Here is a 461,373-nt window from a genome sequence, read left to right as displayed (position 1 = left end):
CTTGTTGAGCAGGTTCCACAGGATCTGGCGCTCGCGCGGCGGCGTTTTTTCCAGCAGGTGTGCCACCTCAACGGGCTTGAGTCCCTTGTTGAGCATGAATCTGAGCTGCTGCAGTTCGCCGACTTCGAGAGCGGCACTGAGGGTTTCCAGGTTGGAAAGCTGATCCTGCTGGCTCATGGCGCTGGTTTCCGGTGCTGAGGGTGAAGAGGTAAAGCGGTTTGTTTATTCGGGTTCGTCGAAGCGGTTATTGATCAGGGATTCGAGAGCACTCAGGGCGTTGTGTTCGTCCTGACCCTGGATGCGGAGTTCGATTTCGGTGCCTTTGCTGGCGGCCAGCATCATCACCGACATGATACTTTTGCCATCAATTTCCCGGTCATCACGGGCAATGCGAATATCGGAGTCGAACTGGTTGGCCGTGGTGACGAGTTTAGCCGCTGCACGGGCGTGCAGGCCAAGTTTGTTGATAATCGTCAGGCGTTTTTCAACCATGCTAGCTTCAGTCCGACCCAGGCTGTCTTAGTTCACGGTGCAGTATCTGAACATTATCCATAAGCGTGCGGAAATGGCCAGCAAGCTGTTCGCAAACATAGACAGAGCGGTGCTGGCCACCGGTACAGCCGATACCGATGGTGATATAGCTGCGGTTATTGGCGCGAAAGCGGGGCAGCCACTTTTCCACGAACTGGCGGATATCGGTCACCATTTCAGTGACATCCTCGTATCCGGACAGGAAGTCGATCACTTCCTGGTCGCGTCCGGTATGGCGGCGCAGCTCGGGCACCCAATAGGGGTTGGGCAGAGAGCGCACATCGAAGGTGAAGTCCACATCCAGCGGCACGCCGTGCTTGAAACCGAATGACTCGAACTGCAGCGACAGCTCCTGTTCGGTGCGCCCGGCGACGCGCAGTTTGACTTCATCACGCAGCTCATACAGAGACAGGCGTGTGGTATCGATGCGCAGGTCGGCCTGGGTGGCTATGGGCTCCAGCAGCTCGCGTTCGTTACGAATGGACTGCTGCAGGCTCTGGTTATTGTCGCTCAGAGGGTGACGGCGGCGTGTAGCATTGTAGCGGCGCAACAATGTGGCTTCGCCGGCATCAAGAAACAGGGTTTCGATGCCCAGGTTCGGCAGCTGCTGTAACTGTGCCATGATCTCGGGGAACTGCTGCAGGTTGCTGGGCTGGTTGCGGGCATCAATGCTGACGGCAATTTTGCTGATTGGCTGGGGGTCGGCCAGCATCAGCTTGATCAAGTCAGGCAACAGCAGGGCGGGCAGGTTGTCGATGCAGTAAAAGCCGACATCTTCCAGTACCTGAAGTGCCGTACTTTTACCTGATCCCGAGCGACCACTGAGCACAACCAGGCGCATACTCAATGCTCCTGGCAGAGCTGTTGGACGCGCTCCAGCAGATCATCGGCACTGCCGCAGGCACGCAGCGAGTCCCGCGTTTCCGAATGGTTGAACAGTTCAGCCAATCCCGCCAGGGTTTGCAGATGTTCTTCGGCGCCTTCTTCCGGGACCAGCAGCAGACACACCAGATCAACCGGACGATTATCGATGGCATCGAAATCGATTGGGCTGGTCAGTGTCATCAGCAGTCCAACGGCCTTGTGTACGCCGGCCATACGACAGTGAGGAATGGCGACGCCTTCACCGATACCGGTGCTGCCCAGGCGTTCACGATTGATAAGGCCGCTGAAGATATCTTCAGCGGCCGGGCCATCCAACTGCTCTGCAATGGTTTGGCTGGCGAGTTCGAGAACCCGCTTCTTGCTGACCACATCAACGTGGCAGAGTGTGCGCGATGGGGTCAGCAGTTCTGATAGTTGCATGTGTTGACGTGCTGCTACCGGTTATTTGTGGGATTTCATCTTTTCTTTGTGCTTGATGATCTGACGATCAAGCTTGTCGACCATGCCGTCGATGGCGGCATACATGTCGTCGTGCTCGTTCGCAGCAAAGACTTCACCGCCGGCGAGGTGGATGTTGGCCTCGGATTTCTGGCGCTGTTTCTCTACGCTAAGGGTGACCTGTGCATTGGTGATGTTGTCGAAGTGACGTTCCAGACGATCAAACTTGTTACGTACATAGTCATTCAGGGCATCAGTCAGTTCGACATGGTGGCCAGTGATGTTGATCTGCATAGGTTTTTCTCCTTCTCATAGGGGTGCAGCAGATGCACCGCCTTCACTCTCATTAAACCAGACGCTTGCGCTCATTAGAAGGCGGAATGTGCATTGCCTCCCGATATTTTGCAACGGTACGGCGGGCAACGTTAATGCCCTGTTCCTTGAGTAGCTGTGCGATCTTGTTGTCACTCAGCGGTTTGGCTGTATTTTCATCACTGATCAGCTTCTTGATCAATGCGCGGATGGCGGTAGACGAGGCGGCTCCGCCATCGGAAGTGCCCACATGGCTGGAGAAGAAGTACTTCAGCTCGAAGATGCCACGGGGGGTGTGCATGTATTTCTGGGTGGTGACACGGGAGATGGTGGACTCGTGCATGTCGACCGCTTCGGCGATGTCATGCAGAACCATCGGTTTCATGCCCTCGTCGCCTTCTTCAAAGAAGTCGATCTGGCGTGCCACGATCTCCGTGGTGACCTTGAGCAGCGTTTCGTTGCGGCTGGCCAGGCTCTTGAGGAACCAGCGGGCTTCCTGCAGGTGGTTCTTCAGGTAGGTGTTGTCGGCACTGTTGTCGGCCCTGCGCACCAGGTCGGCATACTGGCTGTTGATCTTGAGCTTGGGCGAGGCATCATTGTTGAGGCTCACGGTCCACTGGCCCTGCTGCTTGCGCACCAGTACATCCGGGATGACATATTGCGCGGCTTCAGGGCTGATGATGCCGCCGGGCTTGGGATTCAGGCTCTGGATCAGACTGATCACCTGTTGCAGCTCGGGCTCCTTCAGGCGCATGCGGCGCATCAGCGTGCGGTAGTCGTGGCTGCCCAGCAGGTTAAGATGGTCACGCACCAGGCGGATCGCATAGGGGCGCAGGGGTGTATCTTCGGGCAGTTGCAGCAGCTGCAGACGCAGGCATTCGTTGAGGTCGCGGGCACAGACACCGGTCGGATCAAACTGCTGCAGGCGGTGCAGCACGGCTTCCACTTCATCCAGCTCCGCGTCCGCGAAGTCCTCGGGCTGGTGATTCTGGAAATGCTCCAGCAGATCCTCGGTACTGGTGGTGAGATAGCCATCGGCATCTACCGAGTCAATGATGGCCAGTGCGATCTGGTAATCGGTCTCACTCATGGGGGTGAGGTTGAGCTGCCACAACAGGTGATCCTGCAGGCTGTCTTCCATGGTGTCGTTATCGCCCGGCGACCAGTCGTCATCACGGGGCTGGGACGGTGTGCTCTGGTGCTGGAAGGTGTCATCCCAGCTGCTGTCCGTGGTCAGCTCGGCCGGAATCTGATCATTCCAGTGATCTTCGGGCTGGTCATCACTCCAGTTGTCGTCACTGTCAGCGTTGTCGCTGGTACTGGCGGTTTCCCGGCTGGACGTGTTGTCCGCTGAGTCACTGTCCTGACGGTCGCTGTCCGCCTCGGCGGCCTGAGTCTCATGCTCTTCTTCGGCTTCCAGCAGAGGGTTGCTGTCCAGTGCCTCCTGAATCTCCTGTTGGAGGTCCAGCGAGGAAAGCTGCAGCAGGCGGATTGCCTGTTGCAACTGAGGGGTCATGGTCAGCTGTTGGCCGATCTTGAGTTGTAAGGATTGTTTCATAAACGACTGCCAATTGAACTGCTAGGAAGACTCCCGGGGGAAAGCCGCTAAAGCGAGAACTGCTCGCCCAGATAGGCACGACGGACTTGTTGATCCGCCAGGATCACCTCCGGGGTACCCTGTGCCAATATGCCTCCTTCACTGACGATATAGGCTTGTTCACAGATATCAAGCGTCTCACGCACGTTGTGGTCTGTGATCAATACGCCGATACCGCGTGATTGCAGGTGGCGAATGGTCTGCTTGATGTCACTGACCGATATGGGGTCAACGCCGGCAAAGGGCTCATCCAGCAGGATAAAATCAGGTTCTGTTGCCAGGGCGCGGGCGATCTCTACCCGTCGACGCTCGCCGCCGGAAAGCGACATGCCCAGGCTGTCTTTCAGATGGGTGATATGAAACTCTTCCAGCAGCTCTTCCAGCAGGGCCTTGCGGCGGCTGGCATCGAGCTCGGGGCGGGTTTCCAGTATCGCCATCAGGTTATCGCGCACGCTGAGTTTGCGAAACACCGAAGCTTCCTGAGGCAGATAGCCAATACCGCGTCGCGCACGCTCATGCATGGGCATACGGGTGACATCATCCTCGGTGATCATGATCTGGCCCCGGTCAGCCGGGATCAGGCCCACAATCATGTAAAAACAGGTGGTTTTGCCGGCGCCGTTGGGGCCCAGCAGGCCGACTATCTGGCCGCTGTCCACGTGCAGGGAAACGTCACGTACAACTTCGCGACCCTTGTAGCTTTTGGCAAGATTGCGGGCTTCCAGACGTTTGGTGGGTGCTGTCATTAATTTGAATCCGTCCGCGGCTGGATGACCATGCGTACACGTTCGCCATTGGCATCATCACTGCCGAAGGCATTTACCACGGCTTTTTCCATGTTGTAGACGATACGCTCACCGGAAAATGAATCCTGGCCCTGGTCGACGCGGGCAGATTCGGTGATGGTCACTTCCTGGCGATTAACCTGGTAGTCCATGCGCAGGCCGTAGGCGCGAGTAGGGGCGGCATCGGCCTCGGGCTGCTGATGAAATTCGGCCGGTGAGCCGGTCGAGATAATGCGCGAAACACCGTTGCCCTGGCGGTGCAGCTCTACGCGCGCGCCCTTGATCAGCATACTGCCCTGACGAATTTCCACGTTACCGGTGTATACGGTGATACCGGTGCGCTCGTTGATGCTGGCGCGGTCAGCGCTGATGTTGATCGGCTGATTATGGTCATCCGGCAGTGCCTGAGCTGCCGCCGGCAGCCAAAGCAGTAGAGCTGCGCAGAGTCCGCGTAGTTTATTGTGCATGGTAAACACCCTTAACATCCGATAGCAGTTCTATCCGCTGTTCCTCAAAATACACATCCATGCCGAGTGCCTCGGTGGTGTCATCTCCGCGTTCTACCCTGACAATCTGTGCCGTATGGGCACGTTCTTCTGCCGGGTATAGGGTCAACTGTTCTGTGCTGAGTTTGACTGTGGCTTCGGACTGGGAATTATCATGAAGCAGTACACCGCCTGCAAGCTCTACCTGCTCATGCGAGTCCGGTACCTCGCCTGTATCCGCTCTGAGCCGATAGGGAGTGGTCTCATCCTGCCCCGGTACATTGACCTCGGGGTTGTGTAGCCGGGTCAGGCTGAGTTCGGGCAGGTGTTGCATCAGCTCGGTATTGATCTGATGCGCTTCGGAGCCATCGTCCTGCCAGCGCGTAATGCGTGCCTGTTCGATAAAGAAGTCGACGTTCTCCTCGGCGCCACCGGAGGGCGCCGGGGTGTTCACGGTCGGACCGCTCCAGCCTAGCCAAAGCAGAGGTGGTGTCAGCAGGGTGGCCACAACGGCCAGACGCCACCGCTGATTCAGCATCCGCGGTACTCCTGATACAAGGCTTCCAGTTTGCCCTGGGCTGCGAGAATCAGCTCACAGAATTCACGGGCAGCACCTTTGCCACCCGAAGCCTGGCTGCACCAGTCGGCTTCCTTGCGCACCAGCGGGTGGCCATTGGGGACGCAGGCACCAAATGCGGAATGCAGGATGGCCGACAGGTCGGGCAGGTCATCACCGATGTAGGCCGTATCGCTTGCCTGATGGCCGCTCTGGTCCCAGAGCTCGCGCAGGGCAGTGAGTTTGTCCTCTCGGCCCTGGCGCAGGTAGGTGATACCCAGTGCTTCGGCGCGCTGCTCCACCTGGGGCGAGCGGCGCCCTGTAATAATGGCCGTTTCAATGCCGCTACGCTGCAGCATTTTGATGCCCAGCCCGTCCAGGGTGTGGAAGCTTTTTACTTCGCGACCGTCGGCGAGAAAATTCAGGCGACCATCCGTCAGGATGCCATCCACATCGAACACAGCCAGGCGGATATCTTTCAGCGCCTGGCGCTGCTCCGGGGTCAGGGATTCCAGTTGCATCAAATCACCCCCGCCTTGAGCATGTCGTGCATGTTGAGTGCCCCGATGGGACGGTCCTGTTCATCGACCACCAGCAGTGCATTGATTTTGCGCTCCTGCATCAGGCTGAGGGCTTCGGCCGCCAGAATGCCGGGCTGCACACGGGTGCCGCCTTCGGTCATGACTTCGGTGATCGGGGTGTTGGCCAGATCAAGTCCCTGGTCCAGGGTGCGGCGCAGGTCACCATCGGTGAAGATGCCGAGCAAAACGCCTTCGGCATCGGTAACAGCTGTCATGCCCAGATGCTTCTGGGTCATCTCCAGCAAGGCTTCACGAATACGGGTATCGGTGGCGACGGCAGGTACTTCACTGCCGGTGTGCATGATGTCTTCCACTTTCAACAGCAAACGGCGCCCCAGGCTGCCGCCGGGGTGCGAAAAGGCGAAATCTTCGCTGCTGAAGCCGCGTGCTTCCAGCAGGGCAATGGCCAGGGCATCGCCCAATACCAGCTGCGCGGTAGTGCTGGATGTGGGCGCCAGACCCAGCGGGCAGGCTTCACGGTCTACAGGAATATGCAGGCCTACGTCGGCGCTGCGGGCCAGTGTGGAGTTGGGGTTGGCGGTAATACTGATCAGCGGTGCCCCCATGCGCTTGATCAGCGGCAGGATGGTGACAACTTCTGAGGTTTCGCCGGAGTTGGACAGGGCCAGCACGACATCGTCGCCGGTAAACATGCCCAGGTCACCATGGCTGGCTTCACCGGGGTGAACGAAAAAGGCCGGTGTGCCCGTGCTTGCCAGGGTGGCGGCAATCTTGTTGCCGATGTGGCCGGATTTGCCCATGCCGGTCACAATGATGCGGCCAGGGCAGCTGAACATGAGTTCGCAGGCGCGGGTGAAGGCGCCGTCCAGGTGGTTCAGCAGTTCTTGCACAGCCTCAATTTCAAGCCGGATGGTCTGGCGGCCCGAGGCCAGGTAGTCGGTTGCGGTCATGCCGATAGGTCCGTCTCGTTTCAACGTCGGATTAAACGAGTAGTTTAACCCATCCTTGTCCGGAGCACGAACGCTCAGACAGGCGTCATTAATTCAAGTTTGGCCGTGACAATGGTATATTGCCGAGTCATTTTTGCCCCGGTGTATCCGGGCGTTTTGCTTAATGCCAATGGGAACAGGAATTTCCTGATCAATGAAGCCTGACAACGATTGCATCATCGATATTCGTGATCTCACCTTTTACCGGGGTGAGCGTGCGATTTTCGAGCACGTGGATATCCGTGTCCCCCGCGGCAAGGTGACTGCGATTATGGGACCGTCGGGAACCGGCAAGACGACCTTGCTCAAGCTGATCGGCGGTCAGCTGCACCCCAACGAAGGTGAAATCCTGCTGGATGGGGTCAATATCCCGACACTGGGGCGGCGTGAACTGTTCGAAGCCCGTGAGCGCATGGGCATGCTGTTTCAGAGCGGCGCCCTGTTTACCGACATGAACGTGTTCGACAACGTAGCCTTCCCGCTGCAGGTTCACACTGAACTGCCGGCTGACATGATTCGTGATGTAGTGTTGATGAAACTGCAGGCCGTTGGCTTGCGCGGTGCCCGTGATCTGATGCCCAGCGAACTGTCGGGTGGCATGGCCCGTCGTGTGGCCTTGGCCCGTGCCATTGCCCTGGACCCGGATATTGTCATGTACGACGAGCCCTTCACCGGGCAGGACCCCATTGCCATGGGCGTACTGGTAAATCTCATTCGCCGTCTTAACCAGGCGTTGGGGCATACCAGCATCATTGTTTCGCATGACATCAAGGAGACGCTGGGGATCGCCGACTACATCTATATTCTGTCTGATGCCCATGTGGTTGCTCAGGGCACGCCCGAAGAGCTGGCCAATGTGGAATCTGAGCAGGTACGTCAGTTCATGCAGGGATTGCCTGATGGTCCTGTGCCTTTTCATTACAAGGCGCCGGATCTGATGACTGACTTGCTGGAGAGGCAATAACAGGATGCTGGATCTGTTACAGAAACTGGGCCATCGCGGCCTGTCCCGGTTGGCCGCTTTTGGCCGTGCCGGGCAAATATTGCTGCAATCGCTGCTGGCGCGGCCGCAGCCGCTGACCATGTTCCCGCTGGTGGTGCGTCAGATCTACTTTGTTGGCGTGCTGTCGCTGGTCATTATTATCGTATCCGGCGGCTTTATCGGCATGGTGCTGGGGCTGCAGGGCTATACCATTCTGGTGGATTACGGCTCTGAGCAGGCTGTCGGACAGATGGTGGCGCTGAGCCTGGTGCGAGAGCTGGCACCGGTGGTGGCCGCTCTGCTGTTTGCCGGTCGGGCCGGGTCCGCATTGACGGCGGAAATCGGTCTGATGAAGGCGACCGAGCAGTTGGCCAGCCTGGAGATGATCGGGGTTGATCCGCTGCGACGGATTATTGCTCCGCGTCTCTGGGCCGGTTTTATCAGTATGCCGCTGTTGGCGATCATCTTTGCGGTGGTCGGCGTTTGGGGCGGTTCTCTGGTGGCCGTGGACTGGCTGGGTATTTACGAAGGCTCGTTCTGGGCCAATATGCAGCAATCGGTCGACTTTTACGATGATGTGCTGAACGGCCTGATCAAGGCGGTCTGCTTCGGTATCGTAGTGACATGGATAGCTGTTTTTGAGGGATACGACTGTATCCCGACCTCTGAAGGAATCAGTCAGGCTACGACCCGTACGGTGGTGTATTCATCACTGGCCGTGCTGGGGATGGACTTCATCCTGACCGCAGTGATGTTTGGAGAACTCTGATAATGCGTATGCGAAATGTGGAAATCGGTGTAGGCGCGTTCATGCTGGCCGGTATCCTGGCGCTGGTCGTGCTGGCATTGAACGTCAGTGGATTGAACCTGTCTCAGCAATCAGGCGGTTATAAAGTCTATGCCCGCTTTGACAATATCGGCGGTCTGACACCCCGGGCCAAGGTGGCCATGTCGGGCGTGCAGATTGGCGAGGTAACGGCTATCCGTATCGATCCGCGCATGCTGATGGCGGAAGTGGAAATGCAAATCTTTGATCAGGTCGATTACCTCACCACCGACAGCTCTGCCAGCATTCTGACCGCAGGGCTGCTGGGTGAGCAGTACATCGGCATAGTGCCCGGCGCCGAAGATGAGGTGCTGGCCGAAGGCGATTATATTCAGGACACCCAGTCTGCACTGGTACTGGAAGAGTTGATCGGCAAATTCCTGTTTAATGAAGTGAGTGAATAACATGATCAAACAGTGGATGCTGGCCATGCTGACCGCACTGGCCCTGATGGTAAACCCGGCGGTGGCGCAGGCCAGCTGGCAGGAAGCCAGTGCCGTGGTGGATTCGGCCACCGGCGATATGCTGGCGTTGATGGATCGTGAGGAACTCACGGACCCCAACAACGTTGAGCCGCTGATGCAGGAAATCGAAAAGGTGATCGCACCGGTTGTCGACTTCCCCTACATTGCCAAGCGCGTGATGGGTAAATACTACCGCCGTGCCACTGATGCCGAGCGTGAGCGTTTTGCCGAGGTTTTCAAGACCACGCTGCTGCGCACCTACGCCAAATCCATCGCCGGCTTTGAACTGACCCGCTACGAAATCCAGTCTCCGGTAGGCGAGAGCCCGGAGCCTGAAAAGCAGGTCGTGACCGTTGAAGTGCGTTCATCCAACGGTGAAACCTATGCGCTGGTGTACTACATGCTGAAGCAGGCGGATCGTTGGACGCTGGTGAATGTGATGGTGGACGGTATCAACCTGCGCATCACCTTCCGCAACCAGTTCTCCGATCTGTACCAGCAGAATCGCAGCATTTCCGGCACCATCGATGCATGGGCCGAGAAAATGGACAACATCAAGCTGGAGAAAACAGCTGGTGACGATGACAGTGACAGTTGAACAGACCGCGCCGGGCACTATTCGTCTGGCGGGTGATCTGGTATTCGCCAGTGTTCTGCCGGCCCGTCAGAAGCTTCTGGGGCTGTTGCAGCAAGCAGAAGGTGAGTGCCGGGTAGACTGGTCAGGCGTTCAGCGGGTCGATAGCTCGGCGCTGTCGCTCTGGCTGGTATGCCTGCGACAGGCGACCAAACAGGGCGTTCAGCTTCATATCGAACAGCCGCCAGCCGACCTGGTTTCCATTGCGGATCTGGTTGGTCTGGCCGACGCCTTGGCGTGAGGCGCAGAGGGCGCGCGTCGCCTTTTGACAGCCGTTTCGTTATTATTCCCACCACAATCGACAGCAACAACACGAGGTAAGGGCTACGCATGCAGGCTGATGACGTAAAACAGATTCTGGAACAGCAACTTGAAGGCTGCACCGCGATAACCCAGGGTGAGGGTTGTGACTTCAGCGTTACGGTTGTCGGCGAGGTGTTTGCCGGTTTGACCCCGGTTAAAAAGCAGCAGCTGGTCTATGGCTGCCTCAGTGAACATATTGCCAACGGCAGCATCCACGCGGTCACTATCAAGACCTACACACCTGAACAGTGGGCAGCGCTGAACTAATTCCGGGCGGAACATCCTGATGGACAAACTACAAATTGAGGGTGGCGTTCGCCTGAACGGTGAAGTCAGCATTTCCGGTGCCAAAAACTCGGCGTTGCCGATTCTGGCGGCGACGTTGCTGGCTGACGAGCCTGTTACCATCTGTAACCTGCCGCACCTGCATGACATCACCACCATGCTGGAGCTGCTGCGCCGTATGGGCTCCGAGCTTGTCGTGGATGAAAAGCTCAGTGTCGAGATCAATGCTTCGACCCTGCATGACACCTGCGCACCCTACGATCTGGTGAAAACCATGCGTGCCTCCATCCTGGTGCTGGGGCCGCTGGTGGCGCATTTCGGTCATGCCGAAGTATCCCTGCCTGGTGGCTGTGCCATTGGCAGCCGTCCGGTGGATCAGCATATCCGCGGTCTGGAGGCGATGGGTGCCGAAGTCCAGGTAGAAGAAGGGTACATTCGTGCACGCAGCAATGGTCGCCTGAAGGGCGCTCGCGTCTTCTTCGATATGGTGACCGTGACCGGTACGGAAAACATCCTGATGGCAGCGGCCCTTGCCGAGGGTGAGACCATTATTGAAAACGCGGCCCGTGAGCCGGAAATTGTCGATCTGGCCAACTTCCTCAATGCCATGGGTGCTGACGTGCGCGGTGCCGGTACCGACACCATTACGGTGTACGGCGTTGAGTCTCTGAAAGGCTGCCGTTATTCGGTGATGCCGGACCGTATCGAGACCGGTACCTTTCTGGTGGCTGCTGCGATTACCGGTGGCCGGGTCAAGTGCAAGCACACTCGCCCTGATACTCTGGATGCCGTGCTGCAGAAACTGCAGGAAGCGGGCGCCGAAATTGAAACCGGTGATGACTGGATCAGTCTGGACATGCAGGGCAAGCGCCCCAAGGCGGTCAGTCTGACTACGGCACCTTATCCGGCGTTCCCCACCGATATGCAGGCACAGTTCGCCGCCATTGATCTGGTGGCTGAGGGCGTCGGCAAAATCCGTGAAACCATTTTCGAAAACCGCTTCATGCATATGCAGGAGATGCTGCGTATGGGGGCGAAAATTTCGATTGAAGGAAATACCGCCGTGATCGAAGGCGTCGAAACGTTGCAGGGAGCGCCTGTAATGGCGACCGACCTGCGTGCCTCGGCCAGTCTGGTTATCGCGGCACTGGTTGCCGAAGGGGTAACCACCATTGACCGCATCTACCATATCGATCGCGGTTATGAATGTATCGAAGAGAAACTGCAGCAGCTGGGTGCGCGGATACGCCGCATACCTGGCTAACAGGCTGTTGCACAGGATTGTCGGCGCTGTTGCGGCCTTATGGCCGTTAACGGCGCTGACAGCGCAAACAGACTTTCAAAAGCCTGCTTAATGAGCGAAGAGGCCCATGAACAAACAGCTGACCATCGCCCTGTCCAAGGGGCGCATCCTGAAAGAGACGCTGCCGTTGCTGGCAGCCGCCGATATTGAGCCTGCCGAAGATATCTTCAGCAGCCGCAAGCTGATCTTCGATACCAATCATGACCATATCAAGCTGGTGGTCATTCGGGCCACCGACGTGCCGACTTACGTAGAGTATGGTGGTGCGGACATGGGGATCGCCGGCAAGGATGTGTTGATGGAGCATGGCGGTGCCGGCCTCTATGAACCGCTCGACCTGGAAATTGCCAAGTGCAAGCTGATGGTCGCAGGCATGAAAGACGCTGCACCGGTGGAAGGCCGCATGAAGGTTGCGACCAAGTTCGTTAACCTGACCAAGGAATACTTTGCCCGTCAGGGTTGCCAAGTAGATATTATCAAGCTGTATGGCGCGATGGAGCTGGCACCGATCATGGGCCTGGCTGACCGAATTGTGGATATCGTGGATACCGGTAACACCCTCCGTGCCAACGGTCTGGAGCCGATGCAGCACATTGCTGACATCAGTTCCCGCCTGGTCGTGGGCCAGCCGTCCATGAAAATGAAGCACGCCGTCATCCAGCCGATTCTGGACAAGCTGCAGGCCGCAATTGACGCCCGTCGCGAGGAGGTGGCATGAGTATCAACATCCGTCGCATGGACATGAATGCCGAGGGCTTTGATCAGCAACTGGATCAGCTGCTGGCCTGGGAAAGCGTGTCCGACACCAAGGTTAACAGCATTGTTGATGAGGTCATCGCCCGCGTTCGTTCTGAAGGCGATGCCGCGCTGGTGGAATACACCAACCGTTTTGACCGCACCTCGGCTTCCAGCATGCAGGATCTGGAGCTGGGTCAGGCGCGCCTGCAGCAGGCGCTGGATGGTTTGCCGGCTGATCAGCGTGAAGCACTGGAAGTAGCTGCACAGCGTGTGCGTGACTATCACCAGCGTCAGAAGGGCGAGTCCTGGCAGTACACCGAAGCCGACGGCACCATGCTGGGCCAGAAAATCACCCCCATGGACCGTGTCGGCATCTACGTGCCTGGCGGCAAGGCAGCCTATCCGTCATCTGTGCTGATGAATGCCATTCCGGCCCACGTGGCAGGTGTGGACGAGATCATCATGGTGGTGCCGACCCCGGACGGCGTACTGAACGAACTGGTATTGGCGGCTGCGGCACTGGCCGGCGTCAATCGCGTGTTTACCCTCGGCGGTGCTCAGGCGGTTGCTGCACTGGCCTACGGTACTCAAACCGTTCCTCGTGTGGATAAAATCGTCGGCCCCGGTAACATCTTCGTGGCAACGGCCAAGCGTGCGGTATTCGGTACCGTGGGTATCGACATGATCGCCGGCCCGTCCGAAATTCTGGTGATCTGTGATGGCCAGACCGACCCGGACTGGATCGCCATGGATCTTTTCTCCCAGGCCGAGCACGATGAGGATGCCCAATCGATCCTGATCTGCCCGGATGCGGACTACCTTGATCAGGTGGAAGCCAGCATCAACAAGCTGCTGCCGACCATGGAGCGCCGCGAGATCATCGAAGTATCTCTGGAGAACCGGGCTGCGCTGATTCAGGTGAATGACCTGGAGCAGGCGGCCGAGCTGAACAACCGTATTGCGCCTGAGCATCTGGAGTTGTCGGTAGAAGACCCTGAAGCCCTGCTGCCGTCGATTCGTCACGCCGGTGCCATCTTCATGGGGCGCTATACCGCCGAAGCACTGGGCGATTACTGTGCCGGCCCCAACCACGTGCTGCCCACATCCGGCACCGCACGTTTCTCCTCGCCGCTGGGGGTGTATGACTTCCAGAAACGCTCGTCACTGATCATGTTCTCCCATGATGGCGCGTCTGAAACCGGCAAGGTTGCGTCCGTACTGGCACGCGGTGAAAGCCTCACGGCGCATGCCCGCTCGGCCGAGTACCGCATCAAGGATTAACGTCCGCAGGTTCGACCATTAAAAAAAGCGCCTTGAGGCGCTTTTTTTGTATCTGTGGACTGTTTATCAGTGAAAAAACTGATCAGCTGCGGCTGGGGGGGCGTTCGTCGATCATCGCATCCAGGCTCATTTCATGGCCGTTACGCAGGACGCCGAGGGTAATGCGGTCGCCGGGTTTGAAGCCGGCAATACGGTTCATCTCCAGGCGGCTGCTGCGCACGCCTTCACCATTGATGGACAACAGGACATCACCCGGCTGCAGGCCTGCCTTGTGGGCCGGGCCATTGCGGAAAATACCGGCCACGACCAGTCCTTTGCGATCGCCCATGCCAAAGGACTCGGCCAGGCGCGGCGTCATTTCCTGTATTTCCACACCCAGCCAGCCGCGCACTACACGGCCGTGGGTGATCAGGTCCTGCATGACCTGGCGTGCCAGGCTTGAGGGGATGGCAAAGCCGATACCCTGGGAGCCACCGGATTTGGAAAAGATCGCGGTATTGATACCGATCAGGTTGCCGTAGGCATCAACCAGTGCGCCACCGGAGTTGCCCGGGTTGATGGCCGCATCGGTCTGAATAAAGTCTTCATAGGTGCTCAGGCCCAGCTGGTTACGCCCGGTGGCACTGATGATGCCCATGGTGACGGTCTGGCCAACCCCAAAGGGGTTGCCGATGGCCAGGGCAACATCACCGATGCGCAGATCATCACTGGCGAAGGTAATGCTGGGCAGTTCTTCCAGCTCGACCTTGAGCACTGCAAGGTCGGTTTCCGGGTCGACTCCCACGACTTCAGCCACGGCTTCACGGCCATCACGCAGGGCCACAATGATGCTGTCGGCACCGCTGATAACATGGTTATTGGTGACCACATAGCCCTGGGGATTCAGGATGACGCCGGAGCCCAGGCTGGACTCGATGCGCTCGCGCTGGCGCAACTGGTCGGCATTAAAAAAGTTGCGGAAAAACGGATCGTTCAGCAAAGGGTTGGCGGGCTGGCGCACCAGGGTACGGGTATAGATGTTGACCACAGCCGGGGCGGCACGGTCGACGGCGTCCGCATAGGAGACGCGGCCCTGAGCCGGTGCCGGAGCATCAATACTGGCTGCTTCGCGGATCTCAACCCGGTTGACGGGCGGCGCGATCAGTTGAGGCCACAGCTGCAGGATCAGGAGGGCTGCCAGCACCCCGGTCACTACAGGCCATACCAGGTAGGAAATTTTGCGCATCGGCTTGTTTGCACCTGTTAATCGTTTCCGTATGCGATAATTATACGTTTGCCGAAACTGTTTGGACAATTGCGGAGGTTGTATGCCCACATCCATACATCAGATACAGGCCTATATTGATGGCGTGCTGGAAACCGGACGCTTCAGGGATTACTGCCCCAACGGGCTGCAGGTGGAAGGGCGTACCGAGATTGCGCGGGTGATGACGGGCGTGACTGCGTGCCAGGCACTGCTGGATGCCGCGGTGGAATGGCAGGCAGATCTGGTGCTGGTGCATCACGGTTACTTCTGGAAGGGCGAAGCCCAGCCGATCACCGGCATCAAGCGCAAGCGCATTCAGACGCTGCTGGCGGCCGATATCAACCTGATGGCATACCACCTGCCGCTGGATGCCCATGCAGAGCTGGGGAATAACGCCCGTCTGGCTGACCTGCTGGGCATTCAGGTTGAAGGGCCGCTGAAGCCCGGAGAAGACCCGGCCATTGGCAATATCGGGACACTGGCTGAGCCCGAGTCATTGCAAGCCTTTGAGCAGCGCCTGGCACGGGTATTGGGGCGTGAGCCGCAGACCATTGCCGGCGGTGAGCATCCGGTGCAGAAGGTTGCCTGGTGTACGGGGGCGGCAGAACGCATGATTGATCTGGCGATCGAGCAGGGTGCTGATCTTTACCTGAGCGGGGAGATCTCGGAGCCGGTGGTGCATATCGCACGCGAGTGTGGCATCCATTACTGTGGTGCCGGGCACCATGCGACTGAACGTTATGGTGTACAGGCTCTGGGCGAGCGGCTGGCACAGGAGTTCGGGCTGGAGCACCGCTTCGTCGATATCGACAATCCGGTGTGAGGCAAGCAGGCCGCAGCAGCAAAAAGCTGATGCGGCCTGTCGGGTTTACTGCAACTTGCGCTTGTCTTCGTCGTCGCTCTTGTCGGCTTCGGACGGCTCGGCGTAGGCCGTTCCATCGGCAGCGGGAGGCTGTTCGGTTGCTTCTTCATCTTCCGACGGCTTCTGTTTAACACCGTATTCTTCAGACAGCGTACCGGCTTCGTCCGGCTTTTTCGGTGCCCAGTCGCGCGGCGGTTCAGGCAGCTCGTCCTGATCGTCGTTATCCAGCGCGTCGGTTACGGTGGGGATGTTATTGCCCAGCTGCTGCATCTCCTGTTGTTGCAGAGCTGCCGAAACCGGCAGGCCGGGGCACAGAGATTCTGCACTGGTTGCCAGGTGATGGTATACCTTGCGGTACTGCTCGCTGAGACCATTAACCAGATCAGCGGTTTCTTCAAAGTGGGTGCTGACCTTGCGTTTGTAGCTCTCCAGCTCGGCGCGGGCATCGTCCAGTTCTTCCACCAGCTCCTGCTCGCGGTTGGAGTTGCCACCTGCGCGTCCCAGCAGAAATCCGATCAGCGCACCAATGCCCAGTGCTACCAGGGTAATAATCCAGATATTGCTCTGTTCCACGCATCCATCCTCGGTCGACCATGAGTATGGCGTCATATTAAAACAAACTGACCCTTAAGCCCATGCACCCATAACAGTATTGCCTTGTTCGAGCTCAGGTGTTCTTCATGTTGTTCCGGGTCTGTACCCTTATGCCAGCGAGTGGGCTAGCTGGGGTAGCGGATGAAAATGGCCATGGTGCAGACGTTTTAAATCAACGTTTGTCCCACGTCTGATCTGATATACTGACGCAGTGAAGCAACAGCATCGATATCAGCCGTCCGGGGTCCCGAAGAAGCCGCGTGAAGTATCAACAGACTCTCAATTCAATCTACTCCCGCCTGGATCGCCTGGGTGACTTGCCCGTATTCAGTGCCACGGTGAACCGCATTCGCCAGGTCAGCAGCTCGCGTCAGAGTGACGCCATGGCATTGGCCATGGCGGTGATGAAAGACGCCAACCTGTCCACCAAGTTATTGAAGATCGCCAATACGCCCACCTATAACCGCAGTGGTTCCAACATCAGCGCGGTGTCCAGAGCGGTGGTGTTGATCGGCTTTGAGCGAATTCAGAACCTCTGTGTCACCCTGAAATTGATTGAGAGTTTCCGTGATGAACAGCCGGACAGCCTGATCGAACCTCTGCTGATCAGCGCCTTTCTGAATGCCTCCATGGCCCGTGAAATGGCGGCTGCAGCCAATGTGCGTGATATCGAAGAAGCTTATATTTGCGGACTTCTGTATGGGCTGGGTGAGGTGATTGTGGCGTTTACGCTGCCCGACACCTACCGTGACATGCTGCGTCAGCGCGTATCGGCACGGGATAACTGGAGCCGCATTCAGCTGCAGACACTGGGGGGCAACTTCAGTGATATCGGCCAGGATCTGGCGCAGAGCTGGGGCTTTCCCAAGACAGTGGTGCAGGCGATGGACCCGCTGACAGCGGATCAGCTCAGTGGTGGTCACCAGATCAGCTTCCAGCTGGCGTCTGGCTGTCATGACCTGCTGGAGTTGATCTATCAGCGTGATACTGCGGGCGAGCTGGATTATGGGCAGTTGATGGGGGAGCTTACCGAGCTGACGCATCAATCGTCCGAACAGCTTGAAGGGCACATGAACGAAGCCTTCAAGCAGTTGTGCGATCTGGCCGAGGAATATGGCCTGCCACACCAGGTGATCAGCCCCAGCATGAGTGAAAGTGATGATGAGGCGTTGGATGACCTGACGCGTCGTCTGGCCTATTACGTTCATTCCCGTGAACACCGCCAGAGTGACAAGGCCGCTGCCGAGAATGCTCCTGCCAAGCTGGACAAGCAATCCCTGTGGATGGAGCAACAGTTGCAGTATCTGCAGAAGATTACGGACCTGATCAATGAGCAGGCCAATGCCAGTCAGCTGATCGAAGTGGTCGTCAAGGCGGTGGTGGATTGCTGTGGCCTGGAGCGTGCCGCATTCTGCCTGCTGGGCTCCGGCGGTCGTGAACTCAGTGTGCGCTTTGCGGTTGGCTATGACAGCGACACTCTGGAGCAGTTTTTCCACCTGCGCCAGGATGATGCCCATAGCCGTCTGTTTTTCCGCATCCTCAGCAAGCGCATGACCCTGCTGGTACCCGATGCCAATGAGCCGGGCTGGCGCGAGCGCCTGCCGGATCCGTTTATTGAGCAGGTACAGCCGCAGGGTTTCATCATGGCACCACTGGCGGTTCAGGATCGGGTAGTGGGCCTGTTTTACGCCGACAAGCTCAGTGCCGGCAGTACGGTTGAAGATGAGGAGTTTCGCATCTTCAACCAGTTCCTGGTCCAGTTGCGGCTGGGGCTGGAAGTGCTGAAGGGACGGCGTTAACCCGGCTTGCGCGGTTGCCAGAGAATATCCGCTTCACCCTGAGCACGATTCAGGCTGCGGGCCAGCACAAACAGCAGGTCTGACAGCCGGTTGAGGTAGGCCACGGCCTGAGGATTGACGGTTTCGGCTTCGGCCAGTTCAACCAGACGGCGCTCGGCACGTCGACACACGGTACGGGCCAGTTGCAGCTGGGCTGCATCCGGCTTGCCGCCGGGCAAGATGAACTCTTCCAGCGGTGGCAGGCTGGCATTGATCTGTTCCAGTTCCTGCTCCAGCCAGTCGATGGTATCGGCAACGATCACCACATAATCAGGCGTATTGACCGCCAGCTCTCCTCCCAGATCAAAGAGGTCGTTCTGAATACGGCGCAGCAGGGCAGTGGTGTCATCAGCTTCACGCGTTGACAGCACACAACCGAGCAGGGAGTTGAGTTCATCCACATCGCCCAGGGCTTCAATACGCGGGTGGTACTTGGCAACCCGGCTGCCATCGGCCAGCCCGGTCTGTCCCTTGTCTCCGCCGCGGGTGTAGATACGGCTCAAGCGATTGCTCATGAGGATTCCTTCTTACTGTATTTGAGACTCAGGTGAGCCGGCTGCACGATTTTGGGGTCCGGTGTCAGGTCCAGATCAGGATCTGCTTCCGGATAAGGCAGCTGGCTGAGGACATGTTTCATTGCGTTCAGGCGTGCCCGCTTCTTGTCGTCGGATTTGATCACCGTCCAGGGTGCATCGGCGGTGTCGGTGTGGAAAAACATCGACTCCTTGGCTTCGGTATAGGCATCCCATTTATCCAGCGACGCCATATCGATGGGGGAGAGTTTCCAATGCTTGAGCGGGTCTTCCCTGCGTCCCTGAAAGCGGCGGAACTGCTCTTCACGGCTGACTTCAAACCAGAGCTTGAACAGGCGGATACCACTACGCACAAACATGCGCTCCAGTTCAGGGGCTTCGCGCATGAACTCCAGATATTCCGTCGGCGTACAGAAATCCATCACTCGTTCGACGCCGGCACGGTTATACCAGGAGCGGTCGAACAGCATGATCTCCCCGGCGCTGGGCAGGTGTTGGATGTAGCGCTGGAAATACCACTGGGTCCGCTCTTCATCGGTCGGTTTTTCCAGTGCGACCACATGGGCACCACGGGGGTTGAGGTGCTCCATCATGCGTTTGATGGTGCCGCCCTTGCCGGCAGCGTCGCGTCCTTCGAAGATGATCAGGATCTTCTGGCCGGTTTCCTTGGCCCAGCGCTGTACCTTGAGCATTTCAATCTGCAGCAGGCGTTTTTCTTCTTCATAGGGCGCGCGCTTGAGTTTTTTCTTGTACGGATAGCTGTCGGGCAGAGCCTCGCTCATGGGGCTGTCACTCCTTTGCCGAATTCAGGTTGCGGACCTGCTGCAGCAGGTTCCGATTAAGGGGTACATCTACACCCAGGATGTCGGCCTGGTCGCACAGGAAGCCGGTGATCTGCTCGATCTCCGTAGCCCGGCCATGGCGGATATCCTGCAGCATGGATGAAAGGTTGTTGCCTGTCGACTGCGCGACTGCGGATGCCTGTTGTTGCAGGGGCTGGTCAAACAGGGACATACCGAGGGCTGCCGCGACGGCTTCCACTTCCTCACACACCTGCTGCATCTGCTGCAGACGCTGTGGGTCACTCAGCAGTTCACCGTTGCGACAACGGTGCAGGGCGGTCAGCGGGTTGATCGCGCAGTTGATTGCCAGCTTGCGCCAGAGTACCTGCTCGATTTCTGTGCAGCCGTGCAGTTCAATCCCCAGTGCGTCCCAGCCCTCGGGCAATTGTGGCTGCTCCGAATGCCAGGGGCCGATCTGAGTCTGTCCCAGACTGACAAGGTGCAAGCGGGCAGGAGATTCGCGCCAGGCACCGGCAGTGGTGGTGGCAGCCCAGAGCTTGCGCGTTGGTAACCGGTCAGCGGCAGCCTGCTGCTGGCCCATGCCGTTTTGCAGCAGCACGACCTGGGTGCTGGCGCCCAGGCGCGGCAACAGGGGCTCAAGGGCCGGCAGGGTATGTTGCGCCTTGGTCGTCACCAGCAGGTTGTGAATGGGGGCGGAGTTTTCGGCCGGTGTTTCCGTTATTGGGGTACAGCGATGCTGTTTTTCACTATCGATCACCTGAATGCCCTGTTCCAGGCTGTGATTGGCCTGCCGCAGAATCAGGGTAACCGAGTGGCCGGCCTGCATCAGCAGGTCTGCCCAGAGTGTTCCTATGGCGCCTGCGCCCAGAATGTGCCAGTGCATGTATACTCCGCTGGAAATCGAGACAAGTGCCCCCATATAGGGGAACAACACGATATTAACAGGAGATGCGCCATGCCTTCATTTGATGTTGTATCCGAACTGGATATGCATGAAGTAACCAATGCTGTCGATCAAGCCAGCCGTGAACTGCAGAGCCGTTATGACTTCAAGGGCGTGAGCGCCAGTTTTGAACACAGCGGTGACAAGGTACAGCTGGAGGCTGAAGTGGATTTCCAGCTGCAGCAGATGCTGGAGATGCTCAAGGCCAAGCTGACCGGTCGCAAGATCGATATCAAGTGTCTGGAGATCAAGGATCCGGAACTGGGCGGTGTGAAAGCCCGCCAGGAAGTGATTTTGCGTCAGGGTCTGGATCAGGCGCTGTGCAAGAAGATCACCAAAACGGTGAAGGAGTCCAAGCTCAAGGTACAGGCGCAGATTCAGGGTGAGAAGGTACGTATCACCGGCAAGAAGCGCGACGATCTGCAACAGGCCATGGCCCTGCTGCGTGAAGCGGATATTGAGTTGCCGCTGCAGTTCAACAACTTCCGCGACTGATCACGCCCCGATCGTCCCTTGCCCCGGCCGAGCGATTGATCCGCTCGGTCGGGGTTAATCCTGACAGCAGAGCAGAAAAAGCTCCCGTGCCAGTGCCTGCTGATCTCCCTCGGTGCCCTGGCCAAAATCCGACGCAACCAGCCCGCCTTTATCCAGTAGCCGACTCAGTTGCGGTTCCTTCCATTCCAGCAGGGTCATGCCACTGCTCTTGTCACTGATGGTCAATTTGGGGGCCGGGCGTTCCAGCCAGGCGTTGATCTGAAAAGTCATCCTCATTGCCTCCGTTACGCGTGTAATGAAGACTATAGCGAGCGTCTTAGAATATGTAAATGATAATAATTACTATTATCTATTATCCTGACCGATACGCTCGATCCGGTGTCTGACCAGCCAGAGCATCAACAGTGAAGGCAGCACCATCAGTGCGGTGACCACGAAAAAACGTTCCCAGCTGCCCAGCCAGTCCACGGTATAGCCACTGAACCCGGCCAGCGTGGTCCGGCTCAGGTTACCCAAAGAAGCGAGCAGGGCGTATTGGGTCGCACTGAAGGCGCGACCGGTGAGCAGCGTCAGGAAAGACACGAACGCCACGGTGGAAAACGCGGTGGTGAAGTTATCGATGATCAGTGTCAGCAGCAACAGCCACTCCACCGGTCCGACGCTGGCGAGCAGGGCAAACATCAGGTTACTGGCCGCCATGGCGCTGCCGCCCAGTAACAGGCCTTTGACCACACCAAAGCGGGTGTTGAAAGCACTGCCCAGCAGCGTGAAAAAGACGGTAATAAACCAGCCGAACAGCTTGGTATATTCACCGATCTGCTCATTGCTGAAACCGACTTCCTTATAGAACACCACCGACATGCGCCCCAGGAACGCCTCACCGATCTTGAACAGGAAAATGAACAGCATCAGCATCAGCGCGACCTTGAGGCCGTTTTTGCGGAAAAATTCGGCAAAGGGCTCGATCAGGGTGACCGCCAGCCAGTTCAGCCAGCGCCGTTGCGGCAACTCTTCAGCGTAGGATTGTTCTGCCTTTGCCTGCAGCTGGTCACGGCCGGTGTCGGGCTCTCGCACACAGAGGGTAAACAGCATGAGCAGGACCAGAACACCGGCCATCATCAGGTAGACCATATTCCAGCCCACCTGGTCGGCTTGCGCAAAGGCCAGATAGCCCGGCCAGGCATAGCCGGTCCACCAGCCGGTCACGGCCATGGCGGCCGCCGGTGGCAAGGAGTCCTTTTCATGGGGCGCAAACTGATCGATACGGAAGGCATCTACCGCAATATCCTGGGTCGCCGAGCTGGCAGCAACACCCAGAGTCAGCGCTCCGGCCAGTAGCAGCTGTGAAGAAGGGTCGATGGTGGTGAGCGATAAAATGAAGAACAGCATGCACAGCTGGGTTAGCAGAATCCAGCTGCGGCGTTGCCCCAGACGGCCCAGTCCCGGCAGGCGTACCCGGTCTATCAAGGGAGCCCAGAGAAAGTTGATGGCGTATACGGTGGCGACGCTGCCCAGCAGGCCTATTTCGGCGCGGGCGATACCGGCATCGGCCAGCCAGCCACTGAGGATGCTGCCGGTGAGTAGAAAGGGGAAACCACTGCAGCAGCCCATAAGGAATATCCACAGCAGGCGGATGTCGCGGTAACGGTTTAGCGTTTCTTTCCAGCTGTGCGGCATGCCGGGCTCCCTGCGTGATCAAAGCGGCAGAGTATAACAAAGGCCGGCTGAATGGAGGGGGCACGGCCAAAGAGGCCGTGCCGGGGTGAAAAATCAGAGACGCAGGGCGCCGTCGACTTCAATGCAGCGGCCGTTGACGTAATCGTTTTCCAGAATGAAGGTAACGGTCTTGGCAATCTCTTCCGGTTTGCCCAGACGCTTGCTCGGAATCATGGCTTCAACTTTGGCCAGAGCTTCCGGCTTCATGCTCATGACCATTTCGGTGCCGATAAAGCCCGGAGCAATTGAGGTCGCACGGATACCGTAGCGAACCAGTTCCTTGGCCCAGGTAACAGCCATGGCTTCTACAGCGGCCTTGGTGGCGGTGTAGTTGGTCTGGCCCATGTTGCCGGAGCGGGAGATGGAGGAGATGTTGATGATGCAGCCTTCAGAGCCGGTTTCGATCATCTTGGCAGCGGCTTCACGGCCACAGAGGAAAGTGCCGGTCAGGTTGACATCGATTACCTGATTCCACTGTTCCATGGTCATTTTGCCGACGACCTGGCCGTCTTTAACCTTAAGGAAAAGACCGTCGCGGGTAATACCGGCGTTGTTCACCAGTCCGTTGATCGCGCTGAAGTCACGGGCGATATCCGTAAACAGCTGCTCGACCTGAGCTTCGTTGGCAACGTTGGCAGTATACGTGCGGGCTTCAACACCCTTTTCCATGCACAGACCTGCGGTCTCATCCAGATCTGCCTGATTCAGATCGACCAGTGCCAGCTTGGCGCCCTTGTCTGCCAGTTCCAGTGCCATGGCGCGGCCCAGTCCACGACCACCCCCTGTTACTACGATTACCTTGTCTTTGAGCTCCATGGGTATCACCTCTTTTTTGGATACTTTCTTATTGTGCAGCGCAATATTTTGCAGTGCAACAATTTAGTTGGCATCGTCCAAAAAGTCTATATATGTCATGAAAAAGACACTAAAGGACTAGATAATCGATAAATTTGCGCATTTTACAAATCTCTTCCTGGGTTATAAATTATTGTTTTGTAAGGGTTTTTACCTATATGGAATGATAGTCATCCCGTGTTGTCTACTTGGTTGAACTGAACAAAAATGGAAGAATCCAACTCAGGACTACACGCTCACCCTATTCGAGAGATTCTATGCGCTTCCTGTTCCTGCTTTTTATTATTGTCCCCATCATCGAAATCACGGTTCTGATCCAGGTAGGGCAGGCGATTGGTGCCTGGTACACGGTGGGACTTGTACTGCTGTCAGCCTTTATCGGCGTCAACATGTTGCGTCAGCAGGGGCTATCGACGCTGGCGCGGGCACAGCAGCGTGCCGACCAGGGCGAGGTGCCCGGGCAAGAGATGGTCGAAGGCATAGTGCTGGCGGTGGGTGGTGCGCTGCTGGTGACGCCCGGCTTTGTGACAGACGTTGTGGGCTTCAGCTGTTTGGTGCCCGGTGTGCGTCGCAGCGTCGTCAAGGCGTTGCTGAGCCGCTTTACCGTGATTGCTGCAGGCCAGACATCTCGCCACTTCCATGCAGGCCCCGGTCCGGATATGCATCAGGGCCCGTTCCCGCCACGCGACTCTGATGCCATCGATGGCGACGTCATCGACGGTGAATACAAGCGGCGTGACGATTAACTCGCCCGTCGGCGCTTGAAATCCCTTCAACTATCCCCATCTCTCCTGTTAGTGCGAGGAGACCCGCCCGGACGCAAAAAAAATTTGCGATCCGGGTATTGAAAACCTGCTGGGCTCCCCCCATTTAAGATGCAAACGGATTTCGGATGCGAAAGTATCCGCATTAACAACAACATCGCTTTGGATCCTAGATACCAGGAGAACAACCAGATGAATATTCGTCCACTTCACGACCGTGTTGTAGTTCGTCGCAGCGAAGAAGAGAGCACTACTGCGGGCGGTATCGTCCTGCCGGGTTCTGCAGCTGAAAAGCCCAACCGTGGCGAAGTCGTAGCTGTTGGCCCAGGTCGTACACTGAACAACGGTGAGGTACAGGCACCTTCCGTCAAAGTGGGTGATAAGGTCCTCTTCGGCCAGTATGCCGGTTCCAACACTGTCAAAATCGACGGTGATGAACTGCTGATCATGCAGGAAAGTGAGATCTACGGCGTCCTGGAAGACTGATCAATCAGCTTCGCGTCGCATTAATCGTTAACTTTTTAACTCGATTTATTTCGATACTGATTACAGGACAAGCAAACAATGGCTGCTAAAGACGTACGTTTTGGTGATGATGCTCGTCAGCGCATGCTGCAGGGCGTAAACATCCTGGCTGATGCTGTTAAAACCACTCTGGGCCCGAAAGGCCGCAACGTGGTACTGGACAAATCCTTTGGTGCACCGACTGTCACCAAAGATGGTGTTTCTGTTGCCAAAGAGATCGAACTGAAAGACAAGTTCGAAAACATGGGCGCGCAGATGGTCAAGGAAGTTGCTTCCAAGGCTAACGATGTAGCGGGTGACGGTACCACGACTGCAACCGTTCTGGCTCAGGCAATCGTGAACGAAGGCCTGAAATCTGTTGCTGCCGGCATGAACCCGATGGATCTGAAGCGCGGTATCGACAAGGCTGCAGCGGCTGTCGTTGAACAGCTGGCTGAAATGTCTGTTCCTTGCGAAGACTCCAAGGCGATCGCTCAGGTAGGTACCATCTCTGCCAACTCCGACGCTGAAGTCGGCCGCATCATCGCTGAAGCGATGGAAAAAGTCGGCAAAGACGGTGTTATCACGGTTGAAGAAGGTTCCGGCTTCGAGAACGAACTGGACGTTGTAGAAGGTATGCAGTTTGACCGCGGCTACCTGTCTCCGTACTTCGTCAACAACCAGGACACCATGACCTGCGAACTGGAAGATCCGTTCATCCTGCTGGTGGACAAGAAGATCTCCAACATCCGCGAACTGCTGCCGACGCTGGAGCAGGTTGCCAAGGCATCCCGTCCGCTGCTGATCATCGCTGAAGACGTTGAGGGTGAAGCCCTGGCGACTCTGGTTGTGAACAACATGCGCGGTATCGTGAAGGTCGCAGCTGTTAAGGCACCGGGCTTCGGTGATCGTCGCAAGGCGATGCTGGAAGACATCGCAATCATCAGCGGTGGTCAGGTGATCTCTGAAGAAGTTGGCCTGAGCCTGGAAACAGTGACTCTGGAACAGCTGGGTACTGCCAAGCGCGTTAACATCACCAAGGAAAACACTGTGATTGTTGATGGTGCTGGCGCAGCTGAAAACATCGACGGTCGCGTACAGCAGATCCGTGCTCAGATCGAAGAAACCTCTTCTGACTACGACCGTGAAAAACTGCAGGAGCGTGTTGCCAAGCTGGCCGGCGGTGTTGCCGTGATCAAGGTTGGTGCTGCGACTGAAGTTGAAATGAAAGAGAAGAAGGCGCGCGTTGATGATGCCCTGCACGCAACCCGTGCTGCGGTTGAAGAAGGCGTGGTACCGGGCGGTGGTGTTGCCCTGATCCGTGCCCTGAGCAAGGTTGAAGGCCTGGAAGGCGAAAACCACGATCAGACCATCGGTATCCAGCTGGCACTGCGTGCCATGGAAGCACCGCTGCGTCAGATCGTTGGCAACGCCGGTGGCGAAGGCTCCGTGGTTGTAGACAAGGTTCGTGCCGGTGAAGGCGCGTTCGGTTTCAACGCCGGTACCGAAGAATATGGCGACATGATGGCAATGGGTATCATCGACCCGGCTAAAGTGACCCGTTCTGCTCTGCAGGCGGCTGCTTCCATCGCCGGTCTGATGATTACTACCGAAGCCATGGTTGCTGACCATCCGGAAGATAATGCTGCTGGCGGCATGCCGGATATGGGCGGCATGGGTGGTATGGGTGGCATGGGCGGCATGATGTGATCAGCCCCCGGCACCCCTAAGCCTTAGCGCTATAAGCCCCGCTTTTGCGGGGCTTTTTCGTTTTCGGCAAACCTGCTAGTGTTGATCGCCCCGACAGATGGAAGCGTGAATAGATGGTTGATCGTAAAGAACCGGGACTGGATCCGGAGGGGCTGGAATCCCTTAGTGCCGAGCCTCAGGGCCCCATGTCAGCTCCCGCACGGCCGGAGCCGGCTGCGGCCGATACCGGTGGCAAAGGTGGCAGCATACTGCTGACGGTAATCCTGTTGTTGCTGGTCGCTGCCGGGGGCTACCTGGGCTATCTGCTGACCCAGCAGCAGGCAACAATTGAGCAGCTGCAGCAACAGTTGAACAAGGAAGTGGCCCAGACACAGGCGCGTGTCGAGTCGCTGGAAGCAACTCTCGCTGTTACCTCCGATAGCGCCGAGCAGTCCGGCCAGACACTGCAGCAGCGCCTGCAGGACCTGAATGGTCGCGCCAAGGAAAAGTTTACCCACTTTGATTCCGAGATTGCCAAGCTGTGGACCGTGGCCTACCAGCGCAACAAGCCACAGCTGGAGCAGCAGGCCGAGCAGCTGACCGCGCTGGAGAAGCAGCTGGCAGCAGCCGAGAAGTCCATCGCGGATACCCGTTCCCAGGCTGAAAAAGCCACTCGCGAGCTGAGCACGCTGGCGAGCCTCAAGTCGGAGCAGGCCAGTCTTGAGAAGCAGTTCAGCGCCCGTATCGAAAGTCTGGGCCGGCAGCTGGATACCTTTGAAAGCAGTCTCAAGCTGGAGAGTGAAGGGCGTCTTAAGGTCCAGCAGGAACTGGCTGATCAGCTGTCTCAGCTGGAAGGTGATAACGGTCAGAGTGCCGAATTGGCGCAGCGTATCCGCCAGAATGAGCAGGCGATCAAGGCTATTGACGGTACTCGCCGTCAGTTGAGCCAGGACCTGCTGCGGATTCGCCAGCAATTGAATAACCTGCAGCTGCGGCTGGAACAGTCGAGCTGATAACTGGAAGCAATAACGTGATTAAAGTATACGGCAGTGTTTTCTCCCGTGCCGGCATGGTGATGCTGGCGCTGGAAGAGTTGGGTCTTGAGTATGAATCAGTGGATATGCTGCCGCGCAGCGAGCAGACCCAATCCGATGAATACCGGGCGCTGAACCCCACCGGCAAGATCCCCACGCTGGTGGATGGTGATCTGGTGCTGTTCGAGACCCAGGCCATTCTTTACTACCTGGCACGCCAGTACGGTGAGGGTCGCCTCTGGGCGCAGACTCCGGCAGCCGAGGCCGATATCCTGCGCTGGTCTCTGTATATCAGCAACCAGATGGAAGTGCCGGCGCTGGATATGCTGATCCAGTTCAAGTTCAGCAATGGCAATCCTGATCAGTCCGTGATTGAGCGTGCGACCGCCGAACTGACCCGCTTCATGCCGCTGCTGGAGCAGCAGCTGGATGGCCGCGAATGGATCAGTGGTGAGCAGTTCAGCATTGCCGATATTCACGGTGCTATGGTGTTGAGCTGGCCGAAACTGGGTGGCTTTGACTACAGCGCCTATCCCAACGTACATCGCTGGATCAAGTCCGTGCTTTCGCACCCGGCGCAGAAGCGACTGATGGAAAAGGTCAAGGGAGGCTAGTTGCCGGCTTTGGCCGCTGTACCGCTATGAAGATAAGAACCTTTTTTGCCCTGCCGATTCCCGAGCGAATTTCCCGGCCGCTGTCGGACTGTGCCGATACCCTGTGCGAGTTCGATCGTGGCCTGGATGCGCACTGGGTCGATTCCAGCAACTATCACCTGACCCTCTGCTTTCTGGGAGATGTCAGCCTGGAACAGGTGTCGGAGCTGGAACAGCTGGCTCGGGAAGAACTGAAGCAGCAGCCGGCCTTCATGGTGCCGCTGGATTGTCTGGGCTATTACCGCGCCAACCCCCGCCTGTCGGTGTTGGCGGCCTTGCCCAGCCAGCATGAGTCGCTGGATACCCTTCATCAGCATATGGTTAATATCGCCAAAAAAGCCGGAGTTCGGTATGATGAGCGCGATTTCAAACCCCATGTGACACTGGCTCGGTTACCGGCACAGAACCGCTTTGAGGTGCCAGACAGCTGGCCCGAACCCGGTTTAACCACACCGGCAGATTCGGTGGTGCTGTACCAGAGTCGTCCCGGGGAGCGTGGCTCCATCTATACGCCACTGTTTGACGTGTCCCTGTCCGCCTGACTCAGACCTGTGTCCGGCTGCTGAACTCTAAAGACGACTGATCCTATGCGAACACCTGAATTGCTGTCCCCGGCCGGGACACTGAAAAACATGAAATATGCATTCGCCTATGGTGCGGATGCGGTCTATGCGGGCCAGCCGCGCTACAGCCTGCGCGTGCGCAACAACGACTTTACCCACGATAACCTGGCCGAGGGCATTCGCATCGCCCACGAACTGGGCAAGAAATTCTTTGTGGCCAGCAACATCCTGCCGCACAACTCCAAGCTCAAGACCTACATGAAGGATCTGGACCCGGTGATCGCCATGGGACCGGATGCCCTGATCATGTCTGACCCCGGTCTGATCATGATGGTGAAGGACAAGTACCCGGATCTGCCGATCCACCTGTCGGTACAGTCCAATACCATGAACTGGGCCTCGGTGAAGTTCTGGCACCGTGCCGGTATCGAGCGCATCATCCTGTCCCGCGAGTTGTCGCTGGATGAGGTGGCCGAGATCCGACAGCAGTGCCCGGAAATCGAGCTGGAAGTGTTCGTGCACGGTTCTCTGTGTATCGCTTACTCCGGCCGTTGCCTGCTGTCCGGTTATATCAACCATCGTGACCCCAACCAGGGTACCTGCACCAATGCCTGCCGCTGGAAGTATGACGCCCATGAAGCGCAGGAAGATGAGTCCGGCGATGTGGTGCCTGTGCAGTCGTTTGACCCGGCCGAGGCCACAGGCGGCGAGCAGCCGGCACTGGGTGAAGGTCAGCCGAGCGACAAGATCTTCCTGCTGCAGGAAGAAACCCGTCCCGGCGAGTTCATGCCTGCATTCGAGGATGAGCACGGTACCTACATCATGAACTCCAAGGATCTGCGCGCCATCCAGCATGTACATAAGCTGGCCGAAATGGGTGTGGATTCCCTGAAAATCGAAGGACGTACCAAGTCACACTACTATGTGGCGCGCACTGCCCAGGCCTATCGCCAGGCGATTGACGATGCCGTTGCCGGCAAGCCGTTCGACATGAACCTGATGGATACGCTGGAGAACCTGGCCAACCGCGGCTACACCGAAGGTTTCTATCGCCGTCATGTGCATGACGAGTATCAGAACTACGAAACCGGCAGCTCCGTGGGCGTACATCAGCAGTTTGTCGGTGAAATCATCGGGCACGATGCGGCCAAGGGCTTTATCGAGATCGATGTGAAGAACCGCTTTGAGCTGGGCGACACGCTTGAGCTGATGACACCGGCCGGCAACAAGCGCTTCAAGCTGCAGGAGATGCTGAACAAGAAAGGTCAGCCCACCGAAGTGGCACCGGGTTCTGGCCACCGTGTCAGCATTCCGGTGGATTTTGATACCGATATGACATATGCGCTGCTGATGCGTGACCTGCCCAACGCGCCTGAGCGAGGCTAAGCGCAAAGCGATATGCAAGGGAGCCAGAGGCTCCCTTTTTTATGTAGAGTACAGGGTAAGTGGCGTTGGCCCAGCGCCAGGCAAGCGGATTCGTCTTGGGGAGTGAAGTTGAATGGATGTGGTGAAAACAGCACAGAAGGCGGATCAGGCACTAGGGAAATACACATTTATCCGCGCATTGCGCCCGTTTTCGTTTCCAGTGGCCCTGGTGACCTGCCTGATCGGAATTCTGCTGGCGGCCCTGCAGCAGCCTATCGACCTGGTATCCGCGGTACTGGTGTTGGTCGGCGGCGTGTTGCTGCAGGCGGGCGTCAATCTGATCAATGATCACGCCGATATCCGCCTGCTGCGTCAGCAACCGGGGCAGGAGGGGCTGATCAATGCCATTCGTTACAACTTCCGCTGCGGCATGCTCTGCTTCCTGCTGGCGGCGGTTATCGGCTTCCATTTTGTGGTTGAGCAGGGCATGGGGTTTTTGCTGCTCTGCGTGCTGGGGCTGGTCGGCGCGCTGGGCTACACCCTGAGTCCGGTGAACTACAAAAGCCGTGGGCTGGGCGTGGTGCTGGTGTTCTGGCTGATGGGTGTGCTGATGATTGCCGGCAGCGCTCTGGCGATGGGGGCGCAGTTGAATACCGGTTTGTTGTTGCAGACGGTGCCGGTCAGTCTGCTGGTATCCCTGCTGCTGTTGAGCAACGAGCTGCGAGACTATGAAAGTGATCACCAGGACGGCCTGTATACGCTGACGGTACGTATCGGCTATGCCGCGTCTGTTCGGCTCTACCTGATTCTGCTGGCCAGTGCCTACCTGATGGCTGTTGCACTGCTGGCGCTGGGGCTGCTGCCCGGTGCGCTCTGGTTGCTGCCCAGCCTGCTGCTGGTATTCAAGCCGGTGCGTTTACTGCGTGCGGCCCCGGACCAGCGGCGCCCACTGACACCGGCAACCGCACGCCTGTTGCTGGGATTCGGCGGGCTTTTCTGTGTTGCACTGCTCAATCCCTGGGGGTTCTGGGTCTAATACCAATACCCGAGAAATCCTGGCGCCAAATTGATGTATAATACCGCCCCAGATTCTGCCAGTGATTGGATCTCTTCATCTAGAAAGAGTCCGACCGCAATGAACCAAAACCAAGCCAGATTGGAGAGTCGTCAATGAGCGTTATTCGCCAGGATGATTTCATCAGCAGCGTTGCTGATGCGCTGCAGTTCATTTCCTACTACCACCCGATCGACTTCGTGCAGGGTGTGCACGAAGCCTATCTGAAAGAGGAAAACCCGGCGGCGAAGGACGCCATGGCGCAGATCCTGATCAACTCCCGCATGTGTGCCGAAGGTCAGCGTCCGATCTGTCAGGACACCGGTATCGTTACCGTATTCCTGAAAGTCGGCATGAACGTCCAGTGGGACGCCAAAATGTCCGTGACCGACATGGTCAACGAAGGCGTACGTCGCGCCTACATGCACCCGGATAACGTACTGCGCGCCTCTATCCTGGCTGATCCGGCTGGCAAGCGTCAGAACACCAAGGACAACACCCCGGCGGTGATCCACTACGAAATCGTTGAAGGCGACGAAGTGGAAGTCCATGTTGCTGCCAAAGGCGGTGGTTCCGAGAACAAGTCCAAGATGGCGATGCTCAACCCGTCCGACAGCATTGTCGACTGGATCGTCAAAACCGTACCGACCATGGGTGCCGGCTGGTGTCCGCCGGGCATGCTGGGTATCGGTATCGGCGGTACCGCCGAGAAGGCAGCCGTAATGGCAAAAGAGTCTCTGATGGACCCGATCGACATCCACGAACTGCGCGAGCGTGGCCCGCAGAACCGTGTCGAAGAGCTGCGTCTGGAGATCATGGATGCGGTTAATGCCCTGGGTATCGGTGCTCAGGGTCTGGGTGGTCTGACCACCATCCTGGACGTGAAGATCATGGATTACCCGACACACGCGGCCTCTCTGCCGGTGTGCATGATCCCGAACTGTGCCGCAACCCGTCACACCCACTTCACCCTGAACGGTAACGGTCCGGCTGTACTGACGCCGCCGAGCCTGGATGACTGGCCGGAAGTGACTTTCGAGGTCGGTGCCAACACCCGTCGTGTGAATCTGGACGAGATTACGCCGGAAGCGGTGAAAGAGTGGAAAGTCGGCGAAACCATCCTGCTCAACGGCAAGATGCTGACCGGTCGTGACGCTGCCCACAAAAAAATGGTGGAAATGCTGAACAACGGTGAAGAGCTGCCGGTAGACCTGAAAGGCCGCTTCATCTACTACGTGGGTCCGGTTGATCCGGTCCGTGACGAAGTCGTTGGTCCGGCTGGCCCGACCACATCTACCCGTATGGACAAGTTCACCCGTCAGATCCTGGAAAGCACAGGCCTGCTGGGCATGATCGGTAAATCCGAGCGCGGTCCGGTTGCGATCGAAGCGATCAAGGACAACCAGGCGGTTTACCTGATGGCCGTTGGCGGCGCCGCGTACCTGGTATCCAAGGCGATCACCGACTCCAAGGTGCTGGCATTCCCGGAAATGGGCATGGAAGCGATCTACGAGTTTGAAGTGAAAGACATGCCGGTAACAGTTGCTGTTGATACTTCCGGTGAATCTGTCCACACCACTGGCCCGGCCAAGTGGAAAGATATCATCGCGCACAAGGCGGTTTGATTCTGAACTTCTGAGTCGAACCCTCTGAAAAAACCCGCTACGGCGGGTTTTTTTGTGTCTGGGCATAAGGAGCTAATCATCCTGAATAATGCAAATCATTGTCATTTATTTTAATTGTTACTATCCTGTGCGATTCGATGAACTCGCCCGGGAGAGACTGTGGAGCCTGCACGGATAGCCCAACCCTTGACGGAAGCGCCCAGCAAAGCGCTGATTCGGCTCTGTGCCGACCTGTTGCCGGGGCTGGAGCTGGTGGAAGGTGAACCGGATGCCGCCTGGCTGCGCGTGGGTGCCGATAATGGCGATCTGATTCAGACGCTGGTGTTGGCCTTGCAGCACCAGCATCCTGAAGCCGGCCGCCATTACTGGAGTGCCCGCAGCTGGGGATTGCTCACCTGGCAGCCTGTGCTGCTGGTGTTGGCAGCTACCGAGATACTGCAGTGCCGGGCGGATCTGAGCTGCCTGGGGCAGAAACCCCAGGGACCTTTTGTTATGGGGATGATGTTGGGCGAAGGCGTATTGCGCCCTAAAGCCCCGTCCCGTGCTCAAGCCGGTGCGCATCTGCGCGACGCCTGTGACCAGCTGTTGGCCCAGTTAAACCCGGTGATCCGAATGAATCCGGTACTGGCCAGGCGCCTGCTGGCTGACCGTATCCTGGCCACACTGCTGCGCATGCGCCCCCTGTTGGCGGAACGCAGTCACGCCGCGATTTATCGACTGGCTCAGGAGTGGCTGGAAGCGGCGGGGCTGGAAGGTGCCAGTGCACTGACCGCCTTTGAGCTGCCTCAGGGTGGATCTGATCTGGCGCTGGATCGCAAGGGCTGCTGCCAGCATTACCGACTCGAGGGGGCAGAGCTGTGTAAAACCTGCCCGCGTCAGCCCGTCTCGATACGTATCAAACGCTTACAGGAGGAATGGAGCCCGGATGCTGGAGCTGAATAATCTGGGTGTTCACCGTCAGGGACGCGATATTCTGTCGGTGGATCACCTGCGCCTGGCGACCAATGAGGTGACCGTCATTCTCGGTCACAACGGGTCAGGCAAATCCACATTGATGAAGCTGCTGGCGCGCCAGTTGCTCCCTGATTGGGGGGAGCTGAGGCTCAATGAGCGTCCGTTGGCAACCTATTCCCAGCGAGAGCTGGCCCGCGAAATCGCCTTTTTGCCACAGCAGTTGCCGGCTGTTGCCGGTATGGATGTGCGAGAGCTGGTGCTGCAGGGGCGTTACCCCTGGCGTGGCCTGCTGTCGCGCTGGAGTGGGCAGGATCATCGGTTGGTGGAGGAGGCGATGGCGCAAACCGATGTGCTCCAGTACGCCGACCAGCTCACGGATCTGCTATCCGGTGGCGAACGTCAGCGTGCCTGGGTAGCGATGTTGTTGGCCCAGCAATCGCCTCTGCTGTTGCTGGACGAGCCAACCTCGGCACTGGATCTGTCGCATCAGTATGAGCTGATGTCCCTGCTGCACCGCCTTAATCGTGACACCGGTCGTGGCGTGGTGGTGATTCTGCACGACATCAACCTGGCCATGCGCTATGCCGATCGCATTCTGGCGCTGAAGCAGGGACGGCCCGTGTTTGATGGCTCCCCGGCCGAACTGATGTCAGAGAGCACCCTGTCTGATCTTTACGATATTGATATCCGCCTCTGTGCCCATCCCGAGCGGGATGCGCCGGTGGCTGTCGTTGCCTGAAACCTGCCGTTCGAGAACTCACCATGTTTGCCAAGCGTATCTGTAGTGCCCTGATGGGGCTTATGTTGAGTCTGTTTGCCGCTCAGGCACTGGCCGCTGTCGAAGTGGAAGACAGCCGGGGCACCCAGCGGTTTGAAAGGGTGCCGCAGCGGGTGGTTGCCCTGAACTGGGCGGTGACCGAAGAGTTGCTGGCGCTGGGTGTAACGCCTGTGGGTGTGGCCGACATTCGTGGCTACAACGACTGGGTGGTCAAGCCCGCCATTCCCGAGCCTGTGGTTGATGTCGGACGGCGTGACGAGCCCAGCCTGGAGGTGATGGCCAGCCTGAAACCGGATCTGATTTTGATCGGTTCCCAGCAGGGTGGTCTGATCGACAAGCTGGCGCCCATCGCGCCGGTGCTTTATTTCGATAACTACCGTGCCGATCACGATAACCTGGCAGCGATTGATCGCTCGTTCCAGACATTGGCACGGGTGCTGGGCCGCGAAGCTGAAGCAGAGGCGATACTGGATCGCCGTCAGCAGCGCATGGATGAGCTGGCGGAGCAGTTGCGGGCGCATTTTGGCACTTCTCTTCCCAAGGTAACGGTGGTGCGCCTCGGCGATACGGCGCATACCCTGGTATATGGCGCCAACTCCAGCGTTGCGGCAGCCATGCAGGGGCTGGGCCTGAAGCAGGCCATGCCACAGCCTTCGACCCAGTGGGGCATGACACACAAGAAGGTGACCGATCTGGCAGCCGTGGGCGAGGGCGTGTTGCTCTACATCGAACCCTTCCCCAAGCGTGACCAGCTGTTCAGCATGCCGTTGTGGCAGTTCATGCCCTTTGTACAGAACGACCGCATTGCTGCCGTGGAACCGGTGTGGAGTTATGGTGGCGCAGCGTCGATTGAGCTGATGGCCGAGGCGCTGACCCGCTCGCTGCTGGAGATTGCGCCTTGATCCAACGCTATGGCGTGGTGCTGTGCCTGCTGCTGGTCATGCTGGGGCTGCACCTGCAGATCGAAACCGAGTTATCCACAGCAGCGCAATGGTCGCTGCTGACCGGCACGGTGCCAGCGGATTTTGCTGACTACAAATACTGGTTTTCGTCCGTGCCCCGCGCCGTAATGGCCTTGCTGGTTGGTGCAGTCATGGGGATGACCGGCAGTATCCTGCAACAGCTGCTGCAAAACCCTCTGGTGTCGCCCATGACGCTGGGGGCTGCTTCGGGTGCCTGGCTGGGGCTGGTGGTGATTACCCTGGTATCCCCCACGCTGGCGGCAGTCTGGGGCAGCTGGGCGGCCATCGCCGGTGCCATGCTGGCCGTGGTGCTGGTGATGCTCATCGCCGGGCGCAACGGCTTGCGTGGCCTGCCGGTGGTGCTGGCCGGCATGGCCGTTAATCTGTTGTTGGGGGCCATTGCTGGCGGGCTGGTGCTTCTGAATGATCAGTATGCCCGTAATCTGTTTATCTGGGGTGCCGGTGATCTGGCACAGACCGACTGGAGCTGGGTGGAATGGCTGCTGCCGCGCCTCTGGCTGGTGCCGCTGTTGCTGGTGCTGGCAGCACGCCCGCTGATGCTCCTGCGCTTGGGCGATAGCGCGGCCCAGGGGCGTGGCATGAGTTTGTTGCCGGTGATGCTGGTGCTCATGCTGTGCTCACTATGGCTGACCGCAATCAGCATCACGGCGGTCGGCCTGATCGGCTTTATCGGCCTGCTGACACCGAATCTGGCGCGGATGCTGGGCAGTAAGACTGCCCGCGACGAGATGGGATTCAGCCTGTTGCTGGGCGCGTTTTTGCTGTTGGCGACCGATGCTTTGGCGCTGTTGTTCAGCCAGTGGTCCACGGATCTGGTGCCCAGTGGTGCTGCGGCGGCGCTGATCGGCGCTCCGGCCCTGATCTGGCTGGCACGCAGCCGGCTGGGGAGTGGCGGGGAAATGAGCCGCCAGCTGCCGGAAGGGCGCCAGCGCTTGCATCCCATGACGGCACTGGTGCTGGTGCTGTCTGTGCTGGTACTCGCAGTACTGTCACTCATGCTGTCGCCCGGTGCCCAGGGCTGGCTGCTGAGCTGGCCGGATGAGCTCATTCTGTCTTTCCGCTGGCCCCGTGTGCTGGCGGCGGCAAGTGCCGGGGCCGGGCTGGCCGTGGCCGGTGTGGTACTGCAACGCCTGATTCGCAACCCTTTGGCCAGCCCGGATATTTTGGGGCTGTCTGCTGGTGCGACGCTGGCGCTGGTGGTCAGTGTGATGCTGTTCGGCGGTTCCATCCGTGAAGCCGGGCCAGTCGTTGCACTGTGCGGCAGTCTGGCGGTGTTGCTGGTGCTGTTACTGCTGGGCCGGCGGCACGACTATTCCCCGGGCATTATGGCGCTGACCGGTATCTCACTGGCTGCGCTGCTGGATGCCGTGGTGCAGTTCTCTCTGGCACGCGGTACCGAAGACACCACTGCCATTCTGGGCTGGCTGGCCGGTTCTACCTACCGCATTTCAGCATCCCAATCCCTGTTGTTGGCGGCGGGTACCCTGGCGGGTGTTCTGCTGGCGGTGATGTCCCGCCGTGCCCTGACCCTGATTGCCATCGGTGATGGCTTTGCCGCCGGGCGCGGGCTGGACAAGTCGCGCTCACGCATTCTGCTGTTGTTGCTGGTCGCGCTGATCACGGCGCTGATCACCTCCATGCTGGGGCCTATCGCTTTTGTCGGCCTGCTGGCACCCCATATGGCCAATATGCTCGGTGCGCGCCGTGCCGTGCCTCAATTGCTGATTGCTGCCGGCCTTGGCATGTCGCTAATGCTGCTGGCGGACTGGCTGGGGCGGGTGGTGATCTGGCCGCAACAGATACCCGCAGGCCTGCTGGCCTCCATTGTCGGCGGCAGCTATTTCATCTGGCTGTTGGCCAAACGTCGCCTGACCTGATTGTCTCGGAGATTGATCTGCATGTTTACCTTCTTTGAGCGGCTGACCCAGCCGTTGCCTGACCGCCCGGCCGAACAGCCGCCCACCGGCGCGCTGGCGTTCTTCCGCTTCTATTGCCGAGGCTATGAAAAGGCGCTGTTGATGCTGGGGGTTATGACCCTGATTGTGGCCTTGATCGAAGTGGCATTGTTCGGCTTTCTGGGCAACCTGGTTGACTGGCTCAGCAGTCGCGAGCCTGAAGCGCTGTTCGAGCAGGAAGGTCTGAAGCTCTGGGGCATGACACTGCTGGTGCTGGTGGTGATGCCGCTGGCGGTGGTGGCGCACTCGATGCTGTTTCACCAGTCCCTGTTCGTCAATATGAGTGCGGCGATCCGCTGGCATGCACACCGTTACCTGCTGGGACAAAGCCATAACTTCTATCAGAACGAGTTTGCCGGGCGCCTGGCCACCAAGGTAATGCAGACTTCGGAGTCCCTGCGTGAAACGGTAATGAAGCTGTTGGATGTGCTGCTCTACGTGGTGGTCTATCTGTCGGGCATGGCGGTATTGATCATGTCGGCCGACTGGCGCTTGTCCCTGCCGTTGGGTGTGTGGGCACTGTGCTACCTGTTTCTGCTGTGTGTGCAGGTACCCAAACTGAAACATCATGCCAGTCTGCAGGCCGATGCCCAGTCCGAGATGACCGGCCGCATTGTGGACAGCTATACCAACTTCCACACCCTCAAGCTGTTTGCCCACTCCGAGCGTGAGCATGAGTATGCCCGCCGCAGCATGCAGGGTTTTCTCGATGCGGTGTATCCACTGATGCGCCGTATTACCGGTTTGAATATCACTCTGTGGCTGCTCAATGCCCTGCTTATCTTTGCCACCGCGGCACTGTCGATACTGTTGTGGCAGGAGGGCAGTGTGACCGCCGGGGCCATTACCATTGCGGTTTCACTGACGCTGCGCCTGAAGAGCCTGTCGCAGTTCATCATGTGGGAAATCGCCAACCTGTTCCGCAATATCGGTACGGTGCAGGATGGTCAGGGCATGCTGGCGCGGCCCCAGGCGCTTGTGGATAAGCCGGATGCGACTGCGCTGGAAGTGAAGCAGGGCACGATTGATTTCAACGCCATCGACTTCGGCTATGACCCAGACCGGTTGGTGATTGAAGGCCTGTCGCTGCAGATCCGGGCCGGTGAAAAGGTCGGCATCGTGGGCAGTTCCGGGGCCGGCAAATCGACCCTGATCAGTCTGCTGTTGCGGCTGTACGATCTGGATCGGGGGGAGATCCGCATCGACGGTCAGTCGGTTGCCGATGTCACTCAGGAAAGTCTCCGAGCGGCCATTGGTGTGGTCAGTCAGGACACCTCGTTGCTGCACCGCTCAATACGGGAAAACCTTTTGTATGGGCGCCCTGATGCCAGCGATGACGAGATGCGGACCGCCGCACGCATGGCGCATGCGGATGCATTTATCCCCGGTTTGCACGATGCCGCAGGCCACAAGGGCTATGACGCCCAGGTGGGCGAGCGCGGTGTCAAACTTTCCGGAGGCCAGCGTCAGCGCATCGCCATTGCCCGGGTGCTGCTGAAAAATGCGCCCATTCTGGTGCTGGATGAAGCAACGTCGGCGCTGGATTCTGAATCGGAAGTCGCCATTCAGGAAAACCTTTCGGTGCTGATGGAGGGTAAAACCGTAATTGCCATCGCGCACCGCCTGTCCACCATCGCCGCCATGGACCGTCTCATCGTAATGGACCAGGGGCAGGTCGTGGAGCAGGGTAGTCACAAGGAATTGCTGGCAAAGGGCGGACGTTATGCCAGTCTGTGGCAGCACCAGAGTGGCGGTTTTCTGGGCGAATAATTCTGAAGTGGCACCTCCGGGGGCCGTCTCCTGATCTGATCATTGGGTTTGCATGTGTTCGTTATATGATGAATAATGCAAATCGTTATCATTATGCTTAGTCTAACGGATCATTCATGGACCGGATACCCTTCAAAGTGGCCAGGCTCGCTGTGCCGCTGCTCATCCCCGTAGCGGCCTTTGCCAATACGCTGGAACAGAATCAGCAAGCACTGGAACAGGCGCACAAGCAGGGTGCGCAGGTACAGCGCAATATCGACCAGCTGGATCAGCAAACCCGCGAGAACTACGACGTTTACACCGCTGCCCTGCGTCAGGCCGAGTTGGTGGAAGCCTATAACCGCCAGTTGGCGCGGATGATCGAAGATCAAACCCGTGAACTGGATGGTATCGAGTCTCAGCTCACCTCTTTGGCCGAGACCGAGCAGGCAACCTTACCGTTGCTGGTGCGCATGCAGCAGATGCTGGGTGAATTTGTCAGCCGCGACCTGCCGTTCCTGGTGGAGGAGCGAGAACAACGCGTGGCCCGCTTGGCACGCCTGATGGACCGTGCCGATGTCAGCCTGGCGGAGAAATATCGCCAGATCCTGGAGGCTTATCAGATCGAAGCCGAGTATGGCCGCACGCTGGAAGCCTGGACCGGCTCGCTGCAGCAGGATGGCAATCGTCGTGAGGTGACCTTCCTGCGTCTGGGCCGAGTAGGCCTGTACTACCAGAGCCTGGATGGCGAACAGAGCGGGCGCTGGAATGCAAATGCGCGCCGTTGGGAAAGCCTGGCCGCGGACTATGACTGGCCAATTCGCAAAGGCATCAACATGGCACGTCAACAATCGGTACCGGAGCTGCTTGAACTGCCGGTTGCCCTGACCGGAGGTGCATCATGAAGGCGCTGCTACGTACACTGACACTGGCGCTGGTTGTTGTGGGGCTGCCGGTGCAGGCCAACGAGCTGCAGGAGTTGCTGCAACAGGTTCGCTCTCAGGCCGCCTCTGATGAGCAGGTCGATGCGGCCCGTCTGGCCGAATTTCGCTCTGATCATGCCCGTCAGGAAGCCCTGTTGCAGGAAGCCCAGGCGCGTCTGGCTGCCGCCGAAGCGCGTCAGGAAGCGCTCAAAAGCGAATTTCAGAGCAACGAGGATGCCCTGACCGAACAGGGTGAAGCCCTGCGCGTGCGCAGTGGGCAGCTGGGTGAGGTGTTCGGTGTCGTCAAACAGCAAGCTCAGGAATTGCATGGGCTGGTGGACGACTCCCTGATCTCGGCTGAGTTTGCCGATCGTTCTGAATTGCTGGCCTTTGCCGATAAGAAACGTATTCCGACCCTCGCCGAGCTGGAAGGGCTGTGGTTCCTGCTGCAGCAGGAGATGACCGCGACCGGTCAGGTCACACGCTTCCAGGCGCCGGTGGTACAGGCGGATGGTGTACGCGCCGAGTCCGAGGTAGTACGCGTAGGACCTTTCACGGCGTTGACCACCGAGGGGCAGTATCTCAACTATGTGGATGGCAGCCTGCAGGTGTTGCCGGTCCAGCCCTCAAACGCGGTGGTAAGCCAGGCGCGTGAGTTTGCTGCTGGTCAGAGCGACAGTCTGGTGGTCGACCCCAGCCGCGGCAACCTGCTGGCACTGTTGGCGCAGACGCCGAATCTGAAAGAACGTATCGCCCAGGGGGGGCTGGTCGGTTACATCATCCTGAGCCTGGGGGGGATCGGTCTGCTGGTTGCGCTGTGGAAACTGCTGACCACCCTGAAAATGGAATTCAGCGTGCGCGCCCAGCTGCGCAATGCGGATGATGCCAAAGCCACCAACCCGCTGGGCCGTGTGCTGGCAGCGGGTCGTGCCGGGCGCACCACCGACGAAACCGAACTGCGTGTGGATGAAGCCCTGCTCAAGGAAGCGCCGCTGCTGGAGCGGGGCCTGACCCTGCTTAAACTGGTGGCGGCCGTGGCTCCGTTGCTGGGTCTGTTGGGTACAGTGACCGGCATGATCGGCACCTTCCAGAGCATCACCCTGTTCGGCACCGGCGATCCCAAGCTGATGGCCGGTGGTATTTCCCAGGCACTGATGACCACCGTGCTGGGGCTTTGCGTCGCCATTCCGTTGTTGTTCTGTCATAGCCTGCTGGCAGCACGCAGCCGCCGTCTGCTGCAGCTGCTGCAACAGAAGGGCCTGGCACTGCTGGCGCTGCAGCGCGAACAGCTCAGTGATGCGGAAGAGGCCCGTCATGCTGCCTGATCTGGCCCAGTTTGAAGCGGCCCTGACCGGCTTCTTCAATGCCGGAGGGCCGGTGCTTTGGGCGCTGTTGCTGGTCAGCCTGGTGCTGTGGATGCTGCTGCTGGAGCGACTCTGGTTTCGCTGGGTCGACTTCCCGCGCCGCATTCGCCGTTACCGTGACCTGCCGGCCGGAGGGCATCGTCGTCTAAGCAGAGCCGATTTGCTGCTGGACCTGCAGTCGGCACTGCCCCTGATTCGCACGCTGATCGCACTCTGCCCGCTGATCGGCCTGCTGGGTACGGTCACCGGCATGATTCACCTGTTCGACACCCTGGCCCTGAACGGCACCGGTAACCCGCGCTTGATGGCGGCCGGTGTCGCCCGTGCCACCCTGCCGACGCTGGCAGGCATGGTCATGGCGGTCAGCGGGCTGTTGATCTGGAATCGTCTGGCCCGCTGGAGCCAGCTGCAACGTACACGATTGGATATCACGGGAGCCAGAGGATGAGGCAAAGACTCAATCTGGACACATTGGAAAATGATGCCGAGATCGACATGACACCGATGCTCGACATTGTGTTCATCATGCTGATCTTCTTTATTGTCTCCACCAGCTTTGTGCGCGAAGCCGGTGTCGAGATCGAACGTCCCGTTTCATCCACCGCCGAGGTGAAGGAGAACCAGGGCGTGATGCTGGCGATTACCGCCACCGATGAAGTCTGGCTGGACCGTCAGCCGGTGGATGTACGCATGATCCGGCCCACGCTGGAGCGGCTCAAGGTGGAGCAGCCGGATCTGGGCGTGATGATTCAGGCGGACAAGGAGGCCAAGACGGGTCTGCTGGTCGAAGTGATGGACCAGGTAAAAATGTCCGGTGTGGAACAGGTGGCCGTGGCCACGCGTGAAGGAGCAGGCTGATGCGCGCCGTGCTGTTTCTGCCGGCATCGCTGCTGGTCAGTCTGCTGCTGTTTTTGCTGATGGCACATTTGGCCGGGGTGGGGCGGTCTGAACCGCCCGAGACGCAGGACTATACCTCGGTCAACCTGCACCGGCTCAAGCTGGATTCGGATGTGCGGGTGCGTGAACGTGAAGCGCTGCCGCCCCCGGAGCTGCAGCCTGAGCAACCACCGGCACCAACTCCACCGGACATGTCTCAGCCGGTGAATATCAACACGCCTTCGGTGGCGCTGAACATGCAAACGCCGGCGCTGGAGATTGGCATGCAGATCAACGCGTCGGTTGATCTCTCCTCGGTCTCGGCGGTGGCGCCTGCGCCATCCCCGGCCCCGGTGCCTTCGCCGGGCATAAAAATGCACGCCAATGCCACGCCGGTTTCGCGCATGAATCCCCAATATCCAAGGCGTGCGCTGACCCGGCGCATCCAGGGATATGTGGTGGCTGAATTTACCGTGGATACCCAGGGGCGGGTGATTCCCGACTCTTTCAAAATTGTCGAAGCCGACCCGCCGGGCATGTTTGACCGGGCCGTGGAGCGCGCCTTGATGCGCTGGCGCTTTAACCCGCTGACCGAGAATGGCGCAGCAGTGCCCTTCCGCACCCGTCAGCGGCTGGAATTCAAGCTGGAGTAATGACAATGAAGTCGATCATGCGAGGACTGGTCCTGTGGCTTGTGTTCAGCACAGCCGTATCCGCTGAAACGCTGACCTTGCCGCCGGGTGTGCTGATGCAGCTGAATGCGGCGCAGCAGGCTATGGCCGAGGAAAACTATCCACAGGCCGAACAGGTGCTCAAGGCGCTGATGCAGGAAGATCTGGGCAAGCCGGCCAGAGCTTATGTACTGCAGTTCCGCGGCAATCTGGCACTGGTCAGACAGCAGCATGCGACGGCCCTCAAATACTTCGCCCAGGCCTATGAGCTCAAGTCGCTGCCTGCGACAGATCAGCGTCGCCTGTTGCATACCCTGGCGCAGCTGCACATGAATGAAGAGCAGTGGCGCAAGGGTGTGGATGCCATGGCGCGCTGGATGGAGCAGGTGCGTACACAGGGAGCGGCCAACGAAAAGGTGCGTGCCGAAGACTACCTGATGCTGGCGCAGGGCTATTCCCAACTGGATCAGTGGTCCCGCGTGGTCAAGCCGGTTAAAGCGGCCATTCGCATGAAAGGCCGGGCACCGGAAGACTGGTACCGCTTGCAGTTGGCGGCACATTTTCAGCTCAAGCAGTGGAAGGGGGCAACCGCGGTACTGGAGCTGCTGGTAAACCGTTATCCACAGCGTGACCGCTACTGGGAGCAGCTGGCCAGTGTGTATCAGATTCGTGATCACCACCGCGATGCATTGGCGACGCTGAGAGCAGCCTGGATTGGCGGCAAGTTCAACAAGGAGAGCCAGTATATCTGGCTGGCGCAGATGCTGATGCAGCAGGGGCTGCCGCAACGGGCCGCCGAACTGCTGGAAGAGTCGATGAGCCGGCAGCAGATCAAGCGAACCCTCAAGCATGAACGCCTGCTGGCGCAGACCCAGTTGCACGCCAAGCTCTACAACCAGGGGCGTGCCACCCTAGAGCGTATTGCTCAGCGCAAGCCGGAGTACAAGACCTGGCGTCAGCTGGCCTATCTGGACATGCAGCTGCAGCACTGGGATGAGATGAAACGCAGTATCGATCAGGCGGTCGCATTGAAGCCGGACGCGGTGGATCTGTATCTGCTCAGTGGCATTGCCGACCTGAACCGTTCCCACTTTGACCAGGCACGTTCAAGCTTTGTTAAAGCCAGCCAGCATGAGTCGACCCGTGCGCAGGCACAAAACTGGCTCAACTATCTGGACCAGTTGAAAGGGAGCAGTTAAGGCCGGGTTCAAGGGCAGCAAAAACGGCCTGAATATGGCAGGATAGGCGCCTGTTCAACCAGGTGTAAATCATGAGTAATTCAGCCAATGCCTCGACCTCGCGCGCCCCTGCGCAGCAGTGGTCGACCCGCATCTCCTTTATTCTCGCAGCTGCAGGTGCAGCTGTTGGCCTGGGCAACATTTGGAAGTTTCCCTACGTCGCCGGTGAAAACGGCGGCGGTGCCTTTGTACTTGTTTACCTGTTCTGTATTGCCTTGCTGGGCGTGCCCATGTTGATGGCCGAAGTATTGATCGGTCGGCGCGGGCAACAGAACCCGGTCAACTCCATGGCCAGTCTGGCCCGTGAGGCCGGTGCCAAACCGGCGTGGAAAAACGTGGGCCGCCTGGGCGTGGTCACCGGTTTCCTGCTGCTCAGTTTCTATGTGGTCGTGGCCGGCTGGGCGCTGGCCTATATTCCGATTACCGCCACCGGTACCTTTGTCGGCCTGCAGCCACAAGAGGTGGGCCAGATGTTTGATGGCCACCTGCAGCAGCCGCTGCCGCTGATCGGCTGGAGTACACTGGTACTGCTGCTGACCTTGGGCATTGTCGGGCGTGGTGTCCGCAAGGGTCTGGAAAAGGCCGCCAACCTGTTGATGCCGTTGCTGTTTGTGTTCCTGCTGATTCTGGTGGGCTATGCCAGCACCACGGGGCATTTTGGCGAAGCGGTCGAGTTCATGTTCAAGCCCGACTTCGAAAAGCTCACCGCCTCGGGTGTGCTGATAGCGCTGGGCCACGCCTTTTTCACCCTGAGCATTGGTGGTGGCGCCATGATGATCTATGGCTCCTACCTGTCGCCTCAGGTCTCCATCGCCCGTACATCCATTCTGGTGGCCATTCTGGATACGGCCGCCGCCTTGCTGGCGGGTCTGGCGATCTTCCCCATCGTCTTTGCCTATGGTCTGGAGCCCGGTGGCGGCCCTGGTCTGATCTTTGTCACCCTGCCCATCGCCTTTGGCCAGATGCCGCTGGGTACGCTTTTTGGCACTTTGTTCTTCCTGATGCTCTCGGTCGCGGCTTTGACGTCGGCGTTTTCGCTGATTGAGCCGGCCATCGCCTGGCTTACGGAAAAACGCCTGATGTCTCGTTTCAAGGCGAGTGTACTGGGCGGCAGTGGTATCTGGTTGCTGAGTCTGGGCACCGTGTTTTCGTTCAATATTGGTGCCGACTGGACACTGGCAGGCAAGACCTTCTTCGAGTCGCTGGATTATCTGATCTCGGGCTGGATGTTGCCGCTGGGCGGCCTGCTGATGGCACTGTTTACCGCCTGGGTGATGAAACCGGAAGCCACCGCTGAAGAGCTGGACGGCGACAGTGCAGCCTATCGTCTCTGGCTGGTGCTGATCCGCTTCCTGGTGCCGGTGGTGATTATGGTGATCTTCCTGCAGGCCATCGGTGTGATCAAACTATGACGGCTGAAGTGCTTGAAATTCGTCGGGCACAGGCCGCGGATCTGCCTGCCATTGTGGATATCTACAATGCCTCCATTCCCGGCCGTCTGGCCACTGCTGACACTGAGCCGGTCAGTGTGGAACAGCGACGGGAATGGTTTGAGCGTCATACCGAACAGCGGCCGATATGGGTCGCTGAGGTTGATGGCGGCGTAGCAGGCTGGGTCAGTGTGGAGCCGTTCTACGGCCGTCCTGCCTACGAGCAGACGGTCGAGGTAAGCCTCTACCTGCACCCGGATGCACAGGGCAAAGGCTTGGGGCGTCGGTTGCTGGCGCATGTGTTGGCGCAGGCCGAGACATTGGGCATCACGCACCTGACTGCCTATATCTTCTCGCACAATACGCCCAGTTTGCGCCTGTTTGAAAAGGCCGGTTTCACCATCTGGGGGCAGTTGCCCGGCATCGCAAAAATGGATGGTCAGCGCTTTGGCTTAACCATACTGGGGCGGCCTTTAATCGAAGCCGAATGAACGTGTCACTGTTCCATATGCTCTGGTGACAGCCACAGCGAATCGGGTATTTGCTCCAGAGAAGGCAGGTCGAAGGGCGTGGCCAGGTCCAGCAGCCTGTACTCCTGAGTCTCCAGGAAAGCCAAGGCATTTCGGGTTTCCATGCGGGAGCGGAAAAAGGCTTCGAATTGGCCGGAGTGATGCAGTGTCATCAGGCCGGCATGGAGGCGTTCGGCCAGTTCGGGGTTGTTGCGGGATACGAAGAAATAGAAGGGGCCCGGATAACGCAGCACGACCTTTTGATTGAGGGTCAGCCCCTTGGCAAGGGGTTCTTCAAGCTCTGCCCAGACCTCGGCAATGCTGCGCGGAAAGTAATCGACCCGGCCTGCCTGCAGCATCCGAAACATGCCTGGATAGTCTGAAGAGGTTTCCACCGGTAACCCGTTGGCCTGCAGAATGCGTGTATCTGTCCACTGATCGCCTTGAACGGCAACAAAGCGGCTCAGGTCGGCCAGGTTGTGCACGTTTTCCAGCTGAGATCTCAGGTCCGGCCGTGTCAGCATGACTCTGTACCCCAGCAGACCTTTCATCAGCGGGAAAGGCACCACCCGCATTCTGGATTCGATTTCCGGTCGGGACATGCCAAAAGTGATATCCAGATGCTCGCCTTCTTCCACCAGATTTCGTAGACGCTGTTGGCTTGCCAGAAAGCTGGCGCGCTCGATGCGGTAGGGGCCATAGGCAGGTACTGATGCCTCCAGCGCCATCTCCAGTAGTGCCAGTGGGTAGTCGTAGCGCTTGGTAAAATCGGGGTTATCGATTGCATAGCGCACAACCGTGATCGGCTCCTGGGCCAGCACAGGCCGAGCGAGCATACACGTAAGCAGTAGCGCGAATGCCATAAACAGCTGTCGCATGTGAGATGCCTATCCAGTTCATCAGACCATGCCTTGAGACTGCCGCCTGAGATCAGTAAGTGGCGCAGCCTGGTAACATTCATGGCATAGCACTAAGCATAGCCTGAAGATGCGTTTTTGCTGCTTCGGACAGCAATTTCCGGGAAAAGGCATAACAGTTTCGACTGGATCTGTATTTCCGCCTGAATGTGATGCCGGTGATGATTCCTGCCTTGTATGAGAATCCGGAAGATATTCCGGTCGTTTGACTCAGTGTGATCTGTCCGAAGTTGATGGTTCAATTCCGATGCCTGCGGCAGCAGGGCCGACGGCGGTTGCGCAAGCATGGCCTCAAGGCACGCCAGACCGAGGACTAACAGCGCGGTTCAGACACAAAAAAGGCACCCGAAGGTGCCTTGTAGGAAGTAGGGGATCAGAAGCTGTAAGTCGCAGACAACCAGTAGTTGCGGGACTTGGCTTTGACGTTGTAATCGTCGATGTAGTTCGGATCCCAGCTGGCGCCACCGTCTTCGGTGGTGAACACCGTCTTGTAGCTGGTGAAGTCTTCATCCAGCAGGTTGTTGATGCGGGCATTCAGTCTGAAGTTCGGGGTAACTTCGTAGCTGGCCCCCAGATGGTAGACGGTGTAGTCCTTGTAGTACTCCGGGTATTCCACATCACTGTTCCAGCCGCGCGGGCTGCTGGTGAAGCGCTTGGAACGCATTTCCGCTGTCAGGTAGGTATTGAACTTGGGCGTTGCCTGCCAGTTCAGCGTTGCGTTGGCCATATGCTTGGCGGTGCCACTCAGCGGGTCGCCCTTGTTGGCGCCGCTGGTGATGCGGGCATCGGTATAGGTGTAGTTGGCACGCAGGTAAAGGGTCGGGGTCAGCTGCAGCTTACCGGCCAGCTCCAGACCATCGATCTGGGCACTGTCGATGTTAACCAGCTGGCTGAACTGATAACCGTCGCCCAGCACCTCATTCCATTCAGACGCCAGATCGGCACAGTTGCTGCCCGCCGCCGGATCATCGCAGTGGTAGATACCGTTGCCGCGCTCAATCTTGTCCTTGAACTTGTTGGAGAACAGGGTGGCGTTGAAGTTATGGCCATCGGGGTGGCTGTAGTACACCGCCAGTTCACTGTTTACGCTGGTTTCCGGCTCCAGGTCCGGGGTGCCGTGGAAAGGACGTGTGCCCTGGCCACCAAAGCCGGTAATGCCATCATAGAGGTCGCTGGCCTGAGGCGCCTTGTAACCGGTGCTGACGCCACCTTTCAGGGTCCAGGCAGGGGAAACGGCCCAGTTGGCGTAGGCACGGGGGCTGACATGGCCACCGAAGATGTTGTGGTCGTCATAGCGCAGGCCGCCGGTGAGGGTCAGGCTGTTGGTGATGGACCAGTTGTCCTCGGCGAACAGGGACCATTGCTCGTGCTCCTGCACGCTGCCGGAGGCAAAACCGCTGCCGTTCATGCCGAAGCTGCCGTCTTCCATTTCGGCATCCACGTACTGACCACCGTATACCAGCCAGTGATCACCTACCTGGCTGTCGAACTTCACATCCAGTGTGGTTTGGCGGGTTTCCAGCACGCGGTTCTGGCGCGGCAGGAAGGTGGCTTCGATTTCGTCATCGCTGGCACCGTTGGCAACCATCTCTTCATACAGCAGACGCTCGGTAGCGGTCAGAGGCAGGGTACGGCCATCGTTACTGGTTTCGATGTGATGCAGGCTGATGGTGCTGTGGCCAAAGCCCCAGGTGCCCTCGTGGGTCAGAGACATCTGATCGCGGTTGAATTCCTGCTCCAGCGCATAGCCGGCACGGGGCAGGCGGTTAATGCTGTCGGTGGTACCCAGTGGGTTGGAGCCGTCTACCGGTACGTTGTCGTACTCCTGCTGTGAGGTTTCGATATCGAACATCAGCAGCTGGTTGTCCGCCGGTTTGAAGTCCAGACGCATACCCAGGTTGCGGTTTTCGTTATCCACAGTCTTGCCGCCTGAGCCGTAACCGAGCGAGCGGGGCACCAGGTCACCGTTGGGGTCGGTAATGTCATCAAAGCTTGGCGTTGAAGCGTCACGCTCATAGAGGCTGCCGCGCACATTCAGGCCCAGCACGCCTTCAACCATGGGGCCACTGATGGCAAAGTCGGTGGTCTGGTCGTTACCGAAATCGTCATTGGATTCGATGGTACGGCTGTGGGAAACGGAGCCATGCCACTCATTGCCCACTTTCTTGGTGATGATGTTGATCACGCCACCCAGCGCATCGGCGCCGTAGAGGGTAGAGGCCGGGCCACGGATGATCTCGATACGCTCAATCATCTCCTTGGGCGGAATATGGTTGAACTGGTTGCCGCCAAAGTTGTTCGGGTAGATGTCACCGATATTGTTCTGGCGCTTACCGTCGATCAGGATCAGGGTGTAGTCGGCGCCCATGCCTCGGATGCTGATGCCGCCCTGACCGGTTTTGTCCGTGGTTTCACCTACATCTACGCCTTCCACTTCACGTACTGCGTCCAGCAGTGTGAGGTAAGGTTTCTTGTTAATCTCTTCCTGGCTGATCACGGTGATTGAAGCGGGCGCATCAATCAACTTCTGCTCGATACCGGCGGCGCTGACAACCACAGTGTCCTGTTCAACGGCGGTATTGGCCTGTGCATGAGTGGCAGCGATGGCACTGGTCAGTGCAAATGTCGCGACGCGCTGGGGAGAGATCCTCACAATTCAGTTCCTTTTCCTTTGTATTTGTTGAGCCGCTATGGGGTAGCGCACCTGAAATCGCAGGCAAGGTTAAAGATTTGTTAAGATTAAATCAATATTAATAATTATTATCATTTGTATTAATCTTAAGTTAGGGTTTCGTTTGTTTGGGCCTGATGCAGGCTTTTACCCAACGGCTGTGAAGGAGCTGAAAAGCCCTAAGGCGAGGTGGTTGATGGGCTTGCCGGGTTCTGGAAGCGCCGTCTGTGGCCAGTACTTTACATAAATTATCACTGCGAATCATTATCATTAATTGAGTGTAAGTGAGAATTGTTCTATTCTCGTGCGCTTTTCCAGGGGCAGGACCTAAGGCGAGATGCAGGACATACAGGGACAGAGCGAGCAGGCAAGTGACGTGAATAAGGCATCCGCTCAGGGCCAGAAGCGTGCCGTCTGGATGCGCCGGTTGATGACCTGGCACTGGATCAGCTCGGCGTTTGCGCTCTTTGGCATGCTGCTGTTCGCGGTAACCGGTTTCACCCTCAACCATGCGGGGCAGATACCGGCCTCAAAAGAGGTTGTGACCGTTGAAGCAGTGTTGCCTGAAGCGCTTCTGGCACCTTTACAGCAGGCCGCTGCTGATGAATCCGAACTGCCTGCCGAGCTGCACAACTGGCTGCAATCCGAATATGACTTGAGCCTGCCGGCCCGTGAGCCCGAATGGTCTGAGTTTGAGGTGTATCTGTCGCTGCCACGCCCGGGCGGGGATGCCTGGCTCAGTGTGGATCTGGAAACCGGCGACCTGCTGTACGAATCCACCGACCGTGGCTGGATCGCCTATCTCAATGATCTGCACAAGGGGCGTGATGCCGGCCAGGCCTGGAGTCTGTTCATCGATTTTTTTGCGCTGGTGTGTCTGGTCTTCAGTTTGACCGGTCTGGCCGTGCTTTGGCTGCATGCGCGTGAACGCGCGTCGGTCTGGCCGGTAACCGGACTGGGAGTGCTGTTGCCGGTATTGCTGGCGCTACTGGTGGTGCATTAACGGGGCGGCGCAATGTTCAACCGTCCGGGTAAGGAGTGAGTATGCAATGGAAACAGGTGACAGCAGCGGCGCTGCTGTCAGTCGCGGCAAATCAGGCGATGGCGGCTGAGCTCAAGGTTCAGATCGAGGTGCCATCCATTGATATCGCGGAGTATCACCGCCCTTATGTGGCGGTGTGGATTGAGAATGCCAAGGGGCGTCACCAGCAGGATCTGGCGGTCTGGTACGACCTGGAAATGCGCGATAACGAAGGCACCAAATGGCTCAAGGATTTGCGCCTCTGGTGGCGTCGCAGTGGTCGCCAGCTGGAGATGCCCGTGGATGGCATTTCCAGTGCAACCCGCCCGGCGGGTGCCCATGAAATGGTGTTTGCCGCGGATGACCCCAAACTGGCTGATCTGCCTGCCGGCGAGTACCGCCTGGTGGTGGAAGCGGCACGCGAGCTGGGCGGGCGCGAACTCCTGCGCCTGCCTTTCCAGTGGCCTGCAGAAGCGGCGCAAAAACAGACACAGCAGGGTGAGCACGAGCTGGGTCGTGTCGCGCTGGAACTGACTCCCTGAATCCCGACAACCGATAAGGAAATATGATGAATATTAAACGTTTGAGCGCTTGTGCCCTGCTGGCACTGGGTTTGGGAACCGCCATGAATGCCCAGGCGCACCGTACCTGGATGCTGCCTTCGGCAACGGTATTGTCGGGTGAGAATACCTGGGTGACGGTGGATGGTGCCGTGTCCAACAGCCTGTTCTATTTCGAACATTTCCCGTTGCAGTTGGGCGGACTGAAAATTACCTCGCCCACGGGTGCTGAGGTGGAAGCGCAGAACCAGGCCAAGGGCAAATACCGCTCTACCTTTGATGTGGAACTCAAGGAAGATGGCACCTATACCCTGGAAATGCGCCGCCAGGGCATTTTTGCGCGTTACACCCAGGATGGTGAGCCTAAACGCTGGTTCGGCCGCGCTGAAAAGATGGAACGTCGTATTCCCAAGGATGCACAAGATCTGCAGATCAGTGAAGTGGATAACCGCATGCAGGTATTCGTGACCAAGGGTGCTCCCAGTGACGAGACCTTCAAGCCCACCGGTGACGGCCTTGAGCTGGTGCCGGTCACCCACCCGAATGATCTCTTTACCGGCGAGGAAGTGACTTTCCAGTTTCTGGCAGACGGCCAGCCGGCCAAGGGCATGGAAGCCGTGCTGATCCGTGGCGGTATCCGTTACCGTGATGACGTCGACGAGATCAAACTGACCACGGATGACGAAGGTCATCTCAAGGTCACCTTTGAGGAACCGGGCATGTACTGGCTCAACCTGAAAGGTGAGCAGCCCTCCACCGAAATTGAAGGGGCGACCAAACGCCTGGGTTACACCGCTACCCTTGAGGTGCTGCCGCTTTGAAGATCGGCGTAAAGACCTTGCTGTTGCTGCTGGGGCTGGCTCTCGTGCTGGTCTGGCAGCTGGGCAGTGTCGATACCGACCGGCGTTGGCTTGCGTCCCTGGCACTGGTGGCATACGCCCTGGTGCTCTGGCGTGGCCTGCGCCGGGCGCGTTCTGATGACACTCAGTCCGCTGGGCGTCAGGACTACTGGATTGCCTATGGCACCGAAACCGGCACCGCACGCCAGTTGGCACAGGAAACACGCAAGCGCCTGCGCAAGGCCGGCTTCAGTGCTGAAGTGGTAGCGCTTAACCGTCTTGCCAGTGTTTCGCCCCCGGATAAGGCGCTGTTGATGGTGGTGAGTACTACCGGTGATGGTGATCCGCCCAAGACCGGGATTGGCTGGGATGATGAGGGCGTCTCGGCAGCGTTTGCACACCGTCCCTTTGCTGTTCTGGCGCTGGGAGATCGCAGCTATCCGCGCTTCTGCGCCTTTGGACTGGATGTGACCCACAGCATGCAGCAAGCCGGTGCCCAACCGCTGTTTGCCACCGTTCAGGTGAGCCAGGCTGACCCGCGCATGCTGGACGTCTGGTATCGCCAGTTGTTACAGGAGGCAACCGTTTCCAGTGCCTGAATTCGGCAGGGATCGCCGCATCCGTCTCGTACTGCTGCACAAGACAGCAGACTAAGTGAGCTATGCATGTATGACATTTCACCAGCGATCCTGCTGGATTTTCTGGGTGGTATCGGAATTGGCGTCGAGTATCAGCCGATCGTATCGACGACTGACCGACGTGTACTGGGCCATGAAGCCCTGGCGCGCTTTCGCGTTCATGGCGGCGGGCGCCTGCCGCCCGACCGGGTGTTTCGTGCCTTGCATGACAGCCCCTTGAGCCTGTTCCAGATGGAATATCGCATCAAGCAGCTGCAACTTCAGCATGCGCCGGACAGTGAAAACCTCTTTCTCAATATCGATCAGGATGCCTTTGAAGTGTTTCTGAACGAGCCAGTGCATCCCATGGTTGCGCTACTGGAGCACCGTGCAGGTACAGTGGTGGAAATCATTGAAAACAGCTCGGTGTCCGATGCGCAGGTCAGTATCGCCATGCAGCAGGCATTCGGCGGCGCGGGACTTCCGCTGGCGCTGGATGATGTGGGCGCGCAGGACAGTCTGGTGTCCTTCGATCTGTTGGCTGGTGTCGAATACGTCAAACTGGCGAGGGACTGGTTATGCCGGCTGACTGGACCGGATGCGGATGCGCTTTTTGCTGCCCTGATCAGCTTCGCCAGAGCCAGTGGCAAAACCGTTATTCTGGAAGGCGTGGAGAACGAACAGCAGTTTTCCCGTGCTCGCGATCTGGGCGTGGATGCGGTGCAGGGATTTCTGTTCCGTGATGACTTTATTCAGGCATGGCAGCCGGATGCCGGTGCCAATGACCACCTCGATGGCCGTCAACTTGAAGCCCGGTTGAAACCCTGCCGCTCGGCCTGAGGCCGGCGGCAGGCAAATGAGTCTAGTCGCAATCCTTGCGCAGGGACTCATGGCTTTGCTTGCTGTGCTTGCCGATCATGCCCACCAGGTCGGTAGCGGTATCAGCATCCTGCGTCTGTTCTGCCTCGGCCAGCTGGTTAAACAGGTTATTCAGCCTGTCCAGACCTTGCTGATAATCCTGCATCATCTGCGGATGCTGCTCGGCAGGCAGATCATGCAGCTTGAGTGGGCGCTCGTCAGCGGCTGCTTCCGCGAGTTCCTGCATGTCCCCACGTGCTGCCGCCATTTGCTGCCAATCCTCTTCAGACAGGGCCTGGCGATAGGTCTTGAAACTGTCCTTCAGCGACTTCATCTGCTCGCCCAGCTGAGTGTCCTCGCAATGATTACTGTGGGCGCTGGCTGCCATTGGCAGGGCCAGCAAGCCAAGGGTAAAAGCCGCTTTTTTTATTGTGTGTTTCATTGTGATCTCCGTTAGAACCAGAAACTTATACCCAGTCGCCACTGGGTTTCCTCAACGTCATGTCCTGTCGCGCGGGCCAAATCAGCAGTATCTCCCAGTTTACGTTCCCAGGTGACACCGACGTAAGGCATAACGTCAGGACGTATTTCCCATAACAGGCGTAACTCCAGATCCAGGTCCGACAGACCGCTGCCCTGATGTTCGGCGGTATCGCTGAAATTGTGTGCTGTCAGGCCGATTTCGGGGGCCAGTACCCATTGACGGGATAGCCGGACTTCGCGTTCCAGACTCAGCTCTGCACTCAGGTCAGTGCCCGGGCCAGCCAGCAGGGTCGCCTCGGTTTCGATAAACCAGGGGGCTGTGCCGCTGAAGCCGATCAGGGCGCGATCATCACGCTGCTCGGCCAGAGGCTCATGATGCCAGCCCAGCTCCATGTTCCAGTAGGGGCTGATGGCGCGGCGATAAAACAGGCGCAGTTCCTGGCTTTCGCTGCGGCCATCCAGGCGCGCGCCTTCGCTGGTCAGCACCAGTTTGTGCAAATCGGTGCCGAGCCAGCCTTCTACATTCCATTGCAGGCGGGTGTCATCCTCGCTGTAAGAGGCTTCAAGCTGTTTTACATTGAGCATGGCCAGCAACGGGTCATCGTCCATGGCTGCCTGTGACAGTGTCGGGGTCAAAAGGGCCAGCAGGGGCAAGTATCTCAGTTTGTTCATGTTTCTCTCCTTAGCTGACCACGACTTTTCGGAACATGCCCATCATGTGATAGAGCAGATGGCAGTGGAATGCCCACTCGCCGCGGGCATCGGCAGTGACCAGGTAGCTCAGCCGGGCACCCGGTTGCACCACCAGAGTGTGCTTGCGGGGCAGGTGAGTGGCATCGCCGGTATCCAGATCACTCCACATGCCGTGGAGATGAACCGGGTGCGGCATCATGGTGTCATTCACCAGAGTGATGCGAACGCGCTCGCCGTATGTCAGGTGAATGGGCTCGGCTTCGGCGTAGCGAATGCCGTTGATTGACCACATGTAGCGGCTCATATTGCCGGTCAAATGCAGTTCAATCTCGCGGCCTGGCTCGCGCGTATCCGGCGTGGGGTGCAGGCTGCGCAGATCGGCATAGGTCAAAACCTTGCGACCGTTGTTGCGCAGGCCAACACCCGGATCGTCGAGACGGTATTGCGGTGCTTCGGCACGCATATCCACATGAGGGCCGTACTCGCTGTCGGCATGAACCGGCATGCCAGCCGAGAGCGGATGACCCTTGTAAGCGGGTTCCATGGTCTTGCCTGCTGCATGAGACATGCCCTGATGCATGCTTTTATGCATAGCCTTGTGGATGTCTGCATCAGGGCTGCCGTGTTCCATTTTGTCGTGGTTCATGCTGCCGTGATTCATGGGGGCTGCTGCAGGCATGGGCATCGCGTGCCCATCATGCGCATTCGACATCGGCATGACATGCCCGTCATGGCCCGGATTCTGAGCAGCATGGCTGCTGCCGTGCCCGTCATGGCCGGCACCGCTCATATCCATCCCCATATCCATGTGACTCAGCTCGGGGGCCGGGTCCAGTGGTGGCGGCGTTGCGGTCAGTGACGGGTCTGGCGTCAGCTGGCCGAAGGCATAGCCGGAGCGATCGATGGCCTGGGCAAAGAGGGCATAGGCCTGATGGGCCTGGGGTTCCACGATGACATCTATGGTTTCGGCAACGCCGATGCGGAATTCATCCACGTCGACCGGTTCCACATGCTGGCCATCGCAGGCTACCACTGTCATTTTCAGGCCGGGAATGCGCAGGTCAAAGAAGGTCATGGCAGCCGCGTTAATCACCCGCAGGCGTACCTTTTCGCCCGGTGTGAACAGGCCGGTCCAGCCACTGGCCGGGGTCTGGCCGTTCATCAGAAAGGTGTAGGTATAGCCGGTTACATCGGAGATGTCGCGGTCGCTCATGCGCATCTTTTCCCACATCTGCCGACGCGAGAGAGTAGTGCCCAGGCCATCCTTCCTGATCTCGGGAATGAGATCATCGGTCAGATTGCGCTCACGCCGGTTGTAGTAGTGGCTCATCTTTTTCAGGTTGGCGTAGACCTGCTCCGGGGGCGTATCGCTCCAGTCCGACAGCAGCACAACATGCTCACGATCGTAGCTGAAGGGCTCCGGCTCCTTGGGATCGATGATGATGGCACCGTAGAGACCGGTCTGTTCCTGAAAACCTGAATGGCTGTGGTACCAGTAGGTGCCATTCTGTTGTACATCAAACTCGTAAGTGAAGGTTTCACCGGGGGCGATGCCATCAAAGCTCAGCCCCGGCACGCCGTCCATTTCGGACGGCAGAATCAGGCCGTGCCAGTGAATGGATGAGTCCGAGTCCAGATGGTTGCTGACATTAAGGCGTACACGCTCGCCTTCACGCCAGCGCAAAATCGGAGCCGGCAGGGAACCGTTAACGGTGGTCGCCAGTTTTTCCTTGCCGGTGAAGTTGACCAGTTGGTGGCCAATGTCGAGATCGAATGTGGTGCCGGTCAGTACCGGCGCGTTACCTGTTGATGGTGCCTTGGCAGCCAGCAGCGGGCGTGCAGTCAAACCCAGCCCCGCGGCCAGACCGCCCAGGGCCAGCCCCTGGACAAAGCGGCGCCGTGAAGGCGCACGTAAAACGTTGTCCTTGCTCATGAAAGTACTCCTGAACAGCAAATAAAGTCCTTGGCTGCCCGTCATGGGCAGCGGAATTAAAAGCTGTTCAGGTTCTTGGAGGGCGGTGCAGCCCCGAGGGGAAGAGGGGCTGGTAGAGGTTTGGCCGAGACTGACCAAGGCGATGGCTGGCCTGGTGGGCCAGCGGCAAGCTGGTTAAAACCGGTGTGCAGTGGTTGCTGCAGCTGTTCAGGCATTGCTGCCAACAAGACAGGCTGCTGTCTTCGCCATGTTGATTGTCATGCCCGTGGGCCATCATACCGACGGCTACATCATTTGATACAGGTACGGCCGACACCAGTACCGGTGCCAGCAACAGCAGGACCAGTGAGAGGGCACTGAGCAATCCTGTGAGTCTGTATCGGGGCGTATCAAGCATGACAGTGGTAATCAGAGTTTGGCATAGTAGTTACAAGATGACCGGAGCTTAGCGCGAGAGTTCCGCACCTTTCCTTAATCTTTTGGAATCATTTACAGAGGTCTTTTGGCCAGTCGTCCCCCATCCAAACTGTCCCGTTACCTGCTACGCCCGCTTTGGCGCCTGTTGTGGCGCAGTCTGCTGGCCGCAGTACTGCTGCTGACGTTGATTGTGCTTGGCCTGAAGGTGATCAACCCGCCGGTCTGGTCCTGGCTGGCCTGGCGCGAGTTAACCAGCCCGGCCGGTTACCCGGAGGAGTATAGCCACCAGTGGGTCGATCTGGAGCAAATCCCGGTCAGCATGCAGCTGGCGGTGGTCGCCAGTGAGGATCAGCGCTTCCCGTTGCATAACGGCATCGATCTTCACGCCGTGCAGCAGGCGGTATCCGAGGCGATGGACGGCAAGGGGCTGAGAGGTGCCAGCACGCTGACGCAGCAAACAGCCAAGAATCTTTTCCTCTGGCCCGGTCGTGACTGGGTGCGCAAAGGCATGGAAGCGCCGCTGGCGCTGATGTTGGAGGGCATACTGGGCAAGCGGCGTATTCTGGAGCTGTACCTGAACATCGTCGAGTTTGCGCCAGGTGTCTATGGCGTGGGAGCGGCCAGTGAATACTGGTATCAGCGCCCGGCTGAACGCCTGACGGTGGACCAGTCGGCGCGCCTTGCGGCCATTTTGCCCAACCCCTGGTTGTATGTGGCACAGCCGCCGACGGATTATGTGCGCCAACGCGCCGACTGGATCCAGCAGCAGATGCGTCAGCTCGGCAATGGCTGGGTCACTTCGATAGAGTAATTGAGTTATAAAACCTTCAGTTTTTATGTCGTTTAATGTATAAAAGGCTCTTTTATGGCGCATGACGTCGCCAATATCCCGCATGGACGCTTGTCGAGCTGCTCGATATAGCGCGCAACTCCTTGATTCCGTTCACTGTCTTGGCCGATCCGGCGAAGCGGTGGTAAGTATTTGGCCTGATCGGTCAGAGATAATTCGGACACCAGCATGACAAAGAATTCTCCATTGGCACTGCTGCCACTCGGACTTTTTTTGGCCCTGTTTATCGGCAGTGGTCTCTACTACCAGGCGGCTGAAGTTGAGTTCGCCTTTTATCAGATCTCGGCTCCGGTCGCGATTTTGCCTGCCATCGTTCTGGCGTTGATGCTACAAAAAGGCCGCCTGAACGAGCGCATTGAAACCTTCATCAGCGGTGTGGGTGACAACACCATCATCACTATGGTGCTGATCTACCTGTTGGCCGGTGCCTTTGCCAGTGTGGCCAAGGCGGTGGGTGGTGTCGACGCCACCGTTAACTTCGGTCTCAGTATTATCCCGCCCTCCATGGTGCTGCCGGGTCTGTTCGTTATTACGGCGTTTGTCGCCACTTCAATGGGCACTTCCATGGGTACCATTGCCGCCATTGCGCCTATCGCCGTGGGTGTAGCCGAAGCGACCGACCTGTCGCTGCTGCTGACCATCGGTACGGTTATTGGTGGTGCCATGTTCGGTGACAACCTGTCGATTATCTCCGATACCACCATCGCCGCGACCCGTACCCAGGGGTGTGAGATGCGTGACAAGTTCCGCCTCAACTTCAAGATCGCCTTGCCGGCCGCGCTGCTGACACTGGTGTGGCTGTTCATCCAGGGCAGCAGTGCCCAGGTCGAAGCGCCGGGCGATTATGACCTGGTCCGCGTGCTGCCTTACCTGGCGGTGCTGGTGCTGGCGTTGTCAGGTTTGAACGTAATGCTGGTGCTGTTCGTCGGCATTCTGCTGGCCGGCGGTGTCGGATTCTTCATGCAGGATGCCTACACCGTGGCGCAGTGGTCCAAGGATATCTATGCCGGCTACACCGGTATGCAGGAAATCCTGATTCTGTCGCTGCTGATCGGTGGCCTGGGCGCGTTGATGAAATCCCAGGGTGGTCTGGTTTGGCTGTCCGGTGTGATCGACAAGCTGTCACGCCAGAGTGACGACCCGAAAAAACACCGTCGTTCCGGTGAGTTCGGTATCAGCACAGCAGTGGCGCTGACCAACGTCTGCACGGCCAACAACACCGTGGCGATCCTGATTTCCGGCAGTCTGGCTAAGGATATTGCCCAGCGTTACGATGTCGATCCGCGCCGCAGTGCCAGTCTGATGGATATATTCTCCTGCGTCGTGCAGGGCATGCTGCCCTACGGTGCCCAGGTGCTGCTGGCCGGTTCGATCGCCGGTCTGTCGCCGCTGGTCATTGTTGGCAATATCCACTACTGCTGGGCACTTGCCGCTGTTGCGGTCCTGTCGATTATCATCGGTAAGCCGGCACCCAAAGCCGCTGCCTGAGTGACAGACAGACGCTGACCTGAACGGCCCCGCTTGCGGGGCCGTTTGCGTTCGGGCGCGGGTATTGGACTTTGGTCGGCACTGTTCAAAAAATGCGCTATACTCGCGCGCCAAGCACGCGCCTCTATTCCGGGATCTTCATGCAAGCAGTTACACCGATTTTTGATTACACCAAATACTGGGCCGAATGTTTTGGTCCTGCTCCCTTCATGCCCATGTCCCGGGAGGAGATGGACCAGCTCGGCTGGGACAGCTGCGACATTATTATCGTTACCGGCGATGCCTATGTGGACCACCCGTCATTTGGCATGGCGATCATCGGCCGCTTGCTGGAAGCGCAGGGCTTCCGCGTCGGTATCATTGCTCAGCCGGACTGGCATTCAGCCGATGCCTTCAAGGCGCTGGGCAAGCCCAACCTGTTTTTCGGTGTTGCCGCCGGCAACATGGATTCCATGATTAACCGCTATACGGCCGACCGCAAGATTCGCTCCGACGATGCCTATACCGCTGGCGGTAAGGCGGGCAAGCGCCCGGACCGTGCCAGCCTGGTGTACAGCCAGCGCTGTCGTGAAGCCTATAAAGAAGTGCCGATTATTCTGGGTGGTATCGAAGGCTCTCTGCGTCGTATCGCCCATTACGATTACTGGCAGGACAAGGTACGCCGCTCCATCCTGCTGGATGCCCGCGCCGACCTGCTGCTGTACGGCAATGCCGAGCGCGCCATTGTAGAGGTAGCGCACCGTATCGCCCGTGGCGAAGCGGTGAACGAAATTACCGATGTGCGCGGCACCGCCTTCGTCCGCAAAGATACACCGGCTGACTGGATGGAGATCGACTCCACCCGTATCGACCGTCCCGGCAAGATCGACAAGATCATCAACCCCTATGTGAACACGCGTGACCTGGAAGCCTGCCAGCTGGAAAACGGCCGTGATGACGGCGAAACCGCTGAAATGGAAGCCGAAGACGAAGTGCAGATTCTGCACATCGAGCCACGTGTGAAGCTGGATCGGAGCCAGACGGTCATCCGCCTGCCGTCATTCGAGAAGGTCAGCAAGGACCCGGTGCTTTATGCCCATGCCAACCGGGTGCTGCATCTGGAAACCAACCCGGGCAACGCCCGCGCGCTGGTTCAGCTGCATGGTGATCAGGAAGTCTGGCTTAACCCGCCGCCCATTCCACTGACCACCGAAGAGATGGACCATGTGTTCGGTCTGCCGTATCAGCGCATTCCGCATCCGGTCTATGGCGATGCCGAGATTCCGGCGTACAAGATGATCCGTTTCTCGGTCAATATCATGCGTGGCTGCTTTGGTGGCTGTACCTTCTGCTCCATCACCGAGCACGAAGGGCGCATCATTCAGAACCGCTCGCATGAGTCGATTTTGAACGAAATCGAAGAAATTCGTGACAAGGTACCGGGCTTTACCGGCGTGATCTCCGATCTGGGTGGCCCCACCGCCAACATGTACCGTCTGGCGTGCAAAAGCCCCGAGATCGAAGCGGCTTGCCGCAAGCCGTCCTGCGTATTCCCGGGTATCTGTCAGAACCTGAATACCGATCACAGCTCGCTGACCGGGCTGTACCGCAAGGCGCGTGATCTCAAGGGTGTTAACAAGATCCTGATCGCCTCTGGTCTGCGTTACGACCTGGCAGTGGAAGACCCGGAATACGTGCGTGAGCTGGTGACACATCATGTGGGTGGCTATCTCAAGATTGCCCCTGAGCACACCGAGCGTGGCGTACTCGACAAGATGATGAAACCGGGCATCGGCACCTATGACGCCTTCAAGAAAATGTTCGAGAAGTTCTCCAAGGAGGCGGGCAAGGATCAGTACCTGATTCCGTACTTCATCGCGGCGCACCCGGGCACCAGTGACGAAGACATGATGAACCTTGCGCTCTGGCTCAAGCGCAATGACTTCAAGGCAGACCAGGTACAGGCGTTCTACCCCTCACCCATGGCCACTGCCACGGCGATGTACCACTCCGGTCGCAACCCGCTGCGCAAGCTTACCTACAAGAAGAGCGGCGAGAAAGTGGAGACCGTGAAAGGGGAGCGTCAGCGCCGTTTGCACAAGGCGTTTTTGCGTTACCACGATCCTGAAAACTGGCCACTGCTGCGTGAAGCACTGACCGCCATGGGACGTGCCGACCTGATCGGTGATGGTGACAAGCAGTTGATCCCGGCGACCCAGCCGGACGACGCCCAGCATATCAACCCGCGCCGCAAGAACTCGCCCAAGTCCAGCCGCGCCGGCGGTAACCGTGCGGGCAAGGGCAAGCTGCTGACTCAGCATACCGGCTTGCCGCCACGTAACACCGGGGGCAAAAAATCCGGTGACAGCGGTCGCAAGAAAAGCGGTGGTCGTTCGGCGGGGCGTTCAGCTGCCGCAGGCAAGGGCCAGAAGCCCCGCGCCCGCGTACGCTAACCTGGATGTTTTACCGGCGTAAGCCGGTCAGATCTTGAAGCGCGAAATCAGATTACTCAGGCCCTCGGCCAGTTGCAGTTGCTGCTCCGCGTGAGAGGACAGGCTGTGTGCACTGTCCTTGATCGCTTCGGCACTGGTATCGATCCGTGAAATATTCTTGCCGATATCGTTGATGGCGGTGGACTCCTCTTCCGCAGCGGCGGCGATCTGAGTCGACATGTTGGTAATGCTGGCAATGGCCGCCACGATGGCATCCAGAGCGGTTTCCACCTCCTGCGCACGTTCGGTGGCCTGCAGCATATCCTGTTGATTACTGGCCACCAGGTCACTGGCCTGCTGGGTTTCCTGCTGCAGCTTACGGATGATAGCGTCGATTTCCGATGTGGACGCCTGGGTGCGCTGGGCCAAAGTCCTTACTTCATCAGCCACCACGGCAAAGCCGCGTCCCTGTTCGCCGGCACGGGCGGCTTCAATCGCGGCGTTCAGTGCCAGCAGGTTGGTCTGCTCGGATACGCTGTTGATCACATCCGTAACATCAGAAATCTTCTGGCTGCTTTCATTCAGGCGCGCGGTCATTTCGGCCAGTTGCTCACTGTCATGGGCCAGGTTCGCCACTGCATTGGCGGCAGCGGCCACCTTGGCATGACCATCCTGCGCCAGTTGGTCAGCCTGTAGCGCGGCATCCGATGCATTGACCGTACTGTTGGCCACGTCCTGTACCGCTGTTGAGACTTCTTCCACGGCAGCGGCTACCTGCATGGTTTCATCGCTTTGCAATTTGATATTCTTCTCGGCTTCATGCACCACGCGAGAAGTGTTCTGCGACTCCTCGTGCAGCTGCCGGCTGGCACGGGCAACATCAGACATGGCGGTGGCAAACTGCCCCAGCATTTCGTTCAGGTGTTCGGCCGTGGTGCCCAGTTCATCCCCGGACAGCACTGCAGCCCGGACGGTGAGGTCGTTGTCATTGCGCACGCTGGCCATGGTAGCGGCCAGGGCATCCACCTGGCGGTGCAGGCCACGAATAATCCACAGCGATATCACGCCAACCAGCAGCAGGGTGATCACCAGTGCGGCAAGCCCTATGCCGGTGCGGATCAGGGATTGCTCATGTGCTCCGCTGGCAGTTGCGATCAGCTGGGCGGCCATGTTGTCTTCAAAGTCTTTCAGCAGGTTGATGCGGTCAGTCGCCCGGTCAAACCAGTCAGTCCCCTTGACGCCAAACTGCCCCTGACCGGCTTTTTCCATCGCAACCGTGCGCAACTGCTCTACAGCCTTGAACTCTGGAGAGCGTGCCATGCTTTCAAAGGCCTGAATGCTGGCGGCAGGGGCGAGGGCATTGAATTGCTTAAGGTAGGTGTTCTGTTCCGATACCAGATTGATGAAGCGCTGATAGAGCCCCGGACCAAACTGGTCGCTGCCGAACACGTTACTCAGGACCGCACGTTCGATACCGGCGCGCTCCTTGGCTTGCAGGAAGGCATAGAAGGCAGCCGAGCTGCGCGCAATCTGGGCATCGGTACTGATATTGGCGATGGTTGCTGCCCCGCTTAACAGGTCGGCATTGAGCTGGGTGTAGTAGCCAAGCGCCTTGCCAAGGGCAATGGTGCGATCATCTGCCTGGCTGCGAATATCGCTCAGCTGGCGCAGCTGCTGTTGAGCTCTTTCCAGAATGCTTTGGATACGCGGGTCACTGAAGCTGTTTTGCCTCAAATATCCCTGCCAGCGCTGCAGTGCCTGGTCGGTGAGCTGGCGCTGTTTGCTGAGCTTGTCGGCAAAGGCCTGGGTGCCAGCGCCCAGCCAGCCACTGGTCGCGCCGCGCTCTTTCTGCAGTTCATGCACCAGCGAGCTGTTATAGGTCGTCAGTTCAACCTGGGTTTCCAGTGTTTCCAGTACATCGGCCTGTTGGTATTGGGTCAGGATGATGCCGCCAAGGAGCAGGGTGATGCCGATAACGGGCAACAGAATAAGCAGGAGTATCTTGTGAATGAATCTGAAGGCCATGGTCACGTCCTTGCGTCTGGAGTGAATCATTCGTTGTTAAAAGGGGGCATAAGTAGAGTAGGCCTGAATGCCTGTAAGTAGCAAATTTGACCTGTGTCGGGTTCCTTAAACGACGCGCATAAAAAGTACAACACAGCATTGTATTTGCTTGATACTGGGGTATGATGCAAGAAAGCGATTTAGCCGGAGCCCACCAAAAACGGGTGCCCGGGCAGCCGGTCAGGGCCGGCACGGAGTCAGATTTACTTGATACATCAGTACGCAAGCGGTTCGGATACCGCGTTCCATGATACAAGGGCCCTCATGCCAAGGGTCAGGTCCTGTTTTGACCTGCAACCTGCTGAAGCCCACCCCGATCGATCGTTCCCCCGCGTTACTCTCGGTATTACTCCTTCTGTTATCAGTACAACTTACCTGTCTCTGGCAACCTCAGTGGTTCGTCTAATGGCATGTCTGTTGCCGTTTGAAGGGCGTCACGGTTTCGCAATACAAGAAATCTATGCTGGGGAAACAGATTGCGTCGGTAGCGGTAAACCAGCTCTGCGTACGTGAAAAGTTTCTGTCCCGGAGGGTCCGAGGACTGAAAACGACTGAAGTTGCCTAGGCAACCGAGGGTCAGGGTCTGTGTAAGCAGGCCTTAGCAACCGGGCCACACCTGGGTGGGTCCAAACATAAGAAAAGCCAGCATTTTGCTGGTGTACATGCAAAAGAAAGAGGCAAAAAATGTCACAGCTCGTTACCGGTACCGTAAAGTGGTTCAACGATGAGAAAGGCTTCGGCTTTATCCAGCAGGAAAATGGCCCGGACGTATTCGTTCACTTCCGCGCTATCAACGGTACTGGTCGTCGCACACTGCACGAAAACCAGCAGGTAACTTTCGAAGTTACTCAGGGCCAGAAAGGTCCTCAGGCCGAAAACGTTACTGTTGTTGCATAACTAACAGTTCGGATTCGCAACAGCGGGCTTCATGCCCGCTGTTCAGTTTCTACCCCTGCCAACAGGCCTTGCGCCACAGGCATCTGCAAACCTCCCTCTGCTTCTCCCATCAAGAACCCCTGGTTGGCCTCTATGGCTGTTTTCAGGAACTCCCATAACAGGCGTACTCTCAGCAGTTGGCGCTGATCTCCGCGTGCGGCGATCCAGAAGGCGCGCTGAATATCCATTTGATCCGTTAACAGGGCTTCCAGTGCTGTGTCCTGACTGGCCATGAAACAGGGCAGAATGCCGAGACCGGCACCACAACGCACGGCGTGCAGCTGTGCAATGATGCTGGTGCTGCGCAGGCTGAAGCGCGGCTGGCTGGGCAGGTTGGCCAGGAAGGGGTCCAGATAGCCCAGCTGGTCACTGAAAATCAGGTCATCCACATAGCCCACCAGATCAAAACGACTGAGTGCACTGACGTTGCTCGGTCGGCCATGGTGGTCCAGATAGCCCTTTTCCCCATAGAGGTTCAGGCGGTAGCTGCACAGGCGTGAAACCACCATTTCGGCATTGCTGGGCCGGTCGATGGTGATCGCAAGGTCTGCTTCATGGCGGCTCAGATTGACGGCGCGGGGCAGTGACAGCAGGTCAATGGTGATATCCGGGTAACGGCGGCGGAAGGCTCCCAGCAGCGGCGTGATGACATGGGTGCCAAAGCCTTCGGTGACGCCCAGGCGGATCTGGCCACTGACCTGCAGGTTACGGTCGCTGATGTTATCCGATGCCTGGGAAGCCTGGCGTGCCATCTCTTCAGCGAACAGCAGCAGCTGTTTGCCGGCAGGGGCCAGCTCGTAGCCGTGGGTGCTGCGCTCGAACAGTTGGGCGTTCAGGCTGGCCTCAAAGCGTCTGATGCGGCGTGACACCGTTGAGTGGTCTATATTCAAGCGGCGAGCGGCATCGGTGAGCCGGTTGGCGCGCGCAACTTCGAGAAATATCTGCATGTCTTGCCAGTTCAGCATGGAGGCTATCCTTGTGCATTTTTGCACATCAAATGTGCTTAAGTGTTTGTTGTCTGTCAACACGATCCCTCGTTAGACTCAAATGAAGCATTCCTAGCTGCTTTGGTTTTGCCTGAGTACACAAAAAATATAAGGAGATCAGGTGATATGTCGGTTCGTGAAATCCCCCTGTTTATCAATGGTGAAAAAGTTCGTTCCAGCAGTGATGACTGGCGCGATGTGGTAAACCCGGCCACTCAGGAAGTGGTCGCCCGTGTCCCCTTTGCCACTGAGGCTGAGGTCAACACCGCAGTCGCGGTGGCCAAGGAAGCCTTCAAGTCCTGGCGCAAGGTATCCCTGGCGCAGCGCATGCGTATCATGTTGCGCTTCCAGGCACTTGTGCGTGAGCACACCGAGGAGTTGGCGGCACTGATCACGGAAGAGCACGGTAAAACTCTGCCGGACGCCGAAGGCGAGGTGGGTCGTGGTCTGGAAGTGATTGAGCACGCCTGTTCCATTACCTCTCTGCAACTGGGCGAAATCGCCGAGAATGCCGCCGGTAACGTCAATGTGTATTCCCTGCAGCAACCGCTGGGCGTGGGTGCCGGTATCACGGCGTTCAACTTCCCGATCATGCTGCCCTGTTTCATGTTCCCGCTGGCCATTGCCACCGGTAACACCTTCGTCCTGAAGCCCTCCGAGCAGGATCCCACGTCCACCATGCGCTTGGTGGAACTGGCCCATGAAGCCGGCATTCCGCCGGGTGTTCTGAACGTGGTCCATGGTGGTCCTGATGTGGCCAACCAGATCTGTGACCATCCGGATATCAAGGCGCTGTCTTTCATCGGTTCCACCCATGTCGGTACGCACATCTACGACCGCGCCGGAGCTGCCGGCAAGCGCGTCCAGTCGATGATGGGAGCCAAAAACCACTGTGTCATCATGCCGGATGCCAACCGCAGTCAGGCGATTCACAACGTGATCGGCTCCTGTTTCGGTGCAGCGGGACAGCGCTGCATGGCCAACTCTGTCGTGGTGCTGGTCGGCCAGGCAAAAGAATGGCTGCCGGAAATCATCGAGCATTCCAAAACCATGAAGGTGGGGCCTGGCACTCAGCGCGATGCTGACCTGGGGCCGCTGGTATCGCCGCAGGCACGTAACCGTGTTATCAATTTGATCGAGTCTGGCGTGGCCGAAGGTGCAACGCTGGCGCTGGATGGGCGTGATGTGAGTGTGGATGGTTACCCTGAGGGTAACTTTGTCGGCCCGACCATCTTCACCGATGTGAAGCCCGGCATGCGTGTCTACGACGAAGAAATCTTTGGTCCGGTGATGTGCGTGGTATGCGTCGATACTCTGGATGACGCTATCGAGTTCATCAATGCCAACCCCAACGGCAACGGCACCTCCATCTTCACCAACTCCGGTTGGGCCGCGCGCCACTACGAGGCGGATATCGATGTGGGTCAGGTGGGTATCAACGTGCCGATTCCTGTCCCTGTCGCTTTCTTCAGCTTCACCGGTTCTCGTGCGTCCAAACTGGGTGACCTGGGGCCGAACGGCAAACAGGCCATTCAATTCTGGACCCAAACCAAGACCGTGACCTCACGCTGGTTTGAGCCGGATAACGAATCCGCAGGCGTAAATACAACCATCTCAATGAAATGACAATGTCACCCACTCTGGTGTATACCGGAGTGGCGATCTATGTGTTCACCGTAAATAACAACAAAAGGAAGTGAATCATGAGTCAGTTTTCCCGTATCACTACCGCACTGGGCGCAGGTGCTGCTGCACTGGCCCTGTCTACCAGCATTCAGGCGGCCGGGCCGTCCAAACTGGATGTGGCCAACACCTTCAATACCAATATCTTCATTGGTGAGGGTGCTGTGCGTTTCGCCAAGGAGCTGGAGACGGTTACCGATGGTGAAGTGAAACTGAAAGTGCATAACCCGGGCGATCTGGTCCCGGCGTTTGAGGTGTTCAACTCCGTATCCTCCGGTGCTGTGCCGGCAGGTTGGGACTGGATCGGCTACTGGGCCGGTACGGTACCCGTTACCAACCTCTATGGCGCGCTGCCGTTTGGTCCTACTCCTGAAGCCTTCATGTCCTGGATGTGGTCAGGCGAGGGTACCGAAATCCTGCAGAGTGCTTACGATCAGTACAACGTAAAAGTACTCCCGTGCTTTATCTCGCCGCAGGAAACCGGTGGCTGGTACAACAAGGAAATCAACGATATCAAGGACTTCGAAGGTCTGCGTATGCGTATTTCCGGCCTGGGTGCCAAGGTGCTGAACAAGTACGGCGCGTCCACTCAGCTGATTCCGGGTGGTGAAATCTACCTGGCGCTGGAACGTGGCCGTATCGACGCATCCGAGTTCTCCGTGCCTCAGGTTGACCAGATTATGGGCTTCGAGGACGTCACCAAGTACTACTACTTCCCGGGTTGGCACCAGTCTGCCAGCTGGTTCTCGTTCATCATCAACAAGGATGTCTGGAACGAGTACGACGACAACACCAAAGCCAAGTTCGAAACCGCGTGTCGCGCCACCCTGCAGTGGGCCATGTCTGAAGCGCCGGCCGAGCAGATCCGTACTATCCGCAAACTGGAAGAGAAGGGCATCGAAGTGAAGCGCTTCCCGGAACCGGTACTGGCGGAACTGCGCAAGGGCTGGGATGAAGTACGCGAAGAGGAAATGAAGAACAATCCTCTGTTCAAGAAAGCGTACGAGTCGCTGATGGAACACAGCAAACTGGTGGACGAGTGGTATGAGCTACAAGCAACTCCGCGTTAATCCACAGCTGCCCGGCTGGCGCCTTTCCGGCGCCCGCTGGTGCGCCCGCCTGGCCTGCCCGTTGATCGGGCTGGGCCGCTGGCTGGGCCAGGTAAGCAGCTGGCTGGTACTGGGCGTAATGCTGGCAGTACTGGCAACCGTGGTGATGAATGCCTTCAGCGCGAATGAACTGGTGCGCTGGGATGAAAAGGTCCTGCTGCTGGGCAAGGCGATCACCATCAACACCATGACCGAACTGCAGTGGCACCTGTTTGGCCTGCTCACCCTGATAGGGGGCAGCTATGCCATGCACGCCAACATGCATGTGCGCGTCGACATGCTGCACCACCGCATGTCCAAAGCCACGCGTCATTGGGTCGAAATCATTGGTCATCTGGTCCTGCTGATTCCCTTCTGTATCCTCATTGCCTGGTTGTCCAAGCATATGGTGCAGATGTCATACGTTTCAGGCGAGCAGTCCAACTATGGCGGTTTGACCGACCGTTACCTGATTAAGGGTGCCCTGCCGGCGGGCCTGATATTGCTGGCGCTGGGGGCACTGGGGCAGGTGTTTGACCGCCTGGCCCGCATACTGGATCCGGCACGTGATGTAGAGGAGAGCTCGGATGCTGGATGAATATGGATTGGCCATTGCGATGGTCTTTGCGCTGCTGTTCGGGATTTTCAGCGGCTATCCGGTGGCCTTCCTGCTGGGCGGGCTGGGCATCGTCTTTGCCTTTATTGGTGATATACCGCTGCCGTTTTTGGGCACGGTGGCCTCGCGTATTTTCGGCGGGGTTATTGAAAACTGGCTGTTAATTGCCATTCCCCTGTTCGTATTTATGGGCCTGATGCTGGAGCGTTCCGGCGTGGCCAAGAACCTGCTGCTCACCCTGCAGCGCCTGTTCGGCAATGTGCGCGGTGGTTTGGCTGTGTCCGTCGCCCTGTTGGGTGTCGTGATGGCCGCCAGTACCGGCATTATCGGTGCGTCCGTGGTGATGCTGGGGCTGTTGGCTTTGCCGGTGATGCTCAAGCAGGGCTACAAACCTGAGATGGCCTACGGCGTTGTTGCTGCATCCGGTACTCTCGGTATCCTGATTCCGCCGTCGATCATGCTGGTTCTCATGGGCTCCATCATGCAGATCTCCGTAGGTGATCTGTTCAAGGCTGCCCTGATTCCGGGCTTGATGTTGGGTGCACTCTATACCCTCTATCTGCTGCTGGCGGCACGTTTGCGCCCCGAGTGGGCCCCCCTGGCCAGTGAAGGTGGGGCGGCGGATGAAGCCGAAGAACAGGCACCACTGGCGCTGGCGCTGCTGCGTGATCTACTGGGGCCTGTAGTGCTGATTACCGCCGTACTGGGCTCGATCATGGCCGGTATCGCAACGCCAACCGAAGCGGCAGCCATTGGTGCTGCAGGTGCGATGTTGCTGGCGCTGTTCCTGAAACAGCTTAACCTGCAAGCCATTCGTGAGGTGTGCCGTTCTACCTCAAAAACTTCGGCCATGATCCTCTTTGTGGTTGTGGGTGCGACCTGCTTCAGCGTGGTGTTCAAGCGCTTGGGCGGTGCCGACATGATCGAAGAACTGATTACTGGCACGGGGCTTGGTCCATACGGCTTGCTCCTATTGTTGATGGGACTGATCTTCCTGCTGGGCTTCTTCCTGGAGTGGATCGAAATCAGCTTCGTGATCCTGCCACTGCTGTTGCCGGTGGTGAATGGGCTCGACTTTGGTGGCCAGCTTTACGGTGAGGCCGTACTGGTCTGGTTCGCTATACTGGTGGCGATCAACCTGCAAACCAGCTTCCTGACGCCACCCTTTGGCTATGCACTCTTCTATCTGAAAGGCATTACCCAGGGCAATGTCGGTATCGGCACCATCTACAAATCGATCATTCCTTTCGTGCTGCTGCAGCTGACCGGTTTGATCCTCTGTATTCTGTTCCCGTCCATTGTGCTCTGGTTACCGGGCATGACGGAGTAGGCAGATAGAAATTGAAAAAGTCGATTGATCAAAAGCAGCCGCTTGGCTGCTTTTTTGTTGCTGGGGCCAAGAGTGTTCACAGGGGAGAGTGGAGACTGGCATCAGTATCTGAAGCAGGCAGCATCAGTTTACTTTTCCAATAACGGACAAGATCAGTGAACCCTGATCGTGACACGCTCGTAAAACTGCACAGATTTAGTAGTTAATTCAGCGTTTTATGGAGCGTGTATGAATAAAATTAATCCGGCAAAATTGCACAACAGTAAGTGGACAGCAGTTAATCCATTGAATCGTGAAAAGCATTTTTTGGTGACAGAAGTTGAGTTTGACGAAGATGGTTCAGTGTTAGTTTGTAAAGTGGAAGCCGTACTTTCAAATACGGAGTATTCAATCGATTGGATTGAGCTTAAGAATCAGGATAAATGGCTTCAAGGCTGGAAGTAGAATTGGCTCAGGAAAAACCAAACGGGTGATCGCAGATTAATCGTCTTCCGGATAATAATTTGTTTATTTAAAAATAATAAAATTTTGACCGCATAAAGATAAAGGAAATTAATATGGCCTATGTAGAACATGCCAATATCTTTGTCCTGGACGCCGAAGAAACCATCAATTTCTTAACAACTGCAATCCCGTCATGGTCTATTCGCGGGCAGGGTAAGATGGATTGGTTTGGGGAAGAGGTGCGCTGGTTTCATGTGGGGAATAACGACTCCTATATCGCCGTTCAGGAAGGAGGGGAGGGGCAGGTTCAAAACTGGAAGGAAAAATGGACGGGCGTTAAGCATATCGGGATAGTGGTTTCTGACTTGGAATCACTTGTAAGTCGCCTGTCTGAAGCAGGTTATCCGGTTGATCATGCGGGTGCTCAGCATCCATATCGACGCAATGTCTATATTTTCGACAGTAATAATATTCAGTATGAATTTATAGAGTATTACTCGGATAAGCCTGAAGAGAAAAACGATTACTCGATGTAATGGAAAGACCCGGGCGCTGGGCAAGGACCGCGGCAAACGCTTCTTTGATGATATGAAACCGCCCAAGGGGCCAAGTGTGAGCAACGTGCAGGCCTGGTCAGTGAGTTCACGCCCAATGGTATACCGGCATGGGTGTTTACGTTGGTCGCGGAGGTGATGGAAACCGATAGTGGGAAATCAAGATTGCCCGTATGCGGTGGATGAGTACCTGTTAGAGTGTTCTGCTTTCAGGTGTCAGTGTCCGTTGTTACATCTCGACTGTTGCCTGTCAGGAATCGGACTTCGTTCAGTGGCTCCGGCAGGTTACGCGTGAGCGTTTCTGAAACGGGAATCGCCATCATATGAAATACATTACCACCGTTCTGGCTCATATCGGGCAGCATGACTGCACGAATATAGAGGTACTGACAGTCCTGAAGCCTATCGAACGCGGCGAAGGTGTGGATCATATGGCCGCTGGCACAGCTTGATTTAATCGCTGTGAAATCTTCCTCGGATATCAGATCGGTGATGCGGTCGTGATCAATTTTGATTTCAATATGGGCATGCTTGTTTATGCGCAGCAGGTTGCCATCTTCGTCCGCAATGAAAAAAGGTGCTGGGAACTCATCGGAAGAATCGATGTATTTTCTGGCAGGCAGTCGGGAGTTGAAGTTCTCATACGCATTGACCAGCATGAACATGTCGCCATTTGCCGGATTCAAGCGCGGTAGCTGTATACAGAACACTTTTTGTGCACCGGTGCCGGGGAAAAAGTCCCATTCGGAAGTGATTATGTCTTCACCGGCTTGCATGCGCAGCTGGTAGCTTTTGAGCCGGGTTTTGGCCAGGTAGCTCATGGCCGAAAAATCCCGGGACTGGAGTTCGTCCAGTGACTCAGCCTGCCAAAACCGGCATCCGGCCGTATTGGCCCAGGTGATTTTTTGCGCGCTGAAGTCCCATAGCCAGGATGGGTGAGGGCGCTCTTCAAGCTCTTTCAGCTCTGCGCTCTGAAAAAGGGTTGAGGGGTTAAGGCAGGATTTCTGAGATTTGTTGTCGTTGTAGTCCTGGATCCACTGCTCCAGAAGGGTGTCTTTAACGCCTTTGCTGAATAAAAAGCCCTGACCGTAAATCGCCCCAGCCTCCAGCAAAATCGATTTGATCATGCAGGTTTCAATACCTTCGACAATGCAACGAAGTCCCAGGTTGCTGCTTAACTGCAAAATCGCGTTGATACCGGCCATGCTGGTTTTGTCATTGATCACGCGTGATGTGAGCGAGAAATCGATTTTAATTTCGGAAAAGATATTCAGGCGAATGGTTTCAAGGGTTGAGAAGCCTGTCCAGAAATCATCAACGGCGAGCTGAATCCCCGCTTCATGTAGTTGCCTGAGGTTTGCAACACTGGTGTCACCGAAGATGCCTGCAGTTTCCGTGACTTCCAGTACGATTGTGGCTTGATCAATGGTGTGCCGACCGACAATGTTGATCATTTCGTCGGCGAAGCCTTCCCGGCACAGGTCGTATGCGGAGATGTTCAGTGAGAAGTGCAGGCCTGGCGAAGTCTGTTGTAAGCGTTCGACCAGGCTCAGCATTCGCTCAAACAGGTGAATGGTCAGATGGTGGCACTGCTGGGCGTCTTCGAGCACAGGAATAAAATGGAAAGGGGCTACCTCTCCACGTTCCGGATGTTCCCAGCGGGCAAGACATTCGAAACCGACGATTTCGAGGGTTTCAAGGTTAATCTGGGCCTGGCCTGCCAGATAAAACTGATCGTCATCGATCGCCTGAAGAATCTCATCGAGTGTAAAACCCTGCGTTGTTGGTGCGGTGGGCGCCTTTGTCGCGTGCGAGTTCTGATCAGACTCATGGGAACCGGGCATGTTTAACCTCTTGGTATCAGGCGTATTGTTATCGGCTCAGTGCATGTTGTTCAGGTTATGCCAGCTTGATGTCATGGCTTCAGGACCAAATCGTTTTGGTTACAATGCCTTGATTCTGGTACAGATTTAGCCCGGTTGCCAGTTTCTAAGCGGTGACGAGAGAAGCGGTTATCGGTTCAGACAGTTCAGCATTGCCTGCTCAAGTTCCGCTTTATCCAGTTTTTCGCGGGTCAGAATTTCCAGCCGTGAATCCCGTCGCCAGGCTGACTCGGCGGTGGTGGCTGCCTGTCCGGCGTTGCGGTTGTAGCCGACGCGTGCATGGCCGATGCGCAGCACGGCTTTGACCCGTACGGCGGTATCCAGCTTATCCAGTACGTTCCGGATTCGGTCCCAGTCAAAGCAGTCGTCGCTGTGGAAAACCCAGCCGTAGCTGTAGTGGTCTTCACCCTGGCCGAATTCATACACAGGTTGCCCCGGCTTGGGCTGTGTTGGAAGCTTGGGCGGTGTTAAAGGGCTGATTGTGGCCGCCCGGGCGTGGGCCTGTGGATATTCAGCCTGGCGTTCGAGAGAGTGGGGCAGATCAAGCCATGACAGTTCCAGTTGCCCCTGGATGACCTGATGCACACCGGCTTTGGGGGGAAACAGGTTGGCACTCAGAGTATGGGCTTCGGCGATATCCTCGGCGCTGGCCAGGTCGATGCGGTTGAGTACAACACGGTCGGCAAGGTTGAGCTGGTCGATAAAGCTGGGTTGGCTCAGGGTGTCGGGTTGGTGCAGTAAGCCGGGGTCGAGCAGGCAGATAATGCTGTGCAGAGAGAGAACATCCTTGAACTGGTCACTTTGCAGGGTATCGATAATACGTGCCGGGTGGCCAAGGCCGGTGGGCTCAATCAGCAGACGGTCGGGTCGGGCACGTCTGAGCAGGGTTGCCAGGGTGATCGGCAAACTGGGGCCCAGTGCACAGCATAGACAGCCGCCAGCCAGCTCTTTAACGGCAACACCGTCTGTTTCGGTGATCAGGCTTGCGTCGATGCCAACCTGGCCAAACTCATTGACCAGTACCGCCCAGCGCTCGCCCTCGGGGCGTTGTTGCAGCAGGTGATTGATAGCCGTGGTTTTACCGCTGCCCAGAAAACCGGTGATGATATTGGTCGGAACGGCGCTCAACCTGGTCTGGCTCACAATGCTTAACTCCCTGAATGCGACAGGGGATGGATTGTGAGCCAGCGATTAAGGGTGATCAAGCCTTGGGTGTCAGGCGCACACCTTTTCGTGTTTGCGTTTGGCCTCCAGGTATCGAGGCGTCGGGCCAACATCTTCGTAAATGGGTTCGTCATCTTCTACGCGAATCACGCGGGTACCCGGTTGGTAGGGCATGTGTGCTTCGATATCGCTCAAGATACTGTGCAGTAGAATGGGGGTCAGTTCGACGATATCCATTCCATAGACTTCGGCCAGCGCTTGCAGACGCACCATATCCTCCCGGTCGATGGGAAGGGTCACCGTTTGCTGGTGAGCGCGTTTGCGGGAGTGCTGTTCCAGTTGCTCAAGCAGAGCGGCGATTTTTCGTTCAGGCATGTTGGGCATCCTCTCGCGGGAACAGGACCGCCCCCAGTGGGGGCACTCCCGTTCAGCATAGTTGAGAGTCCTGCAGCCTGCACGCAATCAGCGTTTCAGGAAGCCTTTACCGTTGAGGAAGGGCAGCATGTGCGGGCGGGCTTCCTTAACCAGCATGCCAGAGATCTGCTCGCTCCAGGTCATGTCCTTGTTGCCGCCGGTGCGGGTCTTGTAATACTCACGCACGTCGCCGTCGTAGGCGGCTATGCGCTCGGCATCCTGGCTGTCGTCGTAACGGTCCTGTTTCAGCACCACATCCAGCGGCAGACGCGGCTTCACTTCCGGGTTCTGGTCCGGGTGGCCCAGGCACATGCCGAATACCGGGTAGACCAGCTCGGGCAGTTCCAGCAGATCGGAAACGTCCTGGATCTTGTTGCGCAGGCCGCCAATGTAGACCCCACCCAGGCCCAGTGACTCGGCGGCTACGATCACGTTCTGTGCGAACAGGGCGCAATCCATGGAGGCGGTGAGGAACTGTTCAGTGTAGCCGGACAGCATGTCGGCATCGTGCATGTCGCAGGCCAACTTGTGACGCTTCATGTCGGCGCAGAACACCAGAAATACGGGCGCTTCGGATACGTAGGCCTGGTTGTTGGCCATCTCGGCCAGGGCATCACGGCGTTCGCCCTGGCTCACCTGAATCACGGTGCAGGCCTGGATGAAGCTGGATGTCGCGGCGGCCTGGCCGGCCTTGATCAGGGTGTCGACCGTGCTTTGCGCGACCGGTTCATCGGTGAATTTGCGGATGGAGCGGTGGCTGTTCAACAGTTCAATCGTTGGGTTCATCGGGTTGTCTCTCCGGTCGTGTGCTTGACGCGATTATACATGGATGAAACGGAAGGTCAGGTTGATACGCGGCTGCCGGCAGGGCTTGCTGCGCGGCAGGGAATGCTGCCAGTAATGCTGGGTCGGGCCGGCCATGAGCAGCAGTGAGCCGTGTGCCAGTGGCAGGCTGTGAGTATCCCGGCTCTGGTTATGGCGCAGGCGAAAGCGGCGCTCAGCTCCCAGACTGATGGAGGCGATGACGGGGTTGTGACCCAGCTCGCGCTCGTTATCGGCATGCCAGCCCATGGCGTCCTGACCGTCTCGATACAGGTTCAACAGCAGGGCGTTGAAGCGGGTGTTGCAGGTCTGATCCAGGCGTGCCTTGAGGGCGGCCAGGGCGGGGTGCCAGTCATCCCCGGCCAAACGCAGGCCCGAGTAGGTGTAATGGATGCCCGGATCGGACTGGAACGCCTGCAGTCGCGGAATCAGATGTTCACGGCCGAACAGGCGGATGCGATCCTGACGCCAGGAAATTTCATCCAGCAGGGTCTGCATCAGTTGGTCGGCCTCCGCCGGGCCGAGAAAGTCATCCTGATAACGAATCTCGGCATCCGGCAGTGCGAGGTCAGTGTTGCTCACGTTCAGCCAGCAGCTCGCGTACCGCATCGGCCAGTGGCGCGGCGATGTCGATCTGGTTGCTCAGGTGCGGGATACAGGCAGTAGTTGCCACATCGGCGACTTCGGTGAGCTGGTTGTAGGCGTCACCGGCGAAGATGCCATGTACGCCGATGGCAACGGCGCGCGGCAGGCCTGCCGCACGCAGGTGGTTGAGCGTCTCCAGCATGGTGCGGCCACTGGAGATGATGTCGTCCACCAGTACGGGGGTGCGTTGGGCAGCATCGTCCAGGTCGGGCAGAGACACGCTGACATCGTAATCGCCGCGTCGCTCTTTCTGTAGCACCTGAAAGGGAGCACCGGCCAGTTCGGCCACATGGGAGACCCATTGTTCGCTTTCGCTGTCCGGACCGATCAGCAGTGGTTGGGGAATGCGGGCCTGGATCCACTCGGCAATCAGCGGCGCGGCCTGCACCACGCGGGAAGGAATGCTGTAAATCTCATCCAGCGAGTGGTAGCGGTGCAGGTGCGGGTCCACGGTAACCAGGTAATCGAAGGCGCCCGACAGCAGTTTGGCAAAGGGACGCGAGGTAACACATTCGCCGGGTTTGAAGCGCTTGTCCTGGCGCATGTACGCCAGATAGGGCGTGACCAGTCCGACACTGCGGGCGCCACAATCCCTCAGGGTGTCGGCCAGGAACAGCAGGAGCAGCAGGCGTTCGTCCGGGTGGAACAGGTTGCACAGAATCAGGCAGTCCTGGTCCTGGCAATCGGAGTGCACGCGCAGATAGCTTTCACCATCCGGAAAGCGGCGCTGTTCCAGTGCGCCGGCCTGGGCATCGAGCAGCCGGTTGAGCTGGGCGGCCAGCGCCGGGTCGGAATCAGGGTTGAAGATCAGCATGCGTTTACGCCTCCTGCTGCAGCAGATTTTCCAATTCAATCACTTGCGGGTGTTCATTGAGATACTCAACGGCATAGTTGAGTTCCCCGGCATTTTCCGCGTGGATCATGATCAGTACATCCTGACAGTCCACCTGATCGCCCAGTTTGACGTTGATCTCAACGCCTGCGGCCGGGTCAGCCGGTGCCCCAGCCAGTTTGGCGATCTTGGCCAGAATACGGTTGTCGATACGGGTGACCCGCCCGGTATGCTCAGCCACCAGAGCATAGCGGTAAGGAGCCACGGCCGGGTGACGGAAGCCGCCCTGGGCATCGCAGATGCGACGGAACTTTTCCCAGGCCGTGCCCTGATTGAGGGTATCCAGCGCCAGCCGGGTTCCTTCTTCAGGGGACAGATGTTTCACCATCGCCAACATGGCACCGGCCACCTCGGCAGAGCGTTGGCGCAAGTCCTGCGGGGCTTCAGGGTCATTCTGCAGCACCGCCAGAATATCCCGTGCTTCCAGAGCCGGACCAATGCCTCGGCCCACCGGTTGACTGCCGTCGGTCATCATCACCTGCAACTCCAGCCCCAGGTTGGCGGCGACGGTCTGAAAACTGGCGGCCAGGCGGTTGGCGGCTTCTTCGCTGCGCACCTTGGCAGTGGGGCCGACGGGAATATCGATCAATACGTGGGTAGCGCCGGCGGCGATCTTTTTTGACAGCACCGAGGCGATCAGCTGGCCTTCGCTGTCGATATCCAATGCGCGCTCCACCTGAATCAGCATGTCATCCGCCGGGCTCAGGCGCATGGCGCCGCCCCAGGCGAGGCAGCCACCTTCACGGCTGACCACCTCGCGCATCTGCTCCAGACTCAGGCTGACCTCGGTGAGGGTCTCCATGGTATCGGCGGTGCCGGCCGGGGAGGTGATGGCACGGGATGAGGTTTTGGGAACCGTCAGGCCACAGGCAGTAAGAATGGAGACCACGATAGGGGTGGTGCGGTTTCCGGGCAGGCCGCCGACACAGTGTTTATCCACTACCAGCGGCAGCTGCCAGTCCAGCGTGCTGCCGGATTTGACCATGGCCTCAGTCAGCGAGGTGATCTCGTCATCGCTCAGGTTGTCGTCACCGCAGGCCGTGATAAAGGCGGCCAGGTGGACGTCGGCGTAGCGCCCCTCGACAATGTCGTTGATGATGCTCTGGAACTGCAGGTCGGTCAGCTCATGGCCATACACCTTGGCGCGGACATGGGACAGTGACTGCACCGGCTTGGGGTGCGACAGCCAGATCGGATCTTCGGCCTTGAGCCCCAGGCGTTTCCAGGCGGATTCAGAGAAGCCCACCTCGTCATCTGCCAGCAGGCTGTCGGTGACAATATTGAGCGAGGCGATCAGGTGGCAGCTCTGGTGAGTCGTTACCTGCACCCGTGACAGGCTTTCAAAACCTTCCGAACGGCAGACGTGACTTTGTGCCGGCAAATATAATGTCGGCTCGTGATGGGTATCGATGCCGAGTCGACGCGCCTTCAGTGGCGCCATCCGCTCCGGGGTCAGCATCATCATGGGACTCTCCTTGAGATCAGGCAATGATTCAGTTTAAGCATGCAGGCCCCTGACGGGCAATATCATCGGGCGCAGTGCTGTCAGCCTCCAGCCCCCTTCTGGTAGAATGTGCGATTCGATTTTTGGTCCGGTTCCGGGCAGTCTTGCTTCAGGGCATTTCAGGACATACTTTTTTATTCAGGACACGAGCAGAGTTTATGGAACGCCGTTATCGTTTGGTTCTTTCCTGCCCCGACCGTGTGGGCATCGTGGCGATGGTCAGTAATTTCATTTCCAGTCACGGGGGCTCCATTGCGGATGCCAACCAGCACTCCGACCCGACCACCGGCTGTTTCTTCATGCGGGTGGAAATCAGTGCCAACAGCCTGCAGTTTTCACTGGAGCAGCTGCGCGAAGCCTTTACCCCGATCGCAGCCTCCTTCAACATGGACTGGCAGATTGAAGACTCCTCACGGCCCAAGCGTGTGGTGCTGATGGCCAGCCGCGAGTCCCATTGTCTGGCAGACCTGCTGTACCGTTTCCACAGCAAGGAGCTGTTCTGCGAGATCGTGTGTGTGATTTCCAACCACGACGATCTGCGCTCCATGGTTGAGTGGCACGGTATCCCTTACCACCATGTCCCGGTAGACCCGGCCGACAAGACGCCGCACTTCAACGAAGTGAACCGTCTGATTGAAAGCCACGACGCCGATGTGGTGGTGCTGGCGCGTTACATGCAGATTCTGCCGCCGGACCTGTGCGAACGTTACCCGCACCGTATCATCAACATTCATCACAGCTTCCTGCCGTCATTTGCTGGTGCCAAGCCCTATCACCAGGCGCATGAGCGTGGCGTGAAGCTGATCGGTGCCACCTGTCACTATGTGACCCAGGAACTGGATGCCGGTCCGATCATCGATCAGGATGTGACCCGCATCAGCCACCGCGACCTGCCGGAAGATATGGTGCGTCTGGGCCGCGATGTGGAAAAAACCGTGCTGGCCCGCGGTCTGCGCTGGCATCTGGAAGACCGGGTACTGGTCCAGGGCAACAAAACGGTTGTTTTCGCCTGATTGCACCCTCAGGCTGGGCTAGTATCTAGGTAGGGCGCGTGCCCGATTTCGTTCTTGCAAGGAGTGTCCACAATGCTGAGATCCGTCAAAGTTCAGGATTACATGGCGACCAACCTGATCTCGTTCAGCCCCGAGACCGGGCTGTTTGATGCTATTCGGGCGCTGCAGGAGTACGGTATTTCCGGTGCTCCGGTAGTGGATGCCGAAGGGGCACTGGTGGGTATGCTGTCGGAGCTTGATTGCCTGCGCGCCATACTGACCCAGACCTATCATGAGGAAGAGATGGGCAGTGGCGGCCACGTGGGGCGTTATATGTCCAGCCCGGTGGAGACCATTGACTATGGTGCTGACCTGACTGAAGCAGCGCGTCTGTTTATCGACAAAAAGCTGCGCCGCATGCCGGTGGTCAGGGGCGGTAAACTGGTGGGCCAGATCAGCCGCCGTGACGTGCTCAGAGCCGTCGAGGAGTTTGCGAAGGATGGTTGAGCAATCAACAGGAGCCGTTGCATGAGCGACTGGCTACCGGAAACACCCCTGCTGTTCTATCCCTCGCTGGCGCATAAACTGGGCAGCGACGAAGCGCTGTTGCTGTTTATCTACCGTGACTATGCCCGCCATGCCGGCATGCAGGCAGAGGATGGCAGCGTGGAGTGTATTCTGCCGAAAGCCCGCTGGCTGCAACTGGCCGGTTTCTGGAGTGAAGAGCGCCTGCGAACTGCCAGCGAAAGCCTGGCACGTCAGGGCTGCCTGCAGATCAGTCTGAATCAGGGCGGCAGTGTACGTCTGCGTCTGCTGCCCGAGCCGGCACCGGAGGCCAAACCGGAACCGACCCCGGCCGATGATGCTCACGCACCCGGCGCTCCCCAGGCAGCCGAAGCGCAAACCGCGCCGGTCAACCGTTTGCCTGTGTATGACACGCCACCACCTCCGCCACCGCCGCCGCGTGGCAATATGATCGACCGCAAGGGACCGGCTCCCACCTTTGGTGGCAGCATTGGCTGGCGCCGTCACAAGGATGAGTTGCAGGCGATCTTTGAACAGGCGGAAGAGCGCAATCAGCAGCTGCACCCGATGCAGCTTGGCTGGCGCCCTTCGGATATGTTCCACGCCATGTTGCCGCGCCATTCCATCCCGGTGGATTTTGCCGAAGCCTGCCTGGATGAGTTTGTCCTCTATTGGCTGGACAAGGACCGCAAGGAGAGTAACTGGGATCAAAAGTTCCTCGCCTGGGTCAAACGGGAATGGGTCAAGAAACAGACGCGGGATGCGCGCGAACAACGCTACGAGCAGGATCGCGCACCCATGACAGGGGGCAGTAATGAAAACACCCGCCGAGATTCTCGGGAAAAACGCAAACGGATTACCGCAGCCATCATGGACATCAAGGACACCGACTGGTGACTCCGGTGCCGGGCGTGAGCAATCACGCCAGGCGCAAACCATCAGCCCGCAGACCAAAACCCTGGTCAACATGATCTTTGCCCGCTTTATGGCGATCTACGGGCACAAATTCAAAAGCTGCTTTGAAACCGAGGACGAGCTTCGCATTGCCAAACGCGAATGGGCGCTGAGCCTGGCCGGCTATACCGAGTCCGAGCTTGTAGCGGCGGTCAATCGCTGCAAGGAGAGCACTGCCTGGATGCCCAGCATCGCCGAGTTTCTCAGTATTCTGCGCGATATAAATGGCGACTTCGGCCTGCCTGGCCTGCGTGATGCCTACATGGAAGCCTGCATGCATGCCGATCATCCGGTGCGTCATCACTGGAGCCATCCGGCGGTCTATCATGCCGGTCGCGAAACCGGCTGGTTCCTGTTGCGCACCGAAGAGGAAAGCCGGGCACTGCCGTCATTCCGTTATCACTATGATGTGATCTGCCGCCGTGTACGTGAAGGTGAGGACCTGGATCAGCCGGTGCCGCCGGCGCTGGAAAACAAACAGGCCAATACGGTGGCTGACTTCATTCAGGCATTTACCGAGGAGCATGCATTGGCACCTGAGGAGGGCGCCAGTCTGCTGTACTACCTGACCCTGCCGGAAGGCACCCGCACGCGGGCGCGGCTGTATCGTCAGGCTCAGGAGAAAGCGGATCAGCGTGGCCTGGGCATCCAGTTGCCGGCAACCACGCGGGACCGCGCTAAAGACTGATCAGTGTTGTGGGGCCGGGGTACTGAAGCTCTGGCCAAACATCTCGCCAATAGCCTGTTCCAGCGCGGGGCTGCGCTCAGGCTGACGGAATGCCTGCAGCAACAAGGCACGGTGAACCGGCATGAACATCAGCTCGGCCAGAATGCGGCTGAAACCGGCCTGTCCTGCCTCACCCTGCGCCAACTGTTCCAGGAACAGATTCAGTACCCTGGGTTCCAGCAACGCTGACTCGCAGCGAGTGGCAATTACCGTAATCACTTCAGCCTTGGCCGCGTGGGGGCTTTGCAGTACCTCTGTGACCCAGGCCTGCTTGGCCAGTTCATCGGCAATATTCGACAGCGCACGAGCCAGTGCGGCAACGCGGTTGCTGTCATCGCCCTTCAGTGCGGCCTGCAGCAAGGCCAGCAGTTCCTTTTGTACGGCGGGGGCGGGCTGAACATTTTCCAGCAGTGGGCACAGGTTCTCCAGTACCGGAGCTGGCATCTTGGGCAGCTTGCGGGCCAGTGCTGCGGCGTTGCCATCCTGATCCAGACGCATGCTGATATCCGCCAGGCCCTGGTACGCCAGAGTCGGCCAGTCATCTTCGGGCAACTGGTCATGGAACCAGGCATGGGCGCGCTCGTAATGTGACGAGGCCGCCGTTTTCATCTCCTTGGAGGCCAGGGCATGAAAGGCAGCCATACGGCCCTGCTCGGGGGTGAACGAGTAGGGATTGTCCTTGAGGGCATCCTCGTCCAGTTGGCCATTTTTGCTGTTGACCACGTTCTGGATCAGGCGCTTGAGCAGGTCATCCCGGGCAGCCGGAGCGACCAGCCCCTGCTCATCCAGCGGCAGGCGCAGGAACCAGACCGCGTTTTCCTGCTTCTGCTTCGGGTTCCAGATCAATACCGCCACCCAGGCCAGATGCTGGAAAGGTGTGGGGTAGGGCAGTTTGGAGTCTTCAATGCGCTGGAACTGGTCCAGGGAGAGTTTGCTGATACGGCGCCCCATATCGAAGACGCGCAGTGCAGCACCGGTCGAGCGCAGCAGTTCAGTCAGGGATTGAGGCATAGCAGTTTCAGCAGACATAGGGTTCCGAATCACAGCGGGTTAACGGGAAGCGCAATTTTACCAGTTTTGTACCCGGACGGCATGGGACTTCCGGGGGGGAGGCTGTGGTAAATTAGAGGGGCAGCCCCAGCGAAAAGGATTGAAACCGAATGATACTGACGTTGCTCTTTGCCAGCGCCATGTTGTTGATCAGCATTGTTTTAAGCCCATTGTCGAACCGCCTGGGCATGCCGGTGCTGTTGCTGTTTCTGGTGGTGGGTCTGGTTGCGGGACAATCCGAATGGGGCATGCTGATGTCGGCGGATGTCTCCAGCACCTTTCTGGTGGGGAATCTGGCGCTGGCGGTGATTCTGCTCGATGGCGGCATGCGCACCCGCATTGAAACCTTCAGGGTTGGCCTCAAGCCAGCATTGACGCTGGCCACGGTGGGCGTACTGGTAACCGCTTCGCTGGCGGGGCTGGCAGCCTACTGGATTCTGGGCTTGCCCCTGCTGCACGCACTGTTGATCGGTACCATCATCTCCTCGACCGATGCGGCGGCAGTCTTTGCCCTGTTGCAGAACCACGGCCTGCGCCTTAACCAGCGTGTCAGCGCTACCCTGGAGATCGAGTCGGGCAGCAATGACCCGATGGCGATCTTTCTGACCATTATCCTGCTGGAATTGATCACTCGCGAAACACCACCCGGCCTGCCGGAAGCCGTGGGTCTGTTGATCACGCAGCTGGCACTGGGTGGGCTTGGCGGCTTGGGCGGTGGCTGGTTGCTGTCGCGGCTGCTTAACAGCCTGCAGCTTCAGCCGGCCTTCTATCCGCTGCTGGTAACGGCAACCGGCCTGAGTGTATTTGCGGCCGTTACGCTGCTGGATGGCAGCGGCTTCCTGGCGATCTATCTCATGGGCATCTGGGTCGGTAACCATGGTCTGCGCAAGATGGACGATATTCTGCAGATACATGACGGCCTGGCCTGGCTGGCTCAGCTCAGCCTGTTCCTGATGCTGGGTCTGTTGCTTTCGCCACACGAGCAGCTGACGCTGTTGCCTGAAGGGCTGGCACTGGGGGCTATTCTGATTCTGGTGGCGCGCCCGCTGGCGGTGTTTCTCTGTCTTTGGCCATTCAAGTTTCGCTGGCCTGAGCTGCTGTTCATTGCCTGGGTGGGGCTACGTGGTGCGGTGCCGATCGTGCTGGCGCTGTTCCCGTTGATGGCGGATGTGGAAAACGCCGCCATCTTCCCCACCATCGCCTTTATCGTGGTGGTGCTGTCGTTAATGTTGCAGGGTACTACGCTTGCCCGTGCGGCGCGCTGGCTGAAACTGGAGCTGCCGGCGGAACCGGGGGCCCTTCAGCGCACCAGCCTGGACTGGTCCACCGAGCATAACCACCGCCTGATGATTTTTGAGCTGGACGGTGAGCACTGGACACCACCACGCACGCTGAAAGGAGTGCGGTTGCCGGCGGATGTGGTAGTGACGGCGGTGCTGCGCAAGGATATGTTGATGCCATATGAGGCTGACCTGGCACTGCAAACCGGGGACAAGCTGGCAGTAATTGGTGCCGAAGACACCGAGGTTAAGCTGGCCAAACTGTTCAGCTCGGTGACATCGATACCGGCACTGAAAGAAAGCACCTTCTTCGGTGCGTTCGAACTTAACGGCAGCGTCGAGCTGGATGCTCTGGCACAGAACTTTGGTGTGCAGATTGATGATGCGATCAAGCAGCAGAGCCTGGATTACTATATTCAGTCCTGTTTGAAGGCGCCGCCGGTTGAAGGCGACAGGGTGAGCCTTGGGGCGATCAACCTGGTGGTGAAATCGGTTGAGAATGGTCAGGTGACGCGAGTAGGTCTAAAGTTCTGATGCCGCGCACTGACAGTTCGGGTGTTAAATGGTTTAATGCGCCCGAAAAAAGCCTGTGGATAAGGGAGTAATGCGTTGATAGAAGCGGTCTGGATCACGTTTGCCTTCGGCCTGGGGATGGGCGTCAAGCTGGTGGGGTTACCACCGCTGATCGGCTACCTTGCGGCAGGGTTCGCCATAGTGGCGGCCGGCGATATGGCGGGTATTGAGGTAGAAGGCACTGAAGCACTGAGCCATATTGCTCACCTGGGTGTATTGCTGCTTTTGTTCACCGTGGGTCTCAAGTTGAAAGTGCGCAACCTGGTCAAGCCGGAGGTGATCGGCGGCGGGGTGATGCACTTTGGTATCTCCATTCTCCTGTTCACACCGGCGATCCACTGGATTATGGGTCTGGAGTGGATGACGGCGCTGATGCTGGGTATCGCCCTGTCATTCTCCAGTACGGTGCTGGCGGCCAAGGTGCTGGAATCCAAGCGTGAGCTGCGTGCCTTTCACGGCCGTGTCGCCATCGGTATTCTGATCGTTCAGGACTTGTTGGCGTTGCTGGTAATGGCGCTGGCCAGTGGCAAGACACCCTCCGTCTGGGCGCTGCTGGTGTTCGGCATTCCGCTGCTGCGACCGCTGTTTTACAAGCTGCTGGATATCAGTGGCCACGAGGAACTGCTGGTCCTGCTCGGCCTGTTGCTGGCGCTGGTGATTGGCGGCAAGGGCTTTGAGCTGGTCGGTCTGAGCTCCGAGCTTGGAGCACTGGCATTCGGTGCGCTGCTGGCCAACCATCGCCGTGCAGGTGAGCTTTCTTCCTCGCTCTGGAGTATCAAGGAAGTTTTCCTGGTGGGCTTCTTCCTGCAGATCGGCATGGGCGGTTTGCCGGATGCAGATGCGCTGGTGTTTGCCATCGTGATGGGGCTGGTGTTGCCGCTCAAGGGCATCCTGTTCTTCTTCCTGCTGTTGCTGTTCAAGCTGCGTGCGCGCAGTGCTTTCCTGTCCGGGCTGAGCCTGACCAACTACAGTGAGTTCGGCCTGATTGTGGCCAGTATCGTACTACCGGAGTGGCTGGTGCCGCTGGCGATTGCCGTCTCTGTGTCCTTCCTGGTATCAGCACCGCTATACCGTGCAGCACACCCACTGTATGACCGTCTGGGTACCTACCTGACGCGCTTTGAACGTGAAGGCTTCCACCCGGATGAGCAGCCGCTGTCGCTGGGTGAGGCGGAGATTCTGGTGATTGGCATGGGTCGAACCGGTACCGCAGCCTATGATCATCTGGTGCCGCGTAACATTCCCATGGTGGCGGTGGATTCTGACCCGGCCAAGGTGGATGCGCATGCCAAGGCGGGCCGCAATGTGGTGTTCGCTGATGCCGAGGATGTGCAGTTGTGGAAAAACCTCAAGGCGCCCAAGCTCAAGCATGTGATTCTGGCGGCCAGTGATGTGGAAGCCAAGGTGACGGCAGCGCGTCAGTTGCGTCAGGCCGGTTTTGAAGGCGTGATTGTGGCTCACAGCATGTTTGCTGATCACGCCGATGCGATCACCAAAGCCGGTGCGGATCATACCTACCAGACCATGGCCGAAACCGGTGTGGGTCTGGCCGAGCATATCTTTACGGCGGTCAAGAAGCGGGAAGAGGGGACGGCTTAAGTCGCCCCGCTTACGCGGACGGATCGTCCTTTTTATCAAGGGCTGCCTGTTCAGGGTGGCCCTTTTTTGTGGGCTCGGGAGAGGTTTTGTCCTGGGCTTTTTCCAGCAGGACCAGCATGTATTCCAGCTGGTGTTCGATGTTATCCAGGCGGTTTTCAAGGCGGGTAATGCGGTTCAGGTTCTGGCGTTCCCGCTCGGCAATCTGGCCTTCGTCCTTTTCGATAAAGAAGACCGAGAAGCTGGCCGTCAGCAGCGAGAACATGCAGATCCCGATCAGAATCAGCAGGGAGCCGAACAAGCGGCCTTCGTTGGTGCTGGGAACAATGTCACCATAACCCACCGTGGTCATGGTGACCCAGGCCCACCAGATACCGTCCAGCGGTCCGTTGAAGGCGGGGTCCAGCGCTGCAATCAGAAAGCCGGAAATGAACAGGAACAGCAGGCAAACCAGCAGGGTCGTGCCCAGGTTGTGGCGTGCCAGAATGGAGCGCAGGTCACGGGAGACCTTGAACAGGATGCCCAGCATCACCAGCAGACGCAGGGAGCGGATGGCGCCGGCATAGAAGCCGTAGGCGCCCCACAGAGCTGGCAGACCCGCCAATATGATCAGTGGACTCATCCAGTTGGACTTGAGGTAGCGGGCGCGATCATCCACGGCATAGAGCATGATCGCGAGCTCGCCGATAAAGCCGATCCAGATCACCCAGTCGGTGAGCTGGTGAAAGCTGTCCGACACCACACCGTCGGTACGCAGATACCAGTCCACCAGAATCCACATGGCCAGCAATAGCATGGGCCATTCCAGACGTTTACTCCAGCGCTTGGCGCGGGCATTTTCCTGAGGGCTGACGCCGCCGAACCCAAGCCGGAACAGCAGCGAATGGTGTCGTTCGTAGCTCATCGCGGCGGCTCCAGGTTCAGTGACGGGTGCTTAGCAGACCATCCAGCTGTTCCAACAGCCCCAACAGGCGGTCAGTGTCTTCTTCATACTGCTTGAACACTTCTTCTGCCATGGGATGAATCTGGCTGTTCTGCGGCAGTGGCAGTTCACGCGCAATCATCTGTTCCAGGCGAGGAATCAGCAGCCATTGAACCCATTCACTGAAATCGAGGGTATCGACACAGAAGGGCTGGGTGCTGGCCAGAGCCTCGTCGCTGGGCGGTTGTGCCGCCCAGCGATCGATGGCTTGCATTTCGGTACGAATCTCGACCAGGATCTGGCTGACTTCGTGAGCGCGTGACATCAGGACTCCTTGCGTGCAGCTTTCAGGGTATCGGCGATCAGGAAGGCCAGTTCCAGTGACTGGTCTGCATTGAGACGCGGGTCGCACTGGGTGTGGTAGCGATCGGCCAGGCCTTCTTCTGTGATGCGGTAAGCGCCGCCGATACACTCGGTGACATCGTTACCGGTCATCTCGAAGTGCACGCCGCCAGCGTGGGTACCTTCGGCGTTATGCACTTCGAAGAAGCCTTTCATCTCCGCCAGAATGGCATCGACGCTGCGGGTCTTGTAGCCGCTGGATGCCTTGATGGTGTTGCCGTGCATGGGATCGGAGCTCCAGACCACATGGTGGCCACTGGCTTTAACCGCGCGGACCAGCGGCGGCAGCAGTTCGGTGATTTTGTCGGCGCCCATGCGCGCGATCAGCGTGATGCGGCCCGGGATCTGGGCCGGGTTCAGAATATCGAGCAGGCGCAGCAGGTCATCCACCTGAGTGCTGGGGCCAACCTTGATGCCGACCGGGTTACGCACACCGCGCAGGAATTCCACGTGGGCATGATCCGGCTGGCGGGTACGGTCGCCGATCCACAGCATGTGGGCAGAGCAGTCGTACCAGTCGCCGGTCAGGCTGTCCTGACGGGTCAGCGCCTGTTCGTAACCCAGCAGCAGTGCTTCGTGTGAGGTGTAGAGGCTGGTTTCCTTCAGCTGAGGGGTGTTTTCCGAGCTGATGCCACAGGCTTCAATGAACGCCATAGTCTGGTCGATCTGAGCGGCCAGGTGCTGGTATTTCTCACCCTGGGGGCTCTGCTGCACGAATCCCTGGGTCCACTGGTGCACCTTGTGCAGGTCGGCAAAGCCGCCGGTTGCGAAGGCGCGCAGCAGGTTCAGCGTAGCGGATGACTGGTGGTAGGCCGACAGCAGACGCTGTGGATCAGGTGTACGCGCACCGGCGGTAAAGTCGATGTCGTTGATGATGTCGCCGCGGTAGCTGGGCAGCTCGATGCCGTCGATGGTTTCGGTATCGGAGGAGCGAGGCTTGGCGAACTGGCCAGCCATGCGGCCGATCTTCACCACCGGACAGCTGCCGGCGAAGGTCATCACCACCGCCATCTGCAGCATCACCTTGAAGGTGTCGCGAATCTTGTTGGCGTTGAACTCGGCAAAGCTCTCGGCGCAGTCACCGCCTTGCAGCAGGAAGGCCTTGCCTTCAGCCACCTGGGCCAGTTCGTCAGTGAGTGAGCGGATTTCACCGGCAAAGACCAGCGGCGGATACTCACCGAGCACCTGCTCTACCTGATACAGGGCATCCTGATCCGGGTAGGTGGGGTGCTGTTTGATCGGCTTGCTGCGCCAGCTGTCGGGAGTCCAGTTTTCCATCTTTGCTACTCACTGCTTGGTTTTCGGTTAGGAACCCCCGATGGTAACGCAAAACAGCGGGTTTCGGCAGCCTGCAAGCCGGCCTGAGGTCAGGAAATACGCCATTCCTGTCAATTATCGCAGCCTTGAGGGTTGATTGAGCTCGGCAGGCTGAAAAGCGAGCCGTTATAATGCCGGCTCGACCTTCCATATTTGCACGGAGACAGAATGACAGCACAGGTTTTCCATGTGTCGCCTTCCTATATGCGCCGCCAACAGGCACGTCAATTCACCTGGCTGCTGGCCATGCTGGGGCTTGTCGCATTCAGCCTGTACTACCTGGCGCAGTCACTGGGCGGGCCGCTGGTGATCGCCGAGCTGCTGGTGCCGGTATTGGGTGTTCTTGCCTGTTCGGCCTATGCTGCCAAGCTGGTGATGCAATTGCGCGTGGGCAAGCGGGCCTATCCTGATGTGAGCTGGGATCCGGCACAGGAAGTGCTTTCGCTGCAGCAACCGGAAGGGCTGGTGCGCATGGCGGTGGCCGAAATTCTCAGTGCCCGTGTTCAGGTGGGGCTGGGGCGAGTGCTGGCGCTGACGCTGACAACAGATAACGGCGAGCAGCTGCGCCTGGAGGGCTATGAAGCCCTGGATGAACTGGTGGAGCTGCTGGAAAGCCGCATGCCCGAGGGGCAGGTCGTACGCACACGTCTGCGCTATTGATGCATCAAACTGTGAGTGCAGCGCCCGGACTCAGGCGCTACGGATACCGTTGAGGTTCTTGAAGGTGACTTCGCGTGCGGTGTTGAGGAAGTCGACCATGAAGTCGGCCTCCTTCTGGTCTTCACGCATGGCGGCATAAAGGGTACACCAGAGCCCCTTTTCGCCCAGCGGACGTGAGGCGATGTAGTTACGCTGCAGGTACTCATAGGCGGCCCAGTTGGGCAGTGCCGCTACACCACGGCCACTGGCAACCAGTTGCATGATCATCACGGTCAGCTCGGAGGTACGGACTTCCTGAGGCTCGACACCGGCCGGGTCGAGGAAGCGGGTAAATACATCCAGCCGATCCTGCTCCACCGGGTACATGATCAGGGTTTCCTCGGCCAGGTCTTCCGGACTGACGAAACGTTGACTGTGCAGGCGGTGCTGACGTCCCATCACCAAAACAGACTCGTAACTGAACAGCGGCACGTAATGGATGCCGGTGCGCGGTTCCGGATCCGAGGTAATCACCAGATCCAGGTCACCACGGCTCAATGCAGGCAAGGGCTGGAAACTGAAGCCTGTGGACAGGTCCAGTTCTACCTCGGGCCAGTGCTGGCGGAAGTGATCGATGGTCGGCATCAGCCAGTCGAAGCAGCTGTGACATTCGATACAGATATTCAGGCGACCGGCTTCACCACCGGCCAGACGGGAAATATCCCGTTCTGCACTGCGTACCATGGGCAGCAGGTCGTCGGCCAGTGCAAGCAGTCTTTGCCCGGCACTGGTGAAGCAGATGGGACGCGTTTTGCGGATGAACAGGGAGCAGTTCAGGCGTTCTTCCAGATCCTTGATCTGGTGAGACAGCGCAGACTGCGTAAGGTGGATGCGCTCGGCGGCTTCCACCAGGCTACCGGCGTCGCGCAGGGCGGCAAGCGTTTTCAGGTGACGAATCTCTATCATGCCAGGGTCCCGATCCCGAACGTGTTGCCCAGTATAGTATCGATGTGAGGTGTCGTGCGAGCTTGGCCGGGCAGGCTGCAGCCTGCCCGGAGCACACTCAGGATTTGACCAGCAGGAATTCCAGCAGCGCTTTTTGTGCGTGCAGGCGGTTCTCGGCTTCGTCGAATACCACGGAGCGTGGGTCTTCCAGCATGTCTTCGCTGACTTCTTCACCGCGGTGGGCGGGCAGGCAGTGCATGAAGATGGCGTCTTCTGCCGCATGATCCATCAGCTCGGGGCTGACCTGGTAGCCGCGGAACTCGCGAATACGTTCCTTCTGCTCATCTTCCTGGCCCATGGAGGCCCAGACATCGGTCACCACCAGGTGAGCGCCTTTGACAGCCTCTTCGGGGCTTTCAAAGATACTCACCCGGTCGCTGTTGCGATTGACCAGGTCTTCGTTGGGTGCGAATCCTTCGGGGCAGGCGACGTTCAGCTGGAAGTCGAACTGGCGTGCCGCGTTGATGTAGGAGTTGCACATGTTGTTGCCGTCACCGACCCAGGCAACTGTCTTGCCCTTGATGGAGCCGCGGTGCTCGATAAAGGTCTGCATGTCAGCCAGCAGCTGGCAGGGGTGGAAGTCATCGGTCAGTGCGTTGATGACCGGTACCTTGGAGTAGCGTGCAAAGCTTTCGACCAGCTCGTGGCTGAAGGTACGGATCATGACCACGTCGACCATGCTGGAGATGACGCGGGCGCTGTCTTCGACCGGTTCGCCACGGCCCAGCTGAGTGTCGCGGGGTGACAGGAACATGGCGTGGCCACCGAACTGTGCCATGCCGGCTTCGAAAGAGACACGGGTACGGGTAGATGCCTTTTCGAAGATCATGGACATGACCTTGTTTTTCAGCGGCTCGTAAGTCTCGCCGGCATTACGCATCTGCTTGAGAATGATGGCGCGCTGGACGATCTGTTGCAGTTCGTCGGGCGTCATGTCCATCAGGGTTAAGAAATGTCTTGTACTCATAAATTGGTATGGTCGGCGATCGTTCGGACCGCCGGCTCCCGTTCAGGGTTCAGGTTTAAGGATTCGGTGCGGTGTCGAGTTCTTCACCTGCGTAGACACGAACCAGTTGGGATACGGTGCTGACCAGAAGGTCGGCTTCATGATCGGTCATGACCAGAGGCGGCAACATGCGGATAACGTGTCCGCCGCCGGTAATATTGAGCAGTACACCCTTGACCTTGGCCAATACGGCCAGCTCGGTGCCTGCTTCGGTCAGTTCGATGCCGATCATCAGGCCCTTGTTGCGGATCTCGCGAACGAAGGGGGCATCGCCGATCTCGGCGCGGAAACCATCGCAAATACGCTTGCCCAGTGCTTCGGCGCGGGCACAGAGGCCATCCTGCACAATGGTATCGACGACCGCGATACCCACGGCACAGGCCAGCGGGTTGCCGCCAAAGGTGGTGCCGTGGGCGCCGGGCATGAACACTTCGGCTGCCGCACCACGAGCCAGACAGGCACCGATCGGGAAACCGTTGCCCAGGCCTTTGGCGGTGGTCACCACGTCGGGCAGAATATCGGTGTGCTGGTAGGCAAAGAACTGGCCGGTACGGCCGTTGCCGGTCTGTACTTCGTCCAGCATCAGCAGCAGCTGGTGCTCATCACAGATGGCGCGCAGCTGGGCCAGGTAATCATCGGCCGGAATGTGAACGCCACCTTCACCCTGGATCGGTTCTACCAGAACAGCGACCACGTTGGGGTTGTTGCTGGCGACCTGACGTACAGCTTCGGCGTCGTCGAAGGGGACGCGGACAAAACCACCGACCAGGGGCTCAAAGCCCTGCTGAACGGCGCGGTTACCGGTTGCGCTCAGGGTTGCCAGGGTGCGCCCGTGGAAAGACTGCTCCATGACAATGATGGTCGGGGTATCGATGCCGCGGGCATGGCCATGGCGACGGGCCAGCTTGATGGCAGCTTCATTGGCTTCGGCACCGGAGTTGGCAAAAAACACATTCTCCATGCCGGAAATACGGGTCAGGCGCTCGGCCAGTTCTTCCTGCAGCGGAATGGTGTACAGGTTGGAACAATGTATCAGTTTGCCGGCCTGCTCGCTGATGGCGCGGGTAACCGCTGGATGGGCGTGGCCCAGTCCGGTAACGGCGATGCCACAGAGTGCATCCAGATAGCGGTTGCCGTCGGTATCGTACAGCCAGGAACCTTCACCACGTTCAAAGGCGACTGAGAGCCGGTTGAAAACGTTCATCAATGGCTGGGTTGCCATGGGGCATCTCCCTACAACGCAAAAAGGCAGCCTTGGCTGCCGATAAAAGAAACATTCTATGGGGCGCAAGGGCGTTTGGCAATTGAATAGACCTTAACCTGGATCAGGCAGGCGACACTTTGATTGAAAAATCAAGCCTTGGCCCCAACAATATAAGGAGAGAAGCCGCAGAATTCAGTTAAGTTGAGTGAAATGCTGGGGTATATGTTAGAATGTCCGCTGGCTCGGACCCAAGATTTGAACTAAAAGGTGTATCCATGAGTGTAGTTGAAAACATCAAGGAGCAGATCGAGAACAACGCGATCCTGCTGTATATGAAAGGCACGCCCCGTTTCCCGCAGTGTGGCTTCTCTTCCCGTGCGGTTGAAGCCGTGATGTCCTGTGGCGAGCGTTTTGCCTTCGTCAACATTCTGGAAAACCCGGATATCCGTGCCGAGCTGCCCAAGTATGCCAACTGGCCGACCTTCCCCCAGCTGTGGATCAACGGCGAACTGGTCGGTGGCTGCGATATCATTTGCGACATGGCCGCCAGTGGCGAGCTGAAGGAAATGATTGAGGCTGCGGCCAAGGACGATGAAAGCGCCTGAGGCCAGCATCGTGACGGAATAAAAAAACGCGCTCAATGAGCGCGTTTTTTTGTGGCTTGCCCGCGCTGTTTATTCGCGGGTATCCAGCACCATGTCCCAGCCGCCCATGTCCTTCCAGCGGTTGACGATGGCGCAAAAAAGCTCGGCCGTTTTCATGGTGTCGTACAGGGCTGAGTGCGCCTGTTCATTGTCAAAGTCGATACCGGCGATATCACAGGCCTTGGCCAGTACGGTCTGCCCATAGGCGAGGCCTGCCAAGGAAACGGTGTCGAAGGTCGAAAACGGGTGGAAAGGGTTGCGCTTGCTGTCGCAACGTTCCGCCGCGCTGGAAACAAAGCTGTGGTCGAAGTTGGCGTTGTGGCCAACCAGAACAGCACGTTTGCAGCCGTGAGACTTGATCGATTTCCGGATTGGCTTGAAAATCGTCTCCAGCGCTTCTTTCTCGCTGACCGCATTGCGCGCTGGGTCATCAGGGTCGATGCCGGTGAAGGCCAGTGCCGAGGGCTCAAGGTTAGCGCCGGGGAAGGGTTTTACGTTGGCGTCGTAGCTCTGATCGATCATCAGGTAGCCATTCTCGTCCATGGTGAGCGTAACCGCAGCGATTTCGAGCAGGGCGTCGGTGCGCGGATTGAAACCGGCTGTTTCGACGTCGACGACTACGGGCAGAAAGCCGCGAAAGCGGTCAGCCATGGGGTTGGGAGAGCCATGATGATGAGCCACAAAAATCCTTACTTGCAAGTTGTAAATGACCGCAGGCATTCTAACAGCCTGACTACGGGGGTCAAAACGGCAGTTTAAAGGACTGCTGCCTTTGGCCGATAGTTTCTGTACCACCAAGCCCACCGGGAGACACGATCCTTGATTTTGCGCTGTTCCGCACTGCTGATGCTGTTGATGCTGCTGCCGGTGTCGGCCCAGGCCGTGGTCTTTCGTGCCTCCATCGACGAGTCGGTGTGGGAAATGGAAACCTCCCGCTTTTTCTGCCGCCTCAGTCAGGCGGTGCCGGCGTTTGGTCGTGCCGTATTTGAGCACGAGGCGGGGGAGCGGCTGCGTTTTGAATTGCGGCCCACGCAAAAATATCAGCTTGATGGTGAAGCCCGTCTGATTGCGCGCGCCTCGCCCTGGCAGCCCGGTGTCGCACCGGTCAATCTGGGGCGTGTTGAAATCAGTGCGGAAAGCGGGGGCTTCAGTCTCGGCAGTGAGCTGGCCAACGCCATGCTGGTGGCGCTGCACAAGGGGATGACGCCGACCTTTGCCAGTGATGAATGGTTTGATACCAATGAGCCGGTGGAAGTCGGCATTTCGGCAGCCAACTTCCAGTCCGCCTACGATGATTACCTGGGCTGTCTGACGACCCTGTTGCCGGTGAATTACCGTCAGGTGGCACGCACTGCTGTACTCTTTCCATCTGCGGCCTGGCGCCTGTCAGATGCTACCCGTGAGCGTCTGGGTCTGATTGCGCTCTATGTGAAAACCGATGACAGCGTGAAGTCGATTTATGTGGATGGCCACTCCGATAACTACGGCCGCCGTCTGCTTAACCGTGACCTTTCCAAGAAGCGTGCCGAAGAGGTTACCCGTTATCTGGTCAGTCAGGGGATTCCCGAAGACATGATTACGACCCGTTATCACGGTGAGCGTTATCCGGTGGTGCCCAATACCAGCGCGGAAAACAGGGCGCGCAACCGTCGCGTGGCCATCCGCCTGGAGCGTGAGTAGCAAAGTTCAGTGCGGCAATGCTTTCTGTTATAGTATGCCGCAATTGTGCCGAGTGAATTTTCCTGGCCGGGTGTGCGTTCTGTCATCCGGCGCTTTGTTTCTGGAGCAGCAACATGTCCGATATTAAAAAGGTCGTTCTGGCGTATTCAGGCGGTCTGGATACTTCTGTAATCGTGCGCTGGTTGCAGGACACCTACAACTGCGAAGTGGTGACCTTCACAGCCGACCTGGGTCAGGGTGAAGAAGTTGAACCTGCGCGTGCCAAGGCTGAAGCCCTGGGCGTTAAGGAAATCTACATCGAAGACCTGCGCGAAGAGTTTGTGCGTGACTTCGTTTTCCCGATGTTCCGTGCCAACACCATCTATGAAGGTGAGTACCTGCTCGGCACGTCTATCGCGCGTCCGCTCATTGCCAAGCGTCTGATTGAAATCGCCAACGAAACTGGTGCCGATGCCATCTCCCACGGTGCGACCGGCAAGGGTAACGACCAGGTACGTTTCGAGCTGGGTGCCTACGCGCTGAAGCCGGGCGTCAAAGTGATCGCGCCCTGGCGTGAATGGGATCTGACGTCCCGTGAAACCCTGATGGCGTACTGCGAAGAGCGTGATATCCCGGTTGATTTCAGCTCCAGCAAGAAGAAGTCTCCGTACTCCATGGATGCCAACCTGCTGCACATCTCCTACGAAGGCGGCATTCTGGAAGATCCCTGGGCGGAAGCTGAAGAAGACATGTGGCGCTGGAGCGTCAGCCCGGAGCAGGCTCCGGATGAGCCGACCTACCTGGATCTGACCTACCGCAAGGGCGATATCGTTGCCATCGACGGCAAGGAAATGACGCCGGCAACTGTGCTGGAATACCTGAACAAGGTGGGTGGTGCCAACGGCGTTGGTCGTCTGGATATCGTCGAAAACCGTTTCGTCGGCATGAAGTCCCGTGGCTGCTACGAGACGCCGGGGGGCACTATCATGCTCAAGGCGCACCGTGCCATTGAGTCCCTGACTCTGGACCGTGAAGCCGCTCACCTGAAAGACGAACTGATGCCGCGTTACGCCAAGGTTATCTACAACGGCTTCTGGTGGTCTGAAGAGCGCAAGATGCTCCAACAGATGATCGACTTCAGCCAGCGTAACGTAAACGGCGAAGTACGCGTCAAGCTGTACAAGGGTGCTGTGACTGCTGTAGGTCGTCGTTCCGAAGACAGCCTGTTTGACGAAAGCATTGCAACCTTTGAAGACGATGCCGGCTCTTACGATCAGAAAGATGCTGAAGGCTTTATCAAGCTGAACGCCCTGCGCATGCGTATCGCTGCCAGCAAGGGTCGTAACCTGCTTGAAGACTGATCCCTAGTCGATCAGTACGTGATAAAGGCCATGTCGGCAATGCCGGCGTGGCCTTTTTCGTGCCTGTATAAGCTAAGCTGCTGTTGCGGCGTGGCTTTTGCCTCTTCAGGAATGCTCGTGCTATGTTCCGGTATCAACCGGTTAGTGTAGGCCTATGGATACTCTTTTCTCAGGCAAGTCGGCCCTGATTCTCGACAGTCATCTGGATGACCTCCAGCGGCTGCGTGAGATTCTGTCCGGCTTAGGGGTCAAGGACGTAATGGTTGCGTCCTCGGTCAATATGGCGCTGTCCATCTTGCGTGAACAGCCCGTAGACCTGTGCTTCATGATCTATGATCTGGGCAAGGGGGAGAAGAACGGTCTGCAGGTGCTGCATGAGTCCCAGGCCGAGGGTATTCACCGCTTCACCACCAGTTATGTGCTGGTATCGTCGCCGGAAACTTCAGAATTTCTGTTTGGTTCGCTTGAGTACTCCCCGGATCTCTGTATCAGCAAACCCTATGACTCCGCGCGTATTCGATTGAGTCTTGAAAAGCTGCTGCGTCTGAAGCATACCCTGCAACCTCTTTATGAGCTGATGGATCAGCAAAAGTGGGTGGAAGCGCTGGCCTTGTGTGACCGCAATCTGGAGTTCTATCCGGCCCTGAAGGTTTTCCTGCTGCGTCTCAAGGGCATCATGCTGCTGCGTCTGGAGCACTATCAGGCTGCTGCCGAGCTGTTTAACCAGATGCTGGAAATGCGTGATCAGCACTGGATGCGGGTTGGGCTGGGCGTGGCAGCCTATCGCCAGGGTCAGTTCGACCTTGCCCAGCAAAGTCTTAATTCGGTGATTAATCACAACCAGCTGAGTCTGGATGCCTTCAACTGGCTGGCCCGCCTGTATCGGCTTCAGGGCGAGTGGGGGCAGTCCATGTCACTGTTGCGCAAATCGGTCATGCTGCAGCCTTCGGTAGCCGTGTTGCAGGCAGAGCTGGGCAATGTGGCAGCACGTCTGCAGGACTGGCGCATAGCGGTTGATGCCTTTCGTGCGGCAGTGCGTTATGGCCGCTATTCCGCATATCAGCATCCCGATTACTACTTCGCACTGGCACGCAGCCTCTGTGAATACATGGAAGGGCAGCAGGGCAGTTTTGCCCAGGATAGTGAGCGTGACGCACTGCTGACGCTGGAGCAGGCGGTGAATGACTTCCGCCAGGACCCGGTGGCGCTATTCCGCTCACGCCTGCTGCAACATGACATTCTCAGACGTGTTGGGCAAAACCAGCGGGCAGAGCAGGCTGCCAGGGATACAATGGCGCTGTTTGAATCACTGCCGCTGGATGAACAGGCGCTTTGGGTGGATCAGCTTACCGATGGTCTGGAACGTTCGGCCATGGCGGGGTCTGTGAGTGCCTTGCGTCAGGAGCTGACGCGTAAAATGGTGAGTATCGACTGGGCGCGAAATAACCTGTCCGGGATGATGTACTTTCGCAAGGGCGAAGTGCTCAAGGCGCGCAACGCTTTTGTTGAAGCACATCGAGGGCAGCCGGAAAATGCCAGCATAGGTCTGAATCTGGTTCAGGCAGACCTGGAACTGATGCGTCGTGGGCAATCAGACGACCTTGCAGAGTCCCTGCGCCGCTGTGATGACAGCCTCTTCGGCATTCAGTATGCCGCTCTGTCTCCTCGCCAGCAGCAGCGTCATCAGGGCTTGGCTGATCGCCTGTCCGAACTGCTGTCGCAACAGCCGATGCATCAGAACAACTGATCTTCTTCCCGCAAAAACAGCTCGTCGCTGACTTCGTTACTTTCTTTTCCCATTTCTTCTTCACCACCGGCCAGGGTACGGGCAACCTTTCGGCTCAAGAGTTTGCGCTGGGCTTCCGGTGGCAGGTCGGTAAAGCGAATCACCTGGCGTTCGGTCAGGGTGTCAATCAGGTCTTCCAGAATACGGATGGTGGATAGATCCGAGTCTTCCAGGTAATCCGTTGCACTGCTGACGGTTGAGGCATCCAGAGAGAGAAAGCCGAGTACGTCCGGGTCGGCAGCAGAAACGGGGATGGCGCCAGGGATGTTACGGTCGGTTAATGCGGTGATATTGCCGTCATTATCTTTAAGTGCATATAGCATGGGAAAAAACCTGGTCTAAGCTGGTTGTAGAGAAGTGTAGTCAGAGACGCCTCTAAAGTAACCGTAAAAGAACTTTGATTGAATTCAAACACTTGTTAGAGTGTGTTTTTTATCTGGATTAACGGCATGGATGTTGAACAGGACCCGCTACTCAGCTGTCTTGTATGGCTGACAAAACATAATAAACGCCCGGTGTCCGCACAGGTTTTAACGGACGGTCTGCCCTTGGTGGACGGTCGACTTACGCCCAAGCTCTTCTTGAATGCGGCTGCGCGTGGTGGTTTTGCTGCCAAGCTGGCTGAGCGACGTCTCGATCATATTTCCGAACTGCTGCTGCCAGTGGTCCTGCTGCTGGAAGATGAACGTGCCTGTATCCTGCAATCGCTGGATCTTGAGGCCAAGGAAGCCGAAATTATCGAGCCTGAGAGCGGCGGCCTGGTGCGCATGTCGCTGGAAAAGCTCAAACAGGCCTATACAGGGCATGTTATTTTTGTTCGGCCTGAGTATAAAATGGGTGACCGTTCACGGCGCGAATATGATGACCGTGACGGACACTGGTTCTGGAGCACCATCTGGCGCTCGGCCCGCATCTACCGCGACGTTATCCTTGCCTCCCTCCTGATCAACCTGTTCGTGCTCGCCAACCCCCTGTTCGTGATGAACGTATATGACCGGGTTGTGCCTAACCATGCTGAAGAAACCCTCTGGGTGCTGGCGGCCGGGGTATTGGTGGTCTACCTGTTCGATTTCGGTTTGAAGTTATTGCGGGCCTATTTCATCGAAGTGGCCGGTAAGAAATCCGATGTGCTGCTGTCATCGCGGCTGTTCGAAAAGGTGATGGGCACACGCTATGACTCAATGCCCAATTCGGTCGGTGCCTTCGCCAGCAACTTGCGTGAATTCGACAGCATCCGTAATTTCCTCAGCTCTACCACCAACACCGTGCTGATCGACATCCCGTTCATGGTGCTGTTCCTGCTGGTGATCAGCTGGATTGGCGGGCCTTTGGTGGTGGTTCCGGCAGCGGCGATCCCCATTATTCTGATCTATGCATTGATGGTCCGGCCCTCACTGCGCCGCTCCATCGAGCGCACCTTCAGTTCCACCGCCCAGAAAAACGGTACTCTGGTCGAGTCGCTGACCGCGATGGAAACCCTTAAAACCCAGCGTGCCGCCAGCCCCATGCAGGAGCGCTGGGAGGAATCGGTGGGGTATATCGCCCGCTGGGGGCTGCGCTCCCGCATGCTGTCCTCGTCCGTGGTCAATGTAGCCACCTTTGTGCAGCAGCTGGCCTCGGTCCTGCTGGTGATTTTCGGCGTCTACATGATCATGGATCAGACCCTCTCCATGGGTGGGTTGATTGCCTGTGTCATTCTCAGTGGCCGTGCCATTGCGCCACTGGCACAGGTGGCCAGCCTGATTGCCAACTATGAGCAGTCCCTGAAGGCGTTGAAAACGCTGGATGAAATCATGGCGTTGCCGGACGAGTTCGATGGCGAGCGCCGCTATATCCACCGTCCCGAATTGAAAGGTGCCATCGAGTTCAAGGAGGTGGATTTCACCTACCCGGGTACGGAGTACGGTGCCCTGCATAAGCTTTCCTTCCGACTGGAAGCGGGTGAAAAGGTCGCGCTGATAGGGCGTATAGGTTCCGGTAAAAGCAGTATTCAAAAACTGCTGTTGGGGCTGTACCAGCCATCTGATGGCGCCATCGAAATTGACGGCATCGACATGCAGCAAATTGCGCCCTCTGACTTGCGTCGCAGTGTGGGCTACGTGCCTCAGGACGTGATGCTGTTTGCCGGTACGGTACGTGACAACATCACTATCGGCCTGCCCCAGGCCAGCGATGAACAGATACTCCAGGCGGCGCGCCTGGCCGGTGTCGAGTCTTTTGTGAACAAACATCCCCTGGGCTTCGATATGCCGGTCGGCGAGCGCGGCAGTGCGCTATCCGGTGGCCAGCGACAGTCGGTGGCCCTGGCGCGCGCGCTGTTGCATGACCCCTCGATCATGGTGCTCGATGAGCCCAGCAACTCCATGGATAACGCCTCTGAAGATGCATTGCGGCGTCAGCTGAAAAGCTTCATGGGCGACAAGACGCTGCTGATGGTGACGCACAAGATGTCGCTGCTGGATCTGGCGGATCGACTGATTGTGGTCGATGCCGGGCGCATTCTGGCTGACGGTCCCAAGGACAGTGTGCTGGAAGCACTTAAACAGGGTCGTTTGCAGGTGAGGCGCTGAGGTTTATATGGCAAAGCAGAAACTGAAGCACTCGGAAGATATTCGCTACGCCTCCAGCATCAGTGAGGCCATGCTGGAGCAAACGCCGCGCGGTGCCAGCCTGTTGCTGTGGGCCGGTGCACTGTTCCTGGCGCTGGCCATTGCCTGGGCCAACTGGGCCAAGCTGGATGAGATTGCACGGGGTGAAGGTGAGATTATTCCTTCCCATCAGCTGCAGGTGGTGCAGAACCTGGAAGGGGGCATCATTGCTGACATTCTGGTACGCGAAGGCGAGCTGGTGGAGCAGGGAGATATCCTCATGCGCATTGAGGACAAGCGGTTTGCCAGCTCATTTATCGAAAACCAGGTGCGGCGCTGGGAGTTGAAGGCGCGTTCGGCCCGCCTGATGGCGGAGGCCGGTAATACCGAGTTTTCCGAACCCGAGGGCTTCCCGGAAGAATATGTCAGCCTGATCGAGCAGGAAAGACGCCTGTTTCAGGCCCGACAAAGCGAATTGCAGACTAACCTGTCAGTACTGGAACAGCAGCGTGAACAGCGTGAGCAGGAGCTGGTTGAGGCCAAGAGCAAAAGCGATCAGCTGAGGCGCAGCCTGGGGCTGCTGCTACGTGAAGTGCGCATCAGTGAACCGCTGGTAAAAGAGGGTGTGATTTCGGAAGTGGAACACTTGCGGCTGCGCCGTCAGGTGAATGATCTGCGTGGTGAGATCTCCTCAATTGAGTTGAGTGTGCCGCGTATCGAGTCGTCCATCAGCGAAATCAATCAGCGCATGGAAGAGATGGAGCTGCAGTTCCGCAACCGTGCCCGCAGTGAACTGAATGAAGTTGTACCCGAGCAGGTGCGTATGGAACAGGCACTGACCGGCATGCAGGACCGCATCAGCCGTACCGAAGTGCGGGCACCCATCAAGGGCACAGTAAAGCAGTTGATGATCAACACCATCGGCGGGGTGGTGAAGCCGGGTGACCCCCTGCTCAGCATCGTGCCACGGGGTGACAAGCTGCTGGTGGAGGCGCGAATCAAGCCTTCCGATATCGCCAACATCCGCCTGGAGCAGCCGGCAGTGGTGAAGGTGAGTGCGTACGACTTTGCCATCTATGGCGGCCTGGATGCGAAAGTGGTGTTTATTTCGCCGGGCACAATTATGGATCAGGAAGCCAAGGTGCCCTATTACCTGGTTCGCCTGGAAACGGAGCGTCCCTACCTGGGGACTCAGGAAGCACCTCTGCCTCTGATGGCCGGGATGACGGTGAGCGCGGATATCCTCACGGGTAAGAAGACCGTGATGCACTACCTGCTGAAGCCGATCAACCGAGCCAAGGAGCGGGCTCTCACGGAGCGATAACATGAGACTGTTGATTCAAGCTGAGCGGAGCGATCTGCAGCAGCGTTGGCAAGATGCCCTGTTACAGGCGGATGTCGAAATAGCGGTTGTGCCCTGTGGGACCCCGCCACAGCAAGACGATCTGGTGCTGGTGCACTGGAGTGCACTGTCGGGTGAGCAGCGCAATGCCCTGCTGGCCTGCGCCAAAACAAGTCGCCTGATCCTGCTGGTGGACCATCCCCTGCTGGATGAGGGGGAGGCGCTTTTGGCGCAGGGCATCTATGGTTACGCCAATACCTTTATACAGGTGAGTTTGTTGCCGGACGTTGTGAGCACGGTGGCTCATGGCGACCTTTGGATCTGGCCGGAGTTGATGCAACGCTTGCTTAAGCGGTTGTTGCAACGGCCAGCAACGCCCCAGCCGGATATTACTGAGTGGGGGTTGAGTCAGCGAGAGCAGGAGGTGCTTGCTGAACTGGGAGCGGGCAGGAGCAATAAATTGATTGCTCGCAAGCTCGATATTACGGAACGCACGGTCAAGGCTCATGTTAGTTCGATACTGGAAAAAGTGGGCGTGCATGACCGGGTTGAACTAATTTTGAAACTACGCGGTGCGCAACCGCCACAATGAGAGCGAACAGGAGCAGGGATATGAATGTTAAGCATTCCGTGTTGGGGCTGGCCATGGGACTGGCGTTTTCGGGCTGGGCAAGCGCTGCCTCGCTGCAGGAAGTAGTCGCCGAAAATATTGAACACAACCCGCAGGTACAGGAAGCCTTGCACAACTATGCGGCAACTGTGCAGGGTATCCGTCAGGCTAAAGCCGGTTACTACCCAACCATAGATGCCACTCTGGGCTATGGCTACGAGTGGACCGATAAGGAAAATGGTGTTGATGACGTTGAGCTGAACCGACGTGAAGCCCGTCTTAATCTGAATCAGATGATCTTTGATGGCTTTGCCACCAGCAGTGAAGTGGCTCGTCAGCAGGCACAATCGGCTTCCCGAGCCAGTGCATTGAAAGACCAGGCGCAGCAGTATGTGCTGAATGCCAGTCGTGCCTATCTGGAAGTGCAGCGTCGTGAGCAGTTGCTGACGTTGGCCAAGGAAAGCCTGTATAACCACGTTAAAATTTACGACCAGATCAAGCGTCGCTCGGAGTCGGGCATGGGCACGCTGGCTTCCATTCAACAGGCTGAGGGCCGTTTGGCACTGGCCGAAGTGAACATGCTGGTGGCAGAGAACAACCTGAGAGATGCCAAGGCTAGTTATATGCGTGTAGTCGGTCAGCCGGTGCCCGAGACGTTGGAGCCTTTTGACAGCAGTAGCCTGATGTTGCCGGCAACGGTTGAAGAGGCGGTCAGCAAAGGTCTGGCCATGCAGCCGGTGGCGGTATTGGCACAGGCTGATGTGGAAGAGGCAATGGCACAGCGGGATGCGGCCAAGAGCCGTATGTCACCGCGTCTGGACCTGGAAGTCGAACGTCGCTGGGACGAGGACATTGATGGGGTAGAAGGTCAGGACGAAGACCTGACGGCCATGCTGCGTCTGCGTTACAACATCTATAACGGTGGTGGTGACCAGGCCCGTATCCGTCAGACCGAGTACCAGATCGGTGAAGCCCAGGCGATTCAGCGTGATGCCCAGCGTCAGATCCGTGAAAGTGTGGAGCTGTCCTGGAACGCGTACGATACGCTCAAGCGTCAGTCCGAGTATCTGGAGCGCCATGTGATCTCCAGTGAAGATACGCGTAACTCCTACCAGAAGCAGTTCGATATCGGCCAGCGCTCACTGCTTGACCTGCTGGATACCGAAAACGAAGTGTTCTCGGCCAAAAACCAGCTGGCGGATGCCCGTGTTGATACGGAAATTGCCAAGCTGCGTATCCTGACCGGTACCGGTGAGCTGCTGGAAGCGATGGAGATTCCGCTGCCGGAGATCGACGAGCCGATGATCACCGAAGAAAGCCAGATGGAAATGGCCGATTCCGGTCAATAATTGCATCCTTCGGCGCGGGTAGCTTAAAATCCTGCGCCATCTGAGGCCTTTTAAAGGGTTGCCATCTGGGCAGCCCTTTTTTATTCACAGGACGCGCCAGGCATGAAATCACACAAAATACTGCAAGCGCCCATCCCGATGCGTTGGGTTGGTCCGATCAAGATCAGTGGTCACCTGGTGGACGAAAAACTGAGTGTGCCGCTGGCTACCTATGAGACGCCGCTCTGGCCGTCGGTGGGGCGTGGCGCACGGGTGTCCAACCTGACGGAAAAAGGCATCGTAACCACCGTGGTGGATGAGCGCATGACGCGCTCCATCCTGCTGGAAGCCGAGGATGCACTGGCCGCCCATCAGGCGCTGCAATCGATCAAGGCACGCCAGGATGACCTCAATCAGGTCGTAGCCACCAGCAGCCGCTTTGCCAAGCTGGTGGATATGCACAGCCAGATTGTGGGTAACCTTATCTACCTGCGCCTGGAGTTCACCACCGGTGATGCGTCCGGCCACAATATGGTGACCAACGCCGCCGACAAATTGATTCCCTGGATTCTGGCCGAATACCCGCAGCTGAGTTACAGCTCGATTTCGGCCAACTATTGCTCCGACAAAAAGGCGACTGCGGTCAACGGTATTTTGGGGCGTGGTAAATACGTGATCAGCGAAATCCTGATTCCCCGTGATGTGTGTGAGCGCCGTCTTAAAACCACCCCGGAAAAGGTGGTGGACCTGAATATCAAGAAGAACCTGATCGGTACCTTGATGGCGGGCGGTCTGCGCAGTGCCAACGCGCACTATGCCAACATGCTGCTGGCCTTCTATCTGGCCACAGGGCAGGATGCCGCCAACATCATCGAAGGTTCTCAGGGTGTGGTTCATGCTGAAGTCCGTGACGGTGATCTGTATTTTTCCTGCACCCTGCCTAACCTGATCATGGGGTCGGTGGGCAACGGCAAGGGCATCGACTTTGTCGAAGAAAACCTGAAGCAGCTGGGCTGCCGTGAAGAACGTGAGCCGGGTGAAAACGCCCGTCGCCTGGCGGCGATCTGTGCGGCCACCGTTCTCTGTGGTGAACTGTCACTGCTGGCGGCCCAGACCAATCCCGGTGAGTTGATGGAAGCCCATATCAAGCTGGAGCGTTCATGAGCGACCCGACTAACGAGCGCAAGATCGAGCATATCCGTGCCATCGAACGTGATCCGCTGACGGATCGCGATGGCCGCTGGTTTGATCGTATTCTGCTCACCAACCGGGCGCTGCCTGAGCTGGCGCTGGATGATATCGACCCCAGCGTGGACTTTCTTGGCAAGCGTCTCAGTTTCCCGCTGCTGATCTCTTCCATGACTGGCGGTGATCACGAGCTGGTGCGGACGATCAACACCAACCTGGCGAAAGCGGCCGAGCAGTGTGGCGTTGCCATGGCGGTGGGTTCCCAGCGTGTCATGTTCACCCATCCGGCTGCGGAAGCGAGCTTTGCCTTGCGCGAGCATGCACCGACTACGGTACTGATCGGTAACGTGGGGGGTGTGCAGCTCAATTACGGCTTTGATCTGGATAAGTGCCGTCGCGCGGTCGAGGTACTGGGGGCCGATGCGCTCTACTTCCATCTCAACCCGCTGCAGGAAGCCGTGCAGCCCGAGGGCGATACGGACTTCCGCGGCGTTGCCGACAAGATCGGTGCCATCCGCCGTGAGCTGGATGTTCCCGTATTGTTGAAAGAGGTGGGCGCTGGCCTGTCGGCGGCAGATATTGCACTTGGGCTGGAGCAGGGCGTGACCCACTTCGATCTGGCCGGTACCGGCGGCACATCCTGGAGTCGCATTGAACATCATCGACGTCATGATGAAAGCGATATCGGCGTGCGTTTCCAGGATTGGGGGCTGCCCACGCCGGTGGCATTGAAGCAGGCTGAGCCGTTTCTGGACCGTGCCACGCTGATCGCCAGCGGTGGTCTCAGAGATGGGATTGATATGGCCAAGTCTGTTATACTCGGCGCCTCGCTTTGCGGCATGGCAGCGCCGCTGCTACAGCCGGCAATGGAGTCGGCCGAGGCAGTGGTTGCGGTTATTGAACGACTGCGACGCGAATTTATTACTGCGATGTTTCTGCTCGGTACGCCTGACGTATCGGCATTGTTCCGAAACACTGCGCTTATTGTGGAAGAGCGTTGAGGACCCAGGTCACCTATGTCCGTTGGTATTGACGAAATCAGCTTTTACACCTCCAACTATTTTCTCGACCTGAAAACGCTGGCACAGGTTCAGGGGACGGACCCCGACAAGTACTACACCGGCATCGGGCAAGAGAAAATGGGCATGGCGGCACCGGATGAAGATGTGGTGACCATGGCTGCCAACGCGGCCCTGCCGCTGGTAGAAGGGAACGGCCGTGACCAGGTCAGCACTCTGATGTTCGCGACCGAAACCGGTATCGACCAGTCCAAGGCGGCCGGCATCTATGTGCATCGCCTGCTCGGACTGCGTGACAACTGCCGTGTGGTCGAGATGAAGCAGGCCTGTTACAGCGCCACCGCCGCCTTGCAGATGGCCTGTGCGCTGGTTGCCCGCAAGCCTGACAGCAAAGTTCTGGTGATCGCTTCCGACATTGCCCGCTACGATCTGGATACCCCCGGTGAAGCAACCCAGGGGTGTGGTGCCGTGGCGATGATGATCAGCGCCAACCCGCGCCTGGTCAGCATTGATCCTGAAGTGGGCAATTACACCGAAGACGTGATGGACTTCTGGCGTCCCAACTACCGTTCTACGGCACTGGTCGACGGCAAGTATTCCACCAAGATCTATCTCAAGGCGCTGAAAAAAGCCTGGGATCATTTCCGTGAAGTGAGCCCGCTGGATTTCAGCGACTTCTCGCATTTCTGCTACCACCTGCCGTTCAGCCGTATGGCGCAAAAAGCTCATCAGCAGCTGGTGCGTCATACCAAGGCGGGTTTGAGTGCAGAGGAGCAGGAACGCCAGATCAACAAGACGCTGATGTACAACCGTACCATTGGTAACAGCTACACGGCGTCCATGTATATCGGCCTGACTTCGTTGCTGGAAAATACCGACGCCGACCTGTCAGGTAAGCGTATTGGTTTCTTCAGCTATGGTTCCGGCTGTGTAGGCGAGTTTTTCTCCGGCACGGTTGTACCGGGCTATCGTGATGCACTGCATCTGCAACGTCACCGTGACATGCTGGCGGCGCGTCAGGAGATCAGTCACGACGAATACCTGCAGCTGTACCGAAATCAGATACCGGACGATGGCGGCGAACACCGCTTTGACGAAGGCACCACAGGCCACTTCCGTCTGGCCGGTATCAGCCATCACAAACGCGAATACGTGCCACGCTGATGCCCACCGCCTGCGCGCCGGGGAAAATCATCCTCAGCGGTGAACATGCGGTGGTCTACGGTTCACCGGCTCTGGCCCTGGCGGTGGACCGTCACATGCGGATCCACTACCGCCCCGACCGTCTGCCACGCCTGAGCTGGCACACCCAGGAACGTACCCATGTGCTGGGGCTGGATAAACTCGCCAGCCTGCGCCGTCGCCTCGATAATCACTTTGAACGCTACCTGCGTGGCGAATTACCCATTACCCGCATCCTGCAGAAACCCGCAGAGCTGGCGTTTTATGCGGTGGATATGGCACGGGTTCTGTCCGGTCTGGACGTACGCCCCCAGGGCAGTTTGAGCATCGATTCCGATATTCCCATCGGTGCCGGCATGGGCTCCTCGGCAGCCCTGATTGCCGCTTTGCTGAAGCTGTTTGGCCACTTTGATGACCGAGACGAGCTGATTCGTCAGGTACGCCATTGTGAGCGCCTGCAACATGGCCGTGGCAGTATTATTGATGCGGCTGCAGTCTGTTCCGGTGGTGCGGTGCGGGTGCAGGGCGAGCAGGTCGAATCTCTGGCCTTGCCGGAACAGGGGCTGGGGGACGGCTTTTACTGGCTGTTTACCGGTACCCCCGCGTCCAGCACAGGAGCCTGTGTGGATCAGGTACGCCGAAACTTTGCGGACTCGCCAATCTGGGGTGAGTTCCGTGATGTCACTGAAGCCTTTGAGTCTGCATTGATGCAGGGTGAAAGCCTGCTGGAGCCTATCCGTGCTAACCACCGTTTGCTGACCCGTATAGGAGTGGTGCCGGCGCCTTTGCAGCGCCTGGCCGAGCAGGTGGAACAGGCGGGTGGCGCAGCCAAGGTCTGTGGTGCTGGCGCTGTATCCGGTGACCAGGGTGGATTGATGCTGTTGCTGCTGCCGTCCGGCATGACGCCGGCCCAGTTGTCGCTGCAGCCGGACTGGCACTGGGGTGTTTTGAAAGAGGATAAACAAGGTGTCCGCATACTCGAGGATTGAGGTAAGTGCGCCCGGCAGCCTGATGTTGATGGGCGAGCATGCGGTGTTGTTTGGTGAGTTGGCACTGGCCTGCGCCGTGGATGCACGTTTGAGCGTCAGCCTCACCCCGCGCCCTGATCGTCTGGTCAAGATTGACAGTGAGCTGGGGCAGTACACGGGCTCACTGGACTCGCTTGAATCCATGTCGGAACTGGCGTTTGTGCTGGCCGTTGTCGAACGCTATCAACCCTATTTGGCCACAGGCTTTGAGCTGTCTATTCGCTCCGGTTTTTCCCATACCGTCGGCCTGGGCTCGTCCGCGGCGGTCACCGCTGCAACCACCGCTGCGCTGGCAGCCTATGCCAGTCAGAGCACAGCGCCTTCTGATCTGTTTGATACCGCCCTGGCTGCAGTACACCAGGTGCAGAAGGGGCGTGGCTCCGGCACTGACTTGGCGGCCAGCATCCATGGCGGTGTGATCGCCTACCGTGTGCAGCCGCGTGAAATACGTCCGCTGGCTGGCCTGCCTTCCATTTCGCTCTACTATAGTGGTTACAAGATGAAGACCCCGGATGTGTTGCAACTGGTGGAGCAAAAAGCGGCTCGCCAGCCTGCACTCTACGCCGAGTTGTATCGCCTGATGGGGCAAACCTGTCTGGCGGCCGAACGGGCTGTGGATAACTGGGACTGGCAGGCACTGGGTGAACTGATGAATATCTACCAGGGACTGATGGACGCGCTGGGGGTTTGCGATGCGACCCTGGCTGAGATGATCCATCGCCTGCGCGCTGAAGCCGGCGTGCAAGGGGTGAAAATTTCCGGGTCAGGCCTGGGGGATTGTGTACTGGCGCTGGGGCAGGTCAATGCGGAGCTGCCCTGGCAGTCGATTCCGGTTCAGGTAGCGGCAACAGGGGTGGAGATCCGTTATGAAAAAGACTGAGGTGATTGAGCGTCTACTGCCGAAGGTAACGGCGGCTTCGGCCTCTGTGGAGCACTTTGCGCCCAGCAATATCGCCCTGTGCAAATACTGGGGCAAGCGGGATCAGGCACTCAACCTGCCGGTCAATGCATCCCTGTCCATCTCGCTGGATTATCTGGGCAGTTTTACCCGCGTGGAACCGGTCGAAAATGGCGTCGACGAGGTCTGGCTGAATGGCCACCAGCTGCTGCCGAGCAGCCGCTTCAGCCAGAAAGTCAGCGCCTTTATTGACCTGTTTCGCCGTGATCAGGACCTGCACTTCAAGGTCGATACCCGCAATAATATTCCGACTGCGGCAGGGCTTGCCTCTTCGGCATCAGGCTTTGCCGCCCTGACGCTGGCCATGAATGATGCTCTGGCGCTGGATCTGCCACCGGAGCACCTTTCCGTTATGGCACGTATGGGCAGCGGCAGCGCCTGCCGCTCCCTTTTTACCGGCTTTGTCGAGTGGGAGATGGGTGTGCGCGAAGATGGTCTGGACAGTCATGGCGTGCAACTGGAGCAGACCTGGCCCGGCTTCTGTATCGGGCTGGTGGAGATTGACGCCGGTGAAAAAGCCACCGACTCCCGCTCCGGCATGCAGCGTACGGTGGAAACCGCACATCTGTACCAGAGCTGGCCACTGCAGGCGGCAGCGGATTTGAGCAAGCTGCAGCAGGCCATTGCCGAACGTGATTTTGAGCTGCTGGGCCAGACGGCCGAGCAGAATGCCCTGTCCATGCATGCCACCATGATCGCCTCCTGGCCGCCGCTGTTGTACTGGCAGCCGGAATCCGTGGCAGCGATGCAAAAAGTTTGGCAGCTGCGTGCCCAGGGCATGCAGGTCTACTTCACCATGGATGCCGGCCCCAACCTTAAATTGTTGTTCCAGCAACACGATCGTGCCGAGTTGCTGCAGCATTTCCCTACCCTGGAAACCGTCGAGCCCTTCGGTAACTGATGGCGGCGCTGGTCGGCCTGCCGCTGACACGGCGCCAGCGGGACGTCGATGGCCGTCTGCAACTGAGCTACTGGCTGCGCACGGCAGAAGGGGCCGAGGAAGTATTGATTGACGGCGAGCAGTCGGTGGCTTTCATCAGGTCCGACGATTGCGCTGCCGCGGAGCCCCTGATTAGCGACCTCAAAGGGTGCTCTCTGCGCCCACTCTCCCTGCAATCACTGGCTCATGAACCGGTTTCAGGCCTCTACGCCAGTAACCTGGCCGACTGGCATGAGGCATTGGGCCGTCTGCAGCAGGCCGGTATCGGCCTGATGGAAGAAGATATTCGTGCGGTGGATCGATACCTGATCGAGCGGGGCATCTTCGCCGGGGCCCGGGTTGTCCAGAGTCAGACTGTGGACGGGGGAGCGTCCTCCACCTGCGCCAACACCCGGCTGGTGCGTGATGATTTCATTCCCGGTCTGCGCATGTTGTCGCTGGATATCGAAACCACTCTCAGAGCCGACCGCATTCTATCCATAGCTCTCCAATGTGGTGATCAGGAAGTAGTGCTGTTTAATGGCCCGATAGCGGCTGGCGAGCAGATCCTGCCCTGTGCCGGTGAGCGCGCCCTGTTACAGGCGCTGATGCAGCAGGTGCGGAGCATGGACCCGGATCTGCTGATCGGCTGGAATGTGATCGGCTTTGACCTGCGAGTGCTGGAACAGCGTGCGCGCACACTGGGGATCAGGCTCTGTCTGGGCCGAGATGATCAACCCTTGCGGGTTGAGCAGTCCCAGACCGGGCGCTGGTTTGCCCGCCTGAACGGACGTCTGGTGCTGGATGGTATCGATACCCTCAAGGGCGCCACCTGGCACTTCGAACGTTATGGACTGGAGTTTGTTGCCCGCGAATTACTCGGGCGTGGCAAGCTTATTCACAACCCCAGTGACCGTGGTGAAGAGATCCAGCGTCTGTATCGGGAAGAGCCACTGGCACTGGCGCGCTACAACCTGGAAGACTGCCATCTGGTAACCGATATTTTCCACAAGGCCGAGCTGGTGCCCTACCTGCTGCAGCGGGCACGATTGACCGGGCTGGCGCTGGATAAGGTAGGTGGCTCCTCCCAGGCGTTTGATAACCTCTATCTGCCTCGCCTGCACCGTGCCGGCTATGTGGCCCCGGAGTACGCATCGGGGCAGGGTGATCTTGAGGTGCCGGGTGGTTTTGTCATGGACTCGCGACCGGGGTTATACCGCCATGTGCTGGTGCTGGATTTCAAAAGCCTGTACCCCAGCATTATCCGCAGTTTTCAGATCGATCCCCTGGGGCTGGCACTGGGCACGCGCGGCGATGCCCCTTCCGAGGCACTGGTGCCGGGCTTTCACCACGCCATCTTTGATCGTCGCCATGCACTCTTGCCTCGTATTATCGAGCGGCTGTGGCAGGCGCGTGATCAGGCCAAACAGGACGGCAACTCGGCATTGTCGCAGGCGATCAAGATCCAGATGAACGCCTGTTACGGCGTACTGGGCTCGAAAGTCTGCCGCTTCTTTGATCAACGTTTGTCAGGCTCCATCACCCTGCGTGGCCATCAGATACTGCAGCAGACCGCCGAGCATATCGAAGCGACCTGGGGCCATACCGTGATCTATGGTGATACCGATTCCGTGTTTGTCTGGCTGGGCGATGACTGGCCCGATACCAGCCGGGATACCCATGCCTATGGTGAGCAGCTGGCCCGGGAGCTGAATCAGTGGTGGCGTACTCAGTTGCGAGAGCGCTTTGATCTGGACTCGGCGCTGGAGCTGCAATACGAAGCACACTACAGCCGTTTTCTGATGCCGCGCATGCGCCACTCCGAAAAAGGCAGCAAGAAACGCTACGCCGGCCTCAAGCGGGACAGCGACGGGGAGCAGCTGGTGTTTCGCGGGCTGGAATCGGTGCGTACCGACTGGACGCCACTGGCACGCCAGTTTCAGCAGGAGCTCTATGCGCTGATTTTCCATGATGAGCCCTGGCACGCCATGCTCAAGCAGCGGGTAGAGGCTGTCTTTGCCGGTCAGCATGATGCCGAGCTGGTCTACCGTCGTCGTATCCGCCAGCCACTGGAAGCCTACACGCGCAACCGGCCGCCCCACGTGCGTGCCGCCCAGCAATTGGAAAACCACCGCCGCGAACAGGGCCTGCCGTCATATTATGCCGTGGGGGACAGCGTGGCCTACCTGATGACAGTAAACGGCCCGGAGCCTGAAGAGCTGTTGCGCTCGCCCATCGATTATCAGCATTATGTGGATAAGCAATTGCTGCCGGTAGCGGATAGTATTCTGCCGTTTCTCGGCGAATCCTTTGCCAAACTGGTGGCGCCTCAGATCGATCTGTTTTGATCGTCATCCAACGTCAGGGAGCAAAACCACCCTTTGGGTGGTCTCAGGGATAAAGAGCGCAGGAAACCACTATGGCTGAACATCAGGACCCCGATCAGAATCGCCGCAGCCTCGCCAAAGGCATGCACTACATGACCTGGATCGTGCTGCTGGCACTGTTGGCGGTATTCTTTAGCGATTATATAGCCGATCGCCGTAACCCCAACCGTGATCTCAACATGGCGGCGACCCTGGGTGGGGAAGTGGTGCTGGATCGCAACCGCAGTGGGCACTATGTGGCGCCCGGGCAGATCAATGGCCAGACCGTTACCTTTCTACTTGATACCGGCGCCACCCGCGTCAGCGTGCCTGAATCGCTGGCCAGCGATCTGGGACTGGAGCGCGGACGCGAGCAAAAAACCATGACCGCCAACGGGGTCATCAGCGTATACGCGACCCAGCTCGACAGCGTCCGTCTGGGCGGTATCGAGTTGCGCAATGTACAGGCGAGCATCAACCCCTTTATGCCGGACGATACCGTGCTGCTGGGCATGAGCTTCATGCAGCATCTGGAATTGATGCAGCGTGATGGACAGCTGACCCTCAGAGTACCGGAAGGCTGAACCCTTAAGCCGGCTCAGCCTTGTTGATAATCCGGGTTACTGCTGCAGACTCACTGTTGCAGAAAGAAAGGCTCTTCGCGGGATTCCAGCCATTCCCGAGCCTGGGCTTCGGTGGTGCCAAAGAATACAACTCGCGGTGTTGTGCTGCGGTGGCCATGCTTGGGAAGGTCGGTACGCAATACCCACCAGCTGGATGCGCTGACCTGTTTCAGGGTGAGCAGATGATCGGCATGAACATGGTTGTTGTAAACGGTCATAACAGGGTCTCGAAATAAATCAGGTTCGTCTTTAATGGGCAGGGCCGCAGCAGCGCGTGCTGCGACCGGGGTGTTTTTCAATCAAAGCAGGTCAGCTACTGCTGGACAGAGCCTTCAGCTCACTGGCCGCTACACTGAACAGCGCAATATCGCCTTCCAGTCCACGGATTTCCTTGCACAGTTGTTGCCAACGCTCCAGTAGCACGGCGTTGCGTGTTTGCCAGCTATCCAGAGCCGGACTGTCCGTGTTGCTCAGCAGTTGCTGGCAGATTGCCAGCGGGCTGCTGGCAAGCAGGTCTTCCAGACCCTCAATCGCCAACGCCTGCCAGTGCGTTTCGGCCGTGTAGGCTCCCAGCGCTGCGGCAAACGCCGGCAGCTCCAGGCGGTGAATCAGGTCAAAATAGAGCTGAGCCGTGCGCTCAAGGCTCTGCTGGCTCTGGTTGGCCACAACCGCGATTCCCAGCAGCTGGTCGCGCAATTCGATCGCCGCCAGCTCGATAGCCGTCTGGGGTTCGATGCCGGCCGCCTGCAGTGCGGTCAGGGTGTCACAGCCTTCCAGGCCCGGCAGCTGGTCACGCAGCTTTGGCAACAGGGCCAGCAGTGCGTCCATGCCTGCACCATAGTCCTGTACCAGCTCGGCGGTACTGCGGCCTGCCGTGTTTTGACGCAGGAACCAGCGTGTGGCACGGCGCATCAGTTGTACGGTGCTGGCACGCATCTGCTGCTGCAGCTCCGGCGCTACCCGGCTGCCCAGTTCACCAATCTGCTGCCACAGGCTGGATACACTGAGGCTGTCGCGGGCAGAGATCCAGGCGCGCACGATGTCGGCCGCATCGGCACCGGTGCTCTGCTGCAGCTCGTCAACAAAGGTGATGCCCATCTGGTTGACCAGGGCGTTCGCCAGCTGGGTGGCCAGAATTTCGCGGCGCAGGCGATGCTGATGCAGTGCCTCGGGATAGGCGGCGCGCAGCTTGGGCGGGAAGGCGGTCAGCAAGGTTGCGCGGATATGCTCATCGTCGATCAATGACGACTCAATCAGGGCTTCCTTAAGGCGTGACTTGCTGTAGGAGATCAGCACCGACAGCTCCGGTCGGGTCAGCAGCTCACCCTGAGCCTTGCGGGCATCCAGCTCGGCATCGTCCGGCAGGAATTCCAGCGCACGATCCAGACGACCACTTTGCTCCAGTGTATGGATCAGACGAATGTAGGTATCCGGGGCCTGGCGGCAGTGATGCTCGGCATGGCTGATCGCCAGCGCCTGATCACGGTTGTTCTGCAGCACCAGCTCGGCAACCTCGTCGGTCATCTCCTTGAGCAACTGGTTACGCTGCTTCAGGGTCAGATCACCCTCGGCAACCACTTCGTTGAGCAGGATCTTGATATTGACCTCGTGGTCGGAGCAGTCCACACCGCCGGCGTTATCGATAAAGTCGGTATTGGCGCGGCCACCCTGACGGCAGAACTCGATACGGCCCAGCTGAGTGGCGCCCAGGTTGCCGCCTTCGCCGAACACGCGGCAACGCAGTTCTTGGCCATCCACACGCAGGGGATCACTGGCCTTGTCGCCCGCATCGGCATGGCTCTCATGGCTGGCCTTGATGTAGGTGCCGATACCGCCATTCCAGATCAGGTCCACCGGTGCCTTGAGCAGGGCACGGATCAGCTCGTTGGGAGACAGGCGCTCGGCATCGATCTGCAGGCGTTCACGCAGTTCGGGGCTGATCGGAATCCATTTGGCCGAGCGGGAGAAAACGCCGCCGCCGTTGGAGATCAAATCCTTGTTGTAGTCTTCCCAGCTGGAGCGGGGCAGGTTGAACAGGCGCTGACGTTCGGCGTAGCTGCTGGCGGCATCCGGGTTCGGATCCAGGAAGATATGCATATGGTTAAACGCCGCGACCAGACGAATGTGCTCCGACAGCAGCATGCCGTTACCGAACACATCGCCAGCCATGTCACCGATACCGATGACGGTAAAGTCTTCGCTCTGGGTATCCAGGCCCTGTTCGCTGAAGTGCAGCTTGACCGATTCCCAGGCACCGCGGGCGGTGATGCCCATGCCCTTGTGGTCGTAACCCTGGGAACCGCCGGAGGCAAAAGCGTCGCCGAGCCAGAAGTTGCGTTCGGCCGCGATGCCGTTGGCAATATCGGAGAAGGTCGCCGTGCCCTTGTCGGCCGCGACTACCAGGTAGGGATCGTCGTCATCGTGACGCACCACATCGGCAGGCGGTACCAGCGCACCGGCTTCAAGGTTATCGGTGATATCCAGCAGCGCACTGATGAATATCTTGTAGCAGGCCACGCCTTCAGCCTGGATCTCTTCGCGGCTGCCATTGATCGGCAGCTGCTTGGCAACAAAACCGCCCTTGGCACCCAGCGGCACGATGACGGCGTTCTTCACCTGTTGTGCCTTGACCAGACCCAGTACTTCGGTGCGGTAGTCTTCCAGTCGGTCTGACCAGCGCAGGCCGCCACGGGCAACCTTGCCGCCGCGCAGGTGAACCCCTTCCACGCGCGGCGAGTATACGAAGACCTCAAAGGCCGGGCGCGGCTTGGGCATGTTGGCGATAGCAGCGGGGCTGAGCTTGAACGCCATATAGTCCCGCGGCTGACAGCCTTCGCCCAGCTGGAAGTAGTTGGTTCTGAGGGTCGCCTGCATCAGCTCCAGGAAACGACGCAGAATCTGGTCATCGCTGAGATTTTCGATCTGCTCCAGCGCATCCAGAATGCTCTGCTGCACACGTTCGCTCACGGCGCTGGAGCGTTCGCTGCCCTGGCGTCCGGGCTCGAAACGGGCACGGAAGAAGGCGACCAGCAGGCGCGCCAGATGAGCATGGCGTACCAGCGTGGTGGCCATGTAGCTCTGGCTGAAACCGAAGCGGGTCTGCTGGTTGTAGCGGGCATAGGCACGCAGCATGGCCACTTCGCGCCAGCTCAAGCCGGCACTGACCACCAGCTGGTTGAAGGCGTCATTTTCGGCTTTGCCGGACCAAATGGCGGCAAAGGCATCCTGAAAGATATCGCGTACTTCATTGATATCGATGCTGTCGGCCTGCGGGCAGCTCAGGGTGAAGTCATGGATCCAGTAGGCGCTGCCGTCAGCGGCATCCAGGCGGTAGGGGTGTTCACCGAGTACGCGCATGCCCAGGTTTTCCAGCACGGGGATGGCATCGGACAGTACCAGCGGCGTATCGCGCTGGAACAGTTTGAAGCGCAGTTCATCGCGGCTCTGTTCCAGTTGGCGGTAGAAGCTCATGCCAATGGTGCGTTCGCTGTTCAGACTTTCCAGGTGGCCCAGATCAAACACGGCCTTGGCCGGGCTGAAGTGCTGGCGGTAGGCCGGCGGACAGGCCGAGCGGAAGCGGTTGGACAGGCTGTTGCCGCGGGCTTCACCGTACTCGTCGATCAGCGCCTGGTGCAGGTCATCACTCCAGGAGCGGGAAACGGCAACCACATCACGCTCAATGGCAGCAAAATCCAGCGCGTTCAGCGCTTCCGGCTGAATGCGGGCGACAAAATGAACCCGTGCCAGAATGGATTCACTGTAATAGGTGGTGAAGTCGATTTCCCGGGTGTTGAGGGCGTCTGCGAGCATGCCCTGAACCTGCTGGCGCAGCTCGGTGTTGAAGCTGTCGCGCGGCACGAAATAGAGGAAGCTGGCAAACTTGCCACAGGGATCGCGACGCATCAGCAGGCGGGTACAACGGCGTTCCTGCAGGCCGAACACGCCTCGGGCCAGTTGCATCAGCTCGTCATCGGACGCCAGCATGACCTCGTCACGGGGCAGTTCGTGCAGAATCTGCACCAGCGTTTTGCCGCTGTGGCCCTGTGGATTGAATCCACTGCTGGCCAGCAGGCGGGACAGCTTGCGGCGCAGCAGCGGGATGCGTTCAAGGCGCTCGCTGTAGACCGGCAGGGTATAGAGGCCATAGAAGCGGTATTCACCGCAGACCTGTCCCTGATCGTCATAGCGCTTGATCACCACCAGATCCAGATAAGCCGGGCGATGAATACGTGAACGGCGGCTGTAACGGGCCAGTTGCAGCGGAGCATCGTCCTGCATGGCACGACACTCATCTTCGCTCAGGCGATTGAAGCGGCGGTTGCGCTCCTCTTCCGTTTCCAGACGCAGGGTGCCGAGTTCCTGACCGGCTTCACGCTGGGCAATAAGCTGGCCGTTCTCCAGGCTGAAGTTCAGCTGGTCACAGGCAATAAAGGTGAAGTTGTCGGCTTGTAGCCAGTCCAGATAATCGGCGGCTTCACGGGCATTATCATCGTCGCACTGGCGCAGCTGCTCGGCCAATTCCGAGGCACGCTGGCGCATGGCGTCATAATCATTGACTGCCGCGGCAACCAGCGTGTGCAGTTCACTGAGGCGCAAGCGTAGCTGGCGCAGGCGCTCGGGGTCGGTCTGGCGATCAACTTCCAGATAGATGAACGACTCGTCGTCGCCGTCGGCTGCCAACTGTTCCAGCTGGTCACCCTGGCGGCAACTGGGGATCACCGTGTTGAAAATGTCATGAATACCGATCTGTTCATGGTTCAGCGCCATACGCACCGAGTCCACCAGGAAGGGCATGTCGGGGAACAATAGCTGGATGACGGTGTGGCTGCTGTGCCAGCCATGTTGTTCAAGGTCCGGATTGAACAGGCGAACCTTGGGAGCGCTGCGGTCATAATGTTGCACAAACTCCCAGCTCGACAGCAGTGGCCCGAGTAATTGTTCAGGGCTTTGCTGGTCCAGCTCCTCCGAGGTGGACACCTGGAAAAAATACTGGGCGAATTGCTGGATAGATTCGGCTTCAGCAGCAGGGAAGGTGCTGTTGAGGTGTTCGGCCAGCGGAGACAGTGCCTGATGTGTTCCTGTTTTCAGACCGGCGTTCATGGTTTTGCGCGACTCCCGTTATGCAACGATATAGAAAGCCCCGAACGACTCTGGGGATGCTTTACTCTAGGGGAGGCAAGCGCAAAATTATTGTCGAAATACGACGCACTTTTTTGAAAATTACACCTTGTTGTCAATCCCGGCTGCATGCCGGCTGAGTTATCAGCTTTCTGTTTACCTGAAGCGACTATTCAATCGTTTGTAGTGCTCTGTTTCCGACTTTTCTTTACCGACTGGTAGGCAAGCAAACGGCGCCGATATAGAATTCGCCGCCGTTTTGGTTTCTCGTATGCGACCTGCTTTTTCGCAGTTGCGACAAGCTGCGCCTGTCAAGCTTCTGTAATGCACTGGTATATGCGAATTTTCAGGAAATTATCACAATAAACAGGTTGAACACCCATGATCAAAAACAACCGACCTATGCCATTTTTGTTGGCAATGACGCCGATTGTTCTGATGGTAATCGCGATGCTGATCACCATCGTTGTGCTGGAAGGGGCACCCCATATTCCCTTGGCATTCGGCACAATAGTCGCCGCCCTGGTGGCCGCTAAGCAGGGATTCAGCTGGAGCGACATAGAAGAAAGTATCTATAAGGGTATACGTCTGGCATTGCCCGCCGTCGTTATCATCATACTGGTGGGGCTGGCCATTGGCTCCTGGATGGGCGGTGGCGTCGTTGCGACCATGATCTACTACGGCCTTCAGTTGATGAGCCCGGAATTCTTCCTGGTGTCCATCTCGCTGATGTGTGCCGTGGTCTCCATTGCGATCGGCAGCTCCTGGTCGACCATGGGTACCATCGGTATCGCCGGAATGGGCATCGGTATCAGCATGGGCATTCCTGCGCCCATGGTAGCCGGTGCGGTTATCACCGGTGCCTACTTTGGTGACAAGATGTCGCCGCTGTCCGATACCACCAACCTGGCTTCAGGCCTGACCGGTACCGACCTCTTTGTCCACATCAAGCACATGCTGTTTACCACTATTCCGGGCCTGCTGATTGCGCTGGCCGTGTACTGGTACATCAGCACCGGTTTTGTATCCGGTGATGCCGAGCTGGCGCGTATCAATACGACGCTGACCGTGTTGAATGACAGCTTCCTGATCTCACCCTGGCTGCTGCTGGTGCCGTTGACCGTAATTGCGCTGGTCGCCAAGAAAGTTCCGGCCCTGCCGGCACTGGTTGTGGGTGTGGTACTGGGTTTCCTGTGCCAGATCTTTGTACAGGGCGACGATGTGGCAACGGCCATGAGTGCGCTGCAGAACGGCTATGTGATCGAGTCCGGTAACGAGGTGATCGACTCCCTGTTCAATCGTGGCGGTATCGATTCCATGATGTACACGGTTTCCATGACCATCGTGGCGATGACCTTCGGTGGTGTGCTGGAAAACACCGGCATGCTGCAGGCGATCGTCGACAAGATGAAAGGTCTGACCAAGTCCGCCCGTGCGCTGGTGCCGACCACCATCGGTTCCTGCTTCCTGACCAATGCGACCTGCTCCGAGCAGTACATCTCTGTGGTGGTGCCGGCGCGCATGTTCTCCAAGGTCTATCACGAGCGTGGTCTGCACTCCAAGAACCTGTCTCGTGCGCTGGAAGACGGCGGTACTCTGACCTCCGTATTCATCCCCTGGAACACCTGTGGTGTCTTCATTCTGGCCACGCTGGGTGTGGGGGCACTTGAATATGCGCCTTACGCGATCCTGAACTTCGTGGTGCCGATCATCTCGATCATCTATGCCATCACCGGTTTCTCGATTGTGAAACTGAAGCCTGGTGAAGAAGCCGAAGCCTTCCAGGTTGACGAAGACCAGGAGCTCAAGCCCCAGTCTCCATTCTGATTTCGTGCTGAAGCCTTAAGCCCGCACCTGGCTTGCACCGGGAGCGGGCTTTTTTTTCCCTGTTTTTAACCTTTGCTGGAATTGGATTGTGGCCAAATACCCCCGATTGCTCTGGAGTGAAGAGAAGCTCCGAGACAACATACGGTTTATGAACCGCCTGTTTGCCGCCGCTGCGTTTCCGATCAACTGGACCGCTGTCAGCAAGGCGGTGTGTGCGCATGAGGAAATCGTGCAGACACTGATTGAGGAGGGTGTGAGTGAACTTGCCGACTCCCGTCTGGATAACCTGAAGCGGATCAAGTCGCTTGCTCCCGAGGGGAGAACCTTGCTGTTGCGACTTCCGGGACTGCACGAGGTGGATGAGGTCGTGCGCTATGCCGATACCAGCCTGGTATCCGAGCAGATCACTATTGCCGCCCTGGCAAAGGCTGCTCGAGCGGCCGGTGTGCGTCATCGCATTATTCTGATGGTGGAGCTGGGCGATCTGCGTGAAGGTCTGTTGCCAGACCAGGTGCTTGAACTGGGGCACTTTATTCTGCAGCAGGACAGCATCGACTGGTGCGGGATCGGCACCAACCTGACCTGCTACGGCGGCATTCTGCCCACACGGGAAAAGATGGAACAACTGCTCGCTGTCAAACGCAGCATCGCCCGTGAGTTGGGCCATGATGTGGAGGTGGTGTCCGGTGGTAACTCCAGTTCACTGCCTCTGCTGCTCAGAGATGAAATGCCGAAGGGGATCAGTCATCTGCGCCTGGGCGAGTCTCTGTTGCTGGGACGTGAGACGGCCAAAGGGAAGCTGATCGAGGGTCTGCATGGCGATGTTTTTACTCTGGAGGCGGAAGTCATTGAAGTGCAGGTGAAAAGCTCGGTTCCGGATGGCGAGCGCGGTATGGATGCCTTTGGCAATACGCCTGAATTCGAAGATGTGGGCGAACATACCCGTGCCATTCTGGCGATTGGCAAGCAGGATGTGCCTATCGATGAGCTGGTGCCGGTGGATGAAGGTATTCGTGTGCTGGGAGGCAGCAGTGATCACATGATTCTGGATGTGGGCTCGCGTGCGGTCAAAATCGGCGATGTCATCGCGTTCAGGGTTAATTATCCGGTGTTGTTGCAGGCGATGACATCGCCCTATGTGGCCCGCGTCCGTGCTTAATTCTGCCCGTCGGTACTGTCACCGGTCGGCATGAGGATTGAGTGGCTCAGGCCGCTGCTGGCTGGCAGCGGCTGTTTCTGCTCGGCCAGCCGCTTGCGCTCTTCTCGAGGGGTCAGGCCAAAGTGGTTGCGGTAGGCGGTGCTGAAATAGGATGCACTGGTGAAGCCGCAATCAAGGCCAACCTGCAGAATGGGTTTGTCACTGCGGCGCAGCAGCTGACGGGCCTTTTCCAGACGGGTCTCCAGGTAATACTTGGAGGGCATGGAGTTGAGGTGGCGCTTGAACAGCCGTTCCAGGTGGCGACGTGAGATCCCCACGTGATGTGCCAGGTCGTCTGTGCTCAGGGGTTCCTCGATATTGGCTTCGATCAGCTGAACCGCTTCCACCAGCTTGGGCTGGCTGATGCCCAGTCGCGTGCGCAGTGGTACTCGCTGGGGGTCTTCGCTGGAGCGAATACGCTCATGTACAAACTGTTCGGAGATAGAGGCGGCAAACTCCATGCCGTGGTACTGGCCGATCAGCGACAGCATCATATCCATGGCGGCGGTGCCGCCGCTGCAGGTATAGCGCTTGTTATCCAGCTCAAACAGGTTGTTGGTCATCCGTGTATGCGGAAACTCTTCGCGCAGACTGTCCAGATCCCACCAGTGGATGGTGGCGCGGCAGTCGTTGAGCAGTCCGGCACAGGCCAGCAGATAGGAACCTGTTCCTATGCCGCCCAGTGCCATGCGACCACCGCGCAGGCGTCGTAGCCAGGCAATGATCTCATCGTTGCCGGTGCGGGCGATGGGGCTGGCGCCACAGACAAACAGCGTATCCAGCGAGGGTATCTGCTCAATGCTGTATTCCACCTGGGTGAGCACACCGGCACTGCTGGGGACGGCGGCGCCATCCTGACTGATCAGAAAGGTTTCGTAGTGGGTTTGTCCGGACACCCAGTTGGCCATGCGCAGGGGCTCGATTGCGGATGAAAACGCAATCAAGGAAAAGTTGGGCATTAGCAAAAACCCGATGCGGACGGGAGTGCTGGTCTGTGGCTCGGACAAAACGCTTATCGCTCGGTTGATCGTGAAATCGGCTTTAGTGGGACATGATGGTGGCGAAGGATAATCGCTTTGCCGGACTTTGTTCAGTCCCGCTTGCGCTAATGTCACTATAGCTCAACTAAAGGTCGCGCTATATAAACTTGCCGGCTGTTCACTGGCGCTGCTTTTCCTGATAATGGTTATCGGATTCCGACAAGGCCAGACACGTGTGTCTCAGGCCAGGCTCGGAGAGTTAGAGCCAGTTCGCTTGACCGGTTCGAGCGATTACAAGAGGTAAGGCAGCAACATGAGCACTACACAGGTTACCCGTGCGCTTTTCGATGAGGTTATGGTACCCAACTACAACCCCCAGCAGATGGTGCCGGTCCGCGGTGAGGGCAGTCGTGTCTGGGATCAGGACGACAACGAATACATCGACCTGACCAGCGGTATCGCGGTAACCAGTCTGGGCCACTGCCATCCGGCGCTGGTCAAGGTGCTCAAGGAGCAGGCGGATAAGGTCTGGCATCTGAGCAACGTCTACACCAACGAACCCGCGCTGGCACTGGCGCAGGATCTGACCCGTGAAACCTTCGCCGACAAGGTGTTCTTCTGTAACTCCGGCGCTGAAGCCAACGAAGCGGCGTTCAAGCTGGCGCGCAAGTATGCCAGCGATCACTTCAGTGAAGAGAAGAACGAAATCATCTCCTTCGTGCAGTCCTTCCACGGCCGTACTCTGTTCACCGTCACTGTTGGTGGCCAGCCCAAGTACTGTCAGGGCTTCAAGCCGGTACCGGGTGGTATTCACCACGCGCCGTTCAACGATCTGGACGCGCTGAAAGAGCTGGTTTCCGACAACACCTGTGCCATTGTTATGGAGCCGGTGCAGGGCGAAGGCGGCATCATTCCGGCCAACCCTGAATTTGTCCGTGGCGTGCGTGAACTGTGCGACCAGTTCAATGCGCTGCTGATCTTTGATGAAGTTCAGACCGGTATGGGCCGCACCGGCAGCCTGTACGCGTATATGGATACCGATGTAACACCGGACATCCTGACCTCGGCCAAAGGCCTGGGCGGCGGCTTCCCGGTGGGTGCCATGCTGACCACTGACAAGGTGGCACCGAGCTTCAATGTTGGTACCCACGGTACCACTTACGGCGGCAACCCGCTGGCGTGCGCCGTTGCCGGTGAAGTGCTGCGTCAGATCAACCGTCCGGAAGTACTGGAAGGTGTGGTACAGAAAAACGCACTGTTCAACTCCGAGCTGGAAGCGATCAACGCCAAGCACCACATCTTCAAGGAAGTGCGTGGCAAGGGTCTGTTGATCGGTGCCGAACTGGTTGATGAATGGCAGGGCAAGGCGGGCCAGTTCCTGGCGGCTGCCCGTGAGCAGGGGCTGATGATTCTGATGGCGGGCCCGAACGTACTGCGTTTTGCGCCGTCCCTGATCATTCCGGATGAAGATATCCGTGAAGGCATGGCCAAGCTGGAGCAGGCTATTGCACAGCTGCTGAGCACCGCTGAAGCGGGCTGATACCCTGTGTATTAACCGGTTTTCCGGTGTATGCGGCCCCTTAAGCTAAAAAAGGGGTCGCATTTTCAACAGACCTGCTTGCGCTGACGCGACATAATCCCCAGATATCCACTATCAGGAGGCAAGCATGACTCACGACTTTACCCCCTGGCTAGCATGGCTGGACGAACAGCATCAACAGATGCTCGACGATACCCTGGCGCTGGCCGAGATCAATTCCGGTACGCTGAACCACACTGGCGTCAACCGAGTGGGTGAAGCGCTTGTCCGCCTGTGCCAGCCCCTTGGTGGCGAGACCGAAATCCTGCCGGTCGCTCCCTATCAACACCTCAACTCTCAGGGCGAACTGGACCAGTTCCCGCTGGGAAATGCCGTCCGTATCCGCAAGCGCCCTGAAGCACCGCTGCAGATTTTCCTCTGCGGCCACATGGATACCGTATTTGCGGTTGATCATCCCTTCCAGCAGATCCAGTGGCTGGATGATGACACCGTGAACGGCCCGGGTGTTGCCGACCTCAAGGGTGGCCTGCTGGTCATGATCAATGCCTTGATGGCGCTGGAACGCAGCCCCTGGGCGGACCAGATCGGCTGGCAGATCCTGTTTAACCCCGATGAAGAGATCGGCTCTCCATCTTCGGCGGCTCTGATTGCCGAGGCTGCCAAAGAGGTGGACCTGGGCATGATTTACGAACCCAGCTTCCCGGATGGCAACCTGGCCGGTGAGCGCAAGGGCAGCGGCAACTTCAGCGTTGTGGTCCGTGGCAAGGCGGCTCATGCCGGTCGCGAACATCACCTGGGCCGCAACGCCATTCGTGCCATGGCCGACTTCATCGCGGCGCTGGACGATCTCAATGGTCAGCGCCAGGGCGTCACGATCAACCCTGGCTTCATTGAAGGCGGCGGTGCCGTCAACATCGTGCCGGACCTGTGTATCTCCCGTTTCAATATTCGCCTGGAGCAGGTGGATGACGAAGCCTGGTGTCAGCAGCATCTGGACCGTTTGCTGGCCGATATCAATGCCCGCGACGGCATCAGTATCGAGCTGCACGGTGGCTTTGGCCGCAAGCCGAAAAAACTCAGCGGTGCCAACCAGAAATTGTTCGAGCTGGCCCGTGACTGCGGTGCCGAACTGGGCATGAGCATTTCCTGGCTGCCCACGGGGGGCTGCTGTGATGGCAACAACCTGGCCGCTGCGGGTATCCCCAACATCGATACGCTGGGTGTGCGCGGTGGCAAGATTCACTCGTCTGATGAATACATGCACGTCAGCAGCCTGACCGAAAGGGCCAAGCTGAGTGCCCTTATCCTGATGAAACTGGCGACCAGCTCAGACAGAAGCTGGCTTGGAGAGCGCTGATGCTGGTACTGCGTCCGGTCGAATTCAAAGATTTGCAGGGCCTGGAGCGGCTGGCCGTGGTGTCTGGCGGCAGCCTGACTACTCTGCCCGCCAATCGGGATCACCTCAGTGAGTTGATCGACCGTACCCTGCAGTCACTGCGCAAGGCGGTTGAGCGCCCCGAGCAGGAAAGCTACCACTTTGTGCTGGAAGACAGCATCAGCGGTGAAATTGTCGGTATCTCCGGTATTGAAGCGGCGGTGGGCATTGAATCACCGTTCTACAGCTATCGCATCAATGAAGTCATTCATGCGTCCAGCGAACTGCAGATCCACAATCGCATTCCGGCACTGAACCTGTGCCAGGATTTTACCGGCGCCTCGCGTCTGTACACCCTGTTCCTGGATGCCGAGCACCGTCAGCGCAGTAATTTGCATCTGCTGTCCCGTGCCCGTCTGCTGTTCATCGCCGCGCACCGAGCGCGTTTTGACAGCCGCATCATCGCAGAGCTTCAGGGGGTTCAGGACGACAACGGCCAGTCACCGTTCTGGGAGAGTCTGGGACGCCACTTCTTCAGCATGGACTTTGCCAAGGCCAACTACCTCACCGGCATCGATTCCAAGGGCTTTATTGCCGAACTGCTGCCGCACCACCCGGTATACCTGCCGCTGCTCAGTGATGCAGCACGCGAAGCACTGGGACAGCCGCGTTCCGATGCGGCGCGCGTCAAGGCGCTGCTGGAATCGGAAGGCTTTGACTACCGTGGCTACGTCGACATCTTTGATGGTGGCCCCACGCTGGAAGCCCAGACTGATCGTCTGCGTACTCTGGTCGAAAGCCGCACGCTCAGCATCGGCGTGAGCGCAGATGATGAAGAAGCCGACAAGGCGCTGGCACTGGTGGCCAGTGGACAACTGCAGAATTTCCGCTGCCTGTTGGCAGAGGTCGATCCGGAACATCCGGAGCTGACGCCGGCACAGGCTGAAGCACTCAATATCAGCAGCGGAGACAGCATACAGCTGGCCTGGCTCTAGCGCGGATATCCAACCCGACTGCAATTCAATTTCAACTTTTCAATGTTTTACCCGGTGCCTGATTGGCACTGGGGGACTTAGTGACGATTACAACTGGGGTATCGATCATGATGGTAGTTCGCCCGATTACGGCCGCCGACCATGAAGCACTGCGGGAACTGGCCCGCAAAACAGGTCAGGGATTTACCTCTCTGCAGGACAACGACGAGCAGGTGGCGCGTAAGCTGGAAACCGCCCTGGCGGCCTGGAATGACAACAACATTCCGGAAGAGGCCCTGTATCTGTTCGTGATGGAAGATACCAGCACCGGTGAAGTGGTCGGTATCAGCGGTATCGAATCCGCGGTTGGCCTGAGTGAACCCTGGTACAACTATCACATGGGCACCTTGTTGCACGCATCCCGTGAACTGGGTGTGCGCAACCTGATTCATACTCTGACACTGAGTAATGACCATACCGGCTATTCTGAACTCTGTACCCTGTTCCTGGCACCGGAAGCGCGCCACAGCAAAAACGGTTCTCTGCTGTCCAAGTCCCGTTTCATGTTCATGGCCGAGTTTCCCAAGCGCTTCAACGAGAACATGCTGGCCGAAATGCGCGGCTATTCTGATGACAACGGGATACCGCCGTTCTGGGAAGGCGTGGGCCGCCACTTCTTCTCGCTGGACTTCGGTGAAGCGGACCAGCTGTCATCCATGGACAAGGTGTTCATCGCCGAGTTGATGCCGAAGAACCCGATCTACATCAACCTGCTGCCGGAAGATGCCCAGGCAGCGATTGGCAAGACGCATCCGGCGACGACCCCGGCGCGCAAGTTGCTGGAAGCCGAAGGCCTGCGCTTTACCGGTTACGTCGATATTTTCGACGGCGGCCCGACGCTGGTGGCACGCATGGACGATATCCGTGCCATCAATGAAAGCTGCTACTCGCGTGTGCATATCACCGAGGAGCAGCCGGAGGGTGAACTCTACCTGGTGAGCACCACCAGTTTTGACGATTTCCGCTGCTGCATGACGCCGCTAAACGGTGTTGGCAAGCATGTTGTGGGTCTGCCGCAGGATGTGGCCGATGCACTTAAAATTTCCGAAGGCAGCACTGTACGTGTGGTGCCTCTCTCATCTGGCAGGAGAATCTGACATGACCGCATCCGTAATGATCAATGGCGACTGGCTGGACGGACAGGGACCGGCGTTCACTTCGTTGAATCCGGCCACCGGCGAGATTTTCTGGCAGGGGCAGGGCGCTGATACCGAGCAAGTGAATGCTGCCGTAGCAGCTGCTCGTGCCGCGGCGACCGACTGGGCACTGGCCGGGTTTGAAGCGCGCGTGGCCATTGCCCGCCGCTTTGCCGAACTGCTGGGCGAGAACAAGGAAGCGCTGGCGGTGGCGATTGCCACTGAAACCGGCAAGCCCCTGTGGGAAGCGCGCACCGAAGTGGGCGCCATGGTGGGCAAGGTCGAGATCTCGGTCAAAGCCTACAACGAGCGTACCGGTGAACGTGAAAGCGACATGGCTGGTGCCAAAGCGGTATTGCGCCACAAGCCGCACGGCGTGGTAGCCGTGTTTGGCCCGTACAACTTCCCGGGCCATCTGCCCAATGGCCACATCGTGCCGGCTCTGATTGCCGGTAACACTGTGGTGCTCAAGCCCAGCGAACTGACTCCGGCGGTTGCCGGCGAGATGGTCAAACTCTGGCTGGAAGCCGGCTTGCCGGCGGGCGTACTCAATCTGGTACAGGGTGAAAAGGACACCGGTATCGCGCTGGCTTCCCATGCGGATATCGACGGTCTTTTCTTCACCGGCAGCTCCAACACCGGTCACATCCTGCATCAGCAGTTCGCCGGTCATCCGGGCAAGATTCTGGCGCTGGAGATGGGCGGCAACAACCCGCTGATCGTGCACGAAGTGGCCGATATGGCTGCGGCTGTGCATGAAACCCTGCAGTCATCCTTCATCACCGCGGGTCAGCGCTGCACCTGTGCACGCCGCTTGATTGTACCGACCGGTGACTGGGGTGATCGTTTCCTCGAGGCTTTGGCCGAAGCGGTTCGCAACATCCAGGTGGGCGATGCCTTTGCCGAGCCGGCACCTTTCATGGGCAGCCTGATTTCCGAAGGTGCCGCCGATGGCGTGTTGGCGGCGCAGGATGCTTTGCTGGCGCAGGGTGCCAACTCTCTGGTTCGCAGCGAGAAGCTGAAGCCGGGCACAGGTCTGATCTCACCGGGACTGATCGATGTAACGGCCATTGCCGAGCGTGAAGATGAAGAGATCTTTGGTCCGCTGCTGCAGGTGATTCGCGTGGCCGACTTTGATGCTGCCATCACCGAAGCCAACAATACGCGCTACGGTCTGTCGGCGGGTCTGTTCAGCGACTCCGAAGCATTGTTTGACCAGTTCTATGCCCGTATTCGTGCAGGTATCGTAAACTGGAACAAGCAGCTGACCGGTGCCTCCAGTGCCGCGCCTTTCGGTGGTATTGGTGCCAGTGGTAACCACCGTGCCAGCGCCTACTACGCGGCGGACTACTGCTCTTACCCGGTGGCGGGCATCGAAGCGGATCAGCTGGCACTGCCGCAGACTCTGTCGCCGGGTCTGAAACTTTAATTACTAACCCAGGAGGTTCTGATGCAGGCAACTGAAGCAAACTTTGATGGTCTGGTCGGTCCGACCCACAATTATGCGGGCCTGGCAGTGGGCAATCTGGCCTCGCAAAGTCACCAGGCACAGGCCTCCAATCCCCGCGAAGCCGCGCTGCAGGGGCTGGCCAAAATGAAGGCCCTGCACGACCTGGGCATGGTTCAGGGCGTGCTGGCGCCGCTGGCGCGGCCCGATCTGAAAAGCCTGCGCCGTTTGGGCTTTTCCGGCAGTGATGCCGATGTGCTGGCGGCGGCTGCCAAGGCGTCCCCGCGCCTGCTGGCAGCCTGCTGTTCCGCCTCCAGCATGTGGGTCGCCAACGCGGCGACGGTCACGCCCAGCGCCGATGCCAGTGACCAGCGGATACATTTCACACCGGCCAACCTGGCCAGTCAGTTACACCGTTCTCTGGAGACCGAGCATACCGCCCGGATTCTGCAGGCAACGTTCAATGACAGCCGCCATTTCGTGCATCATCCGTCGCTGCCCACGGTAGCGGCCCTGGGAGATGAGGGAGCCGCCAACCATACCCGCCTGGGACACAATTACGGTGAGCCGGGCGTGGCCTTTTTTGCCTATGGCAGCGGTGGCCCAGGTCCCGAGCCCAGCCGTTATCCGGGTCGACAGACGCTGGAGGCATCAAAGGCGGTTGCGCGTCAGCATCGGCTGGACCCGAACCGTGTGGTGTTTGCTCAGCAGCATCCCGAGGCGATTGATCAGGGTGTCTTTCACAATGACGTGATTGCAGTGGGTAACCTGGATACGCTGTTCTGCCACGAACGTGCTTTCTACAACCAGTCACAGGTGCTGGAAGCGCTCAATGCGCGTCTCGATGGCGGGCTGAAGCTGATTCAGGTTGCTGAAAGCGAGGTAACGCTGAGCGATGCCGTACGCAGTTATCTGTTCAACAGTCAGCTGTTGCGCCTGCCGGACGGTCGTACCCTGTTGGTGGTGCCGGGTGAATGTGAGCAGGTGGCGCCTGTATGGCAGTATCTGCAGGCGCTTGAAGCCGCTTCGCCGATTATCGATGCGGTGCAGGTGTTTGATCTGCGCCAGAGCATGCACAACGGCGGTGGCCCGGCTTGTCTGCGTTTGCGCGTGGTGCTGAATGAGGCTGAACAAGCCGCGTTCAATCAGTCCACACGCATGAGCGAGACACTCTACCCGCGTTTGGTCGATTGGGTTGAGCGTCACTACCGTGACCGTCTGTTGCCGGCTGACCTGGCTGATCCCGAGTTGATGGACGAGTCCTTTACCGCACTGGACGAGTTGAGTCGCATCCTGCACCTGGGCTCGGTTTACCCCTTCCAGCGCTAAGGTTCCTGGTCGCAAAAGGCCTGCCTTCACCGGGCAGGCTTTTTGTTATCAGTCTGCCCAATCCAGCGACATGAACAGCCGGTTGCTGCCCGTTTCTACGGGCGGTGAGCGGTGCACTATGCCCAGTCCTTCATTGTCATACCAGCCATCGCCCTTGAGCAGCGCCACATCACCCCGGCTGAGTTGCTGATACTGCTCGGGCGCCTGCTCCGGAATGCGCGGCAGACCCGCAGCGGGTTCTTCCAGCCATTGGCTGCCGCTGCCCACATAGGTTGTTACCAGGCGAGCCGGCAGGTAGTCCACGTGAAAGCGGGGGCACATGGCTTGCTGAAGAGTAGCCAGACGGATGCCGATCATTTTCGGCTCGAACAGGCACTCGTACATCTGTATCAGCTGCACCATATCCTCGATCAGCGCCTGACGCCCATTGGCCTGAGGAAATGTCTTTTCCAGGGTGTCACGAATCTCCGCGTCCATATCCGCCTGGCAGGTAAACAGCGTTTTCAGATTGATGCGCCGATCAGCCGTGATCGTCTGATCCAGATACTGTTCTATTTCCGAGCTGAGTGATCGCTGCCATACGGCCAGGTTGCAGCGCTCCTCATAGATGTGGGTCAGCGCCTCGGGTGTTTCACCAAAAAGTGCTTCACGCATGGGGTGGGGCGTGAGAGGTTGTGCAGTGTTCATACGAAAATCCGTCAATCTTTATTTATGTTATATCATAATAATATCTCCGTGGTTTTTTCATGATGGCAATCGACTTGACTGGCATTCTGATGTGATGAGGGGAGAGAGGGGCCGAAAAGTCTGCTGCTTTTCAGCCCCTTGAGCGATCAGGGGATCAGGAAGATCACCAGCTGACGTGGGCCATGTGCCCCCATCTGCAGCTTCTGTTCAATGTCGGCACTGCGGGAGGGGCCGGTGATCATATTCACCGTGCGTGGCAGGCGACCGGGCGCGGACTCACGCAGACGATCCCAGGCATCCTCATAGGGGCCGACAATATCCTGCTTGCTCAGCACAACCAGATGGGTATCCGGCAGGAAGTTGAGCGTGGTCGGGCTGTCTGGACGGGAGTAGAGCATCAGCGTGCCGGTTTCGGCGATGCCGGCAAAAGCGAGAGTCAGACTGGCCTGATCGCCGACCTGACCCACGCGCTGATGGCATTCGATGCGTTCGTGTACCTCGGCCCAGCCCAGATTGGCCAGGCTGTCGTCGCTGGCCAGTACCAGTTCATTCTGGCCCTTGGCTTCCAGCGTATTGGCGGCGGCCGTGGGTACCTGCTCCAGGCTCTCCAGTTCGATCACTTCGGCAGCGGCTTCCTGCGCCATGCGAATGAACAGCTCGACCTGGGCGTCGTGCTCATGCAGGCTGCGGGCCGGGATCCGGTTGCGCGGATGCTGCTGCAGGCGTTGGCGTACCGCCTCTTTTTGCGCTTCGGTGGCTTCGGTGCGACGCAGGCCACGGCGAATATTGGCGAAAATCTCGGCACGACTCATGGCTGCTTCTCCTGTTTCTGACGCTCATCCCACTGCTGCATGAAGGTTTTGCCGGTCGGTGTCGGCATGTCTCGGTGATCGGTCCACCCTGCGGCCAGCGGCAGTTTGGTCACCTTGCCCTTGCCGCCACCCAGCATGCGCATGACTTTGGACGCGCTGGACGAGAACAGGCGATACAGGCGTGGGCGAGTGGCCAGGAAAGCCCAGCCGCTGAGGCCCCAGCGTACCGCTTTCGGGCTCAGGTGTTTTTCGTACTCCTTTTCACGCCAGTGGCGCATCAGCTTGGGCAGCGGGATACGCACCGGGCATACCTCCTCGCACTTGCCGCAAAAGGTCGAAGCGTTGGGCAAAAGGCCGGCTTTTTCGATACCGATCATCTGTGGGGTCAGTACCGAGCCCATGGGACCGGGATAGACCCAGCCGTAGCTGTGGCCACCGACAGAACCGTATACCGGGCAGTGGTTCATGCAGGCAGAGCAGCGGATACAGCGCAGCATGTCCTGGAACTGGGTGCCCACCATGTCGCTGCGACCGTTATCCACCAGCACCACGTGGAAGTTCTCGGGACCATCCTGATCATCGGGGCGACGGTTGCCGGATGACAGGGTGTTGTAGACCGAGTACTCCTGGCCGGTGGCCGAACGGGCCAGCAAGCGCAGGAACAGGCTCATATCTTCAAGGGTTGGCACGACCTTCTCGATGGAAGAGACGACGATATGTGTCTTGGGCAGTGTCTGGGTCAGGTCGCCGTTACCTTCGTTGGTGACGATCAGAGTGGAGCCGGTTTCCGCCACCAGGAAGTTTGCGCCGGTAATGCCCACATCAGCTGCGACGAATTGCTTGCGCAACATTTCACGGGCTTCTGCCATCAGCTCCGCCGGATCATCCGATTTGGGGCGCTTGTGATGCTCATGAAAGGCTTCGGACACATCTTCCAGGTTGAGGTGAATCGCCGGTGCGATGATGTGGCTGGGGTGATCGCCGCGCAGCTGCAGAATGTATTCGCCCAGATCGGTCTCCACCGGACGGATATCGTTCTCCTCCAGGAATTCGTTGAGGTTGATCTCCTCGGTCACCATGGACTTGCCTTTGGTGACGGTCTTGGCGTTCTGCTCACGGCAGATCTGCAGAATGGTCTGGCGCGCATCCTCTGAGGTGCTGCACCAGTGTACCTGGCCGCCGTTTTCCACTACGCGGGCTTCGAACTCTTCAAGATAGAGGTCCAGATGCTCAAGGATATGGTTTTTCAGGTCGTGGGCCTGGTCGCGCAGTTCTTCAAATTCGGGCACGCGTGCGACAGCGGCGGCACGCTTGCCGGGAAAACCGGCTTTCAGGTTGCCCAGAGCCTTCTGCAGATTGGCATCCTGCAGGGCGATACGGGCACTTTGTTTGAATTCAGGGCTTTTAATGTCCATCGTCGTGCTCCGTTTAAAGTTCCTGGCCAAGGTCGTAATCGGCATCACCGATCGCCGCGCTGTCAGTCATGCCGGCCAGCAGCTCCACCACATGGCGCACCTCCATCTCGCGGCCTTCACGCTTGAGCTTGCCAGCCATGTTGAGCAGGCAGCCCAGGTCGCCCCCAACCAGAGTGTCGGCACCACTGTCGGCAGCGAAGCCGGTCTTGTTGCTGACCATACGATTTGAAATGTCCGCATACTTGACGCAGAAGGTGCCGCCAAAGCCGCAGCAGGTTTCCGCTTCCTGCATTTCATTCAGCTCGAGGCCATCAATTTCACTCAGCAGCTGGCGGGGCTGCTGCTTGATGCCCAGCTCACGCAGGCCGGAACAGGAATCGTGGTAGGTGATCTTGCCTTTGAAGTCGCTCTGGATGCCGCTGAAATCCACTTCATCCACCAGGAAGGAGGTGATCTCGAAGGCGCGGGCCTTGAGGTCTTCGGCACGGGCTTTCCAGGGATCATCATCCGCGAACAGCTCCGGGTAATGGTGCAGCATGCCGATACAGGAACCGGACGGGCCGATCACGTAGCGATAGCCGTCAAAGGCTTCAATGGTCTGGCGCGCGATCTTGCGGGTACTTTCGTTATCACCGGAATTGAACGCCGGCTGGCCACAACAGGTTTGTGCCTTGGGCACATCGACCAGAAAACCGGCCTGTTCCAGCAGCTTTACCGTGGCAAAGGCCACTTCCGGGCGGAACATGTCAGCCAGGCAAGTGACGAACAGGCCCACCTTGATTGGCGGAGTGTGGGTGTCGGACATGAGTCGGCAGCCTCTAGTTATTGTGTTCTTCTAAACAACAGGTATGGCCTCAAGATAGGTCAAGAGTGATGGGGCGTGAATGCTATACTGACAACTGGTCTTACCAAGAGGCGGGCGATATGAATCTGCAATATGAGCTGGAACGCCAGTTACTGGATGGAGACTGGGTGCCGGGCCAGGCGCTGCCGTCCGAACGTAGCCTGATGCAACAGTATGCGGTTTCCCGTGGTGCCGTGCGCGAAGCCCTGGCCGGACTGCGTGCGACCGGCGTGATCGATACTCAGCAGGGCGGACGCAGTCGTTGCGCCAACCTTCTGGAGCAACATCTGGAACTGCCGTTACAGGGAAGGGGCGAGGATATTGAGTTCCAGCTGCAGGTACTCGAGGCGCGGGCGGTGCTGGAAGGCGAAGCGGCCTGGTTTGCCGCCCAGCGTGCCAGTGATGAAGAACTGGCATTGCTGGCGCAGGAGTATGAGCAGATGTGCCGGCGTGGCCGTTCGAGCAGTGGGCGTGATGCAAGTACGCTGGAGAAGGCCAAGGCCGATCTGCAGTTTCATATGTTGATCGCGCAAGCCAGTCACCACCTGCTGGTGTGTTCCTTCAGTCAGTTGTTTTACAACCGCTATTTCAATGCCATCTACAGCGTGTTGTCGCGTACCCTGAGCCGCTTTGGCCGCTACCCCGATGGTATCGCTCGCCAGCACAGCGCCATTCATCGCGCCCTTCAAGCCCGGGATGCCAACCTGGCCCGTGAATCAGCTCGCGCTCACATCCTCTATACCCGCGATTTGTTGAAGCAGTGTCAATGAATTTTGTATGACGTCCATCGCGCTTTGCGAGTGTGGTCGTTATAATGGCGGATTGGGTTGGCCGGCACCTCGTACCTGTCGTCGCCACAAACCCTGATTTCATTTTTCTGTATCACTCGGGATATCGCCTCTCGTATGGGCTTATCCTTAACCAGGGAACAGCACTATGCCTGTCATTACGCTTCCGGATGCGAGCACTCGCACCTTTAATGAATCCGTCACTGTTCACGATGTGGCTGCCGATATCGGTACCGGCCTGGCCAAGGCGGCCGTTGCCGGCAAGGTCAACGGTGAACTGGTGGATACCAGCTACCTGATTGAAGAAGACGTTAACCTCGCCATCGTTACCGCGCGTGACGAAGAGGGGCTGGAAGTGATTCGTCACTCCTGTGCCCATCTGATGGCGATGGCGGTACAGGACCTGTTCCCCGGTGCCCAGGTGACCATTGGTCCGGTCATCGATGATGGTTTCTACTACGACTTTGCTTACGAGCGTCCGTTCACGCCGGAAGATCTGGAGAAGATCGAAGCGCGCATGAACCAGCTCTCCAAAGAGAACCTGCCCGTGTCCCGTTCCGTTATGGAGCGCCCTGACGCGATCAAGCTGTTTGAAGAGATGGGCGAGAAGTACAAGGTCGAAATCATCGACTCCATCCCGGGTGAAGAGCCGCTGTCGTTCTACAAGCAGGGTGATTTCATCGATCTCTGCCGTGGCCCGCACGTGCCGTCTACCGGCCACATCAAGGCTTTCAAGGTAATGAAGGTTGCCGGTGCCTACTGGCGCGGTGATGCCAAGAACGAGATGCTGCAGCGTATCTACGGTACCGCCTGGGGTGATAAAAAAGCCCTTAAGGCCTACCTGCATCGTCTGGAAGAAGCCGAGAAGCGCGACCACCGTAAACTGGGTAAGCAGCTGAACCTCTTCCACATGCAGGAAGAAGCGCCGGGCATGGTGTTCTGGCACCCGAACGGCTGGACCCTGTACCAGCAGATCGAACAGTACATGCGCACCAAGCAGCGTCAGCATGGCTACCAGGAGATCAAGACACCGCAGGTGGTCGAACGTACCCTGTGGGAAAAATCCGGTCACTGGGGCAAGTTCCAGGAGCAGATGTTCACCACGCACTCCGAGAGCCGTGACTTCGCCATCAAGCCGATGAACTGCCCGTGTCACGTACAGGTGTTCAATCAGGGCCTGCGCTCCTACCGTGACCTGCCGTTGCGTCTGGCCGAGTTCGGTTCCTGCCACCGTAACGAGCCGTCAGGTTCACTGCACGGCATCATGCGTGTACGTGGCTTCGTTCAGGATGATGCACACATCTTCTGTGCCGAGAACTCTATCCAGTCTGAAGTGGCCTCGTTCATCGAGTTCCTGCACGAAGTCTATGCCGACTTTGGCTTCTCCGACATCATCTACAAGCTGTCGACCCGTCCGGAAGAGCGTGTGGGCTCCGACGAGAGCTGGGACAAGGCCGAGAAGGCACTGGCCGATGCGCTGGATACCGCTGGTCTGGAGTGGGAAAAACTGCCGGGTGAAGGTGCCTTCTACGGACCGAAGATCGAATTCTCCCTGCGTGACTGCCTCGGCCGTGTCTGGCAGTGCGGTACCATTCAGGTGGACTTCTCCATGCCGGGTCGTCTGGGTGCCCAGTTCATCAACGAACATGGTGATCGTGAAACACCGGTCATGCTGCACCGTGCGATCCTGGGCTCCTTCGAGCGTTTCATCGGTATTTTGATCGAGCACTATGCTGGTGCACTGCCGGCCTGGCTGTCGCCGCTGCAGGCGGTGGTGATGAATATTACCGACAATCAGGCGGAATATTGCCGCGATCTGGCAGAAAAACTCGAAAAAGCGGGTCTTCGTGCCACTGCGGACTTGAGAAACGAGAAGATCGGCTTTAAAATTCGCGAGCGTACTTTACAGAAGGTGCCTTACCTGCTGGTTGTAGGTGACAAAGAAGTTGAGTCTGGAACCGTTGCAGTGCGTACGCGCTCCGGTGAAGACCTGGGCACCATGTCGGTCGACGCGCTGGTGGACCTTCTGGTTCAAGATGTGACGCGCAAAGGCCGCCAGGAATAAAAACCGTCAGGAGATATAGCTATCAGGCGTGATAACAGACGTGGTGGCCGTGCGCCACTACCGCCGATCAATGAAAATATTCGTGCTACTGAATGCCGTCTGATCGGCGCAGATGGCAATCAGATCGGTGTTGTTCCGATTTCAGAAGCTCTTGAGCATGCTCAGGAAGCTGAACTTGACCTGGTTCAGATCTCGGATTCTGATCCCATTGTCTGCAAAATCATGGACTATGGTAAGCATCAGTACGAGCTGAAGAAGAAAGCAAATGAGGCTAAGAAGAAGCAGTCTCAGATGCAGGTCAAAGAAGTGAAATTCCGTCCGGGTACGGAAGAAGGGGATTATCAGGTAAAACTGCGCAACCTGATACGTTTCCTTGAAGCCGGGGATAAGGGCAAGGTTACCTTGCGCTTCCGTGGTCGTGAGATGGCTCACCAGGAGCTGGGCATGCAGCTGATGCAGCGGATCGAACAGGATCTTGTTGAAATCAGTACTGTAGAACAGCGTCCGAAAATGGAAGGTCGTCAAATGGTCATGGTGTTGTCTCCCAAAAAGAAATAGCCACCCGACGATAGCCGCCCGACGCTTATTCCTGCGGGAACAGGTGTCGGGTTTTATTGTTTGTTGTAGTGGCAGACCTATAAACGAATGCGTGGAGAAAGTTAATGCCTAAGATCAAAACAGTCCGTGGCGCGGCTAAGCGTTTCAAGAAAACCGCTAACGGCGTAAAGCACAAGCAGGCCTTCAAAAGCCATATTCTGACCAAGAAAACCACTAAGCGTAAGCGTCAGCTGCGCCCGATGCTGCAGGTTCATGCTGCCGACCAGGCTCTGGTCAAGCGCATGCTGCCGTACTTGTAAGTTTTTTCGGTCATTATTAGTTTTTATTAGGAAGGATTTGCTATGCCTCGCGTAAAACGTGGTGTACAGGCTCGCGCCCGTCACAAGAAAGTTCTGAAACAGGCCAAAGGTTACTACGGTGCTCGCAGCCGTGTATTCCGAGTTGCCAAACAGGCTGTCATCAAAGCCGGTCAGTATGCATACCGCGACCGTCGTCAGCGTAAGCGTCAGTTCCGCGCTCTGTGGATTGCACGTATCAACGCTGCTGCACGTATCAACGGTCTGTCCTACAGCCGCTTTATCGCCGGCCTGAAGAAAGCCGAGATCGAAATCGACCGTAAGGTTCTGGCTGACCTGGCTGTATACGAGCAGGCTGCTTTTGCCGCGGTTGTCGAAAAGGCTAAAGCTGCACTGGCATAACCCCACCGATTGGTAGGGATGGACGACATCGATGAAGTACTCCAGTACGGACCTTGTCGTCCACATATGATCGAATCAAACAGGGGAAGGGTGCAAACTCTTCCCCTGTTTTTGTTTGGAGCCGGAAATGGAAAATCTTGAGACCCTGTTGGCACAAGGCAAACAGGCGGTTGCTGAAAGCGATACATTGGCTGCGCTGGACGAGATCCGAGTGCAGTATCTGGGTAAAAAGGGCGAGCTGACCTCGCTGCTGAAAGGTCTGGGTAAACTGTCTGCCGAGGAACGTCCCGCAGCTGGTGCACTCATCAACGAAGCCAAGGCAAAGTTGCAGGCGGACATCAATGCCCGCCGTGATGCCCTGGAAAGTGCTGCACTGGAAGCCAAGCTGGCGGCGGAAACCGTCGATGTCAGCCTGCCCGGCCGCGGCCAGCCTGTTGGTGGCCTGCACCCTGTCACGCGGACCCTGGAACGTATCGAAGCCTTTTTTGGCAGCATCGGTTACAGCGTTGCCGAAGGTCCCGAGATTGAAGACGATTATCATAACTTCGAAGCGCTGAACATTCCGGCTCACCATCCGGCGCGGGCGATGCATGATACCTTCTACTTTGATGCCCACCGCCTGTTGCGTACCCACACCTCACCGGTGCAGGTGCGTACCATGGAGTCTCAAGAACCGCCGATCCGTATCATCTGTCCGGGTCGTGTCTATCGCTGCGACTACGACCAGACCCATTCACCGATGTTCCATCAGGTAGAAGGTCTGCTGGTTGATCGCAACATCACCTTTGCCGACCTCAAGGGCACGCTGGAGCAGTTCCTGCGTGAATTCTTCGAGGAAGACGTGAAGGTCCGTTTCCGCCCGTCCTACTTCCCGTTCACCGAGCCTTCCATCGAGGTCGATATCGACCGTGGCGATGGCAAATGGCTGGAGGTGCTGGGCTGTGGCATGGTGCACCCGAAAGTCTTCGAGTACTCCGGTATCGATCCGGAAGAATACACCGGTTTTGCGTTCGGCATGGGCGTTGAGCGTCTGGCGATGCTCCGCTATGGCGTGGACGATCTGCGTCTGTTCTTCGAAAACGATCTGCGCTTCCTCGGCCAGTTCAAGTAAGACGACAACGCACACAAACAGATTTTTCAGGAAAGCAGCATGAAATTCAGTGAACAGTGGTTGCGCGAGCTGGTTCAGCCGCAGATCGGAACTCAGGAACTGGCGGATCAGCTGAGTCTGTCCGGCCTCGAAGTGGATGAAGTCGAAGGTGTTGCCGGTGACTTTACCGGTGTGGTCGTGGGCGAGATCCTGACCGCCGAACAGCACCCCAATGCCGACAAGCTTCAGGTGTGTGAAGTCAGCGATGGCGAGCAGACCGTACAGGTAGTCTGTGGTGCGCCCAACGCGCGTGCCGGTCTCAAGACCGCCTTTGCCCGTGTCGGTGCCGTTCTGCCGGGCAACTTCAAAATCAAGAAAGCCAAACTGCGTCAGGTCGAGTCATTCGGCATGCTCTGCGCCGAAGACGAGCTGGGCCTGTCCGAGGATCACGGCGGTATCATGGAGCTGGCGGCTGATGCGCCGGTGGGCCAGGATATCCGTGAATATCTCAACCTGAACGACCAGATTATCGATGTTGACCTGACGCCCAACCGTGGTGACTGTCTCAGCATTGCCGGCATGGCCCGTGAAGTGGGCGTGCTGAACAAGGCCGCCGTGACCGAGGTGGAAGCCCCGGCCGTTGCCCCGGTAATCGATGACCGTTTCGACGTCGAGCTGGTGGATGCCAACAGCTGCCCGCGCTACCTGGGCCGTGTCATCCGCAACATCAACCCAGGTGTCAGCACTCCGCTGTGGATGCAGGAAAAACTGCGTCGTTCCGGCGTGCGCAGCATCGATCCGGTGGTCGACGTAACCAACTACGTGCTGCTGGAGCTGGGTCAGCCGATGCATGCGTTCGACCTGAACAAACTGGACAGCGGCATCCGTGTGCGCAAGGCCGAGCAGGGCGAAAAGCTGGTACTGCTGGATGGCCAGGAAGTCGAATTGAATGCCGACACTCTGGTCATCGCTGATGCCAAGGGTCCGGTCGCCATGGCCGGTATCATGGGTGGCGAGCCTACTTCTGTAACCGACGCAACGCGCGACATCCTGCTGGAAAGTGCCTTCTTCAACCCGCTGGCGATTGCCGGTCGTGCCCGTAACTACGGCCTGCACACTGACTCTTCGCACCGCTTCGAGCGTGGTGTTGACTGGCAGCTGCAGCGCAAGGCGATTGAGCGTGCCACTGCACTGCTGCTGGACATTGTCGGCGGCGAGCCGGGTCCGGTGATTGAAGCCGTAAATGAAGCGGAACTGCCGGCTGTACAGCAGGTTCAGTTGCGTCATGACAAGGTGACCGCACTGCTGGCGCTGGAGATTCCGGCGGCTGAAATCGAAGAGATTCTGACCCGTCTGGGCATGCAGCTGGAAAGCGTTGAAGGTGGCTGGAACGTGACCGTACCGGGCTACCGTTTCGATATCAGCATCGAAGTGGACCTGATCGAAGAGATCGCCCGTGTGTATGGCTACAACAACCTGCCGGTACATACGCCGACCGCCAAGCTGCCGATCCCGCCGATCGCTGAAGCGCGCCTGACCCTGCAGTCACTGCGCCGTCACCTGGTAGCGCGTGGCTATCAGGAAGCGATCACTTACAGCTTCATCGAAGCCGAGCTGCAGAAGTCATTTGACAACCAGCACGAGGCTATCGCACTGGCCAACCCGATCTCTGCCGAAATGGCGGTGATGCGCACCACCCTGTGGCCGGGCCTGGCGAAAGCGCTGCAGTACAACCAGCACCGTCAGCAGAGCCGTGTGCGCCTGTTTGAAACGGGTCAGCGCTTCCAGCCCAAGGGCGAAGAGCTGGTACAGGAAAACGTTGTTGCCGGTATTCTGGCGGGTAACCGTGATGCCGAAGGCTGGACAGCGGGCAAGGAATCTCTGGATTTCTTCGATGCCAAGGGCGACCTGGAGTCCCTGCTGGCACTGGCTGGCTGTGGTAACCAGTTCAGCTTCGTGGCGGATCGTCATGTGGCGCTGCACCCGGGTCAGACTGCGCGTATCGAGCGCAATGGCGAAACCGTGGGTTACATTGGCGCGCTGCACCCCTCACTGGTCAAGCAGCTGGACCTGAACGGCCCGGTATACCTGTTTGAAGTGAGCCTGGAAGCGGTCACCGGTGGCAAGCTGCCGCGCTTCAGTTCGCTGTCCAAGTTCCCTGAGTCTCGCCGTGATCTGGCCGTTGTGGCTGATCAGGAAACCGGCTTTGATGCCATCCGTCAGGTGGTCGAAGCCGAGGCGGGCGAGTTCCTCAAACAGGTTACTCTGTTTGATGTGTACCAGGGCCAAGGTATTGAACCGGGACGAAAAAGTCTGGCTCTGGGCTTGACCTGGCAGCACCCATCGCGCACTCTTAATGAAGAAGAGATCAACAGTGCCGTGAGTGCCGTTGTATCCGCGCTCCGCGAGCGTTGTGGTGCAACGTTACGAGAGTAATCACAGGATGGGGTGACCGACATGAGCTCGTTGACCAAAGCGGACATGGCCGAGCGACTTTATGAAGAGCTGGGCCTGAACAAACGTGAAGCCAAAGAGATGGTGGATTCCTTCTTTGAAGAGATCCGGGCCAGCCTGGCACACAACGAGCAAGTGAAACTCTCCGGTTTCGGTAATTTCGATCTGCGCGACAAACGTGAGCGCCCGGGTCGAAACCCGAAAACCGGGGAGGAGGTCCCCATTTCCGCCCGCCGTGTAGTCACCTTCCGACCCGGTCAGAAACTGAAGGAGCGTGTGGAGATTCATGCCGGAAACCAGCCAGACGGCGTCTGAACTGGAGCCGCTTCCCTCCAAGCGCTATTTCACCATCGGCGAGGCCGCAGAGCTGTGCCAACTCAAGCCCCATGTACTCAGGTACTGGGAGCAGGAGTTTGATCAGATCAAGCCGGTCAAGCGAAACAACCGCCGTTACTACCAACACAAGGACCTGCTGCTGCTGCGTCAGATTCGCAGTCTGTTGCATGAGCAGGGCTATACCATTGCCGGTGCCCGCCAGTGGCTTTCCGGTGAAACCGCCGGGGATGATGCCGCCCGTTATCGCCAACTGCTGCGCCAGACCATCAGCGAGCTGGAAGAGATCCGCTCAATGCTGAAACAGCCCTGAGCATAAATAGAGAGCCTTGAGCTTGAATAGAAGCCCTGAGCTTGAATAGAACGCTCAGGGCTTTAATAAAGACCCTGAGCTGTAAAAAGCCCCTCCAAACCTCAATCCGACGCCTTGCTGAATTCCACTTGTACCACCAGGCCCTGTTGTCCTGACGGCCTGTCTTTAAGACTGACCTCTGCACCGTGCAGATCAGTGATCAGTTTGACGATAGACAGCCCTAGACCACTGCCACTGGCCTTCTGGCTTTGGCGATAAAAGCGCTCGAACACGCGTGACTTGGCATCCTCATCCAGGCCAGGGCCTGAATCAGACAGCAGTAATTGCACCTTTTCGCCCTGGGTATTGAGTGCCAGGGTAACTTCGCCGCCCTGTGGGGTGTAGCGCAGAGCGTTGTCGATCAGATTGCGCAGCATCAGGCCCAGGTAAAAGGCATTGCCGGGAATATGAAGGTCCGTATCCGGGGCATCCAGGCCCAGGTCGATGTCGCGCTCGATGGCAAACCCGATCTGGTCGCCGATCATGTCTCGGCACAGATCACTGAGGTTGACGCGGTCGATATCCGGCAGGTGCTCCTGAGGGTCGAGGCGGCTTAGCTGCAATAGCTGGTCCACCATACGGTTCATGCAGTCCAGACCATCCTTGATCTGATCACAGTCACTGCGGGCAACAGGGTCCTGTAATTGTTGAAACAGGTTCTCACAATGAACCTGCAGGGCGGCCAGTGGGGTGCGCAGTTCATGCGCAGCATCGGCGGTGAAACGGCGCTCACGCTGAAAGCTGGCCTGCAGACGCTGCAGCAATTCGTTCAGGGCAGATACCAGTGCATCCACCTCATCCGGTATCTGCTCCAGTTGCAAGGGGTCCAGATTATCCGAGCTGCGCGTGGATACCTGCTCACCAATACTCAGCAACGGGCGCAGGTTGCGGCCGATCAGCCACCAGATGGTGAAACCCAACAACGGCAGGAAGATGAGGATAGGCAGGGTGTTGGTCAGGGCGATCTTGATCGCCAGCTCCCGGCGGATGTGGTCATCCTGAATCACCTGGATGTAATAGCGGCTGTCGGGTGTGGCCAGGGTAAACAGGCGCCAGCGGGTGCTGTCCAGTTCCAGATCCCGATAGCCGGGGCGAGCCGAGCTGCTGACACCTTCCGGAAAACTGGGGGATAGAATCAGGGTGTTGCCCGCTGAACTGAGTACCCGGTAGGACAGTTGTTTTTCGTAGGGGTGTGCCGGTTCCCATTCCCCCTCGCCGGCACTGGCTGGGCGAGGAGGGGAGTCAAAGGCGGTGCCGGGGGCAAGCTGGGCCATCAGGCGCGCCATCTGCGCCATCTGCGCATCAAACAGTTCTTCGGCTTCATCGGTAGCGGCATAAAAGGACAACGAGGCGCTGACCAGGCCGGCACATAGGCCGATGCTGATCAGGCTGATACTGAGGGCGCGACGGATGGAGGTCATGCGGCAGGTTTGTCCATCATGTAGCCGACACCGCGCACGGTCCGCACCACGGAGCTGTCCAGTTTCTTGCGCAGGTGGTGAATATGTACTTCCAGGGAGTTGCTTTCCACTTCATTGCCCCAGCCGTACAAGGACTCCTCCAGCCGGGAGCGGCTGAGTACCTTGCCGGCATTTTCGGCCAGCGTCAGCAGCAGGCCAAACTCGCGGCGTGACAGCACCACGGTTTCACCCTTGTAGCGGGCCGACTGTGCCTGGGTATCGATTTCCAGATCGCCCAGCTGCAGCAGGGTATCCGTGTAGCCTTTGGAGCGGCGGGTGATGGCTCGCAAGCGTGCACGCAGCTCGGCCAGGTCGAAGGGCTTGAGCAGATAGTCGTCGGCACCGGCGTCGAGACCGGCAATCCGATCCTCGATGGCATCGCGGGCTGTCAAAATCAGCACCGGTAGCGCGTTGCCGGCCTTGCGCAGCTGGCGCAGCAACGACAGGCCGTCCATCCCCGGCAGTCCCAGATCCAGTATCAGACAATCGAAATGTTCGACTTGCAGGCTATGCAGTGCATCTTCGGCATTCGTGAGCCAGTCGGCGGCTTCACCGGCCCGGGTCAGCGCGCGGGTAATGCCATCGCCCAGCAGGTGATCATCTTCAACGACCAGTATGCGCATCGAGAACTTCCTAATTCAGTTGTTGCAGCAGGGCCTGGACTTCGCTGCGACGTCCGCTGTCAGCCCGTTCGCGTCCGAGGCGCGGCGGTGCTTTCAGAGCCTGCAGCAAGTGTGTACGCGCCATCTGTTTGTCGCCCTGGTCGACCAGATAGGCGGCGTAAAAATAGTTTGTGTCCAATCCGTTCGGGTTGATCTGCAGTGCCTGTTGGAACAGTGTTGCTGCCTTGTCATCATCGCCAAAGCCGATGGGCCAGCCGGGTACCTGATGGTAGAGGGTAGCCAGGCTGGTCAGGGCCGAGCCCTGCAGGACATTGGGGTCGTGCTCAATGGACTGCTCGAACAGCGAGCGCGCCTGCTTGACCAGTTTTAACGCTCCCAACCCCCCTTTGGCACCGGCCTCTGAGCTCAGTGTAATACCCTGCCAGATCATCAGCTCCGGATCTTTCGGGTGTGCGTTACGCATGTGTTCAATATCCTCGGCCAGGGTTGCGAAGGCTTTTACCTGAGTGTCCTCGTCGCTGAGGTCATACTGGATCTGTGCCCAGCGCTGTTGAAACGGCAGCAGCTGTTCAGGACTGGCAGCTTGAACCATAGTGGCACAACCCAGGCTCAGGGTCAGCAGGCCGGTTGTCAGCAGGGATGAGGTCGTATGAATGAAGGCTGTCATGTTCAGGCTCCGGTATGGGGTTGATTGGCAAAGCCCTTGATTTTGCCGAGCTGCTTGCTCAGTACCTGACTGATCAATTCCGGCCTGAGGCCGTTCAGGCGTACCAGCAGTTTTTCCGGCCAGCCGATTGCGGCCTGGGCACGGCCTGAGCGCATCAGTTTTACTGCGGCACGGGCGACAACCTCAGGGCTGTCAATGTGGCCGCCGGTGGCTGCTGTCATGGCGCTGGCCTGTTCGGAGTTGATGGCAGTGCGGGTGGCGCGAGGGGCCAGGTACTGCACGCGCAGGCGGGTGTCGGTGTATTCGCGTGCCAGTGCTTCGCTGAACAGGCGCAGGGCGCCTTTGCTGGCGCAGTAGGTGCTGTAGCCGGGAAACCCGATGGCACCAAAGGCCGAGCCGATATTGAGGATCAGGGGCGCTTCGCCCTGTGCCTGCAGAAGTTTCTGAATCAGCCCGCGGGTGAGCAGAATCGGCGCACTGATATTGGTATTGATCAGCTGCTCAATCGCGTCGGGGGATTGTTGCTCAAACAGCTGGAAGCAGCTGATGCCGGCGTTGTTGACCAGTGTATCCAGCTGCGGGAATTCCTGTTCGACACAGCTGACAAGCTGCTGGCGACCTTGCGGCGTGCTCAGATCGGCACTGCAGATCAGTGCACGGGGTGAGCCCAGTTCATGACACTGGTCGGCGAGTGCCTTCAGGGCTTCGGCATTACGCCCGTGCAGCAGCAATTGTGCTCGCTCACCGGCGAACTGGCGCGCCAGGGCAGCACCTATACCGCCACTGGCACCGGTAATGAGTATATGGCGACGATCAAATTGCATGGCATCCTCTCAGGCAGCAGGCAGGCTGCGGAAAATATCGGCGTAGAGACGGTAGAACACGCGTGCGCTGTGGATAATCAGGGCCTGCTCGTCCGGGTCTTCAATTCGATCCATCAGGCCTTCAAAAAACTTGATGTGATCCTGGTCCAGCGAGCCGTGTGAGCGCAGATAGCTGAAGGCGGTATCCGGCAGTCCCAGTTGATCCTGGATGATCTGAGCCAGAGGGGTGGCCAGGTTGACGCTGGTGCCTTCCAGTACCTGAACCATGCCGAAAAAGCCGATCGGGTTGATACGATTGATCAGGTCATAGGCGTAGGCCACCATCAGTTCTGTTTCGATGGCAGGCTGACCCTGGCGCACAGACTCTTTATGCACATCACAGGCGGCCAGATCGTTCAGAATCCACTCCTGATGGCCGGTCTCTTCCTCGATATACTCTGCGACAGCTTCGCGCAGCCATTCATATCGTTCCGGCAACCGGCTGCCACAGGCCATCAACAGGGGCAGAGTGTGTTTCACATGGTGGTAGGCCTGAGTCAGAAAGGCGGTGTACTGGTTGAGGCTGATCTCGCCCCGCTGACAGTTCACCAGGATGGGCGAGGTCAGCAGATATTCTCGGGCGTCAGTGGTTTCCAGTTGCAGGCGTTGGTAGAAAGACATGCGATTATTCCTTAGCAAAATTCAGAGGCGTAGAGTGCGTCAAGCGTGTTAGCGAAATGTTCGGCAATAGCACTACGGCGGGGACGGCCGTTGCGGGTATAGAACTGGTCGGTGTGGCGCAGTGGCTCGGCTATACGGGCCCAGCGACCAACGCGGGCATAGTCGGGCAGCTCGGCGTTGAGACGGTCGATCTGCTGCTGCAGCTTGGCATCAGCCTGCCTCGGGGCATAGATCAGGGCAGCGTTGTGGGGACGGTCATCGCCAAAGAGCACGGCTTCTTCAACACCGGGTATCGCCAGCAGGCCGGACTCCACCCATTCGGGGCTGAGGTTGCGGCCATAGCTGTTGATAATTATGTTGCGGCGGCGCCCATCCACATGCAGGTAACCCTGACCGTCAATGCGGACCAGATCTCCGGTGGCATAGGAGCCTGCATGCGCAGGTTCGCCCAGGTAGCCCAGCATCAGGTTGCCTTCGATGATCAGCTCCCCGGCGTCATTTACCTGCAGTTGGTTGTGTGGCAATGCTCGGCCGGCACTGCCGATGCGGTTGTGGCGCGGGGTGTTCAGGCTTACCACGGATGCGCATTCGGACAGGCCATAGCCTTCATAGGCTGGCAGTTTTTGGGCATGGGCACGGTACATTAATGATGAGCCCACACGGGCACCGCCGACAGCCATGAATTTGAGCGGTGGGATGGCCTGGCCCTGTTCAGAAGCGGCAGTCAGGCCGGACAACACTTGTGGCAGGGTGATCAGTGAGTCCGGGCAATACCGGTTCAGGGCTCCAATCAGCCGGTGGATATCAAGGTCACTGGATCCCTGCCAGCCCAGACTGCTCAGTGAGGGCAGCTGGATACAGGCACCCATCAGCAGGGCGGCATACACGCCGGCAACGTTTTCCAGCAGTGTCGCCAGTGGCAGCAGGCAGAGGTGACGCTGAATATTCAACTCGCCCAGCGCATCGGCCAGACTCAGCGCGACCTGCAGCTGTTGCTCAATGCTCAGGCAAACGCCTTTGGGCGCACCGGTGGTGCCGGAAGTAAAGGTGATCTTCGCCGTTTCGGGATGTAAGGCGGTCGCCGGAGCATCGATCCTCTGGATGCGCAGTTCATCCTGGTCCAGAGTGATCAGGGTATCGATGCCAGCTCGTGCAATGAGGTTGGCACGTTGTTCGTCACTGAAAAACAGGGGAACCGGCACCAGTACACAGCCGGTTTTCATGGCGGCAAGATCCGCCAGTACCCAGTGGCGGCTGTTATCCGCCAACAGCGCAATTCGATCACCGGCCTCATGCTGCAGGCGTGTGGCCAGCTGGTCGACCTCCGATAGAAGCTCACCCCAGTACACCAAGCCCTGCTCATCCTGCAGCGCCGGGCCTTCCGGCTGCACCTGAGCCCATTGGGCCAGTTGCGAGAACAGACGGTTATCCATGTGATGCGACTCCGGGGTGCAGGGCAGACTGAGTTGCAGGCAGGGCAACTGCTGCGACTGACGTTTGGCGCAGTAAACGGGCGCTTTCGGGCACGGACACCGCGACCACCTGAGGCCGTAGCGCGTAATACTGTCCCCAGTCACTCAGACCGACAGGGAGGCATTCCAGCAGTGCCGGTGCCAACACATGAACCTCAAGGCCCAGGCGTCGAAAACTGTTTATAAGTGTGGGTGTCAGGGTTAACACCGCCCACTCAAGCTGGCGCCGATCAAACCAGGCGGCGAGCGCGATAATCAGCTGACGGGTTCGGCCGGGACTGGCAGTGGCAAGGTTACCGACCTCCACAACCTTCTCTCGCTCAGGCTGAATATGCCCAAATGCAGCCAGACAGCTTTCAACTGGCTGATCCAGATAAGCTTCCAGAAACAGAGGGCCTTCACTGGCCAGCTTGAATCCAGCCGCTGCCGTCAGTTCGCCTTCGGTGTTACTAGAACTGACCAGCGTTGGCAGGAAATCATGCACATCGGCGCCATGTACCTGTGCGAAACGACCATGAATAAACTGCTCGACACGCCTGCGCTGGGGGGCGAGCTGCGTATGCAGACTCAGGCTGACAGGCTGTCGAGCCAGTGGAGGGTTAATGCTCATAGGGTAGCTCCTCTTCATGGCTACCCAGTGTGGAGTTGTAAACTTAAATAAGTCTTAAGGGAGATTAAGAAAAAACAGCTTTTTAAAAGCTTCCATTTATCAAAAGCTTGGGGTAGTATTTGCAGCCTCTTCGGAACTGATCATTCAGTTTCCGCCTAGTCGGGGCGTAGCGCAGTCTGGTAGCGCACCTGCATGGGGTGCAGGGGGTCGCAGGTTCAAATCCTGCCGTCCCGACCATTTAAACCCTTTGGTCTCAAAGGGTTGGCCTGAATAAAAGGCCAATTATCCCAGCTTATTCCCAAAAGTCTTTATCACATCCTCACTCTTACTCCAGTTCATTATATTGGCTTCTTGTATAAAGCCTGTTCCGGCTGTTGTCGAGCAATGTCGCTAGTTGGTGACCGCATGTTCATGGCGGCCATAACAAAAAGCCCCTGCAACAGGGCAAGGGCTATCAGAGCAAATATGTACGGCGGGCTATAAACGCGGGTCCTTCATTTCAGTAGTCGCAAAACCGTCCATGGCCTTTATAAACCACCCTTACCTTTCATGGTTGGAAAAGTAGTCCACTATGTGTTCATAGAGCGGCAGACTGATACAGTCATTGGCCTTATTGGCCGCGACCGGGTGGGAGGCAAAGCGGGCGATCACAAGGTCTTGAGTCGGGTCGATATACAGGCTCTGGCCGTGGACACCACGAGCCATGAACGCCTTGTTTTCATTACCGGTGACCCACCACATGCTGCGGAAGGTCCAGCTTTCCATGCTGGAATCGGCCGGTTTCTTGAAGGCCGGGAACTGGGCGCCAGCGCGGATATCCTTTACCACATCCGGATGCAGAATCTGTTCGCCGTTGTATTCACCGTTATTACGCAGCAGCTCACCCAGACGCGCAATATCACGCAGGCTTGCATTCAAGCCACCACCGGAGAAGGGCGTGCCCAGCATATCCACCTGGAATTGGGCTGCCCGTTCCATGCCGATTTTGCTCCAGATTTTCTCTTCCAGGTAATCCGCCACTGACATGCCAGTCACACGTGCAACCAGCCAGCCGATCACTTCGGTATTCACAGTGCGGTAGTTGAAGTCTTCGCCATGTTCTCCCTGTTTTTGCACCATGGGCAAGTATTCATAGAAGCCATTGGGGCCTTTGTAGCCGGGGGGCTTGGGCATATGGCTGCCGGAGGCTGAGAATACCCAGATTTCGGACTTCGGATCAGAGTAATCCTCATCGAAGTCGATACCCGTGGTCATATCAAGCACCTGCTTGACCGTGGCATCGCCAAAGCCGGATGGCTTGAGCTCTGGTATGTATTCAGAAATCAGTCGGTTTTCGTCAATCTTGCCTTGCTTGATCAGATCCAGTGCCAGGGTGCCGACAACGGCCTTGGTCATCGACATTATCAGATGACGCTGATAATCCTTGAAGCCGCCCAGATACTGCTCATACACCACCTGGCCTTTGTGCATTACCAGAATGCCATCGGTGTAGGTTTCTGCCAGCATCTGCTTCCAACTGATGGCCTGGTCACTTCCCCAGGGCGTGTAGGTAAGCGTTTCAAGTTCACTATCCAGCGCATAGGGCAGGGTGGAAGGCGTCGTATTGCGGCGGCTCACCAGGGTAGTGGGTATAAACTCACTCATGTGTCCAACGCTGTAGCGCAGTGCAGGAAACTTGAAGAATGAGCCGTCTGCCAGCTGCAAACGTTTATCAGCCGGTGGTGGGCTGCCCTGCATCCACTGCATGGTTTCCGGTGCGGAATCCTGGGCGGACAGGTAGTTGCTGTTATCCAATTGGCATTCCATGGCTTGAACCGCCAATGGCAGGCCCAAAAGGGCTACTGCTGCCAGGTGTTTTACTGCTCGCATAAAGACTCCGTTATCAGAACTGACGTGCGCGGACCATAGCATCCATACCGCCATCGACGAACAGAACGCTGCCACTTATAAAGCTTGCCTGATCTGATAACAGGAAAGAGGTTGCAGAAGCAATTTCGTCAGGCGTACCGGCGCGGCCCATCGGAGCAACAAAGTTGCGCACCGCTTCGCCAAAGCGCGGGTCATCAATAGACGCTTGATGCAGCGGGGTTTCGACGGCACCGGGTGCGATAATGTTCAGGCGCATGCCCTGACGGCTCCACTCCACGGCCTTGCGACGGCCATAGACGGTCACGGCATATTTGGAGGCAGCATAGGCTGTATGGGGCTCGCCACTGTCATCGGCGATCTCACGTGCCTTGGCCTCATCATTGTCCAGCATGGCTTCGGCCATGGCATGGGGCGCGGCAACCTGATGGCTACCGGCAACGGAACCGATGATTACGGCCTTGCCGCGACCACTGGCCTTGAGAGCTGTTTCAAGGCCTTCGAGGTACTCGGCCACACCGAAATAGTTAACGCCCACTATCAGTCCAACGGATGGCGCCGTTACCCCTACACCTGCACAGGCGACAACAGCATCCAGCGATCCACCGCACTGCTCAAGGGTTGCCTGAACCGCTTGTTGGCGCCCTTCAGGGGTGGAAAGGTCCGCATTTACATCGGCGTTGGCACGGTCAACCCGGATCAGAGTGTGGCCTTCGTTTTCCAGCTGAGCACATACGGCGGCGCCGATACCTGAAGCTGCACCGGTGACTGCGATAGTTGGCATGTTCTAGTCCTCGTTGTTATTAGTGTCTGTTGATGACTATGCAAGCGAGTCCCGTATGACTCTTCGTCCATTCAGACTAGGATTGCGGCCTCACGGGGTTTCGCTGGTTGGGACACACGTGTTACCACGAAAAGCATGATCATGGCGAGGAGTGTTGAGCTGCAACCGAACAGCAGAGAGTAGCGCAATGACTCGGCACCCAGCACAGGCGCCATCAAATCACTGAGCGCACCTACGGCCAGGGGCCCAACGCCAACCCCCAGCAGGGTAACCAGTACCGTTTGGCAGGCCATGGCAACGGCACGGCTATCTGGTGAGACCAGTCGTGTAATCATGCTGAAGCAGGGGCCAACCCACCAGACCGAGAAGAAACCGTTCAGTGCACACCAGATCATGGCAGTGGGAACTTGATGTCCAAACAGCAGCATTGTGCTGTCAGCCGGCCAGAGCAGATAGGTTGTCATGGCGATAATCCCCATGCCGTGGCCAAATTGAGGTATCAAAAGCTGCCAGCGTGGATGGGCGCTGATCAATCGGTCGGTCATCCAGCCGCTGAACAGCATGCCCAAGGCTGCAGTGCCGCCACCAACAAAGCCGGCCAGAATACCGGCCTGCTGAAGGTCCAATCCGTGGGAGCGCACCAGAAAGGTCGCATTCCACATGCCGTAGGCATTGGCACCAAGAGTACTTAAACCAGCGGCAAATATTAGATAGCGGTAGGGGCGCAGATCCCAAAGGGACTTCAGAGTTTCAAGCAGTGACAACGAAGCTGATTGTGTTTCTTGAGGATGATCCCAGGTGCCGCGTACCGGTTCTTTGACCATCAGAATTACCGCTGCAATAAGGCTGGTCGGAATCGCCACCAGAATAAATCCGGTTCGCCAGCCGTAATTTTCCACCACCCAGGCGCCTGCACTCATGGCGATAATCACCGCCAGCGTTGGTGCGGTGCTGAAGCAACTGATGGCAAAGGCACGGCGGTTGGCCGGGTAGAGGTCGGCAATCATGGAAATGGAGCTGGGCGTGACTGCCGATTCACCAATGGCCACCAGCATGCGGGCCATTACCAGCACTACAAAGCCGGTGGCGTAGCCGCACAATAGCGTGGTGCCACTCCAGATCAGCGCACTGGCCGCCAGCACATGGGTACGCTTCATGCGATCGGCCAGGCGGCCAGCACCCAGGCCAAAGAAGGCGTAAACGCCGGCAAATGCCAACCCGGAAACCAGTCCCATGGCAGTATCACTGGCGTCGAACTCCTGCTTGATCGGCTCGATCATCACCGCCATGATCTGACGACCAATAAAGGTGTTGGTATAGAGCAAAGCCAGCAGCAGGAGCATGCCATGTCGACGCCATACCGGTGTATGAACTGCAGGATTGTTCGTCAACATGGGGGCTCCTTTTGAGTCTGCTGTTAGCGCAGTACCAGGCAACGTAAAGGATATTTAGATAAGGCCTTTCTCTTTCGCCATGGTCAGTGCCAGGTCTTCAATCATGTCTTCCTGACCGCCCACGGTGCCGCGACGACCCAGTTCGACCAGGATGTCACGGGCCTGAATGCCGTACTTTTTCTCTGCGCGCTGGGCGAACAGCAGGAAGGATGAGTAAACGCCCGCATACCCCAGAGTCAGTGCATCACGGTCAACGCGGATCGGCTGATCCATAATCGGGAAGACACGGTCTTCGGCCACATCCATGATCTTGTACAGATCGATACCGGTCTCCACGCCCATGCGATCCAGCACGGCACAGAACACTTCCAGTGGTGTATTACCGGCACCGGCACCCAGGCCAGCAACGGAACCGTCAACGCGCGCAGCACCGGCTTCAATGGCGGCCAGCGAGTTGGCGATACCCATGCCCAGGTTGTGGTGACCGTGGAAACCGATCTCCACATTGGCCGGCAGTTCGGCGCGCAACAGGCCAATCTTGGCGCTTACTTCATCCGGCAGCATGTAACCGGCGGAGTCGGTGGCATAGATACAGTTGGCGCCGTAGCTGACCATCAGCCTGGCTTGCTCCAAAATTTTCTCCGGGCTGACCATGTGCGCCATCATCAGGAAGCCGACGGTATCCATTTCCATCTTGGCGGCCATACCGATGTGCTGTTCAGAAACATCCGCTTCGGTGCAGTGAGTGGCCACGCGAATGGTGGACACACCCAGATCCTTGGCCATCTTCAGATGATCGACAGTGCCGATGCCCGGCAGCAGCAGTGCGGAAACCTTGGCGTTCTTCATTTTCGGAATGACGGCGCTCAGATACTCTTCATCGCTATGAGCAGGGAAGCCGTAGTTCACGGATGTACCACCCAGGCCGTCGCCATGGGTGACTTCGATCAGCGGCATACCTGCCTCATCAAGCCCGGTGGCGATGTTGACCATCTCGTCCAGGCTGATCTGATGCCGCTTGGCATGCATACCATCGCGCAGGCTCATATCGTGCAGCGTGACTTTTTTACCGTTCAGATTCATGTCTCTTTCCTCCGTTAGCCACGCTCAGGCAGGCTGATGCTGCCGTTGGATACTTCTTCTGCAAACATCTCGGCGGTACGCAAACCGGCTGCCGTCATGATGTCCAGGTTACCGGCGTACTTGGGCAGGAAGTCACCCAGGCCTTCCACTTCCATGAAGCAGGTGACGCGGTTGCCGTCGAACACAGGACCATTCACCAGGCGATACCCGGGTACGTATTTCTGCACCTCTTTCACCATGGCGTGGACGGATTCGGTGATGGCGGCCTGATCCGGTTCGCCTTCGGTCAGGCAGTGGATGGTGTCACGCATGATCAGCGGCGGCTCGGCCGGGTTGATCACGATGATCGCCTTGCCTTTCTTGGCGCCGCCCACTTTTTCCACAGCACCGGCAGTGGTGCGGGTGAACTCGTCGATGTTCTGACGCGTGCCCGGACCGACAGAGCGAGACGATACCGTCGCGACGATCTCTCCGTACTCCACCGGCTGTACGCGGGAGACTGCGGCTACCATCGGGATCGTCGCCTGGCCACCACAGGTCACCATGTTGACGTTCATTTCCAGGTTCTTGGCATGATCAGCCAGATTCACCGGCGGTACACAGTAAGGACCGACAGCTGCGGGCGTCAGGTCGATCATGATCACACCCAGCTCGTTCAGCTTGCGGCTGTTCTCGGCGTGAACGTAGGCGGAGGTCGCATCGAAAGCCACACGGATATCGTCTTCGATGACGTGGGGCAGCAGACCGTCTACACCGGTCGCGCAGGTTTTGATACCCATCTCTTCGGCGCGCTTGAGGCCTTCGGAGGTTGGGTCGATACCGACCATCCAGACCGGTTCGATCCACTCGGAGCGCTTCATCTTCATCAGCAGGTCAGTGCCGATGTTACCCGGGCCGATGATGGCTGCTTTCAGTTTTTTACTCATTTATCTACTCTCCCGGCTGCTTAATTTGACAGTCTCGACCCACTCGGAGCGCTTCATTTTTATCAGCAGGTCGGTGCCGGCTTACTCCGAAAAAGCGGCCCGGGCCAATGATGGCCGCTTTCAGTTTTTTGGACATAGTCTGTTCCACTTATTCTTGTTTGTAGCCTTCGCTCGCGGAGCGAGCTCCCACACCCATCACCACACATGGCACTTATCTGTGGGAGTGCGCTCCGCGCGCGAAGCTCTTTACCTGATTCATTCGCTCACAGAGTGAGCTCCCACAGGTCAGGCGTATATCCACATTTCATTGTGGGAGCGCACTCCGTGCGCGAAGCCTGTACCTGAGCCATTCGCCCACAGAGTGGGCTCCCACAAGGTCATCCCAAACCTCAGGCCGGCTATGGGAGTGCGCTCTGCGCACCAAGTTGGCAACCGATTCATCGCTCACAGAGTGAGTTTCCACAGATCAGGCGCATAACCACATTTCATTGTGGGAGCGCATTCCGTGCGCGAAACCTCACCTGAGCTATTTGCCCACAGAGTGGGTTCCTACAAAGTCACTTCAAACCTCACACCAGGCTGTGGGGGCGGAAGCTCTTTACCTGATTCATTCGCCCACAGAGTGGGCTCCTACAAGCCCCCAAGCCTCACCTTTAGCTGTGGGAGCGCACTCCGTGCGCGAAGCGGTTATTCCACAAACCGGATCGAGCAGCTGCCCAAGCCTTCGGCGGTGAGGCTGAAATGGTCACCTGCCGATGCCGGGATTAGCGGTGCCAACGCACCGGACAGAATGATCTCGCCCTTGCGGAAAGGAATGCCGTACTCGCCCAGGGTGTTGGCCAGCCAGGCTACCGCCTCGGCTGGATGTCCCTGTACGGCAGAGCCCAAACCGGAACCGGCGGGTTCACCGTTCTTTTCGATCTGCATGGCGACAGCAGCCAGGTCCAGGCTGTTCGGGTCGGTATGGGTTTCGCCAATAACGAACACACCACAGGATGCGTTGTCGGCCACGGTATCGACGATGCTGATGCGCCAGTCATCGATGCGTGAGTCCACGATCTCGAAGCAGGGCGCGACCCATTCGGTGGCGGCCAGAACATCCTCGGCGGTGACACCGGGGCCGATCAGGTCCTGCTTCAGACAGAAGGCGATCTCGCCCTCGGCACGGGGCTGTATTAGCCCTGCCCTGGACAGGCTCACCTCGGCGCCATCGGCAAAGTGCATGCGATCGGTCAGAAAGCCGAAGTCAGGTTGATGCACATTAAGCATCTCCTGCACGGCCTTGGAGGTGACGCCAATCTTCTTGCCAATCACGCGCTCGCCATCGGCTTCGCGCAGCTTCAGTGTGTGCAGGGAAATGTGGTAGGCATCATCAATGGTCAGGCCATCGTGGCTCTCCACCAGCGGCGGCAGGGTGCTGGCCGTTTTCAGTGCCTGGTGCAGTTCCTGTCCCAGCTGTTCAATCAGTGCATGGCTCATGTGGTTCTCCTTATCCCCAAACGCTGCCTTCAGCGCCGCCGTCTACTTCGATCACCTTGCCGGTGACCCAGCTGGATGCAGGGGTCGCTAAATAGAGTGCCGCAGCGGCAATATCTTCGGGTTCGCCGATGCGCTTGAGTGGCGTGTTCTCGGCCATTTTTTCCAGCATTGCGGCAGGGGCGGCATTTTCCAGTGCTGCCGTTCGAATCGGGCCGGGGGCGATGGCGTTGACGCGCACATCGGGCGCAAAGTCCTGAGCCAGCAGCTTGGTCAGGTGTGTCAAAGCTGCCTTGGCGGTGCCATAGGCGCTGAAGTGCTGCTGGATATAGCGTGCGGCACCGGAGGTGATGTTGATGACATTGCCTCCACCGGCAGTACGCATATGCGGCACGCACAGCTGAGTGAGCGAGTAAGCGGATGTCACGTTGAATTCCAGTACGCCGGCAAACTCATCAGGCGTCATTTTAAGCGGGTCGTTGGGGCCGGAACCGCCGGCATTGTTGACCAGATGTGTAACCTTCCCCATACCTTCAACGGCGGCGGCAACCAGCGCTTCTCGCTGAGCCTGGTCGTTCACGTCACAGCTGACGGCCAGTGCGCGGCGCCCCAAAGAGCGGACCTCGTCGGCGACTTTCTCCACATCCGCCAGCGTGCGTGCCGAGCAAACGACATCGGCACCGGCTTCAGCGTAGGCGAGGGCAATGGCACGCCCCAGGCCGCGCCCGGCGCCGGTGATGACAGCGACCTGGCCGTCCAGATTGAAACTGTCCAGAAGAGACATGGAAACTCCTTGTGATTGGATACTCAGAAAATCAGGCAGGTACAGACCACAGGTCCGGCAGTCCCGGATCGGTGCTCCCGATAACGCGCTTGAGCAGCAGCTTGAGCGCCATGGCGTCACCCAGCCCCAACGCTTCCACCACATCCTGTTCCACGGCTTTGGCCTGGGCGATCTGATGCAACGAGGCTTCGCGTCCATCGGCGGTCAGACGGTACCGCCCCTGTTCGATCACGACATGGCCGCCCTTGATCAGCAATTCCATATCTGCCAGATCCACGGCGGAGCCGGTATAGGCGATATATTCATTGATGTCGTCCAATGTCAGGCCGTCGCGAATACAGAGGACCGAGAGAATGAAAAACTGTGGCTGGTCCAGTCCCTGCTCGTTCAGCAATACCTGCAACCGGTTCACCAGCTGGAAGTGGGCGCGGCCCAGCAAGTAGCCCAGCAGGTCTTCGGTGTAACTGCATTCGGGAGGCGGTTCGCTTCTGGTCAGGCGCACCTCTTCACGAGGCTTGAGTGCCGCCAGTGCATACTGGCCGCTTTGAAACACCAGAGGAGGATGCGCGCTCTGGTCAAACCCGAGCACTTCTCCAATAAAAATGATGTGATCGCCGCCATCGTGCATAAAGGCGGTACGGCATTGAAAACGGGCCGTGCAATTGGGGAGCAGGGGAGCGGTTGTCAGACCTTCATCCAGCTCCAGGCCGGCAAACTTGTCTTCGCCGCGGGAAGCAAAACGGCCCGACAGCGCTTCCTGCTCGACTGACAGAACATGAACATTCCAGAACTTGGATTCGGTAAATACCGGCAAGCTGTTGGCATTTTTGGCCAGGCTCCAGAGCACCAGAGGCGGGTCCAGGGAAACCGAGTTGAAACTGTTGGCGGTAATCCCGACGGGAGTGCCATCCTGGGCGGTTGCTGTAATGATGGTGACACCCGTAGTGAAAGTGCCAAGCGCAGTACGAAAGGCTTTGGAGTCGAAGTTATTATTAGTCATATCTGCCTCTGCTGGCCGGTGAGTCTGAGGCGAGTATTGCAGCGGTGACAAGGGGGATCATCGTCTTTATGGACTAAGACTGAAACGCGAGCTCGTCCGTCCGGACGAGGTATTCATGCGCTAGAGGGGGTAGTAATGTGACGGTCATAAAAATAAAGACGGCCGTTGCGATGGCCGGATGAAACCAAGGAGAAAACGATGGCTGCAGCCGTAACGACACCCGCCGGTATCCATTCCCTTCTGGAGACCCAGCAGCAGGCTTTTAATCGTGCAGGTGCGGTCAGCGCCGAAACCCGCAAGACGCGCATTCAGCAGGTGATCGATCTGCTGGTGGATAACTGCGATGCCCTGGCCGATGCCATGGGGGCCGACTTTGGTGAAGGCCAGAACGGTGGTCGCCCGCGTGCATTTTCGATCATGAACGATATTCTCGGCTCGCTGGGGTCGCTCAAGCATGCCCGTGACAACCTGGACACCTGGTTGGAAACCGACTCACGCACGCCTTTTGCACCCTATGACCAGATGGGGGGCGAAGCCGAGGTCATGCACCAACCCAAGGGCAGTGTCGGTATTATCGGTACCTGGAACGCGCCTCTGTTTACCCTGTTCAGCCCGTTGGCGTGCGCATTGGCAGCAGGCAACCGTGCCATTCTTAAACCTTCGGAAGTGGTGCCTCAAACCGCTGCGCTGGTGGCCGAGCTGATCAGTACCCATTTGGATCCTGAAGTGATCGCGGTGGCTACCGGTGATGCTGAAATCGGCGCTGCTTTTGCCGGCTCGCCGTTCAACCATCTGGTCTTTACCGGCAGCACCGCCGTAGGGCGCAAAATCATGCGTGCTGCCGCCGAGAACCTGGTGCCGGTGACGCTGGAGCTGGGGGGCAAGTCACCGGTGATTCTGGGGCGCAGTGCTGATGTGGACGACGCCTGCCGTCGCCTGGCCATTGCCAAGGGCACCAACGGTGGCCAGATCTGTATCAGCCCAGATGTGCTCTATGTGCCGGCCGAAAAGCTGGAAGCCAGCATCGCTGCGCTGAAAACTCATTTCTGCGCCCTCTATCCAACCGTGGATGACAACCCGGACCTGGTCGCAGCCGTCAACGACAGCCACTTGCAGCGTGTCGAAGCTTACCTGGCCGACGCCGAAGACCGCGGTGTACGTATTGAATCCTCGCATCCGGATGCAGCTTCGAGCACTCGCAAGCGTCCTCTGCGCCTGGCGATCAATCCGCCGGCCGACAGCCAGATCATGCAGGAAGAGATCTTCGGCTCGGCACTGGTCATCAAAACCTACAACGAACTGGACGAGGTATTTGATGATATCCACAGCCGTGGCCGTCCGCTGGCGCTGTATTACTTCGGTCAGGACAAGGATGAAGAGCAGCAGGTGCTGACACAGACCCTGTCCGGTGGTGTTACCGTCAACGATCTGCTGATGCACGCGGCCATGCACGAAGCACCCTTCGGTGGTGTGGGCGCTTCCGGTATGGGTCACTATCACGGCTATGAAGGTTTCCTGGAATTCAGCCACGCCCGAACCTTATTCCGTGCACCGGCCTATGATCCGCGCGCAGAGTGGGGCATGTTGCCGCCGCACCATGATCAGTTCGAGACGATGATGCGAGCACAGGTCACCAAGGACTAAGACCCATGAGTACATTACTGCAAAGCCTGGAGGACGGTGTTCTGAATCTGAGGCTCAACCGGGCCGACAAGCGCAACGCCTTCGACCGGGAGCTCTATTCTGACCTGACCGAGTGCCTGAATGCCGCCGACCTGAACGCAGAGGTGCGTGTGATTCGCCTCTCTGCCGAGGGGGGCTGCTTCAGTGCCGGCAATGATATCGCCGACTTCCTCGCTGAGCCTGAACAGGGACGCCGTACCGACCCGCCGCTGTACCTGCTGCGGGCCTTGCGTGCCTGTCGCAAGCCCATCGTTGCGGAGGTGCGTGGCAAGGCGGTGGGTATAGGCGCCACGCTGCTGTTGCACTGTGACCTGGTGTACGCCAGCGAAGGCTCGGCCCTGATGTTTCCGTTTGTGGCACTGGGCCTTTGCCCGGAAGGCGGTAGTACCCAGTTGCTGCCGCAACTGGCGGGGCATGTAAAAGCCTTTGAGTGGCTGGTGTTAGGGCAGCCCTGTGCCGCGGAGGATGCGGCTCAATGTGGCCTGATCAATGCCGTACTGCCAGCAGACCAGCTGAGTCAGCAGGTGGATAAAGCCGTACGTAAACTGGCCAGCCTGGACCCGGAAGCCGTGCAACAATCCCGCCGCCGTTTGCAGCGGGCATCCGGCGACCAGCTGGATGCATTGATGAAGGCCGAAATGGATCTGTTTGAGGAGCTGCTGCAGCAGGAAGCGGCACAGCAGGCGCTTCATGCGTTCGTGAACAAGTGATCTGAGACAGGACAAAAGCTTTGAATCTGAACGGCTGCTCTAATGGGTGGCCGTTTTTTATGGCCTTAAAGCATAAAAAACCGGCCTCAAATGAGGCCGGAATGAATGAAGAAGGTTGGTCAGAGACCGCTTTAGAACGCGTACTTCACACTCAAGGAGATGTTGTCGCGATCAGTCAGGAGTTTCTGATGAACCGGGATATCAGCGTTGGCATCACCCATGTAGGTCAGGTATTTCACGCCAACCTGCAGGCCTGTGCGGTGGGTGAAATCGGCACCGACACTGAAGCGACGATCACCTTCACCGCCAATGCCGCCGGTCAGTGTTCGACCGCTGAGCTGGTGCGAATAGCTGATCGGTACACTCAAATCCCAGCTCTCCGTTACACCCGGATAGCTCAGCGACAGGCTGCTGCTGAAAGCCAGACCATGGTTGGTGTAATACAGATCATTGGTGGCACTGCCCGGTACGCCGTTAAGACCCTGGGTATCCACATCCAGAATATCCACGTAGGCCAGCTCGGTTGTCAGGTTGACGGTGTCCGCCAGCCAGGAGCGACCAAAATTGACGATGGCGTTGACGTTGGTCTGCAGAATATCGGCACGGGCCGCGGTCGGAACCGGTGAGCCAAAGAAACTGGTATTCACCAGAGCCGGTGCACCTTCCTTATACGTTACCTCTGCGGCAACTGACGCCATGCCCAGCGAGGTGGTCATGGTGGCACCGTACAGGTTGATATTGTCGAAGTAGCGGATGCGGTAGTCGGCGCTGAAATCCGGATTAACGGTCACTTCCGTCAACGGGATACGGTCATGGTAATTGAGGTAGTAGAGGCCCCACTCCGTTTCCAGGCTGGTACGGAAACGGGTACCTACACCCCACTGGCCGGTTTTATCCGGTTCGATATTACCTCGACGATTGCCGAAATAGCAGGGCTCGCCCGGAGCGGCACTGAGGCAGGTCGCACCTTCACCCACGGCCTCACTGGTGCTCAGGTAACTGCCCGGCTCGGGCACCTGAACCGGGTGCCAGTTGTACTGGGCGTGTGCCATCAGCGACCAGTTCGGGTTGACCTCGAACTGGGCCGAAACCTGATCTTCCGGCAGCAGGATATCCTTTACTTCCACGCCCGGGATACCGGACTTGGTGCCATCCGATGGCCCCTGTGCCAGTGACATGCTGGGCATGAACAGGGCTTCACCCCAGGCGACCACGTGCTTACCGGCACGCAGATCCAGATAGCTGCTGTCACCCACTTCAAAGCTGGTATAGCCGTAGAAATCGAGCAGGCGTGTGTAGCCGCCGTGGTATTTCTGGGCATCATCGGTGAACTTGTCGTCCTGATAGACATCGTCGTAGAAGGTACTGGCCGACATCACCAGACCGGAGCTGCCCTTGTGCAGACGGCCTTCCATCAACAGGGACAGGCGGTTGGCGGTCAAGTCGCCTTCATCAAAATTGCGGTTGCCGCTGCTGGTCAGACTGTCATCCCGGTCTTCCAGGCGTGCTGCGGCGCTGTAGCTGAGTGTGCCTTTCCAGTCGAGGGTCAGGCCGTTGCCCATTTCAATGCTTTCACCGGCTTGTACCTGTGAAGTGATACCGGCGGCCACTACGGCGAGGGCCAGCAGGTTCGGTTTGAATGCTGTCATGATCATATCCTCGCGTTAGTGGGCTCGACGGCGCAGTGCGGCTGGGGTGAAGTCATCCGGTGACATGCCGCCGGCATTCAGAACGGGGCCTTTTTCCAGGTCCTGGAACAGGTTGTAAGCCACATAGCCGCCGGTGGAGAGGTCATGATAGAAGCTGGTCCCGGCTTGCCAGGCGCTCATATCATAGGCGTAGTAATAATTGAGAATTGCGTGGTTTACGAGCTCGCCGCGAGTGTCATAGTAATCGCTCATGACGCCATGCCAAGTGTCCTCGTCGATGTACATCACACGCTTGCCATACTTGTGACGGTGAGTGTCCTTGAGGGAACCTTCCAGTACCCAGACTCGGCGCAGTTCGTAGCGCAGGTAATCAGGGTTGGGGTGGCTGACTGTCAGAAGGTCATCATAGGAGACGCTTTCTTCATGTACGCGGTAGGCGTTGGCCGGTACATAGATTTCGCGCTTACCTTTCAGCTCCCAGTCGTAACGCTCGGGAGAGCCGTTCATCAGGCGGTCCTGGTCGATTGTCAATTTGCCTGAGGTGCCAGCAGCAGGGGTATCAAAGCCGTATTCGGGCAGCTGACGCACGCGGCGGGTACCGGGGTTGTAGGTCCAGGCCAGGCGCTGGCCCTGGGCAAAGTTCATCGGCTCAATGGAGACGGTACGCTTGCCCTTGTCGCGTGTTGGCAGCAGGGTGCCGGTATCGTTGTATGCCATGATTTCACCGACAGGTTTGCCGATTTGATCCGGCAGCGTAATCACGTTAAGCGTGGCGTTGTGGGTGCGTCCCCAGGTGATGTTGCCGCTGCTGCTGACATCGGCCAGGTCGCGCATTTCCAACTGCTCGGTAAAGGCACGGTAGGGATAGTTGTGATTGGACAGGACCTGCATTGCCTGGTTGTCGCCGGACGGGATCGGAAAGGGAATGGGGCCCATATAGCCGTTGAAACCCATACCGCCATCGACCAGCTCGGCTTCGACCGCGTTTTTCTTGGCGATTTCACAAATTTCATCCGGGTAGCGGAAGTCGCGACGGCCTTCGTATACCGGGATGCGATAGGTATCGGGGAAGCGTTGCAAGAGCGCAATCTGTCCTTCGGTCAGGTTGTCCTTGTACTCTTCCCAGTTCTGGCCATTGATTTCCAGAATCGGTTTGTCATCAGGGTAGGGGTCAATCGGATGCTGACCCACGTTAGGTGTGTATTCGATACCGGGGGGAGTACCTAACCATTTGCCGGAAAACGGGGGAATGGTGCCTGCTTCGTTACCGGCGGCAATGCCACCCATACAGGTCAGTTCATTGCCCAGCTTGGCAGCTTCCTCAGGGGAAACCTTGGCATGGGCGGATGCGGACAGTGCCAGGACGACGGAAGCGGCCAATGGCTTCCATAGTTGCTGCTTTCTCATCTTGCCTCCAGATGTGAACCCGAGCTGTCAGACCAACCGATCTTTCAGTGGGCGGCAGTGGGTTTTATTGTTGTTGTTTGGTGATTGTTCTGGAGTTGGTTGGATAAAAAATCGTCTAAAAAGACTAGGCTGGTTGCGCGTTTGAAAGGGGATATGAAAAAGGCCCCGAGGTTGCTCTCGAGGCCTTGATTTACATACGTTTTTACTTAGTTTTGTGTGTAAGGATCTATACCCTTGGGCACATAAACCCCATCGACTTTATCCACAAATTCAGCCCGGCGGTCACGTGGGTTGTAGAACTGCTTGTACCAGATACGGGCCTTCATAAAGGGGCCGTCACTGGGGAGAAACAGTCCGTTCAGACAGGGCGCCTTGTTGGTCCAGACTTCAAAGTCCTGGGCAAACGCCAGACGGCTGGATTCCTGGAACTGGGCTGCCGCAATTTTGTCTTCGATGGTCACTTTTGCGTTGCCATTGGGTGATTTCACCAGCAGCGCGTGCCAGACACGGATAGAGCCGTCTTCCACCGGTGTATGGGTGATAAAAAGAATGGCTTCGTACAAGCCGGTCAGGTAAGACACCAGTACACCCGGCCCATGGTAAGTCGTGATGGTGTGCAGTACCGGGCTATGGCCATCGTCACCAACCAGGGTGCGGTGCGGACCGCACTGGCGCTGAATCGCCAGGTGGCCCTTGAACTCGTTCTCATAGCGCTGAACGGTCGAACCGTGGATCGGACTCAGGTGGCCGTAGTCGCAGATGTTGTCGATCACTTCCTGTGGGTGCTGTTCCAGCATGCCGAGATCATCATATTTCCACTGCACCCAGGATTCGTCATCCCATTCAGGCAGGGACGGATGATTCCACTCCGGCTCGCCACCTTCAGGATCATGCCAGACCCAGATAGCGCCCAGGCTTTCCTTGACGGTCCAGGACTTCACGCAGGCAGTCTTCGGAATCGGGCCTTCGTGGTAAGGAATATCATCACACTGACCATCCGGGCCGAAGCGCCAGGCGTGGTAGGGGCAGCGAATGCTGTCACCTTCAATGTTGGTACCTCCGCCATCGATGATCACATAAGAGGTATCGTTGGGCGCAGCCAGGTGCGTTTTCATGTGCGGGCAATAGGCATCCAGCAGAACCACCTTGCCGGTTGCCTGACCGCGATACAGCGCGAAGTCGCGACCAAAAAAACGCACCGCCAGCGGCTTGTGAGTGTTGATTTCGTCTGAGGTTGCAATCATGAACCAGCCGCGTGGAAAGGTGTAATCACCGAGCCGGTAGTCCTGAGATGTTGCCATGGGGAAACTCCTGGGTCTTGTTGTTATCACCCGGTCGATTCTGAATTTCGACTCGGATCGGGACATACCCTGTTTGGACGATATGGAAGTAAGGGGATGATCTGGATCAACCCCTGTCGTATCAGATGCTCACATCCAGCTGCTTGAGGCGACGCTGGTAAGGGCCGATGGCCAGGCCATAGAAAAGCGCGCTTGCCAGCAACAGGCAGAGCACGGTTACCAGCGACCAGCGCAGGCCGTCCGGTCCCATTGTCTGGGTATAGAAATCACTGAGGGTGCCGGACACAAAGGGGCCAAGGCCGGCACCGATCAGGGTCATGAACAGATTGATAAAGGCGGCCCCCAGTGCACGTTGGGAGCTGGTGAGCAGGTGACTGGCAGCAGCAAAGGTCAGGGTTGGCCACCAGCTCTGGAAAAATGCAAAGCCGGCGCAGAACAGCATGGCAAACGGAATATCGAAACCGGCCAGATTGAAACTGGATGTCTGCGGCCAGAGTAGAAAAGCAATGCCCATGGGCAGGCTCAACAATATGCCCAGAATGGGCAGGGCCAGCTGCCAGCGCGTGTCGCGTTTGATCAGGCGGTCACAGACCCAGCCACAGCAGAGGGTGCCGAGAATGGCAAACACGCCGCTGGCGATGCCGAACAGGAAGCCGGCCTGTGCCAGTGGCATTTCGTAGGTGCGCAGCAGAAACGTGGGCGCCCAGATACCGAAGCCGTAACCCACCACACCCGTCAATGACACGCCCAGGCACAGGAAGACGAAGGCGCGGATCTGAAAGATGCTTTTGATTTGCGAGCCGGCCTTGATATTGCGGGCTTCCCTGGCTTGGCGGCGCTCCTCTTCGGTATCGAATACGCCTCGTCCCGGATCGCGGGTAAACAGCCACAGGGTGGCGGCAAGCAGAACCCCGGGAATACCGAAAAAGATAAACGTGGTACGCCAACCGTACGTCTGGGCGATATAACCACCCAACACCATAGCGATCAGCAAGCCCATCTGAGGCCCCAGCATGAAGATACTCATGGCGGTGGAACGACGGGATTTGGGATAGAGGTCTGACACCATGGAAACGGAAGGTGCCATGCCCCCGGCTTCACCCACAGCAACCGTCATACGGGCAATCAGCAGCTGCCAGAAACTGTTGGCCATGCCGCAGGCCATGGTGGCAATACTCCAGAGGCCGCAACAGATGGAGATCATCTTGCGTCGGTCGGCGCCCATGTCGACCATCCGTCCCAACGGAATACCGAGAATGCCGTACAGCACGGCAAAGGCCAGGCCGGTCAATAGCCCCATCAGTGTGTCCGAGGCACCGAACTCCTGCTTGATGGGTTCGATCACGATGGCGATCACGTTGCGGTCAATAAAGGAAAAAATGTAGACCATCGCCAAGAGTGCCAGGGTGAAGTGGCTTCTGGTGGTGACCTTGGGTGGCATGATCGACATGTCAGGCTCCAGTGAACTTTATTGTTGTGGGGCCAGACTATCGGCTCGGTCAAATTCAACATCGTCCTTTTGGACGTAGTGGGTGCCCTGATGAATAGCGTCAGATGTGAGCATAAAAACAGGCGATCTGAACTCGCCGACCCGCTGCCAAAAAGGAGAGTGCCATGCCGGTAAATGAAACCGAAGCCGAGGTGCGTCAGCGCAAAATGGCTGAACAGGATGCCCTGGAATACCCCTGTTCCATCCCTTCGGAGCCTGGTCAGGTTACCGAGGTGGCGACAGGCGTCTACTGGGCTCGCATCCCCATGCCAATGGCACTGGACCACATCAACGTCTATCTTCTGGATGATGGGGATGGCTGGTATCTGGTGGATACCGGGTTGAATACCGAGGCATCGCGTGAGAGCTGGCGCTTACTGTCGCAACAGCACTTTCCCGGCAAGCCACTCAAGGGTGTGATCTGTACCCACTTTCATTATGACCATGCGGGCCTGGCCAGCTGGCTCATGCGTGAATTCGATGCGCCTCTGTATATGACGCATGGGGAATACTTCACCATGCGGGCGCTGGCCAGCACCAACAGCGAGGTAAAGGAGGATTCCCAGCGTGCCTTTTTCCTGCGCGCCGGGATGCCAGAAGACCGTTTTGAGCGCATGCTGGGCTCACACAAGCGGGACCCGTTCATTCCCGATTTTCCACCCAGCTTTATTCGACTGCGTGAGGGTGAAGCTCTGGATATTGGTCGGCGTAGCTGGCGCGTGATCATCGGCGAAGGGCACTCTCCCGAGCATGCTTGCCTCTATGCGGCCGAGGATAAAATTCTGCTGGCGGGGGATCAGGTATTGCCGGGCATCAGCTCCAATGTGCTGGTCAGCGATGTGGAGCCCGAAGCCAATACACTCAGGCTGTGGCTTAAGTCTTTGGATCGTTTGCATGCACTGGCCGTTGATACGCTGGTACTGCCGGCGCATGGGCAGGTTTTCCGAGGGCTGCATGCCCGCCTGGAACAGCTGCATCAGCACCATCAGCGTCAGCTCGATGTGATACTGACGTCTGGCTATGAACGTAAGGGCTTCACCGCATGGGAGGCCATGGGGTGGTTGTTTAAGCGTGAACTCAAATCGGTTGAACTGATGCTGGCACTGGGTGAAACCCTCGCCCACCTGAACTATCTGTTGAGCCTGGATAAGCTCGAGCGAAACCGGGACGAGCAGGGGCTGGACCAATACATAACCAAGTGATTCAATCGGTTACAAAACAATAAGAGGAGTAACCCAATGACAAGTATTGTGGATCAGGCGTCGAATGTGCGTGCCCAGCTAACCGCACCCGGGGCACCCTTCGAACTTGCAGAAGCAATGACCTCTGCAGGACCGCGTACCGTCTACAAAAATGCGCCCGCCAACCTGGTCGACATGATTGCTCAGGCCCGTCGTGAAGATGACGAATGCTTTCTGGTTTATCAGGATGACCGCTGGACCTTCCGCCGTTTTTACGCCCATGTGGATGCGCTGGCATCCTGGATGTATTGCGAAGGGGTCAAACCCGGTGATCGTGTGGCCATCGCCATGCGCAACCGGCCCGAGTGGGTGGCAGTGTTTATTGCCGCTGCCCGTTTGGGTGCCGTGCCCGCGCCGCTGAACAGTTTCGGCCTGGGTGAAGAACTGCGGGACGCCCTGGATAGTCTGGATGCTGCGGTGCTGGCGTGTGATACCGACCGGTTGGAGCGTATTGAAGCCGGGACCGTAGATGCCAATACACGAATTTTGCTGGTCGGCCCTTCACCGGAAACAGGTGCCGGGCGCTGTCAGCGGTTTGATGAAGTAGTGGTGCGTCCTGTTGGCGCCTTGCCGGACGTGAAGCCCGATCCTGAAGACCCTGCCCTTATCCTGTTTACCTCCGGCGCAACCAGTCGCGCCAAAGCGGTGGTGTCCAGTCATCGTGCGGTCTGTCAGGCGCTGTTCAATATCGATTACATCAGCGCAGTGTCGGCCATGACATCGCCTCAGGCAATGGCGCGCATTCAGGCGATGCAACGTGCGCCGGTTATTTTGACGGCGGTTCCGCTGTTCCACGTCAGTGGTCTCCATGCCCAGTTGCTCACGGCTGTTCGTACCGGGCGCCGTCTGGTGTTCATGCACAAGTGGAACCCGAAGGCGGCGGTAGAGATCATGGCACAGGAGCAGGTGGCGCAATTCAATGGCGCGCCCTCCATGGTGATGCAGTTACTGCGTGAAGAGGCTTTCCACACCGATGAGGTGAAAGGTGGCCTGTTCGGGCTTGGCTTTGGGGGGGCGGGCCTGCCGCAGGGACTGATTGATGAAGTGCTGGATGCATTGCCGGATCAGCTAGTGGGTATAGGTTACGGCATGACGGAATCCAACGGTGTCGGTGCCGGTATATCCGGCGATATTTTCCGTTTGCAGCCACGAGCGTCGGGCCTGATTTCACCCCTGATGGAGGTGCAGATGCGCTCCCCGGATGGACAGGTGTTACCCGAGGGCGAAGACGGCGAAATCTGCCTGCGCTCGGTGGCCCTGATGAGTGAATACCTCGGCAACCCCGAGGCGACCGAAGAGACCCTGCGGGACGGCTGGCTGCATACCGGTGATCTGGGCCATGTGGATCAACAGGGGCTAGTCTATATCGTTGACCGTCTCAAGGATGTGATCAACCGCGCCGGTGAAAACATTGCCGCTGCAGAGGTGGAATCCTGTCTGCTGCGACATCCTCTGGTGCGTGAAGCCGCGGTGCTGGGTGTACCGGATGAGGATACCGGCGAAGCGGTTGTTGCGGTGGTGGCAATTCAACCCGGCGAAGAGCTGGAAGAAGCCGACCTGCAGGCATTTGTTGGCGAACACCTGGCAGGCTACAAGGTGCCCTCCTTGATCTCCGTGCAGCAGGAGAAACTGCCGCGTAACCCGGCTGGCAAGCTGCTTAAACAGCAGATCAAGAAACAATTCTTCCTCTGATTTTCCCTTTCTGATTTCCACTCTGTAACACCACCGGCGGCGGGCGTTCTGCCCGCTGCCGATGCGCTCCCATACCCTTCTCGATTAGTCCGCTTTGACGATGCTGGTGCCTGTCTGCGTTGCGCATTATGGACTGCAAGTGCCAAAGGTTTTGGCCTTGCAGCTCTGAAGCTGCCCGGGTTGAGAATAATAATATGGAGAGAGCAGATGACTTCACAGGCAAACGTCACCGACACCTATGACGTGGTGGTGGTCGGGTCTGGCGCCGGCGCCATGTCCGCGGCGATCTTTGCGGCTGATCAGGGGATGAGCGTCCTCATCGTCGAGAAAAGCGACAAATACGGCGGCACCTCGGCCCTGTCCGGTGGTGGTATCTGGGTTCCCAACAACCATTACTTCAAGGCCCGGGGCGGCAATGACAGCTACGACCAGGCACTGACCTATCTGAAGGCCTCGACGCAGGGCTCGGTCGATGAAAAGCGTCTGCGCGCCTATCTGGATAACGCGCCGAAAATGATGCAGTACCTGCAGGAAAACACCCAGCTCAACTACACCGTGGCCGAGCGTTATCCCGACTACTATCAGCACCTGCCCGGCTCCGCGCCCGGCGGTCGTACCCTTGACCCGGAACTCTTTGATACCAGCAAGCTGGGCGACGAAGTGGATAACTTGCGCCCGGCTTCGCCTACGACACTGCTGCTGGGCAAGATTGCCTGGACCGCGCGCCATGCGCACAAGGCGATGTCCAAGGAACGTGGCTGGCGACTCATGATTGTCTGGCTGATGCTGAGGTACAAGCTGGACTTCAAATGGCGTCGCAAAACCAGACGTGACCGTCGTGCTGCACTGGGCAATGCCCTGATCGCATCGCTGCGCGCATCATTAATGGACCGCAAGGTACCGCTTTGGCTCAACACCGATTTTCAGGAGCTGATCGAAACCAACGGCCGCATCAGTGGTTTGATTGTGAAGCGGGACGGTCAGGAGCAGGTGATTCAGGTGCGCAAGGGCGTGATTCTGGGCTCCGGTGGCTTCGAGCAGAACCAGTCCTTGCGTGACAAGTATCTGCCCAAGCCCACGCAGCAGGCCTGGAGTGCAACGCCACCGGGGAATAATACCGGTGCAGCACTGGAGGCGGGTCAGGCGATAGGGGCAGCCACCGAGCTGCTGGATTGGGCCTGGTGGGCGCCCACTATCAGTGTGCCCGGCGAAGACAAGGCGCGAGGTGTGTTCGCCGAGCGTGCCTTCCCCGGTGCCATCGTCGTCAACGGTGAGGGCAAGCGCTTCGTCAACGAAGCCGTTGGCTACCTCGAATTCGTTGACGAGATGTACAAGGACAACCAGAAAACCGGGGGTAAGACCGTTCCGGCCTGGGTGGTGTTCGATGCCCATTTCCGTTTCAACTACGCCATGGGCCCGCTGATGCCCTCGCAGGTGATGCCGGATAGCCGTATGCCAAAGGCCTGGCACAAAACCGTGTACTGGAAAGCGGATAGTCTGGATGAGTTGGCGGCAGAGATCGGTGTGGATGCGGCCGGCCTGAAAAATACCGTCGTGCGCGTCAACGGTTTTGCCGCCACCGGCAACGATGAAGACTTCCAGCGCGGCGGTAATGTGTTCGACCGCTACTACGGTGACAGCAACGTCAAACCCAACCCCTGTCTCGCCCCGATCAAAAAAGGCCCCTTCTATGCCATGCGTCTGGATGCCGGTGATATCGGTACCAAGGGCGGCCTGCTGACCAACGAACGCGGCTGCGTAGTGCGTGAAGACGGCAGTGAAATTCCGGGCCTTTACGCCATCGGTAACTGCTCCGCTTCGGTGATGGGTACCACCTATCCGGGTGCGGGGGCCACACTGGGGCCGGCCATGACCTTCGGCTACATTGCGGCTCACGACCTGGCCCGGCAGCCTGCAGGTTCAAAGGTGACGTCATGAATGCTTCCGTGCAAAGCAGTGTGACGCCGATAGAAGCACCGCTTCAGGTTGAATCGGTGGAACAGCAGCGTTGGGATCAAAGCTGCGATGTGCTGGTGGTGGGCTGGGGTGCCGCAGGAGCCTGCGCAGCGATTGAAGCCCATGATCAGGGGGCCGATGTGATTGTCGCCGACCGCTTCCTGGGTGGAGGTGCCAGTGCCAAAAGTGGCGGTGTGGTGTATGCCGGAGGCGGCACCGTTCACCAGCAGCGGGCCGGGTTCAAGGACACGCCCGAGGAGATGTTCCATTACCTCCAGCAGGAAGTGCAGGGCGTCGTCAGTGATGCCACCCTCAAGCGCTTTTGCGACACCAGTGTGGATAACCTGCGCTGGCTGGAAACCATGGGGACGCCTTATACCCACAGCGTTCCACCCGGTGGCAAAACCTCCTATCCGCAAAACGGCTATTACCTCTACTACTCCGGCAATGAACTGGTACCGGCCTTCAAAGGCCAGTTGCCGCCACCACCCCGAGGCCATCGCACGGTGGGCAAGGGCCATGGCGGGGTCGTGCTCTACTCACACCTGCAGGCCGCCTGCGTTAAACGCGGCATTCGTACGCTGACGCAATCGGCTGTGCGCCGCTTGGTGGTGGATGCTGAAGGGGCTGTGGTCGGTGCTGAGCTTTGGTCGTTGCCGGCGGGCAGTAAGGCCGCCCGCCTGCATGCCAAGTGGGGGCAGCGTGCGGAGAAACTGCAGAATGTCGCACCCGGTTACTGCAACCGGCTGCGCCTGAAATTGGCTGCGTTGGAGCAGCGATATGCGCGACCGGTGCTGGTGCGTGCGCGCAAGGGCGTCATTCTCACCACCGGTGGCTTTGTATTCAACAAAGAGCTGATCAGGCAGTACGCGCCCAAATACCGCCGCAATTTCAAGATTGGAGCAACGGGCTGTGATGGCAGTGGCCTGCGTCTTGGTCAATCGGTCGGCGCGGGGACCAACCACCTGAAAAACGTCTCCGCCTGGCGCTTTATCAATCCGCCACAGAAGTGGCCCAAGGGGATTGCTGTAAACGCCAGGGGCGAGCGCTTCTGCAACGAGGAGGTTTACGGCGCCAAACTGGGGCATGCCATCTGCGAAGAGCAGGACGGCAAGGCCTGGTTGATTCTTGATAAACCGCTGCGTGCCCAGTCCATCCGACAGGCACTGCTTGGCCGTTACTGGTGGTTCCAGTCGGTACCGGCGCTGGTGATGATGCTGTTGGGGGCCAAAAAGGGCAAAACCCCGGCGGAGCTGGCGCGGAAAATCGGCATGGACTCGGCTGCACTGGAAGCCTCGCTGAGGGCCTATAACCAGGCGATTAGCGAGGGCCGTAAAGACCCACAGGGCAAGTCGGCCGACTCCTGTCAGGTGCTAAGGCAGGGGCCGTTTTACGCGCTGGATATCTCCGTCAGCTCGTCTGTCCTGCCGCTGGGAGCGCTGACTTTGGGCGGCCTAAAAATTGATGAGCATAACGGCCAGGTCCTGTCCGAGCAGGGGCAGAGTATTCCGGGCCTGTATGCCGCAGGGCGCACCGCCGTCGGTATTCCTTCCAACCTGTATGTCAGTGGTCTTTCGCTTGCGGATTGTGTGTTTTCCGGGCGCCGCGCGGGTGCGGCAGCGGCGGGCACAACGACTGCCAATTCCCTTCAGGCCACACCCGAGATGGCAACTGCATAAGGACAACAATCATGACCGTTTCAATGGATAACAAAGTCGCTCTGGTGACCGGTGCAGCCGGTGGCGTAGGCCTGGCCGTGGCCAAAAAGCTGGTCGCCGCTGGTGCCCGTGTGGTGTTAACCGACTTGCAGGAAAGCAAAGGCAAGGCTGCCGCCAGCGAGTTGGGCAGTACTGCACGTTTCATGGTGATGGATGTGGCAGACCCGGATGACTGGGACAAGGTGTTGCACAGCATTCACGAACAGGAGGGGCGTCTGGATGTGCTGGTCAATAACGCAGCGATTCTGAAGCCCGGCTCTATCGAAGATACCAGCCTGGAAGACTGGCAGCTGCTGCACCGGATCAACTCCGACAGTGTCTTCCTTGGCTGCAAAAAGGGCCTGGAACTGCTGAAAGCGCAGGGCGGCTCCATCATCAATATCTCCTCAATCGCAGCGATGGCGGCACGTGCGGATTACCTGGCCTACAGCGCGTCCAAAGGCTCGGTCGCGGCCATGACTCGTGTGATAGCGGCGCATTGCCGGCAGCAGAAATACCGCGTTCGCTGCAACTCCGTGCACCCGGACGGCGTGCTGACGCCGATGACCCGCGCGTCCTACCCGGAAGGCATAGACCCGAACCATTTCACCATCGACCGTGATCCCATGAACCGCATGTGCCAGCCCGAAGACGTCGCGGCTGCGGTGGCCTTTCTGGCTTCAGACGAGGCCCGTGCCATCAACGGCATCGAACTGCGTGTGGATAGCGGCCAATTCATCATGAGTATTTGATATGACCAGTATGCAGACACAACTGGAGCTTCCCTTGCGGACCACCACGACACCGGAGCTGGTGTTTGAAGCCTCACGCCGCTTTGCCGGTCGTCCCGCCATCGAAGATAACGGCGAGGTGATCGACTATGCCGAGCTGGCCACCCGTGTGCTGGATGTGGCACGAGGGCTTATTCAGTTAGGCGTTAAGCCCGGCGACAGGGTCGCCGTTTGGGCACCCAACTGCGCGCGCTGGATTCTGGCGACGCTGGGGTTGCAGATGGCGGGTGCGGTGCTGGTGCCGATCAATACCCGGATGAAGGCGGCGGAAGTGACCGACATTATTACCCGCAGCGGCAGCCGCGTGCTGTTCTCGGTGGGTGATTTTCTCGATACGGACTATCCGGCCCAGCTGTCCGAGTCCTGTGCCGATCAACTGGATATGACCATTATCCTGAGCACGCGTGCCGGCAAGCCGTTAGCGAACAGCCTGGACTGGGATGTCTTCATCGAACAGGGACAGGTTGTCAGTGAATCCAGTGCCCGCGTGCGTGCCGGAGAACTTCAGGGCAACAGCCTGGCAGACCTGATGTTCACCTCCGGCACCACCGGCAAACCCAAGGGAGTTATGAGCACTCATGAGGCGGGCCTGAGCGCCTTTGCCGAGTTTGCCAAAACCCTGGGGCTGGTGCCCGGTGATCGCTTTCTTATCGTGAACCCGTTTTTCCACACCTTCGGCTACAAGGCCGGCTGGTTGTGCAGCCTCATGTGCGGGGTGACCATCCTGCCGCATCCGGTGTTTGATGCCGACGAAGTGCTGGAGCGGATCGAAAAGGATCAGGTATCGGTCCTGCCGGGGCCGCCCACGCTCTACCTGTCGCTGCTGGCGCATCCCGCCCTGGAACAGAAGAACCTGAGCAGCCTGCGTGCAGCGTCGACCGGTTCCTCATCCATTCCGCCGATTCTGATCGAACGCATGCGGGATGAGCTGGGCTTCAAGGTCGTGACCACCGCTTATGGCCTGACCGAGTGCAGCGGCATCGCCACCATTTGCGACCCTGATGACCCTGCGGATGTGATTGCCGGGACCAGCGGCAAGGCCATTGCCGGTACCGAAGTGGCGATCTTCGATCAGGACGGCACTCAGCTGGGCCCCAATGAAGACGGCGAGATCTGTATCCGCAGCCCCTACATCATGCTGGGCTACTACCAGAATGAAACCGCCACTGCCGAGGCGATCGACGCGGACAACTGGCTACATACCGGTGATGTGGGCTCACTGGACGAGAAGGGGTATCTGCGTATCACCGGTCGTCTCAAGGACATGTTCATCGTGGGCGGTTTCAACTGCTACCCAGCCGAAATCGAAGCCGCATTGGTGGAACACCCGGAAGTAGCCCAGGCCGCTGTGATTGGCGTGCCGGACGAGCGCATGGGCGAGGTGGGCTGTGCCTTCATCGTTAAACGCCACGGCTGTCGTCTGGATGAAAAGGACCTGGTGCAGTGGGCGCGTCAGCAGATGGCCAACTACAAGGTTCCCCGTGAGGTCCGTTTTGTATCGGCGCTGCCGGTTAATGCCTCCAACAAGGTGGACAAACTGGTGCTGAAACGGGACTACGCCAAGGCTTGAGCCAAACTCAACCAATGAGGAAACCAGGATATGACGACTCATAAACACCCCCCAGTGGCGGTAGTAACCGGTGCCAGCCGTGGTGTTGGCAAGGGCATCGCCGTTGCGCTTGGGGCTGCCGGCTTTACCGTATACCTGACCGGACGCTCACTGAGCCAAAGCAACATGACGTTGATGGGGCAACCACTGCCCGGCACGCTGGAAGAGACTGCCCAGGCGGTCACCGAGGCTGGCGGCAAGGGCATTCCCGTTGCCTGTGACCATGGCGACAATGAGCAGGTACGTGCACTCTTCGCACGCGTGGAGCAGGAGCAGGGGCATCTCGACCTGCTGGTGAATAACGCCATTGCCCTGCATGAAAACCTGATCGACGCCGGGCCTTTCTGGCAGAAGCCGCTGGATATGACCCGCATGCTCGATGTCGGTCTCAAATCCTCTTACGTGGCCAGCTACTTCGCAGCGCCACTGTTATTGAAGGCAGAAAAGGGGCTGATTGTATTCACATCTTCATACGGTGCCGGCTGCTATATGCATGGCCCTATCTACGGTGCCCAGAAAGCCGGCGGCGACAAAATGGTGGCGGATATGGCGGTCGACTTTGAGGATACAGACGTTGCCTGTGTGTCCCTCTGGCTAGGCCCCCAGCGCACCGAACGTTCCGCCATTGCGGCGCAGTCCCGCCCCGATGCCTATGGCGAAATCATGCAGACCGGTGAAACGCCCGAGTTTAATGGCCGAGTGATTGCTGCACTGCTGGATGATCCGGACCTGGCGCAGCACTCCGGTAAAACACTGGTCAGTGCCGAGCTGGCGCAGGACTATGGCATTAGGGATGTGGATAACAGTCAGCCGCCTTCCTATCGACAACTCTTGGGGGCACCGCTGAGCTGGCACCCGGCACGGGTCGATTAAGCAAATAGAGCACTAAACACTCAGCCAACAACAATAATGACAAGGAGATATTCATGATCAGCGCACAGAAGGTTCAGGCGGTCATGCAACAGTACATTGAACGCGTCGATGCAGTGGACGTGGATGCCATTCTCGAGCTCTACGCCGATGATGCTCAGGTGGAAGACCCGGTTGGAGCACCTGTACACAGGGGCAAGGCAGCGATTGAGGCGTTTTATCGTAAGGGGCTGACCGGTGCGAAAATGCGCGCAACGCTGCAGGGACCGGTGCGTGCCAGTGACGCAGGTAGCGGGGCCATCGCTTTTCGTGTGGATGTGCTTGAGGGTGAAATGCCCGGCAGCATCGATGTCATTGATGTGATGGAATTCAACGAGAAAGGCCAGATTCGCTCAATGAAAGCCTACTGGGGGCCGCTGAATTTCACTCCGGCACAATCATGACCCTGGAACAACGTATCGCACGCCTTGAAGCGCTGGAAGCGATCCGCCAGCTCAAGCACCGCTACCTCAACGCCTGCGACCTCAAGGAGGTGGACAGTATCCGCGACTGCTTTGCGGAAGGGGAGGTCCTGATCGACTATGGCCCTGTTGGCCTGTTTACCGACCGTGACAGCTTCGTGGCGCTCTACCAGCAACTGGCCTGCCATGAACGGGTAAAAGACCTGCACCATGGCAGCAACCCCGAAATCGAGCTACTCAGCGAAAACGAAGCCACCGGCCGCTGGGGCCTGTTCTACTTCAACCTGGATGCCGAAACCGGCGCGACCCTGCAACTGGGTGCGGTCTATTACGACCGCTACCGGCGCATTGAGGGGCAATGGAAGATCATTGAAACACGGGTCGAACGACTGCAAGAACTCACATCTCCAGCCACGTAATATCCACACCCAGGCCGGTGCATGCACCGGCTATTTCCTGTTCAACTTTGATCGACAATGTCTGGAAAAGTAGACGCCAATGGGGCAGGATTGAAGCTTAATGGACTCAAGGGTTGCATAGCCCGACACCAAATGTACGCCTGATCATTTTCAACGGAAGGGAGATGAAAGCGTTGTCTTACTGTATCGATACTTCATTTCATTGCTTGCTTCTGTGTTTTCAGGCCTTCCTTGGTGCCTGCGGGCGGGGCATGTATCAAAGCCTTCAGATGATTGTCAGAAGTGTACCCGCTGGGTGGTTCGCCCACCGAAAAAGTACCTTTTTGTTTGGGATTTTTGGTGCCGAGTCTAATTATTTCAATGAGTTATACCGTACTGATAACTGTTAAAAGGTATACCCGCTAATAATTATTATGAGGTAGAAGACCTCATAAATTGGCTGTTGAACATAACCGCTTCGCGGTGGAGTGCAAGATTTAAAAGAGGCATAGGGACATGCCAAACAGAGCGATACAACGGCTATTTCAGTCGTATAAAGCGGCGCTGGATAAATCGCGTCAGCCACTGAAAAACCGGCGGGCGATCACATCCATTACATATTGCAGAACGCGGGATATGGGGGTGAGTTATTACGCCTGCCCTGACTGTCAGGAGCAATGGGAGCAGTATCATTCTTGCCGCCACCGCAGCTGTTATGTGTGCGCACAGAAGCATCGCAAGGAATGGATTGAGGCACAAAAGCAGCGCTTGTTGGACGTGCCGCACTTTCACGTGATCTTTACGTTGCCGCATGAGTATTTACCGCTGTGGCGGTATAACGAAGGACTGTTTGCACGGCTACTGTTCCGAGCCAGTCAGGAAGCATTGCAGGAATTGTTGGCGGATAAGAAGTATGGCGGCATTCGCCCCGGTATTTTGATGGCCCTGCATACTTGGGGGCGGCAACTGACTCTGCACCCACATACGCACTGTCTGGTGACGGCCGGCGGCCTGATGAAGTCAGGCGAGTGGAAAGGCGTTGGTGACTACCTGCTCCCCGGTGCGGTATTGAGGCGCTATTACCGTGGCAAGGTGCAGGCCCTGCTTAAGGATGCGGCTGATGACAAGGGTCTGGTTTTACCACCAGACCTGAGAGTCGAGGATTTCTGGCGACAGCACCGAAGCCTGTACAGGAAAGAGTGGAGTGTTCGAGTTGAGGAGCGTTATGCACATGGACGCGGGGTCATGCTGTACCTGGCCAGGTACTGTAAAGGCGGGCCATTGAGACCTGAACAGATCAAGCGTTGGGACGGGCAACGGCTGGAGATGAGCTATTTGTCTCACCGAGACAAGCGCATCAAACAGCAGAAATTGACGCCGTGGCAGATGATCCAGCGGCTGTTGCAGCATGTCCCTGCCAAAGGCGTGCATACGGTGCGCTACTACGGGCTATACGCCCCGGCAGCCAGAAAGCGACACCAGCGGATGTTGGCGCAGCACGGTAATCTGGCGGGAGTGAAGGTTCGATGTACTGCACCTGTAGAGCAGGTGTTGTTGTGTTGTAACGCCTGTGGTGCGCACGCTGAGTTGCTGGGACGACCTTGGCGAAGGGAAGCAAAAGGATTTTCCTTTATAAAAGAAGACGGGGCACCGGCAGTAAGCGATTATGTCCAACAAGGCGTTGAACGTGACCTTGAAAGAGGAAGTATCGGTGATTCATCATAAATTATGTGCCGACGTATATTTTTTTGCGCTTTCGGCGGCACGTTAACTAAACGTTAGGCAGAAACTCTACATTGGGTCTTATTTATGGAAGAAACTGAGCTAGATAAGAATTGGCATTATGCTCATTGGACATTCAGGACTGGAACCAGGACTTTTGAAGGTGTCGAGATGATGATCTCGAATATGATCAGTAACTTTAAAGAAGTTACAAGTCATTCTTGCGGGTCTTTTAGTACAACCAAAGATTTAGTTGCGAGAAATGCAATTAGTGATATAGCTATCGTCATGTCCTACTCATTGCTTGAGGGTTTCTTCCATGAAGAGTACGAGTTCTACGTGAAAAATGAAAAGCGCAAAAAACCTAAAGAATTGAGTGCTCTTATTAATACTTTACTACACGATCGACAGGTATCTCTCAAAGAGTGGAGAAAGAGAAGGAAGGTAATTGATTTGGTTAGAGTGTTGCGTAATGCAGTGGTGCACTCGAACGGAATAATTGAAAGTGATTTCGACAAAGAGAAGTGCGAAGAGCTTTTGGGGGAAGACGTTTTTGAATCGAGTGATCATTACCCCAGGCTGTCCTTGTCTCGATCACTTCATTTAGTAAGAGAATTTAAGGGTATTGCTGACGAATATGCTGAAGCAGTTTTTATCAGGCCTAACAATGCATTACAGCGGACAAGCCGCTGAATGCGGGCGTTATACGGCATTGAAATCGCGTTCACTTGCAACTTATGCGGGCAAAACAAATTAAATAATCATGAATTTATGATTATCGATCACTAAAAGGAGTAACTATGTCTGGTTGGCATGTCACGGATAACGATATAAAGAACTGGACTGCCACAGATAAGCGCAGGTCAGAAGAGTTACTTCCTCAGCTTATATATAAACTTATACGGGCTTCATCCAATCCAAGAAAAATTGATTTTCCATTTGGGGACTCTGTATCCACCGGTGGTTGGGATGGCGAGCTTGAAGTTGATCAGGGTAATTTATTTGTGCCATCGGGAGTGTCGGCTTGGGAGTTTGGAACCGACAAAAGCGTCAACTCAAAAGCAAATGATGATTATGAAAAGCGAACCAAGGACCCGGGCCCATTTGATAAAAAGAACACTACCTACGTTTTTGTAACATCGAGGCATTGGAAAGATAGATCCAAGTGGGAAGCCGACAAGAACCTTGAAGAAGAATGGTGTGGCGTAAAAGCAATCAATGCAAAAGTTCTGTGTGACTGGCTGGAGCAGTGCCCAGCGGTACATCGTTGGTTTGCAGAGTTAATAGGTAAACGGTGTCCTAATTTATGGGATATTGAACAGGGCTGGTCAAAGTTTTCCAATATCACAGAGATTTCACTCACTGGTGATTTTTTCCTCCACAACAGGGATGAGCAGGCTGATCGCTTAAAAGATTCTTTAATGGACGGCCCCGCCAGTTATACAGTATGCGCCAAGTCTATCAATGAATCTCAAGGGTTTATTCTTTCGGTCATTTTAAATGATGATTCACTAAGCTCTAAATTTTTAACAGTGCTCGATCAGTCGGCTTGGGACGATATTGCATCATCTGAATCCCCGCTCATATTAATGCCAATCAATTTCCAGCCAAACGGGGTCGGTGATGCAGTTAGTAATGGGCACACTGTGATATTGCCTACAGATGAATCAAGCCAGCAAACCCCTCTTATCCGTTTAGATAAGCGGCCTCGGTTGATTCAGCAGGAGGCGATACAAAAGCTCGGCTTTAATGATAGCCAGGCCTCTAAGTTATATTCAGATACTAAAGGCTATTTGGAGCCGCTGCTGAGACATGAAATTTTAAGGCCCAGAGAATATATTGCACCAAAGTGGCCTACAGAGGTTGATGCAGATGTATTGTTTTCAGCTTTTTTTTCCACGGAGTGGAATTCGAGTAATGACAATGACAAAGATATTTTGTCCGCTTTATCGGGAATGGATTACGACCAGCTTGAAAAGCAACTAGATAAGCTGTCCACTTATTCTGATACGCCTATCCGTAGAGTTGGTGCAGTTTGGCAAGTGATATCTAAGATTGACTTTTGGTTGAATATTAGAAGTTTAATGTCAGTTTCCCATATCGATAGGCTTGGTGACATTTGTGGCAAAGTGTTAGGAGATACTGATCCATCGTATAACTTAGATCCAGATGAAAGATGGATGGCGTCTGTTAAGGGAAATACACCAAAATATTCTGGGCTATTGAAAAGAGATATAGCTGATACTTTAGCCTTACTGTCAACTTATAGTGATGATTATGCATCTCAGCTTGGTGGAATGTCGGTTAAGAATAAGATTGATACCTGGTTGAGTCATCTTTTCAAAGATAATAATACGACGGAGTTTTGGTATTCACTTGGTAGATCTACATCACCTTTAGCAGAAGCTGCGCCAGAAGTTTTCCTAGATGCGGTAGATAGATCCTCGCTAGGTGAAAATTCACCATTGCTTGGCCTATTTAATTCGGAAGCCGAAGATAGTTTTACTGGTGGGTGTTACCACTCTAATCTTTTGTGGGCTTTAGAAACTATATCCTGGAATAAAAACTACCTCACTAGAGTCTGTCAGGCTTTAGCAAGGCTTTCGGAAATAGACCCTGGTGGAAGATACAGTAATAGGCCATTTTCTTCATTAGTCGATATATTTATTGGGTGGGTTACATATAGCTCCGCTACGCATGATGAGCGGGCTAACCTTATTAAAGGAGTCCTCTTAAAACAGTATCCTGAAGTTGCCTGGAGGTTGATGCGTGAGTTATTGGTTGGTAATACGCGAACGACAAGTGGGTTAGCTAGTCCAGATTATCAAGATTGGGCTGAGGGGGTTGATAAAACTACTAAGCAAAGCGACTACTTTTCATATATCGGAAAAATTGTTGATATGATGATCGCTGAAGCCGACAAAGACCCAGATAACAGATACATTGATTTAGCGAGTAATTTTGATTCCTATACCGTTGCTCAACGCGAAATAATCATTGATAAATTGCTATCAGTTGATATCGATAAGTTGTCTGAAGATTCTCGTAAAAAATTACTTAAGCGTTTAAGGGGTTTAATCTCTAAGCATAGAGAGTTCTCAGATGCCGATTGGGCATGGCCAGATGAAGTGATAACCAAATTGGAAGAGGTTTATCTGCGCCTTGATTTTGATAGCCCTGTACTCAATGCGAAGTATCTTTTTGATGATCATTGGCCTGATCTGATTGACCCTGTAAAAAGAAGAAAAGTGCCCTATGACGAAAGGCAGGAATACTTAGAATCTTTGCGAGTTGAAAAACTAGAAGAATTATATGATGAGTCTGGGGTTGATGGCTTTAAAGACCTGTTAGAAAACTGTAAGTTTCCTCGGCTGGTGGGTTTCTCATTATATAAGTCTAAACTAAAAGATTTATTCGTTGATGATTTGGTTGCCTGGTTAGGACAAGATCACAGCTATAAAGAGTGCTCAAATGGATATTTTTCAGCGATGGCACATTCCGACTTTACTAGTATCAAGAAAATAATTAGCGAACATCATTTGGTTGATGAAAGCATTAAAAGCCAAATGTTAGTGAATTTCCCTGTTACCCAAGAAACATTCGATATTCTTGATGCGTGTGAAGAGTCCGTTCAAGAGAGCTATTGGCACAAGATCGCATATTACTTTGTTCAAGATAAAGATTCCTCCTTGGTAGAGTATATTTCTAATAATCTATTGAAGAATGGTAGGCCTCTAGCTGCCATTGATGCATTTTCCCAATCTCTCCACCGTGGAAATAGTGCGGGAGATCTAGATGCCAAGCTTGCTCATCAAATACTTATAAAAGTCGCTACTAACCCTGAAGATATAGATAGGGTTTCAATACAGACTGTAAGTCATGATATCACCCAGGCAATAAAGTTTATTCAGGATTCTGGCCAGTGCAGTGACGAAGAGGTATTGCAGGTTGAATGGCTGTATGCAAAAGCCTTTCGTCATCATGATTTCTCACCAACTTTTATTCATAAGTCAATTGCAAAAGATCCATCGAACTTTGTGCAATTAATAAAGTGGGTCTTTGTAAGAAATGATGGTGTTGAAGAAGAGGAAATCATGCCTAAGGAACAGGCGAAACAAGTTGCTAGTGCAGCGTGGGATATACTTGATACTTTGCACCTTTTGCCAGAAGATGATTTTGTCCATGACTGGGTTTCACTGGCTAGGGGGCAGTTAATTGAATGCGGCAGGTTAGAAATTGGTGACTTGTATATAGGGAAATACCTATCCAGATGTCTGCCAGATGAAGAGGATGGTATATGGCCTAAAAAATCTGTTAGAGGTGTTATCGAATCTCTAAAAAGTGAGTCTTTTGAAGACGGTATAGTCAATGGAAAACTAAATTCCAGGGGGGTTACGACAAGGCATCCATATGCTGGTGGAGAACAAGAGAGGTCTTTGGCTGGAGGGTATCAAACAGACTCAGAGTCAGTGCAGTTGATATATCCACGAACAGCTAAAATATTAAGGGTGCTTGCAGATCATTATCGTTCAGATGCTAATCGGCATGATCAAACAGTAGATTTAAATTAGCTAAAATTTCGGTAGACACTTAAGTACTATTTTCTATGCTTCCTCCAGGTGACGAGCGACAAGAATCTAAGTGCCGTATAACAAGCGCATGTTGTCGGACTATTTTTCCGCTGCGCTCCAAACTAGCCGAAAATGCAGGCGTTATGTAACCAAAGCTTATGAACGACTATTCATGGAATGAAGTATTAATGGCTATAGGGGCAATGGGTGTTGTAAGCCTCTTAGTTTTAGCAACAATTACGGCCATTAAACATGGTGAGTTGAGTGGCTTGTTAGAAACTATTGTGTACGGAGCAAGTAATAATTTACTCCAAAAGCGTTTTTTTATATGGGGTTATATCTTATTGTGGGGTACGTTTTTATTGGGACTTGTGGCTGGACTGATAGTTACATAACAAGCAATTGTAGTCGCCCGCAAGCGGGTTGGGATCTCAAAAGCTGCACTTTATCGGCCCCTAAATCGAGCGTTAGAGTTTCGAGGTTCTTATGAGGAAGAAAGTCATAGCGGGCTTATCTATCGTGTTCGTAGTCAGCTGTTTGGCTTCATATCGTTTCGGCATCATCGTTGCTCAGCAAGCATATAGAAATGGAGTCCAGGAGACTCAAGCTATGCTCTCGTTCAATCATCTAATGCGTTACCAAGAGTTGGCTAATTGTATGGAGCGGGGCAAGTTTGAGGAAACAACGGAGAAGCTAAGGCACTCCGTAATTAGCGAGCGAGAGTTACTGGCAGACCTCCTAAAATCGGTAAGCAGTTCGCAGCTCGATAAATACATCGAGATTCGCTCCGATGAAAGCTTAGCGGCTTTACGGGATTATAAAAGTGATCGTGGGGATAGATGGAGTGAGCCTGCATGTCAATAAACTCTAACAAAGCGTTGAAAAACGTTCGCCTTGCTCACTGGGACCTCAAAAGCTACGCTTTTTCGGCCCTTTAACTGCGGCGTTATAGGGCCGAGTTACCCACGAACAGCTTCCATCCCTAGTACAAACGGCTGATGAACCCATTTCTTCACTGCCGCTATGTTGATGATCTTTATAATCGGAGATCATCAACATGCCACTCCCTTCCCACGTTCAGATCTGTAACCTTCTCTATCGCTATGCCGAGCTGATCGATAGTGGTCAGCTGGCGGCTGCAGCCGAGCTGTTCCGGCATGCACGTGTCCATACTGGCAGCGAGCAGTTCCCGCTGGATGCCGAAGGGCTGCTGCAAACCTGGCAGTCGATGCTCAGGCTTTATCCCTGCGGCACCCCGCGTACCAAGCATATGATCACCAACCCCATTGTGGAGGTGGATGAGGCAGCGGGGAGGGCGAGCTGTCGTTCTTACTACACCGTATCCCAGGCGACTGATGACTTTGTGCTACAGCCGATCATAACCGGTCGTTACCAGGATGAATTTGAATGCGTAGACGGAGAGTGGCGCTTCAGTTTTCGTGATTACACCCTGGTGGATCAGTTGGGTGATCTGTCACAGCATCTGAAGTCGTCGGGCTTGTGAACAGGGTTTTAAAGCTGCTAAGTCGGGAGTGCAGGAGTTGGGCGGGGAGAAAGGAGATGGCGGAGGCTGTGCTCCGCCATCGGGTCGATCAGCTATCGCTGGTCGCTACAGCCCGTGCATGGCTCTGCACTGAGGCCGCTGCCTGAGCCGGTTTGGCAGCTGGGGTGGCTTTGGTGCTCTGGCTTTCCGTCTTGCTCGCTGCTTTCACCTTGCTGGGCTGCACATTGAGCCAGCAGGCCAGGGCGGGCAGCAGGAAGATGGCGCCGAGCACGTTTACCATGAACATGAAGGCCAGCAGGATGCCCATATCGGCCTGGAACTTAAGTGCCGAGAAGGCCCAGGTGCCCACACCGATGGTCATGGTTACGGCGGTGAATACGGCGGCGGTGCCGCGCTGACGCATGGCTTCGTAGAAGGAGGTGCGCAGGTCGACGCCGCGTTTCAGTGAGTGCTGCATCTGTTCGTAGATGTAGATGCCGTAATCCACACCGACACCCACGCCCAGAGCAATGACCGGCAGGGTGGCGACTTTCAGGCCGATTCCCAGCAGGGCCATCAGTGCGTTACACAGAATGGTCACCAGCATCAGCGGTACGATAACGCAGAGCACACCGCGCCAGGAGCGGAAGGTGAGCCAGCACAGCAGGGTAATGGCGCCGAAGATGGAGGCGATCATCTGTACCTCGGCGGTTTCCACCGCTTCATTGGTGGCAGCGGCCACACCGGCATTACCGCCCGCCAGTCGGAAGCTGACACCTTCCACATCCACGTCCTGGATGAAGCTGTCGATCTCGCCAATCACATGCTTGAGGGTGTCGTTCTGGTGGTTGTCCAGGTACACCATCATGTTGATGGTTTTACACAGCTCGTTGTTCAGGCCCAGCTCCGGGTTGGCGGCCTGGCTGCCGGAGCGCAAGGCCATGGAGGAGCGTTGCAGGGTGCGCCAGAGCGGGTTGCCCTCGTTGTTGCCGGACACATAAAGCTTGGCCATGCCGGACACGGTGCTGACGGACTGCACACCGGGAACGCCCCGCATGTGGAAGCCGAAACGGTCCACCGCATTCATCACATCCCAGTCCAGGCAGGCTTCTGAATCACGGTCGGTTTCCACATACACCGAGAGCACATCCATCCCGATGGAGTAGTCGCTGATGATCTTGTCGTTGTCCTGGTTATACCGGGAGTCCGCGCGCAGCTCCGGCACGCCGGTACCGATATCACCGGTCAGCAGTGAACGGGACTGCCAGGTGCCCACCGCCAGCAGAATCAGCATCACCGATAGGCTGAACAGAGCCGGTTTTGGCTGTGATAGCGCCGAGATTTTCCACCACAGCGGATGCTTGTCGTGGCTGCTGCCTTCATCGGTAATCGCCATCTTTTCCAGATTAAGGTGCGACAGGATAATCGGCATGAACATCTTGTTGGTGATGATCATCAGGGCGACGCCCAGACAGGCGGTAACACCCAACTCATGCACGATGGGGATATCGATCACCATGATCACCATAAAGCCCAGTGCGTTTGCCAGAAGGGCCACGGTGCCGGGGATGGCCAGCTTACGAATCGAGCTTTCCGCCGCTTCGATGGAGCTCATGCCGGACAGCACATCCAGCTTCCAGGCGTTGGTCATCTGTACGGCGTGGGAGACGCCGATGGAGAAGATCAGGAAGGGCACCAGCACGGACATGGGGTCAATGCCGTAACCGATCTGCGGCAGAATACCCAGCAGCCAGACCACCGGCAGCAGGGCCACGACAATGGCCAGCAGGGTGAGCTTCAACGAACGTGAATAGACCCACAGCAGGATGAAAGTGACCGCAAAGGCCACGGCAAAGAAGAGCACGACGGTCATCAGGCCGTCCATTACATCCCCCATTACCTTGGAGAAGCCGATGATCTGGATGTTGAGGTTTTCATCGCCGATCTGGGCACGGATTTTCTCAAGATGGCGGGCAACGGCGGCGTAGTCGGTTTTCTCGCCGGTTTCCGGGTCGATCTCCAGCAGCTCGGCCTGCACCATGGCGGACTTGAGGTCATTGGACACCAGGTTGCCGATCTGGCCGGACTTGTACACGTTGGAGCGCACCTGCGCCAGGCCGGCCTCATCGGCCGTAAAGCGTGAAGGGATCACCACACCGCCGGTGAAACCGTATTCGGTCACCTCGATATAGCGCACTTCCGGGGTAAACAGCGAGCGCACGGTGGTGCGGTTGATACCGGGGGTGAAGAAGACTTCATCGGTGGCTTGCTGCAGTTTTTTCATGAACTCGGCGTTGTAGATATCGCCTTCACCGGTCCATTCCAGGCTGACCATCACTCGGTTGGCGCCGGTAAATTCGGCTGAGTGTTTCAGGAAGGCCTGCATGTAGTCGTGCTTGAGCGGAATCAGCTTGTTGAAGCCCGGGTCAAAGCGGGTCTGCAGGGCCGAGAAGCCCAGCATGATGGTGATCAGCAGGAACAGGAAGCCCAAAGGCTTGCGGCCGATGATCAGAAGGCGTGCCGATGTGTCAACAAATTTTTGCACAGCGGAAGAGTGTTGATTCGACATGATCAGGCTCCTGAGGGCTGTTTCAATTGGTCGAGCGAAAGCGGAGGCAGCAGGCCGGCATCACTGCTCAGCAGCAGACGATCATCATCCAGACGGGTGATGTCCGTGACCGACATGCGGCCGCTTTTGTGCAGGAATCGGAAGGAGCGGCCCTGGTCTTCACTCAGCAGCAAGACGCCACCCTGGCCACCCAACAGGATGTCGCCATTGTCGAGGACAGAGTGTGTGAACAGCGAGGCCTGGAGTTCACCGCCGACGGATTCCCAGCTCTGGCCGTTATCCACACTGCGGAAAATGTTGCCACGCATGCCGTACACCACCCAGGTGTCACCGCCCAGATTGAGCCCGCCATAGAAAGAGCCGTTGTAGAACTCCGGGATGGTCTCCCAGCTCTGGCCGCCATCGGTGGAGCGGAACAGGGTGCCGGCCTCGCCGACGATCAACCAGGTGGTGTGATCCTTGGAGGGCAGCAGGTTGTTGAGGTGCCAGTCGGTGCCATTGGGTGGCGGCATGCTGGACCAGCTGTTGCCGTTGTCATTGGACACCAGGGCCTGGCCAAAGGCGCCAATGGCCATCCAGACCCCAGAAGGCAAGCGGTTAATGCTGAGCAGCGGTTCACTGCCCGGATTGAACGCGACCTCCTTCCAGTGCCGGCCGCCGTCCTCGGTTTTGAGGATCCAGCCCTCATGGCCAATGGCCAGACCGTGACGGTCATCGGTGAAGTGCAGGCGCGTGATCAGCGCATGACGCTGCTGAGACAGGGAAGCCTGTTGCCAGCTGTTGCCTTGATCGGATGAGATCAGGATATGACCCAGTTCGCCGGCGGTCACCAGGCCGGCATCGGTTTGCACGATGCTGGTCAGGTTCATGTTGTCCACCGGTATCTGGCGGGGGCCCAGTGAGGGGGTGTCCCGGTGTGAGAAGGCGAATATTCCGGCTACTGCCACGATCAGTGAAACAGCGATACCCAGGGTTACGCGCATGGCTAAACTCCTTTGGTCTGAGGCCTTCAGGCGAATTTATTGTTGTACTGCTGGCCTGGAGCTCGACGAGTACGCCATCCATTATTCTCAGACCCAAGGGCGCAACATCGTCCAAATGGGCTAGGGGTGATCGCGGTCAGGAAGGGGCGCCGGGGTTTGGAACGTTAGTCCGAATTGACGATGAGAGGGGTTGTCAGCCTGTGCAAATCTGCCATCGGTGAGGAGATGGTCGGTGCAGCCGGTCATGCCGGAAGATTCCAATAATAATCGAGGAGACTCGTTCGATGGGCGTGTTAACAAACAACTTTGTGGCAGCGACTCAGGATGAAGATTACATGACCCCTGAAGCCGTTCAATTGGTCAAGGCCGCTGAAGCACTGGCACCGCGACTGGCTGAGCGCGCCAAGGCTGCCGATGAGGCGGGCATGGTACCGCGTGAAACCGTCAAGGAAATGGCTGAAGCAGGGCTGTTCCGTGTGCTCCAGCCCAAGCGCTGGGGTGGCTACGAACAGGACCCGCGTGTGTTCTACCGCGTACAGATGGCCCTGGCCAAGGGCTGCATGTCGACGGCCTGGATTTATGGCGTGATCGGCGTGCATAACTGGCAGCTGCCGCTGTTCCCGGAACAGGCACAGCAGGATGTCTGGGCGGATGGCAATGACGGTACCCTGATCGCCTCTACCTACATGCCGGTGGGCAAGGCAGAGAAGGTTGATGGCGGTTACCGCTTCTCCGGTCGCTGGGGCTTCTCCAGCGGCGTTGATCACTGTGACTGGATCTTCCTCGGTGGCTTGCTGCCGAAGAAGGACAACCCGGATGAGCTGGAACATACCACCTTCCTGTTGCCGCGCAGTGATTTCCGTATTGAAAAGAACTGGGATGTACATGGCCTGCGTGCGACCGGCAGCCACGACATTGTCGTGGAAGATGTCTTTGTGCCCGAGCATCGCACCCACCGCACCAACAACCATTCCGATGCCGGCTGTCCGGGCCGTGAAACCAACCCGGGCTGGATATACCGCATTCCGTTCACTCAGGTGTTCCAGCGCGCCGTATCCTCGGCTTGTCTGGGCGCAACGGAAGGGGCCATCGATGAATTCCGTGGTCGTGCTGCTGCCCATATCGGCAAGCATGGTGCCAAAACAGCGGAAGACCCCAATGCCCAGATGGCAGTCGCAGAGGCCATGATCACGGTCGATCAGCTCAAGCTGGTGCTGTTCCGCAACTATGCGCGCATCGTTCACTGTGCCAAAACTGGCGAGCAGATGCCGGTAGAGGAACGCTTGATGCAGCGTGCCCAGGCATCGCTGGTGCCCAAGCTGTGTGCCGAGCGCGTCAACGAGCTGCTGCGTGCCTGCGCCGCCTCCGGCCTGTATCGCAGTAATCCGATTGAACGCATCTTCCGCGATATCCATCAGGCCCGTGGTCACATCGCCAACAACGCCGATGCCTATGCGCGCGCCAGTGGTGCGGTGATGTTGGGGCTGCCTAACATGGACCCGTATATCTAAAAGGCTGCTGAAAAACTATCTGCGTTGTCGATACATCGTTAAAAACAGGCTCAAAGTGCTCATTTAGTTCACTAAACTCCGCCTTTTCGCCTGTTTTTGCCCGGGCGGCGTTCCGCTCGTCTCGACTGCCTCGATAACGCTTTTCAACACCCTTTGAGGAATGCTGCTATGAGTACGTCTCGTTATCACAACCTGCGGGTGGAGCAGGTGGTTCAGGAAACGGCTGATGCCGTCTCCTTGCAATTCGCCCTTGATGCCGGCCAGGTCGAACGTTTCCGCTACCGTCCTGGCCAGTTCCTGACCCTGCGATTGCCCTGGCAGGGTGAGCATCTATTGCGTTGCTACTCCATGTCGAGTGCACCGACGGTGGACGCCCAGCTCAGGGTAACCATCAAGCGGGTGGTAGAGGGGCGTGGCTCGAACTGGGTCTGCGACAACGTGAAGGCCGGTGATCAGATTGAAGTGATGCCACCGGCCGGGGTGTTTGTGCCTGAGTCGCTGGATGGCGAGTTTTTGCTCTTTGCCGGCGGCAGCGGGATCACCCCGGTGTTCTCCATTCTGCGCTCGGTATTGCTGCGCGGACGGGGCCAGGTCCGGCTGGTGTATGCCAATCGCGATGAGCAGTCGATTATCTTTCGCGAGGCGCTGCAGGAGTTGCTGGAGCAATATGCCGGTCGCTTTGATGTCATTCATCTGCTGGATTCCGTGCAGGGACGTCCGACCGTCAGTTTGCTGAAGCGGCTGGCGCGGGGAATGGAGCAGGCGCAGGCCTTTATCTGTGGCCCCGGTCCTTACATGGATGCTGCGGAAACGGCATTGCGTGAATTGAAACTGCCGGACAATCACATTCATGTGGAACGCTTTGTGTCCCTGCCCTCGGAAGAGTCCAGAGACAAGGAGCTGCAGGCGGCACTCACCGACTCGGCCGAAGTGGATGAGTCGCAAGTGAGCATTGAGCTTGATGGCCAGCACTACGAACTCCAGTGTCAGGGCGACGAGACCATTCTGGATGCTGCCGAACGGATGGGGATCGATCTGCCTTATTCCTGCCAGGCCGGCATGTGTGCTTCCTGCATGTGTGAAGTGACCGAAGGTGAGGTCAAACTGCTGCACAACGATGTGCTGGATGAGCGTGATCTGTCCAACGGCCTGACGCTGACCTGCCAGGCGGTCCCCAAAACCGCCAGGGTGCGTCTCAAGTACACCTGACCCTTCCTCATTACCCTCTTTGCTTTCAACAGGTTAAGGCCGGCTTTCGCCGGTCTTTCCGGCTTAGTCTTCTTGGACGATGGCAGCTCCTTGCCCGCCTCTTACTCTGAAACTACTGACTGCGCAGGTGTAAGCGCCTGTCTGTCGCGTGCTTGGTCACTCGGCAGCGAGTCTGTTCTCTGCATAACAACTATTCAGGAGACACATTATGCAAGGCTGTCTACAGGGCAAGGTCGCATTCATTACCGGTGGTGGCAGTGGTATCGGTGCCGCTACCGCAGAACGTTTTGCGCAGGAAGGTGCGCGTGTGGTGATCTGCGGACGCCGCATGGAACCGCTGGACGAAGTGGTTAAAAGCATCCGTGCCGGAGGCGGTGAGGCCGCTTCCATGCAGGTGGATGTGAGCAACGAAGAGCAGTTTGTCGGAGCGCTGGAAAAGGTGGCCCAGGAATATGGCCAGCTGGATGTGCTGGTCAATAACGCCATGGCGTTCACCTGGGGCAGCATCGAAGAGATGGATACCGAGCAGTGGCGTTCGAACTTTACCACTTCGGTGGACGGCACTTTCTGGGGTACGCGTACCGCACTCAAGCTGATGAAGGCGCATGGCGGTTCCATCGTGAACCTGTCTTCCATTTGCGGTGAGCTGGGGACTCCCTGGATGTCCGGTTACTCCGCATCCAAAGCCGCCGTGACCAACTTCTCCCGTGCCGCGGCTGCCGAAGGCGCGCCTGATGGTGTGCGCGTCAATGTGGTCATCCCGGCCGTGGTGGAAACCCCGGCAACCGCCGGCATGCTGGCGGACGATAATGCCCGCAACAGCACCGAGAAACTGATTCCCATGGGCCGTGTCGGTCAGCCGGAAGAGCTGGCCAATGCCATTCTGTTCCTGGCCAGTGGTCAGTCGTCCTACATCACGGGCGCAACGCTGCCGGTTGATGGTGGCCGCTCCGCAGTACTCATTACCGCACTGGATTGAGGTGGTGCCCATGCAAACTGCACAACAGGAAACATTAGTGGGCACCGAGCCGCTGTTTGCGCCGGTCAAAATAGGCGCCATCGAGCTGGCCAACCGCATTGTGATGGCCCCCATGACCCGTAACCGTGCCGATGCGGATGGAATGCCCAACGATCTGATGGTGGAGCACTATGCCGCCCGCGCCGAGGCCGGACTGATCGTCGCCGAGGGCACCTGGCCCAGCGTCACCGGTCAGGCCTACTGCCGCCAGCCCGGCATCGAAACCCCCGAGCAGGTCGCGGCCTGGCGCAAGGTGACCGATGCGGTCCATGCCAAAGGCGGCAAAATTGTTCTGCAGGTAATGCATGCAGGTCGCATTGGCAGCCGGAAAATCAAGCCGCAAGGGGTGGAAACCGTTGCCCCTTCAGCACTTCAGGCCAGTGGTGAAGTGTATACCGATGCTGCCGGCATGCAGCCGTACGACAGCCCGCGTGCCCTGACGACCGAGGAAGTGGAAGCGGTGATTGCCGAGCACCGTCAGGCGGCTGTTAATGCCATTGAAGCAGGCTTTGATGGCGTGGAGCTGCACTGCACCAGCGGTTATCTGCCCATGCAGTTCCTGTGCACGGGCACCAACCAGCGTACAGACCGTTTCGGTGGCAGCCTGGAAAACAGGGTGCGTTTTGCATCTGAGTGTCTGCAGGTGATGAGCGATGCCATCGGTGCAGACCGTGTCGGTTTCCGTATCAATCCGGGCAATACCTACAACGATACAAGCGATGAAGACAGCGCGGCCAGTCATGCAGCCCTGCTGCGTGAAGCCAGCCGTATTGGGGTGGCCTTTGTCCACATCATGCGAGCGCCTGTGGCCGAGATTGATGCCTTCGCACTGGCACGCGAGCACTTCAAGGGCAGCCTGATTCTCAACGACAGCTTCCAGCCGGAAACGGCGGCGGCAGCCATTCAGGATGGGCAGGGGGAAGCCGTCTCCTTCGCCCGTCACTTCATCGCCAACCCTGACCTTGTCAGCCGTATTCGCAAGGGGCTGGGTCTGGCCCGGTTCGACCGTAAAACCATCTACACCCCGGGGCCGGCCGGTTATACCGACTACCCCAAGGCGGCAGAGTAACTCGAGGAAAACAGCATGAAAGTTCTTGTACCGGTAAAGCGCGTGATTGATTACAACGTCAAGGTGCGTGTGAAGTCTGATGGCACGGGTGTAGACCTGAATAACGTCAAAATGGCCATCAACCCCTTCGATGAAATCGCGGTTGAAGAAGCCGTGCGTCTGAAAGAAGCGGGCACTGCCAGCGAAGTGGTAGCGGTCAGCATTGGTCCCAAGGCCAGTCAGGAAGTACTGCGCACCGCATTGGCTGTTGGTGCCGACCGTGCCATCCATGTGGAAGCGGACGCGGATCTGGAGCCGCTGGCGGTGGCCAAGTGCCTCAAGCAGATTGTGGCGGATGAAGCGCCGCAGCTGGTGATCTGTGGCAAGCAGGCGATTGATGATGACTCCAACCAGACCGGTCAGATGCTGGCAGCCTTGCTGGGCTGGCCGCAGGGCACCTTTGCCTCCGAGGTAGCGCCAGAGGGTGATGCCATCAAGGTCACTCGTGAAATTGATGGCGGCCTGGAAACTCTGCAGCTGAACCTGCCGGCGGTCGTGACCAGTGACCTGCGCTTGAACGAGCCGCGTTATGCCTCACTGCCCAACATCATGAAAGCGAAGAAAAAGCCACTGGATGTCAAAGCCGTCGCTGATCTGGGTGTAGATGTGGCTGCGCGCCTGAAGTCGGTGAACTTTGCACCACCGGCGGCACGACAGGGCGGTGTGAAGGTCGCTGATGTGGCCGAGCTGGTTGAGAAGCTGCGTAACGAAGCGCGTGTGATCTAAGGGGGATAGAGCATGAAAACACTGGTAATTGCAGAGCACGACAATCAGCAGCTCAATGCGGTCACACTGAATCTGGTGGATGCTGCGGCCAAACTGGGTGGCGACATTCATATTCTGGTGGCCGGCCAGGGGTGTGGCGCTGTTGCCGAGCAAGCTTCCAAGGTCAGCGGTGTGCAGCAGGTGCTGTTGGCTGAAGCAGAGCACTTTTCTGCTCAACTGGCGGAAGAGCTGGCGCCGCTCGTTGTTGCACAGGTGCAACAGTCGGGCTATCAGGCCGTGCTCTCGCCCAGCTCCACCTTTGGCAAGAATCTGTCGCCGCGTGTGGCTGCGTTGCTGGATGTGGCCCAGGTGTCAGATGTTATTGAAATTAAAGCAGTTGGCAGCTACGTAAGACCCATATATGCTGGGAACGTCATGTTGACTTTGGAGTCAAAAGAACCGGTCCAGGTGTTGACCCTGCGTCCGACTGCATTTGATGCGGCGGGGCAGGAGGGTAGTGCTGAGGTTGTTGCAATTAACGCAACTGAAACAATCGGGATTTCCACCCTGATCGGTCGTGAGTTGAGCAAGTCTGATCGCCCAGAGCTGGGTGCTGCCGAGACAGTTGTCTCCGGTGGTCGAGGTCTTGGTGATGGTGACAAGTACGTGCAGGTACTGGAGCCGTTGGCGGATACACTGGGCGCTGCCCTGGGTGCGTCACGTGCTGCTGTAGACGCAGGTTTTGTTCCCAATGACTATCAGGTGGGTCAAACCGGCAAAATTGTTGCCCCTCAACTCTATGTGGCAGTGGGTATTTCCGGTGCCATTCAGCATTTGGCTGGTATGAGTGACTCCAAGGTTATCGTGGCGATCAATAAGGATCCGGACGCCCCCATCTTCCAGGTGGCCGATTACGGTCTGGAAGCGGATCTGTTTGAAGCAGTACCCGAGTTAACCCAACAGCTGGGCTAATTAAAAAAGCCCGGTATCGAGCCCGTTGCTTCTTACTGTGCAAGGTTATTCAGGCACGGGCTCAAGAAACACCCTAAGAAAATACAATAACAGGGGTAAGAACAATGATGCGATTGGACGTGGAGCAGTTTGATAGTCTGCTGTCCGCCTTGTACGACGCCTCCATGGATAATGCCTACTGGGAAGACGCCCTGGAGCAGCTGCGTGCACTATTTTCAGCCAACTTTGTGACGCTGATTTTGAAAATGCCGGATACCCAGGATGAAGACGATCTGGGCTTGATGGTATCGGTGGGGGACTTAAAGGACTCCGGCAAGGTGGTCTATTTCCCTTATCGCCATAACCTGACACCCTTCGTGAACCAGCCGCCGGACAAGGTGTTCACCGAAGAAGACCTGATGACGCCGGAAGAGTGGCACGAAAGCCCTTACCGTATTCACTGGTGTGCCTGTAACGATGTGTATCATGTTATGGCGGTGGATATTTCTACACCCGATTCCGGTACTTTGCGCTTTCGTATTACACGCCCGGAAAGCTCGACGCCATTCGGGCCGCAGGATCGAGAGCTCTGCCATTTCTTGCTGCCGCACATTCGCCGCTCCCTCAATATTCGCAATCTGCTGGATCGCAGTCAGACAATGGGCGACCTGTACTCCAAAGCGATCAGCCGCCTGTCGATTGCTACTGTACTGATTGATGAAAATGGACTGATTCTGGAGCAAAACGTCTTTGCCAAAGAGATCCTGGAATCAGGCGATGGTTTGAAGGTGGTCGGGGGGCGGCTTGAGACCAGTTATCCCAGTGATAACAGGGAGTTACGCCGTCTGATCAAGGAAGCGTTCGAAAATAATACCCGAGACACCGTTGGCAAGGTCCCTGAAGCCATGTCCGTGACACGGCCTTCGGGTGAGGTCAGTCTTGGGGTTGTGGTTGAGTCCATTCCTTCCACCGCCTGGGCAGAAGGCAAGGGGCAACCGGCGGCCATGGTTTACATTCGCGATGCTGTGGGTAAATCCCAGGCCAGCAACGAAGTGGCCAAGAAGCTGTTTGGGTTGACCCCGGCGGAAACGGCGCTGTCGATTCAGCTGTCCAATGGTTTGTCATTGGAAGAGGCGGCTGAAGCACTGAACATCCGTCGCAATACCGCTCGTGCACATCTGCGTGCCATTTTCTCCAAAACCGGTGTCCGTCGTCAGACCGAGCTGGTGCGGATTTTCCTCAACAGCGTAGCGCCTTTGGGGCAGGGTGATCAGGAACCCTGATTCCTGGCCTCGTCTTCATGGAGTATGTGATCTGATCCCGGCTGTAGCACTCTGAGTCTAAACAGAGGAGAGACAGAAATGGGACAGGTCGCATTTATTACCGGTGCCAGCCGTGGCATCGGTCGCGCTACAGCCATCGCCTTTGCCCGTGCCGGCTATAACCTGGCATTGAGTGCCCGTACTCTGGAAGAGGGCGAAACCCATACCCACGCCGTGCGCCATGCCGACGGTACCGCTCTGAGCGGCAGCCTCAATGCAACAGCCGCCGAGGCCCGTGAATACGGGGTTGAAGTCAAAGTCTTCCGCATGGATCTGCTGGATTCCGCTTCCGTGATTGCTGCCGCCGACCAGGTGGTTGCTCACTTCGGACGTGTTGATGTGCTGATCAACAACGCGGTGTACCAGGGGGCTGATCTGAACCTGCCGTTCATGTCTTTGGAGGCGGAAACGCTTGAACGTGTCGCTCAGGGCTACATTCTTTCCCCCTTCCTGCTGACCCGCCGCCTGATGCCGCAAATGCTGGAGCAGGGCGGAGCAACCATCATCAACATGACCTCCGGTGCCGGTGAAAGTGACCCGCCAGTGCCCGCCGGCAAGGGTGGCTGGGGCTATGCCTATGGTGCCGGCAAGGCCGCTGTTTCACGCCTGTCCGGTGTGCTCTGTCGCGAGCTGGGCGATCAGGGCATACGTGCCTTTACCGTTAACCCGGGCGTGGTGACCACAGAAACCCTGAAAGCCACCATCGGTGATAAGGGACTGATTGCATTGCGTAATGGTTCGGCCCCGCCCGAGCTTCCGGCAGCGGTCCTGCTGTGGCTTGCTCAGCATGGCGAGGCCGATCAATACCAGTACCAGACCCTTCAGGCACAGCCCTTTGCCCGTGAGCAGGGCATCAGTCTTACACCCTGACACAAGGCCGCACGGGTGGGGCACTAGTCTATCTGAACGATGAGCCTCACCGGTGACTGACCGAGCATGTCTGCTGGCCCGTTTGTGGCCAGTACACAACAACAAGAATGCTCACTGGAGGGCAAGAATGACATCCTCAAGGACTCTCATGGGACGAAAGCGGTTGCTGCCTTTGACGTTGGCACTGGCCGTGAGCCAGGCACATGCGTTCGACACCATCTATATCGGCGACGATACCGAGGTCAGCAGCTCGCTGATACTGTCGTATACCGCTTCCGCACGTACCTCGAAAGCGGCCAATGAATACCTCAACAGCCTCAACGATGATGATGCGACCCGCAATTTCGATCGCGGCAGTCTGATCAATAATCGCGTCAATGCGCTGGGCGAAATTCGTATTCGTCACAACAATCTGGGCGCCATGTTGCGTGGCAGTGTGTTCTACGACGACGTCTATCGCAGTCGCAACGACAATGACTCACTGGCAACGATCAACAAGACCGGTGCCGTGAACCAGTTCAGTGACGAGACCCGCGAACTCAGCGGGTATGACCCGCGTTTGCTGGATGCCTTCGTCTACGGCAACTTCATTATTGGCGATAACAACTATTTGTCGGTGAAAGCCGGTCGTCATATTGTCGCTTGGGGCGAGAGCCTGTTCTTCCCCAATATCAGCCAGGGCCAGCTGCCGGTGGATGCCGCGGTCTTTAACGTACCGGGCACCGAAGCCAAGGAAGGCTATCTGCCAGTGGGACAGCTGTCGGCCAGCCTGACGCTGACGGATAACCTGAGTCTGACCGGTTTCTACCAGTACGACTGGGAGAAAACCCGCCTGAATCCGGTCGGCGACTTCTTCGGCACGGATACCTTTGGTCCCGGTGCCCAGTTTATCCGCATGGGTGCTGGCGCCATTGGCAGCCTGCCCAGCCCGGCCGTCATCAACTATGCCGGTGAGATCCGCCCGGATGATGAAGGTCAGTGGGGTCTGGGGGCGCGCTACCTGATGGGGGACAGCACCGAAATCGGCCTGTTCCACTACCGCTATCACGACCGCGTCGGGGCACTGTTCACCGACTTTACCGGTGATACCCGCTATTCCTCTTTCGATGACTTTCAGGGCTGCACCGCCAGTACCGGCGGCAACGCCTGCTACAAGCTGGGTTATTTCGACGATATCAAGCTGACCGGGATGAGCATTACGTCCAAAGTCGGTGATGTTCAGATCGGCGGTGATATCAGCTATCGCGATGGAGCCCCCGTATACCTGCAAAACGGCGCACCGGCCCGCGGCAGCTATCTGCAAACCAACGTCAACGGTGTCTACATTCTGGGGCCCAGTGCGCTGGCTCAACAGACCACCTTTATGGCGGAGCTGGCGCATCAGCGTATTCATGATGTGGATACGCTCACCGTCACTCAGGGCGGAGTCAGCACCAGCAGCGACACCTTTGAGTATGACGGCCAGTCACGCAATACCGCTGCACTCTCTGTTGCTGCGTTCATGGATTACCCCAGCATTTACAGCGGCTGGGATCTGACCACCAAGGTGATCTGGACCCAGAACGTGAACGGCAGCGGTTTCTCCGGCATGGGCCGTGATGAAAAACGCCTGACGCTGGGTGCCGATTTCGAGTACCTGGGCAACATGCAGCTGGGCCTGACCTATGTGGGCTACCTCAGCTCGGCGGATCTGTCCAAGGGCCGCACCATGGCTGACCGCGATTATGTCTCGCTTAGCGCCAAATACTCTTTCTGATCACGCAGGGATGTTGATATGAACCTGAAAAAGAACCTGATCGCAGCCGGTATTGCGCTGCACACCAGTTTAATGAGCGCTGCGGTGTTGGCGGCTGCCACCGCTGAAGAAATGGAATCACTGGGCACAACCCGCACCTGTGTCGGTGCCATCAAGGCCGGTAACGCCGAAGGCACCATTCCCGAGTGGAGCGGCAAGTGGCTGGGCGTGCCGGAGCACGTCAACTTTGAAGGCACCGGCAACCATCCGGTAGATGCCTACCCGGACGACAAGCCGCTGTTCGTGATTACCGCGCAGAATATGGCCGAGCATGCGGACAAGATGTCGGCAGGGCAGAAGGCACTGTTCGAGAAGTATCCTGATACCTTCCAAATGCCGATCTACCCCTCGCGTCGTGACTTCCGGTTCCCGGATTCGGTGTGTGAAGTCACACGCATGAATGCCCAGGGAGCCAAGCTCGTCAGCGAGGGCGAAGGTGTGGAAGCGACCACCGGGGGGATTCTCTTTCCCTTCCCGAAAACCGGTCTGGAGCTGATGTGGACCTCGTCCTTCTTTACTTATCGCCCCTGGACCGAAGAACTGATCTCCGATAACGCCTATGTGCTGGAAGACGGCAAGATCAACTGGGGCCGCGTCAAATCCCGCAACCTGGCACCGCACCTGAAACCGGGCAAGCAGGGGCAGGCCGAGGCGCAGTCCTCCTTCTATCTGAACGAGACGCTGCTGCCGGAGCGTGATCGCGGCGAGATCAACACCGGTATCGAGTTCTGGAACCATGCCACTGACCCGCGTCAGAGCTGGCGCTACGATCCGGGTACGCGCCGTGTGCGCCAGTCGCCGGAATACGGTTTCGATATGTCCTTCCCGGGCACAGGCGGCTCCATCACCGTGGATGAGGTCCGCATCTTCAATGGCTCGCCCCAGCGCTATAACTGGGAAATTGTCGGCCAGCAGGAGATGTACATTCCGTACAACACCTACCGTCTGCACTCCGCTGATATCAGCTACGACGAGCTGCTGACTCCGGGGCATGCCAACCCTGAGTTCATGCGTTATGAGCTGCACCGTGTGTGGGTGCTGGAAGCCACCCTCAAGGATGGCTACCGCCACATCTACGGCAAGCGTCGCATGTACGTCGATGAGGACAACTGGTTCATGGTGATGGGCGATAACTACGACGCCCGTGGCAACCTCTGGCGTACCTCAATGGTGAACTACTTCTACGCCTATGAGGCGCAGACCTGGCAGGCCGGTGCCGGTTTCTACCATGACCTTCAGGCCAGCAGCTATCAGGCATTCAACCTGGTGAACGAGCAACCCAAGGCCTACACCCTCAATAAGGGTGATCTGACCTCCCGTGATTTCGGCCCTCAGGCCGCACGTCGCGCCGGTCTCTAATACTCGGCTATCGAGCTATCGAGCTATCGGGTGTCCCTCGGGGCGCCCACCTTCCAATACTTGCTAGGGAGCGACTAATCATGGAGTTCCGCTTTACTGATGAGCAGCAGATGATCCGCGAAACAGCGGCCAGCTTTCTGGCGGATTGCTCAACCTCGGCCGCCGTACGAGAGGCGATGGTCAGCGAGTCTGGCTATGACCTGTCGTTCTGGCGTCAGATCTGCGACGACCTCTACCTGCATGCCATTACCCTGCCAGAAGAGCAGGGGGGCATGGGGCTGGGCTATGTGGAGCTGGTTGCCGTCATGGAGCAGATGGGCCGCTACCTGGCGTGTGCGCCCTATTTCTCCACGGTGTGCCAGGCAGTACCTGCGTTACAGCTTTCTGCCTGCAGCCAGGCATCGCCCTGGCTGGACAAGATACTGGGCGGCACCACTGCTGCGCTGGCGTGGATTGGGCAAGAGGCGCCGGCGTGTGAGGCCGTCACCGCAACCTTTGAAGCCACACCAAACGGCTACCGGCTGCAGGGTGATTACCAGCTGGTGGTGGATGGCCACAGCGCCGAGATTCTGGTGCTGGCGGCACGTCAGCCCGGTACCTCCGGCACCTCAGGAATAAGCCTGTTTGCCGTTGATGCCACTGCCGAGGGCATTTCACGCCAATGGACTCCGACCCTGGACCAGACCCGTCACCTGGGGCGCATTCAGGTGGACAGTCTGCTGGCCGTTGATGCCTGTCTGGGCGAAGCCGGTCAGGCCGGTCCGGTACTGGAACAGGTGTTACAACTGGCGACGGTTGCCCTGGCCGCTGAGCAGATGGGCAGTGCCCAGCAGGTGAAGGATCTCGCCGTGGAATATACGCGCGAGCGGGTACAGTTTAATCGCCCCATCGCCAGCTTTCAGGCGATCAAACACAAGGCGGCGGACATGATGCTGCGTACTGAGGTTGCGCGTTCGGCCTGTTACTACGCAGCCTGTGTTGCTGATGAAGCCTGGCGCGGAGGGGCGTTGGCAGCCGAGTTGCCGGAAGCGGCAGCGATCGCCAAGTCCTACTGCTCGGATGCCTGTTTCCGCAATGCCGGTGAAGCTCTGCAGATGCACGGCGGAGTCGGTTTCACCTGGGAATATGATGTCCACCTCTACTTCAAGCGCGCCAAAGCCAGTGAATTGATGCTGGGCACGGCCAGTGAACACCGTGAAACCCTGGCCAGCCTGCTGCTGGATACTGATCAAACCGAAGAAGGAGCCCTGTCATGAAATTGAGCTTCAGCGCTGAAGATGAGCAGTTCCGCACCGAAGTGGCTGACTGGTTGGCGGCCAACCTGACCGGTGAATTTGCCAAACTCAGATTCCGAGGTGGCCCCGGTGATGAACACAGCTTCCCGGAAGAGCGAAAACGCTGGGAACAGAAACTGGCCGAAGGTGGCTGGACCTGTGTCGGCTGGCCCAAAGAGCATGGCGGTCGCGGTTGCTCCATCGAGCAGCAGGTGATCTTCTTTGAAGAATATGCCCGTGCTGGCGCGCCGGGGCGTGTGGGGCATATCGGTGAAGGGCTGGCGGGACCGACGCTGATTGCGTTCGGCACACCCGAGCAGCAGGCCAAATACCTGCCCGGTATTCTGGCGGGCACCGAACTCTGGTGTCAGGGCTACTCGGAACCGGGTGCCGGCTCGGATCTGGCCAATGTGAAGACCAAGGCCCGCTTCGATGCCGAGCGCAACAAGTGGATCATTAATGGCCAGAAAGTCTGGACCTCGCTGGCGCACGAATCCGATTACTGCTTTGTCATCGCCCGTACCGATCCGGATTCCGTTGCGCATAAAGGGCTGGGTTTCTTCCTGGTCAAAATGGATCAGCCGGGTGTGGATGTTCGCCCCATCGAGCAGATCACGGGCACATCCGAATTCAACGAAGTGTTTTTCGATGATGCCGAATGCGATCCCGGTGATATTGTTGGCGAGCCGGGCGATGGCTGGAAGGTCGCCATGGGGTTGCTCGGCTTCGAGCGTGGCGTGTCTACGCTGGGCCAGCAGATGCAGTTCCAGAACGAGCTGGACGAAGTCATTCGCGTCGCCAGAGAAAACGGCAAATACCGCGATCCCGCTATTCGCCAGCGCATCGCCCAGGCCCATGCCGAGCTGAAGATCATGCGCTACAACAGCCTGCGCATGCTCTCGGGCCAGAGCGGCAGTGATGGCAGCCTGCAGGGCGAAGCGCTGATCTACAAACTGTTCTGGTCCACTTGGCACCGCAGCCTTGGAGAACTGGCCATCGATGTCTGCGGTCAACAGGGGCAGCTATTGGAAGCGGCGCCCTATGAGCTGACGCGTCTGCAGTCGCTGTTTCTGTTCGTGCGTTCGGATACCATCTACGGCGGCAGCAACCAAATACAGCGCAACATCATTGCCGAACGCGGGCTGGAAATGCCCCGCGAGCCCAAGTGGACCTGAGGATTACGCAGATGTCAGATCATCGACAGCAGGCCTTTACTCCTTACCAGCTGGGCCCGATTACACTGAAGAACCGTTTTATCCGGGCCGGTGCCAATGAGGCGATGAGCCTGGATGGCGTCCCCACACGGGCGTTGCTCAAGCATCACCGCGATATGGCGCGAGGGGGTGTGGCACTGACCACCGTGGCCTATGGTGCCGTGTCCAGGCGCGGGCGAACCCTGCCCAACCAGATCTGGATACGGCCTGAAATTCTTCCTGACCTTAAAGCCATGGCGGATGCGGTACACGCCGAGGGCGGCAAGATCTCCATGCAGCTCACACATGGCGGCTCATTTGTGACGTCGATCCGGGTGAAGGGGCGCACCCTCAGCGCCTCGTCAGGCCTCAACAAGGCCGGACTGTTGTGCGGCAACCTTCTGCAACGGGCGATGAAAGAGAGCGACATGGAACAGGTAGCGGGTGAGTTTGCCCGTGCCGCCGAACTCTGTCGCGAGGCCGGATTTGATGCAGTGGAACTGCATATGGGTCATGGTTATCTGCTCAATCAGTTCATCTCGCCGCTGTCGAATCGGCGCAAGGACCAGTATGGTGGTGGTGCCGAAAACCGTGCCCGCTTCCCTGCGCGCGTCCTTCAAGCGGTAAAGGATGCTGTGGGTGCGGATATGGCAATACTGGCCAAGATCAATGTGGCCGACGGTGTCCGCCGGGGGGCTACCGTGGAAGACGCCATTGTCACAGGGCGTGCGCTGCAGGACGCCGGTGCCGATATGCTGGTGCTCTCCGGTGGCCGCAATATTGAATCCGGCTGGTTCATGTTTGGCAGCAATATGAATCTGGATGAAATGGCCAAGGTACTCAAGGATCAAAAGCTGACCCTGGCGATGATCAAGCTGTCCCAGAAGGGCGTGCCGAAAGTGAAATTCCGGCCCATGTACTTCCTTGATTACTCCCGCCGCATCCGCGCTGAACTGGATATGCCACTGGCCTATCTGGGTGGTGCCCGTTCCATGGAGGATGTTGAACAGGCCATGGCCGAAGGCTTTGAAGCCGTGACCATGGCGCGCCCACTGATTCATGATCCTGAACTGGTACGCAAATTCCAGCAGGGGCTTATCAGCACCAGTGGCTGCACCAACTGCAATGGCTGTGTGCCCTATATCTACCACCCGGGTGGCACCCGCTGCATAGAGAATCCACCTAATGATGTGGCGCTGAATCAGCAGTTCGCCAGAATGGAAGTGATCTAACCTTCGCGCGCGGAGCGCGCTCCCACATAGGGGATAGTGCCTGGGCTGGGATCAAGTTTGTGGGAGCCCGCTCTGCGGGCGAATTGCGCACAGTGTGTGCTCCCACAGCCAGGGCAATGCTCCTGCAAAGTTTATCTGGGACAAAACTATGTGGGAGCTCGCTCCGCGAGCGAATGGCTTGGACTTACACTTGCCTCAGTTCGTAGTCCTGAACCAGGCTTTCTGTCGGGATGTGTAACCCTGCATGCAGCTTACGGATCATAGGGAGTGTCAGCTTGCGCTGGTAGTTCAACACTTCAGACACCCGTCCTGAGCGGCCGATGAAAGGCACCAGGTCTTTATCCTTCAAGCCGTATTGCTCCATGCGGAAACGGATAACTTCGATAGGGTTGGGCGTATCAATTGGGTAGTGGCGAGCTTCATAGTGCTCCACTAGCGTAGTCAGCACATCCAGCTCATCGCCCTCGGGGGTATCCGGCTGTGCGCTCATCAGCTCACCGATGCGCTCCAGGGCATCTTCATAGTCGGCTTCGGTTTTGATTGGCTTAATGTTCATCACACAGTCTCCACATCGATTTCGTCGTACTGCTTGTGGGTGCCAACGAATCGTACATACACAATCCGGTAGGGGTAGTTAATCCACACGACCAGGCGGTAGTCATTACCTTTGATGTTAAACACCACTCTGCCGTCTTTTAAAATACTGGCATTGCGGAATTGCGTTTTGACCTTTTGCGGCGTGTCCCAATCGGCCTTAACGACCTCTTCATGCCAAGCTTCCAGTGGCCCTTTGGCATCCAGGTATTTGTGATCCGACTCCCAAAACGCGCGAAGTGTCCGTTTCGATATGATCCGCATTCAAATCTCCCTTTGAATACTCCCATTTTGGGAGGTTGTTGATTTCTTGTCAAACCAGAAGCTTTTGCAGGCAAAAAAAGACCCCCGGGGTGTGCGGCCGCCGAGGGTCAAAAAAACCATGTGAGATGGTTTAAGTGCAAGGGAAGTGCAAATCCGATGATGTGTCTGTTCAGGCTTCTGTTTTAATCAACGATTGACTCGATTCTCTCGTTACTCGCCGGTGAAGTCGGGGTGGCGCTTTTCCAGAAACGCCTGCATGCCTTCCTGCTGATCCCTTGAGGCGAACAGCATGGCATTGGCTTTGCGTTCTAGTGCCAGAGCGCTTTCCAGCGACGCATCCATGCCCTGCAGGATGCATTCCTTGATCTGTTCCACTGCCAGCGGCGGCATTCGGGCGATGCTGCGCGCCGTTTTCAGGGCGTTTTCCATCACCTCATCATCTGGACTTACCTCGCTGACCAGTCCTGCTACCCAGGCTTCATGCGCTGAAATTGGGCGTCCGGTCAGGGCCATGCTCATTGCCTTGGTTTTGCCCACGGCCCTTACCAGACGCTGGGTACCACCTATGCCGGGCATGATGCCGATACGGATTTCCGGCTGACAGAAGCTGGCGCTTTCGCCAGCGATCAGGATGTCGGCATGCATCGCAAGTTCGCAGCCGCCGCCGAAGGCATAACCGCAGATGGCGGCCACAATCGGTTTGGGGCAGTGCTGAATCGGTGCCCAGACCCGTTCGGTATGACGCTTATAGATCTCGATCGGGTCGGCGTCGATCAATCCCGTGATATCTCCGCCCGCCGCAAATACTTTCTCGCCACCGGTCAGCACGATGCAGCGCACGCTGTCGTCAGCGGCCAGCTCGGTAAAGCGGCGGTTGAGTTGCTGTTGTAGCTCCAGGCTCAGCGCATTGGTGGCCTGAGGGCGGTTAAGCCGCAGCAGGGCAATACCGGGCTCCGGAAATTCCAGCAGCAGTGTTTCTTCAGGACGTTGAGAGTCGGTCACGACAGTCGCCTCGCTGACAAAGATTCATTGAGGGCGATTCTGTCAGCTGACGCCAGATAATCATCGTCCGTTCAGACGAAGTGGGAGGCTCCACAGGCTTATTAGACTGGCTGCACTGGATAAAACAGGAGGCGTATATGACGCAGTCAGCTCACTTCGATTACAGCGGCCAGGTGGTTCTGATCACCGGGGGGACCAAGGGCATTGGTGCCGGTATTGCGTGTGCCTTCCTGGGTGCAGGTGCAACCGTGATTGTGTGTGGCCGCAGCGAACCGGAACAGATGCCGGCTGAAGGTGGCCGTGAAGCTGTGTTTATGGCGGTTGATGTACGTGATTACGACGCGTCTGAGGCAATGCTACAGGCGATTGTGAATGAATACGGTCGTCTGGATGTGGTGGTCAATAACGCCGGAGGCGCACCCCATGCGCTGGCCGCAGATGTTTCGCCTCGCTTCCATGAAGGCATTCTGCGTCTCAATCTGATTGCACCGCTCAACCTGGCTCAGCTGGCCAACCGCCACATGCAACAGCAGGAACAGGGCGGCAGCATCATCTTTATCGGCAGTATCAGTGCCTTGCGCGCTTCTCCGGGTACCGCCGCCTACGGTGCCGCTAAGGCCGGCGTGCTGTCATTGGCCGCCTCGCTGGCGGTGGAGTGGGCGCCGAAGGTCCGTGTGGTGGCAGTAAGCCCGGGTCTGATCCAGACCGAGCAATCGCATCTGCACTTTGGTGATGAGGAAGGCATCCAGGCGGTGGCGGAGACCATCCCGGCCGGTCGTCTGGGCAACCCGGAGGATATCGGCAACGCCTGCCTGTATATGGCATCGCCCATCGCGTCTTACGCCAGCGGCAGCAACCTGCTGCTCAACGGTGGTGGTGAGAAACCCGCATTTTTGCAGGCCGGTACGGCCAACAACTGAAACAACCCGGCGCCGCCCGCGACCGGGTGGCCCCATTGTCAGAAAGGAGACGTATCTTGACTGATTACGCATGGTTATCGGAAGTACGTTCCATGGTGGGGCGGGAGTATGGCCGCATCTACGCATGGGATGAAGTGAATCCGGCGATGGTTCGGCAGTGGTGTGAAGCCATGGGCGTGGATAACCCGCTCTACACCGACCCCGAGTATGCCGCGACCACCGAGTTTGGTGAAGTCGTGGCACCGCCGGCGATGCTGCAGGCCTGGTGCCTGGAAGGCATGCACATGAACAACTATCCGCCGGGTTCTACCGACGAAAATCCCTACGAAGTACTCGGCTTAATAGAGGCTCAGGGCTACCCGGCCGTGGTGGCAGTAAATTCCGAGCTGACCTTCGACCGCTATGTACGCATGGGCGAAAAGCTCTATTACACCACCCTGATCAAGGAAGTCAGCGAAGAGAAAGCCACCGCTCTGGGCACCGGCTTCTTCGTCACCCAGGTGATGTCCTTCTTCTCCGAGAAGCCCGAGGGCGATGAGAAGGTTGGCGAGCTGATGTTCCGGGTGATCAAGTTCAAGCCGGCCAATCAGCCGAAACCGGTCGAAAAGAGCGAGTCCGCCGTTCCCAAGATCAAGCGACCCAAGCCGGGTATCAGCGATGACACCCGTTTCTTCTGGGAAGGCTGTGAGGCCGGTGAGCTGCGCATCCAGCAGTGCAACAGCTGTAACAAGCTGCAGCACCCGCCGGGCCCGGTGTGCAGCCACTGCCACAGCTTCGAGCTGGGTTATCACGTCAGCAAGGGCAGCGGTGAGCTGTACTCCTTCGTGGTGATGCACTACCCGGAAGTGCCGCCGTTCGACTATCCCAACCCCATTGGCCTGATCCAGCTGGATGAAGGCGTGCGCCTGCCGGCTGGGCTGGTGGGAGTCGAGCCGTCCGCACTTGAGATCGGCCAGCGGGTGCAGGTCGAGTTCCACACCTTTGACGATGAAATGACCCTGCCGCTGTTCCGGCCGGTGTCTGCCTGAGGAGGACGCATGGATTTTTCATTGACCGAAGATCAGCGCGCCATCGCCGATATGGCGGGCGGCCTGTTCACGGACTTTTGTACTGACGAAAAGCTGCGCGAGTTTGATGACTCCGGCGCAACGCTGATGCAGGAGCTGTGGCAGACCTGTGTCGAGACTGGTCTGCATTCCCTGTACATCCCTGAAGCAGCTGGCGGCAGTGGTTTGGGCATGACCGAACTGATGCTGGTACTGGAAGCTCAGGGCAAGGGCCTGGGGCTGGTGCCGCTCTGGCGTCATCAGGTGGCGGCCGCCGCGCTGGCCGAGTTCGCACCTGAGCATTTTGCCGGTGTACTGGAAGGCGCCGCTTCTGCCGAGCAGGTACTGACACTGTCGGCGGGTGATCAGAGCCGCTCGACCGGGCTGGCTCTGTCGGCTGAGCAAAACGCCAACGGCTGGTTGCTCAACGGTATTGCCCACGCGGTGCCGGGTACCGCCGAAGCTTCGGCTGCTGTGGTACTGGTCGAGACCGAAGCGGGCGTGCGTCCTGTTTGCGTCAGCTTTGATACCGCCGGTGTGAAGCTGGTTTCGGGGGTTATGACGCAGGGCGAGAGCGTTGCCGACATGGAACTCGATCAGGTGCAGCTGCCGGCAGAGGCCGTGCTGCCGCTGGAAGCTACCGAGTGGCTGGAAATACGTGCCATCGCGGCTCAGGCAGCGCTGCAACTGGGTGTCAGCCAGGAGCAGATTCGCCGCACTGTCGAGTACGTCAACGAACGTACCCAGTTCGAGCGTCGCATCGGCCAGTTCCAGGCGGTGCAGATGGGCATGGCCGACTGTCATGTGGCGGTGGAAGCCCTGCGCTCCGCGCTCTGGCAGCTGTGTTACCGCATCGATGCCGGTTTGCCGGCACCGTCCGAAGCAATGGCGACGGCCTGGCTGGCCTGCGAAGCCGGTCACAGTGTGGGCCACAAGGCACAGCACGTTCATGGCGGCATCGGTGTCGACCTGACCTATCCGATCCACCGCTTTCTCTACTGGAGCCGCGCCCTGAGCCTGGGCCTGGGCGGCAGCCGTGCAACGCTTGAGCGTCTCGGCGATTGGTTGGCAACTCACGATACTTTGGGATGGAAATATGACCTCAATGAAAACCAGACGCTTTGAAGACGTCAGTGTCGGTGAGCAACTGCCGGCACTGGAAATTCCGGTCACCGTGGCACTGATTACCGGTGGTGCCATTGCCACCCGTGACTACTTTCCGGGTCATCACGACAAGGACGCGGCTCAGGAGCTGGGCTCGCCGCACGTATTCATGAACATCCTCACCACCAGTGGTCTGGTGGAGCGCTTTGTCGAGGAGTGGAGCGGTCCTGAAGCACGCTTCAAGGATCTGAAGGTCCGCCTGGGCGCGCCCAACTATCCGGGCGACACCATGACCTTCAAGGGCGAAGTGACAGCGCTGGACGCGGACAGCCGCACCGCCGAGGTCACCCTGAAGGGCAAGAATTCCATGGGCAACCACGTCACCGGAACGGTGGCGGTGACGCTGCCCTGAGCCGGAGGAGAGTGCAATGAATGAACTGATCAGCAATAAGGCCGCGATTGTCGGCCTTGGCGCCACCGAATTTTCCAAGAACTCCGGCCGTACTGAACTGCGTCTGGCGATGGAAGCGACCCTGGCGGCACTGGAAGACGCCGGTATTGATCCGTCCGAAGTAGACGGTTTCAGCAGCTACTCCGTGGACAAGGTGCCTGAATACGAGATCGCCCGTCTGCTGGGCTGCAAGGACGTGAAGTTCTTCTCCCAGATCCCGCACGGCGGTGGTGCCGCCTGTGCGCCGATCATGCATGCGGCCATGGCCGTGGCTACCGGCGTCGCCAAGACCGTGGTGGTGTATCGCGCCATGAACGAACGCTCCTGGTACCGTTTTGGTACCGGCAGCTACGGCTTTGCCGATACTCCGGTGTTCGAGAACGTGAACTATGGCTGGTATATGCCGCACGGTTTCCACACGCCGGCGGCCTGGGTCGGCATGTTTGCCCAGCGCTATATGCACACCTATGGCGCGACCTCCGAGGACTTCGGTCGTGTCGCCGTGGCGGTACGTGATTTCGCTGCCACCAACCCCAACGCCTTTTTCTACGAGAAGCCGATCACGCTGGAAGACCATCAGGCGTCGCGCTGGATCTGTGAGCCGCTGCACCTGCTGGATTGCTGTCAGGAATCCGACGGTGCCGTTGCCATGGTGATCACCAGCGCTGACCGTGCCAAGGACATGAAGCAGAAGCCGGTCATGATCAAGGCTGGCTCCCAGGGCATTGCCGATGGTCAGCAGATCATGACCTCCTACTACCGCGAAGACATTACCGGCCTGCCGGAGATGGGTGTAGTGGCCCGTGAACTCTATGGCCAGTCTGGCCTGGGTCCGGACGATATCCAGACTGCCGTGATCTACGACCACTTCACGCCGTTCGTGCTGCCGCAGCTGGAAGAGTTCGGTTTCGCCAAACGTGGTGAGGCGAAAGACTTTATCCGCGCCGGTCATCATGCCCGCGGCGGCAAGCTGCCGATCAACACCCATGGCGGCCAGCTGGGTGAAGCCTACATCCACGGCATGAATGGTGTCGCCGAAGCCGTGCGCCAGGTGCGCGGCAGCTCGGTGAACCAGGTGGATGATGTCGAGAACGTGCTGGTCACCGCCGGTACCGGCGTGCCCACCAGCGGTCTGATTCTGAGCGCGAGTTAAGGAGGTCATATGTTTGTCGATCTGACACCCGAGCAGCATGCGCTGCGGCTGAAAGTCCGTGACTACTTCAGCAACCTGATGACCCCTGAACTGCGCAGTTCGCTGCGCGGCAAAGAGGGCGGTGACGAGTTTCGTGGCACCATCCGCCAGATGGGCAAGGATGGCTGGCTGGCCGTGGGTTGGCCCAAGGAACACGGTGGCCAGGGCTACGGCCCGACCGAGCAGTTGATCTTCTTTGAAGAGGCCAATATCGCCGGTGCGCCGCTGCCGTTCGTCACCATCAGCACTGTGGGACCGGCGCTGATGGAACATGGCTCCGAACTGCAGAAGGAAAAATTCCTGCCCGGTATTGCCAGCGGTGAGATCAACTTTGCCATCGGCTATTCCGAGCCCAATGCGGGCTCCGACCTGGCGATGCTGCAGACCTCGGCTCGCGTCGAGGACGATCACTTCGTCGTCAATGGCAACAAGCTCTGGACCTCTGGTGCCGAGTCGGCGGACTTCGTCTGGCTGGCCGCGCGAACCGATCCGGACCTGCCGCGTCACAAGGGCGTCTCCATCCTGATTGTGGATACTCAGGAAGAGGGCTTCTCCGATACGGTGATCCCGACCTGCTCCAATCCCACGGCGGCAACCTACTATGACAATGTACGGGTGCCGCGCGAGATGCTGGTGGGCGAGCTCAATGGTGGCTGGAAGTTGATCACCTCCCAGCTCAACCATGAGCGTCTGGGCCTCGGTTCCTGGTCCGACAAGGTGGTAGGCTTGTTCCGCCGTGTTTACCTTTGGGCTAAAACCAAAGATGAAAATGGCCGCTGCGCCATGGATCAGGCCTGGGTTCGCTCGGCATTGGCTGAATGTTACTCGCGGCTGGAAGCGATGCGTCTGATCAACTTCCGTATCGCTGCCGACCTGGAAGCAGGGCAGATGGATGTGGCGCTGGCGTCCACCACCAAGGTGTATGGTTCAGAATCTGCCATCGAGATCCTGCGTCGCCTGATGGATGTGGTAGGGGCCAACGGCATGATCCGTGAGGGCTCAGCTGCGTCACTGCTGCTGGGTGAACTCGAATTTGAAGTCCGTGCATCGGTAACGCTGACCTTTGGTGGTGGCACCAACGAGATCCAGCGTGAGCTGATTGCCCAGTTCGGTCTGGGCATGCCCCGCACCGCACGCTGATACCGGCACGAGGAGATAACAATAATGAGTGCTATCGAAACTTTCCGCGCCGAAACCCGCGCCTGGCTCGAGGCCAACTGCCCCGAGTCCCTGCGCGGGGCGGCCGCCAGCGGTGAGCTGGTCTGGGGCGGCTCCCAGGTCGAATTTGCCAACGAAGACCAGCGTCTCTGGTTTGAGCGCATGCGTGATCGCAACTGGTTCTGTCCGGACTGGCCCGCGGCCTATGGCGGTGGTGGCCTATCGCCAGAAGAGGATGCGGTACTGCAGCAGGAACTTAAACGCCTCAAGTGCCGCCCGCCGCAGATCAATCTGGGCATCTGGATGCTGGGGCCGGTGCTGCTGGAGTTCGGCACTGAGGAGCAGAAGCAGCGCCTGCTGACGCCGATGACCCGTGGTGAAGTGCGCTGGTGCCAGGGCTTCAGTGAGCCCAATGCCGGCTCCGATCTGGCCAATATCCGCACCACCGCGGTGGACGCAGGCGACCATTACGTTGTTAACGGCAGCAAAATCTGGACCTCCTACGGCGACAAGTCGGACTGGATGTATGCGCTGGTGCGCACCGATAACAGCAGCGCCAAAAAGCAGGAAGGGATCAGCCTGCTGGTGCTGGATATGCATGCCGAAGGGGTTGAAGCCCGACCGATCGATCTGATCAGCGGCAAATCCTCTTTCTGCGAGGTGTTCTTCGATAACGTCAAAGTGTCCAAGGACAACCTGATCGGGCCGTTGAACGGCGGCTGGACCCTGGCCAAGCGTCTGCTGCAGCATGAGCGCAGTGCCATGTCCAAGTTCGGCGAGTTCAGCCTGCCGACTCACTTCGACCTGATGACCATTCTCGGTGACTACCTGCCTGACGCCGACACCCCCTCTGATATTGCCCTGCGCGCCCGTGCTCAGGCCTGTGCGCTGGATGAGCATGCCTACAACCTGACCGTACAGCGTATGGGACAGCAGGCCCGTGCCCGCCAGGATGTCAGCGGTATTGCGGCCATCATGAAGCTGGTGCACAGCGAGCAGGAAAAGCAGAAGTTCGAGCTTCTGGTGGATGCCATGGGCCACCGTGCTCTGGGCTGGGATGGCGACGAGTTCAGCGAGCAGGAACTGGCGATCAGCAAGGCCTGGCTGATGAGCTACACCCAGACCATCGCCGGTGGTTCGTCCGAAGTGCAGCTGAACGTGATCGCCAAGCGGGTGCTGGACCTGCCCGATGCTCCCAAAGGAGGCGCCAAATGAACCTGATTTATAACGAAGAGCAGCGCATGCTGCTGGATACGGCGCAGGAATTCTTTGCCGAGCGCAGCCCGGTGTCTGCTCTGCGTGCCCTGCGTGATCGCAACGATGAGCTCGGGTTTGAGCCGGCGCTCTGGCAGGAGATGACCGAGCTGGGCTGGACTGCCATTCCCTTCCCGGAAAGCCTGGGTGGGCTGGAGTTCGGTTACACAGGCATGGGGACGGTATTCGAATCGGCCGGCCGCCATCTCAGCGCTTCGCCGTTGCTGTCATCCGTCGTGCTCTGCGGTTCCATCCTTGAGCAGGGTGGCAGCGCGACCCAGCAGGAAAGCTGGCTGGCAGAGCTTGTTGCCGGCAATAAGCGTCTGGCATTGGCCGTTGATGAAGGCTCACGTCACAACCCGCATAATCTCGCCCTGAGTGCTGTGCGCACCGAAACCGGCTTTCAGCTTGATGGCGAGAAAGTGATGGTGGTGGACGGCCTGCAGGCTGATGGCTGGATCGTAGCGGCGCGTACCGGTGATGCAGCTGATGCGATCAGTCTGTTTATCGTGCCTGCAGACACGCCGGGAGTTGAGCAAAAGCGCCAGAACCTGATCGATTCCCGCAACACGGCTCGCCTGACGTTCACCCATGTTCAGGTCGCTCCGGAACAGCTGATTGCTGAGCTGGATAAGGGGGCTCCCATACTGGAAAGCGCACTGGACCGAGGCCGTGCCTGTATTGCTGCCGAGCTGCAGGGCGCCTGCGAAGAGTTGTTCAAGACCACGCTGGAGTATCTGCGTACCCGCGTGCAGTTCGATGTGCCCATCGGTTCCTTCCAGGCGTTGCAGCACCGCGCTGCCTGGATGCATGTGGATATCGAGCTGGCACGTTCCAGCCTGATGGCAGCACTGGATGCGATCGACTCCGGCGATGCCCAGGCGGCGCAGCTGGTGAGTCTGGCCAAATGGAAAGTCGGGCAGATGGCCGACAAGGTCAGCAGCGAAGCGGTGCAGATGCACGGCGGCATCGGTGTCACCGACGAGCTGGACGTGGGGCTCTACTTCAAGCGCATCCGTGTGCTTCAGGCACTGCTGGGTGATGCGGATTATCACCTCAATCGGGCGGCTCCTTTGCTCGAAGAGGCCTGAGCCTGTCGGCAGGGAGGCGTCCGTCTCCCTGCCTGTTGTGCAGCCTGGCTGCATGCGATTCCCGAATTTTCAGATATCCGTTAAGACCTTTGCCACTGTGGCAGGGGCTTTGCCGGCTCCAAATAGCGGATGTCTTAGATGAGAGACGGATATGAAAATAAGAACAAAATTCCTCACCCTCTCCATAGTCCCCATGATGCTGGTGGTGCTGGCCGTCATGCTGGTGGTGCAGTGGCAGCTACAGCAGTTGGAGAACAAGGAGATCAGCACCATCCGCACGGAGATGCTGGAGGCTCGCCAGCAGGAACTGCAGAACTATATCGACATGGCGATGGGCGCGATTCGGCCGCTGCAGCATCGTCTGGATATGCGTTATAACGAGAAAATTGCTCAGGCCAAGGAAGTGCTGAATGGCATGACCTTTGGCGAGCAGGGTTACATCTATGGCTACGATCTGGATGGCAATATCGTCTTCCACTCTGGCAACCCCGAGATGATCGGCCAGTCGGTGCTGGATTTGCAGGATGCTGACGGCAAGCCATTTGTTAAGGACATCATCGATACGGCCATGGATGGTGGTGGCTTTGTGCAATTTCGCTGGCCCCGTGAACAGGGTGAGGCGCCTTCACCCCACCTGACCTTCTCCCGTGAAATCGAAGTTTGGGGCTGGGTCATTGCCACCGGCTTTTTCATCGATGATATCGATGCGGAGGTCGCCCGTCGTGAAACCAGCATTGCCAATACCGTGACTCAGATGATGATCTGGATTCTCGTATCCGGTGTGGCTCTGGCATTACTGGTCAGTGCGGTAAACCTGCTCCTGTCTCGGCGCATGCTGGCGCCCTTGCAACAAACCGCCCGCGCCTTGCTGGATATCGCAGATGGAGAAGGGGACCTGACCCGACGCCTGAATGTGCACAGCCGGGATGAAGTGGGTGATGTGGCTCGGGGTTTCAATGGCTTCGTCGACAAGATCCACCAGCTGGTGCAGGAGGTGCAGAGCGCGGTCGCTTCGTTGAGCCAGTCGACGGCGTCAATGACCGATGTTGTCAGCCAGACCCAGGCCGATACCCGCCGCCAGCGTGAAGACACCAGCCGAACGGCAGCCGCGATTCAGGAGATGGTTGCTGCCGTACAGGAGGTGGCTTCCAGTGCGTCCCGGGCGGCGAGCGCGGCCCAGCAGGCGGATGGTGACGCCAGTAAGGGTGATCGGGTGGTTGCAGACACCATTCAGGCGATCAACCGATTGGCAGAAGATGTGCACCGTTCGGCTGAGGTGATGGCACGCCTGGGGCAGGATGCCGACAACATCGGCAGTGTGGTTTCGGTGATCAGTGACATTGCCGAGCAGACCAACCTGTTGGCACTCAATGCGGCCATTGAAGCGGCGCGTGCCGGTGACCAGGGTAGAGGTTTCTCGGTGGTCGCTGACGAAGTCAGAAGCCTGGCAAGCCGAACGCAGCAAAGCACTGAAGAGATTCAAAGCATGATCGAACGGCTCCAGAATGGTGCCCGCGAAGCCGTTGGTGTTATGGGCAATAGCCGCGAACAGAGTGGCGCTACCACTGAGCGTGCCGCCAGCGCCAGCCAGTCACTGCAGCAAATCACCGCCTCTGTCGCCACCATCAATGAAATGAACACCCAGATCGCTGGCGCCGCCGAACAGCAGACAGCCGTTGCGGCGGAGATCGAAGGCAGCGTTCAGCAGGTCGCCGAGATCGCCGACAAGGCTGAACACAATGCCGAGGTGTTGGCGTCGACTACTGCTGATATGAGCGAGCTGGAGCAGCGTTTGAGCAAACTGGTGATGGCATTCAAGGTCTAGCGTTTATAAGAGCCGCTACAAGATCCAATACCTCCGCCTGCCGGGCGGGGGTATCTATTGAAACAGCGGCGTTGACATCTTGTAGCCCGCCTTTATTCATCCAGCGTACTTGGGTTGTAGTGCGGATTTGCGCTTCCAGGTCGAGGAAGACCGGACTGTAAACCATCAATGTGCTCAAACAGGTCTGCATTGACCTGTTGCCAGAGTGGATCAAGGATAAACTCTATACCTTCGCGTCTTGCCAGTTTGGCCGCAGGTACGAAGTCACTATCTCCAGCAACCAGAATGATGGTATCAACCTGGCGCTTGAGCGTGAGGGAAGTGATGTCGACACCAATTCGCATATCTACGCCTTTCTGACGCAGCCCCAGGCTAACAGCACCAGTATCCAGTGAATTCCACAGGTCACGGAGTTTCATCAGGCTGGCAACCTGTTCGGCTGAAAAGGTGAAGGCTGTTGCTTCAGTGTCTTCCCCGGCCTCGATTTCCTCAAGTTGCTCCAGGGCATTGACCCACTGACGTGTTTTCAGCAACTTTTTAGTCAAGCGAGGAGACAGGGTCCAATCCTTGTCCTTGTTTACTTTGCCCAAGCGTAAGGCGACCTTACGCATTTTGCGAAGGAGATCAAAAAGCTCATTGCGGTAACGCGCAACGTCCGACTTGGCAAAGTCGATTGGTCGGTTATCAATGGGATGATGGGCTTTTCCTTCGTATGGCAAAGCATCATAGAAGAAAATGCGGTACACATGCTGCTGCCAACGAGAACCACCCTCTCCGGTAAGATTGCGGATATGGTTTCGGCACATGCGTCGAATACAGGACGCAACATTCTCGGCTGAATCACAGTCATTTTCAGGGACGAGTTTATTGAGTCGTTTGAGGAAAAAACCGCCATCAATGAGTATGGCAATGTTGCGGTTGTTCATGGCAGGCCCCCGCAGTACAGAATCCCGGGGTGGCCAGAAAGAAGGAAGCCCCAGGGGATCGGCACACCCTCTGGATGTTTGAGGGGGCTTACTGCCAAGGGGCGGATGTAAAGCCAAGTCTGGTATTGAGTAGGCTCATTGTCAAGCACTGAAGCCCTGGAAAGATGCGCGCGTCCTTGCTGCATACTGATTCCTTGCATATACGCTTTGACGTATGAATTTAAGGCAAGGCTACCCTAAGTCACAGGCGACGGGAAGTGGTGTAATCCGGCATGACTTTGCTGCCGCAAGGGAAGAGTTAAAGAGAAGAGGGAGCCGGAGGCTCCCGTGGTTCACAGGCTCACGGCCGCCTTAATCCCCGAGCGCAGAGCGCCTTCGATATAAGCCACTTCGGCACCGTCACCGATATTGATCACCTCTATGCCATGCTTTTCAAGACTGTGGCTCAGGCAGTTATTGGTCTCGGCACCCACAGCCAACACGACCGAGTCAGCGTCCAGCTCATGGCCTTTGCCTTCGGCGTCGGTGTAGCTGAGGGCCTTCTTGCCGATGGTGTGTATCTGGGTGTTTTTCTCCATGCGCACGCCGTGGCTTTCCAGGTTGTGCAGCACTCTCCAGCGGCGCACGATAGAAAGTTCGGCACCCAGGTCCGGCCCCGGTTCCAGTACCTGTACCTCGCGGCCACGTTCTACCAGAAACTCGGCCAGCTCCAGCCCGACCAGCCCGCCACCGATGATGGCGACCTTCTTGCCCAGTGGCATCCAGAGTTTGGACAGGCTTTGAATGGCCTCGGTACTGTTGGTGACGCCGACCAGTGAGCCGGATTTCATCATGACGCGCTGGGTAACGCTGAGCTTGCGTTTGGCGATGTCGGCACCTTCACCGGTCATCAGCTTGCGCAGTTCATCGCCGGACCATACATGCTTCTGGTCGGCACCCGGGATGTCCGGTGCGTTGCGACGCGCACCCACGGAAAGGATCACCTGATCGGGGTTCAGTTCTTTGACCAACACCTCATCCGCATTGGTATTCAAACGGACATCGATGGGCAAATCACGCACCTGCTTGATCAGATAGTCGAGCAGGGGACCGTTTTCCGGGTAGGCCAGGGCTGCAAAGAACAGGGTACCGCCGAGGCGGCCACTGCGCTCCACCAAAGTGACCTGATGACCGCGCAGAGCACTGACGCGGGCGGCTTCCAGACCGGCCGGACCACCGCCGACTACCAGCACCTTCTTGGGGCTGTCGCTGGCGATCAATTGCAGTTCGGATTCATGGCCCGTTTGCGGATTGACCGCACATTTGACCCGCTCATTGATGAAAATCTGGCTGACGCACGCGTAGCAATAGATGCAGGGGCGCACATCGGCAGCGCGGTTTTCACTCAACTTATTGGGCAGGTCTGGATCAGCCAGCAGCTTGCGGCCCATGGCCACGAAATCGCATTTGCCGTCTTCAATTGCCTTGTCTGCCACCTCGGGATCAAGGCGACCGGCAGCGGTGACCGGGATATCGAGGTGCTGGCGAATATGCGCCGCCCATTCGAGAAAGCGCGCCCGGTCGTGCGGAATCGGTGCCTGGGTAAAGGCATTACCGTTTTTCAGGTTGGCGTAGGCTGATACACTGATCAGATCGATACCGGCGTCCTGTGCCATTTTGGCCGTGAGCGTGGCGTCTTCCAGGCTGATGCCGCCGGGCAGATCCAGCTCGATCGCATCCATGCGCATCCACACCGGGTAATCCTGGCCCACCCGTTCACGCACGGCTGCAATCACTTCCAGCAGCAGGCGGGCGCGGTTTTCCAGCGGGCCGCCGTACTCGTCGTCACGGGTGTTGTAGTAGGGCGAGAGGAAACCCGAGATGATATAGGTGTGCCCGGCATGGATCTCGACGCCATCGAAGCCCGCCTTTTGCGCACGCTCGGCGGCATCAGCAAACCAGCTGACCATCTGTCGGATATCATCCTTATCCATCACCCGAATACGGACACCACCTTTCTCGCGCCCCTTGGAGGAGCTGATAAAGCGGCCCAGTTCGGATTGGGTCAGGGCGGCAAACATGTCGGTGTTGGCGGCCGGCGGCATGGACGGCACCCACAGCTCGCGGCCTTCAGCCAGGTCGCGCACTGAGGTCTTGCCGGCATGCTGCAGCTGGATGGCAATCTTGCTGCCGTGCTTGTGTACCCGGTCGGTGAGCTGTTTCAGTCCCGGAATGAAATCATCCGATGAAATACCCACCTGATAGGGCTCGGCGGTGCCGGCGGGGTAGGCGATGGAGCCGACCCCCATGGTCAGCATACCGGCACCGCCCTTGGCGCGGGCCTCATAAAAGGCTTGGATGCGATCGCCACAATGGCCGGAGCATTCGGCCATGTTCGACCCCATGGGAGCCATCAGAATGCGGTTTTTCAGCTCCAGCGAGCCGATCCTGCCTGGTGTGATAAGGTGTTGAAAAGCGGCCATAGGCATCACTCCTGAATCTGTTCAGAGTATGTACTCTTGATGACGGGACTTCAGCCCTGCTGCATGAAATCGATACAGGTGCGGTTGAACAGGTCGGTATGTTCAACCTGAACCCAGTGGCCACAGCGGTTCAAAACGGTGAAGCGTGCTTCGGGGGCATTGTCCATGAACTTGAACACCCCTTCGACGGGATTGAAGCGGTCGTTGCTGCCCCAGAAACCGAGAATCGGGCATCGCAGTTCACTCAGGCGCTCGGTCATGTTGGGCACCATCATGGTGGAAAACAGGTTGGCCGGCTGTAGCACCGCCACGGCGGCACGTTCTTTCAGCAGTTCCTCATCCAGCTGGGATGCATCGTACAACTGCAGCTGCATCACCTGACGCATCTCTTCAACGCCCATGGGGCCCTGGCCGAACACTTCGACCATACGTACGATCCCTTCCATCTGGAAGTAGGTCTCGCGCTCTTCCACGCCACCGGGTGCCATGAGTACCAGACGTTCAACTGTGTCGGGGTGTGCGAGAGCCTGGCCCAGTGCAATGGCACCGCCCAGTGAGTTGCCCAGCAGAGTGCAGCGTTCTATACCGGTGGCCTGCAAGAACTGATTCAGGCACTCAACGAAAAAGTCGAGGTTGTAGTAGGCATCTTCCGGCTTGCTGGAACGGCCAAATCCCGGCAAGTCGAGCACGATGTTACGGAAACCGGCTTCGGCAAAGATCGGGTAGTTGGTCTTGAAGTTACTGAAACCGCTGGCGCCGGGGCCGCTGCCATGCAGCCAGATAACGACCGGGCCTTCTCCCGCCTCCAGGTAATGCAGTGTCAGGCCGTTTTCCAGTTCAGCGTACTGGCCGATGGGCAACGGCAGGTCCAGATGGTCCATGGTGTTCTCCTTATTATGGCGTCGGCATGGCGCCGCCGCGGACAGATCGGGTCGCATTAATCCTCTTATCCGCTGCCGTCCGCATCATCGTCCGTTCAGACCAGTCAGAAGTAGTTAGGGTCTTAGTCTTGATGGACGATGTAGCGGTTGCAGGGGTGGCTGAAGATGCATCACACAACAAGAACCTGAAGCGGTGTGCCTGAGGGTGCACGGGAGGACGTGTGATGAAACATCAAGGCAAGGTGGTATTCGTAACCGGCGCAGGCCAGGGCATGGGACAGGCAGTGGTACAGAAGTTTGCTGCCGAGGGTGCCAAAGTGGCCGCCATTGATATCAACAAGGAAGCGGCTGAAGCGACTGCTGCGGCTTGCGACGGTGAGGTAATCGCCATCGCCTGTGATATCGCCAACAGCGAATCGGTGCAGGGCGCCATGCAACAGGTTAAAGAGGCCTTTGGCCGCCTGGATGTGGTGGTGAACAACGCCGGCACCGGTGCTGTCGATGAGTTCCTCAATACCCCTGATGAAAACTGGGATCGCGTTGTGGGCGTGAACCTGAAGGGCACCTTCCTGTGCTGCCGTGAAGGCGCTCGTCTGATGCTGGAGAACGGCGGTGGTTCCATCATCAATGTTTCCAGTTCTGCCGCTGTGTCCGGTGAAGGCCCCAGCCATTACGTGGCGTCCAAGGCCGGTGTCATGGGCCTGACCCGCAGTATCGCTCGCGAGCTGGCGCCCAACGGTATCCGCGTTAACACCCTGGTGCCGGGCGCAACCAACACGCCGATGATGCAGGGCATCCCGGAAGAGTGGATGCAGCAGATGATCAACGCCATTCCCATGGGCCGTATGGCCGAGCCGGACGATGTGGCCAAGGTTGCCTCTTTCCTCGCCAGCGATGATGCCGGTTTCATGACCGGTCAGAATATCGCCGTAAACGGCGGCATGGTCTTCATCTGAGGTGAGTATGGCTGAGATGACACTTGAACAGCGCCTGGACCGGGTGGAGTCCACCGAAGCGATCCGTCAGCTGGCGGGGCGTTATTCCCTGTCGCTGGATATGCGCGATCTGGATGCACACGTAAATCTGTTTGCGCCGGATATCCGCGTGGGTCGCAACAAGTTGGGCCGCGAACATCTGAAGGCCTGGGTGGATACCACCCTGCGTGATCAGTTCACCGGGACTTCACACCACCTGGGGCAGCACATCATCGAGTTCATTGATGAAGACCATGCAATCGGCGTGGTGTATTCCAAGAACGAGCATGAGACCGGCCCCGAGTGGGTCATCATGCAGATGCTCTATTGGGATGACTATGAACGCATTGATGGCCAGTGGTACTTCCGCCGTCGTTTGCCCTGCTACTGGTACGCCACCGATCTGAACAAGCCACCCATCGGCGACATGAAAATGCGCTGGCCGGGGCGTGAGCCCTATGAAGGTACCTTCCATGGTTTGTTCCCGTCCTGGCAGCAGTTCTGGAGTCAGCGCCCCTCGACAGATGAGTTGCCAGAGGTCGCGCCGCCAGCTCCGGTAGATGCCTTTTTGCAAACCATGCGCGGTGATACACCACCGCCCAAAATCCGGGTACGCTGAGCCAGCGGCCCATAACATAACAACAAAGGAAGCAGCGCATGAGTGCCAATCAATCTGCGCCATCACCCGCGGTGGTGCCGCGTGAGGAAACCCAACAGAAGTTGATCCGCCGGGCTCAGGCGGCGGGCCAGATCAAACCGCTGGATCACTATACGATTGCGGATCGTATCGAGGAAAAAGCCGCTGAGCTGGGTGAGCACCCGTTCATCCTCTACAGTGATAGCCGCTTCAGTTATGCCGATGTAAACGCCCGGGCCAACAAGGTTGCCCATGCGGCACTGGCGTGCGGGCTCAAGCCGGGTGATGTCTGTGCCATGGCTTTGGAAAACCGCCCCGAGTTCTTCTGGACCTGGTTCGGTTTGACCAAAATCGGTGTTGTGGTGGCATTCATCAACAACCAGATCACGGGCAAACCCCTGCAGCATGCGCTGGAGTCCACAGAGGCAAAGGCTGCCATTGTGGGTGAAGAGTGTGCACACAACTTTGCCCAGACACCCGGTATCAAAACGCCGCTCTGGTTGCTGCCGGATGCGGAAAAGCCGGCGTCGGATGCCGACCTTCAAGGCCTGAGCAGCGATTTCATCACCGCGCTGGAGCAGGCGTGGAGCACCCAGGTGGATCGCTCCTACCGGGAAGGCATTACCGCGGAAACACCGACCCTGCTGATTTTCACCTCCGGCACGACCGGCTTGCCGAAGGCGGCCATCTACAGCCATATGCGCTGGCTCTGCTCGGGCGATGTGATGGAAGTGACCATCGATTCCACGCCGGATGATGTTTTCTACTGCTGCCTGCCGCTGTATCACGGCGCAGCGGCGACATCGGTAACGTCCACGGCGCTGCGCTCTGGGTCTACCATTCTGGTAAGGCGCAAGTTCAGCGTCAGCCGCTTCTGGCAGGATGTGCGCGATAACGGTGTCACAATTTGTCAGTACATCGGTGAAATTTGTCGTTATCTTCTTAATCAGGATAACGAGTGCGGTGAGCACAAACTGCGCTGCATGATGGGTGCAGGCTTGACCGCAGAAACCTGGAAACGCTGGATCGACCGCTTCGGTGAGATGGATGTCTATGAAGGCTGGGGCTCAACCGAGGCCAACACCAACCTGATCAATGTGGATAACTACATCGGCTCCTGCGGGCGTGTGCCGGACTGGAATACCACCAACTTCCGTCTGCTGCGTTACGACATGGAAAACGATACCCATGTGCGTGATGCCGATGGCTTCTGTATCCAGTGTGAACCCGGCGAGGTAGGGGAAGGGGTCGGCATGATCATCAACCACCCCGAGATTGGTGGTGGCCGTTTTGAAGGCTACACCAACCCGGACGCCACCGAGCAGAAGATTCTGCGCAACGTGTTCAGCGAAGGTGACAGCTGGTGGAGTTCCGGTGATCTCCTGCGCTATGACGAAAACGGCTATTTCTATTTCGTCGACCGTGTGGGCGATACCTTCCGCTGGAAGAGCGAGAACGTTTCCACGCAGGAGGTGGCCAACGCGCTGGGTGATCTGAGCGGAGCCGAGCTGATTAACATCTATGGCGTACAGGTGCCGCAGCATGAAGGTCGTGCCGGTATGGCGGCGATCGTGATGCAGGAGGGCGAGAGCTTCGACCCCCAGGCTCTGTACGACCTGACGGAAGAGCGCGTACCGCGCTATGCCGCGCCCCAGTTTGTCCGTGTCAGCGCAGCCGCCGACATGACCACCACCTTCAAACTGCGCAAGGTCGATCTGCAGCGTCAGGGCTACAGCCCGGAGCACTGCGCCGACCCGCTGTATGTGCGTGATGACAAGGCCGGTACATACCGCCCCTATTCGGCTGAAGCGTTGGCCGCTGTCGGGCTGCCGCCGTTCGAATACCAATAACAAGGCGTTGGGAGAGAATAATGGGATTGAGAGGAGATGCCGCAATTGTAGGTGCGGCGCAGTACAAGCCTGAAAAATATGCCACGGCACCACAGATGTTCCATCTGGAGCAGGTCGCTGATCTGGCTTCGCAGGCACTGGAAGATGCCGGCCTCAAGGCCAGCGACCTGGATGGTCTGGTGATCAACGGCCCCCAGTTTCATGAAGCCTCTGTATTTGTGCCGGCCATGGCTGCCGAGTACCTGGGCGTTGAGCTGAACTTCGCCGAAGTGGTGGACCTGGGGGGCTGTACCCCGGTCGGCATGATCTGGCGCGCGGCGGCTGCCATCGAGCTGGGTCTGTGTGAAGCCGTGCTCTGCGTGATTCCGATGCGCATGGCGCCGTTCGGCCCCAGTGAAGACCCGGCCTGGATGGCCCGTGCCATGCGTTTTGGTGGCCACAGCACCGCCTACGGTGCGCCCGAGGCCGAGTTTGATCTGCCTTACGGTCACATGGGCCAGAATACCGGCTACGCAATGATCGCCCAGCGTTACGCCGCACAGTATGGCTACGACCCGGAAGCGATGGCCAAGATCTGTGTTGACCAGCGTACCAACGCCCAGGCCAACCCGGATGCCATGTTCTACGGTAAGCCGCTGACCACCGAAGAAGTGTTGGGCAGCAAAATGGTGGCAGACCCGCTGCACGTGCTGGAGATCGTGATGCCGGTGGCCGGTGGGGCTGCCGTCATTGTCACCTCCAAGGATGTGGCCAAGCGCACCAAACACCGCCCTGCCTTCGTGAAGGGCTTTGGCGAGCGTCTGTCGTTCAAGTCACCGTCCTACGCCAAGGACATGACCGTAACGCCGGTGGCTGAAGCGGCCAAGCGTGCCTTCGCCATGGCGGGCGTCAAACCCGAGGATATGGATGCGGCACAAATCTACGACTGCTACACCATTACCGTGTTGCTGTCGCTGGAAGATGCCGGCTTCTGCCCGAAAGGGGAGGGGATGCGCTTCATCAAGGAGAACGATCTCACCTTCAAGGGCAACTTCCCGCTCAACACCCATGGTGGCCAGCTCAGCTTCGGTCAGGCCGGCAGCGCCGGCGGCTTCTCTCAAGTGATTGAAGCCTACACCCAGATTGCAGGCCGCGCTGATGCCCGTCAGCTCAAGCGCTGCGATCAGGTGTTCGTCTCCGGGACCGGCGGCGTAATGAGTGAACAGGGCGCATTGATTCTGCAGGGGGGCTAAGTCATGAACGTAAAACCGATGCCAGAGATGACCGAGATCTCCAAACCCTTCTGGCAGGGCCTCAAAGAGGGCGAGATCCGCATTCAACAATGCAACCAGTGTGATGGCTGGGTGTTCTTCCCCCGTCGTCACTGCAGCCACTGCCTGGCCCATGACCTGGAGTGGAAGCCGGTGTCCGGCAAGGGCACCCTGTACAGCTTCACCCTGACCCGCATTCCCACCCTGCCGGAATTCGCCGACGAAATGCCCCAGGCACTGGCAGTGGTTGAGCTGGAACAGGGCGTGCGCATCAACACCACGCTGGTAGGGCTGGAAGAAGACGAGATCAAAGTGGGTATGGCGCTCAAGCCGGTGCTTGATCAGGTTGATGCCAAGGGCAACACCCTGCTGCGCTTCACCGCTGCCGACAAGTCACTGGACAGCCTGCCCTACATGAACCCGCTGGGCAGCTTGCCGCGCAACGAACAGGGCCAGATTCAGGTAGCTGTGGATAACCCGACTGCCCTGCAGGCACTGGTCAGTGACGAGTTCACCGAGTGGAGCAACAGCATCACCGTGGACCAGGAACTGATCAACACCTTTGCCGAGCTCTCCGGTGACAACTACTGGATCCACACCGATCCGGAGCGTGCCGCCAAGGAAAGCCCCTTCGGCACCACTATCGCCCACGGCTCGCTGGTGCAGGTACTGCAGTCGCGCCTTAACTTCGCGTTGCCGTTTGAAATTACGGGATTCCAGACCATGGTCAATTACGGCTCTGACCGTCTGCGCTTCCCGGCTCCCGTCCCGGCCGGATCCGAGATCCAGGCCCGTGCGCGGGTGAAGTCAGTGCAGCAGTCCCGCAAGGGCACTGCGCTGACACTTGAGGTCCATGTCCACGTTGTGGGTAATGACCGCCCGTCAGTGATCAATGATCTGGTGATCCTGTATCGCTGACAGACTCTGTGTTCATGCTGTGTGCTTTGCTTGCCGCCCTTCGTGAGAGGGGCGGCTTTTTTGGTTTTGGAGTTTTAGTTTTCTGGTCGAAAGTTGCCTGGTGCATGAAGTAAACGTTAGCGTGTCTTTCGATAAGCATACGCGGCAAATACCAGAGAATTTTTACTATGATATCGAATTTTATTATTTAGAAATCTAAAAATCTTATTTTTTCGTCACGAGATTTAACTTTTTTGAAAGTATGTAAGCATATGTCATCATATAGGACTTTACATGTAGATGAATATAAGTTGAATAAATGTTTTACTGATCCTAGAGCGTTAGTAAGCTCATAAGCATCAATAACCCTATAAACTGAAGTTAAAACACCACTGTTTTTTTCTTTTTTTATATCGCAAGAATCTGATAAAAGAAATGGTTCTAATTTTTTCATAGCATAATTTAAATCGTGTTTTGACACTTCATTCATAATATCATTGATGCCAAACTCTTTATCGTATTTTTCATCAGTGTTAAAACAGAACCAATCAAGTAGTGAAAAGTCATGGTTGTCAGGATAACTAATCGAATTTGCAGATATTTTGTCATCAAGAACTAATAGGTCTATTTGTATCATTTCTAAATCTGAGCGGAATTTTGATAAAGATGGCTTTTTATAGTTACCAGAATTTATATCTACAATCCCAGTGACATTGAAAATTTCTAAAATAAAGTTTTTTTCATAGAAATGTTGGTCTATATCGGATAAGAACTCTATAACTTTACCATATGACCCTCTACTTCCGTCACTTGATATGACTTTGTCGTAAAATTTTTTCTTTTTTTCGTCGGGTAGTCCCTTAATATACCTGGCTGTGTAGTATTCTTGTATTGATCTGTGGATGTATGAGTATCTATCATAACCATCATTGACAATTAGATTTGTTATATCTACAACGTCAACTTTTATCGACTCGGCTTCTTTGGTGTCGAATCCACATAGATCCAAAGCACTCCGAAAATAAGTTAGCATTGATTCATCGCTGTAACCGTAATCCGATTTTCTGAAGCTAAGAAAACAAAAAGCGGAAAAGCAATCCTTCGCATCATATTCGACTATTTTAGATTTTATTTCCCGTGGAAAACCAGGCTTGTCTAGTTTGTCATGTTTTTTATAAAGGCATATGAATATTTCTTCATAAAACCTAGATACACTATCTGGAACAGTGTCAAGCATATGGTAAGTGCTCATGAAGAGCATAACTAATATCGGGCTAACAAGTAGTTCTTCTAAGGTTTTGTTTTCATTTACAATAGATATATATTCTTGCGATGCTATAGAATTTTTTGAGTTTTTATAGATGATACTGAATATGTCTTGCTTGGAAAGATCGCATAAGAAAATGTTTTCTATATTTACTGATCTGCATATTTCGGTGTCTGGCCTACTGGATACTAATATATCAGCCATATATCTAATTGATAACTTTTCTATTTCTTTTAGCCAGTAGCCTCTTTTTGAACTTTCAACTTCATCAAAACCATCTAGGAAAATAACAATTCTTTTACTTTGTAACAATAATGTAAACGTACTAAACTCTATATCACTAACAAAGTGGATAAAACCTTTGAAAAGTTCCTCTTCAATTGTGCCGTCGCCAAAATCACGTAAGTTAAAATAAAAAGGAATTTTGTTTCCTTCTTTTAAGGTTTCTCCAAAAATATATTTAAACGAAGTGGATTTTCCTTGGCCGGCTTTGCCTACGAGGTTTACAAAAATATTATCTTTTTTAAATTCAGTCAGTCCAGTAATGTCTGACAAGGATTCTATTTTTATAGCTTGACGTTTTTTGGACTTTGCTGATAACGGATGGTATATGTTGGGTATATCATGAATAGTATCCGGATCAAATATGGTACGAATACGTAATATTTTTTGTGCATGTTCACAATATCTTTTTGCAGAATCATCGGATTTCAATAGTTGAAAAATAGTTTTCGCCTCTTCAGACCCTGAACGCCATGCCAGTGAAAGGCCTTTGGATATGGCCTTTTGAAATAATGGCAATAATGCTTTACCGGCAAAGGATGTTATAGCTGCTGTAGTTGCTGGCTCCATGTGAAAACCTACATTTAATATTTTGATTTATATCAGCGAAGAAAATGAGGTTATAGTAACCAAGAACAATTTCTTCCATGAAAATTCATATGCATACATATGTTTCGGTTATTAATCTAGTAAAAATATAGTTTTTATTAATAATGGACTATTTTCTGGGGTGTTACTAGTGTCAATTACGAGTTGCCAGATTACTTATATATAAAAATAAATTCTATTCCTTGGTCTTTTTAATCGCGTAAGATTATAACGCTTAAGAGGTTCTGGAGGCTATTATCCTTTCCCCCCATTCATTTTCCCCAGTTCTGTTTAGTCTCAATGGACGATGAGGCGCCGTACATCCCTCCTGAAAATGGACAAATTGAGGCATCCGCTGTGATGTGATTTGACGACCGATATTCGCAAACTGGGTGGCATTGTCAGGTCTGTGTGCCCGGCTGGCGGTCTGTCTGGTTTCAAGTCGTATAAGTTGCGGACAAAGAATGGCGTATAAATAAATGTCCTGTTCGTGCTTCATTCCTGCTATCCGCTAAGGCCACTCCATGAATACTGATGCGCGCTATATCATCTGGTTTCTCGGCTTTATGAAGGGCAGGGGCGTTGACACCCAGGCCCTGTGCTCGGCGCACCAGCTCAGTGACCTTGAATCTCTGGACGCCTCCATCAGCAGCGCGACTCATCGAGCGCTATTGGCAGATGCCCTGCGCCTGACCGACGATGGCGGTCTTGGTTTGAAGCTGGGTTATCCACATCTCCCGTGCGGCGCTGATCGACCATGATGCGCCGAGGGAGAGACTGGACAGTGGCCAGATCGCTCGTGCCTCTCTCGATGTGGCCAGCCCCGAACCATTGCCGGCCGGGCATTGGCTGTATCAGCATCCGCGTGTGCAGCTCAGCCCGCACATCTCCTGGAACGGTCCGCTTAGCCATGAGCGAATGAAACATGCCTTTCTGGACAGCCTGTAGAAAATTGGGGGCAGAGTAGAAAATCAGATGTGGTCCGAGCCAGGGCATTGGCTGTCATAATCATTCGTGTATGCAGCTAAGCCCGCACATTTCCTGGAATGGTCCGCTCAGTCACGGGCGTATGATTCATGCTTTTATGGACAACCTGCGCCGCTGGCGTGCCGGTGAGCCACTGCAGGGCATCGTTAATACGGATGTGTGTTATTGAGTTCAGTTGGGCACAAGTCTCTACAGAAATCTGAACCCCATAGCAGACCGCCAGGCATTAGTTTGGCGGTTTTTGTATGAATATTTTTTGCATCAAGCCATGCAACCAAAATCCGCCAATCTAATCTAATATGCCAACATCATGACCTTTAGGGGGTAACACTCTAACCTATGGCACTGCTGATTGCGTTTGCCGTTTTATCCATTGGCGTTTCTTTTTTATGCTCCATTCTGGAGGCAGCGCTCCTGTCTCTGACCCCAAGCTTTATCGCCCATCAAAAACTTGAGCGGCCGCGCTTACATGAGCGGTTAAAAGTGCTCAAGGATCAGGTCGACCAACCGCTTGCCGCCATTCTTACCCTGAACACCGTTGCCCACACCGTGGGTGCCACAGGCGTAGGTGCGCAGGTGACGGTAGTATTTGGTAACGGTTATCTGGGTATCGCTTCTGCGATTATGACCGTATTGATTCTGGTGTTGTCCGAGATCGTGCCCAAAACCATCGGTGCCCGCTACTGGCGTTCTCTGGCGCCGTTTCTGCCGCCTCTGTTGAACAGCATGATTCTGGTGCTGAAACCTTTTATCTGGTTGTCTGACCAGGTGATGAAGCTTTTGGGTGGTAATGACCACGATCATGACGTACGCCAGGAGATCAAGGCGATGGCCATTTTTGGATGTGAGCTTGGGAAGGTGGACGCCGATGAGCAGCGCGTGATTGCCAACGTTCTCGATTTGCATGAAGTCAAAGTGCGTGAAGTGATGACACCTCGTATCGTCTGCGTATCCGTTCGGCCAGACATGCCGCTGGACGACTTTCATCATCTGTTACGCAAGAGCCAATTTTCCCGCTACCCGGTGCTGGATGAGCAAGAAGTTCCCAAAGGCGTCATCCTGCGCCGTGATCTACTGATGCGAGAACCCGAGCATGAGGTGGTCGCAGATATGATGACCCCGGCGATAGTTGTATCCGACATGCAGAATGTCGAGCAGGTGATGAACCGGCTGATGCAGGAGCGCCAACACATCGCGCTGGTGTATGACGAATACGGCAGCTGGGAAGGCGTGGTCACCATGGAAGACATTCTGGAAACCATCATCGGTCAGCCCATCATGGACGAAACCGACGCCATCCCCAACATGCGCCGCTTCGCCCGCCGCCGCTGGGCAAACCGCCGGAAGGAACTTGTGGAATAAATAAGTGAACGGGCCTGAGCAGCCAGGCCCGTTTTCATCACGTTTCCAAGACAGTTCCGCTCAGCCAGACCACACACTTGGCTGCCACTCTTGCCGCCCTTAAAGCCTGCCTTTCAGCACACATTTTTTCTCCCATTCATTTTCCCCGATTCTGTTTAGTCTCAATGGACGATGAGGCGCTGTACCACCCTCCTGATAATGGGCAAAAGAACAAGACCCCGGAGGGATGTGATGATCGATATTCGCGAGTTGGGCTACTTTGTGGCCCAGGCCGAAAGCCTGAAGGAATGGCAGGACTATGCCGAGAATGTGCTCGGCATGATGACCACAGAGGCACCGGAAGGCGGGCTGTACATCAAGATGGACGCGCGTCCTTTCCGTATGCTGATTCTGGAAGGCAGCGAAAATCGCTATCTCGCTTCCGGTTGGGAGCTGGCGTCTGAAGAGGCTTTCGCCGCTGCGACTGCCGAGCTGGATCAGCGTGGTATCGCCTGGGAAGCGGGTGATGCGGTGCTGTGTAATCAGCGCGGTGTTCAGGCGCTGGCGATCCTGCGCGACCCGGCGGGCAACCGTCATGAATTGTACTGGGGCCATCGCTCCGATTTCCAGCCGTTTGTATCGCCGCAGGGCGTGCCGCGCTTTGTCACCGGCAATATGGGCCTTGGCCATGTGGTGCTGCCGGCTCCCAACTTCGATGAAACCCGTGCCTTCCTGAAGGATGTGCTGGGCTTCGGTCTCTCCGACACCATGAATCACAAACCAGCGCCGGATGCCGATCCGCTGCGCATCCACTTCATGCACTGCAATAACCCGCGTCATCACAGCCTGGCGATTGCCGAGTTCCCGGTGCCGTCCGGTTGTGTACACGCGATGGTGGAAGTGGATTCCATGACCGAAGTGGGCCGCGCCCATGACCGTCGTGAAGCCCAGGGCGTGAAGCTGTCCGCCACCCTGGGTGAGCACCTCAACGACCATATGACTTCCTTCTATATGAAAACCCCGTCCGGCTTCGACATGGAGTACGGCTGCGGTGGTTTGCAGGTGGATTGGGACGAGCACAGCGCGTTCGAGTTCACCCGCGTCAGTGTCTGGGGTCACGACTTCTCGGTCGGTTTCAAATAAGCGGTCGGTTGCAACTAAGGAGTATTCAATGAACAAGCAGATAACGGCCGCAGAAGCGGTAGCCCAACTGCGTGATGGCATGACCATCGGCTTTGGTGGCTGGGGGCCGCGTCGTAAACCCATGGCGGTGGTACGCGAGATCCTGCGCTCGGATGTGAAAGACCTGACGGTTGTGTCCTATGGCGGCCCGGAAGTGGGCATGCTGTGCGCCGCCGGCAAGGTGAAGAAGCTGATCTTCGGTTTTGCCACGCTGGATGCGATTCCGCTGGAGCCCTGGTTCCGCAAGGTGCGTCAGGCAGGTGAAATCGAAGTGATGGAGCTGGACGAGGGCATGTTCCAGTGGGGCTTGCGTGCTGCCGGCATGCGTCTGCCGTTCCTGCCGACCCGCTGTGGTCTGGCAACGGATGTCACCAAACACAACGATCTGCGCACCATTCAATCGCCTTACGACGATGGCGAAGAGCTGCTGGCGATGCCGGCACTGAATCTGGATATGGCCTTTGTGCACGTCAACAAGGCCGACAAGCTGGGTAACACCCTGATCACCGGCAGCGACCCCTATTTCGATCATCTGGTGGCCCGCGCAGCCGAGCGTTGCATCGTTTCCACGGAGGAGCTGGTCGACAAGCTGGAACTGGATGCGGCCAGCGCACGCTTCAACACCTTCGAACGTTACCTGGTACAGGGCGTGGTGCATGCACCCAAGGGCGCTCACCCGACCATGTGTGCCCCGGACTACGGCTGGGATCTGGCGCACATGAAGCGCTATGTCGCCAGTGCCAAGGAAGAGGGGGGCTGGCAGGTCTATCTGGATGAGTTCGTGAACAACGGCGAAGACGCCTACCAGACCGCCAATGGTGGTGCTGAAGCCATGGGCGCGCTGCCCGTGCCGACATTCTGAGGAGAGTCACAATAATGACGACCAACTGTGAGTTTACGCTGGCCGAACTGATGATTGTGGCCGCTTCCGAAGCCTTCCGTGGCGATGGCGAGATCATCGCCTCGGGCCTGGGCATCATCCCGCGTCTGGGCGCCAGCCTGGCCAAGATGACCCATACCCCGGAACTGATGATGACCGACAGCGAATCCCTGCTGGTGGAAGAGCCGATTCCGGTCGGCCCGCGCGGTGATTACGTGCCCAAGTACTCCGGCTATATGTCGTTCGAGCGTGTGTTCGAGTGTGTCTGGGGTGGCAAGCGTCACGCCATGATCGGCCCGACCCAGATCGACCGTTTCGGCCAGACCAACCTGTCTGTAGTGGGTGACTACGACAAGCCCAAGGTGGCGATGCTGGGTGTGCGCGGTCTGCCGGGCAACAGCATCAACCATATCAACTCTCTGTTCGTGCCCAGCCACAACACCCGCGCCTTCGTGGCCGGTGAAGTGGATATGGTCTCCGGCGTTGGCTACAACCCGGCTCGCTGGAGCAAGAACATGCGCCAGGACCTGATGGAGATCCGCCATATCGTCACCAACCTGTGCGTGATGGATTTTGGCGGCCCGGACCACGCCATTCGTGTGCGTTCACTGCATCCGGGCGTGACCTTTGAAGAGGTGCAGGAAAACACCGGCTTTGAACTGCTGAAGGCACCGGACATGGGCGAAACCGCGCATCCGACCACCGAACAGTTGGCGATTATTGCCCAGCTGGACCCGCACAACCTCCGTTCCCGTCAGCTCAAGGATAACCCGCCGGGTATCCGCAGCGCGTCCAACGACCAGTAAACAGGAGCCTGTCATGACAGCAGCCAATCAAGCCCATGAATTCGTGCAGCGCGAAGATAAGGCCGTCTACGAGACCGAGCAGCCGGTGCTATACAGCGTGGAGAACGGTATTGCCACCGTCACCATGAACCGTCCCGGTTTCAACAATGCGCAGAACTCGCAGATGACCTATGCGCTGGACGCAGCCTTCCGCCAGGCGGTGGACGACGACAGCGTTAAGGTGATCGTGCTGCGCGGCGAGGGCAAGCATTTCTCTGCCGGTCATGACATCGGCACCCCGGGGCGCGATATCAACAAGGAATTTGACCGCAGTACCCTCTGGTGGGACCACACCAACAAGCCCGGCGGCGAATACCTCTACGCCCGTGAACAGGAAGTCTATCTGGGCATGTGCCGCCGCTGGCGCGACCTGCCCAAGCCGACCATCGCCATGGTGCAGGGCGCCTGCGTGGCCGGAGGCCTGATGCTGGCCTGGGTGTGTGACCTGATCATCGCCAGTGATGATGCCTTCTTCCAGGACCCGGTGGTGCGTATGGGCATTCCGGGCGTTGAGTATTTCGCGCACCCCTACGAACTTAACCCGCGTATTGCCAAGGAGTTCCTGTTCCTGGGTGATCGCATGAGTGCCGAGCGTGCCCGCGAAATGGGCATGGTGAACCGCGTGTTCAGCCGCGACGAACTGGCTGAAGCGACCTATGACATCGCTGGCAAGATTGCTCGTCAGCCGCGCATGGGGCTGGCACTGACCAAGCAGGTGATCAACCACGTGGAAGATCTGGCCGGTAAGCGCAGCGGAATGGAAGCGGCCTTTGCCTGGCACCATTTCGCCCATGTGCATAACGAACAGATCTCCGGCGACCTGCTCGGCGGCTTTGATGCCAAAGGCATGGTGAAAGCCAATAAGGCAGAAGCATCAGCCAACGGAGACAAGGCATGAGCGCCCTGTTGCAGACCGAGCTGACCCGCCGTTTGGGCTGCCAGTATCCGATCATCCAGACCGCCATGGGCTGGGTGTCGGACGCCAATCTGGTGATCGCGACAACCAGGGGTGGCGGCTTCGGCTTTCTGGCCGGTGCCACCATTGAGGCGTCTCAGTTGGAAGGCGAGATCAAGAAGGTGATCGACGCCACTGGCGGCAGCAACTTCGGCCTCAATTTCCACATGTTCCAGGAAAACGCCATGCAGTGCGTGGAACTGGCGATCAAATACCGATTAAAAGCCGTCAGCTACGGTCGTGGTCCGGACAAGGAAACCATTGGCCGGCTGAAAGCCGCAGGCGTGCTTTGCATTCCCACCGTGGGTGCGGTGAAACATGCGATCAAGGCGGTGGAGCTGGGTGCGGACATAATCACCATTCAGGGCAGTGAAGGTGGCGGCCACACTGGTGGCGTACCGACTACCATTCTGCTGCCGCAGGTCTTGGATGCCGTGGATGTGCCGGTCATTGCAGCCGGTGGTTATTCCAATGGCCGTGGTCTGGCTTCTGCGCTGGCTGCCGGTGCCGCCGGTATCGCCATGGGCACCCGCTTCATGATGACCTCTGACTCGCCCACACCGCAGCAGACGCTGGAACGTTACCTGGCGGTGCAAGACCCGCAAAAGATTCGCGTCACTCTGGCGGTGGATGGCATGCGTCATCGCATGGTGGAAAACGCCTTTATCCACACGCTGGAAGGTGCCAGCCCGATTCGCAAGCTGTGGATCGCGCTGAGCAGCGCACGCCAGTGGAAGCGCGAAACCGGCATGACCTTCGGCCACATGATTTCCACGTTCTTCAAGGCTGTGAAAGAGGACCCGGCGCAGATGTCGCAGGTGGTGATGTCCGCCAACCAGCCGGTCCTGCTGCAGCGTTCCATGGTTCAGGGCTTCCCTGACGAGGGCATTCTGCCCAGCGGCCAGGTGGCCGCCGCCATCAATGAATTGATAAGCGCGCCGGAGCTGATCGCTCAGATCGCCGGTGATGCTGAAACCTGCCTGGACGCGCTGGTTGCCCGCGCGAACGGTCAGGCTCTGGAGGAGGCTTCCTGATATGAGTACTGCGTTTACGACCCAAATTGAAAACGGTGTTGCCGAGCTGGTGATTGCCAAGCCGCCGGTGAATGCCCTGGACAGCCGCGAGTGGTTCGAGCTGGCCGAAGGCATTGAAGCCCTGGGCCGCAACCCGGACGTGCGTGTAGTGCTGATTCGTGCCGAAGGCCGCGGTTTCTGCGCCGGTGTGGATATCAAGGAACTGGATCAGTACCCCGAGCGCATCGTCGCCGTGAATGGCGGCAACTACGCCACCTTCAAGGCGGTGCATCGCTGTGAAGTACCGGTGATCGTGGCCGTACACGGCTTTGTGCTGGGTGGCGGCATCGGTATTACCGGCGCAGCCGACATCGTCTTCGCCTCCGAGTGCGCCACCTTTGCGCTGCCGGAAGTGGATCGCGGCGCCATGGGCGGCGGTGCTCACCTGCAGCGTCTGTTCCCGGTGCAGAAAGTACGTCAGATGTTCTTCACCGGTGAAACCGTGACGGCTCGGGAAGCCGACCGCTACAACTTCATCGAAGCGATTGTGCCCAAGGAGCAGCTGCGCGAAACCGCACTGGCCACGGCTGCAAAAATCGCTGCCAAGAGTCCGGCCATGATCCGTATCGCCAAAGAAGCGCTGAACGGTATCGAGGACGGCAATCTGGAAGACAAGTATCGCTGGGAGCAGGGCTTCACCCTGCAGGCCTACACCAGCCCTGACTCGGCAGAGACCCGTCGGGCTTTTGTCGAAAAACGTGACGCCAGTTTCTGAGGTTCGCCATGGATCTGAATTATACCCCCCGCCAGCAGGCCTTCCGCGAGGAGGTCAGAGGCTGGCTCAAAGAGAATCTGCCAGCCGAGAAGCTGGCCAGTTATGACACCCGCGAAGGGTTCGAGCAGCACCGTGAGTGGGAGCGCAAGTTGTTCAAGGCGCGCCTGTCCATGGTGATGTGGCCGGAAGAACTGGGCGGTCGCGGCTGCGACCTGACCGAGTGGCTGATCTTCGAAGAAGAGTATTACGCTGCCGACGCGCCCATGCGTGTAAACCAGAACGGCCAGCTGTTGCTGGGTCCGACCCTGATGGAGTTCGGCACCGAAGAACAGAAAAAGCGTTTCCTGCCACGCATGGCTGCCAGTGACGACATGTGGGCCCAGGCCTGGTCCGAACCCAATGCCGGTTCCGATATGGCGGCGATCTCCTCCAAGGCGATCCGCGACGGTGATCATTACATCATTAATGGCCAGAAAACCTGGTCGACCCGCGCCATCTATGCCGACTGGGCCTTTGGCCTGTTCCGCTCCGATGCCGATTCCAAGCGTCACCACGGCCTGTCGTTCCTGATGGTGCCGCTGGATGCCGAGGGCGTGACCATTCGCCCGATCAAGGCGCTGAACGGCAAGGATGCCTTCGCTGAAATCTTCTTCGACAACGTGCGCGTGCCGGTGGAAAACCGCATCGGCGAAGAGGGCAGTGGCTGGCATGTGGCCATGGCGACCGCCGGTTTTGAACGTGGCCTGTTGCTGCGCTCTCCGGCCCGTTTCCAGCAGCCGGTGCGCAAGCTGATTGAACTGTACAAGGCCAATCAGGAAGCCGCCGACCGTGATCCGAGCATCCGTGATGCGGTGATGGATGTCTGGTCCGGTGCCGAGTCTTATGCGCTGTCGGCTTATCAGTCTGTGGGGCGTCTGGCCCGAGGCGAGAAGATCGGTGCTGAGTCCAGCATCAACAAGATCATCTGGTCCGAGCTGGATCTGAAGATCCATGAAACGGCGATGCGCATTCTGGGCGCCACGGGTGAGTTGCTGAGCAGCGCACCCCAGAGCACCGATGACCACGGCTGGCTGGAGGGCTTCCTGTTTGCCCAGGCCGGTCCGATCTACGCCGGTGCCAACGAGATTCAACGCAACATTATCGCCGAGCGTGTGCTTGGCCTGCCGAAAGCCTGAGGTGCGCCATGGACTTCACTTTTACCGATGACGAACGCGCCTTCCAGGATGCAATCAGCCGCTTCCTGATGACTGAAGCGGCTCCGGAAGCCCTGCGCGAAATCTGGGAAACCGATGCAGGCCGCTCGCCGGACCTGCGAAACAAAATGGCGGAGCAGGGCCTGACCGCGCTGTCCATTCCTGAAGAGGCCGGTGGCCTGGGCATGGGCGATCTGGTTTGGTCGCTGATGACGCAGGAGTTGGGTTACTACGGTATCCCGGACTCTCTGGCCGATACCGCCTATGTCAGTGCCGGCTTGATTTCAGTGCTGCCGGACTCGGTCAGCGACCGCAAGGGCTGGCTGGAGCAGATCGCTGAAGGCGGCGTACGTGTGGCCATTGGTCACCCGGTCAACCCGCTGGTGGCGGATGCCCATCTGGCCGATTTCACCCTGCTGAATCACGAAGGCGAGATCCACGCGGTGCCGCGCTCGCTGATCGATGTGGAGCAGAACCCGAGTATCGACTCTTCTCGTCGCCTGTGCCGCGTGATGTGGGAGCCAAGCAGTGCCACCCGTATCGCCGATGCCGAAACCGGCGCGCCGATCTGGGACGAAGCCCTGAACCGCGGCGCCCTGTCGGTTGCCGGTCAGTTGCTGGGTCTGGCCCAGCGCATGCTGGATCTGTCGGTGGACTATGTGGCCCAGCGCAAGCAGTTCGGCAAGCCGATCGGCAGCTTCCAGGCGGTGAAACACCATCTGGCGGATGTGGCGAGCAAGATCGAGTTCGCCAAGCCGGTGCTCTACCGCGCGGCCTATTCACTGCAGCACGGCAATGCCGATGCCTCTCTGCATATCTCTCAGGCCCATGTGGCTTGTGGCGAAGCAGCACATCTGGCGGCCCGTCACGGCATTCAGGTACACGGTGCCATGGGGTACACCTGGGAAGTAGACCTGCAGATGTTCATGAAACGCACCTGGGCACTGGAATCCTCCTGGGGTGACCGTGCCTTCCACAAGGCGCGTATCAGCGCCGCCATCTTTGCTGACGACGCGCCGCTGGGTCCGGGTCAGACATTCGGGAGGTCATGATGGCTGAAGCCTATATTGTTGATGCTCTGCGCACGCCCACCGGGCGTCGCAAGGGCGGTCTGTCTCATGTGCACGCCATTGATCTGGGCGCACATGTACTCAAGGCGCTGGTTGAGCGTAACGCCATTCCGGCCCATGAATATGACGATGTGATCTTCGGTTGTGTCGATACCATCGGCTCTCAGGCCGGTGACATCGCTCGTACCAGCTGGCTGGCGGCGGGCCTGCCGCTGAACGTGGCGGGTACCACTGTTGACCGCCAGTGCGGCTCTTCCCAGCAGGCGCTGCACTTTGCGGCTCAGGCGGTGATGAGTGGCACTCAGGATGTGATCGCCGTAGGCGGTGTGCAGACCATGACCCAGATCCCGATCTCGGCGGCCATGCTGGCCGGTCAGCCCTACGGTTTCACCACGCCCTTTGCCGAGAGCAAGGGCTGGCAGGCACGCTTCGGCGATGCACCGGTGAACCAGTTCTATGCGGCTCAGCGCATCGCGGATCACTGGGGCATCAGCCGTGCCGACATGGAGGCCTTCGCGCTGGAAAGTCACCGTCGTGCTATAGCGGCGACTGAGGCCGGTTACTTTGATCGCGAGATCGTGCCGCTGGAAGGTGTAGAGCGTGACGAAACCCCGCGCCAGACCACGCTGGAAAAGATGGCTGAACTGGAGCCGGTTGATCCCGAATTTCCGTCCATCACGGCGGCGGTGTCCAGCCAGACCTGTGATGCTTCGGCAGCGATGCTGGTGGTCTCCGAAGCGGCGCTCAAACGCTACAACCTGACGCCCCGTGCCCGCATCCACCACCTGAGTGTGTGTGGTGATGATCCCATCTGGCACTTGAGAGCCCCGATCCCGGCTACCGAAGCGGCGCTGAAGAAGGCGGGTATGACCATGGATCAGATCGATCTGGTCGAGATCAACGAAGCCTTCGCGTCTGTGGTCATGTCCTGGCTGCAGGAAACCGGCTACAGCCATGACAAGACCAACGTCAACGGCGGCGCCATCGCACTAGGCCATCCGCTGGGTGCTACCGGTGTGCGTCTGATGACCGGCTTGCTGCACGAGTTGGAGCGCCGGGGCGGCCGCTTCGGTTTGCAGACCATGTGCGAAGGCGGCGGTCAGGCGAATGTGACGATCATTGAGCGTCTCGGCTAAGCCCAGTCGAAAGCTATAAACCGAATTGAATACTGACCCGCTGTGGCGGGTCCATGGGGGAGTTATGTCTATTCTTCAGGGCCGAGTGGCCATCATTACCGGTGCAGGCGGTGGTTTGGGCGCCGCTCACGCCAAAGTATTTGCCGCTGAAGGCTGCGCCGTTGTTGTGAACGACATTAACGAAGCGGCAGCGCAGGCCGTGGTGGACGATATCACCGCAGCCGGTGGCAAGGCGATTGTGAACACCTCCGATATCACCAACTACGAAGACAGCGCCAATGCCGTGAAGCAGGCGGTTGAGGCCTTTGGTGATCTGCACATCGTGCTGAACAACGCCGGTGTTAACCGCGACCGCATGTTCGCGTCCATGACCGAGCAGGAGTGGGACACCATCATGGCGGTGCACCTGAAAGGACATTTCTGCATCTCCTCCCACGCGGTTCATTACTGGCGTGATCAGGTTAAAGCGGGCAAGCAGATTGCTGCACGCATCATCAACACAACCTCTGGCGCTGGCCTGCAGGGTTCCATCGGTCAGTCCAACTACGCCGCTGCCAAGGGCGGTATCGCCGCACTGACGCTGAACCAGGCGGCTGAACTGGGTCGTTACGGCATCACCGCCAACGCGGTGGCTCCTGCGGCACGTACCGGTATGACCACCGCCGTTGAAGCCATGGCCACCCGTATGGCCAAGCCGGAAGACGGCAGCTTCGACTACTGGGCACCGGAAAACGTGTCTTCGCTGCTGGCCTGGCTGGCATCTGAAGAAGCGGGTGATGTCACCGGCAAGGTATTCGAGTCCGAAGGTGGCCGCATCTGTATCTGTGATGGCTGGCGCACCACCGAAGGCGTGGACAAGGGCGACCGTTGGGAGCCGTCAGAGCTGGGTGAAGTTGTTCACCAAATGATCAGGGACGCCGTTCCTGCACAGAAAGTCTGGGGCAGCTGAGGAGCAAGGGCATGAGCACTATTCCAAAATACGTTGAAGGTCACTGTCTGCTCAAGGGCAAGTCCGTGCTGATTACCGCCGCGGCTGGTGCCGGTATCGGTTTCTCCGCAGCGAAACGCGCCGCGGAAGAGGGTTGCCGCGCGCTGATGATCTCCGATATTCATCCACGTCGTCTGGAAGAGGCGGTTGCTGCGCTGAAGCAGGAGACCGGTCTGGACGCCGTCTATGGTCAGCTGTGCAACGTCACTACCGAAGAAGATGTGCAGGCGCTGATCGTGTCCGCCGAGGATAAGCTGGGTGGCGTCGATGTACTGATCAATAACGCCGGTCTTGGCGGTCAGAAAACCGTGGTCGAGATGAGCGATGAAGAGTGGCATCGCGTGCTGGATATCACCCTGACCGGCACCTTCCGTATGACCCGCGCCATGCTGCCGCACATGCAGAAACGTGGTGCCGGCGTCATCGTCAACAACGCCTCGGTGCTGGGCTGGCGCGCGCAAAAAGAGCAGGCACATTACGCCGCGGCCAAGGCTGGTGTGATGGCGCTGACCCGCTGCAGTGCACTGGAAGCGGCCGAACATGGCGTGCGCATCAATGCGGTATCACCGTCGATTGCGCTGCATGACTTCCTGAAAAAGGCTTCCAGCGAAGAACTGCTGGCTCAGCTGTCCAGCCGCGAGGCGTTCGGCCGTGCCGCCGAGGTATGGGAAGTGGCCAACGTGATGATGTTCCTGGCCAGCGATTACTCCTCCTACATGACCGGTGAAGTGCTGTCGGTCAGCTCTCAGCATGCCTAAGGAGTCGAAGATGGCGAACCAAGTTTTCGGAAGTGCCGAAAGTCTGCTGGCCGCCGAAGGCCAGGACCTTGGCTGCAGCGAGTGGATCGAAATTACTCAGGAGCGCATCAACCTGTTTGCCGAGGCCACCGGGGATCACCAGTGGATTCATGTGGACCCGGTGAAAGCCGCTGAAGGTCCCTTCGGCAAGTGCATTGCCCACGGCTACCTGACCCTGTCGCTGGTGAACCTCTTCCTGCCTCAGTTGATGGAAGTGGAAAACCTGCAGATGGGCGTCAACTACGGCTGCGACAAGGTGCGTTTCCCGGCGGCAGTGCCAGTGGGCAGTCGCATTCGTGGCCGCGGTGAAGTGATCGCCGTGGAACCGATCAAGCAGGCCGTGCAGGCCACCGTACGCGTGACCGTCGAGATCGAAGGCAGCGATCGTCCCGGTTGCGTCATCGACACTATCAGCCGTTACACCTTTAATCCGGCTCAGTAAGGAGAATCGAGATGAGCGAAGCAGTCATTGTATCCACGGCGCGTACCGCGCTGACCAAGTCGTTCCGCGGCTCCTTCAACGATACCGAAGCCCCGGTGCTGGGCGGCCATGTGGTCCGTGCGGTGGTCGAGCGCGCCGGTATCGAGCCGGAAGCGGTGGAAGACGTGATCATGGGCGCGGCGGTACAGCAGGGCACCCAGGCCTACAACATCGGCCGTCTGTGCGCATATACCGGTGGTTTGCCGGACACGGTGCCGGGCATGGCGCTGGATCGCATGTGTGCTTCTGGCTTGATGACCATTGGCGTGGCCGCCAAGAGCATCATCGCGGGCGAGATGAAAGTGGCCATCGCCGGTGGCGTCGAGTCTCTGTCACTGACTCAGACCAAACACAAGAACACCTACCGCGCCCAGTCCGAAGCGGTGAAGGAAGTGGTGCCCAGCGCCTACATTCCGATGATCGAAACCGCTGAACTGGTGGCTGAGCGTTATGGTGTGAGTCGCGAAGAGCAGGACCGCTTCGCTCTGCAGAGCCAGCAGCGCACAGCGGCGGCTCAGGAAGCGGGTCTGTTTGATGACGAGATCGTGCCGCTGACCGCCCAGAAGTTGACGTTCGATGAAAACCGCAAACCGGCCGGTCACAAGGAAGTTGTGGCAGACCGTGACGAGTGCAACCGTCCGCAGACAACCTACGAGAGCCTGGCCGGTTTGGCACCGGTATGGAAAGACGGCCAGTGGGTCGCCGAAGGTCAGCACGTCACCGCCGGTAACGCTTCCCAGTTCTCCGACGGTGCCGCCGCTACGCTGCTGATGAGCCGTGAAGAAGCGGACCGTCGTGGCATCGCGCCGCTGGGCGTTTATAAAGGCATCGCCGTGGCTGGTTGCAAGCCGGAAGAGATGGGTATCGGCCCTGTCTATGCCATTCCGAAGTTGCTGGAGCGCTTTAACCTGTCAGTAGATGACATCGGCCTTTGGGAGATCAACGAAGCCTTTGCCAGCCAGGTGCTCTACTGCCGCGACACCCTGGGCATCCCCAATGACCGCCTCAACGTGAACGGCGGTGCCATCTCCATCGGCCACCCGTTCGGCATGTCCGGCGCGCGCATGGTGGGCCATGCGCTACTGGAAGGCCGTCGCCGTGGCGTGAAGTACGTGGTGATCGCCATGTGTATCGGTGGTGGCATGGGCGCAGCAGGCCTGTTTGAGGTCTGCGCCTGATTCCTGGGCTGAAAGTGCTGTCGAGTCTGGCGCCTGCGGGCGCCAATGAGGTGAGTTATGCGTCGTACTCGTGAAGAAGCTGCCGCAACACGCCTGGCGATCATGGAAAAGGGGCTGGAACTCTTCTCCGAGCAGGGTGTGGCCGCCACCCGGCTCAGTGATATTGCCAAGTCAGCCGGTTTCACACGGGGGGCGATCTACTGGCACTTCAGGAACAAGTGGGATCTATTCGATGCCATTTGCGAGCATTATTCCCAGCCCTTCAAGCAGCTCAGTGATGCCAGTCTGTCTGATCAGGAGCAGGACCCGTTGGGGAAGCTGCGTGAGTTGCTGGTCAGCATTTTGCAGAAAATTGAGGTGGACCTGAGCTTCAGGCGCATGATGCTGATGTTTATCCGCGAGAGCTCGGGTATCGGTGAGCGCGAGGTGTCTGACCCCGTAGCCCGCTTCATGAACTACCAGCACCAGCGTCGACTCAGTGTTATCCGAAATGGCATACGCCGTGGGCAGTTGCCGGTGAATGTCGATCCTGAAGCGGCCTCCTGGCTGATTAAGGCGATGGTTGACGGCTTCGTTTCCAGCTGGCTGCAGCGGGCCAGCTATTTTTCGATTTCAAGTAATGCAGACGTGTTTGTGGATACGGTGATCGCCAGCCTGAGTGCGTTACAGCCTGTTCCGGACTCTGTCGATGATGAGGTATGTGTTTTATGAGTCGTGAATCGATGGAATTTGATGTGGTGATCGTCGGTGCCGGCCCCGCCGGGCTGTCGGCTGCCTGCCGGTTGATGCAGCAGGCACAGGCGGCCGAGCAGGAACTGACGGTCTGTGTGGTCGAAAAAGGCTCCGAAGTGGGTGCCCACATCCTCTCCGGTGCGGTGATGGAAACGCGCGCGCTGGACGAACTCTTTCCTGACTGGAAGGAGCAGGGCGCACCGCTGAATACGGCGGTGACCGAAGACCGCGTGGTGATGCTGAAAGACGCCGAGCGCGTAACGGTATTGCCCAACGCTGTCGTGCCCAAACCGATGCACAACGACGGCAACTATATCGTCAGTCTGGGCAATGTCTGCCGCTGGCTGGCTGAGCAGGCCGAAGCTTTGGGCGTGGAAGTCTTCCCGGGGTTTGCCGCAGCCGAGGTGCTGTTCAACGATGATGGTAGTGTCAAAGGTATCGCCACCGGCGATATGGGCGTGACCGCTGACGGCGAGCAGGGCCCCAACTACATGCCGGGCATGGAACTGCACGCCAAATACACCCTGTTTACCGAAGGCTGCCGAGGCCATCTGGGAAAGCAGCTGATCAGCCGCTTCAAGCTGGATCAGGATGCCGACCCCCAGCATTACGGTATCGGCATCAAGGAACTCTGGGATATCGACCCCGCCAAGCATAAGCCCGGTCTGGTAGTGCACGGCTCAGGCTGGCCTTTGAGCGAAGCTGGTGCCAGCGGTGGTTTCTTCCTTTATCACACTGATAATAGCCAGGTAGTCGTTGGTTTGATCACTGACCTGAACTACTCAAACCCCTGGCTGAGCCCCTTTGATGAGTTTCAGCGCATGAAGCATCACCCGGAGATCAGTGCGGTGCTGGAAGGCGGCAAACGTGTGTCTTATGGTGCACGCGCCATCGCCAAGGGCGGCTTTAATGCGCTGCCGAAAATGACCATGCCCGGCGCGCTGCTGGTCGGCTGTGATGCCGGCACGCTGAACTTTGCCAAGATCAAGGGCACTCATACGGCAATGAAGTCCGGCATGCTGGCGGCAGAAGCCATTAGCACAGCCCTGCTGGCCGGTGATGAAGGCGGTCGTGATCTGTCCGGCTATACCGATGCGTTCAAAAACTCCTGGCTGTATGACGAGCTTTACCGCTCTCGCAACTTCGGCCCGGCGATGCACAAGCTGGGCACCTGGCTGGGTGGCGCGTTCAACTATGTCGACCAGAACTGGTTCGGTGGCAAAATCCCGGTCACCCTGCATGACCGTCACGAGGACCACGCCCAGCTCAAGCCAGTGGATCAGGTCTCGAAAATCGACTACCCCAAGCCGGATGGCGTGCTGTCGTTCGACAAACCCTCGTCGGTATTCCTGTCCAATACCAACCATGAAGAAGATCAGCCCTGTCATCTTCAGTTGAAGGATGCAGCTATCCCCATCGCGCACAACCTGCCGTTGTTCGCCGAACCGGCGCAGCGCTTCTGCCCGGCGGGCGTGTATGAAGTGGTTGAAGGTGATGATGGGCCTCAGTTCCAGATCAACGGCCAGAACTGTGTGCATTGCAAGACCTGCGACATCAAGGACCCGGCGCAGAACATTACCTGGGTTGTACCCGAGGGGATGGGCGGGCCCAACTATCCAAATATGTAGGTGCGCGTTAGTTGCCCTTGAGTTGCAGTCAACTCAGTCGGCAGTTGATATTTCAGCCGGGCCATCACCTGAAAATGAGAGGTATTAATGCAGAAAACTTGAAGATGTTGTCCGTGGGAAGATGGATGCGACTTTTAATATTAGGTTTCCTGGTAAGTATTGAAAGCTATTCGGAGAGATGTTCGTATGGCAAAAGATAAACTTAATCACGGGTAGAGAAAAAAGGTTGCGCCCAAGCGGCCAGAGGCTGACGGCTTGGGCGCGGTCCCACCCCATACCCATTTAACATGGCGACGTTTCGAATAATCAGTTTCCCTTTCTTCTATCCCTGTTGCAGGGCAGCGGCCATGTATTCCGATGTATCTGCGTTGCATCGTGTGTGCAAAGGGCAGTACACGAGGCTAACCCAATAGAGTGTGCAGACAGTGAGTTCGTCGACTCATTAGAGCGTCAAGGTGCTCATGTCCTATAGGGGGTTAGAGTACGCTACCAAACAGCTGGGTACTCCTCAACATCTTCAACGAGGAAGCCGTGATACAGCAGCGCTTGGCGGATAATGAAAGGGAGAGTACAAGCATCGCTTGGAAGCCCAGGTAGTCCCTTGTTCGCGAATTGGTCTACAAAATTGATAAGTACAGCAGAAGTCATGGGCTTGTAGATCGTAGAGGACCAGAAAGCATCTTCTATGCTGCATTCAATCTCTTCGTTGGTATTGCTTAACGTTATCCTTTTCTGGATAACGGCTCTGAACTGATCATCTCCTTGGTGATGGACGACAAGCTTTAGTGTCGGAATTTTCTTTACCAGCTTTCCGTGCTTGTCTCGTCGGGGGTCATAAAACGCATGGGAAAGGATGACTCTTCCTTCGACTTTAAAGAAGCGTTTGGCCAGCGTTTCAGAGTCTAGGTTCCAATAGACTCTAAAACTACTTCGCCTAAGTTTGTGGCCGTAGATCTTGAGTAGTTCTATTAGCTGTGCTTCGGAAGCTTTCTTCGTGCCTTTTTTCCAAGCGCTGACGATGGATTGTTGTGTACGGCATTTTTGTGCAATGTCCTGCTGGGTCCATCCATCATTCAGGGCGAGACGAACCAGCTCTTTCGTCCATTTGAATGGTTTCTTACGAGCGTTTTTCCCTTTTTCCATCGTATCCATCTTATGACCTTGAGGAGGGGGGGGCGAGTGCCCCTGCTGCTTGCAATTACTTCTTACGACCGCCTTGCTTGGGGTTCTTCTGCCACCCTCGATGTCCTTGTGCCTTGTCATAAGTGATGTTGGTACCATCAGTTCCAAGGTTGCGGTTCTTGATGTCGGCGTCGTGGTTTTTACGCTTAGTCATGTTTTTTCTCCGTGTGTTGATGACGTTGCGTATGTTAGCGCTGCCAGAAAATCTCTCTATTGATCGTTTTTTGATAAACAGTGATATCTCGTGATATTTGCAGATAAGTGCGGTCGTCTCAACGGTCAGAAGGTTTTTTGACCTGAGTAGACAGGGTTCAAATCATCAAGTGAATGCAGGGACGCGTGTGGCTATGGTGAATCTGTTGGGACACTTTTTGGGACGCGGAGGGGGGGAAGCGGGGTGGGAATGATGCGACAACGTGTTTACTGGGCCGCAGGCTGCTTGGATACCTCGAAAACCCTAAGCAACAGGTGATACATGAAAGACTTACAGGGCAGTCCGATTTTTGCAATAGAGCGGTCAGCAGCTACTGGGTAACGCGCCAGATAAAGATTAATAGGCAAGAATTAGCGAGTAATAGACGTTTAAGTTATTCCCTCCCTGATCTATTTTTTCAGATGATCAAAATTTTGCTACTGAGCTATATCCTTGCGAGCAGGCCGGCAGCATGCTCCGGACTTCTCCTGCTTTGGTTTTCAAGATAAGGCTGGCGCTGGATAGCGCTTGGCCATTGTTGAGGCCTGCAAAGCCTGTGTCTTCAGTAGCAAGTAATAAAAAAGCTAACCAACAGCCTGTCAGCCGACTCCTTGGTAAGGGGGCGGGAAGTGGAGGAAAGAACCGATGATAGAAGTGACCGTGAACGGTAAACGCCAATCGTTGGATGTTCCAGCGGATACCCCAATTCTCTGGGTTCTGCGCGATACCTTGAAACTGACCGGCACCCGCTTCGGTTGTGGGCTGGCGATGTGTGGCGCCTGCACCGTACATCTGAACGGCAGCCCGATCCGCTCCTGTATGACACCGATCTCCCAGGCTGAAGGCAAACAGATTACTACCATTGAAGCGATGGAAAATGACCCGGTCGGACAGGCTGTACAGGAGGCCTGGATGGATGAAGCTGTGGCCCAGTGCGGTTATTGCCAGGGTGGCCAGGTGATGAGCGCCGTGTCTCTGCTGAAGAACAACCCCAGCCCGTCAGATGAACAGATCGACAACGGCATGAGCGGTAATATCTGCCGTTGCGGCACCTATCCTCGTATCCGCAAAGCGATCAAGCGCGCGTCTCGGAAGGGTAGCGCCGCTATTGATGAGTCATTGTTCACGGAGGTGAAGGCATGAGCACGTCCATTTTTCCACGCAAGTTCGGTCGTGCTGAGCAATCGGATGAAAAAGATGCCGATGTAAAACTGGCTAATGTCAGCCGCCGCGGATTTCTCAAGGGGATGACCGCCGTTGGTGCTCTGGTGATTGCTGCACGCTGGACGCCCGTCCTGGCCGAAGAAGAACAGAAGTACGGCGGCGATGCCATGCCCCATGGTGTGGTGGATAACCCGGACGTATTTATCAGTATCGAACCCGATGGCACCGTGACCCTGATTAACCATCGTGGCGAAATGGGCCAGGGGATTCGCACCAGCGTTGCGCTGGTGGTGGCGGATGAGCTGGGCGCCGACTGGGATCAGGTCGTGGTCAAGCAGGCGATCGCCCACGAAGAGGTGTATGGAAACCAGAATACCGACGGCTCGCGTTCCATGCGCCACTGGTTTTATTCCCTGCGCCGTGCCGGTGCCGCTGCACGTACCATGCTTGAGCAGGCGGCGGCCAAACACTGGGGCGTGCCGATCAGCGAATGTACTGCCGGTGTGCATTTGGTCATACATACCCCGACCCAGCGGACACTGAGCTTTGGCGAGCTGGCCACCGCTGCCGCAGACCTGCCGGTGCCTGATCGTGACACCGTGACGCTGAAATCTCCGGATCAGTGGCGCTACATCATGCGCGAGCCGGAAGCCTACCCCCGGGGTGAAAACAAGCAGCCGCTGGCGGCAGATGGCATGGATATTCTCACCGGCCGGGCGCAGTACGCGGCGGATGTCAGCTGGGACGGTATGCTTTACGCGGTGATTGCGCGCCCGCCATCCTACGGCGCCGCCGTTAAATCCTATGATGACAGTGCAGCTCTGGCCGTACCCGGTGTGGTCAAGGTGATCGAGATGCCGACCGCGACCCAGCCTTCCGGCTTTGAGCCCATGGGGGGCGTGGCGGTGCTGGCGGAAAACACCTGGGCGGCGATCAAGGGCCGTCAGGCGCTTCGCATCGAATGGGATAACGAGCCTGCCGGCGCCAACGGCCGCTACGATTCCAAGGCGTTCCGCGAACTGCTGGAAAAACGCTCTCAGGAGCCAGGCAAGGTGGCACGTTCCAGCGGAAATATCGCTGCAGCCAAAGCGGGGGCGTCCGATACGCTCAGCGTGAACTATTATGCGCCGCATATGGCGCAGGCGCCGATGGAACCCATGGCGGCTATCGTGCGTATCAACGATGACAGCGCCGATGTCTGGACTTCGGTGCAGAATCCGCAGGCGGCTCGTGATGGTGTTGCCAAGCGCTTGGGGCTGGAGCCAGAAAAGGTAATCGTGCAGTGCGGCTTGATGGGCGGAGGCTTCGGCCGTAAAGCCAAGCCGGACTATGTGTTCGAAGCGGCGGACCTGTCCAGGGCGATGGGCGGCCGTCCGGTGCGCGTACAGTGGACCCGTGAGGATGACCTGCATAACGGTTTTTTCCACACCGTGGCGCTGGAGCATCTGGAAGCCTACTTCGACGATCAGGGCAAGGTCAGCGGTTGGCTGCATCGCTCCCTGTCGCCAAGTATCAGTTCGCTGTTTGCACCGGGTGCGGAGCACAAGTCTGACTTTGAGCTGGGGATGGGAATTCGTAACATGCCGTTCGATATCCCGGCGATCCAGCAGGAGAACGGTGAGGCGGAAGGGCATATTCGTATCGGCTGGTTCCGCTCCGTTTACAACCTCCCCCATGCCTTTGCCATCCAGAGCTTTGTGGCTGAACTGGCGCATCAGGCAGGTCGAGATCACAAGGATTTCCTGCTGGAGCTGCTTGGCCCGGATCGAAAAATCGATCCGCGCAGTCAAGGTGATGTGTTCAACTATGGTGAAGATCCGGACAAGTATCCGATCAACATTGCCCGTTACCGTGCCGTGATTGAGCGTGCTACCAGGGAAGCGGGGTGGGGCAAAGAGATGCCCGCCAATCGTGGTCTTGGACTGGCGGTGCACCAGAGCTTCGCCTCCTACTGTGCCGTGGTGATGGATGTGGAGGTGACAGACGCCGGTGAGGTGATTATCCACCGTGCCGATATCGCCTTTGACTGTGGCCCTCAGGTCAACCCGGACCGTGTGGCTTCCCAGCTGGAGGGCGCCTGCGTTATGGGCGTCGGCATTGCCATGATGACCGAGATTACTGCGCAGGATGGTGTGATCCAGCAGAACAACTTCGATACCTATCTGGTGCCACGTATTAACCAGATCCCGAAGCAGATCAATACCTATGCCGTGAATAACAGCGTGGAGCATCCGATGGGCGGTGTAGGTGAGCCAGGTCTGCCGCCGGTGGCGCCGGCACTGTGTAACGCCATTTTTGCCGCATCGGGCAAGCGTATCCGCAGCCTGCCTGTCGCCGATCAGCTCAAAGGTTGACCCGCCGTGCAGTTTAAGAAAGAGGTTAATCGAAGCATTTAATGCAGCATCTTGATCTACAGGTGGTGGAGCAGGCGCGGGAATGGCTTAACGCCAGTGAAACCGTCTGGCTCTGTACTGTGCTCTCCACCTTTGGCTCATCCCCACGGGAACCGGGGTCGATCATGGTGGCGAAAGCTGATGGTCGGCATCTGGGCTCTCTGTCCGGCGGCTGTGTCGAGGAGGACTTCCTTGAGCGGCTGCAGGCGGGCGAGTTCAGTCAGCGGGTATGCACCGAAAGGTATGGACTGCGCTCTGAGGATAACCGGCCGCATATTCAACTGCCTTGCGGCGGTATCCTTGATGTACTGATCGAGCGGCTGGAGCCGGATGAGGGCAACGGTCATCATCTGGCCGATTTGGCAGCGGTGATGCGTGGTCGTGAACAGAAGCTGCGCTGCATTTCTCTGGTTGATGGCTCCTGTTCCCTGGTTGCGGTGGATAGCTCAGGTGGTGCCCGGGTGGAGGTTGGTACAGACCGTGTCAGCGTGCGTATGGGACCCTCTCTGCGCTTGATTATCGCGGGCCTCTCCAGTGTCGCTATTCCCTGTGCGGAGTTTGCGGTGAGTCTCGGCTATGAGGTGATCGTTTGCGAGCCTCGTGAAGAGGAGTATCGGGACTTTAGCCTGGCGGGTGTCCGACTGGAGAAAATCCTGCCATCCATGTTTATCGCCAAGCCCGGCAATTGCCACCAGCAAACTGCGGTAGTGGCGGTGACGCATGACCCGCGTATAGATGATCTTGCCATGATTGAGGCGGTGCGCACCGATGCCTTCTACATCGGTGTGATGGGATCGCGCCTGACCTCGGATAAGCGTGCGGCGCGGTTACTCTCTACCGGGGGACTGAATCCGGATCAGCTGGCGCGTATCCAGATGCCGATCGGCCTGTCACTGGGCAGTAAAACCCCCGCGGAGATTGCGCTGGCGGTAATGGCTGACGTGCTTCGGGTTCAGCGCGGTATCAAACGTGATCAGCTCTGAACAAGCCGCCAGGGTTCTGGTACTGGTGATGGCAGCGGGGTTTTCCCGCCGTTTTGGCACCGCTGACAAGCGTCATGCGATTATGGCTGATGGGCGCACTTTGCTGGCAACCACATTGGCACAGTTACGCTCCACGGTTAGTACGGCTAGCTATCAGGTAGCTGTCGTCATTCGTCCAGAGGACGATGCTACAGTTTTGGGGATTCCCGCTGACCTTCCCGTATTGCATGCGCCGTCTGCAGCGCAGGGGCTTGGTGCCAGTATTGCTGATGCGGTGCGAGCTGTACAGGCGGACCCCAAGCTCAGTGATGTGGACAGCCTCGCCATTATGTTGGGTGATATGCCCGGTATACAGACAGACACATTCTCGAATCTGATAAGCGCCGGATGCCGCAGCCAAATTGTCCGCCCCCGCTATCAGGGGATGCCTGGGCACCCGGTATTATTTGGACGTGATTTTTGGCCGTCTCTCATTCACCTGAATGGGGATGAGGGGGCTCGGACCGTTATCCGGGAAAATTCTGATAGTCTGCTTTATATCGATCTGGAGGATAGCGGCGTGATAGCCGACATCGATACGCCTGAGCAACTCGTTCAGCAGTGAGGTGATGGCAAGAGTAGCCGTTTTCTAAAGCGGATTTAAAAGGGTTTCTCGGCCTTTTAGCCCACCTTTCGGTGGGCTATAGACTTGGCTTTAATCGGTACGATTAACCCTCGTACCAGTTAATCGGAAAATTGCCAAATTCAGGACTCACTTCACGGAAGCTCTCATTGCTGCCCAGTGTGGCATCCTTATCGTTGGAAGTGCTCCAGCTGTTAAAAGGCACGTGACCGAATTCGGATGAACGTGTTTCAGGATGAGCAATGTAATCAGTATTGACCTGGGTTGATGCAGCTTCAATCTGGCTGCTGCCGTTTTTCCACCAGTCCCATGCAGTATTGCCATATTCAGCTGACTCCAGTGTAGATGCAAAAGCACCAGAGGTTGAAAAAGCCAGAGCAGAAAAAGCGACAGCAGCGATAGTGTTTTTAACGGAAGAAGTTTTAGTAGACATTTTTAACCTCGGTATAAATTCAATATCAAAATTTTTAAAGTGGTTAAGTCGTTAACCATTGATGTGAATTCTATCAGTGAGATTATCAATGCCTGTAGTAGGTAAATGATTGAAAGTGTTTTAACTTTTATTCATAAGGGGGCATATTATTTCAATGGAAAATAACAGTGCAAAAAATTGAATGCTTTATACAGGATTTTAGATGATCAAAATTCTTATTAATAATGATCAGTAAATCTTATTGAAAACATAATAGCAATATTGATTTTATCGTTCTGTATAATTTTCACCTTGGCGGGCAGGGGAGACGCGCCTGCCTCTGGAACCTGGGAGGTGGAAGCCAGGTGCAGCACCAGGGGAATCTGTTATCGGCTGTGCGTGTTCGTTAGTCAGAGCGGGCGAGGAGGTTACCAGCTTTCGCTGCCCGCTCCCTGGTATAAATACCTGGAGTGTGTTCACTCCCGGTTCAAGGCTTCCAGCAGCTCAATCTCGAAAACAAGATTTGCATTCGGTGGGATCTTGTCGCCGAAACCACGTTCGCCGTAACCCATTTCAGCGGGTACCAGCAGCTTGCGCTTGCCGCCAACTTTCATCCCTTTTAAGCCTTCAACCCAGGCGGCAATGACTTTCTTGCGGCTGAGTACGACCTGGAACGGCTGACCCTTGTCGTAAGAGGAGTCGAACTCGGTGCCGTCTTCCAGAAATCCGCGATAATGGGCGGTGACCAGGGCGCCACCTTTTTTCACTTCGGTCCCTGTTCCTTCGATGAGGTCTTCAATCACGAGTTGCTCAAATTCAGCCATGGTTGTTCCTGTGAACTCTGTCGTTTCTGTTTGAGGCCTTTAGTCGGGCACAAAGAATACGGCCCCGGTTCAGATAAAACTGAACCGGGGCCGTTTGGCAGGCAATATGCCTCAGGCGATCAGTCGTCGCGGCTGGTCACTTCCAGCAGGTGGTAACCAAACTGGGTCTGGACCGGGCCCTGTACTTCGTTGACCGGGGCGCTGAATACGACCTTGTCGAATGCCGGTACCATCTGGCCGGGGCCGAAGCTGCCCAGCTCGCCGCCCTGCTGGCCTGACGGGCACTGTGAGTGTGCCTTGGCCAGTGCGGCAAAGTCGGCGCCTTCGGCGATTTGATCTTTCAGGGACTGACATTCAGCTTCAGTCGCGACCAGGATGTGACGTGCGCTTGCGCGTGCCATAGGTTTTCTCCGTAACAGTTGGGATATCAGTTTAAGCATAGGTGTAAGACGCTGTTTTCGGTTGAGATCGGCTCAGCATCAGTGCTGATGGCCACCAACGCCATGGGCGTGGCCGTGGGCGATCTCTTCATCGGTTGCCTCACGTACATCGGCAACTTCGATATCGTAGGTCAGCGTTTTGCCGGCCAGCGGGTGGTTGGTATCCACCAGCACCATTTTCAGACCGGGCTTGATGACAGTGACCTGACGCATGCCCTGATCCGTCTGCACTACGGCTACCATGCCGGGCTGCCATTTGCGCACACCTTTGGGCAGGCCTTGCAGGTGTTTGATCGGCACGCGCTGTTCCTGACCTTCCTGACGCTCGCCATATGCCTGTTCAGGCGTGAGGGTGAGGTGCAGGGTATCGCCGGCTGTTTTGCCTTCCAGCGCTTCAGCGATGGCCGGGATCATGCCGTCGTGGCCGTGAAGATAAGCGATAGGATCGGCACCGTGGTTGGTTTCGACCTGGGTATCGTCTGCATCGGTCAGCGTGTAGAAGAACTGCACTACTGTGTTATCGGTAATCTGTGTCAACGCCAATTCCTCGTGCGCCAATTTACAAAACCTGAAGTATCCGGTTCTGTGGATGGGTTGGCAAGAAAGTGGCTTCTTCTCGGCGCTGGTTTACATTCGGCTGGCGAGTCGGCGTGTGAGCATGGTGCAGACAAAACAAAAAAGGCGTCCAGTTATTGGACGCCAAAGGGCTCAGGCCCAGGAAGAGAGGGGCTGGATTTGCTTGGCCATCAGATGGCGTTTTGCTGCATTTGCTGCTCGATGTATTCGGCCTGGCGAATGGCCAGGGCGACAATCGTCAGAGTCGGGTTTTCGGTTGAGCTGGTTGTGAACTGACTACCATCGGACACAAACAGGTTGGGAATTTCATGTGATTGTCCCCAGCGGTTTACCACGCCATCCTTTGCTTTGGCGCTCATGCGATTGGTGCCCATGTTGTGGCTGGCCGGGTAGGGCGGGAGCACATTGACCTTGTTTGCGCCGACCGCTTCAAGCAGCTCTGTTGCCTTGGCGATGGCATGGTTACGCATTCGCGTGTCGTTGATGTGGTCAGCCTTGTACACCACAGGGACAGGAAGGCCATATTGGTCTTTTTCCGTTGGATGCAGGGTGATGTTGTTGGATTCGACAGGCATGTCCTCACCGCACACCCAGAAACCTGCCATCTTGTCGTAGTTGGACAAAGAGTCGGCGACTTCGCGCCCCCATCCCGATACTCCCGGGTTTAAAAATGCCGACATGAACGGCAGTCCCAGGTGCAGAATCTCCAACTCATAGCCTGCGTAATGCCCGCGCGAGGGATCGTTATCTTTCCATTCATGCACAATACCGGGGACTACCGTGCTCTTGTACATGTGAACAGGCTTTTCGAACTCCCCATAGACACCTGCAGTCGTGTGGGTCATGTAGTTCTGGCCCACCTGGCCGGAACCGTTTGCCAGTCCGTCCGGGAACATGGCTGAAGCAGAATTCAGCAAGAGCCGCGGCGACTCGATGGAGTTGGCGGCCACGGCTACTGCGCGTGCCTTTTGAAACTGCTGATTGCCCTGTGCATCCGCATACAGCACGCCGGTTACCTTACCGTGTTTATCATGCTCAATACGAAGTGCCATGGATTGCGGTCTGACTTCCACCAGGCCGGTGGATTCCGCCTTGGGAATCTCCGTATACATGGTTGACCACTTGGCGCCGATGCGACAGCCCTGCATACAGAAACCATTCACCTGGCACGAAGGGCGTCCATCGCGTGTTTCCGTGTTGATGGCTAATGTGGCCTGTTCACACTTGGCATTGATTCGGCGTGCGCCTTCAGCGATAACCTTGTAGTGGCTACTCTGGCCGTGAAAAGGCATACCGGTTGCCTTGGTGCCGCATACCCCCATCTTCTTTTCGGCGCGTTCGTAATAGGGTTCCATCTCCTGCAGTGTGACCGGCCAGTCGAGGACATTGGCGCCCGCCAGCGTGCCGTTTTCAGACTGCATACGGAATTCGTGCTCCTGCAAGCGCATGGCAACGCCGGCCCAGTGCATGGTGGCACCGCCGACACCTTTAACAATCCATGCGGGCAGATTGGGGAAGTCCCGCGCCAGTCGTGATGGGCCTTCCACATGCCGCTTGTCCAGCCAGGAGATCTTGTGGAACATGTTCCACTCGTCGTTTTCAATATCTTCCATCTTGAAGCGTTTTCCCGCTTCCAGCACGACGCTGCGAATGCCTTTCTGGGCCAGTTCATTTGCAAGGGTGCCACCACCGGCGCCAGAACCTACGATGACCACCAGGCTGTCATCATTCAGATCAAATTGAGTGCTCATTGTCATCTCCCCTTACAGCCAATCGATTTGGTTGTAGCCACGGTACAAGTAGCCGCCTTTTTCCCAGGCTGAGCCGCCGTAGCCAAATGTCGGCCAGAGCTCGGGGTTGTTATACAGGCCCATCATCAGATCACCCTTCAGGCGTTGAAAGAACGGGCGATCTTCAATCGCACGCAGAATTTCGACCCGATCAGCTTCTTCTGTTAGCTCTATATAAGGTCTTGATTTCATTGCCCGCGCACGGCGGTCAAGTTCATCAACACCTTCGGTGAGCATGGCTTTTAACTGTTCATCGTTTCGGGCAGACCGAGCCAAAGGCTGAAGGACCTGTGCGTAGTATTTGTCATCCAGACTGTCATGGGGATAAATGTCACGGGCCATCCGCAGCAGGGTTTGGCTTGCATGCTCACCAACCAGTGAAGCTGCCCAGCTTGCGGCGGGGAGCAGGCCGGCGCTGATGGCACCCAGTCCCACCATGGCGGTACCGGAAAATGAGAGAAAGCGGCGCCGACTCAGGCTCGGCTGCGCAAGCGCGGGTTCTTTTTTGAACATATACACTCCGTTTTCTTATTTTTGTTTAACAGGATATGGGCTAGGGAGTCAGTCAAAACGGGAGAAGCAGGTTGAGTAGGCGTTTTCGATCTCCGTAAAACGTCGTTCAGCTGCGTGTTCCCCGGGCAGTAACTCGGCCATTGAAATGTGGCATTCGGGGCGGATGTAGGGCTCCATGCCACAATATTGATAAAAGCGGTTGCCGGCGTTCCATAAGCGCTGCATGGGTTCATCGCATAGCACCACGGCATGTGCCAGAACCGCGAAGTCGCCCTTTTGCACCCCTGCGATACGCCGCCAGCGCTGTGCGGTTCCAGCAAGTTTTTTGCCTGCGACGGTGATGTTGTAGTCACCATCGCAGAAGGCGCCGGCGACGGCTCCACAGCTTGCCTGGATACCCTGCTGTTTCAGGTACTCGATCAGAGGGTCGCACAGAGCACGGTAGCTGGCTTCGATGGCACCGGGTTCACGTTTACAGCGGTAGGCAATGGCGATGTTAATCAGACCGGGTGCCTGAGGGGTGAGGTCCCCCCCGGTACTGCGAATGTGAACAGGCCAGCCTTCAACTTGCATACGGTTTGCGGCCAGGTGGAATTCCGCCTTGTGCGCCAGGCGTCGAGGTACGATCAGTGCCTGCTGGCAGCGCCAGGCCAGAAAGCCTTCCTGGCGCTCCCCGCTGGCCACTGCTGACAGTAATGACATCTCCTGTGCCAGGCCTTGTGCCGGTGTCAGAACGTTCGATTGTCCACTGTCCAGGGCCAAAGAGGTGGTGTTCATGTTGTCACCCCTGTTCGATCAAGGTGCACAGGGCACTGAGAAAGTTTGCTGCCGGAGCACCATCAACGGCTCGGTGGTCGAAGGTCAGTGACAGGCCCATAATCTTACGTGCCTGGATACTGCCATCAGGCATCACCCAGGGGCGCAACCCTGTTTCGCCAATCCCCAGAATGGCAATCTGTGGACGGTTGATAATGGGGGTAAAGTGCCTGACCCGTGACAGTCCCAGGTTACTGAGCGTGAAGGTTCCACCTGTCATTTCATTCACGCTCAGCTTGCCGCTGCGAGCCCTCTGCGCAAGCTCCTTGCGTGCGGTGCTGCGTTCCAGCAAGCTCATTTCGCCTGCATTGAAAATGGCTGGCGCGACCAGCAGATTGTCGGGGAGGGCCATTGCCAGGCTCAGGTGAGCCTGGTCGTACAAGTGGATTTCCTTGTCTTCAACCCGGCCATTAAGGGCCGGGTGGGATTCCAGGGTTGTGATAACGGCCTGCGCGATCAGGTCTTCCACAGAAACCTTGATGTCCTGACTGGCCAGCCTTGCTTTGGTGGCCAGCAGTTCGGTGACATCGCAGTCAGCGTGATGTGTCAGCTGTGCTGCTTCATCAAGGCTGCGGCGCATATTGTCGGCAATCATGCCGCGCATGCCCCGCATGGGGAGAGTTGTGACCCCGGTGTGCTTGTCTTCGGTCATCATATTCATGGTGTTGCTCTCCTACCCGATGGTCGCAACCAGGTCCCCTTTGCTGACGACATCATCCACATCCTTGAGGATGGTCAGCACACCTGAAGCGGGGGCGTGGAGTTCATGCTGGATTTTTTGCACCATCAGTTCGGCAATCATTTCACCGTCTTCCACATTCGCGCCTTCGCTGACCAGCCAGCTGGTGATGACGGCTTCACTGTCTTCTTCCCAAAGATCCTCGGGTACACGTACTTCTGTGCTCATGACGGGTTCTCCATTTGATTGAATGCGGCAATGATCTTGTCGGCGTTGGGCAGCGCCCATTGCTCCATTGGCGGGGTAAAGGGGATGGGAATATCGGGAAACGCAACGCGCTGCGGGGCTGCCTTGAGCGGGATATTGCGCTCGACTACCGAGCAGATGATCTCACCGGTGACACCGTAGCTTTGGTAGTCCTCGTCGACGACGATCAAGCGACCGGTTTTTCGCACCGACTCAATGACGGTTTCGCGATCCAGTGGAACCAGTGATCGCAGATCAATGACTTCAGCACTGACGCCCTGTTTCTCCAGTTCACGCGCAGCTTTGAGACCGTGGTGGACGCCCGAGGTCAGTCCCACAATGGTCAGGTCGCTGCCTTCTCTCACCACAGCTGCTTTGCCGATGGGGACTTCGTAGCTTTCTTCAGGAACATGCACGATGGCGTCTTTTTCCGTTCCCAGCCAACCCATGCCCTGCAGGGCCTTGTGGAACATGAAAATAACCGGGTTGTTGTCCCGAATGGCAGCCGTCATCAATCCCTTGGCGTCATAGGCATTGGAAGGGGCTACAACCTTCATCCCCGGCAGATGAGCAAAGGTGCCGTGCAAGCACTGTGAGTGTTGGCCTGCGTCAGAGTAGCCGCCACCGGTTGAGGTCATTAACACCACGGGGACCTGTACTTCTCCGCCTGCGAAATAGGTGTTTTTTGCCATCAGGTTATAAATGGCATCAAAGCAGACGCCGAAAAAGTCGACGAACATCAGCTCGACGACCGGGCGCATACCGTCAGATGCAGCGCCGACGGCAGCGCCCATAAAGGCGGTTTCAGATATCGGGGTATCGCGGACGCGCTCGGCGCCAAACTCGTCAAACAGGCCGCGTGTATTGCCGAATACCCCTCCGAGAGGGCCAACATCCTCACCCATAACAAAAACACGTTCATCGGTACGCATTTCCTGGGCTATGGCTTCAGCCATGGCGCGAGCGATTGTCAGCTTTCGCTCTTTTTTTATAGTGGCAACGGTCATGGGGTTGCTCCCTGAAAAATGAATGTCTGAGTAGGTGGATGAATCAGTGAGGTGCACCGGGCGTGACAATGATCTTCACGTTCTGGTCCTTGTTGTTGACCAGTTCGTCAAACCCCTGCGCAAGGATGTCGTTGATATGGATACGCCCGCTGATAAGTGGCTCCACATTCAGACGTCCATCACTGATCATGGCGATTACGTCGGCAAACTCTCCGTTGTAGGCCAGAGAGCCGACGACCTGTTTTTCCGTCGCCACCAGGTCAAAGAAATTGAACGAGCTGGGCTCTTCGAAGACACCAACAAGCACCGCTTTTCCGCCTTTGCGAAGCAGGTCGATGGATTGCTGTACGGTGTCTTTGTGACCAATGCATTCGAAGACGATGTCGGCCCCCAACTGCCCGGTGTATGCCTGTAGTTCTTGCAATGCATCGGAGGCGCGAGGGTCGATTACCTTGCTGGCGCCCACCTCAAGTGCCTTGGCTTTGCGTGCGCTGGACACTTCCAGTGCTATGACATCCGCCGCGCCTGCTGCCTTGGCACACATGATGGTGCACAGGCCGATTGTGCCCGCGCCGACCACCACAACCGTTTGTCCCAGCAGAGATCCTGCCTGCTTCACGGCATGCATGCCGACCGCCAGAGGTTCGATCAAGGCACCGGCCTCAGTGGGGAAGTCGGAAGGCAGGCGATAGAGCAGGTTGGCAGGCACGTTGACGAACTCGGCGAAGGCGCCGTTGTTCATCAGCCCTGTAAATGCCAGCTGCTCACACAGGTTGTATTGGCCGCGCTTGCAGGAGGGACATTTGCCACAATGCTGGCAGGCATCGGCTGCGACGCTGTCTCCAACGGAAAAGCCTTCGACCCCTTCGCCCAGAGCAACGATTTCGCCGCTGAACTCGTGTCCCAGAATGCATTGGCCCTGAATACCGGTTAACGGGTGAGGTTGATCAACGGGAATGAATACAGGGCCTGCCAGATATTCGTGCAAATCCGATCCACAGATACCGCACCAGTGAACCTTGATTTGCACCCAGTCAGGTGCCGGGGCATCCGGGCGGGGAACCTGTTCCAGACGGATGTCACGGCGACCATGCCAGACGGCGGCTTGCATACTTTCTGATTGGCTCATTATTGTTATCCTCTTGCCGGTCTTAACAGTCAGACGAATACTTTTTCCATCGCCTCTTCCGGTGCCGGGTAGGCACTTTCTCGGGCGAAGCGAATGGCTGCATCGACTCTTGCTTGAGTGCTGGATTGCAGGGCTGCTTCTTCGGCATCAGACCAGCTCTCGGCTTCTTCAAGGTGTTGCTTCATGGCTGGAATCGGGTCGCGCTGAAACAGGGCTTCCTTCTCGCCTTCTGGTCGGTAGCCTTCGGCATCGCCCATGAAATGACCGGCAAGACGTGCGGTTTCAATCTCAATCAGGGAGGGGCCTTCGCCAAGGCGGGCACGGTTGATGGCTTCGCCAGCGACCTCGAAGATGCTCAGCGGGTTATTACCGGGAATGTAGTGACCGGGCATGTTGTAGGCGGCGGCGCGGCGGTCATTACGCTCGATGGCCGTTGAGGTTTGCTTGGAGACTGAAATCCCCCAGGCGTTGTCTTCAATGACAAAAATAACCGGAAGCTTCCACACCGCTGCCAGGTTCAGGGTTTCATGAAACGCGCCCTGGTTGGCTGCCCCCTCACCGATATACGCGACGGCAACGCCTTCAAGCCCCTGCAGTTTTCGTGACAAGGCAGCCCCTACGGCTGGCCCCATACCCTGAGCAATAATGCCGGAACAGGAAAAGTTCACGGCAGGGTCGAAGATGTGCATGTGCCCGCCACGGCCACCACTGAGCCCGCTTTTTTTGCCGAAGATTTCAGCGGTCATTCGATCAAGATCCACCCCTTTGGCGATTGCCACGTGATGTGGGCGGTGGGTGGATGTAACGATGTCCTCAGGCTTCAGGTGGGCACAGACGCCTACAGCGCAGGGCTCCTGGCCGTTGGACAGGTGCATTTCGCCCGGAATGGGGCCTTTGGCCATATTGAAGGCGGGTGATTTGCCCTCCATGTATATTTTCTCGATGCACTCTTCAAAGTAGCGACTGGTGAGCATGTGCTCATACATCCAGACTTTCTGCTCTCGGCTCGGCTTCATCGAAACCTCTCCTTATTCTTCTGTTGTTTCGGCCTGATACTGACAGGGGCTGCCCTCTGTCTTTTCTGCCTTCAGGTAATACAAGTCACGTGCCAGTTTTCAAGGCGCTGAAAAATAAGGATTTTTTTGCTCGAAGTGCATTCTTTGCTACAGAGTGTCGCAGGTGCCTGCGACAGGTTGAGCGAAAGTGTCGTGCTTGATGACACAGATATGACGGCGGGTAGACACTCGCTGAAATAGCACTCTATGATGGAGGGAAATAACAAGATCAGGGGCAAGCCCCCAAAGGCCATCATGGGTACAGACAACAGCAGTCATTCGCAATTAATGCATCATCAGGGAGTGGGGAGTGCCTCACCGCCAGCCATCAGAGGTTCATGGGCGCGGTGCATTGATCAGTATCGTCTTGAGCCTGGACGAGACCTGCTGCCTCCTCGCTTGAGTGATGCCGAAGTGAAGCAGCACCGGCATGAGCTGGATAGTCTGCTGCATGCAGCCGAACCGGTATTCCAGCGTCTGAGTCGCTTTGGTGGCGGTAATGGCTACTGCGTGCTGGTTACAAACCGTCAGGGTGTCGTTCTGCGTCAGTATATTGACCCCCAGCAGGGGCGTGAATTGGCAGAGAAAGAGCTGAGTGTTGGTACCGTGTGGACCGAGAATCTGGTCGGGACCAATGGCGTCGGCACTTGCCTGGCAACAGGTGAAGCCCTGACCGTTCACGCTGCCGAGCATTTTGGTCGCGAGTTGAGGAATTTCAGCTGTTCAACAGCGCCACTGATCTCGCCCCATGGAGATATGATCGGCGCATTGGATATTTCCACTTTCGCCCAGGAGAACCGGACACTGGTTGGCCTGGCACAAAACCTGGTCTGTGATTCCGCCGATCAAATAGAAGCTGCGATGTTCAGGTATAGCTTTCGTGCTGTGCATGTCTTTGCCGTGGCAAACCACTCGCAGGTATCCAGTGAGCATTGCACGGCTCTGCTTGCCTGTAACGACAGCGGTACTTTGATTGGTGCAACGACGCAGGCTCTGATGCTGCTCGGAGTGGCTGAACGTGCCTTACTTATGGGGCAGAACCTCTGTTCGCTTGCAGGTGTCGCCTTGGACAGGGCCTTGCTGAAACCCAATGAACTGGAATGGGCCAGTGGATCAACGGCACCACTCTGGCTGGTGCCGACAGCGCCGAAGGTAGTCAAAACGCAGGACTCATCAGTGCCTGCCCGCACGCCTGAAACTGATCATGAAAGTACGTCTTTACTCGATCGTCTTGCCGGCAGTGATCACCGGTTGAGACGAAACGCCCACATATCCAGGCGCGTCATTAACCGGAATATCAACATTCTTCTGCAAGGCGAAACAGGCACGGGCAAGGAAGTCTGGGCCAAAGCACTGCATGAAAGCAGTCATCGTCGTGACAAGCCGTTTGTGACGTTGAATTGTGCCGCCATCCCCGAGTCGCTGATCGAGAGTGAACTCTTTGGCTACAGTGCCGGTACGTTTACGGGGGCACTGAAGGGCGGGAAAGTCGGTAAGGTTCAGGCCAGTAGCGGTGGCACCCTTTTTCTGGATGAAATCGGCGATATGCCTCTGGCACTTCAAGCGCGGTTACTGCGAGTCCTGGCGGAAGGTGAAATTACGCCGCTTGGCGAGGTGCAGCCGGTACCGCTTGATCTCCATGTTATCAGTGCCACCCACCGTGATTTGAGACAGCTGGTTCAGGAAGGACAGTTCCGGGAAGACCTGTTCTACCGTATCAGCGGTGTGGCTCTGGAGCTGCCAGGGCTCCGGCAACGTGCGGATAAAGCGGCGTTGATTAGTCAGCTGGTTTCAGAGTTGAGTGATAAGGCTATTGAACTGGATGCCCAGGCATTTGATGTGCTGGCCCAATATGGCTGGCCGGGCAACATACGGCAACTGAAAAGCGTTCTGGAGTTCGCGCTTTGTATGTGCGACAGCAACGTCATTCGTGTTGAAGATCTGCCTGAAGAATTGATGCAGAGTGAGCTCCAGATCCAGAGGCAACAGAGATCACACCTGTCTGAAACTCAACCACTGCGGCATGAACCTGTAGTTGCGGGCATGGCCAGTGAGCAGGAGCGAAACAGGATCCTGGGTGCTCTGGAAGAAAACCGCTGGGTCGTTTCACGTGCTGCAACTGCACTGGGTATGAGCCGGTCTACATTGCATCGGAAGATCAAAAAACTGGGTATTCGCTAAGGCTTTGGCTTTCTTAATGGGCCGCTGCAAAGCCTGTCCGGGATAGGCAACCGAGGCCCGAAGGGGTAGGCCCCGGTTGCTGCAGGCTTAGAAGTTGACGTTCAAGCCCATGTTCAGGCGTCGGCCGTCCAGCACCACGCCGTAGCTTTCATTGGTCACTTCCTTGTCCAGCAGGTTATAGATACCCGCTTTCACCTGCGCATTGGCGGTCAGCTGGTAGGCCAGGCCGACATCCACAAAACCGTATCCGGGCGTGCCATCGGACATGCTGCGGCGTCCCATGTAATCGGAGGTCTTGCCGCGGTAGTTAGCCTGCGTCCACAGGTTCAGGTCGGCGGACTTTTGCCAATCCAGGCTGGCGTTCACCATATGCTTGGGAATCTTGTTGAGCGGCTCACCCTTGTACTCGCCGGATTTCTGCTCCGAATCGGTATAGGTGTAGCTGGAGCTGAAGCGCAGTGACGGCGTCAGGTTGTAATCAAGGCTTAGCTCGATGCCGCGCATTTCCGCTTCGTCGATGTTCTGGCGGGTGCTGACAAAGGTATGCGGGTTGCCGCCGTAGGAGCATTCATCCCAGGTTGACACGTCATTGCGGTCGTAGTCGCTGTCCTCACACAGGCGTTCTTCCGCAATCTTGTCCTTGTAGTCGGTGTGGAACAGCATCAGGCTGGTGCTCAGGTCAGATACCGGGCTGTCGAAGACAAAGCCCATCTCGTAGCTGATGCTTTCTTCCGGTTTCAGGTCCGGGTTGCCGATGATCACGGCTCGCGGGTGTGGAGCAGGGGAGCCAGCCCCACCGGTGCCGCGGCCAAAGCCTTCGGTGGCATCTGCAAGGCCAGGCTGCTTGTAGCCGGTTGATACGCCGCCTTTCAGCATCCAGTCCGGGGCGATGCGGTAATTGGCATAGACACGGGGTGTGAGGTGGCCGCCAAAAAGCTCATCATCGTTGTACCGCAGGCCGGTGGTGAGGTTCAGCTTCTCCGTGACGGCCCAGTCCATTTCCGCAAAAACGGCAGCGAGCCAGCGGTCAGCGCTTTTGACTGCACCGGGGATATTGGCATCCAGCAGGCCGTTGGTTTCGTCAGTGAAGTCTTCGTACTTGTACTGACCACCGAAGGTTAGGGTGTGGTCACCCAGGAAGTAGGCGCCCTGAGAGTTGAACGTGGTGATCTCCTCGCGTTTGGTATCGTCCTGTACCAGATCAGACACGTCGTGCTGCAGGAAGGTGTTCATGAAGAGATCGCCATAGCGCCCATCATGGCCCAGCACATACACATCCTTGTCGTAGCGACGGTTGGAGCCGGTGCTGTCAGTCGTGATGCTTTTACCCGGCGTGCTGGTGGCTTCCAGGCGGGCGGCATCGTAGGCAAAGGAGATGGCGTTTTGCTCATCGGGGGTCAGCGTGAATTTGACCCCGCCCTGCTTACGGGTGGTATCGGGCTTACTGGCAGCGCTGTCGTCGGCACCGGCAAAATCACTTTCATCCAGCCCCAGCCAGCTGCCGTTGACCTGAGCTGACAACAGGCCGGGAATCAGCGAGCCGCCGGCAAAGAGGTTCACTTGCTGCTCATCATTGTTCACGTCGTTGAGGGATTTGGTGAACTCGGTGCTGAGCGTACCGGACCACTCACCGCTGCTGCGACGGGTGATGATGTTGATGACGCCACCCATGGCTTCGGAGCCATACAGCGACGACATGGGGCCGCGAATCACTTCAATCCGCTCAATCATGGCGATGGGCGGCAGGGCGATCTGCTTGCCGCCGTCGGAGCCGTTGGTGTTGACGGAGCGCCCGGCCGAGATGGGACGACCATCAATCAGGTAGAGTGTGTACTGCTCATCCATGCCGCGGATGCTGATGTCCTGCATGTTGCCGCCACCGGTCACGTAGACCCCCGGAATGTTTTTAACGGCATCAACCACGGAGTTGTAGGACTTCTTCTCCAGTTCTTCCCGTGAGATCACCGAGATGCTGGCCGGAGCATCGACGATGTTCTGCTCGAAACCGGCAGCAGTGATGACCACGTCCTGTTGCTCGACGGTCTCCTCTGCCCAGGCGGTCATGCTCATACCGGCGGCAACCGCCAGCGCCAGCGCGTTAGGGGTCAGTTTTTCCATCTGTCCTTATCCTCTTTGTTTGCAGGGTGTCTCTGATAAATCTAAAGCTGGATGCTAGATAAAATGATTATCAATAGCTTTGAAGGGTGTTTGTCGTCTCTATGCGGGCGTTCAGGCAGGTGTCGGCCTGCCTGAATATTTGCCCAAGCTATTGGACTCTGCTTCAGGCAGCATCCTGGTCCAGCCTGCTTTTAAGGCTTTTGTGCTCTTCCTCTCGAACACCCCGTTTCCAATAGCTGGAGATATACATCTGGTCACGTTGCACCTGTGGCTGTGCTCGGAAATAGGTGCGCAGCTGGCGCATGCTGTTCATTTCACATGCGCACCAGATATAGGGTGTGCCGTTGAAGCAGGGCAGAGTTTTCACTTTTTCCAGCAGCAGGGTTTCATCCAGGCCCGGTTCCGGGTTGATCTGCCAGTGCAGGGTTACGCCTTCGGGAGTCTGCAGTGGCTGGATATCGTCGTCGCTCAGCACCTGAATTAAGGCATGTCCCTGTGCATCCTCGGGCAGTTGGGCCAGATTAATGCTGATGGCCGGCAGGGCGGTCATGTCCCCGACAATCAGGAACCAGTCGGCTGACGGATTTGCCAGTTTTTTGGGGCCGGGGCCTCCGATCAGAATGTCCTCTCCGACCTGGCTGTTGAGCGCCCAGGAAAGCGCCGGGCCTGACTCTGCATGGACAGCAAAGTCGATATCGATCTCGTTGTCGCGCTGTGCACGGATGGTGTAGGTGCGTGCAATGGGACGTTGGTCATCGCCGCGCGGGAACAACAGTTTGATATAGGCACTGGCCTGGTCGGCGGGAAACTGCTGCATGTTGGGGCCGCCAAGGGTGACCCTAAGCATGTTCGGTGTCACGTAGGTTTTGCGAATAACCTGGAGTATGCGCTGATTGGCTTTATTCATCGTTATCTCCTGAAATGGGGGCCTTGGCAGGGGCTTGGCGTGGGTTTTTACTGGCGCGGTGCATGTTGATGAGCATTGGGCTGCCGGTGACGGGGTCGGGCAGGATGTCGCAGTGAACGCCGTACAGCTGGTGAACCAGCTCAGGTGTCAGAACCTGGCCGGGGGCGCCCTGAGTGATAAGCCTGCCGTCGTGCATGGCCACCAGGTGGTCGGCAAAGCGGCAGGCACTGAGCAGGTCGTGCACGACCATGACGATGGTCTTGCCGTGATCGGCACTGAGGTGGCGAATCAGTTCGAACACTTCCAGCTGGTGGCCCAGGTCCAGCGCTGAGGTGGGCTCGTCCAGCAGCAGGCTGGGCGTATCCTGTGCCACCGCCATGGCGATCCAGGCACGCTGGCGCTGACCGCCGGACAGCTCTTCCAGCATGCGGTTTTCCATGCCGGTCAGGTCCGCCGCTTTGATGGCGCGCTTCACCGCACGCTGGTCGTCCGGTGACCATTGGCTGAGCCAGCTTTGATGCGGCTGGCGGCCAAAGCGCACCAGGTCTTCCACACTCATGCCCTCAGGGGCCGAGGTTTCCTGTGGCAGCAGTGCCAGCTTGCGAGCAACGTCCCGTCCCGGTAGCCGGTGAATATCCTGGCCATCCAGCAGGATGCTGCCGCCCAGCGGTTTGAGCGTTCGGGCCAGCGAGTTGAGCAGCGTCGATTTGCCACAGCCGTTGGGGCCGACAATCGCGGTTATCTTGCCGGTTGGCAGGTTGAGATCCAGACCGTCGATGATGACCTTGTCGCCGTGACCCGCGACCAGTTGCCGGGCTTCAAGCTCGACGGCGGGATGAATGTGTTCAGTTGGGATCGCGCGATTAAAACTGTTCATGGCGTGTTCTTGAACGAAGGGTTAAGCAGCATCCACAGCAGATAAGGGCTGCCGACGACGGCGGTTACGATGCCGACCGGAATTTCCAGCGGCGCCAGTATCAAACGACCGGTCAGATCGGCGGCCAGCATGATCAGGGCGCCACAAAGGGCTGATGCGACCAGCGGTACGCCCTTGTGACGGTAAAGGCCGCGGGCAACTTCAGGCCCCAGCAGTGCGACCAGCCCCACCGGGCCGGCAACGGCTACGGCCAGCCCGGTCAGCAAAACAGATAGAATGAGTCCGTTCCGGCGTACCTGTTTGAGATTGATGCCAAGGCCGATACTGACCGCATCGGACACCTGCATAAGCTGTAATGCGCGGGTCATCCTGAGGCTCAGTGCGAGCGCAAGGGGCAAGCAGGCTGCCAGCGCTGCTGTTGCTTCGGGACTGCGTGCGTTCAGGCTGCCAACGGTCCAGGGAAAGGCGGCGTTGGCATCATCAATGGCGACCCGGCTGAGCATGAATTGAGTCATGGCTCCGGCGATCGCTCCAATGCCGATACCGGCCACAATAAACCGGTAGCCACCTCGACCCGATGCGCCGGTAAGGCCAAACGCCAGGGCACAGGCTGTAGCAGCCCCCGCCAATGCCATGGAAGAAGGTGCCAATGACAGGCCGGTGCCGGTCACGGAAGCGACCGCGAAGGCCGTGGCAGAGTTGTCGATACCGATAATGCCCGGCGTTGCCAGCCGGTTTCGGGACAGTGTCTGCATCAGGCAGCCCGAGAGGGCAAAGGCGGCACCCGTTGTCAGCCCTGCGAGTACGCGCTGTAAACGCAGCTCATTCACCACCAGCTGGTTGATGGCCGGGCCTTGATGCCACAACGCCTGCCAGACTTCTGCCGGAGACAGGCTGACACTGCCGGAACCCAGCGAGAGGGTGACAACTATCAATAGCAGCAAGATCAGCAGGCTGTTGATAATGACGGCACGTTTGGGAATCAGCAGGCTATAGCCTGGGCGAGTGCCATCAGAAGTACCATTAGAAGTACCACTGGAGCGCCACAACCAGAAACCGGCAGGTGGCCGGTGGAGCGGTTGTGACTGATCAAGAGGGCGTGCAGCATCCATAAGGCGTCTCGTTAAAGCGTGGGCAGTCGGCGGCTGCGGACAACCATCAACAGGACGGGGGCGCCGATCAATGCCGTTAGTACGCCCAATGGCAGCTCGGCCGGTGCAACCAGCAGGCGTGACAGGGTATCGGCGCTGATCACGATAATCGGCCCCAGTGTCAGGCATAGCCAGAGGGTGCGGCGGATATCAGGTCCTGCCAATGCACGGGCGATAAAGGGCACTACCAGCCCGACAAAAATGATGGGGCCGGCGACTGCTGTAGCCGAGCCCACCAGAAGTGCGACGATGACAACGGCGATGAATCGGATACGGCCGGGGTGGTGCCCCAGTCCCTGGGCAGCACGCTCACCCAATGCCAGACTGGCCAGCGGGCGGATGATGATCAGTGTCAGGATGAAAGCCAGTCCCAGAGAGGGCATTAACTGCAGTGCCATATCCAGGCTGCGCCCGGCAACGCTGCCGGTAATCCAGAAGCGGATCTCATCAGCCGAGCGCTGGTCAAACATCAACAACAACCAAATCAGTGACAGCAGCAGCCCGGTCAGGGTCGCACCAGCCAGCACCAGTCGAACAGGATCATTGCCGACCCCCTGGATACGCGCCGCCGACAAGACCAGCAGACAGCCGGCGAGGGCGCCGAGCTGGGCAACGTGTACGGTCAGTGTTGCCGCGCTGGCGCCCAGCATCAGGGCCAGCGTGACGGCAAAGCTGCTGCCGGCGCTGACACCGAGCAGGCCGGGCTCTGCCAGAGGGTTGCGGGCCAATGTCTGCATCAGGGCACCGGCGCAGCCCAGCATGGCACCGACTAAAAAGCCGATCAGGGTGCGTGGCAGGCGCAGCTCCCTGACGATGAAGTTGGCTTCATCGCTGCTTTGCCCAAACAGGGCCTGCAAGGCTGCCTGCGGCGACAGATCACCCGCGCCCAGCATCAGACTGGCCAGACAGACCAGCAACAGCACCAGAGCGGTTGCCGGGAATACCTGACGCAAAGGCCAGTGGTGGCGAGGCGCTTGCCCTGATGTCATTCAGCCTGGCCCTGTACCAGGGTATCCAGCTGTCGCAACACTTCACGTGCTGCCAGAGGGCCGCTGGCGCTGGTCCAGAGTGTGCCATCGACCGGGAATGCACGTTCTTGTTTGACCACCTCCAGGCGAGAAAACGCAGGCGAGGTTTTGGCGGCGTCCATCGCTTTCTGGCCGTCATCATTCAGGGTGGCCATGAACAGCCAGTCCTGATCGATCACGTTCAGTTTCTCCTGACTCAAGGGTGAGCTGTGAGGACGTCCGGGCTTGATGAGGCCACTGTCTTCCAGTTCGAAACCGGCTGATTCCAGCAGAGTTGAGGCGAAAATACCCGGTGCCATCAGCATGGCGCCCTGAGGCATCCAGCGCATCAATACGGCTTTGTTGCCGGTGTCACTTTGCACCTGTGCAAGACGTTTTTTAAGTGCCGCGGTTTCCTGAGCTATATCCCCCAGCACCCGGTTCATTTCTGCCTGTTTGTCCATGGCGCGTGCGTATACCAGGCTTTCATTTTTCCAGCTGTCACTCTGGTAACGTTCGATGTCCGGCACGATGGTGGGGGCCACCGATGACAGCAACTGATATTGCTCCTGGTTGAGGGTCGGTGCGGCCAGAATCAGATCCGGCTGCAGCGCAATAACGGCTTCCAGGTTGGTTTCACGCGAGGTGCCAACAATGTTGATATCGGGGACCGAATCTTGAATGTAGGGCGCAACACCCTGGCCGCCGCGAGTAACCACCGCGCCCAAAGGTTCAACTCCCACGGCCACGGCTGCATCCAAAGCGCCTTCATAGAGGGTGATCACCCGTTGTGGTGTCTGCTCCAGTTCGACCGTTCCATATTTGGTATCCACTGAAGGCCCTGCAGCATTGGCAATTTGTGAAAGCAGTGCAGTACCAAGGGTGAAAATTGTCAAAAATCGACGAATAACATTGGACGCTGACATCTTTTCCATACTCACAAGGTGGGGTTTAATTAACTGGAGCGGCCCGTACTGCCTGTATTACATAGCTTCAACGGGAAGCAGCGGCGGGCAGCGGCTACAAATTCATGTGGTAATAATAATGCTTCTTATTTGGATTTGAAGGTGCTAGTCTGGCACAAGGTGTTGCAGAAAATGGAACGGTGTTGCGAGCATGTTTGATCTGAAAGAGTTGGAGGCTTTTGTCTCTGTTATGAAAAGCCAAAGCCTCACTGAAAGTGCACGCATGCTTGATTTGCCCAAGTCGACCATGAGCCGACGTATTCGGCAGCTGGAATCTGAGCTGGGGCAGGCACTGCTGAGGCGGGAGTCCAACAAGCTGATCCCGACAGAAGCCGGCAAGCTCTTTCTGCACTACGCACAGGAAATACTCGATCTGGCGGGTAATGGTCGCTCAGCGCTGGATGAACTGAAGCAGGATGTCAGCGGCAAGCTGGTGGTGAACTGCCACGATGCTCTGCTCAGGCCCTGGTTCGGGCCGCTGATGCTTGAGTTCATGAACACCTTTCCGGGACTGGAGGTCAGCCTTAAAACGCAGATAGCCCCACCGGGGCTGGAGCAGAAGGATGGGCTCTGTCTCTGGCTGGGGAAAGAGCCGGAAACGGGGATGAACTGCGAACATATCGGCACCTTGCATCAAAGTGTCTATGCCAGTCCGGCCTACCTGCAACAGCATGAACCTCCGGCTCACCCCAGTGATCTTGCCTGTCACCGCTGGATAGGGCTTGGCAGTGAAGAGCAGGACGGTGTTGAGTTCTGGCATCTGAACGAAGGGCGCAGCAAACCCAGCCTTGCCAACAGCCGATTGAAAGTGGACCGGTTGTTCATGAAGGTGGATGCAATCGTTAATGGCGGGGGGCTTGGCCTGCTGCCGGACTGGAGTGTGTCCCGCCGTGAAAGTCACCACCCGGGCGGGCTGGTGAAGTGTCTGCCGGAATGGCAAGGCCCCTCACAGGGCATCTATTTGCTTTACCCCCATGGCTCACTGACCCGCAGGGCCCAGGTCTTTCTCACCTATATCCGTCAGTCACTGCCGCAGGAGTGGCTCGGGTGACACCACTCAAGGACTGAGGTACCGAAAAGCGTATTTTCAGCTCCAGATTTCTTTGAAAAAGCCTTCTACGACTTTAATGGCACGAATCATGCTGTTGTTTCTGGTGCCGTAACCGAAGTCCGGATAGAAGGCTTTTGCTATCTTTATGCAAATATTTTTGCTTTATCTTTGTGCTATAGCAACTATATTTGCACTACCGGGGTGCGCATTGATGAAAATCTGAACACTCACGTTCAAAACAAAAAAGGTAACTGAAGATGAAAACACTGCTCAAGCTAGCCGCAAGTGCTGTACTCGGCCTGTCCATGACTGCAACCGCAGTGGCCGCTGATGAACTGGTTGTTGCTACGGATACCGCTTTCGTGCCCTTTGAATTCAAGGAAGGGGACAAGTATGTCGGCTTTGATATCGACATGTGGAGTGCCATCGCGACCGAACTTGGCCTCGAATACAAGCTTCAGCCCATGGACTTTGCCGGCATTATTCCCGCCTTGCAGACCGGGCAGGTCGATGTTGCTCTGGCAGGGATCACCATCAAGCCGGAGCGTGAAAAGGTGATCGACTTCTCGGACGGTTACTACGACAGCGGTTTTCTGCTGATGGTCCCGGCCGATAGTGCGATTAAAGGTGCCGAGGACCTGGCTGGCAAAACGCTGGCCGTGAAAACCGGCACTTCGGCGTCAGATTATGCCGAGGAAAACTTCACCGACACCGATCTGCGTAAATTCCCCAACATTGACAATGCCTATCTCGAATTGCGCACAGGGCGCGCCGATGCCGCCATGCACGATACACCCAACGTTCTCTACTACATCGCCAAGGCGGGTAACGGCCAGGTGAAAGCGGTTGGCACTCAGATGATGGCCCACCAGTATGGCATCGCTTTCCCCAAAGGCAGCGACTTGGTGGAAAAGGTCAATGCAGCCCTGGCGAACATGCGTGCCGATGGGCGCTATGACGAAATCTACAGCAAGTGGTTTGGCAAGCCGTCCAGCTGATTGATGGCCTGAAACATGGATGGGCCTGGTCCCATCCTGCTGTCCCTGTTGTAGAGGTGATGAGTGTGGAAATAGATTGGTCCGTAATTTTTTCGTTTTTGCCAGAGCTTGCTGCCGGCGCTAAAACTACGCTGTATATCACAGTGGTTGGCCTTATCGGCGGCATGTTTCTGGGCGTGGTGGCCGGCCTGATGCGCGCCTATGGCGGCCGCTTTCTGAATGCCGTTGCCTTCGTCTATATCGAGGTGATTCGCGGTACGCCTATTGTTGTGCAGGTGATGTTTCTCTACTTTGCCCTGCCGGTTCTGGCCGATATCAGAATCGACCCTCTATCGGCGGCCATACTGGCCATCATTGTGAATGCCGGTGCCTACATTGCCGAAATTGTGCGAGGCGCACTGCTGTCCATCTCCAAAGGACTGACGGAAGCGGGCCTGGCCATGGGGCTGCCCTACTGGAAAGTGCTGCTCTACATTACCGGTCCGCTGGCTTTTCGCCGCCTGATTCCCCCCTTGGGTAACCAGTTCATTGTCAGCCTCAAGGATACGTCGCTGTTCATTGTGATCGGTGTGGGTGAACTTGCGAGAACGGGCCAGGAGATCATGGCATCCAACTTTCGCGCGGTGGAAATCTGGACCGCCGTTGCCGTGATCTACCTGCTGATGACCGGAACACTGACCCTTCTGCTGCGCATTATCGAGAAGAGGATGAGGATTCTATGAGCATTATTACGTTCAACAAGACCTCAAAGCATTTTGGTGCGCTGAAAGTTCTGGACCAGGTTGATTTGAGTATCGATGCCGGGGAGGTGGTTGTGCTGATCGGCCCATCGGGGTCCGGCAAATCGACGCTGCTGCGGTGTATCAATGGGCTGGAGCAAATTACCGACGGCGACTTGGTAGTGGATGGCATCAGTGTGAACTCAGGCGCCAAACAGCTGCGTGAGATTCGCCAGGAAGCGGGCATGGTGTTCCAGCAGTTCAACCTCTTCCCCCAGCTTACCGCACTGGAAAATGTGGCTTTTGGTCCGAAGAAAGTCAGAGGTGCAGATCGCCAGGAAGCCGACAGGGTTGCGATGGAACTGCTGAAAAAAGTCGGGCTTGAGGACAAGGCGAAGCATTTTCCTTCCGAGCTGTCAGGCGGTCAGCAGCAGCGTGTTGCCATCGCTCGAGCATTGGCGATCAAGCCCAAGGTGATGCTGTTTGATGAAGCTACCTCAGCACTGGACCCGGAGCTCAAGCAGGAGGTGCTGAACGTGATGCGCCAGCTGGCCGAGGAAGGGATGACCATGATTGTTGTGACGCATGAGATCGGGTTTGCCAAGCAGGTGGGGACACGGCTGATCTTTATGGAACACGGAAAGATTGCCGTTGACGGTGACCCTCGAGAGCTTATCGATAACCCTCCCAATGACCGTCTGAAGGATTTTCTGCAACATGTCTGAACAGATCAATGATGAGCTTGGCTGGCACCTAGTATCCGGCAGCCCCGAAGAGATTGGGCGTCAGCTGGGGCGCCTGGGCCGTGATGCCGTGCAGACGTTCCTGGTGCGGGATGCGCTCTGGGAAGAGGTGAATTCCGATGCTCACCAGCCGCGCCTTGCGGTGTTGGAGCACAGTGTTCGCACTCAATTTCCGGATATCTGGCAGGAGCTGGAAGGTCTGGCATATGGGTTGGAGCTGCCGTTGCAGCAGGTCTTTGCCTGGAACTGTCGAGGCGATCTGCTGGCGTCGGTGCCGGATGGGTGTACGACCGTGCAGCTGGCCGAGGAGGGGAGGCACACGATTGCCCATAACGAAGACGGCTTGCCGTTCTTCAAGGGTCACTGCTTCATTGCACAGGTGACTCCGAATAAGGGGCCCGGCTTTGCCTCGTTCTGCTATCCGGGTTCTATTCCGGGCCACACCTATGCCGTCACGGAAACGGGTCTGGTACAGGCGGTGAATAACTTACGGTTGCTGGGATGTGCACCAACACTGCCACGCATGGTGTTGGGGCGGGCGTTGATGAAAGTTCAGACGCTGGATGAAGCCCTTGTCTTGATTCAACAGCACTCTAACAGTGGCGGTTTTCACTTTACCCTGGCCCAGGCGGATGATCCGCGGCTGATCAGCGTTGAGTTTGGCAATGGGCAGCACTCGATTCGTGACATTGAGGCAGGGGCTGTGCATGCCAACCATGCCCTGCACCTGCAGTCGGGTATCCAGGCGCAGGCAACTACCGAATCTTCCCGCGATCGACAAATCAGGGGCGAACAGCTGTTGAGCCAGGGAACGAAGAACCCGCTGGATATATTGGGGGACACTTCCGGTGAGGGTCTGCCCATACACCGTGAATGCCCGGATGACCCTGATCGGGAGAACACCCTGTCCACTGCGGTGATAACAATTGCAAAGGAGACAATAAGCTGGACAATTTACGGCTCTGATCTGTCTGACCCACCCGTATTAAAAGGCACAGTGCCCGGCCATTCCTGATGACAACACCTGAAGCACCCACCAACATGCAAGAGTTGCGCGATCTGATGCTCGAGATCGCGCATGGACGTAGCCAGGTTCGCCTGGGCCCCAAGGCACGCAAGGCGATGCAGGAAATCCTGGAGATGGATCGCGATCCGGCTCTGCTTTCCATTACGTCGTTATCGGCCAAGCTGAAGGTCAACTCCTCCACCATCAGCCGCCTGGCGCGCAGCCTGGGGTATCCCAATTTCGGTGCCTTGCAACAGGTACTGCTGAGCAGCTCAACCCCAGCCCCGTTTTATTCCGACCATGCCCGTACCGCGCTCGACAGTGAGTTGCCCAGCCACCAGCTGGCGCATCAACTGTGTCGAGACAATCAGGACAACATCGGCTATTTGATGCAGCATTTTGACGGCGCCAGTTTTGACAAGGCGGTTGCGCTGATCAATGAGACTCAACGTGTGTCTGTGTATGGCATTCGCCAGTTTCATGCCATGGCCAGCTTTCTTGTCTATGGGTTGCGCATGATCCGGTCGGATGTGCATCTGCTGGGCAGCAGTGATCTGGGGGTGGCTGAAGCAATCGCATCACTGGACCCTCAGGATCTGCTCATTGTGACCAGTTGTGCGCCTTACTCCAGGGGCGTTATCGAGGTGGCACAGGTTGCACGGGAGAAGGGCATGCCTGTGCTTGCCATCACTGACGGGCTGGAGTCGCCGCTGGTTGAGCTCTCCAATGTCGCCCTGTTTGCACCCCATGAGAGCAGCTTCATTTCCAACTCGCTCACCAGTTTTATTCTGCTGGCCGAGTGTCTGATTAATGGCTGTGCAGCCGCTTCGCCTGAACGGTCTGAACAGGCCCTGGCTGAGCGGGATCGCATGATCCAGGCGTTTAATATCGAATGACAGGCCCATGGCTGTCTGTCACTGCCGCGCACCAGTCCGAGTGAGATGCTGCCCTTTGGAATGAATACCATCTTGCTATGGCAGTCCAGTTGTTCCTGAAGCATGATGGACATTCCCCCTGCCATATAAGGAACAATAAGAATGTGCTCAGCAGAAGCGCAGCAGGTCAGGCCGAGGCACATATTGCCCCTGCTGGTGATTGCCCAGTTTCTGGGTACGGTGAACTGGCTCGCCGGGAACGCAATCATGCCGGCACTGCAGACGGACTGGGGCTTGCCGGTATCGGCGGTAGCCAGTTTAACCAACTCGGTTCAAATCGGTTTTATTCTGGGGTGTCTGGTGTTTGCCTTGATTGCTTTGGCAGACCGGATATCGCCACGTCTTCTGTTTGTACTCTGCGCCTGGGGCAGTGCACTGTTGAGCGGTGCCCTTGTCCTCTTTGCCGATAGTCTGGATACCTTGCTGACCCTGCGTTTCTTCAGTGGTGTACTACTGGCCGGCATCTACCCCGTGGGTATGAAGCTGGCGGCGAGCTGGTTTCCACAGGGGCTGGGGCGGGCGCTTGGCTACCTGGTCGGGGCGCTGGTGCTTGGCAGCGCGGCGCCACATCTGATTTCCGGCATGCTGGGTAATAACTGGCAACAAGTCATACTGGCGGCCGGGGGCGCTTCGGTAATTGCGGGTGTGTTGATTCTTCTTGGTGTGCCGGATGGACCGGCGCTTTATCGTGGTACGCCCCTGCGCTGGCATGCACTGGTGCTGGCATTGCGTCACCGTCCCTGGCGGTTGGCGGCCAGTGGCTATTTTGGCCATATGTGGGAGCTGTACGCGGTTTGGGCGTTTGCACCGATCTGGTTGCAGGCTTGGAGTCAGCAGCAACAGGCGGATTTGAATATTGGCCTGCTCAGCTTTCTGATTCTGGGCTCGGGCTGCCTGGGCTGTATTGCGGGCGGTAATATTTCGCTTCGTACCGGCAGTGGGCCGGTGGCGAAAACCATGTTGATTCTGTCAGGGCTTTGTTGCCTGCTGTCTCCACTGGCGTTCCAGCTGCCATTCTGGCTGGTGATGCTGTTCTGGTTTGTGTGGGGCCTGAGCGTGTCGGCGGATTCGCCCCAGCTATCGAGCCTGTCGGCGCAGAATGCGCCTGTGGAGGTGATGGGCAGTGCGCTGACGCTGATGAACTGCCTGGGCTTTACGCTATCCGTGATCTCAGTGGCCCTGTTGAGCGCCATGATTGATGTGATGCCCGTGCATTGGCTGTCCTGGCTGCTGTTGCCAGGCCCCATTCTAGGCATTATCTGCCTGAACCGGCTACGCAGTCTGGAGCGTGAACACGCCCATTAAATAGCGGATTTCAAGGAAGGGGGGCCGTGGCTTTGTGAGCTTCGGTATCCCGGCGCATTTTTCGGTCGATAGCCCTGATTAGACTGCCAGGTCGGTTTTTACCTGTTCCGCTGGCTTCACGCCGCAGCCTTTCAGCACCAGTTGTGTCAGCTGGTGTGCGGCAATATCGAAATCCGTCTCCGACATTTCGGGCTTGCCACTCACCATGGCAATTTGCCAGTCGAAATCGGCGTAGGTCTGGGTTGAGGCCCAGATGGTGAACAGCAGGTGTTGCGGGTCCACCGGGTCCATCAATCCGGCATCAATCCATTCCTGAATCTTGTTGCAGCATGCCAGGGTCTGCTGCTTCATTCGTGCGGCGATCTCTTCCGGCAGATGGGGGGCGCCGTGCATGATTTCGCTGGAGAACACCTTGGACGCGTGGGGATAACGGCGGGATACATGCACCTTGGCATAAATATACTGTTCCAGTGCCGTGGCAGGATCCGCGTTGCCGTGCAGCGGCAGCTCAGCCTGGAAAATCAGGTCGATGACGTTCTCGATGACGCTGCGGTAGAGGTTTTCCTTGCTCTTGAAGTAGTAATAAATATTGGGCTTGGGCAGCCCGGCATGCCTGGCGATGTCGATGATTTTGGTGGCGGCATAGCCTTTTTCAGCAAAAATCTCACTGGCAGCCTGAATGATCAGGGACCGGTTGTGCTCACTAATTTTAGACATCGCCTCGACCGAATCCTTTTTTTGACTCCGGGGTTAAGTATTAAGTCAATGTTAGCACCGGGCTTGAAGACTCCTCAAGCCAAATGCGGAATATAAAAAAGCCCTGTCGAGACAGGGCCCGGAGAGGAGGGTGGAGACGGCCCTCAGTCGATTGAAGCACCGTTGGCGATCCAGCGGCCGAGCAGGTCGCGCTCCTCCTGGGTCATTTGGGTGACATTGCCCAGGGGCATTGCCTGAGTGGCGATTGACTGGGCATGGATGCGCGGCGATAGCAGCTTGATCTGCTCGGCGCTGTCAAAAGTGATGCCTGCCGGTGCACTGCTGAAACCGGCAAAGCTTGGACTGCTGGAGTGGCACACGGTGCAGCGCTGTTCAATCACCTGAGACACCTGATTAAAGCTGACCTCTTGTGTCGCGGCCCGGCTGTTGTTCTGAGGTGCCAGCACGAACGCCAGTGTCACCATACCAAGCGCAGCAGCCGGCAGTGCCCAGGCAAATTGCTGTGTTGCATGTCGGGTGTTGAAGTAGTGACGCACCAGCACGCTCAATGCGGACAGCGCAGCCAATACGGCCCAGTTGAACTCCGCACCAAAAGTGCTGGGGAAATGGTTGCTGATCATGATGAACAGCACCGGTAGTGTGAAATAGTTGTTATGGCGAGAGCGCAGCAACCCTTTGGCCGGCAGTGCCGGGTCTGGCTCACGGCCTTCTGCAACGGCCTTCAGCAGCGCGCGCTGTGCCGGCATGATGACGCGGAAGACATTGCCCACCATGATGGTGCCAATAATGGCCCCTACATGTATGAAAGCACCACGCCCGCTGAAAACCTGTGACAGCGCCCAGGCGGCAAAGACGAGCAGGGCAAAAATGACCAGACCCAGCAGCCCCGGCTTTTTGCCCAGCGCTGAGTCGCAAAGGAAGGTATAGGTGAACCAGCCGATCAGCAGGCTGCCCACACCTATGGCGATTGCTGCGGCAGAGCCTAGATCCGAGCCCGGCGCCACCAGATACAGTTGGGCATTGAGGTAGTACACCACTGTCAGCAAAGCGAAGCCGGAGAGGAAGGTCGCGTAGGCTTCCCACTTGAACCAGTGCAGTTTTTCCGGCATTTGGGCGGGGGCCAGCTTGTATTTCTCCAGGTGGTAAATACCGCCCCCATGAATGGCCCAGAGATCACCGGATAAGCCTTCACGTGGATTGCGTCGGTCCAAATGGTTTTCCAGCCAGTTGAAGTAGAAGGACGCGCCGATCCAGGCGACACCGGCAATCATATGTGCCCAGCGCACGGCCAGGTTCAGCCATTCTGTGATGTAGGGATCCATGTGTTCTCCTCAAACTGCAGTGGCACGATTACTCTGTCTGTGCCGGTTTTATTCTTGTTCTCAAGCGTCGTGTACCAGCTGTATCCGGGTGTTGTCGGCAAAGAAGTACTCGTCGCAGTTGTTGCCCTCGCCTTCGCGGTCGACCACCAGGAAGTCATCTTCCTCTACACAGGCCAACACCGGGTGATGCCAGACCCCCGGGTGGTAATTGACGCCCTGGGTACCGTCTGTAATGAAGGCACGGATGGCGCTGGGGTCGGGCTCGTCGCTGGCCGGGGCCACCAGTACCAGGAAAGGGTTTTGCTTGAGTGGCACAAAGGCCTGGCTGCCGAGCGGGTGACGCTCCAGCATTTTGACGTCCAGCGGCATCGGCAGGCGCTGGGCGCGAAAGATGCTGATGATGCCCCGGTCTTCAGGTGTGCCGAGCATCACTTCCGCCAGGCGGTGGTAACGTTGGGTCGACCCGTTATTGATCATGAAGTGATCACGGCCACGGGTTTCGATGACCTCGCCGAAGTCTCTGAAGGCTTCGGCGCTCAGGGGCTCCGGTCGAATGATCAACATGTCGGTTCCCCTCAGTCCGTAACCTTGCCGAACAGGCGCAAGCGACTGATGCCACCGTCCGGGAAAATGTTCAGGCGTACATGGGTAATGGGGCCGATAGCATTCAGTTCGCCACTGAACTCATGTTCCTGGTGCATCTCCAGTTTTTGCGCGGGCAGAAGTTCTTTCCAGAACAGGCTCTGTGTCTCAATCTGTTCGTCGGTACCGCCTTTCACATAAGCTGCCTGAATGGAGCAGCTGTCGGGGTAGTTGCCCTTGAAATGCAGGGTGTCGACGACCACACGATTGATCTCACCGGGGTGGCCCAAGGCAACAATCACCCAGTCGTTACCCGGAGTACGGCGTCGTGCGGTTTCCCAGCCGTCACCCATGTTGATGCCACGGCCCGGGTTGAGGATGTTGCCCATTTTACCGAAGTGCTCATCGTTACAGGCGAGGGCACGGCCGCCGTTGAGAGCTGCCGCCAGATCGATCTCTTCGTCAGCCAGGTGTTTCCAGTCCAGGTAGGGGGTGCCGTAAACACGCAGACGGGCAACGCCGCCATCCGGATAGATATTGAAGCGGATATGGGTCCAGGGACGCTGGTCGTCGATGGCATGCAGATGATGGCTGTCGCCCTTGAGACTGACGGCGCTCAGCAGCTCGGTCCATTCTGCATCGTCGGCCGGATCGCCTTCGGGGCAGTAGCAGGCTTCCAGTGAGGCAGATGGCGGGAAGTTACCGGTAAAGAAAGAGGTGTCGATATCGACACCGCTTATCACGCCGGGCACACCCAGGCGGATGATGGTGTAGTCGTAGCCTTCAAAGCGTTTGCGGCGGGATTCCCAGCCGTCCATCCACTTGCCGTTGTCGTCAAACACGCCTTCTTTCCATACGGGAGGCTCGGGCTGGAGCATGCGATCAACCGCTGCAAACCAGTCGTCGGTCACAAAGAGCGCTTTGGTGCCGAGTCGTGCATCAGCCAGGTTGAGATATTTTTCGAACGTCATATTGCTCATGGATGTTTACCTGATATTAGGTGTCCGGATGATGATGGCGTTGGCGCGGTTCAAATTTCATCCAGACGAAAACGGGCTATTTTGTTGATTTCCTCAAGGGCTCGGCTGAATTCCACCTCGGGCGTGTTGTGAATGCGTTCTTCAAACGCGCCGAGGATCTGGTGCCGGTTACTGCCTTTCACCGCCATGATGAAAGGAAAGCCAAATTTGTCCTTGTAGGCATTATTCAGTGCAGTAAAGCGGGAAAATTCGTCCGGGGTGCACTCACTGATGCCGGCACCGGCCTGTTCCGCTGTTGATGCCGCTGTCAGTTCACCCGCCACGGCAGCCTTGCCGGCCAGGTCAGGGTGGGCATTGATCAGATCCAGCTGTGACTGCCTGTCAGCATCAAGCAAAATACGGGCCATGCGCTGGTGTAAGGCTTCAACCCGGTCGAGGGTCGGGTCCATGCCCTGGTCGTAGGCCTGTTCAGCAATCCAGGCTGAATGCTCATAGATATCGGCGAACCGGGCGACAAAGGCGTCCCGCGTCATCTCGCTGGGCGTGCAGCTTTGGAAGACAGTGTCACTCATGCCGTCCCCTCAGCCTTGAAAGGATGATGTTCGTGCCAGTGTCGGGCGATATCGATTCGACGGCACAGCCAGACCTGTTCGTGGCTGCGTACGTATTCAATAAAGCGCGCCAGTGCTGCAATTCTGCCGGGACGGCCCGCCAGGCGGCAGTGCAGCCCGATGGATAGCATTTTGGGAGATTCCGCGCCTTCTTCGTACAGCGTATCGAAACTGTCTTTCAGGTACTGGTAGAACTGCTCGCCACTGTTAAAGCCCTGTGCGGTGGCAAAGCGCATGTCGTTCACATCCAGTGTGTAAGGGATGACCAGGTGCCCCTTGCCGTTATTGTTGACCCAGTAGGGCAGGTCATCATCGTAGGCGTCCGAGTCATACAGGAACCCGCCTTCCTCCATCACCAGGTCACGGGTGTTGGGGCCGGTACGGCCGGTGTACCATCCGAGCGGACGCTCGCCAGTGACTTTCTGGATGATGTCGATGGCACGCATCAAATGGTCGCGTTCTTCAGACTCATCCGTGTACTGGTAATCGATCCAGCGGTAGCCGTGGCTGCAAATCTCATGACCCGCTGCAACCATGGCCTGTGCTACTTCAGGATGGCGCTCAACAGCCATGGCAACTGCAAAGATGGTGAGTGGAATATCATGCTTCTTGAACAGCTTCAGCAGGCGCCAGACACCGGCACGACTGCCATATTCGTAGCAGGACTCCATACTCATATGGCGCACACCTGCCAGCGGTTGGGCACCGGGCATCTCGGACAGAAAGGCTTCCGATTCCTGATCACCGTGCAGAATGCAGCGTTCGCCGCCTTCTTCATAGTTCAGCACAAAGGAGACCGCGATGCGGGCCCGGTTAGGCCACTGAGCGTGCGGTGGTGTCTGACCATATCCGACCAGGTCGCGTGGGTAAGCTTGGTTCAAGGCTCTACTCCTCTATTGGGCACGGCGTGACGGCAGTTAAACGGCAATTAGTCATTAATAGTATGCATTGATTGTATACATTTTGATTTTTGCTTTGCAACAAAAAGTTGACCTAAAAGTTAGAAATGTACGCTGTTTTCAGTATTATGGTCTTGAATTGGGAGTTCTGGGCGAATCCAAGAGGGTGTTAAAGCGTTTGGAATAACCCTGAATGCTGTTTGTATACAATAATTGTGCTATCTGTTTCAGGGAGCTAAAGCCGCTTTAATTACGGCAATGCCTGGTTGCACAGAAGCAGGATAAGAGGGCTAGGAGCTGATGGGCTATCTGACAACACATGTCCTGGACGCGGCGCACGGCTGTCCAGGTGAGGGGATAAAGGTGTCATTGTTCCGGCTGCAAAACGATCAGAGCCGGGAACAGATACAACAGGTGCTGACCAATGCCGACGGTCGCTGTGACCAGCCGATTCTGGATGCCGAAGCATTTCGGAAAGGGACTTATGAGCTTGTGTTTGAAGTCGGAGAGTACTTCCGCAAACGGGGCGTAGAACTGCCAGAGCCGGCGTTTCTGGAGGAGGTTGTGCTGCGCTTTGGTATTGCTGATGAGGCCGAGCACTATCATGTGCCTCTGCTGGTTTCGCCCTACAGTTACTCGACCTATCGCGGTAGCTAGAGCCGGCACCAGATGCCCGCAAACTGAAAAGCCGCCGGGGTAAATGGCGGCTTTTCAGGTTTGTTGTGATGTGCGTTCCGGGATTACTTGATCAACACTACGCTGCCGATACCCACAAACAGGCCAGCGCTGGCGCGGTTGAAGTGTTCCAGGTTACGCCCCTTGCGTAATACGGGTTTGAGCAGGTGGGCGCTGCTGCCATAGGCCAGTTTGCACAGCAGATCGAGCAGGCACCAGCTCAGGCACATGACCATCAACTGTGGCAGCAGTGCGGCTTCAGGTGAGATGAACTGGGGCAGGAAGGCCACGAAGAACAGAATATCTTTGGGGTTGCTGATACCCAGGGTAAAGGCGCGCGCAAACAACCGGGAAGCAACAGGCTTCACCTGGGTTGTCGCGCTTTCATGTCCCGGCTGAGAGGCTTCACGCCAGGCACGGTAGCCCAGCCAGATCAGGTAGAGAGCACCGGCATAACGGATTGCGGTAAACAGCGTTTCCGATGCTGCCAGCAGAGCGCCGAGCCCCGTGGCTGATGCGGTCAGCAACAGCAGTGAAGCGATGGTGCCGCCCATAAAAGCTGGCAAGCTGCGCTTGATGCCGTAGTTAAGACTGTTGGTGACCATCAGCAACGAGAGTGGTCCCGGAATAAGGATCACCAGCAGTGATGCCAGACAAAACAGAGACCAGCTTTCAAAGCTCATATGCGGTTCTCACAGGGTGTCAGGGGTTGGCAAGGTCCGCGTCAACACGGCAAGGGCTGGTGTGGGCGCTTGAGTAACGAGCTTACGGACGTGTAGCACGACAGCCGGATATGTATGCTGTATCAATTGTGCTGTAAGTGATTATAAAATTGTATACAATTAAATCAATCATAAATGCAGAATCTCAGTGGCGGCCAGGCCGGCACTGATAACGACTGTATGAGTTGTGGCGAATGGCAAAAGGAAAACTGACCCGATGAAGGGCGAAAAGAAAACCCAGGATGACCGGGTATATGAGCATATCTTTGATGCAATTCTGGAGCAGCGGCTGGCGCCGGGCACCAAGCTGAATGAAGAGTCGCTGGGTGAGATTTTTGGTGTCAGTCGTACCATCATTCGCCGAGCTCTGGCGCGGCTGGGCCATGAGCAGGTTGTGGTGATAAGACCCAACCGTGGGGCTGTGGTTGCCAGCCCCAGTATTGAAGAAGCGCGCCAGATTGTATTTGCACGCAGGATAGTGGAAAAAGCGGTTACAGAGCTGGTGTGCGAGCGTGCAGAGGCGGAGCAGGTTGAACAGCTGAAGCAGATGGTACGTGACGAACAGGCCTGTTTTGATCGCGGCGATCAGGGTGCGGGGCTGCGCCTGTCCGGCGAGTTTCACCTGCGACTGGCGGAAATGGCCAAAAACCCGCCCCTGCTGAGCTTTCAGCGAAGCCTGGTCTCGCTCTGCTCTCTGATCATTGCCCAGTATGAAAAAAGCGAAGCCAAGTCACACTGCTCTTACGATGAGCATTTTGAACTCATTGATGCCTTTGCCCAGCGAGACAAGGACAAGGCAGTGGCGTTGATGATGCACCATCTGGATCATATCGAGCACAAGCTGGATCTGGGTGACGAAACCGATAGCCATGACTTGAAAGCGATCTTTTCCAACGTGATCGGCCACAAATAAGGGCTGCTCAGGCATATTGGGGCTCATTCAGGTACGACTGTGAGCCCTTTCTCCCATCACAAAGGTTGCCTTCACGGCGCGATCATCCCCTAGTGTCATCAGCACGAACAGGCGCTCCTCCAGGCTCTGTGCCTGCTGCATGCGAAATGCCAGCAGCGGGGTTGCCGCGTAATCCAGCACCACAAAATCCGCTTCACTGCCCGGCTCCAGGGTGCCGATCTGCTGGTCCAGTTCCAGCGCACGGGCGCCGCCCAGAGTCGCGAGGTAGAAGGATTTGAACGGATGCAGTGGCTGGTGCTGCAGCTGCATCACCTTGTAGGCCTCGTTCAATGTCTGCAGCATGGAAAAGCTGGTACCGGCACCAACGTCCGTTCCCATACCTACACATACGCCCTCATGTTCGGCGCGTGTCAGGTTAAACACTCCGCTGCCCAGAAACAGGTTGGATGTGGGGCAGAAGGCGATGGCCGAACGGGTCTCGGCCAGGCGCTTCCACTCGTCATCACAGAGGTGAAGGCCGTGGGCAAACACCGAGCGCTTGCCCAGCAGTCCATGGTGATCATACACGTCCAGATAGCCGCCCTGGTCGGGGAAGAGGGTTTTTACCCACTCGATCTCGCGGGTGTTTTCTGCCAGATGGGTTTGCAGGTAAAGGCCTTCATATTCACTTAGTAATTGTCCAGCCCTGGCCAGTTGTTCATGGCTGCATGCAGGGGCAAAGCGCGGCGTGACGGCATAATGGAGTCGTCCCTTGCCGTGCCAGCGCTCAATCAATGCCTTGCTGTCCTGGTAGCCCTGTTCCGGTGTGTCTGTAAGCGTCGAGGGTGCATTGCGATCCATCAGCACCTTACCGGCAATCATGCGCAAGTTGAGTGTTGCTGCCTTGTTGAAAAAGGCATCGACCGATTCAGGGTGAACGGTGCCGAATACCATCGCGGTGGTGGTGCCGTTGCGTAGCAGCTCGCCGAGAAATACATCAGCAACCTGATCAGCATGCTCTCGGCTGGCAAAGGCCTGCTCGGCCGGGAAAGTATGGTTTTCCAGCCAGTCCAACAGCTGGTTGCCGTAGGCCCCCAGAATCCCGGTTTGTGGGTAATGGATATGGGTATCGATAAACCCGGGTGTAATCAGTGCATCCTTGAAGTGATGCACGGGAATGTCAGCTGCCAGTGTCGGTAATAGCTCGTTGGCCGGGCCAATGGCGAGGATGCGACCATTCTCAACCACCAACAAACCATCTTCAAAATAGCGGCAGCTGTGCTCCAGCCCGACTTCGGCAGGGTCTCCCAGGCTGTCCAGCAGGCTGGCGCGGTACGCGATGGTTGATGCTGTCATCCATTCAGCCTCTGAGGCAGTGATTCAAGAAGCGGCTCAGATGGCCAGCCGCTCGACGGTGGCGGTCGGCAGAGGTGGCTGCTGTTTCGTACCGAAGGCTGCGTTGTACTGGGCGATCACTTCGCCAGCGACAGACACGGCTATTTCTGCCGGTAATTTCCCTTTTACCTCCGGGATGCCCATGGGGCAAGTCATACGTTCCAGCAGTTGGGCGTCGAAGCCTTTTGCCTTGAGTCGATGCTCGAACTTCTTGCGCTTGGTGTTGGAACCGATCAAGCCGAAATAGGTGAAGTCATTGCGCCGTAAAATCGCTTCGGTCAGCTCCTGATCCAGCTGATGGTTGTGTGTCATGACGATAAAATAGCTGTTGGCAGCCTGTGCTTCGATCTCATCCACGGGAAATTCGTTGACGACCTTTTCAACCCCGTCCGGAATGTTGTCCGGAAACTCATCTTCCCGGGAGTCGATCCAGCGAATACGACAGGGCAGGGTCGACAGAATGGAGACCAGCGCCCGGCCCACATGACCGGCACCAAAGAGTGCGATCTGTACGATATCCGTGTTGAGTGGCTCAAACAGCAATGTGGTTGCGCCACCACAGCATTGGCCCAGGCTCGCCCCCAGGGAAAAACGCTCCAGTCTGGGCTGGGTGTGGCGCTCTTCCAGCATGGCGCGGGCGATCTTGATCGACTTGTGCTCCAGATGGCCGCCACCGATGGTATCGAAGCGCTCGCTGGCGCTGACCAGCATCTTGGCCCCTGCGTTGCGTGGCGTTGAGCCGCGCTCATCTACAACGGTGATCATCACCGCCGGGGTTGCGTCGGCTTCCAGCTGGCTCAGACCCTTGATCCATTCGGTGCTCATGGTCGTGCTCCTCTTGTACTCAGACAGGCTCAGCAACAGCGTCAGGTTGAGGCTGCCCCTGTTTGAGTTGCTCCATGTCGCGGATCGCCCAGAGCACACGCTCGGGGGTGGCTGGGGCATCCAGTTTGGGGCTGGCCTTGTAGTCCGCCACACTGGCGATGGCATCCTTGATGGCACAGAACACCGAAATACCCAGCATGAAGGGCGGCTCACCCACAGCTTTGGAGTGGTACACCGTATCCTCGGGATTCTTGCGGTTCTCAACCAGACGAACGCGGAAGTCGATGGGGGTATCGGTAATGGCCGGTACCTTGTAGCTGGCTGGGCCGGTGGTCAGCAGGCGGCCTTCCTCGTTCCAGACCAGTTCTTCAGAGGTGAGCCAGCCGGCCCCCTGCACAAAGGCACCTTCGATCTGGCCAATATCGATCGCCGGATTCAGGGACTCGCCCACGTCATGCAGGATATCGGCGCGCAGGATCTTGTATTCTCCGGTCAGGGTATCCACCACCACTTCGCTGCAGGCCAGACCATAGGAAAAGTAGTAGAAAGGGCGTCCGCGTGCGGTTTCATAGTCGTAGTAGATTTTGGGTGTTTTATAGAAGCCCGTGCTGGACAGGGATACTTGGTTGAAATAGGCCTGCTGGATCAACTCGGGGAACGGCATGATCTGATCGCGCACAATCACATGATTATTGCGGAAGCTGACATCTTCTTCACTGACATTGTAGTGGCGTGCAGCAAAATCGATCAGGCGCTGTTTGATGGTGCGGGCTGCGTTCTGTGCGGCCTTGCCGTTCAAGTCCGTACCCGATGAAGCAGCCGTGGGCGAGCTGTTGGGCACCTTATCGGTGTTGGTCGCCGTGACATGGATGTGCTCTATGTCCACCTCGAATTCCTGCGCCACAATCTGTGCCACTTTGGTGTTCAGCCCCTGGCCCATCTCGGTACCACCATGGTTCAGGTGAATGCTGCCATCAGTATAGATGTGGACCAGCGCACCCGCCTGGTTGAGGAAGGTGTGGGTAAAGGAGATACCGAACTTTACGGGTGTCAGGGCCAGGCCTTTTTTGAGGATGGGGCTGTTGGCGTTGTAGTCGCGAATGGCTTCGCGACGGGCCTGGTAGTCACAGCTTTGTTCCAGGTCTGCGATCATCTCCACCAGCAGTTGATGGTCTTCAATGGTCTGGAAATAGTGGGTTGTGTCGCGGCCATCCGGGCCGTAAAGGTTATGCTTGCGCACATCCAGCGGGTCCTTGCCCAGACGGCGCGCAATCTCATCCATGATAATCTCTGGCATCAGCATGCCTTGTGGGCCGCCAAAGCCGCGATAGGCGGTGTGGGAGACCAGATTGGTCTTGCAGCGATAGCCGGTGATGGTGGCATCGCCCAGGTAATAGCTGTTGTCGCTGTGGAACAGGGCGCGGTCAATGATGGAGTTGGACAGGTCCGGTGAGTAGCCGCAGTTGCCTGCCAGTTTCATCTCGCAGCCGGTGATGCGCCCCTCGTCGTCAAAGCCAACGTCATACTGGTTAAAAAAGGGGTGGCGTTTGCCGGTCATCACCATATCTTCCATGCGCGGCAGGCGCATTTTAGTGGGGCGACGGGTCAGGTGGGCAATCACTGCAGCGATACAGGCAGGGCCTGCTGCCTGGGTTTCCTTGCCGCCAAAGCCACCGCCCATGCGGCGCATATCAACCTGAATTTTGTTGTAAGGAACGCCCAGTACCCTGGCGACCACCTTCTGCACGCCGGTCGGGTTCTGACTGGAGGTGTACACGATCATGCCGCCGTCTTCGGTGGGCATGACCGATGAAATATGGGTCTCCAGATAGAAGTGCTCCTGGCCGCCGATATGAACGCTGTCGCTGATACGGTTTTTCGCGGCTGCCAGGGCAGCCGCTGAATCTCCACGTTTCTGAGTGTGCGGCGCACTGACATAGTGTTCCTGCTCCAGTGCCTGTTCAACGGACAGAACAGGCTCCAGTTCCTCATACTCGATGACAGCGGCCATGGCCGCCTTGCGTGCCGTTTCCAGGTCAGCAGCGGCTACGGCGACAATAGGCTGGCCGTAAAACTCCACTATACCGTTGGCCAGCATGGGGTCGCCGGGCATGACCGGACCTATATCCAGGTCGCCCGGTACATCGGCTGCGGTGATGGCGATGGCGACGCCCGGGAAGGCATAACAGGGACTCACATCCACCTTGGTGAGGCGGGCATGCGCCCTTTCCGACAGGCGCGCATACACATGTAACTGGTTATGAAATTCGGTGCGGTCATCGATATAGACGGCCTCGCCACAGACCTGCTTAGCAGCGCTTTCATGTTTAACGCTGCGGCCGACACCGGTGACCAGGTCCTGTTTTACCCGCTCCAGCATTTCTGCATGGCTGGGTGTGTTGTTCTGAGCATTAGACATAAGCGGTCACCCGTGTTTCGACTTCTGGCGATTCAAGTTCAATAAAGTAGCGGGTCAGCAGGTTGGCGGCGGTCAGCTGGCGGTATTCGCTGGATGCGCGAACATCGGAAATAGGTGTGAAGTCCTGTGCCAGGGCGGCTTTGGCCTGTTCAATCGTTGCAAGGTTCCAAGGGGCTCCTGTCAGCACCTGTTCACAGGCGCTGGCACGTTTGGGTATGGCCGCCATGCCGCCATACGCCACGCGGGCAGAGGCGATCTTGCCGTCACGGATCTCCAGGTTGAAGCAGCCCAGCACGGCGGAGATATCGTCATCGATGCGTTTGGATAGCTTGTAGCAGCGGAAGGTCCCGTTATCAGCCGCTCTGGGCAATAGAACCTTCTCAATGAACTCGCCGGGCTGCTGGGCGGTGACCTTATAGTCGATGAAGTAATCCTCAAGGTTCAGTGTGCGTGTCTGCTCACCCTTGCGCAGCACTACCTGGGCGCCCAGCGCGATCAGGGCGGGCGGTGAGTCGCCAATCGGTGAGGCGTTGCCAATGTTTCCACCCAAGGTGCCCTGGTTGCGTACCTGCAGGGATGCAAAACGATGCAGCAGGGCGCCCAGGTCCGGGTACTCACCGGCCAGCACCTGATAGCAGTCGGTCAGTGGGGCGGCTGCGCCCAGCTCGATATATTCATCCTGCACTTGGATCTGCTTCAGCGCATCAATATGTCCGAGGTGAATCAGTGTCGGCAGCGGACGATGCAACTGCGTGACCTCAAGTGCCAGGTCGGTGCCGCCAGCAACAAGGCGAGCCTCCGGGTGCTGTTCCAGCAAGGTGCAGAGTTCCGCGATAGATGTCGGATTAAAGGCGGTGTTCGTGCCATCGCTTAGTTCCGTCTGTGCTTCTGGCTGGATTTCACGCAAGCGCATGACTGTCTGGCCTTGCTCCAGCTCGAAACTATCCGGTGCCGCATCTGCGTACATCTGCTCTGCTGCTTCAACGATAGGGCGATAGCCGGTGCAGCGGCACAGGTTGCCGGCCAGAGCTTCGTGGATCTCGTCCTTGCCCGGTGCGCCGACATTTTTGCCCAGTGCAAACATGGACATCACGATGCCTGGCGTACAAAAACCGCACTGGCTGCCGTGACAGTCCACCATGGCTTGCTGAGTGGCATGCAGGCGGCTGCCCTGTTTGAGATCTTCCACCGTGATCAGCTGCTTGCCGTTCAGGGCCGAGACAAACGTCAGGCAGGAGTTGATGCTGGTATAGCGCATGCGATCGCCATCAAGCTCACCCAGAACAACCGTACAGGCACCGCAATCGCCTGACCCGCAGCCCTCTTTGGTGCCTGTTTTACGGGCACGGGTGCGCAGGTAATTCAGCACTGTCATGTTGGGGTCCAGTTGCTCTTCAACCCGAAGTTCTTTGTTGAGTAGGAACCTGATCAAGGAGAGTCTCCTTTGCTTGGAAGTGTGGCGAGCGTCATGGCGTTCGCTGTATTAACCTTGATTAAAGTAAAACCTGACTTTAGAGTCAACTATAAATCTGACTTTTAAGTCAGGTTTTGGTTCAAGGCTATTCAGCCCCGGAATCCGTGAGCCTTATAGAGGCTTGAAGGCACTTTTTTGGTGCGCTTGGATCTTATTGGTGCGGTATGAAGCACCAGGCAGGTGCCTGATGACTTGTCCGTCAGGTATGGGTGTATGGCCGGGTTTTTGCATAATCCTGCACAGCTTTGCCCTATCGACCCGACTGCGTCGGGCGTGGGCAAACAGACTAACGGGCGGTTTTTTCTTCGGGGAGAACCGTCGAATACATAGACACGGTAAGTAGAAGCGGTCAGGGGTTGCCCGGGACATTGCTTAGCGGTTGGTTAAGGAGTTTTTGGATGCGGTATTTAATCCGAAACGCTGAGGCAATCCTGGCTCAGGGTATATCATCTTCCGCCACTGATCTGCGTATCGCAGACGGCATCATCACTGAAATCGGGCAGGGTTTGCTGCCGCAAGAGGGGGAGCAGCAGGTCGATGCCAGTCGATCGGTTATCTATCCTGGTTTCATCAACACCCACCACCACCTGGCGCAGTCGGCGCTCAAGGGCATCCCGGCGGGTATCAACCAAGGACTGGGTGAGTGGCTGGCTTCGGTGCCTTACCGGTTCTGGCCCCATATTGACCCTGAACTCATGCTGGCCGCTGCCAAAATGGGGCTGGCCGAACAGTTACGCTCGGGCGCAACGACCTGTGCCGATCACCATTACCTGTACCATTTGAACTCCTCCATGGAGATGGAAGACGTACTCTGGCAGGCGGCTGATGAATTGGGTATGCGCCTGGTGCTCTGCCGTGGCGGTGCCACGGTGCAGGGGTCACACAAGGGCCTGGCCAAGGCCGGTGTGAAACCGGAAACTCTGGAGCTGATGCTGCAGCGGCTGGAGCAGACCCGCTCTCGTTATCATCAGGCTGAAAGCAACGCCATGCGTCGTCTGGTGGTATCGCCGACCAGTCTGGTTCACTCGATTACCGCTGAGGACCTCAAGCAGGTGGCGGCCTATGCACGTTCGCATGACTTGAAGCTGCACTCACACCTGCTGGAAGTCGGTTTTGATGAGCAACAGGCGCAGGCGCTGCACGGTTGTACGGCGGTAGAATATGCCCAGCGCTGTGACTGGCTGGGCGAGGATGTCTGGTTTGCACATCTGGTGCAGGCCACCGAGCAGGATATCCAGCTGCTGAGCGAAACCGGTACCGGCATCGCGCATTGCCCGACTTCCAACTGTCGTCTCGGCAGCGGCATTGCACCGGTTGTGGCCATGGAAAAAGCCGGTATGCCGGTAACGCTGGGCGTAGACGGCTCTGCATCAGCCGAGTCCGGTTCGGTGTTGCAGGAAGCCAATCTGGCATGGTTGATCCATCGCACCCAGCAGGGCCCGGATGCCACCCGCCTGGAAACCGTGCTGGAGTGGGCCAGCGACAATGCGGCCAAAATGCTGGGGCTGGATGCGCTGGGGGCACTGGCCGTAGGCAAGGCGGCGGACCTGGTGATCTATGATCTGAATGACTACCGCTTTGCCGGCGTACATGATCGTCAGTGGGCACCGTTGATGTGCGGTGAACCCATGCGGATTAAAGCCAGCTTCGTGAATGGCCGTCAGGTTGTAGAGGGGGGAGAAGTATCAGGCCTTGATACTGAGGCGCTGCAGCAGGATGTTATCGAAGGCATTCAACGCCTGTATAAAAAGGTCGACGCCTGAACGAAAAAGAGCCCGCATTGCGGGCTCACCTGCAGCGGACAAACGTTAGCTCGTTTCAGTGATCGCCAGTGATTACTGGTAATGATAACGGCAGGCGGCAAGCACCAGAGTATCGTCTTCAACTGTGTATACCAGGCGGTGCTCCCGGTCGATCCGGCGAGACCAGAAACCTGCCAACTCTCCTTTCAACGGTTCGGGCTTGCCAATACCTTCGAAGGGCGTGCGTCGGGCGTTTTTGATCAGCTCATTAATGCGCTTTAGCGTTTGCTTGTCAGTCTTCTGCCAGAACAGATAGTCCTCCCAAGCATTATCATCAAATTTCAGTGATAGCGTGTTATTCGGGTTCATCCTCGATCAGGTCTCGTGTCTTGGCCTGACCTGCCTTGATGCGGGCAACCGACTCCATAAGGCGTGTCGCATTTGCGGGGCTGTTGAGCAGGTAGAGGGTTTCCATAATGCTGTCGTAGTCGGTCTTGGACAGCACCACAACAGACTCCCCTTTCTGTCGGGTTACAACAGCGGGTTCATGTGAATCACATACGCCATCCATGACCGCCTTAAAGCTGGCGCGGGCATCGCTGTATGAAATTACGTTCATGGTCACTTTCGGCTCTGGTTTAAGTGTATTGGGTCTTTCAGTGTCTAATCACTATCTCAATACGTCAATAATAAGTACAAATTTTTGTACAATCAACCTGTGTTTGCCTGAATAGCGTCGAGCTTTCAGTTGGGATATGGGCCCATTAAACATGGCTGCTGCGCGATGGCGGGGACAGCGGCACAAAAAGAGCCCGCAGTGCGGGCTCTTTCAAATACCTTTTGGGATGCAGTTTAAGTGCTGCTTTTTTCCGTGTAGTTGGCGTTCATACGCATGTTGAGATACTCGGCTGCTGTCATGGCCGGGTAGCGTTTGTTGGGGCCTTCGATCACCACATCGCGGTTGGCCTGGCAGAAAAAGGCCATGCTGTAGCGGTGGCCCATGTACTCGCCTGCACGGGGCATGCGTACGCGGTGCAGGGTAGATTTGAGCTGGTCGTCGCTCCAGCGCATCAGCATGTCACCGATGTTGCAGGTGATGATGCCATCCACGGCGGGCACGCTGTGCCAGGTCAAAGTATCCGAAGCATCCTTGCCGGCGCTGGCCTGAAGGCCGCCCTGTCCGGTTTTCTGGAATACCATGGTAAGGCAGTCAAAGTCGGTATGGGCACCGGCACGCCAGGGCTCGCCTTCCAGCTGTTTCGGGTCCTTGATTGCCAGATAATGCAGCAGGCGCAGAGTGGACTGGTACTGTTCACTGTCCTGATCATGTGCCTTGGCGAAGAAGTCACGTTCAAAGCCCAGGCGGTCGGCGAAGCAGCTTAATACTTTCATGCCCAGCTCCCAGCAGCGACGCTCGAACGCCAGCATCTCGCCCTTGAAGGCGGGCAGCTCCCGGTTCGGCCAGAGGTCGGTCATGTTGGGGCGAGTAATCTGGTACGACTCCTTCTGGTCAGCCGTGCCGGTGGAGGGGCGTACCTGGGCCTTGTACTCCCAGCCCGCATTGGTGCCTTCCTTCAGCGGATACTGAGCCTTTTGGTCTGTTTCCAGGCCGAAGAACTTATCGGCATTGCCGAAGGCGTGGTTGATTTCATCAACGCTGAGGCCATGGTTGCTGAGCTGAAAGAAGCCTACTTCGGTAGCAGCATGCCACAGCTGTTCTGTGATCGCTTCGCGGCGCTCGTCAAAGTTGCTCAGGTCGATCAGGGGGATAGCGCTGCCTTCAACTTCGCTCTCGCTGCTGCGTTGGCCGAGGCTGCGCTCCAGGTTCAGTTCATCCAGTGGGTAGTGAGTGGTTGATGTATTCATGGTTGAAGCTCCATTGTCTTGCCTTGATGCGGCGGTTGGTTGGAGCAATGCCTGGTATATCTGCCATGCCGCTTCTACTCCGTTAGGGTGTACAAAAATAGATCAGGTCAATCTCAGTCTCTTTCTTCTTTCGGAAGACTCCAGGCGAAGAACACCTTCTGAATCCAGGTGACGGTGCGGAACAGGATCAGGCTGGCTGCGGACAGGAACAGCAGGGCAGCAAAGGCCTGAGGAATTTCAAAGAAGGAGGTGGAGTACTGAATGAAGTAACCCAGCCCTTTTTCGGCGGCCACGAACTCGGCCACAACCGCGCCGATGATGGCCAGGGTGATGGCGACCTTCATGCCGCTGAACAGGTGCGGAATCGCATAAGGCAGGCGGATCTGCCAGATCTCGCGGCTCGGCGGCACACGCAGACTGCGTGAAAGCTCTACCAGCTCGGAGGGCGTCGACAGCATGCCGGTGGTGGCCGCGACGACCAGCGGGAAGAAGGTGATCAGGCAGGTGATAGCCAGACGTGGCGCCTCGCCGGTGCCCAGAATAACGATCAGCAGCGGGGCGATCGCAACCACAGGTGTTGACTGAATAATGATCAGCAGTGGGTAGAGGGTTTTGGTCAGGTATCGTGAGCGCACCATGGCAATGGCCAGGGGAATACTGATCAGCAGAGACAGCATGAAGCCAATCAGTGCGACACGCAGCGTTGCCCAGAGGTGACCCGCCCAGAGAGCGACATCCACGCGGGCGAAGGCTTCCAGGATGGTAGTGGGTCGTGGCAGTACATAGTCGGGAACACCCAACAGGCGGCAGCTAAGCTCCCACAAAGGGATCAAGGATGCCAGGGTCGCGATGGGCAACCAGCGCTGCAGAATCTGGTGTTTTGTACTCATAGAAACACTCATGCAATTTTCGCCTCCTCACGATGGTAGATGTGCTGGCGAATTTGATCGGTGTACTCGTTGAATTTGGGATGGCGGATGGTCTGAGACGAGCGTGGGCGTGGCAGCTCCACATTGATCTCTTCCACCAGCGTTCCCGGTCGGGGGCTCATGATCAGAACACGGTCCGACAGCAGTACGGCTTCAGAAATGGAGTGAGTAATGAACAGAACGGTCTTGGGACGTTCATTCCAGATCTGCAGTAACTCAAAGCCCATCTCTTCACGGGTCAGTGCATCCAGTGCGGAAAAGGGCTCATCCATGATCAGGATTTCAGGATCCATCAACAGGGCACGGGCAATCCCGACGCGCTGCTGCATGCCGCCAGACAGTTCCTCTGGCATGCACTCGGCAAAATCCTTCAGGCCGACGCTCTTTATCAACTCTTCGGCGCGCTCATATTCCTGGCGGGATACGCGGCCACGCTTGTGACGGCTGGGGAAGACTACATTCTCACGAATGTTGAGCCAGGGCAGCAGCGTGGGCTTCTGGAACACGATGCCGATCTCGTCACGTGGCTCGGTGATGCGGTGGCCGAAAATCTCGACACCCCCGGACGTTGGTATCAGCAAACCGGACAGCAAGCGCAGCAGGGTGGATTTGCCGCAGCCGGAGGGTCCCACGACTGCGACAAACTCATGCTTGGCGATGTCAAAATTGACATCGCTCAGCGCTTTGACCGATTTGTCCTTGTCAGCTCCGTACTCGTGACTGACGTTTTTAAAGGAAACAAACGGTCTCATGGTTTATTCACCTCCGATGAACTGGCGGGTGATGACGGTTTCAGGATCGAGTGCATTCACATCGATATCCTGGGACTTGGCGGTAAAGGCCCAGGTTTCAGCCAGACGTTTGCTGTTCAAGGAGCCCAGGCCATAGGCGGTAGTGGCATCGTTATAAACCAGGCCGTGGATGGATTCGATGGTGGTTTTGGCGACCTCAACATCCACTTCGGGCACGGCGCTGTTGATGATCTCGGCGCTTTCCTGAGGGTTGGCGTAGACGTATTCAATGGATTTCTTGAATGCCTTGATGAAACGTTCGGCCAGCTCCGGGTTTTCTTCCAGCCACTCATTATTGGCGATCATGGAGGAGGAGTAGATAGACATGCCGGCATCGTGCCAGGGCAGAACGGTCAGCTCTACGCCTGCTTTCTTGGCCTGGGACTGGTATTTCTGTGAGTCGGTCACCCAGGAGGTAACGGCGTCTGCGCTGTCGTTGATCAGCATGGGAGCCAGGGCACCCGGGTCCGCTTTCACCACGGTAACATCAGCGGCATCAACCTCGTTCAGCTCCAGCACAATCGGAAAGAAGGCGTTGGATGAGGTAAACGGGGAGGTAACAACCTTCTTGCCTTTCAGGTCAGCAATGGTTTTGATGCTGCCATCCTTTTTCACGAAGGTGGCATAGGGCGCATCACTGAAGATGCTCATCACGGCGGTGACCGGTACGTCCTGACGGGCCTTGGCCGCCAGCAGTGCAGTGATATCCGCCTGACCAATTTCAGCGTTGCCGGTGGCGACCTTGGTAATGGCATCGGTAGAGCCTCGGCCAGAGGCAATCTTCACTTCAATGTCCTGCTCGGCAAAGAACCCTTTGTTCACGCCGACATAGACGGGGGCCTTATCGCCGCCCGGCAGCCAGTCCATCTGATAGGTCACCTGGTCAGCGGCCAGTGCATAAGTTGAACTAAGGCCAAGAATAGTAGCGGCGACCAGTTTTTTGTAAGTCTTGTTGGGCTTCATCATTATTCTCCACGCATTCGTTATCCCACCAGGGGGTTCACGGCAATCGGGATTCAGAAACGCTTTGAGGAAACAGCAGGGAGGGGAAGTGGGCTGATCATTTCACTGTCAATCCGGTCCCCGCCCTCTAAAAGCGTTGAACTGAATCACACAGTGAGCAATGACCTGGCCTAAGCAATACTTAGGGCCTGACAGCTTCTACTCAACGTATGCTCGTCGATAAGTGATAAAGCAACCGGTGTGCCAACTTTGGAAAACCACCCTGTAGTAACAGGAAACGATCAATTGCAGCGATTAAAAGCTGACTCTTGGGTTAGTTTCTGTTCGCTGGTGGTGCGGGATGGGTGTTTTTGCACTCTTTTGAGGCATGGTTTTCAGGTCAGAGCGTCCGTGCTCTGACGAACAAAATTATGAAGAAGGCGCCTGAGCCCAGGAGGGTGGGCGGTGGTAGCGTCCAACAACGGAGGCCATGGACAGAAACGCGGCCAAAGAGAAGATGACCTGCAGGGGCTCGAACAGCCAAAATGCGGCCAGCACAATCAGGATGTCGGCGGCCAGAGTGGTTTTGCTGGCGTGAATGTCGAAGCGTCGTTCCAGGTAGATCGACAGAATGTTCAGGCCGCCCAGTGATGCCTGATGGCGGAACAGGATAATCAGGCCAAAACCGACAAGCATCCCTCCGACAATGGCAGCCAGCAAGGGTTCGCTGATGCTGAAGTCAAACCAGCGCCGCATCAGCTCTGACAGCAGGGTCAGCGTTGAGACTGCAGCGAAGGTACGCAGAGTAAAGTGCCAGCCCATACAGCGCAGCGACAGAATATAGAAGGGCAGGTTAAGCAGGAAAAACAGCTGCGCAAAGCTCAGTCCGGTCAGTTGCTGTAACAACAATCCCATACCGGCAGTACCGCTGATCAATAGACCAGAGGTATCGAGCAAATGAATGCCCAGAGCAACCAGAAGGCAGCCTTCCAGAATGGATAGCCAACGGTGTGTATACGTCATGATGACGACTCCCTCCGCTTGTGGCGGATCTAATTGAAGCCATGAAGTAATGCAGGATCTTGTGGATCCCGCTTATACGATCTGCAAACACGGGTAAGTGTCGAAATCGCACGGGAGTGTATTGCAAAATCTGTACCGCGAAAAGTGGGTAAGGAGGCCGTCAGTGGCTATCAAGGAAGCAAGTGCGAGCAGTAAAGCGAACGCTAGCTGTCGTTTTATGACTTTCTTTGTCTTTGGAAGGCTTTGGCAGGACAGGCGAAATAAGGGGAAGGGGGTGGTAAAGGCCTCGGGAGCGAGGCCTTTGACAGACGATGAGTTCAGGCTTTGCCGAACTTAGCTGTTTTCCCAGCCAGCCGGTGCAACGTGGCCAAACTCGGGGCTCAATTCTTTGAAGCCGTTGTCACTTTTGGCGTTTACATTGTCGGATGAATCACCTGACGTCCAGGTGTTCCAGGTATTCCAGGCAACATGGCCAAACTCGGAAGAGCGGGTTTCCGGGTGGGCAATCAGTGCCTCTTCCTGAGTAATATCATTATCGGATTCAACTACGGTAGAAACAGAGTTTTCCCACCAGTTCCAGGCAGAGTTGCCGTATTCAGGTGACTCGATGGATGAGCCAAATGCCTGGGCGCTGGACAAAGAAGCCGCAGCAATAGTGAAAGCCAGAACTTTACCTTTCAGACCGTTTGAGTTGCTTTTAAACATAATATATAGCCTCGTAACATTTCGGAATTAATAGCAATGGCAATAGTTTTTATTGTGAGGCCATTTAGTGAAGTAGAACTATTCTCTAAATAGTGGCGAGGATTCTATCAATGGTCTGGCTTGCAACTGTAGGTGGTAGCTGCTTGAAATAGCTTCAACCAAAAGTTTAAACAAAATCAGGGAACTTTTTCAGTTTGTGATCTGAAGGTCTGCGTAAATGCCGGATTTATGGCTGATTTTTGTACAGACCTGCATTGAAGCTCAGGATGAGCGCGCCTCTGGCACGAATCCGTATGTGAATACCCTGATGGTGCCATGAAATGAAATTCCATCAGGGTATATCTTATTCATAATTAATATATTTACAGCTCGTAAATGATTTCATCAAGCCCTATTTCATGATTATTGTTGGCGTGCTGCATCATGTGATCAATAAATACCCGTGTTTTGGCGGGTAAATAACTTCGCGATGAGTAGTAAATCATTACCTGTATAGGGTCTGTTTCATAGTCACGCATTACTCGGCGGAAAAAGCCTTTTTCAATGCAAGAGTTGGCATGCTCAATCCCCACCGTGGAGATGCCTATTCCCATCTGAACCGCTTTCATGGCCGCCGAGAGGTTGTTCACCACCAGGTTGCCTTTGGGTTCGAACTGAATGATTTGCCCATTTTCCCTGAAATTCCACGTTTTTTTGCGGCCGGTTGTGGACGATCGGTAGGCGATGCAATTGTGTTGGTGAAGGTCTGAAGGCTGTTGAGGTTCGCCATGCTTATCTATGTATTCACAGCTGGCGACCAGTACCGGCTGCAGTTTGTAAAACTCGCGGGCAATCAGCAGGCTTTCCTGGTTCGGCATAATACCGATGCCGACATCGACACCTTCCTTGACCAGGTCACGCACCCGGTCATCAAACCTCAAGTCCAGCTCGATATCCGGATACTTCTCCAGAAAGGCCGGAATTTGAGGCAGGATCACCATGCGTCCGAAGCTGTCGGGCAGGTTGACCTTCAGGCGACCATGCGGGGCCTTTTGTTTGTCTGTGCTCAGACGAATCTGGTCTTCCAGCTGTTCGATCAGGTGCCCCGTTCGCTTATACAGCTCGTGGCCATCCTCTGTCAGGGTCGGGGAATGGGTCGTGCGGTGGAACAGACGTGCCTCCAGCGATTTCTCCAGTTGAGCAACGGACTTGCTGACTGCGGCTGAAGAGACGCCAAGCTTACGCGCGGCCGCGGAAAAGTTGCCGTTTTTCACGACCGCAATGAAAGTGTGGAGCTGATTGGGAATCATGATGTCGGATGTCCGTTGCGCAATATGGGGTAACCTGCCCAGTGAGAAATTGAACCTCTGGCGCAACCACACGCCTGAGCATGGTCAAGTATACGGCGGCTTCAGTGCCGTTCCGAGTGGTCGTGCAGTTGTTTTTGCAACGCCTCACTGTCTGTAAGCTGTTGCTTCAACTCGGCATGCTCATCCATCAGCTGCTTCAGGCGTGAACGACTCAGCGCATATAGCCGGGTCGGGGTTTGTGCGACCACGGAAATATCCGGAAGACCCTCGCCCATCAGGGCGGATTCGCCAAAGGAGTCACCGGCAATCAGGGTACTGAGCCGCTGCTCCTCACCGTCGCTGTGATGCTGCAAGCGGATGCTGCCGCGGCTGACAATAAACAGGCGCTTGTTGAGATGTCCTTCGTGAATAAGTTGCTCATGTTTCTCCAGCGTGATCGTTTCACATTGCTGAGCAATCAAGCGCAACAGGCGCCCAGGCAGCTGGGCAAACAGAGGAACGCGGGCCAGCAACTGCACCGGGTCGTCATTGAAGGTTTGGATGGGCTGGCCACGTAGAGCTTTCAGGCGGCGGTTAATCTGAATTTCGAGCGCTTCTGCGACCCCTTTGGGCAGGGTGCCCAGGCGCTGTTGCTCGCGGGTGGTTTCCAGCTCTGCCAGCAGCACGGTACGCAGCCCCAGTCGCTCCTGTGTCAGCAGCGCAAATTCGGGGAAGTCATGGTTGAGTCGGTGCAGCTTTTCCATCGACAGCTTGTTCCAGTGCCGGTATTGGTCCAGCACCTGTTGAACAATGTCCGCGGGGGTGGATTCCAGTTCGGCCAGCCGTTCGATTGAGTGTATAACCTGATTACTGCCCTGAAAGTGTCCCCAGGCCAGCTCGTAATAATGCCCGATATGTTCAATCCGCAACCGTTCGACAAACCTGTGCAACAGCCAGCTGTCGCCCACCAGCCTGAACAGCCAGTGCTCTATGAATTCATAGTGGCGGTGGCTGTTCACCCGGTGCAGGGAATGGTCATAGCGCAGGCTGTCCGTTTGTTGGTCCAGAATGCTTAGCAGGCGACGCGTGGTGCTCTCGCTAAGGTGGCCGTTGTCGAACATGTCGTTGTAAAAGGCTTTTTCTTCAGCCAGTGCACGCAGGAAAAACAGGTTGAATTCCTGTTCCCTGGAGAGCTGCTGGTGTCTCAGTTCGCTTATTTTCGCCTGTGTTTGACGAATGGCTTGATGACTGCGCAGGCTGATACGGTGCGCGACACGGCTGGAGAAGAGGCCACCTTTCTGCAGTGTTGGCAGGCGTTGGAGTGCACGCTGATGGGCAACCAGATCCCGCTCCAGTAATGCCAGCTGGTCCGCCAGGGGCGGTTGATCGAGTTTCAGCGCACGCATGGCCGGCTTGATTGTGAGGCCCTGTACCAGCAGGGTGAAGAGTACGGCCCCGGTGACCAGCGCGATAAACAGATCCTTGAACGGGTAGTCAGGCAAACTGAGAACGATAGCCAGCGCGATGGCGCCGCGCAGGCCGCCCCAGAACATGATAAAGCGATAGCCGCGCCCCACCGGCTCAACGCCGGGCAGGCGATCAAACAGGGGCAGTAGCCCGAAAATCACCAGGGCGCGTGATACCAGCATGGCCAGTATCACCCACAGCAGCAGATCCCAGGCTGAAGCCAGTTCCGGCAAATTAACCTGCATGCCCAGCAGCAGAAACAGCATTGCATTGGCGGCAAAGGCAAGCACTTCCCAGAACTGTTCCAGATAATCCCTTGCCGGGCTGGCAATGCGCAATCGCCCCCAGGTACCCAGGGTCAGGCCCGCGCCAAGAGTGGCCATAATGCCGCTGACATGGAGAACCTCCTCGGCGATCAGGAACGCCAGATAGGCCAGTACGATGGTCAGGCCGATCTCCACAATGGGGTCAGAGTCCAGCCAGCCGATCAGTTCACCGCTGAGGTACCCCACAACCACGCCGAAGAGTAATCCACCGGCAAAGAGAACAAAGAAGTCGATGATGCTGGTGCCGAGGGTCTGGCTGGAAAAAACACCGGTGGCCAGCACGGCCAGCAGGATCTTGGAAAGCACCAGCGCCGTCGCATCATTAAACAGGCTTTCCCCTTCAATCAGGGTCGAGAGCCGGCCCGGAGCGCCAATCTGGCGGAACAGGGCAATGACGGCAACAGGGTCGGTGGCGCTGAGAATGGCACCGATCAGCAGGGCGGCGACCAGCTCGATATCCAGCGCCTGCCAGACGATGACACCGATGAGGCCAGTGGATAGCAGCAGCCCGGGAATGGCCAGTGCCAATACCTGCACCGAATTACGGCGCAACTGACGTGCATCCAAGTTGTAGCTTGACTCGAATATCAGTGCCGGCAGGAAAACGAACAGGATGAGGTCAGGTGAAATGTGCAGCGCGTCTTCCACTTTCTCCAGTACCGGAAAGGGGCCGCTTGCCAGACTGATACCGATGCCGGTCAGTACCAGCAGAACAGTAAAGGGCAAACCGGTGTAGCGCGACAGCTGGTAGACGCTTAATGCGACCAGAAGCAAGGTGAATATGATACCCACCAGTTCCGCAACAGGGTGAATAGCGTCCAATGCCGGTCGTCCTCTGAATTGGCCTGCTGCCAGCGCAGGCGAGGCAAAAGGAATCGGTCTGGTGCAAGGGCACGGCCGATGCTGCAGTGCGAATGTATCATTCCCGCTCTTTTGCGGCCAATTGGAAAGCAGTCAATTACAGCTGTGCTAAAGGATGAGGCTCAAAAGTTGCAGCTACGGTGGAATGTATGAGATGAATTGCATAAAGTTGGCCAACGGGTGTTTCAGCTGACAAGGATCAACAGCAGAATCTGCATGTTAGGCATAATTAAACACCTGTATTACTGATTCCCCCAGGGCGACCGCCCTTCAGGCAGGAGGCCTGTTCGTATGAAACATACGAGATATTTGGATACCAGTTCCAAAAGAACTGTCTTAACCAGTATCGTGTTGCTGGCATTGTTCTCCTGGCTGGCATTCTGGACCTACACCCAGGTTTCTGTGCGCAGTACACAATCAGCACTATCAAGTCAGCTGGATGAGCAACGTCTATATCGTTTTGATACCGCACTTGAGCGTATTAATGAACGTGTCACGCAGTTGGAGCAGCAGGCTAACAGCCTCTTCAGCACTTCCCGACCTTCTTCACGCAGTGCAGAGACAGGATTGACGCAACTTTTACGGGGCAGCCAGGATGTGGTTGGCGCAGCCTATTTTTCCGGCTGGCCAGTCCAGCAGGCGCGGTTGGCGTTGTTCAAGGACGACAATCAAACCCGGCCCATGTCATCGGCTTACACACCGGTTTGGCTGCAGCATCTGCCCGAGTCATTTCCGGAGCAGGCCAGTTCCGGCAGTGTCTGGTGGAGTCCTGTTCACCGTCATCCGCAGACACAGACCCGCGTAATAACACTGGTACAGCCACTGGTTTCAGAGAATGGCCAGTTGAGTGGTCTGGTAACCCTGGACTGGGAAGCCAGTGCGGCGCTGGCGCTGGCTCAGGGAGTGGAGTCGACACCCGGGACGCTGTACTGGCTGACAGACAGTCTGGGACAGCGTTTTTCTCCGGCATATCCTGAAAGTGACAAGGCAGAGCAGCTCATGGGCAAGGCAGCAGCGCTGACACCCATGACAGTCTTCCTGACCGGTTTTGAGCACCTGACACTTGAAGATGCTGAGCCTGCGTCCGAGCTTTTCTATGCGCCGACGGAGAACGGTTTGCGATTTTCGGTTGCCGTGCCTCTGGCGGATGCAGACGCTCCGCTGGATGCATTGGCTTCCCAACACCTGAGTTATCTGTTGTACCTGGGGGCTGTTATTGGTCTGTTAACCATCCTGGGTCTTTGGCGGCTGGTGCCGGCACTGCATAACCTGCGCGCTTCCTACACCGACAAATTGACCGGTTTGCCCAACCGTGTGCAATTGATGCGCGATCTGGAAAAAAACAGCTCCGTCACCCTGGTGCTGTTGAACCTGGACCGCTTTCGTGAGGTGAACAGCCTGTTCGGGGATGATTGCGGAGACCTGATATTGAAAGAAGTCTCTCTGCGCCTGGAGTCTTTCCTGTCCGGCACCGATCATAGCCGTGCACGTCTGTATCGAGTGGGCGGGGATGAGTTTGCCGTATCACTGCCCCGACGTCGCCCGGTCATTGTCGAGCAGCAGCTGGAAGAGATGCTGGCCTGTGTCCGGCGCAGTCCAGTGGTTTGGCAAAATCACGAAATTGGCTTGAGCGCGACCATCGGCGCGGTAGTCCCCTGGCTGGAGACACCACAGGAACACAGTCTCTATATCCATGCGCGCGAAGCCCTGCGTGAAGCCCGAATTCGTGGCCTGCACTGCCGTGTATACGATGGCTCTGAGTCCCTTGAGCAGGAGTTTGAACACAACCAGAAGTGGGCCGGCAAACTGCGGGATGCGCTGGATACGGAAGGTCTGGTGGCCTGGTATCAGCCCATTCTGAATAACACCACCGGCCGCATCGACAAGTACGAGTGCCTTGTTCGTATGGTTGATCATAAAGATGGCGAAGTGATCGGGCCGGGCAACTTTCTGGGTGTGGCCGGCAAACTGCGCCTGGAAGGACATATTACCCGTGTCATGGTGGAGAAGTGCTTTACCCGTTTTGCTGACACCGGCACCCAGTTTTCCATCAACCTGTCCTACTCGGATCTGCTTCAGGAAGAACTGAAAGCTTTCATTCTGCAGCGTCTGGATGAGACCGGCGTAGGGCGGCAGGTGATTTTCGAGTTGCTGGAAACCGCCAATATTGAAAATTATGAACAGGTGCGCGCCTTTGTTCAGGAAGTGAAAAAGCGTGGCTGCCGTATTGCCATTGATGACTTCGGCACCGGTTACTCCAACTTTGAGCATCTGCTGCAGCTGCAGGTGGATTTCATCAAGATTGATGGCAGCCTGATCCGAAACCTGGACAAGGATCCCAACTCACGCCGCGTCGCCCGTGGTATTGTTGGGTTGGCTCGCAGCATGAAAATCGAAACCGTGGCCGAATATGTGCATTCACCCGCTGTGCAGATGGAGGTGCTGCGTTTGGGTATCAGCTTCTCCCAGGGTGAACTGATCGGTATGCCCTCGCCGGAGCTACGTGTAGAGATTCCCAGCGAGCTGACCCGGTTGTCATATTCTGGCCGCAACATGGCCCGGAGTATGCTCAAGGTCTGACAGGCTGTTGAAAAATGTTATCGAGGCAGTCGAGGCTAGGCAAAAACAGGCGAAAAAGCGCAGTTTAGTGGACTAAATGAGCATTTTGAGACTGTTTTTAACGCAGCATTCGGCAACGTAGATAGATTTTCGACAGCCTGCTAAAAGTGATACCTTCACAGGATGTACCAACGCCCCTTGCTCGTTGAGCAGGGGAGTTTTCGTCTTGAAAATTCCCCCTGATTGCACTGGAAAAACCAGAACATTTAGTCCAGTATCCATGCGCTTGAAACGGCCACGTGATAACACTACGCGCGGCCCTGCAACACTATGCATGCTCATTTTCAATGGAAGAGAATAGCTGTGATGTCATGCTTTTCCCTTCTTGTTACATAAGCCGGGCCTTACTTATTCAGGGCTAGAGCTGTCGCCATACACTGATAAAAATCCCCACCTTTGGACGATCAAGGAAGATACACAATGAAAAAACGCTTACTGGTTTTATCTCTCTCTGTGGTTGCGTGTTCTGCACACAGCAACCAGGTGACCAATTACGAGCAAGCCGGTAATCTTGCCGCCACCAACCCGCTTACTTGCGTAAGCGCTACGTCGGTTGGACCCAAAAGCTCGGCAGCGGATATTGCGGCAGGCGCCAGAGAATGTGCTGATCAGTCCAACTATAATCAGGCTGCTGAACTCATTATGGTGGCCAGTGCCTATGCACACTTTGATACCCAGCGAGTAGTGGATAACACATCGCATGGTGCGTTGACTGCGCTCTTTGGAAAAGAGTTTGGATCTTTACCGGAGACGGAAAAGCATGCTGTGTTTTCCAGTATTGAAGCCCTGGATAAGAACCCGACCCGCAAAGGCGAACTCTGCTCCTTTCTCGTATCGGCTCAGCCGCCGTCCTACTTTCCCGACTATATGATCGCGCACGGCATGGGCGTAACCGGTGAACCGCTGATGCAGAATTTTGATGCTGATGACGCCTGGGCACGCTCAATGTCGTTTATTAAGTGCGATAGTTAAAGTCAGAGATACAGGGGCTTTTGCTTAAAGCGGAGAAACCGGCGGTCACTCAATTGAGTGGCCGTTTTTTATATGGACGATACTTTGTCAGAAGTGCGTATGCAGCGGTTAACTTCAAGTGCAGGCTCAAGAAGGTCTATGCAACTTCCAAGCAAATGTCTTAACGGTGGCTATCCAAACGAAACCACCTGAAAATGCGGGTTGTCTACACTGGCCTCCATACGGGTAATTTCATCCAGCACTACAAAGATTTCCTCGCCGGCCAGGGCGAGCTTGATGCATTCCTGCCGCGCCTCGTTTCGCTGTGTATCCAGTGCCTTGCCTTCGATAATATCACCTGACTTCAGCGTCAACCTGACCGGATACCTGAAGGTGCAGGCGATTTCGATATAGTCATGTTGGTCACAGCTCATCATGGTGATTGCCTCCGGGGATATTATCGGTGCTCTAATGATTGGCCTGGTATTCAGAATAGCCCAACGTTGCGGTCTGACCCGGTCAGGATGATCGGGTCAGACGGACCACCAGGCTGGTGATCAACATGATCATCAGCACTGACGCGCCGAAAGCATAAAGCCCGGAGTGGACTTCGATACTGGCGATGGCGCCGAGTTTGACGGTGACGATCAGGACGGCCACCACCAGAACATCCAGCATGGCCCAGCGACCATAGCTGTGCATCAGGTGCAGGTAGCGCTGTATTCCGGGGCTGTCGGTCAGGCCGGGGGAGCAGAGTTTGAACAGCACGCCGATTTTCAGGATCGGCAGCAGGATACTGAAGCCTGCTACGACTGCGCCCAGCACCAGTTGGCCATTGCGAAACAGCTCCAGTACACCTGTGAGGACCGACATCGAATTCTGAATAATCCAGAACTTGCTGAGTGTGATCATGGGCAAGCTGATGCCCACGACAAACAGCACAGACGCAAGCACCAGCAGCCAGCGCAACTGCCGGGCTTTGGGTGCTGGAATCACGGCATGCGGCGTCCCCTCTATTGAGGGCGCTGTCACCTGACTCCCTCCCGGGCTGATGGCCGCTTTTTCAGGTTTATTGGCTCCAATGCCCTTAGCCTCAGACAAGCCCCAGGCTCTCAGCCGCACGGTTGGCTGAGCATTGCAGCAGATACTGGGTGATCTGATGCGCGACACCCGGTTCGGTATCCAGCGTGACCTTGGCGCCCAGGCTGGTCAGTCGTTCGTAAGCAGCGCGTGCGTGGTCGACCAGAATCACATCGTCGTCTTCACCATGCAGCAGGTGGATGCTGGTTTTGGTCGGCGCCTGTTCCGGCAGTTCGGCGTAACGACCTGAGAAGCCCAATACCAGTCCGGCCAGGCCGTCCTGAGCCTTGATCGCTTCCAGCGACATGATAGTGCCCTGTGAGAAACCGACCAGTATGGTGTGCTCGGGCGATACGCCTTCGCGTACCTGCAGGGCTTCAACCATCTCGATAAAACGGGGCAGAGCTTCAGCAACGCGTTGGGGGCGGCTTTCTTCGGTGATGTTCTGCAACGAGAACCACTGGCGTCCGCCGAAGGGGCCGTCGAATGGGTCAAAACCGTCAACGACCAAACAGCAGGCACCCGGAATGGCCTGGTTGAAGGCTTCGCCCAGCGGGGCCAGGTCTTCCTTATTGCTGCCAACTCCGTGGGCAAAGATAAACAGGTATTCGGTGGTGCCCTGTGCCGGGAATTCGATCATGGCCGGTAGTGTCATATTAACTCCTTGTGGATAAAGCCCCGAGTATGTGAAGAGATGTTGTTGGGGCCTGAGTATTGGAAAATGATACGCGTGCGGGCGGCAAAGGCACAGTGCCCTTGGCTGATGCTTTCAATCAGGGTTTTGGATCTTTGTCCCCATTTTCGGGTGACAGCTGTTTCTCTGCATTCACTTAGTCTTGGCGCATCAACACAGATCAGAGGCGTACTGTCCAAATGAGAGTAGGCCGCCAATAACGATAAGAGGATAGGGCGATGCAGTATCACCTGAATGGTTTCAAACCCGGTAACTACGAAATTCCTGACGCGGCCCGTGAACCTTATGCCGCTCCCCCCATGCAGGGCCTGCCCAAAGAGGTGGATGTGCTGATTGTGGGCTGTGGCCCGGCAGGGCTGGCGATGGCGCGTCAGCTGTCAGAGTTTGCCGATATCAAAACCTGCATCGTCGAACAGAAACCGGGCCCCATGCTGTTTGGTCAGGCCGACGGGATTTCCTGCCGTACCATGGAGATCATGGAAGCGTTCAACAGCAGCGAGATGCTGGCGAAAGAATGCTATCAGCTGCGCCAGAATGCCTTCTGGGAGCCGGATACCGAGAACCCGGCCAACATCAAGCGTACCCACAAGGTAACGGATGCACGCCTGGGCCTGTCCGAGTTTGTACACGGCGTGGTGAACCAGGCCCGTCTGCATGAAATTCTGCTGGATGGCATGGAAAAGTCCGTAACCCATTTGGTGCCTCATTACGGTCGCCGCCTGCTGGAACTGGATGTTGATGAAAGTCTGTCCCAGGACCTGAACGCACATCCGATCACTGCGACTTTTGAACGCAATGATGAACAGTCCGCCAGGGTGGAAACCATCAAGGCCCGTTATGTAGTGGGCTGTGACGGTGCACGCAGTGCCGTACGTCGGAATCTCAATATTGCGCTGGAAGGGGACTCTGCCAACAAGGCATGGGGCGTGATGGATGTACTGCTGGTCACCGATTACCCCGATGTACGTGTGAAGAGCTTTATTCAGTCCAGGGAAAACGGCGCGGTGATGTTGATTCCGCGTGAAGGCGGTTATCTGTGCCGTCTCTACGTAGAACTGGATCTGCTCGACAAGGATCAGCGTGCCTCCACTCTGGACCTGACCGCAGACGATATCATCGCCAAGGCGCAGACGATCATGCATCCCTACAAGGTCGATGTGAAAGAAGTAGCCTGGTGGTCGATTTATGAAGTGGGCCAGCGTGTAGCCGAGCGCTTTGATGATACCCCGGTGGGTAATCCGGATGGTCGGGTTCCGCGTGCTTTTGTCGCCGGTGATGCCTGCCATACCCACAGTCCCAAGGGTGGCTGGGGCCTGAACACTTCATTGCCGGATACGTTCAACCTGGGCTGGAAACTGGCCGCGGTGCTACAGGGCAAAAGCGACCCTAAACTGCTTCAGACCTATGCTACTGAACGTCGCAAAGTGGCGCGGATGCTGATTGATGCTGACCGCCAGATGTCGGCGCTGGTGGCGACCAAGCCCACCGCCAACAAGGATGATAGCAAGCCGAAAACCACCACTGCGGATATCGAGAAATTCATCGCCCGCCAGAACGGTTTCATCGCCGGTACCTCCATTGGCTACGATGCGTCTTACATCGCGACCGGTCAGGACAATCAGGGCCTGGCGACGGGTTACCCCATTGGTCAGCGTTTCCACTCGGCCGAAGCCGTACGCTTGGCCGATGGTTGTCCGGTGCATCTGGGCCACCTGGTTAAAGCCGATGGCCGCTGGCGCATCTTCGTGTTCGGCAACAAGCAGAGCCCGCTGGATGGCAACTCCGATGTGCGCAAGCTGGTCGAGTTTCTGGAGCAGGCCGATCACTCGCCGGTGAAGAAGTACACGCCTGCAGGTGACGATATCGACTCGGTGATTGATGTGTACACGGTGTTCCAGCAGCGGGGGCTGGCGATCGAAGAGATGCCGGATTACCTCTGGCCGGTCAAGGGCAAACTGGGCCTGCGCGATTATGAGAAGGTGTTCGAAGCTGATGAGGCTAAGGATATTTTTGAACTGCGTGGTATCGATCGTGACCAGGGCTGTATGGTGGTGGTGCGCCCGGACCAGCACATCGCCAACATCCTGCCGCTGACGGCGCATGAGGAGCTGAGTGCCTTTTTTGATGAGTTCATGCTGGGGTAATTAAGCTTATGCCGCCGTTGGCCAGGTCTGTAAATCTGTGAGACTTAACGAGCAAAGCGAACACAGTTACGACCAGCCCCCTTGGCGGCATAGACTGCTTCATCGGCCCGGTTAAACAGGGTTTCGGCAGTATCCCCTTCGCGGATCTCGGCGGCGCCGAGGGAGATGGTGATACTGACCGGCTGACCCTGAAAGTTGAACGGGCTTTGTTCAACGGCCTGCCGGATTTTCTCGGCCGCCTGATGCGTATTATCGCCAGTGGTGGAAGGTAGAAGGATGACAAACTCTTCACCGCCAAAGCGAGCGACAAAGTCCACACCGCGCAGGTTGTTCAGCAGCACCTTGGCCGTCAGGCGCAAGACCTTGTCGCCGGCCAAGTGGCCGTATTGGTCGTTTATCGACTTGAAGTGATCCAGGTCGCCCACGCAAAGAGAAAATGCAGTGCCGTAGCGCTGGAAACGTTCAATCTCTTCGGCAAACTTTTGATCATAGGCGAGTCGGTTGGGCAGGCAGGTCAGCGGGTCGGTTCTGGATTCCATATGGGCGTCTTCGGCCCGCTGGCGGAAGGAGTCTGCTCTCTGCTCCATTTCCGATAGCCGTGACAGCAAGGCGTTTTTCTCTTCCTGCAATGCCTTGATGTGCTCATCTTCACTGGCCTTGTGCTGATTCATGGCCCGAATGATATCGGCCAGCTGGGTGCTGACGGACTGTTTCAATTCGTTGATGTCATGGGTGTTCTGGACCGTATTGTGGATGTTGCTGACATCCTGGCGCACGGTCTGATCAAGCAGGTTATTGCGCTTGCGCTGTTTCATCTCCAACGTATCGGTGCTGTCCACAAAGCTGCGCAGGTACGCCAGCTGGTCGTTCAGGTTCAGCAGGTAGGTCTGGATATCGGCTTCCAGGTTACCACCACTGCTGCGTACCAGGTCCGACATGTCTTTCAGGCAGTATTCCAGTGTCTCGGCGTCAGGTGCTTTTTCCAGACGCTTGATCAGGCCATGAGCGCGCTCAGCATATTTGGGTGGCACATTCAGCTGCTGCAGCAGTTCCAGCATGCGGGTTGCCAGGCGTGCGCTGATCACCTCACTGAACTGGGACAGGTCGTCTTCGCTGTTTTTGGACACATCTGCCGGGATCAGCTTTTTCTGCACGCCAAGCAGGGTCGACATAATCTTCGGGAGCTGGTGCAGGTCGGTTTCTTGAGCTTCCAGTGATAGCCTGATGCCGGTCAGGGCGTCGCTATGCGTGCTTTCGCTGTCCTGCAACATCAGCATGCTGGACCACTCTTTGAGCTGTTTCAGCAGGGATTCGACCAGCTGCGCACGTGGCCCTTCCAGTTTGCGCACCTGCTTCTCGGTTTTGCGCAGTAATCCTTGAACAGGCTCCAGCCGGCCTGCATCCAGCTCGGATTTCAGCTTATTGAGCAGAGCATCCAGCTCCGGTGATTGGCCGTGAGTGGCCAGGTCCAGCTGCATGGCGAGACTGCGTAATTGGGCAACGGCGGTGGCAGCATTCTTCTCGTACTGCTCGGACTCGCGTACCAGAGATTTGTATTTGCTTTGCCAGTCATCTTTTTTGCCAAACATTCAGCGGTGCACTCTGTTGCAGGTGTATGTGTTGCCCAATAGCGAGCGCTTTCAGGAACGGATGCGCCAGCTACTCCAATGACGATATAGGGTCTGTTGTCGGTTGGCTACTACACTTTTAACTAAGCCACGACAAAACCAAATGTCTGTATATAGAGTAGAGACATATATCAATTCTGTAGTGCAGGGATGAACATGAAAGCGGTTTTCTTTTCTCTGGGAGCGCTGCTGCTAAGCGGTTGTACCCAGCTGGGGCTCGGGCTTGCAAACCTTCCCGCCAGAGTGGGGGGCGCAGCCGTTGTGCAGGATCAGTCCTATGGACCGGATGAGCTGCATCAGCTGGATATCTACCGGCCTGATTCTGGTCGTGGGGACGCCCCGGTATTGGTGTTTTTCCATGGTGGTCGCTGGACCGACGGTGACAAGTCCATGTATCCCTTCGTTGGCAAGGCATTTGCCGACCAGGGTTATGTCACCGTCATTGCGGATTACCGTAAATACCCTGAGGTTCGCTTTCCCGCATTTGTGCATGATGGTGCTCAGGCGGTTGCCTGGGTACACGACAATATCGAGCGCTTTGGCGGTGATCCCGAGCGGCTATTTATCGCCGGGCACTCCTCCGGCGCACACATCGCTTCCCTGTTGGCTGCCGATGAGCGCTATCTCCAGGCTCAGGGTAAACCCACCGCAATTGTACGTGCCTTTGCCGGCCTGGCTGGCCCCTACGACTTTGTCCCCGATGAAGAGGATTTGATCGATATCTTCGGCCCGCCCGAGCGTTATCCACAGATGCAAACCACTACCCATATTGAGGGTGACGAGCCGCCCATGCTGTTGCTGTGGGGGGAGAAGGACACGCTGGTGTGGCGGCGCAATATCGATCTGCTCAGTGAGCGGATACGGGCGCGTTCAGGGCAGGTGAGCACCCGTCTGTATCCTGACCTTGATCACGTCGGCATTCTGGCAAGTCTGACCTGGATGCTGCGTGACCGAAGGCCCGTATTTGAGGATATGCTGGATTTCTTTGCTCAGCATGAGCCTGTCAGTGCGCTGGCAACCGCAGAACAATAAAGGCTGTTATGCCTCTGTTCCCGAGTGTTCAGGTGCACTGAGCTCCAACGGCAGGCGTATGCAGACTTCCAGCCCACCCTGGCTGCGGTTGCGCAGTTCCAGCTGAGCCTGATGGATATCACAGACCTGGCGCACAATCGCCAACCCCAATCCGGTGCCCGGTGTTTGCTGGTCCAGACGTACGAAGCGGTCGGTGACCGAGGCCAGTTGGCTTTCTTCAATGCCCGGCCCTTCATCCTGAACGCACAGCCAGCCACTCTGGTTGTCGTGCCCGACGGTCACGCTGATCAGGCCTGGCTGCCCATTTTTCACTCCATAGATCAGGGCGTTGTCGATCAGGTTGGTCAGGGCACCGGTCAACATCAGCTTGTCGGCCCGTACCCAAACCGGTGAATCCTGGTCACAGATAAACTCGATCTCGCCACCACGCTTATAGATACGCGGGGCCTGCTGCATGACCAGCTCGCGGCAAAATGCGCCCAATTCCAGCGGCTGTAGCATCTGCTGATCCATCAGGCTCTGCCGCGTTTTCGCATAGGAAAGCAGTTGCTGAGTGGTGCGGCTCAGGAAATCGGTGATCTGTTCAATCTGTTCAAACCGGGCCAGCTGAGACGGTGCGCTTGCCTGTGGGTCGGCTGAACCGGACACCAGCTCTTTCTGGGCCAGTTCCGACAGGGTCTTGATCTCGGCCAGCGGGGTGCGCAGTTGATGCGATACATCGGCGTTGAAATATTGAATATGCTCGATGTTGTCACGTACCCGTTGAATCAGGTAATTGATGCTGTCGACCAGTGGCTGGACCTCCGGCGGCACCTGGCTGTGCAGTGGCTTCAGCTCCTGCTCGGCGCTGTGTTTGATTGATTCACTCAGGTGTTTCAGCGGTAACAGGCCTCGGCGCACGGCCAGCATGGCGGTAATCATGGTGAGTATCATGGTCAGCAGCGCCATGATGGTGAGCACATTGAGGATATCGAAGGTGAACTGGTCACGCCCGTGCAGGCTCTCGGCCACCAGGATATACACGCTTGAGCTGGGGCTGGTGCCGGGGATCTGAATGAACACGGCACGCAGGTCATTGCCGGCAAACAGGGTGTTGTAATACTGCGGGCTTTTATCGCGTGTTTCAGGCATGGGCAGGCCGTTGAATCCTGCCAGCAGTTCGCCATCCACCCGCTCAACCCGGTAGAAAATCTTCTCGGAGGAGGCCGATTCCATGGTATCAAGGGTGAAATAGGGCATATCAAGCATCGCCTGACCGTCACGGATCTCCAGCCGTTGCTCGATGCTGTGTGCCGCGCCCAGCAGCATGCGATCAAAGACCTTGTTGGCCTGTACCGATAACAGAGAGGAGGTCAGCAGCAGGGCACCCAGGCCAATTGCAATCATTGGCAGCGCCAGGCCCAATATCAGCCGGACGCGGATCGAATTGAAATTAACGGCCAGCATCTGACCCGTCCGCCTCCAGCAGGTAACCCAGTCCGCGAATGGTCTTCAGCGTCAGCGCGCCTTTCAGCTTCTTGCGCAAACGCGATACATAGGTTTCGATTGCGGTTGAGCTGACATCATCATCGAAGGAGCTGATGCGTTCGGCGATCTGCTCCTTGCTGACGACACGGCCGGTGTTGGCCAGCAGATATTCCAGTACCGCCAGCTCGCGGCGGTGCAGGTCCACGGGCACGCCATCCAGGCTCAGAGTCTGGGCGCGGGTATCCAGCTCAAGAGTGCCATGGCGGATCAGGTTGTTGGCTTGTTGTTGGCTGCGCCGGAGCAGGGCACGTACCCGTGCCAGTACCTCTTCCAGCTCGAAGGGTTTGCACAGGTAGTCATCGGCGCCCAGATCCAGTCCTTCGATGCGCTGGTCCAGCTGGTCGCGTGCCGAGATGATCAGGACCGGCAGGTCCTGGCCCTGCTGGCGCAATTGCTTGAGAATACTGCGACCGTCTACACCGGGCAGGCCCAGGTCCAGCAGCAGAAGGTCATAGAGTTGTTGGCGCAGCAGCGCCTGGCCCTGAGCGCCATCGGCCAGTGTATCGACGGCAAAGCCGGCCTGAACCAGCACCTGCTTGAGGCCATCGGCCAGCGTCGGGTTGTCTTCGATGATTAAAATCCGCATTCGGGTCTCCTGCATTAACCAAGTTGGCGTGTGCAAGCTTCATGACAGTTTGGGGCGTTAGATTGCCTGTTCGAATAATGCACTAACGCTAATCTAAAACTATAAGAAGAGGATCTCCTCATGCTGATGAAAAAGCTGCGCAAACTGCTGGCGGCCAATACGCTACTCGCTTCCGCGACGATTGCAACGGCTTCCACCGCCGTGATGACCTCCACCACTGCCTATGCCAGCGATTACCCCAATAAGCCGGTCAACTTCGTAGTCGGTTTTGGTGTGGGTGGCAGCGCTGATCGTATGACCCGTGCCATGTCCAGCTTCCTGGCGGACGAGCTGGGTGAGCCGATCAAGGTGATCAACAAGAAAGGCGCCGGTACCCAGATTGCGGCCAATTATGTGCTGAACCGTCCGGGTGATGGTTACACCGTATTCGCGTCTACCTTTGCGCCGTACCTCAGCAATACCATCCTGAAAGGCAACGCCAGCTATACCATTGAAGACTTCAGCTACCTGAACTTCCAGTGGTTCGACATGGATCTGATTGCGGTGAACAAGGAATCACCCTACCAGAGCCTGCAGGAAGTGCTGGAAACCATCCGTAATGAGCCGAACAAGGTCCGTGCCTCCGTGGTACAAGGATCTGCCGGTCACCTGATGCTGCGCCTGCTGCTGGATGTGAACAACATTCCGCAGGAGAACCTGGCGCTGGTGACGTATAACAGTGGCGGCAAGGCCCGTTCTGCTGTAGCCGGTGGTCAGGTTGATCTGATCTCCATCAGTGCCCAGGGCAGTGAAGGTATCCGCGAGTTCCTGCGTCCGCTGGCTATCGTCAGCGAAGAGCGCAGCAACAAGTGGGATGCGCCGACCATCAACGAAGCGCTCAAACCGATGAACACCGAAGTGGCGGTACTGCCGGGCTCCATGCGTGGCTTTGCGGTCAGCACCGAGTTCAAGCAGAAGCACCCGGAGCGTTACCAGAAGCTGAGCACGGCTATCCAGAACACCCTGGCCAGCAAAGAAGTTCAGAGCTTCCTCAACAAGAGCGACATCGGTGGTGTTTGGGTTGGCCCGGAGAAGGCTGACGCGCTGATGAAGCAGAACTACGAAACCTTCAAAAAATACGCCCACTTGCTGAACGACTGAGCTTGAGCCCTCAAGCCTGGTTGAACCTCTACAACTGAAGTAGCCCGGACTGGCCGGGCGCCCCGTGTCTCTGCGCGCACTAGGAAACGCGGGGCTTCAGTTGCTCCGATCACGCTTCAGACGGATCTGAGCTTCGAGTTGACCTCTCAGAGTAGATGCTCTGCTGAAACGAGACCTTCACTATGACACTGCACAGAAAAATGCTCGCCGACCTTGGTGTTCTGGCGGGGTTGGCGGGTTTTACCATCTGGTATCTGCTGGATGCCTGGAAAGCCTCGGCCAGTGCCGAAAACCTTATCCTGATTGTCCCTATCGCGGCTATCGTCCTGCTGCTCTGCCTGCTGGATCTGTTTACTCAGCTGAAAAAAGGTGTAACCGACGATCACCGGAATCGCGAACCCGTTGCCAGCATTCTGCCGGTGATGGGGCTTTTTGCAGCCTATGTTCTGAGCCTCGAATGGCTGGGGTTCGATCTGGGCACCGTGCTGTTTGTGGGCGGTTTCCTGTTACTGCAGGGCGAGCGCCGCTGGGTGTGGGTGCTGGGCTACAGCCTCTGTTTCGGTTTTCTGGTGGCGCTGTTCTTCGCCAACATGCTGCCGTATCCCATGCCGATGGCTCTGTTGCCAACCGATTACTGATTCAGGAGACAGATGATGATCGATTTTGCCGCAGCGGCTGATGCTCTCAGTCTGCTCTTCTCCAGTGCTACCCCCTGGCTGGTGGTGGTACCCGGTATCCTGATCGGCCTGATTTTCGGTGCCGTTCCCGGCTTGCAGATCTCCATGGCCATGGCGATCTTCCTGCCCATGACCCTGTATATGGATTTCATGCAGGCGATGCTGTTTCTGACCGCCATCTTTACCGGCGGCTCCTTCGGTAGTGGTGTCCCCGCTATCCTGATGAACATTCCCGGTACCTCTTCGGCGATTGCGACCGCCTTTGATGGCTATCCCATGGCGCGTAAGGGTGAACACAACCAGGCACTGGGCCTGGCGCTGGGCTCCTCCAGCTTTGGTGTATTGCTGGGATATCTGATCCTGTTTGCGCTGATCCAGCCGATCTCCGGGCTGGTGTTGAAGCTCGGTCCGGCCGAGATGTTTGCCGTTATTCTCTGGGGCATGACCCTGATTGCCAGCCTGAGCGGCACCCATATGGTCAAGGGTTTGATCGCCGGTATGGTCGGTTTGTTGGTGGGTACCATCGGTTTCAGTGAAGCCGGTATGCTGCGTGGCACCCTGGGCAATGAGTACCTGCTGGATGGTGTGCCGGTCATTCCGGCCATGATGGGCATGTTTGCAGCCTCCGAGCTGCTGCGTCTGGTGAACACCCCTTACCTGGTGGAAAACGAAGCTGCCCGTAAAGTGAATATTCGCCTGATCGTAAAAGGCTTTTTCCAGGCGTTCCGTTATCCCACGGTGCTGCTGCGAGGCAGTGTGATTGGCGTATTTGTCGGTGCCGTACCCGGTGTGGGGTCATCGGTTTCCAACCTGCTGTCTTATATCGAAACCAAGCGCCGTGACGCCAATCCGGATAGCTTCGGCCAAGGCAACCCCAAGGGTGTGGTGGCGTCAGAGTCGGCCAACAGCACCTCCGAGGCGGGGTCCATGGCAACGCTGCTGGCACTGGGCATTCCAGGTGGCGGTGCAACAGCCGTAATGCTGGCAGCTTTCGCCATGCATAACATTACCGGCGGCCCTCAGTTTATCCGTGAAGAAACTGATGTGGTGTACGCCATTATCTTTGCCAACTTCGGCCAGGTGATACTGCTGATGGCGCTGGCACTTATGTTCCTGCCCATGCTGGCCAACGTGGTGAAGGTGCCCATGCGTTACCTGATCCCCTCGGTGCTGGCGCTGGCGGTATTCGGCTCCTTTGGCCTGACCGGCAATATTGCAGGCCCGATGACAGTACTGATTTTCGCCGTGATTGGCTGGCTGTTCCGCCGCTATAACTACTCGGTACCGGCGGCTGTGATCGGCATCCTGCTGGGCAGCATGGCAGAAAGCTCGTTGCTGCATACCTACCAGATCAGTGGTGGTGAGTTGAGCTACGTACTGGATCGTCCTGTCACCATTCTGATTCTTTGCTTGCTGGCACTTTCCCTGTTCGGTAACAAGCTGATGAAGTTGATGACGGCCAGGCGTGCTGCAAAGGCAGAAGCCTGAGATGCCATGATTTATTAATAGCTTCCCTGAGTAATGGCAGTCTGCGAGTGTGCTCCCAGGCTGTCACTCTTCCATTATATTAGTAAACCTTTTTATGTAACCAAGTTGCGCCAATATATTCAGGTGCTTTCTGTTTTAATGCCCTTTTGTTCTGAATTCATAAACTCTGATATCTCAGATATCAAAATACATTTCTGTTTTTTCCATTTCTTCGTTTGTAATAAAGTTCAACTTTCATAACCCTTTCAGATGCCTCTATACTCCTACTTAAACTGAGATTCAGCAGTAATGGAGTGCGTGCAATATGGATAGAGGCTTGTCTCCCCAACATTCAAGACGGAGTCGTACTGCCAAGGCTGTTGCCCTTTGCTCTCTGCTAGGTAGCGCTGGTTTGGCTAACGCCCAAAGTGCGGATGACCTGGCCAAACAATTGGCTAACCCGGTGTCCAACCTGATCAGCGTGCCCATACAGGTCAATATGGATTTTGGAGGCGGCGCTGATGGCGATGGCTACAAATCTGTCACCAACATCCAGCCAGTTATCCCCATCTCCATCAACGATGACTGGAACCTTATCTCCCGTACCATTCTTCCCCTAAGCTACCAGAAAGATTACACCTACGACGGCGGCTGGAGCCAAAGCGGCACCGGTGATGTCGTGCAAAGCCTGTTTCTCTCACCCAGGGAAACCGGTGAAAGTGGCTTGATCTGGGGGCTGGGTCCCGCCTTTCTGCTGCCTACCGCCAGTAACGATAGCTTGGGCAGTGAGAAATGGGCTGCTGGCCCAACCGGGGCGGCGCTGGTACAGCGGGGTCCCTGGACCTATGGTGTCCTGGCCAACCACCTGGAAAGTTTTGCCGGTGAAGATAATCGCTCCGATGTCAGTGCAACCTTTGTGCAGCCTTTCGTTAACTACGGCGCCGGAGGTGGCTTGAGCTACGCCCTTAACCTGGAAGCAACATACGACTGGGAGCATGACCAGGAATCCGTCCCCATGAACCTGATGGCCACCAAAGTTACCAAGTTGGGTGATCAGATGGTCAGTTATGGCGGCGGTTTACGTGCCTACCTGGCAGGCCCTGATTCGGCGCCGGACTGGGGTGTGCGTTTTGTATTTACATTGCTGTTTCCGAAATAGGGAGCAGCCGTTAATGATCAGTTGTTAAGCCGTTATCTGTCGGTGCTGAAAATGCCCTGAACCCCGGGTATTTCAAATCGGATGGATCTGCTGCTAAGCCTGTAATGGAAACCGAGAACCTGTTCGGGGGAATTATGACAAGGAACGATTTACTCAAACCTATAACCTGGATGCTATCCATCCTTCTGGGTGCTTTTGCACCTTTAGCTTTCGCAGCAACGGACGCTGAAAAGCCCAATATCCTGGTGATCTGGGGTGATGATGTGGGCATGTGGAATATCAGTGCCTACCACCGCGGCATGATGGGCGGCTCTACACCGAATATCGACAGCATCGCCGATGAAGGCATGATCTTTATGGATCACTATGCCCAGGCATCCTGTACTGCAGGTCGTGCAGCGTTCCTGCTGGGGCAGTACCCCATGCGTACGGGCTTGAGCACAGTGGGCCTGCCGGGTGCCAAAGAGGGTATTCAGGATTCAAATCCTAGCCTGGCGACCATGCTGAAAGCAGAGGGCTACGTGACTGGTCAGTTTGGTAAAAACCACCTGGGTGATCGCGATGAGCACCTGCCGACCATGCACGGCTTTGATGAGTTTTACGGCATCCTCTACCACCTGAACGCAGGTGAATATGAAGAGCAGTATGATTATCCGAAGGATAAGGAAACTCAGGAAAAGTTTGGTCTGACCCTGCGTGGCATCACTCATTCCAAGGCGTTGCCTGAAGGTGGTCAAGAGATTGAAGACCTGGGCCCCTTTGGTGCTGAGCGTCAGAAGACGCTTGATAGTGATGTGATGGTCGAGTCCAAGCGTTTCATCACTGATGCAGTTGAAGCCGGAAAACCCTTCTTCGTGTGGCATAACACTACGCGTATGCACTACAAGACTCATCTGAACGAAGAGTACGACGGTGTAACGGGTTACGGTCTCTATGCTGATGGCATGAAAGAGATGGATGATGATGTCGGTGAGCTGCTTGGCCTGCTGGATGATCTGGGCGTTGCCGATAACACCATCGTGATGTTCTCCACCGACAATGGTGCTGCATCCAACTCCTGGCCGGATGGTGGTAACCAGCCGTTCCACGGTGAAAAAGGTGTTGGTGGCTGGGAAGGCGGTTTCCGTGTACCTGTCGTCGTTAAGTGGAAAGGCCATATTCCGGAAGGTGTTGCGACCGGTGAGTTCATGACAATGGAAGACTGGATGCCGACCCTGATGTCATGGGTTGGTCAGAAGGACCTCAAGGCTGAGCTACTGGAAGGCAAGAAAATAGGTGGCAAGAAGTACAAGGTCCATCTGGATGGCTATGACCAGAGCGACCTGCTGCTGAATAACGGCAAAACCAAGCGTAAGGACTTCTACTACTTCACCGAAACTACCTTCCACGGTATGCGCTGGGGTGACTGGAAGCTGATCTTTACCGATCAGGAAGAATGGTTCCGTGCGACTCAGCAGCCGATGACCAGCCCCTACATTATCAACTTGAAGCTGGACCCGTTTGAGCGTTTCATTCACTCCCGTGGTTACGATGAGTGGGCCGAGAACCGTACCTGGATTCTGGGACCTGCCGGCAAGCAGATTGCCAACTTCGTGAAAACGTTCCAGGAGTTTCCGCCGAGCCAGGCCAGTATGTCTACTTCGGTTGAGAGTGTAAGCAAGATGATTAACTCGCAAGCAATGAGTCGATAACTTATATTCGGGTTATAAAAAACGGGCTTGGCCTTTCGGGGTCAGGCCCGTTTCACATTAAAACAGTCTAGGTTCAGTGTGGCGCACTGATAAGGTCGTTGATGAATACCCATTCCAAGCTCAATGTACTGCTGCCGTTTCTGCTGCTTCTTTTCGCCGGATTAAGTTATGCACAGGACGTCAAAAAGAATGAGTCTGCTGCCGAGTATGTCGGTGGTCAGCAATGCGTGCAGTGCCATCAAGCCGAGTACGATGATTGGAAAGGGTCACACCATGAGCTGGCCATGCAAGAAGCGACCGCTGAAACAGTGCTGGGCGACTTCAATAATGCCCGCTTTGATTATTTTGGCGTTGTATCCGAATTTTATCGCAAGGATGACAGGTTCTTTGTCAAAACCGACGGACCGGACGGGGCGCTGACAGAGTATCCCATTGCCTATGCCTTTGGCGTTTATCCGCTGCAGCAGTACCTGATCAAATTTCCCGGCGGCCGTCTGCAGGCGCTCAATATTGTGTGGGACACACGCAGCGAGGAAGAAGGCGGGCAGCGCTGGTATCACCTCTACCCGGATGAGCCGATCAAACATGATGACGAACTTCACTGGACCGGTTTGAATCAAAACTGGAACTTCATGTGCGCGGATTGCCACTCCACCAACCTGCAGAAGAACTACAACTCCAATACCGACAGCTACGACACGACTTGGAGTGAAATCGATGTCAGCTGTGAGGCCTGTCATGGGCCGGCTTCAGAACATGTTCGCTGGGCTGAAGCCGAAGCAAAAGGTACAGCAGCTTCCTATGACTGGGGTGAACACAAGGGGTTTAGTCTGGCCTTTGATGAGCGCCAGGGCGTTGCCTGGAGCATGAACCTGGAGACGGGCATCGCCAAGCGCAGCGAGCCGCGTACCACGCAAAAAGAGCTGGAAACCTGTGCCGCCTGTCACTCCCGCCGATCCACTGCACACCCCAATGCCAAACCGGGTCAGCCCTTTGGCAACAACTTTCACCTGAGTTTGCTGAGAGAGCCGCTGTATCACGTGGATGGTCAGGTGGATGGCGAGGTCTATGTCTACGGCTCTTTCCTGCAGAGCAAAATGTATCAGGCCGGTGTGACCTGCTCCGACTGCCACAATCCGCACAGTCTGGAGTTGAAAGCGGACGGCGATCAGGTCTGCGCGCAGTGCCATTCTCCGGCCAAGTTTGCACAGAAATCGCATCACATGCATGAGCCGGAGTCTGAAGGCGCCAGTTGTGTCAGCTGTCACATGCCCGAGAAAAACTTCATGGGCATAGATGCACGTAATGATCACAGTTTCCGTGTGCCCAGGCCGGACCTTTCAGCCAGCCTTGGCGTGCCTAATACCTGCACCGCTTGTCACGACGATCAGGATGCGAACTGGGCCGCGGATAAGCTGGAACAACATTTTGGCAAGCCGGAAAGCGATCACTACGCCTGGGCATTGGCGGCCGGGCAGAGTGGCATTCCCCAGGGCGAACGTTTGTTGTCACGTCTGATCATGGACAAAACCCAGCCGGAAATCGTGCGTGCTACTGCCGTCACACTGATGCCGCAGTACCTGTCACAGGAGTCGGCGCAGCTGCTGCAAATGGTGGCCCAGAGTGATGAGCCACTGATGGGGCTGGCGCTGGCATCCGCCGCAGAGGAGATCCCGGCGCAGTACCGTCAGGTGTTTACGGTGCCTCTGTTGTATGACGATAGCCGCGTGACCCGTGGGCTGGCAGCCCAATCCATGGTGGGGTTGTCGATGGAGCGTTTGCCGGCACGTGTCAAAGAGAAGTATGAAGAAGGGCTGGATGTGTTTGTGCACTCCAACCAGTTCAATGCTGACCGCCCTGAATCCCTGACCAACCTGGCAAACTTCTATCAGCAGCAGGGCATGCGCGATGCAGCCGAGCGGTATTACCGCCGTGCCATCGAAATGTCGCCTTACTTTACCCCGGCGTTTATAAACCTCTCCGAGTTGAGTCGTCAGCAGGGAGACGAATCTGCCGTGCGTAAAGTGTTGCAGGAAGGCTTGGCCAGTGCGCCCCAACCGGCGGTGATTCACCATGCGATGGGCCTTTCCTATGTACGGGAAAAGAACATGCCCGAGGCGCTGAAGTACCTCAGGATGGCGGCCGAAGCTGAGGGGTCATCTGCACGTTATCTGTACGTATACGCGGTGGCCCTGAACTCCAACGGTCAGGCACCTCAAGCCATTGAAGTGCTGGAAAAGGGGCTGGAACGCTATCCGGCGGATACCAGCCTGCTTTCGACGCTGGTGTCGATTTACGAGCGTCAGGGTAATGCCAAAATGGCCGAGTACTATCGACAGAAACTGACCGGCAGAAACTGAGTCGTAGTAACAGGCCTTGGGATGCAGGTCAGTTGGACGATAAACGGGAGCCTATGCAGGTGTTGAACACCGCCTGCATGGTCTCAAATTCGCACAGGGCGGCATCGATACTGGCCTGCATCCAGACCTCGCGGTCCACCGGCTCCCAGTCCACCTCAAAGCCGGCGTTAATGATGACAAAGTCGCACCAGAGCCTCAGCGTGCGGCCATTCCCCTCCCGAAACGGGTGCACCATGTTAAGGTCGCCACAGGCTTCGGCCAGAGCTTCGATCAACTGATCACGCGAGTGTTCTGCCAGCCAGTGTTTATCAGCCAGCGCCGAGAAAAAACGGTCCCCCTCCGGCTGGATGCGCGGTACGGTACAAAACAGGGTGTTGCCCTTGGCAATATCGGTGGTGCGCAACTTACCTGCCCAAGTAAATAAATCTGCAAACAGCTGTCGATGCAGCTGGCGCATGAAGGCCAGATCGTAGGGCGGCGGACAGAACTCGATGCGATCTGCAGCCAGGCTGGTCAGTGCCTGCTCAGCGGCCTCCAGTGTGTCGGCGTTGTCGATATTGAGACGGTTGATCAGCAGGTGTGAATCCGGGTAGCAGTAAGGGTCACCTGCATGAGTCTCAGTCGTGTCAGGTGTCTTCTGTGCATAGCGGGCAATCACACGTGAGCGTGATAGATCTTCGCAGGCCGCCAGCTCCTCGCCCAGCGGGAAGCCCTCAAGACGCAGGCTGGCCAGATAGTTGTGGTGCCGCACCCTGGCAAAATACGCCGCCTTGGCGTTCATGGAAACATCGGACATGGTGCTGCTCCCGTGCCTGATTCAGGTGATAGGGTGAGTATAGACGTCTTCATGGGTTGTACAGAACGCCCGCCCGGCGCCTTGTACTCACACCAGAGCTGTGCCATCGGCACTGATTCGCAACGTGCCATCATCCGAGAACATTAGCGCGATTTCCGGGTAGCTGCGGTTGTCATTCAACAGGTGGCTGTACTTGTTGATAACAGCGTCTATCTCGGCCTGGCTCTGTGCCTGGGCATACTCTTCATGGAAAGGCTCCAGCTCCTTCAGCGCAGCTAGATGTGAAGACAGGGCATTGGCGGTACTCAACTCACGCGCCATGGCCGGATTTTCATCCAGCGCTGCTTTCAACTGATCGGCATAGGGGTAATCCGCCGGTAGTACCATGTTGCCGCTGGAATCATAGCGGATACTGTCCGGTGCCTCGGGAATATCGTGCTCAGCGAGGAAGTCTGGAAATACCTTCGAAATATGATCCTGCAGTGCCCGTACGTTCTTTTCACTCGGTATCAAAAGCCCATCCAGCGACAACGCAGGCGAGGAATAGCCGCCATTGAAATAGGTACTCAGGCTCAGGTTCTTCTCACCCTTGCCGGTATCCATGGGGTAAACATCCTCTGCCGACGAGACAGTTTGCCCCAGTGCAGAAATACGGGTGGAGCGGTCAGCACTTTCCGCACCGGCCTGGCTGGAGGGGAGGGTATTTGCCGCTGTGTGCACCTCACTGGCTTCCACCGCAGCTGTGGTTTTGCTCAAAATACCGAGGTAACTCTGGGCATTACCGAATTGAATAGCCATCACGGACTCCCTTTCGTTTTGGATTGATCAGGGAACGAGCAAGGTTTGGGCCAAGAGCACTGTTAGGACTAGGTGAATAATGAACGACGTCCGCGCTGTGCTGGTGCCACTTATGTGTTTCATTCAACACGCACTATGTTCAAACCTTCATCAGAGCTGGGTGCTTCAAAGTACCGGGTGACGTGATGAAACACTGACTCAGTATCAAAGTGTGCTCTTTCCAGCTGCTCAACACGGCGCTTTGCGATTTGAGACAGGCACTGATCGTCGCTTACATCGAGGTACAAAAGCGCGTGTTCACAGCTTATCTCGCTACAAAGAGACGCAAACCACGACCTTTGCTTCACCGTGTTTGCAGGGAAGTCCATCACGACATTGACCCCGACACACAGAAGGCTTTGAACGTGCTTTCTGACAAATGGTTTTATGCGATTTGAGTACTGGATGTAGTCATCGAATGACTTAATTTGGTCAGGAAAGTGTGCCGCTAGCCATTCGTCTTCTGATAGCAAGACAGCATTGTGCTCGGCAGCCACTTCTTTGGACTTTGTTGACTTGCCTGCCCCCATCTTTCCACAAAAGAAGAACAATTTTCCCGGGTTCTTCATGTTTGATCCTTTGATATGTAGCGCATACATTCGAAGCCGAAGTAGAGTGCTGTGACGCCGAGGTGAAAAAATCGTATTTGTGAACAATGCATTCTTGTTAGGCGTCCACTAAACCGGGGGAAGATCAGTCCTAATTGACGCGTTGTTAGTGCTACCCCAGCGGTTAGGATCAGGGTAGCTTTTGTAGAAAAATAGCATGATTAAAACGAAAAAATTGAGGCCATAGAGTACCAGCATTGGCCATGATGTTGCCCATGTGATATCGATTGACTCTATTTTAAAAGCACTCTTCAAATAGAGAAGAGTCGAAAATGAAAATGGAACAGCAATGTAGAATACGGTTAGGACGTATCCAGGCAAGTGGATGTCATGAATTCGCCGCAGCATTATCGGTGTAACGGACATGAGTGAAACTACTTGGAAAAGGATTTTGCTTAGATAGTAGGTATCTGAATTAGTTACTGGGTCCACTAGTTGCTGAAGAAGATAGCCTAACCCTAGCCATAAGACGCTGATTACGATAAATATAATCAGGAACTCTCTCCGAGAAGCCCGCCCTTTGGCTGAGAAGATGTTGCGCATACGATTAATTCCTAACGTCCACATAAGAGGCAGGCAAATCGTTTGCCCATACTTGCCTCTGGCACCACAATGGCGAGCGGTTTGGCTGTTGATTGTTAGCTGAAATATTAACAAGACTCACAGGCCCAATACCGTTCGTGAAGTTCGCCGACCTTTTTAAAGTACTTCTCAAGTGTTGGCTTCCTTTGTTTCAAAAGGTACTTTTCTACAGATCTATCTAATGCTTCAAATACACTATCTTGGTCTCCCGATGCTGGTTTCCCTTTTACTATTCGTTCAATAGCAGGGAAATACATGCTAAAAAAATCACCTTCACTTAAAAACTGCTCAAAAGCTTCTTCAACAAACTCGCTATAATTGTAGTCACAGTATTCATGCCTTGAGCCTTTTGCTATAGTAACCAATTCTTTATAAAGCGGATCATCACTTGGAATAATATAGTGTTTATCAGGAAATGCTTTCCTTTCTTCTTCAGGGTTTAAGAAGTATGTGTACTTATCGCACACTTGATACACTATTTTATTCACATCCAGCTTGATTAACATTTTACTTATTTCTTTAATTGTTTCCTTGTTTTTTGTAACAAGTTCCTCAGCGGATACAGTTCCGAAGAACAAAGCTCCAAATATGAAATAGCAAGCCGCTATAGTTCTAAGCATTATCAATCCCAACTTAAATTTCAGCTAACGCATAATTTAGGGTCCGGAGCTGCGTAGCAGCGGAGGTCCCAGCCCGCTTGCGCGGCGACTACAATTACTTGTTATAGCTACTACGCATAGGCACATAAGATGATTTCGTCATCACCTATAGTTAAAGGGAGCTGTCCTAACTTTTCTAATGAGTTGAGCAAATGTTGGCTACATGATTCATCTTTATACATCGCTCCTGTCCTCGAGTCCCGTAACTGCTGAAATCGAGCAATTCTCAACTCACGAATTTCCTTATAGAAAATAGGCCCTCCGACAAGACAACCATCTCCCAGATACTCTTCATGAAAAATTGGTGATTTGACCTCCTGGGGTCGAGAAAACCTCTCCTCCCAGACCGTCGAAAATCTTATTTCCACATTGGTTTGGGCTATAAGATAAAGCACCTCATGCCACTTAGTGTTATTCATAAGCGAAACACTAAAGTTACGCACCTTATCGTCCAACTTCACTCTATATTCATCTGGACCCATACTAAACTCAGTAGCTATAACGCTTTACACAGTGGCCGCAGCGCAGCTGCGGTCCAATGCTGTAACTTGTTAGCACACTTACCTCCAGTTCTTCATCATTTCTTTTTCGAGTTCAGGATTAGTTACTTCAACTGAAAGATCAACGAAAGCGCCTAGTTTAACGCATGAAACACCCGCAATGGTTTTACCCGACTTTGACTTGAATTGATATTTGCTCATTTCCCCTATGTATTTTAATGGAAACAACGAGACCAATACCTTCGCGATAACGGTTTTGGATGCTTCGCACTCCTCGATAGTTTCAAAAACACGATCGCCTCGTAGCCCAGAAACCATTTTGCTCTCAGGGAACACGAACACGTTCAGGTCAGGCAACTCTCGCTTTAGGGGGAAAACCTTAACCGGCACCGTAACTAACAGAAATGGTGAACTAGTGCTTTGGTTCTTAGTCAAAATCTCAGGGGCTTTTTCTCCGACCGTCACCCAATATACCTCTGGTTCAGATAGCTCCCCAGCCAAAACTGAGGCAGAAAATATCACCGAAATTATAGCCAAAATACGTTTGATCATTCTTGAAGCCTCGTGGTGCTAACAGTCCATTTATGAGGTCTACTACCTCATAATAATTATTAGCGGGTATACCTTTTAACTCTGGCTATGGAGCAATAACTTATTGAAAAATAATAAAATATTTTCCGTAGAACAGCCTGAAAGGTATGTTTTCGCCTGAAGAACACACGTAACGGGTATAGCCAGAAACGGCAGTCGGCAGGCCATCAGAGGTAAAGCGTATTAGTGAAGAGGAGTCATCATCCCTGGTTGTCCTTCCTTGAGTGCCGACTGTCACCATGCTATGCAACTCACCCGCACGGCTTTCCTTGTCTTGCATGCACAATACTATAGCCAGCGATTGTTACGTAGGCCACCCGACCTAAGTAAAATCCCCAATCGGTTTTGTTTCCTGCGCCAGCTGCCGGCCCGGCAGGGTGCTCCGTTACGCATACCCCTACGTAAGGCGTGATGTAGTTGTCATGCAATTGGACTAGAGTTTGGGTATGTTCACGGGCGCTTCGCCGGATATGACAACTCAATAGTTACCATCTGGTAAGATACACCCAGAGTCACTTATCTATTTGGATGTAAAGAATGCCGATTTCAGCGGAAGAAACTGTTGAACAGAAACCCCGCCGTCGCTCCCGTATTCGGGAAGCGCATGAAGCTACTGTACTGAGTGCCGCCGAAGGGCTGTTTGCCATGAATGGCTACAACGGCACGTCGATTGAAGCCATTGCCGATAAAGCCGGCATGTCGAAGCAGAACCTGCTTTATTACTTTCCCTCGAAAGAAGTGCTTTATAAGCGCGTACTGTCCAATATCCTGAGCCTTTGGGTCGACAAGATGCAGCTGCTGGAACAGCAGGGCAAGGAACCGGCCGACATGGTACGCAACTATATTCAGGGCAAGGTGGAGATGTCGCGTACCAACCCTGATGCATCCAAGGTGTTTGCCATCGAGATCATCAACGGTGCGCCTTATCTGAAAGAGTACCTGCAGAATCATCTGCTGCCTGTACTGGAAGAAGATGTAAAGCTGGTACGCAGCTGGATTGCGGAAGGGCGTATCGATGCGGTAGACCCTTACCATCTTTTCTTCCTGATCTGGTCAGCCACTCAGACCTACGCCGACTTCTCGGCACAGGTGAGCCTGTCCCTGGGCAAAGACTCGCTGGATGATGAAGACTTCCAGAACGCGATCGACTTTCTGACCCATGTGATCATCAAGGGCCTGGGCATGAAGTAAGCCCGCCCGTCTTCACAGAACCGGTGTCAGCTCCCTGAGCGGCACCGGTTTTTTATTGCCTGCCGCTCACCCTGTTCCGCTCAATTCACCCTCGAAACTTCTCTTCCAAATGTCTGATCTGTTGTGCAGTGGTGTGAAATTTTTGCCTGCTCTCATCGGCATAGATCAGGCTGTCGATGTATAAAATCATTAAAAATCATTAAGTTACAGTCATTTAAAAGGGCTGATATTTTTTGTGTTTAATTTCTTGACCGTTTGGCAAAATTTGATCTAGTATAACTTTACCGTTTGGTAAAAAGTTTGTAGCGAAAACCTGAAGCCGAAAATAAGAATAAAGACGGAGATAGGGTGTGATGGAGAAACGGAGTATTCCGCTTCATCACAAGATGCGCCTGATTTTGATATGCATGGGCAATGTACCCTTGCGCCTGAATTATGCGCCGCTGACTTCCTTTCTATTCGCCTTATTCATGTTTATTCCTGTGCAGCAGTTTTAGGACCGGCCCAGGCGTTTATGTTCTGTAAAACAGAATGGCTACGTCTTTTCTTAGGTTTCATCTAAATGCGTTAAGGAAAGAATCATGAATGCTCCCAGTGTTTTAAGTCTGAGAACCGATAAAACTGAACACCACAAACTGCTCAGAATGTTCGCTGGGATCAGTTCATCGGTGCGCCATATTCTCACTTCGGTTCTGGCCGGAATCGAACTCTCCGAAGCGGATGCCGTGAAGCTGTTTCAGGCAGAAGGTGCCGAGCTAGATGCTTTGGTTGCGACGGCTGATTACGTACGCAAGCAGGCCGTTGGAGACCAGGCCAGCTTCGTCATCACCCGAAATATCAACTACACCAATGTTTGCTATATGGGCTGCAAGTTCTGCGGCTTTGCCAAGCGCAAAGAGGAGCAGGGCGCCGAGTTGTTGAGCCTGGGTGAGATTGCAGGGCGCGCGCAGGAAGCCTGGGATCGTGGTGCAACCGAGGTGTGTATTCAGGGCGGCCTGCACCCCGATATTGATGGCAGCTTCTACCGCGATATTCTCAAGGCCATTAAGAAACAGGTTCCGGCGATGCATATTCATGCCTTTTCGCCGTTCGAAATCTGGTTTGGCGCATTAAAAAGCAAAGTCAGCGTGGCCGAGTTTATTCAGGACTTGATTGACCATGGTTTGGGGTCTATGCCCGGCACGGCGGCTGAAATTCTGGATGTTGAAATCCGCCAGCAGCTGACGCGGGATAAACTCACCACGGAGCAGTGGGTTGAGATTATTACCACCGCTCATCAATTGGGTTTGCCCACCACCGCCACCATCATGTACGGCCATATTGATAGCCCCGAACATTGGGCCGCGCATATTGGCAAAATCCGCGATATTCAAAAGCAGACCGGTGGTTTTACCGAGTTTGTACCTCTGGGTTTTGTGCATTATGAATCACCACTCTACGTAAAAAACGGTGATGTACGACCGGGCCCGACACCGGAAGAAAATATCCGCATGCATGCGGTTTCACGCCTGATGCTCAACGGCTGGGTCGACAATATCCAGGCGTCCTGGGTCAAGCTGGGGCCGGAGTATGCCCAGCAGATGCTGAAATCCGGGGCCAATGATCTGGGCGGCACCCTGATGAATGAAAGCATCTCCCGTGCCGCCGGTGGCAAGAACGGTCAGGAGATCGTGCCTGAGGATATGGTGCGCATGATCGGTGAAGCGGGGCGTGAGCCCGTACGCCGCAACACCCTGTACAAGGTTGTGCAGGGCTATGAGTACACGCCTGAAGTGTCCAGCTCAGAAGTGCTGGCTGCTTCCCAGGGTGTTCAGTTGATCGCGACCAGCCGGGGAGTGATCTGATGAATGCCCATTCCTCACCCAATATCGTCATGCTCTGTGGCGGTGTCGGCGGCGCCAAAATGGCGGAAGGCTTTGCCCACAGCCGCTTTGCCGACAACCTGAGCCTGATCGGCAATGTGGCCGATGATCAGGACTTCCACGGGCTTTGGGTATCCCCGGATATCGATACCCTCACCTACACGCTTACCGACAACATCGACCGCAACAAGGGCTGGGGTCTGGTGGATGAAAGCAACCGTGTACTGGACCAGCTCAAGGCGCTGGGCGCGGATACCTGGATGTATCTGGGCGACAGGGATTTTGCCACCCACATTTTGCGTACCCAGCTGCGTCATCAAGGCATGCGACCCACCGAGATTGCACGACGCATTGCGGAGTCGTTTGGTCTGGATGTGCCGATCATTTTGCCCACCGATGATGTGATTCAGAACCAGGTGAAAACCGAAAACGGCTGGGTGGCGTTTCAGGACTTCTTCGTTAAATGGGGCTGCCAGCCGGACGTGCTGGAGTGCCGTGTGGTCGGCATCGATCAGGCGGAGGCAACACCGGAAGCACTTCACGCCATTGCTCAGGCCGACATGATCGTCATTGCCCCCAGCAACCCCATTGTCAGCATCAACCCCATCCTGTCGGTGCCCGGCATCCGTGAAGCGCTGGAGCTCTCATCGGCCTTCAAGGTGGCGGTGTCTCCGCTGGTGGCGGGCCAGACGGTGAAAGGGCCAGCGGACAAGATGATGCTGGCAGCCGGTTATCGAGCGGACGTTCAGGGTGTGGCGGATTTCTACAGCGGAGTGGTCGATGCGCTGGTGATCGACCAGCAGGACCGGGCTTATCTGAGTGCGGTTGAGCAGCGGATCGAGCATGTGCTGGTTACCGATACCCTGATGTTCAACCGGGCCAACAAGGTGCGCCTGGCTGAAAGCATCGTGCACGCCTATCAATCATGCACCGCTCGGCAGACGCCCGAGTTGCAGCAAGCAGGTTAGGAGGCACGCATGAAACTCTCAATCGTTATTCCCATGAAGTGTCCGGACCAGGCCAAAGGCCGTCTGTCGGAAGTACTGAGCCAAGGCGAACGCAAGGCGCTGGCACTGACCCTCTTTGAACGCAACGTCTGTTTCTTTCGCAGCCGTTTCCCCGAGCACAACCTGCTGGTGGTGACTGTATCCGAGGAAGTCCGGCAGCTGGCGGAAGCCGAAGGCGCGGAAGTGCTGCAGCAGGCCGACGCCGGTTTGAACGCGGCGGTTGAAGCCGCTGCCCGCTACAACCGTTCGCGCGGCGTTGAATCTCAGCTGGTGGTGCCCGGTGATATTGAAACCCTGGATCAAGGCGAGCTGGCCACACTGCTGGATCAGCCACGCCAGCACGGCTCGGTAGTGGTCTGCCCCTCCTATGACGGCGGCACCAATGCACTGTTGACCACACCGCCTGATGCCATGCCGTTTAGCTATGGCCCCCAGTCCTGCCGCGCACATCTGTTGTCTGCGCTGCAGCTGGGACTGCAGGCGAAGCGGTTGTATCTGGAAAAACTGTCATTTGATATCGACCTGCCCAGTGACCTGTTTCGGGTGGCTGCCGGCAGTGTGCCGAAAACGGCGTAGGGGAAGGTCATGGATACGCAAAACACTAGCCGAAGCAGTACCGATGTGGTGATGCAAACCGTTGATGGCATCCCCGATATCCAGCCGGGCGATAACCTGCCGGAGATCATTCTGGCCGCCCTGGATACCAACCGTCAGTCACTGGATGACGGAGATATTTTGGTGATTGCCCACAAGGTGGTTTCCAAGGCGGAAGGCCAGATTGTTGATCTGAATACCGTTGAGCCCTCGCCGGAAGCACTGCGACTGGCGAATGAGTTGGCTAAGGACCCACGCAAGGTTGAGGTGGTGTTGTCCGAATCCAGCCGACTGGTTCGCACCTCCAAACGCCCTGAACAGACCGAAGGCACCATCATCGCCGAACATCGTCTGGGCTTTATCTGCGCCAACGCGGCGGTGGATGAATCCAACGTGGATGCGGCCGGCAAGGTGATCCTGCTGCCGAAAGACCCGGACCAGAGTGCCCGCAATATCTGCCAGGCACTGGAGCAGGGCAGCGGCAAGCAGCTGGGTGTGATCATCACCGATACGTTCGGGCGCCCCTGGCGCATGGGGCTGGTCAATGTGGCGGTAGGCCTGGCCAACGTCCCCAGCAAGATTGATATGGCAGGCGAACGGGATGCCTATGGCCGAGTGCTCTCGGTCACGGTGCCGGCGCTGGCCGACGAGATAGCGGCGGCTTCCGGGCTGCTGATGAGCAAAGAGGGCAAGAAGCCGGTTCTGATTTTCAAAGGCATTGATTGGCAGAAGAGCGAAAGCTCCGCACGCGATCTTGTCCGACCACAACAAGAGGATCTATTTCGATGAAGATAGCAATTTTGGGGGGCACAGGTCCTCAGGGAAAAGGGCTGGCACTGCGTTTTGCGGCCGCGGGTATTGATGTCGTACTGGGTTCGCGTGATGGCGCACGCGCAGCCGAAATCGCGGAAGAGCTGAATGCCAAACAGGCGTCAGTCGAAGGCCAGATCTCGGGTGCCGGTAATGCCGAAGCCACTGCTGCAGCCGATGAAATTGTCATTCTGGCAGTGCCCTTCTCGGCCCATAACGCCACCCTGGAAGCCATTCGTGAACAGCTGGTGGGCAAGATCCTGGTCGATATCGTGGTGCCTTTGGCCGATGGTGACCCCAAAGCAGTGGACATGCCGGCTGAAGGCTCAGCCACTGAAGCGGCTCAGGCGCTTCTGGGTGATGAAATCCCGGTGGTCGGCGCGCTGCACAACGTCTCGGCCGCCACGCTAAACAATCTTGGCCACGCCATTAACTGCGACATTCTGGTGTGCGGCAACAGCCTGGAAGCCAAAGAGAAGGTGATCGATCTGATTGCCAGCCTGGATGTGAAAGCCTACAACGCCGGCCCGGTGGTCAATGCGCGCTGTATCGAAGCGATCACACCCATCCTGATCCGTCTGAACATTTCCAAGAAAGTGCCCTTTACCCATGCCGGTATCAAGATCTGGGCACCGGACCACTAACGTCAAGACACAATACTGAACACTTAGGAGAATAATTATGGATTTCGGTATTACTTTCAAAGGCTTCATCAGCCCTGAACGCGCACGTAATCTGGCTAAACAGGCTGAAGAAGCCGGTTTCACCCATTGCTGGTTCTACGATTCGCATGTGCTTTGGCGTGAGTGCTATCCGGCCATCGCCATGTGCATGGAGCACACTTCCAAGATCAGCTTCGGCCCTTGTGTAACCCATCCTAACGCCCGTGACTGGTCGCAGGCAGCAAGCCTGTTCGGCAGCTTGGCGTTGCAGAGCGGTGGCCGTTTCCACGTCGGCCTTGGCCGTGGTGATAGCGGTGTTCGTGTACTGGGTAAAAAGCCGGCCAACCTGGCCCGTGTGGCCGAGTTCACTCAGGCCGTAAAAGGCATGGTGCGCGGTGATGAAGTGCAGTACGGCGAGTGCCCAGCCCCGGTTAAGTTCCCCTGGGCGGAAGGCTATGAGCTGCCGGTCTACATCGGCGCGTACGGCCCCAAAGCACTGGCAACCGCCGGTGAATTCGGTGACGGTGTGATTCTGCAGATCGCCTCTCCGGCACTGGTGAAGTGGTTTACGGATCAGGCTCTGGCAGCCGGTAAGGAAGCGGGCCGCGACATGAGCAACTACCAGGTAATCGCCTCTGCTCCGGCGTACTTCGGCACCCGCGAGCGCTGCATCGAAGCGACCCGCTGGTTCCCGGCCATGGTGGGTAACCACGTAGCCGATATCGTCGAGAAATACGGCGCTCACAGTGGTCTGGTACCGGAAAGCCTGACCTCCTACATCGAAAACCGTAAGGGCTACGACTATTCCAAGCATGGTCAGAGCGACAACCCCTATCTGGACTTCATCACCGAAGACATCGTGGAAGACTTCTGTGTACTGGGTGGTGTCGACGAGCACATTGCCAAGCTGCGCCACCTGGAAGAAGCGGGTACCACTCAGTTCAACATCTACCTGGATAGCGGCGACGAGGAAAGCATTGTCGAGAAATACGGCAAGCACATCATTCCTCACTTCAACAAGAAGTAAGACCGCTTGCAGCACTGCCCGGCTGCAAGGGGCAGTGCTGGTTTTAAACGCTGTAGCGAAAGATTCAAAGCAGGAGCTAGTAGGCGATGAAAGATATTAAAACCAACCAGCAGCGACTCTGGGACAGTTTGATGGAAATGGGCGAGATCGGTGGCACCGAAAAAGGTGGTTGCTGCCGTCTGGCTCTGACCGACCTGGATAAGCAAGCCCGCGACCTGTTTATCAAATGGTGTGAAGAGGCCGGGTGCAGCATTCGCATCGATAAGATGGGTAACGTCTTTGCCCGTCGCCCCGGCCGCAACAATGATCTGCCGCCGGTGGTGATGGGCAGCCACATAGACACCCAACCCACGGGTGGCAAGTTTGATGGTGTGTACGGTGTGTTGGCCGGTCTGGAAGTGATCCGTACCCTGAACGACAACAACATCGAAACCGAGCATCCGGTTGAAGCGTCCATCTGGACCAACGAGGAAGGCTCGCGCTTTGCCCCGGCAATGGTGTCATCCGGTGTCTTTGCTGGCGTATTCGACCTTGAATATGGCCTGAGCCGCGCCGACCTGGACGGTAAAACCATGGGCGAGGAGCTGGACCGTATCGGCTATGCCGGTGAGCACGAAGTCGGCAGCCCGGTAAAAGCCTTCTTTGAAGCCCACATTGAACAGGGGCCGATCCTTGAAGAAGAGGACACCACCATTGGCGTGGTGACCGATGCTCAGGGCCAGCGCTGGTATGAAGTCACTCTGACCGGTCAGGAAGCGCACGCCGGCCCGACGCCGATGCTGCGCCGTAAGGATGCCCTGGTCGGTGCCGCCCAGATCATTGATGAAGTGAATCAGATCGGCCTGACCAACCAGCCCAATGCCTGTGCCACTGTCGGTCTGCTGCAGGTGTTCCCCAACTCCCGTAACGTCATTCCGGGTGAAGTCTTCTTCACTGTGGATTTCCGTCACCCCAATGATGAAATCCTTTCCAAGATGGATCAGCAGCTGCGCGAAATCAGCGCCCGTATCGCCGATGAACTGCATCTGGAAATGAAGTTTGAAGAGATCTGGTACTCCCCGCCCGTGCCGTTCGACAAGGGCTGTGTTGAGTCTGTACGTCAGGCGGCAAAAGATGCCGGCTACAGCCATCGCGACATTGTCAGCGGTGCCGGTCACGATGCCTGCTACATCTCCCGCGTCGCGCCCACAGGCATGGTATTTGTGCCCTGTGAGAACGGTATCAGTCACAACGAAGAAGAGAATGCGGATCCAGCTGACCTGCATGCCGGCTGCAATGTCCTCTTCCAGGCGGTGCTGAACCAGGCGAACGGCTGATTTCACCCCGGAAACCATAGGCGGGCCCACGCATCCCGGGTCTGTTTATGGTTTCCACCCAACGGCTCTAATTATAAATCTAAGAAAAACCGAGCCCGCTTCCGATCATATTCTTTCCGACAGGCCTGTTTTTGCGCGTAATTCACGTGCACGGCGTTCTGTTGTCTGAAGAAAGGGGCGGCTCGTGGAGAGTAAAGATGAAAATTGGTATTCCCAAGGAAGTCGCACTCAATGAAGCCCGTGTTGCGCTGATACCGGACAATATTCAGCGTTTGAGCGCCAAAGGACTGAGATTTCTGATCGAAACTGAGGCCGGGCAGGCCGCCGGCTTTGATGATCAGGCCTACCGTGATGCTGGTGCTGAGGTGGTATCCAATGCCGCTGCAGTATACGAGCAGGCCGACATGATTCTGAGCGTGAACCTGAGCGGTCAGGGTGTTTCGAACTGTGCTTCGGAATTGCGCGCCGGTCAGTTGCTGATCGGCATGCTGGACCCGCTGACCGATGCCGGCAAGTTTTTTGCCCTGGCCGATAAGGGCGTCAATGCCGTGGCCATGGAGTTGATCCCGCGGATCAGCCGCGCCCAGAGCATGGATGTGCTCTCCTCCATGGCGACACTGGCCGGTTACAAGGCTGTGCTGATGGCCGCCACATCCTCCCAACGTATTTACCCGATGATGATGACTGCTGCCGGTAACCTCAGCCCTGCACGGGTCTTTATCATGGGCGCGGGCGTTGCCGGACTGCAGGCGGCGGCCACCGCCAAGCGTCTCGGGGCTGTGGTGGAAGCCTATGATGTGCGCCCGGCGGCACGGGAGCAGATTCTGTCGGTGGGGGCCAAACCTGTCGAGCTGGACCTGGAGGCTGAAGCCACCGAAGGGCAGGGTGGTTATGCACAGGCACAAAGCGACGATTTCCTGCGTCGCCAGCGTGAGCAAATGACCCAGGTACTGGCCGAGCAGGACATTGTCATCACCACGGCGGCGGTGCCGGGTGCGCGCTCTCCGGTGTTGATTACCGCTGAGATGGTACATGCGATGAAACCGGGCACCATTATTGTCGATCTGGCCTCTGAGCGCGGCGGTAACTGCGAGCTGACACAGCACGGCAAGGTGATAACCGAGCACGGCATCACCATCATCGGGCCGGACAACATCGCCTCCACCCTGGCCCACCATGCCAGCCAGATGTTTGGTAACAACCTGGAAAACTTCCTCAACCTGATTCTGGATGACGACGGCGGTTACACACTGGATTTCGATGACGAAATTATCCAGCAGGCCGTGGTAACCCGGGGCGGTGAGATTGTGCATGAGCGCATCCGAAACCTGGCCGGACTGGCGCCGCTGAGTGAAGAGCCGGCGATGGAGGAGGTTGCCTGATGGAAACGTTCATTATCCTGCTGTCTCTGTTCGCGCTGGCGGTGTTCCTTGGTGTCGAACTTATTACCAAGGTGCCGCCCACACTTCATACCCCGCTGATGTCGGGCAGTAACGCCATCTCGGGTATCACCATTGTCGGTGCCATTCTGGCGGCCGGCTCCGGCAGTGAGTCCGGTGTGCTGGTACAGGCACTGGGGTTCATCGCCATCGTCTTTGCCACCATCAATGTGGTGGGTGGCTTTATGGTGACCCAGCGCATGCTGGGCATGTTCAAGCGGAGGGGCTGAAGATGAATGCGATGGTAATTAACCTGTTTTATCTGCTGGCCGCACTGCTGTTTGTGCTGGGTATCAAGGGCCTGACGCGCCCCAAAACGGCGTTGAGGGGCAATCGTCTGGCGGCACTGGGCATGCTCGTGGCCATCGTCGTCACCCTGTTGGACCGTCAGGTGATTGACTACACCCTGGTGGCGGCTGGCCTTGCTCTGGGCGCGCTGATTGGTGCGGTGATGGCCCGGCGTGTGCAGATGACGGCCATGCCGCAGATGGTCGCAATTCTGAATGGTCTGGGTGGCGGTGCATCCCTTGGCGTCGCGGCGGCCAGCTATTTCAGTGTGCTGGCGCAGGGTGGTGACCTTTCGGGACCAACGCTGATGCTGGCCAATGGCGCGGCCATGTTGGCGGTATTGATCGGTACGGTGACCTTTTCCGGCAGCGCCGTGGCCTTTGCCAAGCTGCAGGAAATTCTGCCCGGCCAGCCCATTGGCTTCAGCGGCATGAAGTTCATCAATCTGGGCCTGCTGCTGGTAGCACTGGCAACGGCCTGGATGCTGGTGACCGGTCAGGCTGGGGCTGGTGGTTTTGCCGTGTTGGTAGGTGTCGCCCTGATTCTCGGGGTCACGCTCGTGATGCCGATAGGCGGGGCGGATATGCCGGTGGTGATTGCGCTGCTGAACTCCTATTCCGGTATTGCGGCGGCGGCTGCCGGTTTCATCATGGGCAACACGGTATTGATCGTCTCCGGTGCGCTGGTGGGGGCGTCGGGCATCATCCTTACCCAGATCATGTGCGTCGCCATGAACCGGTCTCTGGCCAATGTGCTGTTCGGCAAGATGGCTGAAGCGGATGCCAACAGTGTGGATGCTGACGAGGTGTATGAGGGCAAGGTTACCTCATCCTCCCCAGACGAAGTCAGCATGCTGCTGGACGGTGCCGAGCGTGTAGTGATCGTACCCGGATTCGGTATGGCCATGGCACAGGCACAGCATGCGGTGCGGGAGCTGGCCGATACACTGCAAAGCCGGGGCACCACCGTCGAGTTTGCCATTCACCCGGTCGCCGGTCGTATGCCGGGTCACATGAATGTGTTGCTGGCGGAAGCGGAAGTGGAGTATGACGCCATGAAAACCATGGAGCAGTCCAATCCCAACTTCAGCAAAACCGACGTGGCGATTGTGATTGGTGCCAACGATGTCACCAACCCCATGGCCCGTGAAGACAAGGGCAGTCCCATCTACGGCATGCCGATTCTGAATGTGGATCAGGCGCGCAATGTCGTGGTGGTGAAACGCAGCCTGAGCCCCGGCTTTGCCGGATTGCCCAATCCTCTGTTTGCACGGGATAACGCCGTGATGCTGTTTGGTGATGGCAAGCAGGCAATTATGGATTTGACCGCTGCACTGCATGAAGCGGCCTGATAGCAGAAAGGAAAATGTTCGCCGCTAAGTGAATAGCGGCGAGCATTTCTGAAGGAATTATGGGTTACTTGGTCTCAATCGCCTGCTGATTGATCGCTACCGAGAAGGGCACTGTGCGCGTACTCAGCCAGTACACCAGACCGCCCAGGAAGGAACCGGTAAACCAGCCGTACTGATAGAACCAGCTCAGTTCGCCGGTAACCAGTGAGAACACAGTCAGTGCCACTGGTACAAAGAAGGCGGTCAGGCCGTGACGGTTAAAACCGCTGTAGGCGCCATGGGTTTTGTACAGCTCGGCCAGCTCGTAGTTCTGACGGCGCACCACGAAATAATCCACAATCATGATGCCGGCAATCGGTCCCAGCAGGGATGAGTAGCCCAGCAGCCAGCCGCTGTACATCGCTTCCACGCTCACATCAGATTCAATCCAGCCCAGCTTTTTGAGCAATTCCCAGCTCATCAGCAGAATGCCGATCAGACCGGTCAGCAGCACGCCGCGGGTCTGGTTGATCTTCTTCGGCGCGATATTCTGGAAATCATTGGTCGGCGACACGATGTTGGCTGCGGTGTTGGTCGACAGGGTTGCGATGATAATTACGATCATGGCAATCACCACCCAGACCGGGCTGTCGATCTTGCTGATCAGGGTTACCGGATCGGAAATGGTTTCGCCCACCAGTGCAGGTGAGGCGGCCGTCATCACCACACCCAGCGCGGCGAAGAAGAACATGGTCAGTGGCAGGCCCAGAGTCTGGCCGATGATCTGGTCTTTCTGCGAGCGCACGTAGCGGCTGAAGTCAGGAATGTTCAGTGACAGTGTGGCCCAGAAGCCCACCATGGCGGTGACGCCGGCAAAGAAGTAGCCCCAGAAGGATGCATCCTCTGGACGGTTTGCCGGTGTTGTCAGCAGAGCTTCGTATGACACCTGGGGGCTGGCCCACATCATAAGGCCGATACCGACTGCCAGCAGCAGCGGGGCCGCCAGCGTTTCCATCAGTTTGATCGACTCGGCACCCTTGATGACGATATAGAGGTTCAGTACCAGGAAAGCGAAGAAGCCGATCACCTCACCGGTACCGCCGAGGGATTCCCAGCCCGGTACCAGGTTGGACAAGACGATATGAATGGCCAGGCCGCCAAACAGGGTTTGGATACCAAACCAGCCACAGGCAACCAGCGCACGAATCAGGCAGGGAATATTGGACCCGAGCATGCCAAAGGAAGAGCGCAGTACCACAGGGAAGGGAATACCGAACTTGGTGCCGGGAAAGGCGTTCAGGGTCAGCGGTACCAGGACGATGATATTGGCCAGCAGTATAGCGAACAGCGCTTCGGGGACAGAGAGTCCGAAGTAGGCCGTTAACACGCCGCCCAGTGTGTAGGACGGAACGCAAATCGCCATCCCTACCCAGAGCGCGGCGACATTCCACAAACTCCAGGTGCGCTCCTTGACCTGAGTCGGTGCAATATCCTCGTTGTAGTGAAGGCTTTGTTCGAGGTCAGAGCCGGCGTTGAGTTCATAGAACTCACCGACCTTCACCATGGATGATGTTTCTTTTTTTAGGTGTTCCATATGCCATCCTCTGATGCTGTTGAAAACAGATACACCTTCTATTGCAGGGGCTATGCCATATTTTTACCTTTTGGAAAAATAAATAATTTTGTCTATAAGGTGCTGATATTTATAGGATTTAAAGTGGGTTTGATGATGACGGGGACAATCGGATGAGTAGAGTAAGTGGTTAAATGGTGATCATTGTTGGGGCGGGCTGTACTTTACTGGTGCATGGGAAAGGCGGCTCTGCCGGCCTTTCCCGGTCGCGGGGTTAAAACCGGTGCGTCAGAAATGCGCCCACGGCCACCAGGCCAAGTCCAGCGATGCGTGTCAGGCTGGTTTCCGAGGCTTCGTATCCGGCCAGGCCGAAATGATCCAGCACCACGGCGGTAATCAGCTGACCGGCAATGACCAGTGCAATCAGGGTGGAGGCACCAAGCTTGGGCGCGAATACCGCCATGGACGTGACAAAGAAAGCGCCCAGAAAACCGCCCACCCAGGCCCAGAGCGGTGCTTCCTTGAGTTGCATGACATTGGGAAGCGCCGTGCGCATGGACAGGTTAACGGCAATCAGTACCAGGCAGCCGATGACAAATGAAATGGCCGAGGCCCAGAGTGCACTGCCGCTGAAGCGGGCAAGGTGGGAGTTGATACCGGCCTGCAAGGGCAGCATGGCGCCGGCCAGAAAGACAATGAATACACTGATCATGAACATGAAAAGGGGCCTCAAACAAGAAAGGGGCCTCAGGCCCCTTTGTGAATTAAACGCAGGAGGGGATTTTAATTGCGTTTCACCGGTTTGGGAGCATTAAGTTCAGCCTGTTTATTCAGCGCATCGAACACCGGGTTAAAGGCGGGGCGGTTAATGTAACGACCGGCACCGGGTTCAACATTGAGCTGACCGTCGGCCCAGACAACCTTGCCGCGGCTGATGGTGTGTGACGGAATGCCTTTCACCGTGCGGCCTTCAAAAATGTTGAAGTCCACGTTCTGGTGGTGGGTCTTGGCGGAAATGGTGCGTGTGCCTTCCGGATCCCAGACCACCAGGTCGGCATCGGCACCCACAGATACCGAACCTTTCTGCGGATAGATGTTGAAGATCTTGGCCGTGTTGGTCGAGGTAACGGCAACAAACTCGTTCATGGTCAGTTTGCCGGTGTTCACCCCCGAGTCCCACATGACGGCCATGCGGTCTTCCACCCCGGCGGTGCCGTTGGGGATCTTGGTGAAGTCATCCTTGCCGGCGGCTTTCTGCTCGGCGCAGAAGGCGCAGTGGTCGGTGGCGGTGGTGTGCAGGTTGCCACCCTGAAGGCCTTTCCACAGCGCCGATTGGTGTTCCTTGGAGCGGAACGGCGGGCTCATCACGTGCGCAGCGGCAAACTCGAAGTCTTCGTTACGGTAAACGCTCTCGTCGATTACCAGGTGGCCGGCCAGACATTCGCCATACACGCGCTGACCTTCATTGCGGGCACGGGTGATGGCATCCAGAGACTCCTTGCAGGACACGTGCACCAGGTAGATCGGCACATCCATCACCTGGGCAATCTGGATAGCACGGTTGGCCGCTTCGCCTTCCACCACCGGCGGACGTGACAGCGGATGTGCTTCCGGGCCGGTCATACCCTGGCTCAGCATCTCCTGCTGCAGCTGGAACACCAGCTCGCCGTTCTCGGCATGCACGGTGGGAATCGCGCCCAGCTCCATGCAGCGGCGGAAGCTTTTCACCAGGGTTTCATCGTCCGCCATGATGGCGTTCTTGTAGGCCATGAAGTGTTTGAAACTGTTTACACCGTGGTGCTTCACCAGTGTTTCCATGTCGGCATGGACCGATTCGTCCCACCAGGTGATGGCCACGTGGAAGCTGTAATCCGCAGCGGCCTTGCCGGCCCAGTCGCGCCATTTGTGGTAGGCGTCCATCAGCGGTTCCTGAGGGGCCGGAATCACGAAATCAATGATGGAGGTATTACCACCGGCCAGGCCTGCGGCTGTACCGGTAAAGAAATCATCGCTGGCAACGGTGCCCATGAAGGGCAGCTGCATGTGGGTGTGAGGGTCGATGCCGCCGGGCATGACATACTGGCCTGATGCATCAATCTCCTTCGCGCTGGAGGGCACATCAAGATCGTTGCCGATGGCCACGATTTTGCCTTCTTCACAATAGACATCAGCACTGAACGTCTGGTCAGCATTCACGATAGTGCCGTTACGGATAACAATAGACATAGGCACGACTCCTCAATCAAGTCATTGGGTGCAGAGCGGGCTCTGCGTGAACGAATTTAGCGAGCATGAAGGGCGGCCCCGCATGGCGCGGGGCCACCGGGATCAATCGTTCTGCGGTACCAGTTGAGTCACCGGTACGGTACTGCTGCGAGCGATGAGCCAGTAGATCAGGCCACCGCTGATGGAACCGGTGAACCAGCCGTACTGGTAGAACCAGTTCAGCTGTCCGGTCAGCAGAGAATACAGAGTGAAGGCGACGGGCAGCGCGAAGGCGATCAAACCGTTCATGTTGAAACCGCGATAGGCGCCCTCGGTCAGGTACAGGTCCGGCAGGCTCAGTCGCTGGCGCTTGATCAGGAAGTAATCCACGATCATGATCCCCGCGATAGGGCCGAGCAGGGATGAGTAGCCCAGCAGCCAGCCGCTGTACATGGCTTCAACACTGACATCGGATTCGATGACACCCAGTTTTTTCAGCAACTCCCATCCCATCAGCAGAATGCCGATCAGGCCGGTCAGCAGTACGCCGCGGGTCTGGTTGATTTTCTTCGGTGCCAGGTTCTGGAAATCGTTGGTGGGGGAGACGATGTTGGCGGCGGTGTTGGTGGAGAGTGTGGCGATAATAATCAGGATCATCGCGATCACCACCCAGAAGGGGCTGTCGATCTTGCCGATCAGTGATACCGGATCAGAGATGGTTTCACCCACCAGCGTGGTGGAGGCAGCGGTCAAGACAACACCCAGGGCCGCAAAGAAGAACATGGTCAATGGCAGGCCGATGATCTGGCCGGCGATCTGGTCTTTCTGCGAACGCACATAACGGCTGAAGTCAGGAATATTCAACGACAGCGTGGCCCAGAAACCCACCATGGCGGTGACACCTGCGGCAAAGTAACCGAAGAAGGACGCGCCTTCAGGACGGCTGGCCGGAGCGGACAGCAGCGCTTCATAGGAAATTTTCGGGCTGGCCCACATCATCAGGCCGATACCGACCGCCAGCAGTAGCGGTGCTGCCAGGGTTTCCATGATCTTGATGGACTCGGCACCCTTGATCACGATGTAGAGGTTCAATACCAGGAAGGCAAAGAAACCGATCACTTCACCGGTACCGCCCAGTGATTCCCAGCCGGGGACCAGGTTGGAGAGCAGTATGTGAATCGCCAGACCACCAAACATGGTTTGAATCCCGAACCAGCCACAGGCAACCAGCGCCCGGATCATGCAGGGAATATTGGACCCGATCATGCCGAAGGACGAGCGCAATAAAACCGGGAAGGGAATACCGAATTTGGTGCCGGGAAAGGCGTTCAGGGTAAGGGGAATCAGGACGATGATATTGGCAACGAGGATGGCAAGCAGGGCTTCGGTTACGGATAAACCAAAATAGGCCGTGAGCACGCCACCCAGAGTATAAGTCGGCACACAGATCGCCATACCGACCCAAAGGGCGGCGACGTTCCAGACACTCCAGGTGCGCTCTTTTACACTGGTGGGGGCAATATCATCGTTGTAGTGATTACTGCTGGCAACATCACTACCGGTATTGAGTTCGTAGAATTCACCTACTCTGACTGCAGATGAAACCTCGGGGTTTTCGTTCTTCATTTTACGTCCTCTTATTCTTATTTTTACAAGGTTCCGGGTGGAGCCTTTCGTGTCGTGAAGAGTGCCGTTAATGGTTTATGAAATTTTTACCGTGCGGTCAACATAAACCCTGTTTTTCATGTTGGCAAGTTTTCTTTCCCAATTGGTAAAAATTATTTTCGGGCATTATCAGCCTCCGCTTGGCGTATTTAATTGATTGAAATAAAAAGATTTATTCCGCTTTTAACGGCATGGCCGTACATTGCAAATCAAGTATTTATGTCGGCGCCATTTGCGATTGCAGGGCATCGAGAAAGTTGGACAGAATCAGGTTTGGCGCCAGGTCCTTGCGCGTAACAGCGGCGTAGGGCGTCACAAAATTAAACTCCTGCGGCAGCAGTGCGCGCATCATCCCCTTGTCGACCCACTTCTGGGCAAAGTGGGTGGGTAGATAGCCGATATAACAACCGGTAAGAATCAGAAAGGCGATCCCTTCACGGTCAGATGCCTGGGCGCTTTTGTTGAAGGGCTGAAAGTGACTGCGTACTTCCGGGGACTGCTGGTAGGAGGGGAATACCATGTCACAGCGGTAGACCTGCTCGGGCGTCAGGTCCTGATCGGGATAATCGAAAAAGGGATGTTCCCGGCTGCAGTAGAGATTGGATTCTTCGTCGTAAAGGTGGATGTAGTTGAGATTGGGGTTTTTGGTGAGGACCGGCGCAACGCCGGTTTGTATTCGGCCATCGAGAACTGCCTTGATGACATCGATGGCCGGTATCATCTCGATGTTGATATTGATCTCCGGCCCTCGTGATTTCAAAACCTTCAGCGAATCGGTAATAAACATTCGGGGCAGTGTCACCAGACAGTCGGTAATACCGATATCCAGATCCCCTTTGAGTTCGGCGTGAATACTGTTGATCTGGCGCTGAAACTCCTGATGTGACGACAGCAATTGCAACGTCGCCATATACACCTGCTCACCTTCTTCGGTCAGCGAAAAACCACTGCGGCCTCGGCTGCAGAGTTTGAGGGATAACCGCTGTTCCAGGTCTGATATAGCGATACTGATCGCCGCCCGGCTGATATTCAATTCCGATTCGGCGGCTGAAAAGCCACCACAGGTCACCACCGCTTTAAAGATCCGCAACATGCGGATATCGGCACCCGCGATGTGCCCCATTATTTTTGTTTTTGACATATACACCTCTCAAGTAGATCGGGGCCATGTGTGGGTAAACCATAAACTTGTTTTTACCTTTTGGTAAGTATTTGGTTGACTGAAAGTAAGATCTTTTGGATTTATCCCCCCTTGTGAGGACTGGATTATGGGTTTCCAGAAGGCTTGTCTGGATGTGAAGAGTGCTACAAGCCTTTTCTGCATAGCCTGATGAGGGAATGAATATGTTTGATCTGGATGCGCGTAAATCAGCTGGCCTGAGCCGGGACCAGCTGGAAGCTTACTGGATGCCCTACACTGCCAATCGCCAGTTCAAGGACGATCCGCGGATGTTCGTGGAAGCCCAGGGTAGTTACCTGACCGACAGCACCGGACGCAAGGTGTTTGATGGCCTGTCCGGTCTCTGGACCTGCGGTGCCGGTCACTGCCGTCCCGAGATCGCCGAGGCGGTCGCGCAACAACTGCGTCAGCTGGATTACGCACCGGCGTTCCAGTATGGCCACCCCAAAGCCTTCGAGCTGGCCAACCGCATTACCTCGGTGACGCCGGACGGACTGGACCATGTGTTCTTCACCGGGTCCGGCTCCGAGAGCGCCGACACCTCGCTGAAAATGGCCCGTGCCTACTGGCGCAAGAAGGGGATGCCCACCAAAACCAAATTGATCGGCCGCAGCAAGGGGTATCACGGGGTCAACTTTGGTGGCTTCAGCCTGGGCGGTATCGGTGCCAACCGTGCACTCTATGGCCAGGGTGTGGATGCAGACCATCTGCCGCACACGCTGCTGAAGGAAAATGCGTTTAGCCAGGGCATGCCGGAAAACGGTGTGGAAAAGGCCGACGAACTGCTGGAGCTGATCGCCCTGCATGATGCCTCCAACATCGCTGCCGTCATCGTTGAACCCATGGCCGGTTCGGCCGGTGTGATTCCTCCGCCCAAGGGTTATCTCAAGCGTCTGCGCGAGATCTGCACCCAGCACAACATTCTGCTGATCTTTGATGAAGTGATCACCGGCTTTGGCCGCATGGGCTCCTGGACCGGCGCGGAAGAGTTCGGTGTAGTGCCGGATATGATCAACGTGGCCAAGCAGCTTACCAATGGTGCTGTCCCCATGGGCGCGGTGATTGTGAAGAACGAGATCTACCAGACCTTCATGGACAACGGTGGCCCCGAGTACATGATGGAAATTCCGCACGGCTATACCTACTCCGGTCACCCGGTGGCATGTGCCGCAGCCCTGGCGTCGCTGGATGTGCTGGAGAACGACAAGCTGATTCCGCGTGTGCGCGAAATGAGCAAAATTTTCGAGGAATCCTTCCACGGTTTGAAAGGCACACGCTACATAAGCGACATCCGCAACTACGGTCTTGCCGGTGGTCTCACCATTGAATCTGCACCGGGTGAGCCTGCGTTGCGCCCGTATCAGATCGCCATGAAATGCTGGGAAAAAGGGTTCTACGTCCGCTATGGCGGCGACACCATCCAGCTCGGTCTGCCGTTCATTGTCGAACGTGAAGAGATCGACAACGTTGTGAATGCCATCGGTGAGTCAATTCTGGAACTGGACTGATCACCAACACATTTTCCGTTTGTATTAATCGATAAGAATTAGAGGTAAGCATGAAGACTATTGGCCATCTGATTAACGGTGCCATGCGCACCGATGCCGAACGCACCCAGGATGTATTCAACCCGTCCACCGGCGCTGCAGAAAAACAGGTCGCGCTGGCCAGCGTCGCCACCGTAGAAGAAGCTATTGCTGCAGCCCAGGCAGCCTTTCCGGCCTGGCGCGACACTCCACCGGCCAAGCGTGCCCAGGTGATGTACCGTTTCAAGCAGTTGCTGCATGACAACGCCGACCGCATCTGTGAGCTGATCGGTGAAGAGCACGGCAAGATTCATCACGATGCCCTCGGTGAGCTGACCCGTGGTATCGAGAATGTGGAATATGCCTGTGGTGCGCCAGAACTGCTGAAAGGGGAGCACAGCCGCAATGTGGGTCCGGGTATCGACTCCTGGAGCGAGTTCCAGCCGCTGGGTGTCGTTGCCGGTATCACGCCGTTCAACTTCCCGGCCATGGTGCCGCTGTGGATGTATCCGATGGCTATCGCTTGCGGTAATACCTTCGTGCTCAAGCCGTCCGAGCGTGACCCCACCTCTGCCATGTTCATTGCCGAACTGCTGCATGAAGCCGGTCTGCCGGCAGGCGTTCTGAACGTGGTGAACGGTGACAAGCAGGCGGTCGACACACTGCTGACCGACGACCGAATCAAGGCTGTGAGCTTTGTGGGCTCCACGCCCATTGCCGAATACATCTATGGCGTAGCCAATGCCAATGGCAAACGTTGTCAGGCGCTGGGCGGTGCCAAAAACCACGCCATCGTCATGCCGGATGCAGACATGGATAACGCCGTGAACCAGCTGCTGGGTGCGGCCTTCGGTTCCTCCGGTGAGCGTTGCATGGCGTTGTCCGTGGCGGTTGCCGTGGGTGATGAAGCCGCCGAAGCGCTGGTAGGCAAGCTGACCGAGGCGATGGCCCCGTTGAAAGTAGGTGCCTTCAGCAACAGCGAAAACGACTTTGGCCCGGTGATTACCCGTGCCCATCAGGACAAGGTGAACGGCTATATCAGCAGTGCCGAAGCCGATGGCGCCACTGTCGTGGTCGATGGCCGCAACCCTCAGGTATCCGGTTTTGAAGACGGCTTCTATGTCGGCGCTACCCTGATCGATAACGTTAAGCCGGAGATGCAGAGCTACCAGGAAGAGATCTTCGGTCCGGTGCTGCAGGTGATGCGCGTGAACTCCATGGAGGAGGCGATGCAGCTGATCAACGACCATGAATATGGCAACGGCACCTGTATCTTCACCCGTGACGGCGAAGCGGCACGTTACTTCTCCGATCATATTCAGGTCGGCATGGTAGGTATCAACGTACCCCTGCCGGTACCCGTGTCCTACCACAGCTTCGGTGGCTGGAAGCGTTCCCTGTTCGGTGACCTGCACGCCTACGGCCCGGATGCAGTGCGCTTTTACACCAAGCGTAAAACCATCACCCAGCGCTGGCCGTCCAGCGGTGTGCGTGAAGGTGTGAGCTTCTCCTTCCCGAGTTAAGTTCACGGCGCTCACCGTCCTGAGCCACGCCCTGTGGCTCCTCCTGGTGATCCCGCCCGTTTCAGCTCCCTCGCCCCCAGGAGGGAGCTGCCTCCTCATGACCGCAGGAGAGATCAGATGCGTTTCAAGAAAATAATGCTGGCTGATCCGAACACACTTTCCAGAGAAGGACTCAAGCGCCTTCTGGGCAGCCGCGACCCTTCTTTTATCTTCGTGGAAGCCGCAGACGATGACGACTTTGACAGTGCCGCACACAGCCACAATGGCTTCGACCTGATTATTGTCCATGCCAGTCTGCTGGCCGTTGGCCAAAGCCCCGACCTGACGGCCTATCTCTACAAAACACGTACCAGCATCGTCCTGATCTGTGATGAACTCAGCCCGGCGCTGGATGCAAAAATAAAATGCTTTGATATCAAGGCGGCTATCAGCTGTCAGGACCCCATGGGCCAGATCGAACAACGAATTCTCGATGTGCTGGAGCAGCAAGCCTATACGGAGAACCTGCTGGATAGCCTGTCACTGAGTTCAGCCTGCTCAGGCGCAGCAACCCTGTACCCATCCTTGCCGGTGCAGCGTGAAACGATCCACAGCCGCCTTGAATCCCTGACCGCCAAGCAGAAGGTGGTACTCAGCTATCTCAAGGCAGGATTGATGAACAAGGAGATCGCTGCCGAGATGGGCATTCAGGAGTCCACCGTTAAGCGGCACGTGTCCGATATTCTGCAAAAACTGGAATTAAAAAAGCGGACTCAATTAATCAACGGTGTAACTGTTTGATTTGTATGGAATGAGCCTGAAAATATTAATTTGACCATGTGGTAAAACAAATCTATATTGATATTCAGCTCGCTGAAGTGACCCGTCTTAAGGCACTTCAGTCATAACAACAATAAACAGGAATCCTGCAGTTACAGACTGTGATTCAAGCCGCCACATGCCATCGCGTGACGGCCGGAAATAAGGCCCTGGCCAGGATTCCCGGGAGATTAAATTATGATGTCCGCTGAGCAGGCTTATCCCTTGGCCACCGCCGATAGTGATGAAATACTGGCATTACGCCAGCAGGCTTCGGCATTACGTGACCTCCATTGGGGAGACGTAGTCACCTATTCCCGCAAAGTCTTTGTTCCGCTTACCAATATGTGTCGTGATACCTGCGGCTACTGCACCTTTGTAAAACCACCTGGCTCACCGGATGCCCATATAATGTCGCCGGAAGAAGTAATGGCCGTGGTGAAAGAGGGTGAGCGGCTGGGCTGCAAGGAAGTCCTGTTCAGCCTGGGGGAAAAACCTGAAAAGAAATACCCCGAGGCCCGTGCCCGCCTTGCGGAGTTGGGCTACGACACCATGGTCGATTATCTCCGCGCCATGTGCCAGCTGGTAATCGATAACACGTCCATGCTGCCGCATGTGAATGCGGGTACTCTATCTGAAGAGGATGTGCTCAAACTGCGCCCGGTATCGGCCAGCATGGGCATGATGCTGGAAAACGTCAGCCGCCGCCTGATGGAAAAGGGCCAGGCCCACTACGCCTGCCCGGACAAGGTGCCGGTGCAACGCTTGCGGACCCTTGAACTGGCAGGCAAATACAATGTGCCTTTTACTACCGGCATTCTGATCGGCATCGGCGAAACCTGGCAGGAGCGGGTCGACAGTCTGATTGCAATTAATGAGATGCACCAGCGCTATGGCCATATTCAGGAAGTGATTGTGCAAAACTTCCGCGCCAAGCCCGGCACCGCCATGGCGGATGCCCCCGAGCCGGAGCTGGAAGACATGCTGCTGACTCTGGCCGTAGCACGACTGATTCTGGACCCGACCATCAGTCTGCAGGCGCCGCCGAATCTGCAAGAGCACTATAAGGACTACATCTTCTCCGGCATCAACGATTGGGGAGGTGTATCACCGTTGACCATTGACCATATCAACCCGGAACGCGCCTGGCCGAAAATTCAGTCGCTGGAGTTCAAGACTTCGGAGTGCGGCTATCGGTTGCAGGAACGTTTGGCCATTTATCCGCAGTACCAGAACCTGCCGGAGAAATACCTGTCCGCTGAAATGAGTTTGCGTCTGGATGCTCTTGAATCCCAAAGAACGCCCTTATATGCCTGAATCCATGAAGTAACACGTTTTTCGTTCTCTGTAGAATGCCTGGAAGATCATTGCCCGCCTTTATGGCGGGCTTTTTTATGTGCAATATTGATTGAAGATGCATTTTTATGCACTGAAATGTTGCACGAAATCTCATGGTTAATTAAATACATACCTGATGGTTTTATAGGGTCGCATTATGGCTACAAGGTTTAATTGACCACATGGTAAACAATTATTTTAATGGAGATGTAATACAACAATATGACGTTTTAATCCGAGGCCCTAAATGAAATTCAAAGCAACCAATCTCGCCTGTGTTCTGGGTATTACCCTTGCTTCTTCGGGCGTACATGCCCAGCAACAATGGAGTGACTTCAGTATCAGCTATCTAAACGGTACTGATTATGAATTGGGCGATGAAGATCGTCAGTACTTCACTTTTGAGCACGCCAGTGGCCATGACTGGGGGGATACCTTCTTCTTCATCGACCGTGAAATGGGCGAGAACGATACCGACTCCCTGTACTTTGAATTCTCTCCGCGCTTGAGTCTGGGCCATTTGACCGGAAATGATCTTTCCTTCGGTCCGGTCAAGGATGTGCTGATTGCCGGTACCTGGGAGGGTGGTGATGGCTTTGATAACGTCATGGCCGGTGTCGGCCTGGCCTTTGATATTCCGGGCTTTCAGTACGCCAACGCCAACCTGTACCGCGTAAAGAATGAGAACTGGGACGACGACACCATGGTCACTCTGACCTGGGGTGTGCCTTTCAAACTGGGCAGCGCCGAGTTCCTGTATGACGGCTTTGTCGACTGGTCGGCTTCTTCCGATACCAACAACGAAGAGATCAATTTTACCTCCCAACTGAAGTGGAATGCCGGTAAATTGATTGGTACTTCATCACCGTTCTATGTGGGTATCGAGTACGCACACTGGACCAACAAATTTGGTACTGAAGTGGATGAACGCAGCCCGTCATTGCTGCTGAAGTGGCACTTCTGATTTAAGCGATCTATTTTCAGGGCCCTGTCAGTATAGGGCTCTGGTGGGGCAGAGGGTGCCTTTTTCCCTTTCACATCCTTTGCTCTCTTTATAAACATATTAACCCTTTTGGGGTATATGCGATCTACCCCTTTTTAGGGTTTGACCAACAGGTATATCACGACTAAATTTTACCTAATGGTAGTTTTTTGATGTCCAAGGCTTTTTGCCGTTAAAATATTGTCCGTGTTGGCAAGGCTGCACTCTTGGGTGTACAAGCGTGCATTATAGAAACTGCCAATATGCCGTCCATATAAACCGAGCAGACGCTGATGATTCGACGCTATACCAGCCGTTCAACAGTCATAACGCTGCCAGCTGCCCCCGTCGGGCGGCCCCTGTTGATATTGGCTCTGTTACGCCACTTGAAACCTGGCCAGATGCTGATTGCAGCTCTCAAGGCCTGGTTCAGTCATCCGTTTTGCCGTACCAATACACCACCCGTTCTTCCTTCCATCTACCTGTATAACCTCAAGCAAACCAAAGTTTTTGCCTTTGTTCCTATCTTTGCGCCTGATTTCTCCGTTCGTTAAACACGGCACCTGAAAAAACTGTTCCTATTCTTCCGCACGGAGTTTCTGTGCTGAATGATGACGTCTAAACGGTTTTCGCGTGCCTGACTGATGAGTTCGACAATCAGGAGCCAATCATGCTCGATATGCTGGTACGCAATGTCACCCTGCCCGATGGGCGCAGCGGAATGGATATTGCGATTCAAGATGGAAAAATTGTGCAGGTTGACCCTGCCATTCAGGCCCAGGCCCATACAGAAATTGATGGCCGTGGTTACCTGGCCTCGCCACCCTTTGTAGATAGCCACTTTCATATGGATGCCGCGCTTAGCCTGGGCCAGCCGCGCCTGAACCAGAGCGGTACGCTGCTGGAAGGGATTCAGGTTTGGGGTGAGCTCAAGCCCAGTCTTACCGTTGAGTCGATCAAGCAGCGGGCGCTGGAAATGTGCCGTCTGTCGATCTCGCGCGGGATTCTGGCGATTCGCAGCCATGTGGATATCAGTGACGACAACTTGCTGGCGGTGCAGGCACTGCTGGAAGTACGCGAGGAGATGAGGCCCTACCTTGATCTTCAGCTGGTCGCTTTCCCGCAGGATGGTTATCTGCGCTACTCACGTGCTCATGAAAACCTGGTTCGTGCATTGGAAATGGGGGTAGATCTGGTCGGTGGTATTCCCCATTTCGAACGCACCATGGCCGAGGGCGCTGAAGCGACTCGTGCACTCTGCGAGCTGGCCGAGCAGCGTGGCCTGCGTGTGGATATGCACTGTGACGAAAGTGACGACCCTCACTCACGCCATATCGAATCGCTTGCCTATGAGGCCCAGCGTTTGGGGATGCAGGGCCGCGTCACCGGCTCGCACCTCACCTCCATGCACTCCATGGACAACTACTACGTCAGCAAGTTGATTCCGCTGATTCGAGAGGCTGGCGTGCATGTGATCGCCAACCCGCTTATCAACATCACCCTGCAGGGGCGTCACGATACCTATCCCAAGCGCCGCGGCATGACCCGTGTACCTGAGCTAATGAACGCCGGTATCAATGTGGCCTTTGGCCATGACTGCGTGATGGACCCCTGGTACAGCCTGGGCAGCCACGACATGTTGGAGGTAGCCTCCATGGGGCTGCACGTAGGGCAGATGACGGGGCTGGAGCAGATGCGCCAGGCCTTTGCGGCGGTTACCGAGAACCCGGCCAGAATTCTGGGCCTGGAAGGCTATGGGCTTGAACCCGGCTGCAATGCCGACTTCGTCATCCTGCAGGCAACCAGCCCCATCGAAGCGCTGCAGCTTAAGCCAAGCCGCTTGTATGTGGTGCGCCGTGGCGAAGTGATCGCTCGCACACCTGAACAGCAACATTTTGTCTCCCTGGGGGCAGGGGAGGAGTCCGTGAACTTCTCGAAAGGCCTCTTCTGAGTCACCTGCTTTCCAATAAGAAAGGAACAAGACAATGTCTGAACAACAACAGGGTCAAGATTTCGCCGCCGCCCACGATGACTATGCGCTGGCGCCGGTACCTGAGAATGCGCGTCGCGGCCTTTTCTCCATGTCGGCGGTGATGCTCGGCTTTACCTTCTTTGCTGCCAGCATGTGGACGGGCGGTACTCTGGGCCAAGGCTTCAAGCTCTGGCCGGACCTGTTCATTATCATTTTGGGCGGTAACCTGATACTGGGCGTGTACGGTGCACTTCTGGGGTACGCGGCAGCCAAAACCAACCTGTCGACCCATATACTGGCCCGGTACGCCTTCGGTCGCCTCGGCTCCAAACTGCCCTCGACCATGCTGGCGATTACCCAGATCGGCTGGTTCGGTGTGGGTGTAGCCATGTTTGCCTACCCGATCAACAAATTCCTCGATGTGCCCAATCTGCCGCTGATTATCGGTGGCGGTATTCTGATGACCTACACCGTAGTGATCGGCTTCAAAGCTATCGAATGGCTCAGTGCCATTGCCGTACCGGCTATATTGGTGCTGGGCTGCATGTCCGTGTATACCGCGATATCTGACACCGAAGGCGGCATGGAAACCCTGCTGTCACTGACACCAACCGAAACGCTCACCTTTGCCATGGGTATCTCACTGGCGGTGGGTTCATTCATCAGTGGCGCCACCCTGACACCCGACTTCGTGCGCTACGCCCGTACCCGTAAAGTCGGCATCTGGGCCACCATCATCGGCTTCACTTTCGGTAACAGCCTGATGTTCATCTTCGGTGCCGTAGGCTCAGCCGCCACCGGCATGTCGGATATTGCCGAAGTGCTGGCGCAACAGGGGCTGCTGGGTGCCGGTATCGCGTTGCTGGTGCTGAATATCTGGACTACCAACGATAACGCCCTTTACGCCTCAAGCCTGGGCCTGGCCAACATCACCGGCTTCAAGCGTGTGCATCTGGTGATTGTTGCCGGTGCCGTGGGCACCATTCTGGCGGACTTCCTCTACAACAACTTTGTCAGCTGGCTGGTCTTCCTCAGCGTATCCCTGCCACCCATTGGCGGCGTGATCATCGGCGACTTCTACCTGCGCTGCAAAACCAGCTACGCCAAGCCGGATGAGCATCAGTTCAAGGAGATCAACTGGGCTGCCATGGTTGCCTGGGGTCTGGCGATAGCTGTGTCTTTCGCGTCACCGGACACCGGTCTGCTGAGCATCGCACCATTGAATGCGATCTTCACTGCCATGCTGGCGTATGTGGTGCTTTATCGGGTGATGTATGCGGGCGAGGTGAGCAAGGAGAAGGTGACGGCGGGGTAAGCAAGCCTTCACTTAAAGCCTTAAAAACCGGTGCCCTTGTGGCGCCGGTTTTGTTATTGAGCGCGAATCTTGAGGAGGACGAAAAACCTTAAAGTTGATGAAATTCCCGCAGAAACTCCTTGCGATCCTGCGTGAACTTGCGGTGCTCCGGGTGGTTCAGCGGGCGTGTTTCATCTTCAAAGGCAGGGGCAACTACACCCCAGTTGGAGTTGCGAGCAAAGTACACCACTACATCCACATTGCTGCCTTTCCAGGCGTTATGTACCACATGATCCTCGCCACTGGCTTCAACGGTTTTCACCTGAATGCGGTAGTAGCTCGGGCCGTCTGAAATCAGAATATCGGTCTGATGCCCATGATCCAGAATCGGCAGGAACACCTGCCAGCCATCCTGCATCAGCCAGCTCACCACCATGCTTTCATAGGAGGTGTTCTTCATCGCCTGATGCGTGCCGGGTTTGGTTTGCGTGAGCCGTCTTGGCATGCTGGAGTCCCTTGGTGATTAAGCAGTTCCTGAAATCATAGTGTATTCAGGGCAGCCCGTGTCTTCATCAATCTGTTCGCTCACAACTTCAAACCCTTGTGACAGGTAAAACGCACAGGCGGTTTCATTTTCCGTATACACCGACAATGTTAGCGAGGGCCGTTGAGTCTTTGCATGATCCAGCAACTGTTTGCCGATGCCCTGGCCTTGCTGCTCTGGCAACACAAAAATCGCCGCCAGTCTGTCCTCATTCAAAGAATAAAATCCGACAACATCCGCGTTCTGTTCGAAGACAAAGGTTTCAGAGGCGGGGATATAGAGAGTCCGCATGTCATCGACCTGAGCTTCCCAAAACTCATCGGGTACAAAGTCATGCGCCTTGATGGAGGCCTGCAGCCAAATATCCAGAATGGCTTCAATATCGCGATCCGTGCGTGGTCTGATCATGGTGTTTCCTGTCCTGATTTTCTGTTGTGGTTGTGTAAAGAGTTAAGTATCACAAGCCTTCTTTGGCTCGATCGATAGCCGCTTCAATCGCAGCCTTGGCCTGCGGACTGTTCTTCCAGCAGGTGGTGCGCAACATGGAGGCAACTCGTTCGGCGATCTCGTCAGCATTGTAAGTGGCCAGCTCGGCAAAGGTATTGATACCGATCTCTTCAAAACGTTTTATAACGGTGGGGCCGACGCCTTTGACGGCAAGTAGGGCGTTGCGCTCGGGGGCTGAAAATGTCATTTGCAAAGCTCACACTGGTGGGGGGGTAAGAGGTTATCAGTAATTGAGGTGTAGGTGTGATGGCTGCTTGGGTAATCGCTGTTGCCGAACTCACTTGTGCAAGAAGAACCGATATCAGGTATCGATTACAGTCGGTCAACTGCTGATAACTTATGGTGTCGCACTTATTATCTGAGTTCCCGCGCTCCTAAGTTACAGCGCTCAAAATCTTGACCATCGAAGCGGAAGTAGCTCCCATCCCTATCCTGAAAATGCCCCCTATAGAATCGACGAGTCCTGTTACAAAACTGTAACTTCGCGAACTCCTGAACTCAATTTTGGCATCAGGCTTCAGTCCGAAGGCGTAACTATGGAAACTCCCCCAATGATCGTATCCCTCAATAAAAGCGGCTCCTAAACTCAGGCTAAATACCGCAGAGCTATTCTGACAGGCACCAAAAAACTGATCTATCTTAGTGCATGGCTGTCGAAATAGAGTCGGCATTGCTACGGCATTGCCGAAATGTAGTGCTTCCCCAGTCTTTCTCAGCGTTACCTCATAACTGGTCTGCTCGCCGATTACTATCAGAGTATCTGAAGCTGAACGATAGACAGATTGAGCCACACCATAATCATGCTGTTTGACTGATGTCTGGTCTATCACTGAGTTATTTTTGTCAATCAGCTGGAGTACATGCCGGCCCAACCTCAGTTGATAGCCTTCCCAAGTAAGATGCCGTCGCTCGGCTACATTCTCTTCATTCCAGTTACCCTTCCCACATAAGGGCAGAGATTGCCTGAGCTCCTCCCCCAGGGCGTTGCTTATAGACGGCATCCAGATAATTAGAACGGCCAAACACTGCTGCATTGTCTTTTGCATGGAAATCCCTACTTCCTTGTTATCCAAATCAAGCGGATCGTCGCAGTTGATCCAGATCGAGGTATCAGGGTCAGAGTAACATTTATATGATGTTGAACCATTCAGCTGTGAGAGCAGCGACGTCCATATCAACGCTTCGGGTCGAAAGTGATGTCCGGGATCTCTTCCCGCAACGTATGCTTGGGGTAATCATATGCTGTTATGGCCACTTGTACTCATTGGTAACTGGCAACAGACTGGAAAATCGTTCAGGATGAAGGGGCTATGGACTGGTCGTTGCAGGATAATGCGCACGGCAAACTGTTGCACGCGCATGCTTGTTTTCACTGGAAGAGAAGGGCTGTGATCTCACGATTATTTTCTCTTCCATCTTATCGATGTCTCGCCATACTCTGGCCGCTAATGATTTTTGCGTGCTCCTACTAAAATTCATATTACAAGATAAAAAGTGACTCATGGAAGCTACTAGTGTTTATGTTTTTTAGGTATGTTTAAAAGTATTGATGAGGCTTGCTTGTATTCTCAAGCTCAATGGGAGCCAGAGCCTAATGAGTCAGTTTCGGATGAAGAATACAGTGAATGGGAAGAGCGGAACCCGACCCATGAGCTAAGAAAAAATATGCCAGGTTATCTTGATGAAGACTTTATAGAGACAGTAGCTATGAGTTTTCAGTATCTATCTGGCATTGGCATGAATGAACCTGATATAGCCAAAGTCGTAAATAAAGCTAACGAATCAAATGTTATTGTGCTCGTCTATGAGAATGCGCTTGGTGGTTTTATTCTTAAATCCGAGCCAGTTTTAAACTCAAATTTTTTCTACTGTGGTCACTATAAGTGCAAGATATAGTAATATTAATGGCACAATTTTTAAATTTCATCGAATGAAGGGAGTCATAAGTGATAAGAAAGGCTGAAGCAAGGGATGCAGAAGCGTTTTGCAATGTTATCCGTACATCGATAATTGAGCTTTGCGGTCTAGATCACAAAGGAAATAAAGATATTTTAGATGAGTGGCTTGAAAATAAAACGGTTGAAAATTGCAAAAAATGGATTCTAGATGAATGCTCTAATTCATTTGTAGCTGAAAAAAATGGAAATATAGTGGGTATTTCTCATATCGGCATCAATGGCTATTTATTTCTATGCTATGTGCTACCTTGTGTGAAAGGGCTAGGTATTGGTGGAAAATTGCTTTCAGCTGCAGAGAATAGTGTTACTGAGCTGGGGCTAATGTCGATTAGCCTTCAGAGCACTATCACTGCCAAAGGCTTCTATGAGCATTATGGCTATATTGAAGACGCTGAGTTAAAAAACTCTTTGGAATATTGTAAGCCAATTATGAAATAGAAATATAAAGTGGTTGTAAGTGTTGCGATTTAGGAATTTATGAATTATAAATTTTTTACTCCTGTATTTATATGGTTAAGGTTTTGAGGTGATAATAGATCGGTTATTTAAGATTATTTATAACTCAATTCAAAACTGCTATTTCCGGAAAATATTAATTTTGGGATTGCGTGAATGAACATTCAGTTTCGTAAGGCTACGGATAAGTATTTCACCGAGAAACTGATTCGGGAGAACATGGGGCCTTACTATAAGGAGCTCAGAATCGATTGGGATCAGGACCTATTCGACAAAAATTGGGATGCATTTGAAAACTACATATTGCTCGTTGACTTCAAACCAGTGGGTGTTCTGCGCCTAAGTCATGACCACTTTGCGTACTATATCAGGGACCTCCAAGTTGACCATCGCTGGCAGTCTAAGGGTATTGGTACAAAGGCCATCGAATATGCAGTTGAGATTGCCCGTAACAGAAGGTTTAAGCTCCTTCGGCTTCGTGTTTTCCGGACAAATCCGGCCGTTTCGCTATACGAGCGTATGGGATTTCGCATTCGAAAAACTGAAGACGAAACACACTATATGGAGCGAAAAGTTTGTTAAAATGGCCTTTCCTGACGTGGAATACCTAGTGTATGAAGTGATATTGGCGGGCAGGTTTATTTTTGTGTTGGGACTGGGGGAAGGCTGCATAAAGCAATTACACTGAAAAATCTGGAAACCAAAGCTGGTGCGCAGGGATAACCGCTGGGCTCAAACCGGTTTCCAGACTGAAGTGACCTTAAAAAGCTTTCCTTTATTCCCTGAATTTTATGACTTTAGTTCTGCTCTAAATAATTTTGAGTCATACCTTTAAGCCGCTCTTTCTCTTTGTCAGATATAAAACTCGCTTCTATAGCATTGAACGTGAATTGGGCTATTTCCTTTTTACTCATCGGGTGTGCATTAGCCACAGCCATAAAGTTGTCTGTCATGTAGCCTCCGAAGTAGGCAGGGTCATCGGAGTTAATGGTTACACATAGGCCTTGGCGAAGCAGATGAACGATATTGTGGTCTTCCATTTTATCAAACACTTTCAACTTGATGTTTGATAACGGGCAGACAGTAAGAGGGGTCTGTTGCGCTACAAGCTGTTCTACAAGTGTTGGGTCGTCAGAGCAGCGGACGCCATGATCAACGCGGGTAACTTTCAGTAAACTCAAAGCATCGCGGATATTACTTGCAGGCCCTTCTTCACCTGCGTGAGCAACAGTCAAGAATCCTTGATTGATGGCTTCTTTAAAGACTCGTTCAAATTTACCCGCTGGATTACCGACTTCTGCTGAATCCAGGCCGACACCAATAATTTTGTCTTTATGACGATTTGCTTGCTCCAGGGTTTCAAAAGCAGACTCTTCGTCCAGATGGCGTAAGAAACACATTATAAGCTTGCTGCTGATGCCTAGCTCTTCTGCACCTTTTTTAAGCGCACGATGAATGCCATTAACCGTGGTATCAAATGGAATACCACGCGCTGTATGCGTTTGGGGATCAAAGAAAATTTCAGTATGCAGAACATTATCTTCATGGCAGCGTAATAAATAGGCCCAGGTTAAATCAAAGAAATCCTGTTCGTTAATCAGGACATTTGCACCCTGGTAGTAAATATCAAGGAAGGATTGCAAGTTATGGAAGTTATAGGCTCTACTTACCTCTTCAGTAGAACTGAACGGGATATCAACATTGTTGCGCTTTGCAAGTTCGAACATTAGTTCAGGCTCAAGCGTTCCTTCAATATGAAGGTGAAGCTCGACTTTGGGTAAGCCTTGAATGAAATCGTTCATAACCATGCTCCAATAATTAATAAATTACAAAGCACTTTTCTTCTGAGTAAACCGATAAATCGAGCATACAAAGAGAAAAGCGTAGAATCGCTGAACTCTTCGTAAGCAGGAATTAACGGTTCCTGGTAGAGACCCCCAAACCATATTATTGGGGTTATACGAAGGGAGTTACTTGCTGGCATAAGACCACCAATAAACTGAGTGAAAGTTCACACAACCTGATCAACATGTCAACTTCCCATTGATTTTTCCCTAACGGCTGTTCTGTTGTCGAGGCCAGCCTTAAGTATTTTCTTAAGTATAGCCAACTGACAGAAACAGCCGTGATTTCCCCTGCAGCCCCAACCCCTCAGGCTCCTTCCCATACGTTTTCAAAATCATGTTCGGTTTTAATTAATGGACAGTGTGGCGCCGTATCACCCTTGCGATAATGGCAAAAGAAGAAGACCTCCGAATTCGTTGACTGGCTATCTTCAATGACGGCTTTGCCGGGGGGGGGGGCAGGCGCTTTTTATGACAGGTTCAGTTTGTTGACCGCTTCCTGAAAGGGTAAAGGTTTTGAAAAGTAAAAGCCCTGGCCTATGACGCAACCATTTCTGAGCAGATGCTGCTTTTGCTGTTCGGTCTCTATGCCCTCGGCAATGACATCAAGGTTGAGCGATTGGGCTATGGAGATGATGGCTTTTACCAGCTGAAGGCCGTTCTCTTCTTCAATATGGTCGACAAAACTCTTATCAATCTTGATGGCATCAACATTCAGGTCTTTGAGATAGGCCAGTGAAGAGTAGCCTGTGCCAAAGTCATCAATGCTGACACGGATGCCCAGCTCCCGCAGTCTCAACAGGTTGTCCTGCACTTTGGGAGTCACGCTCAGAATGGCGCTTTCAGTGACTTCCAGCTCGATAAGAGATGCAGGTACCTTGTACTCATTCAACAGGCTTGAAACATGGTCAACAAGCTGGTGATCATTGAAGTGCTGGGCGGTTATATTGACGGCAACAGTGCGGCACTGCTGGCCTGTTGCCAATGTGTCGGAGATGCTGGAAACCACCTTGCGTAAAATATAGCGGTCCAGTTCTGCACCCAGCCCCGTTTCTTCGGCAATGGCGACAAAAAGTACAGGTGATACGGGGTTGCCCTGTTCATCATTCCACCGCGCCAGGGCTTCAAAACCAAGGGTGCTGGCGGTTGCCAGACAACTTTTGGGTTGGAGGTAGACGTCTATCAAATCACATTCGAAAGCACGCCTTAGCGCTTGCTCTGTGTGGGCGCGTTTTTTGCGCTCCTCGTGCATGCTTTCGTCGAAGATATACACATGACTTGCCTGCGTCGAAATTCCGCTGAGGGCAACGGCTGACTCGGCATGATGAAGCAGATCCTCGACCTGGCTGCCATCATCTGGCCAGATGCTGATTCCCGCCGCGACATCCAGCTGAACTCTCTCATTGTAGATGTTGTAGGGGTGCTCGAGGGCGTGCACGATTGTGTGCGCAAATTCGGTTGCACCCTGGCTGGATTTAATCGGCAGGGCAATGGCAAAGTCTGAGTTGTAAATGCGCGTTGCCAGGGACGTTGCCGGGGTATGTACGGCGATACGTCGTGCGGCTTCCAGAATGATACGGTCGGTCGCATCGGGCGAAAACATGTGCTGCACAACTTGCAGTCGATTCAAGTTCAAATAGATGAACGCGTATGGCTGTTCGCTCGTTTTATGCCTGTTGAAGGCATCAATGAACGCGCGTTTATTGAGCAGTCGGGTCAGTGGGTCATGATGCTCAAGAAAATGGGCCGTTTTCAGCGCTTCCTCTCGTGCCGTTTCATCGGTGCCGATCACTTGCAGCTCTGCGCTCTCGCCATGCCCAGGTGGAATGTAGCTGAAGCTCCAATCAATGTAGCAAGAACCAGTGTGGGTTGGGATATGTCCAGTAAAGCGCAGGCCCTGCTGCCAGGCTTGAGGCGATCTGAAGAAGGTGTTCAGCTGTTCCCTGACTTCGTCGGTGTTTTCAAAAATACTTTGGAAGGGTTTGGACTCCAGTTCACTGATGGAGGTACTTTCCAGTAGTGCCTGCATAGATGAATTGGCATAGCTGATGTTCAGCTGGGCGTCGAGTCGGCAGATCAACTCACGTTGATTTTCCAGAATGCTCAAGTAGCGTTTTTCGGCCAGTTCAGCGCGTTCGAGAACCTTGGTGTAATCGCTCAAATCGTGGCAAATACCAATGAACAACGTCTCGCCCAGTGTTTGTACACGGCTGATAGACAGATGAAGCGGAAATACATGGCCGCTTTTGTGAAGCCCCTCCACATTCCGCCCCTTGCCGAGGATTCGTTTTTCGCCGGTTTCCAGATACCGCTCTATGTATCCATTGTGCCGTGATGAGTGGTGACGGGGCATCAAGCAGTTAATACTGTTACCAATGAGTTCACTACGTTCATGGCCAAAAAGCGTCTGTGTCGAATCGGACACCGAGCGAATAGTGCCCTCAGTGTCGGTCACAATGATGGCATCGACAGCTGATCTAAGCAGTCCTTCATACAGTTGTGCGAAAGATAGCTCAGTGCCTACCAGCCTGGTATTGGTCGCATTCATCGCTTCAGCCCCTCGACCAGATCACGCATGGATGCTGAGACCGGGTTAAGAGAGTGGAGCTTTTCTGCAGTGTAATCAGCCTGCTTCATAAAGCGACTGCTCAGGTTCGCAATACTTGCAACCTGTTGGTTAACGTCTTCTGAAACATGCGCCTGTACCACTGACAAGCGCTTTTCGTTATTGGTTATGGGCTGGTTGTTCCGCATGGCTCTCGTCCTGTTGTAACCGGGCCTTGTGACTGGATGAACTTTATGTGTGCTCACACAAAATAATCAGCACAGGGGGGAGCCAGGCTTTCTCAAGTAGCTTTATATAGCTTAGTTAGTAAGTTGAATGGTTTTTAACCATTATAGCTAATGTGGGTTTTTAGTGACAATAGTGTCAGATGCTGTTTTATGTCATTTCTTTGTATGTGTGCGTGACTTTCTGTTTCGGAAGGGCGATAGCGTCGTCATGGCTCACCTTTGCTTTGAGAAGCAAGCTTTGCCGTGACTTCATGACCAGGGTCATGGCTTTATTCCATATGGCAATAAGTTAATAAGTGACCTTTATGACATTAGGTGTTTTGTGTTAATTTAGCGCTTGTGTGTTTAAGTCATTGTCAGATTCGGGTATGGCCTGACCTCGAAGAGCGCGCTTTCATTCTCTCCTTCCCTGGCTCGACCCGGCCTTACGTATCAAGATCAGAGGCATTTATGCGGTTGTTTACACGAAAAGAGCGTCACCAGATTGAATCCCTGCAGGCCGAATTGGTGTCTGCTCGTGATCAACATGCCCGGGACAAGGCTGAGCTGCAGGCACTGGTGGAAGAGCAGGCGGCTCAGTTACAGCAGTTGCAGCAGAGTCGGGAGAATGAATCCGAAGTGATGGCCTGGCAGTTGAAAGGCGGCGATATGCTGCTCAGTATTCGTGAGGGATTGGCCGGTTCCGCTGAGCAATTGATTGAAGAGCGGAAAAAACTAAAGCGCCTTGACTCTGTATTCGACGAAACGCATGAGGCGCTGAACAAGCTGGGGCAGCGCGCCAATCTGATCAACGAGCAGGCGGATGCCAGTATGACAGCGGTATCCACTCTGGACCGTACCGCACACGCCATCAGTGGCTTGCTAACCAGCATTCAGAATATTTCGGACCAGACCAACCTGTTGGCGCTGAATGCAGCCATTGAAGCGGCGCGTGCGGGGGAGGCGGGTAGAGGATTCTCCGTGGTGGCCGACGAGGTACGTGCGTTGGCGACCAAGGCACATGATGCGACCGATGAGATTGAAGCGTTGGTGGAGCAGGTAATGGATCAGGCCAGCGCACTCAAGTCGGCCGTGTCCTTGAACAAGGAGAGTGCCGCTGAGGTGGCTACGTCTGCCGTACAGGTCGACTCGATTGTGAGCGAGGTGATAAACCGTTCCAATGACATGCAGCGCATCATTCGCATCACCACAACCAACTCCTTCCTTAATACCGTCAAGCTGGACCATGCTGTCTGGAAGAACCAGGTATACGGGTTGGTGGAACGCCAGAACTGGCATCAGGGAGTGAACAGCCATAGTGAGTGTCGGCTGGGCAAATGGTATTACGAGGGCTATGGTAGTAGGAAGTACTCGGGCCTTGATAGCTTTCGCGCGTTGGAAAAACCGCATCAGGTGGTTCACGAAGCGGGGCGTGAAGCTTTGCAGGCCGGCGCTCGTGGCGATGCCAGAGGAATGCTGGGTCAGCTTGAGCGTATGGAAATGGCCAGCCTGAAAGTCAGTCAGGGAATTGATCGGCTGCTGGGCGATGTAGAAAAACGCATCTGAATCCAGGCTCAGGGAGAGCGCGTCGATATGAAGCCCAGTATCAAAACCATTACGCTGCGTAAGACCCTATGGTCGGCATTTGTCTTTCTGGTGAGCGTGTTGCTCATCATTGCTTTTGATTTCCATTCACTGGTGAATCAAACCATGCGCGATAAAGGGCTTTCACTGGCGAAATCGGTGGAGACCACGCTCACATCCCACATGCTCTCCAGCAACTTTGAGGAGAAGGAAAAACTGATTGCCTTGGCAGGGCAGTTGCCGGGTATCAGTGAACTCAGAGTTGTGCGTTCGCCTTCATTGAATGCCCAGTTCAACCTCAGAGAACAGCCGGATGCCTTGAGCGATGCGCAGGTGCAGAGGGCTTTCAGCCGTGCCGAAGTTGTCACCACCAGCACAGGGTTATTTACCACGGATAGCATGATGCGCATTCTCTATCCCTATACCGCTGAAGACAGCGCCTCTGTCCCCTGTCTTTCCTGTCATGAAGCACGCCCGGGCGAGGTGTTGGCGGTATTGGATTTCAAGGTCGACACCTCTGAATACCTGATGATGTCCAGCTACTACCTGCTCGCCTTAATCGTTTTGTTTGTGTTGGCACTTATTATGGTGGGACGTGTATTGGTCTGGGTGCTGGATCGTAATGTACGCGATCCTTTGCAATGGCTGGTTGAGCGTACTCAGCAAAGCTATCTGGCCAATGAGAACATTGATACCACGGGGATAGAATCACTGGAGCTGGATGAGTTTGCGGCCAAGGTGAATGCGTTTAACCAGTTGGTGCTGCAACGTAATGCTGAACTTGAAGCGGCGAATCAGGAGATCCAGTCGACCCAACGCGAGATCATTTTGACCATGGGCGCCATTGGCGAAGCACGCAGCCGTGAAACCGCCAATCATGTTGTACGTGTAGCGGAGCTAAGCCAACTCTTGGGGCGGAAGCTGGGATTGAATGAGGAATCCTGTAATGAACTGCATGATGCCTCGCCCATGCATGATATTGGCAAGGTTGGTGTTCCTGACAGCATTTTGAACAAGCCCGGTAAGCTGACCGATGAAGAGTTTGCTATCATGCAAACGCACAGCCAGAAAGGACATGATGTGTTTAGCCACTCGCGTCGTCCCTTGCTGCAGGCCGCCAGTATTATTGCTCTGCATCATCATGAGCGTTGGGATGGTGAGGGTTATCCACAGGGCTTGAAAGGCGAAGATATTCATATCTATGGCCGCATTGTAGCGGTGGCCGATGTGTTCGATGCCTTGATTTCGCGCCGTTGTTACAAAGAGCCCTGGCCGGAAGATGAGGTTTACCAGTACTTCAAGGACAGCTCAGGTGGGCAGTTTGATCCGGCGTTGGTAGCGTTGGTGTTGGAACACTTTGATGAGATGCTGGGGGTCATTAACCGTTATCAGGACAACGCCCCCCAGGCGGTGGATACTTCAGGCTTAGTGAGCAGCTGAGCCTGCTTTACTGGCGGTTGCCTGTGCCATATCGGAGCGGGCATGGCGGATCACACTGATGCCTGCGGTGACGGCCAATGTACCCATAATGGCAGCGACGGCCAGGTCGGGCCAGGCACTGCCGGTGCCAAATACACCCAATGCTGCAGCCATTACGGCCAGGTTACCAATGGCATCGTTGCGGCTGCATAGCCAGACCGAACGCATATCCGAATCACCCTCGCGGAAGCGAAAGAGTACAAAAGCGACACTGACGTTGGCCAGCAGCGCCAGTATACCCACAGCCCCCATGGTCAACGGCTCCGGCACGGTGCCGGTCTGCATCAGCCAGATGGCACGCACCCAGACTACCAGTCCGAACAGTGCCATGGTGACACCTTTCACCAGTGCTGCGCGGCTGCGCCAAAGCATCCCCATGGAGAGCACACTCAGAGACAGTATGTAGTTAGCGCTATCGCCAAAGAAGTCGATGGCGTCGGCCATGAGCGATACCGAGCCGGACTGCAGACTGGCAATGCCTTCCACGATGAACATCGTGGCATTCACGATGAGGGCAAACCAGAGTGCCTTGCGAAAGCCCTCGGAGGGTGTTGTGTTTTCAGGACCGGAACAGCTGCACGCCATGATGGATCTCCTTATTCAGTCGAGTGATAGACCCATTGAAAACCCTGTAGTTACTATAGAGTCAATCGCCTTTTTTATCCTGCGCACCATGGGTGCCGGGTACGTGGTTGTGTGCTTCGTCTGGCAGGTGGCTGGCAAATTCGTCGGCGGTCAGTGAGCCCAGAATGCCACACTCCTGTATTGTCCTGCCCTGGTTACAGGCTTGCTGCAGCGAGGTCAGGGTCTGTTCCAGACTGGACAGTTCTCGCAGACGTGTGCGTACATGCTGCAGATGGTGTTCAAGCAGGGCGTCCACATCACTGCAGTCAGCATCGGGTTGGTCAGCCAGGCGGATCAGCTCACGGATTTCATCCTGTGCCATATCAAGGCTGCGGCAGCGACGGATAAATATCAGCCGGTCCTTGTGTGCTGCTTTATAGTGGCGATAGCCATTGGCGCTGCGGATAGGGGGTGGCAACAGACCGATCTTTTCGTAATAGCGAATGGTCTCGACGGCAACATCTGTCTGTTTGGCCAGTTCTCCGATCTTCATGGCAGGGTATCCGCTTCAGCTCAACATCGGGTATCTAGTCGGCCTGGTGGCCGGCGTCACGTACGCTTTCCATCACCACGAAGGTGCTGGTCTGGAGTACATGGGGCAGGGAGGATATCTGTTCGCCCAGTACGGCACGGTACTCTTCCATATTGCGGGTACGCACCTTGAGCTGATAATCAAAGTTGGCCGCAATCATGTGGCACTCTTCTACCGCGGAGATCTTGCGCACCGCCTTGTTGAACGCATCCAGTGCCTTGCTGCTGGTATCGTTCAGCGTAACCTGGGCAAAGGCGACATGGTTCAGCCCCAGCTTGGTCTGATCGACCAGTGCGGTGTAGCCGAGAATATAGCCCTGCTCCTCCAGTCGTTTCATGCGAATCTGGCAGGGTGTCTTGGACAAGCCTACCCGTGAAGCCAGCTCTGTCACGGTGATGCGAGCATTCTGCTGCAGCTCAGTGAGGATGGCGTGATCAAGTCTATCCAAATCGACCATAACGTTATCTTTGGTTCTTCACTTTATCTTTGCTGGCGTTGAAATAAAGGCCAAGTGTCTTTGCCTGTTAAGTATATAGTGAATGTGACTTCTCTGCTGTGTCTATACTAGTTGGAACATCCTGTTCGAGACGGCGGCCGGGTATCGTGGTGATGGCAACCCCAGCGTCTGTCTCGGGCGGGTGTGACTAACAACCCAACACGCCAAGAAGTGCACCCGGGGGAGCCATGGCCTATATCTGCTCGTCAACAAAAAAAACCGTACTCGAGCAGCTTGCGAATCTCATGCGAGACCAACTCGATGAGGCGGAAGCCGAGTCTGCAATAGTATTTTCCAACGATTCCGATGCGGTGCCTTCGCCGCAGGACCTGGCGGCTATCGAAGCCAGGGTACTGGAAGTGTCCGGCTCCTGGGATGATGATCTCGGCAACCAATTACTCTCCCAACTGGGTCAAGAAGCCGGCAGCGAGCTGGCTCAACATTTTCGCGGGGCTTTCTCCATCGCTTATCGTGCGCGTTTTTCCGCGCCCCAGGCTGCGGCAGACCTGATGCATCTGGTTGCCCTGTCCGAGAGTGAAGGCGTGCGTCTGGCTTTTTATCAGACCGATGACCTCAGAGACGGTGAGCTGCGTTTTAAACTCTATTGCCCCGGCGAGCCGCTGGTACTGTCCGATGTGATTCCGATGCTGGAGCACCTGGGCATGCGGGTACTGGGCGAGCATCCTTACACTCTGCACTGTGCAGATGGTGCGTCTTTCGGTATCAGTGATTTCTGTGTCAGCCTGCCGGGCTGTGCCGAGACGCAGGAGCAGGGCAAGCAGATGCTGCAGCGGGCGATCGCGCCCATCTGGCAGGGGCTGGCCGATAATGATTCCTACAACCAGCTGATCGTGCGTGCCGGTATGGACTGGCGCGAAGTGGCATTGCTGCGTGCCTATGGCCGCTATATGAAGCAGCTGCGTTTTGGTTTCAGTCAGCACTTCATTGCCGATACACTCAGTCGACATCTGACGCTGGCACGGCTGCTGCTGTCCTATTTCCGTGCCCGCTTTGAACCCGAAATTCCGCTGAATGACCGTCGTCAGGTGGTGTTCGAGCGCATTGAGCAGGATATTCTGCACGCGCTGGAGCAGGTGGAAACCCTGGATGATGACCGTATCCTGCGCCGCTTCTATGTCCTCATTAAAGCGACCCTGAGAACCAACTTCTATCAGTGCGATGAAGCCGGTGTTCATAAACCCTACTTCTCGTTCAAGCTGGAACCCGGCGTGATTCCGGATATTCCCCAGCCGCGCCCCCGTTTTGAAATCTTTGTCTATTCACCCCGTGTCGAAGGTGTGCACCTGCGTGCCGGGCGAATTGCGCGTGGTGGTCTGCGCTGGTCGGATCGCGTGGAAGACTACCGCACCGAGGTGCTGGGGCTGGTTAAAGCTCAGCAGGTGAAGAACTCCGTGATTGTCCCGGTGGGCGCCAAGGGCGGCTTTATCGTCAAGCAGCCGCCACAGTCCGGTGGTCGTGAGGCCCTGCATGCCGAAGGTGTGGCCTGCTATCAGACCTTTATCCGTGGTCTTCTGGATCTTGCCGATAACCTGGTCGCCGGTGAAGTCGTACCGCCGCAGGATGTGGTGCGTCATGATGAAGATGACCCCTACCTGGTCGTAGCGGCTGACAAGGGCACCGCGACCTTCTCGGATATTGCCAACAGCATTGCAGATGAATACGGCTTCTGGCTGGGCGATGCCTTCGCCTCCGGTGGCAGTGAAGGCTATGACCACAAGAAAATGGGCATCACCGCCCGTGGTGCCTGGGAATCGGTCAAGCGTCACTTCCGCGAAAAGGGCCATGACAGCCAGAGCCAGACCTTTACCGCCGTGGGTATCGGCGACATGGCAGGGGATGTATTCGGTAACGGCATGCTGTTGTCGGATCAGATCCAGCTGGTAGGGGCATTCAACCATCTGCATATCTTTATCGACCCGACACCGGATGCTGCGGCGTCCTTCCAGGAGCGCAAGCGCCTGTTCGAGCTGCCACGTTCTTCCTGGGAAGATTACAACGCCAGCCTGATCAGCAAGGGCGGCGGCATTTTCTCCCGCGCCGCCAAGTGGATTCCGCTGACAGACGAGATGCGCACCTTGTTGCAGACCGACGCCGAGCGCCTGCCGCCCAATGAATTGATTCAGGCGATGCTGACAGCACCGGTAGATCTGCTCTGGAACGGTGGCATCGGCACCTATATCAAGGCGCGCCAGGAAACTCACGACGAAGTGGGTGACAAGTCCAACGATGCCCTCAGGGTTAATGCCGAACAGCTGCGCTGTCGTGTGTTGGGTGAGGGCGGCAACCTGGGGGCGACCCAGCGAGGCCGTATCGAGTACGCGCTGAACGGCGGTGCCGCCAATACCGACTTTATCGATAACGCCGGTGGTGTGGATTGCTCCGACCACGAGGTGAACATCAAGATTCTGCTCAACGAGCGGGTGCAGCAGGGCGACATCACGCTGGAAGAGCGTAACCAGTTGCTGCGTGAGATGACGTCTGAAGTGGCAGAGCTGGTGCTCAAGAACAACTACCGTCAGGCGTTTGCGCTCACGGTCGCTACTGCCAGTGCACCGGCCTCGCTGGATGATCACCTGCGCTTTATCAAGCGCCTGGAAGATGCCGGCAAGCTGGACCGTGCGCTGGAATATCTGCCCACCGATGACGAACTGCAACACCGACGTGGTCAGGGGCTGGGATTGAGCCGACCGGAGCTGTCGGTGCTGATCTCCTACGCCAAGATTGAGCTTAAACAGGCGCTGATCAATGCCTGGATTACCCAAGACGAGCGTTACACCAGCCCTCTGTACTCGGCGTTTCCGGCGTCCTTGCTGGCACGCTTCCCGGGTGCGGTGGAGCAGCATCGCTTGCGCGCCGAGATCAGTGCGACCCAGATCGCCAATGATTTGATCAACCACATGGGCATCACCTACATCGACAAGATGCGGGCTGCCAGTGGCGCACAGCCGGCGGATATTGCCGCAGCCTATCTGGTGGCGCGTCATCTGTTTGGCGTGGAAGAACGCTGGATGGATATCGAAGCACTGGATGGCCAGGTCAGCACCGATGTGCAGGTTCGCATGCTCAAGGATCTGACCAGCCTGCTGGCGCGTGGCAGTCATTGGCTACTGCAGTACCGTCGCCAGGCGCTCGACCCGGAAGGGCTGGTAGAGGCGTATCAACCGGCGCTGGCGCAGGTAATGGCCTCACCGGATGCATTGGCCGAGATCATTCCCCGATCACGCTGGGAAAAAGGTTTTGAGCAGTTGCTGGCCGACGGTGCGCCGGAACAGCTGGCGCTCTACTGCGCCTCCACTGAAAGCCGCTACTGGCTGATGGATATCATCGATATCAGTCTGCAGCTGGATTGTCCGGTGAAAGAGGTGGCCGGGGTCTATTTCTCGCTGGGTGAGGGACTCAACCTGACCTGGCTGGATGGACAGATGCGAGCCTTGCGACCGGAGAGCCACTGGCAGGCGATGGCGGTGATCAGTTTCCGCAATGAACTGGATCATCAGCTACGCTGTCTTACAACACGGGTGTGCGAGCAAGTGGAAACCGAACAGGGACCACCGGCCGTGCGCGTTGAGCAGTGGTGTGAGCGTAACGAGCGCCGCGTAACCCGCTGGCGCAAGACGCTGGCGGATATTCAGGGGACGGCCGTAATCGACTGTGCTGTCCTGTCTGTGGCTCAAGGGGTACTGCGCGAGCTGGCCAGTTGATCCTGTTCTGACCTTTCCTTTGCTCCTGCTCGCAGGAGCGGAGTCTTTTGCCTGGTTACAGCGAATGTTCGCTGTGCCGACCTTCGTTCCCCGGCCCAGTGCCGGGGCTTTTTATATGGGCGCTTGAAGGTCGTCGCTAGGCAAAATCTCTATTTATCTCTGATTCGTAGTCTATGTTTAAAAAATATGAACTGATTATGAATCTATGGCGCAGTTATGCAGGGCTAATATAGGAAAATTGGTAATGCGTAGCTGTGTAGAATGAGCCAAAAGCTTACTGTAGAGGAGAATAAAATGGCCCAACAACAGCGAACTGAATCCCTGTCATTGGACACATGCCGTCAGGCGGTGCAAGAGCACTATCTGGCCGATGAGTACCAGGTTATCAGTGGCCTGATCGCCTCTGCAGAGCTATCGAAACAGGTTCGTCAGGCGATTTCTACCCGCGCGGCGGAGCTGGTACGCAAGGTGCGTGACAACTCCAAGCCGACCATGATGGAAAAATTCCTGGCGGAATACGGCCTCACCACCAAAGAAGGCGTGGCCCTGATGTGTCTGGCCGAAGCCCTGCTGCGTGTGCCCGATAACATCACCATTCATGACCTGATCGAAGACAAGATCGCCTCCGGCAAATGGTCTGATCACCGCGGCAAGGCCAAGTCTTCCCTGATCAACACCACCACCTGGGGCCTCATGGTTGCAGGCAAGCTGATCAGCCCGTCTGACCAGAAAAACCTGATGGAAACCCTGCGTGGCCTGGCCAAGCGTATGGGCGAGCCGATGATCCGTACAGTTGCCCACCAGGCAATGAAAGAGATGGGCCGTCAGTTCGTACTGGGCCGTACCATCGATGAAGCCCAGGCCCGTGCCAAGAAGTACGAAGCCAAGGGCTACACCTACTCTTACGACATGCTGGGCGAAGCGGCGCGTACCGACGCCGATGCCGAGCGTTACAAGCGTGACTACGCCAGCGCCATCAGCGCCCTGGCAGACAACTGCAAGCATGCGGATATCCGTGACAACCCCGGTATCTCCGTGAAGCTGTCGGCGCTGCATGCACGCTATGAATTTGGTCAGCGTGACCGCGTCATGAGCGAACTGGTGCCGCGAGCACTGGAGCTGGCCAAGCAGGCCAAGCGCGCCAACATGGGCTTCAACATCGACGCGGAAGAAGCGGATCGTCTGGACCTGTCACTGGATGTGATCGAAGCGATTCTGTCTGACCCTGAACTGGCCGGCTGGGATGGTTTCGGCGTGGTTGTTCAGGCCTTCGGCAAACGTGCCGCACACGTGCTGGACTGGCTCTATGCCCTGGCCCAGAAACTGGACCGTCGCATCATGGTCCGTCTGGTAAAAGGCGCCTACTGGGATGCCGAGATCAAACGTGCCCAGGTCATGGGCCTGAAAGGCTTCCCGGTATTCACCCGCAAAGCCTGCAGTGACGTATCTTACCTGGTCTGCGCCGAGAAGCTGCTGGCCATGACCGATCGTATCTACCCGCAGTTTGCGACCCATAACGCACACTCCGTATCCGCCATCATGGAACTGGCGCAGGGACGTGATTGCTTCGAATTCCAGCGTCTGCACGGCATGGGTGAATCCCTGCACGAAGCGGTGATGGAAGAGGGCAACGGCCGCTGCCGTATCTATGCACCGGTGGGGGCGCACCAGGACCTGCTGGCTTACCTGGTTCGCCGCCTGCTGGAAAACGGTGCCAACAGCTCCTTCGTTAACCAGATTGTGGATACCCGCATCACGCCGGAGCAGATCGCGGAAGACCCGATTGATCAGGTTGAGGCCTTCGGAACCGATATCTCCAGTAAGGCGATTGTGCGTCCGGAGCGTATCTTCGGTGAAGACCGTGACAACTCCCGGGGCTGGGATATCACCGACCCGGTAGAAGTTGAGTTCATGGAGCAGGCACGCGGTGCTTTCCGTCAGCAGACCTGGGCCGGTGGTCCGGTTCTGGCAGGCGAAGTGCTGGGCAATGAAGTGATTGAAGTACGCAACCCGGCTGATCCGACTGATCTGGTGGGCCAGGTAACCCAGGCTTCTGTTGCTGATGTTGATCAGGCCATTGCCGCTGCACAGCAGGGCTTCACCGCCTGGTCTGCGCTGTCTGCTGAAGAGCGTGCCGAGCGCATTGCCCGCGTGGGCGATCTGTATGAGGCCAACACCCATGAGCTGTTTGCACTGGCTACTCGTGAAGCCGGTAAAACACTGCTGGACGGTATTGCAGAAGTGCGTGAAGCGGTGGATTTTGCCCGTTACTACGCCACTGAAGGTGTGCGCATTGCCGAGGAAGGTGAAGCCCGTGGTGTGATCACCTGTATCTCGCCGTGGAACTTCCCGCTGGCGATCTTCACCGGCCAGATCCTGGCCGCACTGGCGGCGGGTAACACCGTACTGGCCAAGCCGGCAGAAACCACATCGCTGATGGCGACACGTGCTGTCGAGCTGATGCACGAAGCCGGTATTCCCAAGGAAGCGGTTCAGCTGCTGCCGGGCCAGGGCTCTATCGTGGGTGCTGCGCTGACCTCTGATCCGCGTATCGCCGGTGTCTGCTTCACCGGTTCCACCGCAACCGCTCAGCGTATCAACAAGGTGATGGCGGAAAACCTGGACCCCAATGCGCCGCTGGTAGCGGAAACCGGTGGTCTGAACGCCATGATCGTGGACTCCACGGCACTGCCGGAGCAGGTGGTACGTGATGTGCTGGCGTCCTCTTTCCAGAGTGCCGGTCAGCGCTGTTCTGCACTGCGTGTGCTCTATGTGCAGAAGGATATCGCCGATCACCTGCTGGAAATGCTGTTCGGTGCCATGGATGAACTGAGCGTGGGTAACCCCTGGTTGCTGTCCACCGATGTGGGCCCGGTTATCGACAAGAATGCTCAGGCCGGTATCCAGGCGCACTGCGACAAGTTTGAAAGCATGGGTCGTGTACTGAAGAAGCTGGACGTTCCGTCTGAAGGTACCTTTGTGGCACCGACCGTGATTCGTCTGAACGGCATTGAAGAACTGGACGAAGAGATCTTTGGCCCGGTTCTGCATGTGGTGACGTTCGAAGCCAGCGAACTGGATCAGGTGGTGGATGCGATCAACGCCAAGGGCTTTGGTCTGACCTTCGGCCTGCACACCCGTGTGGATAACCGCGTTGAACGCATCATCAAGCGTATCAAAGTGGGTAACGCCTACGTGAACCGTAACCAGATCGGTGCGATCGTTGGCTCCCAGCCGTTTGGTGGCGAAGGCCTGTCCGGTACCGGCCCGAAAGCGGGTGGTCCGCACTACGTGCGTCGCTTCAAAACAGCCGCGGCTCCTCAGTTGGCTGCAGACACAAGTGCTGCTGCAATCAGTGCCGGTTCGCTGGTAACCGCGCTGGACAAACTGGAGGCGGTTGCAGTACTGGCGCCGGAAGCCCGTGCCACCGAACTGCAGCGTCTGTTCAACGATGTGCCGGCACCGATGGATGCCGAGCCTGAGTTCATGCCGGGTCCGACCGGTGAGCTGAACCGCCTGAGCAACTGCGCCCGTGGCCTGGTGCTCTGCCTGGGTCCGGACAAGGCGTCTGCACTGGAACAGGCCAAGGTGGCGTTGTCTCAGGGTAACAAGGTTGTTGTGATCGCACCGGGTGTTGAGTCTGCTCTGGCGGCTGCCATGCAGGCAGGTCTGCCGGTGGTGGCCATTGATGGCCTTCTGCAGGCTGAAGCACTGAGCAGTGTTGACGGCTTTGAAGCCGTCGCCAGCGCCGGTGATGAAGAACTGTTGCGTGCCTATCGCAAGGCGCTGGCCGTTCGCACGGGGGCGCTGCTGCCGGTGATCACTGAGTACACTCTGCCGGAGCGTTTCGTGATCGAACGTCACCTCTGTGTGGATACTACTGCGGCGGGCGGTAACGCCAGCCTGATCGCGGCATCCGAGTAAGCAGGTAGAAACTGAAAAGGCCTGGCCCGCTTTGCGGACCAGGCCTTTTTTGTACCTTCACGACAGTCACAGACTAGTGACTGATCATCCAGGGCCGCATGGAGGGGAAGAACTTTTCTCCATTGGCGGTGTAGAACAGATTGCTTTTACGCTTGTTTGAGTTGCAGCCACAGCCCTTGTGGTCGTGGGCAGCGCGAGCCTCCTTTTCGGCCTCCCGTTCCCTGAACTGCGTGGCAGTCAAAATCGCCGGCCCTTCCTTGGACTTTTCGTGGCGTTCCATCGCTTCGCGTTTTTCCTTCAGCATGGCCAACATCTGTGGCGGGAGCACCACCACCCGCGGCGCTTGCGTGCCGCAGGTGGGACAAGCGCAGGGCTTGTCGTGCTCTGCCATGGTTGCCAGCTCGGAGAAAACACCATGCTCGGGGCATTTGTAATCGTAGAGTGGCATAGCAGTCTCCTTACTTCAGATCAGGTGCCAGCGGGATATCGACGCTGCCATCGAGCATTTTTTTCGGTCCGTCGGCGTTGGGTTTAAAGTCGAAATCAAAGATATCCGTGGGCAGCCACAGGGTGGCGCAGGCGTTCGGAATATCCACCACACCACTGATATGACCCTGAACCGGCGCACAGCCGAGGATGGCGTAACCCTGAGCTGGCGAGTAGCCGAACTTCTGCAGGTAGTTGATGGCGTTCAAGCAGGCCTGTTTGTAGGCCAGACTGGTATCCAGGTAATGCTGCTTGCCGCTGTCGTCGACAGAGATACCTTCGAAGATCATGTAATCGTCGTACTTGGGTACCATCGGGCTGGGTTTGAAGATCGGGTTCTTGATGGCATATTTTTCCATGCCGCCCTTGATCAGGTTCACACGCAGGTGAATCCAGCCTGCCATCTCGATAGCGCCACAGAAGGTGATCTCACCGTCACCCTGGCTGAAGTGCAGGTCGCCTACTGACAGGCCAGCACCATCCACGTAGACCGGGAAGTACACCTTGGCACCACGGGTCAGGTCCTTGATGTCACAGTTACCGCCGTGTTCACGGGGCGGAACCGTACGGGCGCCTTCGGCTGCAGCCTTGTCGCGGTCGTCACCCTGCAGGCGGCCCATGTGTGCGGTCTCGCCATACGGCAGGCAGGCCAGCGCCGGTTCGCGCTCAGGGTCGGTGTCGAACAGCTCTTTCTCACGGCTGTTCCACTGGTTGAGCATGTCCTGGGAAGGCAGGCAGCCGATCAGGCCCGGGTGCAGGATGCCGGCGAACTCAACGCCCGGTACGTGGCGGGATTTGGTGAACATGCCGTTGAAGTCCCAGATCGATTTCTGCGCTTCCGGGAATTCGTCGGTGAGGAAGCCGCCGCCGTTTTTCTTGGAGAAGAAGCCGTTAAAGCCCCACTGCTGATCGGCGAAGGTGCCGATATCCAGAATATCCACTTCCAGCAGGTCGCCCGGTTCGGCACCTTCCACGGCCACCGGGCCGGACAGGAAGTGAACCTGGGTCAGGTCAACGTCGCGTACGTCTGAAGCATCGTCATTGTTTTCGATCTGACCGCCGGTCCAGTCGAAACACTCGATGATGAAGTCATCACCGGGTTTGACCTTGGCAACCATCGGAATATCCGGGTGCCAGCGGTTGTGCACATTGTCATGCTCATAAGCGGATTTGTTCAGATCGATTTTGATGATGGTATCGGTCATGGCTACATCTCCTGTGCAGTCCCCTGAGGGCTGCGATCTTTGGGTAAAGTATGAGAAGCGGGTTCGTCAGGAACCCGTTTGAACAGGATCTGACCTTCGGCGGCATGGCCACGTATCAGGGTCAGAGGGGGCGTGCTCGGTGTCGCCGGCAATGAAGCCGGCAAATTCAGCAGGCAATCGGCCAGGGGCAGCATGACCCGCTGGCGGAAACTGCGACGTATGGCGCGGGCGCCAAACTCGGCATCGAAGCCCTGTTCACACAGAAGGTCGATGGCACTGTGGGTGAGCTGAACTTCGATGCCCTTGTGTTTCAGGCGTCGGTTGGTGCGTTCCAGCTCGAGCTGGACAATCGTTTCGAGATGGTCCGAGGACAGTGGCTCGAACAGCTCAACACGGTCGATGCGATTGATGAACTCGGGATCAAAACGCTCATGCAGGGCGTCTTCGATCAGGGCCCTGCGTGAACGGGGCTGCGTACGCATCAGGTTAATCAGGCGTTGATGCCAGCAGCCCTTGGCACGGCGCTGGACCTGCATCCAGGCTTTGGAGCCGACATTACTGGTCATGAAAATAAGGCAGTTGCTGAAATCCAGCTCCCGGTTGCCTGATGCAAGTTTCAGCTTGCCGGTATCCAGTACGTTCATCAGTGCACGGGCGACATCGTTACTGGCTTTTTCGATTTCGTCGAAAAGTACGATGCCTGGTCGGTCAAAGCTGCCCTTGATCAGTTCCTCATTGAACAGGGTGGTGCCTTCCTTGCTGCCCACATAGCCCGGAGGCGCGCCGGTGACGGCTGCGCTGTAGTGGCTTTGAGAGAGGGTATTCATGTCGAGGCGACAGAAACTGTCGGTGGTGCCGTGAATGGCCTGGGCCAGCAGCCGCACGATCTCGGTTTTGCCCACGCCTGTGTCCCCGATAAACAGCGTCACATAAAGAGGGCGGCCTGGCTCACAGAGATCAGCCTTGACGATGCGTAGTTGCTCGCCAAGGGCTTCGATGACCTCACGCTGGCCAGCCAAACGCTGTTTCAGCAGGTCGGTAATGGCCTGAGGATCAAAGCTGAAACGGGATTGGAGGGCTGAAGGCTGATCTGCGGCCACAGGTGATCCGGCTTCCCGGGTGTGGGTGCGGTTTTCTGCCAGCAGATCATTGATGAAAGGCATGGGACTCTCCTTGTGAGCAGGCTTTTCAGCCTGCCTCCCTTTCGCGCTCAGCCACCGGCAGATCACCTACCGGACACTCGGCAACACCGATGGTGTCCCTTGTCATGGCTTCCACCTGGGCCTGGGTACGCTCCGCATCCATCACCCAACTCCGGTAAAATTCGAACGGGCAATCGGCTACGCCCTTGTCACCATCCCCGGAGGCATGAATACCAGCGTAGCCACGATGTAGCAGTTTGAACAGGTGATTCTGGGACTGGTCATTTTTGCGTGCATCACGGATCTGGCTCAGTGACAGCTGGGCATACTGCACGCCCATCTCTTCTTCGCCACACTCGCCCAGGGTGCGGCCATCGAAGCCGACAATGGCGGAGTGGCCGAAGTAGGAGTAGACGCCATCAAAACCGGCTGCGTTGGCAACGGCAACATAGGTGTTGTTGGCCCAGGCCATGGATTTTGACATCATCACCTGCTGTTCCTTGGCCGGGTACATGTAGCCCTGGCAGCGCACAATCAGTTCGGCGCCGCGCATGGCGCAGTCGCGCCAGATCTCGGGGTAGTTGCCGTCATCGCAGATGATCAGGCTCAGTTTCATGCCCTTGGGGCCTTCGCTGACATAGGTGCGATCACCGGGATACCAGCCTTCAATGGGGCACCAGGGCAGGCACTTGCGGTACTTCTGCACAATCTCGCCCTGGTTGTTGATCAACACCAGGGTGTTGTAGGGCGCCTTGGCCGGATGTTCTTCGTGGCGCTCGCCGGTGAGGGAAAATACGCCCCAGGTATCGGCCTGGCGGCAGGCTTCGGAAAAGATGGCGGTTTCATCACCGGGAATGGTGGTGGCGGTTGCCATCATTTCGTCGTGGTCGTACATGATCCCCATGGTGCTGTACTCGGGGAAGATGATCAGATCCAGGCCGGGCAGGCCCTGTTTGATCCCCTGAATCATGTCGGCGATTTTGCGGGCGTTATCGAGTACTTCGTCCCTGGTGTGCAGGCGGGGCATCTTGTAGTTCACGACGGCAACGCCGACCGTGTCATCACTGCTGGAAATATCACCGTGTCGCATGGTGTTTCTCCTCTATTGATCAAACAGACAGATAACGGGTGATGGTGGCTTCATCGGCCTCGGCCACCGGTACGTCGTGGACGATGTTGCCTTTCTCGATCACCAGAATGCGGTCGGCCACATCCAGCGCGAAGCTGAGCACCTGCTCCGACACCAGGATCGACAGGCCATGTTCATCACGGATTTTGCGCAGGGTGCGGGCCATCTCGCGGATGATGGATGGCTGGATACCTTCGGTGGGCTCATCCAGCAGCAACAGTTTGGGGTTGCTGGCCAGGGCGCGGGCGATGGCCAGCTGCTGTTGCTGACCACCGGACAGGTTGCCGCCGCGTCGATGCTTCATCTCCTCCAGTACCGGAAAGAGCGTGTAGAGGTGCTCCGGAATGGTGCTGGAACCAGTGCTGGTCAGGCCGGTGCGGATGTTCTCTTCCACTGTCATGGTGGAGAAAATCATGCGGCCCTGAGGCACAAAGCCGACGCCAGCCGCCACGCGTTGGTGGCTTTTCAAGCCGGCCAGCTCGGTGTCGTTGAGCTGGGCGGAACCGCCGCTGGAGGGAATCATGCCGATCAGGGACTTCATCAGCGTGGTTTTACCCATGCCGTTGCGGCCCAGGATTGCCACGATTTCGTTGTCGCCCAGGTTCAGATCCATGTCGTTGATGACACGACTCTGGCCATAGGCCACGTTGTACTCGGATACATTGAGCATGGCTGTCTCCTTAATGGCCCAGATAGACTTCAACCACTTTGGGGTCGTTTTTGACGTGCTCCAGCGTGCCTTCGGACAGCATCTTGCCCTGGTGCAGCACGGTGACGCGGTGGGCAATATCCTCGACGAACTGCATGTCGTGCTCGATCACCAGCACCGAGCGGTCCTGAGTAATGCGATTGAGCAGCTCGGCGGTTTTCTTGCGCTCGGCTACGGACATGCCGGCGACAGGCTCGTCCAGCATCAGCAAGGCCGGGTCCTGGATCAGCAGCATGCCGATCTCAAGCCACTGTTTCTGGCCATGGCTGAGCAGGTCGGCACGCTGGTCCAGCTGATCATCGAGGAAGATGATTTCGGCGATCTCCTGCACCTTGGCCATCACCTCCGCATCACGGCGGAAGGCGAGGGCGCCGAACACGCCGTGACCACGCGGGAATGACAGCTCCAGGTTTTCGAACACGGTCAGGTCTTCATAGATCGACGGGTTCTGGAACTTGCGGCCGACACCGGCGTGAACGATCTGGTGCTCCTTCATTTTGGTCAGTTCCTTGTTGCGGAACTTGATGGAGCCTTCCGTGGTTTTGGTGCGACCGCAGATCAGGTCGAGTACCGTGGTCTTACCGGCCCCGTTGGGGCCGATAATCACGCGGATTTCACCTTCGTCGACGTAGAAGGACAGGTCGTTCACCGCCTTGAAGCCATCAAAGGAAACGGTCAGGCCTTCCACTGCGAGTACAAAATCCTGCTGAGACATGATGGGCTCCTTATGACTGGCTAACCGCACGGGTGTTGGTGTCGAGTTCATCCGCATCATCCGGCTCGGGTTCAGGCTGTTTGGCCGGGGCCGCTGCAGCCGCTTTGCGGGATGTCAGGAAGCGCTCTCGCAAACTTTCCACCAGACCGGCCAGGCCGTTGGGGAACGCCAGAACCACACCGATGAACAGGGCGCCCATGGCAAACAGCCAGAGCTCCGGGAAGGCTTCGGACATGGTGGTTTTGGCGGCGTTGACGATCAGGGCACCGTAGACCGCACCGATGATCGACAGGCGGCCACCCAGAGCACAGAAAATCACCATCTCAATGGAGGGCACGATGCCGACCAGTGTGGGGGACATGAAGCCCACCTGCAGGGTGAACATGGCACCACCGATGGCGGAGAGCATGGCGGCGAAGCAGAACACGAAGATCTTGAAGTTGGACACGTCGTAGCCGGAGAAGCGGACGCGGTCTTCGCGGTCACGAATGGCCACCAGCAGTCGGCCCAGTTTGCTCTTGAGCACGAAGTGACACAGCAGCAGGCAGGCAAAGAGCACGGCGACACAGACAAAGTAGAGAATGTACTTGGCTTCGTCGGTGCGGATATCCCAGCCCATCAGGGTGCGCAGATCGGTGATACCGTTAACGCCACCGGTGAAGCCCTGCTGGCCGATGATGAGGATGGTCAGGATAGCGGCAACCGCCTGAGTGATAATGGCGAAGTAGACGCCACCCACGCGGCGTTTGAACATGGCCACACCGATCAGGTAGGCAAACAGAGGCGCCACGAACAGTACCGCCAGAATGGTAAAGGTGAGCGAGTGGAACGGCTCCCAGAACCAGGGCAGTGCGGTGAGCTGGTTCCAGTCCATGAAGTCGGGGATACCCGGGGTAGACTGAATCGCAGTCGCTTCAGGGGAAGAGGCTTCCAGTTTCAGGAACATGGCCATGGCGTAGCCACCCAGGCCAAAGAACACGCCCTGTCCGAGGCTGAGAATACCGCCGTAACCCCAGCACAGGACCAGGCCCATGGCGACGAAGGCGTAGCTGAGATACTTGCCCACCAGGTTAAGGCGGAAGATATCCATACTCAGCGGCAGGATGACGACCAGCAGGATAGCCAGCAGGCCGTAGTTGATCAGATCCCGACGCTTGAAGAAATGATTGGATGCAAACATGAGCGTCTCCTTAGCGACGGATCTTCAGAGCAAACAGACCCTGCGGACGCAGCATCAGGATGCCGACGACCACCAGCAGCGTAAGGACTTTCGCCATTGAGCCGCTGAGGAAGAATTCCATGGTGGACTGTGCCTGGGAGATGGTGAACGCGGAGGCGATGGTGCCCAGCAGGCTGGATGCGCCGCCAAATACGACCACCAGGAAGGTGTCGACGATATACAGCTGACCGGAGGTCGGGCCGGTAGAGCCGATCATGGTGAAAGCGCTGCCGGCAACACCGGCGATACCGCAGCCAAGGGCGAAAGTCATGCGGTCCACCTTCTCGGTGTTTATGCCCACGGCACCGGCCATGGGGCGGTTCTGCACCACCGCACGCACCTGGCCACCCCAGTTGGAGCGGTACATCAGGTAGTAGACGGCAGCGGCGATTGTCAGGGTCAGGGCCATGACAAACAGGCCGTTGATCGGGATATCCACCATATCGGACATGGGCACGGATCCCATCAGCCAATCCGGCAGGGTTACACCCACTTCACGGGCGCCAAAAATGGAGCGGTAGCACTGCTGCAGGATGAGGCTCAGGCCCCAGGTTGCCAGCAGGGTATCCAAAGGACGGTGGTAGAGACGCCGTATTAATGCCCATTCCACAAGCGCCCCGAGGGCACCGGCGGCGATGAAGGCAAACACCATGGCGAAGATAAAATAGGAGCCGTACAGGCTGGGCAGGTAGTCGGCAAAAATGTGGGACGTAATATAGGTCATGTAGGCACCGAGTATCATGAACTCGCCGTGCGCCATGTTAATCACGCCCATCTGTCCGAAGATGATGGCCAGGCCGAGTGCCATCAGGACGAAGATCGAGAACAGGCTCAATCCTGCGAATCCTTGCATGGCGAAGATGGCCAACAACTCGGAAGAGGTGTAATCAGCAAACATGATGACAGCCCTCTAGCTATTCAGGGAAGGTAGCGCGTGGATCAGGGGCGAGGCCCGTTGCCGGGCCCCGCATCAGGACTTACTGGTAACCGGCCGGGAAGGGATCCGGCTCGATCAGGTCGTCGGTTTCGAAGACAACCTTGTACTGGCCGTCAGGCTGGGCCTGGCCGATACGGGTACGGGACCAGAGGTGGTGGTTCTCATGCACACGCACATAGCCTTCCGGTGCCGTATTCAGCTCGATACCCGGTGTAGCGGCACGGACCTTGTCAATGTCGAAGGAACCGGCTTTCTCAACCGCAGCTTTCCACAGCCAGGGGCCGAGGTAGGCGGCCTGGGTGACGTCACCGATCACGATGTCGTCGCCATAGGCGGCCTTGAAGGCATCAACAAACCCTTTGTTGTTGTCGTTTGGCAGGCTCTGGAAGTACTTCATGGAGGCGTAGATACCGTCGATGTTCTCGCCACCGATACCCAGAATTTCATCCTCGGTAACGGAGATGGTCAGGAACAACGGCTTCTCCTTGCCCATTTCGATACCGGCGGCTTTCAGCTGCTTGTAGAAGGCCACGTTGGAACCACCCACAACCGAGATAAATACCACATCCGGCTTTTTCAGTTTGATCTTGTTTATCACGGAGTTGAACTGGGTGTGGCCCAGCGGGTAGTACTCCTCGCCCACCACTTTCATGCCCTTCATTTCGATGTGCTTGCGGGCAATCTTGTTGGAGGTACGAGGCCAGATATAGTCAGACCCCAGCAGGTAGAAGCTCTTGGCGCCTTTCTCCTTGGTTACCCAGTCCAGACCCGCGAGGATCTGCTGGGTCGCTTCCTGGCCGGTGTAGACCACGTTGGGTGACTGCTCCAGACCTTCATAGAAAGTGGGGTAATAGAGCATGCCGTTGTACTGTTCGAACACCGGCAGTACCGCTTTACGCGAGGCTGATGTCCAGCAGCCGAATACGGCCGCAACCTTGTCATTGACCAGCAGCTTCTTGGCTTTTTCGGCGAAGGTCGGCCAGTCACTGGCGCCATCTTCCTGCACATATTCGATCTTGCGGCCCAGTACACCGCCCATGGCGTTGATCTGGTCAATCGCCAGCTTTTCAGCCTGTACCGAGCCGGTCTCACTGATGGCCATGGTGCCGGTGATGGAGTGCAGAACGCCGACCTTGACGGTGTCTTCGGTCACGGCCAGACCCGTGGTGTTCACCTCGGCGGCATTCGCCAGCTGAATGCTGCTGCTCAAAAGGGCGGCAGCAGGTAGAGCCATAAGGCCCTTCATCAAACTACGGCGCATGGGCGAGTGTTTCTTGGCAACGCGGTCACTCTTTCGCATGGTTGTTCTCCTGGGTTATTGACTCGAATTTGAGCTTCAGGGGTGGATCTCAGTATCAGGAGAGGGCCGGCGGAAAAACATTCGGAAAATGCTCCAAAGGGCATACGTCATTTACCCCATGGTGCAGTGCGGCAAACTGCGTAAGTATCGGGGTACATAAATTGCATAGGGAGTGCAGGATTGTGTACCAGACGGCGAGGGCGGCCCGAATCTGAGTGGCCTTGCCCTAATCTGGTGCACAGCTGGTCTTCAGGCGCTCTCAAGACTGCAGTATGGGGCTATGACCGATGACCGTTCGTCAGCAAATATTCACTACCCGGCGCCAGTACAACAAGTGGGTTGCCAACCAGACGCTGGAAGACTATTCACTGCGTTTTACTGCCAAGCAGGCGCGGCGCTGGTCGTTATCCCGTGTCGCCAATACGGCGCTTGGTGGTATCTCCTTTCTGGCGCTGGAAGCCATTGGTGGAGCCCTCACACTCAGCTACGGATTCGAGCATGCACTGATAGCCACACTGTTGGTTGCCGTGCTGATTGTGGCCACGGCGGCTCCCATCAGTTATTACGCCGCCCGCTACGGAGTTGATATCGACCTGCTCACCCGTGGGGCCGGGTTCGGGTATATTGGCTCAACACTGACATCGCTGATTTATGCTTCTTTCACTTTTATATTCCTGGCGCTGGAAGCGGCCATTATGGCCAAGGCACTGGAGCTGATTTTCGATGTGCCCCTGTCGTTGGGGTACTTTCTCAGTGCGGTGGTGGTCATTCCCATGGTGACCTACGGCTTCACCTTTATCAGCCGTTTCCAGATGTTCAGTCAGCCCCTGTGGATTGCGCTCCAGTTGCTGCCGTTCCTGGTGATTCTGTTCAGTGGTGAAAGCTACGTGGAGGAATGGACTGCCTATACAGGCAGCTTGCAAGAAAGTGGCGGGCTTGATTGGGTGCTGTTGGGGGCGGCGGCAACGGTTGTCATGTCACTGCTGGCGCAGATCGGTGAGCAGGTGGACTTCCTGCGCTTCATGCCCAAACAGACACCGGAGAATCGTAAGCGCTGGCTGGGTGCTGTCATGCTGGGAGGCCCCGGCTGGGTGATTCCGGGCACTCTGAAAATACTGGCCGGCTCCTTTCTGGCAGTGGTTGTGCTCAACAATGGCGGCAGCCTGGCAGATGCTTCCGAGCCCAATATGATGTACCTCACCGCCTTTGGTCACTTGACCGGGACTGCTGAGCTGGCGCTTTTGCTGGCCGGGGTGTTTGTTATCCTGTCGCAGGTGAAAATCAACCTGACCAACGCCTATGCCGGCTCCCTGGCCTGGTCCAACTTCTTCTCCCGTCTGACACATACGCATCCCGGTCGAGTGGTCTGGCTCGTCTTCAATGTGATTATTGCCTGGTTGCTCATGGAGCTGGGGATCTACGAAGCTTTTGCCAGCATTCTGGGGGTGTTTGCCATTCTGGTTGCGGCCTGGGTGGGTTCGCTGGTGGCAGACCTGGTCATCAACAAGCCGTTGGGGCTGAGCCCGCCGGGGATCGAGTTCAAGCGTGCTCACCTTTATGATATCAACCCGGTGGGTGTGGGCTCCATGACCCTGTCGTCACTGGTCGGCCTGCTGGCCATGGTGAATCAGGACTATCCACTGGTGCAGGCCTGGGCGCCTTTTATAACACTGGGGCTGACGCTGCTGCTGGCGCCACTGATTGCGATGCTGACACGCAGCCGCTATTACATCGCCCGCGATCCCATTGCCGCCTCCGATTCCGAATGCTCGATTTGTGAACACAGTTTCGAGCTGGATGACATGACCTACTGCCCGCTCTATGGCAGCAATATCTGTTCGTTGTGCTGCTCGCTGGATGCACGCTGTAACGATGGCTGTAAAGATAAAAGCCGTTTCAGTGACCAGTTGTCAGCCTTATTACATGTGTTGCTGCCCTCCAGCATGTTGCAGGGAGCCAGCTCGAGAACCGGGTATTTTCTCGGCTTGATGCTGGTGTTCAACATCATTGTTGGTGCATTTCTGGCACTCATTTATTTCCAGATGGTGGGCTCGGACGTGGGCAGTGCCGAGCTGGTCGGCACGGTCCTCTGGAAAGTCTTTTTCCTGCTGCAGATCGTAATTGGCGTTGCGGCCTGGCTGTTTCTGCTTGCCTATGAGAGCCGTGTGATGGCGCAAAACGAGAGCCAGCAGCAGACTGAACGTTTAATGGCCGAGATTCAGGCGCACGAACTGACCGACCGTGAGTTGCAGGAAGCCAAGGAGCTGGCGGAAGCGGCCAGCCTGGCGAAAAGCCGCTATCTGACCGGCATCAGCCATGAGCTGCGCACGCCGCTGAATGCGGTCCTTGGTTATGCCCAGCTGCTGGATGTGGCGGCTGACATTCCAACGCAGCGCCGCCCCGCCATCAATGTGATCAAGCGCAGCAGTGAGCACCTGGCCAACCTGATTGAAGAACTGCTGGATATATCCCGTATTGAGGCCGGCCGGCTGGAGTTGAACCGCAATGAGGTCGGGTTGGTCAGCTTTATGGAACAGCTGGTCTACATGTTCCGGTTACAGGCAGAAGCCAAGGGCATCTCCTTCGATTACACCCGCCAACAACGTATACCGGAGTTTGTCGCCACGGATGAAAAACGGCTGCGCCAGATTCTGATCAACCTGCTCTCCAATGCCATCAAGTTCACTGACCATGGAGGTGTTTCCCTGAGCCTGACCTACCGCAACGAAGTGGCGGAGTTTGTTATCAGCGATACCGGCATCGGCATTGCCGAAGATGATCTGGAACGGATCTTCAAACCTTTCGAGCGTGTTACTCAGGGGCGGCCGGGCACCGGGCTGGGGCTGACGATCACACGTCTGCTGACCGACATTATGGGCGGTGATCTGCAGTATGAAAGCGTGCCGGGCAAGGGCACTCGTTTCAAACTGGTGCTGATGATGTCTAGCCTGAGCCGGCCAACACCGATACCGGTCAATGATATCTGGCAGGGCGGTTATGAGGGGCGCCGGCGCACCATTATGGTGGTGGATGATGACCCGACCCACCGCGATCTGATTCGTGACATTTTGCACCCGGTCGGTTTCAACGTTATCGCGGTGCCGGATGGGCACAGCTGCCTGGAACTCTGCCAGCAGGACCTTCCCGATCTGTTTGTACTGGATGTCTCCATGCCGGGTATGAACGGCTGGACCCTGCTTGATGCACTGAGAGATCGCAATTATCAGGTGCCGGTGGTGATGCTGTCGGCGGACGCTACCGAATGGGCGCAAAGCACGGAACAGCATCGCTTTGATCATTATCTGGTCAAGCCGGTACGGGTTGCAGAGCTGCTGGAGCAAGTGGGCAGCCTGCTGCGATTACAGTGGAAAACACGACAGAGCTCTGGAGTCGTTTCCGGAGTCAGCGAAACAGCCATGGACCGGCCAACACTTGATACGACGCGTTTGCAGCAGTTCGTCGATCAAGGGTTTTTGGAAGGGATCAAACATGAAGTTGACCGGTTGTCGGCCGAGGCAGGTATCTCGACCGATGAGCAGGCGCAATTGCAGACGCTGGTCGGCAACTTCAATTTCAATGGCGTACTTGAGCGTTTGCAGGCGTACGCAGGAAATAATGGTTGATGCGATGAGTGCCAAAGTTCTGGTTGTAGATGACTCTCCTGAAGTGATCAGCATGCTCAACGAGATGCTGACTCTGAATGGCTTTCAGGTTTTCATTGCGCTGGGTGGTGAGCAGGCTCTGAGTATCAGTGCTCAAATCACACCGGACATGATTCTGATGGACGCCATGATGCCCGGCATGTCCGGCTTCGAAGCCTGTGAACAACTGAAGGCTTCACCGGAGCTGATGAATATACCGGTGATCTTCATGACCGGCCTCAGTGACACCGAAGACATCGTCAAAGGATTCGATGCCGGTGGCGTGGATTACATCACCAAGCCGATTCGTCATGAGGAATTACTGGTGAGGATGCGCTCTCATCTGGGCAATGCCAAGCGTGCCGCCCATGCCCACCAGGTGATGGACGGGCAGGGCCTGATGACCCTGTGTATCGCCAGTAATGGTGAAGTTGAGTGGGCCACACCGCAGATCTACCGCATCTTTGGAGATCAGGTCGAGCAACTGGGTACGCGTTTGCAGGCATCTTTGCAGGGGCGAGCGCCAGGTGACGAGCCCGTAATGGTTCAGGTCAATGACGACCAGGTCAGGTGTCACCTGATTGATCAGGATGAGAGCGGCCGCTGTCTGCTCAAGGTGGATGACCCCCGCCAGCCGGATGACAGTACCAAGCTGGTGCACAGTTTTGGCCTGACTGAGCGGGAAGCCGAAGTGCTTTTGTGGATTGTGCACGGTAAAACCAATAAGGAAATTGCCCAGATTCTGGGGCTGAGTCCAAGAACCATCAATAAGCACCTGGAGCAGGTGTTTCGCAAAATGCAGGTCGACAACCGCACCTCGGCGGCATTCACTGCGCTGCAATGTATAAGCCAGCGACTGGATGTCAGCGAAGCGATGTGACCATTTGTCACACCTCCAGAGGAATGACCTTGAGTTACTATATTAAATAACTCTAATATTTGTTCTCGGAGGTGTGCCATGCACAACCCCAAAGGTCGGCACGATTCCCAAAGGCGCCGCTTACTTAAATTCGGAGCTGCAGCCGGTATCCTGTCTGCTGTTCCTGCTTCAGGTCTGCTGGCGCGTCAGTCCAGCAATGCACATATTGTCATCATCGGTGCCGGTGCAGCAGGGCTGGATATTGCCAGCCGTCTGCAGCGTTCACTGGAGGGTGCCCGCATTACCCTGGTGGGCGCACGTCAGCAGCATTACTACCAGCCCGGTTTTACACTGGTGGCATCCGGCCTGTGGCAGATGGATCGGGTGCTAACGTCCACTCAGGAGTGGGTTCCGCAGAATGTGAGCTGGATCGAAGCCGATGCCACCGGGTTCAATCCCGACAATAATCAGGTCAGGTTGAGCAACCAGCAAACGCTGACATACGACCTGCTGGTGGTCGCCACAGGCTGTCAGCTGAACTATGCCGACATAGAGGGCATTTCCCCCGAGCTGATTGGCCAGCAGGGCATCGGCAGTGTGTATGCGGGCCCCGAGGCGGCGCGTGCGACCAATCATGCGATTCAGGCGTTGATTGATCGCGGCGAAGGGCGAGTCCTGTTTACCCTTCCACATACGCCCATCAAGTGTGCCGGTGCTCCCCTGAAAATGACATTCACCACCCTGAGCCGGCTGGAAGATAGCGGGCAGCGTGAGCGCTTTCAGGTGGATTTCTTTACTCCATTCAAGGAAAAGGTGTTTTCCGTTCCTGTGTACAACGACTTTGTTCTCAACCGCTGGCTGGAGCAGCAGGTCGGGCTTTACGATCAGCGCCGTCTGGTGGCCATTGATCCGGGAGCGCGTACGGCACTGTTCAGTCATGCCAGCGGTGAAACGGACCAGGAGTCGTACGACTTCATCCATGTCGTACCGCCCATGAGCGCGCCGGATGTGGTTCGTCACAGTGAGCTAGCCTGGCAGGAAGGCAGTATGGCGCAGCAGTGGCTGGAGGTTGATCAGTACAGCCTGCAGCACCGCCGCTACCCCAATATTTTTGGCATTGGCGATGTAGCCGGGACGCCCTTTGGCAAGACGGCCGCCAGCGTCAAAAAGCAGGCGCCGGTGGTGGAAGAAAACATACTGGCCTATCTGGCGGATCAACCTCTCAAGGCCCGCTACAACGGCTATACCTCCTGCCCGTTAATCACCAGTATTGGCCGTGCCATGTTGGCCGAGTTCGGATATGGCGGTGAGCTTATGCCTTCGTTCCCCTTTATCAGCCCGACGGAAGAGTCCTGGGCTGTATGGGTGATGAAGGAAAAAATGCTGCAGCCGGCGTACTACGCCATGCTCAATGGCCGGGTCTGAGGAGGTCAACATGTCGATTCAACAGATTCTTGTGGTGATGCTGTACACCCTTAAACCCTACCTCTGGCTACTTGGGGTTGCGATCCTGTTGTTGCTGGTCAGCTTTGTACTGGGGCGGAAAAAACGTGGCCCCCAGTCTGCCATGATCTGGCCGGTATCTGGTGCGCTGGGGTTTGCTGCAGCACTTGCAGCTCCAATGCTGACCGGCTCTCAACTGGCTTATGTAGTCACGACAACCGATTGGCTGGCGCTGATGGCAGTTGGCATCGGAGCGGCCCTGTACGCCTACCTGCTGCTGCGTCCGCTGTGGCGCAAGCGCTAGCCCATCCATATCACGCAGGCCCCATTATGAACCAGTGCCTGTTTTCTGGCGTATTCTGGTCAATAATTAAGCAACAAAGTCTTGAAAGGGATGTCGTACGTTATGTAGCTAAGCGTTAAACGGCCGGGTTGTCGGCATCGGCTGTTTTAACGAGCGGTGATCCCTATGCAATTGCTAAAAGATTATATTGATGACCGGATCTGCTTTTATTGGTCGGATCAGTCCGGTGGGCTGGTGAGCCCTCGATTTGCAACGTTCCAGGATGCTGAGGAGTGGTGGAAACGCTATCTCTTTGGGCGATACCAGGGAAAGGAGCGTAGACGTTCAATTTTCGACCGCAGAACCAACCATGCCAAACGCCAGCGTGTAGCAGATGGTGCTGCCTGGGGACTGGGGCGACGGATAACTGACTTGCCGGTCAGAGTTGCACATGACCTGGCATCGCGTAAGGTTCTGGAAATGCGCAGAATGGCGAGCGCCCGGAGTGGAAAAAGAGCCCGGCCTTGAAACGGCCGGGCTCTTTTTTCAGTGTGACAGCACGCGGGACAGGAATGCCTGGGTGCGTTCGTTCTGCGGGTTGTCGAACACCTGATCCGGCGGACCCTGCTCGACGATGCGGCCTTCGTGGATATAAATAACACGATCGGCCACTTCGCGGGCGAAGCCCATCTCGTGGGTAACGACCATCATGGTCATCCCTTCACGCGCCAGTTCACGCATGACGTCCAGCACCTCGCCGACCATTTCCGGGTCCAGCGCTGATGTGGGCTCATCAAACAACATCAGGCGAGGCTCCATTGCCAGCGCACGGGCGATCGCAACACGCTGCTGCTGACCACCGGACAACTGGCCGGGGAACTTGTCGGCCTGATTGCCGATGCCGACACGGTCAAGCAGCCGGTCAGCCGTATCCGTGGCGTCATCCTTGTTGGAGTTACGCACCTTCATGGGCGCCAACATGATGTTGCGGCGTACGCTCAGGTGTGGGAACAGGTTGAACTGCTGGAACACCATGCCCACTTCCTTGCGGATACTGTTCAGGGCTTTCTGGTTACCCCCGTGTGGGGCCAGCGAACGCTCATCCACGACCAGCTGGCCGGAATTGTATTCTTCCAGGCCATTGATACAGCGAATCAGGGTCGATTTGCCTGAGCCACTGGCACCGATAATAACCACCACCTCACCGGTTTCGACCTGCAGGTCGATGTCCTTGAGCACGTGATGCTGGCCGAAATATTTGTTCAGTTGATTGATTTCAACAATATACGACATGATTTCCGATCCTCAGACTGCTGCTGCTCCGCGGCGCTCGAACATGCGCAGCAGGAAGGAAAGTGACAGGGTGATGATCAGGTAAAGGATGGCCACCGCAAAATACACTTCAAAGGCGGTGAAGGTATTGGCGATATAGACCTGCCCCTGGCGTACCAGCTCGCCTACGCCGATGACTGAGAACAGCGAAGTATCCTTGATACTGACAATCGCCTGGTTGCCCAGCGGCGGAATCATGCGTCGGAAAGCCTGCGGCCAGATGATGTAGCGGAACGTCTGGGTCAGAGAGAGGCCCAGTGACAGGCCGGCTTCACGTTGTCCCTTGGCAATAGACTGAACCCCACCACGCACAACTTCGGAAATATAGGCACCGGAGTTGAAGGCGATGGCGGCAATGGCCGCAGTCACGGGGTCGATGGGCGAGCCCACCAGGTCGGGCAAACCGTAAAAGATAAACAGCACTTGCACCAGAATCGGGGTGCCGCGAAAGATTTCGATATAGGCGGTGGCAGGCCAGCGCAGATACCAGCGCCGGTTGATGCTAAGCAGGCCAAATATAATACCCAGCAGGAAGCCGATAACCAGGCCGCCGAATGAGATCATCAGGGTGTAAGGCAACCCTTTCAACAGAAAGGGAATAGCGTCAATGGCTGCTTGCCAGTCGAATTGAAACTGGAATTCCACTAAAGAGTGCTCCGTAGTGTGCAGGACATGACCGGCCATTGCTGGCCGGTCCTGGGGGACTTGCTGGCTGTCCGGCATTTTGCCGAACCACTTCTCGTAAATGCTCTTGTAGGTGCCGTCAGCCTTGATCTCAGCCAGCGCTGCATTGACTTCATCGATCCACTCGCTGCCCTGTTTGAGCGCGATACCGTACTGTTGGCCTTCATACAGCGGACCGACGGTTTTGGTGCGGCCCTGGCCACGGGTGCTGGAGAAATAGCCGACGTTGGGTGCATCGTAGAAAACCGCATCTACAGCGCCAGACATCAGTGCCATATACATGTCCGAGCTGCCCGGGTACGGCGTTACGTTGCCGTCTTTTTCCAGGGTTTCCATCAAGAAGTTGTAGCTGGTGCTGCCGATCTTGGTACCGATCTTGGCGCCTTCCAGGTCAGTGATCTCTTCAACCTGGTCGTTGTCGGCACGGACCAGAATACGCAGACCTGAGTCGTAGTAGGGGTCAGAGAAGTCGACGACCTTTTCACGTTCTTCGGTGATGGTGATACCGGCGAGGGCCATGTCTACATTGCCGGTCTGCAGGGCGGGGATGATGCCGTTGAAGTCCATGGTGTTGAGGTCGTATTCAAACCCTGCACGCTTGGAGACTTCAGCGAGGATGTCCATGTCAAAGCCGATCATCTTGCCGGTGGCCTGGTCCATCATCTCGAAAGGCACGAAGCTGGGGTCAGTTACCACGCGCAGCGTGTCGGCCTGCGCAGTGGTTGCTGCAGCAGAAAAAGCCAGTCCCATACCCAGTGTCTTGAGCCATTTGATCTTCATGATCACTCCTTAAAATGCCAGTAGCCGACGCACGTATGCGTCGCTGAATTGTGGGGGAATTTGAGGCTATGCCATTCGGCATGCCAGAAGTTCCATCGCATTACTATGGTTCATACTGGCATAAAAAATCAAATCTATCGGAAATTCAGTGGCTTGGCGATTATGGCCAAAGTGAAGTTTAAACGAGATTTTTCAGGCTTTAGATCACGAATTTCGGAGAAAATACGCTATTTGAGTCGAGATGTGCCAAGGTGGGCGGAAAGAGGCGAGTGCCCCGGAATGGGGCGAGCGCAGGGCGGAAACGGCGATAATCACTATCACCCGGTTCGTGACACTAAGGATTTTATTGCAGCAGTTTCAGGCAGTCTTCCAGCGGGACTGGCCTGCTGTAGAAGTAGCCCTGGAAGTAGTTACAGCCGCGCTCGTGCAGCCAGGTCTCATGTTCCTGCAGTTCGACGCCTTCGGCGACAACGGTCAGCCCCAGGCCACGGGCAAGACCCAGAATAGACAGGGCAATGGCACGATCATCAGGGTCGTAGGGCAGGCCGCTGACAAAGGAACGGTCGATTTTGATACGGGTGACCGGCAGGCTTTTCAGGCGAGAAAGAGAAGAGTAACCGGTACCAAAGTCATCAATGGCCAGGCGGGCGCCCAAGTCTACCAGTGCCTGAAGCACTGATTGAACGGTATCCATATCACCCTGAATGGCATCTTCAGTAACCTCAAACTGGAGCGCTTGAGGAGGCATGGCATATTCGCTGCAAAGTGCCTGCACCAGCTCAGGTAGGCGTGGCGCGAGCACCTGCTCGGCAGACAGGTTGACCGAGACCACTGGTAGAGGTGTGCCCTCATCCTGGCAACGGCGCCAGTCTTCACACACGCGTCTCAGCACGGCAGCACCCAAGCCATACATCAGGCCGGCAGAACGGGCGACATCAAGAAATTCTATGGGAGACATCCAGCCATTTTCAGGGTGGTTCCAGCGCACCAGGGCTTCGATAGTGTCGATGTGATGGTCACTGCCATCGATTATCGGCTGATAAAACACATCGAGCTGGTTGCTCTCGATGGCAGTGCGCAGTGCACTCTCCAGCCGAAATCGTGAGCGTGCCGAGCTTTGGTGGTCGTGGTTGAACAGGGCAAAGTTGGCCGGGCCAATGGCTTTGGCTGTGTACATGGCCGTTTCAGCACCACGCATCAGCTCTTCGGTATATTCGAAGTCATCCGGGCAGCAGCAGATACCAATACTCGCGCTCATGGCCAGCTGGTGCTGGTCCAGCATGACCGGCTCGGAGATGAGCTCTTGCAGGCTGGTTGCCAGTTGAGTGAGAATATCTTCAGAGGGCTGGTGCTGAACGACCATAACGAACTCATCGCCACCTACGCGGGCCAGCAGATCCTTACCTCTCAGGTGGAACTGATCCAGCCTGCTCCCCAGTTCGGTAATAACCTGGTCGCCCGCATGAGTGCCAAGGCCCTCGTTAACGGTCTTGATGCGGTCGATATCGATCCAGACGAGGGAAAAGCTGCACGTCTGAGCGTCGATCAAGTCCTGCACCCGCTGTTTTAGCGAGGCCAGGTTGGCCAGCCCGGTCATGGCATCATAGTGAGTGACAAACTCCAGCGCCCGCTTCGATCTCAGCCAGGCTTCGTGGGTGTGGATCAGGCTGAGGGTGTTTGCGACAGCTACGGCCAGTGATATTTCTGACAGGCTCCAGTCCCTGGGCTTTCTGTCTTCCAGGCAGATTACCCCGGCCAGGCGGTCGCCATCGAAAATCGGCACATCCAACATTGCCTTTACACCCGTATGAGGGAAGTAGTCAGCCGTAAAGGAAGCCGTGCGTGGGTCTGTCAGAGCGTCCCGAGCATCCAGTACCTTTTCTTCCAGCAGAGTGTTGAAATATTCAGGGTGGTCATCAGCGCTGAGGGTTATACCGCAGGAGACATCCTTAAGCGTGCCTTCGTCTTGAGTGTCACGCAGGCGTTCACAGACGATGGAGTTATCATCGTGATTAAACGCCCAGATGCTGGTGCGGTTGATACCGATATGCTCAATGCAGAAGTCTGCCAGTAGTGCCAGCTTTCGACCCCGTGGTAGAGCAACATAGTCCGCATCGTGCGTAAGGCTCAGCAGGGCTTTGTGCGACTGAATCAGGTCATTGCTGGTCGGCATGGACAGTTCTCGGCATTGCAACCCTGCTGTTGCAGGATAAATGCAGGAAAATATTTCTACATTACAGGTGTAATGTTTAATCTAGCATGAATAAAAAAGCTGATTCCAGAACTCAGTATAGGTGCTTGATTCAGGAATCGCCTCAGATTCAGGCCAAAATGTGGCTGGCCAGCAACACCTGAGGTCAGTGTCTGAATGTAACGCCGCTGACCGGCCGCTCGCAAGCATTGATGAGATCTGCCCGGTTATTTTAGTGGTAAATGCCCGGCTTTAATCAGAATCAGTCCCTTGCCTTCTGCACAAACGGCCTCTGAGGCAAGGCTCGGCGTGCGAAACCAGCTGCCGGGATGCAAAGAAACTTGCCCGATTTGCAGCCTTCCTTCGATAACCAATAGCTCGACGGGTACAGCGTTTCCGCTTGGGAGTTCTATCTCGCCAGGCGTAAAGGACAGCAGCCAGGTGTGTTCTCGAATGCCTGTCTCGGGATTCTGGTACTCGTGCAGCAGTTTGGCGTCGGGGTTGTCCTGGCTGGCTTTCAGTTCTGTTTGCAGGCGTACCTGGGTCAGGTCGGTCGAGGCAAACTGGTTCAGTTTGACGAAAATGACACAGCCGTCCTTGCTGAAAGGGGCATGGCGGCTGCCGGGCGGGTTACGGAGATAGCTGCCCACCGGGTAATCACCGCTTTCATCCGAGAATACACCTTCCAGAACAAATATCTCTTCACCCAGTGGGTGTGAGTGGCTGGCGAAGGAGGTGTCCGGTGCATATTTGACGATACTGGTGGTGTGACCTGATTCCTTTTGCAGGCGCTCCAGTGGCTTGCGGCGAACGCCTGGCGCCGGACTGGGTAGCCAGTCCATTTCTGCAGTCTCAACGATCAGACGTTTGCTGAAATCCATGTTCAGGTTTTCAGGCAAGGTATTTTGTTGCTTGGGATCAGGAACCATATTTCACCTTAAGGCTCATAATGAGTGCGTGTACGTGTACCGTACAGGCATTAGTTTCACATTTTATGGTTTTGGGCCGGTCATTCACGTGTTAAAGCAGCTATCAGCACCCTATCAGTCAAAAGTGTATCAGGCTTTGCCTCTGGTGCTGCTGTGCCTGTTGTTGCTGTTTGCTCAGGGCACAAAAGCAGTCCATGCTGCCGACCCCGGCCTGGTACCTGAAGCTGTCGCCATGCATTGTGATGGCAATGATCCGGATGATTGTCATTCGCCAGCGGTGGCGGATTGCTGTGATGATCAGCTGCTACAGTGCGCACTGGACTGTGCTCAGGGAACCGCCTGGCTGCCGGCGACCCTGAAGCAGCTCCATTTGAAACAGGTTCGCGCCTTGCCGCCACCTTTGCCCATTCAATTACCTGACCCACTGACGGAGCTGCCATATCAGCCTCCAAGGCGTACTTATTCTGTTTGAGCCGTCTATTCAGCAACGCGTTTAATTGGCTGCCTGTAAAACGAGAACAGGCACGCCGGGATCAGGAGATTCTCATGTCTTTCGTAAGCAAGAAAAATATTGTGTCTTTGGTATCGGGCTTGGCACTGTTGGCGGGTTCGCAAATGAGCATGGCAGAAGAGGCACCTGCCAGTGTGCTGCTGAGAGCCGCCAAAACCGAGCACCTGAACGTGTATAAAAGCCCGACCTGTGGCTGTTGTGAGGACTGGATTGAGCATGCCGAGGATAATGGTTTTGATACCAAGGCATTCCATCCGCGAAACCTGGATCAGATGAAGCAGGAAATGGGTATCCGCGGGCAGTGGAAATCCTGCCACACAGCGGTATCCGAATCCGGATATTTGTTTGAGGGGCATGTGCCGGCACGACTGGTGAAGCAGTTTCTTGCCAACCCGCCTGAAGATGCTTTGGGGCTGACGGCGCCGGGTATGCCGATGGGTAGCCCGGGCATGGAAATGGGCGACCGTTTCCAGCCTTACCAGATTCTGCAGATGAACAGGGATGGCAGCTCTGAAGTGTATGCCACGATTGATAAGCAATCTGAGCAGTACTGATTCATCTGTTGGGAGGAGGAGCCCCGGCTTAGTGCCGGGGCTTTTTGGATCGGCCCTTTATGTTGCTGTTTCAGGGTTAGCAATGGGGTGAGGTAAAGGCGAGCGTTGCTGTTCCAATTAGATCTTACAAGATGCTACTTCTCGAATATGATTCCTCATCATGATAAAGTACGCAATTACAATCGCTACATCTAATACAGAATAAATAATAGAATAAATGGCAGTGGCAATAGTTGGAGTGCTATCTGATAAATAAGGTGTAAGTAAACCCAGCAATAATCCCATGATGATGGCAACTATGAAGATTCTTATGAATACTGGTAACATTAAAGCATTGATTCTAAGAAAGAAATTTTTTCCGTCGCCTTTTGAGTTGGCTTGATATAACAGCCAAGTGCCGTAGTATATTATTACGCCTGTAACAATGAATGTCACTATATCCACAAGGCTTGAGGATACGTACATGGATATCTCCAAAGAGCCTCCTGTTCCGTTAGGTTCAGAACCGTAAAAGCCCACAGTTACAGGCATTTCAAGGCCAATGCCCGCAATAATGCTTGCAATGATTAAGTGTTTGAGTGCATCAACCTCTCCAAAGCTGCCGTCCTGCAACTTTTCTATCAGGGCTCTTACATTTATAAAATAGATGTTCGCAAACATATTCGTATTCCTTACTCTATATGTCCAGTTACGATGGGGAGTGCTTTTTAAGGTAGAATTTTTGGCGTTTTATTTTAAAGGCGAAAAAAGATGCCAGATATGACTTCTGATGTAAAAATCACTGGCCTTGTTTTGGCTCCGGATTTTTATTCTTTAAAACGACGACGTAAGAAACAGATATGAAAGCGATAAATGAAATCAGATACGCAAGGACTATATTGCTGTAGTGTAAGAAATGAACCATCCACTTCATGTCTTCGGCGGAGCTGGCTCCACGATCTATAAAGAATGGAGTGATATAGCCTAAAATAATGCCAAATATGGGAGCTATGATTAACTGTATTGCCTCAAATGTAATCCAGGCTATCAATACCCTTAAAAAGACTTTCTTCATTTTCGTTCAATCCCTGATTGTCTTTAATCAATAGTCAAATGCTGCCGTGGCTTATCCGTATCCGCCGGCCCTTGCTGCATTCATGCACCGCACTATATCCATTCGCTCCTGAGCTGGCCATCCAACCTAAGTAAAACCTGCAAAAAAAAAATCTGATGCTTCATGATATTGAGCAGCGGGAAAATAACAAAAAGCCGCACACAGTCGCTCCAAGGATGAGCGAACTGGCAAACAGCTGTCTCAATTTCGCTTCGTTATCAAGAGGCTTAGGTCAGGCTTTCAAGATGGCCAAGCATTCATCGATAGAGCGCTGCTGTGTTTCGGCATAAAGTGCCAGTTCGTTCATAACGGGTTGCCCCAGCGCGTTTTGAAACTCTGCCTGGCTGGAGGAGGCATCATAATGAGCCTGGGCGCTGTCTCCCAGGTTTGACTGGAAAATGCCCGCAGCGCTGACCGGCAAAAAGTCTTCATACACCAGCGGTTCGTAGTCGATACAGCCTGCGGTCATCAGTTCATTGAGCGTACCGGGTAATGCCTTTTCAGCTGCAGCATCAAGCCCTTTACGGGTGACGAAGTAGCGAAAGTACGCCAGTTGCTGATCGTGCATTGCTGCGTGGCTATCCGGGAACGCCTGGAAGTGTTGCTCCAGCAGTTCGGTATAGCGCTCTGCATTTTCCTCACTTGGCAAGGCGTTAAGCTCTTTGCGGGTATTAGCCAGCAGTTGGTCATAGAGTGCGCGCCCTTTTGGGGTAAGCGCTGCACCGCGCTGTTCTATCTCACCAAAGCGAGCGGTATGGCTGCCATTGGACTGATCAGTGAAAGCCACTTTCTCCTGCAGCGCCTTGAAACTGGTCTGGCGCAAGAGGATAGGGCATTTGCGACGAGGAGGGCCTTCTACAACCGCTTTGGGCGTAATCCCTCGTTTTGGCATTTCGGCTTGAATACGGTCGATATCGAGGGTGCGCGGGGTAAGGTGATTTATATGGGGACCTTTGAAGGCGACGACATCAGCAATCAGGCGGTGCTGTTCGTGCAGCCTGTCGTATTCGGCACTGGTGACGGTGGCTTCCTTGTGCCATCGGAAAGTCTCAAGGGCTTCCTGAATAAACTCGTTTGAGTCTGCTTCATTGAGCCCACCCTCAGTCTCGTGCTGCTCGATCAGCTCCATGACTCGCTCAGTGAAAATGTTGCGCTTGGCAAGCATATCAGACGCCATTTTCCGCAAAGCCGGATCATCAATCAGCTCCAGGTGGAGCAGGGATGTGAACACGCGAAAGGGACTTTTCTGAAGATCCTTTTCATGTATCGCTCGAAAGGCGGTGGAGTGAACAGGCACGCCAGCAGGGCTCAGGTCATAATAGCCAACAGGCTGCATGCCCATGACGGCAAATAACCGCCGGATGGTTGCCAGCTCGGCAGCGGTCCCCAAGCGGATAGCGCCGTGGCGTTCCATCGATAAGCGCTCAAACTCGCCGGTACGTTGCAGGTGTTGCTCGACTTCCGGGCACCTGGCCAGAACATCCTGATTCACTTCAGCCACTAGATCAAGCAAGTCACCATAGAGGGGGACTTCAGCCTGATACATATCGGACATGAACCTGGAAAACCGGGTGCGGATTTCGGCAGGTTCAATGAACGATGATGTGTGCGTGCTCATGATGATGACGTCTCCCGAAAACAGTTTCTTTTTATTAGAGTGTAGCTGTGAACTTGTCGGTATTTGAGTCCGGCGAGTCTGTAAGCCTGCTTGTGTAAAGTGGCTTCATCTCTACGCTAGAGGCTGGCAACTGTGCTTTGTAACGTATTTAATATAGCTGCAATGGCTAAAACCAGCAGTACGTTAATACCAATAAATATTCCGACGGCAAACTCAAATGCCTGGCCTTCAAGTGCGCTTGCAAAGCCTTTTTCCAGGAGCTTATAGGCTTCTGAGCCACGAGCCTTTTTGGCGGATTTCAAAAAGCGCTTGGGGTTTCCGAACCACTTTTTAAATAGAACCCATCCGACCGGGCACCAGAGAGCGATTGCTAAAATCAGGATTTTTGAATCTGATATTTCCATTTATACTTTAACCAGGATGTTTTCAGTTTATTGAAGTTGCACAGATCTAAGCTTGTATGGCGAATAATACATATTAGATAAATAGCGGTTAGTGCCTGAAGTTGAGTCTTAAATCTTGCCTGGCTTTGAATCAGAAAGGCCGCGTGGGTACTGGCAGAAAAGCAAAAAGGAAACTGTCAGGAGTGACGTTTTCATGGTGTGACCATCCCTGTGTTTTTAATGAATACCGAACACTGCCGAGGGCCGTCTTACATCCTTTAGGCTATTCCTTGTGTCCGAGCACGGCACTATAACCAGCTCAGGCATTGTTGACTACTCAACCTAAGTAACATGTGTAATTTAAAACGCGTCAGCTGACTTCAGCCAGCAAAAAAGCCGCACAAGGCGGCTTTTGAGGGGACGAGAAAGAGTGGTTTTCGTCTAGGTTAACGGCCTTTCCAGGGCACCAGCTTGCGTTCGGCGTAGCGCATCAGCAGGTCGAACAGGTAGGCGATCACGCCGATGACGATGATGCCCATGATAACCACGTCAGTGACCAGGAACTCGGCGGCGTTCAGCACCATGAAGCCAAGGCCTGCCTGGGCGGCAACCATTTCAGCGGCTACCAGTGTGGTCCAGCCGAAGCCGATACCGATCCGCATGCCGGTGAGGATCTCGGGTAGAGCGCTTTTCAGAATGATGTGACGTACCACCTGCCAGCGAGAGGCACCCATGGAGTAGGCGGCGTGGATCTGTTCGATGGCGACGGACTTTACACCGGCGCGAGCACTCAGTGCCATGGGGGCGAAAATCGCCATGTAGATCAATACGATTTTTGAAGTCTCACCGATGCCCAGCCAGATGATGACCAGCGGCAGGTAGGCCAGCGGCGGCAGCGGTCGGTAGAACTCGATAATAGGGTCAAACAGGCCACGAGCGACACGGTTAACACCCATGAAAATACCGATGGGGACAGCGGTTACCAGCGCCAGAGCAAAGGCGCCAAAGACCCTGAGCATGCTCCACCCTGTATGTTCCAGCAGGGTGGCGTTGGCAAAGCCTTCGGTCAGCACTTCCCAGAAGCGTTCGACCACGGCGACGGGGGAGGGCAGGAACAGCGGTTTGACCCAACCGGCCGAGGTGGCCACAAACCAGAGCCCGATCAGGGACAGGGCTGTCACGATGCTAATGGCCAGGCTGCGGCCCTGTCCGGGTGCGCCAAAGGAATCACCGGGTTTAACCGGACCGGCGGCAAACAGCTTGCCCAGTCTTTGCAGCAGCGTTACGGATTGAGTTTGAGTCACAGCCGGTTTGGTTACCGGGGCTTCGGCAGATTTGGACTCTGCTGTCGTGCGCGCAGAGGAGTTGGTGGTGTCATCGGCCATCAGGTCGGCGCCATCCAGTGTTTTGTTCGCCATCATCAGTGCATTCCTCCGGATTGCTCGTCACCATGGATGATGCTGAGGACTTTCTCGCGCATCTCGATGAATTCGGGCATGGATTTGACCTTGCGGGCATCGCGACATTCGAGGAAACGTTCGTTGAAGTCGAGTTTGAATTCGTGGGTGATACGCCCCGGGCGCGGAGACATGATGATCAAACGCGAGGCCATGAACAGGGCTTCCTCGACACTGTGGGTGATGAAGAACATCATTTTCTCGGTCTCTTTCCACACATCCAGCAGCAACTCCTGCAACACCTCACGGGTCAGTGCGTCCAGGGCACCCAGGGGCTCGTCCAGTAACAGCATTTCAGGATCGTTGGTGAGTGCCCGTGCGATGCCGACACGCTGCTGCATGCCACCGGACAGCTGGTACACAGGGTGATTATGGAAATCTTCCAGGCCGACCAGCTTGAGAAATGCTGCGGCCCGCTCGCGACGTTCGCTTTTGCCAATGCCCTGAAGTTTCAGGCCAAATTCAGTGTTTTCCAGTACGTTCAGCCAGGGCAGTAGAGCGTGTTTCTGGAACACGACGCCGCGTTCCTTGCCGGGGCCGGCGATCTGGTCCTGCAGATCCACCCCGCAAGCAACCCGAGGCAGGCCGGACACCGGATTGTCACCCAGTGTGAGGTAGCCATCGGTGGGGGAGATGAAGCCGGCCATCAGGCTCAGCAGTGTGGTTTTGCCGCAGCCGGAAGCGCCCAGTGCCACTACGAATTCGCCCGGCTCAATACTGAAATTGATATTGGAAAGGGCACGGACTTCTTCGCCGTTGTTCAGGCCGGGATATACAACCGACACATCATGAATCTGCAATCTGCTCATAATCTCTTACTCCTGCCTGGCAGGCTTTCGAAAACCTGTCCGCGTTGCTGAGGCTGCAACAACAAGGCTGCAGCGGCTTCGACACAGGTTTTCAGCTATCAGTGGGCCCCCACGAATGGGGGCCGTGGTTGGATCAGGACTTGGCTTTTTCGGCGTATGAAGGGTTCACGTAATCGCTGTAGCGTTCTTTCAGGCCAGGAATCTTGCCCTGATCCTTGAGGAACTCTGAGGTAAAGCGCAGCGCCTTGGCCGCTCCGCCGTCTTCACCGCAGCCCAGCCAGGCACAGCCTTTCTGCTCTTCCAGGGTCGGGAACTGGTACAGTGCCAGTACGCCCGGCACGCTGGCGGCATCGCCACCGGTCATCTGGGCAATTTTCTTCACCATGGGAGATTCTGCCGTCAGGGTTTCCTTGTTGGCGCGGTATTCGTTGTCGGCCTGAGCCATCAGCTCGATCAGGGTGGTGACCACTTCAGGGTTGGCCTTGCCGTACTCCTTGCTGACGACCATGCCATCGAAGGTTGCCTTGCCCCAGCGGCTCAGTTCTCCAGAACTCAGCAGAACCTGGCCGTCCTCTTTGATCTTGCCCAGTACCGGGTCCCAGATGAAGGCGGCATCAATGTCACCACGCTGCCAGGAGGCAGAAATTGCATTGGGCTGCAGGTTGAGGACTTTCACATCCTTTTCGCTCAGGCCAAACTGCTCCAGCGCGAACAGGGTGTGGAAGTGGGTGGTGGATACAAAAGGCACGCCCAGTGTTTTACCCTTGAGATCCTGAGGAGCGGTGATGCCGCTGCCATCACGAACGACCAGGGCTTCGGCTTCGTTGATGTTCTCCAGAATCCAGACCAGCTCGATATCGACGCCACGGCTGATGGCGGCTGCAATCGGGCTGGAACCGGCGGTGGCGATGTCCACATCGCCTGAGGCCATGGCGGTGATGACCTTAGCACCGGAATCGAAGCGGCGCCATTCCACATCCATACCGGTTGCGGCTTCAAGTGCCTTGTCGGCAATGACGGACTTCCAGGGGTTCATCATGCCCTGGTAGCCAATCGTCAGGGTGTCGGCAAAGGCCATTTGTGAGCAGAGGACGCTGGCGCCCACGCCAATAGCCAGTTTGTTCGCAATACGACCCACAAGCGTTTTGGTGCTGGTCTTTTTCATGATGGTGCTCCGATTTCGATAATGGGTGCCGTGCTAGCGGCTGTGCGTTTTTTCGCCTGAGTCCACATTAGAACCGGGGCTGGCCGTGTCCATAGAGCCAGTCTTGATCGGCTATGGGTCCAGTTGATCGGCATGGCATATTTTGTGCATGATTTTGGTGCAGTTAACGATATTGAAGACAGTGTCCGCCCATGAATGAGCATTATTTGAAAGTCGATTTCGAGCCTGACCGTACACTCCAGGATCAAATCCGCGAGCGCCTGGTGGCCACCATTCTCAGCGGTCATCTGCCGGTAGATGAGCCCATGCCATCGTCTCGTCGCCTGGCCGAGCAGCTGGGCGTTTCCCGCAATACCATCGTGCTGATTTACGAAAGCATGGTGGACGCTGGCTACCTGGTGGCAATGAAGCGACGCGGCTATTTCATTGCGCCTGCGTTTCATCAGCCGGAGGATCTTTGCACCGAGGTGGTGCAGGATGACGAGGGTGGGGCGCCGTTGTGGCAGCAACGTTTTCGTCGTCAGCCCAGTGAACAGCCTTCCATCATCAAGCCCAATAACTGGCGCTCGTTTGAGTACCCGTTTATATATGGCCAGGTACAGCACGAGTTTTTTCCCATCGAGCAGTGGCGCGAATGTGCGCGTAAATCCCTCTCCGGCAGCGGCGCCCGAGACTGGATTCATGACAGTGTGGATTCAGATGATGCGGCACTGGTGGAGCAGGTGCGTACCCGGCTGCTGCCCAAGCGCGGCATCTATGTCGAGCCGAACGAGATTCTTATCACCATCGGCACCCAGAACTCGCTGTATCTGCTGGCCAATCTGCTGTGTGATGCCCGCACACGGGTGGCACTGGAAAACCCCGGCTTCAGGGATGCCTTTAACATTTTCAAAATGTTCGATGCCGATATCCATCTGCAGCCGGTGGACGCAGAGGGCATTCTGGTAGATGAGCGCCTGCAGGGGGCAGACTATATCTACGTGACGCCCAGCCATCAGGTGCCCACTGGCGCCGAGCTGTCGGTGCAGCGCCGGCGTGAATTGATGACATTAGCCTCGGAGCATGACGCTGTTCTGATCGAGGATGACTACGACGCCGATATCAATATGCAGACTAACCCCATTCCGGCCTTGAAAGCCTATGACCAGGATAAACGGGTGATCTATATGGGCAGCCTGTCCAAGTCGATCTCGCCGGGCCTGAGGATCGGTTTTATGGTGGCGGATGAAACGCTGATTGCCGAGGCGAGGGCGCTGAGACGTCTGATGTACCGCCATCCGGCTGCAAACAACCAGCGTCAGGCTGCACTCTTTCTGGCGCAGGGGCATTACGATGCCTATCTACGCAAAATCCGTGAGCTTTATTCCAGTAAGCTCCAGCGTATGCAGGGCGCTATCGAGCGCTATTTGCCCGACATGATGACAGTGCCGGTCAGCTCGGGGGCGTCCTCTATCTGGCTGCGTGCGCCTGACTATGTGGATACCGAAGAGCTGTCCTGGATGGCTGCGCGCGAAGGTATTTTGATTGAGCCGGGTGCTGTGCACTGTCTGGAACAGCATCCACCGCACAACTTCTTTCGCCTGGGATTTTCCGCCATCGCGACCCACAAGATTGAGCCCGGAATCGAGCTGCTCAGTCATATTCTGGAGCAGTATGCGGCGCGTCATTAACGCCGCTGGACCAACAAACTCCTGTAACTGGATCTATCACCTCAGACCAGCCACCTCCTAACGTACGGCTGAGTGCTGGCACTTCCGCCAGCACCTGCTGAACGGACTGGACTGTGGCTGAACTTACCTCCCTCACATCAATTGATCACCTGGAATGGGCTGCGCTGCTGGTGGCCCTGGCCGCGCTGGTGCGGGGCTATACCGGGTTCGGTTTTGCCGCCATCGCCATTACCGGTCTGAATCTGATCTGGCCACCGCAGCTGAGTGTGCCGGTCATTCTATTGCTGGACCTGATAGGTACCGCCGGTCTGTTGAAGCAGGCTCTGCGCCAGGCCGACAAGGGGCTGTGCCTGCGCCTGGGGCAGGGGGCTCTGTTGGGTATCCCGCTGGGCTTAACCGTTCTGATCCAGGTACCGGAGACCTGGCTCAAACTGATCATCAGTGCAGGCGTTTTGTTGATGACCCTGCTGTTGATTCGGCGGCCAGCGGTTACGCCGCGTGAATACCCATTGTTGACCCGTCTGGTTGGCATTCTGTCCGGCGCCTTTACCGCTGCGGCTTCCGTGGGCGGCCTGCCGGTGGTGTGCTATCTGCTGACCACACCGATGAAACCGGCGCTTCAGCGCGCATCCATGGTGCTGTTTCTCGCAGCCACCGACCTGCTGGCGCTGCTGATGCTGTATTTGAACGATGTATTTGATGCCAGTCTGCTGGGCCCTGTGTTGATCCTGCTGCTGCCGACTCTGGTGGGCGTACAGCTGGGTCAGTGGGGGTTCCACCGCCTGCGACCCGCTTCCTTTCACCCTGTTGCTCTGCCGGTACTGGCCCTGTTGTCGGTCAGCGGTCTGGGCATGGGCGTTTACTCGATTTTCTGATGGATCTGAACAGGAGAGACACTATGTCCAAAACCGCATTTATTACCGGTGCTACATCCGGATTTGGTCTGGCCTGTGCCCGGCGGTTTGCCGCTGACGGCTGGAATCTGGTGCTGACCGGTCGCCGTGAAGAGCGCCTTGCCGCTATCCAGGATGAGCTTTCAGCCCAGTGCCAGGTGCTAACACTGACGCTGGATGTGACCGATGCTGAGGCTGTCAAAGCGGCTGTCGACGCATTGCCCGAGCCCTTTGCGCAGGTGGACGTGTTGCTCAACAACGCTGGTCTGGCGCTGGGCACTGAGGCTGCTCAGAACTGCGATCTGAGCGAATGGCAACAGATGATCGATACCAATGTGGGTGGTCTGGTGACAGTCACCCATGCCCTGCTGCCAACCCTGATCAAGCAGGGCAAGGGCAGCAGCATCATCAATTTGGGGTCCATCGCCGGCCATTGGCCCTACCCGGGCGGCAATGTTTATTGCGGCACCAAGGCGTTTGTCGAGCAGTTCTCCTACGGCCTGCGCTGTGACTTGTCGGGCACCGGCGTGCGCGTCACCAACCTGGCGCCGGGGCTGTCTGAAAGTGAATTCACCCTGGTGCGTACCGGCGGTAATCAGGACGCCTACGACAACCTCTACAAGGGTGCCGACCCGATTCAGCCCGAAGATGTGGCCGATACCGTGTTCTGGCTTGCGAGTTTGCCGCCGCATCTGAATGTGAACCAGCTGGAACTGATGCCTGTGTCCCAGGCCTGGTCACCTTTCTCCATTCATCGTGAAGCCTGAGCCCTTTACCGAATACAGGATTAAAACCATGAACAGCCGTCTGAATGAACTGGATCTATTGAAAACCGTTGACCGTGACCATGTGTGGCACCACCTGACGCCGGGAGCGGCAGCCAGCAATGGCCTGCCCATGTTTGTGCGTGGCAAGGGCCTGAGCCTCTGGGACAGCGAGGGCAATGAATACCTGGATGCCTCTGCCGGTGGCGTTTGGGTCACCAATGTAGGCTACGGCCGTACTGAAATAGCCGATGCCGTGCGTGACCAGTTGGCGGAGCTGAACTTCCTTGCCGGCTCCATGGGCAACAAGCCTGCTGCTGCCTTTGCGCAAAAGCTGCTCGACAAGATGCCGGGGCTGAATCGAGTCTACTACTCCAACTCCGGGTCTGAGGCGAACGAGAAAGCGTTCAAAATGGTGCGCCAGATCGCACACAAACACTACGAGGGTAAAAAATACAAAATTCTCTACCGTGAGCGTGACTACCACGGCACCACCATCGCTGCCCTGAGTGCCACCGGGCAGGCCGAGCGCCGGGCTCACTTCGGACCCTTTGTCCCCGGTTTTGTGGAAGTCCCGCACTGCATGGAATATCGCAACCAGTACCCGGAAGCTGCGGACTATGGCGTGAAGGCGGCCGAAGCCATTGAAGAGGTGATTCTGCGCGAGGGGGCGGGTACCGTCGGCGCCATGATTCTGGAACCGATTACCGCCGGTGGTGGTGTCATTACCCCGCCAGAGGGCTACTGGGAGAAGGTGCGTGAGATCTGTGACAAGTACAATGTTTTGCTGATCATGGATGAAGTGGTCTGTGGCGTAGGCCGCACCGGTAAATGGTTTGGCTACCAGCATTACGGCATTCAGCCGGACATCGTCACCATGGCCAAAGGGGTTGCCTCCGGCTACGCCGCCATCTCCTGCACGGTCACCACCGAGCGTGTATATGAACTGCTGCAGGAAGAGAGCGGCGATACCCTGGGATTCTTCCGCGATATTTCCACCTTTGGCGGTTGCCTGGCGGGCGCGGCAGCAGGGCTGGCCAATATGAAAATCATCGAGGAGGAGGGCCTGATCGAGAACTCCCGTCTTATGGGCGAGCGCCTGCTGGATGGACTGAGGGCCTTGCAAGAGAAACACAGCATCATTGGCGATGTGCGAGGCAAGGGGCTGTTCGCCGGGATCGAGCTGGTGGTGGATCGCGATAGCAAGGCACCAGTGGATGAGTCGGTGGCCATTGCCATTGCCGGAGCCTGCAAGCAACGCGGGGTACTGATCGGCCGAACCAACCGCAGCCTGGAAGGGTTCAATAACATTCTCAACTTCAGCCCTGCTTTGACCGCCACGGCTGAGCAGATCGATCATATTGTTGCAGTGGTCGATGAGGCGATTGCCAGCGTCAGCGCGACGCTCTAAGCCTGCTGATCGGGCAGGGCGCACGTCTACTGGGTGCGCTCTGCCCGGATATCCACGGGTCAGGTTTTAAAGCGTTCTACCTGAGTCGACAGGCGTTTGCTCAGTTGAGCCAGTTCATCGGCGCTGTGGCTGGTTTCTGTGACCACGGTATCCACTTCCTGTGCCAGATCGCTGATCTGGGTGACATTCTGATTCACCTCTTCGGCGACCGCCGACTGTTCCTCCGCGGCGGACGCAATCTGGGTGTTCATGTCGTTAATCTGCATAACGGCATCGGTGATATCACTCAGCATCCGCACGGCTTCCTGCATCCCCTGTACGCTGTCACTCGCTTTCAAGGTGCAGTTTTGCATGGAATTGCTGGCGTCGCCGGTTCGGCTGCGTAACTGTTGAGCGGTATTCTTGATGCGCTCGGTTGAGGCCGCGGTATTCTGGGCCAGCTGGCGTACCTCATCGGCCACCACGGCAAAGCCCCGTCCTGCATCACCCGCGCGTGCGGCTTCAATGGCGGCATTGAGGGCCAGCAGGTTGGTTTGCTCGGCAATGCTGCTGATCAGCTCGGTCACTTCACCAATTTCACGGCTGTCCTGCTCCAGTGCCTGCATAAGTTGATCGGCACTGGTAATTTCGCCCGCCAGTTCCTCAATCAGGCGACTGACCTGGCTAAGGGTCTGGCTACTCGCTTGAGCCTTGCTGCCCGCTTCCTGGGTGGTATCGGCGGTGTGCTGGGCGTGTGCACTGACATCATGGAAGGAGTTGGCCAATTCCTGCACTGCGGAAGCCAGTTCGTCGGTTTTATTGCGCTGTTGGCGCGATTTCTCACTGGCATCCTGGGTGCGTTGAGTGGCGTGTTGCAGCTCGGTGCTTAGCCGCTGGCTGCCATCCTGAGTCTGGCTCACCGCCTGGCGAATCTGGAATACATAGTTACGCAGTTCCCGCTCCAGTTGAGATCCGTCCTCCTTGAGGTCGGCACGCAGATCAATCTGGCCATCATTCACCACCATATGGGCGACCAGCTGCGACAGTGATTCGGATTGCCGTGCTTCCCGGCTCAACAGGTGGGCCATATAAATCAGCAATGCTGCCTCGAACACGACAAAGGCCGCGTGGATAAAGACGATATTCCAGCCGGTACGGAACTCGAAGATGTATACGCCCGTGTCGCTTTCCTGAAGGTAGTTGAACAGCATGTGATGCACGGCAATCAGGCCTGCGGCGGCCAGAATGGGGAGCCAGTCACGGTAAAACAGCAGAAACGCCAGCAACACGAAAATGGAGAAATGGAACTCGATCATGCCGTGGCTTTGATGGATCAGCAGCGCTGAATAAACCATAAAAGCCAGCCCCTGAGTCACACGGGTGAGGCGGCTGCCTGGCTGAATTTTAACCAGCAGAGTACAGAGTAAAGTGGTGGGCAGGCCGATTACCAGAGCTTCGGCCCAGGTGTTGTACCAGTTGGCCATGCTCAGTGCGACCAGCAGCAGAAACCACTGCACTCCGGTCATCAGGCGGTCACCATGCTGGTACAGCCCGAGCATGGAAAAATATTGGCTTTGAGCTGTCATGTCGAAACTCCATCATGGGCAGCGGACGATTGACCTGCCCAGGGGCACAAACACCCACGGGCAATTTGAAATGTTTGATTACGTTGTTCGCCGCCTAACAGTTGGTCTAGCACCTGAGCGACATAGTCGCCACTTCGGGTGCTGCATACAGCGCCAGGACTCCAGGGGCCCAGGTATTGGGCACCCAGTTGTTGAGTCCGCACCAACGCGGCCGGGCTGGCTACAGGCTGGTTATCTTGAGTCGCCACGCTGACCTGAATGCCGGGAAACTTTTGACGGGCGTCTGAGAGTTGAGCGGACTCCGGCACCAGAATGCGAAAGCGGATGGTATTGCTCTGATAATTGGCAATCAGCTCCTGCACATGGGGTGTATTGAAGCGCGTACAGGGGCAATTGGCATCATAGAAGTGGATAACTTCAATTGGGGTGTCCGGTGCTGTTTGACTGAGTGTCAGCTGCTCAGCGCTGAACAGGGCATCACCGGTGAGGTCTTCCAGCGGCTGATACCAGCGCAGCTGAAACCACCAGAAGGCAAAGCCCATGGCCAGCGCCCAGATCACTACCAGCAGTGGGGGAAGAAAACGTTTTAGTAGAGAAGCCGAGAAAGGCATCAGGCAGTACCGGGTATAGGGCTAAACTTGATATCAGATATACGTGTTATCGGCCGAAAGCGATGGCACAGGAGGGGGCAGGGGGATTATACGATCTTTTTTGGTGCATCTGCACAGGATTCGTGCGGGTGTAAAGGCAGGGTAAAAAAATGCGCCTGACCCTTAAAGCTACGGGAGCCGCGGGGTTCAGGCGCTAAAGCCTCATGTTAGAGCTATGCAAGCAACCACCGGACAGAGTGGTCACCTGATTTATTCATAGCAGGTTCCATGCCAGCTTTTGGGTTTTGCTCCTGTCAGAATGACTGGGTAATAAAGGTTGTGTGTTTTTCGGCCTGCTGTATGCCTCCGGCGAAGAACTGGAAGCTCAGATCTGCACGAGGCTGATCGGGGCTTTGCGTACACACACGGTAGGGTAACCAGGTGGAGTTGTGCTCGTTCAAGTCCAGCTGCGCAGGGCCAAACAGCTGGTAGTCTGCCAGGCCGGATACGGCAACCCGGATCAGCGCAGCGGTATCGGCAAAGCCTTCCACCTTGACGCGATAGTTGTTGCAGTAGGTTTCTTCATCCAGCTGTACGAACAGGGCACCCCGGTCACGGCGGATCTCCACCAGCAGGTCGGTGGTCTGGGTAAAGCCAAAGAGTACCGCGCCAAAGGCACAGGCCATCACGGCGGCATAGCCCGCCAGGCGTGGGCGCAGCAGGCGGGAGGGCTGTTTTTGCAACTGGGCTTCGGAGGCAAAGCGGATGAGTCCGGTATCCCGATCCAGTTTTTTCATAACCCCGTCACAGGCGTCGATACAGGCGCCGCAGTCAATGCATGCAGCCTGAAGGCCATCACGGATATCGATACCGGTGGGGCATACCTGAACACAGAGGCCACAGTCCACACAGTCACCGCTGTTGGCATCGGCGTTGCGACGGTTGGCGCGAGGTTCGCCACGGGCCTTGTCGTAGCTGACCGTCAGCGTATCGCGATCAAACATCACGCCCTGGAAGCGGGAGTAGGGACAGGCGTGCAGGCAAATTTTCTCCCGCACCAGACCGGCATTGGCGTATGTCAGCCCGGCCATAATCACAATCCAGCCGGTAATGCCGGCAGACAACTGTAATTGACTGGCATCGCCCAAAATGTCACGAATGGGGATGAAATAACCGGTAAAGGTCAGCGCGGTCAGTGTGGCCAGCAGTATCCACAACAGGTGTTTGAGCACACGTCGCATCAACGGCAGCCCCCGCAGGGCTTTACCTTCCTGACGGGCACGCAGGCTGGCGCGACCTTCCGTCAGATCCTCAATGCGGATAAACAGCCAGGTCCAGATGCTCTGTGGGCAGGCAAAGCCGCACCAGACCCGGCCCCAGGCGACGGCCATGAAAAACAGCAGGCAGGCACCAGCGATCATCAAGCCGGCCAGCAGCGGCAGGTCGTGCCAGGACAGGGTATGGCCAAACAGGAAGATGCTGCGTTGAGAGAAGGAGAACAGCAGCCAGGGCTGGCCATCGACCTGAACCCAGACCAGGCCGAAAAACAGGGCGATCAGGGGCCAGGTGGTCAGGCGTCTCAGGTTTTGAAACAGGCCAGTAGTCAAGCGAACGTGAAACTTGCCCTCACGGGCAAAGGGGATGTACTCCTCCACAATGGGAGATTGCTCATCGGGGATCTGGGCGACAGGTATTTTTTCCATGGCATTTTCCGCTGGGGGTTCTGCTGGTTTTTGATGCCGGCAGATTACGCCTGTCGCCAATATCGGTTCAGGTCTAAAAAAATAAATATTAATAGGGACAGATTGTGGGCGGTGCGGACAACAGAAGGGGCAAGCAGGCTGCTCCCGGGTAAGAAGCGCCTGCCTGTATCCAGATCAATGGTAGCCGTCTTCCATATCGACCTTGCCCCGGAATACATAGTAGGACCAGGCCGAGTAGGTCAGGATGACCGGAATGATGAGTAGGGCCCCGACCAGGGCAAAGCCCTGGCTGGCGACAGGTGCCGATGCTTGCCAGATGCTGATGGCCGGTGGAATTACATTGGGCCAGAGGCTGATGCCCAGTCCCAGAAAACCCAGTGACATTATGATCAGGGTCATCACGAATGGCCCGGCTTCTCCACGATCAACCATTTTCAGCAGGCCAAGACATGCCAGGGCGGTAAAGATCGGCAAGGGTGCCAGCCAAAACAGGTTCGGCAGGCTGAACCAGCACTCGGCAATGGACTCATGGGCCAGCGGTGTCCACAGGGATACCAGCAGGATGAAGCCCATCAATAGCCAGATCAAAGGCTTACTGAGTCGGCGCATCTGTTGCTGTAACGAGTTTTCGGATTTCATGATCAGCCAGGTGCTGCCCAGCAAGGCGTAAGCCGGAATCAGCGAGAGGCCACAAAAGAGTGCGAAGGGGCTCACCCAGCTGAGAGCGTGGCCACTGAATGTTCCGTTTTCTACCGGTAATCCCGAAATATACGCGCCCAAAATGACGCCCTGGAAAAACGTAGCCAAAAGCGAGCCTGTGAAAAACGCCTTGTCCCACCAGTGCCGGCTGTTGCTGCTGGCCTTGGCGCGGGCTTCAAAGGCCACACCGCGCAAAATCAGTCCGATCAGCATCATCAGCACCGGTATATACAGGGCGTTCAGAATAACGGCATAGGCCAATGGAAATGCCGCCATCAGCCCGGCACCACCCAGAATCAGCCAGGTTTCGTTGCCATCCCAGACGGGGGCGATGCTGGCCATCATGCGATCGCGGTCTTCTTTGGCGGGCGCCAATGGAAACAGCAGCCCCACGCCCAGATCAAAACCATCCGCGATTACATAAAGCAGCACGCCAAACAGGATGATGACGGCCCAAATCAAAGCAGTATCGATACCCATGTCATTCTCCCGGATGCATATCCGACGGGGAGGTCGGACGGATAGTGGAAAGGGTTGTATCAATGTTCTGATCAGGGCCTTGGCTGATCAGGCGGAGCAGGTAGCGGATGCCGGTTCCGAAGACCAGGCCGTATACGACTACCAGCAATACCAGCGAGAACACCATGGTTGAGGTGCTGTGATTGCTGCCGGCATCGGCGGTTTTCATCAGGCCGTAGATGACCCAGGGCTGGCGCCCCAGTTCGGTAGTGAACCAACCGGCCAGCAGTGCCGTCAGACCGGAGGGGCCCATCAGGAGAGCAAAGCGAAGCAGAGTACGGTTGTGAAACAGTTGCCCTCGTAACCAGGCCCAGATACCCCATATACCCAGCACAAACATCAACAAGCCCAGCCCGACCATGATGCGGAACGACCAGAAAACGGCAGCGGCATTGGGGCGTTCGTCAGGCGCGAACTCCGATAGACCGGGAAAGGTGCCGTCCCAGCTGTGAGTCAGGATCAGGCTGGCCAACCGAGGAATGCCAACGGCAAAGTGGGTGGTTTCGGCGTCGTTATCCGGCCAGCCAAAGAGTAACAGGGGAACGCCTGCGCCCGGCTCATCGTTACGCCAGTGCCCTTCCATGGCGGCGACCTTGGCTGGTTGATGCTCCAGCGTGTTCAGGCCATGAACATCTCCGGCCAGCATCTGCAGTGGTGCGGTGACCACCAGCATGCCGATGGCCATGGTCAGCATCTTGCGAATGGCTGCGGTGTCGTTGCCCTTGAGCAAATGCCAGGCGGCGCTGGCGGCGACCATCAAAGCGGTACTGAGAAAGGCGGCCAGCACCATATGCACCAACCGGTAGGGAAAGGATGGATTGAATATGATCGCCATCCAGTCGGTGGGGATGACGTGGTTGTCCACAATTTCGTATCCGGCAGGTGTTTGCATCCAGCTGTTGGATGCCAGAATCCAGGTGGCTGACACCAGCGTGCCCAATGCGACCATGACCGTGGCAAAAAAGTGCAGGCGGTCGCCCACGCGTTTCCAGCCGAACAGCATGACACCTAGAAAACCTGCTTCGAGGAAAAACGCGGTTAACACTTCATAGGTCAGGAGTGGGCCGGTGATGCTACCGGCAAAGCGCGAAAATTCTGGCCAGTTGGTGCCGAACTCGTAGGCCATGACAACGCCGGATACCACACCCATGCCAAAGTTAAGCGCAAAAATGCGGCTCCAGAATTCGTAAAGTTGCTTGAAGACCGGGTTGCGGCTGCGCAGCCAGCAGCCCTCAAGAACGGCCAGATAGCTGGCCAGGCCGATGGTGATCGCGGGAAAAATGATGTGGAAGGAGACAGTAAAGCCAAACTGTATCCGGGCCAGCATCAGGGCCGTGTCATACATGGGACACCTCGGGGTGAAGTCAGAGTGTTCAGGTAGCCTGTTTGCAGCACCGGGGCCAGAAAATCGTTCAAATTGGCAATGCCTTCATGACAGGGAGTTTTGCCAAAAGACGGCTGCTGGCGCTGTGCGAGGGGCAGATTACGCCTGTACAAACGATAGGTTCAGGTATAAAAAAGTAATAAGTAATAGGTACAGATGGGTCAGGGGCACAGATTGAGTTCGGAATATCGTTATCAACAACTGGAGCAGTGGTTGCTGCGTGGAATAGAGGAGCAACGCTGGCGACTGGGTGAGCGTTTGCCCTCTATCAGGGCTTTGTGCAAAGAGCACGGTCTGTCCAAAGCCACGGTGCAGCATGCCCTGCAAAGGCTGGAGGCTCAGGGCCTTTTGGAAGCCCGGCCCAAGGCCGGATATTTCGTTTCCCTGCAGCCACGTACCGTGCGACAGCCACAAAGCCGGGTGAGCATCGAGGCGCCACGGCCGGTTAATGTCAGCGAATTGTTGCTGGATATCATGCGCCGCAGTGCGGCCTTTGACTTGATTCCCGAGTTTCGAGCCGGGGATCTGCCGGCCGGAATTCTGGCGCTGAACCGCTCGATTGGGCGGGCGCTGAGGCGTCAGCGCGGTGAAGACTATCTCTACTACGATGAGCCTGCCGGGGATGCGGGCTTGCGTGAACAGTTGTCGCTGCACCTGGCACGGCGTGGCTGGGCTGCCGTGCCCGAGCAGTTGTGCATTACATCCGGCTGTCAGCATGCCCTGTTTCTGGCGCTCCAGGCCTGTTGTAAGCGAGGTGATGTAGTCGCGGTGGAGTCTCCCGGCTTCTATGGTGTGCTGCAGTTGCTGGAGCAACTGGAATTGCAGGTGGTTGAGGTACCGACCTCGCCGGATACCGGCATGGATATGGCGGCACTGGAGGAAGTGCTGGCGCGCTGGCCGGTCCGTGCCTGTATCGTATCGCCGGCTTTTGCCACGCCCAGCGGGGCACTGATGCCGCTGGAGTCACGGCAACAACTCCTGGCGCTGGCAGAGCAGCACGATCTGGCGGTGATAGAAGATGATATTTACGCCGATACTGCGCTGGGGGCTTTGCCTGATCCGTTGAAGGCACTGGATCGCAACGAGCGGGTCATTCTCTGCAGCTCCTTCTCCAAAAGTCTGTCGCGAGATCTGCGCCTGGGCTGGGTCGCCGGGGCGCGTTGGCATCAGCGCATTCTGCACCTGAAGCTGGTCTCGCAGCTGGCCAGCAGTCGGTACCTGCAGCAGGGAGTGGCGGAGTTCATCCAGGATGGCAGCTTTGCCACCCATCTGCGCCGCCAGCGGCATGAGTTGCGGGACCGACGGGATCGGTTGATCGCTTTTCTGCAAGCCTGGTCCACCGAGCTGCGCGTGAGTGTCCCGGCCGGTGGGCTGGCCGTCTGGGTAGAACTGCCCGAGGGGGTGGATACCCTTGCCAGCTATCCGAAGGCGCTGGAGCAGGGGGTGGTGATTACACCGGGGCCACTGTTCTCCGTATCGGGCCAGTTCAGTAACTGCCTGCGGCTCAGTTTTGCTCACCCCTGGGATGAGCGTCGTACCCGCGCCTTGAACCAGTTGCCCGAGTTGCTGCTGCGCGGCTGATCTGTCCCTATCCATATTCTCGGAATTGAGCCTGCCTCAGCGAGGGCCGGCACCGCTAACCTCTGTCATTTGTTGAAACTGACGAGGCAGATGCGTGTATCGATACGATGAATATGACCATGCTCTGGTGCAGGCGCGAGTGGCGCAATTTCGGGATCAGGTGGCGCGCCGTCTCAGTGGCGAGCTGAGTGAAGAGGAGTTTTTGCCCCTGCGTCTGCAGAATGGGCTCTATCTGCAAAAGCACGCCTATATGCTGAGGGTGGCCATTCCCTATGGCACCCTGTCGTCGCAGCAGTTGCGAACCCTGGCCAGAATCGCGGACCAGTTTGACCGGGGCTATGGCCATTTCACCACGCGCCAGAACATTCAGTTCAACTGGATTCAGCTGGATCAGGTAGCGGATATACTCCAGTTGTTGGCCGACAACGAGATGCATGCCATCCAGACCTCAGGCAACTGCGTGCGTAATATCACCACGGAAGCCTATGCCGGTGTTGCCGCCGATGAGCTGATTGACCCGCGCCCGCTGGCAGAGATTCTGCGTCAGTGGTCCACCGTGAATCCCGAGTTCCTGTTTTTGCCGCGCAAATTCAAGATTGCCATCTCGTCGTCTGAGCAGGATCGTGCCGCCGTGCGTGCGCATGATATCGGTTTGTATCTGTATCCGAGCGAGCAAGGCGAGCCCTTGCTTCGAGTGATGGTCGGTGGTGGCTTGGGACGAACGCCTATCCTCAACCAGACATTACGAGAGGATCTGCCCTGGCAACACCTGCTGACATACGTGGAAGCCGTGTTGCGGGTGTATAACCGCCACGGTCGTCGTGACAACAAGTACAAGGCCCGTATCAAGATTCTCGTCAAAGCCTTGGGGATCGAAGCCTTTGCCAGTGAAGTGGAGCGTGAATGGGAGCAGATCCGCGAAGGCGCGGCGGAGCTGACCCTGGCCGAGCTGGAACGGGTATCAGCTGACTTTGCACCGCCTGAATATCAGCCGCTGAGCGCCATTGATCCTGAATATGGCGCCTGGCTGGCCCGTGATGAAGCCTTTGCCAGCTGGGTACAAACCAATACCCGGGCCCATAAGGTGTCCGGATATGCCGCTGTGACTGTATCGACCAAACCGGGTGCGGCCACGCCTCCAGGCGATCTGACCGCACAGCAGATGCATTCCCTGGCCGACCTGGCCGATCTTTACGGCTATGGTGAAATCCGTGTGACCCATGAGCAGAATCTGGTTCTGCCGGATATTCGCAAAAGTGATCTCTATACCCTGTGGCGCTCACTGCAGGATGTGGGGCTGGCCACACCCAATATTGGTCTGCTGACCGATCTGATCGCCTGCCCCGGCGGCGACTACTGCAACTTGGCTACCACGCGCTCGCTGCCGGTGGCCGGTGCGATTCAGACGCGTTTTGATGATCTGGATTTCCTGCATGATTTGGGGCCGCTCAGCCTCAATATCTCCGGCTGTGTGAATGCCTGCGGCCATCACCATATTGGCAACATCGGGATTCTGGGTCTGGACAAGAACGGCGAGGAGTATTTCCAGGTCACCATTGGCGGAGACCAGGGCAAGAACAGTGCTCTGGGGCGGGTCATTGGCCGGGCATTCAAGGCAGACGAAGTGCCTGATGCGATTGAACGGCTGTTATCGGTCTACCTGAAGTTTCGCGAGTTGGACGAGACCTTCGTACAGACGGTTGGCCGACTGGGGCTCGCGCCCTTCAAGGAAGGCGTCTATGCCGAATCCAGGGCGGCGGAGGTGTCGGCATGAACAACACCATCGGGCTTTGGCATGGCGAGGGGCAGGAGCGGGCGGTTCTGCTGTCGGATGATCGCTGGGAGGTGCTGCCTCCGGAGGCTGCGGTCGATAGCGAGCCCTGGCCAATACTGCCCTGGGCACGTTGGCAGGCGCTGGTAGAAAATGGAGAACTATCGCCTCGGCATGCTGGAGTGATGTTGGACCCGGATGAAGACCCCGAGGTACTGACACCCTGGGTTGGCCAGTTGCCGCTGATTGCGCTCCAGTTTCCGGGATTTATGGATGGCCGGGCCTATAGCCAGGCCAGCCTGCTGCGCACTCGCCTTGGTTATGAAGGCGACCTGCGGGCGTTGGGTGATGTGCTGCGTGACCAGCTGGTACTGATGCGCCATTGCGGCTTTTCCTCATTTTGCGTGCGTGCCGATAAACCTGCTGCTGAAGCGATCAAGGGGCTGTCCGGCTTTGATCAGATTTATGCACGCTCGGTTGCCAGCCCGGAACCGCTGTTCCGGAGGCGCGAGCGCCGTTGATGAAGGCCGAGGACAATCCGCGTGCGTTACTGCTGACTGCTTCCGCCGCCTGCGCCCTGACCATATTCGATACCAACCTGCTGGGTGTAATTACCCCCATGCTGGTGGCCGATATGCAGGTGGGGTTTGCTCCCATGGCCTGGGTCTTGAGTGGTTTTTTGCTCAGCTTCGCATCTTTGCTACTGGTGGCCGGAGCGTTGTCCGATCACTTTGGACGCAAACGGGTGTTGCTGCTCGGGTTGAGCGTATATGGCGCCGGGGCATTGGCTTCCGGGATGGCGTCCATTATTGAATGGCTGATTCTGGCGCGTATTTTTCAGGGAGTGGGCGCGGCCTTATTGCTTGCACCGGCACTGGCGATCATTGGCCAGCGGTTTCGCCAGCCGGATGAAGCCATCAAGGCCTGGGCAACCTGGGGCAGCATCATGGGCCTGACCATGGTGTTGGCACCCATCCTTAGTAGCCTGGTGGGCGGTTGGCTGGGCTGGCGCTGGGCACTTGGGATGGTGGCACTGATCTGTGCCCTGTTGATTGTGCAAGTGATGCGCCTGATCCAGGAATCCAGCGCCCCGCGTGATCATCCTTTCGATTGGTGGGGGGCGCTGCTGTTTGCCCTGTGCATGCTGGCCGGCAGCTGGAGCCTGATTCGCGGCCCGGAACTGGGGTGGCAGCATCCCTGGGTGCTCTGGCCCCTGCACTGGGGCTACTGTTGTTCGTCGCTTTCATTCTTCTGGAACTGAGTACATCCGGTCCCATGCTGGAGCTGCGACTCTTTGCCTCGCCTGCATTTATCGGCGGTGTCGCCGCCATGCTCGGTTATGCCAGTGCCGCGCAGGTGACGGCCGCTTTCTTGCCGCTTTATCTGCAGCAGGGGTTGGGGATAACCCTGTTGTGGACGGGCGTAGCCCTGCTGCCCTTTGCTTTGGGCATGCTGGTGTTTCCTTTGGTGAGCCGTCGCCTGTCGGCGTGGATGGATTCCTGGCAGCTGTTGGGGCTTGGGCTGGTCGTTATTGCACTGGGCAATCTGGGGCTGGCGGATGCGGTGCAGTCAGCGGACTCAACGCGTTTTTATATCAGTATGGCCTGTCTGGGAGCCGGTGGCGGACTGATTAACGGTGAAACGCAGAAGGCTATTGTGGGCACGGTGTCGGCCGAGCATGTCGGCATGGCGTCGGGCGTGAGTACTACCGCACGCTTTCTGGCCATGCTGATGGGATATGCCGGCTTGTCGTCGGTGATGCTCAGTGGTGTGCGGACCGATTTGCAGGGGAGCCTTTGTATAGAGCCAGGCTGTTGGCTGGATGCAGAGCTGGTGACCGCCGTTGCGACAGGGGCGCTGACAGCGGAGGGGCCAGCCGGCAGTTTGCCCAGTCCTGTGCAGGTTCTGCAGGCATACCAGGCAGGTTTCAGCCGCCTGTTTGATACAGCAGCGGCAATCGCATTCATTGCCGCGATCCTGGTATTACTGCTGATGCGTCCCCGTTCAGTGGCGCAACAAAAAACGAGCAGTCGACCTGAATCTGAACCAGGTCGCTGCTCGCAAAGGGCAGATCAAGCAACAGAGTGAGTGCGCCGGGTTAGCCGGCGCCGTAACGCACCGACGGCAGCCAGAGCACGAGATCCTTCCAGAAGAACACCAGTGCCACAGCCGTCAGCTGAATCAGAATGAAGGGAATCACGCCTTTGTAGATATCCGAGGTTTTGATCTCCGGTGGCGCTACGCCTTTCAAATAGAACAGCGAGAAGCCCACCGGCGGAGTCAGGAAAGAGGTCTGCAGCGCCAGGGCGAACAGCACCACGAACCAGGTCAGATCAAATCCCAGGTTGGACACGACCGGGCCCACCAGTGGCAGCAGGATCAGGCTGATCTCAAGCCAGTCGAGGAAGAAGCCGGCGACAAAGGCGATCAGCAGAATCACCACCACGATACCTTCGGGTGACAGCGGAATACCTTGCAGCAGTGAGCCGATAAACTCATCGCCACCCAGAGAGCGCATGACTACTGCGAAGGCGGTTGCCCCCAGGAAAATACCGAACACGAACGCTGTGGTCAGCGTGGTCTTGATACACACATCCTTGACCACCTCGGCATTCAGGCGCCCATTGAGCGCTGCCAGCACACTGGCGCCCAGAGCACCGACGCCCGCAGCTTCGGTGGGTGTCGCGATGCCAAAGAAGATTGACCCCAATACCGCCAGAATCAGGCCCAGTGTTGGCAGGATGGCGCTCAGGGTATCCCACAGCAGCTTGGCGGTGATCGGTGGCAAATTATCCGGCGGCGTGCTCATGGAGGGCTTCAGCCAGGAGATCACCATCACGTAAACGATATACATCAGGCCCAGCATGACACCGGGAATCAACGCGCCCATGAACAGGTCGCCGACAGCCAGTGACAGCTGGTCGGCCATGATGATCAGCATGATGCTGGGCGGAATCAGAATGCCCAGGGTACCAGCCGAGCAGACAATGCCGCTGGCAAAGGCGGGGGAGTACTTCTGCTCCAGCATTACCGGCAAAGACAGCATGGCCAGCAGAACCACGGAGGCACCGACAATGCCGGTTGAGGCGGCCAGGAGGATGCCGATGGTAATAACGGCCACGCCCAGGCCGCCATGGAAGCGCCCGAAGAGGCTGACAAAGTTGCGCATCAGGCGCTCGGCCACACCGGAACGCTCAAGCATCAACCCCATGAATATGAACATGGGCAGGGCCACCAGCACCCAGTTGGTCATCTGGGCGTAGATGCGTTGCACCATGACCCCGAAAATGCTCCAGTCGGTGAGGAAGTAGGTATCAACGTCGAAATACTGGAAGGCGATGATCGAGCCGACGCTGAAGACCACCGAGATGCCGGCCAGCAGCCAGGCCACCGGGAAGCCGGTGAAAATGAGCAGTATGAAACTGCACAGCATCGCGATCACGATCAATTCATTGGTAGCAAACACGTGTACACCTCACTCCGGCGAGTTGTTGTTATTCTGTTTGGGGGTGTCGAGCGGGCGGGGCCAGCCGGACAGGAACGCCAGTGCACGGAAAAAGCGGGCGGTTGCGGCCAGTGCCATCAGCACAAAGGCCAGCAGAATGACGGACTTGATCAGCCAGCGCATGGGCAAGCCGCCGGGCGCCGCCGAAACCTCGCCGATGCGGATGGAATGCTCCACAAAAGGCCAGGCGTAGATCAGTATCAGCACGCAAAACGGCAGGATGAACAGGGCAATGCCCAGCATTTCAATCCAGGCGCGCGCCTTGGGTGACAGGCGCTCGGCCACTACATCCACACGCACATGGCCGTCGTGAGTGATGCAGTAGGACAGAGCACACATGAAGCCGATGGCGTACAGATGCCACTGCAGTTCTTCCAGCGCCACAAAGTTGGTGCCCAGGGCATAGCGCATGATCACATTGCCCACGATCAGCAGGATCAGTACGACCCAGATGAACGAGGTGTATTTGCCGAACACTTCAACGATGCGTTCCAGCCAGTCCGAGATGCGGGTGCGAGGATAGTCGACGGTCGCCTTGTGGGCGACCGCCTCCTCGACCTGATCCAGATTCAGGTCGTAGTCAGACATAAGAGATATCCCTGGTCCGAAGGTGAAACTGCTTATTCGGCGTCTTCCACGCCAAAGTCACGCGGCAGGTAACCGAAGTTTTTCCACGGACGGTGCTCGTCCTGGAACGCCTTCATAGAGCTGTATACCTTGTCGAACATGGGGTCAGACTCGGAACGGCGCGCCATCACACGGTCGGTGGCTTCCTTGAACGCATTGAGGATTTCCGGGCTGTACTTGTGCAGCTGTACGCCTTTTTCCTCGAAGGATTTCAGCACCGCACCCTGAAGCGCTTCTGCCTTGGCCAGCGCAACGGTGTTGGCGGCTTTACAGCTGTTTTCGATCAACGCCTGAGTCTGGCTGTTGAGGCCATTCCATTTATCCAGGTTGACGTAGAGGTACTGGTTGGTGGACGGCTGGTGCCAGCCCGGCAGGTAGTAGTGCTTGGCCACCTGATAGAAGCCCAGCTGCTCATCAACGATCGGCATGGAGAACTCGGTGGCATCCAGCACGCCGGTTTCCAGCGCCTGGTAAAGTTCACCACCGGGCAGCAGGGTGACGGACATGCCGAACTCGGACATGATCTCGCCACCGACACCGGCCGCACGGAATTTCAGGCCCTTGAACTTGTCCAGGCTGTCCATCTCTTCACGGAACCAGCCGGCAGCTTCCGGGCTGATGGTGCCGCAGAGGATCGGGTAGACGTTATGCGGTGCAAACAGCTCCTTCAGCATTTCGTCACCGCCGTGGTGGTACATCCAGGCCAGGAACTCCTGAGATTCCAGACCAAAAGGCGTTGCACCGAAGAGTGCAGAGGCCGGGATCTGGCCCCATTCATAGCCCATCCAGGAGTAACCGGCCGGGATGTTGCCGTTACTGACGTTCTCGAAAACGCCCAGCGAGGGGATCAGCTTGCCCGGTTCGAAGGTTTTCAGAACCACCTTGCCGCCCGACATGTCACTGACCATCTTGGCCACTTCCGGCATGGTGTCACCCAGTGCGGTCAGGGAAGACGGGAAGCCCATGGGCACCTGCCAGCGCACCTTATCGAAGTCGGCCAGCGCGAAGGTGGAAGCGGTCAGGGTCAGGCCCAGGGTTGCGGCTTTGAGCAGTTTTTTCATGATGTCGTGTCCTTTTATTGTTATCACGGTTTTCGCATCGTTATGGAACAGATGTATCGGGTTTACAGTGGTTGTCACAGCAGTGCTGAGTCGGGTTATTGGGCGGTCCAGCCGCCATCGATCGGCAGCGCTGTACCATTGATGGCGCGCGCTGCATCGGAGCAGAGGAACAGGGCCATCTCGCCGATTTCGCTGGGAGCGACGAAGTCGGGGTAGGGCGTCTTGGCGCTGATCAGGCCCTGCTTGGCTTCTTCAAAGCTGGTGTTGTTGTCTTGCGCATAGGCCTTGAACTGCTCTACCAGCAGCGGGGTGTCGACCCAGCCGGGGCAGATGCAATTGGCGGTGATACCCTGGGCCGCGTTTTCCAGCGCCATGACCTTGGTAAAGCCGACCAGGCCATGCTTGGCTGCGCAGTAGGCGCTCTTGTTCACCGAGGCCACCAGACCGTGCACGGACGAGATATTGATGATGCGCCCCCAGCCCTGTGCCTGCATGCCCGGAAGGGCCAGGCGGCTAGTGTGGAAAGCAGCGCTCAGGTTGATGGCAATCACCTTGTCCCACATGTTTGCCGGGAAGCTCTCGGTGGGAGAGGTGTGCTGGATGCCGGCGTTGTTGACCAGAATGGTCGGGCTGCCGGCCTTGTCTTCAATGGTCTGCATCAGCTGGTCGATCTGCTCCGGCTGGCTCAGGTCTGCCTGGCAGTAGAGCGGACGACGTCCATAGGCCTGTTCGAATTCCTCAGCCAGTTTCTCGCCGGCTGCCGTGTCTTCCAGACCGTGCAGGACCAGGTTCAGTCCATTGGCCGCCAGTACGCGGGCGACCTCAAGGCCGATACCGCTGGTTGAGCCTGTCACCAGCGCCAGTTTGCGAATGCTCATCGCGTAGTCCTCTTCAATGTTGTTCAGGTTCAGGCCTGTAATTCGGGCAGGTCGCGGTAAAGCTCCAGCGCCTCGGGATTGGCCAGGGCGTCCTTGTTCTTCACCGCTTCGCCAAGCACCACCTTGCGCACTGCCAGCTCGACAATTTTTCCGCTGATCGTGCGAGGAATATCCGCGACCTGAATGATGACGGCCGGTACATGGCGGGGTGTGGTGTTGGCGCGAATGGTGGTGCGAATCTGTTGGCGCAACTCATCGTCCAGTAACAGCCCTTCTCGCAGGCGAACAAAGAGCACTACACGTACATCGTCCTGCCAGGGCTGACCAATACAGAGGCTCTCCACCACAGCGTCTACTTTCTCGACTTGGCGGTAGATTTCTGCGGTACCGATACGTACGCCGCCCGGGTTCAGCACGGCATCGGAGCGGCCATGAATAATCACGCCGCCATGGGCGGTGATTTCTCCGTAATCGCCGTGAGCCCAGATGTTGTCGAAGCTGTCGAAGTAGGCATCGTGGAAACGCTGGCCATCCGGGTCGTTCCAGAAACCGATCGGCATGCTGGGGAAGGGCTGGGTGCAAACAAGTTCACCCTTGGCCTGACGCAGGGATTGGCCGTTGTCGTCGAAAATATCCACAGCCATGCCAAGGCCCGGGCATTGCAGCTCGCCACGCCAGACCGGCAAAACCGGGCTGCCCAGTGCGAAGCAGGAGATGATGTCGGTGCCACCAGAGATGGAGGACAGCTGCAGGTCGGCCTTGATGTCGCGGTAGACGTAATCAAAGCTTTCATGAGACAGCGGTGAGCCGGTGGAGAGCAGGGCCTTCAGCGGACTCAGGTCATGGCTCTTGCCCGGTTTTACACCGGCCTTTTCCAGTGCCGCCAGATACTTGGCACTGGTGCCGAACACGGTGATTTTTTCACGCTCGGCCATATCCCAGAGCACTTCAGGCCGCGGGGCGAAAGGCGAGCCATCAAAGAGCACCAGCGTGCAGCCGGTGGCCAGACCGGAGACCATCCAGTTCCACATCATCCAGCCACAGGTGGTGTAGTAGAAGAAGCGGTCGTCACGGCCAATATCGGTGTGCAGTATCAGCTCTTTCAGGTGCTGAATCAGCGTTCCGCCGGCGCTGTGCACGATGCACTTGGGTACGCCGGTGGTGCCGGAGGAGTACATCACATACAGCGGGTGATCGAACGGCAGGGCAACAAACTCGACCTCCTGCGCCTGGGCGTCACCGAAATCGCTTATCACTGAGGCATTGGTCAGCGGGCTCAGGTCGGGTGCTGTATTCACGAAAGGAACCACAACCGTTTGCTCGATGGATTCAATCGCCGCGGTAATGCTGGCGACCTTATCCAAAGAATCCAGTGTCTTGCCGTTGTAGAGGTAGCCGTCGGTGGTGAACAGCACACGGGGCTTCACCTGACCGAAGCGGTCGATTACGCCATTGATGCCAAAGTCCGGTGAGCAGGAAGTCCAGATGCCGCCCAGCGCCGTGGTGGCCAGCATGGCAATGATGGTTTCAGCGATGTTGGGCATATAGCCGGCAACCACATCACCGGGCTGGATTCCCAGGGCCTTCAGGCCTGCGCTGACACGCGCCACTTCGGCGTAGAGTTCGGCGTGGCTGAGCTCTACGCGACGGCCGTCTTCACCGTTAAAGACAATCGCGGGGCGATCATCACGGTAGCGCAGCAGGTTTTGCGCAAAGTTCAGGCGGGCATCGGGAAACCAGCGGGCGCCGGGCATGCGGTGTGCATCGGCAAGCACCTGTTTGCCCTTGAATGCAGCCTTGATATCGGCGTAATCCCAGAGGTCGCTCCAGAAACTTTCGCTGTGCTGGTTGCTCCAGCGCCAGAGTGAGTCATAGTCGTTCAGGTGGATATCATGACGGTGGTTCAGCACCTGCATGAAATCCCAGAGGCGGGTCGAGCGGACGCGTGCCGGACTCGGTGTCCAGAGAGGTTGATCCATGTGAGTCTCTTTGTATTTATTATTGAATCTTGGATGCCTCCCCTAGAGCAGATCCCTTGCCAGTTTTTTTAAGTTATTGATATATAAAATATTTGTTATTTTGTGTGCTTCTGCATGTGATTGTTGACGTCAAATAATATTGACAGACTGTCCAATAAAATGGACGCTGGTTGTCAAATAATAAAGACAAGTGACAACCATCATGAGCCTCTCCGGATTTGCTTCCGAACAGGTGCGCGACCGCGTACTGGCCTCGCTTAATCGCTCCTTTGAGACCTTCTACGAGCACAGCATTGCCGTTGATCGGCATGGCATCATCAACTGGATCAGCGACAGCTACAGCCGCTTTCTGGGGTGTACCGAATCGCCCCTGGGACGCCATATCACTGACCTGATTCCGGGCAGTTATCTGCCCCAGGTGATGGCCACGGGTAAGCCGGTGCTGCTGGATCTGTTGCAGTTACGCAATCAATGGACACTGGTCAGTGTGGTGCCGGTGCATAACGAGCAGGGCGAGGTTGAAGGGGCTTTTGGCTTCGTCGCCACGGACAGCCCGACTTCCGGCATGAAACCCTTGCTGGAGCGCTACAACCAGATGCAACGCGAGGTCCGTGAAGCCTTGCGCTACCGTGAGGGGCGAAGTGCACGCTACAAGCTGTCACAGATCGCCGGTCAGAGCGAAACGATCAGGCTGGTAAAACAGCAGATTCGTCAGGCGGCACGTTTCGATATCACGGTGCTGCTGAGCGGTGAAACGGGGACCGGCAAGGAGCTGTTTGCTCACTCGTTGCACGATCTGTCGGACCGCGCTGAAAAGCCCTTCGTGTCGGTCAATGTGGCGGCCATTCCTGAAACCCTGATGGAGTCGGAATTTTTTGGTGTCGCTTCGGGTGCTTTTACCGGTGCCAAGAAAGAGGGTCGCCCCGGCAAGATTGAAGTGGCGGGCGATGGCACTCTGTTTCTGGATGAGGTGGGCGATATGCCGCTGGCCCTGCAGTCCAAACTGTTGCGTGTGTTGCAGGAGCGGGAGTTCGAGCGGGTGGGCTCCAATCAGGTGCAAACCACCCAGGTCCGCATCGTGGCGGCAACCAGTCGCAATCTGGAGCAGATGGTTGCGGATGGCAGTTTCAGGCCTGACCTTTACTACCGTCTCAATGCGATGCCGATCCGCTTGCCGGCTCTACGCGAGCGCCTGGATGATGTGGACGCCTTGGGTGAACGTATTCTGGATGACTGTTGCAGTCGCTTGGGTGTCCTGCCCAAATCCCTGACCGATGAGGCCGTTCGCCTGCTCAAGACCTATCGCTGGCCGGGCAATGTGCGTGAACTCTACAACGTGCTGGAGCGTGCCTGCATCCTAAATGAAACCCTCAGCCATATCGATGCGGCGCAATTGCTACCGATGATTCAGACGCTGCCTAAAACAAGCGCAATGGACAGCCAATCAGCTCAATCTCAGAAAGCTGAACCGCCTGAAACAGGCCTGACGCTCAAGCAGCGTTTGAAAATCGAGGAGGCGCGTATTATTCAGGAGACGCTGCAGCTCTGTGATGGCAACCGTACCGAGGCGGCCAAACGTCTGGGGATGTCCCGTGCGGCACTCTATAACAAGCTTTAGTTTCGCCATCAGCGCTGTTCTTCCATCAGGCTTTCCAGCAGCTGTTCTGCCCCCAAATTAGCGTCATAGTGCTCGACGACACGCCCCACCAGTATCAGGGTTGGCGTCTGCAGGTCGCTGTCCTGAATCATGCGGGTCATGGAGCCCAGTTCCGCACGCAAAGCCCGCTGGTCTTCATGAGTACCGCGCTCTACCAGCAGCACCGGCCAGTCTGCGGGCAATCCGTGGCATTGCAGCTCGGTTGAGATGGTGTCCGCCATACTCAGGCCCATGTAAAACACCAGAGTTTCATCCGTACGCGCAAGGTCGGCCCAGTCGATGGGGCGGTCATCGCAGCTGTGTGCGGTGATCAGGCGCAGGCGCGGAGCTTTTTCGCGCTCTGTGAGAGGGATCTTGCAGCTGGCAGCACAACCGGCGGCAGCCGTGATACCAGGGATAAGGCTAAAAGGGATGCAGTGTTGTCTTAATGCGTCCATCTCATCGGTGAGGCGGCCGAATACCAGTGGATCACCGCCTTTCAGGCGCACAACCCGTTTGCCCTGCTGCGCCAGTTCAACCAGCAGTTGGCAGATTTCGGCCTGACTGGCCGAATGTGCGCCCTTGCGTTTGCCGACATAAAGGCGCTGAACCTGAGCCGGAATCTCTGTCATGAGTGCATCACTGACCAGGGCGTCGTATACGACGACATCCGCCTGCAGCAGTGCTTTCCAGCCTTTACGTGTGATCAGGTCCGGGTCCCCGGGCCCTGCGCCCACCAGGTCAACCTGTCCCTGTTTCTCCGGTAGTCGCGCTGTGTTTTCGCTCTTGGGCTTCCATCGGCTTGGGTTGAAGTGGAAAGCAGGCAGTGCCGTGCGCAGAAAGCTGAGTGTCAGTGTCATCATGGTTGGATTCCCCATAAAAAAAGCGCCTGCCCCCTCATCGCTGAGCGATGGGAGTGCAGGCGCCAATGCCTCATTTTAAGAGCTATGCAGACAACCTTCAGACCATGAAAGCCGTCACTAGAAACTTAGCAAGATTAATGCCGGTTTTTCGTCCTGGCTGGAACAGGCCTTGCATTGATCCGGGTAAAACTGCTGAAAATGTTTGATACCGGAGTAGCCATGTCGACGCCTGAACAGTTAACCGAACACTTCCTGCTGGCCGCCCGAGGCAGTGAAGCACGTGCGCTGGGGCAGCTGGTGCACAGCTGTCAGCTGGTGGCGGCGGTGTGTGAACTGGTGCATGAGCTCCAGCGCGAGCGCGGGATATCCAATGTTTTTCTGGCTTCGGCAGGACAGGAATTTGCCGAGGAGCTTAAACAGCAGAACGGCCGCACGAATACTGCCAGTGATCATTTCTGTGACTATCTGCAACGGGTGCAGTCGGGGCAGGATCAACTCTGGAGTAGTGCCCGGCTCTATCACCGTATCGCCCATGTGCTGCTGCAGCTCAAGGATCTGGCGGAGCTGCGCAACAGCATTGAGCAGGGAAACCTGACGACAGCACAGGCCACAGAAGCCTGGTCGGGTCTTATTGCCGAGTTGCTGTCGGTCCTGTTCGAAATTGCTGATATTGCCGCGGATGCCGAGATCTCCCGGGCATTGGTGGCCCTGTTTCACTTCCTGCAGGCCAAGGAACATACCGGGCAGGAACGGGCCTGGGGCTGTGTCGGCTTTGCTGCTGAAGCCTTTGATACCGAAATACTGGCGCGACTGCAGCATCTGCGGGAATCGCAGCAGCGCTGCCTGGATGTATTTGTTCGCTTTGCCGAGCCTGAAGAGGTCTGGTTCTGGGAGCAGCTGGAACAGGCACCGGCCAAAGCCGAGCTGGTGCGGATGCGCAAGGTGATCGACGCCTTGGGAGAGGGGGCAGCAGTGCCGCACGGTGTCAGTGAAACCTGGTTTGCGGTGGCGACGGCCCGTATTGACGGCATGCGAGAGCTGGAGGAGCAGCTGTCGGCAGACCTGCAGGCCATGGCCGGCGAGCGTCTGGAGAAAGCACGCAAGGCGTTACAGGACAACCGCAGTCGCCTGGAAGCAGAGCCACCGGCTGAACCCGTGTCGGCTTTTTCCTTACTGCTGGATGCATCTTCCGACAGTGAGCAGGTACCGGCTGCCGGCTCGGTGCGTGCCCTGTATGACCTGCTGCAGGAGCAGGCAGACCACCTGCAGCAGGTGAGCGATCAGCTGGAAGAAGCGCGTTCGGCACTGACCGAGCGCAAGCTTGTTGAACGTGCCAAGGGGCTGATGATGCAGTATCAGAAAATGACCGAGGAGGAAGCCTTTGCCAGTTTGCGTCGTGCTGCCATGGAAGGAAATTGTCGTCTGATTGATGTGGCTGCCCGAGTGGTAGCGGCGGCTGAAAAGCTGAAAGGCTGACCTGAAAAGTGGCAATGTTCGGTTTTTTTGCACCTCAGTGGTGCGCGATCTGAGGATAAACTCGGATACAGCGCAGAGAATGCGCGACATGAAAAGTTGGCACAACACCTGCTAAGTACATCACAAGAAAAATAACCAGATGCCCTCGGGTATCTGCTCTTTATTGGACAATGGCGTCCACTTTCCAATCGCACCGCCCGTAGCGATTGAGAAAGTGGGCGCTTTTTTTTTGCTTCAAGCTTCCCGGGAGGCAAACAATGAAACAGCGCTTGATTGTGATTGGCAATGGTATGGTCGGCCATCATTTTGTGGAACAGTGGCTGGCGAATGAAGCTTCTGCTGACTATCAACTGACCGTGTTCGGGGCTGAACGCCACTCCGCCTACGACCGGGTTCATCTGTCGGAATACTTCGCGAAGGACGCCGAGCACCTGCGCCTGGGCGATGCGGATTTTTATCAGCAGTCGGCTATCGATCTGCATCTGGATGAAGCGGTTACCTCAATTGACCCCGATGCACGCAAGGTGACTACCGATCAGGGTGAGTACGCCTATGACAAACTGGTCTTGGCCACCGGCTCCTATCCCTTTGTTCCGCCCATCCCCGGTGGTGACCAGGCCCATTGCCTGGTGTACCGCACACTGGATGATCTGGATGCGATTCAGGCCAGCGCCAAGGATATGAAAACCGGCGTTGTTATTGGCGGTGGCCTGCTGGGGCTGGAAGCGGCGAACGCACTCAAGAGCCTGGGGCTGGATGTTCATGTGGTCGAGTTTGCACCACGCCTGATGCCGGTACAGCTGGACGACGAAGCGGGCGCCATGCTGCGCAGCAAGATCGAATCCCTGGGTGTCAGCGTTCACACGGACACCGCAACTCAGCAGATTATCGCCGGCGATGCGGCACGCATGAAAATGTGCTTCGCCAATGAGACCGAGCTGGAAACCGACCTGATTGTATTTTCCGCCGGTATTCGCCCTCAGGATGCGCTGGGGAGGGAGGCCGGTCTGACATTGGGTGAACGGGGCGGCATCGATGTGGATCAGTACTGCCGAACCAGCAACCCGGATATCTATGCCATTGGTGAGTGTGCCGTCTGGAACGGACGCCATTTTGGTCTGGTTGCACCTGGCTACACCATGGCCCGTGCCGCCGTATCGCACCTGTCAGCTGATGGCAGGGTGCACTTCCAGGGCGCCGACATGTCCACCAAACTTAAGCTTCTGGGCGTGGATGTAGGCTCAATTGGCGATGCGCACGGCCATACACCGGGCTGTCAGAGTTACCGTTATACCGATGAGCGCACCGGTGTGTATCGCCGCCTGGTGGTATCTGAAGACGGTAAGCGCCTGCTGGGCGCCATTCTGATCGGCGATAACCAGCATTACGACCCGCTACTGCAGTTGGCACTCAACGATATGCCGCTGCCGGAGCAGCCGGAAGGGTTGATCCTGCCTGCGTCCGAGGGCGGCCTGCCTGCTGCCGGCAGCGCTGAGCTGCCGATGACAGCGACCATTTGCTCCTGTCACAACGTGAGCAAGGGCGATATCTGTGAATCCATGAACGATGGTGCCGTCTCTGTCGCCGATCTCAAGGCCAGCACCAAGGCAGCGACCGGCTGTGGTGGCTGTGCCGCCATGCTGAAAACGGTACTGGATGCAGAGCTGGAAAAGCGCGGCGTCCAGGTCGACCATTCTCTCTGTGCTCACTTCAGCCATACCCGACAGGAGCTGTTTCACCTGATTCGGGTCGAGCAGATCAAAAGCTTCACCGAGCTGCTGCATAAGCATGGCAGCGGCGGTGGCTGTGAAATCTGTAAACCGGCGGTAGCGTCCATGCTGGCCAGCTGCTGGAACGAACATGTACATACCCCTGAACTGGTGCCCCTGCAGGATACCAACGATACCTTCATGGCCAATATGCAGAAGGATGGCACCTACTCCGTGGTGCCGCGTATCCCCGGCGGTGAGATCACGCCGAAAATGCTGATTACGCTGGGTGAGGTAGGCGATAAATACAAGCTTTACACCAAGGTGACCGGCGGCCAGCGGATCGACCTTTTCGGTGCCACTCTGGATGAACTGCCGCTGATTTGGGAAGAGCTGATCGCTGCCGGTTTCGAGACTGGTCATGCCTACGGTAAATCGCTGCGCACGGTGAAGTCCTGTGTCGGCAGTACCTGGTGTCGTTTCGGGGTGAAGGACAGCGTCGGCACAGCCATCGATATCGAAAACCGCTACAAGGGCCTGCGTACCCCGCACAAGGTCAAAATGGCCGTATCCGGCTGTACCCGTGAATGCGCCGAAGCACAAAGCAAGGATATCGGTGTTATCGCAACCGAAAATGGCTGGAACCTCTATGTCTGTGGTAACGGCGGTATGAAACCTCGTCACGCCGATTTGTTCGCCACTGACCTGGATGATGAAACTCTGGTGCGGTACATCGACCGTATCCTGATGTTCTACGTCTACACGGCTGATCGCTTGCAGCGCACCTCGGTGTGGATGGAAAACCTGGACGGTGGTCTGGATTACCTGCGCCAGGTGGTGATCGACGACAGCCTGGGGTTGGCCGCTGAACTGGAAGCACGCATGCAGCACGTGGTCGACAGCTACCGCTGTGAGTGGAAAGAAGCGGTGGAAGATCCCGACAAGCGCAAGCGCTTCCGCAGCTTTGTGAATTCCGATGAACCGGGCCGTGCCCGCATCGTCCAGGTGGTGGAACGAGGACAGCTGATACCGGCCCGTGAACTGGCTGTGGAGGAAGCATCATGAGCACTATCAAATGGCAGGATATCTGCGCGCGTGAGGACCTGGTACCGGGCTCCGGTGTGGCGGTGAAGCTGGCAAATACGGCAGCCGCCCTGTACTGGCCGGCCCCTGAGTCCCCGCAGCTCTTCGCGATGGCACACAAAGACCCCTTCTCACAGGCCGAAGTCCTGGCCTGGGGGCTGCTGTGTGAAGCCTCAGGTGAATGGTCGGTGGCCGCGCCTTTATACAAGCAGCACTTCCGTCTCAGTGATGGCGTATGCCTTGAACAGCCGGAGGTTGTCTTGCCCACCTGGCCGGTGCGCTTCAATGGCGAGCGTGTTGAGGTTGGCTTGAGCTGAAGTTTCAGCCCTTTAAAACAGGAGTGGCCCCCATGCACCCTAGAAGTCCTGTCGCAAATAAAGTGAGAAAAAAACGCTTCGTTCATCAGGTTGGTCAGCATTGCCATCTTGACGAACAAAGTGAATCCGGCAGATCATCACAGAGCACTCTGCTAATCAGTGGTTGTGAAGAAAGTCTCTATCAATGGCTGAGTGGTGAGTCGAGGCTCATGGCAGGAAAAAACACAAGCCCAGATTAACATTGTAATAATGTGTATTGATATACATACAGTGATTTTATGCTGATCTATATATTGTCTTAGTGATTCTGTGTTTTCATAATTATATTAAATTATTGTGTTGTTGTTTTATGACGTTTCTTTCTTTTAGGTGCATTGTTAAATTTATTTGATAGCCACTAACTGGCACTAGATGTCAGCTCATAAATCTGTATAGTCAGGCTTGACAGCTCCGGATGAGCTTATTTCAACTTTATAAAAGGAATTAAAGATGCCTTCCGTTCTTGAACTTGCTGAAATTTGCAATGCTTCCTATGACTCTCAGCCTGTAGTAGAAGGCTGGGAAACACTAACACCTATTTATAATTTCCCACGAAGTGGTTTTTTTGGGGCCGTTTTAAGAAAAGATAACGATTATGTCATGGTTTTTAGAGGGACAGATGATAAAACACATGATGTGGTTAGCGATACAACATTAGCTTTAGGTTACACACCCCAGCAATATTATACTGCTAAGAAATCTCTATTGATGTTTTTAAGCAATTTTGCTACTACTTCATCAAACTTGATGTTAACGGGGCATTCATTAGGAGGCGGTTTGGCGTCATTGGTTTCTGCACGAGGGCATAATCTCCCTGTTGTAACCTTCAACTCACCAGGGATGTTTCGAGCCGCTACTAATTCAGGTTTCACTCCTTTGTCTGGTCCTTATAACTATATTACTAATAAAAATGGCATAAGAAGTTATGTTAATGAGTTTAAAAAAGTATTACATATTAGAAGTGAAGGAGACCTGGTTTCAGTAGGCACTGGTAGAAAAATTATAAATAATAACATATCACTGGCTAATCCAATTTGTCCAAACCCTAAAGGCTGGAATATGGTCTCCATAGCTGCTCAGTCATTCGCTCAAGCTCTTTGCGCGCATAGTATGGAAAATATGGTAACCATAATTAAGAATATTCCGGAATTTAGTGAGGATATTTCATGGGTATGAAAAAGAACATAATCGTTTTTTTATTTTTCTTTGTTTCTGGCTGTAGTGATTATGCAGCTTCTTCTATTGAAGATGAGTATGCATTTGTTTATTCAGATGATTTTACAAAGGTTTTTGAAATGGATTCAGCTGAATCAGTGGATCTGCCAGAAGGAGTAAATGCACTAAGATCCTATAAAGCTAAATATGCTCATGGTGAATCATTCAATCTTCAAATTTATTTGGACGAGAGAGTAAATATTAAGCTTGATAAGAGTGAAAAAACTTTTATTGTTTATGATAACGCATTGAACGGTTTTTTACGATTTTCAGATAAAGCAGGTTTTTTGGATAAGTCGATTGAAGATAAGTTCTTCAATCAAGAGAAAAAGCAAAGCGATGAATATGGTTATTTGGTTATTTCTTATGCGGAAGATTTGATCGTGGCTGGAGGAATTACACGTTATACAAAGAAGTTGATCCCGAGTTACACATTGATCGAGGTGATGCTCCCTGGTCCTGATGTAGAAGCGGTGTATCTGTACACAGGCGATACACCACTAACTGAATATGGAGAAATAATGGACTTAACCAATAAGCTTGCAGAGACAGGTGATCTCTCAGCAGAAGGCTATTTGAAGGTCCCATTACCCGAGGAAATCCAGACGTTCTATATGAACAACTGTGGTGACCTTTGCCCACCTTAATACGCATAGAATAAAAAACACTTCGTTCGTCAGGTTGAGGTTTTATCCAACCTGACGAACGAAATGAAACTCGGTAGTAGTTTCCTACCGACTGCGTCAATTAGCCGGGGGGAAGGTGCTCACCCTCAGTCTTTAAAGCCCAGATATTTCGCCTGTTCCTCCAGCAAGCTGAATTGCAACTCGGGTTGAACACCCTTGGGCTGCTGCAGCTTGATGAAGTCCAGCAGCGGGTCTTCCACTTCTGTACGAACCCCGGAGAGGGCTTCAATGGCCGCCAGGCCACAGAAGGGAACATAGCCTTCGGAGTAGCCGCCTTCGTGGGCCAGCACCAGGCGTCCATCACACAACTCCTCGGCCAGGGCTTTGGTCTTTTCAGTCATCTGGCGGAAGGTGTCGCTGTGGGCCAGCATACGTGCAAGCGGGTCAATACCGTTGGCGTCGTAGCCGCAGGCCACTATGATCAGCTGAGGTTTGTACTGGCGCAAAGCCGGTGCAACCAGTTCGTCAAAGGCATGCATGTAAGCCTCATGGCCGCTGCCCGGCAGGAGCGGGATATTCAGGTTACAGCCTTCGCCAGCCCCTTCACCGCGGTCTTCGGCACCCGAATAGCCCGGCGGGAAACAACCTTCCTGGTGGATGGAGATACTCAGCACATCCGGGCGATCATAGTAGACCGCCTGAGTGCCGTTGCCGTGGTGGACATCCCAGTCGATGACAGCAACACGCTCCAGGTTGAACATCGCCTTGGCGCGCTCAATGGCCACCGGGATATTGGCCAGAAAGCAGAAGCCCATGGCCTGGTCCGGCAGGCAGTGATGGCCCGGCGGGCGGGACAGGGCATAAGCGTTATCGGCTTCGCCTCGCATCACTTTTTCGACGGCAGCACAGACCAGTCCCGCCGACTTGAGGGCGATTTCGAAGGTGCCGGGGCCAACAGGGGCGTTGTCACCAAAAGGGCCGCCGCCGTTGTCGCTCAATGCCTTGAATCGTTCCAGGTAAGTCTGGGGATGGACGCGCAGCAGATCCTCCTGAGTAGCAACGGGGGCACTGGAGACCTGCAGCGACTGGCTCAGGCCTGACACATCCAGCAGGTTTTTCAGGCGCCGCTTGGTTTCCGGTGATTCGGCATGACCCGCTGCAGAAGGCGGCTGAATCCAGCCACCGACGGGCAGAATTTCCACATGGCTGCCGGCTGAGTGCCAGAAGCAGTGCTCATCAAACAGAAAGGCTGTGTTAGACATGTTCAGGTTCTCCAAGGGTTTGTTCGGTTTTACTTTGCAACAGCAGAATCAGTACAAGGGACAGGAAGGCCAGCAGGGCCGAACCCAGTAACACGGCCTGAAATCCGTGAAATTCTTCAATCATGCGGCCGGCGATGAGAGGGCCCAGAGCCAGGCCGCCGCCAATCACCAGATTGACCAGGCTCATCAGCTGTCCATTGCGGTCGATGCTGGCGAGGCTGGCCAAAATGAAGGGCAGGGCGAAGGTCCAGGCATATTTGAAGCCCAGTGCCGCCAGAGTGAAGCGCGTTTCGTCCGGCGAGCCGGTCAACAGCAGAATGCCGGCGATCATCACGGCATAACCGCCAACCAGCAGCAAACGAAAGCGCTTGCGACCACCCAGAAGCGTGGCGCTGAGGGCGCCAGCTATGCCCAGCAGCGAGGCCATTGCCAGCACATTGCCACTCACTTGTGCGTCGATATTGATGCTTTCTGCCAAGGCCCCAAGGAATGTCCAGACGCCATTCAGGCTGATATAGAACAGCAGGACTGCAAGCAGACCCACAAGCGCAGGCAGGGACAGGCGCGCTGTTGTGTCCGCTTTTGCCGTGTCAGTACTCTGCTGCTTGTTGGCAGGCAGATAGCGGATCAGCGGCAGGCACAGCAGCATCAGTACCGCGAGCACGGCAAAGAAGACAGCAATTCCATAGTGGGCAAACAGGCTGGGCAGCAGGGTCAGGCCAAGGGCTCCGAGTACCAGCTGTCCCATCACCCAGAAACCATAGATGCGGTCAGATTTGGGCAGCATGGATGCGGTGCCCATACACAGAATCATCAGGGAGCCGCCACCCAGGCCACTGAGCACACGCAGCGGAATCAAAGTGGAAGCCGAGTCGGCCAGCATCGAGCCTAGATTCGCTACAATGAAGACCGATGCAGCCAGTGTGCCGGCCAGACGCCAGTTAACGCGGGAAAGCCAATAACAGGCGGGTAGGCTGGCGAGACTCATGGCGCCTAATTCAGCAGTAAACAGCGAGCCGATGGCAGCCGGACCCAGCTGTAATTCGGCACCCAGCTGTCCGGCCACTACGGGAGCCATCATCAGCAGTGCCGGGGCGACTGCTGCTATCAGGGTCAGCGCCAGAATGGTCTTGCGATTGTCGGTGGAGGTATGAACGCTTGTCATCTCAGAGCCTCCTAGTAGACGTGGGCGAATCGCAGCATGAACTGGCTGCTGTCGAAGGTGTTTTCAGAGTCGACGTTGTCCGCATAGGTGAACATCACCTGATTGCGAACATCGAGCCAGTGACCGACTTCAAATCCCACCTGGGTATATTCCTGGCGTGAGTTATCGATTCTGGTGCCACCGATCTCCAGCTCACCGCCCTGGGCGTGATAAAGACGCAAAGCGCCATAGGTGGAGGGGGTGAAATCGTAGGACGCAAAGGCCTGGAGGCGGTAAAGCGGGTCCTGTGACTGGGTTTGTCCGTAGTAATCGTCGTTGTTGCCGTACAGCTGGGCTTCCAGAGAGCCTTCCAGCGTCCATTTGTCGCTGACACCGCGGGTGTAGTTGAGCAGGAAGGTGGCGCCCCAACGGTTGGCGCCGGCGGATACATCTGCTGCATGACCGTCGTAGTCACCGATGGGCACCGTCAGCAGTGACAACAAACCGCTGTACTCACGCTGCTCGGGGTTATTGAGCAGGAACAGGGTGCCGCCGATCTGGGCATCGCCCAGGCCGGAGTCACTCATGCTTTGGGTTGCGCCGGGAAGCTTCGCCTTGACGCGAGCTCCGGACAGGATGACCTGAGGTGTACACAGGGTGCCGCAGATGTCGGTAAACCAGATGTGACGATAGGCCACCGCCTGCACATTCAGTTCGGCATCCTTGAAGGTTCCCGTTTCGGAGTCGTACTGGCTGGCTTGGGTGTTGGGCAGGTACAGGACGCCAAGTTGAGTGCCTGATGGCGCACTGTAAAAATCCTTGGCGTTGGTATCGGCGGCCTGTACGCCCGTGCTCAAAGGCAGGGTTGCCGCCAGAGTGGCACCGATCAGGCTGTTTTTCAGCAAGTCTCGTTTTGTTTTCATTGTTGTTTTCCCGGGTTGTTATCAGGGCGAGTGGGGGCCTCAGATCAGCTCTGATAGTTAAAAAACAGGGTGGGGTGTTGCGGGTTGGGTTAGCGGTTTATATGGGTTTGCTGTTGGGCAGGTCGTGTAACAGGCGGCTAATGTCGGCTTTGCTGTTGATGCCCAGCTTCATATAGATGGAGCGCAGGTAGTAGCGAACGGTATTGGGGGAGATGCCGATTTCGCGGGCAATTTCCTTGTAGGTGCGGCCCTGGCCAAAGCGGACGGCGACATCCTGCTCCCGTGCTGACAGTTGTTCAATCGGGTATAGCGGGCGTGCTATCAACAGGAAGTTCTGGCCACGTGCCTGGCAATCAATGGCCAGTGCCTGGCCGTGATAGCCATCAAGGGTTGGCGCAAACGGGAGTTGAGGGCCGCGCCAGTCAGGCCACTCGGTCAGCAATAGGTCGACCAGTCCAGGCTCCGAACTTTGCAGTACTCCGTTTGCATCCGAGACGGCCAGCGACATGGGGTTTTCGGTTTTGGATTCCATGACTGCATGGACGTTTCGGATCTGGTTAATAGATGCCGCTGATAACAAGTGCGGCATCAGTGACTGCATCAAGGTCAGTTCCATCGCAGAAAAGGCCGGGTCATCACTGCCACGATAGAGGCTCAGGTGATTGATGAAGCCGGTAATGTCGTCGCGGGAAATGGTGCACATCAGTTCTGAAAATGCGTATTTATGTGCCAGCCACTTGAGGCCTTCCGAGATATCAGGCTGGTCCATGGTCAGCACGACAGGTTTGCCGGGTTCCTTGAATACCCGTTCTACCGTGTCATCCTGTTTGCGAATGCTTTTCCAGTCTTCAAAGTAGTCTGGCGGTAACCCCAGCAAAAAGAAGCTTTGCAGAAGCTCGGGCTCGTCAGAAGAGGGTGTGCCGCGTCCCCACCAGGCCGACTGGAAAGGGATGAGGGACTGGATACATTCCAGCATTGTTTGCAGAAAACGCTCCAGCGGTTCCTCGCGGGCCAGGCGGTAAATCTCCAGCAATGTATGGCTGAACTGACTCAACAACTCGGCATCGTCGATACGGGTGTGGGTTGGCATTGGGCTGGCCTCGATTATGTTTTTCTTCTGTGGGGGCGTGACCTTTATCTCAGACTAGCCGCTTTAATGCGTGGGCAATACCCTGCAAATGCACGGGGCTTGAGGAGAAGATTTCGGCAAGGGATACAAAAGGGTGCAATAAGCGAAGGCTGTTTGATCTCTCGACCTAAAACAGTGCGTTTCAAGGCCGAGAGAATAAGTCCAGAGTGTTCGGGGAAGGGGGTTAGAAGCGCTCAACCCGATAAGGGGTCATATCGATTTCGGGTCTTTCCCCATCCATCATCTGACTGATCAGCTTTCCGGTCACAGGGCCCAGCGTGAAGCCCTGATGGCCATGGCCGCAGGCCAACCAGAGCCCGGGGTGTTTGCGGGAGGGGCCAATGATGGGTTTCATATCCGGCAAGCAGGGGCGGCTGCCCATCCAGGGTTGGGCGTCGATACGCTCGCCCAGTGAGAAAAAGGTTCTTGCCTTGGCTTCGGCGTCATTCAGCTGTTCATAGCGTGGCGGAGCCTGGTGTCGGGTCAACTCGGCACCGGAGGTGAGCCGGATACCCGCCTGCATGGGCGCAAGCAGGTAGCCGTTCTCTGAATCGATGATCCAGTGTTTGAGCCCGGTCCCGTTTTGGCTTGCCCCTTCCGCTCCGGCGAAGTGCATGTGATAACCACGCTTGATGATCAAGGGAATGGAAATCCCCAGGTTGGTTAGCCAGTCCGCAGACCAGGGCCCCATGGCCATGACAACCTGTTCAGCCTCCAACGTTTCGCCTTGTACCAGTGCTCGCCAGCCCGAACCCTGCGGGTTGAGTGATTGCAGTTCAGCTTCTACCAACCGCCCGCCACTGCCCCGGAACGCTCGGGCATAGGCGGCAACCAGATCGCCCGGTGATACTGCGCCCCAGGGCTGGGTCCAGTGAATGGCACCTGGGGTGTTGATATGAATGCCGGGCTGTTCACGTGCCAGCGCATCGGCATCGAGCATTCGGGTTTCAATACCGAATTCGCGAGCGGCTTTCTCTGCCTGTTTAAGCTCGCGCTTAAAGGCACTGGCGGTACGAAATACATCGATGTATCCCGTTTCGCGGATCAGATGTTCGGCTCCAGCGGCCTGGATCATCTCAGCATGGGTGTCCAGCGACTGCTCCACCAGAGCAGCGTAACTGGGCACTACGCCGGAATAACGTCCAGGCGCTGAATGATGCCAGTATTGGAGCAGAGGGCCGGCTGTGTGCATAAGGCCGCCCAGTCGATAACGGATGTCTGTTTCCCGGTTGGGCAGCACGCGCAACAGTGTTTTCAGATCACGAGGAAAAGCGTAGGGATAGACGGCTTCACGCTGAATCAGGCCTGCATTGCCAAAAGATGTTTCGCGCCCCGGCTGGCGACGATCAACCAGCGTAACCTGATGACCTCTTTGCTGCAGATGCCAGGCTACAGAAACGCCGACCATGCCAGCGCCCAGAACCAGAATCTCACGTGCCATATATCAATCCACTCCTTGTTGGGCTTGTGCGTGTCTTGCTGTCCGGTGTTATCCAGACATTGGTGCTGCATTATTGAAGAAAGACGATGCTGGAAGACTGATACACGAAGCTGCTGGATCTGACAAATCAGACGGTCGTTTGGGTGGCCGATAGGACGCATGCAGATAAATTCGGGGCGAGAAAACGAAAGTTACGCACAGCGGCAAAAGCAGCGGGTGTGAATGGGAAATAGTGTGGCCTGAAAGAGCATGGTTTTGAGTAATAAGACCCGTGTAACCAAAAAGGGGAGCCTCTGGCAGGCTCCCCTTGGGTATTCGTGGTTGATGCGGTTTACAGAGCTTTGGCCAGTTCCAGCGCCTCGGCAAAGGCGATCTTGGCATCCATGCCGCGGGCTTCGCGAGCCGCTCCCACACGGTGGACGTTGATGCCAGCACCTTCCAGCTCTTCAGCCAGGTCGGCTCGCGGGCGCTGGCCGGCACAGACAATCACGGTATCCACATCGAGTACATGCTGTTCGTCACGGTGTTCAAGGCTGATGCGGTTGCTCTCGACCTGATTGAAGGTCACGCCACCCAGCATTTTAACGTTGCGCTTCTTCAGCACTTCACGGTGAATCCAGCCAGTGGTTTTGCTCAGCTCGGCGCCTACTTTGATATCACGGACTTCCAGCAGGTGGATTTCGCGATCAACGGATGGCATGGGCTGGGGAGCCACCAGGCCGCCGCGTACTTCAAAGTTCTGATCCACACCCCATTCGGCCATGAAGCCATCCTTACCCTGATGCACATGTTCATCAGATTCGGTGAGGAATTCCGCAACATCAAAGCCGATGGGGCCGGCACCGATAATGGCAACGCGTTTGCCAACCGGTTTGCCGTGCTCAAGAACGTCCAGGTAATCCAGGTACTGGGCATTTTCGATGCCCGGAATCGGCGGCGTCCAGGGGCGCACACCAGTGGCCACAACCACATCGTCAAAACCGGCTTCCAGCAGCTGGTCTTTATTAACAGTCTGCCCCAGACGGACTTCTACGCCAGCATTCTCGAAACGTTTCTCGTAGTAACGCAGGGTTTCGTAGAACTCTTCCTTGCCCGGGATGCGGGCGGCCAGTTCGAACTCGCCACCCAGCGTAGTGCGGGATTCAAACAGGGTGACCTGATGACCACGTTCCGCAGCTACTGCCGCGACCATCATGCCAGCGGGGCCTGCACCTACGACGGCAATACGGCGGCCGCTGCTTGCCGGCTCCACGCCCGGCTCAGATTCTCGGCAGGCAACCGGGTTGACTAGACAGGTGGTCAGCTTGCCTTCGAATACATGGTCCAGACAGCCCTGGTTACAGCCGATACAGGTGTTGATTTCATCACCACGTCCCTCGGCGGATTTATTCACAAAGTCCGGGTCGGCCAGGAAGGGGCGTGCCATGGAGATCATGTCGGCCTGACCGGAGGCAACAATCTGTTCACCCACTTCCGGCGTGTTGATGCGGTTACAGGTGATCACCGGTACCTTGAGTTCGGTGCGGATTTTGGCGGTGACGCCGGCAAAAGCGGCACGGGGTACGCTGGAGGCGATGGTCGGGACACGTGCCTCGTGCCAGCCGATACCAGTGTTGATGATGGTGACGCCGGCCTGCTCAATCGCCTTGGCCAGCGTCAGTACCTCATCCCAGGTGCTGCCATCTTCGACCAGGTCGAGCATCGACAGGCGGTAGATGATGATGAACTCTTCGCCCACACGCTCACGCACGCGGCGCACGATTTCGGTGGGGAAACGCATACGGTTTTCGTAGCTGCCGCCCCAGCGGTCGGTACGCTTGTTGGTACGCTGGACCAGGAACTGGTTAATCAGGTATCCCTCGGAGCCCATGACTTCAACGCCGTCGTAGCCGGCTTCTTTCGCCAGCGCTGCAGCGGTTACGTAATCTTCGATCTGCTGCTCGACTTCTGCATCGGTCAGCTCTTTCGGACAGAAGCGGGTGATGGGTGACTGGATAGCGGAAGGCGCGACTGACGCGGGTGTCATGGCGTAGCGACCGGCGTGCAGCAGCTGCATACAGATCTTGCCACCTGCAGCATGCACGGCCTCCGTGATGATGCGGTGGTGTGGCACTTCCTTGGCATCATCCATTTGCGCTGCGCCATGGAATACAACACCCGCAGCGTTGGGGGAAATACCACCGGTTACGATCAGGCCTACACCGCCGGCTGCACGGGCGGCATAGAAGCTGGCCAGCTTTTCAAAGCCCTGAGGAATCTCTTCAAGATTGGTATGCATGGACCCCATCAGGACGCGGTTTTTCAGCGTGGTAAATCCCAGGTCCAGGGGTGCCAAAAGATTCGGGTAGCGATGTGCGGTCATGGAAGAACCTCTCAGGGCAAAGTAAGCCGTTATTCGTTTATTGTTGGAATGATCTTTACAGTGTCAAGTTGAGTTCAAGTTATAGCATCAACTTGACGACGTCAAGTTATGTTCCGGTCACGATGTCAGCAGCATTCCGAGAGACCGGAATTGAGGACAAGAGAAAGGGGCTATATCAACAGGCAGGGAAACGGTCGGCTCAGGTGTTCAGGTTAAGCAGAACATCCTGGCGTAACTTGATACCGACCGACTTCACCTGTTGCAGCACACGAATCATCTGGCGTTCGCCGGCAGCCACACGGCGCACAAGCTGTGGCACGAGCGGTTCCGGGATCAGGGCGTGAAGTGGGTGCTCACGTCCTGCCGAGATGAAGTAGATCCAGTGCTCAGGGTATTGCTCAGCGGCTTCAAGCAGCAGGTTGATATGATCGGCGCGAATGCCCGGCGTATCGCAGGGCAGGATCAGAAACTGATCGCCCGGCAGCTCCGGAAGCAGCTGAGACAGAGCCACGAGGGCACCTGGAAAGTCCGGTTCGGGTTCGCTGAGCAGCGGCAGTCCGAACCGCTCGTATTGGTCGTGGTTACGATTGCAGTTCAGATAGAGCTGGTCACAGTGAGGCCGCAGGGCTTCGATGGAATATTGCACGCGCGGAAGCCCCTCATGGAGCATCAACCCCTTGTCGGCACCATCCACACGTTCGCCACGACCTCCCGAGAGGACCAGACCTGTAATCATGCACTCTTCTCCACGTGATGCACTTTGACCAGTTCCTTCAACTCCGGCACACAGGAGCCGCAGTTGGTTCCGCACTTGAGCTGCTCACCCAGCGCCTGAGCTGAATCCGCACCCTCGATAATGGCGCTAATGATGTCCGGCTCGCGTACCTGAAAACAGCTGCAGATTACAGCCCCTGTGGCTTGCTCGCCGGGGGCTTTTGCATCCAGCAGCTGGCGCCGGGTATCCAGATCGACTTCCACATCGAAGCAGGTATCCAGCCACGCCAAGTCAGGCAATTCAGCATTGGGTTCAACCAGTAATATCCAGTCTAGACGATTGTTTTGAATTCCGGCGGCACGAAAGCGCTGATGGGCTTGATCGTCCAGCCAAAGACTGGGGGCACCCAGGTGGGATTCACACCAGTCCCGCCAGTTCTCCACCGCTTCGGTGTCGGCCAGTCGATAGCTGGTGCAGTGGTTGAGGGGAACCCGTGTCCACCAGTGATCCTCAATGCTGCGCTCCTCACGGACCAGCAGTCGGGCTTCCCAGCACATGTGAAGAGGCTTAAGGGTTGCGCGTCCCTGCTTGGATTCGGGCTGGCCGGAAAAGGGGTCGACTTCGGGGGCGAACAGGCTGCCGCTGATACCGGTTTGAGTGAATTGGCGGGTCCAGTGCATGGGGATAAATACTTCGCCCGGGCGCTGCTGGTCGGTGATGCGGATACGGCCCCGGTAACGGCCCAGCTCATTTTGCAGTTCGGCCAGTTGCAGGTGTTCTACCTGGAACCGACGCGCATCGTCCGGGTGAATTTCAATAAAGGGCTCGGCGTGGTGCTGCAACAGGCGGGCGGCACGACCGGTTCGGGTCATGGTGTGCCACTGGTCGCGGATACGGCCGGAGTTGACGATCAGTGGGTACTCACTGCTGGGCTGTTGTTTGGGCGCCTGAGGTGTGACAGGTAACAGTCGTGCCCTGTTGTTTGGGGTGAAAAAGTGGCCGTCGGCAAACAGCCGAGGCGTACCTTCGGGGGCCTGCTCGTTTACGGGCCACTGGATCGGCTTGAGACTGTCATAGGCAAGGTCACTGAGTTCTGCCATGCCGCTGATATCGAAACCACGGGTACGGTTGTTCTCGAAGCCGGACAGGCGCGCATGTTCTCGGAATATCGCGGCGGGGGAGGCGTAATCAAAGGCCTCCCGGTAGCCCATTCGTTTGGCCAGCTCGCAAATGATCCACCAGTCGTGCTGTGCATCTCCAGGGGGAGGCACCAGGCCACGCTGGCGCGAAATACGGCGCTCGGAATTGGTAACGGTGCCGTTCTTCTCGCTCCAGCCGCTGGCGGGCAAGACGATATCGGCCAGTTCCAGCGTGTCGGTGTTCGCCATGCATTCGGATACGATGACCAGTTCGCACTTCTCCAGTGCGCGGCGAACGCGGTTGGCGTCGGGCAGGCTAACCAGCGGGTTGGTGGCCATGATCCAGACAGCCTTGATCTCGCCACGCTCGATAGCCTCGAACAGATCCACCGCCTTGTAGCCTTCACGGGTGGCCATATTCGGCGCCTGCCAGAACCGGCCGACGCGCTCAACAAATGCGGATTGGCTGAAATCCATGTGTGCAGCCAGCTGGTTGGCCAGTCCGCCCACCTCACGGCCTCCCATGGCGTTGGGTTGGCCGGTCAGCGAGAAGGGGCCCATGCCGGGGCGCCCCAGTCGGCCAGTGGCCAGGTGGCAGTTGATGATGCTGTTGACCTTATCGGTGCCGCTGCTGGACTGGTTGATGCCCTGTGAGAAGAAAGTAAGTGTTCGCTCAGTGGTGCAGAACCAGTCCACCAGCTGCTCCAGGTCGGCCAGAGGCACATCCGCCTTGCGTGCAACCTCAGCCAGGTCGCCAGCGCTCGTCTGGGCGGCACTCAAGGCAGCATCAAAGCCTTCCGTATGGGCATCGATGTATTCAGCATCCAGGGCATTGCGCTCTGCCAGTGCGGCCAGAATGGCGTTAAAGATCAGTGCATCAGTGCCGGGCTTCAATGCCAGATGCAGATCAGCCAGATCGGCCGTGGCTGTTCGGCGAGGGTCGATCAACACGACCTTGATATCAGGATTGGCGTTTTTGGCGGCGACCATACGCTGATACAGGATGGGGTGGTTCCAGGCGGCGTTGGAACCGACCAGCACCATCAGCTCGGCATGGTCGATGTCCCCATAGCTGCAGGGCTGGAGATCGCCACCGAAGGCGCGCTTGTAGCCCACGACGGTGGACGACATGCACAGCCGTGAATTGGTATCCACGTGTGCCGAGCCGATAAAGCCCTTCATCAGCTTGTTGGCGACATAATAGTCTTCGGTTAATAACTGGCCGGACAGGTACATGGCTACCGACTCGGGGCCGTGCGCCGCGATGATCCCTTCCAGACGTGTGGCCAGGGTGTCCAGCGTCGTATTCCAGCTGTGCTCACGCCCATCCACCCGCGGCTTGAGCAGCCGGCCTTCCATCGCGGTGGTTTCATGAAGCGCGCTGCCTTTTACGCATAGCCTGCCCTGATTGGCTGGATGATCTTCATCGCCGCTGACCGCGATGATGCGCTGGCCATCATGAGTGGTGTTTACGCCGCAACCGACGCCACAGTAGGGGCAGGTGGTCTGGTTCTTCAGGGTCGCCATGGAGCACTCCAGTTCAAACGCACAAACAAAAACGCCCGGTCTCCCCATCCTTGTATAAAGAGGGAGTACCGGGCGTCGTTGCCGATGTTGTTTTTTGTCATTGGTATTTGTACTGCAAAAGCGGTGCCAGCAGCAGGGGGTGTGTTTACAGGACTAAGTCATTGGTTTGCACCAGCGAGCCAGAAGCGTAAAGAGAAAGTGTGCTCGATTTTGGGGCGCTCTGCCTTTTTGCAGTGCGGTATCTACCGGCCTGGGCAGGAGCCGAAAAGGGAAAAGCGGCAAAACATGCTGATTTTTCAGGTTTTTCAGATGTTGGCACGTCACCTGCTTTATCACTGGCAAATCGGTACTGCTCAGGCGGTGCCATCACATATCAGTTTTTACACTGACGGCAAGGGCGCCGTTCCATCAACGGAGATTTGATCTCCGCACGATGGGGCGGCGCCCTTTTTGCATTTGGCTTTTTGTATTTGGAGAGCGAGACCATGCTGAAACAACCGGGATCATTCAAGCGACTGCTGCTGGCGGCATCCATCGCCGTCACCACACTGACTGCCCAGACAGCTGTACAGGCTGAAGTGGGCTATCCGGAAAAGGAGGAGCTGAAATTCGGCTTCATCAAGCTCACCGACATGGCGCCGCTGGCGATCGCCTACGAGAAACAGTACTTCGAGGATGAAGGCCTGTACGTACAGCTGGAAGCCCAGGCCAACTGGAAAGTGCTTCTGGACCGAGTGATTGACGGCCAGTTGGACGGTGCACACATGCTGGCCGGCCAGCCCTTGGGTGCCACTATCGGCTACGGTACTGAAGCACACATCGTCACCGCGTTCAGCATGGACTTGAACGGTAACGGCATCACCGTTTCCAACGATATCTGGGAGCAGATGAAGGAACACATTCCTGTCGGTGAAGACGGCAAGCCGGTACACCCGATCAAGGCCGACTATCTCAAGCCGGTGGTGGACAAGTACCGTGCCGAAGGCAAACCGTTCAACATGGGCATGGTGTTCCCGGTTTCCACCCACAACTATGAACTGCGCTACTGGCTTGCTGCCGGTGGCATCCATCCGGGCTATTACGCGCCGCACAAGGGCGATACCAGCGGTCAGCAGCAGGCCGATGCGCTGCTGTCGGTAACCCCGCCGCCGCAGATGCCGGCCACACTGGAAGCGGGCACCATCTATGGCTACTGCGTGGGTGAACCCTGGAACCAGCAGGCAGTGTTCAAGGGCATCGGCGTGCCGGTAATCACCGACTACGAGATCTGGAAGGACAACCCGGAAAAGGTGTTCGGTGTGTCCAAAGCCTGGGCGGATCAGTACCCCAACACGCATATTCGTGTGGTCAAGGCGATGATCCGTGCCGCCAAATGGCTGGATGAAAACAATAACGCCAACCGTCCGGAAGCGGTGGATATCCTGTCGCGTCCTGAATATGTGGGGGCCGATGCCGAGGTTATCGCCAACTCCATGACCGGTACCTTTGAGTACGAGAAGGGCGACAAGCGCGAAGTGCCTGACTTCAACGTCTTCTTCCGTCATCACGCCACTTACCCCTACTACTCCGACGCCATCTGGTACCTAACCCAGATGCGCCGCTGGGGCCAGATTTCCGAGCAGAAGCCTGACAGCTGGTACATGGATGTGGCCAAGAAAGTATACCGCCCGGATGTGTACCGTATTGCCGCCGAGGAGTTGATTGCAGAAGGCAAGATGGCTGCCAGCGACTTCCCGGACTTTGCCAGCGAAGACGGCTTCAAGGCACCGCAGACCCAGTTTATCGACGGTGTGACCTATGACGGTACCAAGCCGAACGAGTATCTGCAGAAGTTCGACATCGGCCTGAAAGGCGCTGACCAAATCTGATGGCTGCGGGCTCCGGCGCTGGCCGGAGCCCCGCCGAAGGAGAGCACACCATGAGCAGCATTCGTATGACACTATCAGGCATGTCCGGCATCGCCGGAGTTAAAGCCAACGACACCTTCGCCAGCTGGTTGAAACGCACCACCCAGACCCTCGGCCTGCCATTGATCGGCCTGCTGGTCTTCCTGTTTATCTGGCAGGTGGGCGCCAAGCAGATCGACACCTCGCTGGGCCAGTTCCCGGGGCCGACCCAGGTCTACGAACAGGCGGGAGCACTGGTTTCTGAGCACAATCGCGAGCGTGATCGTGAAGCCGCTTTCTACGAACGACAGGAAAAGCGTAACGCCGACCGTGTCGCCAAAGACCCGGACTACGTACCTAAAATCCGTGATTACACCGGTAAACCGACCTTCTTTGATCAGATCGGCACCAGCCTGGTGACGGTGTTGGCCGGCTTTGCCATCGCAGCGTTGATCGCCATTCCGCTGGGCATTTGCATCGGTCTGAATTCAGCCCTGTATAGCGCATTGAACCCGATCATCCAGCTATTCAAACCGGTGTCGCCGCTGGCCTGGCTGCCGCTGGTGACCATGGTGGTCAGTGCCGCCTATGTCAGTGATGACCCACTGTTCGCCAAGTCATTTCTGACCTCGCTGTTTACCGTATCCCTGTGCTGCCTCTGGCCGACGCTGATCAACACCGCCGTGGGTGTGTCCGCCATCAGCCCGGACCTGCAGAACGTGAGCAAAGTGCTGCGCCTTAACTGGCTTACTCACGTGGTACGCATCGTACTGCCATCGTCGGTGCCGATGATCTTCACCGGCCTGCGCCTGTCACTGGGCATCGCCTGGATGGTACTGATCGCCGCCGAGATGCTGGCGCAGAACCCGGGGCTGGGCAAGTTCGTCTGGGACGAGTTCCAGAACGGCAGCTCCGACTCCCTTGGCCGCATCATGGTCGCCGTACTGGTGATCGGCCTGATCGGCTTCCTGCTGGACCGCATCATGCTGCTGATTCAGCGTGCCGTTTCCTGGGATAAAAACGCAATTACTCGTTGAAAAGCTATCTGCGTTGCTAGCGCGGCGTCAAAAATCGGCTCAAATCGGTCATTTATAGACCATAAACTCCCTCATCTCGCCGATTGTTTCCTTGCGCTAGCGGCCTCGATAACGCTTTTCAAAAGCCTGAAGAGGTATGACTACCATGGCTGCACATCTTGAATTAACAGACGTTTCCATCGAGTTTCCGACACCGAAAGGGGCCTTCAAGGCGCTGGACGGGGTTAACCTGAAGATCCAGCGGGGCGAGTTCGTCTCCCTGATCGGCCACTCCGGCTGCGGCAAGTCCACCGTACTGAACATCGTCGCGGGCCTGCATCAGGCCACCACCGGTGGTGTGGTACTGGACGGTCGTGAAGTGAACGAACCCGGCCCTGAGCGTGCCGTGGTGTTCCAGAACCACTCGCTGCTGCCCTGGCTGACCGCCTACGAGAACGTGGAACTGGCCGTGCGCCAGGTGTTCAAGGGCAAAAAGAGCAAAGCGGAAATGAAGGAGTGGATAGAGCACAACCTGGAACTGGTGCACATGACCCACGCCATACACAAGCGCCCGGATGAAATCTCCGGTGGCATGAAGCAGCGTGTGGGTATCGCCCGAGCGCTGGCGATGGAGCCCACCGTGCTGCTGATGGATGAGCCCTTTGGTGCGCTGGATGCACTGACCCGCGCCCACCTGCAGGACTCACTGATGGAGATCCAGAACGAGCTCAACAACACCGTGATCATGATCACCCACGACGTGGATGAGGCGGTACTGCTGTCCGACCGCATCGTGATGATGACCAACGGCCCGGCTGCAACGGTGGGCGAGATCCTCAAGGTAGATCTGGCACGTCCGCGTGACCGGATCGCCCTGGCCGATGATGCCGAGTACAACCACTACCGCCATCAGGTGCTGCGCTTCCTGTACGAGAAGCAGCGCAAGGTGGAACCGTTGGAGAGTCGACGCCCCAAGGGCTCGGCTGCCAGTGAGTCCAAATCCCGCAAACAGGCCTGAGCCGAGTAGCCGGAGGCTAGCAAATGCATGCAGAACTGGTAATCGTCGGCAACGGCATGGCAGCGGCGCGGCTGGTGCAGGAGCTGAAGCAGGGTGGCGGTTTCGAGGGCCGTATCCTGATGATTGGCCGTGAGCCCCGGCCTGCCTATAACCGGGTACTGCTGTCGCCTCTGCTGGCCGGCGAAATCGAAGACCAGGCGCTGGAATTGCACAGCACCGACTGGTACGAGGAGCAGGGCATAGAACTGCTGTGTGATGACCCGGTCATGGCACTGGAACCCGAACGTCATCGTCTCTATACCGGCAGCGGCAAATGCATCTACTACGACCAGCTGGTACTGGCCACCGGTTCCAACTCCAGTCTGCCGCCGTTGCCGGGTATCGACCTGAACGGCGTAATGGGATTTCGTACCTGGCAGGATGTGGAGGTCATGCGTGAAGCCGCGGCTAAAGGTGGCAACGCCGTGGTAATCGGCGGCGGCCTGCTTGGGCTGGAAGCGGCCGAAGGCCTGCGCAAACTGGGCATGTGCACTCGCGTGCTCCAGCGCAGCGATTACCTGCTCAACCGCCAGCTCGACCGCCATGCAGCGGGTATGCTGCAGCAAACTCTGGAAGGACGTGGGCTGGAAATCATTACCAACGCCGGTGTCGAGTGCTTGCAGGGCAACGAAGCCGGGCAGGTTACGCAAGTTATTCTGAAGGATGGCACCGCTTTGCCTGCTGATTTAGCGGTGGTTGCAGCCGGTGTCACCCCCGAAACCTCTCTGGCCCGAGCTGCCGAGCTCGACTGCGACCGTGCCATCAGGGTAGATGCCGAACTGCGCACCAGCGCTGTGGATATCTTCGCCATCGGTGAATGCTGCCAGTTCGAAGACAACACCTACGGTCTGGTCGCACCTATATGGCGGCAGGCCAGGGTACTTGCGCAAGTGCTGAGCGGGGAAAGCGATCTGTATGTCGAACAGCCGGTGGCGACCCAGCTCAAGGTTAGCGGGATCTCGTTGTTCTCCTGTGGGGAGATCGATGCACCGAACGCGAGCGTGGTGGAGTACCACGACCCGGAAGTGGGGGACTATCGCAAGCTGTGGCTAAGGGACGAAAAGCTGGTAGGGGCTGTGTTGTATGGCGATACCCGCCAGGGCAACGGCTACTTTGAGCAGCTGCTGGCAGAGAGAGCAGAAGCATAGGCCTCTGCTCAGCTTACCTGTTCAAGGATCTGAATTGCTTTCTTGGGGTCGGCCTCGATCAGGGCCAGAAGCTTCTTGGTAGGGCCTGCAGGGTTGCGACGTTTGGTTTCCCAGCTTTTCACTGACTCCAGGCTGGCGCCAATAATCTCGGCAAACTCCTGACGGTTCTTGCCAGACGCCTCACGGATTTTCCTGACATCCAGTGTATCGAAGTGGTGAACGGCAGAGCCCGCTGGAGTCTGGTCTCCATTCTCAATGGCAACCATCTCTTCGGTACTGGCCAAAAGGTCGGCAAACAGTTCGTCTTTCATGGTTATCTCCGCTACTTCAGCTTGTCAGTCAAAGCCTTGAGTTGTGCTTTCTGAGCACTGGTAAGGTTATCTCGCTCGCTCTTCGGATAAATCAGCGCCAGGTACAATCGACCGGTCGAGGGCACAAGACTGTAGTAGATGACCCTGACACCACCGCTTTTCCCCTTGCCCGGCAATGCCCAGCGCAGTTTTCTGAAGCCACCTGTGCCTTCAATCCTACTACCCGCTTCCGGGTTCACAATCAGTGCTTCCTGCATCTGCCGAAAACTCTCATCAGTGAGCAGTTCCTTGCGATGCTTGCTGAAACCAGCCAGTTCTATGAATGTAATCATCATACGTCCGTGTACTGAGTACATGATAGATATACAGTGTACCTGTTTCAATCAGTAAAAAAATACTGTCTTGGGAGCTTGTGTTGATAAAGGCAGAACTATGAACCAGTTCGGCTGATGTCTTTGTTTTCAGTGAATGCTGTCAGTTCGAGGGCAACACCTGCGGTCTGAGCACGCTGGCCTGGCGTCAGGCCAAGGTGTTGCGAGGAAAAAACTATCGAATGCCGAACTGCCTGTGACCACCCAGCTCAAGGTCAGCGGGATCTCGTTGTTTTCCCCTGGTGAAATCGATGCACAGGACGCCTGCGTGGTGGAGTAGCACGATTCGGAGGTGGAGGACTACTGCAGCTGTGGTTAAGGGATGAAGAGCTGGTGGGAGCCGTGTTGTATGGGGATACCCGCCAGAACAACGCCTACTTTGAGGCGTTGCCCTGATGGAATATATTAATTAAAAATATTTTACAGTAAAGAAAGTGTTTTTATTTATAGATTATCAATTATTTTTTGTGATTTTGTTTTCTTTGTGCGCCAGTTTGTAATTTGCCTTCGTGTTAGATCTTTGTACTTTATAATGTCTCGATGATTTTTCTCATCATATCCATTACTTCTTGAGTTAGATTTTTCTGCTTTTTCAAGAAGATCAAACGCTTCCTCTAATATTTCTAATTTCTTGTTTATATTAGTTTCTTCTCTACTTTTGTAGAACCTGGCTATAGCTTTCCTTAGTAAGCAAAATGATAGGGGCCTTCCCTTGCTTTTGGCCATTTCAATGAGAGTATCACCCTCATTTAATTCACCTAAGCGATAGTGAACAAGAGCTAATCCTACAATAGCATCACAATTGTTATCATCAAGCTCTATGGCTTTTTTAGATATCTCTTTTGCGTAATTAAAATCTCTTTTTCTATTTAAAAGAAGCCATGAGAACCTATCATGCAGTGATGAGTTTACTGGATCATCCTCGACTGCTAATTCGTACATTTCAATTGCTTCGTCAATCTCACCCTTATCAGCATGCACTTTTGCTGCTTTTGCATATTCACTTCTAAATGCCTCTGCAACTCTGTCTGTTCTGTATTCTCTTTCTATTCGCTCGCGTTCGGTGGCATACAAATCTACTGAGTGTGCGATATTTCTCAATCTGTTTTTACAAAGATCATCGAGTTTACTGAATTGCTGAAGGAAAAATCTACCTGCTAGATCAACCAGTTCAATGAAGTAACTTCTACCGTAATCTGTTAGAACTGAAAAATGAGTTTCTTCAAGAGCCGATTGAAACTCTGTATGCTGTATTCCGATTTCTTGGCATGCTCGACTTATGGTCGATTGATCCAATGGGCTTGATAAGTTTACTAGAACTAAGAAAACCTCTTTTTGAAATTGGTTCATCCTAGCCCAAGCATCATCATACAAAAAATCTAATAAATCTTCATTCGATTTTTTAAATACGTTTTCAATTGCTGAATCTATACCCAAATTTGATCGGCTAATATATTTAACCAAGGCTTCGAGTAGAATCGGCTTGTTCATTAGCTTTTTTGAAACTTTTCTTAGCGTAGCCTCACCTGCTTGCTGAATAGGAACGGCTCCATAATCGTTGGCAAGTCGCTGCATAAGGCTTACACCTTCTGCTTCGGTCAGACCTTCGATTAAGATAGGAGTTGCTTCTATGAACTCCCGTCTTCTAGAAGTAATAATGATTCTACCTATAGACTTCCCGACAGTCTTAAAAAAAGCACCTAGATCTTTAACCTCTTGCTGGCTGGTTGCTAGTGTTTCAGTATTATCAATAACTAATAATATATCATTTCGATTTAACTTATTTTCTCGTAGTACACCAATTGATTTGTCGATTAACTGTCTTCCTGAAATACTATACCAATCTTTTGATAAAACAGGATCAAAGCATCTCATTAGTTCTCTTATGCACTCATCGACAGCCGGTGTAATGCTAGTAAAATGCTTTAACCCCTCTTCGGTCCATCTAGTAATTTTAGCTGTATGGTAGCTAATAACTGTTGGTAGAGGCTCATTAAAATCATATTGACTTTCTAAAAATTGATTTAGCATTTCCAAAACGAGTGTTGTTTTCCCATAACCTCCATCGCCATACACTAAACAATACCTAGAGTCTTCATCATCAAACCATTCGACCAATTTACTTATTTCATCTTTTCGACCCTCGAAAGTATCAGTCTGTCTCACAGGGATGTTATGAAAGAAAGAATAATCTTTATTGTTGGAAACTATTTCTGATAGTTCATAACCGCCATGCTCTTTTATGCTTTGGTTGTTGAATATGTTTTCTTCGGGTAGTGTTGTAGTGAAATCATTTGACTTCGTCCAAGAAAGTGTCTGGCCACTTATTCTCCAGATTCCTTTTCTGGCTGATACTTGGTTAATTACGATAGGTTGATTTTCGTATATTAAAGGGGTTTTTATACTTAACCTGTTCAGTGACTTTGGTAGGTATAGCTCTCCATTATCATGAATTTTTGGAATTACATCTGAAAAAACTGTCAGGCAATCTCTTATAATTGATTCTGTTTTTGAGGACCATAGCTCTGATGTTTCTGAGTCAATAACACCATGACCTTGTTTTTTGTTCCTAAACTGTACCCATTCTATTAACCTTTTAGAAATAGGGTATTCAACATCTTTTGTCTTTTCGAACCAACCCGGTAAAAAATCTTTATAAGCATATCCTCTTATTAGTGGAGTAAGAGTTTCTATAGCTTCTACAGGAAGCCCATCTGATGGCTTTGTGAATCTGTTTGTTAAGTCGAATAAACTTACTTCGTCGCTTGGTGTTTGATCTTTTGTGATCTCAAATATTGAAACGGATACAGTTTGCAATAATGATCGTAATAATGAAGTGAGATATGTAAGTTTCTCAGTGTGATTTTCTTTTTCTATAGCACTAATTAAGGCTTCTTGATAGAGAGTTTTCATGATAACGATAATTCTATGCCTGGTGGGGGATCATTTAGAAATAGTCTGGAAGCCTTTTATTTAGCGTTCATACCTTCCTCTGGGCTTCCCTTGAACAACGGTGAAAATCCTGCACGAACGTGCTCACCTATACCCGATGATAGCCATTTGAGACAGTTTTGCCACCGTGCTTTTGGCGAAGGCTGTAACAAAGCCAGAAAATCACACCTGAGGTGCTTTCAGGACGATCCCACTTTCTTCTGCCACTGCTTAGGCGACAACCCCGTCCATTGCTTGAACTTGGTGCTGAATACTGAGGCATCCGCGTAGCCGAGGTTCAGGGCCAGGTCGGTCACACTCATGCTTTTCCTTCTAAGGTGATCTTCCGCCAGCGTCTGGCGGATCTCGCGCATGATCTGTGAATAGCTGACGTCCTGTTCCTTGAGTTTGAGTTGCAGCATGCGGGGATGAAGGTCCAGAGATGAGGCGACCAGTTCCAGGCTGCAGTCGCCGCTGGCGAGCAGGGCGCTGGCGACCTGGCGTACCTGTTCTTCTAGGCTGGTAGGGAACTGGTCACGCAGAAATTCGACGTGGCGTTTGATCGAGCTGGAAATGGCCGAGGCGTACTGTCGGTTTTGCTGGGTCAGCAGCCGGGTGCTCAGGGTGATCCCGCAGAAGTGCTGATCGAAATGGACCTGCCTGTAGTCGCTTTGACGATAATCCTTTTGATAGGGTGCCGGGGCCGAAATCGAGATATCAAAATTATAGCGGGACAGTCCCGTAATCTCGGCGACAAAGTTGCACAGGTGCCCAAGGCTGAGCAGCTTTATTTGTGTAATGCCCAGAGGTGTGGAGATATCAAAATCCATCAACACCTGAGTGTTATCCCCAACCGGAATCTGCCTTACATGCACGCCGGAAGCCTGAAGGTAGAGAGCACTGCTGACCTTATTCAGTGCTTCGCCAATGGTTTCTGCCTGGGCGGCAAACAGAGGCAGGGGGCCGATAGCCTCCAGTGGCTGGTGCTGTGTCAGTAACAGGCCGAACAGTGGTTGCTGGCACTCCAGTGCGGTGCGTTCAAGCAGTTCCGCCAGCTTGCTGTAGGAGACGAAAAGATCCGCGCCGTTGAACTGCGCTGGCACAAAACCTTCGGATTTCATCAATGCAACGGGGTTATAGCCCAGCTCGGTGACCAGCCGCTGATAGCCGGTGATGCTGTAGCTTTTGGCCAGATACATGGCATTCCTGATCTTTTTGTTTTCGTGATTTGTAAAGTCTAATTCGTAAAAGATCAAGAAATGGGTCGTTGGTTGGTCGTAGAGTGATCAGACACAGCAAGTCACTCACCATAACAATAAAGAGGTTTTCACCATGACTCTGCCTGCTCCGATCAATGAACAACACCGTCTGCTTTGCGTCCACACCGATGATATCGATCCGGTTGATGTGGGTGCTGTTCTGCCCGGGCTGAAGGTTTGGCCCCTGTTTCTCGATTCTGAAAATGGCTACTGGATTCTGCGCGTGCAATTTGCCCCCGGTACGCGTTTGCCGATGCATTTCCATACCGGGACTGTCCATTTCTACCAGCTCAGCGGTGTCTGGAACTATGCGGAATACCCTGAAGATGTGCTGAAAGCGAACAGCTACCTGTATGAGCCGGGCGGTTCTATCCACACCTTTATGGTGCCTGAGGATGCGACTGAACCTTCTGACGGGTTCATGGTGGTTCAGGGCTCGAACGTGAACTTCACCGAGGAAGGCGAGTTCGTCAATGTGATGGATGCGGGCTGGATTGAGCATGTGATCCTCGAATGCTGCAAGGCACAGGGGCGTCCGATACCGCGTTACATCAAACCCATGGCCAAGGCAGGTTTCAGCGATGCCGAATAACCTGCAAGGCAAAGTTGCCATCATCACCGGTGCTGCCAATGGCATCGGTGCCGAAATAGCGCGGGACTTTGAGCACCGAGGCGCCAAGGTCTTTCTGACCGATATTGCTGACGAAGCGGGAGAAGCAACGGCCAAAGAGATTGGCAGCAATGCGGCCTTTATGCATCACAATGTGAGCGACGAGGCCGGCTGGCCTGCTGTCTTCGAGCAGTGTGAAGCGATCTTCGGCAAGGCCGATATCCTGATTAACAACGCCGGTATCGAAGTCACTGCCTTCATCACCGAGTGTGAACTGGAAGACTTCCGCAAGCTCATGGACGTGAACGTGGGCGGGGTTTTCCTCGGTCTCAAACACGGCATGAAGCAAATGAGTGTGGCCAACGGCGGCAAGGGCGGGGCGATTCTTAACCTGTCTTCCATGGCGCACCTGATCGCTAGTGTTGGCTTTGGCCCCTATGGGGCAACAAAATCAGCCGTCGATAAGCTGACTAAAGTGGCCGCTGTAGAGGCTGGCGCTTTGGGCGCTGGGGTGCGTGTGAACTGTCTCTATCCGGGCATTATCGATACCGGTATGCAGGACAAGCTGGGGCAGGACCTGCTCACCATGGGCGTGTTCCCGGATGCACAGGCGCTGCAGGAATATGTGATTGCGCGCACGCCTCTCAAGCGTACGGGTACTCCGGCCGATGTGGCCAAGGCTGCGGCCTATCTGTGTTCTGACGAAGCGGAGTTCATTACCGGTGTTGGTATGAGCGTTGATGGCGGCATGGCTCTGGGATAGGAGGGTATATTCCATGACACAGAAAGTAGCGTTGATTACGGGTGGTGCATCGGGCATTGGCTTGGCAGCGGCAGAAGCCTTGGCGAAGGCGGGGCTTCATGTGGTGCTGGCGGATGTTCAGACCGATGCCGCTCAGGCGGCGGTGGATAAACTGCACTCTCAGCAGTTGTCTGCCTCCGCGGTTGAGCTGGATGTCACTTGTGAAGAAAACTGGAAAGCAGCCATCGAAACGGTTGAGCGCGATCAGGGCCGACTGGATGTGTTGGTCAATAACGCGGGAATCGGCGAAGGCGGTACGCTGGAGTCAACCTCGCTGAACCGTTTCAACCGGGTGATGGCGGTCAATGTGAACGGCGTCTTCCTGGGGTGCAAGTACGGCATTCCATTAATGGAGCGCAGCGGTGGCGGTTCGGTTATCAACGTCAGCTCCATTTTTGGCATCGTGTCCGATCAGCTAATGGTGGCTTATTCGGCTTCCAAAGGTGCTGTGCGAACGATGACCAAGTCGATAGCCCTGGACTGCGCCACCCGAAACAATGGGGTGCGGGTTAACTCTTTGCATCCGGGGTTCATCGAAACGCCGATGGTGGTGGGGGCGGCTGCTGCAGCTCCTGCTGAGATTATCGAACCCTACACAGCTAGAACCCTCGGACAAGTTCCGGTGGGCCGCTTCGGCCAGCCGGATGAGTTGGGGGATGTAATTGCCTTCCCGGCGTCGGATGCCTCGCGCTTCATGACCGGGTCCGAAGTGACCGTGGATGGTGGTTTTACGGCGCGTTAACAGCAGGGAACTGTGTGGCCAGAAGGAGGCTGGGAAGCTGTTCTTTCTGGTCTCAGCCTTGATCTTCCACCGTTTCCACCAGCCCCAGTGCAATGGCTATCTGGACCAGTTCGGCTAAAGAATCGACCTTCATCTTGGCCATCATATGGGCACGGTGGCCTTCCACTGTTTTGCGGTTGATGCCCAGTTCGTCAGCGGCTTCCTGGTTGGACAGCCCTTTGACGATCAACCCCATCACCTGCTTTTCCCGTCGCGTCAGGCTGTCATAGCGCTCTTGCATGCGGGACTGGGCACTCTGGCGGGCCATACGGATGCGGTCTTTTTCCAGCGCATTGTGCACGTGGTCGATCAGTATCTGGTCGTCGAACGGTTTTTCGATGAAGGTGAGAGCGCCCTGAGTCAGGGCTGTGACGGCCATGTCGACGTTGCCATGCGCCGAGATCATGATGATCGGCAGGTCTATCGCCAAATCGGCAAATTTCTTCTGAGCATTGATGCCGCTGAGGCCCGGCATGCGGACATCCATTACGATGCAGCCGCTGGTGTTGCCCGGGTTGTGCTCGATGAACTCCAGCGCATTCTCGAAGGTGTCTACGCTCAGCCCAACAGACTCCAGCAGCCATTTCAGGGAGTCACGGACATCGGCGTCATCGTCGATGACGAATACCTTTTGAGCGTCTTGTTCAGAGGTCATGCGTACTCAGTTAACTGTGTTCACGGTGAATGAGAAGCGGCTGCCGGATTGTGGCAGGTTTTCCGCCCATAACTCGCCGCCCAGATTCTCCACCAAAGAGCGACTGATGGCCAGTCCCATGCCAAGCCCCGTGCGCTTGGTTGAATAGAAGCGCTCGAAGATCTGCGGCAAATCCTGCTCGGGAATGCCGGGTCCTTCATCGTCCACTGTGATCAGCAGCTGATCGCCTTCGGGGCGGACGCCGACGCTGACGGTCTTGAGTTCATGTTCGGCCTCGGTGTC

Annotated in this window: 418 protein-coding genes, 1 tRNA gene, 2 pseudogenes and 1 riboswitch (2 of these 422 only partly in view); of the genes and pseudogenes, 231 read left to right on the top strand and 190 right to left on the bottom strand. The window is 56.6% G+C overall.

Annotated features, from left to right (window positions below):
- The 11 genes in view from mgtE to BW956_RS04435 are tightly spaced (at most 52 nt apart) and all read right to left on the bottom strand, a layout consistent with a single transcriptional unit that may run on beyond the window.
- Positions 1 to 177: the beginning of a magnesium transporter gene (mgtE, locus tag BW956_RS04485; RefSeq protein ID WP_010322870.1), read on the bottom strand. It extends 1,173 nt beyond the left edge of the window; only the first 177 of its 1,350 coding nucleotides appear in the window; it begins with the start codon at positions 175 to 177; the stop codon falls past the left edge of the window.
- A gap of 45 nt (positions 178 to 222) precedes the next feature.
- Positions 223 to 492: an HPr family phosphocarrier protein gene (locus BW956_RS04480; RefSeq protein WP_010322869.1), complete on the bottom strand. Its 270-nt coding sequence runs from the start codon at positions 490 to 492 to the stop codon at positions 223 to 225.
- Positions 493 to 499: 7 nt separating this feature from the next.
- Positions 500 to 1,372: an RNase adapter RapZ gene (gene rapZ, locus BW956_RS04475; RefSeq protein ID WP_076461145.1), complete on the bottom strand. Its 873-nt coding sequence runs from the start codon at positions 1,370 to 1,372 to the stop codon at positions 500 to 502.
- Positions 1,373 to 1,374: 2 nt separating this feature from the next.
- On the bottom strand, positions 1,375 to 1,836 hold the full coding sequence (locus BW956_RS04470) for a PTS sugar transporter subunit IIA (protein ID WP_010322867.1): 462 nt from the start codon (positions 1,834 to 1,836) through the stop codon (positions 1,375 to 1,377).
- Positions 1,837 to 1,857: 21 nt separating this feature from the next.
- Entirely contained in the window at positions 1,858 to 2,148 is a 291-nt protein-coding gene (hpf, locus tag BW956_RS04465; protein ID WP_010322866.1) for a ribosome hibernation-promoting factor, HPF/YfiA family, read from the bottom strand.
- A gap of 52 nt (positions 2,149 to 2,200) precedes the next feature.
- The gene (locus BW956_RS04460) at positions 2,201 to 3,724 is read right to left on the bottom strand and encodes an RNA polymerase factor sigma-54 (RefSeq protein ID WP_076461143.1); all 1,524 of its coding nucleotides are present in this window, start codon (positions 3,722 to 3,724) and stop codon (positions 2,201 to 2,203) included.
- 47 nt (positions 3,725 to 3,771) lie between these two features.
- Entirely contained in the window at positions 3,772 to 4,509 is a 738-nt protein-coding gene (lptB, locus tag BW956_RS04455; protein WP_010322864.1) for an LPS export ABC transporter ATP-binding protein, read from the bottom strand.
- On the bottom strand, positions 4,509 to 5,015 hold the full coding sequence (gene lptA / locus BW956_RS04450) for a lipopolysaccharide transport periplasmic protein LptA (protein ID WP_010322863.1): 507 nt from the start codon (positions 5,013 to 5,015) through the stop codon (positions 4,509 to 4,511). The genes lptB and lptA overlap by 1 nt, the downstream gene beginning before the upstream one ends.
- Positions 5,005 to 5,571 (bottom strand): LPS export ABC transporter periplasmic protein LptC, encoded by a 567-nt coding sequence (lptC, locus tag BW956_RS04445; RefSeq protein WP_076461141.1) that lies wholly within the window; start codon positions 5,569 to 5,571, stop codon positions 5,005 to 5,007. The genes lptA and lptC overlap by 11 nt, the downstream gene beginning before the upstream one ends.
- Complete coding sequence (locus BW956_RS04440; RefSeq protein WP_010322861.1) at positions 5,565 to 6,110, bottom strand: KdsC family phosphatase; 546 nt, start codon at positions 6,108 to 6,110, stop codon at positions 5,565 to 5,567. The genes lptC and BW956_RS04440 overlap by 7 nt, the downstream gene beginning before the upstream one ends.
- The gene (locus BW956_RS04435; protein WP_076461139.1) at positions 6,110 to 7,081 is read right to left on the bottom strand and encodes a KpsF/GutQ family sugar-phosphate isomerase; all 972 of its coding nucleotides are present in this window, start codon (positions 7,079 to 7,081) and stop codon (positions 6,110 to 6,112) included. The genes BW956_RS04440 and BW956_RS04435 overlap by 1 nt, the downstream gene beginning before the upstream one ends.
- Positions 7,082 to 7,274: 193 nt before the next feature.
- Here BW956_RS04435 and BW956_RS04430 point away from each other — a divergent pair, with 193 nt between their 5' ends.
- The 9 genes from BW956_RS04430 to hisD all read left to right on the top strand — a co-directional run bounded on the left by BW956_RS04430 (position 7,275) and on the right by hisD (position 13,936).
- Positions 7,275 to 8,084 carry an ATP-binding cassette domain-containing protein gene (locus BW956_RS04430; RefSeq protein ID WP_010322859.1) on the top strand — a complete coding sequence of 270 codons (810 nt, stop codon included), beginning with the start codon at positions 7,275 to 7,277 and terminating at the stop codon, positions 8,082 to 8,084.
- 4 nt (positions 8,085 to 8,088) lie between these two features.
- The gene (gene mlaE / locus BW956_RS04425) at positions 8,089 to 8,871 is read left to right on the top strand and encodes a lipid asymmetry maintenance ABC transporter permease subunit MlaE (RefSeq protein ID WP_010322858.1); all 783 of its coding nucleotides are present in this window, start codon (positions 8,089 to 8,091) and stop codon (positions 8,869 to 8,871) included.
- Positions 8,872 to 8,873: 2 nt separating this feature from the next.
- Positions 8,874 to 9,332 carry an outer membrane lipid asymmetry maintenance protein MlaD gene (gene mlaD / locus BW956_RS04420; protein ID WP_076461137.1) on the top strand — a complete coding sequence of 153 codons (459 nt, stop codon included), beginning with the start codon at positions 8,874 to 8,876 and terminating at the stop codon, positions 9,330 to 9,332.
- Position 9,333: 1 nt separating this feature from the next.
- Positions 9,334 to 9,990: an MlaC/ttg2D family ABC transporter substrate-binding protein gene (locus BW956_RS04415; RefSeq protein WP_010322856.1), complete on the top strand. Its 657-nt coding sequence runs from the start codon at positions 9,334 to 9,336 to the stop codon at positions 9,988 to 9,990.
- Positions 9,974 to 10,267 (top strand): STAS domain-containing protein, encoded by a 294-nt coding sequence (locus BW956_RS04410; RefSeq protein ID WP_076461135.1) that lies wholly within the window; start codon positions 9,974 to 9,976, stop codon positions 10,265 to 10,267. Before BW956_RS04415 ends, BW956_RS04410 begins: the two co-directional genes overlap by 17 nt.
- A gap of 89 nt (positions 10,268 to 10,356) precedes the next feature.
- Entirely contained in the window at positions 10,357 to 10,596 is a 240-nt protein-coding gene (locus BW956_RS04405) for a BolA family protein (protein ID WP_010322854.1), read from the top strand.
- A gap of 19 nt (positions 10,597 to 10,615) precedes the next feature.
- A complete protein-coding gene (gene murA, locus BW956_RS04400) occupies positions 10,616 to 11,878 on the top strand; it encodes a UDP-N-acetylglucosamine 1-carboxyvinyltransferase (protein WP_076461134.1) in 1,263 nt (420 codons plus the stop codon).
- Positions 11,879 to 11,984: 106 nt separating this feature from the next.
- Positions 11,985 to 12,635, top strand: a complete 651-nt coding sequence (hisG, locus tag BW956_RS04395) for an ATP phosphoribosyltransferase (RefSeq protein WP_010322852.1) — start codon at positions 11,985 to 11,987, stop codon at positions 12,633 to 12,635.
- Complete coding sequence (gene hisD, locus BW956_RS04390) at positions 12,632 to 13,936, top strand: histidinol dehydrogenase (protein WP_076461132.1); 1,305 nt, start codon at positions 12,632 to 12,634, stop codon at positions 13,934 to 13,936. The genes hisG and hisD overlap by 4 nt, the downstream gene beginning before the upstream one ends.
- An 82-nt stretch (positions 13,937 to 14,018) precedes the next feature.
- Here hisD and BW956_RS04385 read toward each other — a convergent pair whose 3' ends face one another.
- A complete protein-coding gene (locus BW956_RS04385; RefSeq protein ID WP_076461130.1) occupies positions 14,019 to 15,161 on the bottom strand; it encodes a Do family serine endopeptidase in 1,143 nt (380 codons plus the stop codon).
- 82 nt (positions 15,162 to 15,243) lie between these two features.
- Between BW956_RS04385 and BW956_RS04380 the strand changes: the two genes are divergently transcribed.
- Positions 15,244 to 16,005, top strand: a complete 762-nt coding sequence (locus BW956_RS04380) for a Nif3-like dinuclear metal center hexameric protein (RefSeq protein WP_076461128.1) — start codon at positions 15,244 to 15,246, stop codon at positions 16,003 to 16,005.
- Between the two features lie 45 nt (positions 16,006 to 16,050).
- Here the strand turns inward: BW956_RS04380 and BW956_RS04375 are convergent, their stop codons facing one another.
- Complete coding sequence (locus BW956_RS04375) at positions 16,051 to 16,617, bottom strand: Z-ring associated ZapG family protein (protein ID WP_076461126.1); 567 nt, start codon at positions 16,615 to 16,617, stop codon at positions 16,051 to 16,053.
- Positions 16,618 to 16,898: 281 nt separating this feature from the next.
- Here BW956_RS04375 and BW956_RS04370 point away from each other — a divergent pair, with 281 nt between their 5' ends.
- A complete protein-coding gene (locus BW956_RS04370) occupies positions 16,899 to 18,437 on the top strand; it encodes an HDOD domain-containing protein (RefSeq protein ID WP_010322847.1) in 1,539 nt (512 codons plus the stop codon).
- Here the strand turns inward: BW956_RS04370 and BW956_RS04365 are convergent.
- From BW956_RS04365 to BW956_RS04355, 3 genes are read right to left on the bottom strand one after another with little or no spacing between them, the layout of a single operon-like run.
- Positions 18,434 to 18,991 (bottom strand): cob(I)yrinic acid a,c-diamide adenosyltransferase, encoded by a 558-nt coding sequence (locus BW956_RS04365; RefSeq protein WP_076461124.1) that lies wholly within the window; start codon positions 18,989 to 18,991, stop codon positions 18,434 to 18,436. The two genes, BW956_RS04370 and BW956_RS04365, sit on opposite strands and share 4 nt — an antisense overlap.
- Entirely contained in the window at positions 18,988 to 19,791 is an 804-nt protein-coding gene (gene ppk2 / locus BW956_RS04360; protein ID WP_010322845.1) for a polyphosphate kinase 2, read from the bottom strand. Before ppk2 ends, BW956_RS04365 begins: the two co-directional genes overlap by 4 nt.
- 7 nt (positions 19,792 to 19,798) lie before the next feature.
- Complete coding sequence (locus BW956_RS04355) at positions 19,799 to 20,695, bottom strand: ketopantoate reductase family protein (protein WP_076461122.1); 897 nt, start codon at positions 20,693 to 20,695, stop codon at positions 19,799 to 19,801.
- Positions 20,696 to 20,767: 72 nt separating this feature from the next.
- Here BW956_RS04355 and BW956_RS04350 point away from each other — a divergent pair, with 72 nt between their 5' ends.
- Positions 20,768 to 21,250: a YajQ family cyclic di-GMP-binding protein gene (locus BW956_RS04350; protein ID WP_076461120.1), complete on the top strand. Its 483-nt coding sequence runs from the start codon at positions 20,768 to 20,770 to the stop codon at positions 21,248 to 21,250.
- 54 nt (positions 21,251 to 21,304) lie between these two features.
- Here the strand turns inward: BW956_RS04350 and BW956_RS04345 are convergent, their stop codons facing one another.
- From BW956_RS04345 to BW956_RS04335, 3 genes are all read right to left on the bottom strand, one after another.
- The gene (locus BW956_RS04345; RefSeq protein WP_076461118.1) at positions 21,305 to 21,520 is read right to left on the bottom strand and encodes a hypothetical protein; all 216 of its coding nucleotides are present in this window, start codon (positions 21,518 to 21,520) and stop codon (positions 21,305 to 21,307) included.
- A 75-nt stretch (positions 21,521 to 21,595) separates the two neighbouring features.
- Positions 21,596 to 22,927 (bottom strand): AmpG family muropeptide MFS transporter, encoded by a 1,332-nt coding sequence (locus tag BW956_RS04340; protein ID WP_076461116.1) that lies wholly within the window; start codon positions 22,925 to 22,927, stop codon positions 21,596 to 21,598.
- A gap of 93 nt (positions 22,928 to 23,020) precedes the next feature.
- Positions 23,021 to 23,782 (bottom strand): SDR family oxidoreductase, encoded by a 762-nt coding sequence (locus BW956_RS04335; RefSeq protein WP_010322840.1) that lies wholly within the window; start codon positions 23,780 to 23,782, stop codon positions 23,021 to 23,023.
- Between the two features lie 296 nt (positions 23,783 to 24,078).
- Between BW956_RS04335 and BW956_RS04330 the strand changes: the two genes are divergently transcribed.
- From BW956_RS04330 to BW956_RS04225, 22 genes are all read left to right on the top strand, one after another.
- Positions 24,079 to 24,567, top strand: coding sequence for an FxsA family protein (locus BW956_RS04330; RefSeq protein WP_010322839.1), 489 nt, complete (start codon positions 24,079 to 24,081; stop codon positions 24,565 to 24,567).
- 210 nt (positions 24,568 to 24,777) lie between these two features.
- Positions 24,778 to 25,071 carry a co-chaperone GroES gene (locus BW956_RS04325; RefSeq protein ID WP_010322838.1) on the top strand — a complete coding sequence of 98 codons (294 nt, stop codon included), beginning with the start codon at positions 24,778 to 24,780 and terminating at the stop codon, positions 25,069 to 25,071.
- 78 nt (positions 25,072 to 25,149) lie between these two features.
- Positions 25,150 to 26,799: a chaperonin GroEL gene (groL, locus tag BW956_RS04320; RefSeq protein WP_076461114.1), complete on the top strand. Its 1,650-nt coding sequence runs from the start codon at positions 25,150 to 25,152 to the stop codon at positions 26,797 to 26,799.
- A gap of 113 nt (positions 26,800 to 26,912) precedes the next feature.
- Positions 26,913 to 27,791, top strand: coding sequence for a coiled-coil domain-containing protein (locus BW956_RS04315; RefSeq protein ID WP_076461112.1), 879 nt, complete (start codon positions 26,913 to 26,915; stop codon positions 27,789 to 27,791).
- A 17-nt stretch (positions 27,792 to 27,808) separates the two neighbouring features.
- On the top strand, positions 27,809 to 28,426 hold the full coding sequence (locus BW956_RS04310) for a glutathione S-transferase family protein (RefSeq protein WP_076461110.1): 618 nt from the start codon (positions 27,809 to 27,811) through the stop codon (positions 28,424 to 28,426).
- 26 nt (positions 28,427 to 28,452) lie between these two features.
- On the top strand, positions 28,453 to 29,007 hold the full coding sequence (gene thpR / locus BW956_RS04305) for an RNA 2',3'-cyclic phosphodiesterase (protein ID WP_076461108.1): 555 nt from the start codon (positions 28,453 to 28,455) through the stop codon (positions 29,005 to 29,007).
- A 45-nt stretch (positions 29,008 to 29,052) separates the two neighbouring features.
- Complete coding sequence (gene trhP / locus BW956_RS04300) at positions 29,053 to 30,414, top strand: prephenate-dependent tRNA uridine(34) hydroxylase TrhP (RefSeq protein ID WP_076461106.1); 1,362 nt, start codon at positions 29,053 to 29,055, stop codon at positions 30,412 to 30,414.
- A 112-nt stretch (positions 30,415 to 30,526) separates the two neighbouring features.
- Positions 30,527 to 31,429: a prenyltransferase gene (locus tag BW956_RS04295; RefSeq protein ID WP_076461104.1), complete on the top strand. Its 903-nt coding sequence runs from the start codon at positions 30,527 to 30,529 to the stop codon at positions 31,427 to 31,429.
- 134 nt (positions 31,430 to 31,563) lie between these two features.
- Positions 31,564 to 33,072, top strand: a complete 1,509-nt coding sequence (locus BW956_RS04290; protein ID WP_076461102.1) for a fumarate hydratase — start codon at positions 31,564 to 31,566, stop codon at positions 33,070 to 33,072.
- A gap of 159 nt (positions 33,073 to 33,231) precedes the next feature.
- On the top strand, positions 33,232 to 34,014 hold the full coding sequence (locus tag BW956_RS04285) for a siderophore ferric iron reductase (protein ID WP_083702922.1): 783 nt from the start codon (positions 33,232 to 33,234) through the stop codon (positions 34,012 to 34,014).
- Positions 33,998 to 34,765 (top strand): ABC transporter ATP-binding protein, encoded by a 768-nt coding sequence (locus BW956_RS04280; RefSeq protein ID WP_076461098.1) that lies wholly within the window; start codon positions 33,998 to 34,000, stop codon positions 34,763 to 34,765. Before BW956_RS04285 ends, BW956_RS04280 begins: the two co-directional genes overlap by 17 nt.
- A gap of 23 nt (positions 34,766 to 34,788) precedes the next feature.
- Entirely contained in the window at positions 34,789 to 35,706 is a 918-nt protein-coding gene (locus BW956_RS04275; RefSeq protein ID WP_076461096.1) for an ABC transporter substrate-binding protein, read from the top strand.
- Positions 35,703 to 37,664: a Fe(3+)-hydroxamate ABC transporter permease FhuB gene (fhuB, locus tag BW956_RS04270; protein ID WP_076461094.1), complete on the top strand. Its 1,962-nt coding sequence runs from the start codon at positions 35,703 to 35,705 to the stop codon at positions 37,662 to 37,664. The genes BW956_RS04275 and fhuB overlap by 4 nt, the downstream gene beginning before the upstream one ends.
- A 21-nt stretch (positions 37,665 to 37,685) precedes the next feature.
- Positions 37,686 to 39,512, top strand: coding sequence for an ABC transporter ATP-binding protein (locus BW956_RS04265; RefSeq protein WP_076461092.1), 1,827 nt, complete (start codon positions 37,686 to 37,688; stop codon positions 39,510 to 39,512).
- Positions 39,513 to 39,628: 116 nt separating this feature from the next.
- Positions 39,629 to 40,396: a DUF3450 domain-containing protein gene (locus BW956_RS04260; protein WP_083702921.1), complete on the top strand. Its 768-nt coding sequence runs from the start codon at positions 39,629 to 39,631 to the stop codon at positions 40,394 to 40,396.
- Positions 40,393 to 41,739: a MotA/TolQ/ExbB proton channel family protein gene (locus tag BW956_RS04255; protein ID WP_076461090.1), complete on the top strand. Its 1,347-nt coding sequence runs from the start codon at positions 40,393 to 40,395 to the stop codon at positions 41,737 to 41,739. Before BW956_RS04260 ends, BW956_RS04255 begins: the two co-directional genes overlap by 4 nt.
- Positions 41,729 to 42,226: a MotA/TolQ/ExbB proton channel family protein gene (locus BW956_RS04250; protein WP_175611961.1), complete on the top strand. Its 498-nt coding sequence runs from the start codon at positions 41,729 to 41,731 to the stop codon at positions 42,224 to 42,226. The genes BW956_RS04255 and BW956_RS04250 overlap by 11 nt, the downstream gene beginning before the upstream one ends.
- The gene (locus BW956_RS04245) at positions 42,223 to 42,636 is read left to right on the top strand and encodes an ExbD/TolR family protein (protein ID WP_076461086.1); all 414 of its coding nucleotides are present in this window, start codon (positions 42,223 to 42,225) and stop codon (positions 42,634 to 42,636) included. The genes BW956_RS04250 and BW956_RS04245 overlap by 4 nt, the downstream gene beginning before the upstream one ends.
- On the top strand, positions 42,636 to 43,307 hold the full coding sequence (locus BW956_RS04240; RefSeq protein ID WP_076461084.1) for an energy transducer TonB: 672 nt from the start codon (positions 42,636 to 42,638) through the stop codon (positions 43,305 to 43,307). The genes BW956_RS04245 and BW956_RS04240 overlap by 1 nt, the downstream gene beginning before the upstream one ends.
- A gap of 5 nt (positions 43,308 to 43,312) precedes the next feature.
- Entirely contained in the window at positions 43,313 to 44,524 is a 1,212-nt protein-coding gene (locus tag BW956_RS04235; RefSeq protein ID WP_076461082.1) for a tetratricopeptide repeat protein, read from the top strand.
- A gap of 71 nt (positions 44,525 to 44,595) precedes the next feature.
- Complete coding sequence (locus BW956_RS04230) at positions 44,596 to 45,975, top strand: sodium-dependent transporter (protein ID WP_076461081.1); 1,380 nt, start codon at positions 44,596 to 44,598, stop codon at positions 45,973 to 45,975.
- Complete coding sequence (locus BW956_RS04225) at positions 45,972 to 46,484, top strand: GNAT family N-acetyltransferase (RefSeq protein WP_076461079.1); 513 nt, start codon at positions 45,972 to 45,974, stop codon at positions 46,482 to 46,484. Before BW956_RS04230 ends, BW956_RS04225 begins: the two co-directional genes overlap by 4 nt.
- Positions 46,485 to 46,489: 5 nt before the next feature.
- Here BW956_RS04225 and BW956_RS04220 read toward each other — a convergent pair whose 3' ends face one another.
- Together BW956_RS04220 and BW956_RS04215 are read right to left on the bottom strand one after the other, a co-directional pair.
- Entirely contained in the window at positions 46,490 to 47,380 is an 891-nt protein-coding gene (locus BW956_RS04220) for a type 2 periplasmic-binding domain-containing protein (RefSeq protein ID WP_076461077.1), read from the bottom strand.
- A 412-nt stretch (positions 47,381 to 47,792) separates the two neighbouring features.
- Entirely contained in the window at positions 47,793 to 50,072 is a 2,280-nt protein-coding gene (locus tag BW956_RS04215) for a TonB-dependent receptor domain-containing protein (protein WP_076461075.1), read from the bottom strand.
- A gap of 355 nt (positions 50,073 to 50,427) precedes the next feature.
- On the opposite strand from BW956_RS04215, the gene BW956_RS04210 reads away from it, so the two are divergent.
- The 5 genes from BW956_RS04210 (at position 50,428) to BW956_RS04190 (ending at position 53,967) form a co-directional block, all read left to right on the top strand.
- On the top strand, positions 50,428 to 51,093 hold the full coding sequence (locus tag BW956_RS04210; protein ID WP_217695088.1) for a PepSY-associated TM helix domain-containing protein: 666 nt from the start codon (positions 50,428 to 50,430) through the stop codon (positions 51,091 to 51,093).
- 41 nt (positions 51,094 to 51,134) lie between these two features.
- The gene (locus tag BW956_RS04205; protein ID WP_076461073.1) at positions 51,135 to 51,653 is read left to right on the top strand and encodes a DUF2271 domain-containing protein; all 519 of its coding nucleotides are present in this window, start codon (positions 51,135 to 51,137) and stop codon (positions 51,651 to 51,653) included.
- A 26-nt stretch (positions 51,654 to 51,679) separates the two neighbouring features.
- The gene (locus BW956_RS04200; protein WP_076461071.1) at positions 51,680 to 52,492 is read left to right on the top strand and encodes a DUF4198 domain-containing protein; all 813 of its coding nucleotides are present in this window, start codon (positions 51,680 to 51,682) and stop codon (positions 52,490 to 52,492) included.
- Positions 52,489 to 53,109, top strand: coding sequence for a flavodoxin domain-containing protein (locus BW956_RS04195; protein WP_076461069.1), 621 nt, complete (start codon positions 52,489 to 52,491; stop codon positions 53,107 to 53,109). The genes BW956_RS04200 and BW956_RS04195 overlap by 4 nt, the downstream gene beginning before the upstream one ends.
- Before the next feature lie 66 nt (positions 53,110 to 53,175).
- On the top strand, positions 53,176 to 53,967 hold the full coding sequence (locus BW956_RS04190; protein ID WP_076461067.1) for an EAL domain-containing protein: 792 nt from the start codon (positions 53,176 to 53,178) through the stop codon (positions 53,965 to 53,967).
- Positions 53,968 to 53,989: 22 nt separating this feature from the next.
- Here the strand turns inward: BW956_RS04190 and BW956_RS04185 are convergent, their stop codons facing one another.
- The 3 genes from BW956_RS04185 to BW956_RS04175 are packed head-to-tail and all read right to left on the bottom strand — an operon-like array spanning position 53,990 to position 57,094.
- Positions 53,990 to 54,427, bottom strand: a complete 438-nt coding sequence (locus tag BW956_RS04185; RefSeq protein WP_076461065.1) for a cytochrome b562 — start codon at positions 54,425 to 54,427, stop codon at positions 53,990 to 53,992.
- Between the two features lie 11 nt (positions 54,428 to 54,438).
- Positions 54,439 to 55,140 (bottom strand): copper resistance protein B, encoded by a 702-nt coding sequence (locus BW956_RS04180; RefSeq protein ID WP_076461063.1) that lies wholly within the window; start codon positions 55,138 to 55,140, stop codon positions 54,439 to 54,441.
- Positions 55,141 to 55,150: 10 nt separating this feature from the next.
- Positions 55,151 to 57,094 (bottom strand): copper resistance system multicopper oxidase, encoded by a 1,944-nt coding sequence (locus BW956_RS04175; protein ID WP_076461061.1) that lies wholly within the window; start codon positions 57,092 to 57,094, stop codon positions 55,151 to 55,153.
- A gap of 502 nt (positions 57,095 to 57,596) precedes the next feature.
- On the opposite strand from BW956_RS04175, the gene mtgA reads away from it, so the two are divergent.
- From mtgA to BW956_RS04155, 3 genes are all read left to right on the top strand, one after another.
- Positions 57,597 to 58,322 (top strand): monofunctional biosynthetic peptidoglycan transglycosylase, encoded by a 726-nt coding sequence (gene mtgA / locus BW956_RS04165; protein ID WP_076461057.1) that lies wholly within the window; start codon positions 57,597 to 57,599, stop codon positions 58,320 to 58,322.
- Between the two features lie 207 nt (positions 58,323 to 58,529).
- Complete coding sequence (locus BW956_RS04160) at positions 58,530 to 59,849, top strand: Na+/H+ antiporter NhaC family protein (RefSeq protein ID WP_076461055.1); 1,320 nt, start codon at positions 58,530 to 58,532, stop codon at positions 59,847 to 59,849.
- Positions 59,850 to 59,989: 140 nt separating this feature from the next.
- On the top strand, positions 59,990 to 62,281 hold the full coding sequence (locus BW956_RS04155) for a YgiQ family radical SAM protein (RefSeq protein WP_076461053.1): 2,292 nt from the start codon (positions 59,990 to 59,992) through the stop codon (positions 62,279 to 62,281).
- A gap of 27 nt (positions 62,282 to 62,308) precedes the next feature.
- Here BW956_RS04155 and BW956_RS04150 read toward each other — a convergent pair whose 3' ends face one another.
- Positions 62,309 to 64,285 carry a methyl-accepting chemotaxis protein gene (locus BW956_RS04150; protein ID WP_076461051.1) on the bottom strand — a complete coding sequence of 659 codons (1,977 nt, stop codon included), beginning with the start codon at positions 64,283 to 64,285 and terminating at the stop codon, positions 62,309 to 62,311.
- Between the two features lie 723 nt (positions 64,286 to 65,008).
- Here BW956_RS04150 and BW956_RS04145 point away from each other — a divergent pair.
- The gene (locus tag BW956_RS04145; protein ID WP_010325086.1) at positions 65,009 to 65,221 is read left to right on the top strand and encodes a cold-shock protein; all 213 of its coding nucleotides are present in this window, start codon (positions 65,009 to 65,011) and stop codon (positions 65,219 to 65,221) included.
- A 29-nt stretch (positions 65,222 to 65,250) separates the two neighbouring features.
- On the opposite strand, the gene BW956_RS04140 is transcribed toward BW956_RS04145, so the two are convergent.
- Entirely contained in the window at positions 65,251 to 66,225 is a 975-nt protein-coding gene (locus BW956_RS04140) for a LysR family transcriptional regulator (RefSeq protein ID WP_076461049.1), read from the bottom strand.
- 147 nt (positions 66,226 to 66,372) lie between these two features.
- Here BW956_RS04140 and BW956_RS04135 point away from each other — a divergent pair, with 147 nt between their 5' ends.
- The 6 genes from BW956_RS04135 (at position 66,373) to BW956_RS04110 (ending at position 71,943) form a co-directional block, all read left to right on the top strand.
- Entirely contained in the window at positions 66,373 to 67,872 is a 1,500-nt protein-coding gene (locus BW956_RS04135) for a CoA-acylating methylmalonate-semialdehyde dehydrogenase (protein WP_010325088.1), read from the top strand.
- Between the two features lie 77 nt (positions 67,873 to 67,949).
- Entirely contained in the window at positions 67,950 to 68,999 is a 1,050-nt protein-coding gene (locus BW956_RS04130) for a TRAP transporter substrate-binding protein (RefSeq protein WP_010325089.1), read from the top strand.
- A complete protein-coding gene (locus BW956_RS04125) occupies positions 68,974 to 69,615 on the top strand; it encodes a TRAP transporter small permease subunit (protein WP_076461047.1) in 642 nt (213 codons plus the stop codon). Before BW956_RS04130 ends, BW956_RS04125 begins: the two co-directional genes overlap by 26 nt.
- Positions 69,605 to 70,963 (top strand): TRAP transporter large permease, encoded by a 1,359-nt coding sequence (locus BW956_RS04120; protein WP_010325092.1) that lies wholly within the window; start codon positions 69,605 to 69,607, stop codon positions 70,961 to 70,963. The genes BW956_RS04125 and BW956_RS04120 overlap by 11 nt, the downstream gene beginning before the upstream one ends.
- A 228-nt stretch (positions 70,964 to 71,191) precedes the next feature.
- Positions 71,192 to 71,407 carry a TIGR02450 family Trp-rich protein gene (locus BW956_RS04115; protein WP_076461045.1) on the top strand — a complete coding sequence of 72 codons (216 nt, stop codon included), beginning with the start codon at positions 71,192 to 71,194 and terminating at the stop codon, positions 71,405 to 71,407.
- A 113-nt stretch (positions 71,408 to 71,520) separates the two neighbouring features.
- Entirely contained in the window at positions 71,521 to 71,943 is a 423-nt protein-coding gene (locus BW956_RS04110) for a VOC family protein (protein ID WP_076461043.1), read from the top strand.
- Between the two features lie 227 nt (positions 71,944 to 72,170).
- On the opposite strand, the gene BW956_RS04105 is transcribed toward BW956_RS04110, so the two are convergent.
- From BW956_RS04105 to BW956_RS04075, 7 genes are all read right to left on the bottom strand, one after another.
- The gene (locus tag BW956_RS04105) at positions 72,171 to 73,805 is read right to left on the bottom strand and encodes an EAL domain-containing protein (RefSeq protein ID WP_076461041.1); all 1,635 of its coding nucleotides are present in this window, start codon (positions 73,803 to 73,805) and stop codon (positions 72,171 to 72,173) included.
- 168 nt (positions 73,806 to 73,973) lie between these two features.
- Entirely contained in the window at positions 73,974 to 74,987 is a 1,014-nt protein-coding gene (locus tag BW956_RS04100) for a CobW family GTP-binding protein (protein WP_076461039.1), read from the bottom strand.
- Positions 74,988 to 75,059: 72 nt separating this feature from the next.
- Complete coding sequence (locus BW956_RS04095; RefSeq protein ID WP_076461037.1) at positions 75,060 to 75,383, bottom strand: hypothetical protein; 324 nt, start codon at positions 75,381 to 75,383, stop codon at positions 75,060 to 75,062.
- Between the two features lie 87 nt (positions 75,384 to 75,470).
- Positions 75,471 to 76,208 (bottom strand): oxygen-insensitive NADPH nitroreductase, encoded by a 738-nt coding sequence (gene nfsA, locus BW956_RS04090; RefSeq protein WP_076461036.1) that lies wholly within the window; start codon positions 76,206 to 76,208, stop codon positions 75,471 to 75,473.
- A 33-nt stretch (positions 76,209 to 76,241) separates the two neighbouring features.
- Complete coding sequence (locus BW956_RS04085) at positions 76,242 to 76,826, bottom strand: alpha-ketoglutarate-dependent dioxygenase AlkB family protein (protein ID WP_083702919.1); 585 nt, start codon at positions 76,824 to 76,826, stop codon at positions 76,242 to 76,244.
- Positions 76,813 to 77,703, bottom strand: a complete 891-nt coding sequence (locus tag BW956_RS04080; RefSeq protein WP_076461032.1) for a ribose-phosphate pyrophosphokinase — start codon at positions 77,701 to 77,703, stop codon at positions 76,813 to 76,815. The genes BW956_RS04085 and BW956_RS04080 overlap by 14 nt, the downstream gene beginning before the upstream one ends.
- Positions 77,704 to 77,707: 4 nt before the next feature.
- Positions 77,708 to 79,243, bottom strand: coding sequence for a thymidine phosphorylase family protein (locus tag BW956_RS04075; protein ID WP_076461321.1), 1,536 nt, complete (start codon positions 79,241 to 79,243; stop codon positions 77,708 to 77,710).
- Positions 79,244 to 79,443: 200 nt separating this feature from the next.
- On the opposite strand from BW956_RS04075, the gene purU reads away from it, so the two are divergent.
- The 4 genes from purU (at position 79,444) to BW956_RS04055 (ending at position 82,444) form a co-directional block, all read left to right on the top strand.
- Complete coding sequence (gene purU / locus BW956_RS04070) at positions 79,444 to 80,298, top strand: formyltetrahydrofolate deformylase (RefSeq protein ID WP_010325102.1); 855 nt, start codon at positions 79,444 to 79,446, stop codon at positions 80,296 to 80,298.
- Positions 80,299 to 80,370: 72 nt separating this feature from the next.
- Positions 80,371 to 80,784, top strand: coding sequence for a CBS domain-containing protein (locus BW956_RS04065; RefSeq protein ID WP_010325103.1), 414 nt, complete (start codon positions 80,371 to 80,373; stop codon positions 80,782 to 80,784).
- A gap of 21 nt (positions 80,785 to 80,805) precedes the next feature.
- Positions 80,806 to 81,699 carry a DnaT-like ssDNA-binding domain-containing protein gene (locus tag BW956_RS04060; protein ID WP_076461031.1) on the top strand — a complete coding sequence of 298 codons (894 nt, stop codon included), beginning with the start codon at positions 80,806 to 80,808 and terminating at the stop codon, positions 81,697 to 81,699.
- On the top strand, positions 81,617 to 82,444 hold the full coding sequence (locus tag BW956_RS04055; RefSeq protein WP_244894315.1) for a replication protein P: 828 nt from the start codon (positions 81,617 to 81,619) through the stop codon (positions 82,442 to 82,444). The genes BW956_RS04060 and BW956_RS04055 overlap by 83 nt, the downstream gene beginning before the upstream one ends.
- Here the strand turns inward: BW956_RS04055 and BW956_RS04050 are convergent, their stop codons facing one another.
- Positions 82,445 to 83,512, bottom strand: coding sequence for a DUF3549 family protein (locus BW956_RS04050; protein WP_076461027.1), 1,068 nt, complete (start codon positions 83,510 to 83,512; stop codon positions 82,445 to 82,447).
- 131 nt (positions 83,513 to 83,643) lie between these two features.
- Between BW956_RS04050 and BW956_RS04045 the strand changes: the two genes are divergently transcribed.
- Together BW956_RS04045 and BW956_RS04040 are read left to right on the top strand one after the other, a co-directional pair.
- Entirely contained in the window at positions 83,644 to 85,347 is a 1,704-nt protein-coding gene (locus BW956_RS04045) for a potassium/proton antiporter (protein WP_076461025.1), read from the top strand.
- 75 nt (positions 85,348 to 85,422) lie between these two features.
- Entirely contained in the window at positions 85,423 to 86,985 is a 1,563-nt protein-coding gene (locus BW956_RS04040) for a cation:proton antiporter family protein (protein WP_076461023.1), read from the top strand.
- Between the two features lie 10 nt (positions 86,986 to 86,995).
- Here the strand turns inward: BW956_RS04040 and BW956_RS04035 are convergent, their stop codons facing one another.
- Genes BW956_RS04035 through BW956_RS04025 form a run of 3 tightly spaced genes read right to left on the bottom strand, consistent with a single transcriptional unit; the run spans position 86,996 to position 89,584 of the window.
- The gene (locus BW956_RS04035; protein WP_076461021.1) at positions 86,996 to 87,886 is read right to left on the bottom strand and encodes a potassium channel family protein; all 891 of its coding nucleotides are present in this window, start codon (positions 87,884 to 87,886) and stop codon (positions 86,996 to 86,998) included.
- 16 nt (positions 87,887 to 87,902) lie between these two features.
- Complete coding sequence (locus tag BW956_RS04030; protein ID WP_010325110.1) at positions 87,903 to 88,229, bottom strand: YqcC family protein; 327 nt, start codon at positions 88,227 to 88,229, stop codon at positions 87,903 to 87,905.
- Entirely contained in the window at positions 88,229 to 89,584 is a 1,356-nt protein-coding gene (locus tag BW956_RS04025; protein WP_076461019.1) for a class II 3-deoxy-7-phosphoheptulonate synthase, read from the bottom strand. The genes BW956_RS04030 and BW956_RS04025 overlap by 1 nt, the downstream gene beginning before the upstream one ends.
- Before the next feature lie 207 nt (positions 89,585 to 89,791).
- Between BW956_RS04025 and BW956_RS04020 the strand changes: the two genes are divergently transcribed.
- Positions 89,792 to 90,283, top strand: a complete 492-nt coding sequence (locus BW956_RS04020) for a hypothetical protein (protein WP_076461017.1) — start codon at positions 89,792 to 89,794, stop codon at positions 90,281 to 90,283.
- Between the two features lie 30 nt (positions 90,284 to 90,313).
- Here the strand turns inward: BW956_RS04020 and BW956_RS04015 are convergent, their stop codons facing one another.
- The 3 genes from BW956_RS04015 to BW956_RS04005 all read right to left on the bottom strand — a co-directional run bounded on the left by BW956_RS04015 (position 90,314) and on the right by BW956_RS04005 (position 93,495).
- On the bottom strand, positions 90,314 to 91,228 hold the full coding sequence (locus BW956_RS04015) for a LysR family transcriptional regulator (RefSeq protein ID WP_010325113.1): 915 nt from the start codon (positions 91,226 to 91,228) through the stop codon (positions 90,314 to 90,316).
- Between the two features lie 97 nt (positions 91,229 to 91,325).
- Positions 91,326 to 92,234, bottom strand: a complete 909-nt coding sequence (gene argF / locus BW956_RS04010) for an ornithine carbamoyltransferase (RefSeq protein ID WP_076461015.1) — start codon at positions 92,232 to 92,234, stop codon at positions 91,326 to 91,328.
- A 55-nt stretch (positions 92,235 to 92,289) separates the two neighbouring features.
- Positions 92,290 to 93,495 carry an aspartate aminotransferase family protein gene (locus BW956_RS04005; RefSeq protein WP_076461013.1) on the bottom strand — a complete coding sequence of 402 codons (1,206 nt, stop codon included), beginning with the start codon at positions 93,493 to 93,495 and terminating at the stop codon, positions 92,290 to 92,292.
- A gap of 257 nt (positions 93,496 to 93,752) precedes the next feature.
- Here BW956_RS04005 and grxD point away from each other — a divergent pair, with 257 nt between their 5' ends.
- Positions 93,753 to 94,082: a Grx4 family monothiol glutaredoxin gene (gene grxD / locus BW956_RS04000; protein WP_010325116.1), complete on the top strand. Its 330-nt coding sequence runs from the start codon at positions 93,753 to 93,755 to the stop codon at positions 94,080 to 94,082.
- Between the two features lie 69 nt (positions 94,083 to 94,151).
- On the opposite strand, the gene rnt is transcribed toward grxD, so the two are convergent.
- Complete coding sequence (rnt, locus tag BW956_RS03995; protein WP_029511311.1) at positions 94,152 to 94,772, bottom strand: ribonuclease T; 621 nt, start codon at positions 94,770 to 94,772, stop codon at positions 94,152 to 94,154.
- A 168-nt stretch (positions 94,773 to 94,940) separates the two neighbouring features.
- Here rnt and BW956_RS03990 point away from each other — a divergent pair, with 168 nt between their 5' ends.
- The 3 genes from BW956_RS03990 to BW956_RS03980 all read left to right on the top strand — a co-directional run bounded on the left by BW956_RS03990 (position 94,941) and on the right by BW956_RS03980 (position 98,888).
- Positions 94,941 to 95,801: a flagellar protein MotY gene (locus BW956_RS03990; RefSeq protein ID WP_010325118.1), complete on the top strand. Its 861-nt coding sequence runs from the start codon at positions 94,941 to 94,943 to the stop codon at positions 95,799 to 95,801.
- Positions 95,802 to 95,914: 113 nt separating this feature from the next.
- The gene (locus BW956_RS03985) at positions 95,915 to 97,141 is read left to right on the top strand and encodes an argininosuccinate synthase (protein WP_010325119.1); all 1,227 of its coding nucleotides are present in this window, start codon (positions 95,915 to 95,917) and stop codon (positions 97,139 to 97,141) included.
- A 154-nt stretch (positions 97,142 to 97,295) separates the two neighbouring features.
- On the top strand, positions 97,296 to 98,888 hold the full coding sequence (locus BW956_RS03980) for a tetratricopeptide repeat protein (protein ID WP_076461011.1): 1,593 nt from the start codon (positions 97,296 to 97,298) through the stop codon (positions 98,886 to 98,888).
- On the opposite strand, the gene BW956_RS03975 is transcribed toward BW956_RS03980, so the two are convergent.
- Positions 98,876 to 99,250: a hypothetical protein gene (locus tag BW956_RS03975; RefSeq protein WP_076461009.1), complete on the bottom strand. Its 375-nt coding sequence runs from the start codon at positions 99,248 to 99,250 to the stop codon at positions 98,876 to 98,878. The genes BW956_RS03980 and BW956_RS03975 overlap by 13 nt on opposite strands.
- Positions 99,251 to 99,376: 126 nt before the next feature.
- Here BW956_RS03975 and BW956_RS03970 point away from each other — a divergent pair, with 126 nt between their 5' ends.
- The 12 genes from BW956_RS03970 to BW956_RS03915 all read left to right on the top strand — a co-directional run bounded on the left by BW956_RS03970 (position 99,377) and on the right by BW956_RS03915 (position 114,039).
- Positions 99,377 to 101,497 (top strand): type I secretion system permease/ATPase, encoded by a 2,121-nt coding sequence (locus tag BW956_RS03970; RefSeq protein ID WP_076461007.1) that lies wholly within the window; start codon positions 99,377 to 99,379, stop codon positions 101,495 to 101,497.
- A 7-nt stretch (positions 101,498 to 101,504) separates the two neighbouring features.
- Positions 101,505 to 102,839: an HlyD family type I secretion periplasmic adaptor subunit gene (locus BW956_RS03965; RefSeq protein ID WP_076461005.1), complete on the top strand. Its 1,335-nt coding sequence runs from the start codon at positions 101,505 to 101,507 to the stop codon at positions 102,837 to 102,839.
- Position 102,840: 1 nt separating this feature from the next.
- Positions 102,841 to 103,449, top strand: a complete 609-nt coding sequence (locus tag BW956_RS03960) for a response regulator transcription factor (RefSeq protein ID WP_076461003.1) — start codon at positions 102,841 to 102,843, stop codon at positions 103,447 to 103,449.
- A gap of 20 nt (positions 103,450 to 103,469) precedes the next feature.
- Positions 103,470 to 104,816: a TolC family outer membrane protein gene (locus BW956_RS03955; RefSeq protein ID WP_010325126.1), complete on the top strand. Its 1,347-nt coding sequence runs from the start codon at positions 103,470 to 103,472 to the stop codon at positions 104,814 to 104,816.
- Between the two features lie 102 nt (positions 104,817 to 104,918).
- On the top strand, positions 104,919 to 105,959 hold the full coding sequence (locus BW956_RS03950; protein ID WP_076461001.1) for a hydroxymethylglutaryl-CoA reductase: 1,041 nt from the start codon (positions 104,919 to 104,921) through the stop codon (positions 105,957 to 105,959).
- The gene (gene fni / locus BW956_RS03945; RefSeq protein ID WP_076460999.1) at positions 105,956 to 106,984 is read left to right on the top strand and encodes a type 2 isopentenyl-diphosphate Delta-isomerase; all 1,029 of its coding nucleotides are present in this window, start codon (positions 105,956 to 105,958) and stop codon (positions 106,982 to 106,984) included. The genes BW956_RS03950 and fni overlap by 4 nt, the downstream gene beginning before the upstream one ends.
- Positions 106,985 to 106,999: 15 nt before the next feature.
- The gene (locus BW956_RS03940) at positions 107,000 to 108,166 is read left to right on the top strand and encodes a hydroxymethylglutaryl-CoA synthase (protein WP_076460997.1); all 1,167 of its coding nucleotides are present in this window, start codon (positions 107,000 to 107,002) and stop codon (positions 108,164 to 108,166) included.
- A complete protein-coding gene (locus tag BW956_RS03935) occupies positions 108,166 to 109,173 on the top strand; it encodes a mevalonate kinase family protein (protein ID WP_076460995.1) in 1,008 nt (335 codons plus the stop codon). Before BW956_RS03940 ends, BW956_RS03935 begins: the two co-directional genes overlap by 1 nt.
- Entirely contained in the window at positions 109,151 to 110,092 is a 942-nt protein-coding gene (locus BW956_RS03930) for a mevalonate kinase family protein (protein WP_083702917.1), read from the top strand. The genes BW956_RS03935 and BW956_RS03930 overlap by 23 nt, the downstream gene beginning before the upstream one ends.
- Entirely contained in the window at positions 110,079 to 111,071 is a 993-nt protein-coding gene (gene mvaD, locus BW956_RS03925; protein WP_076460991.1) for a diphosphomevalonate decarboxylase, read from the top strand. Before BW956_RS03930 ends, mvaD begins: the two co-directional genes overlap by 14 nt.
- A complete protein-coding gene (locus BW956_RS03920) occupies positions 111,071 to 113,437 on the top strand; it encodes a DNA polymerase II (protein WP_139327119.1) in 2,367 nt (788 codons plus the stop codon). Before mvaD ends, BW956_RS03920 begins: the two co-directional genes overlap by 1 nt.
- 71 nt (positions 113,438 to 113,508) lie before the next feature.
- Positions 113,509 to 114,039, top strand: a complete 531-nt coding sequence (locus BW956_RS03915) for a retropepsin-like aspartic protease family protein (RefSeq protein WP_076460987.1) — start codon at positions 113,509 to 113,511, stop codon at positions 114,037 to 114,039.
- 50 nt (positions 114,040 to 114,089) lie between these two features.
- Here the strand turns inward: BW956_RS03915 and BW956_RS03910 are convergent, their stop codons facing one another.
- Entirely contained in the window at positions 114,090 to 114,296 is a 207-nt protein-coding gene (locus BW956_RS03910) for a hypothetical protein (protein ID WP_010324589.1), read from the bottom strand.
- Between the two features lie 91 nt (positions 114,297 to 114,387).
- Positions 114,388 to 119,178, bottom strand: a complete 4,791-nt coding sequence (locus BW956_RS03905; protein ID WP_076460983.1) for an NAD-glutamate dehydrogenase — start codon at positions 119,176 to 119,178, stop codon at positions 114,388 to 114,390.
- 399 nt (positions 119,179 to 119,577) lie between these two features.
- Between BW956_RS03905 and nhaC the strand changes: the two genes are divergently transcribed.
- Both nhaC and BW956_RS03895 read left to right on the top strand, forming a co-directional pair.
- Positions 119,578 to 121,023 (top strand): Na+/H+ antiporter NhaC, encoded by a 1,446-nt coding sequence (gene nhaC, locus BW956_RS03900; protein ID WP_010324591.1) that lies wholly within the window; start codon positions 119,578 to 119,580, stop codon positions 121,021 to 121,023.
- Between the two features lie 88 nt (positions 121,024 to 121,111).
- Positions 121,112 to 122,182 (top strand): alanine/ornithine racemase family PLP-dependent enzyme, encoded by a 1,071-nt coding sequence (locus BW956_RS03895; RefSeq protein ID WP_076460982.1) that lies wholly within the window; start codon positions 121,112 to 121,114, stop codon positions 122,180 to 122,182.
- Here the strand turns inward: BW956_RS03895 and BW956_RS03890 are convergent.
- Entirely contained in the window at positions 122,179 to 123,228 is a 1,050-nt protein-coding gene (locus BW956_RS03890; protein WP_276327817.1) for a GlxA family transcriptional regulator, read from the bottom strand. The genes BW956_RS03895 and BW956_RS03890 overlap by 4 nt on opposite strands.
- 286 nt (positions 123,229 to 123,514) lie before the next feature.
- Here BW956_RS03890 and BW956_RS03885 point away from each other — a divergent pair, with 286 nt between their 5' ends.
- The 6 genes from BW956_RS03885 (at position 123,515) to astB (ending at position 131,062) form a co-directional block, all read left to right on the top strand.
- Positions 123,515 to 124,741, top strand: coding sequence for an aspartate aminotransferase family protein (locus BW956_RS03885; RefSeq protein ID WP_076460978.1), 1,227 nt, complete (start codon positions 123,515 to 123,517; stop codon positions 124,739 to 124,741).
- A 127-nt stretch (positions 124,742 to 124,868) separates the two neighbouring features.
- Positions 124,869 to 126,098 (top strand): hydrolase, encoded by a 1,230-nt coding sequence (locus tag BW956_RS03880; RefSeq protein ID WP_076460976.1) that lies wholly within the window; start codon positions 124,869 to 124,871, stop codon positions 126,096 to 126,098.
- Positions 126,098 to 127,111, top strand: coding sequence for an arginine N-succinyltransferase (locus BW956_RS03875; protein WP_010324596.1), 1,014 nt, complete (start codon positions 126,098 to 126,100; stop codon positions 127,109 to 127,111). The genes BW956_RS03880 and BW956_RS03875 overlap by 1 nt, the downstream gene beginning before the upstream one ends.
- 107 nt (positions 127,112 to 127,218) lie before the next feature.
- Positions 127,219 to 128,247: an arginine N-succinyltransferase gene (gene astA, locus BW956_RS03870; protein ID WP_010324597.1), complete on the top strand. Its 1,029-nt coding sequence runs from the start codon at positions 127,219 to 127,221 to the stop codon at positions 128,245 to 128,247.
- Position 128,248: 1 nt separating this feature from the next.
- Entirely contained in the window at positions 128,249 to 129,715 is a 1,467-nt protein-coding gene (astD, locus tag BW956_RS03865) for a succinylglutamate-semialdehyde dehydrogenase (protein ID WP_076460974.1), read from the top strand.
- A gap of 21 nt (positions 129,716 to 129,736) precedes the next feature.
- Positions 129,737 to 131,062: an N-succinylarginine dihydrolase gene (gene astB / locus BW956_RS03860; RefSeq protein ID WP_076460972.1), complete on the top strand. Its 1,326-nt coding sequence runs from the start codon at positions 129,737 to 129,739 to the stop codon at positions 131,060 to 131,062.
- Positions 131,063 to 131,110: 48 nt separating this feature from the next.
- Here astB and BW956_RS03855 read toward each other — a convergent pair whose 3' ends face one another.
- The 4 genes from BW956_RS03855 to BW956_RS03840 form a co-directional block, all read right to left on the bottom strand.
- Positions 131,111 to 131,749: a DUF1826 domain-containing protein gene (locus BW956_RS03855; RefSeq protein WP_076460970.1), complete on the bottom strand. Its 639-nt coding sequence runs from the start codon at positions 131,747 to 131,749 to the stop codon at positions 131,111 to 131,113.
- A gap of 146 nt (positions 131,750 to 131,895) precedes the next feature.
- Entirely contained in the window at positions 131,896 to 132,561 is a 666-nt protein-coding gene (locus BW956_RS03850; RefSeq protein ID WP_076460968.1) for a LutC/YkgG family protein, read from the bottom strand.
- Positions 132,558 to 133,976, bottom strand: coding sequence for a LutB/LldF family L-lactate oxidation iron-sulfur protein (locus BW956_RS03845; protein ID WP_076460966.1), 1,419 nt, complete (start codon positions 133,974 to 133,976; stop codon positions 132,558 to 132,560). The genes BW956_RS03850 and BW956_RS03845 overlap by 4 nt, the downstream gene beginning before the upstream one ends.
- Positions 133,977 to 133,989: 13 nt before the next feature.
- Positions 133,990 to 134,781, bottom strand: coding sequence for a (Fe-S)-binding protein (locus BW956_RS03840; RefSeq protein WP_076460964.1), 792 nt, complete (start codon positions 134,779 to 134,781; stop codon positions 133,990 to 133,992).
- A gap of 119 nt (positions 134,782 to 134,900) precedes the next feature.
- On the opposite strand from BW956_RS03840, the gene BW956_RS03835 reads away from it, so the two are divergent.
- The 9 genes from BW956_RS03835 to BW956_RS03795 all read left to right on the top strand — a co-directional run bounded on the left by BW956_RS03835 (position 134,901) and on the right by BW956_RS03795 (position 143,119).
- Positions 134,901 to 135,590: a FadR/GntR family transcriptional regulator gene (locus BW956_RS03835; protein ID WP_076461317.1), complete on the top strand. Its 690-nt coding sequence runs from the start codon at positions 134,901 to 134,903 to the stop codon at positions 135,588 to 135,590.
- A gap of 166 nt (positions 135,591 to 135,756) precedes the next feature.
- Positions 135,757 to 137,673: a threonine--tRNA ligase gene (gene thrS / locus BW956_RS03830; RefSeq protein ID WP_076460962.1), complete on the top strand. Its 1,917-nt coding sequence runs from the start codon at positions 135,757 to 135,759 to the stop codon at positions 137,671 to 137,673.
- Positions 137,674 to 137,688: 15 nt separating this feature from the next.
- The gene (infC, locus tag BW956_RS03825; protein ID WP_139327118.1) at positions 137,689 to 138,231 is read left to right on the top strand and encodes a translation initiation factor IF-3; all 543 of its coding nucleotides are present in this window, start codon (positions 137,689 to 137,691) and stop codon (positions 138,229 to 138,231) included.
- A gap of 104 nt (positions 138,232 to 138,335) precedes the next feature.
- Positions 138,336 to 138,530: a 50S ribosomal protein L35 gene (gene rpmI, locus BW956_RS03820; RefSeq protein ID WP_010324607.1), complete on the top strand. Its 195-nt coding sequence runs from the start codon at positions 138,336 to 138,338 to the stop codon at positions 138,528 to 138,530.
- Between the two features lie 42 nt (positions 138,531 to 138,572).
- Positions 138,573 to 138,929: a 50S ribosomal protein L20 gene (rplT, locus tag BW956_RS03815; RefSeq protein ID WP_010324608.1), complete on the top strand. Its 357-nt coding sequence runs from the start codon at positions 138,573 to 138,575 to the stop codon at positions 138,927 to 138,929.
- A gap of 127 nt (positions 138,930 to 139,056) precedes the next feature.
- On the top strand, positions 139,057 to 140,040 hold the full coding sequence (pheS, locus tag BW956_RS03810; protein ID WP_076460958.1) for a phenylalanine--tRNA ligase subunit alpha: 984 nt from the start codon (positions 139,057 to 139,059) through the stop codon (positions 140,038 to 140,040).
- 39 nt (positions 140,041 to 140,079) lie between these two features.
- Positions 140,080 to 142,455, top strand: coding sequence for a phenylalanine--tRNA ligase subunit beta (gene pheT / locus BW956_RS03805; protein WP_076460956.1), 2,376 nt, complete (start codon positions 140,080 to 140,082; stop codon positions 142,453 to 142,455).
- A 21-nt stretch (positions 142,456 to 142,476) separates the two neighbouring features.
- Positions 142,477 to 142,788: an integration host factor subunit alpha gene (ihfA, locus tag BW956_RS03800; protein ID WP_010324611.1), complete on the top strand. Its 312-nt coding sequence runs from the start codon at positions 142,477 to 142,479 to the stop codon at positions 142,786 to 142,788.
- Positions 142,760 to 143,119, top strand: a complete 360-nt coding sequence (locus BW956_RS03795; protein WP_010324612.1) for a MerR family transcriptional regulator — start codon at positions 142,760 to 142,762, stop codon at positions 143,117 to 143,119. Before ihfA ends, BW956_RS03795 begins: the two co-directional genes overlap by 29 nt.
- Positions 143,120 to 143,220: 101 nt before the next feature.
- Here BW956_RS03795 and BW956_RS03790 read toward each other — a convergent pair whose 3' ends face one another.
- The 7 genes from BW956_RS03790 to BW956_RS03760 are packed head-to-tail and all read right to left on the bottom strand — an operon-like array spanning position 143,221 to position 149,474.
- Entirely contained in the window at positions 143,221 to 144,579 is a 1,359-nt protein-coding gene (locus tag BW956_RS03790; protein ID WP_076460954.1) for a HAMP domain-containing histidine kinase, read from the bottom strand.
- Entirely contained in the window at positions 144,576 to 145,241 is a 666-nt protein-coding gene (locus BW956_RS03785) for a response regulator (RefSeq protein ID WP_076460952.1), read from the bottom strand. Before BW956_RS03785 ends, BW956_RS03790 begins: the two co-directional genes overlap by 4 nt.
- A gap of 10 nt (positions 145,242 to 145,251) precedes the next feature.
- Complete coding sequence (locus tag BW956_RS03780; RefSeq protein WP_083702916.1) at positions 145,252 to 145,908, bottom strand: tetratricopeptide repeat protein; 657 nt, start codon at positions 145,906 to 145,908, stop codon at positions 145,252 to 145,254.
- A gap of 2 nt (positions 145,909 to 145,910) precedes the next feature.
- Positions 145,911 to 146,732, bottom strand: a complete 822-nt coding sequence (locus BW956_RS03775) for an SDR family oxidoreductase (RefSeq protein WP_076460950.1) — start codon at positions 146,730 to 146,732, stop codon at positions 145,911 to 145,913.
- 9 nt (positions 146,733 to 146,741) lie between these two features.
- Positions 146,742 to 147,392, bottom strand: a complete 651-nt coding sequence (locus tag BW956_RS03770; RefSeq protein WP_076460948.1) for an iron-containing redox enzyme family protein — start codon at positions 147,390 to 147,392, stop codon at positions 146,742 to 146,744.
- 11 nt (positions 147,393 to 147,403) lie between these two features.
- A complete protein-coding gene (locus BW956_RS03765) occupies positions 147,404 to 148,825 on the bottom strand; it encodes an AMP-binding protein (protein WP_076460946.1) in 1,422 nt (473 codons plus the stop codon).
- On the bottom strand, positions 148,818 to 149,474 hold the full coding sequence (locus BW956_RS03760; RefSeq protein ID WP_175611960.1) for a thermostable hemolysin: 657 nt from the start codon (positions 149,472 to 149,474) through the stop codon (positions 148,818 to 148,820). The genes BW956_RS03765 and BW956_RS03760 overlap by 8 nt, the downstream gene beginning before the upstream one ends.
- Positions 149,475 to 149,634: 160 nt before the next feature.
- Between BW956_RS03760 and BW956_RS03755 the strand changes: the two genes are divergently transcribed.
- Positions 149,635 to 149,711: transfer RNA gene (locus tag BW956_RS03755), tRNA-Pro, on the top strand.
- Between the two features lie 303 nt (positions 149,712 to 150,014).
- Here the strand turns inward: BW956_RS03755 and BW956_RS03750 are convergent.
- From BW956_RS03750 to BW956_RS03715, 8 genes are all read right to left on the bottom strand, one after another.
- Entirely contained in the window at positions 150,015 to 151,343 is a 1,329-nt protein-coding gene (locus BW956_RS03750) for a serine hydrolase domain-containing protein (RefSeq protein WP_076460942.1), read from the bottom strand.
- Positions 151,344 to 151,356: 13 nt separating this feature from the next.
- Complete coding sequence (locus BW956_RS03745) at positions 151,357 to 152,124, bottom strand: SDR family oxidoreductase (protein ID WP_076460940.1); 768 nt, start codon at positions 152,122 to 152,124, stop codon at positions 151,357 to 151,359.
- A 71-nt stretch (positions 152,125 to 152,195) separates the two neighbouring features.
- Positions 152,196 to 153,518, bottom strand: a complete 1,323-nt coding sequence (locus BW956_RS03740) for a spinster family MFS transporter (RefSeq protein ID WP_076460938.1) — start codon at positions 153,516 to 153,518, stop codon at positions 152,196 to 152,198.
- Between the two features lie 54 nt (positions 153,519 to 153,572).
- On the bottom strand, positions 153,573 to 154,601 hold the full coding sequence (gene dmpG / locus BW956_RS03735) for a 4-hydroxy-2-oxovalerate aldolase (protein WP_076460936.1): 1,029 nt from the start codon (positions 154,599 to 154,601) through the stop codon (positions 153,573 to 153,575).
- A gap of 14 nt (positions 154,602 to 154,615) precedes the next feature.
- The gene (locus BW956_RS03730; protein ID WP_076460934.1) at positions 154,616 to 155,527 is read right to left on the bottom strand and encodes an acetaldehyde dehydrogenase (acetylating); all 912 of its coding nucleotides are present in this window, start codon (positions 155,525 to 155,527) and stop codon (positions 154,616 to 154,618) included.
- 687 nt (positions 155,528 to 156,214) lie between these two features.
- Positions 156,215 to 157,006: a fumarylacetoacetate hydrolase family protein gene (locus BW956_RS03725; protein WP_076460932.1), complete on the bottom strand. Its 792-nt coding sequence runs from the start codon at positions 157,004 to 157,006 to the stop codon at positions 156,215 to 156,217.
- Between the two features lie 10 nt (positions 157,007 to 157,016).
- Positions 157,017 to 157,787: a glucose 1-dehydrogenase gene (locus tag BW956_RS03720; protein WP_076460930.1), complete on the bottom strand. Its 771-nt coding sequence runs from the start codon at positions 157,785 to 157,787 to the stop codon at positions 157,017 to 157,019.
- Positions 157,788 to 157,818: 31 nt separating this feature from the next.
- Positions 157,819 to 158,787 (bottom strand): flavin reductase, encoded by a 969-nt coding sequence (locus BW956_RS03715; RefSeq protein ID WP_076460928.1) that lies wholly within the window; start codon positions 158,785 to 158,787, stop codon positions 157,819 to 157,821.
- A 165-nt stretch (positions 158,788 to 158,952) separates the two neighbouring features.
- On the opposite strand from BW956_RS03715, the gene BW956_RS03710 reads away from it, so the two are divergent.
- Together BW956_RS03710 and BW956_RS03705 are read left to right on the top strand one after the other, a co-directional pair.
- Complete coding sequence (locus BW956_RS03710) at positions 158,953 to 160,431, top strand: coniferyl aldehyde dehydrogenase (RefSeq protein WP_276327816.1); 1,479 nt, start codon at positions 158,953 to 158,955, stop codon at positions 160,429 to 160,431.
- Between the two features lie 5 nt (positions 160,432 to 160,436).
- Positions 160,437 to 161,180, top strand: a complete 744-nt coding sequence (locus BW956_RS03705) for an enoyl-CoA hydratase-related protein (protein WP_076460924.1) — start codon at positions 160,437 to 160,439, stop codon at positions 161,178 to 161,180.
- Between the two features lie 131 nt (positions 161,181 to 161,311).
- On the opposite strand, the gene BW956_RS03700 is transcribed toward BW956_RS03705, so the two are convergent.
- From BW956_RS03700 to BW956_RS03685, 4 genes are all read right to left on the bottom strand, one after another.
- Positions 161,312 to 162,829: a DUF1302 domain-containing protein gene (locus BW956_RS03700; RefSeq protein ID WP_076460922.1), complete on the bottom strand. Its 1,518-nt coding sequence runs from the start codon at positions 162,827 to 162,829 to the stop codon at positions 161,312 to 161,314.
- Between the two features lie 15 nt (positions 162,830 to 162,844).
- A complete protein-coding gene (locus BW956_RS03695) occupies positions 162,845 to 164,236 on the bottom strand; it encodes a DUF1329 domain-containing protein (RefSeq protein ID WP_076460921.1) in 1,392 nt (463 codons plus the stop codon).
- Between the two features lie 206 nt (positions 164,237 to 164,442).
- Entirely contained in the window at positions 164,443 to 165,537 is a 1,095-nt protein-coding gene (locus tag BW956_RS03690) for an aromatic ring-hydroxylating dioxygenase subunit alpha (protein ID WP_076460919.1), read from the bottom strand.
- A gap of 121 nt (positions 165,538 to 165,658) precedes the next feature.
- On the bottom strand, positions 165,659 to 166,987 hold the full coding sequence (locus BW956_RS03685; RefSeq protein ID WP_076460918.1) for a spinster family MFS transporter: 1,329 nt from the start codon (positions 166,985 to 166,987) through the stop codon (positions 165,659 to 165,661).
- A 164-nt stretch (positions 166,988 to 167,151) separates the two neighbouring features.
- Here BW956_RS03685 and BW956_RS03680 point away from each other — a divergent pair, with 164 nt between their 5' ends.
- The 14 genes from BW956_RS03680 to BW956_RS03610 all read left to right on the top strand — a co-directional run bounded on the left by BW956_RS03680 (position 167,152) and on the right by BW956_RS03610 (position 185,538).
- Entirely contained in the window at positions 167,152 to 168,228 is a 1,077-nt protein-coding gene (locus BW956_RS03680) for an MBL fold metallo-hydrolase (protein ID WP_076460916.1), read from the top strand.
- A 36-nt stretch (positions 168,229 to 168,264) separates the two neighbouring features.
- Complete coding sequence (locus tag BW956_RS03675; RefSeq protein WP_076460915.1) at positions 168,265 to 169,959, top strand: class I adenylate-forming enzyme family protein; 1,695 nt, start codon at positions 168,265 to 168,267, stop codon at positions 169,957 to 169,959.
- Between the two features lie 207 nt (positions 169,960 to 170,166).
- A complete protein-coding gene (locus BW956_RS03670) occupies positions 170,167 to 171,897 on the top strand; it encodes an FAD-dependent oxidoreductase (protein WP_076460913.1) in 1,731 nt (576 codons plus the stop codon).
- On the top strand, positions 171,894 to 173,594 hold the full coding sequence (locus tag BW956_RS03665; RefSeq protein WP_076460912.1) for an FAD-binding protein: 1,701 nt from the start codon (positions 171,894 to 171,896) through the stop codon (positions 173,592 to 173,594). Before BW956_RS03670 ends, BW956_RS03665 begins: the two co-directional genes overlap by 4 nt.
- Before the next feature lie 11 nt (positions 173,595 to 173,605).
- The gene (locus BW956_RS03660) at positions 173,606 to 174,364 is read left to right on the top strand and encodes an SDR family oxidoreductase (protein WP_076460910.1); all 759 of its coding nucleotides are present in this window, start codon (positions 173,606 to 173,608) and stop codon (positions 174,362 to 174,364) included.
- A 1-nt stretch (position 174,365) separates the two neighbouring features.
- Positions 174,366 to 175,973, top strand: a complete 1,608-nt coding sequence (locus BW956_RS03655; protein ID WP_076460908.1) for a FadD3 family acyl-CoA ligase — start codon at positions 174,366 to 174,368, stop codon at positions 175,971 to 175,973.
- Positions 175,974 to 176,003: 30 nt separating this feature from the next.
- A complete protein-coding gene (locus BW956_RS03650; protein ID WP_076460906.1) occupies positions 176,004 to 176,885 on the top strand; it encodes an SDR family NAD(P)-dependent oxidoreductase in 882 nt (293 codons plus the stop codon).
- Between the two features lie 53 nt (positions 176,886 to 176,938).
- The gene (locus tag BW956_RS03645) at positions 176,939 to 177,325 is read left to right on the top strand and encodes a nuclear transport factor 2 family protein (protein WP_076460904.1); all 387 of its coding nucleotides are present in this window, start codon (positions 176,939 to 176,941) and stop codon (positions 177,323 to 177,325) included.
- Positions 177,322 to 177,762 carry a nuclear transport factor 2 family protein gene (locus tag BW956_RS03640; RefSeq protein ID WP_076460902.1) on the top strand — a complete coding sequence of 147 codons (441 nt, stop codon included), beginning with the start codon at positions 177,322 to 177,324 and terminating at the stop codon, positions 177,760 to 177,762. Before BW956_RS03645 ends, BW956_RS03640 begins: the two co-directional genes overlap by 4 nt.
- A 495-nt stretch (positions 177,763 to 178,257) precedes the next feature.
- A complete protein-coding gene (locus BW956_RS03635; protein ID WP_076460900.1) occupies positions 178,258 to 179,466 on the top strand; it encodes an IS91 family transposase in 1,209 nt (402 codons plus the stop codon).
- Positions 179,467 to 179,550: 84 nt separating this feature from the next.
- Positions 179,551 to 180,156 carry a hypothetical protein gene (locus BW956_RS22530; RefSeq protein ID WP_217695087.1) on the top strand — a complete coding sequence of 202 codons (606 nt, stop codon included), beginning with the start codon at positions 179,551 to 179,553 and terminating at the stop codon, positions 180,154 to 180,156.
- Between the two features lie 107 nt (positions 180,157 to 180,263).
- Positions 180,264 to 184,034 (top strand): hypothetical protein, encoded by a 3,771-nt coding sequence (locus BW956_RS03625; protein ID WP_076460898.1) that lies wholly within the window; start codon positions 180,264 to 180,266, stop codon positions 184,032 to 184,034.
- Positions 184,035 to 184,192: 158 nt separating this feature from the next.
- On the top strand, positions 184,193 to 184,429 hold the full coding sequence (locus BW956_RS03620) for a hypothetical protein (RefSeq protein ID WP_139327117.1): 237 nt from the start codon (positions 184,193 to 184,195) through the stop codon (positions 184,427 to 184,429).
- A 662-nt stretch (positions 184,430 to 185,091) separates the two neighbouring features.
- Positions 185,092 to 185,538, top strand: a complete 447-nt coding sequence (locus BW956_RS03610; protein ID WP_076460893.1) for a nuclear transport factor 2 family protein — start codon at positions 185,092 to 185,094, stop codon at positions 185,536 to 185,538.
- An 88-nt stretch (positions 185,539 to 185,626) separates the two neighbouring features.
- On the opposite strand, the gene BW956_RS03605 is transcribed toward BW956_RS03610, so the two are convergent.
- Together BW956_RS03605 and BW956_RS03600 are read right to left on the bottom strand one after the other, a co-directional pair.
- Entirely contained in the window at positions 185,627 to 188,086 is a 2,460-nt protein-coding gene (locus BW956_RS03605) for an efflux RND transporter permease subunit (protein WP_076460891.1), read from the bottom strand.
- A 2-nt stretch (positions 188,087 to 188,088) separates the two neighbouring features.
- Positions 188,089 to 189,069, bottom strand: coding sequence for a WD40/YVTN/BNR-like repeat-containing protein (locus BW956_RS03600; protein WP_076460889.1), 981 nt, complete (start codon positions 189,067 to 189,069; stop codon positions 188,089 to 188,091).
- A 284-nt stretch (positions 189,070 to 189,353) separates the two neighbouring features.
- On the opposite strand from BW956_RS03600, the gene BW956_RS03595 reads away from it, so the two are divergent.
- The 13 genes from BW956_RS03595 to BW956_RS03535 all read left to right on the top strand — a co-directional run bounded on the left by BW956_RS03595 (position 189,354) and on the right by BW956_RS03535 (position 204,616).
- Positions 189,354 to 190,580, top strand: a complete 1,227-nt coding sequence (locus BW956_RS03595) for an acyl-CoA dehydrogenase family protein (RefSeq protein ID WP_076460887.1) — start codon at positions 189,354 to 189,356, stop codon at positions 190,578 to 190,580.
- Positions 190,581 to 190,748: 168 nt separating this feature from the next.
- Positions 190,749 to 191,789 (top strand): ferredoxin--NADP reductase, encoded by a 1,041-nt coding sequence (locus BW956_RS03590; RefSeq protein WP_076460885.1) that lies wholly within the window; start codon positions 190,749 to 190,751, stop codon positions 191,787 to 191,789.
- A gap of 208 nt (positions 191,790 to 191,997) precedes the next feature.
- Positions 191,998 to 192,768, top strand: coding sequence for an SDR family NAD(P)-dependent oxidoreductase (locus BW956_RS03585; protein WP_076460883.1), 771 nt, complete (start codon positions 191,998 to 192,000; stop codon positions 192,766 to 192,768).
- A 10-nt stretch (positions 192,769 to 192,778) separates the two neighbouring features.
- On the top strand, positions 192,779 to 193,876 hold the full coding sequence (locus tag BW956_RS03580; RefSeq protein ID WP_076460881.1) for an alkene reductase: 1,098 nt from the start codon (positions 192,779 to 192,781) through the stop codon (positions 193,874 to 193,876).
- A 15-nt stretch (positions 193,877 to 193,891) separates the two neighbouring features.
- Positions 193,892 to 194,641 (top strand): electron transfer flavoprotein subunit beta/FixA family protein, encoded by a 750-nt coding sequence (locus BW956_RS03575; RefSeq protein ID WP_076460879.1) that lies wholly within the window; start codon positions 193,892 to 193,894, stop codon positions 194,639 to 194,641.
- Positions 194,642 to 194,653: 12 nt separating this feature from the next.
- Positions 194,654 to 195,592: an electron transfer flavoprotein subunit alpha/FixB family protein gene (locus BW956_RS03570; RefSeq protein WP_076460877.1), complete on the top strand. Its 939-nt coding sequence runs from the start codon at positions 194,654 to 194,656 to the stop codon at positions 195,590 to 195,592.
- A 104-nt stretch (positions 195,593 to 195,696) separates the two neighbouring features.
- The gene (locus BW956_RS03565) at positions 195,697 to 196,854 is read left to right on the top strand and encodes a helix-turn-helix transcriptional regulator (RefSeq protein WP_076460875.1); all 1,158 of its coding nucleotides are present in this window, start codon (positions 195,697 to 195,699) and stop codon (positions 196,852 to 196,854) included.
- 78 nt (positions 196,855 to 196,932) lie between these two features.
- Positions 196,933 to 197,763 carry an SDR family NAD(P)-dependent oxidoreductase gene (locus BW956_RS03560; RefSeq protein ID WP_076460873.1) on the top strand — a complete coding sequence of 277 codons (831 nt, stop codon included), beginning with the start codon at positions 196,933 to 196,935 and terminating at the stop codon, positions 197,761 to 197,763.
- A gap of 127 nt (positions 197,764 to 197,890) precedes the next feature.
- Complete coding sequence (locus BW956_RS03555) at positions 197,891 to 199,519, top strand: DUF1302 domain-containing protein (RefSeq protein WP_076460871.1); 1,629 nt, start codon at positions 197,891 to 197,893, stop codon at positions 199,517 to 199,519.
- Between the two features lie 18 nt (positions 199,520 to 199,537).
- Positions 199,538 to 200,917 carry a DUF1329 domain-containing protein gene (locus BW956_RS03550; protein ID WP_076460869.1) on the top strand — a complete coding sequence of 460 codons (1,380 nt, stop codon included), beginning with the start codon at positions 199,538 to 199,540 and terminating at the stop codon, positions 200,915 to 200,917.
- An 80-nt stretch (positions 200,918 to 200,997) separates the two neighbouring features.
- A complete protein-coding gene (locus tag BW956_RS03545) occupies positions 200,998 to 202,173 on the top strand; it encodes an acyl-CoA dehydrogenase family protein (protein WP_076460867.1) in 1,176 nt (391 codons plus the stop codon).
- Positions 202,170 to 203,366: an acyl-CoA dehydrogenase family protein gene (locus BW956_RS03540; RefSeq protein ID WP_076460865.1), complete on the top strand. Its 1,197-nt coding sequence runs from the start codon at positions 202,170 to 202,172 to the stop codon at positions 203,364 to 203,366. Before BW956_RS03545 ends, BW956_RS03540 begins: the two co-directional genes overlap by 4 nt.
- 11 nt (positions 203,367 to 203,377) lie before the next feature.
- Positions 203,378 to 204,616 carry an NADH:flavin oxidoreductase gene (locus BW956_RS03535; RefSeq protein ID WP_076460863.1) on the top strand — a complete coding sequence of 413 codons (1,239 nt, stop codon included), beginning with the start codon at positions 203,378 to 203,380 and terminating at the stop codon, positions 204,614 to 204,616.
- A gap of 184 nt (positions 204,617 to 204,800) precedes the next feature.
- Here BW956_RS03535 and BW956_RS03530 read toward each other — a convergent pair whose 3' ends face one another.
- From BW956_RS03530 to BW956_RS03520, 3 genes are all read right to left on the bottom strand, one after another.
- Complete coding sequence (locus BW956_RS03530) at positions 204,801 to 205,172, bottom strand: helix-turn-helix domain-containing protein (protein WP_076460861.1); 372 nt, start codon at positions 205,170 to 205,172, stop codon at positions 204,801 to 204,803.
- A complete protein-coding gene (locus tag BW956_RS03525) occupies positions 205,172 to 205,474 on the bottom strand; it encodes a type II toxin-antitoxin system HigB family toxin (protein ID WP_076460859.1) in 303 nt (100 codons plus the stop codon). Before BW956_RS03525 ends, BW956_RS03530 begins: the two co-directional genes overlap by 1 nt.
- Positions 205,475 to 205,684: 210 nt before the next feature.
- A complete protein-coding gene (locus tag BW956_RS03520) occupies positions 205,685 to 206,476 on the bottom strand; it encodes an enoyl-CoA hydratase (RefSeq protein WP_076460857.1) in 792 nt (263 codons plus the stop codon).
- Positions 206,477 to 206,613: 137 nt separating this feature from the next.
- Here BW956_RS03520 and BW956_RS03515 point away from each other — a divergent pair, with 137 nt between their 5' ends.
- The 9 genes from BW956_RS03515 to BW956_RS03475 all read left to right on the top strand — a co-directional run bounded on the left by BW956_RS03515 (position 206,614) and on the right by BW956_RS03475 (position 216,517).
- Complete coding sequence (locus BW956_RS03515; RefSeq protein WP_076460855.1) at positions 206,614 to 207,396, top strand: SDR family oxidoreductase; 783 nt, start codon at positions 206,614 to 206,616, stop codon at positions 207,394 to 207,396.
- 56 nt (positions 207,397 to 207,452) lie between these two features.
- Complete coding sequence (locus BW956_RS03510) at positions 207,453 to 208,424, top strand: OB-fold domain-containing protein (protein ID WP_217695086.1); 972 nt, start codon at positions 207,453 to 207,455, stop codon at positions 208,422 to 208,424.
- A 9-nt stretch (positions 208,425 to 208,433) separates the two neighbouring features.
- On the top strand, positions 208,434 to 209,567 hold the full coding sequence (locus BW956_RS03505; RefSeq protein WP_076460851.1) for an acyl-CoA dehydrogenase family protein: 1,134 nt from the start codon (positions 208,434 to 208,436) through the stop codon (positions 209,565 to 209,567).
- Positions 209,548 to 209,958: a MaoC family dehydratase gene (locus tag BW956_RS03500; RefSeq protein ID WP_217695085.1), complete on the top strand. Its 411-nt coding sequence runs from the start codon at positions 209,548 to 209,550 to the stop codon at positions 209,956 to 209,958. Before BW956_RS03505 ends, BW956_RS03500 begins: the two co-directional genes overlap by 20 nt.
- Positions 209,959 to 209,974: 16 nt before the next feature.
- Positions 209,975 to 211,150: a lipid-transfer protein gene (locus BW956_RS03495; protein ID WP_076460845.1), complete on the top strand. Its 1,176-nt coding sequence runs from the start codon at positions 209,975 to 209,977 to the stop codon at positions 211,148 to 211,150.
- A 9-nt stretch (positions 211,151 to 211,159) separates the two neighbouring features.
- Positions 211,160 to 212,329, top strand: a complete 1,170-nt coding sequence (locus BW956_RS03490; protein WP_076460843.1) for an acyl-CoA dehydrogenase family protein — start codon at positions 211,160 to 211,162, stop codon at positions 212,327 to 212,329.
- 24 nt (positions 212,330 to 212,353) lie between these two features.
- Positions 212,354 to 213,562 (top strand): acyl-CoA dehydrogenase family protein, encoded by a 1,209-nt coding sequence (locus tag BW956_RS03485; RefSeq protein ID WP_076460841.1) that lies wholly within the window; start codon positions 212,354 to 212,356, stop codon positions 213,560 to 213,562.
- Positions 213,559 to 214,692: an acyl-CoA dehydrogenase family protein gene (locus tag BW956_RS03480; protein WP_076460839.1), complete on the top strand. Its 1,134-nt coding sequence runs from the start codon at positions 213,559 to 213,561 to the stop codon at positions 214,690 to 214,692. The genes BW956_RS03485 and BW956_RS03480 overlap by 4 nt, the downstream gene beginning before the upstream one ends.
- A gap of 151 nt (positions 214,693 to 214,843) precedes the next feature.
- A complete protein-coding gene (locus tag BW956_RS03475; RefSeq protein ID WP_076460837.1) occupies positions 214,844 to 216,517 on the top strand; it encodes a methyl-accepting chemotaxis protein in 1,674 nt (557 codons plus the stop codon).
- A 92-nt stretch (positions 216,518 to 216,609) separates the two neighbouring features.
- Here BW956_RS03475 and BW956_RS03470 read toward each other — a convergent pair whose 3' ends face one another.
- The 3 genes from BW956_RS03470 to BW956_RS03460 all read right to left on the bottom strand — a co-directional run bounded on the left by BW956_RS03470 (position 216,610) and on the right by BW956_RS03460 (position 220,786).
- Complete coding sequence (locus tag BW956_RS03470) at positions 216,610 to 217,443, bottom strand: NYN domain-containing protein (protein ID WP_076460835.1); 834 nt, start codon at positions 217,441 to 217,443, stop codon at positions 216,610 to 216,612.
- 332 nt (positions 217,444 to 217,775) lie between these two features.
- Entirely contained in the window at positions 217,776 to 219,905 is a 2,130-nt protein-coding gene (locus BW956_RS03465) for an NAD(P)/FAD-dependent oxidoreductase (RefSeq protein ID WP_076460833.1), read from the bottom strand.
- A 50-nt stretch (positions 219,906 to 219,955) separates the two neighbouring features.
- Positions 219,956 to 220,786 carry an alpha/beta fold hydrolase gene (locus tag BW956_RS03460; RefSeq protein WP_076460831.1) on the bottom strand — a complete coding sequence of 277 codons (831 nt, stop codon included), beginning with the start codon at positions 220,784 to 220,786 and terminating at the stop codon, positions 219,956 to 219,958.
- A gap of 224 nt (positions 220,787 to 221,010) precedes the next feature.
- Between BW956_RS03460 and BW956_RS03455 the strand changes: the two genes are divergently transcribed.
- Genes BW956_RS03455 through BW956_RS03435 form a run of 5 tightly spaced genes read left to right on the top strand, consistent with a single transcriptional unit; the run spans position 221,011 to position 226,415 of the window.
- A complete protein-coding gene (locus tag BW956_RS03455) occupies positions 221,011 to 221,742 on the top strand; it encodes an SDR family NAD(P)-dependent oxidoreductase (RefSeq protein WP_076460829.1) in 732 nt (243 codons plus the stop codon).
- 7 nt (positions 221,743 to 221,749) lie between these two features.
- Positions 221,750 to 222,379, top strand: coding sequence for a nuclear transport factor 2 family protein (locus tag BW956_RS03450; protein ID WP_076460827.1), 630 nt, complete (start codon positions 221,750 to 221,752; stop codon positions 222,377 to 222,379).
- A 38-nt stretch (positions 222,380 to 222,417) separates the two neighbouring features.
- Positions 222,418 to 224,247, top strand: a complete 1,830-nt coding sequence (locus BW956_RS03445; protein ID WP_076460825.1) for a long-chain-acyl-CoA synthetase — start codon at positions 222,418 to 222,420, stop codon at positions 224,245 to 224,247.
- A gap of 20 nt (positions 224,248 to 224,267) precedes the next feature.
- Positions 224,268 to 225,479, top strand: a complete 1,212-nt coding sequence (locus tag BW956_RS03440) for a thiolase family protein (RefSeq protein ID WP_076460824.1) — start codon at positions 224,268 to 224,270, stop codon at positions 225,477 to 225,479.
- A 3-nt stretch (positions 225,480 to 225,482) separates the two neighbouring features.
- The gene (locus BW956_RS03435; protein WP_076460822.1) at positions 225,483 to 226,415 is read left to right on the top strand and encodes a bifunctional OB-fold nucleic acid binding domain-containing protein/MaoC family dehydratase; all 933 of its coding nucleotides are present in this window, start codon (positions 225,483 to 225,485) and stop codon (positions 226,413 to 226,415) included.
- A 187-nt stretch (positions 226,416 to 226,602) separates the two neighbouring features.
- On the opposite strand, the gene BW956_RS03430 is transcribed toward BW956_RS03435, so the two are convergent.
- Entirely contained in the window at positions 226,603 to 228,513 is a 1,911-nt protein-coding gene (locus BW956_RS03430; protein ID WP_076460820.1) for an NACHT domain-containing protein, read from the bottom strand.
- Positions 228,514 to 229,055: 542 nt separating this feature from the next.
- Between BW956_RS03430 and BW956_RS03425 the strand changes: the two genes are divergently transcribed.
- The 18 genes from BW956_RS03425 to BW956_RS03340 all read left to right on the top strand — a co-directional run bounded on the left by BW956_RS03425 (position 229,056) and on the right by BW956_RS03340 (position 245,712).
- Positions 229,056 to 229,292: a hypothetical protein gene (locus tag BW956_RS03425; protein WP_076460818.1), complete on the top strand. Its 237-nt coding sequence runs from the start codon at positions 229,056 to 229,058 to the stop codon at positions 229,290 to 229,292.
- Positions 229,258 to 229,479: an NAD(P)-dependent oxidoreductase gene (locus BW956_RS22855; RefSeq protein ID WP_083702914.1), complete on the top strand. Its 222-nt coding sequence runs from the start codon at positions 229,258 to 229,260 to the stop codon at positions 229,477 to 229,479. The genes BW956_RS03425 and BW956_RS22855 overlap by 35 nt, the downstream gene beginning before the upstream one ends.
- A 378-nt stretch (positions 229,480 to 229,857) precedes the next feature.
- Positions 229,858 to 230,880 carry a CNNM domain-containing protein gene (locus tag BW956_RS03415; RefSeq protein WP_076460816.1) on the top strand — a complete coding sequence of 341 codons (1,023 nt, stop codon included), beginning with the start codon at positions 229,858 to 229,860 and terminating at the stop codon, positions 230,878 to 230,880.
- Positions 230,881 to 231,111: 231 nt separating this feature from the next.
- Entirely contained in the window at positions 231,112 to 232,002 is an 891-nt protein-coding gene (locus tag BW956_RS03410) for a VOC family protein (RefSeq protein WP_076460814.1), read from the top strand.
- A 28-nt stretch (positions 232,003 to 232,030) separates the two neighbouring features.
- On the top strand, positions 232,031 to 232,903 hold the full coding sequence (locus BW956_RS03405) for a CoA transferase subunit A (RefSeq protein WP_076460812.1): 873 nt from the start codon (positions 232,031 to 232,033) through the stop codon (positions 232,901 to 232,903).
- A 14-nt stretch (positions 232,904 to 232,917) separates the two neighbouring features.
- Positions 232,918 to 233,727, top strand: a complete 810-nt coding sequence (locus tag BW956_RS03400) for a CoA-transferase subunit beta (protein ID WP_076460810.1) — start codon at positions 232,918 to 232,920, stop codon at positions 233,725 to 233,727.
- 13 nt (positions 233,728 to 233,740) lie between these two features.
- Complete coding sequence (locus tag BW956_RS03395; protein WP_076460808.1) at positions 233,741 to 234,664, top strand: enoyl-CoA hydratase; 924 nt, start codon at positions 233,741 to 233,743, stop codon at positions 234,662 to 234,664.
- Complete coding sequence (locus BW956_RS03390; RefSeq protein WP_076460806.1) at positions 234,661 to 235,755, top strand: NAD(P)H-dependent flavin oxidoreductase; 1,095 nt, start codon at positions 234,661 to 234,663, stop codon at positions 235,753 to 235,755. Before BW956_RS03395 ends, BW956_RS03390 begins: the two co-directional genes overlap by 4 nt.
- Position 235,756: 1 nt before the next feature.
- Entirely contained in the window at positions 235,757 to 236,509 is a 753-nt protein-coding gene (locus BW956_RS03385; protein WP_076460804.1) for an enoyl-CoA hydratase family protein, read from the top strand.
- Positions 236,510 to 236,517: 8 nt separating this feature from the next.
- Positions 236,518 to 237,684, top strand: coding sequence for an acyl-CoA dehydrogenase family protein (locus BW956_RS03380; RefSeq protein ID WP_076460802.1), 1,167 nt, complete (start codon positions 236,518 to 236,520; stop codon positions 237,682 to 237,684).
- An 8-nt stretch (positions 237,685 to 237,692) separates the two neighbouring features.
- Positions 237,693 to 238,754, top strand: coding sequence for an acyl-CoA dehydrogenase family protein (locus tag BW956_RS03375; protein WP_076460800.1), 1,062 nt, complete (start codon positions 237,693 to 237,695; stop codon positions 238,752 to 238,754).
- Positions 238,754 to 239,908: an acetyl-CoA C-acetyltransferase gene (locus tag BW956_RS03370; protein WP_076460798.1), complete on the top strand. Its 1,155-nt coding sequence runs from the start codon at positions 238,754 to 238,756 to the stop codon at positions 239,906 to 239,908. Before BW956_RS03375 ends, BW956_RS03370 begins: the two co-directional genes overlap by 1 nt.
- Before the next feature lie 64 nt (positions 239,909 to 239,972).
- Positions 239,973 to 240,857, top strand: a complete 885-nt coding sequence (locus BW956_RS03365) for an SDR family oxidoreductase (RefSeq protein WP_010322480.1) — start codon at positions 239,973 to 239,975, stop codon at positions 240,855 to 240,857.
- An 11-nt stretch (positions 240,858 to 240,868) separates the two neighbouring features.
- Positions 240,869 to 241,654, top strand: a complete 786-nt coding sequence (locus BW956_RS03360; RefSeq protein ID WP_076460797.1) for an SDR family oxidoreductase — start codon at positions 240,869 to 240,871, stop codon at positions 241,652 to 241,654.
- A gap of 10 nt (positions 241,655 to 241,664) precedes the next feature.
- The gene (locus BW956_RS03355) at positions 241,665 to 242,135 is read left to right on the top strand and encodes a MaoC family dehydratase (protein ID WP_076460795.1); all 471 of its coding nucleotides are present in this window, start codon (positions 241,665 to 241,667) and stop codon (positions 242,133 to 242,135) included.
- Positions 242,136 to 242,146: 11 nt separating this feature from the next.
- Positions 242,147 to 243,352, top strand: coding sequence for an acetyl-CoA C-acyltransferase (locus tag BW956_RS03350; protein ID WP_076460793.1), 1,206 nt, complete (start codon positions 242,147 to 242,149; stop codon positions 243,350 to 243,352).
- Between the two features lie 57 nt (positions 243,353 to 243,409).
- Positions 243,410 to 244,063, top strand: a complete 654-nt coding sequence (locus BW956_RS03345; protein ID WP_076460792.1) for a TetR family transcriptional regulator — start codon at positions 243,410 to 243,412, stop codon at positions 244,061 to 244,063.
- Positions 244,060 to 245,712 carry an electron transfer flavoprotein-ubiquinone oxidoreductase gene (locus tag BW956_RS03340; RefSeq protein ID WP_076460790.1) on the top strand — a complete coding sequence of 551 codons (1,653 nt, stop codon included), beginning with the start codon at positions 244,060 to 244,062 and terminating at the stop codon, positions 245,710 to 245,712. The genes BW956_RS03345 and BW956_RS03340 overlap by 4 nt, the downstream gene beginning before the upstream one ends.
- Positions 245,713 to 246,198: 486 nt before the next feature.
- On the opposite strand, the gene BW956_RS03335 is transcribed toward BW956_RS03340, so the two are convergent.
- Together BW956_RS03335 and BW956_RS22380 are read right to left on the bottom strand one after the other, a co-directional pair.
- Positions 246,199 to 246,864, bottom strand: a complete 666-nt coding sequence (locus tag BW956_RS03335) for a helix-turn-helix domain-containing protein (protein WP_217695084.1) — start codon at positions 246,862 to 246,864, stop codon at positions 246,199 to 246,201.
- Positions 246,865 to 246,910: 46 nt separating this feature from the next.
- Complete coding sequence (locus BW956_RS22380; RefSeq protein WP_175611959.1) at positions 246,911 to 247,048, bottom strand: hypothetical protein; 138 nt, start codon at positions 247,046 to 247,048, stop codon at positions 246,911 to 246,913.
- A 684-nt stretch (positions 247,049 to 247,732) separates the two neighbouring features.
- Between BW956_RS22380 and BW956_RS03330 the strand changes: the two genes are divergently transcribed.
- The 4 genes from BW956_RS03330 to BW956_RS03315 are packed head-to-tail and all read left to right on the top strand — an operon-like array spanning position 247,733 to position 252,231.
- Entirely contained in the window at positions 247,733 to 248,230 is a 498-nt protein-coding gene (locus BW956_RS03330; protein ID WP_076460789.1) for a (2Fe-2S)-binding protein, read from the top strand.
- Positions 248,227 to 250,605, top strand: coding sequence for a xanthine dehydrogenase family protein molybdopterin-binding subunit (locus tag BW956_RS03325; protein WP_083702913.1), 2,379 nt, complete (start codon positions 248,227 to 248,229; stop codon positions 250,603 to 250,605). Before BW956_RS03330 ends, BW956_RS03325 begins: the two co-directional genes overlap by 4 nt.
- Before the next feature lie 41 nt (positions 250,606 to 250,646).
- Positions 250,647 to 251,627, top strand: coding sequence for an XdhC family protein (locus BW956_RS03320; protein WP_076460787.1), 981 nt, complete (start codon positions 250,647 to 250,649; stop codon positions 251,625 to 251,627).
- Positions 251,614 to 252,231, top strand: coding sequence for a nucleotidyltransferase family protein (locus tag BW956_RS03315; protein ID WP_139327116.1), 618 nt, complete (start codon positions 251,614 to 251,616; stop codon positions 252,229 to 252,231). Before BW956_RS03320 ends, BW956_RS03315 begins: the two co-directional genes overlap by 14 nt.
- A 103-nt stretch (positions 252,232 to 252,334) precedes the next feature.
- Here the strand turns inward: BW956_RS03315 and BW956_RS03310 are convergent, their stop codons facing one another.
- From BW956_RS03310 to BW956_RS03255, 12 genes are all read right to left on the bottom strand, one after another.
- The gene (locus BW956_RS03310; RefSeq protein ID WP_076460786.1) at positions 252,335 to 252,682 is read right to left on the bottom strand and encodes a hypothetical protein; all 348 of its coding nucleotides are present in this window, start codon (positions 252,680 to 252,682) and stop codon (positions 252,335 to 252,337) included.
- Positions 252,683 to 253,137: 455 nt separating this feature from the next.
- Positions 253,138 to 253,485 carry an FKBP-type peptidyl-prolyl cis-trans isomerase gene (locus BW956_RS03305; RefSeq protein ID WP_010322066.1) on the bottom strand — a complete coding sequence of 116 codons (348 nt, stop codon included), beginning with the start codon at positions 253,483 to 253,485 and terminating at the stop codon, positions 253,138 to 253,140.
- Positions 253,486 to 253,604: 119 nt separating this feature from the next.
- Positions 253,605 to 253,886, bottom strand: coding sequence for a peptidylprolyl isomerase (locus BW956_RS03300; protein WP_010322067.1), 282 nt, complete (start codon positions 253,884 to 253,886; stop codon positions 253,605 to 253,607).
- A gap of 78 nt (positions 253,887 to 253,964) precedes the next feature.
- On the bottom strand, positions 253,965 to 254,462 hold the full coding sequence (locus tag BW956_RS03295) for an FKBP-type peptidyl-prolyl cis-trans isomerase (RefSeq protein WP_202798472.1): 498 nt from the start codon (positions 254,460 to 254,462) through the stop codon (positions 253,965 to 253,967).
- Positions 254,463 to 254,671: 209 nt separating this feature from the next.
- Positions 254,672 to 256,252, bottom strand: a complete 1,581-nt coding sequence (locus BW956_RS03290; RefSeq protein ID WP_076460784.1) for a GMC family oxidoreductase — start codon at positions 256,250 to 256,252, stop codon at positions 254,672 to 254,674.
- 12 nt (positions 256,253 to 256,264) lie between these two features.
- Positions 256,265 to 256,804, bottom strand: a complete 540-nt coding sequence (locus BW956_RS03285; RefSeq protein ID WP_076460782.1) for a twin-arginine translocation signal domain-containing protein — start codon at positions 256,802 to 256,804, stop codon at positions 256,265 to 256,267.
- Positions 256,805 to 256,852: 48 nt separating this feature from the next.
- Positions 256,853 to 257,581 carry a lipoate--protein ligase family protein gene (locus tag BW956_RS03280; RefSeq protein ID WP_083702911.1) on the bottom strand — a complete coding sequence of 243 codons (729 nt, stop codon included), beginning with the start codon at positions 257,579 to 257,581 and terminating at the stop codon, positions 256,853 to 256,855.
- A 4-nt stretch (positions 257,582 to 257,585) separates the two neighbouring features.
- The gene (locus tag BW956_RS03275; RefSeq protein WP_083702910.1) at positions 257,586 to 258,281 is read right to left on the bottom strand and encodes a dihydrolipoamide acetyltransferase family protein; all 696 of its coding nucleotides are present in this window, start codon (positions 258,279 to 258,281) and stop codon (positions 257,586 to 257,588) included.
- Between the two features lie 12 nt (positions 258,282 to 258,293).
- Positions 258,294 to 258,527 (bottom strand): biotin/lipoyl-containing protein, encoded by a 234-nt coding sequence (locus BW956_RS03270; RefSeq protein WP_076460780.1) that lies wholly within the window; start codon positions 258,525 to 258,527, stop codon positions 258,294 to 258,296.
- The gene (locus tag BW956_RS03265; RefSeq protein WP_076460779.1) at positions 258,524 to 259,552 is read right to left on the bottom strand and encodes an alpha-ketoacid dehydrogenase subunit beta; all 1,029 of its coding nucleotides are present in this window, start codon (positions 259,550 to 259,552) and stop codon (positions 258,524 to 258,526) included. The genes BW956_RS03270 and BW956_RS03265 overlap by 4 nt, the downstream gene beginning before the upstream one ends.
- Before the next feature lie 43 nt (positions 259,553 to 259,595).
- Positions 259,596 to 260,681 carry a 2,3-butanediol dehydrogenase gene (locus BW956_RS03260; RefSeq protein WP_175611958.1) on the bottom strand — a complete coding sequence of 362 codons (1,086 nt, stop codon included), beginning with the start codon at positions 260,679 to 260,681 and terminating at the stop codon, positions 259,596 to 259,598.
- Between the two features lie 29 nt (positions 260,682 to 260,710).
- The gene (locus tag BW956_RS03255) at positions 260,711 to 261,697 is read right to left on the bottom strand and encodes a thiamine pyrophosphate-dependent dehydrogenase E1 component subunit alpha (RefSeq protein WP_175611957.1); all 987 of its coding nucleotides are present in this window, start codon (positions 261,695 to 261,697) and stop codon (positions 260,711 to 260,713) included.
- A 327-nt stretch (positions 261,698 to 262,024) separates the two neighbouring features.
- Here BW956_RS03255 and BW956_RS03250 point away from each other — a divergent pair, with 327 nt between their 5' ends.
- Positions 262,025 to 263,917 carry a sigma-54-dependent Fis family transcriptional regulator gene (locus tag BW956_RS03250; RefSeq protein WP_076460777.1) on the top strand — a complete coding sequence of 631 codons (1,893 nt, stop codon included), beginning with the start codon at positions 262,025 to 262,027 and terminating at the stop codon, positions 263,915 to 263,917.
- 87 nt (positions 263,918 to 264,004) lie between these two features.
- Here the strand turns inward: BW956_RS03250 and BW956_RS03245 are convergent, their stop codons facing one another.
- The 6 genes from BW956_RS03245 to BW956_RS03220 form a co-directional block, all read right to left on the bottom strand.
- Entirely contained in the window at positions 264,005 to 266,035 is a 2,031-nt protein-coding gene (locus tag BW956_RS03245) for a TonB-dependent receptor domain-containing protein (protein WP_076460776.1), read from the bottom strand.
- 163 nt (positions 266,036 to 266,198) lie between these two features.
- The gene (locus BW956_RS03240; RefSeq protein ID WP_076460774.1) at positions 266,199 to 266,942 is read right to left on the bottom strand and encodes a siderophore-interacting protein; all 744 of its coding nucleotides are present in this window, start codon (positions 266,940 to 266,942) and stop codon (positions 266,199 to 266,201) included.
- Positions 266,935 to 267,819 carry an ABC transporter ATP-binding protein gene (locus BW956_RS03235; RefSeq protein ID WP_076460772.1) on the bottom strand — a complete coding sequence of 295 codons (885 nt, stop codon included), beginning with the start codon at positions 267,817 to 267,819 and terminating at the stop codon, positions 266,935 to 266,937. Before BW956_RS03235 ends, BW956_RS03240 begins: the two co-directional genes overlap by 8 nt.
- Positions 267,816 to 268,931, bottom strand: coding sequence for a FecCD family ABC transporter permease (locus tag BW956_RS03230; RefSeq protein WP_083702909.1), 1,116 nt, complete (start codon positions 268,929 to 268,931; stop codon positions 267,816 to 267,818). The genes BW956_RS03235 and BW956_RS03230 overlap by 4 nt, the downstream gene beginning before the upstream one ends.
- 11 nt (positions 268,932 to 268,942) lie before the next feature.
- Positions 268,943 to 269,959 carry a FecCD family ABC transporter permease gene (locus BW956_RS03225; RefSeq protein WP_076460771.1) on the bottom strand — a complete coding sequence of 339 codons (1,017 nt, stop codon included), beginning with the start codon at positions 269,957 to 269,959 and terminating at the stop codon, positions 268,943 to 268,945.
- The gene (locus BW956_RS03220) at positions 269,956 to 270,903 is read right to left on the bottom strand and encodes an ABC transporter substrate-binding protein (RefSeq protein WP_076460769.1); all 948 of its coding nucleotides are present in this window, start codon (positions 270,901 to 270,903) and stop codon (positions 269,956 to 269,958) included. The genes BW956_RS03225 and BW956_RS03220 overlap by 4 nt, the downstream gene beginning before the upstream one ends.
- Before the next feature lie 190 nt (positions 270,904 to 271,093).
- Here BW956_RS03220 and BW956_RS03215 point away from each other — a divergent pair, with 190 nt between their 5' ends.
- From BW956_RS03215 to BW956_RS03185, 7 genes are all read left to right on the top strand, one after another.
- Entirely contained in the window at positions 271,094 to 271,993 is a 900-nt protein-coding gene (locus BW956_RS03215; protein WP_076460768.1) for a LysR family transcriptional regulator, read from the top strand.
- A gap of 257 nt (positions 271,994 to 272,250) precedes the next feature.
- Positions 272,251 to 272,991 (top strand): glutamine ABC transporter substrate-binding protein GlnH, encoded by a 741-nt coding sequence (gene glnH / locus BW956_RS03210; RefSeq protein ID WP_076460766.1) that lies wholly within the window; start codon positions 272,251 to 272,253, stop codon positions 272,989 to 272,991.
- A 65-nt stretch (positions 272,992 to 273,056) separates the two neighbouring features.
- Positions 273,057 to 273,713: a glutamine ABC transporter permease GlnP gene (gene glnP, locus BW956_RS03205; protein ID WP_010322086.1), complete on the top strand. Its 657-nt coding sequence runs from the start codon at positions 273,057 to 273,059 to the stop codon at positions 273,711 to 273,713.
- A complete protein-coding gene (gene glnQ, locus BW956_RS03200; protein WP_076460765.1) occupies positions 273,710 to 274,435 on the top strand; it encodes a glutamine ABC transporter ATP-binding protein GlnQ in 726 nt (241 codons plus the stop codon). The genes glnP and glnQ overlap by 4 nt, the downstream gene beginning before the upstream one ends.
- The gene (locus tag BW956_RS03195) at positions 274,428 to 275,468 is read left to right on the top strand and encodes a C45 family autoproteolytic acyltransferase/hydrolase (RefSeq protein ID WP_076460763.1); all 1,041 of its coding nucleotides are present in this window, start codon (positions 274,428 to 274,430) and stop codon (positions 275,466 to 275,468) included. The genes glnQ and BW956_RS03195 overlap by 8 nt, the downstream gene beginning before the upstream one ends.
- Positions 275,468 to 276,355: a MurR/RpiR family transcriptional regulator gene (locus BW956_RS03190; protein ID WP_076460762.1), complete on the top strand. Its 888-nt coding sequence runs from the start codon at positions 275,468 to 275,470 to the stop codon at positions 276,353 to 276,355. Before BW956_RS03195 ends, BW956_RS03190 begins: the two co-directional genes overlap by 1 nt.
- 141 nt (positions 276,356 to 276,496) lie before the next feature.
- Complete coding sequence (locus BW956_RS03185; protein WP_076460760.1) at positions 276,497 to 277,699, top strand: MFS transporter; 1,203 nt, start codon at positions 276,497 to 276,499, stop codon at positions 277,697 to 277,699.
- 78 nt (positions 277,700 to 277,777) lie between these two features.
- Here BW956_RS03185 and BW956_RS03180 read toward each other — a convergent pair whose 3' ends face one another.
- The 6 genes from BW956_RS03180 to puuE form a co-directional block, all read right to left on the bottom strand.
- Positions 277,778 to 278,416 (bottom strand): TetR/AcrR family transcriptional regulator, encoded by a 639-nt coding sequence (locus BW956_RS03180; protein ID WP_076460759.1) that lies wholly within the window; start codon positions 278,414 to 278,416, stop codon positions 277,778 to 277,780.
- Positions 278,417 to 278,559: 143 nt separating this feature from the next.
- Positions 278,560 to 279,738 (bottom strand): urate hydroxylase PuuD, encoded by a 1,179-nt coding sequence (locus BW956_RS03175; protein WP_076460757.1) that lies wholly within the window; start codon positions 279,736 to 279,738, stop codon positions 278,560 to 278,562.
- Between the two features lie 60 nt (positions 279,739 to 279,798).
- Positions 279,799 to 280,302 carry an ureidoglycolate lyase gene (locus BW956_RS03170; RefSeq protein ID WP_076460756.1) on the bottom strand — a complete coding sequence of 168 codons (504 nt, stop codon included), beginning with the start codon at positions 280,300 to 280,302 and terminating at the stop codon, positions 279,799 to 279,801.
- An 11-nt stretch (positions 280,303 to 280,313) separates the two neighbouring features.
- Positions 280,314 to 281,300 (bottom strand): allantoicase, encoded by a 987-nt coding sequence (alc, locus tag BW956_RS03165; RefSeq protein ID WP_076460754.1) that lies wholly within the window; start codon positions 281,298 to 281,300, stop codon positions 280,314 to 280,316.
- A gap of 50 nt (positions 281,301 to 281,350) precedes the next feature.
- Positions 281,351 to 281,872 carry a 2-oxo-4-hydroxy-4-carboxy-5-ureidoimidazoline decarboxylase gene (gene uraD, locus BW956_RS03160; RefSeq protein ID WP_076460753.1) on the bottom strand — a complete coding sequence of 174 codons (522 nt, stop codon included), beginning with the start codon at positions 281,870 to 281,872 and terminating at the stop codon, positions 281,351 to 281,353.
- Entirely contained in the window at positions 281,869 to 282,792 is a 924-nt protein-coding gene (gene puuE, locus BW956_RS03155) for an allantoinase PuuE (RefSeq protein WP_076460751.1), read from the bottom strand. Before puuE ends, uraD begins: the two co-directional genes overlap by 4 nt.
- Positions 282,793 to 283,110: 318 nt before the next feature.
- Here puuE and uraH point away from each other — a divergent pair, with 318 nt between their 5' ends.
- The gene (gene uraH / locus BW956_RS03150) at positions 283,111 to 283,467 is read left to right on the top strand and encodes a hydroxyisourate hydrolase (protein WP_076460750.1); all 357 of its coding nucleotides are present in this window, start codon (positions 283,111 to 283,113) and stop codon (positions 283,465 to 283,467) included.
- Between the two features lie 83 nt (positions 283,468 to 283,550).
- Here the strand turns inward: uraH and BW956_RS03145 are convergent, their stop codons facing one another.
- The gene (locus BW956_RS03145) at positions 283,551 to 284,168 is read right to left on the bottom strand and encodes a LysE family translocator (protein ID WP_076460748.1); all 618 of its coding nucleotides are present in this window, start codon (positions 284,166 to 284,168) and stop codon (positions 283,551 to 283,553) included.
- A 256-nt stretch (positions 284,169 to 284,424) separates the two neighbouring features.
- Here BW956_RS03145 and BW956_RS03140 point away from each other — a divergent pair, with 256 nt between their 5' ends.
- Positions 284,425 to 285,120 carry a GntR family transcriptional regulator gene (locus BW956_RS03140; protein ID WP_076460746.1) on the top strand — a complete coding sequence of 232 codons (696 nt, stop codon included), beginning with the start codon at positions 284,425 to 284,427 and terminating at the stop codon, positions 285,118 to 285,120.
- A gap of 27 nt (positions 285,121 to 285,147) precedes the next feature.
- Here BW956_RS03140 and guaD read toward each other — a convergent pair whose 3' ends face one another.
- The 4 genes from guaD to xdhA are packed head-to-tail and all read right to left on the bottom strand — an operon-like array spanning position 285,148 to position 291,170.
- On the bottom strand, positions 285,148 to 286,455 hold the full coding sequence (gene guaD, locus BW956_RS03135) for a guanine deaminase (protein WP_076460744.1): 1,308 nt from the start codon (positions 286,453 to 286,455) through the stop codon (positions 285,148 to 285,150).
- Positions 286,456 to 286,491: 36 nt separating this feature from the next.
- Positions 286,492 to 287,319, bottom strand: coding sequence for a xanthine dehydrogenase accessory protein XdhC (xdhC, locus tag BW956_RS03130; protein WP_076460742.1), 828 nt, complete (start codon positions 287,317 to 287,319; stop codon positions 286,492 to 286,494).
- A 19-nt stretch (positions 287,320 to 287,338) separates the two neighbouring features.
- Positions 287,339 to 289,738 (bottom strand): xanthine dehydrogenase molybdopterin binding subunit, encoded by a 2,400-nt coding sequence (gene xdhB / locus BW956_RS03125; protein ID WP_076460740.1) that lies wholly within the window; start codon positions 289,736 to 289,738, stop codon positions 287,339 to 287,341.
- Positions 289,731 to 291,170, bottom strand: a complete 1,440-nt coding sequence (gene xdhA / locus BW956_RS03120) for a xanthine dehydrogenase small subunit (RefSeq protein ID WP_076460738.1) — start codon at positions 291,168 to 291,170, stop codon at positions 289,731 to 289,733. The genes xdhB and xdhA overlap by 8 nt, the downstream gene beginning before the upstream one ends.
- 440 nt (positions 291,171 to 291,610) lie before the next feature.
- Between xdhA and BW956_RS03115 the strand changes: the two genes are divergently transcribed.
- Positions 291,611 to 292,975 carry an amidohydrolase family protein gene (locus BW956_RS03115; protein ID WP_076460736.1) on the top strand — a complete coding sequence of 455 codons (1,365 nt, stop codon included), beginning with the start codon at positions 291,611 to 291,613 and terminating at the stop codon, positions 292,973 to 292,975.
- 72 nt (positions 292,976 to 293,047) lie between these two features.
- Here the strand turns inward: BW956_RS03115 and BW956_RS03110 are convergent, their stop codons facing one another.
- The 10 genes from BW956_RS03110 to BW956_RS03065 all read right to left on the bottom strand — a co-directional run bounded on the left by BW956_RS03110 (position 293,048) and on the right by BW956_RS03065 (position 303,093).
- Complete coding sequence (locus tag BW956_RS03110; protein WP_076460734.1) at positions 293,048 to 293,323, bottom strand: Txe/YoeB family addiction module toxin; 276 nt, start codon at positions 293,321 to 293,323, stop codon at positions 293,048 to 293,050.
- Positions 293,310 to 293,573 (bottom strand): type II toxin-antitoxin system Phd/YefM family antitoxin, encoded by a 264-nt coding sequence (locus tag BW956_RS03105; RefSeq protein WP_076460732.1) that lies wholly within the window; start codon positions 293,571 to 293,573, stop codon positions 293,310 to 293,312. The genes BW956_RS03110 and BW956_RS03105 overlap by 14 nt, the downstream gene beginning before the upstream one ends.
- A 233-nt stretch (positions 293,574 to 293,806) precedes the next feature.
- Positions 293,807 to 294,820 (bottom strand): isopenicillin N synthase family dioxygenase, encoded by a 1,014-nt coding sequence (locus BW956_RS03100; RefSeq protein ID WP_076460730.1) that lies wholly within the window; start codon positions 294,818 to 294,820, stop codon positions 293,807 to 293,809.
- Positions 294,821 to 294,933: 113 nt separating this feature from the next.
- Positions 294,934 to 295,710, bottom strand: a complete 777-nt coding sequence (locus BW956_RS03095; RefSeq protein WP_139327115.1) for an ABC transporter permease — start codon at positions 295,708 to 295,710, stop codon at positions 294,934 to 294,936.
- An 8-nt stretch (positions 295,711 to 295,718) separates the two neighbouring features.
- Positions 295,719 to 296,501 (bottom strand): ABC transporter ATP-binding protein, encoded by a 783-nt coding sequence (locus tag BW956_RS03090; protein ID WP_076460726.1) that lies wholly within the window; start codon positions 296,499 to 296,501, stop codon positions 295,719 to 295,721.
- 3 nt (positions 296,502 to 296,504) lie between these two features.
- Positions 296,505 to 297,506, bottom strand: coding sequence for an ABC transporter substrate-binding protein (locus BW956_RS03085; protein WP_244894314.1), 1,002 nt, complete (start codon positions 297,504 to 297,506; stop codon positions 296,505 to 296,507).
- A 405-nt stretch (positions 297,507 to 297,911) separates the two neighbouring features.
- Entirely contained in the window at positions 297,912 to 298,505 is a 594-nt protein-coding gene (locus tag BW956_RS03080) for a YitT family protein (RefSeq protein WP_076460723.1), read from the bottom strand.
- Between the two features lie 333 nt (positions 298,506 to 298,838).
- The gene (locus BW956_RS03075; RefSeq protein WP_076460721.1) at positions 298,839 to 299,210 is read right to left on the bottom strand and encodes a hypothetical protein; all 372 of its coding nucleotides are present in this window, start codon (positions 299,208 to 299,210) and stop codon (positions 298,839 to 298,841) included.
- A gap of 362 nt (positions 299,211 to 299,572) precedes the next feature.
- Positions 299,573 to 300,499 carry a LysR family transcriptional regulator gene (locus BW956_RS03070; RefSeq protein ID WP_076460720.1) on the bottom strand — a complete coding sequence of 309 codons (927 nt, stop codon included), beginning with the start codon at positions 300,497 to 300,499 and terminating at the stop codon, positions 299,573 to 299,575.
- A gap of 101 nt (positions 300,500 to 300,600) precedes the next feature.
- The gene (locus BW956_RS03065) at positions 300,601 to 303,093 is read right to left on the bottom strand and encodes a cation:proton antiporter domain-containing protein (RefSeq protein ID WP_076460718.1); all 2,493 of its coding nucleotides are present in this window, start codon (positions 303,091 to 303,093) and stop codon (positions 300,601 to 300,603) included.
- A gap of 330 nt (positions 303,094 to 303,423) precedes the next feature.
- Between BW956_RS03065 and BW956_RS03060 the strand changes: the two genes are divergently transcribed.
- Positions 303,424 to 305,712 carry a GGDEF and EAL domain-containing protein gene (locus BW956_RS03060; RefSeq protein WP_083702908.1) on the top strand — a complete coding sequence of 763 codons (2,289 nt, stop codon included), beginning with the start codon at positions 303,424 to 303,426 and terminating at the stop codon, positions 305,710 to 305,712.
- 459 nt (positions 305,713 to 306,171) lie between these two features.
- Entirely contained in the window at positions 306,172 to 306,723 is a 552-nt protein-coding gene (locus tag BW956_RS03055) for a hypothetical protein (protein ID WP_076460714.1), read from the top strand.
- Between the two features lie 170 nt (positions 306,724 to 306,893).
- Here BW956_RS03055 and BW956_RS03050 read toward each other — a convergent pair whose 3' ends face one another.
- The 3 genes from BW956_RS03050 to ypfH all read right to left on the bottom strand — a co-directional run bounded on the left by BW956_RS03050 (position 306,894) and on the right by ypfH (position 308,437).
- Positions 306,894 to 307,139 carry a Rho-binding antiterminator gene (locus tag BW956_RS03050; protein ID WP_076460712.1) on the bottom strand — a complete coding sequence of 82 codons (246 nt, stop codon included), beginning with the start codon at positions 307,137 to 307,139 and terminating at the stop codon, positions 306,894 to 306,896.
- Between the two features lie 82 nt (positions 307,140 to 307,221).
- Positions 307,222 to 307,734, bottom strand: a complete 513-nt coding sequence (locus BW956_RS03045) for a paraquat-inducible protein A (protein WP_083702907.1) — start codon at positions 307,732 to 307,734, stop codon at positions 307,222 to 307,224.
- 61 nt (positions 307,735 to 307,795) lie between these two features.
- On the bottom strand, positions 307,796 to 308,437 hold the full coding sequence (gene ypfH, locus BW956_RS03040; protein WP_076460710.1) for an esterase: 642 nt from the start codon (positions 308,435 to 308,437) through the stop codon (positions 307,796 to 307,798).
- A gap of 257 nt (positions 308,438 to 308,694) precedes the next feature.
- On the opposite strand from ypfH, the gene BW956_RS03035 reads away from it, so the two are divergent.
- Positions 308,695 to 310,620, top strand: a complete 1,926-nt coding sequence (locus BW956_RS03035) for an FAD-dependent monooxygenase (RefSeq protein ID WP_076460708.1) — start codon at positions 308,695 to 308,697, stop codon at positions 310,618 to 310,620.
- A gap of 44 nt (positions 310,621 to 310,664) precedes the next feature.
- On the opposite strand, the gene BW956_RS03030 is transcribed toward BW956_RS03035, so the two are convergent.
- A complete protein-coding gene (locus BW956_RS03030; protein ID WP_076460706.1) occupies positions 310,665 to 312,209 on the bottom strand; it encodes a GGDEF domain-containing protein in 1,545 nt (514 codons plus the stop codon).
- A gap of 195 nt (positions 312,210 to 312,404) precedes the next feature.
- Here BW956_RS03030 and BW956_RS03025 point away from each other — a divergent pair, with 195 nt between their 5' ends.
- Positions 312,405 to 313,280 carry an alpha/beta hydrolase gene (locus tag BW956_RS03025; RefSeq protein ID WP_076460704.1) on the top strand — a complete coding sequence of 292 codons (876 nt, stop codon included), beginning with the start codon at positions 312,405 to 312,407 and terminating at the stop codon, positions 313,278 to 313,280.
- A 6-nt stretch (positions 313,281 to 313,286) separates the two neighbouring features.
- Here the strand turns inward: BW956_RS03025 and BW956_RS03020 are convergent, their stop codons facing one another.
- Together BW956_RS03020 and BW956_RS03015 are read right to left on the bottom strand one after the other, a co-directional pair.
- The gene (locus BW956_RS03020; RefSeq protein ID WP_076460702.1) at positions 313,287 to 314,726 is read right to left on the bottom strand and encodes a sensor histidine kinase; all 1,440 of its coding nucleotides are present in this window, start codon (positions 314,724 to 314,726) and stop codon (positions 313,287 to 313,289) included.
- Positions 314,713 to 315,393, bottom strand: a complete 681-nt coding sequence (locus BW956_RS03015) for a response regulator transcription factor (protein ID WP_076460700.1) — start codon at positions 315,391 to 315,393, stop codon at positions 314,713 to 314,715. Before BW956_RS03015 ends, BW956_RS03020 begins: the two co-directional genes overlap by 14 nt.
- Positions 315,394 to 315,513: 120 nt before the next feature.
- Here BW956_RS03015 and BW956_RS03010 point away from each other — a divergent pair, with 120 nt between their 5' ends.
- From BW956_RS03010 to BW956_RS02985, 6 genes are all read left to right on the top strand, one after another.
- Entirely contained in the window at positions 315,514 to 316,533 is a 1,020-nt protein-coding gene (locus tag BW956_RS03010) for a Bug family tripartite tricarboxylate transporter substrate binding protein (RefSeq protein ID WP_076460698.1), read from the top strand.
- A 182-nt stretch (positions 316,534 to 316,715) separates the two neighbouring features.
- A complete protein-coding gene (locus BW956_RS03005; protein ID WP_076460696.1) occupies positions 316,716 to 317,171 on the top strand; it encodes a tripartite tricarboxylate transporter TctB family protein in 456 nt (151 codons plus the stop codon).
- Between the two features lie 15 nt (positions 317,172 to 317,186).
- Positions 317,187 to 318,698 (top strand): tripartite tricarboxylate transporter permease, encoded by a 1,512-nt coding sequence (locus tag BW956_RS03000; protein WP_076460694.1) that lies wholly within the window; start codon positions 317,187 to 317,189, stop codon positions 318,696 to 318,698.
- 391 nt (positions 318,699 to 319,089) lie between these two features.
- Positions 319,090 to 319,836 (top strand): hypothetical protein, encoded by a 747-nt coding sequence (locus tag BW956_RS02995; RefSeq protein WP_217695082.1) that lies wholly within the window; start codon positions 319,090 to 319,092, stop codon positions 319,834 to 319,836.
- 134 nt (positions 319,837 to 319,970) lie between these two features.
- Positions 319,971 to 321,527: an arylsulfatase gene (locus tag BW956_RS02990; RefSeq protein WP_217695081.1), complete on the top strand. Its 1,557-nt coding sequence runs from the start codon at positions 319,971 to 319,973 to the stop codon at positions 321,525 to 321,527.
- A 101-nt stretch (positions 321,528 to 321,628) separates the two neighbouring features.
- Positions 321,629 to 323,887, top strand: a complete 2,259-nt coding sequence (locus BW956_RS02985; RefSeq protein ID WP_076460688.1) for a multiheme c-type cytochrome — start codon at positions 321,629 to 321,631, stop codon at positions 323,885 to 323,887.
- 28 nt (positions 323,888 to 323,915) lie between these two features.
- Here BW956_RS02985 and BW956_RS02980 read toward each other — a convergent pair whose 3' ends face one another.
- The 6 genes from BW956_RS02980 to BW956_RS02950 all read right to left on the bottom strand — a co-directional run bounded on the left by BW956_RS02980 (position 323,916) and on the right by BW956_RS02950 (position 328,421).
- Positions 323,916 to 324,683: a YhfG family protein gene (locus BW956_RS02980; protein ID WP_217695080.1), complete on the bottom strand. Its 768-nt coding sequence runs from the start codon at positions 324,681 to 324,683 to the stop codon at positions 323,916 to 323,918.
- An 87-nt stretch (positions 324,684 to 324,770) separates the two neighbouring features.
- Positions 324,771 to 325,481, bottom strand: a complete 711-nt coding sequence (locus BW956_RS02975) for a hypothetical protein (RefSeq protein WP_076460686.1) — start codon at positions 325,479 to 325,481, stop codon at positions 324,771 to 324,773.
- A 119-nt stretch (positions 325,482 to 325,600) separates the two neighbouring features.
- Entirely contained in the window at positions 325,601 to 326,089 is a 489-nt protein-coding gene (locus BW956_RS02970) for a P-loop nucleotide/nucleoside kinase family protein (RefSeq protein ID WP_076460684.1), read from the bottom strand.
- A gap of 108 nt (positions 326,090 to 326,197) precedes the next feature.
- The gene (locus BW956_RS22850) at positions 326,198 to 326,671 is read right to left on the bottom strand and encodes a DUF805 domain-containing protein (RefSeq protein WP_076460682.1); all 474 of its coding nucleotides are present in this window, start codon (positions 326,669 to 326,671) and stop codon (positions 326,198 to 326,200) included.
- A 107-nt stretch (positions 326,672 to 326,778) separates the two neighbouring features.
- On the bottom strand, positions 326,779 to 327,330 hold the full coding sequence (locus tag BW956_RS02960) for a hypothetical protein (protein WP_076460680.1): 552 nt from the start codon (positions 327,328 to 327,330) through the stop codon (positions 326,779 to 326,781).
- 599 nt (positions 327,331 to 327,929) lie between these two features.
- A complete protein-coding gene (locus tag BW956_RS02950; RefSeq protein ID WP_076460676.1) occupies positions 327,930 to 328,421 on the bottom strand; it encodes a hypothetical protein in 492 nt (163 codons plus the stop codon).
- 576 nt (positions 328,422 to 328,997) lie between these two features.
- Here BW956_RS02950 and BW956_RS02945 point away from each other — a divergent pair.
- The 11 genes from BW956_RS02945 (at position 328,998) to BW956_RS02895 (ending at position 340,007) form a co-directional block, all read left to right on the top strand.
- Positions 328,998 to 329,651: a TetR family transcriptional regulator C-terminal domain-containing protein gene (locus BW956_RS02945; RefSeq protein ID WP_076460674.1), complete on the top strand. Its 654-nt coding sequence runs from the start codon at positions 328,998 to 329,000 to the stop codon at positions 329,649 to 329,651.
- A gap of 581 nt (positions 329,652 to 330,232) precedes the next feature.
- Entirely contained in the window at positions 330,233 to 331,495 is a 1,263-nt protein-coding gene (gene cofH / locus BW956_RS02940; RefSeq protein WP_076460672.1) for a 5-amino-6-(D-ribitylamino)uracil--L-tyrosine 4-hydroxyphenyl transferase CofH, read from the top strand.
- Positions 331,495 to 332,481: a 2-phospho-L-lactate transferase gene (gene cofD, locus BW956_RS02935; RefSeq protein WP_076460670.1), complete on the top strand. Its 987-nt coding sequence runs from the start codon at positions 331,495 to 331,497 to the stop codon at positions 332,479 to 332,481. Before cofH ends, cofD begins: the two co-directional genes overlap by 1 nt.
- 9 nt (positions 332,482 to 332,490) lie before the next feature.
- Positions 332,491 to 333,096: a 2-phospho-L-lactate guanylyltransferase gene (cofC, locus tag BW956_RS02930; RefSeq protein WP_076460668.1), complete on the top strand. Its 606-nt coding sequence runs from the start codon at positions 332,491 to 332,493 to the stop codon at positions 333,094 to 333,096.
- A gap of 9 nt (positions 333,097 to 333,105) precedes the next feature.
- The gene (gene cofE, locus BW956_RS02925; RefSeq protein WP_083702905.1) at positions 333,106 to 333,903 is read left to right on the top strand and encodes a coenzyme F420-0:L-glutamate ligase; all 798 of its coding nucleotides are present in this window, start codon (positions 333,106 to 333,108) and stop codon (positions 333,901 to 333,903) included.
- Positions 333,900 to 334,568, top strand: a complete 669-nt coding sequence (npdG, locus tag BW956_RS02920) for an NADPH-dependent F420 reductase (protein WP_076460666.1) — start codon at positions 333,900 to 333,902, stop codon at positions 334,566 to 334,568. Before cofE ends, npdG begins: the two co-directional genes overlap by 4 nt.
- A 37-nt stretch (positions 334,569 to 334,605) precedes the next feature.
- Positions 334,606 to 335,613, top strand: coding sequence for a TIGR03842 family LLM class F420-dependent oxidoreductase (locus BW956_RS02915; RefSeq protein ID WP_076460664.1), 1,008 nt, complete (start codon positions 334,606 to 334,608; stop codon positions 335,611 to 335,613).
- Between the two features lie 86 nt (positions 335,614 to 335,699).
- Positions 335,700 to 336,929, top strand: coding sequence for a Zn-dependent hydrolase (locus tag BW956_RS02910; RefSeq protein ID WP_076460662.1), 1,230 nt, complete (start codon positions 335,700 to 335,702; stop codon positions 336,927 to 336,929).
- Between the two features lie 197 nt (positions 336,930 to 337,126).
- Positions 337,127 to 338,311 (top strand): Re/Si-specific NAD(P)(+) transhydrogenase subunit alpha, encoded by a 1,185-nt coding sequence (locus BW956_RS02905; RefSeq protein WP_076460661.1) that lies wholly within the window; start codon positions 337,127 to 337,129, stop codon positions 338,309 to 338,311.
- Complete coding sequence (locus tag BW956_RS02900; RefSeq protein WP_076460659.1) at positions 338,311 to 338,598, top strand: NAD(P) transhydrogenase subunit alpha part 2; 288 nt, start codon at positions 338,311 to 338,313, stop codon at positions 338,596 to 338,598. The genes BW956_RS02905 and BW956_RS02900 overlap by 1 nt, the downstream gene beginning before the upstream one ends.
- Before the next feature lie 2 nt (positions 338,599 to 338,600).
- The gene (locus tag BW956_RS02895; protein ID WP_076460657.1) at positions 338,601 to 340,007 is read left to right on the top strand and encodes an NAD(P)(+) transhydrogenase (Re/Si-specific) subunit beta; all 1,407 of its coding nucleotides are present in this window, start codon (positions 338,601 to 338,603) and stop codon (positions 340,005 to 340,007) included.
- A gap of 64 nt (positions 340,008 to 340,071) precedes the next feature.
- On the opposite strand, the gene BW956_RS02890 is transcribed toward BW956_RS02895, so the two are convergent.
- From BW956_RS02890 to BW956_RS02870, 5 genes are all read right to left on the bottom strand, one after another.
- A complete protein-coding gene (locus BW956_RS02890) occupies positions 340,072 to 341,580 on the bottom strand; it encodes an NCS1 family nucleobase:cation symporter-1 (protein ID WP_076460655.1) in 1,509 nt (502 codons plus the stop codon).
- A 253-nt stretch (positions 341,581 to 341,833) separates the two neighbouring features.
- Positions 341,834 to 342,277, bottom strand: coding sequence for a DMT family transporter (locus BW956_RS02885; protein ID WP_010322133.1), 444 nt, complete (start codon positions 342,275 to 342,277; stop codon positions 341,834 to 341,836).
- Between the two features lie 65 nt (positions 342,278 to 342,342).
- Positions 342,343 to 343,785: a dihydropyrimidinase gene (gene hydA / locus BW956_RS02880; protein WP_076460653.1), complete on the bottom strand. Its 1,443-nt coding sequence runs from the start codon at positions 343,783 to 343,785 to the stop codon at positions 342,343 to 342,345.
- Positions 343,786 to 343,887: 102 nt separating this feature from the next.
- Entirely contained in the window at positions 343,888 to 345,390 is a 1,503-nt protein-coding gene (locus BW956_RS02875) for an NCS1 family nucleobase:cation symporter-1 (protein WP_010322135.1), read from the bottom strand.
- Between the two features lie 256 nt (positions 345,391 to 345,646).
- Positions 345,647 to 346,570 (bottom strand): LysR family transcriptional regulator, encoded by a 924-nt coding sequence (locus BW956_RS02870; RefSeq protein WP_029510971.1) that lies wholly within the window; start codon positions 346,568 to 346,570, stop codon positions 345,647 to 345,649.
- A 203-nt stretch (positions 346,571 to 346,773) separates the two neighbouring features.
- Between BW956_RS02870 and aptA the strand changes: the two genes are divergently transcribed.
- The 7 genes from aptA (at position 346,774) to codB (ending at position 356,063) form a co-directional block, all read left to right on the top strand.
- A complete protein-coding gene (gene aptA, locus BW956_RS02865) occupies positions 346,774 to 348,117 on the top strand; it encodes an omega-aminotransferase AptA (RefSeq protein WP_076460651.1) in 1,344 nt (447 codons plus the stop codon).
- 50 nt (positions 348,118 to 348,167) lie between these two features.
- On the top strand, positions 348,168 to 349,658 hold the full coding sequence (locus tag BW956_RS02860; protein WP_076460649.1) for a CoA-acylating methylmalonate-semialdehyde dehydrogenase: 1,491 nt from the start codon (positions 348,168 to 348,170) through the stop codon (positions 349,656 to 349,658).
- Positions 349,659 to 349,775: 117 nt separating this feature from the next.
- Positions 349,776 to 350,438: a helix-turn-helix domain-containing protein gene (locus BW956_RS02855; protein WP_010322139.1), complete on the top strand. Its 663-nt coding sequence runs from the start codon at positions 349,776 to 349,778 to the stop codon at positions 350,436 to 350,438.
- A gap of 216 nt (positions 350,439 to 350,654) precedes the next feature.
- Positions 350,655 to 351,773 carry a 7,8-didemethyl-8-hydroxy-5-deazariboflavin synthase CofG gene (gene cofG / locus BW956_RS02850; RefSeq protein WP_076460647.1) on the top strand — a complete coding sequence of 373 codons (1,119 nt, stop codon included), beginning with the start codon at positions 350,655 to 350,657 and terminating at the stop codon, positions 351,771 to 351,773.
- 268 nt (positions 351,774 to 352,041) lie between these two features.
- Positions 352,042 to 352,758: an outer membrane protein OmpK gene (locus BW956_RS02845; protein WP_010322141.1), complete on the top strand. Its 717-nt coding sequence runs from the start codon at positions 352,042 to 352,044 to the stop codon at positions 352,756 to 352,758.
- Between the two features lie 688 nt (positions 352,759 to 353,446).
- A complete protein-coding gene (locus tag BW956_RS02835; protein WP_175611956.1) occupies positions 353,447 to 354,727 on the top strand; it encodes an amidohydrolase family protein in 1,281 nt (426 codons plus the stop codon).
- 34 nt (positions 354,728 to 354,761) lie between these two features.
- On the top strand, positions 354,762 to 356,063 hold the full coding sequence (gene codB, locus BW956_RS02830; protein WP_076460641.1) for a cytosine permease: 1,302 nt from the start codon (positions 354,762 to 354,764) through the stop codon (positions 356,061 to 356,063).
- 88 nt (positions 356,064 to 356,151) lie between these two features.
- Here the strand turns inward: codB and BW956_RS02825 are convergent, their stop codons facing one another.
- From BW956_RS02825 to BW956_RS02810, 4 genes are all read right to left on the bottom strand, one after another.
- Positions 356,152 to 356,547, bottom strand: a complete 396-nt coding sequence (locus tag BW956_RS02825; RefSeq protein ID WP_029510972.1) for a hypothetical protein — start codon at positions 356,545 to 356,547, stop codon at positions 356,152 to 356,154.
- Between the two features lie 18 nt (positions 356,548 to 356,565).
- On the bottom strand, positions 356,566 to 356,994 hold the full coding sequence (locus BW956_RS02820) for an N-acetyltransferase (RefSeq protein WP_076460639.1): 429 nt from the start codon (positions 356,992 to 356,994) through the stop codon (positions 356,566 to 356,568).
- A gap of 49 nt (positions 356,995 to 357,043) precedes the next feature.
- A complete protein-coding gene (locus BW956_RS02815) occupies positions 357,044 to 357,280 on the bottom strand; it encodes a hypothetical protein (RefSeq protein ID WP_076460637.1) in 237 nt (78 codons plus the stop codon).
- A 187-nt stretch (positions 357,281 to 357,467) separates the two neighbouring features.
- Entirely contained in the window at positions 357,468 to 358,166 is a 699-nt protein-coding gene (locus tag BW956_RS02810) for a hypothetical protein (protein WP_139327113.1), read from the bottom strand.
- 460 nt (positions 358,167 to 358,626) lie between these two features.
- Between BW956_RS02810 and BW956_RS02805 the strand changes: the two genes are divergently transcribed.
- From BW956_RS02805 to BW956_RS02795, 3 genes are all read left to right on the top strand, one after another.
- Positions 358,627 to 358,989, top strand: coding sequence for a hypothetical protein (locus BW956_RS02805; RefSeq protein ID WP_076460633.1), 363 nt, complete (start codon positions 358,627 to 358,629; stop codon positions 358,987 to 358,989).
- 50 nt (positions 358,990 to 359,039) lie between these two features.
- The gene (locus BW956_RS02800) at positions 359,040 to 359,489 is read left to right on the top strand and encodes a GNAT family N-acetyltransferase (protein ID WP_076460631.1); all 450 of its coding nucleotides are present in this window, start codon (positions 359,040 to 359,042) and stop codon (positions 359,487 to 359,489) included.
- 174 nt (positions 359,490 to 359,663) lie between these two features.
- Positions 359,664 to 360,089 (top strand): GNAT family N-acetyltransferase, encoded by a 426-nt coding sequence (locus tag BW956_RS02795; RefSeq protein ID WP_076460629.1) that lies wholly within the window; start codon positions 359,664 to 359,666, stop codon positions 360,087 to 360,089.
- 215 nt (positions 360,090 to 360,304) lie between these two features.
- Here BW956_RS02795 and BW956_RS02790 read toward each other — a convergent pair whose 3' ends face one another.
- The 3 genes from BW956_RS02790 to BW956_RS02780 form a co-directional block, all read right to left on the bottom strand.
- On the bottom strand, positions 360,305 to 361,309 hold the full coding sequence (locus tag BW956_RS02790) for an adenosine deaminase (RefSeq protein WP_076460628.1): 1,005 nt from the start codon (positions 361,307 to 361,309) through the stop codon (positions 360,305 to 360,307).
- 82 nt (positions 361,310 to 361,391) lie between these two features.
- Positions 361,392 to 361,491, bottom strand: a riboswitch (purine riboswitch).
- 329 nt (positions 361,492 to 361,820) lie between these two features.
- Positions 361,821 to 363,899, bottom strand: a complete 2,079-nt coding sequence (locus BW956_RS02785; protein WP_076460626.1) for a putative bifunctional diguanylate cyclase/phosphodiesterase — start codon at positions 363,897 to 363,899, stop codon at positions 361,821 to 361,823.
- Positions 363,896 to 364,105: a hypothetical protein gene (locus BW956_RS02780; protein ID WP_076460624.1), complete on the bottom strand. Its 210-nt coding sequence runs from the start codon at positions 364,103 to 364,105 to the stop codon at positions 363,896 to 363,898. The genes BW956_RS02785 and BW956_RS02780 overlap by 4 nt, the downstream gene beginning before the upstream one ends.
- 489 nt (positions 364,106 to 364,594) lie before the next feature.
- Here BW956_RS02780 and BW956_RS22845 point away from each other — a divergent pair.
- The 3 genes and pseudogenes from BW956_RS22845 to BW956_RS02770 form a co-directional block, all read left to right on the top strand.
- Positions 364,595 to 365,272 (top strand): annotated as a pseudogene (locus BW956_RS22845) (methyl-accepting chemotaxis protein); the annotation flags it as partial.
- 36 nt (positions 365,273 to 365,308) lie between these two features.
- A complete protein-coding gene (locus tag BW956_RS22840; RefSeq protein WP_244894320.1) occupies positions 365,309 to 365,689 on the top strand; it encodes a CZB domain-containing protein in 381 nt (126 codons plus the stop codon).
- Positions 365,690 to 365,716: 27 nt separating this feature from the next.
- On the top strand, positions 365,717 to 367,147 hold the full coding sequence (locus BW956_RS02770; RefSeq protein ID WP_076460621.1) for an HD-GYP domain-containing protein: 1,431 nt from the start codon (positions 365,717 to 365,719) through the stop codon (positions 367,145 to 367,147).
- Here BW956_RS02770 and BW956_RS02765 read toward each other — a convergent pair.
- The 3 genes from BW956_RS02765 to BW956_RS02755 form a co-directional block, all read right to left on the bottom strand.
- Positions 367,133 to 367,771: a cation efflux transmembrane domain-containing protein gene (locus tag BW956_RS02765; RefSeq protein ID WP_076460620.1), complete on the bottom strand. Its 639-nt coding sequence runs from the start codon at positions 367,769 to 367,771 to the stop codon at positions 367,133 to 367,135. The genes BW956_RS02770 and BW956_RS02765 overlap by 15 nt on opposite strands.
- A 61-nt stretch (positions 367,772 to 367,832) precedes the next feature.
- Positions 367,833 to 368,303, bottom strand: coding sequence for a Cd(II)/Pb(II)-responsive transcriptional regulator (gene cadR / locus BW956_RS02760; RefSeq protein ID WP_076460618.1), 471 nt, complete (start codon positions 368,301 to 368,303; stop codon positions 367,833 to 367,835).
- A gap of 34 nt (positions 368,304 to 368,337) precedes the next feature.
- On the bottom strand, positions 368,338 to 368,799 hold the full coding sequence (locus BW956_RS02755) for an Lrp/AsnC family transcriptional regulator (protein ID WP_076460617.1): 462 nt from the start codon (positions 368,797 to 368,799) through the stop codon (positions 368,338 to 368,340).
- Between the two features lie 284 nt (positions 368,800 to 369,083).
- Here BW956_RS02755 and BW956_RS02750 point away from each other — a divergent pair, with 284 nt between their 5' ends.
- Together BW956_RS02750 and putA are read left to right on the top strand one after the other, a co-directional pair.
- Positions 369,084 to 372,560, top strand: a complete 3,477-nt coding sequence (locus BW956_RS02750; protein ID WP_244894313.1) for an NAD-glutamate dehydrogenase — start codon at positions 369,084 to 369,086, stop codon at positions 372,558 to 372,560.
- Between the two features lie 294 nt (positions 372,561 to 372,854).
- Positions 372,855 to 376,484, top strand: a complete 3,630-nt coding sequence (gene putA, locus BW956_RS02745; protein WP_076460614.1) for a bifunctional proline dehydrogenase/L-glutamate gamma-semialdehyde dehydrogenase PutA — start codon at positions 372,855 to 372,857, stop codon at positions 376,482 to 376,484.
- Positions 376,485 to 376,557: 73 nt separating this feature from the next.
- Here the strand turns inward: putA and BW956_RS02740 are convergent, their stop codons facing one another.
- The 9 genes from BW956_RS02740 to urtA form a co-directional block, all read right to left on the bottom strand.
- Positions 376,558 to 376,932 (bottom strand): FmdB family zinc ribbon protein, encoded by a 375-nt coding sequence (locus BW956_RS02740; protein WP_010323234.1) that lies wholly within the window; start codon positions 376,930 to 376,932, stop codon positions 376,558 to 376,560.
- A gap of 10 nt (positions 376,933 to 376,942) precedes the next feature.
- Positions 376,943 to 378,175 carry a formamidase gene (fmdA, locus tag BW956_RS02735; RefSeq protein ID WP_076460612.1) on the bottom strand — a complete coding sequence of 411 codons (1,233 nt, stop codon included), beginning with the start codon at positions 378,173 to 378,175 and terminating at the stop codon, positions 376,943 to 376,945.
- 2 nt (positions 378,176 to 378,177) lie between these two features.
- Positions 378,178 to 379,338, bottom strand: a complete 1,161-nt coding sequence (locus tag BW956_RS02730; protein ID WP_076460610.1) for an AAA family ATPase — start codon at positions 379,336 to 379,338, stop codon at positions 378,178 to 378,180.
- A 25-nt stretch (positions 379,339 to 379,363) separates the two neighbouring features.
- Positions 379,364 to 380,407, bottom strand: a complete 1,044-nt coding sequence (locus tag BW956_RS02725) for an aliphatic amidase (RefSeq protein WP_076460608.1) — start codon at positions 380,405 to 380,407, stop codon at positions 379,364 to 379,366.
- Positions 380,408 to 380,426: 19 nt separating this feature from the next.
- Positions 380,427 to 381,116, bottom strand: coding sequence for an urea ABC transporter ATP-binding subunit UrtE (gene urtE, locus BW956_RS02720; protein ID WP_076460606.1), 690 nt, complete (start codon positions 381,114 to 381,116; stop codon positions 380,427 to 380,429).
- 10 nt (positions 381,117 to 381,126) lie between these two features.
- The gene (urtD, locus tag BW956_RS02715; RefSeq protein WP_175611955.1) at positions 381,127 to 381,870 is read right to left on the bottom strand and encodes an urea ABC transporter ATP-binding protein UrtD; all 744 of its coding nucleotides are present in this window, start codon (positions 381,868 to 381,870) and stop codon (positions 381,127 to 381,129) included.
- 10 nt (positions 381,871 to 381,880) lie between these two features.
- Positions 381,881 to 383,050 (bottom strand): urea ABC transporter permease subunit UrtC, encoded by a 1,170-nt coding sequence (gene urtC / locus BW956_RS02710; protein WP_010323240.1) that lies wholly within the window; start codon positions 383,048 to 383,050, stop codon positions 381,881 to 381,883.
- Between the two features lie 10 nt (positions 383,051 to 383,060).
- Entirely contained in the window at positions 383,061 to 383,987 is a 927-nt protein-coding gene (urtB, locus tag BW956_RS02705; RefSeq protein ID WP_076460604.1) for an urea ABC transporter permease subunit UrtB, read from the bottom strand.
- 79 nt (positions 383,988 to 384,066) lie between these two features.
- A complete protein-coding gene (gene urtA / locus BW956_RS02700) occupies positions 384,067 to 385,326 on the bottom strand; it encodes an urea ABC transporter substrate-binding protein (RefSeq protein WP_076460602.1) in 1,260 nt (419 codons plus the stop codon).
- Positions 385,327 to 385,613: 287 nt separating this feature from the next.
- Between urtA and BW956_RS02695 the strand changes: the two genes are divergently transcribed.
- The 4 genes from BW956_RS02695 to BW956_RS02680 all read left to right on the top strand — a co-directional run bounded on the left by BW956_RS02695 (position 385,614) and on the right by BW956_RS02680 (position 391,573).
- A complete protein-coding gene (locus BW956_RS02695; protein ID WP_076460600.1) occupies positions 385,614 to 388,949 on the top strand; it encodes an ATP-binding protein in 3,336 nt (1,111 codons plus the stop codon).
- A 4-nt stretch (positions 388,950 to 388,953) separates the two neighbouring features.
- A complete protein-coding gene (locus tag BW956_RS02690; RefSeq protein WP_175611954.1) occupies positions 388,954 to 389,847 on the top strand; it encodes a response regulator in 894 nt (297 codons plus the stop codon).
- A gap of 78 nt (positions 389,848 to 389,925) precedes the next feature.
- On the top strand, positions 389,926 to 391,251 hold the full coding sequence (locus BW956_RS02685; protein WP_076460598.1) for an NAD(P)/FAD-dependent oxidoreductase: 1,326 nt from the start codon (positions 389,926 to 389,928) through the stop codon (positions 391,249 to 391,251).
- A 10-nt stretch (positions 391,252 to 391,261) separates the two neighbouring features.
- Positions 391,262 to 391,573 (top strand): hypothetical protein, encoded by a 312-nt coding sequence (locus tag BW956_RS02680; protein WP_139327112.1) that lies wholly within the window; start codon positions 391,262 to 391,264, stop codon positions 391,571 to 391,573.
- Between the two features lie 525 nt (positions 391,574 to 392,098).
- On the opposite strand, the gene BW956_RS02675 is transcribed toward BW956_RS02680, so the two are convergent.
- The 5 genes and pseudogenes from BW956_RS02675 to BW956_RS02655 all read right to left on the bottom strand — a co-directional run bounded on the left by BW956_RS02675 (position 392,099) and on the right by BW956_RS02655 (position 397,468).
- Positions 392,099 to 392,845, bottom strand: a complete 747-nt coding sequence (locus tag BW956_RS02675) for an amino acid ABC transporter ATP-binding protein (protein WP_010323248.1) — start codon at positions 392,843 to 392,845, stop codon at positions 392,099 to 392,101.
- 12 nt (positions 392,846 to 392,857) lie between these two features.
- Positions 392,858 to 393,529 carry an amino acid ABC transporter permease gene (locus BW956_RS02670; protein WP_029511104.1) on the bottom strand — a complete coding sequence of 224 codons (672 nt, stop codon included), beginning with the start codon at positions 393,527 to 393,529 and terminating at the stop codon, positions 392,858 to 392,860.
- Positions 393,530 to 393,592: 63 nt separating this feature from the next.
- Positions 393,593 to 394,348: pseudogene (locus tag BW956_RS02665) on the bottom strand (transporter substrate-binding domain-containing protein); the annotation flags it as partial.
- 343 nt (positions 394,349 to 394,691) lie between these two features.
- Positions 394,692 to 396,521 carry a sensor domain-containing phosphodiesterase gene (locus tag BW956_RS02660; protein ID WP_076460596.1) on the bottom strand — a complete coding sequence of 610 codons (1,830 nt, stop codon included), beginning with the start codon at positions 396,519 to 396,521 and terminating at the stop codon, positions 394,692 to 394,694.
- Positions 396,522 to 396,766: 245 nt separating this feature from the next.
- Positions 396,767 to 397,468 carry a cupin domain-containing protein gene (locus BW956_RS02655; RefSeq protein WP_076460594.1) on the bottom strand — a complete coding sequence of 234 codons (702 nt, stop codon included), beginning with the start codon at positions 397,466 to 397,468 and terminating at the stop codon, positions 396,767 to 396,769.
- A gap of 88 nt (positions 397,469 to 397,556) precedes the next feature.
- Between BW956_RS02655 and BW956_RS02650 the strand changes: the two genes are divergently transcribed.
- Positions 397,557 to 397,940: a hypothetical protein gene (locus BW956_RS02650; RefSeq protein WP_139327111.1), complete on the top strand. Its 384-nt coding sequence runs from the start codon at positions 397,557 to 397,559 to the stop codon at positions 397,938 to 397,940.
- Positions 397,941 to 398,014: 74 nt separating this feature from the next.
- Positions 398,015 to 398,533: a DUF411 domain-containing protein gene (locus BW956_RS02645; RefSeq protein WP_076460590.1), complete on the top strand. Its 519-nt coding sequence runs from the start codon at positions 398,015 to 398,017 to the stop codon at positions 398,531 to 398,533.
- A gap of 117 nt (positions 398,534 to 398,650) precedes the next feature.
- On the opposite strand, the gene BW956_RS02640 is transcribed toward BW956_RS02645, so the two are convergent.
- The 6 genes from BW956_RS02640 to tauA all read right to left on the bottom strand — a co-directional run bounded on the left by BW956_RS02640 (position 398,651) and on the right by tauA (position 405,058).
- Positions 398,651 to 399,193, bottom strand: coding sequence for a hypothetical protein (locus BW956_RS02640; RefSeq protein WP_076460588.1), 543 nt, complete (start codon positions 399,191 to 399,193; stop codon positions 398,651 to 398,653).
- 665 nt (positions 399,194 to 399,858) lie between these two features.
- Entirely contained in the window at positions 399,859 to 401,244 is a 1,386-nt protein-coding gene (gene hglS, locus BW956_RS02630) for a 2-oxoadipate dioxygenase/decarboxylase HglS (RefSeq protein ID WP_076460584.1), read from the bottom strand.
- 116 nt (positions 401,245 to 401,360) lie between these two features.
- Positions 401,361 to 401,648, bottom strand: a complete 288-nt coding sequence (locus tag BW956_RS02625) for a hypothetical protein (RefSeq protein WP_010324110.1) — start codon at positions 401,646 to 401,648, stop codon at positions 401,361 to 401,363.
- A gap of 425 nt (positions 401,649 to 402,073) precedes the next feature.
- Complete coding sequence (locus BW956_RS02620; protein ID WP_217695079.1) at positions 402,074 to 403,048, bottom strand: ABC transporter permease subunit; 975 nt, start codon at positions 403,046 to 403,048, stop codon at positions 402,074 to 402,076.
- Positions 403,048 to 403,893, bottom strand: a complete 846-nt coding sequence (locus BW956_RS02615) for a taurine ABC transporter ATP-binding protein (RefSeq protein WP_076460582.1) — start codon at positions 403,891 to 403,893, stop codon at positions 403,048 to 403,050. Before BW956_RS02615 ends, BW956_RS02620 begins: the two co-directional genes overlap by 1 nt.
- A 133-nt stretch (positions 403,894 to 404,026) precedes the next feature.
- The gene (gene tauA, locus BW956_RS02610; RefSeq protein ID WP_076460580.1) at positions 404,027 to 405,058 is read right to left on the bottom strand and encodes a taurine ABC transporter substrate-binding protein; all 1,032 of its coding nucleotides are present in this window, start codon (positions 405,056 to 405,058) and stop codon (positions 404,027 to 404,029) included.
- A 191-nt stretch (positions 405,059 to 405,249) separates the two neighbouring features.
- Here tauA and pdxR point away from each other — a divergent pair, with 191 nt between their 5' ends.
- The 4 genes from pdxR to BW956_RS02590 all read left to right on the top strand — a co-directional run bounded on the left by pdxR (position 405,250) and on the right by BW956_RS02590 (position 409,796).
- A complete protein-coding gene (gene pdxR, locus BW956_RS02605) occupies positions 405,250 to 406,728 on the top strand; it encodes a MocR-like pyridoxine biosynthesis transcription factor PdxR (protein WP_010324114.1) in 1,479 nt (492 codons plus the stop codon).
- Positions 406,729 to 406,841: 113 nt separating this feature from the next.
- The gene (locus BW956_RS02600; RefSeq protein ID WP_076460577.1) at positions 406,842 to 407,603 is read left to right on the top strand and encodes a sulfite exporter TauE/SafE family protein; all 762 of its coding nucleotides are present in this window, start codon (positions 406,842 to 406,844) and stop codon (positions 407,601 to 407,603) included.
- A 23-nt stretch (positions 407,604 to 407,626) separates the two neighbouring features.
- The gene (locus BW956_RS02595; RefSeq protein WP_076460575.1) at positions 407,627 to 408,388 is read left to right on the top strand and encodes an SDR family oxidoreductase; all 762 of its coding nucleotides are present in this window, start codon (positions 407,627 to 407,629) and stop codon (positions 408,386 to 408,388) included.
- A gap of 28 nt (positions 408,389 to 408,416) precedes the next feature.
- The gene (locus BW956_RS02590; RefSeq protein WP_076460573.1) at positions 408,417 to 409,796 is read left to right on the top strand and encodes an aminotransferase family protein; all 1,380 of its coding nucleotides are present in this window, start codon (positions 408,417 to 408,419) and stop codon (positions 409,794 to 409,796) included.
- A gap of 59 nt (positions 409,797 to 409,855) precedes the next feature.
- Here the strand turns inward: BW956_RS02590 and BW956_RS02585 are convergent, their stop codons facing one another.
- The 5 genes from BW956_RS02585 to BW956_RS02565 form a co-directional block, all read right to left on the bottom strand.
- On the bottom strand, positions 409,856 to 411,361 hold the full coding sequence (locus BW956_RS02585) for a methyl-accepting chemotaxis protein (protein ID WP_076460571.1): 1,506 nt from the start codon (positions 411,359 to 411,361) through the stop codon (positions 409,856 to 409,858).
- On the bottom strand, positions 411,358 to 411,972 hold the full coding sequence (locus BW956_RS02580) for a DUF6436 domain-containing protein (protein WP_076460569.1): 615 nt from the start codon (positions 411,970 to 411,972) through the stop codon (positions 411,358 to 411,360). The genes BW956_RS02585 and BW956_RS02580 overlap by 4 nt, the downstream gene beginning before the upstream one ends.
- Positions 411,973 to 412,265: 293 nt before the next feature.
- Positions 412,266 to 413,654: a cytochrome c oxidase accessory protein CcoG gene (gene ccoG, locus BW956_RS02575; protein ID WP_076460567.1), complete on the bottom strand. Its 1,389-nt coding sequence runs from the start codon at positions 413,652 to 413,654 to the stop codon at positions 412,266 to 412,268.
- A 174-nt stretch (positions 413,655 to 413,828) separates the two neighbouring features.
- The gene (gene cydB / locus BW956_RS02570) at positions 413,829 to 414,833 is read right to left on the bottom strand and encodes a cytochrome d ubiquinol oxidase subunit II (RefSeq protein ID WP_076460565.1); all 1,005 of its coding nucleotides are present in this window, start codon (positions 414,831 to 414,833) and stop codon (positions 413,829 to 413,831) included.
- A gap of 1 nt (position 414,834) precedes the next feature.
- Positions 414,835 to 416,217, bottom strand: a complete 1,383-nt coding sequence (locus tag BW956_RS02565) for a cytochrome ubiquinol oxidase subunit I (RefSeq protein ID WP_076460563.1) — start codon at positions 416,215 to 416,217, stop codon at positions 414,835 to 414,837.
- Between the two features lie 213 nt (positions 416,218 to 416,430).
- Between BW956_RS02565 and BW956_RS02560 the strand changes: the two genes are divergently transcribed.
- The 5 genes from BW956_RS02560 (at position 416,431) to BW956_RS02540 (ending at position 421,696) form a co-directional block, all read left to right on the top strand.
- A complete protein-coding gene (locus BW956_RS02560) occupies positions 416,431 to 417,837 on the top strand; it encodes an aminotransferase-like domain-containing protein (protein WP_244894312.1) in 1,407 nt (468 codons plus the stop codon).
- Between the two features lie 94 nt (positions 417,838 to 417,931).
- Positions 417,932 to 419,611, top strand: a complete 1,680-nt coding sequence (locus BW956_RS02555) for a nitrite/sulfite reductase (protein WP_076460559.1) — start codon at positions 417,932 to 417,934, stop codon at positions 419,609 to 419,611.
- A complete protein-coding gene (locus tag BW956_RS02550) occupies positions 419,608 to 420,129 on the top strand; it encodes a DUF934 domain-containing protein (protein WP_076460558.1) in 522 nt (173 codons plus the stop codon). Before BW956_RS02555 ends, BW956_RS02550 begins: the two co-directional genes overlap by 4 nt.
- Positions 420,129 to 420,869 (top strand): MFS transporter, encoded by a 741-nt coding sequence (locus tag BW956_RS02545; protein ID WP_076460556.1) that lies wholly within the window; start codon positions 420,129 to 420,131, stop codon positions 420,867 to 420,869. The genes BW956_RS02550 and BW956_RS02545 overlap by 1 nt, the downstream gene beginning before the upstream one ends.
- Complete coding sequence (locus BW956_RS02540) at positions 420,794 to 421,696, top strand: MFS transporter (RefSeq protein ID WP_139327110.1); 903 nt, start codon at positions 420,794 to 420,796, stop codon at positions 421,694 to 421,696. The genes BW956_RS02545 and BW956_RS02540 overlap by 76 nt, the downstream gene beginning before the upstream one ends.
- Positions 421,697 to 421,706: 10 nt before the next feature.
- On the opposite strand, the gene BW956_RS02535 is transcribed toward BW956_RS02540, so the two are convergent.
- The 5 genes from BW956_RS02535 to BW956_RS02515 all read right to left on the bottom strand — a co-directional run bounded on the left by BW956_RS02535 (position 421,707) and on the right by BW956_RS02515 (position 427,658).
- Complete coding sequence (locus BW956_RS02535; RefSeq protein ID WP_175611953.1) at positions 421,707 to 423,074, bottom strand: TRAP transporter large permease; 1,368 nt, start codon at positions 423,072 to 423,074, stop codon at positions 421,707 to 421,709.
- 9 nt (positions 423,075 to 423,083) lie between these two features.
- Positions 423,084 to 423,701 carry a TRAP transporter small permease subunit gene (locus BW956_RS02530; RefSeq protein WP_010324128.1) on the bottom strand — a complete coding sequence of 206 codons (618 nt, stop codon included), beginning with the start codon at positions 423,699 to 423,701 and terminating at the stop codon, positions 423,084 to 423,086.
- A 32-nt stretch (positions 423,702 to 423,733) separates the two neighbouring features.
- A complete protein-coding gene (locus tag BW956_RS02525) occupies positions 423,734 to 424,801 on the bottom strand; it encodes a TRAP transporter substrate-binding protein (protein ID WP_076460552.1) in 1,068 nt (355 codons plus the stop codon).
- Between the two features lie 95 nt (positions 424,802 to 424,896).
- Positions 424,897 to 425,679 (bottom strand): 3-hydroxybutyrate dehydrogenase, encoded by a 783-nt coding sequence (locus BW956_RS02520; protein ID WP_076460550.1) that lies wholly within the window; start codon positions 425,677 to 425,679, stop codon positions 424,897 to 424,899.
- A gap of 29 nt (positions 425,680 to 425,708) precedes the next feature.
- Positions 425,709 to 427,658 carry an acetoacetate--CoA ligase gene (locus tag BW956_RS02515; RefSeq protein WP_076460548.1) on the bottom strand — a complete coding sequence of 650 codons (1,950 nt, stop codon included), beginning with the start codon at positions 427,656 to 427,658 and terminating at the stop codon, positions 425,709 to 425,711.
- A 202-nt stretch (positions 427,659 to 427,860) separates the two neighbouring features.
- Between BW956_RS02515 and BW956_RS02510 the strand changes: the two genes are divergently transcribed.
- Positions 427,861 to 429,276 carry a sigma-54 interaction domain-containing protein gene (locus BW956_RS02510; RefSeq protein ID WP_076460546.1) on the top strand — a complete coding sequence of 472 codons (1,416 nt, stop codon included), beginning with the start codon at positions 427,861 to 427,863 and terminating at the stop codon, positions 429,274 to 429,276.
- Between the two features lie 8 nt (positions 429,277 to 429,284).
- On the opposite strand, the gene cobA is transcribed toward BW956_RS02510, so the two are convergent.
- On the bottom strand, positions 429,285 to 430,157 hold the full coding sequence (gene cobA, locus BW956_RS02505; protein WP_175611952.1) for a uroporphyrinogen-III C-methyltransferase: 873 nt from the start codon (positions 430,155 to 430,157) through the stop codon (positions 429,285 to 429,287).
- Between the two features lie 219 nt (positions 430,158 to 430,376).
- Here cobA and BW956_RS02500 point away from each other — a divergent pair, with 219 nt between their 5' ends.
- The 5 genes from BW956_RS02500 (at position 430,377) to BW956_RS02480 (ending at position 436,643) form a co-directional block, all read left to right on the top strand.
- Positions 430,377 to 431,633, top strand: coding sequence for a nitrate regulatory protein (locus BW956_RS02500; RefSeq protein ID WP_076460544.1), 1,257 nt, complete (start codon positions 430,377 to 430,379; stop codon positions 431,631 to 431,633).
- Positions 431,634 to 431,890: 257 nt separating this feature from the next.
- Entirely contained in the window at positions 431,891 to 434,407 is a 2,517-nt protein-coding gene (gene nirB, locus BW956_RS02495; protein ID WP_076460542.1) for a nitrite reductase large subunit NirB, read from the top strand.
- Complete coding sequence (nirD, locus tag BW956_RS02490) at positions 434,404 to 434,742, top strand: nitrite reductase small subunit NirD (RefSeq protein ID WP_076460540.1); 339 nt, start codon at positions 434,404 to 434,406, stop codon at positions 434,740 to 434,742. The genes nirB and nirD overlap by 4 nt, the downstream gene beginning before the upstream one ends.
- 489 nt (positions 434,743 to 435,231) lie before the next feature.
- On the top strand, positions 435,232 to 435,957 hold the full coding sequence (locus BW956_RS02485; protein WP_076460538.1) for a Tle-like phospholipase domain-containing protein: 726 nt from the start codon (positions 435,232 to 435,234) through the stop codon (positions 435,955 to 435,957).
- Entirely contained in the window at positions 435,948 to 436,643 is a 696-nt protein-coding gene (locus tag BW956_RS02480) for a hypothetical protein (protein WP_076460536.1), read from the top strand. Before BW956_RS02485 ends, BW956_RS02480 begins: the two co-directional genes overlap by 10 nt.
- Before the next feature lie 125 nt (positions 436,644 to 436,768).
- Here BW956_RS02480 and BW956_RS02475 read toward each other — a convergent pair whose 3' ends face one another.
- The 8 genes from BW956_RS02475 to BW956_RS02440 all read right to left on the bottom strand — a co-directional run bounded on the left by BW956_RS02475 (position 436,769) and on the right by BW956_RS02440 (position 448,264).
- Complete coding sequence (locus BW956_RS02475; RefSeq protein ID WP_076460535.1) at positions 436,769 to 437,884, bottom strand: class II histone deacetylase; 1,116 nt, start codon at positions 437,882 to 437,884, stop codon at positions 436,769 to 436,771.
- Entirely contained in the window at positions 437,877 to 439,049 is a 1,173-nt protein-coding gene (locus tag BW956_RS02470; RefSeq protein ID WP_076460533.1) for an MFS transporter, read from the bottom strand. Before BW956_RS02470 ends, BW956_RS02475 begins: the two co-directional genes overlap by 8 nt.
- An 11-nt stretch (positions 439,050 to 439,060) precedes the next feature.
- Positions 439,061 to 439,951 (bottom strand): transporter, encoded by an 891-nt coding sequence (locus BW956_RS02465; RefSeq protein ID WP_076460532.1) that lies wholly within the window; start codon positions 439,949 to 439,951, stop codon positions 439,061 to 439,063.
- 97 nt (positions 439,952 to 440,048) lie between these two features.
- Positions 440,049 to 441,041, bottom strand: coding sequence for a helix-turn-helix transcriptional regulator (locus tag BW956_RS02460; protein ID WP_010324140.1), 993 nt, complete (start codon positions 441,039 to 441,041; stop codon positions 440,049 to 440,051).
- Between the two features lie 223 nt (positions 441,042 to 441,264).
- Positions 441,265 to 442,521 (bottom strand): NAD(P)/FAD-dependent oxidoreductase, encoded by a 1,257-nt coding sequence (locus BW956_RS02455; protein WP_076460530.1) that lies wholly within the window; start codon positions 442,519 to 442,521, stop codon positions 441,265 to 441,267.
- Positions 442,522 to 442,852: 331 nt separating this feature from the next.
- Positions 442,853 to 444,883: an oxidoreductase gene (locus BW956_RS02450; RefSeq protein ID WP_076460528.1), complete on the bottom strand. Its 2,031-nt coding sequence runs from the start codon at positions 444,881 to 444,883 to the stop codon at positions 442,853 to 442,855.
- Between the two features lie 199 nt (positions 444,884 to 445,082).
- Positions 445,083 to 445,619: an NTP transferase domain-containing protein gene (locus BW956_RS02445; RefSeq protein ID WP_076460526.1), complete on the bottom strand. Its 537-nt coding sequence runs from the start codon at positions 445,617 to 445,619 to the stop codon at positions 445,083 to 445,085.
- Complete coding sequence (locus BW956_RS02440) at positions 445,616 to 448,264, bottom strand: nitrate reductase (RefSeq protein ID WP_076460524.1); 2,649 nt, start codon at positions 448,262 to 448,264, stop codon at positions 445,616 to 445,618. The genes BW956_RS02445 and BW956_RS02440 overlap by 4 nt, the downstream gene beginning before the upstream one ends.
- Before the next feature lie 84 nt (positions 448,265 to 448,348).
- Here BW956_RS02440 and BW956_RS22175 point away from each other — a divergent pair, with 84 nt between their 5' ends.
- The 5 genes from BW956_RS22175 to BW956_RS02420 all read left to right on the top strand — a co-directional run bounded on the left by BW956_RS22175 (position 448,349) and on the right by BW956_RS02420 (position 453,371).
- Complete coding sequence (locus tag BW956_RS22175; RefSeq protein WP_139327108.1) at positions 448,349 to 448,687, top strand: hypothetical protein; 339 nt, start codon at positions 448,349 to 448,351, stop codon at positions 448,685 to 448,687.
- A gap of 62 nt (positions 448,688 to 448,749) precedes the next feature.
- A complete protein-coding gene (locus tag BW956_RS02435) occupies positions 448,750 to 450,132 on the top strand; it encodes a CmpA/NrtA family ABC transporter substrate-binding protein (protein WP_076461286.1) in 1,383 nt (460 codons plus the stop codon).
- A 50-nt stretch (positions 450,133 to 450,182) separates the two neighbouring features.
- On the top strand, positions 450,183 to 451,187 hold the full coding sequence (locus BW956_RS02430; protein WP_076460522.1) for an ABC transporter permease: 1,005 nt from the start codon (positions 450,183 to 450,185) through the stop codon (positions 451,185 to 451,187).
- A gap of 145 nt (positions 451,188 to 451,332) precedes the next feature.
- Positions 451,333 to 452,184, top strand: coding sequence for an ABC transporter ATP-binding protein (locus tag BW956_RS02425; protein ID WP_083702901.1), 852 nt, complete (start codon positions 451,333 to 451,335; stop codon positions 452,182 to 452,184).
- A gap of 23 nt (positions 452,185 to 452,207) precedes the next feature.
- Positions 452,208 to 453,371: an NAD(P)/FAD-dependent oxidoreductase gene (locus BW956_RS02420; RefSeq protein ID WP_076460518.1), complete on the top strand. Its 1,164-nt coding sequence runs from the start codon at positions 452,208 to 452,210 to the stop codon at positions 453,369 to 453,371.
- Between the two features lie 8 nt (positions 453,372 to 453,379).
- On the opposite strand, the gene nadS is transcribed toward BW956_RS02420, so the two are convergent.
- The 4 genes from nadS to BW956_RS02400 all read right to left on the bottom strand — a co-directional run bounded on the left by nadS (position 453,380) and on the right by BW956_RS02400 (position 458,183).
- Positions 453,380 to 453,682 (bottom strand): NadS family protein, encoded by a 303-nt coding sequence (gene nadS / locus BW956_RS02415; RefSeq protein ID WP_076460516.1) that lies wholly within the window; start codon positions 453,680 to 453,682, stop codon positions 453,380 to 453,382.
- Positions 453,683 to 453,693: 11 nt separating this feature from the next.
- Entirely contained in the window at positions 453,694 to 454,014 is a 321-nt protein-coding gene (locus tag BW956_RS02410) for a type II toxin-antitoxin system RelE/ParE family toxin (RefSeq protein ID WP_076460514.1), read from the bottom strand.
- A 483-nt stretch (positions 454,015 to 454,497) separates the two neighbouring features.
- Entirely contained in the window at positions 454,498 to 456,966 is a 2,469-nt protein-coding gene (locus BW956_RS22170) for a tetratricopeptide repeat protein (RefSeq protein WP_139327107.1), read from the bottom strand.
- Between the two features lie 218 nt (positions 456,967 to 457,184).
- Positions 457,185 to 458,183: a helix-turn-helix transcriptional regulator gene (locus tag BW956_RS02400; protein ID WP_076460510.1), complete on the bottom strand. Its 999-nt coding sequence runs from the start codon at positions 458,181 to 458,183 to the stop codon at positions 457,185 to 457,187.
- A 133-nt stretch (positions 458,184 to 458,316) separates the two neighbouring features.
- Here BW956_RS02400 and BW956_RS02395 point away from each other — a divergent pair, with 133 nt between their 5' ends.
- The 3 genes from BW956_RS02395 to BW956_RS02385 are packed head-to-tail and all read left to right on the top strand — an operon-like array spanning position 458,317 to position 460,397.
- Positions 458,317 to 458,835: a 2,4'-dihydroxyacetophenone dioxygenase family protein gene (locus tag BW956_RS02395; RefSeq protein ID WP_076460508.1), complete on the top strand. Its 519-nt coding sequence runs from the start codon at positions 458,317 to 458,319 to the stop codon at positions 458,833 to 458,835.
- Complete coding sequence (locus BW956_RS02390) at positions 458,825 to 459,616, top strand: SDR family NAD(P)-dependent oxidoreductase (protein WP_076460506.1); 792 nt, start codon at positions 458,825 to 458,827, stop codon at positions 459,614 to 459,616. Before BW956_RS02395 ends, BW956_RS02390 begins: the two co-directional genes overlap by 11 nt.
- Before the next feature lie 13 nt (positions 459,617 to 459,629).
- Positions 459,630 to 460,397: a glucose 1-dehydrogenase gene (locus BW956_RS02385; RefSeq protein ID WP_076460504.1), complete on the top strand. Its 768-nt coding sequence runs from the start codon at positions 459,630 to 459,632 to the stop codon at positions 460,395 to 460,397.
- Positions 460,398 to 460,449: 52 nt separating this feature from the next.
- Here the strand turns inward: BW956_RS02385 and BW956_RS02380 are convergent, their stop codons facing one another.
- Positions 460,450 to 461,091, bottom strand: coding sequence for a response regulator transcription factor (locus BW956_RS02380; protein WP_076460502.1), 642 nt, complete (start codon positions 461,089 to 461,091; stop codon positions 460,450 to 460,452).
- Positions 461,092 to 461,097: 6 nt separating this feature from the next.
- A protein-coding gene (locus tag BW956_RS02375) for a PAS domain-containing sensor histidine kinase (RefSeq protein ID WP_244894311.1) crosses the window boundary here: on the bottom strand, positions 461,098 to 461,373 show its final stretch. Its footprint extends 1,242 nt past the window's final position; 276 of the gene's 1,518 nt are visible here — the last part of the coding sequence; the start codon falls outside the window, past its right edge; the stop codon is at positions 461,098 to 461,100.

Origin of the sequence: Marinobacterium stanieri (assembly GCF_900155945.1) — a bacterium.
Lineage (GTDB): Bacteria > Pseudomonadota > Gammaproteobacteria > Pseudomonadales > Balneatricaceae > Marinobacterium > Marinobacterium stanieri.
The sequence above is the reverse complement of the archived record's forward strand: the minus strand, read 5'-3'. Positions and strand labels throughout refer to the sequence as shown.

Coding starts and splice junctions, on each gene's coding strand:
- BW956_RS02595 (WP_076460575.1), top strand. CDS start 407,627: ATGTCCAAAACCGCATTTATTACCGGTGCTACATCCGGATTTGGTCTG.
- BW956_RS03320 (WP_076460787.1), top strand. CDS start 250,647: ATGCAGCATCTTGATCTACAGGTGGTGGAGCAGGCGCGGGAATGGCTT.
- hydA (WP_076460653.1), bottom strand. CDS start 343,785: ATGTCTATTGTTATCCGTAACGGCACTATCGTGAATGCTGACCAGACG.
- BW956_RS03590 (WP_076460885.1), top strand. CDS start 190,749: ATGAGTACGTCTCGTTATCACAACCTGCGGGTGGAGCAGGTGGTTCAG.
- astD (WP_076460974.1), top strand. CDS start 128,249: ATGACCGCATCCGTAATGATCAATGGCGACTGGCTGGACGGACAGGGA.
- BW956_RS03770 (WP_076460948.1), bottom strand. CDS start 147,392: ATGTCTTTCTACCAACGCCTGCAACTGGAAACCACTGACGCCCGAGAA.
- npdG (WP_076460666.1), top strand. CDS start 333,900: ATGAAGATAGCAATTTTGGGGGGCACAGGTCCTCAGGGAAAAGGGCTG.
- BW956_RS04190 (WP_076461067.1), top strand. CDS start 53,176: ATGTATGACATTTCACCAGCGATCCTGCTGGATTTTCTGGGTGGTATC.
- BW956_RS03760 (WP_175611960.1), bottom strand. CDS start 149,474: ATGAGCATTAACCCTCCACTGGCTCGACAGCCTGTCAGCCTGAGTCTG.
- cofH (WP_076460672.1), top strand. CDS start 330,233: ATGAATGCTCCCAGTGTTTTAAGTCTGAGAACCGATAAAACTGAACAC.
- BW956_RS04220 (WP_076461077.1), bottom strand. CDS start 47,380: ATGCGACAGCTGTTTATGGCATTCGCGCTACTGCTTACGTGTATGCTC.
- BW956_RS02740 (WP_010323234.1), bottom strand. CDS start 376,932: ATGCCACTCTACGATTACAAATGCCCCGAGCATGGTGTTTTCTCCGAG.
- mlaE (WP_010322858.1), top strand. CDS start 8,089: ATGCTGGATCTGTTACAGAAACTGGGCCATCGCGGCCTGTCCCGGTTG.
- BW956_RS02825 (WP_029510972.1), bottom strand. CDS start 356,547: ATGCCAAGACGGCTCACGCAAACCAAACCCGGCACGCATCAGGCGATG.
- BW956_RS03575 (WP_076460879.1), top strand. CDS start 193,892: ATGAAAGTTCTTGTACCGGTAAAGCGCGTGATTGATTACAACGTCAAG.
- BW956_RS03080 (WP_076460723.1), bottom strand. CDS start 298,505: ATGACGTATACACACCGTTGGCTATCCATTCTGGAAGGCTGCCTTCTG.
- BW956_RS03340 (WP_076460790.1), top strand. CDS start 244,060: ATGAGTCGTGAATCGATGGAATTTGATGTGGTGATCGTCGGTGCCGGC.
- BW956_RS03085 (WP_244894314.1), bottom strand. CDS start 297,506: ATGATGAAGCCCAACAAGACTTACAAAAAACTGGTCGCCGCTACTATT.
- BW956_RS04405 (WP_010322854.1), top strand. CDS start 10,357: ATGCAGGCTGATGACGTAAAACAGATTCTGGAACAGCAACTTGAAGGC.
- BW956_RS03775 (WP_076460950.1), bottom strand. CDS start 146,732: ATGCAATTTGATCGTCGCCATATACTCATTACCGGTGCCAGTGGCGGT.
- BW956_RS22530 (WP_217695087.1), top strand. CDS start 179,551: ATGGAAGAAACTGAGCTAGATAAGAATTGGCATTATGCTCATTGGACA.
- BW956_RS02755 (WP_076460617.1), bottom strand. CDS start 368,799: ATGGTCGATTTGGATAGACTTGATCACGCCATCCTCACTGAGCTGCAG.
- BW956_RS03140 (WP_076460746.1), top strand. CDS start 284,425: ATGAAGGGCGAAAAGAAAACCCAGGATGACCGGGTATATGAGCATATC.
- BW956_RS03260 (WP_175611958.1), bottom strand. CDS start 260,681: ATGAGCCAATCAGAAAGTATGCAAGCCGCCGTCTGGCATGGTCGCCGT.
- cadR (WP_076460618.1), bottom strand. CDS start 368,303: ATGAAGATCGGAGAACTGGCCAAACAGACAGATGTTGCCGTCGAGACC.
- BW956_RS04335 (WP_010322840.1), bottom strand. CDS start 23,782: ATGGAGCTCAAAGACAAGGTAATCGTAGTAACAGGGGGTGGTCGTGGA.
- BW956_RS04210 (WP_217695088.1), top strand. CDS start 50,428: ATGCAGGACATACAGGGACAGAGCGAGCAGGCAAGTGACGTGAATAAG.
- BW956_RS03530 (WP_076460861.1), bottom strand. CDS start 205,172: ATGAACATTAAGCCAATCAAAACCGAAGCCGACTATGAAGATGCCCTG.
- BW956_RS02470 (WP_076460533.1), bottom strand. CDS start 439,049: ATGACAAGCGTTCATACCTCCACCGACAATCGCAAGACCATTCTGGCG.
- BW956_RS02950 (WP_076460676.1), bottom strand. CDS start 328,421: ATGATCAAACGTATTTTGGCTATAATTTCGGTGATATTTTCTGCCTCA.
- BW956_RS03450 (WP_076460827.1), top strand. CDS start 221,750: ATGGCTGAGATGACACTTGAACAGCGCCTGGACCGGGTGGAGTCCACC.
- BW956_RS03020 (WP_076460702.1), bottom strand. CDS start 314,726: ATGCTGGCCGTTAATTTCAATTCGATCCGCGTCCGGCTGATATTGGGC.
- BW956_RS03090 (WP_076460726.1), bottom strand. CDS start 296,501: ATGAGACCGTTTGTTTCCTTTAAAAACGTCAGTCACGAGTACGGAGCT.
- BW956_RS03255 (WP_175611957.1), bottom strand. CDS start 261,697: ATGAAGCCGAGCCGAGAGCAGAAAGTCTGGATGTATGAGCACATGCTC.
- BW956_RS03555 (WP_076460871.1), top strand. CDS start 197,891: ATGACATCCTCAAGGACTCTCATGGGACGAAAGCGGTTGCTGCCTTTG.
- BW956_RS03290 (WP_076460784.1), bottom strand. CDS start 256,252: ATGAGCACTCAATTTGATCTGAATGATGACAGCCTGGTGGTCATCGTA.
- BW956_RS03015 (WP_076460700.1), bottom strand. CDS start 315,393: ATGCGGATTTTAATCATCGAAGACAACCCGACGCTGGCCGATGGCCTC.
- BW956_RS02520 (WP_076460550.1), bottom strand. CDS start 425,679: ATGAGCATTCGCAAACTGGCGCTGGTGACAGGCTCAACCAGCGGTATC.
- BW956_RS02590 (WP_076460573.1), top strand. CDS start 408,417: ATGAACAGCCGTCTGAATGAACTGGATCTATTGAAAACCGTTGACCGT.
- BW956_RS02820 (WP_076460639.1), bottom strand. CDS start 356,994: ATGATCAGACCACGCACGGATCGCGATATTGAAGCCATTCTGGATATT.
- BW956_RS04380 (WP_076461128.1), top strand. CDS start 15,244: ATGCCCACATCCATACATCAGATACAGGCCTATATTGATGGCGTGCTG.
- BW956_RS04225 (WP_076461079.1), top strand. CDS start 45,972: ATGACGGCTGAAGTGCTTGAAATTCGTCGGGCACAGGCCGCGGATCTG.
- BW956_RS03975 (WP_076461009.1), bottom strand. CDS start 99,250: ATGCTATATGCACTTAAAGATAATGACGGCAATATCACCGCATTAACC.
- BW956_RS04345 (WP_076461118.1), bottom strand. CDS start 21,520: ATGACTTTTCAGATCAACGCCTGGCTGGAACGCCCGGCCCCCAAATTG.
- BW956_RS03525 (WP_076460859.1), bottom strand. CDS start 205,474: ATGCGGATCATATCGAAACGGACACTTCGCGCGTTTTGGGAGTCGGAT.
- BW956_RS02985 (WP_076460688.1), top strand. CDS start 321,629: ATGAATACCCATTCCAAGCTCAATGTACTGCTGCCGTTTCTGCTGCTT.
- BW956_RS03280 (WP_083702911.1), bottom strand. CDS start 257,581: ATGAACACCACCTCTTTGGCCCTGGACAGTGGACAATCGAACGTTCTG.
- BW956_RS03855 (WP_076460970.1), bottom strand. CDS start 131,749: ATGAACACTGCACAACCTCTCACGCCCCACCCCATGCGTGAAGCACTT.
- BW956_RS04325 (WP_010322838.1), top strand. CDS start 24,778: ATGAATATTCGTCCACTTCACGACCGTGTTGTAGTTCGTCGCAGCGAA.
- BW956_RS03495 (WP_076460845.1), top strand. CDS start 209,975: ATGAATGAACTGATCAGCAATAAGGCCGCGATTGTCGGCCTTGGCGCC.
- BW956_RS04235 (WP_076461082.1), top strand. CDS start 43,313: ATGAAGTCGATCATGCGAGGACTGGTCCTGTGGCTTGTGTTCAGCACA.
- BW956_RS03780 (WP_083702916.1), bottom strand. CDS start 145,908: ATGACAGCCTTCATTCATACGACCTCATCCCTGCTGACAACCGGCCTG.
- BW956_RS04125 (WP_076461047.1), top strand. CDS start 68,974: ATGAGCTACAAGCAACTCCGCGTTAATCCACAGCTGCCCGGCTGGCGC.
- BW956_RS02465 (WP_076460532.1), bottom strand. CDS start 439,951: ATGAAAACAAAACGAGACTTGCTGAAAAACAGCCTGATCGGTGCCACT.
- glnH (WP_076460766.1), top strand. CDS start 272,251: ATGAAAACACTGCTCAAGCTAGCCGCAAGTGCTGTACTCGGCCTGTCC.
- BW956_RS03030 (WP_076460706.1), bottom strand. CDS start 312,209: ATGTTTGGCAAAAAAGATGACTGGCAAAGCAAATACAAATCTCTGGTA.
- BW956_RS03700 (WP_076460922.1), bottom strand. CDS start 162,829: ATGACAGCATTCAAACCGAACCTGCTGGCCCTCGCCGTAGTGGCCGCC.
- BW956_RS03475 (WP_076460837.1), top strand. CDS start 214,844: ATGAAAATAAGAACAAAATTCCTCACCCTCTCCATAGTCCCCATGATG.
- BW956_RS03075 (WP_076460721.1), bottom strand. CDS start 299,210: ATGTTTAAAAGCAACTCAAACGGTCTGAAAGGTAAAGTTCTGGCTTTC.
- rnt (WP_029511311.1), bottom strand. CDS start 94,772: ATGGCTGACCGCTTTCGCGGCTTTCTGCCCGTAGTCGTCGACGTCGAA.
- BW956_RS02385 (WP_076460504.1), top strand. CDS start 459,630: ATGACACAGAAAGTAGCGTTGATTACGGGTGGTGCATCGGGCATTGGC.
- BW956_RS04275 (WP_076461096.1), top strand. CDS start 34,789: ATGTTTGCCAAGCGTATCTGTAGTGCCCTGATGGGGCTTATGTTGAGT.
- trhP (WP_076461106.1), top strand. CDS start 29,053: ATGCGAACACCTGAATTGCTGTCCCCGGCCGGGACACTGAAAAACATG.
- BW956_RS04230 (WP_076461081.1), top strand. CDS start 44,596: ATGAGTAATTCAGCCAATGCCTCGACCTCGCGCGCCCCTGCGCAGCAG.
- BW956_RS04145 (WP_010325086.1), top strand. CDS start 65,009: ATGTCACAGCTCGTTACCGGTACCGTAAAGTGGTTCAACGATGAGAAA.
- BW956_RS04295 (WP_076461104.1), top strand. CDS start 30,527: ATGGATGTGGTGAAAACAGCACAGAAGGCGGATCAGGCACTAGGGAAA.
- BW956_RS03300 (WP_010322067.1), bottom strand. CDS start 253,886: ATGGCACGCGCAAGCGCACGTCACATCCTGGTCGCGACTGAAGCTGAA.
- BW956_RS03740 (WP_076460938.1), bottom strand. CDS start 153,518: ATGTTGACGAACAATCCTGCAGTTCATACACCGGTATGGCGTCGACAT.
- thpR (WP_076461108.1), top strand. CDS start 28,453: ATGAAGATAAGAACCTTTTTTGCCCTGCCGATTCCCGAGCGAATTTCC.
- BW956_RS03350 (WP_076460793.1), top strand. CDS start 242,147: ATGAGCGAAGCAGTCATTGTATCCACGGCGCGTACCGCGCTGACCAAG.
- BW956_RS03635 (WP_076460900.1), top strand. CDS start 178,258: ATGCCAAACAGAGCGATACAACGGCTATTTCAGTCGTATAAAGCGGCG.
- BW956_RS03795 (WP_010324612.1), top strand. CDS start 142,760: ATGCCGGAAACCAGCCAGACGGCGTCTGAACTGGAGCCGCTTCCCTCC.
- BW956_RS03465 (WP_076460833.1), bottom strand. CDS start 219,905: ATGGCCGCTTTTCAACACCTTATCACACCAGGCAGGATCGGCTCGCTG.
- BW956_RS03305 (WP_010322066.1), bottom strand. CDS start 253,485: ATGGCTGAATTTGAGCAACTCGTGATTGAAGACCTCATCGAAGGAACA.
- BW956_RS02695 (WP_076460600.1), top strand. CDS start 385,614: ATGACCGTTCGTCAGCAAATATTCACTACCCGGCGCCAGTACAACAAG.
- BW956_RS04200 (WP_076461071.1), top strand. CDS start 51,680: ATGAATATTAAACGTTTGAGCGCTTGTGCCCTGCTGGCACTGGGTTTG.
- BW956_RS02500 (WP_076460544.1), top strand. CDS start 430,377: ATGTCGACGCCTGAACAGTTAACCGAACACTTCCTGCTGGCCGCCCGA.
- BW956_RS02785 (WP_076460626.1), bottom strand. CDS start 363,899: ATGAATGCGACCAATACCAGGCTGGTAGGCACTGAGCTATCTTTCGCA.
- BW956_RS03505 (WP_076460851.1), top strand. CDS start 208,434: ATGGATTTTTCATTGACCGAAGATCAGCGCGCCATCGCCGATATGGCG.
- BW956_RS03110 (WP_076460734.1), bottom strand. CDS start 293,323: ATGAACCCGAATAACACGCTATCACTGAAATTTGATGATAATGCTTGG.
- BW956_RS02450 (WP_076460528.1), bottom strand. CDS start 444,883: ATGACCGCACATCGCTACCCGAATCTTTTGGCACCCCTGGACCTGGGA.
- BW956_RS03845 (WP_076460966.1), bottom strand. CDS start 133,976: ATGGACATTAAAAGCCCTGAATTCAAACAAAGTGCCCGTATCGCCCTG.
- BW956_RS03640 (WP_076460902.1), top strand. CDS start 177,322: ATGACCCTGGAACAACGTATCGCACGCCTTGAAGCGCTGGAAGCGATC.
- BW956_RS03230 (WP_083702909.1), bottom strand. CDS start 268,931: ATGGATGCTGCACGCCCTCTTGATCAGTCACAACCGCTCCACCGGCCA.
- BW956_RS02480 (WP_076460536.1), top strand. CDS start 435,948: ATGGGTATGAAAAAGAACATAATCGTTTTTTTATTTTTCTTTGTTTCT.
- BW956_RS02615 (WP_076460582.1), bottom strand. CDS start 403,893: ATGAGCAGATTGCAGATTCATGATGTGTCGGTTGTATATCCCGGCCTG.
- BW956_RS04045 (WP_076461025.1), top strand. CDS start 83,644: ATGATACTGACGTTGCTCTTTGCCAGCGCCATGTTGTTGATCAGCATT.
- BW956_RS03595 (WP_076460887.1), top strand. CDS start 189,354: ATGGGCGTGTTAACAAACAACTTTGTGGCAGCGACTCAGGATGAAGAT.
- BW956_RS03460 (WP_076460831.1), bottom strand. CDS start 220,786: ATGGACCATCTGGACCTGCCGTTGCCCATCGGCCAGTACGCTGAACTG.
- BW956_RS03565 (WP_076460875.1), top strand. CDS start 195,697: ATGATGCGATTGGACGTGGAGCAGTTTGATAGTCTGCTGTCCGCCTTG.
- BW956_RS02545 (WP_076460556.1), top strand. CDS start 420,129: ATGAAGGCCGAGGACAATCCGCGTGCGTTACTGCTGACTGCTTCCGCC.
- tauA (WP_076460580.1), bottom strand. CDS start 405,058: ATGAAAAAGACCAGCACCAAAACGCTTGTGGGTCGTATTGCGAACAAA.
- BW956_RS03540 (WP_076460865.1), top strand. CDS start 202,170: ATGAAATTGAGCTTCAGCGCTGAAGATGAGCAGTTCCGCACCGAAGTG.
- BW956_RS02525 (WP_076460552.1), bottom strand. CDS start 424,801: ATGAAAAAACTGCTCAAAGCCGCAACCCTGGGCCTGACCCTGACCGCT.
- BW956_RS02660 (WP_076460596.1), bottom strand. CDS start 396,521: ATGCCGACCAGCAATGACCTGATTCAGTCGCACAAAGCCCTGCTGAGC.
- BW956_RS03690 (WP_076460919.1), bottom strand. CDS start 165,537: ATGGCAACATCTCAGGACTACCGGCTCGGTGATTACACCTTTCCACGC.
- cofE (WP_083702905.1), top strand. CDS start 333,106: ATGGATACGCAAAACACTAGCCGAAGCAGTACCGATGTGGTGATGCAA.
- BW956_RS04055 (WP_244894315.1), top strand. CDS start 81,617: ATGAAAACACCCGCCGAGATTCTCGGGAAAAACGCAAACGGATTACCG.
- BW956_RS03720 (WP_076460930.1), bottom strand. CDS start 157,787: ATGTCTCTTCTGGACAGTTTCAATCTGGACGGCCAGGTCGCTGTCATC.
- BW956_RS02435 (WP_076461286.1), top strand. CDS start 448,750: ATGCTGAAACAACCGGGATCATTCAAGCGACTGCTGCTGGCGGCATCC.
- BW956_RS03395 (WP_076460808.1), top strand. CDS start 233,741: ATGACAGCAGCCAATCAAGCCCATGAATTCGTGCAGCGCGAAGATAAG.
- BW956_RS03185 (WP_076460760.1), top strand. CDS start 276,497: ATGTGCTCAGCAGAAGCGCAGCAGGTCAGGCCGAGGCACATATTGCCC.
- BW956_RS02655 (WP_076460594.1), bottom strand. CDS start 397,468: ATGGTTCCTGATCCCAAGCAACAAAATACCTTGCCTGAAAACCTGAAC.
- BW956_RS04315 (WP_076461112.1), top strand. CDS start 26,913: ATGGTTGATCGTAAAGAACCGGGACTGGATCCGGAGGGGCTGGAATCC.
- astA (WP_010324597.1), top strand. CDS start 127,219: ATGATGGTAGTTCGCCCGATTACGGCCGCCGACCATGAAGCACTGCGG.
- BW956_RS03655 (WP_076460908.1), top strand. CDS start 174,366: ATGACCAGTATGCAGACACAACTGGAGCTTCCCTTGCGGACCACCACG.
- BW956_RS03665 (WP_076460912.1), top strand. CDS start 171,894: ATGAATGCTTCCGTGCAAAGCAGTGTGACGCCGATAGAAGCACCGCTT.
- BW956_RS02645 (WP_076460590.1), top strand. CDS start 398,015: ATGTCTTTCGTAAGCAAGAAAAATATTGTGTCTTTGGTATCGGGCTTG.
- BW956_RS03570 (WP_076460877.1), top strand. CDS start 194,654: ATGAAAACACTGGTAATTGCAGAGCACGACAATCAGCAGCTCAATGCG.
- BW956_RS03490 (WP_076460843.1), top strand. CDS start 211,160: ATGTTTGTCGATCTGACACCCGAGCAGCATGCGCTGCGGCTGAAAGTC.
- purU (WP_010325102.1), top strand. CDS start 79,444: ATGGAACGCCGTTATCGTTTGGTTCTTTCCTGCCCCGACCGTGTGGGC.
- BW956_RS02815 (WP_076460637.1), bottom strand. CDS start 357,280: ATGACATTTTCAGCCCCCGAGCGCAACGCCCTACTTGCCGTCAAAGGC.
- BW956_RS03055 (WP_076460714.1), top strand. CDS start 306,172: ATGAAAAAACGCTTACTGGTTTTATCTCTCTCTGTGGTTGCGTGTTCT.
- BW956_RS03535 (WP_076460863.1), top strand. CDS start 203,378: ATGTCAGATCATCGACAGCAGGCCTTTACTCCTTACCAGCTGGGCCCG.
- BW956_RS02945 (WP_076460674.1), top strand. CDS start 328,998: ATGCCGATTTCAGCGGAAGAAACTGTTGAACAGAAACCCCGCCGTCGC.
- BW956_RS03195 (WP_076460763.1), top strand. CDS start 274,428: ATGTCTGAACAGATCAATGATGAGCTTGGCTGGCACCTAGTATCCGGC.
- BW956_RS02890 (WP_076460655.1), bottom strand. CDS start 341,580: ATGGAACACCTAAAAAAAGAAACATCATCCATGGTGAAGGTCGGTGAG.
- BW956_RS03835 (WP_076461317.1), top strand. CDS start 134,901: ATGAATCTGCAATATGAGCTGGAACGCCAGTTACTGGATGGAGACTGG.
- fni (WP_076460999.1), top strand. CDS start 105,956: ATGAGCGACCCGACTAACGAGCGCAAGATCGAGCATATCCGTGCCATC.
- BW956_RS03455 (WP_076460829.1), top strand. CDS start 221,011: ATGAAACATCAAGGCAAGGTGGTATTCGTAACCGGCGCAGGCCAGGGC.
- BW956_RS02915 (WP_076460664.1), top strand. CDS start 334,606: ATGGATTTCGGTATTACTTTCAAAGGCTTCATCAGCCCTGAACGCGCA.
- mvaD (WP_076460991.1), top strand. CDS start 110,079: ATGAAAAAGACTGAGGTGATTGAGCGTCTACTGCCGAAGGTAACGGCG.
- BW956_RS03025 (WP_076460704.1), top strand. CDS start 312,405: ATGAAAGCGGTTTTCTTTTCTCTGGGAGCGCTGCTGCTAAGCGGTTGT.
- BW956_RS04110 (WP_076461043.1), top strand. CDS start 71,521: ATGGCCTATGTAGAACATGCCAATATCTTTGTCCTGGACGCCGAAGAA.
- BW956_RS03645 (WP_076460904.1), top strand. CDS start 176,939: ATGATCAGCGCACAGAAGGTTCAGGCGGTCATGCAACAGTACATTGAA.
- nfsA (WP_076461036.1), bottom strand. CDS start 76,208: ATGAACCCAACGATTGAACTGTTGAACAGCCACCGCTCCATCCGCAAA.
- BW956_RS03170 (WP_076460756.1), bottom strand. CDS start 280,302: ATGTTGATCATTCGACCGGAGCCCCTGAGCGCCGAAGCCTTCAGAGAC.
- putA (WP_076460614.1), top strand. CDS start 372,855: ATGGCCCAACAACAGCGAACTGAATCCCTGTCATTGGACACATGCCGT.
- BW956_RS03215 (WP_076460768.1), top strand. CDS start 271,094: ATGTTTGATCTGAAAGAGTTGGAGGCTTTTGTCTCTGTTATGAAAAGC.
- BW956_RS04050 (WP_076461027.1), bottom strand. CDS start 83,512: ATGTCTGCTGAAACTGCTATGCCTCAATCCCTGACTGAACTGCTGCGC.
- uraD (WP_076460753.1), bottom strand. CDS start 281,872: ATGAGTGACACTGTCTTCCAAAGCTGCACGCCCAGCGAGATGACGCGG.
- groL (WP_076461114.1), top strand. CDS start 25,150: ATGGCTGCTAAAGACGTACGTTTTGGTGATGATGCTCGTCAGCGCATG.
- BW956_RS03035 (WP_076460708.1), top strand. CDS start 308,695: ATGCAGTATCACCTGAATGGTTTCAAACCCGGTAACTACGAAATTCCT.
- BW956_RS04280 (WP_076461098.1), top strand. CDS start 33,998: ATGCTGGAGCTGAATAATCTGGGTGTTCACCGTCAGGGACGCGATATT.
- BW956_RS04120 (WP_010325092.1), top strand. CDS start 69,605: ATGCTGGATGAATATGGATTGGCCATTGCGATGGTCTTTGCGCTGCTG.
- BW956_RS03610 (WP_076460893.1), top strand. CDS start 185,092: ATGCCACTCCCTTCCCACGTTCAGATCTGTAACCTTCTCTATCGCTAT.
- urtE (WP_076460606.1), bottom strand. CDS start 381,116: ATGCTCAATGTATCCGAGTACAACGTGGCCTATGGCCAGAGTCGTGTC.
- cofG (WP_076460647.1), top strand. CDS start 350,655: ATGATGTCCGCTGAGCAGGCTTATCCCTTGGCCACCGCCGATAGTGAT.
- BW956_RS03285 (WP_076460782.1), bottom strand. CDS start 256,804: ATGTTCAAAAAAGAACCCGCGCTTGCGCAGCCGAGCCTGAGTCGGCGC.
- cofD (WP_076460670.1), top strand. CDS start 331,495: ATGAATGCCCATTCCTCACCCAATATCGTCATGCTCTGTGGCGGTGTC.
- BW956_RS02445 (WP_076460526.1), bottom strand. CDS start 445,619: ATGATTACAGGTCTGGTCCTCTCGGGAGGTCGTGGCGAACGTGTGGAT.
- ccoG (WP_076460567.1), bottom strand. CDS start 413,654: ATGGAAAAAATACCTGTCGCCCAGATCCCCGATGAGCAATCTCCCATT.
- BW956_RS03345 (WP_076460792.1), top strand. CDS start 243,410: ATGCGTCGTACTCGTGAAGAAGCTGCCGCAACACGCCTGGCGATCATG.
- BW956_RS03680 (WP_076460916.1), top strand. CDS start 167,152: ATGCCGGTAAATGAAACCGAAGCCGAGGTGCGTCAGCGCAAAATGGCT.
- BW956_RS22175 (WP_139327108.1), top strand. CDS start 448,349: ATGTTGTTTTTTGTCATTGGTATTTGTACTGCAAAAGCGGTGCCAGCA.
- BW956_RS02960 (WP_076460680.1), bottom strand. CDS start 327,330: ATGCTTAGAACTATAGCGGCTTGCTATTTCATATTTGGAGCTTTGTTC.
- BW956_RS03485 (WP_076460841.1), top strand. CDS start 212,354: ATGAGTGCTATCGAAACTTTCCGCGCCGAAACCCGCGCCTGGCTCGAG.
- BW956_RS02980 (WP_217695080.1), bottom strand. CDS start 324,683: ATGTCCGATGTTTCCATGAACGCCAAGGCGGCGTATTTTGCCAGGGTG.
- BW956_RS22840 (WP_244894320.1), top strand. CDS start 365,309: ATGCAGCGCATCATTCGCATCACCACAACCAACTCCTTCCTTAATACC.
- BW956_RS03310 (WP_076460786.1), bottom strand. CDS start 252,682: ATGTCTACTAAAACTTCTTCCGTTAAAAACACTATCGCTGCTGTCGCT.
- hpf (WP_010322866.1), bottom strand. CDS start 2,148: ATGCAGATCAACATCACTGGCCACCATGTCGAACTGACTGATGCCCTG.
- BW956_RS04350 (WP_076461120.1), top strand. CDS start 20,768: ATGCCTTCATTTGATGTTGTATCCGAACTGGATATGCATGAAGTAACC.
- BW956_RS04365 (WP_076461124.1), bottom strand. CDS start 18,991: ATGAGCAATCGCTTGAGCCGTATCTACACCCGCGGCGGAGACAAGGGA.
- BW956_RS03325 (WP_083702913.1), top strand. CDS start 248,227: ATGAGCACGTCCATTTTTCCACGCAAGTTCGGTCGTGCTGAGCAATCG.
- BW956_RS03515 (WP_076460855.1), top strand. CDS start 206,614: ATGACGCAGTCAGCTCACTTCGATTACAGCGGCCAGGTGGTTCTGATC.
- BW956_RS02835 (WP_175611956.1), top strand. CDS start 353,447: ATGCTCGATATGCTGGTACGCAATGTCACCCTGCCCGATGGGCGCAGC.
- BW956_RS22170 (WP_139327107.1), bottom strand. CDS start 456,966: ATGAAAACTCTCTATCAAGAAGCCTTAATTAGTGCTATAGAAAAAGAA.
- BW956_RS03425 (WP_076460818.1), top strand. CDS start 229,056: ATGAATACTGATGCGCGCTATATCATCTGGTTTCTCGGCTTTATGAAG.
- BW956_RS03765 (WP_076460946.1), bottom strand. CDS start 148,825: ATGGATAACCGTCTGTTCTCGCAACTGGCCCAATGGGCTCAGGTGCAG.
- xdhC (WP_076460742.1), bottom strand. CDS start 287,319: ATGAGCACCGAATGGATCAAGGGTCTGAGCCAGCTGGAAGCCGACGCA.
- BW956_RS02380 (WP_076460502.1), bottom strand. CDS start 461,091: ATGACCTCTGAACAAGACGCTCAAAAGGTATTCGTCATCGACGATGAC.
- mlaD (WP_076461137.1), top strand. CDS start 8,874: ATGCGTATGCGAAATGTGGAAATCGGTGTAGGCGCGTTCATGCTGGCC.
- guaD (WP_076460744.1), bottom strand. CDS start 286,455: ATGACAGCATCAACCATCGCGTACCGCGCCAGCCTGCTGGACAGCCTG.
- rapZ (WP_076461145.1), bottom strand. CDS start 1,372: ATGCGCCTGGTTGTGCTCAGTGGTCGCTCGGGATCAGGTAAAAGTACG.
- BW956_RS03060 (WP_083702908.1), top strand. CDS start 303,424: ATGAAACATACGAGATATTTGGATACCAGTTCCAAAAGAACTGTCTTA.
- BW956_RS04015 (WP_010325113.1), bottom strand. CDS start 91,228: ATGATAGAGATTCGTCACCTGAAAACGCTTGCCGCCCTGCGCGACGCC.
- BW956_RS04265 (WP_076461092.1), top strand. CDS start 37,686: ATGTTTACCTTCTTTGAGCGGCTGACCCAGCCGTTGCCTGACCGCCCG.
- BW956_RS04180 (WP_076461063.1), bottom strand. CDS start 55,140: ATGAACAAACTGAGATACTTGCCCCTGCTGGCCCTTTTGACCCCGACA.
- thrS (WP_076460962.1), top strand. CDS start 135,757: ATGCCTGTCATTACGCTTCCGGATGCGAGCACTCGCACCTTTAATGAA.
- BW956_RS04435 (WP_076461139.1), bottom strand. CDS start 7,081: ATGACCGCAACCGACTACCTGGCCTCGGGCCGCCAGACCATCCGGCTT.
- BW956_RS02875 (WP_010322135.1), bottom strand. CDS start 345,390: ATGAAGAACGAAAACCCCGAGGTTTCATCTGCAGTCAGAGTAGGTGAA.
- BW956_RS03415 (WP_076460816.1), top strand. CDS start 229,858: ATGGCACTGCTGATTGCGTTTGCCGTTTTATCCATTGGCGTTTCTTTT.
- BW956_RS03970 (WP_076461007.1), top strand. CDS start 99,377: ATGGATGTTGAACAGGACCCGCTACTCAGCTGTCTTGTATGGCTGACA.
- BW956_RS03660 (WP_076460910.1), top strand. CDS start 173,606: ATGACCGTTTCAATGGATAACAAAGTCGCTCTGGTGACCGGTGCAGCC.
- BW956_RS04140 (WP_076461049.1), bottom strand. CDS start 66,225: ATGCTGAACTGGCAAGACATGCAGATATTTCTCGAAGTTGCGCGCGCC.
- BW956_RS03245 (WP_076460776.1), bottom strand. CDS start 266,035: ATGGAAAAACTGACCCCTAACGCGCTGGCGCTGGCGGTTGCCGCCGGT.
- BW956_RS04160 (WP_076461055.1), top strand. CDS start 58,530: ATGACAAAGAATTCTCCATTGGCACTGCTGCCACTCGGACTTTTTTTG.
- codB (WP_076460641.1), top strand. CDS start 354,762: ATGTCTGAACAACAACAGGGTCAAGATTTCGCCGCCGCCCACGATGAC.
- BW956_RS03390 (WP_076460806.1), top strand. CDS start 234,661: ATGAGCGCCCTGTTGCAGACCGAGCTGACCCGCCGTTTGGGCTGCCAG.
- BW956_RS03115 (WP_076460736.1), top strand. CDS start 291,611: ATGCGGTATTTAATCCGAAACGCTGAGGCAATCCTGGCTCAGGGTATA.
- BW956_RS02455 (WP_076460530.1), bottom strand. CDS start 442,521: ATGGCACGTGAGATTCTGGTTCTGGGCGCTGGCATGGTCGGCGTTTCT.
- BW956_RS03445 (WP_076460825.1), top strand. CDS start 222,418: ATGAGTGCCAATCAATCTGCGCCATCACCCGCGGTGGTGCCGCGTGAG.
- BW956_RS02585 (WP_076460571.1), bottom strand. CDS start 411,361: ATGACAGCTCAAAGCCAATATTTTTCCATGCTCGGGCTGTACCAGCAT.
- aptA (WP_076460651.1), top strand. CDS start 346,774: ATGTTTGATCTGGATGCGCGTAAATCAGCTGGCCTGAGCCGGGACCAG.
- BW956_RS03145 (WP_076460748.1), bottom strand. CDS start 284,168: ATGAGCTTTGAAAGCTGGTCTCTGTTTTGTCTGGCATCACTGCTGGTG.
- glnQ (WP_076460765.1), top strand. CDS start 273,710: ATGAGCATTATTACGTTCAACAAGACCTCAAAGCATTTTGGTGCGCTG.
- BW956_RS04175 (WP_076461061.1), bottom strand. CDS start 57,094: ATGAGCAAGGACAACGTTTTACGTGCGCCTTCACGGCGCCGCTTTGTC.
- BW956_RS02530 (WP_010324128.1), bottom strand. CDS start 423,701: ATGTCTGACTACGACCTGAATCTGGATCAGGTCGAGGAGGCGGTCGCC.
- BW956_RS02680 (WP_139327112.1), top strand. CDS start 391,262: ATGTCGATTCAACAGATTCTTGTGGTGATGCTGTACACCCTTAAACCC.
- BW956_RS03910 (WP_010324589.1), bottom strand. CDS start 114,296: ATGACCGTTTACAACAACCATGTTCATGCCGATCATCTGCTCACCCTG.
- BW956_RS04330 (WP_010322839.1), top strand. CDS start 24,079: ATGCGCTTCCTGTTCCTGCTTTTTATTATTGTCCCCATCATCGAAATC.
- BW956_RS04105 (WP_076461041.1), bottom strand. CDS start 73,805: ATGCCCGGTTCCCATGAGTCTGATCAGAACTCGCACGCGACAAAGGCG.
- BW956_RS03380 (WP_076460802.1), top strand. CDS start 236,518: ATGGATCTGAATTATACCCCCCGCCAGCAGGCCTTCCGCGAGGAGGTC.
- BW956_RS04410 (WP_076461135.1), top strand. CDS start 9,974: ATGACAGTGACAGTTGAACAGACCGCGCCGGGCACTATTCGTCTGGCG.
- pheS (WP_076460958.1), top strand. CDS start 139,057: ATGGAAAATCTTGAGACCCTGTTGGCACAAGGCAAACAGGCGGTTGCT.
- BW956_RS04035 (WP_076461021.1), bottom strand. CDS start 87,886: ATGAGCTACGAACGACACCATTCGCTGCTGTTCCGGCTTGGGTTCGGC.
- BW956_RS02580 (WP_076460569.1), bottom strand. CDS start 411,972: ATGCCTTTCTCGGCTTCTCTACTAAAACGTTTTCTTCCCCCACTGCTG.
- BW956_RS22850 (WP_076460682.1), bottom strand. CDS start 326,671: ATGCGCAACATCTTCTCAGCCAAAGGGCGGGCTTCTCGGAGAGAGTTC.
- BW956_RS03275 (WP_083702910.1), bottom strand. CDS start 258,281: ATGAATATGATGACCGAAGACAAGCACACCGGGGTCACAACTCTCCCC.
- urtA (WP_076460602.1), bottom strand. CDS start 385,326: ATGCGAAAGAGTGACCGCGTTGCCAAGAAACACTCGCCCATGCGCCGT.
- BW956_RS02845 (WP_010322141.1), top strand. CDS start 352,042: ATGAAATTCAAAGCAACCAATCTCGCCTGTGTTCTGGGTATTACCCTT.
- BW956_RS02790 (WP_076460628.1), bottom strand. CDS start 361,309: ATGAACGATTTCATTCAAGGCTTACCCAAAGTCGAGCTTCACCTTCAT.
- BW956_RS03545 (WP_076460867.1), top strand. CDS start 200,998: ATGGAGTTCCGCTTTACTGATGAGCAGCAGATGATCCGCGAAACAGCG.
- BW956_RS03905 (WP_076460983.1), bottom strand. CDS start 119,178: ATGAACGCCGGTCTGAAAACAGGAACACATCAGGCACTGTCTCCGCTG.
- BW956_RS02730 (WP_076460610.1), bottom strand. CDS start 379,338: ATGCCTTTCATCAATGATCTGCTGGCAGAAAACCGCACCCACACCCGG.
- BW956_RS03265 (WP_076460779.1), bottom strand. CDS start 259,552: ATGACCGTTGCCACTATAAAAAAAGAGCGAAAGCTGACAATCGCTCGC.
- BW956_RS03695 (WP_076460921.1), bottom strand. CDS start 164,236: ATGAGAAAGCAGCAACTATGGAAGCCATTGGCCGCTTCCGTCGTCCTG.
- BW956_RS02725 (WP_076460608.1), bottom strand. CDS start 380,407: ATGCGACACGGTGATATTTCCAGCAGTGATGACACGGTCGGCGTTGCC.
- BW956_RS03400 (WP_076460810.1), top strand. CDS start 232,918: ATGACGACCAACTGTGAGTTTACGCTGGCCGAACTGATGATTGTGGCC.
- BW956_RS03685 (WP_076460918.1), bottom strand. CDS start 166,987: ATGTCGATCATGCCACCCAAGGTCACCACCAGAAGCCACTTCACCCTG.
- BW956_RS04260 (WP_083702921.1), top strand. CDS start 39,629: ATGGACCGGATACCCTTCAAAGTGGCCAGGCTCGCTGTGCCGCTGCTC.
- BW956_RS04250 (WP_175611961.1), top strand. CDS start 41,729: ATGCTGCCTGATCTGGCCCAGTTTGAAGCGGCCCTGACCGGCTTCTTC.
- BW956_RS03005 (WP_076460696.1), top strand. CDS start 316,716: ATGACACTGCACAGAAAAATGCTCGCCGACCTTGGTGTTCTGGCGGGG.
- BW956_RS04290 (WP_076461102.1), top strand. CDS start 31,564: ATGAGCGTTATTCGCCAGGATGATTTCATCAGCAGCGTTGCTGATGCG.
- hglS (WP_076460584.1), bottom strand. CDS start 401,244: ATGAGCACGCACACATCATCGTTCATTGAACCTGCCGAAATCCGCACC.
- BW956_RS04075 (WP_076461321.1), bottom strand. CDS start 79,243: ATGATGCTGACCCCGGAGCGGATGGCGCCACTGAAGGCGCGTCGACTC.
- BW956_RS03430 (WP_076460820.1), bottom strand. CDS start 228,513: ATGGAGCCAGCAACTACAGCAGCTATAACATCCTTTGCCGGTAAAGCA.
- BW956_RS03605 (WP_076460891.1), bottom strand. CDS start 188,086: ATGTCGAATCAACACTCTTCCGCTGTGCAAAAATTTGTTGACACATCG.
- BW956_RS04030 (WP_010325110.1), bottom strand. CDS start 88,229: ATGTCACGCGCTCACGAAGTCAGCCAGATCCTGGTCGAGATTCGTACC.
- BW956_RS03550 (WP_076460869.1), top strand. CDS start 199,538: ATGAACCTGAAAAAGAACCTGATCGCAGCCGGTATTGCGCTGCACACC.
- BW956_RS03980 (WP_076461011.1), top strand. CDS start 97,296: ATGGATACTCTTTTCTCAGGCAAGTCGGCCCTGATTCTCGACAGTCAT.
- BW956_RS03355 (WP_076460795.1), top strand. CDS start 241,665: ATGGCGAACCAAGTTTTCGGAAGTGCCGAAAGTCTGCTGGCCGCCGAA.
- BW956_RS02870 (WP_029510971.1), bottom strand. CDS start 346,570: ATGTCAAAAACAAAAATAATGGGGCACATCGCGGGTGCCGATATCCGC.
- BW956_RS04205 (WP_076461073.1), top strand. CDS start 51,135: ATGCAATGGAAACAGGTGACAGCAGCGGCGCTGCTGTCAGTCGCGGCA.
- BW956_RS04255 (WP_076461090.1), top strand. CDS start 40,393: ATGAAGGCGCTGCTACGTACACTGACACTGGCGCTGGTTGTTGTGGGG.
- BW956_RS03985 (WP_010325119.1), top strand. CDS start 95,915: ATGTCCGATATTAAAAAGGTCGTTCTGGCGTATTCAGGCGGTCTGGAT.
- BW956_RS04115 (WP_076461045.1), top strand. CDS start 71,192: ATGAATAAAATTAATCCGGCAAAATTGCACAACAGTAAGTGGACAGCA.
- BW956_RS04095 (WP_076461037.1), bottom strand. CDS start 75,383: ATGCCTGAACGAAAAATCGCCGCTCTGCTTGAGCAACTGGAACAGCAC.
- BW956_RS03435 (WP_076460822.1), top strand. CDS start 225,483: ATGAACGTAAAACCGATGCCAGAGATGACCGAGATCTCCAAACCCTTC.
- BW956_RS02510 (WP_076460546.1), top strand. CDS start 427,861: ATGAGCCTCTCCGGATTTGCTTCCGAACAGGTGCGCGACCGCGTACTG.
- BW956_RS02640 (WP_076460588.1), bottom strand. CDS start 399,193: ATGTTTGCGAACATCTATTTTATAAATGTAAGAGCCCTGATAGAAAAG.
- BW956_RS02625 (WP_010324110.1), bottom strand. CDS start 401,648: ATGGAAATATCAGATTCAAAAATCCTGATTTTAGCAATCGCTCTCTGG.
- BW956_RS02515 (WP_076460548.1), bottom strand. CDS start 427,658: ATGGATCAACCTCTCTGGACACCGAGTCCGGCACGCGTCCGCTCGACC.
- BW956_RS22380 (WP_175611959.1), bottom strand. CDS start 247,048: ATGACTAAGCGTAAAAACCACGACGCCGACATCAAGAACCGCAACCTT.
- BW956_RS03220 (WP_076460769.1), bottom strand. CDS start 270,903: ATGTCAGCGTCCAATGTTATTCGTCGATTTTTGACAATTTTCACCCTT.
- BW956_RS02685 (WP_076460598.1), top strand. CDS start 389,926: ATGCACAACCCCAAAGGTCGGCACGATTCCCAAAGGCGCCGCTTACTT.
- BW956_RS03440 (WP_076460824.1), top strand. CDS start 224,268: ATGGGATTGAGAGGAGATGCCGCAATTGTAGGTGCGGCGCAGTACAAG.
- BW956_RS03560 (WP_076460873.1), top strand. CDS start 196,933: ATGGGACAGGTCGCATTTATTACCGGTGCCAGCCGTGGCATCGGTCGC.
- BW956_RS03580 (WP_076460881.1), top strand. CDS start 192,779: ATGCAAACTGCACAACAGGAAACATTAGTGGGCACCGAGCCGCTGTTT.
- BW956_RS03360 (WP_076460797.1), top strand. CDS start 240,869: ATGAGCACTATTCCAAAATACGTTGAAGGTCACTGTCTGCTCAAGGGC.
- BW956_RS02910 (WP_076460662.1), top strand. CDS start 335,700: ATGAAAGATATTAAAACCAACCAGCAGCGACTCTGGGACAGTTTGATG.
- BW956_RS02425 (WP_083702901.1), top strand. CDS start 451,333: ATGGCTGCACATCTTGAATTAACAGACGTTTCCATCGAGTTTCCGACA.
- BW956_RS02780 (WP_076460624.1), bottom strand. CDS start 364,105: ATGCGGAACAACCAGCCCATAACCAATAACGAAAAGCGCTTGTCAGTG.
- BW956_RS02485 (WP_076460538.1), top strand. CDS start 435,232: ATGCCTTCCGTTCTTGAACTTGCTGAAATTTGCAATGCTTCCTATGAC.
- hisD (WP_076461132.1), top strand. CDS start 12,632: ATGAGTATCAACATCCGTCGCATGGACATGAATGCCGAGGGCTTTGAT.
- argF (WP_076461015.1), bottom strand. CDS start 92,234: ATGAGTACAAGACATTTCTTAACCCTGATGGACATGACGCCCGACGAA.
- BW956_RS03250 (WP_076460777.1), top strand. CDS start 262,025: ATGCATCATCAGGGAGTGGGGAGTGCCTCACCGCCAGCCATCAGAGGT.
- BW956_RS02795 (WP_076460629.1), top strand. CDS start 359,664: ATGAACATTCAGTTTCGTAAGGCTACGGATAAGTATTTCACCGAGAAA.
- BW956_RS03240 (WP_076460774.1), bottom strand. CDS start 266,942: ATGAATAAAGCCAATCAGCGCATACTCCAGGTTATTCGCAAAACCTAC.
- BW956_RS03070 (WP_076460720.1), bottom strand. CDS start 300,499: ATGATTCCCAATCAGCTCCACACTTTCATTGCGGTCGTGAAAAACGGC.
- BW956_RS03880 (WP_076460976.1), top strand. CDS start 124,869: ATGACTCACGACTTTACCCCCTGGCTAGCATGGCTGGACGAACAGCAT.
- BW956_RS03370 (WP_076460798.1), top strand. CDS start 238,754: ATGGCTGAAGCCTATATTGTTGATGCTCTGCGCACGCCCACCGGGCGT.
- BW956_RS03225 (WP_076460771.1), bottom strand. CDS start 269,959: ATGACATCAGGGCAAGCGCCTCGCCACCACTGGCCTTTGCGTCAGGTA.
- BW956_RS02860 (WP_076460649.1), top strand. CDS start 348,168: ATGAAGACTATTGGCCATCTGATTAACGGTGCCATGCGCACCGATGCC.
- BW956_RS03840 (WP_076460964.1), bottom strand. CDS start 134,781: ATGTCCGACACCCACACTCCGCCAATCAAGGTGGGCCTGTTCGTCACT.
- BW956_RS02390 (WP_076460506.1), top strand. CDS start 458,825: ATGCCGAATAACCTGCAAGGCAAAGTTGCCATCATCACCGGTGCTGCC.
- BW956_RS03270 (WP_076460780.1), bottom strand. CDS start 258,527: ATGAGCACAGAAGTACGTGTACCCGAGGATCTTTGGGAAGAAGACAGT.
- BW956_RS03725 (WP_076460932.1), bottom strand. CDS start 157,006: ATGAGCCATGCACTGATTGAACAGCTGGGACAGGAACTGCACCAGGCA.
- BW956_RS02475 (WP_076460535.1), bottom strand. CDS start 437,884: ATGTCTAACACAGCCTTTCTGTTTGATGAGCACTGCTTCTGGCACTCA.
- BW956_RS02885 (WP_010322133.1), bottom strand. CDS start 342,277: ATGTTCATGATCAGTGTATTCATTGTCTTTCTGGCCGGCGCCATGCTG.
- BW956_RS03330 (WP_076460789.1), top strand. CDS start 247,733: ATGATAGAAGTGACCGTGAACGGTAAACGCCAATCGTTGGATGTTCCA.
- BW956_RS04385 (WP_076461130.1), bottom strand. CDS start 15,161: ATGCGCAAAATTTCCTACCTGGTATGGCCTGTAGTGACCGGGGTGCTG.
- lptB (WP_010322864.1), bottom strand. CDS start 4,509: ATGACAGCACCCACCAAACGTCTGGAAGCCCGCAATCTTGCCAAAAGC.
- BW956_RS03410 (WP_076460814.1), top strand. CDS start 231,112: ATGATCGATATTCGCGAGTTGGGCTACTTTGTGGCCCAGGCCGAAAGC.
- BW956_RS03600 (WP_076460889.1), bottom strand. CDS start 189,069: ATGCGCGTAACCCTGGGTATCGCTGTTTCACTGATCGTGGCAGTAGCC.
- BW956_RS03650 (WP_076460906.1), top strand. CDS start 176,004: ATGACGACTCATAAACACCCCCCAGTGGCGGTAGTAACCGGTGCCAGC.
- BW956_RS03745 (WP_076460940.1), bottom strand. CDS start 152,124: ATGCCAACTATCGCAGTCACCGGTGCAGCTTCAGGTATCGGCGCCGCC.
- BW956_RS03950 (WP_076461001.1), top strand. CDS start 104,919: ATGAAATCACACAAAATACTGCAAGCGCCCATCCCGATGCGTTGGGTT.
- BW956_RS03470 (WP_076460835.1), bottom strand. CDS start 217,443: ATGAACAACCGCAACATTGCCATACTCATTGATGGCGGTTTTTTCCTC.
- rpmI (WP_010324607.1), top strand. CDS start 138,336: ATGCCTAAGATCAAAACAGTCCGTGGCGCGGCTAAGCGTTTCAAGAAA.
- BW956_RS04155 (WP_076461053.1), top strand. CDS start 59,990: ATGCAAGCAGTTACACCGATTTTTGATTACACCAAATACTGGGCCGAA.
- BW956_RS03850 (WP_076460968.1), bottom strand. CDS start 132,561: ATGAGTCGTGCCGAGATTTTCGCCAATATTCGCCGTGGCCTGCGTCGC.
- BW956_RS03105 (WP_076460732.1), bottom strand. CDS start 293,573: ATGAACGTAATTTCATACAGCGATGCCCGCGCCAGCTTTAAGGCGGTC.
- cofC (WP_076460668.1), top strand. CDS start 332,491: ATGAAACTCTCAATCGTTATTCCCATGAAGTGTCCGGACCAGGCCAAA.
- BW956_RS03375 (WP_076460800.1), top strand. CDS start 237,693: ATGGACTTCACTTTTACCGATGACGAACGCGCCTTCCAGGATGCAATC.
- BW956_RS02395 (WP_076460508.1), top strand. CDS start 458,317: ATGACTCTGCCTGCTCCGATCAATGAACAACACCGTCTGCTTTGCGTC.
- BW956_RS03480 (WP_076460839.1), top strand. CDS start 213,559: ATGAACCTGATTTATAACGAAGAGCAGCGCATGCTGCTGGATACGGCG.
- BW956_RS03935 (WP_076460995.1), top strand. CDS start 108,166: ATGCCCACCGCCTGCGCGCCGGGGAAAATCATCCTCAGCGGTGAACAT.
- nirD (WP_076460540.1), top strand. CDS start 434,404: ATGAGCACTATCAAATGGCAGGATATCTGCGCGCGTGAGGACCTGGTA.
- BW956_RS02675 (WP_010323248.1), bottom strand. CDS start 392,845: ATGTCGTATATTGTTGAAATCAATCAACTGAACAAATATTTCGGCCAG.
- BW956_RS03885 (WP_076460978.1), top strand. CDS start 123,515: ATGAGCACTACACAGGTTACCCGTGCGCTTTTCGATGAGGTTATGGTA.
- BW956_RS03625 (WP_076460898.1), top strand. CDS start 180,264: ATGTCTGGTTGGCATGTCACGGATAACGATATAAAGAACTGGACTGCC.
- BW956_RS02400 (WP_076460510.1), bottom strand. CDS start 458,183: ATGTATCTGGCCAAAAGCTACAGCATCACCGGCTATCAGCGGCTGGTC.
- BW956_RS03620 (WP_139327117.1), top strand. CDS start 184,193: ATGAACGACTATTCATGGAATGAAGTATTAATGGCTATAGGGGCAATG.
- BW956_RS04340 (WP_076461116.1), bottom strand. CDS start 22,927: ATGCCGCACAGCTGGAAAGAAACGCTAAACCGTTACCGCGACATCCGC.
- BW956_RS04460 (WP_076461143.1), bottom strand. CDS start 3,724: ATGAAACAATCCTTACAACTCAAGATCGGCCAACAGCTGACCATGACC.
- BW956_RS03920 (WP_139327119.1), top strand. CDS start 111,071: ATGGCGGCGCTGGTCGGCCTGCCGCTGACACGGCGCCAGCGGGACGTC.
- BW956_RS03100 (WP_076460730.1), bottom strand. CDS start 294,820: ATGAATACATCAACCACTCACTACCCACTGGATGAACTGAACCTGGAG.
- BW956_RS02430 (WP_076460522.1), top strand. CDS start 450,183: ATGAGCAGCATTCGTATGACACTATCAGGCATGTCCGGCATCGCCGGA.
- ppk2 (WP_010322845.1), bottom strand. CDS start 19,791: ATGAGCGAGGCTCTGCCCGACAGCTATCCGTACAAGAAAAAACTCAAG.
- BW956_RS04245 (WP_076461086.1), top strand. CDS start 42,223: ATGAGGCAAAGACTCAATCTGGACACATTGGAAAATGATGCCGAGATC.
- BW956_RS04005 (WP_076461013.1), bottom strand. CDS start 93,495: ATGGCAACCCAGCCATTGATGAACGTTTTCAACCGGCTCTCAGTCGCC.
- BW956_RS03875 (WP_010324596.1), top strand. CDS start 126,098: ATGCTGGTACTGCGTCCGGTCGAATTCAAAGATTTGCAGGGCCTGGAG.
- BW956_RS02805 (WP_076460633.1), top strand. CDS start 358,627: ATGTTTAAAAGTATTGATGAGGCTTGCTTGTATTCTCAAGCTCAATGG.
- nadS (WP_076460516.1), bottom strand. CDS start 453,682: ATGAAAGACGAACTGTTTGCCGACCTTTTGGCCAGTACCGAAGAGATG.
- BW956_RS02975 (WP_076460686.1), bottom strand. CDS start 325,481: ATGGCTATTCAATTCGGTAATGCCCAGAGTTACCTCGGTATTTTGAGC.
- rplT (WP_010324608.1), top strand. CDS start 138,573: ATGCCTCGCGTAAAACGTGGTGTACAGGCTCGCGCCCGTCACAAGAAA.
- BW956_RS02750 (WP_244894313.1), top strand. CDS start 369,084: ATGCGAGACCAACTCGATGAGGCGGAAGCCGAGTCTGCAATAGTATTT.
- xdhB (WP_076460740.1), bottom strand. CDS start 289,738: ATGTCTAATGCTCAGAACAACACACCCAGCCATGCAGAAATGCTGGAG.
- BW956_RS02420 (WP_076460518.1), top strand. CDS start 452,208: ATGCATGCAGAACTGGTAATCGTCGGCAACGGCATGGCAGCGGCGCGG.
- urtC (WP_010323240.1), bottom strand. CDS start 383,050: ATGTTTGCATCCAATCATTTCTTCAAGCGTCGGGATCTGATCAACTAC.
- BW956_RS03730 (WP_076460934.1), bottom strand. CDS start 155,527: ATGAGTAAAAAACTGAAAGCAGCCATCATCGGCCCGGGTAACATCGGC.
- BW956_RS03960 (WP_076461003.1), top strand. CDS start 102,841: ATGAGACTGTTGATTCAAGCTGAGCGGAGCGATCTGCAGCAGCGTTGG.
- BW956_RS04130 (WP_010325089.1), top strand. CDS start 67,950: ATGAGTCAGTTTTCCCGTATCACTACCGCACTGGGCGCAGGTGCTGCT.
- BW956_RS04185 (WP_076461065.1), bottom strand. CDS start 54,427: ATGAAACACACAATAAAAAAAGCGGCTTTTACCCTTGGCTTGCTGGCC.
- BW956_RS02440 (WP_076460524.1), bottom strand. CDS start 448,264: ATGGCGACCCTGAAGAACCAGACCACCTGCCCCTACTGTGGCGTCGGT.
- nhaC (WP_010324591.1), top strand. CDS start 119,578: ATGATCAAAAACAACCGACCTATGCCATTTTTGTTGGCAATGACGCCG.
- grxD (WP_010325116.1), top strand. CDS start 93,753: ATGAGTGTAGTTGAAAACATCAAGGAGCAGATCGAGAACAACGCGATC.
- ihfA (WP_010324611.1), top strand. CDS start 142,477: ATGAGCTCGTTGACCAAAGCGGACATGGCCGAGCGACTTTATGAAGAG.
- BW956_RS02855 (WP_010322139.1), top strand. CDS start 349,776: ATGCGTTTCAAGAAAATAATGCTGGCTGATCCGAACACACTTTCCAGA.
- BW956_RS02905 (WP_076460661.1), top strand. CDS start 337,127: ATGAAAATTGGTATTCCCAAGGAAGTCGCACTCAATGAAGCCCGTGTT.
- BW956_RS04470 (WP_010322867.1), bottom strand. CDS start 1,836: ATGCAACTATCAGAACTGCTGACCCCATCGCGCACACTCTGCCACGTT.
- astB (WP_076460972.1), top strand. CDS start 129,737: ATGCAGGCAACTGAAGCAAACTTTGATGGTCTGGTCGGTCCGACCCAC.
- BW956_RS03000 (WP_076460694.1), top strand. CDS start 317,187: ATGATCGATTTTGCCGCAGCGGCTGATGCTCTCAGTCTGCTCTTCTCC.
- murA (WP_076461134.1), top strand. CDS start 10,616: ATGGACAAACTACAAATTGAGGGTGGCGTTCGCCTGAACGGTGAAGTC.
- BW956_RS03190 (WP_076460762.1), top strand. CDS start 275,468: ATGACAACACCTGAAGCACCCACCAACATGCAAGAGTTGCGCGATCTG.
- BW956_RS04025 (WP_076461019.1), bottom strand. CDS start 89,584: ATGGAAAACTGGACTCCCGACAGCTGGCGCAGCAAGCCGATCAAACAG.
- BW956_RS04020 (WP_076461017.1), top strand. CDS start 89,792: ATGACAGCACAGGTTTTCCATGTGTCGCCTTCCTATATGCGCCGCCAA.
- BW956_RS03095 (WP_139327115.1), bottom strand. CDS start 295,710: ATGAGTACAAAACACCAGATTCTGCAGCGCTGGTTGCCCATCGCGACC.
- BW956_RS03585 (WP_076460883.1), top strand. CDS start 191,998: ATGCAAGGCTGTCTACAGGGCAAGGTCGCATTCATTACCGGTGGTGGC.
- BW956_RS04480 (WP_010322869.1), bottom strand. CDS start 492: ATGGTTGAAAAACGCCTGACGATTATCAACAAACTTGGCCTGCACGCC.
- BW956_RS03670 (WP_076460913.1), top strand. CDS start 170,167: ATGACTTCACAGGCAAACGTCACCGACACCTATGACGTGGTGGTGGTC.
- BW956_RS04150 (WP_076461051.1), bottom strand. CDS start 64,285: ATGGCCTTCAGATTCATTCACAAGATACTCCTGCTTATTCTGTTGCCC.
- BW956_RS04355 (WP_076461122.1), bottom strand. CDS start 20,695: ATGCACTGGCACATTCTGGGCGCAGGCGCCATAGGAACACTCTGGGCA.
- pdxR (WP_010324114.1), top strand. CDS start 405,250: ATGAATGAGCATTATTTGAAAGTCGATTTCGAGCCTGACCGTACACTC.
- BW956_RS03500 (WP_217695085.1), top strand. CDS start 209,548: ATGAAAACCAGACGCTTTGAAGACGTCAGTGTCGGTGAGCAACTGCCG.
- BW956_RS04440 (WP_010322861.1), bottom strand. CDS start 6,110: ATGCAACTGGAATCCCTGACCCCGGAGCAGCGCCAGGCGCTGAAAGAT.
- BW956_RS03790 (WP_076460954.1), bottom strand. CDS start 144,579: ATGACCTCCATCCGTCGCGCCCTCAGTATCAGCCTGATCAGCATCGGC.
- hisG (WP_010322852.1), top strand. CDS start 11,985: ATGAACAAACAGCTGACCATCGCCCTGTCCAAGGGGCGCATCCTGAAA.
- BW956_RS02565 (WP_076460563.1), bottom strand. CDS start 416,217: ATGTATGACACGGCCCTGATGCTGGCCCGGATACAGTTTGGCTTTACT.
- BW956_RS02895 (WP_076460657.1), top strand. CDS start 338,601: ATGAATGCGATGGTAATTAACCTGTTTTATCTGCTGGCCGCACTGCTG.
- BW956_RS04080 (WP_076461032.1), bottom strand. CDS start 77,703: ATGCTGATCTTCAACCCTGATTCCGACCCGGCGCTGGCCGCCCAGCTC.
- lptA (WP_010322863.1), bottom strand. CDS start 5,015: ATGCACAATAAACTACGCGGACTCTGCGCAGCTCTACTGCTTTGGCTG.
- ypfH (WP_076460710.1), bottom strand. CDS start 308,437: ATGACACTACCGGCCATGATCGAATTCCCGGCACAGGGCACCACCGAA.
- BW956_RS03235 (WP_076460772.1), bottom strand. CDS start 267,819: ATGAACAGTTTTAATCGCGCGATCCCAACTGAACACATTCATCCCGCC.
- BW956_RS03965 (WP_076461005.1), top strand. CDS start 101,505: ATGGCAAAGCAGAAACTGAAGCACTCGGAAGATATTCGCTACGCCTCC.
- BW956_RS04060 (WP_076461031.1), top strand. CDS start 80,806: ATGAGCGACTGGCTACCGGAAACACCCCTGCTGTTCTATCCCTCGCTG.
- BW956_RS02765 (WP_076460620.1), bottom strand. CDS start 367,771: ATGGCGTGCAGCTGTTCCGGTCCTGAAAACACAACACCCTCCGAGGGC.
- BW956_RS04415 (WP_010322856.1), top strand. CDS start 9,334: ATGATCAAACAGTGGATGCTGGCCATGCTGACCGCACTGGCCCTGATG.
- BW956_RS02970 (WP_076460684.1), bottom strand. CDS start 326,089: ATGAAGAACCCGGGAAAATTGTTCTTCTTTTGTGGAAAGATGGGGGCA.
- BW956_RS02770 (WP_076460621.1), top strand. CDS start 365,717: ATGAAGCCCAGTATCAAAACCATTACGCTGCGTAAGACCCTATGGTCG.
- BW956_RS03175 (WP_076460757.1), bottom strand. CDS start 279,738: ATGGATCCCTACATCACAGAATGGCTGAACCTGGCCGTGCGCTGGGCA.
- BW956_RS02990 (WP_217695081.1), top strand. CDS start 319,971: ATGACAAGGAACGATTTACTCAAACCTATAACCTGGATGCTATCCATC.
- BW956_RS03365 (WP_010322480.1), top strand. CDS start 239,973: ATGTCTATTCTTCAGGGCCGAGTGGCCATCATTACCGGTGCAGGCGGT.
- BW956_RS03785 (WP_076460952.1), bottom strand. CDS start 145,241: ATGCGCATACTGGTCGTTGAAGATGATCACCTGCTGGGCGATGGCATT.
- cydB (WP_076460565.1), bottom strand. CDS start 414,833: ATGGGTATCGATACTGCTTTGATTTGGGCCGTCATCATCCTGTTTGGC.
- BW956_RS02690 (WP_175611954.1), top strand. CDS start 388,954: ATGAGTGCCAAAGTTCTGGTTGTAGATGACTCTCCTGAAGTGATCAGC.
- BW956_RS03750 (WP_076460942.1), bottom strand. CDS start 151,343: ATGCGAGCAGTAAAACACCTGGCAGCAGTAGCCCTTTTGGGCCTGCCA.
- BW956_RS02900 (WP_076460659.1), top strand. CDS start 338,311: ATGGAAACGTTCATTATCCTGCTGTCTCTGTTCGCGCTGGCGGTGTTC.
- BW956_RS03050 (WP_076460712.1), bottom strand. CDS start 307,139: ATGATGAGCTGTGACCAACATGACTATATCGAAATCGCCTGCACCTTC.
- BW956_RS03385 (WP_076460804.1), top strand. CDS start 235,757: ATGAGTACTGCGTTTACGACCCAAATTGAAAACGGTGTTGCCGAGCTG.
- urtB (WP_076460604.1), bottom strand. CDS start 383,987: ATGTTTGCTGATTACACCTCTTCCGAGTTGTTGGCCATCTTCGCCATG.
- cobA (WP_175611952.1), bottom strand. CDS start 430,157: ATGATGACACTGACACTCAGCTTTCTGCGCACGGCACTGCCTGCTTTC.
- BW956_RS03940 (WP_076460997.1), top strand. CDS start 107,000: ATGTCCGTTGGTATTGACGAAATCAGCTTTTACACCTCCAACTATTTT.
- BW956_RS04135 (WP_010325088.1), top strand. CDS start 66,373: ATGTCGGTTCGTGAAATCCCCCTGTTTATCAATGGTGAAAAAGTTCGT.
- BW956_RS03405 (WP_076460812.1), top strand. CDS start 232,031: ATGAACAAGCAGATAACGGCCGCAGAAGCGGTAGCCCAACTGCGTGAT.
- BW956_RS04430 (WP_010322859.1), top strand. CDS start 7,275: ATGAAGCCTGACAACGATTGCATCATCGATATTCGTGATCTCACCTTT.
- BW956_RS02460 (WP_010324140.1), bottom strand. CDS start 441,041: ATGCCAACCCACACCCGTATCGACGATGCCGAGTTGTTGAGTCAGTTC.
- BW956_RS02550 (WP_076460558.1), top strand. CDS start 419,608: ATGAACAACACCATCGGGCTTTGGCATGGCGAGGGGCAGGAGCGGGCG.
- BW956_RS03675 (WP_076460915.1), top strand. CDS start 168,265: ATGACAAGTATTGTGGATCAGGCGTCGAATGTGCGTGCCCAGCTAACC.
- BW956_RS04240 (WP_076461084.1), top strand. CDS start 42,636: ATGCGCGCCGTGCTGTTTCTGCCGGCATCGCTGCTGGTCAGTCTGCTG.
- lptC (WP_076461141.1), bottom strand. CDS start 5,571: ATGCTGAATCAGCGGTGGCGTCTGGCCGTTGTGGCCACCCTGCTGACA.
- BW956_RS03180 (WP_076460759.1), bottom strand. CDS start 278,416: ATGTCTAAAATTAGTGAGCACAACCGGTCCCTGATCATTCAGGCTGCC.
- alc (WP_076460754.1), bottom strand. CDS start 281,300: ATGAGCAATATGACGTTCGAAAAATATCTCAACCTGGCTGATGCACGA.
- nirB (WP_076460542.1), top strand. CDS start 431,891: ATGAAACAGCGCTTGATTGTGATTGGCAATGGTATGGTCGGCCATCAT.
- BW956_RS03955 (WP_010325126.1), top strand. CDS start 103,470: ATGAATGTTAAGCATTCCGTGTTGGGGCTGGCCATGGGACTGGCGTTT.
- BW956_RS03715 (WP_076460928.1), bottom strand. CDS start 158,787: ATGACTAATAATAACTTCGACTCCAAAGCCTTTCGTACTGCGCTTGGC.
- urtD (WP_175611955.1), bottom strand. CDS start 381,870: ATGTCTCAGCAGGATTTTGTACTCGCAGTGGAAGGCCTGACCGTTTCC.
- BW956_RS02410 (WP_076460514.1), bottom strand. CDS start 454,014: ATGATTACATTCATAGAACTGGCTGGTTTCAGCAAGCATCGCAAGGAA.
- pheT (WP_076460956.1), top strand. CDS start 140,080: ATGAAATTCAGTGAACAGTGGTTGCGCGAGCTGGTTCAGCCGCAGATC.
- uraH (WP_076460750.1), top strand. CDS start 283,111: ATGGGCTATCTGACAACACATGTCCTGGACGCGGCGCACGGCTGTCCA.
- BW956_RS03010 (WP_076460698.1), top strand. CDS start 315,514: ATGCTGATGAAAAAGCTGCGCAAACTGCTGGCGGCCAATACGCTACTC.
- BW956_RS03705 (WP_076460924.1), top strand. CDS start 160,437: ATGAGTACATTACTGCAAAGCCTGGAGGACGGTGTTCTGAATCTGAGG.
- BW956_RS03915 (WP_076460987.1), top strand. CDS start 113,509: ATGGCTGAACATCAGGACCCCGATCAGAATCGCCGCAGCCTCGCCAAA.
- dmpG (WP_076460936.1), bottom strand. CDS start 154,601: ATGAATCTGAACGGTAAAAAAGTCACGCTGCACGATATGAGCCTGCGC.
- BW956_RS02620 (WP_217695079.1), bottom strand. CDS start 403,048: ATGATGGCGAACAAAACACTGGATGGCGCCGACCTGATGGCCGATGAC.
- BW956_RS04065 (WP_010325103.1), top strand. CDS start 80,371: ATGCTGAGATCCGTCAAAGTTCAGGATTACATGGCGACCAACCTGATC.
- fmdA (WP_076460612.1), bottom strand. CDS start 378,175: ATGACCGATACCATCATCAAAATCGATCTGAACAAATCCGCTTATGAG.
- BW956_RS03335 (WP_217695084.1), bottom strand. CDS start 246,864: ATGGATACGATGGAAAAAGGGAAAAACGCTCGTAAGAAACCATTCAAA.